Source organism: Streptomyces sp. TG1A-8 (assembly GCF_030499535.1).
Taxonomy (GTDB): Bacteria; Actinomycetota; Actinomycetes; order Streptomycetales; family Streptomycetaceae; genus Streptomyces.
On the sequence record NZ_JASTLB010000001.1, the window covers coordinates 3,440,010 to 3,900,057 of the forward strand.

The 460,048-nt window shown below is 72.3% G+C and carries 399 protein-coding genes, 18 tRNA genes, 1 other RNA gene, 12 pseudogenes and 3 riboswitches (2 of these 433 only partly in view); of the genes and pseudogenes, 239 read left to right on the forward strand and 191 right to left on the reverse strand.

The genetic code is table 11. The features are described from left to right. From QQY24_RS14865 to QQY24_RS14875, 4 genes and pseudogenes are all read right to left on the reverse strand, one after another. Positions 1–74: the beginning of a WD40 repeat domain-containing protein gene (locus tag QQY24_RS14865; protein WP_301973162.1), read on the reverse strand. It extends 2,821 nt beyond the left edge of the window; 74 of the gene's 2,895 nt are visible here — the first part of the coding sequence; its start codon is at positions 72–74; its stop codon lies off the left edge, out of view. Positions 75–815: 741 nt separating this feature from the next. Further along, positions 816–1,331, reverse strand: a pseudogene (locus QQY24_RS34765) (serine protease); the annotation flags it as partial. A gap of 10 nt (positions 1,332–1,341) precedes the next feature. After that, positions 1,342–1,611 carry a CU044_2847 family protein gene (locus QQY24_RS14870; RefSeq protein ID WP_301973163.1) on the reverse strand — a complete coding sequence of 90 codons (270 nt, stop codon included), beginning with the start codon at positions 1,609–1,611 and terminating at the stop codon, positions 1,342–1,344. Between the two features lie 509 nt (positions 1,612–2,120). Beyond that, a complete protein-coding gene (locus QQY24_RS14875; protein ID WP_301973164.1) occupies positions 2,121–2,435 on the reverse strand; it encodes a hypothetical protein in 315 nt (104 codons plus the stop codon). Positions 2,436–2,532: 97 nt separating this feature from the next. On the opposite strand from QQY24_RS14875, the gene QQY24_RS14880 reads away from it, so the two are divergent. Next, positions 2,533–2,892, forward strand: coding sequence for a hypothetical protein (locus QQY24_RS14880; protein WP_301973165.1), 360 nt, complete (start codon positions 2,533–2,535; stop codon positions 2,890–2,892). 1,193 nt (positions 2,893–4,085) lie between these two features. On the opposite strand, the gene QQY24_RS14885 is transcribed toward QQY24_RS14880, so the two are convergent. After that, the gene (locus tag QQY24_RS14885) at positions 4,086–5,384 is read right to left on the reverse strand and encodes a phosphatase PAP2 family protein (RefSeq protein WP_301976251.1); all 1,299 of its coding nucleotides are present in this window, start codon (positions 5,382–5,384) and stop codon (positions 4,086–4,088) included. Positions 5,385–6,725: 1,341 nt separating this feature from the next. On the opposite strand from QQY24_RS14885, the gene QQY24_RS14890 reads away from it, so the two are divergent. Next, complete coding sequence (locus QQY24_RS14890) at positions 6,726–6,947, forward strand: hypothetical protein (protein WP_301973166.1); 222 nt, start codon at positions 6,726–6,728, stop codon at positions 6,945–6,947. 600 nt (positions 6,948–7,547) lie between these two features. Here QQY24_RS14890 and QQY24_RS14895 read toward each other — a convergent pair. Both QQY24_RS14895 and QQY24_RS14900 read right to left on the reverse strand, forming a co-directional pair. Then, positions 7,548–10,226, reverse strand: coding sequence for an ABC transporter substrate-binding protein (locus tag QQY24_RS14895; protein ID WP_301973167.1), 2,679 nt, complete (start codon positions 10,224–10,226; stop codon positions 7,548–7,550). Positions 10,227–10,598: 372 nt separating this feature from the next. Continuing rightward, entirely contained in the window at positions 10,599–11,324 is a 726-nt protein-coding gene (locus QQY24_RS14900; protein ID WP_301973168.1) for a DUF4232 domain-containing protein, read from the reverse strand. 216 nt (positions 11,325–11,540) lie between these two features. On the opposite strand from QQY24_RS14900, the gene QQY24_RS14905 reads away from it, so the two are divergent. After that, positions 11,541–13,040: a helix-turn-helix transcriptional regulator gene (locus QQY24_RS14905; protein WP_301973169.1), complete on the forward strand. Its 1,500-nt coding sequence runs from the start codon at positions 11,541–11,543 to the stop codon at positions 13,038–13,040. 66 nt (positions 13,041–13,106) lie between these two features. Here the strand turns inward: QQY24_RS14905 and QQY24_RS14910 are convergent, their stop codons facing one another. Continuing rightward, on the reverse strand, positions 13,107–13,490 hold the full coding sequence (locus tag QQY24_RS14910) for a hypothetical protein (protein WP_301973170.1): 384 nt from the start codon (positions 13,488–13,490) through the stop codon (positions 13,107–13,109). After that, positions 13,487–15,142 (reverse strand): cytochrome c oxidase subunit I, encoded by a 1,656-nt coding sequence (gene ctaD / locus QQY24_RS14915; RefSeq protein WP_301976252.1) that lies wholly within the window; start codon positions 15,140–15,142, stop codon positions 13,487–13,489. Before ctaD ends, QQY24_RS14910 begins: the two co-directional genes overlap by 4 nt. Positions 15,143–15,518: 376 nt before the next feature. On the opposite strand from ctaD, the gene QQY24_RS14920 reads away from it, so the two are divergent. Further along, positions 15,519–15,704 (forward strand): hypothetical protein, encoded by a 186-nt coding sequence (locus QQY24_RS14920; RefSeq protein ID WP_301973171.1) that lies wholly within the window; start codon positions 15,519–15,521, stop codon positions 15,702–15,704. Positions 15,705–15,788: 84 nt separating this feature from the next. Here the strand turns inward: QQY24_RS14920 and QQY24_RS14925 are convergent, their stop codons facing one another. The 3 genes from QQY24_RS14925 to QQY24_RS14935 form a co-directional block, all read right to left on the reverse strand. Then, positions 15,789–16,049 carry a hypothetical protein gene (locus QQY24_RS14925; RefSeq protein ID WP_301973172.1) on the reverse strand — a complete coding sequence of 87 codons (261 nt, stop codon included), beginning with the start codon at positions 16,047–16,049 and terminating at the stop codon, positions 15,789–15,791. 222 nt (positions 16,050–16,271) lie between these two features. Next, positions 16,272–16,880 carry a hypothetical protein gene (locus QQY24_RS14930; protein WP_301973173.1) on the reverse strand — a complete coding sequence of 203 codons (609 nt, stop codon included), beginning with the start codon at positions 16,878–16,880 and terminating at the stop codon, positions 16,272–16,274. Continuing rightward, on the reverse strand, positions 16,871–17,446 hold the full coding sequence (locus QQY24_RS14935) for an RNA polymerase sigma factor (RefSeq protein WP_301973174.1): 576 nt from the start codon (positions 17,444–17,446) through the stop codon (positions 16,871–16,873). Before QQY24_RS14935 ends, QQY24_RS14930 begins: the two co-directional genes overlap by 10 nt. A 158-nt stretch (positions 17,447–17,604) precedes the next feature. Between QQY24_RS14935 and QQY24_RS14940 the strand changes: the two genes are divergently transcribed. The 6 genes from QQY24_RS14940 (at position 17,605) to QQY24_RS14965 (ending at position 21,791) form a co-directional block, all read left to right on the forward strand. Then, positions 17,605–18,087, forward strand: coding sequence for an Asp23/Gls24 family envelope stress response protein (locus QQY24_RS14940; protein ID WP_301973175.1), 483 nt, complete (start codon positions 17,605–17,607; stop codon positions 18,085–18,087). Between the two features lie 75 nt (positions 18,088–18,162). Beyond that, positions 18,163–18,330: a hypothetical protein gene (locus tag QQY24_RS14945; RefSeq protein WP_301973176.1), complete on the forward strand. Its 168-nt coding sequence runs from the start codon at positions 18,163–18,165 to the stop codon at positions 18,328–18,330. Further along, a complete protein-coding gene (locus tag QQY24_RS14950) occupies positions 18,327–18,737 on the forward strand; it encodes an Asp23/Gls24 family envelope stress response protein (protein WP_301973177.1) in 411 nt (136 codons plus the stop codon). The genes QQY24_RS14945 and QQY24_RS14950 overlap by 4 nt, the downstream gene beginning before the upstream one ends. Positions 18,738–18,823: 86 nt before the next feature. Then, positions 18,824–19,558 (forward strand): DUF6286 domain-containing protein, encoded by a 735-nt coding sequence (locus QQY24_RS14955; RefSeq protein ID WP_301973178.1) that lies wholly within the window; start codon positions 18,824–18,826, stop codon positions 19,556–19,558. Positions 19,559–19,610: 52 nt separating this feature from the next. Beyond that, a complete protein-coding gene (locus tag QQY24_RS14960; protein WP_301973179.1) occupies positions 19,611–20,216 on the forward strand; it encodes an alkaline shock response membrane anchor protein AmaP in 606 nt (201 codons plus the stop codon). 357 nt (positions 20,217–20,573) lie between these two features. After that, positions 20,574–21,791 carry a PP2C family protein-serine/threonine phosphatase gene (locus QQY24_RS14965; protein ID WP_301973180.1) on the forward strand — a complete coding sequence of 406 codons (1,218 nt, stop codon included), beginning with the start codon at positions 20,574–20,576 and terminating at the stop codon, positions 21,789–21,791. A gap of 422 nt (positions 21,792–22,213) precedes the next feature. On the opposite strand, the gene QQY24_RS14970 is transcribed toward QQY24_RS14965, so the two are convergent. Then, positions 22,214–25,306, reverse strand: coding sequence for an AfsR/SARP family transcriptional regulator (locus QQY24_RS14970; protein ID WP_301973181.1), 3,093 nt, complete (start codon positions 25,304–25,306; stop codon positions 22,214–22,216). Positions 25,307–25,487: 181 nt separating this feature from the next. Between QQY24_RS14970 and QQY24_RS14975 the strand changes: the two genes are divergently transcribed. Then, positions 25,488–28,034, forward strand: coding sequence for a tetratricopeptide repeat protein (locus tag QQY24_RS14975; RefSeq protein ID WP_301973182.1), 2,547 nt, complete (start codon positions 25,488–25,490; stop codon positions 28,032–28,034). Between the two features lie 246 nt (positions 28,035–28,280). Here the strand turns inward: QQY24_RS14975 and QQY24_RS14980 are convergent, their stop codons facing one another. Together QQY24_RS14980 and QQY24_RS14985 are read right to left on the reverse strand one after the other, a co-directional pair. Beyond that, positions 28,281–28,595 (reverse strand): hypothetical protein, encoded by a 315-nt coding sequence (locus QQY24_RS14980; RefSeq protein WP_301973183.1) that lies wholly within the window; start codon positions 28,593–28,595, stop codon positions 28,281–28,283. 353 nt (positions 28,596–28,948) lie between these two features. Then, the gene (locus QQY24_RS14985; protein ID WP_301973184.1) at positions 28,949–30,193 is read right to left on the reverse strand and encodes a hypothetical protein; all 1,245 of its coding nucleotides are present in this window, start codon (positions 30,191–30,193) and stop codon (positions 28,949–28,951) included. A gap of 338 nt (positions 30,194–30,531) precedes the next feature. Between QQY24_RS14985 and QQY24_RS14990 the strand changes: the two genes are divergently transcribed. The 8 genes from QQY24_RS14990 (at position 30,532) to QQY24_RS15025 (ending at position 38,046) form a co-directional block, all read left to right on the forward strand. Next, the gene (locus QQY24_RS14990) at positions 30,532–30,933 is read left to right on the forward strand and encodes a DUF5994 family protein (protein WP_301973185.1); all 402 of its coding nucleotides are present in this window, start codon (positions 30,532–30,534) and stop codon (positions 30,931–30,933) included. A 100-nt stretch (positions 30,934–31,033) separates the two neighbouring features. After that, a complete protein-coding gene (locus QQY24_RS14995) occupies positions 31,034–31,654 on the forward strand; it encodes a dTDP-4-dehydrorhamnose 3,5-epimerase family protein (protein ID WP_301973186.1) in 621 nt (206 codons plus the stop codon). 169 nt (positions 31,655–31,823) lie between these two features. Beyond that, the gene (locus tag QQY24_RS15000; protein WP_301973187.1) at positions 31,824–32,117 is read left to right on the forward strand and encodes a DUF6059 family protein; all 294 of its coding nucleotides are present in this window, start codon (positions 31,824–31,826) and stop codon (positions 32,115–32,117) included. Positions 32,118–32,337: 220 nt separating this feature from the next. After that, positions 32,338–34,341, forward strand: a complete 2,004-nt coding sequence (locus QQY24_RS15005) for a hypothetical protein (protein ID WP_301973188.1) — start codon at positions 32,338–32,340, stop codon at positions 34,339–34,341. Then, positions 34,335–36,137 carry an acyl-CoA dehydrogenase family protein gene (locus tag QQY24_RS15010; RefSeq protein ID WP_301973189.1) on the forward strand — a complete coding sequence of 601 codons (1,803 nt, stop codon included), beginning with the start codon at positions 34,335–34,337 and terminating at the stop codon, positions 36,135–36,137. Before QQY24_RS15005 ends, QQY24_RS15010 begins: the two co-directional genes overlap by 7 nt. Positions 36,138–36,142: 5 nt before the next feature. Beyond that, the gene (locus tag QQY24_RS15015; protein WP_301973190.1) at positions 36,143–36,475 is read left to right on the forward strand and encodes an acyl carrier protein; all 333 of its coding nucleotides are present in this window, start codon (positions 36,143–36,145) and stop codon (positions 36,473–36,475) included. After that, positions 36,472–37,329: a 4'-phosphopantetheinyl transferase superfamily protein gene (locus QQY24_RS15020; RefSeq protein ID WP_301973191.1), complete on the forward strand. Its 858-nt coding sequence runs from the start codon at positions 36,472–36,474 to the stop codon at positions 37,327–37,329. Before QQY24_RS15015 ends, QQY24_RS15020 begins: the two co-directional genes overlap by 4 nt. 108 nt (positions 37,330–37,437) lie before the next feature. After that, positions 37,438–38,046 carry a DNA-binding response regulator gene (locus QQY24_RS15025; RefSeq protein ID WP_301973192.1) on the forward strand — a complete coding sequence of 203 codons (609 nt, stop codon included), beginning with the start codon at positions 37,438–37,440 and terminating at the stop codon, positions 38,044–38,046. A 52-nt stretch (positions 38,047–38,098) separates the two neighbouring features. On the opposite strand, the gene QQY24_RS15030 is transcribed toward QQY24_RS15025, so the two are convergent. The 4 genes from QQY24_RS15030 to QQY24_RS15045 all read right to left on the reverse strand — a co-directional run bounded on the left by QQY24_RS15030 (position 38,099) and on the right by QQY24_RS15045 (position 43,588). Beyond that, the gene (locus QQY24_RS15030; RefSeq protein WP_301973193.1) at positions 38,099–39,322 is read right to left on the reverse strand and encodes a sensor histidine kinase; all 1,224 of its coding nucleotides are present in this window, start codon (positions 39,320–39,322) and stop codon (positions 38,099–38,101) included. A gap of 143 nt (positions 39,323–39,465) precedes the next feature. After that, a complete protein-coding gene (locus QQY24_RS15035) occupies positions 39,466–40,950 on the reverse strand; it encodes a SagB family peptide dehydrogenase (RefSeq protein ID WP_301973194.1) in 1,485 nt (494 codons plus the stop codon). 44 nt (positions 40,951–40,994) lie between these two features. Beyond that, positions 40,995–43,277, reverse strand: a complete 2,283-nt coding sequence (locus tag QQY24_RS15040; RefSeq protein ID WP_301973195.1) for a TOMM precursor leader peptide-binding protein — start codon at positions 43,275–43,277, stop codon at positions 40,995–40,997. Beyond that, the gene (locus tag QQY24_RS15045; RefSeq protein WP_301973196.1) at positions 43,274–43,588 is read right to left on the reverse strand and encodes a hypothetical protein; all 315 of its coding nucleotides are present in this window, start codon (positions 43,586–43,588) and stop codon (positions 43,274–43,276) included. Before QQY24_RS15045 ends, QQY24_RS15040 begins: the two co-directional genes overlap by 4 nt. Before the next feature lie 490 nt (positions 43,589–44,078). Here QQY24_RS15045 and QQY24_RS15050 point away from each other — a divergent pair, with 490 nt between their 5' ends. From QQY24_RS15050 to QQY24_RS15110, 13 genes are all read left to right on the forward strand, one after another. Next, entirely contained in the window at positions 44,079–44,957 is an 879-nt protein-coding gene (locus tag QQY24_RS15050) for an AfsR/SARP family transcriptional regulator (RefSeq protein ID WP_301973197.1), read from the forward strand. 68 nt (positions 44,958–45,025) lie between these two features. Then, positions 45,026–45,874, forward strand: coding sequence for an AfsR/SARP family transcriptional regulator (locus tag QQY24_RS15055; protein ID WP_301973198.1), 849 nt, complete (start codon positions 45,026–45,028; stop codon positions 45,872–45,874). Positions 45,875–46,014: 140 nt separating this feature from the next. Continuing rightward, the gene (locus tag QQY24_RS15060) at positions 46,015–47,082 is read left to right on the forward strand and encodes a glucose-1-phosphate thymidylyltransferase (protein ID WP_301973199.1); all 1,068 of its coding nucleotides are present in this window, start codon (positions 46,015–46,017) and stop codon (positions 47,080–47,082) included. Further along, positions 47,079–48,074, forward strand: a complete 996-nt coding sequence (locus QQY24_RS15065) for a Gfo/Idh/MocA family protein (RefSeq protein WP_301973200.1) — start codon at positions 47,079–47,081, stop codon at positions 48,072–48,074. Before QQY24_RS15060 ends, QQY24_RS15065 begins: the two co-directional genes overlap by 4 nt. A gap of 177 nt (positions 48,075–48,251) precedes the next feature. Continuing rightward, positions 48,252–49,520, forward strand: coding sequence for a beta-ketoacyl synthase (locus QQY24_RS15070; RefSeq protein ID WP_301973201.1), 1,269 nt, complete (start codon positions 48,252–48,254; stop codon positions 49,518–49,520). Beyond that, complete coding sequence (locus QQY24_RS15075) at positions 49,517–50,734, forward strand: ketosynthase chain-length factor (protein WP_301973202.1); 1,218 nt, start codon at positions 49,517–49,519, stop codon at positions 50,732–50,734. The genes QQY24_RS15070 and QQY24_RS15075 overlap by 4 nt, the downstream gene beginning before the upstream one ends. Positions 50,735–50,848: 114 nt before the next feature. Continuing rightward, positions 50,849–51,124, forward strand: coding sequence for an acyl carrier protein (locus QQY24_RS15080; protein ID WP_301973203.1), 276 nt, complete (start codon positions 50,849–50,851; stop codon positions 51,122–51,124). Positions 51,125–51,361: 237 nt separating this feature from the next. Beyond that, positions 51,362–52,417 (forward strand): acyltransferase domain-containing protein, encoded by a 1,056-nt coding sequence (locus tag QQY24_RS15085; protein WP_301973204.1) that lies wholly within the window; start codon positions 51,362–51,364, stop codon positions 52,415–52,417. An 83-nt stretch (positions 52,418–52,500) separates the two neighbouring features. Then, on the forward strand, positions 52,501–53,472 hold the full coding sequence (gene rfbB, locus QQY24_RS15090) for a dTDP-glucose 4,6-dehydratase (RefSeq protein WP_301973205.1): 972 nt from the start codon (positions 52,501–52,503) through the stop codon (positions 53,470–53,472). A 38-nt stretch (positions 53,473–53,510) separates the two neighbouring features. After that, the gene (locus QQY24_RS15095; protein WP_301973206.1) at positions 53,511–54,695 is read left to right on the forward strand and encodes a nucleotide disphospho-sugar-binding domain-containing protein; all 1,185 of its coding nucleotides are present in this window, start codon (positions 53,511–53,513) and stop codon (positions 54,693–54,695) included. Positions 54,696–54,708: 13 nt separating this feature from the next. Beyond that, positions 54,709–55,464 carry an NAD(P)-dependent oxidoreductase gene (locus QQY24_RS15100; RefSeq protein WP_301973207.1) on the forward strand — a complete coding sequence of 252 codons (756 nt, stop codon included), beginning with the start codon at positions 54,709–54,711 and terminating at the stop codon, positions 55,462–55,464. Between the two features lie 10 nt (positions 55,465–55,474). Next, positions 55,475–56,674: a nucleotide disphospho-sugar-binding domain-containing protein gene (locus tag QQY24_RS15105; RefSeq protein WP_301973208.1), complete on the forward strand. Its 1,200-nt coding sequence runs from the start codon at positions 55,475–55,477 to the stop codon at positions 56,672–56,674. Then, positions 56,671–57,831 (forward strand): MupA/Atu3671 family FMN-dependent luciferase-like monooxygenase, encoded by a 1,161-nt coding sequence (locus QQY24_RS15110; protein ID WP_301973209.1) that lies wholly within the window; start codon positions 56,671–56,673, stop codon positions 57,829–57,831. The genes QQY24_RS15105 and QQY24_RS15110 overlap by 4 nt, the downstream gene beginning before the upstream one ends. A gap of 358 nt (positions 57,832–58,189) precedes the next feature. On the opposite strand, the gene QQY24_RS15115 is transcribed toward QQY24_RS15110, so the two are convergent. Next, positions 58,190–58,816, reverse strand: coding sequence for a rhomboid family intramembrane serine protease (locus tag QQY24_RS15115; protein WP_301973210.1), 627 nt, complete (start codon positions 58,814–58,816; stop codon positions 58,190–58,192). A gap of 129 nt (positions 58,817–58,945) precedes the next feature. Further along, on the reverse strand, positions 58,946–59,992 hold the full coding sequence (locus QQY24_RS15120) for a class I SAM-dependent methyltransferase (RefSeq protein ID WP_301973211.1): 1,047 nt from the start codon (positions 59,990–59,992) through the stop codon (positions 58,946–58,948). Between the two features lie 188 nt (positions 59,993–60,180). Between QQY24_RS15120 and QQY24_RS15125 the strand changes: the two genes are divergently transcribed. After that, positions 60,181–61,404, forward strand: a complete 1,224-nt coding sequence (locus QQY24_RS15125) for a nucleotide disphospho-sugar-binding domain-containing protein (protein ID WP_301973212.1) — start codon at positions 60,181–60,183, stop codon at positions 61,402–61,404. Between the two features lie 75 nt (positions 61,405–61,479). On the opposite strand, the gene QQY24_RS15130 is transcribed toward QQY24_RS15125, so the two are convergent. The 4 genes from QQY24_RS15130 to QQY24_RS15145 form a co-directional block, all read right to left on the reverse strand. Further along, positions 61,480–62,208 carry an ABC transporter permease gene (locus QQY24_RS15130; RefSeq protein ID WP_301973213.1) on the reverse strand — a complete coding sequence of 243 codons (729 nt, stop codon included), beginning with the start codon at positions 62,206–62,208 and terminating at the stop codon, positions 61,480–61,482. Beyond that, a complete protein-coding gene (locus tag QQY24_RS15135) occupies positions 62,205–63,143 on the reverse strand; it encodes an ABC transporter ATP-binding protein (RefSeq protein ID WP_301973214.1) in 939 nt (312 codons plus the stop codon). Before QQY24_RS15135 ends, QQY24_RS15130 begins: the two co-directional genes overlap by 4 nt. Before the next feature lie 31 nt (positions 63,144–63,174). Next, on the reverse strand, positions 63,175–64,263 hold the full coding sequence (locus QQY24_RS15140) for a ketoacyl-ACP synthase III family protein (RefSeq protein WP_301973215.1): 1,089 nt from the start codon (positions 64,261–64,263) through the stop codon (positions 63,175–63,177). A gap of 225 nt (positions 64,264–64,488) precedes the next feature. Further along, entirely contained in the window at positions 64,489–65,490 is a 1,002-nt protein-coding gene (locus QQY24_RS15145; protein ID WP_367657999.1) for an aldo/keto reductase, read from the reverse strand. 211 nt (positions 65,491–65,701) lie between these two features. Between QQY24_RS15145 and QQY24_RS15150 the strand changes: the two genes are divergently transcribed. From QQY24_RS15150 to QQY24_RS15185, 8 genes are all read left to right on the forward strand, one after another. Continuing rightward, on the forward strand, positions 65,702–66,703 hold the full coding sequence (locus QQY24_RS15150; protein WP_301973216.1) for an aromatase/cyclase: 1,002 nt from the start codon (positions 65,702–65,704) through the stop codon (positions 66,701–66,703). Then, on the forward strand, positions 66,696–68,273 hold the full coding sequence (locus tag QQY24_RS15155) for a class I adenylate-forming enzyme family protein (RefSeq protein WP_301973217.1): 1,578 nt from the start codon (positions 66,696–66,698) through the stop codon (positions 68,271–68,273). Before QQY24_RS15150 ends, QQY24_RS15155 begins: the two co-directional genes overlap by 8 nt. A gap of 109 nt (positions 68,274–68,382) precedes the next feature. Next, positions 68,383–68,688 carry an antibiotic biosynthesis monooxygenase gene (locus tag QQY24_RS15160; protein ID WP_301973218.1) on the forward strand — a complete coding sequence of 102 codons (306 nt, stop codon included), beginning with the start codon at positions 68,383–68,385 and terminating at the stop codon, positions 68,686–68,688. A 78-nt stretch (positions 68,689–68,766) separates the two neighbouring features. After that, the gene (locus QQY24_RS15165; protein ID WP_301973219.1) at positions 68,767–70,425 is read left to right on the forward strand and encodes an FAD-dependent oxidoreductase; all 1,659 of its coding nucleotides are present in this window, start codon (positions 68,767–68,769) and stop codon (positions 70,423–70,425) included. Continuing rightward, on the forward strand, positions 70,422–71,225 hold the full coding sequence (locus tag QQY24_RS15170; protein WP_301973220.1) for an SDR family oxidoreductase: 804 nt from the start codon (positions 70,422–70,424) through the stop codon (positions 71,223–71,225). Before QQY24_RS15165 ends, QQY24_RS15170 begins: the two co-directional genes overlap by 4 nt. 215 nt (positions 71,226–71,440) lie before the next feature. Further along, positions 71,441–72,661 carry an FAD-dependent monooxygenase gene (locus QQY24_RS15175; protein WP_301973221.1) on the forward strand — a complete coding sequence of 407 codons (1,221 nt, stop codon included), beginning with the start codon at positions 71,441–71,443 and terminating at the stop codon, positions 72,659–72,661. A gap of 38 nt (positions 72,662–72,699) precedes the next feature. Further along, positions 72,700–73,485 carry a cyclase family protein gene (locus QQY24_RS15180; RefSeq protein ID WP_301973222.1) on the forward strand — a complete coding sequence of 262 codons (786 nt, stop codon included), beginning with the start codon at positions 72,700–72,702 and terminating at the stop codon, positions 73,483–73,485. An 89-nt stretch (positions 73,486–73,574) separates the two neighbouring features. Further along, positions 73,575–74,063, forward strand: a complete 489-nt coding sequence (locus QQY24_RS15185) for a nuclear transport factor 2 family protein (RefSeq protein ID WP_301973223.1) — start codon at positions 73,575–73,577, stop codon at positions 74,061–74,063. Between the two features lie 696 nt (positions 74,064–74,759). Here the strand turns inward: QQY24_RS15185 and QQY24_RS15190 are convergent. Next, entirely contained in the window at positions 74,760–75,629 is an 870-nt protein-coding gene (locus tag QQY24_RS15190) for an ABC transporter permease (protein ID WP_301973224.1), read from the reverse strand. Then, positions 75,626–76,582 carry an ABC transporter ATP-binding protein gene (locus QQY24_RS15195; protein ID WP_301973225.1) on the reverse strand — a complete coding sequence of 319 codons (957 nt, stop codon included), beginning with the start codon at positions 76,580–76,582 and terminating at the stop codon, positions 75,626–75,628. The genes QQY24_RS15190 and QQY24_RS15195 overlap by 4 nt, the downstream gene beginning before the upstream one ends. 201 nt (positions 76,583–76,783) lie before the next feature. Here QQY24_RS15195 and QQY24_RS15200 point away from each other — a divergent pair, with 201 nt between their 5' ends. The 10 genes from QQY24_RS15200 (at position 76,784) to QQY24_RS15245 (ending at position 89,586) form a co-directional block, all read left to right on the forward strand. Continuing rightward, entirely contained in the window at positions 76,784–78,031 is a 1,248-nt protein-coding gene (locus QQY24_RS15200) for a nucleotide disphospho-sugar-binding domain-containing protein (RefSeq protein WP_301973226.1), read from the forward strand. Between the two features lie 61 nt (positions 78,032–78,092). After that, a complete protein-coding gene (locus tag QQY24_RS15205; protein ID WP_301973227.1) occupies positions 78,093–79,409 on the forward strand; it encodes a nucleotide disphospho-sugar-binding domain-containing protein in 1,317 nt (438 codons plus the stop codon). Positions 79,410–79,437: 28 nt separating this feature from the next. After that, positions 79,438–80,430, forward strand: a complete 993-nt coding sequence (locus tag QQY24_RS15210) for an NAD(P)-dependent oxidoreductase (protein ID WP_301973228.1) — start codon at positions 79,438–79,440, stop codon at positions 80,428–80,430. Positions 80,431–80,581: 151 nt separating this feature from the next. Further along, a complete protein-coding gene (gene rfbH, locus QQY24_RS15215) occupies positions 80,582–81,901 on the forward strand; it encodes a lipopolysaccharide biosynthesis protein RfbH (protein WP_301973229.1) in 1,320 nt (439 codons plus the stop codon). Next, positions 81,898–82,974: a ketoacyl-ACP synthase III family protein gene (locus QQY24_RS15220; protein WP_301973230.1), complete on the forward strand. Its 1,077-nt coding sequence runs from the start codon at positions 81,898–81,900 to the stop codon at positions 82,972–82,974. Before rfbH ends, QQY24_RS15220 begins: the two co-directional genes overlap by 4 nt. Position 82,975: 1 nt before the next feature. Next, positions 82,976–84,493 (forward strand): class I adenylate-forming enzyme family protein, encoded by a 1,518-nt coding sequence (locus QQY24_RS15225; RefSeq protein WP_301973231.1) that lies wholly within the window; start codon positions 82,976–82,978, stop codon positions 84,491–84,493. 22 nt (positions 84,494–84,515) lie between these two features. Beyond that, positions 84,516–84,767: a phosphopantetheine-binding protein gene (locus tag QQY24_RS15230; protein ID WP_301973232.1), complete on the forward strand. Its 252-nt coding sequence runs from the start codon at positions 84,516–84,518 to the stop codon at positions 84,765–84,767. Between the two features lie 65 nt (positions 84,768–84,832). Then, entirely contained in the window at positions 84,833–85,582 is a 750-nt protein-coding gene (locus tag QQY24_RS15235) for a glucose 1-dehydrogenase (RefSeq protein ID WP_301973233.1), read from the forward strand. A 49-nt stretch (positions 85,583–85,631) separates the two neighbouring features. Further along, positions 85,632–88,085: a methyltransferase gene (locus QQY24_RS15240; RefSeq protein ID WP_301973234.1), complete on the forward strand. Its 2,454-nt coding sequence runs from the start codon at positions 85,632–85,634 to the stop codon at positions 88,083–88,085. 28 nt (positions 88,086–88,113) lie between these two features. Then, complete coding sequence (locus QQY24_RS15245) at positions 88,114–89,586, forward strand: NDP-hexose 2,3-dehydratase family protein (RefSeq protein WP_301973235.1); 1,473 nt, start codon at positions 88,114–88,116, stop codon at positions 89,584–89,586. A 54-nt stretch (positions 89,587–89,640) separates the two neighbouring features. Here QQY24_RS15245 and QQY24_RS15250 read toward each other — a convergent pair whose 3' ends face one another. After that, entirely contained in the window at positions 89,641–91,668 is a 2,028-nt protein-coding gene (locus tag QQY24_RS15250; RefSeq protein WP_301973236.1) for a sigma-70 family RNA polymerase sigma factor, read from the reverse strand. Positions 91,669–92,127: 459 nt separating this feature from the next. On the opposite strand from QQY24_RS15250, the gene QQY24_RS15255 reads away from it, so the two are divergent. From QQY24_RS15255 to QQY24_RS15270, 4 genes and pseudogenes are all read left to right on the forward strand, one after another. After that, positions 92,128–92,331 carry a cold-shock protein gene (locus tag QQY24_RS15255; protein WP_065963989.1) on the forward strand — a complete coding sequence of 68 codons (204 nt, stop codon included), beginning with the start codon at positions 92,128–92,130 and terminating at the stop codon, positions 92,329–92,331. A gap of 202 nt (positions 92,332–92,533) precedes the next feature. Then, positions 92,534–94,012: a DEAD/DEAH box helicase gene (locus QQY24_RS15260; protein WP_301973237.1), complete on the forward strand. Its 1,479-nt coding sequence runs from the start codon at positions 92,534–92,536 to the stop codon at positions 94,010–94,012. 139 nt (positions 94,013–94,151) lie between these two features. Then, on the forward strand, positions 94,152–94,400 hold the full coding sequence (locus tag QQY24_RS15265; protein WP_301976254.1) for a CBS domain-containing protein: 249 nt from the start codon (positions 94,152–94,154) through the stop codon (positions 94,398–94,400). A gap of 102 nt (positions 94,401–94,502) precedes the next feature. Further along, a pseudogene (locus QQY24_RS15270) lies at positions 94,503–95,491 on the forward strand (NAD-dependent epimerase/dehydratase family protein). 91 nt (positions 95,492–95,582) lie between these two features. Here QQY24_RS15270 and QQY24_RS15275 read toward each other — a convergent pair. Further along, positions 95,583–96,695: a sensor histidine kinase KdpD gene (locus QQY24_RS15275; RefSeq protein WP_301973238.1), complete on the reverse strand. Its 1,113-nt coding sequence runs from the start codon at positions 96,693–96,695 to the stop codon at positions 95,583–95,585. Between the two features lies 1 nt (position 96,696). Beyond that, a complete protein-coding gene (locus QQY24_RS15280; RefSeq protein WP_301973239.1) occupies positions 96,697–97,455 on the reverse strand; it encodes a response regulator transcription factor in 759 nt (252 codons plus the stop codon). Between the two features lie 105 nt (positions 97,456–97,560). Here QQY24_RS15280 and QQY24_RS15285 point away from each other — a divergent pair, with 105 nt between their 5' ends. From QQY24_RS15285 to QQY24_RS15295, 3 genes are all read left to right on the forward strand, one after another. Further along, positions 97,561–98,292: a glycosyltransferase family 2 protein gene (locus tag QQY24_RS15285; protein ID WP_301973240.1), complete on the forward strand. Its 732-nt coding sequence runs from the start codon at positions 97,561–97,563 to the stop codon at positions 98,290–98,292. Positions 98,293–98,479: 187 nt separating this feature from the next. After that, positions 98,480–99,091 carry a DUF2064 domain-containing protein gene (locus QQY24_RS15290; protein WP_301973241.1) on the forward strand — a complete coding sequence of 204 codons (612 nt, stop codon included), beginning with the start codon at positions 98,480–98,482 and terminating at the stop codon, positions 99,089–99,091. Then, positions 99,088–99,822 (forward strand): bifunctional 2-polyprenyl-6-hydroxyphenol methylase/3-demethylubiquinol 3-O-methyltransferase UbiG, encoded by a 735-nt coding sequence (locus QQY24_RS15295; protein WP_301973242.1) that lies wholly within the window; start codon positions 99,088–99,090, stop codon positions 99,820–99,822. Before QQY24_RS15290 ends, QQY24_RS15295 begins: the two co-directional genes overlap by 4 nt. Positions 99,823–100,153: 331 nt before the next feature. Here QQY24_RS15295 and QQY24_RS15300 read toward each other — a convergent pair whose 3' ends face one another. Then, a complete protein-coding gene (locus tag QQY24_RS15300; protein WP_301973243.1) occupies positions 100,154–101,407 on the reverse strand; it encodes a molybdopterin-dependent oxidoreductase in 1,254 nt (417 codons plus the stop codon). Between the two features lie 178 nt (positions 101,408–101,585). Between QQY24_RS15300 and QQY24_RS15305 the strand changes: the two genes are divergently transcribed. Beyond that, a complete protein-coding gene (locus QQY24_RS15305; RefSeq protein WP_301976255.1) occupies positions 101,586–102,899 on the forward strand; it encodes a hypothetical protein in 1,314 nt (437 codons plus the stop codon). Positions 102,900–102,974: 75 nt separating this feature from the next. Here QQY24_RS15305 and QQY24_RS15310 read toward each other — a convergent pair whose 3' ends face one another. The 3 genes from QQY24_RS15310 to QQY24_RS15320 all read right to left on the reverse strand — a co-directional run bounded on the left by QQY24_RS15310 (position 102,975) and on the right by QQY24_RS15320 (position 105,488). Next, entirely contained in the window at positions 102,975–103,931 is a 957-nt protein-coding gene (locus QQY24_RS15310; RefSeq protein WP_301973244.1) for an MIP/aquaporin family protein, read from the reverse strand. Between the two features lie 86 nt (positions 103,932–104,017). Next, positions 104,018–104,683, reverse strand: a complete 666-nt coding sequence (locus tag QQY24_RS15315; RefSeq protein ID WP_301973245.1) for an SDR family NAD(P)-dependent oxidoreductase — start codon at positions 104,681–104,683, stop codon at positions 104,018–104,020. A 118-nt stretch (positions 104,684–104,801) separates the two neighbouring features. Beyond that, on the reverse strand, positions 104,802–105,488 hold the full coding sequence (locus QQY24_RS15320) for a DUF6445 family protein (protein ID WP_301973246.1): 687 nt from the start codon (positions 105,486–105,488) through the stop codon (positions 104,802–104,804). 403 nt (positions 105,489–105,891) lie between these two features. On the opposite strand from QQY24_RS15320, the gene QQY24_RS15325 reads away from it, so the two are divergent. Next, on the forward strand, positions 105,892–106,638 hold the full coding sequence (locus QQY24_RS15325) for a DUF4142 domain-containing protein (protein ID WP_301976256.1): 747 nt from the start codon (positions 105,892–105,894) through the stop codon (positions 106,636–106,638). Positions 106,639–106,645: 7 nt separating this feature from the next. Here the strand turns inward: QQY24_RS15325 and QQY24_RS15330 are convergent, their stop codons facing one another. Both QQY24_RS15330 and QQY24_RS15335 read right to left on the reverse strand, forming a co-directional pair. After that, positions 106,646–108,292, reverse strand: coding sequence for a glycoside hydrolase family 13 protein (locus tag QQY24_RS15330; protein WP_301973247.1), 1,647 nt, complete (start codon positions 108,290–108,292; stop codon positions 106,646–106,648). Between the two features lie 214 nt (positions 108,293–108,506). Further along, positions 108,507–108,851 (reverse strand): metalloregulator ArsR/SmtB family transcription factor, encoded by a 345-nt coding sequence (locus QQY24_RS15335; RefSeq protein ID WP_301973248.1) that lies wholly within the window; start codon positions 108,849–108,851, stop codon positions 108,507–108,509. A 78-nt stretch (positions 108,852–108,929) separates the two neighbouring features. Beyond that, positions 108,930–109,129: riboswitch (cobalamin riboswitch) on the forward strand. Here QQY24_RS15335 and QQY24_RS15340 point away from each other — a divergent pair. The 3 genes and pseudogenes from QQY24_RS15340 to QQY24_RS15350 all read left to right on the forward strand — a co-directional run bounded on the left by QQY24_RS15340 (position 109,127) and on the right by QQY24_RS15350 (position 111,715). Continuing rightward, a pseudogene (locus tag QQY24_RS15340) lies at positions 109,127–110,255 on the forward strand (HoxN/HupN/NixA family nickel/cobalt transporter). Its footprint overlaps the riboswitch before it by 3 nt. Before the next feature lie 306 nt (positions 110,256–110,561). Further along, positions 110,562–111,371: a hypothetical protein gene (locus QQY24_RS15345; RefSeq protein ID WP_301973249.1), complete on the forward strand. Its 810-nt coding sequence runs from the start codon at positions 110,562–110,564 to the stop codon at positions 111,369–111,371. Positions 111,372–111,508: 137 nt separating this feature from the next. After that, positions 111,509–111,715, forward strand: coding sequence for a hypothetical protein (locus QQY24_RS15350; protein ID WP_301973250.1), 207 nt, complete (start codon positions 111,509–111,511; stop codon positions 111,713–111,715). A gap of 86 nt (positions 111,716–111,801) precedes the next feature. Here QQY24_RS15350 and QQY24_RS15355 read toward each other — a convergent pair whose 3' ends face one another. Both QQY24_RS15355 and QQY24_RS15360 read right to left on the reverse strand, forming a co-directional pair. Further along, on the reverse strand, positions 111,802–112,857 hold the full coding sequence (locus tag QQY24_RS15355) for a hypothetical protein (RefSeq protein ID WP_301973251.1): 1,056 nt from the start codon (positions 112,855–112,857) through the stop codon (positions 111,802–111,804). Between the two features lie 64 nt (positions 112,858–112,921). Next, a pseudogene (locus QQY24_RS15360) lies at positions 112,922–114,066 on the reverse strand (PP2C family protein-serine/threonine phosphatase). Positions 114,067–114,090: 24 nt separating this feature from the next. Between QQY24_RS15360 and QQY24_RS15365 the strand changes: the two are divergent. The 4 genes from QQY24_RS15365 to metG all read left to right on the forward strand — a co-directional run bounded on the left by QQY24_RS15365 (position 114,091) and on the right by metG (position 119,982). Next, positions 114,091–114,732, forward strand: coding sequence for a hypothetical protein (locus QQY24_RS15365; RefSeq protein ID WP_301973252.1), 642 nt, complete (start codon positions 114,091–114,093; stop codon positions 114,730–114,732). 212 nt (positions 114,733–114,944) lie between these two features. After that, positions 114,945–115,868, forward strand: a complete 924-nt coding sequence (locus QQY24_RS15370; RefSeq protein WP_301973253.1) for a hypothetical protein — start codon at positions 114,945–114,947, stop codon at positions 115,866–115,868. 263 nt (positions 115,869–116,131) lie between these two features. Continuing rightward, positions 116,132–118,144: a VWA domain-containing protein gene (locus QQY24_RS15375; RefSeq protein ID WP_301973254.1), complete on the forward strand. Its 2,013-nt coding sequence runs from the start codon at positions 116,132–116,134 to the stop codon at positions 118,142–118,144. A gap of 119 nt (positions 118,145–118,263) precedes the next feature. Beyond that, positions 118,264–119,982: a methionine--tRNA ligase gene (metG, locus tag QQY24_RS15380; protein WP_301973255.1), complete on the forward strand. Its 1,719-nt coding sequence runs from the start codon at positions 118,264–118,266 to the stop codon at positions 119,980–119,982. 157 nt (positions 119,983–120,139) lie between these two features. On the opposite strand, the gene QQY24_RS15385 is transcribed toward metG, so the two are convergent. The 3 genes and pseudogenes from QQY24_RS15385 to aspS form a co-directional block, all read right to left on the reverse strand. Next, complete coding sequence (locus QQY24_RS15385; protein WP_301973256.1) at positions 120,140–120,349, reverse strand: DUF397 domain-containing protein; 210 nt, start codon at positions 120,347–120,349, stop codon at positions 120,140–120,142. Further along, a pseudogene (locus QQY24_RS15390) lies at positions 120,346–120,591 on the reverse strand (Scr1 family TA system antitoxin-like transcriptional regulator); the annotation flags it as partial. The gene QQY24_RS15385 and the pseudogene QQY24_RS15390, both read right to left, overlap by 4 nt. Before the next feature lie 173 nt (positions 120,592–120,764). Further along, positions 120,765–122,528 carry an aspartate--tRNA ligase gene (aspS, locus tag QQY24_RS15395; RefSeq protein ID WP_301973257.1) on the reverse strand — a complete coding sequence of 588 codons (1,764 nt, stop codon included), beginning with the start codon at positions 122,526–122,528 and terminating at the stop codon, positions 120,765–120,767. Between the two features lie 171 nt (positions 122,529–122,699). Between aspS and QQY24_RS15400 the strand changes: the two are divergent. Beyond that, a pseudogene (locus QQY24_RS15400) lies at positions 122,700–124,567 on the forward strand (SpoIIE family protein phosphatase). Here QQY24_RS15400 and QQY24_RS15405 read toward each other — a convergent pair. The 3 genes from QQY24_RS15405 to QQY24_RS15415 form a co-directional block, all read right to left on the reverse strand. After that, on the reverse strand, positions 124,519–125,583 hold the full coding sequence (locus QQY24_RS15405) for an AI-2E family transporter (RefSeq protein ID WP_301973258.1): 1,065 nt from the start codon (positions 125,581–125,583) through the stop codon (positions 124,519–124,521). The pseudogene QQY24_RS15400 and the gene QQY24_RS15405 sit on opposite strands and share 49 nt — an antisense overlap. A 232-nt stretch (positions 125,584–125,815) precedes the next feature. Then, positions 125,816–126,793 (reverse strand): pirin family protein, encoded by a 978-nt coding sequence (locus QQY24_RS15410; protein ID WP_301973259.1) that lies wholly within the window; start codon positions 126,791–126,793, stop codon positions 125,816–125,818. Positions 126,794–126,939: 146 nt separating this feature from the next. Next, positions 126,940–127,422: an SseB family protein gene (locus QQY24_RS15415; protein WP_301973260.1), complete on the reverse strand. Its 483-nt coding sequence runs from the start codon at positions 127,420–127,422 to the stop codon at positions 126,940–126,942. 143 nt (positions 127,423–127,565) lie between these two features. Between QQY24_RS15415 and QQY24_RS15420 the strand changes: the two genes are divergently transcribed. The 3 genes from QQY24_RS15420 to QQY24_RS15430 all read left to right on the forward strand — a co-directional run bounded on the left by QQY24_RS15420 (position 127,566) and on the right by QQY24_RS15430 (position 131,170). Then, positions 127,566–129,392: an acyl-CoA dehydrogenase gene (locus QQY24_RS15420; protein WP_301973261.1), complete on the forward strand. Its 1,827-nt coding sequence runs from the start codon at positions 127,566–127,568 to the stop codon at positions 129,390–129,392. A 122-nt stretch (positions 129,393–129,514) separates the two neighbouring features. After that, positions 129,515–130,813, forward strand: a complete 1,299-nt coding sequence (locus QQY24_RS15425) for a M18 family aminopeptidase (protein WP_301973262.1) — start codon at positions 129,515–129,517, stop codon at positions 130,811–130,813. 108 nt (positions 130,814–130,921) lie between these two features. Beyond that, positions 130,922–131,170 (forward strand): DUF6458 family protein, encoded by a 249-nt coding sequence (locus QQY24_RS15430; protein ID WP_301976257.1) that lies wholly within the window; start codon positions 130,922–130,924, stop codon positions 131,168–131,170. Between the two features lie 572 nt (positions 131,171–131,742). Here the strand turns inward: QQY24_RS15430 and QQY24_RS15435 are convergent. Next, positions 131,743–133,635: an NHL domain-containing thioredoxin family protein gene (locus QQY24_RS15435; RefSeq protein ID WP_301973263.1), complete on the reverse strand. Its 1,893-nt coding sequence runs from the start codon at positions 133,633–133,635 to the stop codon at positions 131,743–131,745. 117 nt (positions 133,636–133,752) lie between these two features. Here QQY24_RS15435 and QQY24_RS15440 point away from each other — a divergent pair, with 117 nt between their 5' ends. Then, positions 133,753–134,247 carry an LURP-one-related/scramblase family protein gene (locus tag QQY24_RS15440; RefSeq protein WP_301973264.1) on the forward strand — a complete coding sequence of 165 codons (495 nt, stop codon included), beginning with the start codon at positions 133,753–133,755 and terminating at the stop codon, positions 134,245–134,247. A 21-nt stretch (positions 134,248–134,268) separates the two neighbouring features. Here the strand turns inward: QQY24_RS15440 and QQY24_RS15445 are convergent, their stop codons facing one another. Beyond that, entirely contained in the window at positions 134,269–135,063 is a 795-nt protein-coding gene (locus QQY24_RS15445) for a carbon-nitrogen family hydrolase (RefSeq protein WP_301973265.1), read from the reverse strand. A 181-nt stretch (positions 135,064–135,244) separates the two neighbouring features. Between QQY24_RS15445 and QQY24_RS15450 the strand changes: the two genes are divergently transcribed. After that, on the forward strand, positions 135,245–136,069 hold the full coding sequence (locus QQY24_RS15450) for a maleylpyruvate isomerase family mycothiol-dependent enzyme (RefSeq protein ID WP_301973266.1): 825 nt from the start codon (positions 135,245–135,247) through the stop codon (positions 136,067–136,069). 77 nt (positions 136,070–136,146) lie between these two features. On the opposite strand, the gene QQY24_RS15455 is transcribed toward QQY24_RS15450, so the two are convergent. Further along, complete coding sequence (locus tag QQY24_RS15455) at positions 136,147–137,442, reverse strand: nitrate/nitrite transporter (RefSeq protein WP_301973267.1); 1,296 nt, start codon at positions 137,440–137,442, stop codon at positions 136,147–136,149. Further along, a complete protein-coding gene (locus QQY24_RS15460) occupies positions 137,439–138,089 on the reverse strand; it encodes a GntR family transcriptional regulator (RefSeq protein WP_301973268.1) in 651 nt (216 codons plus the stop codon). The genes QQY24_RS15455 and QQY24_RS15460 overlap by 4 nt, the downstream gene beginning before the upstream one ends. A 323-nt stretch (positions 138,090–138,412) precedes the next feature. Here QQY24_RS15460 and QQY24_RS15465 point away from each other — a divergent pair, with 323 nt between their 5' ends. Beyond that, positions 138,413–139,300: a D-alanyl-D-alanine carboxypeptidase family protein gene (locus QQY24_RS15465; protein WP_301973269.1), complete on the forward strand. Its 888-nt coding sequence runs from the start codon at positions 138,413–138,415 to the stop codon at positions 139,298–139,300. A gap of 88 nt (positions 139,301–139,388) precedes the next feature. On the opposite strand, the gene QQY24_RS15470 is transcribed toward QQY24_RS15465, so the two are convergent. The 3 genes from QQY24_RS15470 to pdhA (QQY24_RS15480) are packed head-to-tail and all read right to left on the reverse strand — an operon-like array spanning position 139,389 to position 143,097. Then, positions 139,389–140,843: a dihydrolipoamide acetyltransferase family protein gene (locus QQY24_RS15470; RefSeq protein ID WP_301973270.1), complete on the reverse strand. Its 1,455-nt coding sequence runs from the start codon at positions 140,841–140,843 to the stop codon at positions 139,389–139,391. 11 nt (positions 140,844–140,854) lie between these two features. Further along, entirely contained in the window at positions 140,855–141,820 is a 966-nt protein-coding gene (locus tag QQY24_RS15475; RefSeq protein WP_301976258.1) for an alpha-ketoacid dehydrogenase subunit beta, read from the reverse strand. A gap of 44 nt (positions 141,821–141,864) precedes the next feature. After that, positions 141,865–143,097: a pyruvate dehydrogenase (acetyl-transferring) E1 component subunit alpha gene (gene pdhA / locus QQY24_RS15480; protein WP_301973271.1), complete on the reverse strand. Its 1,233-nt coding sequence runs from the start codon at positions 143,095–143,097 to the stop codon at positions 141,865–141,867. Positions 143,098–143,633: 536 nt separating this feature from the next. Here pdhA (QQY24_RS15480) and QQY24_RS15485 point away from each other — a divergent pair. Then, positions 143,634–144,650 carry a phosphotransferase gene (locus QQY24_RS15485; protein WP_301973272.1) on the forward strand — a complete coding sequence of 339 codons (1,017 nt, stop codon included), beginning with the start codon at positions 143,634–143,636 and terminating at the stop codon, positions 144,648–144,650. A gap of 127 nt (positions 144,651–144,777) precedes the next feature. Here the strand turns inward: QQY24_RS15485 and QQY24_RS15490 are convergent, their stop codons facing one another. Then, positions 144,778–146,355 carry a protein kinase gene (locus QQY24_RS15490; RefSeq protein WP_301973273.1) on the reverse strand — a complete coding sequence of 526 codons (1,578 nt, stop codon included), beginning with the start codon at positions 146,353–146,355 and terminating at the stop codon, positions 144,778–144,780. A 359-nt stretch (positions 146,356–146,714) separates the two neighbouring features. On the opposite strand from QQY24_RS15490, the gene QQY24_RS15495 reads away from it, so the two are divergent. Next, positions 146,715–148,331, forward strand: coding sequence for a protein kinase (locus QQY24_RS15495; RefSeq protein ID WP_301973274.1), 1,617 nt, complete (start codon positions 146,715–146,717; stop codon positions 148,329–148,331). A gap of 162 nt (positions 148,332–148,493) precedes the next feature. On the opposite strand, the gene QQY24_RS15500 is transcribed toward QQY24_RS15495, so the two are convergent. Then, positions 148,494–149,033 (reverse strand): bacterial proteasome activator family protein, encoded by a 540-nt coding sequence (locus tag QQY24_RS15500; protein WP_301976259.1) that lies wholly within the window; start codon positions 149,031–149,033, stop codon positions 148,494–148,496. A 174-nt stretch (positions 149,034–149,207) separates the two neighbouring features. Here QQY24_RS15500 and QQY24_RS15505 point away from each other — a divergent pair, with 174 nt between their 5' ends. Further along, entirely contained in the window at positions 149,208–149,900 is a 693-nt protein-coding gene (locus QQY24_RS15505; RefSeq protein ID WP_301973275.1) for a hypothetical protein, read from the forward strand. Between the two features lie 64 nt (positions 149,901–149,964). On the opposite strand, the gene QQY24_RS15510 is transcribed toward QQY24_RS15505, so the two are convergent. The 7 genes and pseudogenes from QQY24_RS15510 to pdhA (QQY24_RS15540) all read right to left on the reverse strand — a co-directional run bounded on the left by QQY24_RS15510 (position 149,965) and on the right by pdhA (QQY24_RS15540) (position 158,024). Further along, complete coding sequence (locus QQY24_RS15510; protein ID WP_301973276.1) at positions 149,965–150,945, reverse strand: NAD(P)H-quinone oxidoreductase; 981 nt, start codon at positions 150,943–150,945, stop codon at positions 149,965–149,967. Between the two features lie 47 nt (positions 150,946–150,992). Then, positions 150,993–152,090: a TrkA family potassium uptake protein gene (locus tag QQY24_RS15515; protein ID WP_301973277.1), complete on the reverse strand. Its 1,098-nt coding sequence runs from the start codon at positions 152,088–152,090 to the stop codon at positions 150,993–150,995. Continuing rightward, entirely contained in the window at positions 152,087–153,457 is a 1,371-nt protein-coding gene (locus QQY24_RS15520; RefSeq protein ID WP_301973278.1) for a molybdopterin molybdotransferase MoeA, read from the reverse strand. The genes QQY24_RS15515 and QQY24_RS15520 overlap by 4 nt, the downstream gene beginning before the upstream one ends. Beyond that, positions 153,454–154,344 carry an NTP transferase domain-containing protein gene (locus tag QQY24_RS15525; RefSeq protein ID WP_301973279.1) on the reverse strand — a complete coding sequence of 297 codons (891 nt, stop codon included), beginning with the start codon at positions 154,342–154,344 and terminating at the stop codon, positions 153,454–153,456. Before QQY24_RS15525 ends, QQY24_RS15520 begins: the two co-directional genes overlap by 4 nt. 59 nt (positions 154,345–154,403) lie before the next feature. After that, a pseudogene (locus tag QQY24_RS15530) lies at positions 154,404–155,860 on the reverse strand (dihydrolipoamide acetyltransferase family protein). Then, positions 155,860–156,864 (reverse strand): alpha-ketoacid dehydrogenase subunit beta, encoded by a 1,005-nt coding sequence (locus QQY24_RS15535; RefSeq protein WP_301973280.1) that lies wholly within the window; start codon positions 156,862–156,864, stop codon positions 155,860–155,862. Before QQY24_RS15535 ends, QQY24_RS15530 begins: the two are co-directional and overlap by 1 nt. Continuing rightward, entirely contained in the window at positions 156,861–158,024 is a 1,164-nt protein-coding gene (pdhA, locus tag QQY24_RS15540) for a pyruvate dehydrogenase (acetyl-transferring) E1 component subunit alpha (protein ID WP_301973281.1), read from the reverse strand. Before pdhA (QQY24_RS15540) ends, QQY24_RS15535 begins: the two co-directional genes overlap by 4 nt. Before the next feature lie 190 nt (positions 158,025–158,214). Here pdhA (QQY24_RS15540) and QQY24_RS15545 point away from each other — a divergent pair, with 190 nt between their 5' ends. Further along, positions 158,215–158,697 (forward strand): Lrp/AsnC family transcriptional regulator, encoded by a 483-nt coding sequence (locus QQY24_RS15545; RefSeq protein WP_301976260.1) that lies wholly within the window; start codon positions 158,215–158,217, stop codon positions 158,695–158,697. A gap of 16 nt (positions 158,698–158,713) precedes the next feature. Here the strand turns inward: QQY24_RS15545 and QQY24_RS15550 are convergent, their stop codons facing one another. After that, positions 158,714–159,301, reverse strand: a complete 588-nt coding sequence (locus QQY24_RS15550; protein ID WP_301973282.1) for a TetR/AcrR family transcriptional regulator — start codon at positions 159,299–159,301, stop codon at positions 158,714–158,716. Continuing rightward, the gene (locus tag QQY24_RS15555; RefSeq protein WP_301973283.1) at positions 159,298–160,812 is read right to left on the reverse strand and encodes a 3-hydroxyacyl-CoA dehydrogenase; all 1,515 of its coding nucleotides are present in this window, start codon (positions 160,810–160,812) and stop codon (positions 159,298–159,300) included. The genes QQY24_RS15550 and QQY24_RS15555 overlap by 4 nt, the downstream gene beginning before the upstream one ends. Before the next feature lie 160 nt (positions 160,813–160,972). On the opposite strand from QQY24_RS15555, the gene paaN reads away from it, so the two are divergent. Beyond that, positions 160,973–162,664, forward strand: a complete 1,692-nt coding sequence (gene paaN, locus QQY24_RS15560) for a phenylacetic acid degradation protein PaaN (RefSeq protein ID WP_301973284.1) — start codon at positions 160,973–160,975, stop codon at positions 162,662–162,664. Positions 162,665–162,697: 33 nt separating this feature from the next. Here paaN and QQY24_RS15565 read toward each other — a convergent pair whose 3' ends face one another. From QQY24_RS15565 to QQY24_RS15590, 6 genes are all read right to left on the reverse strand, one after another. Continuing rightward, positions 162,698–163,447 (reverse strand): RNA methyltransferase, encoded by a 750-nt coding sequence (locus QQY24_RS15565; protein WP_301973285.1) that lies wholly within the window; start codon positions 163,445–163,447, stop codon positions 162,698–162,700. Then, positions 163,444–164,697: an HTTM domain-containing protein gene (locus tag QQY24_RS15570; RefSeq protein ID WP_301973286.1), complete on the reverse strand. Its 1,254-nt coding sequence runs from the start codon at positions 164,695–164,697 to the stop codon at positions 163,444–163,446. Before QQY24_RS15570 ends, QQY24_RS15565 begins: the two co-directional genes overlap by 4 nt. After that, positions 164,694–165,614, reverse strand: coding sequence for a DUF5819 family protein (locus tag QQY24_RS15575; protein WP_301973287.1), 921 nt, complete (start codon positions 165,612–165,614; stop codon positions 164,694–164,696). The genes QQY24_RS15570 and QQY24_RS15575 overlap by 4 nt, the downstream gene beginning before the upstream one ends. Positions 165,615–165,778: 164 nt before the next feature. After that, complete coding sequence (locus tag QQY24_RS15580; RefSeq protein ID WP_301976261.1) at positions 165,779–166,108, reverse strand: rhodanese-like domain-containing protein; 330 nt, start codon at positions 166,106–166,108, stop codon at positions 165,779–165,781. 50 nt (positions 166,109–166,158) lie between these two features. Continuing rightward, positions 166,159–166,971 carry a J domain-containing protein gene (locus QQY24_RS15585; RefSeq protein ID WP_301973288.1) on the reverse strand — a complete coding sequence of 271 codons (813 nt, stop codon included), beginning with the start codon at positions 166,969–166,971 and terminating at the stop codon, positions 166,159–166,161. Positions 166,972–167,057: 86 nt separating this feature from the next. Further along, complete coding sequence (locus QQY24_RS15590; protein WP_367658047.1) at positions 167,058–167,432, reverse strand: DUF2252 family protein; 375 nt, start codon at positions 167,430–167,432, stop codon at positions 167,058–167,060. Between QQY24_RS15590 and QQY24_RS15595 the strand changes: the two genes are divergently transcribed. The 5 genes from QQY24_RS15595 (at position 167,423) to QQY24_RS15615 (ending at position 172,385) form a co-directional block, all read left to right on the forward strand. Next, positions 167,423–169,192 carry a recombinase family protein gene (locus tag QQY24_RS15595; protein WP_301973289.1) on the forward strand — a complete coding sequence of 590 codons (1,770 nt, stop codon included), beginning with the start codon at positions 167,423–167,425 and terminating at the stop codon, positions 169,190–169,192. The genes QQY24_RS15590 and QQY24_RS15595 overlap by 10 nt on opposite strands. 434 nt (positions 169,193–169,626) lie before the next feature. Beyond that, positions 169,627–169,699: transfer RNA gene (locus QQY24_RS15600), tRNA-Lys, on the forward strand. Between the two features lie 123 nt (positions 169,700–169,822). Then, positions 169,823–170,170, forward strand: a complete 348-nt coding sequence (locus QQY24_RS15605) for an HNH endonuclease (protein WP_301973290.1) — start codon at positions 169,823–169,825, stop codon at positions 170,168–170,170. A 200-nt stretch (positions 170,171–170,370) separates the two neighbouring features. After that, complete coding sequence (locus QQY24_RS15610; RefSeq protein ID WP_301973291.1) at positions 170,371–170,811, forward strand: phage terminase small subunit P27 family; 441 nt, start codon at positions 170,371–170,373, stop codon at positions 170,809–170,811. Positions 170,812–170,822: 11 nt separating this feature from the next. Continuing rightward, entirely contained in the window at positions 170,823–172,385 is a 1,563-nt protein-coding gene (locus QQY24_RS15615) for a terminase large subunit (protein WP_301973292.1), read from the forward strand. A 50-nt stretch (positions 172,386–172,435) separates the two neighbouring features. Here QQY24_RS15615 and QQY24_RS15620 read toward each other — a convergent pair whose 3' ends face one another. After that, on the reverse strand, positions 172,436–172,651 hold the full coding sequence (locus QQY24_RS15620) for a hypothetical protein (protein ID WP_301973293.1): 216 nt from the start codon (positions 172,649–172,651) through the stop codon (positions 172,436–172,438). Between the two features lie 171 nt (positions 172,652–172,822). Here QQY24_RS15620 and QQY24_RS15625 point away from each other — a divergent pair, with 171 nt between their 5' ends. The 41 genes and pseudogenes from QQY24_RS15625 to QQY24_RS15825 all read left to right on the forward strand — a co-directional run bounded on the left by QQY24_RS15625 (position 172,823) and on the right by QQY24_RS15825 (position 206,987). Beyond that, positions 172,823–174,166: a phage portal protein gene (locus QQY24_RS15625; RefSeq protein WP_301973294.1), complete on the forward strand. Its 1,344-nt coding sequence runs from the start codon at positions 172,823–172,825 to the stop codon at positions 174,164–174,166. Beyond that, the gene (locus QQY24_RS15630) at positions 174,159–174,809 is read left to right on the forward strand and encodes an HK97 family phage prohead protease (protein ID WP_301973295.1); all 651 of its coding nucleotides are present in this window, start codon (positions 174,159–174,161) and stop codon (positions 174,807–174,809) included. Before QQY24_RS15625 ends, QQY24_RS15630 begins: the two co-directional genes overlap by 8 nt. Before the next feature lie 2 nt (positions 174,810–174,811). Continuing rightward, positions 174,812–176,014 carry a phage major capsid protein gene (locus tag QQY24_RS15635; RefSeq protein WP_301973296.1) on the forward strand — a complete coding sequence of 401 codons (1,203 nt, stop codon included), beginning with the start codon at positions 174,812–174,814 and terminating at the stop codon, positions 176,012–176,014. A gap of 70 nt (positions 176,015–176,084) precedes the next feature. Beyond that, positions 176,085–176,453, forward strand: coding sequence for a hypothetical protein (locus tag QQY24_RS15640; protein ID WP_301973297.1), 369 nt, complete (start codon positions 176,085–176,087; stop codon positions 176,451–176,453). An 18-nt stretch (positions 176,454–176,471) separates the two neighbouring features. Continuing rightward, positions 176,472–176,894 (forward strand): hypothetical protein, encoded by a 423-nt coding sequence (locus QQY24_RS15645; RefSeq protein ID WP_301973298.1) that lies wholly within the window; start codon positions 176,472–176,474, stop codon positions 176,892–176,894. Between the two features lie 14 nt (positions 176,895–176,908). Further along, positions 176,909–177,892: a phage tail tube protein gene (locus QQY24_RS15650; protein WP_301973299.1), complete on the forward strand. Its 984-nt coding sequence runs from the start codon at positions 176,909–176,911 to the stop codon at positions 177,890–177,892. A 12-nt stretch (positions 177,893–177,904) separates the two neighbouring features. Continuing rightward, complete coding sequence (locus QQY24_RS15655) at positions 177,905–178,336, forward strand: hypothetical protein (RefSeq protein ID WP_301973300.1); 432 nt, start codon at positions 177,905–177,907, stop codon at positions 178,334–178,336. A 2-nt stretch (positions 178,337–178,338) separates the two neighbouring features. Next, positions 178,339–178,614: a hypothetical protein gene (locus QQY24_RS15660; protein WP_301973301.1), complete on the forward strand. Its 276-nt coding sequence runs from the start codon at positions 178,339–178,341 to the stop codon at positions 178,612–178,614. A 216-nt stretch (positions 178,615–178,830) separates the two neighbouring features. Further along, entirely contained in the window at positions 178,831–181,020 is a 2,190-nt protein-coding gene (locus QQY24_RS15665; RefSeq protein ID WP_301973302.1) for a phage tail tape measure protein, read from the forward strand. A 40-nt stretch (positions 181,021–181,060) separates the two neighbouring features. Then, entirely contained in the window at positions 181,061–181,927 is an 867-nt protein-coding gene (locus QQY24_RS15670; protein WP_301973303.1) for a hypothetical protein, read from the forward strand. Between the two features lies 1 nt (position 181,928). Next, positions 181,929–182,915: a hypothetical protein gene (locus tag QQY24_RS15675; RefSeq protein WP_301973304.1), complete on the forward strand. Its 987-nt coding sequence runs from the start codon at positions 181,929–181,931 to the stop codon at positions 182,913–182,915. 39 nt (positions 182,916–182,954) lie between these two features. Beyond that, positions 182,955–184,055: a hypothetical protein gene (locus tag QQY24_RS15680; protein ID WP_301973305.1), complete on the forward strand. Its 1,101-nt coding sequence runs from the start codon at positions 182,955–182,957 to the stop codon at positions 184,053–184,055. Continuing rightward, positions 184,039–184,677, forward strand: coding sequence for a hypothetical protein (locus tag QQY24_RS15685; protein ID WP_301973306.1), 639 nt, complete (start codon positions 184,039–184,041; stop codon positions 184,675–184,677). The genes QQY24_RS15680 and QQY24_RS15685 overlap by 17 nt, the downstream gene beginning before the upstream one ends. Continuing rightward, entirely contained in the window at positions 184,665–184,961 is a 297-nt protein-coding gene (locus QQY24_RS15690) for a hypothetical protein (protein ID WP_301973307.1), read from the forward strand. The genes QQY24_RS15685 and QQY24_RS15690 overlap by 13 nt, the downstream gene beginning before the upstream one ends. Continuing rightward, positions 184,958–186,646 (forward strand): hypothetical protein, encoded by a 1,689-nt coding sequence (locus QQY24_RS15695; protein ID WP_301973308.1) that lies wholly within the window; start codon positions 184,958–184,960, stop codon positions 186,644–186,646. Before QQY24_RS15690 ends, QQY24_RS15695 begins: the two co-directional genes overlap by 4 nt. Before the next feature lie 72 nt (positions 186,647–186,718). Further along, a complete protein-coding gene (locus QQY24_RS15700) occupies positions 186,719–187,537 on the forward strand; it encodes a peptidoglycan-binding protein (protein WP_301973309.1) in 819 nt (272 codons plus the stop codon). Between the two features lie 11 nt (positions 187,538–187,548). Next, entirely contained in the window at positions 187,549–187,731 is a 183-nt protein-coding gene (locus QQY24_RS15705; RefSeq protein WP_301973310.1) for a hypothetical protein, read from the forward strand. 56 nt (positions 187,732–187,787) lie between these two features. Beyond that, a complete protein-coding gene (locus tag QQY24_RS15710; protein WP_301973311.1) occupies positions 187,788–188,369 on the forward strand; it encodes a hypothetical protein in 582 nt (193 codons plus the stop codon). A 124-nt stretch (positions 188,370–188,493) separates the two neighbouring features. Then, the gene (locus QQY24_RS15715; RefSeq protein ID WP_301973312.1) at positions 188,494–188,781 is read left to right on the forward strand and encodes a hypothetical protein; all 288 of its coding nucleotides are present in this window, start codon (positions 188,494–188,496) and stop codon (positions 188,779–188,781) included. A 105-nt stretch (positions 188,782–188,886) separates the two neighbouring features. After that, on the forward strand, positions 188,887–190,746 hold the full coding sequence (locus QQY24_RS15720) for a hypothetical protein (protein WP_301973313.1): 1,860 nt from the start codon (positions 188,887–188,889) through the stop codon (positions 190,744–190,746). A 228-nt stretch (positions 190,747–190,974) separates the two neighbouring features. After that, positions 190,975–191,814 (forward strand): hypothetical protein, encoded by an 840-nt coding sequence (locus QQY24_RS15725; RefSeq protein WP_301973314.1) that lies wholly within the window; start codon positions 190,975–190,977, stop codon positions 191,812–191,814. Between the two features lie 48 nt (positions 191,815–191,862). After that, complete coding sequence (locus tag QQY24_RS15730) at positions 191,863–192,012, forward strand: hypothetical protein (RefSeq protein WP_301973315.1); 150 nt, start codon at positions 191,863–191,865, stop codon at positions 192,010–192,012. A 114-nt stretch (positions 192,013–192,126) separates the two neighbouring features. Next, a complete protein-coding gene (locus QQY24_RS15735) occupies positions 192,127–192,348 on the forward strand; it encodes a hypothetical protein (protein ID WP_301973316.1) in 222 nt (73 codons plus the stop codon). A 96-nt stretch (positions 192,349–192,444) separates the two neighbouring features. Continuing rightward, positions 192,445–193,029 carry an RNA ligase family protein gene (locus QQY24_RS15740; RefSeq protein ID WP_301973317.1) on the forward strand — a complete coding sequence of 195 codons (585 nt, stop codon included), beginning with the start codon at positions 192,445–192,447 and terminating at the stop codon, positions 193,027–193,029. Positions 193,030–193,267: 238 nt separating this feature from the next. Further along, positions 193,268–194,005: a hypothetical protein gene (locus QQY24_RS15745; RefSeq protein ID WP_301973318.1), complete on the forward strand. Its 738-nt coding sequence runs from the start codon at positions 193,268–193,270 to the stop codon at positions 194,003–194,005. Between the two features lie 918 nt (positions 194,006–194,923). Beyond that, on the forward strand, positions 194,924–195,340 hold the full coding sequence (locus tag QQY24_RS15750) for an HNH endonuclease (RefSeq protein WP_301973319.1): 417 nt from the start codon (positions 194,924–194,926) through the stop codon (positions 195,338–195,340). 47 nt (positions 195,341–195,387) lie between these two features. Beyond that, entirely contained in the window at positions 195,388–197,868 is a 2,481-nt protein-coding gene (locus QQY24_RS15755; protein ID WP_301973320.1) for a phage/plasmid primase, P4 family, read from the forward strand. 136 nt (positions 197,869–198,004) lie between these two features. Further along, complete coding sequence (locus QQY24_RS15760; RefSeq protein WP_301973321.1) at positions 198,005–199,936, forward strand: DNA polymerase; 1,932 nt, start codon at positions 198,005–198,007, stop codon at positions 199,934–199,936. 487 nt (positions 199,937–200,423) lie between these two features. Next, positions 200,424–201,425 carry a sigma factor gene (locus QQY24_RS15765; RefSeq protein WP_301973322.1) on the forward strand — a complete coding sequence of 334 codons (1,002 nt, stop codon included), beginning with the start codon at positions 200,424–200,426 and terminating at the stop codon, positions 201,423–201,425. Then, positions 201,422–201,709, forward strand: a complete 288-nt coding sequence (locus tag QQY24_RS15770) for an endonuclease VII domain-containing protein (RefSeq protein WP_301973323.1) — start codon at positions 201,422–201,424, stop codon at positions 201,707–201,709. The genes QQY24_RS15765 and QQY24_RS15770 overlap by 4 nt, the downstream gene beginning before the upstream one ends. A gap of 126 nt (positions 201,710–201,835) precedes the next feature. Then, positions 201,836–201,961 carry a hypothetical protein gene (locus tag QQY24_RS15775; RefSeq protein ID WP_301973324.1) on the forward strand — a complete coding sequence of 42 codons (126 nt, stop codon included), beginning with the start codon at positions 201,836–201,838 and terminating at the stop codon, positions 201,959–201,961. Between the two features lie 24 nt (positions 201,962–201,985). Further along, positions 201,986–202,071 (forward strand): annotated as a pseudogene (locus tag QQY24_RS15780). A 35-nt stretch (positions 202,072–202,106) separates the two neighbouring features. Further along, positions 202,107–202,511, forward strand: a complete 405-nt coding sequence (locus QQY24_RS15785; RefSeq protein ID WP_301973325.1) for a hypothetical protein — start codon at positions 202,107–202,109, stop codon at positions 202,509–202,511. 98 nt (positions 202,512–202,609) lie between these two features. Next, complete coding sequence (locus QQY24_RS15790; RefSeq protein WP_301973326.1) at positions 202,610–202,867, forward strand: hypothetical protein; 258 nt, start codon at positions 202,610–202,612, stop codon at positions 202,865–202,867. A 49-nt stretch (positions 202,868–202,916) separates the two neighbouring features. Then, positions 202,917–203,114, forward strand: coding sequence for a hypothetical protein (locus tag QQY24_RS15795; RefSeq protein ID WP_301973327.1), 198 nt, complete (start codon positions 202,917–202,919; stop codon positions 203,112–203,114). Positions 203,115–203,318: 204 nt separating this feature from the next. Then, positions 203,319–203,546 (forward strand): hypothetical protein, encoded by a 228-nt coding sequence (locus tag QQY24_RS15800; RefSeq protein WP_301973328.1) that lies wholly within the window; start codon positions 203,319–203,321, stop codon positions 203,544–203,546. After that, positions 203,543–203,902 (forward strand): hypothetical protein, encoded by a 360-nt coding sequence (locus QQY24_RS15805; RefSeq protein ID WP_301973329.1) that lies wholly within the window; start codon positions 203,543–203,545, stop codon positions 203,900–203,902. Before QQY24_RS15800 ends, QQY24_RS15805 begins: the two co-directional genes overlap by 4 nt. Before the next feature lie 1,067 nt (positions 203,903–204,969). After that, positions 204,970–205,752, forward strand: coding sequence for a hypothetical protein (locus tag QQY24_RS15810; protein ID WP_301973330.1), 783 nt, complete (start codon positions 204,970–204,972; stop codon positions 205,750–205,752). A 121-nt stretch (positions 205,753–205,873) separates the two neighbouring features. Further along, positions 205,874–206,254 carry a DUF732 domain-containing protein gene (locus tag QQY24_RS15815; RefSeq protein ID WP_301973331.1) on the forward strand — a complete coding sequence of 127 codons (381 nt, stop codon included), beginning with the start codon at positions 205,874–205,876 and terminating at the stop codon, positions 206,252–206,254. A 68-nt stretch (positions 206,255–206,322) separates the two neighbouring features. Further along, positions 206,323–206,592, forward strand: coding sequence for a hypothetical protein (locus QQY24_RS15820; protein WP_301973332.1), 270 nt, complete (start codon positions 206,323–206,325; stop codon positions 206,590–206,592). Between the two features lie 182 nt (positions 206,593–206,774). Further along, positions 206,775–206,987: a hypothetical protein gene (locus tag QQY24_RS15825; protein WP_301973333.1), complete on the forward strand. Its 213-nt coding sequence runs from the start codon at positions 206,775–206,777 to the stop codon at positions 206,985–206,987. Between the two features lie 478 nt (positions 206,988–207,465). On the opposite strand, the gene QQY24_RS15830 is transcribed toward QQY24_RS15825, so the two are convergent. The 3 genes and pseudogenes from QQY24_RS15830 to QQY24_RS15840 all read right to left on the reverse strand — a co-directional run bounded on the left by QQY24_RS15830 (position 207,466) and on the right by QQY24_RS15840 (position 210,455). Continuing rightward, positions 207,466–208,800, reverse strand: coding sequence for a DUF2252 domain-containing protein (locus QQY24_RS15830; protein WP_301973334.1), 1,335 nt, complete (start codon positions 208,798–208,800; stop codon positions 207,466–207,468). A 161-nt stretch (positions 208,801–208,961) separates the two neighbouring features. Then, positions 208,962–209,389 (reverse strand): annotated as a pseudogene (locus QQY24_RS15835) (phospholipase). A gap of 982 nt (positions 209,390–210,371) precedes the next feature. Then, a tRNA-Leu gene (locus QQY24_RS15840) sits at positions 210,372–210,455 on the reverse strand. 404 nt (positions 210,456–210,859) lie between these two features. On the opposite strand from QQY24_RS15840, the gene QQY24_RS15845 reads away from it, so the two are divergent. The 6 genes from QQY24_RS15845 to pknB all read left to right on the forward strand — a co-directional run bounded on the left by QQY24_RS15845 (position 210,860) and on the right by pknB (position 219,036). Continuing rightward, positions 210,860–211,711: a DUF3662 and FHA domain-containing protein gene (locus QQY24_RS15845; protein WP_301973335.1), complete on the forward strand. Its 852-nt coding sequence runs from the start codon at positions 210,860–210,862 to the stop codon at positions 211,709–211,711. A 10-nt stretch (positions 211,712–211,721) separates the two neighbouring features. Next, complete coding sequence (locus QQY24_RS15850) at positions 211,722–212,240, forward strand: FHA domain-containing protein (RefSeq protein WP_301973336.1); 519 nt, start codon at positions 211,722–211,724, stop codon at positions 212,238–212,240. A gap of 140 nt (positions 212,241–212,380) precedes the next feature. Further along, entirely contained in the window at positions 212,381–213,919 is a 1,539-nt protein-coding gene (locus QQY24_RS15855) for a Stp1/IreP family PP2C-type Ser/Thr phosphatase (protein WP_301976263.1), read from the forward strand. Between the two features lie 27 nt (positions 213,920–213,946). Beyond that, positions 213,947–215,392 (forward strand): FtsW/RodA/SpoVE family cell cycle protein, encoded by a 1,446-nt coding sequence (locus tag QQY24_RS15860; RefSeq protein WP_301973337.1) that lies wholly within the window; start codon positions 213,947–213,949, stop codon positions 215,390–215,392. Next, positions 215,389–216,864 (forward strand): penicillin-binding protein 2, encoded by a 1,476-nt coding sequence (locus QQY24_RS15865; protein WP_301973338.1) that lies wholly within the window; start codon positions 215,389–215,391, stop codon positions 216,862–216,864. The genes QQY24_RS15860 and QQY24_RS15865 overlap by 4 nt, the downstream gene beginning before the upstream one ends. Before the next feature lie 171 nt (positions 216,865–217,035). Further along, positions 217,036–219,036 (forward strand): Stk1 family PASTA domain-containing Ser/Thr kinase, encoded by a 2,001-nt coding sequence (gene pknB, locus QQY24_RS15870; protein ID WP_301973339.1) that lies wholly within the window; start codon positions 217,036–217,038, stop codon positions 219,034–219,036. Between the two features lie 60 nt (positions 219,037–219,096). Here pknB and QQY24_RS15875 read toward each other — a convergent pair whose 3' ends face one another. The 5 genes from QQY24_RS15875 to QQY24_RS15895 all read right to left on the reverse strand — a co-directional run bounded on the left by QQY24_RS15875 (position 219,097) and on the right by QQY24_RS15895 (position 222,736). Continuing rightward, on the reverse strand, positions 219,097–219,846 hold the full coding sequence (locus QQY24_RS15875; protein ID WP_301973340.1) for a class E sortase: 750 nt from the start codon (positions 219,844–219,846) through the stop codon (positions 219,097–219,099). 13 nt (positions 219,847–219,859) lie between these two features. Then, positions 219,860–221,029: a class E sortase gene (locus QQY24_RS15880; RefSeq protein ID WP_301973341.1), complete on the reverse strand. Its 1,170-nt coding sequence runs from the start codon at positions 221,027–221,029 to the stop codon at positions 219,860–219,862. Beyond that, complete coding sequence (locus QQY24_RS15885; RefSeq protein WP_301973342.1) at positions 221,026–221,664, reverse strand: aminodeoxychorismate/anthranilate synthase component II; 639 nt, start codon at positions 221,662–221,664, stop codon at positions 221,026–221,028. Before QQY24_RS15885 ends, QQY24_RS15880 begins: the two co-directional genes overlap by 4 nt. Further along, complete coding sequence (locus QQY24_RS15890; RefSeq protein WP_301973343.1) at positions 221,661–221,858, reverse strand: hypothetical protein; 198 nt, start codon at positions 221,856–221,858, stop codon at positions 221,661–221,663. Before QQY24_RS15890 ends, QQY24_RS15885 begins: the two co-directional genes overlap by 4 nt. Positions 221,859–221,950: 92 nt before the next feature. Then, complete coding sequence (locus QQY24_RS15895; RefSeq protein ID WP_301973344.1) at positions 221,951–222,736, reverse strand: DUF881 domain-containing protein; 786 nt, start codon at positions 222,734–222,736, stop codon at positions 221,951–221,953. A gap of 140 nt (positions 222,737–222,876) precedes the next feature. Here QQY24_RS15895 and crgA point away from each other — a divergent pair, with 140 nt between their 5' ends. Beyond that, positions 222,877–223,131 (forward strand): cell division protein CrgA, encoded by a 255-nt coding sequence (gene crgA, locus QQY24_RS15900; protein ID WP_301973345.1) that lies wholly within the window; start codon positions 222,877–222,879, stop codon positions 223,129–223,131. 260 nt (positions 223,132–223,391) lie between these two features. Here the strand turns inward: crgA and QQY24_RS15905 are convergent, their stop codons facing one another. Then, a complete protein-coding gene (locus QQY24_RS15905) occupies positions 223,392–224,282 on the reverse strand; it encodes a rhomboid family intramembrane serine protease (protein WP_301973346.1) in 891 nt (296 codons plus the stop codon). 111 nt (positions 224,283–224,393) lie between these two features. Further along, positions 224,394–224,924, reverse strand: a complete 531-nt coding sequence (locus tag QQY24_RS15910; protein ID WP_301973347.1) for a peptidylprolyl isomerase — start codon at positions 224,922–224,924, stop codon at positions 224,394–224,396. A gap of 263 nt (positions 224,925–225,187) precedes the next feature. Here QQY24_RS15910 and QQY24_RS15915 point away from each other — a divergent pair, with 263 nt between their 5' ends. The 6 genes from QQY24_RS15915 (at position 225,188) to QQY24_RS15940 (ending at position 232,645) form a co-directional block, all read left to right on the forward strand. Beyond that, entirely contained in the window at positions 225,188–225,889 is a 702-nt protein-coding gene (locus QQY24_RS15915; RefSeq protein WP_301973348.1) for a DUF5324 family protein, read from the forward strand. A 760-nt stretch (positions 225,890–226,649) separates the two neighbouring features. Next, positions 226,650–228,443 carry a serine/threonine protein kinase gene (locus QQY24_RS15920; protein WP_301973349.1) on the forward strand — a complete coding sequence of 598 codons (1,794 nt, stop codon included), beginning with the start codon at positions 226,650–226,652 and terminating at the stop codon, positions 228,441–228,443. Positions 228,444–228,636: 193 nt separating this feature from the next. Continuing rightward, the gene (locus QQY24_RS15925) at positions 228,637–229,722 is read left to right on the forward strand and encodes a hypothetical protein (RefSeq protein WP_301973350.1); all 1,086 of its coding nucleotides are present in this window, start codon (positions 228,637–228,639) and stop codon (positions 229,720–229,722) included. Further along, positions 229,709–231,367, forward strand: a complete 1,659-nt coding sequence (locus tag QQY24_RS15930; RefSeq protein WP_301973351.1) for a polyprenyl synthetase family protein — start codon at positions 229,709–229,711, stop codon at positions 231,365–231,367. Before QQY24_RS15925 ends, QQY24_RS15930 begins: the two co-directional genes overlap by 14 nt. Then, positions 231,364–232,074 (forward strand): hypothetical protein, encoded by a 711-nt coding sequence (locus QQY24_RS15935; protein ID WP_301973352.1) that lies wholly within the window; start codon positions 231,364–231,366, stop codon positions 232,072–232,074. Before QQY24_RS15930 ends, QQY24_RS15935 begins: the two co-directional genes overlap by 4 nt. Before the next feature lie 100 nt (positions 232,075–232,174). Continuing rightward, positions 232,175–232,645: a hypothetical protein gene (locus QQY24_RS15940; protein ID WP_301973353.1), complete on the forward strand. Its 471-nt coding sequence runs from the start codon at positions 232,175–232,177 to the stop codon at positions 232,643–232,645. Between the two features lie 63 nt (positions 232,646–232,708). Here the strand turns inward: QQY24_RS15940 and QQY24_RS15945 are convergent. Continuing rightward, positions 232,709–232,781: transfer RNA gene (locus QQY24_RS15945), tRNA-Ala, on the reverse strand. A gap of 181 nt (positions 232,782–232,962) precedes the next feature. Between QQY24_RS15945 and QQY24_RS15950 the strand changes: the two genes are divergently transcribed. Both QQY24_RS15950 and QQY24_RS15955 read left to right on the forward strand, forming a co-directional pair. Continuing rightward, positions 232,963–233,511 (forward strand): helix-turn-helix transcriptional regulator, encoded by a 549-nt coding sequence (locus QQY24_RS15950; RefSeq protein ID WP_301973354.1) that lies wholly within the window; start codon positions 232,963–232,965, stop codon positions 233,509–233,511. Positions 233,512–233,695: 184 nt separating this feature from the next. Continuing rightward, the gene (locus QQY24_RS15955; RefSeq protein ID WP_301973355.1) at positions 233,696–235,096 is read left to right on the forward strand and encodes a serine/threonine-protein kinase; all 1,401 of its coding nucleotides are present in this window, start codon (positions 233,696–233,698) and stop codon (positions 235,094–235,096) included. Here the strand turns inward: QQY24_RS15955 and QQY24_RS15960 are convergent. Together QQY24_RS15960 and QQY24_RS15965 are read right to left on the reverse strand one after the other, a co-directional pair. Next, the gene (locus QQY24_RS15960) at positions 235,060–236,376 is read right to left on the reverse strand and encodes a hypothetical protein (protein WP_367658000.1); all 1,317 of its coding nucleotides are present in this window, start codon (positions 236,374–236,376) and stop codon (positions 235,060–235,062) included. The two genes, QQY24_RS15955 and QQY24_RS15960, sit on opposite strands and share 37 nt — an antisense overlap. A 473-nt stretch (positions 236,377–236,849) precedes the next feature. Next, entirely contained in the window at positions 236,850–236,978 is a 129-nt protein-coding gene (locus QQY24_RS15965; protein ID WP_003999697.1) for a DLW-39 family protein, read from the reverse strand. A gap of 346 nt (positions 236,979–237,324) precedes the next feature. Between QQY24_RS15965 and QQY24_RS15970 the strand changes: the two genes are divergently transcribed. The 3 genes from QQY24_RS15970 (at position 237,325) to QQY24_RS15980 (ending at position 243,733) form a co-directional block, all read left to right on the forward strand. Beyond that, positions 237,325–237,723, forward strand: coding sequence for a DUF6344 domain-containing protein (locus tag QQY24_RS15970; protein WP_301973357.1), 399 nt, complete (start codon positions 237,325–237,327; stop codon positions 237,721–237,723). 266 nt (positions 237,724–237,989) lie between these two features. Then, on the forward strand, positions 237,990–238,778 hold the full coding sequence (locus QQY24_RS15975) for a glycosyltransferase family 2 protein (protein WP_301973358.1): 789 nt from the start codon (positions 237,990–237,992) through the stop codon (positions 238,776–238,778). A gap of 716 nt (positions 238,779–239,494) precedes the next feature. Continuing rightward, positions 239,495–243,733, forward strand: coding sequence for a WD40 repeat domain-containing protein (locus tag QQY24_RS15980; RefSeq protein WP_301973359.1), 4,239 nt, complete (start codon positions 239,495–239,497; stop codon positions 243,731–243,733). A 325-nt stretch (positions 243,734–244,058) separates the two neighbouring features. On the opposite strand, the gene QQY24_RS15985 is transcribed toward QQY24_RS15980, so the two are convergent. The 10 genes from QQY24_RS15985 to dnaA all read right to left on the reverse strand — a co-directional run bounded on the left by QQY24_RS15985 (position 244,059) and on the right by dnaA (position 257,542). Beyond that, positions 244,059–244,412 (reverse strand): VOC family protein, encoded by a 354-nt coding sequence (locus tag QQY24_RS15985; RefSeq protein ID WP_301973360.1) that lies wholly within the window; start codon positions 244,410–244,412, stop codon positions 244,059–244,061. Between the two features lie 272 nt (positions 244,413–244,684). Beyond that, positions 244,685–244,761, reverse strand: a tRNA-Ile gene (locus tag QQY24_RS15990). Between the two features lie 111 nt (positions 244,762–244,872). Next, positions 244,873–245,622, reverse strand: a complete 750-nt coding sequence (locus QQY24_RS15995; RefSeq protein WP_301973361.1) for a DUF3566 domain-containing protein — start codon at positions 245,620–245,622, stop codon at positions 244,873–244,875. Between the two features lie 18 nt (positions 245,623–245,640). Then, positions 245,641–248,235, reverse strand: coding sequence for a DNA gyrase subunit A (gene gyrA / locus QQY24_RS16000; protein ID WP_301973362.1), 2,595 nt, complete (start codon positions 248,233–248,235; stop codon positions 245,641–245,643). A gap of 42 nt (positions 248,236–248,277) precedes the next feature. Continuing rightward, on the reverse strand, positions 248,278–250,347 hold the full coding sequence (gene gyrB, locus QQY24_RS16005) for a DNA topoisomerase (ATP-hydrolyzing) subunit B (RefSeq protein ID WP_301973363.1): 2,070 nt from the start codon (positions 250,345–250,347) through the stop codon (positions 248,278–248,280). 363 nt (positions 250,348–250,710) lie between these two features. Further along, complete coding sequence (locus tag QQY24_RS16010; RefSeq protein WP_301973364.1) at positions 250,711–251,268, reverse strand: DUF721 domain-containing protein; 558 nt, start codon at positions 251,266–251,268, stop codon at positions 250,711–250,713. Then, positions 251,265–252,386: a DNA replication/repair protein RecF gene (gene recF / locus QQY24_RS16015; protein WP_301973365.1), complete on the reverse strand. Its 1,122-nt coding sequence runs from the start codon at positions 252,384–252,386 to the stop codon at positions 251,265–251,267. Before recF ends, QQY24_RS16010 begins: the two co-directional genes overlap by 4 nt. Positions 252,387–252,439: 53 nt before the next feature. Next, a complete protein-coding gene (gnd, locus tag QQY24_RS16020) occupies positions 252,440–253,315 on the reverse strand; it encodes a phosphogluconate dehydrogenase (NAD(+)-dependent, decarboxylating) (protein ID WP_301973366.1) in 876 nt (291 codons plus the stop codon). Between the two features lie 177 nt (positions 253,316–253,492). Beyond that, on the reverse strand, positions 253,493–254,623 hold the full coding sequence (gene dnaN / locus QQY24_RS16025) for a DNA polymerase III subunit beta (protein ID WP_301973367.1): 1,131 nt from the start codon (positions 254,621–254,623) through the stop codon (positions 253,493–253,495). A gap of 954 nt (positions 254,624–255,577) precedes the next feature. Continuing rightward, entirely contained in the window at positions 255,578–257,542 is a 1,965-nt protein-coding gene (gene dnaA / locus QQY24_RS16030; RefSeq protein ID WP_301973368.1) for a chromosomal replication initiator protein DnaA, read from the reverse strand. A 394-nt stretch (positions 257,543–257,936) separates the two neighbouring features. Between dnaA and rpmH the strand changes: the two genes are divergently transcribed. The 9 genes and pseudogenes from rpmH (at position 257,937) to QQY24_RS16075 (ending at position 264,646) form a co-directional block, all read left to right on the forward strand. Continuing rightward, positions 257,937–258,074 carry a 50S ribosomal protein L34 gene (rpmH, locus tag QQY24_RS16035; protein ID WP_003956500.1) on the forward strand — a complete coding sequence of 46 codons (138 nt, stop codon included), beginning with the start codon at positions 257,937–257,939 and terminating at the stop codon, positions 258,072–258,074. Positions 258,075–258,095: 21 nt separating this feature from the next. Further along, complete coding sequence (rnpA, locus tag QQY24_RS16040) at positions 258,096–258,467, forward strand: ribonuclease P protein component (RefSeq protein WP_301973369.1); 372 nt, start codon at positions 258,096–258,098, stop codon at positions 258,465–258,467. Next, complete coding sequence (gene yidD / locus QQY24_RS16045; protein WP_301973370.1) at positions 258,464–258,826, forward strand: membrane protein insertion efficiency factor YidD; 363 nt, start codon at positions 258,464–258,466, stop codon at positions 258,824–258,826. Before rnpA ends, yidD begins: the two co-directional genes overlap by 4 nt. A gap of 3 nt (positions 258,827–258,829) precedes the next feature. Further along, complete coding sequence (gene yidC, locus QQY24_RS16050; RefSeq protein ID WP_301973371.1) at positions 258,830–260,098, forward strand: membrane protein insertase YidC; 1,269 nt, start codon at positions 258,830–258,832, stop codon at positions 260,096–260,098. A 15-nt stretch (positions 260,099–260,113) separates the two neighbouring features. After that, complete coding sequence (locus QQY24_RS16055) at positions 260,114–260,626, forward strand: R3H domain-containing nucleic acid-binding protein (protein ID WP_301973372.1); 513 nt, start codon at positions 260,114–260,116, stop codon at positions 260,624–260,626. A 119-nt stretch (positions 260,627–260,745) separates the two neighbouring features. Further along, positions 260,746–261,461, forward strand: a pseudogene (rsmG, locus tag QQY24_RS16060) (16S rRNA (guanine(527)-N(7))-methyltransferase RsmG). 213 nt (positions 261,462–261,674) lie between these two features. Beyond that, positions 261,675–262,748: a ParA family protein gene (locus tag QQY24_RS16065; RefSeq protein ID WP_301976264.1), complete on the forward strand. Its 1,074-nt coding sequence runs from the start codon at positions 261,675–261,677 to the stop codon at positions 262,746–262,748. Continuing rightward, complete coding sequence (locus tag QQY24_RS16070; protein WP_301973373.1) at positions 262,745–263,839, forward strand: ParB/RepB/Spo0J family partition protein; 1,095 nt, start codon at positions 262,745–262,747, stop codon at positions 263,837–263,839. The genes QQY24_RS16065 and QQY24_RS16070 overlap by 4 nt, the downstream gene beginning before the upstream one ends. Before the next feature lie 189 nt (positions 263,840–264,028). After that, positions 264,029–264,646 (forward strand): GNAT family N-acetyltransferase, encoded by a 618-nt coding sequence (locus QQY24_RS16075; RefSeq protein ID WP_301973374.1) that lies wholly within the window; start codon positions 264,029–264,031, stop codon positions 264,644–264,646. A gap of 96 nt (positions 264,647–264,742) precedes the next feature. On the opposite strand, the gene trxA is transcribed toward QQY24_RS16075, so the two are convergent. The 7 genes from trxA to QQY24_RS16110 form a co-directional block, all read right to left on the reverse strand. Further along, positions 264,743–265,075, reverse strand: coding sequence for a thioredoxin (gene trxA, locus QQY24_RS16080; protein ID WP_301973375.1), 333 nt, complete (start codon positions 265,073–265,075; stop codon positions 264,743–264,745). 45 nt (positions 265,076–265,120) lie between these two features. Next, a complete protein-coding gene (gene trxB, locus QQY24_RS16085; RefSeq protein ID WP_301973376.1) occupies positions 265,121–266,089 on the reverse strand; it encodes a thioredoxin-disulfide reductase in 969 nt (322 codons plus the stop codon). A 169-nt stretch (positions 266,090–266,258) separates the two neighbouring features. Next, on the reverse strand, positions 266,259–267,194 hold the full coding sequence (locus tag QQY24_RS16090; RefSeq protein ID WP_301973377.1) for an anti-sigma factor: 936 nt from the start codon (positions 267,192–267,194) through the stop codon (positions 266,259–266,261). Beyond that, the gene (sigM, locus tag QQY24_RS16095) at positions 267,191–267,916 is read right to left on the reverse strand and encodes an RNA polymerase sigma factor SigM (protein WP_301973378.1); all 726 of its coding nucleotides are present in this window, start codon (positions 267,914–267,916) and stop codon (positions 267,191–267,193) included. The genes QQY24_RS16090 and sigM overlap by 4 nt, the downstream gene beginning before the upstream one ends. Before the next feature lie 22 nt (positions 267,917–267,938). Further along, positions 267,939–269,639 carry a protein kinase family protein gene (locus QQY24_RS16100; RefSeq protein ID WP_301973379.1) on the reverse strand — a complete coding sequence of 567 codons (1,701 nt, stop codon included), beginning with the start codon at positions 269,637–269,639 and terminating at the stop codon, positions 267,939–267,941. Positions 269,640–269,757: 118 nt separating this feature from the next. Further along, positions 269,758–272,085, reverse strand: a complete 2,328-nt coding sequence (gene murJ, locus QQY24_RS16105; protein WP_301973380.1) for a murein biosynthesis integral membrane protein MurJ — start codon at positions 272,083–272,085, stop codon at positions 269,758–269,760. A gap of 46 nt (positions 272,086–272,131) precedes the next feature. After that, positions 272,132–274,498, reverse strand: a complete 2,367-nt coding sequence (locus QQY24_RS16110) for a DUF6049 family protein (protein ID WP_301973381.1) — start codon at positions 274,496–274,498, stop codon at positions 272,132–272,134. Between the two features lie 252 nt (positions 274,499–274,750). On the opposite strand from QQY24_RS16110, the gene QQY24_RS16115 reads away from it, so the two are divergent. Next, positions 274,751–276,217 carry a CCA tRNA nucleotidyltransferase gene (locus QQY24_RS16115; protein ID WP_301973382.1) on the forward strand — a complete coding sequence of 489 codons (1,467 nt, stop codon included), beginning with the start codon at positions 274,751–274,753 and terminating at the stop codon, positions 276,215–276,217. A 47-nt stretch (positions 276,218–276,264) separates the two neighbouring features. On the opposite strand, the pseudogene QQY24_RS16120 reads toward QQY24_RS16115, so the two are convergent. The 3 genes and pseudogenes from QQY24_RS16120 to QQY24_RS16130 form a co-directional block, all read right to left on the reverse strand. Beyond that, positions 276,265–277,576 (reverse strand): annotated as a pseudogene (locus QQY24_RS16120) (MFS transporter). A gap of 124 nt (positions 277,577–277,700) precedes the next feature. Then, the gene (locus tag QQY24_RS16125; protein ID WP_301973383.1) at positions 277,701–278,783 is read right to left on the reverse strand and encodes an inositol-3-phosphate synthase; all 1,083 of its coding nucleotides are present in this window, start codon (positions 278,781–278,783) and stop codon (positions 277,701–277,703) included. A gap of 43 nt (positions 278,784–278,826) precedes the next feature. Then, positions 278,827–279,510 (reverse strand): PadR family transcriptional regulator, encoded by a 684-nt coding sequence (locus QQY24_RS16130; RefSeq protein ID WP_301973384.1) that lies wholly within the window; start codon positions 279,508–279,510, stop codon positions 278,827–278,829. Positions 279,511–279,873: 363 nt separating this feature from the next. Between QQY24_RS16130 and QQY24_RS16135 the strand changes: the two genes are divergently transcribed. Next, entirely contained in the window at positions 279,874–282,564 is a 2,691-nt protein-coding gene (locus QQY24_RS16135) for a transglycosylase domain-containing protein (protein ID WP_301973385.1), read from the forward strand. A 129-nt stretch (positions 282,565–282,693) separates the two neighbouring features. Beyond that, on the forward strand, positions 282,694–284,202 hold the full coding sequence (locus QQY24_RS16140) for a glycosyltransferase family 87 protein (protein ID WP_301973386.1): 1,509 nt from the start codon (positions 282,694–282,696) through the stop codon (positions 284,200–284,202). Positions 284,203–284,300: 98 nt separating this feature from the next. Here the strand turns inward: QQY24_RS16140 and QQY24_RS16145 are convergent, their stop codons facing one another. The 3 genes from QQY24_RS16145 to QQY24_RS16155 form a co-directional block, all read right to left on the reverse strand. Next, positions 284,301–285,332: an alanine racemase gene (locus QQY24_RS16145; RefSeq protein ID WP_301973387.1), complete on the reverse strand. Its 1,032-nt coding sequence runs from the start codon at positions 285,330–285,332 to the stop codon at positions 284,301–284,303. Positions 285,333–285,416: 84 nt separating this feature from the next. Beyond that, the gene (gene femX / locus QQY24_RS16150; protein ID WP_301973388.1) at positions 285,417–286,538 is read right to left on the reverse strand and encodes a peptidoglycan bridge formation glycyltransferase FemX; all 1,122 of its coding nucleotides are present in this window, start codon (positions 286,536–286,538) and stop codon (positions 285,417–285,419) included. Between the two features lie 182 nt (positions 286,539–286,720). Next, positions 286,721–287,038, reverse strand: a complete 318-nt coding sequence (locus tag QQY24_RS16155) for a hypothetical protein (RefSeq protein WP_301973389.1) — start codon at positions 287,036–287,038, stop codon at positions 286,721–286,723. 261 nt (positions 287,039–287,299) lie between these two features. Here QQY24_RS16155 and rpsF point away from each other — a divergent pair, with 261 nt between their 5' ends. The 4 genes from rpsF to rplI all read left to right on the forward strand — a co-directional run bounded on the left by rpsF (position 287,300) and on the right by rplI (position 288,994). Then, positions 287,300–287,590, forward strand: a complete 291-nt coding sequence (gene rpsF, locus QQY24_RS16160; protein WP_005482942.1) for a 30S ribosomal protein S6 — start codon at positions 287,300–287,302, stop codon at positions 287,588–287,590. Positions 287,591–287,665: 75 nt separating this feature from the next. Next, complete coding sequence (locus QQY24_RS16165; protein ID WP_301973390.1) at positions 287,666–288,250, forward strand: single-stranded DNA-binding protein; 585 nt, start codon at positions 287,666–287,668, stop codon at positions 288,248–288,250. Between the two features lie 42 nt (positions 288,251–288,292). Further along, complete coding sequence (rpsR, locus tag QQY24_RS16170; protein ID WP_301973391.1) at positions 288,293–288,529, forward strand: 30S ribosomal protein S18; 237 nt, start codon at positions 288,293–288,295, stop codon at positions 288,527–288,529. 18 nt (positions 288,530–288,547) lie between these two features. Beyond that, positions 288,548–288,994 carry a 50S ribosomal protein L9 gene (gene rplI / locus QQY24_RS16175; protein WP_301973392.1) on the forward strand — a complete coding sequence of 149 codons (447 nt, stop codon included), beginning with the start codon at positions 288,548–288,550 and terminating at the stop codon, positions 288,992–288,994. A 112-nt stretch (positions 288,995–289,106) separates the two neighbouring features. On the opposite strand, the gene QQY24_RS16180 is transcribed toward rplI, so the two are convergent. Beyond that, positions 289,107–290,444 (reverse strand): MATE family efflux transporter, encoded by a 1,338-nt coding sequence (locus QQY24_RS16180; RefSeq protein ID WP_301973393.1) that lies wholly within the window; start codon positions 290,442–290,444, stop codon positions 289,107–289,109. Positions 290,445–290,902: 458 nt separating this feature from the next. Between QQY24_RS16180 and dnaB the strand changes: the two genes are divergently transcribed. Beyond that, positions 290,903–292,381, forward strand: coding sequence for a replicative DNA helicase (gene dnaB, locus QQY24_RS16185; RefSeq protein WP_301973394.1), 1,479 nt, complete (start codon positions 290,903–290,905; stop codon positions 292,379–292,381). Between the two features lie 390 nt (positions 292,382–292,771). Continuing rightward, positions 292,772–294,157, forward strand: a complete 1,386-nt coding sequence (locus QQY24_RS16190; RefSeq protein WP_301973395.1) for a serine hydrolase — start codon at positions 292,772–292,774, stop codon at positions 294,155–294,157. A 73-nt stretch (positions 294,158–294,230) separates the two neighbouring features. Here the strand turns inward: QQY24_RS16190 and QQY24_RS16195 are convergent, their stop codons facing one another. Both QQY24_RS16195 and QQY24_RS16200 read right to left on the reverse strand, forming a co-directional pair. Further along, the gene (locus QQY24_RS16195) at positions 294,231–294,683 is read right to left on the reverse strand and encodes a GNAT family N-acetyltransferase (protein WP_301973396.1); all 453 of its coding nucleotides are present in this window, start codon (positions 294,681–294,683) and stop codon (positions 294,231–294,233) included. Between the two features lie 9 nt (positions 294,684–294,692). Further along, positions 294,693–295,151, reverse strand: coding sequence for a MarR family winged helix-turn-helix transcriptional regulator (locus tag QQY24_RS16200; RefSeq protein WP_301973397.1), 459 nt, complete (start codon positions 295,149–295,151; stop codon positions 294,693–294,695). Between the two features lie 144 nt (positions 295,152–295,295). On the opposite strand from QQY24_RS16200, the gene QQY24_RS16205 reads away from it, so the two are divergent. After that, the gene (locus QQY24_RS16205) at positions 295,296–296,492 is read left to right on the forward strand and encodes an MFS transporter (protein WP_301973398.1); all 1,197 of its coding nucleotides are present in this window, start codon (positions 295,296–295,298) and stop codon (positions 296,490–296,492) included. A gap of 50 nt (positions 296,493–296,542) precedes the next feature. After that, positions 296,543–296,962, forward strand: a complete 420-nt coding sequence (locus QQY24_RS16210; RefSeq protein WP_301973399.1) for a heme-binding protein — start codon at positions 296,543–296,545, stop codon at positions 296,960–296,962. A gap of 69 nt (positions 296,963–297,031) precedes the next feature. On the opposite strand, the gene QQY24_RS16215 is transcribed toward QQY24_RS16210, so the two are convergent. The 6 genes from QQY24_RS16215 to QQY24_RS16240 all read right to left on the reverse strand — a co-directional run bounded on the left by QQY24_RS16215 (position 297,032) and on the right by QQY24_RS16240 (position 301,763). After that, entirely contained in the window at positions 297,032–297,901 is an 870-nt protein-coding gene (locus tag QQY24_RS16215) for a GNAT family N-acetyltransferase (RefSeq protein WP_301976265.1), read from the reverse strand. A 156-nt stretch (positions 297,902–298,057) separates the two neighbouring features. After that, a complete protein-coding gene (locus QQY24_RS16220) occupies positions 298,058–298,540 on the reverse strand; it encodes an NUDIX domain-containing protein (protein WP_301973400.1) in 483 nt (160 codons plus the stop codon). Between the two features lie 87 nt (positions 298,541–298,627). Further along, on the reverse strand, positions 298,628–299,533 hold the full coding sequence (locus tag QQY24_RS16225; RefSeq protein WP_301973401.1) for a LysR family transcriptional regulator: 906 nt from the start codon (positions 299,531–299,533) through the stop codon (positions 298,628–298,630). A 208-nt stretch (positions 299,534–299,741) separates the two neighbouring features. Further along, the gene (locus QQY24_RS16230) at positions 299,742–300,890 is read right to left on the reverse strand and encodes a cystathionine gamma-lyase (protein WP_301973402.1); all 1,149 of its coding nucleotides are present in this window, start codon (positions 300,888–300,890) and stop codon (positions 299,742–299,744) included. Beyond that, positions 300,887–301,378 carry a low molecular weight protein-tyrosine-phosphatase gene (locus QQY24_RS16235; protein WP_301973403.1) on the reverse strand — a complete coding sequence of 164 codons (492 nt, stop codon included), beginning with the start codon at positions 301,376–301,378 and terminating at the stop codon, positions 300,887–300,889. The genes QQY24_RS16230 and QQY24_RS16235 overlap by 4 nt, the downstream gene beginning before the upstream one ends. A gap of 7 nt (positions 301,379–301,385) precedes the next feature. Next, positions 301,386–301,763 carry a phage holin family protein gene (locus tag QQY24_RS16240; RefSeq protein ID WP_301973404.1) on the reverse strand — a complete coding sequence of 126 codons (378 nt, stop codon included), beginning with the start codon at positions 301,761–301,763 and terminating at the stop codon, positions 301,386–301,388. A gap of 60 nt (positions 301,764–301,823) precedes the next feature. Between QQY24_RS16240 and QQY24_RS16245 the strand changes: the two genes are divergently transcribed. The 4 genes from QQY24_RS16245 to QQY24_RS16260 all read left to right on the forward strand — a co-directional run bounded on the left by QQY24_RS16245 (position 301,824) and on the right by QQY24_RS16260 (position 304,112). Next, positions 301,824–302,141: a cupin domain-containing protein gene (locus QQY24_RS16245; protein WP_301973405.1), complete on the forward strand. Its 318-nt coding sequence runs from the start codon at positions 301,824–301,826 to the stop codon at positions 302,139–302,141. A 165-nt stretch (positions 302,142–302,306) separates the two neighbouring features. Further along, on the forward strand, positions 302,307–302,519 hold the full coding sequence (locus tag QQY24_RS16250; RefSeq protein ID WP_301973406.1) for a DUF5326 family protein: 213 nt from the start codon (positions 302,307–302,309) through the stop codon (positions 302,517–302,519). Positions 302,520–302,832: 313 nt separating this feature from the next. Beyond that, complete coding sequence (locus tag QQY24_RS16255) at positions 302,833–303,576, forward strand: IclR family transcriptional regulator (protein WP_301973407.1); 744 nt, start codon at positions 302,833–302,835, stop codon at positions 303,574–303,576. Between the two features lie 98 nt (positions 303,577–303,674). After that, entirely contained in the window at positions 303,675–304,112 is a 438-nt protein-coding gene (locus QQY24_RS16260; protein WP_301973408.1) for an SsgA family sporulation/cell division regulator, read from the forward strand. Positions 304,113–304,237: 125 nt separating this feature from the next. Here the strand turns inward: QQY24_RS16260 and QQY24_RS16265 are convergent, their stop codons facing one another. Further along, a complete protein-coding gene (locus QQY24_RS16265; protein WP_301973409.1) occupies positions 304,238–305,656 on the reverse strand; it encodes a YibE/F family protein in 1,419 nt (472 codons plus the stop codon). Between the two features lie 71 nt (positions 305,657–305,727). Further along, positions 305,728–305,898, forward strand: a riboswitch (TPP riboswitch). Between QQY24_RS16265 and thiC the strand changes: the two genes are divergently transcribed. Beyond that, a complete protein-coding gene (gene thiC / locus QQY24_RS16270; RefSeq protein WP_301973410.1) occupies positions 305,891–307,735 on the forward strand; it encodes a phosphomethylpyrimidine synthase ThiC in 1,845 nt (614 codons plus the stop codon). (Overlaps the previous riboswitch by 8 nt.) 143 nt (positions 307,736–307,878) lie before the next feature. On the opposite strand, the gene QQY24_RS16275 is transcribed toward thiC, so the two are convergent. The 3 genes and pseudogenes from QQY24_RS16275 to QQY24_RS16285 form a co-directional block, all read right to left on the reverse strand. Beyond that, positions 307,879–308,739 (reverse strand): hypothetical protein, encoded by an 861-nt coding sequence (locus QQY24_RS16275; protein WP_301973411.1) that lies wholly within the window; start codon positions 308,737–308,739, stop codon positions 307,879–307,881. Positions 308,740–308,931: 192 nt separating this feature from the next. Continuing rightward, positions 308,932–310,025, reverse strand: a pseudogene (locus tag QQY24_RS16280) (metallophosphoesterase). 661 nt (positions 310,026–310,686) lie between these two features. Continuing rightward, positions 310,687–311,799 (reverse strand): LacI family DNA-binding transcriptional regulator, encoded by a 1,113-nt coding sequence (locus QQY24_RS16285; protein ID WP_301973412.1) that lies wholly within the window; start codon positions 311,797–311,799, stop codon positions 310,687–310,689. A gap of 430 nt (positions 311,800–312,229) precedes the next feature. On the opposite strand from QQY24_RS16285, the gene hisC reads away from it, so the two are divergent. The 4 genes from hisC (at position 312,230) to cydD (ending at position 319,967) form a co-directional block, all read left to right on the forward strand. Next, positions 312,230–313,309 (forward strand): histidinol-phosphate transaminase, encoded by a 1,080-nt coding sequence (gene hisC, locus QQY24_RS16290; RefSeq protein WP_301973413.1) that lies wholly within the window; start codon positions 312,230–312,232, stop codon positions 313,307–313,309. A 470-nt stretch (positions 313,310–313,779) separates the two neighbouring features. Then, complete coding sequence (locus QQY24_RS16295) at positions 313,780–315,288, forward strand: cytochrome ubiquinol oxidase subunit I (protein WP_301973414.1); 1,509 nt, start codon at positions 313,780–313,782, stop codon at positions 315,286–315,288. Positions 315,289–315,303: 15 nt separating this feature from the next. Beyond that, complete coding sequence (gene cydB, locus QQY24_RS16300; protein WP_301973415.1) at positions 315,304–316,323, forward strand: cytochrome d ubiquinol oxidase subunit II; 1,020 nt, start codon at positions 315,304–315,306, stop codon at positions 316,321–316,323. An 80-nt stretch (positions 316,324–316,403) separates the two neighbouring features. Continuing rightward, entirely contained in the window at positions 316,404–319,967 is a 3,564-nt protein-coding gene (cydD, locus tag QQY24_RS16305; RefSeq protein ID WP_301973416.1) for a thiol reductant ABC exporter subunit CydD, read from the forward strand. 48 nt (positions 319,968–320,015) lie between these two features. Here cydD and QQY24_RS16310 read toward each other — a convergent pair whose 3' ends face one another. Continuing rightward, positions 320,016–320,918 carry an HAD hydrolase family protein gene (locus QQY24_RS16310; RefSeq protein WP_301973417.1) on the reverse strand — a complete coding sequence of 301 codons (903 nt, stop codon included), beginning with the start codon at positions 320,916–320,918 and terminating at the stop codon, positions 320,016–320,018. A gap of 168 nt (positions 320,919–321,086) precedes the next feature. Between QQY24_RS16310 and QQY24_RS16315 the strand changes: the two genes are divergently transcribed. Then, positions 321,087–321,998, forward strand: a complete 912-nt coding sequence (locus QQY24_RS16315) for an LLM class flavin-dependent oxidoreductase (RefSeq protein WP_301973418.1) — start codon at positions 321,087–321,089, stop codon at positions 321,996–321,998. Between the two features lie 147 nt (positions 321,999–322,145). On the opposite strand, the gene QQY24_RS16320 is transcribed toward QQY24_RS16315, so the two are convergent. Both QQY24_RS16320 and QQY24_RS16325 read right to left on the reverse strand, forming a co-directional pair. Beyond that, positions 322,146–322,694: an RNA 2'-phosphotransferase gene (locus QQY24_RS16320; protein ID WP_301973419.1), complete on the reverse strand. Its 549-nt coding sequence runs from the start codon at positions 322,692–322,694 to the stop codon at positions 322,146–322,148. 121 nt (positions 322,695–322,815) lie between these two features. Then, positions 322,816–324,570: an SDR family oxidoreductase gene (locus tag QQY24_RS16325; RefSeq protein ID WP_301973420.1), complete on the reverse strand. Its 1,755-nt coding sequence runs from the start codon at positions 324,568–324,570 to the stop codon at positions 322,816–322,818. A gap of 259 nt (positions 324,571–324,829) precedes the next feature. Here QQY24_RS16325 and QQY24_RS16330 point away from each other — a divergent pair, with 259 nt between their 5' ends. Genes QQY24_RS16330 through QQY24_RS16345 form a run of 4 tightly spaced genes read left to right on the forward strand, consistent with a single transcriptional unit; the run spans position 324,830 to position 328,339 of the window. After that, positions 324,830–325,795, forward strand: a complete 966-nt coding sequence (locus QQY24_RS16330) for an ABC transporter ATP-binding protein (protein WP_301976266.1) — start codon at positions 324,830–324,832, stop codon at positions 325,793–325,795. Next, complete coding sequence (locus QQY24_RS16335) at positions 325,785–326,699, forward strand: ABC transporter permease (protein ID WP_301973421.1); 915 nt, start codon at positions 325,785–325,787, stop codon at positions 326,697–326,699. Before QQY24_RS16330 ends, QQY24_RS16335 begins: the two co-directional genes overlap by 11 nt. After that, on the forward strand, positions 326,699–327,610 hold the full coding sequence (locus QQY24_RS16340) for an ABC transporter ATP-binding protein (protein ID WP_301973422.1): 912 nt from the start codon (positions 326,699–326,701) through the stop codon (positions 327,608–327,610). The genes QQY24_RS16335 and QQY24_RS16340 overlap by 1 nt, the downstream gene beginning before the upstream one ends. Before the next feature lie 9 nt (positions 327,611–327,619). After that, positions 327,620–328,339 (forward strand): ABC transporter permease, encoded by a 720-nt coding sequence (locus tag QQY24_RS16345; protein ID WP_301973423.1) that lies wholly within the window; start codon positions 327,620–327,622, stop codon positions 328,337–328,339. A gap of 408 nt (positions 328,340–328,747) precedes the next feature. On the opposite strand, the gene QQY24_RS16355 is transcribed toward QQY24_RS16345, so the two are convergent. The 9 genes from QQY24_RS16355 to QQY24_RS16395 all read right to left on the reverse strand — a co-directional run bounded on the left by QQY24_RS16355 (position 328,748) and on the right by QQY24_RS16395 (position 338,689). After that, a complete protein-coding gene (locus QQY24_RS16355) occupies positions 328,748–329,551 on the reverse strand; it encodes an HAD family hydrolase (RefSeq protein ID WP_301973424.1) in 804 nt (267 codons plus the stop codon). Beyond that, on the reverse strand, positions 329,548–330,825 hold the full coding sequence (gene serS, locus QQY24_RS16360; protein WP_301973425.1) for a serine--tRNA ligase: 1,278 nt from the start codon (positions 330,823–330,825) through the stop codon (positions 329,548–329,550). Before serS ends, QQY24_RS16355 begins: the two co-directional genes overlap by 4 nt. 513 nt (positions 330,826–331,338) lie before the next feature. Continuing rightward, a complete protein-coding gene (gene pheA, locus QQY24_RS16365) occupies positions 331,339–332,271 on the reverse strand; it encodes a prephenate dehydratase (protein ID WP_301973426.1) in 933 nt (310 codons plus the stop codon). Between the two features lie 88 nt (positions 332,272–332,359). Then, a complete protein-coding gene (gene efeB / locus QQY24_RS16370; protein ID WP_301973427.1) occupies positions 332,360–333,655 on the reverse strand; it encodes an iron uptake transporter deferrochelatase/peroxidase subunit in 1,296 nt (431 codons plus the stop codon). 8 nt (positions 333,656–333,663) lie between these two features. Beyond that, positions 333,664–335,670, reverse strand: a complete 2,007-nt coding sequence (locus tag QQY24_RS16375; RefSeq protein ID WP_301973428.1) for a copper resistance protein CopC — start codon at positions 335,668–335,670, stop codon at positions 333,664–333,666. Between the two features lie 13 nt (positions 335,671–335,683). Beyond that, on the reverse strand, positions 335,684–336,145 hold the full coding sequence (locus QQY24_RS16380) for a copper chaperone PCu(A)C (protein WP_301973429.1): 462 nt from the start codon (positions 336,143–336,145) through the stop codon (positions 335,684–335,686). Continuing rightward, entirely contained in the window at positions 336,142–336,795 is a 654-nt protein-coding gene (locus QQY24_RS16385; protein WP_301973430.1) for an SCO family protein, read from the reverse strand. The genes QQY24_RS16380 and QQY24_RS16385 overlap by 4 nt, the downstream gene beginning before the upstream one ends. A gap of 90 nt (positions 336,796–336,885) precedes the next feature. Continuing rightward, complete coding sequence (locus QQY24_RS16390) at positions 336,886–337,623, reverse strand: YcnI family protein (protein ID WP_301973431.1); 738 nt, start codon at positions 337,621–337,623, stop codon at positions 336,886–336,888. A gap of 148 nt (positions 337,624–337,771) precedes the next feature. Continuing rightward, positions 337,772–338,689, reverse strand: a complete 918-nt coding sequence (locus QQY24_RS16395; RefSeq protein WP_301973432.1) for a hypothetical protein — start codon at positions 338,687–338,689, stop codon at positions 337,772–337,774. A 236-nt stretch (positions 338,690–338,925) separates the two neighbouring features. Here QQY24_RS16395 and QQY24_RS16400 point away from each other — a divergent pair, with 236 nt between their 5' ends. Then, positions 338,926–339,372, forward strand: a complete 447-nt coding sequence (locus QQY24_RS16400) for an ATP-binding protein (protein WP_301973433.1) — start codon at positions 338,926–338,928, stop codon at positions 339,370–339,372. A gap of 61 nt (positions 339,373–339,433) precedes the next feature. On the opposite strand, the gene QQY24_RS16405 is transcribed toward QQY24_RS16400, so the two are convergent. Beyond that, the gene (locus QQY24_RS16405) at positions 339,434–340,897 is read right to left on the reverse strand and encodes an aminopeptidase P family protein (RefSeq protein WP_301976267.1); all 1,464 of its coding nucleotides are present in this window, start codon (positions 340,895–340,897) and stop codon (positions 339,434–339,436) included. Positions 340,898–341,086: 189 nt separating this feature from the next. Beyond that, positions 341,087–342,667, reverse strand: a complete 1,581-nt coding sequence (locus QQY24_RS16410) for a PP2C family protein-serine/threonine phosphatase (protein ID WP_301973434.1) — start codon at positions 342,665–342,667, stop codon at positions 341,087–341,089. A gap of 494 nt (positions 342,668–343,161) precedes the next feature. Here QQY24_RS16410 and QQY24_RS16415 point away from each other — a divergent pair, with 494 nt between their 5' ends. Both QQY24_RS16415 and QQY24_RS16420 read left to right on the forward strand, forming a co-directional pair. Further along, positions 343,162–343,827, forward strand: a complete 666-nt coding sequence (locus tag QQY24_RS16415; protein WP_301973435.1) for a bifunctional DNA primase/polymerase — start codon at positions 343,162–343,164, stop codon at positions 343,825–343,827. Between the two features lie 55 nt (positions 343,828–343,882). After that, positions 343,883–344,518: a hypothetical protein gene (locus tag QQY24_RS16420; protein ID WP_301973436.1), complete on the forward strand. Its 636-nt coding sequence runs from the start codon at positions 343,883–343,885 to the stop codon at positions 344,516–344,518. A 213-nt stretch (positions 344,519–344,731) separates the two neighbouring features. Here the strand turns inward: QQY24_RS16420 and QQY24_RS16425 are convergent, their stop codons facing one another. The 3 genes from QQY24_RS16425 to QQY24_RS16435 all read right to left on the reverse strand — a co-directional run bounded on the left by QQY24_RS16425 (position 344,732) and on the right by QQY24_RS16435 (position 347,707). Next, positions 344,732–345,697: a DUF5926 family protein gene (locus QQY24_RS16425; protein ID WP_301973437.1), complete on the reverse strand. Its 966-nt coding sequence runs from the start codon at positions 345,695–345,697 to the stop codon at positions 344,732–344,734. A gap of 209 nt (positions 345,698–345,906) precedes the next feature. Beyond that, on the reverse strand, positions 345,907–346,545 hold the full coding sequence (locus QQY24_RS16430; RefSeq protein WP_301973438.1) for an ATP-binding protein: 639 nt from the start codon (positions 346,543–346,545) through the stop codon (positions 345,907–345,909). Between the two features lie 334 nt (positions 346,546–346,879). Next, entirely contained in the window at positions 346,880–347,707 is an 828-nt protein-coding gene (locus tag QQY24_RS16435; protein WP_301973439.1) for a glycerophosphodiester phosphodiesterase, read from the reverse strand. A gap of 334 nt (positions 347,708–348,041) precedes the next feature. On the opposite strand from QQY24_RS16435, the gene QQY24_RS16440 reads away from it, so the two are divergent. Together QQY24_RS16440 and QQY24_RS16445 are read left to right on the forward strand one after the other, a co-directional pair. Further along, complete coding sequence (locus QQY24_RS16440; RefSeq protein WP_301973440.1) at positions 348,042–349,574, forward strand: S1C family serine protease; 1,533 nt, start codon at positions 348,042–348,044, stop codon at positions 349,572–349,574. 138 nt (positions 349,575–349,712) lie between these two features. Continuing rightward, positions 349,713–349,799 (forward strand) — tRNA-Ser (locus QQY24_RS16445). A gap of 135 nt (positions 349,800–349,934) precedes the next feature. On the opposite strand, the gene QQY24_RS16450 is transcribed toward QQY24_RS16445, so the two are convergent. From QQY24_RS16450 to QQY24_RS16515, 14 genes are all read right to left on the reverse strand, one after another. Next, entirely contained in the window at positions 349,935–351,350 is a 1,416-nt protein-coding gene (locus tag QQY24_RS16450) for a tyrosine-type recombinase/integrase (protein WP_301973441.1), read from the reverse strand. Between the two features lie 61 nt (positions 351,351–351,411). Next, on the reverse strand, positions 351,412–351,600 hold the full coding sequence (locus QQY24_RS16455; protein WP_086703718.1) for an AlpA family transcriptional regulator: 189 nt from the start codon (positions 351,598–351,600) through the stop codon (positions 351,412–351,414). 442 nt (positions 351,601–352,042) lie between these two features. Continuing rightward, positions 352,043–353,521: an ATP-binding protein gene (locus QQY24_RS16460; RefSeq protein WP_301973442.1), complete on the reverse strand. Its 1,479-nt coding sequence runs from the start codon at positions 353,519–353,521 to the stop codon at positions 352,043–352,045. A gap of 3 nt (positions 353,522–353,524) precedes the next feature. Beyond that, positions 353,525–354,412: a bifunctional DNA primase/polymerase gene (locus QQY24_RS16465; protein ID WP_301973443.1), complete on the reverse strand. Its 888-nt coding sequence runs from the start codon at positions 354,410–354,412 to the stop codon at positions 353,525–353,527. A 90-nt stretch (positions 354,413–354,502) separates the two neighbouring features. Continuing rightward, the gene (locus QQY24_RS16470) at positions 354,503–354,757 is read right to left on the reverse strand and encodes a hypothetical protein (protein WP_301973444.1); all 255 of its coding nucleotides are present in this window, start codon (positions 354,755–354,757) and stop codon (positions 354,503–354,505) included. A 17-nt stretch (positions 354,758–354,774) separates the two neighbouring features. Continuing rightward, positions 354,775–355,227, reverse strand: coding sequence for a hypothetical protein (locus QQY24_RS16475; RefSeq protein WP_301973445.1), 453 nt, complete (start codon positions 355,225–355,227; stop codon positions 354,775–354,777). Positions 355,228–355,241: 14 nt separating this feature from the next. Further along, entirely contained in the window at positions 355,242–355,436 is a 195-nt protein-coding gene (locus tag QQY24_RS16480) for a hypothetical protein (protein WP_301973446.1), read from the reverse strand. After that, positions 355,433–355,702: a hypothetical protein gene (locus tag QQY24_RS16485; protein ID WP_301973447.1), complete on the reverse strand. Its 270-nt coding sequence runs from the start codon at positions 355,700–355,702 to the stop codon at positions 355,433–355,435. The genes QQY24_RS16480 and QQY24_RS16485 overlap by 4 nt, the downstream gene beginning before the upstream one ends. A gap of 141 nt (positions 355,703–355,843) precedes the next feature. Next, positions 355,844–358,024, reverse strand: a complete 2,181-nt coding sequence (locus tag QQY24_RS16490) for a cell division protein FtsK (protein ID WP_301973448.1) — start codon at positions 358,022–358,024, stop codon at positions 355,844–355,846. Positions 358,025–358,105: 81 nt separating this feature from the next. Beyond that, positions 358,106–358,441 carry an RRQRL motif-containing zinc-binding protein gene (locus QQY24_RS16495; protein WP_301973449.1) on the reverse strand — a complete coding sequence of 112 codons (336 nt, stop codon included), beginning with the start codon at positions 358,439–358,441 and terminating at the stop codon, positions 358,106–358,108. After that, positions 358,441–359,298: a protein spdB gene (locus QQY24_RS16500; protein ID WP_301973450.1), complete on the reverse strand. Its 858-nt coding sequence runs from the start codon at positions 359,296–359,298 to the stop codon at positions 358,441–358,443. Before QQY24_RS16500 ends, QQY24_RS16495 begins: the two co-directional genes overlap by 1 nt. Then, positions 359,295–359,573 carry a DUF6303 family protein gene (locus QQY24_RS16505; RefSeq protein ID WP_301973451.1) on the reverse strand — a complete coding sequence of 93 codons (279 nt, stop codon included), beginning with the start codon at positions 359,571–359,573 and terminating at the stop codon, positions 359,295–359,297. The genes QQY24_RS16500 and QQY24_RS16505 overlap by 4 nt, the downstream gene beginning before the upstream one ends. Next, a complete protein-coding gene (locus QQY24_RS16510; protein ID WP_301973452.1) occupies positions 359,570–360,016 on the reverse strand; it encodes a Pycsar system effector family protein in 447 nt (148 codons plus the stop codon). Before QQY24_RS16510 ends, QQY24_RS16505 begins: the two co-directional genes overlap by 4 nt. Further along, the gene (locus QQY24_RS16515; RefSeq protein ID WP_301973453.1) at positions 360,013–360,282 is read right to left on the reverse strand and encodes a DUF6284 family protein; all 270 of its coding nucleotides are present in this window, start codon (positions 360,280–360,282) and stop codon (positions 360,013–360,015) included. The genes QQY24_RS16510 and QQY24_RS16515 overlap by 4 nt, the downstream gene beginning before the upstream one ends. 553 nt (positions 360,283–360,835) lie before the next feature. Between QQY24_RS16515 and QQY24_RS16520 the strand changes: the two genes are divergently transcribed. The 5 genes from QQY24_RS16520 (at position 360,836) to QQY24_RS16540 (ending at position 364,838) form a co-directional block, all read left to right on the forward strand. After that, positions 360,836–361,219 carry a GntR family transcriptional regulator gene (locus QQY24_RS16520; protein ID WP_301973454.1) on the forward strand — a complete coding sequence of 128 codons (384 nt, stop codon included), beginning with the start codon at positions 360,836–360,838 and terminating at the stop codon, positions 361,217–361,219. 153 nt (positions 361,220–361,372) lie between these two features. Continuing rightward, positions 361,373–362,158 (forward strand): aminotransferase class IV family protein, encoded by a 786-nt coding sequence (locus QQY24_RS16525; RefSeq protein ID WP_301973455.1) that lies wholly within the window; start codon positions 361,373–361,375, stop codon positions 362,156–362,158. Positions 362,159–362,207: 49 nt separating this feature from the next. Beyond that, positions 362,208–363,137 carry an SUMF1/EgtB/PvdO family nonheme iron enzyme gene (locus QQY24_RS16530; RefSeq protein WP_367658001.1) on the forward strand — a complete coding sequence of 310 codons (930 nt, stop codon included), beginning with the start codon at positions 362,208–362,210 and terminating at the stop codon, positions 363,135–363,137. 60 nt (positions 363,138–363,197) lie between these two features. Next, entirely contained in the window at positions 363,198–363,791 is a 594-nt protein-coding gene (locus tag QQY24_RS16535; RefSeq protein ID WP_301973457.1) for a hypothetical protein, read from the forward strand. A gap of 384 nt (positions 363,792–364,175) precedes the next feature. Continuing rightward, positions 364,176–364,838, forward strand: a complete 663-nt coding sequence (locus tag QQY24_RS16540; protein WP_301973458.1) for a histone deacetylase — start codon at positions 364,176–364,178, stop codon at positions 364,836–364,838. Between the two features lie 27 nt (positions 364,839–364,865). On the opposite strand, the gene QQY24_RS16545 is transcribed toward QQY24_RS16540, so the two are convergent. After that, positions 364,866–365,732: a bifunctional DNA primase/polymerase gene (locus tag QQY24_RS16545; RefSeq protein ID WP_301973459.1), complete on the reverse strand. Its 867-nt coding sequence runs from the start codon at positions 365,730–365,732 to the stop codon at positions 364,866–364,868. 227 nt (positions 365,733–365,959) lie between these two features. Between QQY24_RS16545 and QQY24_RS16550 the strand changes: the two genes are divergently transcribed. Together QQY24_RS16550 and QQY24_RS16555 are read left to right on the forward strand one after the other, a co-directional pair. Next, positions 365,960–366,517, forward strand: coding sequence for a SigE family RNA polymerase sigma factor (locus QQY24_RS16550; RefSeq protein WP_301973460.1), 558 nt, complete (start codon positions 365,960–365,962; stop codon positions 366,515–366,517). Between the two features lie 299 nt (positions 366,518–366,816). Further along, entirely contained in the window at positions 366,817–368,472 is a 1,656-nt protein-coding gene (locus QQY24_RS16555) for a long-chain fatty acid--CoA ligase (protein ID WP_301973461.1), read from the forward strand. 106 nt (positions 368,473–368,578) lie between these two features. Here the strand turns inward: QQY24_RS16555 and QQY24_RS16560 are convergent, their stop codons facing one another. Next, positions 368,579–369,883 (reverse strand): MFS transporter, encoded by a 1,305-nt coding sequence (locus QQY24_RS16560; RefSeq protein WP_301973462.1) that lies wholly within the window; start codon positions 369,881–369,883, stop codon positions 368,579–368,581. Positions 369,884–370,003: 120 nt separating this feature from the next. Here QQY24_RS16560 and QQY24_RS16565 point away from each other — a divergent pair, with 120 nt between their 5' ends. Beyond that, entirely contained in the window at positions 370,004–370,585 is a 582-nt protein-coding gene (locus QQY24_RS16565; RefSeq protein ID WP_301973463.1) for a TetR family transcriptional regulator, read from the forward strand. A gap of 108 nt (positions 370,586–370,693) precedes the next feature. Here the strand turns inward: QQY24_RS16565 and QQY24_RS16570 are convergent, their stop codons facing one another. Both QQY24_RS16570 and QQY24_RS16575 read right to left on the reverse strand, forming a co-directional pair. After that, a complete protein-coding gene (locus tag QQY24_RS16570) occupies positions 370,694–375,676 on the reverse strand; it encodes a PAS domain-containing protein (RefSeq protein WP_301973465.1) in 4,983 nt (1,660 codons plus the stop codon). 235 nt (positions 375,677–375,911) lie between these two features. Next, positions 375,912–376,457, reverse strand: a complete 546-nt coding sequence (locus QQY24_RS16575; RefSeq protein WP_301973466.1) for an SSI family serine proteinase inhibitor — start codon at positions 376,455–376,457, stop codon at positions 375,912–375,914. 179 nt (positions 376,458–376,636) lie between these two features. Between QQY24_RS16575 and QQY24_RS16580 the strand changes: the two genes are divergently transcribed. Together QQY24_RS16580 and QQY24_RS16585 are read left to right on the forward strand one after the other, a co-directional pair. Beyond that, a tRNA-Ser gene (locus QQY24_RS16580) sits at positions 376,637–376,727 on the forward strand. Positions 376,728–376,930: 203 nt separating this feature from the next. Continuing rightward, a tRNA-Arg gene (locus QQY24_RS16585) sits at positions 376,931–377,003 on the forward strand. A 169-nt stretch (positions 377,004–377,172) separates the two neighbouring features. On the opposite strand, the gene QQY24_RS16590 is transcribed toward QQY24_RS16585, so the two are convergent. Next, complete coding sequence (locus tag QQY24_RS16590; RefSeq protein WP_301973467.1) at positions 377,173–377,664, reverse strand: helix-turn-helix domain-containing protein; 492 nt, start codon at positions 377,662–377,664, stop codon at positions 377,173–377,175. 83 nt (positions 377,665–377,747) lie between these two features. Between QQY24_RS16590 and QQY24_RS16595 the strand changes: the two genes are divergently transcribed. From QQY24_RS16595 to QQY24_RS16625, 7 genes are all read left to right on the forward strand, one after another. Further along, positions 377,748–378,122 carry an HGxxPAAW family protein gene (locus QQY24_RS16595; RefSeq protein WP_301973468.1) on the forward strand — a complete coding sequence of 125 codons (375 nt, stop codon included), beginning with the start codon at positions 377,748–377,750 and terminating at the stop codon, positions 378,120–378,122. A gap of 215 nt (positions 378,123–378,337) precedes the next feature. Continuing rightward, the gene (locus QQY24_RS16600) at positions 378,338–379,210 is read left to right on the forward strand and encodes a DUF2797 domain-containing protein (RefSeq protein WP_301973469.1); all 873 of its coding nucleotides are present in this window, start codon (positions 378,338–378,340) and stop codon (positions 379,208–379,210) included. 131 nt (positions 379,211–379,341) lie between these two features. Then, entirely contained in the window at positions 379,342–380,082 is a 741-nt protein-coding gene (locus QQY24_RS16605; protein WP_301973470.1) for a response regulator transcription factor, read from the forward strand. Continuing rightward, positions 380,079–381,782 carry a HAMP domain-containing sensor histidine kinase gene (locus tag QQY24_RS16610; protein ID WP_301973471.1) on the forward strand — a complete coding sequence of 568 codons (1,704 nt, stop codon included), beginning with the start codon at positions 380,079–380,081 and terminating at the stop codon, positions 381,780–381,782. The genes QQY24_RS16605 and QQY24_RS16610 overlap by 4 nt, the downstream gene beginning before the upstream one ends. Positions 381,783–381,795: 13 nt before the next feature. Further along, on the forward strand, positions 381,796–383,268 hold the full coding sequence (locus tag QQY24_RS16615) for a bifunctional glycosyltransferase family 2/GtrA family protein (protein WP_301973472.1): 1,473 nt from the start codon (positions 381,796–381,798) through the stop codon (positions 383,266–383,268). Further along, complete coding sequence (locus QQY24_RS16620; RefSeq protein WP_301973473.1) at positions 383,265–385,409, forward strand: glycosyltransferase family 39 protein; 2,145 nt, start codon at positions 383,265–383,267, stop codon at positions 385,407–385,409. The genes QQY24_RS16615 and QQY24_RS16620 overlap by 4 nt, the downstream gene beginning before the upstream one ends. Before the next feature lie 213 nt (positions 385,410–385,622). Continuing rightward, a complete protein-coding gene (locus QQY24_RS16625) occupies positions 385,623–386,384 on the forward strand; it encodes a TetR/AcrR family transcriptional regulator (protein ID WP_301973474.1) in 762 nt (253 codons plus the stop codon). Positions 386,385–386,477: 93 nt separating this feature from the next. Here the strand turns inward: QQY24_RS16625 and QQY24_RS16630 are convergent, their stop codons facing one another. Together QQY24_RS16630 and QQY24_RS16635 are read right to left on the reverse strand one after the other, a co-directional pair. Continuing rightward, on the reverse strand, positions 386,478–386,948 hold the full coding sequence (locus tag QQY24_RS16630; RefSeq protein WP_301973475.1) for a PPOX class F420-dependent oxidoreductase: 471 nt from the start codon (positions 386,946–386,948) through the stop codon (positions 386,478–386,480). A gap of 55 nt (positions 386,949–387,003) precedes the next feature. After that, positions 387,004–387,351: an STAS domain-containing protein gene (locus QQY24_RS16635; protein ID WP_301973476.1), complete on the reverse strand. Its 348-nt coding sequence runs from the start codon at positions 387,349–387,351 to the stop codon at positions 387,004–387,006. Between the two features lie 293 nt (positions 387,352–387,644). Between QQY24_RS16635 and QQY24_RS16640 the strand changes: the two genes are divergently transcribed. Further along, positions 387,645–388,355 (forward strand): GAF and ANTAR domain-containing protein, encoded by a 711-nt coding sequence (locus QQY24_RS16640; RefSeq protein ID WP_301973477.1) that lies wholly within the window; start codon positions 387,645–387,647, stop codon positions 388,353–388,355. Here the strand turns inward: QQY24_RS16640 and QQY24_RS16645 are convergent. The 3 genes from QQY24_RS16645 to QQY24_RS16655 all read right to left on the reverse strand — a co-directional run bounded on the left by QQY24_RS16645 (position 388,338) and on the right by QQY24_RS16655 (position 392,293). Beyond that, complete coding sequence (locus QQY24_RS16645) at positions 388,338–389,159, reverse strand: YceI family protein (protein WP_301973478.1); 822 nt, start codon at positions 389,157–389,159, stop codon at positions 388,338–388,340. The two genes, QQY24_RS16640 and QQY24_RS16645, sit on opposite strands and share 18 nt — an antisense overlap. 106 nt (positions 389,160–389,265) lie before the next feature. Continuing rightward, a complete protein-coding gene (locus QQY24_RS16650; protein ID WP_301973479.1) occupies positions 389,266–391,785 on the reverse strand; it encodes an MFS transporter in 2,520 nt (839 codons plus the stop codon). Between the two features lie 13 nt (positions 391,786–391,798). Further along, positions 391,799–392,293, reverse strand: a complete 495-nt coding sequence (locus tag QQY24_RS16655; protein WP_301973480.1) for a MarR family winged helix-turn-helix transcriptional regulator — start codon at positions 392,291–392,293, stop codon at positions 391,799–391,801. A gap of 206 nt (positions 392,294–392,499) precedes the next feature. Here QQY24_RS16655 and QQY24_RS16660 point away from each other — a divergent pair, with 206 nt between their 5' ends. Beyond that, the gene (locus tag QQY24_RS16660; RefSeq protein ID WP_301973481.1) at positions 392,500–392,694 is read left to right on the forward strand and encodes a hypothetical protein; all 195 of its coding nucleotides are present in this window, start codon (positions 392,500–392,502) and stop codon (positions 392,692–392,694) included. 201 nt (positions 392,695–392,895) lie between these two features. Here QQY24_RS16660 and QQY24_RS16665 read toward each other — a convergent pair whose 3' ends face one another. From QQY24_RS16665 to QQY24_RS16700, 8 genes are all read right to left on the reverse strand, one after another. Beyond that, the gene (locus tag QQY24_RS16665; protein WP_301973482.1) at positions 392,896–393,831 is read right to left on the reverse strand and encodes an RNA polymerase sigma factor SigF; all 936 of its coding nucleotides are present in this window, start codon (positions 393,829–393,831) and stop codon (positions 392,896–392,898) included. 269 nt (positions 393,832–394,100) lie between these two features. Then, positions 394,101–394,973, reverse strand: coding sequence for an RNA polymerase sigma factor SigF (locus tag QQY24_RS16670; RefSeq protein WP_301976268.1), 873 nt, complete (start codon positions 394,971–394,973; stop codon positions 394,101–394,103). Positions 394,974–395,147: 174 nt separating this feature from the next. Further along, a complete protein-coding gene (locus tag QQY24_RS16675) occupies positions 395,148–395,441 on the reverse strand; it encodes a Dabb family protein (protein WP_301973483.1) in 294 nt (97 codons plus the stop codon). Between the two features lie 16 nt (positions 395,442–395,457). Then, positions 395,458–395,631, reverse strand: coding sequence for a hypothetical protein (locus QQY24_RS16680; protein ID WP_301973484.1), 174 nt, complete (start codon positions 395,629–395,631; stop codon positions 395,458–395,460). Between the two features lie 174 nt (positions 395,632–395,805). Next, a tRNA-Ser gene (locus QQY24_RS16685) sits at positions 395,806–395,890 on the reverse strand. A gap of 45 nt (positions 395,891–395,935) precedes the next feature. Beyond that, positions 395,936–396,367 carry a tRNA adenosine(34) deaminase TadA gene (gene tadA / locus QQY24_RS16690; protein ID WP_301973485.1) on the reverse strand — a complete coding sequence of 144 codons (432 nt, stop codon included), beginning with the start codon at positions 396,365–396,367 and terminating at the stop codon, positions 395,936–395,938. 59 nt (positions 396,368–396,426) lie between these two features. Next, complete coding sequence (locus tag QQY24_RS16695; protein ID WP_301973486.1) at positions 396,427–396,966, reverse strand: hypothetical protein; 540 nt, start codon at positions 396,964–396,966, stop codon at positions 396,427–396,429. A 319-nt stretch (positions 396,967–397,285) separates the two neighbouring features. Further along, entirely contained in the window at positions 397,286–397,555 is a 270-nt protein-coding gene (locus QQY24_RS16700) for a hypothetical protein (protein WP_301973487.1), read from the reverse strand. A gap of 95 nt (positions 397,556–397,650) precedes the next feature. Here QQY24_RS16700 and upp point away from each other — a divergent pair, with 95 nt between their 5' ends. Next, entirely contained in the window at positions 397,651–398,286 is a 636-nt protein-coding gene (gene upp, locus QQY24_RS16705; protein ID WP_301973489.1) for a uracil phosphoribosyltransferase, read from the forward strand. 130 nt (positions 398,287–398,416) lie between these two features. Here the strand turns inward: upp and QQY24_RS16710 are convergent, their stop codons facing one another. Both QQY24_RS16710 and QQY24_RS16715 read right to left on the reverse strand, forming a co-directional pair. After that, a complete protein-coding gene (locus QQY24_RS16710) occupies positions 398,417–399,073 on the reverse strand; it encodes a LytR C-terminal domain-containing protein (protein WP_301973490.1) in 657 nt (218 codons plus the stop codon). Between the two features lie 99 nt (positions 399,074–399,172). Next, positions 399,173–399,469, reverse strand: coding sequence for a type II toxin-antitoxin system VapB family antitoxin (locus QQY24_RS16715; RefSeq protein ID WP_301973491.1), 297 nt, complete (start codon positions 399,467–399,469; stop codon positions 399,173–399,175). 676 nt (positions 399,470–400,145) lie between these two features. Between QQY24_RS16715 and QQY24_RS16720 the strand changes: the two genes are divergently transcribed. The 4 genes from QQY24_RS16720 (at position 400,146) to QQY24_RS16735 (ending at position 404,176) form a co-directional block, all read left to right on the forward strand. Beyond that, positions 400,146–402,452: a penicillin acylase family protein gene (locus tag QQY24_RS16720; protein ID WP_301973492.1), complete on the forward strand. Its 2,307-nt coding sequence runs from the start codon at positions 400,146–400,148 to the stop codon at positions 402,450–402,452. After that, positions 402,445–403,065 carry a GNAT family N-acetyltransferase gene (locus QQY24_RS16725; RefSeq protein WP_301973493.1) on the forward strand — a complete coding sequence of 207 codons (621 nt, stop codon included), beginning with the start codon at positions 402,445–402,447 and terminating at the stop codon, positions 403,063–403,065. Before QQY24_RS16720 ends, QQY24_RS16725 begins: the two co-directional genes overlap by 8 nt. A 194-nt stretch (positions 403,066–403,259) precedes the next feature. Continuing rightward, complete coding sequence (locus QQY24_RS16730; protein WP_301973494.1) at positions 403,260–403,655, forward strand: hypothetical protein; 396 nt, start codon at positions 403,260–403,262, stop codon at positions 403,653–403,655. Positions 403,656–403,717: 62 nt separating this feature from the next. Beyond that, entirely contained in the window at positions 403,718–404,176 is a 459-nt protein-coding gene (locus QQY24_RS16735; RefSeq protein ID WP_301973495.1) for a hypothetical protein, read from the forward strand. Positions 404,177–404,618: 442 nt separating this feature from the next. On the opposite strand, the gene QQY24_RS16740 is transcribed toward QQY24_RS16735, so the two are convergent. Continuing rightward, on the reverse strand, positions 404,619–405,554 hold the full coding sequence (locus QQY24_RS16740; RefSeq protein ID WP_301973496.1) for an AraC family transcriptional regulator: 936 nt from the start codon (positions 405,552–405,554) through the stop codon (positions 404,619–404,621). Positions 405,555–405,639: 85 nt separating this feature from the next. On the opposite strand from QQY24_RS16740, the gene QQY24_RS16745 reads away from it, so the two are divergent. The 5 genes from QQY24_RS16745 to QQY24_RS16765 all read left to right on the forward strand — a co-directional run bounded on the left by QQY24_RS16745 (position 405,640) and on the right by QQY24_RS16765 (position 410,277). Then, positions 405,640–406,620 carry an NADP-dependent oxidoreductase gene (locus QQY24_RS16745; protein WP_301973497.1) on the forward strand — a complete coding sequence of 327 codons (981 nt, stop codon included), beginning with the start codon at positions 405,640–405,642 and terminating at the stop codon, positions 406,618–406,620. A gap of 64 nt (positions 406,621–406,684) precedes the next feature. Next, positions 406,685–407,053 (forward strand): hypothetical protein, encoded by a 369-nt coding sequence (locus tag QQY24_RS16750; protein WP_301973498.1) that lies wholly within the window; start codon positions 406,685–406,687, stop codon positions 407,051–407,053. Between the two features lie 132 nt (positions 407,054–407,185). Next, positions 407,186–408,781 carry a copper resistance CopC/CopD family protein gene (locus tag QQY24_RS16755; RefSeq protein WP_301973499.1) on the forward strand — a complete coding sequence of 532 codons (1,596 nt, stop codon included), beginning with the start codon at positions 407,186–407,188 and terminating at the stop codon, positions 408,779–408,781. Between the two features lie 68 nt (positions 408,782–408,849). Then, positions 408,850–409,509, forward strand: a complete 660-nt coding sequence (locus QQY24_RS16760; RefSeq protein WP_301973500.1) for a poly-gamma-glutamate hydrolase family protein — start codon at positions 408,850–408,852, stop codon at positions 409,507–409,509. Positions 409,510–409,569: 60 nt separating this feature from the next. Next, a complete protein-coding gene (locus QQY24_RS16765) occupies positions 409,570–410,277 on the forward strand; it encodes a response regulator transcription factor (RefSeq protein ID WP_301973501.1) in 708 nt (235 codons plus the stop codon). A 72-nt stretch (positions 410,278–410,349) separates the two neighbouring features. Here QQY24_RS16765 and QQY24_RS16770 read toward each other — a convergent pair whose 3' ends face one another. Continuing rightward, positions 410,350–411,993, reverse strand: a complete 1,644-nt coding sequence (locus QQY24_RS16770) for an ATP-binding protein (RefSeq protein WP_301973502.1) — start codon at positions 411,991–411,993, stop codon at positions 410,350–410,352. Between the two features lie 351 nt (positions 411,994–412,344). On the opposite strand from QQY24_RS16770, the gene QQY24_RS16775 reads away from it, so the two are divergent. Further along, complete coding sequence (locus tag QQY24_RS16775; protein ID WP_301973503.1) at positions 412,345–412,701, forward strand: SH3 domain-containing protein; 357 nt, start codon at positions 412,345–412,347, stop codon at positions 412,699–412,701. A gap of 167 nt (positions 412,702–412,868) precedes the next feature. On the opposite strand, the gene QQY24_RS16780 is transcribed toward QQY24_RS16775, so the two are convergent. From QQY24_RS16780 to QQY24_RS16800, 5 genes are all read right to left on the reverse strand, one after another. Continuing rightward, the gene (locus QQY24_RS16780) at positions 412,869–414,050 is read right to left on the reverse strand and encodes an ABC transporter permease (protein WP_301976269.1); all 1,182 of its coding nucleotides are present in this window, start codon (positions 414,048–414,050) and stop codon (positions 412,869–412,871) included. A gap of 65 nt (positions 414,051–414,115) precedes the next feature. Then, positions 414,116–414,844, reverse strand: a complete 729-nt coding sequence (locus tag QQY24_RS16785) for an ABC transporter ATP-binding protein (protein ID WP_301973504.1) — start codon at positions 414,842–414,844, stop codon at positions 414,116–414,118. Then, entirely contained in the window at positions 414,841–416,130 is a 1,290-nt protein-coding gene (locus QQY24_RS16790; RefSeq protein WP_301973505.1) for a peptidoglycan-binding domain-containing protein, read from the reverse strand. Before QQY24_RS16790 ends, QQY24_RS16785 begins: the two co-directional genes overlap by 4 nt. Before the next feature lie 14 nt (positions 416,131–416,144). Continuing rightward, positions 416,145–416,735, reverse strand: a complete 591-nt coding sequence (locus QQY24_RS16795; protein WP_301973506.1) for a hypothetical protein — start codon at positions 416,733–416,735, stop codon at positions 416,145–416,147. A gap of 890 nt (positions 416,736–417,625) precedes the next feature. Continuing rightward, positions 417,626–417,710, reverse strand: a tRNA-Ser gene (locus QQY24_RS16800). Positions 417,711–417,782: 72 nt separating this feature from the next. Between QQY24_RS16800 and ffs the strand changes: the two genes are divergently transcribed. From ffs to QQY24_RS16830, 6 genes are all read left to right on the forward strand, one after another. Further along, positions 417,783–417,879: signal recognition particle sRNA small type (gene ffs / locus QQY24_RS16805), an RNA gene on the forward strand. Positions 417,880–417,923: 44 nt separating this feature from the next. Further along, complete coding sequence (locus QQY24_RS16810; RefSeq protein WP_301973507.1) at positions 417,924–420,248, forward strand: DNA polymerase III subunit gamma and tau; 2,325 nt, start codon at positions 417,924–417,926, stop codon at positions 420,246–420,248. A 212-nt stretch (positions 420,249–420,460) separates the two neighbouring features. Then, entirely contained in the window at positions 420,461–421,714 is a 1,254-nt protein-coding gene (purD, locus tag QQY24_RS16815) for a phosphoribosylamine--glycine ligase (RefSeq protein ID WP_301973508.1), read from the forward strand. 310 nt (positions 421,715–422,024) lie between these two features. After that, positions 422,025–423,896 (forward strand): hypothetical protein, encoded by a 1,872-nt coding sequence (locus tag QQY24_RS16820; protein ID WP_301973509.1) that lies wholly within the window; start codon positions 422,025–422,027, stop codon positions 423,894–423,896. 243 nt (positions 423,897–424,139) lie between these two features. Then, on the forward strand, positions 424,140–425,633 hold the full coding sequence (locus QQY24_RS16825; RefSeq protein ID WP_301973510.1) for a N,N-dimethylformamidase beta subunit family domain-containing protein: 1,494 nt from the start codon (positions 424,140–424,142) through the stop codon (positions 425,631–425,633). Positions 425,634–425,726: 93 nt separating this feature from the next. Continuing rightward, a complete protein-coding gene (locus tag QQY24_RS16830; RefSeq protein ID WP_301973511.1) occupies positions 425,727–426,626 on the forward strand; it encodes a phosphoribosylaminoimidazolesuccinocarboxamide synthase in 900 nt (299 codons plus the stop codon). 51 nt (positions 426,627–426,677) lie between these two features. Here the strand turns inward: QQY24_RS16830 and QQY24_RS16835 are convergent. From QQY24_RS16835 to QQY24_RS16850, 4 genes are all read right to left on the reverse strand, one after another. Further along, positions 426,678–426,750 (reverse strand) — tRNA-Gly (locus tag QQY24_RS16835). Between the two features lie 206 nt (positions 426,751–426,956). Then, positions 426,957–427,029: transfer RNA gene (locus QQY24_RS16840), tRNA-Gly, on the reverse strand. A gap of 82 nt (positions 427,030–427,111) precedes the next feature. After that, positions 427,112–427,183, reverse strand: a tRNA-Gly gene (locus QQY24_RS16845). A gap of 180 nt (positions 427,184–427,363) precedes the next feature. Then, on the reverse strand, positions 427,364–427,681 hold the full coding sequence (locus QQY24_RS16850; RefSeq protein WP_301973513.1) for an Lsr2 family protein: 318 nt from the start codon (positions 427,679–427,681) through the stop codon (positions 427,364–427,366). A gap of 312 nt (positions 427,682–427,993) precedes the next feature. Here QQY24_RS16850 and purS point away from each other — a divergent pair, with 312 nt between their 5' ends. From purS to purM, 7 genes are all read left to right on the forward strand, one after another. Continuing rightward, positions 427,994–428,266 carry a phosphoribosylformylglycinamidine synthase subunit PurS gene (purS, locus tag QQY24_RS16855; RefSeq protein WP_301973514.1) on the forward strand — a complete coding sequence of 91 codons (273 nt, stop codon included), beginning with the start codon at positions 427,994–427,996 and terminating at the stop codon, positions 428,264–428,266. Continuing rightward, positions 428,263–428,943 carry a phosphoribosylformylglycinamidine synthase subunit PurQ gene (gene purQ, locus QQY24_RS16860; protein WP_301973515.1) on the forward strand — a complete coding sequence of 227 codons (681 nt, stop codon included), beginning with the start codon at positions 428,263–428,265 and terminating at the stop codon, positions 428,941–428,943. The genes purS and purQ overlap by 4 nt, the downstream gene beginning before the upstream one ends. Then, positions 428,940–431,198 carry a phosphoribosylformylglycinamidine synthase subunit PurL gene (purL, locus tag QQY24_RS16865; protein ID WP_301973516.1) on the forward strand — a complete coding sequence of 753 codons (2,259 nt, stop codon included), beginning with the start codon at positions 428,940–428,942 and terminating at the stop codon, positions 431,196–431,198. The genes purQ and purL overlap by 4 nt, the downstream gene beginning before the upstream one ends. Positions 431,199–431,475: 277 nt before the next feature. Further along, positions 431,476–432,273, forward strand: a complete 798-nt coding sequence (locus QQY24_RS16870) for a sterol carrier family protein (RefSeq protein WP_301973517.1) — start codon at positions 431,476–431,478, stop codon at positions 432,271–432,273. Positions 432,274–432,354: 81 nt separating this feature from the next. Further along, entirely contained in the window at positions 432,355–432,789 is a 435-nt protein-coding gene (locus QQY24_RS16875; protein WP_301973519.1) for an META domain-containing protein, read from the forward strand. A 202-nt stretch (positions 432,790–432,991) separates the two neighbouring features. Beyond that, a complete protein-coding gene (gene purF / locus QQY24_RS16880; RefSeq protein ID WP_301973520.1) occupies positions 432,992–434,521 on the forward strand; it encodes an amidophosphoribosyltransferase in 1,530 nt (509 codons plus the stop codon). Between the two features lie 42 nt (positions 434,522–434,563). Continuing rightward, on the forward strand, positions 434,564–435,634 hold the full coding sequence (gene purM / locus QQY24_RS16885) for a phosphoribosylformylglycinamidine cyclo-ligase (RefSeq protein ID WP_301973521.1): 1,071 nt from the start codon (positions 434,564–434,566) through the stop codon (positions 435,632–435,634). A gap of 66 nt (positions 435,635–435,700) precedes the next feature. Here the strand turns inward: purM and QQY24_RS16890 are convergent, their stop codons facing one another. Together QQY24_RS16890 and QQY24_RS16895 are read right to left on the reverse strand one after the other, a co-directional pair. Continuing rightward, positions 435,701–435,952, reverse strand: coding sequence for a DUF3073 domain-containing protein (locus QQY24_RS16890; protein WP_301973522.1), 252 nt, complete (start codon positions 435,950–435,952; stop codon positions 435,701–435,703). 330 nt (positions 435,953–436,282) lie between these two features. After that, positions 436,283–437,380, reverse strand: coding sequence for a Glu/Leu/Phe/Val dehydrogenase dimerization domain-containing protein (locus QQY24_RS16895; RefSeq protein WP_301973524.1), 1,098 nt, complete (start codon positions 437,378–437,380; stop codon positions 436,283–436,285). 248 nt (positions 437,381–437,628) lie between these two features. Between QQY24_RS16895 and QQY24_RS16900 the strand changes: the two genes are divergently transcribed. After that, positions 437,629–438,471 (forward strand): hypothetical protein, encoded by an 843-nt coding sequence (locus tag QQY24_RS16900; protein WP_301973525.1) that lies wholly within the window; start codon positions 437,629–437,631, stop codon positions 438,469–438,471. A 519-nt stretch (positions 438,472–438,990) separates the two neighbouring features. After that, positions 438,991–439,197, forward strand: coding sequence for a developmental transcriptional regulator BldC (gene bldC, locus QQY24_RS16905; RefSeq protein WP_003949541.1), 207 nt, complete (start codon positions 438,991–438,993; stop codon positions 439,195–439,197). A 462-nt stretch (positions 439,198–439,659) separates the two neighbouring features. Here the strand turns inward: bldC and QQY24_RS16910 are convergent, their stop codons facing one another. From QQY24_RS16910 to hrpA, 3 genes are all read right to left on the reverse strand, one after another. Next, complete coding sequence (locus QQY24_RS16910; protein ID WP_301973526.1) at positions 439,660–439,920, reverse strand: DUF6274 family protein; 261 nt, start codon at positions 439,918–439,920, stop codon at positions 439,660–439,662. A gap of 152 nt (positions 439,921–440,072) precedes the next feature. Beyond that, positions 440,073–440,147, reverse strand: a tRNA-Asp gene (locus QQY24_RS16915). Between the two features lie 93 nt (positions 440,148–440,240). After that, the gene (hrpA, locus tag QQY24_RS16920; protein WP_301973527.1) at positions 440,241–444,185 is read right to left on the reverse strand and encodes an ATP-dependent RNA helicase HrpA; all 3,945 of its coding nucleotides are present in this window, start codon (positions 444,183–444,185) and stop codon (positions 440,241–440,243) included. A gap of 128 nt (positions 444,186–444,313) precedes the next feature. Here hrpA and QQY24_RS16925 point away from each other — a divergent pair, with 128 nt between their 5' ends. Beyond that, a complete protein-coding gene (locus QQY24_RS16925; protein ID WP_301973528.1) occupies positions 444,314–445,372 on the forward strand; it encodes an ABC transporter permease in 1,059 nt (352 codons plus the stop codon). Positions 445,373–445,588: 216 nt separating this feature from the next. Continuing rightward, on the forward strand, positions 445,589–445,984 hold the full coding sequence (locus QQY24_RS16930; protein WP_301973529.1) for a hypothetical protein: 396 nt from the start codon (positions 445,589–445,591) through the stop codon (positions 445,982–445,984). Positions 445,985–446,101: 117 nt separating this feature from the next. Here the strand turns inward: QQY24_RS16930 and QQY24_RS16935 are convergent. From QQY24_RS16935 to QQY24_RS16950, 4 genes are all read right to left on the reverse strand, one after another. Next, positions 446,102–446,175 (reverse strand) — tRNA-Phe (locus QQY24_RS16935). Positions 446,176–446,199: 24 nt separating this feature from the next. Further along, a tRNA-Asp gene (locus QQY24_RS16940) sits at positions 446,200–446,274 on the reverse strand. A gap of 36 nt (positions 446,275–446,310) precedes the next feature. After that, positions 446,311–446,383: transfer RNA gene (locus QQY24_RS16945), tRNA-Glu, on the reverse strand. A gap of 80 nt (positions 446,384–446,463) precedes the next feature. Continuing rightward, positions 446,464–448,080, reverse strand: a complete 1,617-nt coding sequence (locus QQY24_RS16950; RefSeq protein WP_301973530.1) for a metallophosphoesterase — start codon at positions 448,078–448,080, stop codon at positions 446,464–446,466. Positions 448,081–448,178: 98 nt separating this feature from the next. Between QQY24_RS16950 and QQY24_RS16955 the strand changes: the two genes are divergently transcribed. From QQY24_RS16955 to QQY24_RS16975, 5 genes are all read left to right on the forward strand, one after another. After that, the gene (locus tag QQY24_RS16955) at positions 448,179–448,529 is read left to right on the forward strand and encodes a metallopeptidase family protein (RefSeq protein WP_301973531.1); all 351 of its coding nucleotides are present in this window, start codon (positions 448,179–448,181) and stop codon (positions 448,527–448,529) included. A gap of 105 nt (positions 448,530–448,634) precedes the next feature. Beyond that, positions 448,635–449,144: a hypothetical protein gene (locus QQY24_RS16960; protein ID WP_301973532.1), complete on the forward strand. Its 510-nt coding sequence runs from the start codon at positions 448,635–448,637 to the stop codon at positions 449,142–449,144. 299 nt (positions 449,145–449,443) lie between these two features. Further along, positions 449,444–451,687, forward strand: coding sequence for a DEAD/DEAH box helicase (locus QQY24_RS16965; protein WP_301973533.1), 2,244 nt, complete (start codon positions 449,444–449,446; stop codon positions 451,685–451,687). A gap of 213 nt (positions 451,688–451,900) precedes the next feature. Next, positions 451,901–453,415 (forward strand): amino acid permease, encoded by a 1,515-nt coding sequence (locus QQY24_RS16970; protein ID WP_301973534.1) that lies wholly within the window; start codon positions 451,901–451,903, stop codon positions 453,413–453,415. Between the two features lie 100 nt (positions 453,416–453,515). Beyond that, positions 453,516–453,588, forward strand: a tRNA-Lys gene (locus tag QQY24_RS16975). A gap of 114 nt (positions 453,589–453,702) precedes the next feature. Here QQY24_RS16975 and ribA read toward each other — a convergent pair. After that, positions 453,703–454,350 (reverse strand): GTP cyclohydrolase II, encoded by a 648-nt coding sequence (gene ribA / locus QQY24_RS16980; RefSeq protein ID WP_301973535.1) that lies wholly within the window; start codon positions 454,348–454,350, stop codon positions 453,703–453,705. Between the two features lie 472 nt (positions 454,351–454,822). After that, positions 454,823–455,350: a MarR family winged helix-turn-helix transcriptional regulator gene (locus QQY24_RS16985; RefSeq protein ID WP_301973536.1), complete on the reverse strand. Its 528-nt coding sequence runs from the start codon at positions 455,348–455,350 to the stop codon at positions 454,823–454,825. 74 nt (positions 455,351–455,424) lie between these two features. Here QQY24_RS16985 and QQY24_RS16990 point away from each other — a divergent pair, with 74 nt between their 5' ends. From QQY24_RS16990 to QQY24_RS17010, 5 genes are all read left to right on the forward strand, one after another. Further along, positions 455,425–456,558, forward strand: coding sequence for a dihydrofolate reductase family protein (locus tag QQY24_RS16990; RefSeq protein ID WP_301973537.1), 1,134 nt, complete (start codon positions 455,425–455,427; stop codon positions 456,556–456,558). Positions 456,559–456,635: 77 nt separating this feature from the next. Continuing rightward, positions 456,636–456,709 (forward strand) — tRNA-Met (locus tag QQY24_RS16995). A 213-nt stretch (positions 456,710–456,922) separates the two neighbouring features. Next, positions 456,923–458,119: a PP2C family protein-serine/threonine phosphatase gene (locus QQY24_RS17000; protein WP_301973538.1), complete on the forward strand. Its 1,197-nt coding sequence runs from the start codon at positions 456,923–456,925 to the stop codon at positions 458,117–458,119. A gap of 282 nt (positions 458,120–458,401) precedes the next feature. Then, positions 458,402–458,570: riboswitch (cyclic di-AMP (ydaO/yuaA leader) on the forward strand. A 7-nt stretch (positions 458,571–458,577) separates the two neighbouring features. Beyond that, on the forward strand, positions 458,578–459,609 hold the full coding sequence (locus QQY24_RS17005; protein ID WP_301973539.1) for a M23 family metallopeptidase: 1,032 nt from the start codon (positions 458,578–458,580) through the stop codon (positions 459,607–459,609). 178 nt (positions 459,610–459,787) lie between these two features. Then, positions 459,788–460,048, forward strand: partial view of an aldo/keto reductase gene (locus QQY24_RS17010; RefSeq protein WP_301973540.1) — the 5' end (the start) only. Its footprint extends 687 nt past the window's final position; the window shows 261 of its 948 coding nt (coding positions 1–261); the start codon lies at positions 459,788–459,790; its stop codon lies beyond the right edge, outside the window.

Genomic DNA, 460,048 nt, shown 5'->3' on the forward strand with positions numbered 1-460,048 from the left:
AGGTCCGCTTGCTCGAAGAACTCAGAACTGTCAAGGTTAATAACTTCCGCAGCGGGTCCGAAGACATCCAACAAGTTGCCCTCGTCGTCACGCGGTCGAGTGGCAACAAGGACGCGAACTCCGACGTCCGAGCAAGTCTCCACAAGGGGAAGGACGATTCGCGCCACTGTAATACGTGCTTGCTCAGCGTTTACAGTCTCGTCTAGCGCATCGATAACGACATTGAAGTCCCTGCCCGGACGGGAAACTAGCGCACTGTGGAGAGCAGCGGGAAGATCGTCTATCTGCGTCGGCAGAGTAGCCGACGCGGCTCGGGCAATCTCACATGCCACGTCCAAGGCAGTTTTTCCCTTGGCGTGCACAGCGCAGGCAACGGAGCCGATGGGAGCCCGTATGCCGTCGTCCTCAGATGGTAGGGACGCGGCGATTGCCGCATCCGCTGTCGTGACTATCCGGCCTAGTACAGCGGACTTTCCGACGCCGGGTGACCCAGTGACTACAAGAGCTCGACGCTCGTAACGCCCACCGATCCAATGAATAAGCTTTGTAAGCGCTGCTACACGGCCGCGGAACCTGTAGCCCTGTTCCGTGTCCACAGTTACACCGCGTGCACGCGGCTTCCAGTGTCTTCCTGCCTCGGGATCTCCTTCGAGCTTCCAACCCCAGGCTGCAAGTGCTGCCTCACCTGCTGCTTCGATATTCCATTGGCTAAGGGTTCGGATTTTTTGCTCAGGGAGACATCGATCCACTTGGGCAAGTGAAATAGCGCAGGCATCCCCACTTACACCGCTTGCTTGTCCCACCATGCCGACTACTGCATTGTAGTCCGGGGACCAAAGCGCCGCCCCGCTATACCCTGGGCGAACGGGATAGCGCGAATCTGTATCCAGGCGCACCCACCCGTAACTCAACTCTTCGCCGATCAGACCACTGGACGAATTACCTATCCATTGCCCGTCGGGAAAACCAAAAGACCACCAGTCCCCACCCACTAGGTCTCCAGCGCTGGGGCATCTCAACCTGGCAGACATGTCGTCAGGCAGAGCGTCCTCCAGATACAGGATAGCAACATCTTGTATCTGGGGCTGCGGTGGCGTTATTACCTCGCGAACCCGGATTCTCCGAGGGCCCATGTAATCTGACTTAGGGAATGCAACCCAGGGTTTGCCTTCCTTGCTCAATAGGGGCAATACAACGTGGGCGCAAGTTACGACTCGATCAACATCAGCGACGAATCCTGATCCGAGAGGGCGCAGGTCATCCTCTGACGCGTGTACGGCTGCGACCCACATCGCTGCCTGCGGTCTAGCGTCGCGCTCGGCCCCGGACATGTAGCGCTACCTATGCTGCGGCGCTGCTGCCGTCAGGCTTCCAAGTCAGCGTGACTTCGAAATTGGCATCCACGCCCGTTTTTGCCACGATCCAGTTGGTTGTACCGTTTACTTTGATCCCGAACTTTACCTGCACTTCGCTCGGTTTAACTTCGGCCACCTTTTGCATCACTATGCGAGCCGCCTGGACAGCAGGATGCACTGCTTCTTGGACGTGACCTGCAACGCCATCTGCACTCACGGGTTGGAAGTCATTCGTTGGCTCAATCTCGAATCGCACAGTGGTAGCATCATCGAGCATGTAAGTAACTACTTGAGATGTAGTCAACAGTCTCTCCCCCTCGCTCAGAGCGTCTAGCATAGTGGCCCCGTCTGAGCTTGATGCTCTGTCTGCGTCAGATATGAGGTCAGCGGATGAACGCCGGCAGGCGCACGCCGCAGGTCGGCTAGGCATCCGGTACTGGAGCACCCAAGCTTCCCGAACTAAGGCTCAGACACCGTCATCGCGTGGCTGCCGTCGTGGCTTGCTCTGGTCGACGGCGGTGCAGCGTGGTGCAGGCCGATGAGGGTACAGCGAGGCACGCGCGTGCCGGGTCAGCCGGCGCACCCGCCGTCGTGGCTGACTGTCGTCGGCTGAGATTCGTGCCACAACCGTGCCAGATACAGGGGTCAGCCACGGTCAACGCCGGTGCCCTGCGGTCGAGTAGCCGCCCGCTGCCTCGGCAGGCGAAGCCGCAGCTCAGCCCGTGCATCACCCCGCCTCTCTCCTAAAGTGGTTGTCCAGACCGCTCACCGAGTCCACACGCGCTGGAACTCTTCGGCCGGGATGGCCTCCAGCGGATCCTGTCCAGGATCGATTGCTTGGTCTGTCAGGCCGCCGTGCTCGTCCTCCAGGTGCTCCCAGCTGTATCGGTGGAGCTGGCCGGCCGCAGTCAGCTCGGCCTGCTTGATGACGATCAACTCGCCGCGATCGGGTACGGCCTCGATGTACCAGAGGCCGCCTTCTTCGTCAGCGTGGCGGAAGTGGTGCCGCCGAGTGGCGCACTCGTCGAGGACTCGGTAGTACGCCGTGATCTCTGCCGCGATGCGCTCCAGGTCGTCCACGGAATCATCGTGCCAACGAACGCAGGTAGTTGGGACGTTGTGACATCCACAAGTGACATCAACGGCGCCGGACGCCAGCACTCCCAGACAGCCTGGCATGGCCAGCGTGGCCGTGTCGTTCCCAGTGGTGCCGAGGAGCGATCGAACTCCTAAAGCGGTGCTCACCAGGCTCGACCACACCACGAGCATGCCCAGTAGGGTGCCGCTCGTGAATATGTGTCCTGATCACGTCGACAGCAGAGAAGACCTGGCTGCCTTCGTCCGTGCCCTTCACCGCAGCCACACCGAGGAGGGCCACTCATGGGAGAACGCGGACCTCGCGGGTTTCCTGGAGGCGCTGGCAGCCTGGATCGACGACGCAAACGGCTGGTACAGCAACGCCGGCCGCAATCTGCCCGCCAGCGGTGACTGGAACTTTTTCGCACGAGCCTTGCAGGCTGCGACCACCTACGAGTAGTCCGTGGCTCACAGCAGAAGCGCAGAGCGGACGTCAGCGCCCGTGCCATACGCGTGCCAGATCGTGCAGGGAGCCACGGGGAACGGCGGGGACCAGGCCGCCGGTCAGTCAGGCCCCGCGCCCGCTCCGCCGCAGTTCAGCCAAGCAGCCGCCCACCGAGAACCCAAGCTTCCCAAGCTGAGAGCGCGAGTTCGATTCTCGTCACCCGCTCCACGAAGAAGGCCCAGGTCACGGACCCGGGTCTTTTTGCTGTGTCCGGGGATCGGTCGTGGCGTGCCGGATCCGCGCCGGGAGGCTCGTCGGGCCTCTTCCGGGTGACCGCCCCTCCGGCCTCCCGGCCGGTGGCGTCCAGACCGACGGCTGCCCCTTCCCCCACGTGTCCGCGTGGCCCTGGAAGTCCACCGCGCCCGCTTCGGGATTCCCCCGCTCGTCCTGGCGGGCCCCGGCCGTTCCTCGGCACGCAGTCGTCGGCATCCACCGCGGTGTGGAAGGCGGAGGAAGCCGGGCGCACACCCCCGGCCAGGCCTGGACAGCAGGCCTGGTACCGGACGGAGAGAAGCCACTGAACGCTCCGAAGCGCCGCCACCCCCTGCGCCATGGCTACGACCACGGCCTCGACGCCCTCGCACGCGGATACGGGGTCGACGTCGCCGACTGAACGGCGGTGCCGGACGCGGAGGTCTCGCGTCCCCTGTTCGGACCGGCGGCGCAGTGCGGGTGGGGAACCAAGCGCAGGGACCGGCAGGCAGGAGGAGGCTGCGGGAGCGGGTGCCGTCTTCCACCACGGGATGGTGCCGCTCGTGTCGGACTCCTGCATGGGCCAGCTCGCCCTCCTGAGGAGCGTGCTGGGCACCCTGGTGGACGGCGAACAGCACGGGTCGGATCGTGCACCCCCCACCAGTGCCTTCCTGGGCTCTTGGCCGCCGGGTTCGTGGCCGCCGGCAGCGCGCACGAAGGAGCTCCCGACCGCCGACCGCCACCCGCCCCCACCTGCATCGCGGGATTCCCCGGTGCCGCCGCTTCCCTCCGGCCGCGGTCACCGGCCCCTCCTCAGTCCGATGGCCGTGCGGCCAGCGAGCGCGGCGCCGGGCAAGGCGGGTGCCACGCCCCGAACTCCCTTGATCCCCGACTGCCCAGGGGCCGAGGAGGTCACCGTTCCGCGCGGGTCCGGGCGAGCGCTGCCGGTGCACGCCTCACTCGGGCAGCGCCCGACCGACCACCGGGTGCGGTTCGGGGCGCCGCGCCGGTGCGGGAACCCGCGACCACCGTGCGGTGGTCCGCGCGTAGCCGTGGACCACCGAGGTCATGGCCAGCACGATCAGTGGTCCCGCCACCCACGGATGCCGGGCCATCTGCAGGGGCAGGCAGCGGTACGACACCAGGAGCGCGGCGAAGACCGAGGCGCCGTAGGCGGCCAACCGGATCCCCGACCGGTCCCAGCCGCGGTCGAACGAGCGCAGAGCCGCCTCGATCGTGAGCACGAACACCACGCCGGCGACGAGGTCCGTGCCGTAGTGGTAGCCGAATCCCAGCGTGGCGCAGAGCGTGGCGATCAGCCAGAACGTTCCTGCGTGGCGCAGGAGCCGCGGGCCCTTGCGGGAGTGTATGAAGATCGCGGTCGCCCACGCCGTGTGCAGGCTGGGCATGCAGTTCCGTGGGGTGATCCCGTCGAACGGCATGTGGTGCGGGGCACCGACCGGCGGCAGCGCCCGCGGCCACAGGTCGGCCACGGCCCAGGGCTCGCTGGGCGGCATGTGCGGCGCCCACAGGCTGACCGCCGACCAGTGCTCGGCGCCCGTGCCGTAGGCGAAGACCGGTCCGACCACGGGGAAGACCAGGTAGAAGGCCGGTCCGAGGAGGCCGATCACCAGGAACGTGCGCACCAGGTGGTGGCGCGGGAAGCGGCGCTCGGCCGCCACGTCGCGCAGTTGGTACAGCGCGACGACGACCGCGGCCACCGCGAGCTGGCCGTAGACGACGTCGAGGAGGTTGAAGCCGATGGGTCCGGTGGCCGTCACGGCCCGGCCCACCAGCCACGAGGGGTCGCCCAGCGCGTGATCGGCGGTCGCCACGTACTGGTCGAGCACCGTCGTGCGGGTCTTCGAGGTGATGAACAGCCAGGTGTCGCCGGTCTTGCGGCCGGCCACCAGCAGCAGGCCCAGCCCGGCGCCTTTCAGCAGCAGGACCCGTTCCCGGCCGGTGCGGCGGGTGACGGCGATGACCGCACAGCCCAGGATCACCCACAGGGCGCCGTTGCCGAAGGGGTCGCCGCCGGCCGTCCTGGCGCCGACCGCCCACCGGAACGCCGCGAGGGCGACGTCGACACCGATCGCCGCGCCCACGGCGATGAACCGTTCCCGCCAGGTGAGCACCACCATCGTCAACGCCATGGCGGCGTACAGCAGACCGCCCGACTTCGGGGCGGATATCAGCTCCCGCGCCTGGTTGGTGATCGGCCCCGGTTCGCCGTAGTGACGCGCGGCGACCTCCAGCGCGACGAGGAACCCGAGGGCCGCGACGGCGACCGCGGCCCAGAGTCCGGCCCGTGGTCGGCGCCGTGCGGGGAGCTCGGCTCTCCCCTTCGTTCGCGAGGAGTTATGCGGTGGTATGTGTCTCAATTTTCGTCAGCTTTGCTAGTTCTTGCTCACAGCAGGGTGGTTGTGGCTCATCACCCTTCGATCGGAACCGCATTCCCCCTCACGGGGGCGACCCGTGGGGACGAGGCGGAAAAGGCACGGTCCGGGTTCCGGCCCCGTTCTCGCCGGCCGCGCACGGCACCGGCGACGGCTGCTACGGCTGCGGCTGCGGCTGCGGGCACACGGTCCGCCGGCGTGGGGGTGGTCTCCGACCGGGGCGCTCGCCGTGGGGGGCCTCGCAGGCGCCAGCATCACCGGCGAGCGGCAGGACGGGCGCCGCGCGGGCGGCGCCGGCGCGGTCCGCACCCGCGACGGCGGTGGCGTCGGGGGAGTCCGCCGGACAGGGGGCATCCGGTTCACGGTGCCCGCCGGCGAAGGGCCCCCGGTCGCGGCACGCGCTTGCGCGGTGGGGTCGTTCCACCCGCGGACCCCATGCGTCCCTCAGAGCCCCGAGACACCTCACGCCCCCCTGATCCGCCCCCGCACGCCACCCGTGCCCCCGGTGTGCCCCTCAGAGCGGACGGCCATGGTCGACGGCGGTGCTCCGGACTCTCGCGCCGAGGGAAGCACAATGAATCCGCGCAGGTCAATAGCCGCGCGAGCCCACACCCGCCGTCGCTTCCCGGGCCGAGGGCGCCGGCTCGGCTCTCGTCGTCCGCTCCACGGCGAAGGCCCAGGCAGCGACCCGGGCCTTCGGTGGCGGACGCGGAGCCTCAGCTCGTGAAGGTGAAGCACCTCCGGGTGCCGTACGCCGTCGCGGTCACGCTGTCGCTCGAGCCGCCGGCGTACGAGTCGCGGACCCGGAAGCGGTGGGCGGGGTGCCCGTGGGCGTGACGACGGACTTGCCCGTGGAGCCGAGCGGGCAGGACTGCCTGCCCGTGGTCCGCCGGACGCCGCCGGAGTGGACCTGGGCCCGCGGCGGCCGCTTCCGGTCCGGGTACGGCGTCATCGTGGTCGTGACGACCGGGTCCTTGGACTTGTGGAAGCAGGAGCAGGCGTGGTTCCACGCGTACCGGGTCCGGCAGGAGCCGCCGAGCGCCGGACGTCAGCACGTCCGGGCGGGCCCGGGCGCCGCAACGGCCGGCCGCCGGGCCCCGGCTGCTCGAACCCCTGGGGATGTCGCCGGCCGGGGGGTGTGACGAACAAGGGGCGCGGACGGCCGCACCGAGCGGTACGCACGGGCGCATACTGGTGACGATGACAAAGCCAGCCGCACCGAAGCGCCATCTGCCCACCAGCCCCTTCAACGCCCCGCTCACGCCGTCCCCCAAGCAGTTCGCCGTGGGCGACCAGGTCACCCACGACGTGTACGGCCTCGGCCGGGTGATCGGCATCGAGGACGGAATCGCAGCGCTCGTGGATTTCGGTTCGACGCAGGAGCGGATCCTGAGCCCGTACACCAAGATGAGCAAGCTGTAAGCACTGCCGTGCCCGGTCAACGGCACGCCAGGCGCCTTCGTGGCCCTGTACCGAGTAGGAGACCTCTCATCGACCCGACCTCGCTGTTCTCCGCCCCGGAAGGGGCGCCCCGCCATGCCGCTGCGGCATCGCCGCCCCCGGCGACGGACCCCTTCCAGGCCCCGGATTTCGGGGAGGACGAGAGCTTCCCGTCCACGCCGCGGCCCTGCACCGCCGCTGCACCGGATCGAGCGGGGAGCAGCGGGAACCACGCCGGCAAAGACCCGGCCCGAAGCGGCCGCGCCCCGGCTGTTCGCCCGGGCCGGCGCCCGGGCCGGCCCCAGTGACCGCGGCTTCCCGGGCCGCGGGCGCGGATCCGGTCCTCCTCGTCCGCTCCGGGTGAGACGCCGGGGTGAGGGCCCGGGGTCCGTTCGCCGTCCGGGCCGGTTCGAGGACGACGTGCCCCGTGCCCGGGGGACCCGCTCGCGGTCCCGCTGCGGCTGAGCACCTCCCCCGGGCCGCCGGCGACGAACGGAGACCGGCGCTCCGTCCGGACACCCGGACCACCGGCCGCCCCCGGTGGCCGCGCGGGGGCCGGGTGCGCCCGGCGGGGGCGGTTGGTCAGTCCGCGCAGGGCGGCCCCTGGACCTCGCTCGACTGGCGCGGGCCGTAGGCGCCGCAGGCGAGGACCGCCTTCGGCCGGTTCCCCGCCTGGCGCAGCAGGACGAGGGTCTTGTCACGGGGCGGGGCGTTGGCGCCGTCGTAGGAGACGTACCCGGTGGCCCCGTTGAAGGTGATGCCGGCGTCGAGGACCAGCAGGACGGACTTGCGTTCGACGTCCGGGTCGCCCTGCCCGGCCCGGCGCACCGCCTGTGACAGGACGTGGAAGGCGTCGTACGAGACCGCGGAGTGGCCGTCCTGCTTCCAGGGGTCCGTGCCTTCGGTGGTGTTCTTCACGTAGGCGTCGTAGGCGGCCACGAACTGCCGGGTCCTGTCGCTCGCGTCCGGGTCGTCGTCCGGCAGCCGGTGCGCGGAGTAGTACAGGCGCAGCCAGTCCTTGTTGGCGAAGGCACCGGTCTGCGCCACGTTGGTCAGTTCGTTGCCGCCGAGCACCGTCACGTCGCGCGCGGTGCACGTCCCGGCGGTGTCCATGGAGTTGATGAGCGCGGTGAAGTCCTTGGCCCGCGCCGACCAGTACACCACCGAGTCCGGCTCGTCCTCCAGCGCGGCGCACAACGCCCGTGCCAGCGCGGCGGCGTCGGGCTGGCTGACGGCACCGCCCAGCGGTGCGGGGCCGAAGTCGCCCTCCTGGTTGAAGTCGAACACCTGGTGCGTGCCGTCGAACGCGTCGACGAACCGGCGGGCGAGGCTGTGGCTGTACAGGTCCGCGGAGCTCTCGATCACGATCGCGTGCCCGGCCGGGGTGCAGCGGTCCTCGAAGCCGGGCTCGGCCACGATGTTCTCCGTGGACGCGAAGTCCGCCTCGATCCTGGCCTCGCGCGAGTTGAACGGCGTGGACGGCCAGTAGGTCCGTGCGGCGGGACCGGTGAGCATCTCGTCGGCGGTCGCGGTGGTGCCGATCGTGGGGATGTACGCCTCGCCGAGGATCCGGAGGGCCGCCTGGGTCTCGGCACGGCTCTGCGCGAAGCCCAGGACGCCGACGACCCGGTCGGACGCCGGGGCGCTCCCCTCGTCCGCCACCTCCGCGACGAGCTTCCTCGCCTCGCTCCCGGCGTCGCGGAAGGCGACTCCGGCCTCGCGCACGTCCACCCGCAGGGGTATCAGGGAGTCGTCGGCGGCGGCCTCGCGGTTCAGCCTCTCCTGCCACATCGCGATGCCGCGCAGCTCCGGGATCGTCCCGTCGAAGCGCGTCTCGTCCTCGGTCTTCGGCGGGTCGGACACGAAGGCGACGACCGTCCGCACGGTGCGGCCCTGGTCGGCGTACTTCTCGGCGCGTGCGTTCTGCTGGTCGATGGTCCTCACGGCCGCCCCGTACCAGGCGGCGGCCTCCACCGGCACCGGCTTCGTGGGAGCGGACTCCGCCACGGACCCGGTGCCGCCGAGGCAGTCGCGCGGCGGGGGGAAGAGGACGGGCGGGAGCAGCAGCCCCGCGGTGAACAGGGCGAGCGTGGTCACCCCGCTCACGATCGCGGCCGGGACGTACCGGCTGAACCTGAACGTCTTCGGCCCGACGGGCAGGACGGGCACGCCGCGCGCCGCCAGGTCGGCTTCGGAGGTGGTGACCAGCACCGGGGGTCCGCCGGCAGCGCCGTTGTCGGCGAGGCGCACACTCGCCTCCGGGAACGTGCTCTCGGCCGGGTCGCCCAGTTCCCGCAGCAGGGCCTCCGAGGGCACGCCCACGGCGACGACGAGCGGTCCCGGCGGCCCGGCGGTGGCCTGGGCCCGGCGCAGGGAGCGCAGGAAGCGCTCCGCGGCGCGGGCGCCCGGCTCCCCTGCCGGAGGCAGCTCCACGAACAGGACCGGGCGGCTGGTCCTGCGGCGCCGGCCGGGCAGGACACGGCCGATCGCGGGCCGGCGCAGGTCCTCCAGCAGGGCGCGCAGGAGGAGCCAGTCGAACTCCTGGAGCGCCTCCTCGTGGGCCGCGTCGTCCATGAGCTGGACGGAGCGCTCGGCGGCCACGTGGTCCATCACCCGGAAGAGGTTGTTGCTGCCCTGGGCCACCGGTTCCGCGCCGAGCCAGCCCCGCATCACCTTGCGGGAGACGCGACGGGCCCAGATCCGCCGCGGAAGCAGCTGCACGAACGACAGCCAGCTGAGGTTGGCCAGGAAGCCGGCGAACCCGTCGAGGGCCGGTCCCTCCATCCTGGTGAAGGCCAGCGCACCGCCGCGATGGGCCCGTCGCTCACCGGCGTACGTCCGCAGCTCCGCTTCCTGGTTCGTGTTCGTCGCCCACTCCTGCGGGTGCGACCTGATGTACCCCACCAGGTCGCACATGACGTGGAAGTGCGGGAAGCGGTCGGGGGTCATGTGCTGCGGAGCGCTGCGGTACAGCTGCGTCCCGGCGCTGGCGGAGAGCAGCCGGGCGTCGGCCTCCTCGCCGGTTCCGGCCGGCAGGTGGGCGAACGGCACCCGCTGCCGCAGCGCTCCGGTGAGGGCGGCGACGACACGGTCCACGCTGCTCCGGTACGCCGCACGCGGCACCCGCAGGAGGAACAGCGGCGGACTGGTCCGCAGCTTCGCCCGGTTCTCGTACGCGGGGGCCACGGTCACCCGGAACTCCCGTACGAACGAGATGGCCTGTTCGTTGGGGAATCTGGGGCCGCCGAGCGGTGTGGTCATGTGGGGCTCCCCCGTGTTCGGCCTGATCGGCGCATGCCGGGGGACGGCAGTGCCCCCCGACCAACTCGACTACGTGCGAGTGGAGTTGAGAGAAGTCGGTGGAGAGGGGTGGGTCGCGGAAAGGGAGCTGAAGGATAACCACGGTGTGGCGGGGGTCACAATGGGCTGCCGGAAGCGCTCCGCCGGTCCGCGCGTGCGCCTCCTGCTCCCTCCGTGTGCGCCCCCTCCGGCCCGGGTCGTGCGACCCGGGCCCCGCCGTCCGCTGTGGTCAGCGGTCGCGTACCGGACCCGTGCCGGGAGGCCCCGCGGACGCCCGCGCCGCGGCCCCGCCCCTGCGAACCGCGGCGTCAGTGGCGCCGGCGGCCCGGCGCGTCACCAGGCCAGGGCGTCGGACAGGGTCGACTGCCAGTACGAGACTCCGATCGAGTCGTCGACGTACACGCCCTTCGCGGGGAGCGACGGGTGGGCGACGCCCGCTCCCCCGTCGAAGAAGACCGCGAGGGACCTGGCCGTGTAGCCGTGGGAGCCGCTGCCGTCCGCGGCCGCGAGGAGGACGCCCGCATATCCCGACTCGCCGGGGGCCAGCGTGACCACCGCCTGCGGCTTGGAGTCCTCGAAGGCCGGCGGGACGGACTGGGCCTCATCGAATCGGACCGCCGGATAGCCGGTGAGGTCGCAGCTCCTGGAGCCGGTGTTGGTGACGGTGAGCAGGAGGTGGTTCAGGGGGCGGGAGACCTCCGTGGCGGTCATCCGGGTGGAGGTGCCGGAGCAGGGGGTCGAGGCGGACACCGGCTCCGCGGAACCCGCGGAGCCGGTGTCCGCGGAGCCCGACGGGAGCCTGGAACCCTTCGTGCCGTTCGAACCGGCCGCGCCGCCGGCCGGGTCGGAGGTCCGGCCCGCCGGACGGACCCGTTCCGTTCCGGTGGAGGTTCCCCCGCCCGCCTCGGGCGAGGGCGCGGCGGAGGCCGTGGGCGCGGAACCCGCCGGCACCCCCTCGTCGTGGACGCCCTCTCCGTCGCCGCAGGCCGTCAGCGTCAGCGCGGCGGCCGTGAGCGCGGCGGCGGCGAGCAGGCGGGTGCGGTGGGTGCGTACGGACATGTGATCCCCCTGGTGCGTCGTGGGTGTGGTGGCACGGGCCGCTCGCCCGGCCGGCGGAAGCGGCGTGCTTGGATGGCCCAAGCTTGTGCGGCGATCCGTCCCGACCGCCACGGCTGCCGGGGCATCCGGGACGCTGGAACGCTTGCACCAGCTCTGACCTGGGGGAATGACCTCCCCCTGGGACGGGGGTCCGGGATGTGGGGAGAGAGTGGAACAGTGGCGGGAGACGAATTCTCGGAGCTGTTGGGCAGGCTGAAGAAGCGGTCCGGGCTCAGTTACGGGGTGCTCGGCAAGCGGCTGCACACGAGTGCGTCCACGCTCCACCGGTACGTCAACGGGGACGCCGTACCGGTGGACTACGCGCCCGTGGAGCGGTTCGCGCGGGTGTGCCGGGCGACGCCCGAGGAACTGGTGGAACTGCACCGGCGGTGGGTTCTCGCGGACGCGCGGCGAGGGCAGAAGGCGGGCGGGGCCCCCGCGGAGGAGGAACCGCGGGTACGGACGGCGGCGGAGACCGGGACGGGCGCGGCGGAGACCGGGACGGGGACGGCGCGGGCCGGGACGGAGCAAGCCGGGACGGGGACGGCGCGGGCCGGGACGGAGGCGGCGCAGGCCGGGACGGGGACGGCGCGGGCCGGGACGGAGGCGGCGCAGGCCGGGACGGGGACGGCGCGGGCCGGGACGGAGGCGGCGCAGGCCGGGACGGAGGCGGCGGAGACCGCAGCGGCGGCCGGGGCCGGCTCCGGGGGCGGGCGGTGGTCCCTGCCGAAGGCTCCCGCGGCGCGGCGGCGCGCCGCCGTCCTCGCCGGGGCCGCCGTGGCCGCCGTCCTCGTGCCGGCCGCGCTCGTGGTGCGCCTCGCGCCCGGCGGGAGCGGTGACGACCGGGACGGGAAGCCGGTCGCGGGAACCGCCTCCCGGTCCGCCGGCCCCGTCGGTGAAAGCCCCGGCGCCTCCCGGCCGGCCGGAGCGAGGGGCGGTCCGGTCCCGCCGTCCGCCTCGCGCGGCGGTGGTCCCACGGACTCCGCCTCCGCCTCCGCCTCCGCCTCCGTCTCCCGGGGCGGTGCGGCCGGGGCGGTCCGGGGCGGCGGTTCCGGGGACGGGGCCACCGCGCCCGCGGTCGCCGTCAACCCGTACAAGTGGGAAGGGCCGTGCAGCCAGCACTACCTGGTCGACCGGAAGCCCGAGCAGGTGCCCCCGCCACCGGCTGAGCCGGACGCGCGCGGGTGGGTCACCGCCCTCGGCGGGGTCGCCGGCGGACAGCAGATGCTCGCGCTGACCGTGCAGGGCACCGGAAGGGCCACCGTCGTCCTGGAGGAACTGCACGTGCGGGTGGTGGGGAAGAGCGCGCCGCTCGCCTGGAACGACTTCGTGATGGGCGTCGGGTGCGGCGGTGACGTGGGGACGGCGGCGTTCGGGGTGGACCTCGACGCCGGGCGGCCGGTGGTCTCCCCCGGGACCGGCCAGCGCGACTTCCCCTACAAGGTGAGCGAGTCCGACCCCGAGGTCTTCTACGTCTTCGCGAACGCGCGGGCGCACGACGTGAGCTGGTACCTGGAGCTGGACTGGTCCAGCGGTGACCGGCGGGGCACCGTACGCGTCGACGACGGCGGCAGGCCCTTCCGGACGAGCGGGAACGCGGGACGGCCCGCGTACACCCAACCGCTCGGTGCCTCCGAGTGGGGGCGGGACGAGTACGACCCCGTCGTTCCCGGCTGAGCGCCCGGCGGGCGGCGGCTCCCCGCCTCCCCCGCCGGCGCCGGCCGACGGCACGCGGCCGGCGCGTCACGGGCCGCCGCGTGCCAGCAGGGAGACGGCCGCCGCGGCCGAGGCGGTGGCGGCGAGGACCACCGACGCCGACAGCGCGTGGTACTTGAGGAGCCTGCGGCGCAGGGTGGCGTAGCGTGCCTCGTACTCGCCGCGCAGGCGGGCGGCCCTGTCGGCGAAGGACTGCAGAGCCTGGCGGGTCAGGCCCAGGCGCTGCTCGGTGTAGTGCCGTGCCAGGTCCTCGGCCTGCGCCGTGGTCAGCCAGGGCAGCTTCGCGCACAGGTTCTCGGCCTCGCGCCGGGCCTGCTCGCGTTCGGCCTGCAGGAGCAGGAAGCCCTCGACCTCGCAGGCGAGCACGGCGCCCTGCCGGTCCGGGGAACCGGAGGACGGCGCGGAGGTCACGGCTTTTCCTTGTGGCTGCTGGCGTCGACGGCGTCGCGCCGGCCGGCGTTCGCCTCGTGCTCGCTCTCGGCGATGTCGGGGTGGTGCAGGTCGAAGGCGGGGGACTCGGAGCGGATGCGGGGCAGGGTGACGAAGTTGTGGCGGGGCGGCGGGCACGAGGTGGCCCACTCCAGGGAGCGGCCCCAGCCCCACGGGTCGTCGACCTCGACGCGCTCGCCCTGCTGGGTGGTCTGCCAGACGTTGTAGAGGAACGGCAGGGTGGACAGGCCCAGCAGGAAGGCGCCGACGGTGGAGACGGTGTTGAGGGTGGTGAAGCCGTCGGCGGCCAGGTAGTCGGCGTAGCGGCGGGGCATGCCCTCGGCGCCGAGCCAGTGCTGCACCAGGAAGGTGGTGTGGAAGCCGATGAACAGCGACCAGAAGTGGACCTTCTCCAGGCGTTCGTCGAGCATCGTGCCGGTCATCTTCGGCCACCAGAAGCTGAATCCGCCGAACATCGCGAAGACGATCGTGCCGAACAGCACGTAGTGGAAGTGGGCGACGACGAAGTACGTGTCGGTGACGTGCCAGTCCAGCGGCGGGGAACCCAGGATGACGCCGGTCAGCCCGCCGAAGAGGAAGGTGACCAGGAAGCCGGCCGCCCACAGCATCGGTGGTTCGAAGGACAGGGAGCCCTTCCACATGGTGCCGATCCAGTTGAAGAACTTCACCCCGGTGGGCACGGCGATCAGGTACGTCATGAAGGAGAAGAACGGCAGCAGCACCGCTCCCGTGGCGAACATGTGGTGCGCCCACACGGTCACCGAGAGGCCGGTGATGGCGATGGTCGCGGCCACCAGGCCCATGTAGCCGAAGATCGGAGTGCGGGAGAACACCGGGATGATCTCGGTGATCACGCCGAAGAACGGCAGCGCCAGGATGTACACCTCGGGGTGGCCGAAGAACCAGAAGAGGTGCTGCCACAGCAGGGGGCCGCCGTTCGCGGCGTCGAAGACGTGGGCGCCGTACTTGCGGTCGGCCTCCAGGGCGAACAGGGCGGCGGCCAGCACCGGGAAGGCGAGCAGGACCAGCACCGAGGTGAGCAGGATGTTCCAGGTGAAGATCGGCATCCTGAACATCGTCATGCCCGGTGCCCGCATGCAGATGATGGTGGTGACGAAGTTGACCGCGCCCAGGATGGTGCCGAACCCGGACAGCGCCAGGCCCATGATCCACATGTCGGCGCCCTCGATCGGCGTCCGGATCGAGTCCGACAGGGGGGTGTACGCGGTCCAGCCGTAGTCGGCGGTGCCGTTGGGGACGAGGAAGCTGCTGATCACGATCAGGCCGCCCAGCGCGAACAGCCAGAACGACAGCATGTTCAGCCGGGGGAAGGCCACGTCCGGTGAACCGATCTGCAACGGCATGATCGCGTTGGCGAAGCCGGCGAAGGTCGGGGTGGCGAACAGCAGCAGCATGATCGTGCCGTGCATGGTGAAGGCCTGGTTGTACTGCTCGGTGGAGAGGATCTGCAGTCCGGGACGGGCCAGCTCGGCGCGGATCGCCATGGCCAGCAGGCCGGCGACCATGAAGAACAGGAACGAGGTGATCAGGTACAGGTGCCCGATCTTCTTGTGGTCCGTCGTCGTCAGCCAGGAGACGATCACCCGGCCCATGTGTCGACGTCCCTCGACCGGCACCAGCGTGGCTGGCTCCGTCTCTACGGTCATTGGCAGCCTCGAACGTGTAGGACCGACAGAACAGCATTCGGGGCCAAGCGTTCCGTAAACGGATGAAAGGTGCACGCCCGGACCGGGAAGATGGACCGGACGGGTTACGGCGTCAGGCGAACGGCGTACGGCCGCCGCGCCCGGCCCGGACCGCGCCCGGCCCGGACCGCGGCGGTCCCCGCGGCGCGGACCGGGCCGGGCGGCGCCGGGGACGGGCCGGCCACGGCACCGGGGCGCCGCCGGGGCTCCGGGGCGTGGGCACGGGGAGGGTGCAAGCGCAGCCCGGACGGGAACTCGGACCCCGCACACGAGGGGAGTCACGATGGCCGACGACGACGACTTCTACACACGCGACCGTCCGGACAACCCGGAGCTGGCGGAGGACCGCCCGAGAGGAGGCGGGCCGGAGGACCCGGAAGAGCGGGGGCAGCGGCGGAGGAAGCCGATGTGGATGGTGATCGGGCTGGTGGTCGTGGTGATCATCATCCTGGCGCTCTTCATGCCCTGAACCGCTCCGGGGGCCCCGGACCGCTTCGGGCCGGCGCTCCGGTCGGGGGCCGGCCCCGTCCGGCCCCCGGTCCGGGGCCGGGGCTCATTCCGGGAGGTAGTAGGTCTGCCGCAGGAAGGCGGCCATGTCCTCCAGCGCCTGTACGTAGCCCGCCCGGTAGCGCGCGTCCGTGTCGGTGCGCCCGCTCTCGGCCGTGGCCCACCGGTCCGGCTGCAGGGCGATCCGCAGGTGGTTGCGGTACAGCGCGCCGTGTTCGCCGGCGAGTGCGGTGCGCGCGCGCTCCCCGTCCCAGTCCTCGAGGGTGCCGGTGTCGAAGTCCAGCAGGTGTTCGTCGGGCTGCTGCACGGTGTTCCTCCTCGGTCGGCTCCCCACGCCCGGCACGCGCCCTACCGGGCCGTCACCCGCAAGGTCCCGGCGGTGGGGTCGGCGGCCGGGCGGCGGTGCCCGCCGGCGCGGCCGGACCGGCGCGGCAGCGGGGTCGGCGTGGCGCGGGCGGCCGGGGCGGCGGCCGCGGTACGCCTTCGCCGGCCGGGTCACGGGCGGGACCGGACCACGGGCGGGGCCGGGTCAGGGCTCCAGTACGCCGACCACGGTGATGTCGACGGCCGTCACCACGAGCCCCAGTTCGAGCCCGGCCGAGCGGAGCACCGACCGGCGCACCTGGCGGACCCGGTAGGGCAGCGGGCGGTCGAGGGCGGCGGCCACGGTCATGGTCACCCGCACGTCGGTGCCCCCGTCCTCGGGCGTGAGCCGGCAGGTGGCGGCCCTGGCGCCGGGGACCGCGTCCACGGCGCGCCGCAGCACCCGCGCCGCGGCGTTCTCGGTGATCCGCCGGCCCCGGTCCGGGCCGGCCGGCGGCAGCAGCCGCCCGAGCCGGACCTCCGCCCTGACGGCGTCCATGACACGCTCGACGAGGGCGTACGGGCCGGGCGGTTCCTCGGCGCGCAGCCCCCGGGCGGCCGCGTCCACCGCGGCCAGTTCCCCGGCGGCCGCGCGGCAGTGGGGACAGGAGACCGCGTGCGGGTCCGCGGCCGGCGCCGCGTCCCGCGCCTGTTCCCAGGCGCGGCTGAGCAGACGGCCGCAGGGCAGCACCTCGTCGCCCTCGAACGGGGGCGCGCAGGCCGCCGGGCCGGTGCGGATCCCGCCGGACCGCGCGTACGGGTCGTCTAGCGCCATGGGCCCATCGCCTCCTGGAGGGATCGGCGTGCCCGGAACAGCCTGCCGCGCACCGTCTGCTCGCTGGTCCGCGTCACGTGGGCGATCTCCCGGTAGGGCAGGCCCTGGAGCTCGCGCAGGATCCAGCAGACCCGCTGCCCGGTGTCCAGTTCGGCGAGCGCGCGGCACAGGGCGGCCGTGGCCGCGTCCCGCTCGGCGCACCGGGCGGGCTGGCTCCACGCGTCGTCCGTCACCGGTTCGGCGACGGCCTCCAGGGAGAGGGCCGGCGGCCGCCGCCTGCGCAGGGTCAGGCAGCGGTTGACGGTGATGCGGTACATCCAGGTACGGAACTCCGCGCCGTGCTGGTACTCCGGCAGCCGCCGCCAGGCGCTGACGAAGGCGTCCTGGACGGCGTCCTCGGCGTCCTGGGTGTTGCCGAGCACGGAACGGGCCAGGGCCAGCAGGGGCCGGCTGTGCCGCTGGACGAGTACGGCGAAGGAGTCCTCGTCCCCCTCGGCCGCCCGTACGGCCAGCAGGCTGTCCGGCAGGTCGGCCCGCAGGGGCGGGACGGCGAGGCGTTCGGTCATGGCACTCCCGCACGCGGAGGTTCGGGGCGGACGAGTACCCCTGCACGCGTGTGTGATGCGCGTCACACCGCATACGTGTGAGGAGTGCTGCCGCCCGGGAGTCCAAGCACGCGACGGGCACCACGCAGGTGTCACACCGACCGATCGAGGCGACCGCCATGACGGAGAACATCACCAGTGTCGGCGGGGGCAACCGGCCCGACACGGGCGTGAGCGCGCTGAAGGGCCGTACCGGAGCCAACGCTCCGGCCGAGACCCGGGGGAGGACCGCCATCGCGGACGGCGTGGTGGCCAAGATCGCCGGCATGGCCGCGCGCGAGGTGCCGGGCATCCACAACCTGGGAGCGGGGATGGCCCGCGCCTTCGGCGCCGTGCGGGAACGCGTCCCCGGCGGCGGCGGGGGCGTCACGCGCGGGGTGAAGGTCGAGGTCGGCGAGCGCCAGGCCGCCGTGGACCTGGACGTCGTCGTCGAGTACGGCGTCTCCATCGTGGACGTGGCCGGCGGCGTGCGCAGCAACGTGATCAGTGCCGTGGAGCGGATGACGGGCCTGGAGGTCGTCGAGGTGAACATCACCGTCGACGACGTCCACCTTCCCGACGAGGAGGAGGAGACCCAACCGGACGAGAGCCGCGTGAGGTGATCCACCACCGCGCCCCGGGCGCGGGCGGGTGGTCAGGCGGACGGCGACGTACGTGGTGAGACGGGTGAGCGCGCGATGAACACAGCGACGACGGGCATGGCGGCGGGCATGGCCCTGGGCTTCGCCGGCTACTTCGGCGGTTTCTGGGCCTTCCTGCTGGTCCTGGTGCTGGGCGTGGCGGGGCTGGTCGTCGGCCTCGTCCTGCAGGGCGACCTCGACGTCCGCGGACGGGGGCAGCGGTGACGACCGCCCGGCCCGGCCCGGCCCCCGGCACAGGACCCGGCCCGCCGGCGCCGACCGCCCTGCCGCCTCCGGCGGAGCGGGGCGCCACCGTCATCCCGGACCGGGTGGTCGCCCGCATCGCCGCCCAGGCCGCGCGCACGGCCCAGTCCCGGCGCGCCGCCCTGCCGTCCGGCCGGGACGGCGAGGCGGGGCCCGGCGCCTCCGCCGCCGTCCGGGGCGGATCGGTGCGGCTGCACCTGAGCATGGACCTGCCCTACCCCACCGACCTCCCCGGGACCTGCGAGCGGATCCGGCGCGATGTCGCCGAGCGGGTGGCCCGGCTGACCGGCCTGGAGGTGGGAGAGGTCACCCTCACCGTCCGCCGGCTGGTGACCGTCGCCGGCGCGAAGCGGGGGCGGGTCCGGTGAACCAGGCGCGTCCGCCGAGTCCGCTGTCCGGCGCGCCCCCGCGAGGCCCGGGCCGCCGGGTACGCCACGCAGCAAGGAGCACCGGCATGACATCCGACCCGGACCCTCCCGCCCGCGACCCCGCGCCGTCCGCGCACCGCCCCGCGGTGCCGCTGACCAAGGGGCCCGGGGAACCGGGGGGACGCGGGCGACCGGGGGAGCCCGGTCCGCCCGAGCGCGACGACACGCCCCCCGCCCCGGACCCGGTGGCGGACGGACTCGGCGGGCGGCACCGGTCCCGCCGGCCCTGGTCCGCGCGCCGCCTTCCGGCCGCGCTGACCGCCCTGGTGGTCCTCGTGGCGGCGGGCGCGGCCCTGGTCGACGTGGTCGCCGTGCGGGCCGGACGCCCGACGGCGGCCTGGCGGCGGCGCCTGACCGGCGAACTGGCCGCCCGCCCGGTGGACAACGTGTGGATGCTCACGGGCGCCGCCGTGGCCGCCGCCGTCGGCGTCTGGCTGATCGTCCTGGCCCTCACCCCGGGCCTGCGCCACTGGCTGCCCCTGCGCGTCCCCGCCGGCCCCGCCGCGCCCCGGCTGCGCGCCTCCCTGGACCGCGACGGCGCCGCCGCCCTGCTGCGCGACGCCGCCATGCGGGTCCCGGGCGTCGGTGCGGCCCGCGTCCGGGTGCGCCGCCGCCGCGTCACGGCCCGCGCGGACGTCCGCTTCCGCGACCCCCGGCAGGTGAAGGACGACCTCACCGCCGTCCTCGGCGAGGAACGCGACCGGCTCGCCCTCGCCCGCCCTCCCCGCGTCGTCGTCCGGGTGCGCCGACGTGGGGACTGACCGCCACGGCCACCGCCGCCACCGCCCGTCCCCCAGCACCGGAGCCCCCACCATGACGCCGCGATCCGCACTCAACCGCAGTCTGCTGGCCCTCGCCGGGCTGATACTGCTCGGCGGCGGCCTGCTGATCCTCTTCGCCGGGTTCGACGTCTACCGGCGCCTCGGCGCGACCCCGCCCACCGGATGGCCCCTGCTCGCCCCGGGCGACGTCCTGCTCGGCTCCGCCGACCGGGCCCGCTGGAGCAGCCGGGGCTGGTGGTGGCCCGTGGCCATCGCCGTCCTCGCCGTCGTCCTCCTGCTCGCCCTGTGGTGGCTGCTCGCCCAACTGCGCCGGCGCCGCCCCGGCACGCTGCCCGTCGGCGGCACGCCCCCGCAGGAGGGCGTGGAACTGAGCGACCGCGCGCTCGGCGACGCGATCGCCGCCGACGCCGGCGCCCTGCCGGACGTCCAGGAGGCGGGCGTCCGCATCACCGGCCGGCCCGCCCACCCCCACGCACGCGTCGGACTGACGCTCACTCCCGAGGGATCACCCGGTGAGGCCCTCGACGCCCTGTGCCGGGGGCCGCTCCTGACGGCCCGCCGGTCCACCGGTTACTCCGACCTGCCCACCGAGGTCCGCCTGCACGTCGCCCGCCACAAGGCGCACCGCGCGCAGTGAGGGGACACCGGTCCTTCCCGGCCGGTGGCCGCACGGGCGCGCGGGACGCGGACCGGGGGCCGGGGGCCGGGGGCCGCCGGGGCCGGGCCCGCCGGAGGCGGACGTGCCGCGATCGGAGCAATGGACCGGATGGCCCGGGCGGCCGGTGCACGCTGCTCTGATCGGTCGGGCCGCGTCGGGAGTTCGTGTGCATCGTTGTCGTGTGGGGATCCGTCGGGGCGCCGTCCGCCCCGGCCGTCGTGGCGCCACGGGAGCGCGCGGTCGTCCGGTCCGGGCCGGAGGGCGGTTCCGCGCGGGCGTGTGCGCCGCCCGTGCCGGCACGGCCGCTCCCGCGACGCGCGGTGAAGGCCCCGGCTCGTGACGGCCGGCGGGCGACGGGGAGACGGAGCGGACGCCGACCGGTCGGAGCGGTTCGGTGAGGAGGTCCTGGGGGCCCTGCTGGACCAGGGGCACGAGGTGCCGCCGCACCTGCTCGGTCGGCTCGTCGCGCGGCAGACGGGCAGGCTCGGCGGCCGCGAGACCTCGCTCCTCTTGCAGGACTACGGCCAGGAATGGCTCGTCCCCCTGCCGGTCGACGGGCTGACCGCCGGGGACGCGCAGCCGATCGACGGCTCCGACGCCGGGCGCGCCTTCCGGGAGTCGCGCAGCGTCGAGGTGCCGCGGGCCGACGGTGTGCGGATCCACCTGCCCCTGCTCGACGGCGGCGACCAGGTGGGCGTCCTGGCCGTCACGCTGGACGACGTCGACGACGACGTCAGGCGGCTGCTGCGCCGGATCGCCGTCCTCGTGGCCGACATGCTGGTGACCAAGCACGGCTACACCGATCTGTTCTTCCGGGTCCGGCGCCGGCAGGCGATGAGCGTGGCGGCGGAGATCCAGTGGTCGCTGCTGCCGCCGCTGTCGATGACCACGCCCCGCGTCATGCTGGCCGGGGTCCTGGAGCCCGCGTACGACGTGGCCGGCGACAGCTTCGACTACGCCCTCAACGACGACGTGCTGCACGTGGCCATGGTCGACGCGATGGGCCACGGGCTGGACGCCGCCACGATGGCCACCGTGGCCATCGGCGCCTACCGGCACGCCCGACGGATCAGCGTCGGCCTGTCGGAGATCTACACGTTCATGGACCGGGCCGTCGCCGGGCAGTTCGGCCCCGACCACTTCGTGACCGCTCAGATGATGCGGCTCGACACGGCCACGGGCCGCCTGCAGTGGGTCAACGCCGGGCATCCGGCCCCGCTGCTGGTCCGCGGGCACCGTGTCGTGCGGCGGCTGCACGGCCCGACGACGCTTCCCGTCGGCTTCGGTGGTCCCGAGCCCCTGATCAGCGAACTGTCCCTGGAACCCGGGGACCGGATCATGTGCTTCACCGACGGCCTCGTCGAGGAACACGTCCTCGGTGGTGAGGAGTTCGGTGAGGAACAGCTCATCGGGTGGGTGAACGGCATCGAGGGGAGGACGCGGGGGATCCGGGCGGTGGCCCGTTCCCTCTCCCACACGCTCAAGCAGGCCCGGGGCGGCATCACGACGGACGACGCCACGCTCCTGCTGATCGAGTGGCGCGGCGCCAACTGACCGGCCCCGCGGCCGACGCGGTACCGTTGTCGTCCCGGTCGGTTTTCGGTGTCCGGCCGCGCGATCGCGGCCGGACACCGAAAACCGACCGTGTCATATGCCCAGGCCGGGCGCGGCCGCGCTGTTCGCCATCACAAAGTACGCGATGCACGTGAAGGCGAGCATGCTGGAGAAGTACTTCACGTCTTTCTTTGCCCTTCGGTTCGGAGCAGGATTCTGCCCATGTCGGGGCGCAGGCAGAACACGACTCCCGTTGAGCACGGCGCGGTACCTGCGGCGAGATTGATCTTAGCCTTTCGGGCACGGTTCCAGCACAACAAGTCGATCATGTTAGAACCCGGATCCCCGAACGCGGCCGCAGGGCACTCGTCACCCTCGTCCCCCTGCGTTGGACACCGACGCCGGAAGCGGGCGGGCCGGTCCTAGCGGGCCGGCCGGCTGGGCGATCCGCGCAGTTCGGCCAGCGCCCGCGCGGCGCGGGCCTCCTCGGCGGGGGCCCCGATGCGCCTGCTGACGGACAGGCTCTCCTCCAGGTGGGCCACGGCCCGGTCCGTGCGCCCCGTGTCGCGTTCCGCCAGGGCCAGCTCGTACAGCACGTCGGCCTCCTCACCGGCCGCGTGGATGCGACGGACCACCGCGAGCGCGGCGACCTGGCGGGCCAGGGCCTCCTCGCCGCGACCGGCCGCGCGGTGGGCCCTGCCGAGCCGGTGGAGGGCGATGGCCTCACCGCGCCGGTCCCCCACCTCCCGCAGGACCGGCAGGACCTGCCCGTACAGGGCGAGGGCCTCCTCGGTCCTGCCGAGCACGTCCAGGACGCTCGCCAGATTCATCTGGAGCGTGGCCCGGTCCCTCCTGTTGCCCATGCCTTCCGCCATACCGAGCGCCTCCCGGTAGGCGTTTTCCGCGGCTTCCGGCTCTCCCATTCTCTGACAGAGTTCCGCGATGTTGTTCAATGCGCTGTAGCGGCCCCGCTCGTCACCCAGGTCCGCGAAGTCGGAGAGCGCCAGCCTGAAACACCGCAATGCCTCGCGGTTCTCCGCCAGGTGGAGATGGGTTATCCCGAGCAGATTCCGACTGCGCGCCGTCTGCAACTTATTATCCGTTTGCAACAGGAAATCAAGGCAGTGTTTCTGGAGCGACTGCGCCTGCGCGTACTGGCCCGTCTGCCACAGCGGAACGGACAGCCGGTGGACGCATTCGCTCTCCAGCTCCCAGTCCCCCAGGGAACGCGCGGCCTCCAGGGCCTCGCTCGCCGCCGCGATCGCCTCCGCGTAGCGGGAGCTGTGGGTGTACACGGCGCTGAGGTCGAGCAGGGCGCGCGCGCCGGCACCGGTGTCACCTGCGGCGTTCCAGTGGGCGACGGCTCTGCGCAGCAGCGGTTCGGCCGTGGCGACGTGTCCCTCCATGTCGAGGAATCCGGCCAGTACGTGGACCGCCGTCGCCAGCTGGCGTTCGGTGCCGTGCGCCGCGAGCCGGTCCAGCGTGGCCAGGAGATTGGCGCCCTCGGTGATCAGCCACTGTTCGGCCGCATGTGCGTCGGCGAGTTCCGGACAGGTGCGCAGGGGGTTGCGGGTGCCGGGATCGAGGCGTGCGCGGAAGGGGTACGCCAGCCGGTCCGCCCGGTCCGCGGCGCGGACGTAATGATCCATCAGGGCGCGTACGGCCTGCCGGGAATCGGCCTCCGAGTCGGGGTCACCGGCTTCGGCCAGCGAGCGCGCGTAGCCGCGCAGGAGATCGTGCATGGTGAACCGGTACGGGGATATCTCGGTGACGAGGTGATGGGCCAGGAGTTCCTCCAGCACGCGCCCCGCCGCGTCGGTGGAGAGGCCGGTGAGGGCCGCCGCCGCACAGGGGTCGAATTCCGTGCCGACATGGAGTCCGAGCCTCCGGAAAACCAGCTGCTGCTCGGCGTTCAGCGCCCGGTACGACAGTGCGAAGACGCGCGTCATCGCCCTTTCCCCGTCGTGCAGCTGGGCCAGGTGGGCGCCCCGGCCGCGCAGTTGCCGCAGCAGGTCGGAGGTGGTCCACGAGGGCCGGGCGAGCAGCCGGCTCGCGGCGATCTCGATGGCCAGCGGCAGGTGGCCGCAGATGCGGACGAGCTCCGCCACATCCGCTTCGTCGGTGCCGTGCCGTGTCCCCAGCCGCCGCGCGAAGAGCGCCCCCGCGTCCTCGGGCGGCAGCACGTCGAGGGAGACCGGCCGTACGCCGGGCAGACCGGGGAGCCTGCGGCGGCTGGTCACGACGACCGCCGTGGGCGAGGCCCCCGGGAGCAGCGGACGGACCTGTTCGGAGCCGGCCGCGTCGTCCAGGATCACGAGCATGCGGCGGTCCCGGGCCACCGAGCGCCACAGCGCGACCAGTTCGTCGGTGCCGTGCGGCAGTTCCTTGGCGTCCAGGCCCAGCAGCCGCAGCAGCTCGGTCAGGGCACGGGCCGGTGGCGTGGCCGCCCGGTCGGGAGCGCCACCGCCCAGGTGCAGGAAGACGCACCCGTCCGGGAAGCGGTCGCGCAGCCGGTGCGCCAGGTGCACGGCCAGTGCCGTCTTGCCGACGCCGCCCATCCCGTCGATCGCCTCGACGGTGACCACCACGCCCGACGCTCCCTGGCCCTCGCCGAGCGCCGCGGTGAGCCGCCGCAGCTCCTCGCGCCGCCCGACCCAGGGAACGTCGCGGGGCAGGTTGTCCGGCACCCGGCGCCGGTCCGGGACCCGGCGCGGTGGCCGGGCGGGCCGCTCCCCCTCGGCGCCGGCGCCCCGCAGCAGGGCCGCCGCCGGGGTCCCCGACAGGATGCCCTGGTGCACGCGGCGCAGTCCGCGGCCGGCGTCGAGTCCGCTGTCGCGGACGACGCGCTGCCGCGTCCGCTGCAGCAGCCTCGTCGCCTCGGCGGTGCGGTCGCTGCCGTACAGGGCGACGGCCAGCCGCTCGGCCAGCGCCTCGTCGACGGGGTGTTCCTCCGCCAGGGGCAGCAGGACGGGCACGGCGTCGGCGAACCTCCCCTCGCGCAGCAGGATGCCGGTGCGGGTCATCGCGGCGGCGAGACCGGTCTCGCGGACGGTGGCGCGCAGGTGTTCGGGCCAGGAACCGGGGATTCCGGCCAGCGGTTCTCCGCGCCAGAGCCCGTCCGCCCGGTCCAGCAGGCCGAGGGCCCCCTCCTCGTCGCCGCCGTCCCCGAGGGAGCGGGCCCGCTCGACGCAGCTCGTGTAGCGGCGCAGGTCCACCCGGTCCGGGTCCACGTGCATCACGTAGGAGTTCGTGCGGCTGATGATCGCGGGCGCGTCGCCCCCCGCGATCCGCAGGCGGGCGCGGATCCGCGAGACGTGGGCGTGCAGGGCCTCCCTGGCCTTGCCGGGCGGGTGGTCGTCCCAGATGCGGTGGATCAGGGTGTCCACGCTCACGGTGCGGCCCGCGTCCCAGGCGAGGGCGGCCAGGGTGAGTCGGGTTTTGGTCGATCCGAGATCACTGCGGCGGTCGGCCACTCGCACCTCGACCGCTCCGGAGAGCCGAATCTCGAACTCCACCAGCGTCCTCCCGCCGGTAGGGCCTTCTGTGTCCCGAGCGTTCGAGAGTGTCATGAACCTGCAATGACGGACCACACGACAACGCCACGAGTCCGAAAAATTGACCGATAAGGAATCGGTGCCGTTCACATCGCGCCCGGACCGGGGAGTGACCCCCGAGGTGTCGAAAGGAGTGACGCACATGCGGACTTCCCCTTCGGACGGACCGGACGCGCTGCTGACCGCCCTGACCGCCTGCGGTGCCGACCCGGGATCCCCCGCCTGGCACGATCTGGCCCGTGTCGTGGGCACCGCGGCCCGTACGGAGACGGCGGTGGCCCGGCTGTGGCCGCCGGCCGCCGCAGGGCCGCGGCGGCCGGACCCGGCGGCCTGGGGCGACCTCGCGCGGGAGCTGGACAGGGTGGCCGCGCGGGACGCGGCGACGCGGAGCGCGCTGACGCACTGGCTGCGACGGCACGCACCGGCCTCACCGTCGTCCCCGCCCCCCTCCTCGTCTCCCCCCTCATCCACCTCCTTGCCGCCGCCCTCGGCACCGCCCCCGGCATCCGGCCCGGCACCCGGGAGGACCGCCAACGCCATCGGCGGCGGCGCCGTGCTGCACGGCCCGAGCGTGCAGGCCCGTGACGTGCACGGCGGCATCCACTTCCACCCGCCCGCCGAAGCGCCCCGGCCGCGCCTTCCCGTACCCCGCCAACTGCCCCCGGTGACTGCCCGGTTCGTCGACCGGGAGGCCGACCGCGGGGTGCTGGACGCGCTGCGCGCCCAGCACCCCGCCCACGCGCACCAGGTCCTGGTGGTGAGCGGACTCGCGGGCGTGGGGAAGACCGCCCTCGTCTGCCACTGGCTGCACGAGCACGCCGCCGACTTCCCCGACGGCCAGCTCTACGCCGACCTGGCCGGGCAGGCCGCCGACGGGGAGAGCGGGCCCGCGTCCCCCGCCACGGTCCTGGAGGCCTTCCTGGTCGCCCTCGGCGTCTCCTCGGTGCCGGCCGGCCTCGCGCAGCGCAGCGCGCTGTGGCGTTCGATCACCGCCGGACTGCGGTTGGCCGTCCTGCTGGACAACGCCTTCACCGCCGCCCAGGTACGTCCGCTGCTGCCCGGCACGCCCGCCGGGCTCACCGTGGTGACCAGCAGGAACAGCCTGACCGGGCTGCGGGTCGACGGGGCGTCGGTCCACCGGCTGGAGGGGCTGCCCGCCGCGGCGGCCGTCGAACTGCTGGCCGCCGGCGGCGGGACGCGCGTCGCCGAGGAGCCCGCCGCCGCGCACGAGGTGGTCCGGCTGTGCGGCTGCCTGCCCCTGACCGTGGGCCTGGCGTCCGCGCAGCTCGCCGTCCGCCCGCACCGTTCCGTGTCCGCCCTGGCCGGCAGCCTGTCCCGCGGACAGGGGGCCGTCGGCCTGCTGCGTGTCGACGGGGAGGCCGTGATGCGCACGGCGCTGGACCTGTCGTACGACGTGCTGCCGGAGGCGGGCGCCCGGCTCTACCGCCGGATGGGGTTGCTGCCCACCGACCGCCACGACCTGCTGGTGCTGGCCGCCCTGGCGGCCGACGGCGGCCGGGAGGAGGACGGCGGCCGGGAGGAGGACGGCGGCCGGGAGGACGGGGACGCGGCCGAGGTGGCCGTCGACGCCCTGGTGGAGGCGAACCTGCTGGAGGAGACGGGCCCGGGCACCTACCGCTTCCACGACCTCGTCCGGCAGCACGCCCGCCGGCTCGGCGAGGAGACGGAGGACGGCGACGGGCGCGAGCGCGCACTGCGCCGCTTCGTCGACTGGTGCCTGTCCACCGCGGCCTCGGCGGAGGAGATCCTCACCCCCGGCCACCGCCTGCCCGGCCACGACCTGCCCGAGGGCATCACCGCTCCCACCCCGCTCAGCGGCCCCGAGGAGGCGCTGGCCTGGCTCGACGCGCACCGCGGCGGGCTGATGGGAGCGGTGCGGCACTGCGCCCGGGCGGGCTGGCACACCTCCTGCTGGCGTCTGACGGACCTCCTCTGGCCCCTGTTCGTGCGGCTCCGTCCGTCCGAGATGTGGATCGAGGCGCACCGCCTCGGTCTGGAGGCGGCCCGCCGGAGCGGATCGGGGCCGGGCGAGGGCCGCATGCTCACCTCCGGCGCGATCGGCCTGCGCGACGCCGGGCGGTACGCGGAGGCGGCCGAGTGGTACCGGCAGGCCCTGGAGATGGCCACGGCGGACGGGGACGCGCGCCAGCGGGCCCAGGCCGTCAGCGGGCTGGGCCACATCAGCCTCCTGACCGGCGGGCTCGACGAGGCGCGCGGCCACTTCGAGGAGGCGCTGCGGCTCAGGGAGTCGGTCGGTTACCACCGCGGGGCCGCGCTCTCCCGGCGGCGCCTCGGCGAGACCGAGCTCGCCGCCGGAGACCTGGCCGCGGCCGCCGCGCACCTGCACCGGGCGGGCGCCGAACTGGAGGCGCTGGGGGAGGCGTACGAGGCGGCCCGGGTCCTGGCGCTCCTCGGCCACGTCCTGGACCGTGCCGGGGACCGCGAAGGGGGACCGCGGCGGTTGCGGGAGGCGCTGACGCGGTTCCGTGCGGGCAGCGCCCGGTCGGAGCACTGGGAGGCGCGCTGCCTGGAGTGGCTCGGCACGGCCGCCGAGTCGCGGGGCGACCCGGCGGAAGCGGCCGGCCACTACACGGCCGCGCGGGAGCTCTTCCGCCGGCTGGACCCCGCCGCGGCCGACCGCCTGGACGACCGGCTGCGGCGGCTGTGACCACCGCGCGGCCGGCCGGACGAGGTCCTCGGTCACCCGTCACGACCGGCCGCAGGGCACCTCCCGATCACCCGTCACCACCGGCCGCAGGGCACCTCCCGATCACCCGTCACCACCGGCCGGACGGCACCTCCTGCATCACCCGTCACCACCGGCCGCACGGCGGGGCCCGCCATCCCCCGTCACCACCGGCCGCGCGGTGCCACCCGGCCCTCCGCCACGGCCGGAGCCCGGCGGCGTCCCCGGTCACCCACCGGGCACCGGGGTGACGGAGCGCAGCGCGGTCGGTGCCCCGCCGGCCGCCACCCAGGCGTGCACGACAGCGACCACCACCCGGGGCGGCGCCGGGGCACGGGCCCCGCTCCGCTCCAGCCACGCGCACCGCACGCCGCCCGCCGCGTCCCGCACGCCGACGACGCACCCCCGGGCGGGACCGGGCACGGCGGCGGCGAGGCAGCCCGGATGGCGTGCGAGCAGGTCGCGCACCCGTCGCCGGGCCGCCGCGGGCGGCAGCGGCACCCGGCTCACGAGCACGTCGGCGTGCTCCCTCAGGTCCGGCACGCCGGGGGCGTCCGGGTCCGCCCACAGGTGCGCGTCGCACGGGAGCGGGCCGGGCGGGTGCGGGCACGGGGAGGGACACCGGTACGGGTGGCCCCCTGCCGGGAGGGCCGGCGCGTCGAAGCGGACGAGGGCCGGGCCGTACGCCGTGCCCGAGCGCCACAGGACGAGGGCCGGCCGGTCCGGGACGCCGACGCCGCGGGGCGGGGCACCGGCCCGCGACGCGCGGAAGCACACCGTGGTCCAGCCGGCGTACGGTTCGGCTCCCCGGGCCGACGGCGGCCGGACCGGTGCGGGGCGGGAGGAGGGGGCGCTCCCCCGGGGCGCGCTCCCCCGGGGCGTGGGCGGCCGGTGGCTCACCGTGCCGTCTCCCCGCCGTCGAAGACCTCCCACCGGCTCAGCACCCCGGGCAGTGGAGGCGGGGCGAGGAGCGGCGGGTGGGCGGGTTCGCCCAGGCCGAGCAGCCGGTAGACGACCGAGCGCATCCGGCGGTGGAACTGCCCGGGCGCCGACGACAACGAGGCCGCCACCTGCTCGTACTGTCCCGGGCGGCGCAGCCGGGCCGCGTACTCCAGTTGCTCGGCCAGCGGGTGTCCCGGGACGACCACGGGTGCGACGGCGGCCAGCAGCGCCGCCGGGGAGCGGTCCGACACCTCCCGCCGGGGTCCCGCCGTGAGCAGCAGCGTCGCGTCCGTGAGCGTGCCGTACGCGGTCAGCGAGCCGTGGTCGCCGATGATCCAGTCGGCCGCGATCAGCACCGCCTGCCAGTCGGCCTCCGGGGGCAGGACCGCCACCCCCCGGTCGCGGCAGCCGGTCAGCCAGCCGCGTACCTGCCGCGTGCCGTGGCCCGCGTACACGTTCGGGTGGAGCAGCATCGCGATCCGGTGGCCGTCGCCCGGCAGCCGGCCCAGCAGGTGCGGCAACAGGGCGTCGAGCCGCCCGAACGTCGACGCCGGTCCCCAGGTGGAGGTGACCACCACGAGCCGCTGTCCGGGTCCGATCCCCAGTGCGCGGCGGTAGTGCGCGCGCCGCGGCATGCCCGCCGTGATCCGGTCGACGCACGGGTCGCCCACCACGTGGGCCACGGGCAGCGCCTCCGGGCAGGACTCCGCCAGTTCCTCCAGGTCCCGGTCATGGGCGTAGACGACGGCCGCCGGGACCACGCGGCCCTCGTGCAGCAGGTGGCCGCGGCTCAGCATGCCCGGCGTCCGGCGTTCGCCCGGTGCCAGGGCGCCGACGTCGGTGAGCAGTTTGATCTGGCCGGCACCGTGCGAGATGCGCACGACCGGGGCCCGCAGTTCGTGCACGCCCCGCGAACCCGCGGCCAGGGCGAGGTCGAACTCGGTCCGCAGGGCCTCCTCCCAGGGCACCGTGGCGATGCCCAGTCCGTGCAGGAACTGCGTGACCCCGGTGCCGAAGGCGTGCGGTGCCGCGGTGAAGACCAACTGGACGCGCAGGTCGGTCTCCAGCAGGGCGAAGACCTCCTGCAGTCGCTGGGCGAACGTGACGGTGTGGACGACGACCAGCACCCTCTTGCAGTCCCGCAGGGTCAGCCAGTGCCCCTGCTCGATCAGCGCTGACCTGGTGGTTCCGACAGACATGCGATCCCCCTCGCTCGTCGCTGCGTGCGGCGTTCGGGAGGGGGTTTCCCGGCGCCCGCGGCACTTTCCTTGCAGCCTCCTTGCAACGACCTTGCCGCCGGCCCCCGCGCGCCGCGCCCGGTCCGGTGCGGACCGAGCCGGCGTACGCCGGTGGCATGCGGGGCGGCCATCCGGCGCACTCGTCCTCGCCCGGGAGTAGCCTGGCAGTACCGAGAGTTCTCCGCGCAGCGCGACCGGCGGTGCCGTTCCCGGCGCGTGACGCATCGGGCGACCGGCGACGGCTCTCGGGGCGGGACCGCGGGACGGACCCCGGCAGGCTGATTCCGACAGGACAGACCATGACCACCGCACTGTTGCCCCCGCCGTCCGACACCCCCCTCCTGCGCCTGCGCCTCGCGCCCCGCAGCACCCTGCCGCGCCGCATCGACGGGGCCTGGTGGCCGCGCACCCACGACCTCCTCGCGGAACTCCCGCACCTGCTCGCCGGCCTGCCCCGCGCCTGGGGCCAGGTCGTCAGCGTCACGGTGGACGGCGCGGCGTGGACCGGGACGCCGGGCCGGATGCTCGTCTGCAACGAGGTCGTGCGGCTGGTCAGGTCCGGCGCGGCGCACCCGCCGGACACCATCGTCCTGATGGTCCCCGGCCAGGGCCGCTGGGACCTGCTGGTGGTACCGCCGGAGTCGACCGAGCAGGCCGCCGAGGCGGCCATGGCCGGCGCCGCGCCCGGCGCCCACGCGTGAACGCCGGTGACCGCCGCGGCTGATCCGGCCGCACGGGCCCGGCGCGCGCGGACCCGGGTGGTTCGACCGGCACGCGAGAACGGCCGACTAGGTTCGCGCCATGGAGATCCACCGGACTTCAGTGCCGCACGCCTACCTCCTGGTGCCGAAGGTGATCGAGGACGAACGCGGTTGTTTCTACGAGGCGTTCCGGCACGACGTCCTCGGTGAGGCCATCGGGCGGCCGATGGTTCCGGTACAGAGCAACTACTCGGTGTCCCGGCGCGGGACGCTGCGCGGGCTGCACGGGGTGCTGCTGCCGCCCGGGCAGGCCAAGGTCGTCACCTGCGTCCGCGGTGAGGTGCTCGACGTGGTGGTCGACATCCGTCCCGGCTCCCCGGCCTACCTGCGGCACACCGCGCACCGGCTCTCCGCCGCCAACGGGCGGGCCGTCTTCGCCGCGGAGGGACTCGGGCACGCCTTCCTCGCGCTGACCGACGACGCCTGTGTGAACTACCTCTGCTCCACCACCTTCGTCCCCGGCACCCAGCTCGACCTGGACGCGCTCGACCCCGAACTGGGGCTGCCCTGGCGGGAGGAGAGCCGGGCGGGCGGTTTCGAGCTGCTGCGCTCGCCCAAGGACCGGGACGCCCCGACGGTGGCCGAGGCCCGCCGCGCGGGACTGCTCGCCTCGTACGAGGAGTGCGTGGAGCACTACGCGACGCTGGCCGCACGCGGGTGACGGGCGGGCGAGCGGTTCCCCCCGGGGGCTCCGCTCGCCGGCGGCCGGCCGCCGCGGTCCCCTCCCCCGTGCGAGTCGCCTTCGGGCGTTCGTGGAGCCGGGCTCGAGCCGGGCGCCGCAGGGTGGAGCGGTCGGACCGCGGATCACGGTGCAGAGGAGGTGGGGGCCGGTGAGGGACGTGCTGCTCGGGCTCGGTCGTGCGGTGGTGAAGGTGCTGGCCTCGCCGGGACTCCAGGCGGTCGGCGCCTTCTTCGGCGCGATGACGCTCGGGAGGGTCTGGTACGAGGCCTGGGACGAGCCGACGCGCTGGGAGCTCGCGGCCGGCCGCAGTGCGGCCCTGGGCCTGATGGAGCCTCCGCCGCTGCACCCCGAGCGGCTCTGCGGCGACGTACCGCTGAGCGAGCTGGAGCTCCGGCTCGCCCGTGAGCTGGACGCGGTGACTCCCGAGTGGCCCACGCCCTGACCCGTGTCCCGACCCGTGTCCTGCCCCGCACCCCGACCCGTGTCCCGCCCTGCGCCTTGCCGCGCGGCGGTCGCGGCCCGGCCGCGGGCGGCGGACGGGACGGCGGTGACGCGCCCGGGCCGGCCCGGGTGATCGACGGAGGTTCGAGACGTGCTCGAGACGGCAGGCGGAGAGTCGGGTTCCGGAAACGGGGTGCGTCGGCGGCGATCGTGGGACGGGCGTGGCGGAGGGGAACGGCATGGAGGACGTGGACCCGGAGGACGCCGAGCCGTTCCGGGACCTCGCCGCCCGCCTGGAGCGCGTCCTCGGCGGCCACTCGCGTCCGGGCGGCCCCGCCGCCCGGGGACCGCGGGAACGGGACCCGGAGCGGGAGCGCGTGCACGCGGTGCCGGAGCGGGGCGGGTTACCCGCCCACTGCGTGCCGGCCGAGTACGGGGGGGCGCTGGAGGACTACGGACGGCTGCACCGGCTGCTGCGCACCGTCGCGCGCCGGGACCTCGCGGTGGCCGCCGCGCACGCGCGGACCTTCCTCGCGACCGCCCCGGTGTGGGTGTCCGGCGACGACGCGGCGGCGCTGCGGATCGCCGCGCCCGTGGCGGCCGGCGCCCGGGTGTCCGCGGGTCTGACGGGAGCCGGGGCGGTGGGGTCCGAGGCGGGCCCGAGCGCCTACCCGACCCCGACGGGGTACCGGCTCGACGGCGAGGAGCGGCTGGCCGACGGGATGCCGGACGCCGGGTTCCTGTCCCTGCTCGCCCGGACCTCCCCGGTGCCCGGGCCGCGCGCCCGCTCCCTGCTGCTGCTCGACACCCGGGAGGTGGCCGCGGACGCCTGGCGGCCGCTCCCCGAGGCACCGGCGCGGGCGGCGGGCGGCGTTCCCGCGGGCGGCGTCGCCTTCCGTGGCGCCCGGGTCGGCCACGACGTCCTCGCGGGCCGGGAGGGGACGGGCGTCGAGACGCTGCTGAAGGCCAACCAGGTGTCGTGGACCGTCCTCCCGGCGCTCTCCCTCGGAGCGGCCGACGGCGTCCTGCGCGCCGCGCTGCGCTGCGCGGACGCCCGCCCGGGCGGCTCCCCGGGCGCCCGGTCCCGGTTCCCGGACGGCTCCCGGCCGCCCCGCCGGCTGCGGGCCCTGACGGAGGCGTACGCCGACCTGCTGCTGGGCGAGGCCCTGTCCGCCGTCGGCGTGCGCGGCATCCACCTGCTGGCCGGGGAGCTGAGCGTGACCTCGTCCGTCGTGGGCCTGCTCGTGCCCTCGCTGGCCGCCGGGGTGCTGGACCGGCAGGAGCTGCTGCACTCCGGCTGCGGCCCGGCGGACCCCGCGGACCCGGCGGACCCGGCGGACGGCGACGCGGGCGGCGCGGGGCGGCGGGCGCCCTGCCGGGCGGCCGCCGGCGAACTGGCCGGTGCGCACGGGGCGCTGGACGCGCTCGGCGGCCCGGCCCTGTGCGCGTCGCTGCTGGCGGCGCAGTTCCGGCTGCTGGCGCGCGGCTACCTCTCACCGCCGGACCACCGGCCCCGGCTGGCCCGGTTGTTCGGCCTGGACCGCCCGGTGCCGCCGCTGGACCCGGCCCGGCTCGCGCTGCTGTCCCGGTACGGCAGCGCCGTACTCGGCACACTGCCCCTGTCGGTGGCCCGGCTGCGCGAACTCGCCGCCGACCACGCCGCGCTGGACCGTGCCGCCGCGCTGGCGGCCCGGCTGCTGAGGACCGCCGACGCGCTGCACCACCGCATCGCGCAGGCCCCGCCGGTGTCCGGCCGGCCGGCACCGGGCGGCTCCGCCGACGCACGGGCCTACGCGCTGTGCTTCGCGGGAGCGGCCTGCGCCGGTCTGTGGCTGGGCAGCGGCCCGTTCGCCGGCACCGGCCCCGACGGCGGCGCGTCCGGCGGCGGCCGCGGCGGCGAGGCGGCCGGCGGCGTGCCGGGGCGCGCCACCGGCGGCCCGCGGGCGGGCGGCGCGGCGTCCTCCGGCCCCTCCCCCGGCCCCTCCGCCGGTCCGCGCCCGCGCACCGGCCCCGTCCCCGGTGACGCCGTCACGGCGCTGTGGCGGGACGGGCTGTGGCTGGAGGCCTGCCTCACGCGCGTGCTGACCCACCTGGGCGTGCACGAGGCGGGCCCGGCCGACGACGTGCTGTTCGGCCGCCTGGCCGGACCCCTGCTCACGCAGTACGAGGAGGGGAGCGACTTCTCCCCGCTGCGCCGTCCGACCGCTCAGGAGCCGCCATGCTGATCCCGGCCGACACCGCACCCGCGCGCCCCCGCACCGGGACACCGGACGGGGCCGACACCGCCGAAGGGGCCGTACGGGAGCGGATCACCGCGCTGGAGCGGTTCCTCGGCGATCCCGCCGACGACACCAACCCCTTCGGCCGCCGGGCCCTGCTCGACGCCGACGCGCGCGGCGAGCCGCTGCCCGCGGCGGACGCGGTGCCGGCCGGCTTCGGCCTGGGCGCCGAGGTCGTGCCGGCCGCGCTGGGCGGCCGGCTGGAGCGGACGGACGGGCTGGTCCGCGTCCTGCGCGCGCTCTTCCGGCGCAGTGCCTCGCTGGGCGTCGGCCACGGTGTGGGGCCGCTGCTCGCGGCCCTGCCCGTGTGGGCGTCCGGTACCGCGCGGCAGCGCCGCTGGACCGCGGACCTGCTGCTCGGCGGGGGCACGCTCGCCGTGGCACCGCGCGAACCGGACCACGGCGACCGCTTCGCGCACGGCGGGTTCACGGCGGTGCCCGGCCGGGACGGCCTGCTGCTGGACGGCCGCGGGCCCGCGGTCGTCGGCGCCGCGCGGGCCGGCGGTCTGGTGGTGCACGCCCGGACCTTCGGCGGGGACGGTGCCCGCGGCCACGGCGTGCTGCTCCTCGACACCGCGTCCCTGCCGGCCGACCGTTTCACCGTCCGCCCCCGCCACCGGGCCGCCGGCCTGCGCTCCTGCGGTGTCGCGGGCGTGGAGGCGCGTGCCTGCCCGGTGCCGTCCGGGGCGCTGGTGGGGAGCGCGGGCGAGGGCGCCGCGCTGGCCGTGCGCAGCAACCTGTTCGCGCAGGCGTCCGTGCCGGGCATGGTGCTCGGCGGGGGCGACACGGCCCTGCGCACCGCCGTCTGGCACGCGGTGGGACGCGCGCCGGGAGGGGACGCCGCGGCGCTCTCACCGCAGCAACGGACCGTACTGGCCCGGGTGTTCGCGAACCTGCTCGTGTGCGACTGCCTGACCCTGGTCGCGGGGCGCGCGCTGCACCTGCTGCCCGCGCGGGCGGCCCTGCCGGCCGCCGTCACCGGGTACGTCGTGCCCCGGCTGCTGCGCGACAGCGCCTACGACCTGTCCACCGTCCTCGGCGCCCGCTTCCACTGCGACGAGGGCGCCTACGGCGTCTTCCGCGGGTACCTGCGGGACCTGCCGCTGACCGGGGCCGGGCACGTCGGCGGGACCGCCTCCCAGTCGGCCCTCGTCCCGCAGCTGCCGCAGGCGGCCCGCCGTCCGTGGTCGCGGGCGGACGCCCCGCCGTGGGACCTGTTCGCCGTCGGCGGCGGCCTGCCCGCGCTGGACGTCGGCCGGGCCGTGCCGCGGGCGGGCGCCGATCCGTCCGCCGCGGCCCTGGTGTCGGTCGCGCGGCTGCTCGGTGCCGCCGACGGCCACCGGGGCGGCTCCCGGACCGGGCTCCTGCTGCGCGAGCTGGTGCAGGGCCTGGCCGGGGAACTGGAACGGCTGCGGGCGCGGTTGCGGGCGGTACCCGGGGGCGGCACCACCGTGCTGGCGGACCCGCGCGTGCAGGCGCTCGCCGACCGGTACGCGCTGGTCTCGGCGGGCGGGGCCTGCCTGGGCGTGTGGTACCGGCAGCGCGACGCGCCCGGCTCCTTCCTCGCCGAGCCCGCCTGGCTCGTGGAGGCGCTCGTCGGGCTCGCCCACCGGCTGGGCCTGCCGCTGCCCGGGCGCGGGGTGCCGACCGCCGAGCCGGTCGTGCGAGAGGTCCTCGACCGGTACCACAGCGCCCGCAGCTACGACTTGTACGGGGACCGCCTGTACGCGGACGGCCTGTGACGGGGATGGGACACGAGCGGCGGGAGCGCGCGGTGGTGGACATCGAGGGCACCGGATGGGAAGAACGGCGGCTGCGGGAATGGCTCACCGGGCGGCTCGCGGCGCGCCTGGGCCTGGCCGCCGAGGAGGCGCGGGGCATCGGCCCGGGCACGTCGTTCGAGCAGTGCGGGCTCGACGCGGTCGGCGCGCTGGCGCTGGCGGTCGACGCCGAGAGCGCGTGCGGGGTGCTGCTGGAGCCGACGGTCGCCTGGGACCATCCGACCGTGGGCTCGCTCGCGCGCCACCTGGCCCGGGAGGCGGAGCGCTCCCGGACGGCCCGCGGGGAGCCCGCGTGGTGAGCGCGGCCGGACCGCACGGCACGGCCGTCGGGCCGCCTCTGAGGCTGCACGGTCCGGCCGGACCGTGGCGGCGGGTCCGGCGCGCGCTGCACGAGCGGGGCACGGTCCTGGTGTACGGGCTGCTCGCCGACTGGATCCCGGACGACCGGGAGTCCGCCGGGCTGCGGCAGTTGCTCGGGCACGACTGGGCCCGCTACGAGGCGATGGCCCTGGCCCCGGTACGGGACCGGTTCGCCGCCTCGCGCCGTCTGATCAAGTACGTCGCCGGGTGTGCCCTGCGGGCGGCGCCGGCCTCGGTGGAACTGGGGTACCGGCCGGGCGGGCGCCCCTGTCTGCGCGGCTGCGACCACCTCGACATCAGTCTGAGCCACACCGGCGACCTGCTGCTCCTCGGGATCACCCGGCGCGGCGGCATCGGCGTCGACGCGGAACCGGCCGACCGGCGCACCCTGCTGACCGGAACCGAGCGCCGGTTCTGGACGCCGTGCGAGAGCGAGGCGCTGGCCCGGATCGCCGAGGCGCGACGGCCGCGCGAGATGGTGCGCCTGTGGACCCTGAAGGAGGCCTACAGCAAGGCCATCGGGCAGGGGATGCGGTTCCGGTTCAGCGACTTCGGCTTTCCGCCCGGCGGCGCGCCGCCGAGGGTGCTGACGCCCGAGGGGCGGCCGGGCACCGGGGACGAGTGGAGCTTCGGCAGCGGCCGGGTCGGCCGGTACGCCGTCGGCTGGGCGGTGCACGACACCGGCGGCACGCCGGGCCCGGCGGACGCCGTCGGCCGGCTCGACCGGGGCCTGGTGGAGGCGCTGGAGGCGCTCACCGGTCCGCCGGCTCCGAATCCGGAGAGGAATGACTGATTCCCGACCATGGTCGTCCGAACATCGTAGGATCGCGCTCGGGTGTTTTCGAACATTCATCGCGACGCCGTCCGACACCGGTGGTGATGGGCGGACCAGGGGGAACATATGGGCATCAAGGTCTTGCTGGCCGAGGACATGCACATGGTGAGGGGGGCGCTGGTGGCGCTCCTGAACCTCGAGGAGGACATCGAGGTCGTCGCCGAGGTGGCCGACGGGGATCAGATCGTTCCGCGGGCCCTCGCCTGCGGGCCCGACGTGGCGGTCATCGACATCGACCTGCCGGGCACGGACGGACTGACCGCGGCGGCCCAGCTCCAGAAGGCGCTGCCGGAGTGCAGATCGATGATCCTCACCAGCCTCGGGCGGCCGGGCACCTTCCGCCGCGCGGTCAAGGCCGGCGTCCGCGCGTTCGTCCTCAAGGACGCGCCGCCCCAGGAACTGGCCCAGGCGATACGCCGGGTGCAGAAGGGCGAGCGCGTGGTGGACCCGGAACTCGCCATGGCCGCCTGGGACAGCGGGGACAACCCGCTCACCGACCGGGAGGCCGAGGTGCTGCGGCTCGCGGCGGACGGCGCCGAGGCCGGTGAGATCGCGCGGCGGCTGTTCCTGTCCGTCGGCACCGTCCGCAACTACCTGACCGCGTCGGTCGTCAAGCTCGGGGCCCGCAACCGGCTCGACGCCGTCCGCATCGCCCGCGAGGCCGGCTGGGTGTGAGGACCCGCCCCCGTCCGGGCCGGCCGGCCCGGACGGGGGCGCGCGCCGGGGCTCAGGCGGGAGCCGTCTCGGCGAGGATGCGGAAGCCGCCGTCCGGGGTGGGGCCCGCCGTGAAGTACCCGCCGACGGCGGCCATCCGCGCCGTGAGGCTCTCCAGGCCGCAGCCGTCCAGGCGCCCGGCGCGGCCGGCGGGACAGCTCTGCACGCCGTCGTTGTCCATCCGCAGGCTGACCACGCCGTCCCGCTGGGTGACCTCGATGCGGCACCGGGTGGCCTTGCTGTGCCGCACCACGTTGGTGACGCCCTCGCGGACGACCGTGGCGAGCGCGGTGTCGGCCTCGGTGACCAGCCGGTCGTAGTCCACCTTCACATGGGCCTCTATCCCCGCCGCGGACAGCACGGAGCGGGCCGAGGACAGCTCGTTGAGCAGCGACAGCGAGCGGTAGCTGCGGGCCACTTCGCGCACGTCGGCCAGCGCCTGGCGGGCGGTCGCCACGATGCTCTGCAGCTCCTCGCGGGCCCGCTCGGGCTCCGGGACCACCAGCTGGTAGGCCAGCTCCCCCTTGAGCGTGATGGCGGACAGGCTGTAGCCGAGCAGGTCGTGCAGGTCGCGGGCGAAGCGCAGCCGCTCCTTGGTGATGGCGATGCGGGCGAAGTCGTCGCGCGCCTCGTGCACGGCGATGGCGAGGGTGGCCAGCCGGATCAGGCTGTAGACGATGATCCCGGTGAGCAGCGTCGACACGATCATGTACGGCACCGCCACGGTGCCGAAGCCCTCGGTGATCCCGGTGGACACCGCGATCATCAGCACGATCAGTCCGAACACCGGCACCGCGCCGCGCATCGGCAGGACGAGCAGCGCCGAGGCGCCGACGAAGCCGCCCATGCCTCCCCAGGCCCAGCCGAGCAGCAGGCAGGGCACCACCACGAGCAGTACCTGCGCCGCGAGCACCCAGCGGCCGTAGCAGTCGCGCAGGCGCTGCAGACGCGGCAGCGTCTGCGCGACCTGCAGCACGATGGTCAGCGGCAGCACGGTCACGCACGTCACGAGGCGGACGGGCGTGATGCCCTCGTCCAGGATGTCGACGACCTGCATGGCGAAGAACCCCGTCATGACGGTGAACACGACGGCCAGCGCGAACCGCGGGGGCGGCGCGTGGGTGCCGAGCGCCACCAGCCCCGGCCCGTCGACCTCCGCGTGGTCCGACGCCCGCGAGCCACTCCTTCCTCCGGAGTCCTCCACGAACGGACGCACCTGGGCACCCCGCATTGACATCAGACATCTCCCCCGTCGAGCCGCCTTGCCAGGGCCGATGATAGAGGCATCTTCCGGGAAGAGATCGTGACCATGTTGTAAAGATCACGGTGCTCGGCGTGTTCTCCTTGACCTCACCTCACGGTCGCCCGGCGGGGTGGTGATCAGTGGCCGTCGGGCAGTGAACCGAGGGCGAACTCCCCGACCGCGGACTCCTCGCGCCAGTCCAGCCCGAAGGCCCGCGCGGACTGCTCGGTGTCGCCCGTGCCGATCGCGCAGCCGGCCACGCCCAGCGCCGTCGCGAGCAGGTACAGCGTCTGCTGCATCACGCCGACGTGCTTGAGCGTGAGCGCGTACGCCAGGCCGCTGTACTTCCACGACACCCGGGCGAAGCGCGCGGTCATGGTCAGCAGGACGTCCGGGACGGTGGCCATCCCGGCACCGGTCCCGGCCTCCGCGAGGACCCCCCGGCGCAGCGCGTCCGACGCCGGCAGGCGCACCAGGCAGTGCTCCGCCGGGGCGTAGTAGTAGACGCCCGGCTCCAGGCCCTCGCAGCGCTGCACGCTCAGGTAGAACTCCAGCTCGTAGCAGGCCCCGCCGCTCGGGTACGGGCGGTTCGCGCGGGCCGGGGGCCGGCCGGGGGCCCCGGCGGGCACCTCCGGTCCCGGGGCCGGCGCCGTCCGCACCCCGAGCGCCCGGTGCAGCAGCTCCCCGAGCTGGACCAGGGTCAGCGGCCGGCTGCCGTGGTCCCGTACCGAGGTGCGCCGCGCCAGGGCCTCGGCGAGCGGCAGGCCGGCCGGCCCGTCCCCGCCGCCGTCCGCCGGTTCGGCCAGCGCGATCCGCGGGCCCGGGGGCAGCGGCTTGAGCGCGGGCGGTGCGTCCTGGACGCCGCTGAGCGGGTAGGTGGCGCCGAAGACGCCGTCGTTGCGGCCCGGGCGGCTGCGCCAGTGGAACATCAGGTCGTGGTGCGACCACGGGCGCAGCGCCGGGTCGTGGTCCTCGGCGAACCGGGGCTCGCCCGCGCCGTCCGACGCCGGCTGCACCATGCCGGTGGCCACCAGGTACGACAGCACGGTCCGGGCCTCCCGCTCGGGCAGCGGAAGGCGTTCCGCCGCCGCGCGCGGGGTGGCCGGACTGCCGAGGGAGGCGATCAGCCAGCCCGCCTCGGGCCGGTTGAACACCACCCGGAACGCGGACAGCGGCGACTCCAGCACCCAGCCCTCCCCGTCCGAGCGCAGCGCGGCGAAGCGGGACAGCCGCAGCGGTCCGTCGGCCGGCACCGGGACCGGGCGCAGTGAGGCGTCGGCCGCCGTCGGCACCACCGACAGCAGCGGGCTGCGGCCGTCGGCGGCGCCGACCGACCGCACCACGAGCCCGCCCAGCCGCCGCAGGGCCACCAGCAGCCCGACCCGGCGCGCCAGGTCGTCGGTGCCCGGCACGTTCTCCAGGCGCGTCGGTCCCAGCTCCATGCGCCGCAGCGCGTGGCGCAGCACGGGCGCCGGCCGCGGGACGCGGACCGTGCCCCAGCGCGAGCGCAGCAGCAGACACTCGTCCTCCTCCTGCAGGTGGGCGTCGTCGCGCAGCGACCACAGTTCGCCCTCGGCGACGTCCGGTACGAGGAGCTGGGCGGGAAGGGTGTCAGATGCCACGGTGGTTCGGTCCTGGGTCGGGTCGGGCGGGATCGGGGCGGGGGTCAGACGAACAGGGGTACGGGGTTGAGGTCCTCGTACGCCCGGGGTCCGGCGAGCCGGCCGAGGGCGACCGGGACGTCGTAGAGCCGTCCCGGCGCGAAGCGCGGCCAGAAGTGACGCAGCCCCGGGACGATCACGCGCACCACCGGCAGCCCCAGGTCGGGCCGGGTCTGGTCGAGGACCAGGACCTCCAGTCCGCGTTCCTCCATCCGCCCGCGCAGGTCGTCCACGTCGTGCAGCAGGTCGTCGGTGGGACGGTGGCCGTAGTGGGCCGGGGTGCGCGGCGCGGCGGCGGGGTCCGGGTCGAGGTAGGGCAGCGACGCCCGGGTCGCGGTGCGCCACCAGTGCAGCGCCACCGGGTCCGTGCAGGCGTGGCCGGTGCCGTCGGGGCGGGTGTCGAGCACCGCGGGCAGCAGCTGGTTCATCTCCGACAGGGCGCGCGAGAGCGCCACGGCCGGGTCCGGATGGGCGCCGAAGCCGAACACGATGTCCTCGGCCGCCCGGTCGGTGCGCCGCGACAGCGCCGCCATCACCGGTACGCCGAGGTCCGCGGTGAGGTCCAGGACCCACACCTCGCGGCCGAGGTCGCCGTGCGCCTCGCGCACCCGCCCGGTCCAGGGGTCGGCGAAGGCGTCCACGTCGACGGCGGGCTGCCGGGTGCGGTTGTACCACCACAGCGCCACGGCGTCGCGTTCGACCAGCTCCAGCAGCCCCTGCAGGACCGCGTCCTCCAGGGTGCCGCCGGCCGCGCAGCCGTTGGAGTCGGCGCGCACCGTGCGGCGGCCCACGGGGTCGGGGACGTCGTAGTAGAGGAGGGCGCTGGGCAGCAGCACGTGCCGCTCCCGGGTCAGCGACCACACGGGCGTCCAGTCCAGCTCGGCGTCCCCGTCGAACGGCTCGGGGACCTGGTGGAAGGGGTGGCCGCCGGCGTTCCACCGGTCGCGTTCGCGGAACTGCCGCTCGTGCCACAGCTGGACGCCGCCCGGTGCCAGGGCGCGCTCGCCGAGTCCGCGCAGGCTGCCGCGCACCCGCCGTTCGTCGCCCTGCCAGGTGCCGCTGACCCGCTCCAGCCCCTCGCACAGCGCGCCGACCCTGGCCTCCAGCGCCGTACGGCCCTTGCCCGCGCTCTCCTGGCGCAGCGAGGAGAGCAGTTCGCTCGCGCGGCGCGGGCCGAGCGCGAGGTTGTGGCCGGCGCGGTAGACGTTCAGCAGGCCGGGGCCGCGCGCGTCGCGGCGGATCTCCTTGACCGCCCCGGTCACCGGGCTGACCAGGTGCGCGTAGCGGTCCCACACGCCGCGGGCCGGCAGGGCGCGGTGGCCGCCGCCCGAGCGGACCGCCTTGCGGCGGGGGACCAGGACCACCGGTTCGTCCGCGCGCCGGGCCGTCAGCGAACCGTCCCCGCACTGCGGGCACTGCGGGCGCCGGGCCAGCCGGTGGGTGCGGGCGGCCAGGGTCAGCGTGTCGAAGGTGACCACGCCGTCCTGTGCCGCGTGCCGGTACCCGGCCAGCCACTTCGCGCACTCCAGCGCGGCGAGGTCGGTGCCCAGCCGGACGGTGACGGGCAGCGCCGCCCGCGGCGGCAGCACGGAGGCGTCGCCCAGGGCGCGGCTCACGGGGAACTGGGCGGCGCGGTGGCCGCGCAGCCGGTGCGCCAGGCAGTGCCAGCAGGCGCCCTCGCCGGGCCGGAAGACGGGCCCCGTCCACACGGTGGTGCCGTACGGCTTGGCCAGCAGCCAGGGCCGGCCGGCGGCGCGCATCCGCGCGTCCAGCTCCCCCAGCCGGGGGTCGAGGTAGTCCTCGCAGGTCACCAGGTGCAGCTCCGCGTCGGCGGGATCGTCCACCACGGTGAGGCCGGCGTCCCGGCAGGAGGCGTCCAGGGCGGTGGTCCCGGCCTCGCCGAGGGCGACGATCCGGACCCGCAGGGTCCCGGCCGTCGCCCGGCGCCGGATCTCGCCGCCGGTGGTCTCCCAGTAGGCCTCCACCGCGCCGTCGGCACTCGTCCGGTCGTCGGGGGACCGGTGGTCGAGCAGTCCCGACCGGGTCAACTGGCCGATCAGACTGCCCACGCGGGCGGGAGGGACGGAGGGTGCGGCCTCGCGCAGCAGGGCGGGCAGGTCGCGGGTGCCGTCGAGAAGGGGGGCGAGCGCCGCCATCTCCGCTCCCGGCACGGCCGTCACCCCGTGCTCCGACACCAGGTAGACGGCGTCGCCCGGGACGACCTCCGGCCGCAGGTGCCGTCTGAAGCCGATGAGTGCCGGGCCGTCCTTCCCCCGTCCCCCGCTCATGCGGCCAGCGCCTCCGGCAGGGCGCGCACGACGCGGCCGGCGGCCGACCGGTCCGGGGCGGTCGTCGGGTCCATGAGGCTGAGGCAGAAGCCGGCGGTGGGGGCCGCGGCGGGAAGGGTGTCGAAGGGGGCGACCACCACGTCCAGCTCCTCACCGGCCGGCAGGTGGGGGACCGGGGTGCCGGGCGCGAGGTCGATGCCGGCCTCGGCGAGCACGCGGTGGGGGTCGGCGGCGTACCGTTCCTTGAGGTCGGGCTCGGTCCAGGTACGGGCGACGAGTTCGGCGAAGCGCCAGTCGTGGTCGAGTGACATTGTCTCCTCCTCCTGGGGCGCGGACCCGCTTGTGGCGGGCCGCCTTCGGGTGGGATTCCCGGGCAGGAGTTAACGCCGTGCGGCCGTGCCCGGGCCAGTGCCGGCGTCACCTTCGGCATGTGAGCGATTCACGGGTCCGTGCGGGAGGGGCGCACGGCCCGCACGGTGACCACCGCCCGCCCCGGCGGATGACCCGCGCACGGCCCGGCCGGTGAACCGCGCACGGGGCCGGGGGTGACCCGCACACGGCGGCGGCGGTGAGCCGTGCAGGGCGGCGGCGGTGAGCCGTGCAGGGCGGCGGCGGTGAGGCGCACACCGCGCCGGCGGTGACGTCCGCAGGGCGCGGGGGGTGAGCGGGGCACGGTTCCCGTCGTGACCGTCCCACGGTGTGCCGGTGACCTCCGCACTGCCCGGGCGCCCGGCCGCCGAGTGAGAGTGAGGCGTCCAGTCGGACCGGGGCGGGAGCCCATGGGGGAATGAGGGAAACACCGTGATTGCCGACATCAGACTGCTCGGCCCGCTGCGCGCCCGGATCGGTGACGCGTCCGTGGTTCCGTCGGCGGCCAAACCGCGCCAGCTGCTCGCACTGCTCGCCGTCCACGTGGGCCGCATCGTGACGATCGACTCCCTGCTCGCCGAGCTGTGGGAGGAGGAACCGCCGCGCAGCGCCGCCACCACCCTGCAGACCTACGTCCTGCAGCTGCGCCGGAAGATCGCCGCGGCCCTCGGTGACGGCGCCGGCGTCTCGGCCAAGGACCTGCTGGCCACCGAGCACGGCGGCTACCGGCTGTCGCTGCCGCCCGAGTCGGTGGACCTGTCGCGGGCCCGCGACCTGATCACCCACGGCCAGCAGGCGCTGACGGCCGGCGAGGACGCGGCCGGGTCCGCGCTGCTCGACCGGGCCCTGCGGCTGTGGGACGGGCCCACCCTGGTCGACGTCCCCGCCGGGCCGCGCCTGCGCATCGAGCGCATGAGCATGGAGGAGAGCCGGCTCGGCGCGGTCGAACTGCGCATCGAGGCCGACCTGCGCCTCGGCCGGCACCACCGGCTGCTGGGCGAGCTGACCGCGCTGACGGCCGAGCAGCCGCTGCACGAGGCCCTGCACGCCCACTACATGGTCGCCCTGTGCCGGGCGGGCCGGGCCGGGCAGGCCCTGGAGGTCTTCCGCCGGCTGCGCACCACGCTCATCGACGAACTCGGCCTGGAACCGTCGCCGCGGGTGCAGCGGCTGCACCAGGCCGTCCTGGCCTCCCACCCGGACCTCGACCCGGTCGCCGTCCCGGGCGGCGTCCTGTCCCGCGAGCGGCCCGGAGAGCTGGTGGCGCCCGGCTCCACGGCGGGTCGAGCCCCGCTCCAGCCCTGGTCGTGATGGTGCTCGGGCAACGGTTGCACCGCAGTGGACACCGGATCCGAGCCCGATCCCTAAGGAGTAACGAAATGCTCGACATCAGCGTGCTGGGGCCGCTCCAGGTCATCTGCCGGGGGGTCCCCGTGGTGCCCACCGCGGCCAAACCGCGCAAGGTGCTGGCCCTGCTGGCGCTCAGCCCGGACCGCTTCGTGTCGGTGGAGTCCCTGATGGAGGAGCTGTGGGAGGAACGGCAGCCGCGCAGCGCCGCCACCACCCTGCAGACGTACATCCTGCATCTGCGCGGCCTGCTGGCCACCGCGCTCGCCGACGGCCCGGACCGCACCGGAGCGGGCCCGGTGGAGGTCAAGGACGTCCTGGTCACCAAGCCGGGCGGCTACCTGCTGCACACCTACGGCGGCCGGGTCGACGTGCGCGAGTACGAGGCGCGGGCGGCGGCCGGCCACCGGGCCATGGCCGCCGACGACTTCGCCGCGGCCGCCGCCACGTTCCGCGAGGCGCTGGACCTGTGGCAGGGGCGGACCCTGATCGACGTGCAGACCGGGCCGCGGCTGACCGCGGAGGCGCTGCACCTGGAGGAGTCGCGGCTCAGCCTGCTCGGCCGCCGGATCGAGGCCGACCTGAACCTGGGCCGGCACCACGAGATCCTGGGCGAACTGGCCGGGCTGTGCACGGAGTACCCGCTGGACGAGACGTTCCACGGGCAGTACATGGCCGCGCTGTGCCGCACCGGCCGGCGGGGCCGGGCGCTGGAGGTCTACGCCCGGCTGCGGCTGGTGATGAAGCGGGAGCTGGGCCTGGAGCCGTCCCCGGCCGTGGCCCGCCTGCAGCACACCATCCTCAGCGGCGGCCCCGGCATCGACTGGGAGCCCGGCGCCGGATCCTGGGCGGCCGGGCCGCAGCTGCTGCGTGCCGGGTGAGTCGCCCCACTCTTGAGGGCGTTTCGACCGCCGGGCGCCACGGTTCCCCCAGTCCGAAATCGGGGCCGGGGCGCTACCGCCGCACCCGGTGCCCGCAACCGCCTTTCGTCGAGAGCGGCCGTCGCGGTGAGGAGAGGTCCATGAAGGCCCTGGTGTTGTCGGGCGGCAAGGGAACCCGCCTGCGTCCTTTCAGCTACTCGATGCCCAAGCAGCTGATCCCCGTAGCCAACAAGCCGGTGCTGGAACACATCCTGGACAACCTGCGAGCGGTGGGCGTCGAGGAGACCGGCATCATCGTCGGCGACTGGGCGCCGGAGATCATGGGGCTGCTCGGCGACGGCAGCCGGTACGGCATGCGCATCACCTACATCCCGCAGGCCGAGCCCCGCGGGCTGGCGCACTGCGTCGCCATCGCCCGGGACTTCCTCGGCGACGACGACTTCGTCATGTACCTCGGCGACAACATGCTGCCCCAGGGCATCGGGGAGATCGCCGACGACTTCCGCGCGCACCGTCCCGCCGCCCAGGTCGTCGTCCACAAGGTGGCCGACCCGCGCGCCTTCGGGGTGGCCGAGGTCGACGCGTGCGGCCGGGTGACCCACGTGGTGGAGAAGCCCGAGCGGCCGGTCAGCGACCTGGCGCTCATCGGGGTCTACTTCTTCACGCCCGCCGTGCACGAGGCGGTGGCCGCGCTGCGGCCCAGCCCCCGCGGCGAGCTGGAGATCACTGACGCCATCGGCCTGCTCGTGGCGCGGGGCGAGGAGGTCAAGGCGTCCGAGTACGGCGGCTACTGGCGCGACACCGGCCGTGTGGAGGACGTGCTGGAGTGCAACCGGGAGCTGCTGGACACGCTCACCTCCCGCACCGCCGGCGAGGTGGACGCGGCCAGCGAACTGGTGGGGCAGGTCGTCGTGGAGGCGGGCGCCCGGGTGGTGCGCTCCCGCATCCACGGCCCGGCCGTCGTCGGCACCGGCACGGTGATCGAGGACAGCTGGGTCGGCCCGCACACCGCCATCGGCCGCGACTGCGTGCTCAGCGACGCCCGGCTCGACTACTCCATCGCCCTGGACGGGGCCACCGTGCGGCACGTGCACGGCATCCACGGCTCCCTCATCGGCCGGGCCGCCGTGGTCCGGTGCGACGACACCGGGCCCGGCCGCCACCGCCTGGTGGTCGGCGACCACACGACGGTCGAGGTGGCCGCGTGAGGCCCCCGGCCGACGGGCGGCCCGTGCGGATCGGGGTGCTCGGCGGCGCCGGGATCGCGCGGCGGCGGATGCTGCCCGCGTTCGCCTCCGCGGCGGGCGTGGAGGTCGCCGCGGTCGCCAGCCGCGAGCGGGCGCGGGCCGCCGAACTGACCGGCCTGTTCGGCGGTGATCCCGTCGAGGGGTACGCCGGTGTGCTCGAACGCGACGACGTCGACGCGGTGTACGTGCCGCTGCCCGCCGCGCTGCACGCCGAGTGGACGCACCGGGCGCTCCTGGCCGGCAAGCACGTGCTGGCCGAGAAGCCGCTGACCGGTGACGCCGCGCGCACCCGGGCCCTGCTGGCGCTGGCCCGGGCCCGTGGCCTGGTGCTGCGGGAGAACGTGATGTTCGTCCATCACGCCCAGCACGCCACCGTGCGCCGCCTGGTCGCCGAGGGCGCCGTCGGACGGCCCCGGGCCTTCCACGCCGCCTTCACCATCCCCGAACTGCCGCCGGACGACATCCGCTTCGACGCCGCCCTCGGGGGCGGGGCGCTGCTGGACGTCGGCCTGTACCCGGTGCGCGCGGCCCTGCACTTCCTCGGCCCGGGGCTGGAGGTCGCCGGGGCGGTGCTCGACCGTCCGCCGGGCCGCGAGGTGGAGACGTCCGGGGCGGTGCTGCTGCGCGGCCCCGACGGCGTCACCGCCCAGCTCACCTTCGGCATCGGCCTCGGCTACCGGTCCTCGTACGAGATCTGCGGCACCCGGGGGCGCATCGGCGTCGACCGCGCCTTCACCCCGCCGGCCGACCACCGCCCGGTGCTCGCGCTGGAGCGGGCCGGACGGGTGGAGCGGATCACCCTGGACGCCGACGACCAGGTGGCCAACACCGTGCGGGACTTCGTCCACGCGGTGCGCACGGGCGAGGGGCCGGCGGGCCCGGACCACCGCGCGACGCTGCGCCAGGCCCGGCTGCTGGACGCGATACGCCGCCGGGGGACCGCGCCGGCGTGAGCGGGCGCGCCGTGCGGACCGGGGCGTACCGGTTTTCGAGTCCGTATCGAGGCGCCCCGCCGACCATGACGAACAGTTGAGGACAGAACGAGTGCCAGGGGAGGGGATGGAAGCAGTGACTTCCAGAGCGAGCAGGACAGCTCCGGCGCGACCGGACACGAACAGGGCGGGCAGGTCGTGAACCGCCGCGTGGCCATCACGGGGCTCGGTGTCGTCGCGCCCGGCGGAATCGGCGTCAAGGCCTACTGGGAGATGCTCACCGCCGGCCGCACGGCCACCCGCACCATCACCCACTTCGACGCCTCGCCCTTCCGGTCCCGGGTCGCCGCCGAGTGCGACTTCGACCCCGAGGCGGCGGGCCTGACCCCGCAGGAGATCCGGCGCCTGGACCGGGCCGCGCAGTTCGCCGTGGTCAGCGCCCGCGAGGCACTCGCCGACAGCGGCATCGAGGCGGACACCTACGACCCCACCCGGATCGGCGCCACCCTCGGCAACGCGGTCGGCTGCACCACCAGCCTGGAGCGCGAGTACGTGGTGGTCAGCGACGGCGGCCGGAAGTGGAACGTCGACCACGAGTACGCGGTCCCGGACCTCTACCGGCACTTCGTCCCCAGCTCCATGGTCGCCGAGGTGGCCTGGACGGCCGGCGCCGAGGGCCCGGCCGCGATGGTCTCCACCGGCTGCACCTCCGGGCTCGACGCGCTGGGACACGCCGCCGAACTGATCCGGGAGGGCTCCGCGGACATGGTGGTCACCGGGGCCACCGAGGCACCCATCTCCCCCATCACCTCCGCGTGCTTCGACGCCATCCACGCCACCACCCCGCGCAACGACGACCCCGAGCACGCCTCCCGCCCCTTCGACCGCACCCGCAACGGCCTGGTCCTGGGCGAGGGCGCGGCCACCTTGATCCTGGAGGACCTGGAGCACGCGCGGCGCCGCGGCGCCCACGTCTACGCCGAGGTCGCCGGGTTCGCCTCGCGCTGCAACGCCCACCACATGACCGGGCTCAAGCCGGACGGCCGCGAGATGGCCGAGGCCATCGACCGGGCGCTGGCGCAGGCCCGGATCGACCCCTCGGCCGTGGACTACGTCAACGCCCACGGCTCCAGCACCAAGATGAACGACCGGCACGAGACCGCGGCGTTCAAGCGCAGCCTGGGGCACCACGCGTACGACACCCCGGTCAGCTCCATCAAGTCGATGATCGGCCACTCGCTGGGCGCGATCGGCGGCCTGGAGGCCGCCGCGTGCGCCCTCGCCATCGAGCACGGGGTGCTGCCCCCGACGGCGAACCTGACGGAACCCGACCCCGAGTGCGACCTCGACTACATCCCGCTGCACGCACGCGAGCGGCGCACCGACGTCGTCCTCAGCGTGGGCAGCGGCTTCGGCGGCTTCCAGACCGCCCTGGTGCTGGCCCGACCCGAAAGGAGCGGCCGGTGACGGCGCGTGCGGTGGTGACCGGCCTGGGGGTCGTCGCACCCAACGGCCTGGGCACCGAGGAGTACTGGTCGGCGACGGTGGCGGGCCGCAGCGGCCTGGGCCCGGTGACCCGCTTCGACGCCGGGCAGTACCCGAGCAGGGTCGCCGGTGAGGTACCGGGCTTCGTCCCCGAGGAGCACGTCCCCAGCCGGCTGATGCCGCAGACCGACCACATGACCAGGCTCGCGCTGGCGGCGGCCGACTGGGCCGTGGAGGACGCCGCCGTCGACCCGGCCGCGCTCGACGAGTACGGCATGGGCGTGGTCACCGCGGCCTCCGGCGGCGGGGTCGAGTACGGGCAGCGGGAGCTGCAGCAGCTGTGGAGCCGCGGCAAGGAGTACGTCAGCGCGTACCAGTCCTTCGCCTGGTTCTACGCGGTCAACACCGGCCAGATCTCGATCCGGCACAAGATGCGCGGGCCGAGCGGCGTCCTCGTCACCGAACAGGCCGGCGGCCTGGACACGCTCGGGCACGCCCGCCGGCACGTGCGGCACGGCATCCCGCTGGTGGTGTCCGGCGGCGTGGACGGCGCCCTGTGCCCGTGGGGCTGGGTGGCGCAGATCGCCACCGGACGGCTGAGCACGGCCGACGACCCCGGCCGCGCCTATCTGCCCTTCACCGCCGAGGCGGGCGGGTACGTGCCGGGCGAGGGCGGCGCGATCCTGCTGGTGGAGGACGCCGGGGCCGCCCGGGCCCGGGGGGCGGAGCGGATCTACGGAGAGATCGCCGGGTACGCCGCCACCTTCGACCCGCGTCCGGGGTCGGGCCGCCCGCCGGGGCTGCGCCGGGCCGTCGAGGACGCCCTGGCCGACGCCCGGGTGAACGCCTGCGAGGTGGACGTGGTCTTCGCCGACGCGGCCGGCGTGCCGGAGCTGGACCGCATCGAGGCGGAGGCGCTGACCGCGGTCTTCGGCCCCTACGGCGTGCCGGTCACGGCGCCCAAGACCATGACCGGCCGCCTCTTCGGCGGCGGTGCCGCGCTGGACGTGGCGGCGGCGCTGCTGGCCCTGCGCGACGGGGTCGTCCCGCCGACCGCGAACGTCACCGCGCCCGCGGACGGCCTCGCGCTCGACCTGGTCACCGGCTCCGCCCGTGAGACGCCCCTGCGCACGGCCCTCGTCCTGGCCCGCGGACACGGCGGGTTCAACGCGGCCATGGTCGTGCGCCGGGCCTGACCGGTCCGGCGGCCCGCCCGGCACGGGCCGGGGATCCCGCCACGCAACGCCTGCCCATCACGCGACGGCGGCGCACCGCCGGCCGTCCCGGTCACCCGAGAGGAACAACCACCCATGTCCGGTAACACCCTGATCGACCTGGCCGAACTGACGCGTCTGCTGCGCGAGTGCGCCGGCGAGGAGGAGGGGGTCGACCTGGACGGCGACGTCCTCGACACCGTCTTCATGGAGCTCGGCTACGACTCCCTCGCCCTGCTCCAGGTCGTCGGCTGCATCCAGCGCGACCACGGCATCGAACTCGACGAGGACGCCGTCGCCGAGGCCGAGACCCCGCGCGCGCTGCTCGACGTCATCAACGCCGCGGCACGGGCCGGGACGCTCGTCGCCTGAGCCACCCCGGTACGGCCGTCCCCGTCGGCCGTACCACCGCGGCCGCCCCGCTCCCCGGCGGGGCGGCCGCGGTCCGCTCCGCGCCCGGACCGCCCGGCGGACCACGGCCCGCGGAGCACGGGAGCACGGACCACGGCCCGCGGGGCGGCGCCCACGGCCTCCCCCGCGGCGCGCGGCCCCCGGCACCGCCGCGGCCGCACCCCGACCGCCCGACAGCCCGACCCCAGGAGACGGACCATGAGCCCAGCCGACACGCGTTCGCGTCCGGCGCACGACAGCCGGCCGGCCGACGAGGCGGACGGCCCCGACCGGATCGCCCTGCTGCTGCCCGGCCAGGGCGCCCAGCGGCCGGGCATGGCCCACGGGCTGTACGGCACGGAGCCGGCGTTCACCGAGGCGGTCGACGAGGTCTTCGCGCTGCTCGGCGCGGAGGGCGACCGCATCCGGGACGACTGGGCGGCCGACGCACCCGCCGTGCCGCTCGACCACGTCTCCCGCGCCCAGCCGCTGCTGTTCGCCGTCGACTACGCGCTCGGCCGGATGCTGTGCGAGTGGGGCCTGCGGCCGGCCGCGCTGCTGGGGCACAGCGCCGGGGAGACGGCCGCGGCCGTGCTGGCCGGCGTCCTGGACCTCGCCGACGCCGTGCGGCTGCTCGCCGAGCGGGCGCAGTTGCTCGCCGAGGCGCCGCCCGGCGGCATGGTCGCCGTCGCCGCGACCCCCGAGCAGGTCGCGCACCGGCTCACCGACCAGGTCGTCGTCGGCGCCGTCAACTCCCGCACGCAGCTGCTGCTGGCCGGCCCCGAGCCCGAACTGAGCGCCGTCGCCGACGCGTTGCGGGCCGACGGGCTGACCTGCGCGCGGGCCAGGGCGACCACCGGCTTCCACAGTCCCTCGGTGGCGCCGGCCTGCGCCGCGCAGATCCCGTCCTTCGAGGCGGTGACCCTGCGCCCGCCGCGCATCCCGATCGTCTCCGGCTACACCGCCCGGCCGCTGACCGACGCCGAGGCGACCGACCCGGTGTTCTGGGCCATGCAGCCCGCCGAACCGGTGCTGTTCGCGCCCGCGCTCGACCGGCTGCTCGCCGACGGGCCGTACCACCTGGTGGAGACCGGGCAGAGCCTGTCCGCGCTGGCCCGCCGCCACCCGGGCGTCACCCGCGGCGGCAGCCGGGTCACCGCGCTGCTGGACGCGCGCCCGCGCGGGCCCGAACACGACCGCGCCGTCCTGCGCGCCGCCGCGCGGCGCCTCGCCCCGCCACGGGGTCCACGCGGGATCGATCCCGCTTCGAGGTGAGGACACGAGGCTCGACCCGCGGTGCCGAGGAGCACCGCCCGGCACGCCGAGCAAGGCCGAGGAAGGCCGAGGAAGGAGAGACCATGAGGATCCTGGTCACGGGAGGGGCGGGCTTCATCGGCTCGCACTACGTGCGCTCCCTGCTGGCCGGCGCGTACCAAGGCTTCGAGGGCGCCCACGTCACCGTGGTCGACAGCCTCACCTACGCCGGCAACCTCGACAACCTGCCCGCGGCCCACCCCCGCCTGGAGTTCGTCAAGGGCGACATCTGCGACCTGCCGCTGCTGGAGGAGGTGCTGCCCGGCCACGACGCGGTCGTGCACTTCGCCGCCGAGTCCCACGTCGACCGCTCGCTCGCGGGCGCCGCCGACTTCGTGCGCACCAACGTCGGCGGCACGCAGAGCGTCCTGGAGGGCTGCCTGCGCTCCGGTGTCGAACGGGTCGTGCACGTCTCCACCGACGAGGTCTACGGCTCGATCGACGAGGGCTCCTGGACGGAGGAGTCGCCGCTGCTGCCCAACTCCCCGTACGCCGCGTCCAAGGCGGGCAGCGACCTGATCGCCCGCTCCTACTGGCGCACCCACGGCCTGGACCTGTCGATCACCCGCTGCTCCAACAACTACGGCCCCCGCCAGCACGTGGAGAAGCTGATCCCGCTGTTCACCACCAACCTCCTCGACGGCCTGCCCGTCCCGCTGTACGGCGACGGCGGCAACGTCCGCGAGTGGCTGCACGTGGACGACCACTGCCGGGCCGTGCAGCTGGTGCTGACCAAGGGCACCCCGGGCGGGATCTACAACATCGGCGGCGGCCACCACGCCACCAACCGGGAGATCACCGAGCGCCTCCTCGACCTGTGCGGGCGGGACCGGAGCCTGGTGCGCCGGGTCCCCGACCGCAAGGGCCACGACCTCAGGTACTCCCTCGACGACAGCAGGATCCGCGAGGAGCTCGGCTACGAGCCGCGCGTGCCGTTCGAGCAGGGGCTCGCCGACCTCGTCGCCTGGTACCGCGACAACCGCGACTGGTGGCACCACCTGAAGACCGCGTCCTGACCGCCCCCGACCTCACGCGAGACGACCAAGGAGTCGACATGCGGGTCCTGTTGACCACCGCGCCCCTGCACGGGCACTTCTTCCCGACGGTGCCGCTGGCCTGGGCGCTGCGCGCCGCGGGCCACCAGGTGCTGGTCGCCGCCCCCGAGGGCTTCACCGACACGGTCGCCGGGGCCGGACTGCCCGCCGCCGCGTCCGCGCCCCGCGTCGGCTTCGAGGACTTCATGCTGCGCGACCGCGACGGTCGGCCGCTGCGACCCCCGAAGGACCCGGCCGAGCGCCGGAGCAGCAGCGCCCGCGCCTGGGGCCGGCTCGCCGCCCGCACCCTGGAGGGCACCCTGCGGCTCGTCGGGGACTGGCGGCCGGACCTGGTGCTGAGCGAACCCCTGGAGTACGCGGGCCGGCTCGCGGCCGCCGCGCACGGCACGCCGTGGGCGGAGGCCGGCGTCGCCCTGTCCGACTTCGCCGACTCCCGCGGCCCCGCCGCCGAGGAACTCGCTCCGGAACTGGCCGGCCTGGGCCGCACCCGCCTGCCCGACCCGGCGCTCGTCCTCGACGTGCGCCCGCCGTCCCTGCGCGCCGGGCAGCCGGCCCGGGGCGCGGCCATGCGCTACGTCCCGCACAACGGCGCCGACGTCCGCCCCGCCTGGCTGGCGCTGCCCCGGAGGAGACCGCGGATCTGCCTGACCCTCGGCAGCATGCTCCCCCGGCACGGCCGGCTCGACTTCCCCGGCCGGCTGCTCGCGCTCGCCGGCGCGCTGGCCGGGGCGGGCACCGAGGTCGTCATCGCCGTCGACGACGACATCGCCCGCGGCTGGGAACGGCTGCCCGAGGGCGTCGTCGCCGCCGGCCGCTTCCCGCTGGACCGGGCGCTGACCGGGTGCGACCTGCTGGTGAGCCACGGCGGGGCCGGATCGGCGCTCGCCGCGCTGGTCCACGGCGTCCCGCAGGTGTGCCTGCCGCAGACGGCCGACCAGTTCGAGAACGCCGAGCGGGTCGCGGCGGCCGGAGCGGGCGCCGCCCTGCCCCCGGACGCCTCGCCCGAGGCGGTGCGCGACGGCGCGCGGACCGTGCTGGACGGCGCCGCGTTCCGCGAGCGCGCCCGCGCGGTCGCCGCGGAGATCGCGCGGCAGCCCTCGCCCGTCGAGGTGGTCCCCCTGCTGGAAGGGCTCGCGGCCCGTCCGGCGCGGCCCGCCGCCGCACCCGCCGGTGCGGGTGTCTGAGGAGGGCGGGCGGATGCGCATCGTGGGCCACGGCTTCCTGGCCCGGCACCTGGCACCCCTGCGGGAGGCGTACGACGGTGTCGTCCTGCTGGCCGCCGGGGTCTCCTGGGCGTCCGGCACCTCCGAGGCCGAGTTCGCCCGGGAGGCGGACCTGGTGCGCCGGGAACTGCGCGCGTGCCGCGCCGACGGCAGCCGACTGGTGTTCTTCTCGACCGCCTCCACCGGCATGTACGGCGCCGAGGGCTGCCACGGCCGGGAGGACGAGCCGGTCGTGCCGTGCACGCCCTACGGGTGGCACAAGCGGGGCCTGGAGGAGGAGATCCGCGCCTTCGGCGCCGACCACCTCATCCTGCGCATGGGGCACGTCATGGGCCCCGGCCAGCCGCCGCACCAGCTCCTGCCCTCGCTGATCCGGCAGGTGCGCGCCGGGGAGGTGACGATCCACCGCGACGCCGCCCGGGACCTGATCGACATCGACGACGTCGTCGCACTCGTCGACCGGCTGCTCGCCCTGGGGGCCAGCCGCGACGTCGTCAACATCGCCTCCGGCGTGCCCGTGCCGATCGAGGCGGTCGTGGAGCGGATCGAGCGGCGTCTGGGCACCACCGCGGCCCGCCGCTACGTCGACGGCCACCGCGGCAACCACCGGGTGAGCATCGCGCGGCTGCGCGGCCTGGTGGGGCCCGAGTACACGCCCTTCGACGCGCACTACCACCGGCGTGTGCTCGACAAGTACGTCCCCGTCCCCGAACCGTCCCTCTCGGCCTGAGGAGCCTGTGGTGCGTGTCCTGTTCGTCACGGCGGTCCTACCGTCGCACTACTTCGTCATGGCGCCCTTCGCGTGGGCACTGCGGGCCGCGGGACACGAGGTGTGCGTCGCGGCCCAGCCGGAACTCGTGGAGACCGTGACCCGGTCGGGGCTCCCGGTGGTCCCCGTGGGCGGCGAGGTCGACTTCGCCGCCCGCTACCGCCGCCGGGCCGCCGCCCGTCCCGCCGCCCCCGACGCCCGCCCGGGCGACCCCAAGGCGCTGTTCTGCACGGTCGCCGACGGCATGGCCGACGACCTGGTGGACTTCGCCCGGCAGTGGCGGCCCGACGCCGTGGTGTGGGAGCCGACGACGCTGGCCGGCCCGCTCGCGGCGGCGGCGTGCGGCGCGGTCTCGCTGCGCTACCTGTGGGGGCCCGACATCGTGGGCCGCGGCATCGGCCGCGACAACCTCCCGCCGCAGTTCGCCGAGCTGTTCGCGCGCTTCGGGATCGACCTGGACGACATGGCGGAGTGGTGGAACATCGACGCCTGCCCCGACGACGTCCAGGTCACCGGCAACACCCGCCGGGTGCCGGTGCGGTACGTGCCCTACAGCAACTCCCAGCACGTGCCGGACTGGTTCCTGCGCCGGTCCGGCCGGCCCCGGGTGTGCGTCACGCTCGGCATCACCATGACGGAGGTGGCCGGCGGGCGGTCCTTCTTCGCCCCGCGGGTCCTCGACGCCCTGGCCGGCCTGGACGTCGAGCTGGTGACCGCCGTGGTGCCCGCCCAGCGGCCGCTGCTGACCGGGGTGCCGGAGGGCGTGCGGGTCGCCGAGGACGGCGCCCTGCACATGCTGCTGCCCTCCTGCGACCTGGTGATCCACCACGGCGGCGTGGGGTCCATGCTGACCGCCGCGCTGAACGGCCTGCCGCAGCTGACGATCACTCAGATGCCGGACCAGAGCTTCTACTCCGCGCACCTGGCCCGTACGGGTGCGAGCGTGCACCTCACCGGTGACGAGGCCGACCCCGGGACGCTGCGCGCCGTGGTGCGCCGGCTGCTGGAGGACCCCTCCTACCGCGAGGCGGCCGACGGCATCCGCCGGGCCATGCTCTCCCGGCCGACCCCGCAGCAGATCGTCCCCGAGGTGGAGCGGCTGGTCGCCGCCGAGCAGAGCCGCGCCCCCGCCCTCGCCTCCCGTACCGCGCCGCAAGGAGCCGCACGATGACGGACCCCTCCCCCTCCCTCCCCGCGCACCCGGCCGCAGCGGCCCCGGACGGTCCCGGAACGGTCCCGGAACGGCCCGGGGACGGGCTCGGCTTCGGCCTGTTCTTCTTCGCGGCCGTCGGGGACGCCGCCACGGAGGCCTACCGGCTGCTGCTGGCGAGCGCCGCACGCGCCGACGAGCTCGGCTTCGACTTCGTCTCCACGCCCGAGCGCCACTTCCACCGCTTCGGCGGCGCCTTCCCCAACCCGGCCGTCACCTCGGCGGCGCTGGCCGCGGTGACCCGGCGCGTGCAGTTGCGGGCCGGCAGCGTGGTGACCCCGCTGCACCACCCGGCGCGCGTCGTGGAGGACTTCGCGGTCGTGGACGGCATCTCCGGCGGGCGGGCCGCGATCTGCGTGGGCTCCGGCTGGAACGTCAACGACTTCGTGCTCGCCCCCGACGCCTACGAGACCCGGCGCGAACGTGTCGTCGCCGACATCGCCGCGATCCGCCGGGCCTGGGCCTCGGGCCGCTGGACGGGGCCGACCCCGCGGGGCGAGGAGGCCGAACTGGAGCTCTTCCCCCGCCCGGTCCAGCGCGAACTGCCCATCTGGACCACGGCGTCCCGCAGCGAGGAGACCTTCCGCGAGGCGGGCCGGCTCGGTACCAACGTCCTCACCCACCTGGAGAACCAGGACCTCGACGCGCTCGCCGACAAGATCGGCGTCTACCGCGACGCCCGCGCCCGGGCGGGCTTCGACCCGGGCCGGGTCACCGTCATGATGCACACCTACGTCGCCGGCACCGACGAGCGGGCACGGGAGGTGGCGGTGCCGTGGCTGAAGCGGTACCTGCTCACGGCGATCGACCTGGAGGCCCGGGCGGTGGGTGCCGGCGGCTCGATGAGCGGCGGGCGCCGGGGCCGCGACTTCATGACCCGGCAGGAGGCGCGCGACCGCCTCGCCGAGCTCGGCGTCAACCGCTACCTCGACGGCACCTCGCTAATCGGTTCCGTCGACCACTGCGCCGCCGTCGCGGCGCGGGTGCGGGAGGCGGGCGCGGACGAGATCGCCTGCCTGGTGGACTTCGTCGGCGATGCGGACGCGGTCCTCGAAGGCCTGGAACACCTGAACACGGTCCGGGAGCGGAGCGGCGCGAAGGTGCGCGCCGGGGTGTGACGGCCCCGGCGTGCCGGCCCGGCCGGACGGTGCCCCGCGGTGGTCCCCCGCCGCGGGGCACCGCCGTGTGCCGGGGCGGACGCGGGCCGGGACGGCCGTGCGCCGGGACGGCCGTGCGCCGGGACGGCCGTGCGCCGGGACGAGCAGGCGGCGGGACGGCCCCGGGCCGGAGCACGCCTCGGGCCGGAGCACGCCTCGGCCGGGAGGGCCATGGGCCGGGGACGGGCGCGGGCCGGGGACGGGCGCGGGCCGGGGGCGGCCGGGGCGAGGACGGCACCGGTGCGGGGCGCGGACGCCCCGGCGCGCAGACGCCGGAGGGCGCCCCCGGGCGGGGGCGCCCTCCGGGCCGCCGGTCGTGTCAGGCGGTCCGGCGACGGCGGCGGCGACGGCGCAGCAGGAGGCCCGCGCCGAGGGCGGCGCCGGTCAGGGTGGGCAGGCCGTGGATGTCGCGGAAGGCCGTGTCCACCACCGCCCCGGCCAGGACCGCGGCCCCCCAGATCCGCACGCGGTTGAGCAGCGGCCGGGGCCAGCCCCGCTCGCCGGCGTCGAGGAAGAGCCAGGCCACCAGGCCGCCGGCGAGCCCGAGCACGGCGATGGAGTTGCCGGCGCCGTGCGGCTGCCAGAGGTAGCCGACGAGTTCGCCGACGGCCGCGGGCGCCAGGTACAGCGCCAGCATGCCGCGGGTGCCGAAGATCCGCTCGACGGGCGCGCCGAGGGCCGCGACGGCGGGCACGGTCACGAGCGCCTGCCAGCCGGGCGACTGCACGAGCAACGGGGACAGCACGCGCCACCACTCGCCCGAGGCCAGCGCGTCCGGGTCCCGCCGCAGCGCCTCCAGCACCTCGGGGAAGGGGAACTGGGCCGCGGTCACCGCCCCGGTGACCAGCAGCACGGACGCCGTCGCCGGCGGCAGCCGCCACCAGCGGGTCCCGGACCCGGAGGCCGGGAGCGGTCCGTGCTCGTCGTGCCGTACGCCGGTCACCATGTGTCCTCCTGTCTGCGCCGTCGCCTTCGCGTCGTCCCGGCCGCCGGCCCGGACGTTCGCCCGGCGGCTGCTCCATGCATCCACACCCTGCTCAAGTCCCGCTGGAGGCTACCCCGTTCGGGGACGCGATCAGGCGGTGGGCCGCGGGCGGGAGGCGACCAGGATGCGCAGGGGCAGTCCCGGACGGGCGTGCAGTTCGGTCTCGGTCAGGCCGGCCCCGGCCAGCATCCCGCGGTGCGCGGCCGTCGAGTGCATCTCACCGCCCCGCGTCCAGGAGAGCATCAGCAGGCCCAGCAGGTGGGCGTGCGGCTCCTCGGCCGGCGGCTGGTCGCCGGTGGTGAACCCCATGACGACGAGCCTGCCGTCCGGCGCGAGCGCACCGGCGAGCCTGCGCACCAGGGCCGCGGCCCGGTCGGGCGGGAAGTGGAAGAGCACGTTGCCGACCACGATCAGGTCGTAGGACCGGGTCAGCGGCACCTCGAAGGCGTCGCCCGGCAGCATCTCCACCCGGTCGCGCACGCCCAGTCGCTCGGCGTGCCGGCCGGCCACCTCCAGCACGGTCGGCCAGTCCTGCGAGTGGACCCGGGCCTGCGGCAGGCGCTGGGCGAGCACGTAGCCGGACAGCCCGTGACCGCAGCCGACGTCGAGCACGTCGAGGTCCTCGCGCGGGCGGGCCCAGGAGTCGAGCACGTCGGCGAGCAGTCCGGCCGCCCGCAGCGTGCCGAAGGTGGTGTGGGTGGCGAAGTCCGACCAGTAGGGGAAGTCGGGCGCGAGGGCGTCGACACCCGGCACCGGGGTGCCCTCGCGCACGGTCCGCGCCAGCTGTCCCAGCGCCTCCCACTCGCCCTGGCTGGACGCCACCGCGGTGATGCCGCCGCAGTACTGCGGGCTGCTGCTGACCAGCAGGTCCTCCGCGCCGGCGGCCAGTTCGTACCAGTCGTCGCGGCCCTGGAGCAGGCCCAGCGCGGCCAGGGCCCCGAGCAGCAGCCGGGTGCCGCGCGGGTCGGTGCCCAGCCGGGCCGCCACCTCCGCCGCGTCGGCGGGCCCCTTCGCCAGCGCGTCGAAGACGCCCAGCTCGACCCCGGCGCGGAGCACGGCGGTCGCCTTGAACCCGGCCATCATCTCGAACAGCTTCTGCGGCGTCAGCCGCGCGGCTGCGCTGTCGGCCTCGGTCACGCTCGCTCCTTCCACGGGCCGCCCGGGGGCGGCCGCCGGCAGTATCCGGCCGCCATGGTGGGCCGGCCCGCTGCAGCACCGCTCCACTCCCGCTCGAACCGGGCGGGCGGGCCCGTCCGGTCTCCACCCCGCTTCGAGGGCGCCGCGCGAGGCTGGTCCGCCGATCCGGTCCCGCGAGGAGGGCGCCCATGCGTGTGCTGTTCACCGTCTCGGCCTGGAAGGGCCACTGGTATCCCCTGGTGCCGCTCGGCTGGGCGCTGCAGGCCTCGGGACACGAGGTGCGGGTGGCGTGCGCCCCGTCGCAGTGCGAGGACCTCGCCCGGGCGGGGCTGACCCCCGTGCCGGTGCTGGGCGAGGTCGACATGGTCTTCCTGGCCAGGCTGCAGAACGTGTGGGACGCGCAGGCGGGCCGGTGGCCGTACGCCGGGCTGCCGCCGCACCCGGTCACCGGCGCGCCCATGGCGTCCCTGGCCGAGTTCCCCTTCGGCGAGTTCGCCCGAGAGAGCGGCACCCGGCTCGCCGGGCCCACCCGCCTGGGCTTCGACGCGGCCGTCGACCTGGCCCGGCGCTGGCGTCCCGACCTGGTGGTGCACGAGCTGCTGAGCATGGAGGGCCTGCTCGCCGCGCGGGTCCTCGGCGTCCCCGCGGTGCTGCACCTGTGGGGGCCGGTCGGCACGCACGAGGACGAACCGGGGCTGCACCTGCGCCCGGAGGACCCCACCGGGGCGTTCGCCCGGCACGGCGCCGGTGAACTCGGCCCGGACCTCGTGGAGTACGTCGTCGACCCGTGCCCCGGGGCGCTGCGCCCGCGCACCTCGGCACGGCGGCTGCCGGTGCGCTACGTCCCGTACAACGGCCCGGGTGCCGCGGCGCCCCTCGCGCCGGCCGCCGCCGGGCGGCCCCGGGTCTGCGTGGTGTGGGGGAACTCGGTCACCCGGATGGTGGGACCGCAGGCCGCCGTCCTGCCCGCGGTGGTGGAGGCCGTCGCCGGGCTGGACGTGGAGGTGGTGCTCACCGCCAACGCCGCCGACGCGGCCGCGCTCGGTCCGCTGCCGCCGTCCGTGCGGGTGCTGGAGGACCACCCGCTGCACCAGTTGCTGCCCGGCTGTGCCGCGGTGGTCCACCACGGAGGCGCGGGCACGCTGATGACGGCGCTGGCCGCGGGCGTGCCGCAGCTGGCGCTGCCGTGCGCGATGGACCAGTTCGTCAACGCCCGGCGGCTGGCCGCGTCCGGCGCCGGCCTCGCCGTGCCCGCCCACCGGGCCGCGGTGGCCGGGGTGCGCGAGGCGGTGGCGGCGCTGCTGGAGCGCCCCGGCCACCGCGAGGCCGCCGGGGCGCTGCGCCGGGAGGTCCTCGCCCTGCCGTCGCCGCTGCGGCTGGTGGCGGACCTGGAGGAGCTGGCCGCGCGCTGACGGACGTGCGGCGGGGTGCGCGCACGGGGCCCGCCCCCCTTTGCGGGGGGCGGGCCCCGCCGCCGGTCCGGCCGGTCAGACCCGGATCTCGTCCCGCCGGTACATCCACGCGGCCAGCGCGGCGAACAGCACCAGGTAGCCGCCGAGCACGGCCACGTCGGCCGGGTGCGGCCAGTGCCCGAGCTGGGCGCTGTGCCCCAGCTCCGCCAGGTGGTACGTCGGGGTCAGCTCGGCCACGACGCGCAGCCACGACGGGAAGATCTCCACCGGCCAGAACAGGCCGCCCACCATGGAGAAGCCCATGTTCACCACCATCAGCCCGATGGTGATCGAGGTGGTGGAGAACATGTAGCCCAGCATGACGCTCAGCGCGCAGAAGACGAGGCTGCCGAGCCACACGGCGGCGCCCGAGGCCAGCCAGAGCGCGGCGGGCATGCGGACGTCGTTGAAGAGCGCGCCGAAGACGAAGATGGTCAGGGTCGCGGCGAGGCTGACCACCGCGGCGGTGAGGACCTTCGCCGTGATGTAGAGGCCGCTGGACATCGAGGTGAGCCGCAGCTGGCGGGTCCAGCCCACCTCGCGCTCGGCGGCGATGCGCGGGCCGCCGGTGTTCAGGGACGCGCCGATCGCGCTGAACACCGCCATGGACACCAGCAGGTACTTGGCCACCGAGGTGCCGCCGAGGGTGTGGCCCTGCCCGCGCGCGGAGGACAGGTAGATGATGATCGGCATCCCGACGGTGAACAGGACGAAGCGCCAGTCGCGCAGGGCGCGCTTGATCTCCAGCTCCAGCATGACGGTCATCGGACCGGCTCCTTCTCGCGCGGCGGGGCGTGCTCCCCGGTCAGGCTCAGATAGGCCTGTTCCAGGCCCATCCCGGTGATCTCCAGGTCCCGGAAGGACGTCCCCTCCAGCACCAGGGCCCGGACGGTGGCGTCGGAGTCCGCGCTGCGCAGCACGACCGAGTCGCCGTGCACGTGCGCGTCCAGCACGCCCGGCAGCGACTCCAGGGCCGCGGGCCCGGCGCCGGGCGCCGTGAACGCGATCCGGCGCAGCCCGGCCCGCGCCTTCATCTCGGCCGGGGTGGAGTCGGCGAGCAGCCGGCCCTCGTGCATCACCAGGATCCGGTCGGCGGCGCTGTCCGCCTCCTCCATGTAGTGGGTGGCGAACAGCAGGGTGCGCCCGGCCCGGGTCTGGGCCCGCATGGTCTGCCAGAACCGGTTGCGGGCGGCCACGTCCATGCCGGCGGTGGGCTCGTCCAGCACGATCAGTTCGGGGTCCTCGACGATGGCGAGGGCGAACCGCAGGCGCTGCCGCTGGCCGCCCGAGAGCTTGTCCACGCGGTGCCGGGCGATGTCCTCGATGTCGGCCTGCCGCATGATCTCGTCGACGGGCAGGGGGTGCCTGGCCAGCTTGTGCGCCAGCCGGACCACGTCGCGGACCCTCACCTCGGGCATCATGCCGCCGGTCTGCAGCATGGCGCCGACCCGGCCGGAGCGGATGGCGTCGGCGGGGCGCTGCCCGAACAGCCGCACCTCGCCGGCGTCGGGGCGCACCAGACCGAGCAGCATGTCCAGGGTGGTCGACTTGCCGGCGCCGTTGGGGCCCAGCAGGCCGATCGTCCGGCCCGGTTCGACCGTGAAGGAGAGCCCGCGGACGGCGTGGACGTCGCCGTACCGCTTCGACACGTCCGTGAGGCTGATCGCGGGCGCCGGCGGGCTCCCGTTGGCGGTTGGCATGGGGATCGCTGTTCCTTTCGTCGGTGCCGCCTCAGGGCACGCGGTGGGGGGTCGGTGCGTGCGGTCCGGTGCCGGCGGGCGCCGCGTCCGGACCGGCCCACGCGGGACGGCGCAGGATCTCGACCACCGCGCTCGACCAGGTGAAGCCGGCGCCCACGCCCATGAGCAGGCAGCGGTCGCCGGGTCCGGCCGCCCCGGTGTCGACGAGCCGGCCGAGGCTCGCGAACTGGTCGCCCGCACCGAGGTGGCCCACCCCGCGGAACCAGGACCAGGTGGTGCGGTCCAGGCCGATGCCCAGCGGGGTGGTGTAGTTGGCCACCAGCCGGCGGCGCCCGAAGTGCGGCAGGACGAACCAGTCGATGTCCGCCAGCCCGGTGCCGGCGTCGGCGAGCGCCCCCTCCAGGGCCTCGCGCTGCCCGGCCGCGCTGCGGGCGACCGTCTCGCTCATGCTGGCCGTGGCCAGGTAGCTCTTCTGGCACGCCTTGACGTCCAGGGGGCTGCGCACGCTGAACGGCGCCGGGCCGAAGGGGTCGTCGCCGCGGTGCATGGCCTCCAGGTGCGGGTTGGCGACGGTGACCAGGCTGCGCAGCCGCGCGTAACCGTCCTCGCTGGACAGCACCAGGGCGGATCCGCCGTCCCCGAAGACGCTGCCCGGGTCGCTGAACCAGCGGTCGATGCCCGGCGGGCAGAAGCGGTCCGCGGCGACGGTCAGCACCGCCGAGGGGCCCCGGGACGCGGTGAGCCGGGTGGCGGCCAGCTCCAGTGCCGCCATGCCGCCGTTGGACATCTGGCGGATCTCCAGCGCCGGGCACCGGTTGCCCAGCGCCGCCCGCTGCACGTAGGAGGCCGGGGCCCACATGTCGTGGCCCTGGTAGTAGACGTTGGCGTAGAGCAGGAGGTCCACGGCGGACGGCGGCAGCCCGGAGCGCTCCAGCGCCTGGCGGGCGGCCCGGGCCGCCATCTCGACGGCGGGCTCGCCGGTGGAGACGGTGGCGGACAGGAAGTCGGTGCGGGCCACGTCCTGCGCGCGGCACAGCCCCTGCGCCACGGCGTCACCGACCGGGAGGGGCCGCGGCAGCCAGGTGCCGTTGCCTGCGACGTACACCGACTCGTACTTCATGGATCGGGGGCCTTTCGGTACTGGTCTGCTGCGCTGTCGGGGCCGGGGCGGTGCGGCTCCCGGCCGAGGGGCTTTGGACGGGGGGCTTTGGACGGGGGGCTCCGGGCGGGGGCTCCCGGCCCGCAGGTCCTGCGGGCCGGTCCGGCCGCCGCTGCCGCCGTACGGGGGCCGCCGTACGGGCCGCCGTACGGGTGCCGCCGGGTCGGCGGCGCGGTCCGTGGGCCGTTACCGGCCGGCCGGCGCGGGGCGGACCGGCAGACGGGAGCCGGCCACCGCCCCGGCGGGGAAGCACGCGGCGAGGGAGTCGACGTGGGCCGGGCCCAGCCGGTCGGCGGCGGCCGCGATGTTCTCCAGCAGGTGGGCGCGGCGGACGGTGCCGGGGATGGCGACGACGTCCTGTCCCCGGGCGAGCACCCAGGCGAGGGCGAGGCGCGCCAGCGGGACGCCGCTCTCGGCGGCGATGCGGGCGGCGCCGTCGAGCAGGACGGCGTTGCGGGCGGCGTTGTCCGGGCTGAACCGGGGGTGGTTGCGGCGGTAGTCGCGCGCGCCGAGCGCGGCGGCGTCCACCGTGCCGGTGAGGAAGCCCCGGCCGAGCGGGCTGCACGCGACGAGGCCGACGCCCAGTTCCCGCGCGGCCGGCAGGACGGTGTCCTCCACGTCGCGGGACCACAGCGAGTACTCGGTGGCGACGGCGGCGACGGGGTGCACGGCGTGCGCGCGGCGCAGGACGTCCGCGGAGACCTCGGACAGCCCGATGTGTCCGATCTTGCCCTCGGCGACCAGCTCCGCCAGGGCGCCCACGCTGTCCTCCACCGGCACCGCGGGGTCGACCCGGGCCAGGTAGTACAGGTCGATGCGGTCCGTGCCCAGCCGTCGCAGGGAGGCCTCGCAGGCCTGCCGCAGGTACGCCGGCGAGCCGTCGAAGGCGGTCGGGCGCCCCGACCCGGAGAACACCGCGCCGCCGCGGGTGGCGATCACGGCCCGGTCGCGGACGCCGGCCAGCGCGCGCCCCAGCAGCCGTTCCACGCCGCCCCCGCCGTAGAAGTCGGCGGTGTCCAGGAGCGTGACGCCCCGTTCGAGCGCCTCGCGCACGAGCGCGACGGCGGCGTCCTCGTCCACGGCACCGTAGCCGCCGGTCAGTCCGAGGCAGCCCAGCCCGACCGCGGAGACCTCGGGCCCGGCCGCGCCCAGCTTCCTGATGTCCATGTCGTCCTTCCCGTGAGGCACCGACGGGTCCTTGGCCCGCACCGGAAAACCGGCCACGACGTGACCGGCGGCCAGGATGACCAGCGGACCTAGAGGGGCGGTGGACCGGCGCCGGGGGCCGGAACCGGTCCACCGGGGCTCCAGCGGCCTTGGAGGGCGGCGCCCGAGGGTGCGGTTCGAGGGTGAGGCGGGACGTCGCCGCCCCCGAGGACCCCTGATCGAGAGGACTGCCGTGTCGAAGCCGGAATCCCATGTCGTCGAGCGGAGCACCGCGGTCCGGGCGCCCGCCGACGCCGTCTACGAACTGGTCGTCGACGTGGAGCGCTGGCCGCAGCTCATCCGCTCGGTGGCGCACGTCGAGCGCACGGTGCACGGCGCGGAGTCGGACGAGGTGCGGGTGTGGGCGGTGCGCGGTCACGACCGGGCCGCCGCCTGGACCTCGTACCGCACCCTGGACCGCGCCGCGCGCACCGTCGCCTTCCGCAACGACCCGCCCACCGGCCCCACCAGGTCCTCCGAGGGCGAGTGGCTGGTGCGGGAGACCGCCGGGGGGACCAGTGAGCTGGTCTCGCGGCACACCTTCGTGCTCGCGGACGGCGTGCCCGAGCAGGCCGCCGCCGAGGTCGCCGCGCGCATCGCGGAGCACGCGGCGGGCCAGCTGGAGGAACTGGCGTACGCGGCCGAGCACCGCGAGGAGCTGGCGGCGCTCACCATCTCCTTCGAGGACCCGCTGTTCATCGGCGGCACCGCCGAGGACTCGTACGCGCTGCTGTACCGCGCCCGGGAGTGGCCCGACCGCTTCCCGCACGTGACCCGGATCGACATGACCGAGGACGAGCGCGGCATCCAGTTCTTCGACATGGACACCCTCACCCCGGACGGCCGGGCCCACACCACCCGTTCGGTGCGCGTCTGCATGCCCCACCACAAGATCGTCTACAAGCAGATCAGCCTGGCGCCGCTGCTGACCGCCCACACCGGGCACTGGCTGTTCACCGAGACGCCCGAGGGCATCGTCGCCTCCGCGCGGCACACCGCGACCATCAACCCCGACGCCCTCGACCTGCTGTTCCCGGGCGCGACCGTGCAGGACGCCCGCGCCTACCTGCGCAAGGCGCTCAGCGCCAACAGCGTGAGCAACCTGCGCTTCGCCAAGGAGTACGCCGAGGAGCGGGCGGAGCGGCGGGCCCGGGAGCGGGCCGAGCGCCGCGCACGGGAGACGGCCCATGCCTGACGTCCTGGCCACCGCCCGCTGGCGGGAGCCGCTCCCCCTGCCGGAACCGGCGCTCGGGGAGCTGCCGCGCCGGGCGGCCGCCCTGTGGCCGGACCGGACCGCCCTGCGCCACGGCGAACGGACCCTGACCTTCGGGGAGCTGGAGCGCGCCACGGCCCGCTGCGCGGCCGCCGTCCGGCAGGCCGTGGGCACCGGCGCCGTCGTCGGCGCGGCCACCGTGCTCGCTCCGGTCTTCGCGAGCCTGTACTACGGCGTCGCCCGCAGCGGCAACACCGTGGTGACCCTGAACCCGCTGGTGCGGGGCGAGGCGCTGCGGCACGTCCTGGCCGCCTCGGGCACCCGGCTCGCCCTCCTCACCCGGGAGATGTGGGAGAAGCTCGCCCCCTTCCGGGACGGGCTGCCCGACCTGGCCACCGTCGTCGTCCTCGACTGCGGGACGCAGGGGCCGCCGGCCGGGACCGTCGCCCTGGAGGAACTGCTCGCCGCCGCCCCGGCCGACGACGGCCGGGCGGAACGGACCGACCCCGACGCCGTCGCCTGCGTGCACTTCACGAGCGGCACCACGGGCGCCCCCAAGGCCGTGCCGCTCACCCACCGCAACCTGACGGTGAACGCCGCCCAGACCGCGCAGGCGCAGGGCCTGGACGCCACCTCCGTCACCCTCAACCAGCTGCCGCTGTACCACCTCATGCACCTGAACTCGGCGCTGTGGGCGGGTGCCGCCCAGGTGCTGTGCCCGGACGACGACGCGGCGGCCGCCGTCGCCGCGGCCGACGCGTACGGCGCCACGCACTGGTTCAGCATCCCGGTGCGGCTCGCCCGGCTCGCGGCCGACCCCAGGCTGCCGGACCTGCGGCCCCGTACGGTCCGCGGCATCTTCTGCGGCGGCTCCGCGCTGCCCGCGGGGCCGGCGCGGATCCTGTCCGAGCGGTTCGGCATCCCGGTCGTCCAGGGCTACGGGCTGGCCGAGGCCTCACCGACGGTCGCCCTCGACCTGCCCGGCCGGCCCCGGCCCGGCTCCTGCGGCCCGGTGGTCGCCGGGACCGAGTGCCGCGTCGTCGGCCTCGGCACCCGCCGGGTGCTGGCACCCGGCGAGCGGGGCGAGATCCAGATCCGGGGGCCGCAGCTGATGCGCGGCTACCTCGGCCCGGACGGGCGGCGGGACTTCGACGAGGAGGGCTGGTTCTCCACCGGGGACGTCGGCCACCTCGACGAGGACGGCTACCTGTTCGTCGCCGACCGGCTGGGCGACGTCTTCAAGTGCGACAACGAGATCGTGGCCCCCACCGAGGTGGAGGCCGTCCTCGCCCGGCACCCGGCGGTCGCCGACTGCGTCGTCTTCGGCCATCCGGACGAGTTCAGCGGCTCCGTCGCGCACGCCCTGGTCGTCCTGCGCGAGCAGGGCCCGGACGGCCCCGGCAGCACACCGGAGCGCGTCGCCGAGGAGGTCAACGCCGACCTCGCGCCCTTCCAGCGCATCCAGTACATCGACGCGGTGCCCGGCCTGCCGCGCGGTCCCGGCGGCAAGGTCCAGCGCCGCGTGCTGCGCGCCACCGCCCTCGGCGCCTGAACCGGCCGGCCCGCCGCCCGCCCCGTTACGCCCCGCCCCGTCCCACCCGTCCCACCGCATTCCACCGCGCGCCACGAACCGCGCACACCGAACAGGAGAAGAAGAGGACATGGCCACTCTCATCAACGAACTCAAGGTCATCGGCGACGTCGAGGACTTCGAGCGGATCACCGCCGGCATCACCGAGTACATGCGGCAGCAGCCCGGCTACGTCGGCCACCGCATGCTGCGCTCCCTGCGCCGTCCCGGCGTCTTCGTGGAGATCGCCGAGTGGGAGAAGCCCGAGGACCACGTCCGCGCCGTGCAGAGCGAGGGCTTCCGCAGCCGCGTCCAGGAGCTGGCCGGCGTGATCGAGAAGCCGACCCCGGACCTGTACGAGCTGGTCCACGACAGCGCCCCGGTCCAGGCGGCCTGACCCCGTACCCGGACACCCCGCCGCCCCGGGCCCCTCGGCCCGCCGGGGCCGACGGCAGCAGAAGGAGACTTGAGAACAGTGCGGGAACCCATCGAGGTGCTCGTCGTCGGCGCCGGTCCGGTCGGGCTGACGGCGGCGTACGAACTGACCCGGCGGGGTGTCCGGGTGCGACTCGTCGACGCGGCCGCCGGCCCGGCCGCGACCAGCCGGGCGATCGCCACCCATCCCCGGACCATGGAGACGTACGACCAGATCGGCGTGCTGGACGCGATGCTCGCCCGGTCCCGCCGGATCACCGCGTTCACGCTCTTCCAGAACGGGCGCCGGCTCGCCCGGCTCGACGCCGACTACAGCGCCAGCCCGACCCGGTTCCCCTTCACGGTGACCATCGAACAGGTCGCCACGGAGGAGGTGCTGCGCGACGCGCTCGCCGCCCGCGGCGTCCACGTCGAGTGGGGCGTGCGCCTGGAGACCTTCCGGCAGGACCCGGAGGGGGTCACCGCCACCCTGCACGCCGGCGGCGCCACCGAGACCGTCCGCGTCCCCTGGCTGATCGGCACCGACGGCGGGCACAGCACCGTCCGCAAGGTGCTGGACCTGCCGCTCATCGGCGAGTCCAACGAGACCTGGCTGCTCGCCGACGCCACGGTCGACACCGAACTGCCGCCCAACAGCATCTACTTGATCCGGACCGGCGGCGGCACCCTGATGATGGCCCCGCTGCCCGGGGAGCGCCGCTGGCGCATGCTCGACACGGTCGACGTCAGCTACGGCGGCGACGACACCGCGGTCGCCGAACGCTTCTCCCGCAAGCTCACGGCCGGACTCGGCCACCGGGTGCGCGTGGACACCCCGCGCTGGGTGTCCGTGTTCACCGCGCAGCAGCGCATGGTGCCGCGGATGCGGGTGGGCCGGGTCTTCGTCGCCGGGGACGCCGCCCACGTGCACAGCCCCGCCTCCGGCCAGGGCATGAACACCGGCGTGCAGGAGGCGTACAACCTCGCCTGGAAGCTGGCGCTGGTGATGCGCGGCCACGCCCGCGAGGAACTCCTCGACACCTACGCCGCCGAACGCGTCCCGATCGGCCGCGCGCTGCTCAGCTCCACCAAGCGCGCCACCCAGCTGGTCGCCCTGAAGAACGCCCTGGCGTCGGTGGCGCTGCCGGTCGTCTTCACCCTCGCCCGGCTGCTGCCGCCGCTGCGGGTCCGCATGCAGCGCACCGCGCTCGGCCGGGTCTCCGGACTCAACCTCGCCTACCCCGACAGCCCCCTGACGTCCGCCGACGGCACCCAGGACACCGGTCCGCGGCCCGGCGAGCGCATCGGGCAGGTGCTGCCGGAACGGGCCGCGGCCCCGGGCTGGACGGCGCTCGCCGGCGAACTGCGCGACCTGCGCTGGACCCTGCTCGCCTTCGGCGGCGGCCCGGCGGTGCGGGAGGCGGCCGACCGGTACGGGCAGTGGCTGTCCGTGCGCACGGTCGCCGAAGCCGCCGTCCCGGACCCGGCGGGGGCCGCCGTGCCGCTCGCCGACCCCGGACACGTGCTGCGCGCCGACCTGGGGGCGGCGCCCGGCTCCTGGCTGCTGATCCGGCCGGACGGCTACCTGGCCGCCCGCGGCACCTCGCTCACCGACCCCGCGACGCTCGCCGCGCTCGCCCTGGCGGGCGACGGGCGGGCCCCGCTGGCCGCCGGCGCGGCCCGCGCCGCCGCCCACGCGACTTCTCAGGAGGAACTGTGACACCGGCACCCGCTCCACCGGCACCGGCGGCCCGCGCGGCGGAGGCCGCCACGCTGGGTCTCGAAGGGCGCGTCGCGCTGGTCACCGGGGCCTCCCGGGGCCTGGGCCGCGCCGTCGCCCGCAAGCTGTGCGCCTCGGGCTGCGACGTCTACCTCAACTACGCCACCAACGACACGGACGCCGAGCGGGCGGTCGAGTCGCTGCGCGGGCTGAAGGGCACCGCCGTCGCGGTGAAGGGCGACATCACCCGCCCCGACACGCTGCCCGCGCTGCTGGACCGCATCACCGACCGCCACGGCCGCCTGGACGTCTTCGTGCACAACGCGGCGTCCTTCCACCCGATGCCGACCCTGTCCGCCGCGGTCGCGGACGTCCACCAGGACGTGGCCGCCGCCGTCGACCCGCTGCTGCACGGCGCGGCGCACCTGGCCGCGGCGATGGCCGGCGGGCCCGGCCGCATCGTCGCCGTCTCCAGCCTCGGCGCGCAGGCCGTCGTACCGCGCTACGTCGGCCTCGGCCTGGCCAAGGCGGCACTGGAGAGCCTGGTGCGCTACCTGGCCGTCGAACTGGCGCCGCAGGGCATCGCGGTCAACGCGGTGGCCACGGCCAAGCTCGACAAGGGCGAACCGGCCGCGGTCAACCCGGAGGCCGCGCGCGCCCTGGCCGCGCGCACCCCGGCGGGCCGGCTGACCCGCCCGGAGGACCTCGCCGACGCGGTGGCGCTGCTGTGCACCGACGAGGCGGCCTGGATCCACGGCCAGGTGATCACCGTGGACGGCGGTTCCCGGTTGCGGGCCTGACCATGACCGACCAGACGACAGGGACCACGCCGGTCACGCGGACCGCACGGACCACGCGGTCCCCGCAGACCAGGCAGACCACCCAGACCAGACAGACCACCCAGACCAGACAGACCACGCAGGCCCGGCCCGGCCGGTCCGCGGGCGCGGCGCCGGCCGGCCGGACCGCGCCCGCGGACCGGCACGCACCCACGCGGGAGGACGCGACGAGCGCCGTGAGCGACATCAGGACCGACGTGTGCGTCATCGGCGGCGGGCCCGCCGGGCTCACCCTGGCGCTGCTGCTGCTCCGCTCGGGTGTCCGGGTGACGGTGGTGGAGAAGGCGCGCGGCCTCGACCGGGAGTACCGCGGGGAGATCCTGCAGCCCGGCGGGCTCGCGCTGCTGGACCAGCTCGGCGTGCTCGACGACGCCCGGTCCCGGGGGGCCCACGAACTGACCCGGTTCCGGCTGACCGATCCGCGCCGGGTGCTGATGGACTTCGACTACCGCCGGCTGCCCTCCCCCTACGACCACCTGCTCAGCCTGCCCCAGCGCCACCTGCTGGGGGCGCTGCTGGCGCTGTGCGAGCGGTTCGACGGCTTCCGCCACCTGCCGGGGCACGGCGTGGCCCGGCTGCTGCGGGACGGCGGTGCCGTGCGCGGCGTCACCACCAAGGGCCACGACGGTGCCCGCACCGTCACCGCCCGGGCCGTGGTGGGCGCCGACGGCCGGTACTCCAAGACCCGCTCCCTGGCCGGCATCGACAACCACCGCCACGACGTGTTCGACATGGACGTGCTGTGGTTCAAGCTGCCGGCCGACCCCACCGGCGTCGTGCGCATCCACCGGGGCGAGGGCGGCCCGGTCATCGCGTACGACTCCCACCCGGGCAGCGTCCAGATCGGCTGGACCCTGCCGCACCACAGCTACCGGGAGATCGCGGCCCGCGGCATCGACCACGTGCGCGAGCAGGTGGCCCGGTCGCTGCCCGAGTACGCGGACCTGGTCCGCGACTGCGTGGGCGCGCTGACCGACCTGACCCTGCTGGACGTGTTCGCAGCCCGGGCCGAGCACTGGGTGCAGGACGGTCTGGTGCTGATCGGCGACGCCGCGCACACCCACAGCCCGCTGGGCGCCCAGGGCATCAACCTGGCCGTCCAGGACGCGGTGGTCCTGCACCCCGTCCTGGTCGCCGCCCTGCACGGGGGCACCGGCACGGTCGGCGCCGGTGAGCTGGCCGCCTACGAGCAGGCGCGCTCGGCCGACATCGACGCCGTGATGCGCCTGCAGGTGATGCAGAGCAAGGGCATGTTCGCCGAGGGCCGCGTGGCCTCGGCCGTCCGCCCCAGGATCGCCAAGGCCGTCAGCCGCACCCCGCTGGGCCGCAGGATCACCCGCCGGATCGCCTACGGCAACCCCGCCATCCGGGTCCGGGAGGACCTCTTCACCGCCTGACGGCCCCTCGACAAGCCACCGAAGACCGCGGAGGAACCATGCGCTACATCGACCTCTCCACCCCGATCGACGCCTCCCAGTGGGAGCCGGAGCCCGTCACCCACGAGATCGTCACGCCGGCCGAGGGCGCCCGGCAGATGGCGAAGGAGATGCGGGAGAACTTCAACCTGGAGTTCGACCCCGCCGACCTGCCGGACGGCGAGCTGCTGTCCATCGACAACCTCACCCTGAACAGCCACACCGGCACCCACATCGACGCGCCGGCCCACTACGGCACCCGGGCGAACTACGGCGACGGCCGCCCCCGCACCATCGACGAGATGCCGCTGGACTGGTTCCACCGGCCCGCCTTCGTGCTGGACCTCACCGACGCCGGCGTCGGCACCGTGGACGCGTCGGTGATCGAGAAGGAGCTGGCGCGGATCGGCTACCAGCCGCAGCCGTACGACATCGCGCTCATCAACAGCGGCGCCTGGCGCAACGTGGGCACGATGCAGTACTTCACCGACTTCGTCGGCCTGGACGCCTCGGCGACCAGGTTCCTGCTCGACCTCGGGGTGAAGGTCATCGGCACCGACGCCTTCAGCCTCGACGCGCCCTTCGGCCACATCCTGAGCGCCTACGCCCAGAGCGGCGACAAGAGCGTGCTGTGGCCCGCCCACTTCGCGGGCCGCGACCGCGAGTACTGCCAGATCGAGCGCCTGGCGGGCCTGGACCAGCTGCCGCGCCCGTACGGCTTCACGGTGTCCTGCTTCCCCGTCAAGATCACCGGCGCCGGGGCGGGCTGGACCCGCGCGGTCGCGCTCGTCGACGACGAGGACTGACCCCGCGCCGCCCCACGGGCCGGGGCCGGTCCGCCGACCGGCCCCGGCCCCGCCCCGCCGACCACGTCCCACCAAGGAGAGCCAGCACGATGACCCTGACCACCGTGAGCCCGGCGGCCGGCACCGGCACCCCGGCCGACCGCGCCCTCTTCGCCCAGCTCTACGCCGAGGTGCAGCAGTTCTACGCCCACCACTTCCACCTCCTGGACTCCGGCGCCGCCGAGGAGTGGGCCGGCACCTTCACGGAGGACGGCTTCTTCCACCCCGAGACGCTGCCCGAGCCGGTGTCCGGCCGGGCGGCCCTGGCCGCGGGGGTGCGCCGCACCCACCAGGGGCTGGAAGCCGCGGGCGAGCAGCGCCGGCACTGGCACGGCATGGTGTCCGTGGTGCCGCGCGAGGGCGCCGAGGTGCTGGACGTGCGCTGCTACGCCCTGATCTTCAGCACGCCCCGCGGCGGATCCTCGGGGCTGCGCATGGCGTGCGTCTGCGAGGACGTGCTCGTCCGCGTCGACGGCGCCTGGCAGGTCAAGGAGCGCCGCGTCACCCGCGACGACCACCCCGGTGCGCCGGCCTCCTGACACCACCACCCCCAGGGCTCCTGGCGGACCGGACCTCCCCCGGCCACCAGGGGCCTTCGCCATGCCCGCCCGCCCCGGCGACCGGCCGCCACCCTCCACGGACGGACCGCGCGGGGACGGACCGCGCGGGGACGGACCGCGCGGGGACGGATCCGGCGGGACGGACCGCGCGGCGGGTCCCGCGGGGCCCCGCGAACCGGCCGACCGGCCTCGCGGCCCCGCCGCGCACAGGCACCGCGCCGGGCCACTGCTCCGGGCCACCACAGGGCGCACCGCGCCAGGCGCCGCCGGGGGCCGCCGGGGCCACCGCCCGGGGCCCCTTGCCCGGCACCACACGGGTCCGCCGCGCCGGGTCCGCCGCGCCCGGCACCACGCGGCTGCCCCACCACCGGGCCGCCGCACGGACCCGCCGCACCCGGCACCCCGCGGGGAACCGCGGCCGGCGCGGTGGACCTGGGGCGCACAGGTGGAGCGGCGGGGACGGCCGCGGTACCGCGACGGCCGCGCCGCCCGGCAGCCGCACCCGGGTCGACCCCGCCCCCGTCCCCACCCCGTCCCCACCCCCGTCCCGCACCCCTCCCGCCGCGGAGCGCGCGGGCGGGGTGCGGCCGGGTCCGCCCGCCGGCGGGCGCAGCGCGAAGCGCCCCGGCGGGGGCCGTCGGGGCGCTTCGGGGTGGGGCGTGGACGGGGCCGGTGTCAGCCGAGCACGCGGCGGGTGAAGTTGCGCAGGGCCAGGCCGCCCAGGAGCACGACGCCGCCCGCCTCCGCGAGCAGGAACGCCCACACGGGCATGTGGCCGACCTCGGGCGTGAGGGAGGCCCGCAGGCCCTCGCCCATGTAGACCACGGGGTTGGCCAGGGTGACGTACTGCAGCCAGGGCACCGCCTCCAGGGCGGACCACGGGAAGTAGACGCACCCGAGCACGGTCAGCGGGGTGATCACGGCCGCGAAGAGGTGCTGCACCTTCTGCACGTCGAACAGCGTGCCCAGCAGCAGCCCGGTGCAGGCGGCGAGCAGGCAGGCCAGGGCGAACGTCACCACGAACAGCGGCCAGTTGTGCACGTGCACGTCGGGCGCCTGCCCGTCCGCGTGCACCAGCAGCACCACCGGGAACACCACGAGCCCGGCGAGCATCGCCTGGAACGCCGCGGACACGATCTTCTGGACGGCGATCACCCACAGCGGCACCGGCGCCAGCGCCCGGTCCTCCATCTGCTTGGTGTAGGCCAGCTCCATCAGCAGCGGGATCATCACGGCCGTGATGCCCTGCACGGCGATGGTGATGGCCACCAGTCCCGGCACCAGCACCGTGGTGAACTTCGGCGCGCCCGGCTGCGTGCCGCCGAACCCGCCGGCCAGGCCGATCTTCGGCAGCACGTAGGCGAAGCCGAAGGTGAACGCGAGCGGCTGCATGACGGCCCGCAGCACCAGCGAGCCCAGCTGCCGCCGGGTGACCCGCACATCACGGCTGAGCAGCGCGGCGAAGGTGTGCAGCCCGGTCGACAGCCGCCCGCCGCGCACGGGCTGCGTCGCCGTCCCGCTGGGGGAAGCGATGGTCGTGGTCATTCCCGGTACTCCCGTCCGGTCAGGTTGAGGAAGGCGGTCTCGAGGCTGGGCGGCAGGGTGGCCGCGTTGCGCACGGACAGGCCGTGGTCACGCCCGACGGAGATCAGCTCGCCGAGCAGTCCGTCCGCCGGGGCCTTGGCGTGCACCCGCAGGTCACGGCCGTCCGCCTCGGCCCGCTGGACGCCGTCGAGCTTCCCGGCGATCTGGGCGGCGGTGTCGGCCGGCCCGTCGAAGGAGACCGTGATCACGGTCTCGGCGCCCGCGGTCGCCTTGATGCCGTCGACGCTGTCGCAGGTCAGCACCTTGCCGTGGTCCACGACGGCGATCCGGTCGCACAGCTCCTCGGCCTCTTCGAGGTAGTGCGTGGTGAGCACGATGGTCTGCCCGGCCGCGTTCAGCTCCCGCAGCAGCTCCCACAGCTTGCGCCGGGCCTGCGGGTCGATCGCGGCCGTGGGCTCGTCCAGGAAGAGGACCTCCGGCCGGTGCATCAGCGCGCGGCAGACCATGGCCCGCTTGGACTGGCCGCCCGAGACGTGGTCGTCCAGCCGGTCGGCCACCTCGGCGAGCCCGAACTGCTCCAGCAGCTCCCCGGCCCGGCGCCGGGACTGCTTGGTGCTCATCCCGAAGAAGCGGCCCCGGAACTCCAGGTTCTCCAGCAGGCTGACCGCCCGGTCCATGGTGTTGGCCTGGGTGACCACGCCGATGTGCCGGCGCACGTCGACCGCCTGCGCCTGCACGTCGAAGCCGGCGACGGTCGCACTGCCCCGGGTCGGCACGATCCGGGTGGTCAGCATGCCCAGCGTGGTCGACTTGCCGGCGCCGTTGGGCCCGAGCAGCCCGAAGAACTCGCCCGGCCGTACCTCGAGTTCCAGTCCGTCGACGGCGTGCACGGGCCGGCCGCCGCTGTTGTACGTCTTGTGTAGTCCGGTCGTTCGGATGGCCGCGTCCGTCATGGCGGCGTTCTCCTTCGCGTGCGACTGCCCCGGCGGTATGCGCAGATGCTGGTGGCGGGGGATGAGACCCGCTCCAGCAGGCCTGGAGCCCGCCGGCCGGGCGCGGCCCGGGTCTAGGCGGGTTCGACACGGGATCGAGCCCGGCCCGCGAACATCCCCCCGCACAGCGGGGCCGGCCCGCGGCGGACGAGAGGTCTCACCATGCGTGTGTTGTTCACGGTGTCGGACTGGTCGGCGCACTACGCGCCGATGATCCCCCTGGGCTGGGCGCTCCAGGCGGCCGGCCACGAGGTGCGGGTCGTGTGCACCCCCGCGCAGGCCGGGCCGGTCTCCCGGGCCGGTCTGACCCCCGTCCCCCTCATGGGCGGCCTCGACATGGTCACCCAGACCCGGCTGCTGTACTTCTGGGACGCGCAGGCCGGCCGGCGCCCCTACCCGGGGCTGCCGCTGCACCCGGTCACCGGCGAGGAGCTGGCGTCGCTGGCGGACTTCGACTTCCCGGCCTGGGCCGCGGGGAACAGGCGGGAGATCGCCACGGCGGTGAAGGCCAACTACGAGGGCACGCTGGACTTCGCCCGCCGCTGGGGCGCCGACCTCGTCGTCCACGACCCGCTGGCCGTCGAGGGCCTGCTGGCCGCGAAGGTGACCGGGGTGCCCGCCGTCCTGCACGCGTGGGGCCCGGTCGGCACCCACGAGGAGGAGCCCTCGCTGCGGCTGCTGCCCGAGGACCCGGCGGGCTTCTTCCCCCGCCACGGCGTCGGCGAGCTGGGCCCGGACCTGATCAACCACGTCGTGGACCCCTGCCCGGACGGCCTGCGGCTGCCGACGCGCGCCCACCGGCTCCCGGTGCGCTACACGCCCTACAACGGCCCCGGCGGGATGCCCGCCTGGGTGCTGGAGCCGCCGGCCCGGCCCCGGGTCTGCGTGGTCTGGGGCAACTCGCTGACCCGGATGTTCGGCCCGCGGTCGTTCATCGTGCCCACGATCGTCGCGGCGCTCGGCGCCCTCGACGTCGAGGTCGTGCTGACCGGAACCCCCGAGGACATCGCCTCGCTCGGTGAACTCCCGTCCAACGTGCGGGCGTTCGAGCGGTTCCCGCTGCAGTTCCTGCTGCCGACCTGCTCGGCCGTGGTGCACCACGGCGGGGCCGGCTGCGCGATGACCTCGGTCGCGGCCGGGGTCCCGCAGCTGGCGCTGACCTTCGCGGCCGAGCAGCAGGCCAACGGGGCGCGGGTGGCCGGGGCCGGCGCCGGGCTGCAACTGCGCGGCGACCTCGCCGACCAGGACACGGTGCGCGCCCTGGTGCGGCGGCTGCTGGACGAGCCGTCCTTCGCCCTGGCCGCCCACCGCCTGCGCGAGGAGAACCTGGCCCGGCCCACCCAGGCGGCGCTCGTGGCCGACCTGGAGCGCCTCGCCGCCGGCCGCCCGGCGGGCCGCGTCGCCGCCTGAGCCCGCGCCCCGCACCCGTACCCACCGATCACGCAGACGCACGAAGAAGGCGGAGCACACCATGCGCGTGCTGTTCACGGTCTCCGACTGGCCGGCCCACTACTTCCCGATGGTCCCGCTCGGCTGGGCGCTCCAGGCGGCCGGCCACGAGGTCCGGGTGGCCTGCGCGCCCTCCCAGGCCCGCACGCTGGAGCGGGCCGGGCTCACCCCCGTACCGGTCCTGGGCGACCTCGACATGGTCTTCCTGACCCGGTTCAAGAACCTCACCGACATCAAGGCGGGCACCTGGCGCTACCGGGAGCTGCCCGGCCTGCACCCCGACACCGGGGAGGAGCTGGCCTCGCTGGACGGCTTCGACTTCACCGGCTACGCCCAGGAGTGCAAGCGCCGCATCGCGGCGGAGACCGGGAAGGGACTGGCGGGCGTGCTGGAGTTCGCCCGCGCCTGGCGGCCCGGCCTGGTCGTCCACGACCGGCTCAGCATGGAGGGGATCTTCGCCGCCCGCGCGCTGGGCGTGCCGCACGTCGCCCACCTGTGGGGACCGGTCGGCACCCGGGAGGACGACCCGGAGCTGCACCCGCTGCCCGTCGACTACACCCGCGCCTTCCCCCGCCACGGGCTGCCGGAGATGGGACCCGGTCTCGTCGAGTACGTCATCGACCCCTGCCCGCCCGGCCTCACCCCGCCGACCGCCGCCACTCGGCTACCCGTGCGCTACGTCCCCTACAACGGGCCCGGTGCCATGGAGCCGTGGGCGCTGGAGGCCCCCGAACGGCCCCGGGTGTGCGTGCTGTGGAGCAACTCGGTGAGCCGGTCCTACGGCGCGGCCTCCTACCTGGTGCCCCGGGTGGTGCGGGCGCTGGCCGGCCAGGACCTCGACATCGTCCTGCCGGTGCACCCCGACGACGTGGCCGCGCTCGGTGAGCTGCCCGCCAACGTCCGGGTGGTGGAGCAGTTCCCGCTGCACCTGCTGCTGCCGACGTGCGACGCGATGGTGCACCACGGGGGCGCCGGGTCGGTGATGACGGCGGCCACGGCCGGCGTGCCGCAGCTCGCCCTCACCTTCGGCCCGGAACAGGACGCGGACGGCGCCCGCCTCGCCGCGACCGGCGCGGGACGCCATCTCACGGGCGACCGCGCCACGCCGGAGCTGATCCGGTCCGCCGTCGCCGCGCTGCTGTCCGACCCGGCCCACCGCGCGGCGGCCCGGCGGCTGCGCGCCGGCAACGAGGCCCGCCCGGCCCCGGACCGCCTGGTCCCGGTCCTGGAGCACCTGGCCGCCACCGGGCGCCTCCCGGCCGACACGGCACCGGAGCCCGGGGCCGCCGCACCGTCCGCCCGCGCGGCGGCCGTCACGGCCGCGTCCGCCGCCCTCTGACGGCCGCGCGAGAGGAAGGGGCAACACGATGAGCCAGGATGCCGGGGCCCCGGCGGGGCGGCGGGCCGGGCCGGAGCGCGCCGTCGTCCTGGGCGGCAGCGGCTTCATGGGGCGGCACGTGTGTTCCGCCTTCGCGGCGGCCGGGTACGACGTCGTGTCGGTGGCCCGGCGGGCCGCGGCCGGCCCGCCGGGCGTGCGGGACGTCCGTCTCGACCTGCTGGCCGCGCCCCCGCCCGAGGTCGAGGGGCTGCTGCGCGAGCTCGCCCCCTCGGTGGTGGTGAACACCACGGGGGCGGTGTGGGACGTCTCCGCGCGGCAGATGGAGGACGTCAACGTCACGCTGGTGCGGCGGATCGTCGCGGCCGTCGGCGCCCTGCCCGTACCGGCGCGGCTGGTCCAGCTCGGCTCGGTCCACGAGTACGGGCCGGTGCCGCCGGGCACCGCGCTGCGCGAGGACAGCCCGCCGTCTCCCACGACCGTCTACGGGCGCACCAAACTCCTCGGCAGCCGGGCCGTGCTGGCCGCCGGCGCGGGCGGCCGGCCGGAGGGCGTGGTCCTGCGCATCGCCAACGTGGTGGGCCCCGGGCTGCCGCGGGCCAGCCTGCTGGGCCGGGTCGCGGCCCAGCTGAGCGCCGCCGCCGACGGCGGCACCACGGCGGAGCTGCGGCTGTCCCCGCTGCGCTCCCACCGGGACTTCGTGGACGTCCGCGACATCACGGAGGCGGTGGTGGCCGCCGCGCGGCGGCCGGTGGCCGGCCGGGTGTTCAACCTGGGCCGCGGCCAGGCCGTCGACGTGCGCCGGATGGTGGACGGCCTGATCGAGGCCAGCGGCATTCCCGCGCGGGTCGTCGAGGAGGGCGGCGAGGAGGCCCGCAGCGCGGGCGTGGAGTGGCAGCGCGTCGACTGCGGGGCCGCCCGCGCCGCGCTCGGCTGGGTGCCCCGCCGGGGCCTGGCGGAGTCGCTCGCGGCGCTGTGGGAGGAGGCCCGCGCGGGCCGCGGCCCGACTTCGAGGGCTTCTTGAGCCCGGTGCACCACCGTGACTCGGGGCGGGCGTCCGGCACCGTTGCCGGACGCGCCGTGAGTCAACCCCCGATCGGAGAAGGACCCGGAGCCCGTGGCCCGGATGTCCGAGTAAGGGCCGCTCGGCCCACAGGCGCGCGGGAGGCGATGAGGTGAGCGGCGGTAAAGCGTTGCTGCTGGAAGACGTACGCAAGTACCACCGGGAGACGGCGGGCACCCAGGAGTTCGTGCCGGGCGTCACCCCGCTGCTGCCCGCGGGGGCGGTCCTGGACGAGGACGACCGGGTGGCGCTGGTGGAGACGGCGCTCGACCTGAGGATCACCTCGGGCGTCAAGACGCGGAAGTTCGAGAGCGCCCTGGCCCGCCGGCTCGGGCTGCGCAAGGCCCACATGACCAACTCGGGCTCCTCCGCGAACCTGCTGGCCCTCACCGCGCTGACCTCGCCGCAGCTGGAGGAGCGCCGGCTGGTGCCCGGCGACGAGGTGATCACGGTCGCCGCGGGCTTCCCCACCACCGTCAACCCGATCGTGCAGAACGGTCTGGTGCCCGTCTTCGTCGACATCGACCTGGCGACGTACAACACGACGGCGGAGCGCATCGAGGCGGCGATCGGCCCCCGCACCCGGGCCATCATGATCGCCCACACGCTGGGCAACCCCTTCCCGGTCGCGGACGTCGCCCGGCTCGCCGAGGAGCACGAGCTGTTCCTCATCGAGGACAACTGCGACGCCGTCGGCTCCCTGCACCAGGGCCGGCTCACCGGGACCTTCGGCGACCTGAGCACCGTGAGCTTCTACCCGGCCCACCACCTGACCACCGGTGAGGGCGGCTGCGTGCTGACCCGCAACCTGGCGCTCGCCCGCATCGTGGAGTCACTGCGCGACTGGGGCCGCGACTGCTGGTGCGAACCCGGCGAGGACGACAAGTGCCTCAAGCGCTTCGAGCACCAGATGGGCTCCCTGCCCCACGGGTACGACCACAAGTACATCTTCTCCCACGTCGGTTACAACCTGAAGGCCACCGACCTGCAGGGCGCCCTCGGCCTGACCCAGCTCACCAAGCTGGACGACTTCGGCCGGGCCCGCCGCCGCAACTGGCGGCGGCTGCGCGACGGTCTGGAGGGCACGCCGGGGCTGCTGCTGCCGGAGCCCACGCCGGGCAGCGACCCGAGCTGGTTCGGCTTCGTGCTCACGGTGCGGCCCGACGCCCCGTACACCCGCAAGGGCCTGACCGACTTCCTGGAGGCCCGGCGCATCGGCACGCGGCGGCTGTTCGCGGGCAACCTCACCCGCCACCCCGCCTACACCGGCCTCCCGCACCGGGTGGTCGGCGACCTGGCCAACAGCGACGTCGTCACCGAGCACACCTTCTGGATCGGCGTCCACCCGCTGCTCACCGCCGAGATGGTCGACTACATGATCGGTTCGGTCCGCGAGTTCTGCGGGGCGCAGCAGTGGAGGCAGGCGTCATGAAGTGGGACGACCTGTACGTCGCGGCGGTCGGCACCTGGCTGCCCGGGGCGCTGCCCGTGGAGCGCGCCGTCGAGGAGGGCCGCTACGACGCGGAGCGCGCCAGGGCCCGCGACTACGTCTCCGTGTGCGTGGACGAGGACACCGCGCCGCCGGACATGGCGGTGCGGGCCGGCCGGTCCGCGCTGGAGCGCTCCGGCACCGCCGAACGCGACTTCTCGCTCCTGCTGCACAGCAGCCTGTGGTACCAGGGACTCGACATCTGGCCCACCGCCTCCTACGTCGCGGCGGACACCGTGGGCCGCTTCGTGCCCGCCTTCGACGTGCAGCAGCGCTGCAACGGCGCCCTCGGCGCGATCGAACTCGCCGGCGCCCACCTGCGGGCCGGCATCGGCAAGGGGCACGCGGCCCTGGTCACCACCGCCGACCGCTTCGCCCCGCCCGCCGTCGACCGCTGGAACATGCACGACTACAACGTCTACGGCGACGGCGGCACCGCCATGGTCCTGTCCACCCGGGGCGGCTTCGCCCGCGTCCTGTCGACCGCGACGGTCGTCGACAACTCCCTGGAGGCCGCGGCCCGCGGCGACCAGCCGCTGCGCCGGGCCCCCGATCCCGGCACCCCCGTGGACCTGGTGGCGCGTGCCGCCCGGCACGCGGCGGCCGGTGACGCCAAGCAGACCGAGCTGCGCACCGGACGCCTCATCAACCAGGCCCGCAACCAGGCCCTCGCGGACTCCCGGACCCAGTTGAAGGACCTCGCCCGCGTGGTGATCGGGGCCACCGGACGCTTCGAGCACGGTTACCACTTCCACCACCTGCTCCAGGTGCCCGAGTCCCTCACCACCTGGGAGTACGGCCGCACCACCGGGCACATCGGCGCCGGCGACTGGAACGCGGGCCTCGACTGGCTGGTGCGCACCCGGGCCGTGGCGCCCGGCGACCGGGTCCTGCTGTTCGGCGGGGGCGCGGGCTACAGCTGCACCGCCGCCGTGCTGGAGATCACCGAGCTGCCGGACTGGGGCGACGGGCGGGTGCCCACTTCCGTGACCGACGAGCGATCAGGGGGCGCGTGACATGGCGGAGCTGCTGCACGAACTGCTGGAGGGGGCCGTCGCACGGCGGCCCGGCGCGACCGCGGTCCGCGACGGCGGGGGCGCCTGGACCTACGCGGAGCTGGACCGGGCCGCGGACGCCTGCGCGGCGTGGCTGCTGGACCGCGGGGTCCGCCCCGGGGACCGGGTCCTGGCCCGTCTGGGCAACGCCCGGCCGTTCGTGGCCCTGCTGTTCGGGACGCTGCGGGCGGGGGCCGTGTTCGTGCCGGTCGGCACCGCCATGAAGGGCTTCCACCTGGCCCGGGTGCTCACGGACGCCGAACCGTCGCTGGCCGTCGCCCAGGGCGCGGACGTGGAGCTGCTGGCCCGGCTGGGCGAGGTGCCCGCGCACGACCTGGCCGAGGTGCCGCTCGGCGGGGGGACCGGACCGGGCGGCGGCGCGGCGGACGCGGCGCGCGCCCCGCGGGTGCCGGTCGGCGCGGACGACCTCGCCCTGCTCATGTACACCTCGGGCAGCACCTCGGCGCCCAAGGCGGTCATGTCCCCGCACCGCGCCGCGGTGTTCGCCACCGCCGCCATCGCCGACCGCCTGCGCTACCGCCCGGACGACGTGGTGCTGAACGCCGTCCCGTTCTCCTTCGACTACGGGCTCTACCAGATCTTCCTGACGGTCGCCGCGGGCGCGGAGCTGGTGATCTCCCGCACCGACGCCCACGTCGGCCTGATGACACTGCTGCACCGGCACTCGGTCACCGTCTTCCCGGTCGTGCCCTCCCTGGCCGAGCTGGTGCTCCGGCTCGCCGCGCGCGACCGCCGGCCGGCGCCCCCGGTCCGGCTGTTCACCAGCACCGGGGCGGCCCTCAACCGCCCGGTCCTCGACGGTCTGCGCGCCGCCTTCCCGCAGGCGCGCGTCGCGCCCATGTACGGCACCACCGAGTGCAAGCGGATCACCGTCCTCGAACCCGACGGGGACCTGGCCCGCCCGCACTCCGTCGGGCGGGCCCTGCCCGGCACCGAGGTGCTGGTCCTGGACGACGCCGGCCGGCCGCTGCCGCCCGGGTCGACGGGGGAGATCGCGGTGCGCGGGCCGCACGTCATGGCCGGCTACTGGCGCGCCCCCGACCTCACCCGGGAGCGCTTCCGCCCCGACCCCGCGACCGGTGCCGTCACCCTGCACACCGGGGACTACGGCCACCTCGACGCGGACGGCCACCTGTACGTGCACGGACGCCGCGACGACCTGTTCAAGCGGCGCGGGGTGCGGATGTCCGCGCTGGAGATCGAGGCCGCGGCCCTGGACGTCCCCGGGGTCCGGGCGGCGGCGCTGCTGCCGCCGGCCGCGGACGCCGACATGGTGCTGCACGTCGCCGCCGACCGCCCCGCCGGCGAGGTGCTGGAGGCGCTGGCCGAGCGGCTGGAGCCGGCCAAGGTCCCGCCCGTCTGCCACGTGCGCGCGGAACTCCCGCTCACCCCGAACGGCAAGACCGACAAGAAGGCCCTCGCCGCCGGGCCGGCCCCGGCCGCGCCGACGGCCGCCTGAGACCCGAAAGGAACCCGCCGCCATGACCGTCCCCTGGGACGAACCCTTCGAGAAGATCCTGCGCGAGGCGCTGCCGCTGCTGCCCGCGGACAGCGCCCTGCGCGCCGGGACCCGGCTGAGCGACCACGGCCTGGACTCGATGGCCACGATCGACACGCTGCTGCGCCTGGAACAGCAGTACGAGGTGTCGTTCCCGGACGAGTACCTCACCTCCGAGACCTTCGGGACCCCCGGCAGCCTCTGGGCCGTCCTGTCCGGCCTGCGCGCGGCCTGACGCCGCGGCCCGCCCCCTCGCACACCCCCGTACACCTCCACCACCTCCATCCGAAAGGCAGCACCATGGGCAAGCTCGACGGCAGGGTCGCCCTGATCACAGGAGGCGCCCGCGGCCAGGGCGCCGCGGCGGCGCGCGCCTTCGTCGCCGAGGGCGCGAAGGTCGTCCTCGGCGACATCCTGGACGACGACGGCAAGCGGCTCGCGGACGAGCTGGGCGAGGCGGCGACGTACGTCCGGCTCGACGTCCGCAGCCCCGAGGAGTGGGCCGCCGCCGTCGCCGCGGCCCGCGCGGCGTACGGCAGGCTCGACGCGCTCGTCAACAACGCCGGCGTGGTGGACATCGGCAGCGTCGAGGAGATGTCGCCCGAGGCCTTCATGCAGGTGGTCGAGGTCAACCAGCTCGGCGTCTTCCTCGGCATGCAGGCCGTCGTCCCGGCGCTGCGCGAGGCCGGCGGCGGCAGCATCGTCAACATCTCCTCCGTCGACGGGCTGATGGGGCTGAAGTACCTGTCCGCGTACTGCGCCTCGAAGTTCGCGGTGGTCGGCATGACCAAGGTGGCCGCCATGGAGCTGGGCCCGGACGGCATCCGGGTCAACGCCGTCTGCCCCGGCGTCATCCGCACCGAGATGACCAAGGACCTGCACGAGATGCAGGTCAAGTGGCTGCACCGGACCCTGCCGCTGCGCCGCTTCGGCGAGGCCGACGAGACGGCGTCCGTGGTCCTCTTCCTCACCGCCGGCGACTCCTCCTACGTCACCGGCACCGAGGTCGTCGTCGACGGCGGCTGGATCGCCGGACACCTGACCCCGTGAGCCGGCTGCCGCCGCCCGTCCGCCGACCCGCCGACTCCGAGGAGACCTCGTGCGCGTGCTGTTCACCGTCTCGGACTGGCCGGGGCACTACTACCCCCTGGTCCCGCTCGGCCGGGCCCTGCAGGCCGCCGGACACGAGGTGCGCGTGGCGTGCGCGGCCGGCGAGTCCGCGGCGCTGCGCCGCGCCGGCCTGACCCCCGAACCCCTCCTGCGGCCCGCGCTGGGCATGGCCGAGCAGGGCCGGCTGAACAACTACTGGGCCGCCCAGAAGGGCGCCTGGCCCTACGACCGGCTCCCGCCGCACCCCGTCACCGGCGAGGAGCTGCGCCGGCTCGAGGACTTCGACTTCGCGGCCTTCCGCACGACCGAGCGGCCCCGGATCCTGCGGGCCACCCGCGAGGGCTTCGATGCCGTCGTCGGCTTCGCCCGCGCCTGGCGCCCCGACCTCGTCGTCCACGACCGGATGAGCATCGAGGGCCTGCTCGCCGCCCGCGTCCTGGGCGTGCCCGCCGTCCTGCACCTGTGGGGCCCGCACGGCACGGCCGAACCCGAACCGGAGCTGCGGATCATCCCCGGCGACCCCACCGGGTCCTTCCCCCGGTACGGCGCGGGCGAGATGGGCACCGACCTGATCGAGTACGTCCTCGACCCCTGCCCGCCCGGCCTCGAACCGCCCACCGACGCCCGCCGGCTGCGGATGCGGTACGTGCCGTACAACGGGCCGGGCACCGCGCCCCGGCTGGAGCCGCCGTCCGGCGGCCGGCCCCGCGTCTGCCTGGTCTGGGGCCGCTCCCTGGCCGGCGTGTACGGCCCGGTCGCCCGGCTGGTGCCCGAGCTGGCCGCCTCCTGCGCCGCGACGGGCGCCGAGGTGCTGGTCCTGGCCGATCCCGAGGACACCGCCGCCCTCGGCACCCCGCCGCCCGGGGTCCGGCTGCTGCCGGGCGCCCCGCTCGGCGACGTCCTGCCCGGCTGCGCGGCCGTGGTGCACCACGGCGGTGCCGGCTGCACGATGACCGCGGTCGCCGCGGGCGTGCCCCAGCTGGGCGTCCCGTTCTCCGCCGAGCAGCACCTGAACGTCCGCCGCGTCGCCGGGGCCGGGGCCGGCCTGGTCGTCCCCGCGAGCGACGGCGACCGCCCGGCCGCCGTGCGGGACGCGCTGACCCGGCTGCTGCGGGACCCCGTCCACCGCACCCGCGCGGCCCGGCTGCGCGAGGAGCTCGCCGGGCTGCCCGGCCCCGCCGAAATCGTGCCGGTCCTGGAGGACATCGCCCTGCCGGGCCGCGCCGGGAACCGGGCCGCCCGCCCGGCCGGCCCCGCCGGACCGGCCCCGCGCGCCGGCCGGACCGCGACTGCCGACGCGACCGCCGAGGACCCCGCGCCCGCCGAAGACACCGAGAACCCCGAAGAAGCCGAGGAAGAGGAACGCGCCATGCCGACGCAGCGGACCAGCACGACCCAGGACGACCAGCCCCAGGACGACCAGCTCCAGGCCGAGACCCGGATCAGGGAGATCGCGCTGAGCGTGGCCGCGGCCTCCGCGATCCAGGTCGCCGTCCGGCTCGGGGTCGCCGACGCCCTGGACGACGAGGACGCCGACGCCCGCGACCTGGGCCGGGCGGTCAACGCCGCCCCGGACACCCTGGCCCGGCTGCTGCGCGCGCTCGCCGCGCACGGCGTGTTCGAGGAGACCGCGCCCGGCCGGTTCCGGCACACCGCGACCTCCCGGCTGCTGCGCTCCGACGCGCCCGGCGGCGGCATGGCCGACATGGTGCTGTGGGCGGGCGCCGCCTGGACGTGGGACGCCTGGCCGCGTCTGGAGCAGGCCGTGCGCACCGGCAAGGCCGTCCTGCCGGAGCTGTACGGCAAGGACTTCTTCAGCTACCTGCGGGAGGACGCCCCGGACGACGCGCGCGTCTTCAACCGGGCCATGACCCAGGCGAGCGCGCTCACCTCCCGGGCCGTCGCCGAGACCCTCGACCTCGACGGGGCCGGCAGCGTCGCCGACATCGGCGGCGGCCAGGGCCACCTGCTGCGGACGATCCTGGAGCGGCACCCGCACGTCACCGGCGAGCTGTTCGACCTGCCGGCCGTGGTGGAGGGCGCCGACCCGGCGCTGCGCGAGGGCGGCGAACTGGCCGGCCGCGCCCGGGTCACCGCGGGCGACTGCCTGGACGCCGTGCCGGTCAGCGCCGACGTGTACGTCATCAAGCAGATCCTCAAGTGGGACGACGAGCGCTCGGTCAGGGTGCTGCGCAACGTCGCCGAGCACGCCGCGCCCGGGGCCCGCATCGTCGTCGTGCAGAACCTCGTCGACCTCAGCCCCGAGCCGCGGGTCACCACGGCGATGGACCTCTTCCTGCTGCTCAACGTCGGCGGCCGGGAGCACCACCAGGGCGACTTCGAGGACCTGTTCCGCCGGGCCGGCCTGGAGTTCGCCGGTGTCACCCGGGCGCGCAGCGCGCTCTACCTGATCGAGGCCAGGGTGCCCGGCACCGCGTCCTGACGACCCCACCCCACTCCCGGAGGCTGCCATGTCCGTTTCCCCGTCCCCGTCCGCCGCGCCGCCGGACGCGCCGCCGCGCGCGCGGCCGTCCCGGCCGGTTCCCGGCGGCGCGCTGCGCCCGCGTCTCGTGCCCGGGTGGTCCGAGCGGCTCGCGCGGTCGGCGGCCGCCGCGCAGGGACGGCACCTGAGCACGGAGGCCTTCCCGCGGTGGCTCGGGGAGCGGCGGGACGCGGGCCGCTTCCGGGTGACCCGGGTGCCCTTCGCGGAGCTGGACGGCTGGTCCTTCGAGCCGGGGTCGGGCAACCTCGTGCACCGCAGCGGGCGCTTCTTCTCCGTCGAGGGCCTGCACGTCCGCTCGGAGGACGGCCCCGTGCCGGAGTGGCACCAGCCGGTCATCCGCCAGCCGGAGGTGGGGGTGCTGGGCATCCTCGTCAAGGAGTTCGACGGGGTGCTGCACTGCCTGATGCAGGCCAAGATGGAGCCCGGCAACCCCAACCTGCTCCAGCTCTCCCCCACCGTGCAGGCGACGCGCAGCAACTTCACCAAGGTGCACCGGGGCGCCGACGTGAAGTACATCGAGTACTTCGACGGCGACCGCGCGGGCCGCCTCGCCCGCGTCGTCACCGACAGCCTGCAGTCCGAGCACGGCTCGTGGTTCCTCGGCAAGAGCAACCGGAACATGGTCGTCGAGGCGCTGGGCGACGTGCCCCTGCACGAGGACTTCTGCTGGCTGACCCTCGGCCAGCTCGGCGCGCTGCTGCGCCACGACAACGTGGTGAACATGGATTCCCGCACGGTCCTGTCGTGCCTGCCGCTGGACACCGGCGAGCCGGCCGGGCGGGACCGGGCCCTGCACACCGACCAGGAACTGCTGTCCTGGTTCACCGGCGAGCGCGCCCGGCGCGCCCTGACCGCGCGGGCGGTGCCCCTGAGGGACCTGCCCGGCTGGGAGTGGGACGCCCGCGCGGGACGGCACCGGCAGGGGCGGTACTTCGATGTCGTGGGCGTCGCCGTGGAGGCCGGCAACCGCGAGATCACCAGCTGGCGCCAGCCCCTGTTCGAGCCGCGGGGGCGGGGCGTGACCGCCTTCCTGGCCAAGCGCGTGGACGGCGTGCCCCACGTGCTGGTGCACGCCCGGGCCGAGGCCGGCTTCCTCGACACGGTGCAGCTCGCGCCCACCGTGCAGTACACGCCCGGCAACTACGCCTGGCTGCCGCCCGAGCGGCGCCCGCCGTTCCTGGACCTGGTCCTGTCGGGCGGCGCGGGAGAGGTGCGGTACGACGTGGTCCACGCGGAGGAGGGCGGCCGGTTCCTGAACGCCGAGAGCCGCTACCAGGTCATCGAGGTCCCCGAGGACTTCGCCGCCGAGGAGCCCCCCGGCCACCGCTGGTTCACCCTCCCCCAGCTCGCCTCCTTCGTCCGCCAGGCCAACTGCGTCAACGTCCAGGCCCGCACCCTGCTGGCCTGCCTGGCCCTGGCCGTGCCCGCGTCCGGCCGGTGAGGCGCCCGGGCCGGCGGCCGGGGGCGCGGGCCCCCGGTCCGCCCGGCCGCCGGTTCACGGTGCCGAGCGGAACGCCAGGCCCTCGGGGGTCGGCGTGGACCCGGCGCGGAACAGCGTGGTGCCGGGCCCGGACCCGTCGGTCCCCAGGCCGAACCAGGCGTACCGCTGGAGGAAGGACAGCCCGGCGAGCATCCTCGTGGCGGAGGACAGGAAGGCGGCCTGCTCCTCGTCCGTCGGGTACCGGGTGCCCCGGGAGAAGTCGATGAGGGCGAACTCGGTCAGCCAGATCGGCTTGTGGTAGCGCTCGTGCACCGCGGTCAGATAGGTGCGCAACTGGTCCACGGCCGCCTGGGTGCGGAAGTCGCCGCCGTACCAGTGCAGCGCGATGAAGTCGACGCGGTACCCCCGCTGCCCGGCCCCGGTCATGAAGCGGTCCAGCCAGCCGCCCGGCCGGTCCGCGCCGTAGGCGACGGCGGGGCTGCCGAGGGTGCGGCCCGCCGACTCCAGGCGCGGCCACAGCTCCAGCGCCCGGTTGACGGTCATGTTCGACTGCGCGCTCATGTCGGGTTCGTTGAACCCCAGCAGGTAGGGGCCGGCCGCCTCGGCCGCCGACAGGTTCTGCGGGGTGACGCTGTCGGCTCCCCAGATCATCGGCACGAAGTCGGCCCCGGCGGGCGTGCTGACGCCGGGGTGGGCTGCGGACCAGGTGTAGTACCAGCCGGTGCCGGACCGGGCCAGGGCGTCCGACGCCCCGGGGTAGGACCAGACGCCGACGCCCTTGCGGTGCGAGGCGACCGCCGGCGCGGTGGCCGCGGGTGCCGCGGCCGCCGTGGGACGGGCGGACCGCTTCGCGGCGGCGGTGGCCGACGGGGACGGTTTCGGCTTCTTCCGCGTGGCCGTGGGGCGCGGCGAGGGGGTGGTGGTGGCCGGCCGCGGGCTCGGGGACGCCGTCAGGGCCACCGGCCGGGGTGCGCCGCCCGCCGCCGCGGTGCCGGCGCCGGTGTCGCGGGAGGGCAGCAGGGCCCAGACGCCGAGGAGGACCGTCGCGGTCGCGACGGCCGCGGTGACGGCCCGGCCGCGCCGCCGGGGCGTCCGCGCCCGGCGCCGGTGTCCGGCGCGCCCGGCCGGGCGGGCGCCGCCGGGGCGGCGCCCGGAGGGGGCGTCGGCGCGCGCGGCCGCCGGTGCCGGCGCGTCCGCCCCGGGATGCGGGTCCCCCGCCCCGGACGAACCGGCCGCCGGCGGTTCCCCGGCCGGCCCGGCCGGCCGGGGGCCGGCGGCGATCGCCGCCATCGTGGCCCGGTGCAGGCCGGCCGGCGGCACGAGCAGCGGGAGACCCAGGAGCAGCCGGGCCACCGGGACCAGTTCACCGGGCCGCCCGCCGCAGTGGCCGCAGCCCCGCAGGTGCCGGGCGATCCGCTTGCGCCACAGCGGGCTCGGCCGCGTGTCCCACGTCGCGGTCAGCTCCGCCAGGTCCGGGCACGGCGGCTGCGCGGCCCGCGCCCGGACGATGGCCCGGCCCACGTCGAGCTGCTCCTTGAGCCGCTGTATCCGCACCGCCGTGTGCCGGCCCGACAGCCCCAGCGCCGCGCCCACCTCGGCCCGGGTGAGCTGACCGGTCTCCTCCAGCCACCACAGGGACAGCAGTTCCCTGTTGTCCTCGTCCAGCCAGCGCGTGGCCTCGACGACCTCGCGGCGGCTGTCGTCCAGCTGGAGCCGGAGGACCGTCAGCGACGCGAAGTCGGAGGCCGGGTCGGGCACCTGGGCGGCGCGGTCCATCGGCTCGTGCGTCCGCCGGTCCTGCTGCCGCCGTCTGATCCAGTCCCGTATCTGCCGCACGGTGATGGCCACCATCCACGATCGGTACGCCGAGGGGTCCTCGAGCTGGTTCAGGCCGCGCACCAGGCGCAGCAGGGTCTCCTGCACGACGTCGTCCACGTCCTGGTGCCCGTCCAGCGCACGGCCGACGATGTTGTAGACGAGCGGCAGGGACCGCGCGACCAGGCCCTCGACCGCCCGCGGATCACCGGAACAGGCGGCGGACACCAGGGCGCCGCCGACGTCGTGCCCATGGTCTGTGCGCATGGACCTCTTCTCCCTCTCTCATGCCCTCGGGCGTTCTCCCGCCCGCAAGGGCGTGACGCGGGACCCGGCGGTCGGCGCCCGGTCCCACCACGGGAGACGCGGACGGTCCGGCGCGACAACAAAAATCGCACCCGCCGCCGGGCACCGCGCCCGCCCCGGGCGAGATGTGACCTTCGTCGCGTCCGCCGGCCCCGGCGCGCCGGGGGACGCGCCCGCGGGTGCCGTTGCGGGCGATACCTGTGCCCGTGGGGGGAGAAATAGGGGTGGCGCCCGGGGAATATTCCCGGCGGCCGGACCCGATCCGCATTATCACCCGTGCGGGAGCCATCGCGCCGTGCTACTGTCTTTTTCAGTTGCAGGTGTGGTTGCCAGAGGGTTTTTCCGACGGGGTGATCATCACGGCGACACGGAATGCGCACACGGCGCATTCCCGACACCGCCTCCCGAAGGAGAAATCAAATGGCCACCGGAACCGTGAAGTGGTTCAACGCGGAAAAGGGCTTCGGCTTCATCGAGCAGGACGGCGGCGGCGCCGACGTCTTCGCCCACTACTCGAACATCGCCACCCAGGGCTTCCGCGAACTGCTGGAGGGACAGAAGGTGTCCTTCGACGTCGCCCAGGGCCAGAAGGGCCCGACGGCCGAGAACATCGTCCCCGCCTGAGTACCGACACGTACTTCGCAGCTGGGGCCCGCACCTTGGGGTGCGGGCCCCAGCTCGCCGCATTTCCGGGCCGGTGACGGTGGAAACCCACCGCAGGCCCGGTTCGGCTTCTCTCACATTCAGCTCGTTCTCGCGATTTTCTGCGCCATTCACGCGCTGCGGAAATCCCTTGATACGTGCTGCATCAAGGAAAGGTTTCCCATTGAATCGCACCCGTCCGACCCGCACCCACGACCGCTCCGCGGCAGGCACCGGCGGCAAGCGCGCCGGTTTTCCCCGCCGCGGCGCCAAGGTGCAGGGAAAGCGGCCGGCCCCGCAGGGTGAGTTCGCACTGCCCGAGACGGTCACGCCCGCGCTGCCCGCCGTCGAGTCGTTCGCCGACCTCGCCCTGCCGGCGCGGATGCTGGCCGCGCTCGGCCAGGAGGGCGTGAGCGTGCCGTTCCCGATCCAGGCGGCGACCCTGCCCAACTCCCTGGCCGGCCGGGACGTGCTCGGCCGCGGCCGGACCGGTTCGGGCAAGACCCTCGCCTTCGGCCTGGCGCTGCTGGCCCGTACGGCCGGGCGGCGCGCCGAGCCCCGGCAGCCCCTCGGACTCGTCCTCGTCCCCACGCGCGAGCTGGCCCAGCAGGTCACCGACGCGCTCACCCCGTACGCCCGCTCCGTGAACCTGCGCCTGGCCACCGTCGTCGGCGGCATGTCCATCGGCAGGCAGGCCGGGGCGCTGCGGGCCGGGGCGGAGGTCGTCGTCGCGACGCCCGGACGGCTGAAGGACCTCATCGACCGCGGCGACTGCCGGCTGGGCGAGGTCGGCATCACCGTCCTGGACGAGGCCGACCAGATGACCGACATGGGCTTCATGCCGCAGGTCACCGCCCTGCTGGACCAGGTGCGCCCGGACGGGCAGCGGATGCTGTTCTCCGCCACCTTGGACCGCAACGTCGACCGGCTGGTGCGCCGGTACCTGAGCGACCCCGTGGTCCACTCCGTCGACCCGTCGGCGGGCGCGGTCACCACGATGGAGCACCACCTGCTCCACGTGCACGACACGGACAAGCACTGGGCGACCACCCACATCGCGGCGCGCGAGGGCCGGGTGATGATGTTCCTGGACACCAAGCACGCCGTGGACCGGCTGACCAAGCACCTGCTGAGCAGCGGCGTGCGCGCCGCGGCCCTGCACGGCGGCAAGTCCCAGCCGCAGCGCACCCGCACCCTCGACCAGTTCAAGAACGGGCACGTCACCGTCCTGGTCGCGACCAACGTCGCGGCGCGCGGCATCCACGTCGACCACCTGGACCTCGTCGTCAACGTCGACCCGCCCAGCGACCACAAGGACTACCTGCACCGGGGCGGCCGCACGGCCCGCGCCGGCGAGTCCGGCAGCGTCGTCACGCTGGTCACCCCCGACCAGCGCCGCGCCATGAGCCGGCTGATGGCCTCGGCCGGCATCACCCCGCGGATCACCCAGGTCCGTCCGGGCGAGGACGAGCTGGGCCGCATCACCGGCGCCCAGGCCCCCTCCGGCGTCCCGGTCGTCATCGCCGCCCCGGCCGCGGAACGCCCCCGCCGCTCCTCCGCCCCCTCCCGGGGCCGGCGGGGCCGCTCCGGCCAGGGCCGCCCCGCCGGCGAGGCCTCGCGCCGCAGGCCGCAGCGGCAGCGCTCCTACGACTCGGCCGCCTAGGGTCCTCCGTTCGGATCGGGCCAGGCCCACGGGGTCCGGCCCGATCCGAGCGCCAGGCCCCGGGCCCCGTCCCCGCGGCCCGTCGTCCCTTCCCGATCCCCCGGAGGCACCTGTGACACCCGCTCGGCTGCAGCACCCCGTGGGGGCCTTCGCCCCCGTGGTTCCGGTCGGTCCCGCGGACGCGTCCGGCCCCCGGGTCTGGGACGACATGACCGTCGAGGTGGCCCTGTCCGTCATGGCCGGCGCCGGGGTCGAGCACCTGGTCCTCTGCGACGGTGACGACCGGTCCACGGGTGTGGTCACCCGGGCCCGGCTCACCGCGCTCCGCGACAGCTCCGCCTACACCGACCGGATCCGCCTGCGCGACGTCGCCGCCTCCTCCTGCTGACCCGCCGCGGCCGGACCCGGCCGCGGCGGGGGCTCCTTACGGACCGGTGACGTACGGGCGCGCTCACCCGCCGGGAGCCGGGCGCGGGCCTAGCGTGGCCGCATGCGTGTACTGGTCACCGGCGGTGCCGGGTTCATCGGGTCCCATGTCGTCGAGGCGCTGCGGGCGCGCGGGCACGAGCCGGTGGTGTACGACGTCCGCGCCGACGCCCGCGCCGACGTGCGCGACCCCGGGGCCGTCGCCCGCGCCCTGTCCGGCGTGGACGCCGTCTGCCACCAGGCGGCCATGGTGGGACTCGGTGACGGGGTCGCGGACGCGCCCGAGTACGTCTCCCGCAACGACCTGGGCACCGCCGTCCTGCTCGCCGCGATGGCCGCGGCGGGCGTCGGGCGGCTGGTGCTGGCCGGGTCGATGGTGGTGTACGGGGAGGGGCGCTACGACTGCCCGGCGCACGGCACCGTCCGCCCCGGCCCGCGTGCCGAGGCGGACCTGCGGGCGGGCCGGTTCGAGCCGCCGTGCCCGGTGTGCGGCGCCCCCCGTCCCCCGGCACGGTCGGCGAGGACGCCCCGGCCGACCCGCGCAACGTCTACGCGGCCACCAAGCTGGCCCAGGAACACCTCTCGGCCGCCTGGGCGCGGTCCACGGGCGGCACGGCCCTCTCGCTGCGCTACCACAACGTGTACGGCCCCCGGATGCCCCGCGACACCCCCTACGCCGGCGTCGCCTCCCTCTTCCGCTCGGCCCTGGCCCGCGGCGAGGCACCGCGCGTGTTCGAGGACGGCGGCCAGCGGCGGGACTTCGTGCACGTCCGGGACGTGGCCGCCGCCAACGTGACCGCGCTGGAGGCCGGTTCCCGGCCCGGCACGCTCACGGCCTACAACACCGGCAGCGGCGAGCCCCGCACGGTCGGCGACCTGGCCCGGGCCCTCGCCGCCGCCCTCGGCGGCCCCGAGCCGGTCGTCACCGGCGGGTACCGCCTCGGCGACGTGCGCCACATCACCGCGGACTCCTCCCGGCTGCGCGCGGACCTGGGCTGGAGGCCGCAGGTGCCGTTCGCCGAGGGGATGCGGGAGTTCGCCGGGGAGGAATGAGCGCGGGCGGTGCCGGGGCGGGGCCCGGGGTCCTTCGCCCGGATCGGGCCGGACCCCGCTCCCTGATCCGGCCTGACCCAAACGGCAGACCCTAGGCCCGCGCCGCCGGCAGGGTCACCTCGAAGCGGCAGCCGCCGGGGATGTTGCGCACGCTCGCGCGGCCCCGGTGGGCCTCCACGATGCCCCGGACGATCGCCAGGCCCAGCCCCGCCCCGGCCGGCGGCGTCCGCGCGTCCGTGCCGCGCCAGCCGGTGTCGAAGACGCGGGCCAGGTCCTCCTCGGGGATGCCGCCGCAGCCGTCCGTGACGGACAGCACCACGCCGTCCGGGGCGCGCTCGGCGCTGACGGCGACCGTGCCGTCGGCGGGGGTGCGGCGGATGGCGTTGACCAGCAGGTTGGCCAGGACCCGGCTCATCTCCCGGCCGTCGACCTCGACCGGCACCGGCGCCACCCGGTCGCCGACCAGCCGCACCCCGTGCTCGCGGGCCAGCGGGCCGACCCCGGCCAGGGCGTCGCCGACCAGGTCGTACACCGAGATCCGGGCCGGGCTCAGGGGCAGCGTGCCGGCGTGGATGCGGGAGAGCTCGAAGAGGTCGCCGACCATGTCGTTGAGGCGTTCCACCTCGGTGCGCATCTGCCGCAGGTAGCGGTCGGGGTCGGCGGCCACCTTGTCCTCCAGCGCCTCCGACATGGCGCGCAGCCCGGCCAGCGGGGTGCGCAGGTCGTGCGAGATCCAGGCGACCAGTTCGCGCCGGGAGGCCTCCAGGGCGCGTTCCCGCTCCCGGGAGGCGGCGAGCCGGGCGCTGGTGGCGGCCAGTTCGCGGCCGAGCGCGTCGAGTTCGGCGGTGGCCGGGACGGCGGGCGCGGCGAAGGCGTCGCCGTCCCCGAAGCGCCGGGCGGCATCGGTCAGTTCACGGCTGCGGGCGACGACCCGGCGGCCCAGCAGCAGTGCGGTGACCAGGGAGACCACGGCCGCCATGGCGACGACGGTGGTGACGACCCGCAGGTCGTGCGGGGACAGGAACATCGCCCGGGCGACCGCCATGGTCCCGGTGAGCATGGCGACCACGCCGACGGCGGCGACCACGGTGAGCGAGGCGGTGAGCGAGCGGCGGCGGACCAGCCGCAGCACGGCCGCGCCGGCGAGGCCCGTCGCGGCGGCGCCGAGGAAGGCGTAGAGGGCGATGAGCAGGGTGTCGCGCACGTCAGACCGCCTCCGCCCCGGTGCCGTCGAAGCGGTAGCCGACGCCCCACACGGTCTGGATGAGGCGCGGCCGGGCCGGGTCGTCCTCGACCTTGCCGCGCAGCCGGCGGACGTGCACGGTGACGGTCGACAGGTCGCCGAAGTGCCAGCCCCACACCTCCCGCATCAGCTCCTCCCGGCCGAACGCCCGCCCCGGGTGCCGCAGGAAGAAGGCCAGCAGGTCGAACTCGCGCAGGGTGAGGGCGAGCTCGGTGCCGTTCTTGGTGGCGCGGCGGGCGGCCGGGTCGACCGCGAGGCCGGCCGCGCCGAGCGGCCCGGACGCGCCGGACGGGACGGCGGGCCGGACGCGGCGCAGCACCGACTCCACCCGCAGCACCAGCTCGCGCGGGCTGAACGGCTTGGTGACGTAGTCGTCGGCGCCGACCTCCAGGCCCAGGACGCGGTCGTCCTCGTCGCCGCGCGCGGTGAGCATGATGACCGGCACGGGGCCGTGGGCGCGCAGCCGCCGGCACACCTCCAGGCCGTCCATGGCGGGCAGCATCAGGTCCAGCACCACCAGGTCCGGGCGGTGCGCGGCGGCGCGGTCGAGGGCGGCCGGGCCGTCGGCGGCGCGGTCCACGGCGTATCCGGCGCGGTCCAGGTAGCCCGTGACGACCTCGGCGACGGTGGGGTCGTCGTCCACGACCAGGATCCGGCCGGCGGTGTCCGGCTGCCGCCCGGCGGCGGGTCCGGGGCGGGGTGCGGGGTGCGGTTGCTGCATGTCCTCCACCCTGGCACCGTGGCACCGTCGGGGAGCGGCCCGGTCCCCGACGTCCGCGTTTCGTAAGGAGCCGGTGTCCGGTACGCCCCGGTTCGCCTTCGTAGGGTGAACGCCGTGACCACCTCACCGCCCCCCGGCGGCGTGCCCGACGTGGACGTCGTCCTGCCCTGCCTGAACGAGGCCGGGGCCCTGCCCTGGGTCCTCGCCCGGATCCCGGCCGGCTGGCGCGCCCTCGTCGTGGACAACGGCTCCACCGACGGCTCCGCCGACCTCGCCCGCGCCCTGGGGGCCACCGTCGTGCACGAGGAGCGGCGGGGGTTCGGCGCCGCCTGCCACGCGGGGCTGACCGCCGCCACGGCCGACGTGGTCTGCTTCTGCGACTGCGACGCCTCCCTCGACCCGGGCCGGCTGGTCCCCTTCGTCCGCGAGGTCCGCGCCGGCGGGGCCGACCTGGTCCTCGGCCGGCGCCGCCCGCGGGACCGGGGCGCCTGGCCCGCGCACGCCCGCGCCGGGAACCTGGCCCTCTCCCTCCTGCTGCGCCGCCGCACCGGCCTGCGCCTGCACGACCTCGGCCCCCTGCGCGCCGCCCGCCGCGAGCCGCTGCTCGCCCTCGGTCTCACCGACCGGCGCAGTGGGTACCCGTTGCAGATGGTGGTCCGCGCGGCCGACGCGGGCTGGCGGATCACGGAGCACGAGGTGCCCTACCTGCCCCGCACCGGCGCGTCCAAGGTCACCGGCACCTGGCGCGGCACCTGGCAGGCGGTGCGCGACATGTCCCGCGTCCTGAACGAAGCACCGCACCCCGTCCGCCGGGCCGCGGCGGGGCGGCCCCGGTGACCGGCCGGCCCACCGCCCCGCGCGGGCCGCGTCCGGACGGACCGCCCCCCGCGGCGGGAGCCGGGACACCGGCGCGGGAGGCCCCCGGCCGGACCGCCCCGCGCGCCGGGGAACCGCGCCCCGCGGTCCGGCCCCGTCCCGCCCGCCCCCTGCCGGGCCCCGCCCCCACCCCACTCAGGAGACGCCGATGACCACCCTTCTCGTCATCGCCAAGGAACCCCTGCCCGGACGGGTCAAGACACGGCTCGGTCCGGTCTTCTGCGCGCAGGAGGCGGCCTCGCTCGCCGAGGCCGCGCTCGCGGACACCCTGCGGGCGGTGGCCGCCGCGCCGGCCGGGCGGCGGGTGCTCGTGCTGGACGGGCGGCCCGGCCCCTGGCTGCCGGCCGGGTTCGAGGTCGTGCCGCAGTGCGCGGGCGGCCTCGACGCCCGGCTCGCCGACGCCTTCGCCCGCTGCTCCGGCCCGGCCCTGCTGATCGGCATGGACACCCCGCAGGTCACGCCCAGTCTGCTCACCGTCGACTTCGCCGGCTGCGACGCGTACTTCGGCCCGGCCGAGGACGGCGGCTTCTGGGCGCTGGGCCTGGCCCGCCCCGAGCCGGCGCTGCTGCGCGGGGTGCCCATGTCGTCGCCGTGGACCGGGGCCGTGCAGCGGGCGCGGCTGGTCGCGGCCGGGCTGCGGGTGCGCGACCTGCCCCGGCTGCGGGACGTCGACACCGCCGACGACGCCCGCGCGGTCGCCGCCCTCGCCCCGCACGGCGCCTTCGCCGCGCGGCTGGCCGCCTGTACGGCCGCCCGGTGAGCGCCCCGGCCGCGCCCGCCTGGGCCGCCTGTGATCCGTACGCCGCCGCCCTGCGCACCGGCCGCGGTCCGCTGTTCCTGCGCCGCGCCGACGGCTGGCTGCTGCCGCTGGAGGTGGAGCGCTGGTGCGCCCGTGCGGACGCCGTGGACCGGGCGGTGCTGGACCGCTGCGAGGGCGCCGTCCTGGACGTCGGCTGCGGGCCGGGCCGGCTGGTGGCGGAACTCGCCGCCCGGGGCCGTACCGTCCTCGGCGTCGACGTCAGCGGGGCCGCCGTCGCCCGCACCGTCACCCTGGGCGGACAGGCGCTGCGCCGCTCGGTCTTCGACCCGCTGCCCGGCGAGGGCCGCTGGGACACCGTCCTGCTCATGGACGGCAACGTCGGCATCGGCGGCGACCCGCGCGCCCTGCTGCACCGGGCGCGGCAGCTCCTGCGCGCCGGGGGCCTGCTGATCGCCGAGACCGCGCCCGCGGACGTCGACGAACGGGCCCGCGTCCAGGTCGTCGCCCCCGGCCGGGAGCCGGCCGGCGAGCCGTTCCCGTGGGCGCGGATCGGCGCCCCCGCCCTGCTCCGGCTCGCGCGGCGGTCCGGATGGCGCGGCGGCGTTCAGTGGGCGGCCGGGAGCCGCCGCTTCGTCGCCCTGCGCACCCGTACCGCCAGCAGCAGCGCCGAGCCGCCGAAGAGCACCGCGGTGATCAGCAGCCAGCGGCCGAGGAAGACGTCCGCCGACTGACCGGTGGCCGCGCGGTAACGCCGGTCCACCAGCCCGCTGATCAGCGGGAACCACACCAGCAGCAACAGCCCGGACAGCACGGCCGGCACCCGTGCGTACGGCACCCAGGCGCGCCGCCCGGCCGCCCCGAGCCCGTGCACGACCGCCCGGTCCAGTGCCGAGTACAGCGGCAGCAGCACCAGGTCGTGCAGGAGCGCGGCCCCCACGATCCACAGCGCGACCCCGGCCCAGTCACCGGCGAACAGCCGGACGCCCGCGTACCCGGCGAGCGCGAACGTGCAGGCGAACAGCAGTAGCTGCAGGGGGCTGCCGACCGGCACGCGGCGGGGCATCACAGGTCTCCGAAGGTCAGCCGGGCCACCCACTTGGTGTTCAGCACACCGGGCGCGGCGGGGACGATGATCCGCGCCGGGTGGCCGTGGTCGGGGGACAGGTCCTCGCCGTTGACGCGCAGGGCGAGCAGGGAGCGCGGATCGGCCACCTGGTTGGCGCGCAGGGCCGCGCGGCGGAAGGCGCCGTGCCGCTGCAGGGACTCCACGAACACGTCCGGCGGATCGCCCCGGTACCCGGCGAGCGCCGCGAGGTCGCGCAGCCGCACCCCCTGCCACCACTGGTCGTCGGTCGACCAGCCCTCGACGCAGGCGATGGGCAGCGAGGAGCTGTGCAGGGGCAGCCGCAGCAGGTCGGCGCGGCCGAGCCGGACGGTGCCGGCGGGGCCGGTGAGGACGAGCCGCCACGCGTCGCCGTGCGTGTCGGCCGGGGTGATCCCGGCGTAGGCGGCCGTCTTGTTGATCTGGAAGCCGTTCGGTCCGCCGGACGGGCCGGCACCGCCGTGCGGCGCGAGCAGGGCGGTGCGGCGCAGCGGCCCGCCCAGGCTCTGCCCGGCGGTCGTCGCGCCCAGCAGCAGGGAGCCGCCCCCGACCAGCCACAGCGCCCCGCGCCGGGACACGGTCGGCGCGCCGGGCCGCGGGGGGACGAGGTCGCCCCCGTCCCGGCCGTCCGGGCCGCCGGCGTCCCGGCGCCGCCGCACGGCCCGCAGGGCCGCCGGCGTCTTCAGCACGGCGTGCGCCGCGAACGCGGCGGCGAACACCCAGGCGCCGTAGAAGTGCAGCGGGTAGAAGGAACCCGGGAAGACGTACTCCAGCTGGACGTTGAGCACCCCGGTGGTGAACTCGAACAGCCCGCCGCCGACCAGCAGCAGCAGGGAGAGCCGCTCCAGCGCGTGCGCCAGGGAGCGGGCCGGCGGCAGGGCGAACAGCTTCGGCACCACCGACCACAGCTTGGCCAGTAGGACCGGGACCAGGGCGACGCCCAGGGTCACGTGCGCGCCCTGGGTGAGCCGGTACAGCCACACCGGCCCGGTCGGCCAGGCGAAGAGGTAGAAGCCGAGGATCCCCTTGTCCGGGGTCTTGTCGTTCACCGGGGACAGGTCCGGGTTGTAGGCCGCGTAGGACACCAGGCCGGTCACGAACAGCACGGTGACGCCGCCGAGCAGGACGAGGCCGAGGACCGAGGTGAACCGGACGCCGCGCAGCGGGCTGCGCCAGGAGCCGGGAGAGCCGGGAAGCCGGCAGTGGTCGCGCATGTCCCGACGGTAGGCCGCCGCACGGCCCGGAAGGCGTCCGTGACCCATGACGAAACGCTGACGTCGGCCCCGTGCGCGGCCCGGACGCGCCCGCCCGGCCTAGCGTGCCGCTGTGACCCCCTCCCGCCCCGCCCCGACCCGCCCCCGGCCCGGTTCCCGCCCCGGCGTTCCCCGCCCGGTGCGCCGCGACCTGTACGCCGCCGGCGCCGCCGCCCTGCTCGTGACGGCGGCCGTGCTCATCGGCCGCCGTGTGCAGGACACCCGGCACACCCTGTTCGTGCACTGGCCGCCGCTGCTGGCCGAGTGGGACCCGCACGTGGGCCCGGGCACCCCCGCCGCCGTCCTGCTCGCCGCGGCCGGGGCGGCCCAGGGCCCGGCGCTGGCCGCCCGGCTGCCGTGGCGGGCCCTGCTCGCCGCGGCGTGGGCCGCGTCCACCGGCTGGATCCTCTCCCTCGCCCTGGTCGACGGCTGGCACCGGGGCGTCGCCGCCCGACTGACCACCCGCAACGAGTACCTGCGGGCCGTGGGCCGCTTCCACGACGTCCCGGCCGCCCTGCGCGACTTCGGCCACCACATCGTCAGCGGCACCCCCGACCCCTGGCCGGCCCACGTCGCCGGCCACCCCCCGGCCGCCACGCTCACCTTCGTGCTCCTGGACCGCGCCGGACTGCGCGGCGGCGGCTGGGCCGGAACGTGGTGCGTCGTGCTCGGGGCGTCCGCCTGCGTGGCCGTGCTGATCGCGCTGCGCGCGCTGACGGACGAGACCCTGGCCCGCCGGGCGGCCCCCTTCCTGGTGCTGAGCCCGGCCGCGGTCTGGCTCGGCACCTCCGCGGACGCCTACTTCGCGGCGTGCGCCGCCTGGTCCCTGGCCCTGCTCGCGCTCGCGGTCACCGGACGCTCCCCGGCCCGGGCCGTCCCGGCCGGCCTCCTGTTCGGCCTGACCTGCTACCTGTCCTACGGCCTCGTGCTCATCGCCCTGATGGGCGCGGCGGTGCTGCTGCTGGGCCGGACCGCGCTGCGCGAACGCCCCCTGCTGCTGCCGGCCCTGCTCGCCGGTGCCGCCGCCGTGCCCCTGGCGTTCACGCTCGCCGGCTTCAACTGGTGGACGGCGTACCACCTGCTGGTGACCCGTTATTACCAGGGCGTCGGCGGCGTCCGCCCCTACACCTACTGGGTGTGGGCCAACCTCGCCTGCGCGGCCGTCATCACCGGCCCGGCGACGGCGGCGGGCCTGCGCCGCACCGGCACCGCGCTCGCCCACCGCACCGGTCCGGCCGGCACCCGCCTGGCCGTGCTGGTGTCCGCCACCCTGCTGGCCCTGCTGGCCGCCGACCTGTCGGGGATGAGCAAGGCGGAGACGGAACGCATCTGGCTGCCCTTCGCCCTGTGGCTGCTGCCGGCCTGCGCCCGCCTCCCGCACCCCCGTCCCTGGCTGGCCGCCCAGGCGGTCCTCGCCCTGCTGCTCAACCACCTGCTGCTGACCGGCTGGTGACCGGCCGGCGGCCGTCCGCGGGCCATGGGCCGGCGGCCCGCTCCGCCGCCGGCCCGCAGCACGGGGTGCGCCGCCCTAGAACTCCTCGTCCTTGTCCACCGTGCGCACCGGCCGGGTGCGGCCCGGCTCGGGCAGTTCGTTCGTCTGGGAGCGCACGTGCAGGACGTCCCCGATGAACAGGTCGTAGACGAGGACGCCGATGACCCCGCCGATCAGCGGCCCGACGATGGGGATCCACCAGTAGGCGCTGAACGCCCCGGACACGCTTCCGGGGAACGCGAGGCTGTCCCAGCCCGCCGCGTAGGTGAGCAGGCGCGGCCCGAAGTCACGGGCCGGGTTGATGGCGTAGCCCGCGTTCGCGCCGTAGGACATGCCGATCGCGGCGACGGCGAAGCCCACCAGCAGCGGGCCGAGGTTCGCCTTCACGGCCTGGTTGCGCAGGTCGATGAGGGCGACGACCAGCATGACCAGGAAGGCCGTACCGACGATCTGGTCGATCAGCGGCCCCCAGACGCCGCCGTGGAAGTACGGCGCGGGGAAGGTCGCGAAGATGGAGAACGAGGCGAGCGTGTGCCCGTTCGTCTTGGGCCCCTTCATGGCGCCGTCGAAGGCGCTGATCGCGTTGTGGTAGACCAGGTAGACCAGCGCGGCCCCGGTGAACGCGCCGACCACCTGCGCGAACATGTACGGCAGTACCTTGGCCCAGGAGAAGCCGCGGCGCACGGCCATGGCCAGGGTCACGGCCGGGTTCAGGTGGGCGCCGCTGACACCGCCGGCCACATAGATGCCGAAGACGACGGCCATTGCCCAGCCCCAGGTGATCAGCAGCCAGTCGCCGGCCGCCAGGAAGATCGTCGTGGGGGTGGCGGCGCGGCCCGAGCCGGGCAGCGCGGCGACCGCCATCGCCACGACACCGCAGCCGAAGGAGATGAGGACGAAGGTCCCGAGGAACTCGGCCAGGCACTCGCCCAGCAGACCTCCCCGGCTACGCAGCCGGGAGGACTTGACCAGCGGGGGTACATCGACAGCCATGGAGGCCCCCTTGAAGAGAGCAATGCGGCCAACGTCACCATATTGACCCACGAACGCCCTTCACGCAGGGCGGCGCGTCCGGACGGTCAGCCGTCCAGGTCGTCGGCGTAGTGGCGGTACCCGTGCCGGTCCCGGTGCAGGCCCCACAGGGTGTCCGCGAGCACGGCCGGGTCCTTGCGCACGTGCCCCGGGGTGATGGCGCCCGGGATGATCAGCTGGGCGACGTGGACGCCCTCGCCGGCGAGGCGGTCGTGCAGCAGTCGCCCGTACGCGCTCTCCGCAGCGAACGCGACCGAGGTGCCGGCCCGCTCGGGATGGGGCACGGCCGCCGTCCCGCCGTTGACCAGCAGGATCGTGCCGCGCCCCAGCTTGCGCATGCCCGGCAGCACCTGCTGCACCGCGGCCACCGGCCCGTACACCGAGAACTCCACCGGCCCGAGCAGGTCGCGGTGCCCGGTGTCCAGTACGGGCCGCATGAAGTCCCGGTGCGGGACGGGGCTGTACTGCAGCACCTCGACGGTCCCGAGGGCGCCGGCCGCGGCCGCCAGGGCGTCCGCCAGCTCCTGCGGCCGGCGCACGTCCGCGCGGAACCCGCGCGCGGTGACACCGTCGGTGACGAGGTCCTCGACGAGGGCACCGAGCCGCGCCTCGTCCCGGGCGACGAGGGCGACGCCGTACCCCTCCCGCCCGAAGCGGCGTGCGACGGCGGCGCCCAGGCCCGGCCCGGCGCCGACGACGGCGATGGTGCTCACGGCCGCCATCCTTCCCCCACCCCGCCGCGCCCGCACCCCGCCGGCCCCCGGGAACCGGCCGGGCCGGCGCCCGGTCAGCCGGTCGCCGCGGCCCGGGCCGTCCGGACGCGGGCGCGGATCAGGCCATCCAGAAGAACACCGCCGTCATCCGCTTCTCCTCCAGGGTCCGGCCGGTGTAACCGGTGGCGCTGTGCACGAGGTTGGCGCTGTAGAGCAGCAGGCGGTTGTACCGGTGCGGGACGCGGACGTCCTCCTCGAAGGCGTCCGGGGCGACGAAGCGGGTGCCGAGGGCCTCGACGAGGTTGTTGTGCGGGGCCTGGACGACGTTGCCGCCGAGCCGGCCGCCGGGCAGGGACTGGCGGTAGAAACTGGTGCCGCAGTCCTTGGGGACGCGCGGGTTGAGGTACAGCACGGCCGCGTACCGGCACAGCGCGCGCGAGTCGGTGTGCGGGCGGGGCTCGCTCTCGCCCTCGCCGACCACCTGGACGCAGTTGTGGTTGAGGGTGCCGCCGCCGGGCGCCTGCTGCACCCACAGCTCCCGGGCCCCGGTCGCCTTCCTCACCAGCCGTTCCACCCGGTCCAGTTCACCCGGTTCCAGCCCGGGCATGGCGCGCAGGCCCGGCCAGGTCTCGGAGGTGTACGGGTGTCCCTCGACCCAGTCGTCCTTGGCCAGGCACCGCTCCCGTACGGCGTCCGCGTCCGGCAGGACGTCGTCCAGCACCCAGTAGTCGCGGCCCTTGGTGGGCTTGCGGTAGGGCAGGACGGGAAGGGCGGCGGGGATCTTGGGGGGCGGCTGTGGGGGCATGCCGCGAATCTAGGCGCGCGTCCGCCCGCCTTCTCCCGGGGATTGGTCAACCTTTCGCCAACGGCCGATCAAGGCCCGGCCGGTGACGGGCGCGCACGGCCCGGCCGGTGACGGGCGGCGGGCGGCGGGCGGCGGACCCGTGTCGGGCGGCGGGCGGCGGGCGGCGGACCCGTGACGGGCGGCGGGCGGCGGACCGGTGACGGGCGGTAGTGGAAGGCAGGCGGCAGCGGAAGGCGCCGGCGGGCGCGGAAAGCACGCGGAGGACGGAATTTTTTACCCGCGCCACCGACACAAACGGCCGCCGCGTCCGTACTGCTGTGCGTACGAACCGCCCGCGGGCGGGATCCACGACCGGGCAGGAGACACGGTGCGCTTTTCGCGGAACGCGACGGGAACCCTCTTCGTGGGCGGTGCGATGGCCCTGACCCTCGCGGCACTCGCCTACCCGGGACTGCTCGGGCTGGATACCGTCGCCGCCTCGCAGTCCCGGATCATCGCCACCACCCAGTGGGGGCCGCTCACCGAGGCCGACCGGGACTTCGTGGTGAAGGTGCGGGCGGCCGGCCTGTGGGAGTACCCGGTCGGGCAGATCGGACTGCGCAAGGGCACCAGCAAGGGCGTGATCACGGCGAGCAAGCACCTGATCGACGGCCACGCCGCGCTGGACGCCAGCTGCCGCCGGGTCGCGCCGATGCTCGGCATCACGCTGCCCAACGTGGCGAGCCCGCAGCAGGTGGGCTTCGTCGACACGCTGAAGGCGGAGAGCGGCGAGAAGTTCGACGCCGACTTCGCCAACATCCTGCGGATGACGCACGGCTCGATCTTCAACACCATCGCCAAGATCCGTTCCACCACCAAGAACTCGCTCGTGCGGGCCCTGGCGGACCAGGCCAACGACACCGTGCTCGACCACATGACGGTGATGGAGAGGACGGGCCTGGTCGACTTCGACCAGACCCTCTTCCAGCAGACCACCCCGCCCAAGCTGCCGTCCTCCGACCTGACCCCGCCGGCCCCGCCCGCCGGCCAGCCGGAGGTGGTGCTCACCCCGCCGCCGACCGCCACCTCCACCCCCCTGGACCTCAGCGGCCTCGCCGGCGGGGGCGGCGCTCCGGCGCCGGGCCCGAGTCCGAGCCCGACCGTGGGCTAGCCGGCCGCTAGCCGAGCCACACCGTGGTGTCCGGCGGCAGGGTTCCCGCCGTCGGCGGCGGGGTGCTGGCGAGCAGCACCTCGCCCGGGGGCAGCGGGACCGGCTCCGCGGTGAGGTTGGTGACGCACCGCCAGCCCGGTGCGCGGGTGAAGTCCAGCACCCCCTCGGGGGCGTGGGGCGTCCAGGCCAGCGTCTCGCCCTCCAGCAGCTTGCGGCGCAGCCGCAGGGCGGTGCGGTACAGCTCCAGGGTGGAGCCCTCGGCCCCGGACTGCGCCTCGACGGCGTACGACGCGAAGGACTCCGGCTGCGGCAGCCAGGCGGCGCCCGGCCCGAAACCGTACGACGGTCCGGCCGTCGTCCACGGCAGCGGCACCCGGCAGCCGTCGCGGCCCTTGCGGACGTGCCCGGTCTGCTCCCAGATCGGGTCCTGCAGCACCTCGGCGGGCAGGTCGGCGACCTCGGGCAGGCCGAGTTCCTCGCCCTGGTAGACGTACGACGACCCGGGCAGCGCCAGCATCAGCAGGGTTGCGGCCCGGGCCCGGCGCAGCCCGGCCTCCCGGTCGATCCGCGGGGCGCGGCCGCCGGACAGCAGCCAGGCGTCGGCGTCGGTGCCGGGCGGCAGCACCAGGCGGGAGGCGTGCCGCACCACGTCGTGGTTGGACAGCACCCAGGTCGCGGAGGCCCCGGCGGTGCGGGCGGCGGCGAGCGAGGAGGCGATGACCCCGCGCAGCTGGGCCGCGTCCCACCGGGCCTGTAGGTACTCGAAGTTGAAGGCCTGCCCCAGTTCGTCCGGGCGGGCGTACAGGGCGCGCCGGGAGTCCGGCACCCAGGCCTCGGCGACGGCGGTGCGGGGCGGGGTGTAGGCGTCGAAGACCTTGCGCCAGTCGCGGTAGATCTCGTGGACCTCGTCGCGGTCCCAGTACGGGTGGCTGCCGGGCGGGACCCGCAGCAGGGCCTCCTCACCGGTGGCGCCGGCGTCGCCGACGTCCCGCAGGGGCTCGGTGAGGTCCTTGGCCAGGCCGTGGGCGACGTCGACGCGGAAGCCGTCCACGCCCCGGTCGGACCAGAAGCGCAGGGTGGTGCGGAAGTCGGCGCGGACCTCCTCGTGGTCCCAGCTGAGGTCGGGCTGCTCGGGGGCGAACAGGTGCAGGTACCACTGGCCGTCCGGAACCCGCCGCCAGGCGCTGCCGCCGAAGACGGACTGCCAGTCGGTGGGCGGCAGTTCGCCGCGGGCGCCGCGGCCGGGGCGGAAGACGTAGCGGTCCCGGGCGGCCGAGCCGGGGCCGGCGCGCAGCGCCTCCCGGAACCAGGGGTGCTGGTGCGAGGTGTGGTTGGGGACGATGTCGACGATCACCTTCAGGCCCAGCCGGTGCGCCTCGGCGACCATGGCGTCGAAGTCGTCCAGGGTGCCCAGGCGCGGGTCCACGTCCCGGTGGTCGGCGATGTCGTAGCCGCCGTCGGCGAGTTCGGAGGGGTAGAAGGGGCTGAGCCACAGGGCGTCGACGCCCAGCGTGGCCAGGTGGTTCAGGCGCTGGGTGACACCCCGCAGGTCGCCGAGGCCGTCACCGTCGGCGTCGGCGAAGCTGCGCGGGTAGACCTGGTAGATGACGGCCTGGCGCCACCAGTCGGGGTTCCGGGACGAGAGGTCGGCCATGCGGGCTCCGTTCGGGCGGGAGGACGGCGGGCCGGCCCGTGGGGCCGACAGTACGGACTCTGTCCACATCGCCCGGAACGGGAACCTCCGGGCGGTCCGGCGGCGCAGCCCGGTGCCGGCGGCCGGCGCGCCGGGGCGCACCACCGGGCGGCGGGCGCACGCCCCCGCGGCGGGCGTGCGGCGGTGGACGCGCGGCAGCGCCGCGGTCACCGGTTCAGCAGTGCTCCAGCAGGCCCCGCAGCTCCGGGTCCACCACGCGGTACCTGACCACCCGCCCCTCCTTCTCGCCCGCCACCGCGCCCGCCGCCCGCAGCAGCCGCAGGGCCTGGGAGACGGCGGGGTCGTTCATGCCGGTCGCGACGGCCAGGTCGGAGACGGCGAGCGGACCGGTGCGGTGCAGCGCGAGCAGGAGGGCGAGCCGCTTGGGGTCGGCGAGCAGGGAGAACCGGTCGGCCCAGGCGCGTACGCGGCCCGCGTCGCCGATGGCGGCGATCGCCTCGCACACCCGGTGACCGTCGATGGTGCGACGGTCCGCTCGGTCGGCAGGCACGAGATGCATGGCGTCATCCTCGCAGGTCGGCATGTGATCTTCGATACCTGCGCGGGTACGCAGCTATGCAGGAGACCTCGCGTCCCCCTACGGTGGGCGGGCCGTGGTGTTCGGGAAGCCGGTGACGGCCCTTCGGGGTCCAGGCCGGCGCGGCCCTCGCCACTGTGATCGGGGAGTTCACGTCCCGTCCGGCAGCCGCCGGGCCACTGGTCTCACGACCGGGAAGGCAGGGACGGCGGACGCACGACCCGTCAGCCAGGAGACCGGCCACGGCATCTCACGAAGTGATCCACGAGGTGCTGGAGCGTGAACCGGATGACCCTGCCCGACCCCGCCCGTCCGTCCTTCAAGTGGCGGCGCGAGGACACCCTGAAGACCGCGGGGCTGATGGCGGTGATCACCGCCCTGCACGTCGTCGCCTTCGGCGTCCTCTTCCTCCTGGTCGTCCCCGAGCACTACCGGGTCGGTACCAAGGCCTTCGGCATCGGCCTCGGCGTCACCGCCTACACCCTCGGCATGCGGCACGCCTTCGACGCCGACCACATCGCCGCGATCGACAACACCACCCGCAAGCTGATGGCCGACGGCAAGCGGCCGGTGTCGGTCGGCTTCTGGTTCGCGCTGGGCCACTCCAGCGTGGTGGTGCTGCTGGCGCTGCTGATCGCGGGCGGCACCCGGCTGGCCGGCCGGGTCATGGACGAGGGCTCGCGCACCCACCAGGTGCTCGGCTTCATGGGCACGACGGTCTCCGGCACCTTCCTCTACCTCATCGCCGCGCTCAACCTGGTCGCCCTGGTGGGCATCCTCAGGGTGTTCCGGGCCATGCGGGCGGGCACGTACGACGAGCGGGAACTCGAACAGCACCTGGAATCCCGGGGGTTCATGAACCGGATCCTGGGCCGCCTGACGAAGTCCGTCTCCCGGCCGGGGCAGATGTTCCCGCTCGGCTTCCTCTTCGGGCTCGGCTTCGACACGGCCACCGAGGTCACGCTGATGGTGATGGCGGGCTCGGGCGCGGCGGCCGGGCTGCCGTGGTACGCGATCCTGTGCCTGCCCCTGCTCTTCGCGGCCGGGATGAGCCTGTTCGACACCCTGGACGGCACGTTCATGAACTTCGCCTACCAGTGGGCGTTCTCCCACCCGGTCCGCAAGGTCTTCTACAACCTCACCATCACCGGCCTGTCCATCGCCGTCGCCTTCTTCATCGGCACGATCGAACTGGTCGGCGTCCTGCACGACAGGCTCGACCTGCGCGACGACGTCACCGGCTGGATCGCCGGCCTGGACCTGGACCACGTCGGCTACGTCATCGTCGGCCTGTTCGTGCTGGTGTGGACGGTGGCGCTGACCTACTGGCGGGTGGCGAGGGTGGAGGAGCGGTGGGCGGTGCCGGGTCCCGCCGCCTCCGACTGAGGGGCGCCGGGCCCGGGGCCGCCCGGCCGTCCGCGGGTGCGGCGCCCCGGACCGGCCCGCGTCCGCCCCGGTCCCCGTCCGCCGGGGCCGGTGCGCGGGCGCCCCGCGGACCCCGGACCCGCCGGGATGGGAACGGCGGTCGACGACCGTCCGGCCGCGGGCCGGACCGGACCCGCCGCGCGCGGCCGGCCGGGGCTCCCCCGGCCCGCGCCCCCTCACCCGTACGGCCCGGAGCGCTGGTGGGCCGCCCCGGGCGGTGGTGCCGTGGGAGGAGGCACCCCACCGGCCCCGCCAGGAGGCACCCCGATGACCGCCGCCATATCCCCCCGTGGCCGCCGTGACCCCCGTGTCCCCCGTGTCCTCCTCCCCTGCCTCCTCGCCGCCGGCCTCCTGCCCCTCACCGGCTGCGCCGCCCTCGGTCTGGAGCACCCGGCGACCGCGCCGCACCCGCTGCCGACGGCCGACGCGTCCTCCCCCGCCCCGAAGGCGGCGGACGGGGGCGACGGTTCCGCCCTGACCGACGCGCAGGCCCGGGCCGCGCTCCTCACGGAGACCGACCTGGGCGCCCCCTGGTCGCCGACGCGCGGCGCGGCCACCTGGCGGGACGGCCTGTTGAAGGCGACCACCGCCTCCGCGGAGTGCCAGCGCCTGCTCGACGTCCTCTACACCGACGAACTCCTCGGCGCCCCCGCCCGGGTCGCCGCCGGCCTCGACGACGCCGACACCGACGCCCAGCTCCGCCACCAGATCGGCACGCGCCGCCGCGCGGACGTCGACGCCTTCCTGGCCTGGCTGCGCACGATGCCGGAGCGGTGCGCCCGGTTCACGGCCGCCACCGGGCGGGGGGCGGCCGAGGACGTGCGGGTGTCCGGGGCCCCGCTGCCGGAGGTCGGGGACGCGCGCCAGGGCCTGCGCCTCACCGTCGCCACCACCACCCCCGACGGCGCGCCGGCCCTGCTCACCCTGGACGTGGCCGCCGTCCGGGTCGGCGAGGACTCCTTCGCCCTCACCAACGGCGGCCTGGGCGACGTGCCGAACGACGCCACCCAGGCCGCCGTCCAGATCGGCGCCCTGCGTCTGGCGGAGGTGCGCAGGCAGGGCCGCGCGCAGGTCTGACGGCCGCAGACCGGACCGGGCCCCCCGCCGCCGGGCCGTGCGTCCCGGCTCGGGGGCCTCTTGCCGTCCCGGAGGGCAACCCCTAGGTTGAGCGGCGGCAAGCAGGCTCGCCGCGCCCAAGTCCGCCGGAGGTCGCCGTGCACGGACGTAGATCCGCACCAGCCGGACGTTCCACCGCCCTCCGCCCCTGTCGGCTCCGCCCGAGCGCGAGCACCGCCGCCGCGCGGGCCGTGGTCGCGGCCGTCCTGGCCGTCGCGGCCCTGGTCGCGGCGGCGAACGCGGTCCCGGCCCGGGCGGTGGACACCCCGCTCCCCGCGCCCACGGCCGCGCCCGCTCCCCGCTGAGTCCGCTCCCCGGCCCCGGGGGGGCCGACGCCGTCGCCGCACGACGCACGGCGCCCGGGAGCGCGCCGCCCCGCCGGCCGGGGCCGCTACCGCTCCTGGAGCTGCCGCAGCTGCTGCTGGACGTGGTCCAGCGCGCCCTGCCGGCGCCCCGGCACCCGCAGCCTCAGCTCCGCGAGCACGGGCCCGAGCTCACGGGCCCGCGCCGGGTCGTCGATGCGGCCCCACTGGTGGTGCGCCCGGTCCACGGCCGCCTCCACGGCGGGCGCGTCCACGGGCTGCCCGGCGGCCAGCCGGGTGCCGGCGACGGCCAGCCAGGCCCGGCAGCTGCGCGCCGGGTCCCCCGCGAACATCGCGAGGTCGGCGCGGACCTCGGCCCAGTGCAGGGCGTCCTCCGAGGCGGGCCCGTGGACCCGCACGGCCGCCTGCTCGTGGCGGGCGGCGAGCGCGTCGGCGTCGTCGTGCCGCCCGTCGCGGACGGCGGCGCTGATCGCGGCGTGCGGATCGCCCTCGGCGCGGGGCTGCGCGGTGAGCAGGACGTTCGCCGGAACCTCGTCCGCGATCCGGGCCAGCGCCTGCTGGTGCAGCTGGTCCAGCGGCGGCCGCTGCCCGCTGCGCAGCAGCGTCGCCACCGCCTTCATGTACGACGGCTCCGCGACCCCGCGCCGGCCGGGCGGGGGCGCGACCCGGCCGTAGACGTCGGTGGTGCGGCCGGCGTCGAGCGGGCGTCCGGCCAGCTGCCGCCAGGTCTCGGTGTCGGCGTGCAGATCGGCGAAGAGGACCGTGGCCCCGGCCGGGCGCAGCCGCAGTTCCTCGCCGATCCAGTGCCAGGGCAGCGCGGTGTAGCGCATGGTGGCCGCCGTGGTGCGGGCCAGCGCCAGGTGGGGCAGGCGCTGGCGGCGGTCCAGGTGCAGCTGCCCGGTGACGTACAGCGTGAGCGGCCCCGGGACCGCCGCGGCGGCGCGCAGCCGGGTCAGGACGGCCTGCGGGTCGAGCGGGTCGGCGAGCTCCACCACGTTCGCGGTGTCGGTGCCGGCCAGCACGGCGGGGGCGACCGCGGCCAGGACGGGCAGCACGGCGGCCGCGTCCACCAGACGTCCCCGGCCCAGCGGTGAGGCCGCGAGCAGCAGCACGGTTCCGGGCATCGTCCCTCCCCTGTAGGTCGCTCTCCAGCCAGCACGGTAGCCGCTGCCGCCCGCAGGACCGGGGTCAGGACCGCAAACGTCCCCCTACGGGGGGTTCGTCCCGCTCCCGGCGGATGGCGAAGATCGTGGTGTCGTCCTCCAGGTGACCGCCGCTGTGCCGCAGCACGCCGTCGCGGACCCGGCGCACCAGCAGCCGGGGTTCGGCCCGGCGCGGGTCGGCGACGACCGCCCGGGCCACCTCGCTCTCCAGCGGGTAGAACTCCCCGGCGCGGTTGCGCGCCTCGGTCACCCCGTCGGTCACCAGCAGCAGGGTCTCCTCGGCGGCCAGCGGCACCCGGTGCACCGGCGGGCAGCCGCCCGCGAGGTCGCACAGGCCGATCGGCAGGCCGTCGCCGCTGGGCAGCGCGCGGACCCCGCGGGGGCCGACGGCGAGCGGGGCCTGGTGCCCGAAGTTGACGAGTTCGACCGCCTCCGGGTCGTCCGGGGGAAGCCGATGAGCACGGCGGTGGCGAAGCGGTCGCGGTCCTCGCGCCCGGTCGCGGCGGTGTGCCGGTGGTGCCGGACCATGCGGATCTCCAGGCGCTCGGCGACGGTCGCGAGGTCCGCCTCGTGGTAGCCGGCCTCCCGGAAGGTGCCGAGCAGCGCGGCGGCCGCCTCCACCGCGCCCAGCCCCTTGCCCTGGACGTCGCCGACGAGGACGCGGGTGCCGTGCGGTCCGGGCTGGATGTCGTAGAAGTCGCCGCCGACCCGGGCGTACAGGTCCGCGGCCAGGTACGCGCCCGCGTGCTCCAGGCCCGCCCAGCGCGACGGCAGCGGGCGCAGCACGGTGCGGCGGGTGGTCTCGGCGATGTCCATGATGTGCAGGGTCTCCCGCTCCCGCCGCACCCGCAGCGCGGCGGCCAGCACGGCGAGCATCCCGCCGAGCGCGACCAGGAGGAAGTCGGCCAGCCCGGCCTGGTACTGCTCGGGCCAGGTGCTGTCCGCGGCGGCGTACGCCACCACCGACAGCGCGGCGAACACGGCCGTCGTCCGCACCCCGCAGACACCGGCGGCCGTGCCCGGGACCAGGACGATCCAGGTGATGATCCGGAACCGCTCGGACGTGGCGAAGTCCAGCAAGACGACACCGACGAGCAGCAGCAGGGGCAGCAGCCAGGCGACGCTGCGCCCGCGGACCCGGAGCGGCTGCCGCCGCTGTCTGTGGTCCATCTCCGTCACGGCGAGCAGCCCTCCATGCCCCTCAGCGAAACACGGGAGGAGACCGGTCGCATCCGGGCACCCGCCGCCCTCCCGGCCGAGTTGCCGGGCGGCCGCTCCCGGGGTGCCCTGGAGAGCGGGGACGAAGCAGAGGCGAATCAAGGACGAGCAGGGACGAGGAGAGAGGAGTGCTCCCATGACGCATGCGGCACCCGTTCCCGGCGGCACGCCCGAGCGGCCCGGCACGTACGTGGCCGGCACCCGGGTGCCTCCCCCGGCCACCGCACGCCCGACATCCTCGACGCCCGCGGCCACCGGATCGCCCGGGTGGCCCTGTCCGTCGTGCTGGGGGTCGCCTACGGCTTCTGGGCCGCGACCAACCGCCGCTTCGGCGGCCCCCTCACCCTCTGGAACTTCCTGTTCGGGCTCCTCACCGGAGTGGTGTTCGCGGTGCTGCTGATGGCCGTGCTGACCCTCGCCCCGCGACTGCGGTGGGAGTTGCACGCCCTGCTGTGGGGGGTGTTCGCCGGCTGCTCGGTCGGTTTCCTCTACAGCCAGTCCAACGTCTCGAGCCTGCAGGCGACAGGCGTGGGGCTGGCGGTGGCGGCGGGCACCACCCTCACGTTCTTCTACCGCCTCTACAAGCACCAGAGGGTGGCCGGACGCCCCGGGGGCTGAGCGGGCGGGAGCGGTCCGCCGGGCGGCACGCGTCCGACGCGTGCCGCCCGGCGGCGCGTCCGGCCATCCCCCCGGGGTACAAGCGGGCTTGCGCCTGTTGAGCCCCGGGCGCGGGGGGCCGTACGCCGCCCGGGCCGTCCGGGGCCGTCCGGGATCGCCCGGATGCAGCCACATCGCTCGCGCCGCGCTCCCGCGGGGTCTTGCCTGGGAGGGTGCCCCCTCGTCTCAGGCCCGTCCTGCCGGCCGTACTGCTCACCCTGTCCTGCCTGCTCGTGCCGTTCGGCGCGCTGGCGGCCTGGGCCTCCTACGGACTCGCCGACACGGGCCGGTACGTCACCGCGATGGCCCCGCTGGCCACCGACCCGGACGTGCGGGAGGCCGTCGCGCAGACGGTCGGCGACGGGATCGTGCGCGAGGTGGACCGGCGGACGGACGTCCGCCGGGTCCGGGGCCCGGCCCGCCCGTTCGTGCGGGACGCCGTGCGCTCCTTCACCCGGACCCGCGCCTTCCGGCTGGCCTGGGACACCGGCAACCGGGTCACGCACGACGCCGTCCTGGACGCACTGCGCACCGGGGGCGGCCGGCAGGAACCGGTCACCGTGGACCTCGCCCCGGTGACCGCACAGGTCAAACGGCAGCTGACCGCCGACCACGTGCCGCTCGCCGAGCGCATCCCGGTGGAGCACACCCTGGTCCCGGTGCTCCCGGCGGGTGGGCTGACCGCCTGCCGCAAGGGGTTCCACGTGCTCGAAATCGCCGGCTTCTGGCTGCCGGTGGCGGCCGTCGCCCTCGCCGTCGGCGGGATCGGGCTCGCCGCCCACCGCCGGCGGGCCGTCGCCGCGACCGCGCTGGGCACGGCTCTGGGCGGCGCCCTGCTCGTGCTCGCCCTGACCGTCGGCCGCGGGCTGACCCTCGCCGGCCTCCCGGCCGACGTGCCCCACCCGGCCGCGGGCGCCGTCTACGACGCCCTCACCTCCACCCTGCGCGCGGCCTCCTGGCTGCTGCTCGGCCTGGGCCTGGCCGTGGCACTGACGGTGTGGCTCACCCGGCGCCCGCGTCCGCGCCTCCCCCGTCCCGGACGACGCCGGCACGGCTCACCGGCGTCCCCGCCGGCCCCGTCCCGAGCCCGGTCCTGACCGCGTCCGGGGTGCGGCTCGGGCCACTGCCACCGCTCGGAACGGGCGCCCGGACCGGACGGCGGGCCCGGCCGGCTCCCCGGGGACCGACGACTGCCACCGCGTTCCGACGGGGTGACACGGACACCCGGCGTCCGCGGGCTCCGCCGCCCCACCGCGTCGAGGGTTCACGCTTGGCCGGAACCCAACTCGGGGCCGCTAACCTTACGTGTCCGTCCTGGCCAGGGATTGACGGGCATCACCTCACGCGAAGGGTTGCGCACATGGGCATTCTCACTCGACTGCGGAACGCATTCGGCCGACGCAAGGGGCGAACCGCCGAGGCAGAGGATGCGACCCAGGAGCCGACCTCCACGGCGCCGGAGCCCTCGCCCGCCCCCGATCCGACCACCACCCCCCAGATCCCGGAACCCCGTACTTCTACCTCCACCTCCACCTCCACCTCCACCTCCGAGGAACACGAACTGGTCTCCTTGGCCTTCGACAACGTGGCGGTACCCAGGCAGCAGAGAGACCCGGGACCGGCCGACGGCACCCCTGAGCCGGAAACGGCCACGGAGCAGGAACGGGAGACGGCCCCGGAGGCCGGCACCACCTCTGAAGCCACCCCCCAGCCCGAGGCCGCCCCCGAGCCGGAGCCCGAGGCCGCCCCCGCGGTCGAACCCCGTGGCGGAGCGGCCCCGGAGCCCGAGCCGGAGACCGAAACGGTCCCCGAGCCCGAGTTCCGGACCGGAGTCACCCCCGAACCCGAGCCCGAGGCGACCCCGGAACCGGAGGCCGGAACCGGGGCCGAGGCCACCCCCGAGCCGGAGGCCGAGGCCACCCCCGCGGTTGAACTCCAGGAGGAAGCGACCCCGGAGCCCGAGGCCACCCCCCAGGCCGGGGCAACGCGCGAGCCGGAGACCGCGGCCGAAGCCGAGGCCGCCCCCGAGCCGGAGACCGAGGCTGAGGTCGAGGACGAGACGATCCCCGAGCCGGAGACCACGGCCGAAGCCGCCCCCGAGGCCGAGGTGATCCCGGCCCCGGAGCCGGAAACCGAAACGGACCCCGAGCCCGAGCCCGAGAGCGGGGCGGCCCCGGCCCCCGAACCGGAGACCGAGACCGAGACCGGGGCCACCCCCGAGCCGGAGGCCCAGGTCGCCCCCGAGCCCGAGGCCGAACTTCAGGCCGGGGCCACCCCGCGGCCCGAGCCGGAGACCGAAGAGGCCCCTGAGCCCGAGCCCCAGGCCACCCCCGAGCCCGAGCCCGAGGCGATCCCGGAAGCCGGGCCGTCGGCCGAGGCAGCTCCCGCGCCCGAACCGGAGGCCGCGGTTGAGGCCCCCGCCGAGCCGGAGCCGGAGACGGACGAGCCCTCGGCCGCCGACGGCGAGGACGCCCCGCAGGGGTCACCCTCGGCCGGCAACGGCACCAGCACCGGTGGTGCGGGTGCGGACGGCACCGCCGAAGGCGAAGCCGGGGCGGACCCCCAGCCGCAGGCAGAGGCGGCCCCCGACGCGGCCCCGGACCCCGAGCCGGAGGCGGCCCCGGACCCCGAGACCGAGCCCGCGCCCGCGCCCGCGCCGGACGCAAAGCCCGAGACCGAGCCGGACGCGGAGCCCACCGCCCCCGCCAGGCCCGCAATCCCCCTCGCCCGGGTGAAGTCCCGCACCCCCTCCCTCACCACCGCCTACAAGGCCGCCGCGACCGCCCTCAGGAAGGCCGGCCTCACCGGCACCCGGGCGAAGCTCTACCTCGTGCTCGACCGCTCCGCGAGCATGCGCCCGTACTACAAGGACGGCTCCGCCCAGGCCCTCGCCGACCAGACCCTGGCCCTGGCCGCCCACCTGGACCCCGAGGCCACGGTCCACGTCGTCTTCTTCTCCACGGAGGTCGACGGCACCACCGACCTCACCCTCACCCCGGACCACGAGACGAAGATCGACGACGTCCACGCCGGCCTCGGCCGCATGGGCCGTACCAGCTACCACGCCGCCGTGGAGGCCGTGGTCGCCCACCACGACGGGGGCGACCGCGACACTCCCGCCCTGGTGGTCTTCCAGACGGACGGCGCCCCGGACGCGAAGACCCCGGCCACCCAGTCCCTCACCGAGGCCGCGAAGACCCACCCCTCCCTCTTCTTCTCCTTCGTCGCCTTCGGCGAGCACGACAACAAGGCCTTCGACTACCTGCGCAAACTGAAGACCGACAACACGTCCTTCTTCCACGCGGGCCCGGCCCCCCGCGAACTGACGGACACCGAGCTGTACGGAGGCGTCCTGGCCTCCTGGCGCCCCTGACCGACGGGGATCCGCTCCGGCCGCCCCTTCCCGGCACGCAGAACGGGAAGCGGGCGGCCCTCCCGTGTCGGCTACGATTTCAAGGTTCGCAAGACGACCGACCTGGGAGCAGCCCCCCGATGGCTCGACACCTCATCACCAGCGCCCTTCCGTACATCAACGGAATCAAGCACCTGGGCAACATGGTGGGGTCCATGCTCCCGGCGGACGTGTACTCCCGGTACCTCCGCCAGCGCGGTCATGACGTCCTGTACATCTGCGCGACGGACGAGCACGGCACCCCCGCCGAACTCGCGGCGAAGGAGCAGGGCCTCGCCGTGGACGCGTTCTGCGCGCAGGCGCACGACGCCCAGAAGGCGATCTACGACGGCTTCGCCCTGGCGTTCGACTACTTCGGCCGGAGCTCCTCCGCCCAGAACGTCGAGATCACCCAGCACTTCGCCCGCAGGCTGAACGAGAACGGCTTCATCGAGGAGCGGGCGATCCGCCAGGTCTACTCGCCCGCCGACGGCCGCTTCCTGCCGGACCGGTACGTCGAGGGCACCTGCCCGCACTGCGGCTACGACAAGGCCCGCGGCGACCAGTGCGAGAACTGCACGCGCGTCCTGGACCCCACCGACCTGATCGACCCGCGCTCGGCGATCTCCGGGTCCACGGACCTGGAGGTCAGGGAGACCAAGCACCTCTTCCTGCTCCAGTCCAAGCTGCAGCACGAGGTCGAGGCCTGGGTCTCCCGGCACGAGGAGGACTGGCCGCAGCTCGCCTCCTCCATCGCCCGCAAGTGGCTGAACGAGGGCCTGCACGACCGGGCGATCACCCGTGACCTGGACTGGGGCATCCCCGTCCCGGCGGACACCTGGCCGGAGCTGGCGGCCGAGGGCAAGGTCTTCTACGTCTGGTTCGACGCCCCGATCGAGTACATCGGCGCGACGAAGGAATGGGCGGACCGGGACCCGGAGAACCGGGACTGGAGGTCCTGGTGGTACGAGGCGGACGACACCGTCCGCTACACCGAGTTCATGGCCAAGGACAACGTCCCCTTCCACACGGTGATGTTCCCGGCCACCGAGCTGGGCGTGCGCGAGCCGTGGAAGAAGGTCGACTACGTCAAGGCCTTCAACTGGCTGACGTACTACGGCGGCAAGTTCTCCACGTCGCAGAAGCGCGGTGTCTTCACCAACCAGGCCCTGGACATCCTCCCCGCCGACTACTGGCGCTACTTCCTGATCGCCAACGCCCCCGAGTCGGACGACTCCTCCTTCACCTGGGAGCACTTCACCTCCACGGTCAACAAGGACCTCGCCGACACCCTGGGCAACTTCGTCAACCGCGTGCTGTCCTTCTCGAAGAAGCGCTTCGGGGAGGCGGTCCCGGCCGGCGGTGAGCCGGGCGAGGCGGAGGCCCGTCTGGGCGGGGAGATCGCCGGGCTGCTGGCCGAGTACGAGTCGCACATGGAGTCGCTGCAGTTCCGCAAGGCCGCCGCGGCCCTGCGCGCCCTGTGGTCGGCCGGCAACTCCTACCTGGAGGAGAAGGCCCCCTGGCTCCAGATCAAGACCGACAAGGACGGCGCGGCCCTCACCCTGCGCACGGCGATGAACCTGATCCACCTGTACGCGGTGGTCTCGGAGCCCTTCATCCCGTCGACGTCGGCGGCCATGCGCCGGGCGTTCTCCCTCCCGGACGACACGGCGGCCTGGGTGACGGCGGACGAGGCGGAGTCCCTCACCGCGGTCCCCGCCGGCACCCCCTTCACGGTCCCCCCGGTCCTGTTCGCCAAGCTCACGGACGAGGACCTGGAGACGTACAAGGAGCGTTTCGGCGGCGAGCCGGCCGCGTGACCCGGCGCCGGTAGTCGCAGTCGCCGGACGTCCACGGGTGTCCCCGCCGAGGAAGGGGCCCCGGCCGCGGGAGGCCTCGGCGGGGCCGCTCACCGTCGCTCCGGGACCCGTCCCGCTCCTCGTGACACCCGGGTGCGGGGCGCGTGCCGTTGCCGGGTCAGCGTTCCGCCGCGTAGGCCACGAAGTCCGCCCACGCGCCGGGCGTGAGCGCCAGACGGGGACCGTCGACGTTCTTGGAGTCGCGGACCTGCACGGTGCCGGGGGTGACGGCAAGCTCGACGCGGGAGTCATCTTCGTTGCCGTCGCCGTAGCTGCTCTTGAACCAGGCCGGTTCGGCAGCGTCCCCGGCGGGGGCCTTGCGGATCATGTGTCTCCCAGCAGTTGCTCGATGAAGGCCAGCGACTCCTGTGGGGGGAGAGCCTGCGCCCGAATGGTGCCAGGGCGCAGTTCGAGGATGCGCGGCTGCCTCGGATCGGAGGTCGGCCGACCGTTGAAGGCGCCGTCAGCGCGCCCCATGGTCGTGCCGTCCTCGGACTTCAGCAGTTCGTTCCTGCCGTCCAGGCCCGGGTGGACCTCGCAGTGTGTCGGCATCACCTGAGGCGTGACGTTCCGGAACCCGCCCCCGCTCCCGCACCACCCACTCCGGCGCGCTTCGGAACACCCCACACAGGACCTTTCGGGCGGAACCTGCGGAACCCGGCGGGAAGCCGTGGATCGCCGGGCGCGAACGGAAGGGCCCGGGACCGGTGCCGGTCCCGGGCCCTTCCGCCCCTGCTCGTGCCCTACTTCGGCTGCGGCCTGCGGATGTCCAGGTGCAGCTCGCGCAGGCGGGTCTCCTCCAGCTCGGTCGGGGCGCCCATCATCAGGTCCTGGGCGTTGCCGTTGAGCGGGAAGGCGATCGTCTCGCGGATGTTGGGCTCGTCCGCGAGGAGCATGACGATGCGGTCCACACCGGGGGCGATGCCGCCGTGCGGCGGGGCGCCGAAGCGGAGCGCGCGGAGCATGCCGGCGAACTCGCGCTCGGTGGTCTCCCGGTCGTAGCCCGCGATCTCGAAGGCCTTGAGCATGATGTCCGGCTCGTGGTTCCGGATCGCGCCGGAGGACAGCTCGACGCCGTTGCAGACGATGTCGTACTGCCAGGCCAGGATGTCCAGCGGGTCCTGGTTCTCCAGCGCGTCCATGCCGCCCTGGGGCATCGAGAACGGGTTGTGCGAGAAGTCGATCCTCCCGGTCTCCTCGTCCCTCTCGAACATCGGGAAGTCCACGATCCAGCAGAACCGGAAGACGTCCTCCTCGAAGTGGCCGGCCCGCTTGGCCGCCTCGACGCGGACCGCCCCCATGACCTTGGAGACCTCGTCGAACGCGCCCGCGCCGAAGAAGACCGCGTGACCGGGCGCCAGGGCCAGCCGCTTGGTCAGCTCGGCCACGTTCTCCTCGGTGAGGAACTTGGCGATCGGGCCGGACAGCGTGCCGTCCTCGCCGACGCGGACCCAGGCCAGGCCCTTCGCGCCCAGCGACACCGCGAAGTCCCCGAGCTGGTCGAAGAACTTGCGGGGCTGCGCGGCCACGTCCGGCACCGGCAGGGCCCGGACGTGCTTGCCCGCGAACGCCTTGAACTCCGAGCCCGCGAAGACGTCGGTGATGTCCACCAGCTCCAGCTTGGCGCGCAGGTCCGGCTTGTCGGAGCCGTACTTCAGCATCGCCTCGCGGAACGGGATGCGGGGGAACGGGGAGGTGACCTCGCGCCCGCCGCCGAACTCGGTGAACAGCTCGGTCATCAACCGCTCGATCGGCTGGAAGACGTCCTCCTGCTCGACGAAGCTCATCTCGACGTCGAGCTGGTAGAACTCGCCCGGCGAGCGGTCCGCGCGGGCGTCCTCGTCGCGGAAGCAGGGCGCGATCTGGAAGTAGCGGTCGAAGCCGGAAATCATCAGCAGCTGCTTGAACTGCTGCGGGGCCTGCGGGAGGGCGTAGAACCTGCCCGGGTGCAGCCGGGAGGGGACCACGAAGTCACGGGCGCCCTCGGGGGAGGTGGCCGTCAGGATCGGGGTCGCCATCTCGTTGAAGCCCAGGGCGCTCATCTTCTGCCGGATGGCCGAGATGACCTGCGTGCGCAACATGATGTTGCGGTGCATGCGCTCGCGGCGCAGGTCCAGGAAGCGGTACTCCAGGCGCCGCTCCTCGTTGACCCCGTCCTCGGTGTTGATGGTGAAGGGAAGCGGGGCGGCGGCGCCCAGCAGCTCGACCTCGGCCACCTCGACCTCGATCTCGCCGGTGGGCAGGTCAGGGTTGACGTTCTCGGTTCCACGTGAAACAACCGCGCCGTCGACGCGGACCGTGGACTCCTTGGAAACCTTGTCCAGCGCCTCGTACGCGGGCGTGCCGGGGCGGGCGACCAACTGCGTGATGCCGTAGTGGTCGCGCAGATCGATGAAGAGGATGCCGCCCAGGTCGCGCCGATTGTGCAGCCAGCCGCTCAGCCGGACGTCGGTGCCGACGTCGGAGGCGCGGAGCTGGCCGCAGGTGTGGGACCTGTACCGATGCATCGTCGTTCATCGTCCTTCGTTCGTGGGTGTGCCGGGAGTGCTCCCCCGGCGGGAACGGGCACGGGGCCCGGACCCATCAAGGGTACCGGGCACCCCAAGATCGGCTCCCCACCGCGGACGGGGGACCACCTACGGTGGCAGGTCCCGACGACATCTCCACAAAGTGGGGCAATGCGCACGGGCGAGCCCCTTCCCGCCGTCGGGGACGTCCTCACCACCCTGGCGACCGGGCTGTGGCATCGGAACACCGCCACCGGGCTGGTCACCGCGGAGGCGGCACGGCTGCTCGGGCTGCCCGCCGAGCCCGCCACGCTCACCGAGGCCCAGGCCCGCGCCCGGCTGCACCCGGTGGACTAGGAACGAGACCACCGGAGTGGTGCGGCTCGCGGTCGCCGAGGACACGCTCGCCGAGGTGCGCATCCGGATCGTGGACGAGTGGGGACGGATCCTGCGGGTCGTCCGCAGCCGCTCCAAAGCGTCCTTCGACCCCGAACGGCACGCCTACGAACTGATCGGCACCCTCCAGGAGGTCACCGAGCCGGCCCCGGGCACGGCGGCGGCCCGCAGCGCGGTCACCGGGGACTGGCGGCGTTCGCGGGAGGCGTTCCTGCTGGACGCCGGCCGGGCGCTGGCGGAGGCGCGGTCCACCGAGGAGGTGCTGCGGGTCGCGGCCGGCCTGTCGATGCCGGGCTTCTCCCCGAACGGGCTCGCGGTGTTCGGGGTGGAGGGCGACCGGCTGACGGTCATCGGCCAGCACGGGCACCGGTCCGGTGACGTCGGCCCCTTCTCCGACATACCGCTGAGCACGCCGTACCCGGCGGCCGAGGTCGTGCGGACCGGCCGCGCCGTCTACCTCTCCTCCCCCGAGGAGTACCGGGCCCGCTACCCGGCCGCCTGGCCGCTCGCCCGGCACCCCGGCCGCCACTCCTGGGCCTTCCTGCCGCTGACGGCGGCCGGGCGCACCATGGGCGCCTGGCTGGCGGCCTTCACCTACCCGGTGGCCTTCACGCCCGACGAGCGGGCGGTGCTGACGACGGTCGCCCGGATGCTCGCCCAGGCCCTGTCCCGGGCCGGTGCCGCGGAGTCCCAGCGGGAGCTGGCCGAGGGCCTGCAGCGCTCCATGCTGCCCTCGCCGGGCCCCCGGATCCCGGGCATGGGCGTCGCCGCCCGCTACGTCCCGACCGGCGGGGGCCTGCAGGTCGGCGGGGACTGGTACGACATGATCCCGCTGCCCGGGGGCGCCTTCCGGGGCGAAGTCCGGGACGGGACGCTTCGCGCTGGTCATCGGGGACGTGCAGGGTCACGACGTGCGGGCGGCCGGCCTGATGGGCCAGTTGCGGATCGCCCTGCGCGCGTACGCCTCCGAGGGCCACCGCCCGGACGCGGTCCTGACCCGCGCCTCCCGCTTCCTGCACGGCATCACCCATGACGAGCACCTGACCGACCTGCGCTTCGCGACCTGCCTGTACGTGGAGGCCGATCCGGTGACGGGCGTGCTGGAGGTCGCCCGCGCGGGCCACCCCGACCCGGCGATCCGCCTGGCGGACGGCACGGTGATCATGCGGCCGACCGCGGGCGGGCTGCCGCTGGGCGTGGACCCGGACGCCGACTACCCGACGACCCGGTTCGCGCTGGAGCCCGGCGAGACCATGATGATCTGCACCGACGGCCTGATCGAGACCGGCGGCCAGGACCTGGACAGCGGCTGGCGGCGCATCCGCGCGATCCTGGAGGACTTCGACCCCCGCGGGGCGTCCGGCGACGGCGGCCTGCAGGCGCTGGCCGACGCGCTGCTGCTCGCCGAGGTCATCGGCGGGACGGGCGGGCGCCGGCTGCGGGTGGAGGTCAAGGATGCGGGCGACGACCTGCCGCACAAGCGTCGGCCCGGCGAGCTGGCCTCCTCCGGACGCGGCCTGGTGCTGATCGAGATGCTGGCGAACGAGTGGGGGGTGGAGCCGCGCGGCGAGGGCAAGGGCATCTGGTTCGAGCTCTACGAGTCCGGGCCGGGGACGGTGTCCGGGGCCGGCCCGGACTCGTAGCGCGTGCGCAGTTCGTGCAGCACGCCGAAGCCGGCCGCGGTCAGCGGCACCGCGAGCAGCATGCCGAGGATGCCCGCGACGGAAGCGCCGGCGGTGATCGCCAGCAGCACGGCCGCCGGATGCATCTGCACGGTCCGGCTCTGGATCATCGGCTGCAGCACGTGTCCCTCCAGCACCTGGACGGCGAGGACCACACCGAGCGCCCACAGGGCGATGACGAGGCCGCGGTCGGCGAGCGCGACCAGCACGGCCACCGCACCGGAGATGAAGGCGCCGAGGTAGGGGATGTAGGCGCCGACGAAGACGAGCGCGCCGAGGCCGATCGCGCCGGGCACCCGCAGGACCAGCAGGCCGACGGTGATGCAGAGGGCGTCGATGAGGGCGATGAGGGTCGTGCCGCGCATGAAGCCCTCCACCGCCTCGAAGGCGCGCCGGGCGATGGCCTCCAGGGTGTCGGCGGTGCCGCCGGGGGCGAGGGACCTGATGCCCTTGACGGCCCGGGGGGAATCGCGCAGGAAGAAGAAGACGAGCAGCAGCGCCAGCACCGCCATGGCGAGGCTCTCGCCGACCACGCTGACGCCGCTGATGACGTTGGAGGCGGCGGTCCCGCCGAACTTGCCGAGCAGCTCGCGGGCGTTGGCGGCCAGGTCGTCCAGTCCGGTCCCGGCGGCCCCGAAGTGCCGCGCGACGGCCCTGGCGCCCTCCCGGAGCGCGGCGAGGATGTGGTCACCGGTGTCGACGAGCGCGGCGACGACGATGTACACGGCACCGCCGACGACGGCGACGACGGCCACACAGGTCAGCCCGGCCGCCAGCGACCGCTGTACCCCCCTCGCCACGAGCCGCCGGTGCAGCGGCCCGAGCAGGGCCGTCCCGAGCAGCGCGAGCAGCACCGGGACGACGGCCGTGCGCAACTCCGCGCACAGCCGCGCGCCGATCCACCCGACCCCGGCCACGAGCAGCAGCACGGCGCACCAGGCGGCGAGCCGGCGGACGGGTTCGGGCAGCACGTGCACCCGTCCAGCCGATCATGTCCGGGCCCGGCTGTCCTGCGCGGCCGGGCCGGCCGGGTGACGGCGGCTGCCGCACGCCGGCGCGGGCGCCGGCGGCGGTTGCCGTGTCGGTCGTGGCGGTGCCGGTCGTGGCGGTGCCCGGCGCAGGAGCGGCGCCGGCGGCCGCCCGTGGGATCGGTGGCGGTGCCCGGCGCGGGCGCCGAACGGAGCGGTGCCCGGCGCCGGGGAGGGGGCGTCAGGCCTGCGGGCCGCTCCCCGTCATGCCGTGGACGGCCGGGACGCTGCCCAGTCGGCCCTTCTGGAAGTCCTCGAAGGCCTGCTGGAGCTCTTCCCGGGTGTTCATGACGAACGGGCCGTAGTGGGCCATCGGCTCGCGGATCGGCTGCCCGCCGAGGAGGACGACCTCCAGGTCGGGCGTGTGGGAGTCCTGTCGCTCGTCGGCGCGGACGGTCAGCGAGGAACCGGCGCCGAACACGGCGGTCTGGCCGCCGTGGACCGGCCGGCGCTCCGTGCCGGCGCTGCCGCGGCCGGCGAGGACGTAGGCCAGGCCGTTGAAGTCCTCGCGCCAGGGCAGGGTGACCTCGGCGCCCGGGGCGAGGGTCGCGTGGATCATCGTGATCGGCGTGTGCGTGATGCCGGGCCCGGCGTGCCCGTCCAGCTCACCGGCGATGACGCGCAGCAGCGCGCCGCCGTCGGGGGAGGTGAGGAGCTGGACGCTGCCGCCGCGGATGTCCTGGTAGCGGGGGGCCATCATCTTGTCCCTGGCGGGGAGGTTGACCCACAGCTGGAGCCCGTGGAAGAGACCACCGGACATGACCAGGTGCTCCGGCGGCGCCTCGATGTGCAGCAGGCCCGAGCCCGCGGTCATCCACTGGGTGTCGCCGTTGGTGATGGTGCCGCCACCGCCGTTGGAGTCCTGGTGGTCGAAGATCCCGTCGATGATGTAGGTGACGGTCTCGAAGCCGCGGTGCGGGTGCCAGGGGGTCCCCTTCGGCTCCCCAGGCTGATACTCCACCTCGCCCATCTGGTCCATCATGATGAACGGGTCCAGGTGGTGGTAGTTGATCCCGGCGAACGCCCGGCGCACCGGGAAGCCCTCGCCCTCGAAACCGCTCGGCGCGGTCGTGACGGCGAGCACGGGACGGGCCACCGCGTCGGCGGCAGCGGCCACGCGGGGCAGCGTCAGCGGGTTCTCGACGGTCACAGCGGGCATGTCGGTACCTCCTTGGGCGGCGTGCGTCCCACTTTAGTTGAGCGTTGAACTTTCTGCCACTCACAACGCGACGGGCCCGGAGGGCATTCCCTCCGGGCCCGGGTGCACCCCGGCGGCGCGGACGCCGTCCGCACGGCCGCGGCGCCTCAGCCGTACATCCGCCGCATCGCGAAGTCGACCATCTGCTCCACCGCCTTGGCGTCGAACACCATCCGGTGCTCGCCCTCCATGTCCAGGACGAAGCCGTAGCCCGTCGGCAGCAGGTCGATCACCTCGGCGCCGGTGATGACGAAGTACTTCGACTCCTTGCCCGCGTACCGGCGCAACTCCTTGAGCGAGGTGAACATGGGGATCACCGGCTGCTGGGTGTTGTGCAGGGCGAGGAAGCCGGGGGTGTCGCCGCGCGGGCAGTACACCTTGGACGTGGCGAAGACCTGCTGGAAGTCCTCGGCGGACATCTGCCCGGTGGTGAAGGCGCGCACCGCGTCCGCGAGCGAGGGCGGGGACGGCTCCGGGTAGAGCGGCGGCTGCTGGCCGTACCCGCCGGCACCGCCCGGCATCTGCTGCTGCGGCGGGGCGTACTGCTGCTGCGCGGCGCCGCCGTCCATGGGCTGGCCGTATCCGTACATGCCCCAAAGAGTAACGAGTCACAGATGGCCGGAACCGGGTTGCATCTTATTACCGACGGGTAGCATCATCGTACCTACTTGTTGGTACCTGAACCAGATGCGAGGAGCCAGTGCCTCGCCGAGTCCTTTACGGAGCCGTCGCCATGGGGCACTACAAGTCCAATCTCCGCGACATCGAGTTCAACCTCTTCGAAGTACTGGGGCGCGACAAGGTGTACGGCACCGGGCCCTTCGAGGAGATGGACACCGAGACCGCCAGGAGCGTCCTGGAGGAGCTGACCCGCCTCTCGGAGAACGAGCTGGCCGCGTCCTTCGCCGACGCCGACCGCAACCCGCCGGTCTTCGACCCGGAGACCAACACCGCGCCGGTCCCCGCGTCCTTCAAGAAGAGCTACCAGGCGTTCATGGACTCCGAGTACTGGCGCCTCGGCCTGCCCGAGGAGATCGGCGGCACCACCTCGCCCCGCTCCCTCATCTGGGCCTACGCGGAGCTGATCCTGGGCGCCAACCCGGCCGTGTGGATGTACTCCTCCGGCCCCGCGTTCGCCGGCATCCTCTTCGAGGAGGGCAACGAGGTCCAGAAGCACGTCGCCAGGATCGCCGTGGACAGGCAGTGGGGCTCCACGATGGTCCTCACCGAGCCGGACGCCGGCTCGGACGTCGGCGCCGGCCGCACCAGGGCCGTGCAGCAGGAGGACGGCTCCTGGCACATCGAGGGCGTCAAGCGCTTCATCACCTCGGGCGAGCACGACATGTCGGAGAACATCCTCCACTACGTGCTCGCGCGTCCCGAGGGCGCCGGCCCCGGCACCAAGGGCCTGTCGCTCTTCCTCGTCCCGAAGTACCTCTTCGACTTCGAGACCGGCGAGCTGGGCGAGCGCAACGGCGTCTACGCCACGAACGTCGAGCACAAGATGGGCCTGAAGGCCTCCAACACCTGCGAGATGACGTTCGGCGACAAGCACCCCGCCAAGGGCTGGCTGATCGGCGACAAGCACGACGGCATCCGCCAGATGTTCCGCATCATCGAGTTCGCCCGCATGATGGTCGGCACGAAGGCGATCTCCACGCTCTCCACCGGCTACCTCAACGCGCTGGAGTACGCCAAGGAGCGCGTCCAGGGCCCGGACCTGGCCGACTTCATGGACAAGACCGCGCCCAAGGTCACCATCACCCACCACCCCGACGTGCGCCGCTCGCTGATGACGCAGAAGGCGTACGCGGAGGGCATGCGCGCCCTGGTGATGTACACCGCCTCGGTCCAGGACGAGATCCAGGTCAAGGAGGCCAACGGCGAGGACGCCTCCGCCGAGCACGCCCTGAACGACCTGCTTCTGCCGATCGTCAAGGGCTACGGCTCCGAGAAGGCCTACGAGCAGCTCGCCCAGTCGCTGCAGACCTTCGGCGGCTCCGGCTTCCTGCAGGAGTACCCGATCGAGCAGTACATCCGCGACTCCAAGATCGACACCCTGTACGAGGGCACCACGGCCATCCAGGGCCAGGACTTCTTCTTCCGGAAGATCGTCCGCAACCAGGGCGCCGCGCTGAACTCCCTCGCCGAGGACATCAAGAAGTTCCTGGCCCTCGGCACCGGCGGCGAGGAGCTGGCGGGCGCCCGCGAGCAGCTGGCCAAGGCCGCCGTGGAGCTGGAGGCGGTCGTCGGCCTGATGCTGACCGACCTCGCGGCCACCGAGCAGGACGTGAAGAACATCTACAAGGTGGGCCTGAACACCACCCGCCTGCTGCTGGCCTCCGGGGACGTGGTCGTCGGCTACCTGCTGCTGAAGGGCGCCGCCATCGCCGCCGAGAAGCTCCAGACGGCCTCGGCGAAGGACAAGGCGTTCTACACCGGCAAGATCGCGGCGGCGAAGTTCTTCGCGGCCAACGTCCTGCCGGGCGTGACCCTGGCCCGCAAGGTCGCGGAGAACGTCGCGCTGGACCTGATGGAGCTGGACGAGGCCGCGTTCTGACCGGCTCCCGGACCCGCTCCGGGCCGGCCCCGCGGCCGGCGGACCGCACGACCACCGGATGACCGCGCGGGCCCGTTCCCCTCCACCGGGGACGGGCCCGCGCACGTCGTTAAGGTAAAGCCATGAGCGCACCAGTCCGCTTCGACCGCGGCCACACCGACGACCTGATGTCCTTCCTGACGGCGAGCCCGACGCCGTACCACGCCGTGGCGAACACCGCCGAGCGGCTGGAGAAGGCGGGCTTCCGGCAGGTCGCGGAGACGGACGCCTGGGATGGGTCGAGCGGTGGCAGGTACGTCCTGCGGGGCGGGGCGGTCGTCGCCTGGTACGTCCCCGAGGACGCGGCCCCGCACACGCCCTACCGGATCGTCGGCGCGCACACCGACTCGCCGAACCTGCGGGTCAAGCCGCGGCCGGACAGCGGCGCGCACGGCTGGCGGCAGGTCGCGGTGGAGGTCTACGGCGGCCCCCTGCTGAACTCCTGGCTCGACCGGGACCTGGGCCTGGCGGGCCGGCTGACCCTGCGCGACGGCAGCACGGTGCTGGTCGACGTGGCCCGGCCGCTGCTGCGGGTGCCCCAGCTCGCCATCCACCTGGACCGCAACGTGACCGCCGACGGGCTGAAGCTGGACAAGCAGCGCCACCTGCAGCCGGTGTGGGGCCTCGGCGACGACCTGCGCGACGGCGACCTGATCGCCTTCCTGGAGGAGGAGGCCCGCCTGGCGCCGGGCTCGGTGGCCGGCTGGGACCTCATGGTGCACCCGGTGGAGGCGCCCGCCTACCTCGGCCGGCACCGGGAGCTGGTGGCCGGCCCCCGGATGGACAACCTGCTCTCGGTGCACGCGGGCACCGCCGCCCTGGTCGCCGCCGCCACCTGCGGCGCCCGGCTCACCCGCATCCCCGTGCTGGCCGCCTTCGACCACGAGGAGAACGGCTCGCAGTCGGACACCGGCGCGGACGGCCCGCTGCTCGGCACGGTGCTGGAGCGCTCGGTGTTCGCGCGCGGCGGATCCTACGAGGACCGGGCCCGTTCCTTCGCCGGCACCGTCTGCCTGTCCTCGGACACGGGGCACGCCGTGCACCCCAACTACGCGGAGCGGCACGACCCGACGCACCACCCCCGGGTCAACGGCGGCCCGATCATCAAGGTCAACGTCAACAACCGCTACGCCACGGACGGTTCGGGCCGCGCGGTGTTCGCCGCCGCCTGCGAGCGGGCCGGCGTGCCCTTCCAGTCGTTCGTCTCCAACAACTCGATGCCCTGCGGCACCACCATCGGCCCGATCACCGCGGCCCGGCACGGCATCAGCACCGTCGACATCGGCGTGGCGATCCTGTCGATGCACAGCGCGCGCGAACTGTGCGGCGCCGACGACCCGTTCCTGCTGGCCAACGCGCTGACGGCGTTCCTGGAGGACTGAGCCGGCGCTCCTGACCGCCCGTCAAGAGCCGTCCCTGGCATGCCCGGGGCGGCGCCGGGTACCCGGAGGACACCGGAAATTCCGGATCCGAAAGGGGAGGCGACGATTATGGGCCTCGGCGGGTGCATCATCCTCATCGCCGTGGGAGCCATCCTCACGTTCGCGACCGATTGGCACATGCAGGGCGTCAACCTCGATCTCGTCGGCGTCATCCTGATGGCCGTCGGCCTGATCGGCATCGCGACGTTCAGCGGCATCGCGCGCCGCCGGCGGGTCGTGGTCCCGACGGCGACGCCGGTCGTCGAGGAGGAGCCGCGCCACCACCACGGCGGTTACAGCGACGGCTACGGCGTCTGACGGCCGCGGCCCACGACGCACTGCTCCTCCGCACCGAGAGCAACACGCGCGAAAGGGCGGGCGACCGCGCCCGGGCCGTCACCCGGGGCCTGCTCCTTCCCGGCGGCCGTGACGTCCTGGCCGCCCAGGACACCGGCACCGCACGAACCGCCCCCGCCGCACCCCGGACGTCAGGCGGGCGCGGCCGGCGGCGGCACGCCACGGCGCCGCACCACCCCGCACGCGACGCACGAAGGGGCCCCGCGGGGCCCCCGCCCCGGGACCGCTCACCGGCACGGCACACCGGGCCCCGCCCGTTCCCCGGCGGGCCCGGGCCCGCGCCCGCGCCCGCAGCGGTCGACCCCGGCCCGGCGAGCCCCCTCCCGGCCGACGGCTTCCGGCTGCAGGCCCGGCAGGAACCGGCCCGGGCCGACGGCTTCGATTCGAACCACGCGGCCCCGGCCCGGCAGGCCCGAGGCCGGCCCCGTCGGCTCACGCCCGGGCCGGCACGCCCCCGCCCGGGCCCGGCACGCCCCGGCACCGGCCCACGAGCCCCCGTCCGGACCCGGCGGCTCGGCCCCGGACCGGCGGGCTCAGCCCCGGCCCGGCGGATCCGCGTCGGTGGTCGTCCCGCTGTCCGCCTCGGCGTCCAGTCCGGCCAGGACCAGGGGCAGGCGGTCCGTCGCGCCCTCGGCGAGGCGGACGGGGACGCCCCAGTCCTGCTGGTGGACGTGGCAGGCCGGGTACTCGTTGGCCGGGTCGTCGTCGCAGCTCGCGGCCATCGCGGAGACGTGCAGGACGCCCTCGCCGACCGCCGGGTCCAGTTCCAGTTCGCGGGACAGGTCCGTACCCGCGCCCGCGCCCCCCAGCAGCAGCCCGGGCGGGGTGGCGGAGACCAGCAGGCGGGTCGAGGGCCCGTACCTGGTGTCGAGCTTCTGGCCCGCCGGGGCCTGGAAGACCACGTCGAGCCGCAGCCTGCCGGGGGCGACCTCCGTCGCCGCCCGCCGCGTGCGGTGGGCGACCGCCTCCACGCGGACCGACTCCTCGGGCAGTCGCAGCCGGGTCAGGCGGTGCCGCGCCGACTCCACGACCACGATGTCGTCGCCCGCCAGCACGGCGTCGCTGGGCTCCCGCAGATCGGTGGCGAGCGTCGTCACCTCGCCGGTCGAGGGGTCGTAGCGGCGCAGTGCGTGGTTGTAGGTGTCGGCGACGGCGACCGAGCCGTCCGGGAGGGCGGTGACGCCCAGCGGGTGCTGGAACAGCGCCTGCCCGGCGGCCCCGTCCCGGTGGCCGAAGTCGAACAGGCCGGTGCCGACGGCGGTGTGGACGTGTCCGTCCGGGTCCACCCAGCGCAGGGCCGAGGTCTCGGAGTCGGCGAGCCAGAGCCGGTCGGCGGTGGCCGCGAGCCCGGAGGGCTGTGCGAACCAGGCCTCGGCGCCGGGCCCGTCCACCAGTCCCTCGTTGGTGGTGCCCGCCGCCACGGCGACGGTCCGCGCGTCCGGGTCGTACGTCCACAGCTGGTGGACGCCCGCCATGGCGATCCACACCCTGCCGCCGAAGACCGCCACGTCCCAGGGCGAGGACAGGTCCACCTCGCGGGCCGGTCCGGCGGTCGGGGACCCCTGCCACCACTGCCTGCCGGTGCCGGCCAGGGTGGTCACCCGCCCGGAGGCGAGGTCCAGGCGGCGCAGGGCGTGGTTGACGGTGTCGGCGACGACCACGGACGTGCCGTCGCCGAGCAGGGCGAGGCCCTGCGGCTCGTTGAAGGACGCCTCCCCGGGGCCGCCGTCGGCGAACCCGCGCGCACCGGTGCCGATGCGGCGCACCACCGTCTCCGCGTCCTCGGCCAGCTCCACCAGCTGGTGCCGGGTGGTGTCGCTGACCAGGAACGTCCCGCCCGGCAGCAGCAGCGCCTTGCCCGGGAAGCGCAGCACCGTCGGCTCCGGCTCCGGCGGCACGTACGGTCCGTCGCCGCGGCGCAGGGTGCCCCTGGCCCCGTGCTCGGCCTCCAGCTCCGCCACCAGCCGCTCGATGGCGTGCACGTGCCCCTCGCCCGCGTGCTGGGCGACGACGTACCCCTCGGGGTCGATCACGACGAGCGTCGGCCAGGCCCGCACCGCGTACTGCTTCCAGGTCGTCAGCTCCGGATCGTCCAGCACCGGGTGCTCCACGCCGTAGCGCTCCACGGCGTCCACGACCGCCCGGTGGTCCGCCTCGTGCACGAACTTCGGCGAGTGGACCCCGACCACCACCACGGTGTCCCGGTGCCTCTCCTCCAGCTCCCGCAGCTCGTCCAGGACGTGCAGGCAGTTCACGCAGCAGAACGTCCAGAAGTCCAGGACGACGATGCGTCCGCGCAGGTCGGCCAGCGCGTACTGCTTGCCCCCGGTGTTCAGCCAGCCGCCCTTGCCGGTCAGCTCGGGGGCGCGGACACGGGCACGGCGGCGCACGGGCGCGGGGGCGGACGTCGAGACGGCATCGTTCATGCGTCAAGCTTGCCATCCGCCCGTGCGCCGGGTCCCGCGCCGGTGCGCCGGGGGCGGCGGGGCAGCCGTCCGTCCCGTGCTGTGACGATCACCCCCGGCCGGGGAAGCCGTAACGGCATGAGATTCCTCGTACGCGACCGGCTCCTCGGCATCGGTGACGACTACTGGATCGAGGACGAGCACGGCCGGAAGGTGTTCCTCGTCGACGGCAAGGCCATGCGGGTGCGGGACACCTTCGAGCTGAAGGACGCCCAGGGGCGGGTCCTGATCGACATCCACCAGAAGATGCTCGCCCTGCGCGACACCATGGTGATCGGGCGGGACGGCGAGGACCTGGCCACCATCAGGCGCAAGCGGCTGTCCCTGCTGCGCAACCACTACCGGGTGCGGCTCGCCGACGGCACCGAGCTGGACGTCAGCGGCAAGGTCCTGGACCGCGAGTTCGCCGTCGAGTACGACGGCGAACTGCTCGCGGTGATCTCCCGGCGGTGGCTGCACGTCCGGGAGACGTACGGCGTCGACGTCGTGCGGGAGGACGCGGACCCGGCCCTGCTGATCGCGGTGGCGGTGTGCGTGATCCACCTGGCCGAGAAGGAACGGGAGGAGGACTAGCGGCGGGGGACCGGCCGGGGGTCAGCGGCGGGGCGGCGCCAGGCCCAGCACCCGGTCCTTCAGGGCCGGGAACTGCTCGCGGGTGGCCGCCACCCTCGTCGGGTCCAGGTCGACGGTGAGGACCTCCTCGCCGGCGCCCGCCCGCGCGAGCACCTCGCCCCACGGATCCACCACGATCGAGTGACCCGCCTGTGGGACTCCCGCGTGCGTCCCGGCCGTTCCGCAGGCGAGCACGAACGCCTGGTTCTCCACCGCCCGCGCCCGGGCCAGCAGCGTCCAGTGCGCGCGCCGCCGCTCGGGCCAGCCCGCCGGGATCACCAGCGTCTCGGCGCCGGCGTCGACGAGGGAGCGGAAGAGCTCGGGGAAACGCAGGTCGTAACAGGTGGCCACGCCCAGGGTGGTCGCGGGCAGCCGGACCGTCACCGGGTCCCGCCCGGCGCCCATCAGCACCGCCTCGCCCTGGTCGAAGCCGAAGCGGTGGATCTTGCGGTAGGCCGCGACCAGCTCACCGGCGGGGGAGAAGACGAGGGAGGTGTTGTAGAGGGAGCCGTCCGGGTCGCGCTCCGGGACGGAGCCGGCGTGCAGCCACACGCCCGCGTCGCTCGCGGCCCGGGCCATCGCCTCGTGGGTGGGGCCTTCGAGCGGCTCGGCGTGCGGACCGAACTCCCGGTAGGCGAAGGCACCGGTGGTCCACAGTTCGGGGAGCACGACGAGGTCGGCACCGGCCTGCTCGCGGACCAGCGCGGCCACGCGCTGCCGCCGGGCGGCTACCGATTCGCCCTCGTCTACGGCGATCTGGATCAGCGAGGCGCGCACACTACCACCGTCCTGGCATTCGAGTCGTCCACACAGGCCTACGATCGTCACACGAAAGCACTGCCGGGGTGTCCCACAGCAGCGTAACTTAGCGTTTCAAGACGCCCGCCGAGTGCAGCCGCCGCCCGCTGGCAACACCGCCGCAACCGCCCGTGTACCGACCGCCGAGGGGTCCCGTTCCGTGAGTCTGCATCCCACCCTCCAGCCCTACGCCGACGCCTGGACCCACTCTGTGGACGCGATATCCGAGTTGGTGCAGCCCCTCGCCGAGGCCGAGTGGAACCGGCGGACCCCATGCCCCGGCTGGTCGGTGCGGGACGTGGTGTCGCACGTGATCGGCATGGACTGCGAGATGCTCGGCGACCCGCGGCCCATCCACGCCCTGCCGCGCGACCTCTTCCACGTCACCAACGAGCACCAGCGCTACATGGAGATGCAGGTCGACGTGCGCCGCCACCACACGGCGCCGGAGATGACGGCCGAGCTGGAGTACACGATCATCCGCCGCAACCGCCAGCTGCGCAACGAGTCCCGCGACCCCGGCACCAAGGTGCGCGGCCCGGTGAGCACCGAGATCACCCTCGAACGGGCCATGCGCATGCGGGCGTTCGACGTGTGGGTGCACGAGCAGGACCTGCGCACCGCCCTGGGCCTCCCCGGCAATTTGGACTCGGCCGGCGCGTACGTCGCCCGGGACCTGCTGCTGGAGGCCCTGCCCAAGGTCGTCGCCAAGGACGCGAACGCGCCGCGCAGCTCGGCGGTCGTGTTCGACGTGCACGGCCCGGTCGAGTTCCTGCGCACGATCCGCATCGACATCCAGGGGCGCGGCACCCTGGAGACCGTCCCCGCGCTCGGCCCCGCCGCCACCCTCACCCTCGACTGGGAGACGTACGTCCGCCTGGCCTGCGGCCGGGTCGGCCCGGAGGCGGTGGCGGACCGGGTGAAGGCGGAGGGGGACCAGGACCTGGCGGCGGCGATCCTGCGCAACTTCGCGGTGACGCCGTAGCGGCACCCCGCCGGCGCCGGGATCCCGCGCCGGACGTCCGGTCCTCCGGCCCGCCACGGGCGGCCGGCGCGTGCGGCTCACGCCGGGACGTGCACCGTCTCCACCCGGCTGGCCACCAGCCGCTCGCGCTCCCGGCGGGCCGCCCGTGCCCGCAGCCGCAGGATCTGGCTGATGCCGAGGGCCTGTAGGACGAACACGGCGGAGAAGGCCACCGTGTAGTCGTCGCCGGTGGCGTCCAGCAGGACCCCGACCGCCAGCAGCGTCGTCATGGAGGCGGTGAAGCCGCCCATGTTGGTGATGCCGGAGGCGGTGCCCTGGCGCTCGGGCGGGTTGGCCGGGCGGGCGAAGTCGAAGCCGAGCATCGAGGCCGGGCCGCAGGCGCCGAGGACCGCGCAGAGGACCACCAGCAGCCACCCGGGGGCGTGCGCGCCGGGCCAGGCGAGCGTGGCCGCCCACACGAGCGCCGTCGCCGCCACCGTGCCGAGGGCCAGCGGCAGCCGGGCCGCGTGGAGCCGGGCGACGATCTGGCCGTAGACCAGACCGACCGCCATGTTGGACAGGACGACCAGGGTGAGCAGGTCGCCGGCCGCGGCCCGGCTGAGTCCCTGCGCCTCGACCAGGAACGGCAGGCCCCACAGCAGCAGGAACACCATCGCCGGGAACTGGGTGGTGAAGTGCACCCACAGGCCCAGCCGGGTGCCGGGCTCCCGCCAGGAGGCGGCGATCTGCCGGCGGACGTAGGCGGCGCCCCGGTGCGGGAACGGCTCGGGCTCGTGCCCCTCGGGGTGGTCCTTCAGGAACAGCAGCGTGAGGACGAGGACGACCGCGCCGGCCAGGGCGCTGCCCGCGAACGCCGGGGTCCAGCCGACACCGTGCAGCAGCCGGGCGAGGACGAGGGTGGAGACGAGGTTGCCGGCCATGCCGGTCAGGCCCGCGAGCTGCGCGACCAGCGGTCCGCGCCGGGCCGGGAACCAGCGGGTGCCCAGCCGCAGCACGCTGATGAAGGTCATCGCGTCCCCGCAGCCGAGCAGCGCCCGGGAGGCGAGCGCCGTGCCGTACGACGGGGAGAAGGCGAAGCCCAGCTGCCCGGCCGTGAACAGCACGGCGCCGATGCTCAGCACCCGCTTGGTGCCGAGCCGGTCGACCAGCAGGCCGACGGGTATCTGCATGCCGGCGTAGACCAGCAGCTGGAGGATGGAGAACGTGGACAGGGCGGAGGCGTTGACGTGGAAGCGGTCGGCCGCGTCCAGCCCGGCGACGCCCAGGGAGGTGCGGAAGATGACGGCGACGAAGTAGACCGCGACGCCGACGGACCACACGGTCACGGCGCGGCGGCCGCCGGGGGGATCGCCCGGCAGGGTGGCGTTGCTCACCGGGCCTCCCCCCGCGCCAGGTGTGAGACCCAGCTGACGTGCCGGCGCACGGCCTCCACGGCGGCCTCCGCGTCCCCGGCGCGCAGCGCGGCCAGGATGTCCCCGTGCTCGGCGAGCGTCTTGGCGATCCGGCCGGGGTGGGAGTGCATGACGGCGACGCCCATCCTGAGCTGGCGGTCGCGCAGCTGGTCGTAGAGGCGGGAGAGGATCTCGTTGCCGCCGCTGCGGACGATCTCGGCGTGGAAGCAGCGGTCGGTCACCGCGGCGCCGGCCAGGTCGCCGGCCGCGGCCTGCGCCTTCTGCCGCTCCAGCAGCTCGGTCAGCCGCTCCAGCAGGCCCGGCGGGGCGGGCACGGCCTTGCGGGCCGCGTGCGTCTCCACCAGCAGCCGGGTCTCGACCACGTCGGCGATCTCCTGCGCGGAGACCGGCAGGACCAGGGCGCCCTTCTTCGGGTAGAGCCGGAGCAGCCCCTCCGCCTGCAGGCGCAGCAGCGCCTCGCGGACGGGGGTGCGCGAGACCCCCACGGCCTCGGCCAGCTCCCCTTCGGTCAGGAGGGTCCCGCCCTCGTAGCGGCGGTCGAGGACGCCCTGCTTGACGTGGTCGTAGACGCGGTCGGCGGCGGGTGGCTGCTTGAGGACCGTTTGCATGTCCACAGCATAGATACAACACGTACCCATGGGGCGGGGCCGTCCAGGATGCGGACCGCGGGACGGACGGGCCGCGGTCCGAGGGACGGACGGGCCGCGGGCCGCGGCATGCGGACCGAGGTGGGCGGCGGGCGGTCGGCGGGCGGCCGGACGGTGGTCCGCGGCCGGCGTTTGGCCGGAAAGGAATTCCCCGGAGCGGCCGCACAACCTTTTGTGCTACTTACGTGTCCCATACGTGCGGCCCCACTCTGGCGCCGCCTCAACTGGCCGCACACCAGGGGCATTACAGACAATCGGGGTACTTCACTTTGATTACCGGCATCATGGGCACCCGCATCCGCCGAGCCGCCGCCGTCGTCGCCACCTCCGGCGCGCTGCTCACCACCGGGGCCCTCACCGCGGCACCCGCGCAGGCCGTCACCGCGCCCTCGATCGTGGCCAAGGGCGGCTTCGTGATGGACAACGCGAACGCCAGGACGCTGTACACCAAGGCAGCGGACACCACGCGGTCCACCGGCTCCACCACCAAGATCATGACCGCCAAGGTCGTGCTCTCCCAGTCGAACCTCAACCTCGACGCCAAGGTGACGATCCAGAAGGCGTACAGCGACTACGTCGTCAAGAACAACGCCTCGCAGGCGCACCTGATCGTCGGTGACAAGGTCACCGTCCGGCAGCTGCTGTACGGCCTGATGCTGCCCTCCGGCTGCGACGCGGCCTACGCGCTCGCCGACAAGTACGGCAGCGGCTCCACCCGGGCCGCGCGCGTGTCGAGCTTCATCGGCAAGATGAACACGGCCGCGAAGGGCCTGGGCCTGACGCACACGCACTTCGACTCGTTCGACGGCATCGGCAACGGCTCCAACTACTCCACGCCGCGCGACCTGACGAAGATCGCCAGCAGCGCGATGAAGAACTCCACGTTCCGCACGATCGTCAAGACCAAGCAGTACACGGCGAAGACGATCACCAAGACGGGCAGCACCCGCACGATGAACGCGTGGGTCAACACCAACGGGCTCCTCAGCAGCTACAGCGGCACCATCGGCGTCAAGACCGGCTCCGGCCCCGAGGCCAAGTACTGCCTGGTCTTCGCGGCGACCCGGGGCGGCAGGACCGTCATCGGCACCGTCCTCGCCTCCAGCTCCATCCCCCAGCGCGAGTCGGACGCCAAGAAGCTCCTCGGCTACGGCTTCACCAAGCTCGGCTGACACCCGCGCGCCGGCGGAAGGGGGCGGTCGCACACCGCGGTGTGCGACCGCCCCCTTCGTGGTCCGGGGCCCGCGCCGGGCGGGGACGTCACGCCCAGCTGATCAGCCGCTTCGGCTGTTCCAGGACGGCCGCCACGTCCGCCAGGACCTTGGAGCCCAGTTCGCCGTCGACCAGGCGGTGGTCGAAGCTGAGGGCCAGGGTGGTGACCTGGCGCGGCTTGACCCTGCCCTTGTGGACCCACGGCTGGAGTTTGATCGCGCCGACCGCGAGGATCGCCGACTCGCCGGGGTTCAGGATCGGCGTGCCGGTGTCGACGCCGAAGACGCCCACGTTGGTGATGGTCACCGTGCCGCCCTGCATCGCGGCCGGGGACGTCCTGCCCTCGCGGGCGGTGGAGACCAGCTCGCCGAGCGCCTCCGCCAGCTGCGGCAGCGTCTTGGCGTGGGCGTCCTTGATGTTCGGGACGATCAGGCCGCGGGGGGTCGCCGCCGCGATGCCCAGGTTGACGTAGTGCTTGAGCACGATCTCCTGGGCGGCCTCGTCCCAGGACGCGTTGATCTCCGGGTGGCGCTTGACGGCCACCAGCAGGGCCTTGGCGATCAGCAGGAGGGGGTTCACGCGCAGGCCCTGGAACTCCCGGTCCTGCTTGAGCTCCTCCACCAGCTTCATCGTGCGCGTCACGTCCACCGTCACGAACTCCGTGACGTGCGGCGCCGTGAACGCCGAGCCGACCATCGCCGCCGCCGTCGCCTTGCGGACGCCCTTGACCGGGACGCGGGTCTCGCGCGCGCCGTCGTGCGCCACCGCCGGGGCCGGGGCGGCCGGGACGGCGGTGACCGGGGCGGGCGCCGCCGCGGCGGGCGCGGTCCGCACCGCGGGCTCGGGCGCCGCCGGGACGGCCGCCGCGTGGACGTCCTCGCGGGTGATGACGCCGTCCGGGCGGGAGGGCGTGATCGCGGCGAGGTCGACGCCGAGGTCCTTGGCCAGCTTGCGCACCGGCGGCTTGGCCAGCGGGCGGGGCCGGGCCGGGGCGGCGGGAGCGCCGTGGCCGTTCAGCTCGGCCTGGACCGCCACGGCCGCCTGGGCGGCGACCGGGACCGCGGTCCCGGGACCCTTGCGCGGGCGGCGCTTGGTGGAGGAGGCGGCCACGCCGTAGCCGACCAGGACCGGCTGGCGGGCCGCCGGCCCGGACTCCTGCTGCGGCTGCCCGGGCTCCGCCTGCGGCCGTCCGGCCCCGGCCTGCTCCCCGGGCCGTCCGGCGGGCGCCTGCGCGGGCGCGCCGCCGGCCACCTCCACCGCGATGATGGCCGTGCCCACGTCCACCGTGGTGCCCTCGGGGAAGTGCAGTGCGCGGACCACGCCGTCGTAGGGGATGGGCAGTTCGACGGCCGCCTTGGCGGTCTCGACCTCGCACACCACCTGGCCGTCGCTGACCGTGTCACCCGGCTGGACGTACCACTTGAGGATCTCGGCCTCGGTGAGCCCCTCGCCCACGTCGGGCATCTTGAACTCGCGTACGGAAGCTTCCGTCATCGTCGTCACGAACCCTCTCCTCAGTACGCCAGGGCACGGTCGACGGCGTCGAGCACCCGGTCCAGACCCGGCAGGTACTCCTCCTCCAGGCGCGCCGGCGGGTAGGGGGCGTGGTAGCCGCCGACCCGGAGCACCGGGGCCTCCAGGTGGTAGAAGCAGCGCTCGGTGATCCGGGCGGCGATCTCCGCGCCGGAGCCGAGGAACACCGGGGCCTCGTGGACCACGACCAGGCGGCGGGTCCTCTCCACGGACGCCTGGACGGTGTCGAAGTCCAGCGGGGAGATCGAGCGCAGGTCGAGGACCTCCAGGGACTTGCCCTCCTCGGCCGCCGCGTCGGCGGCCTCCTGGCACAGCTTCACCATCGGCCCGTAGGCGGCCAGGGTCAGGTCGGTGCCCTCGCGCACGACCCGTGCCCGGTGCAGCGGGCCGGGGATCGCGTCGGTGGCGACCTCGCCCTTGTCCCAGTAGCGGCGCTTGGGCTCGAAGTAGATCACCGGGTCGTCGCTCTGGATGGCCTGCTGCATCATCCAGTACGCGTCGGACGCGTTGGACGGCGAGACGACCTTCAGGCCGGCCACGTGCGCGAACAGCGCCTCGGGGGACTCCGAGTGGTGCTCGACCGCGCCGATGCCGCCGCCGTAGGGGATGCGGACGACGACCGGCAGCTTGACCTTGCCCAGGGAGCGGGCGTGCATCTTCGCGAGCTGCGTGACGATCTGGTCGTAGGCCGGGAAGACGAAGCCGTCGAACTGGATCTCCACCACCGGGCGGTAGCCGCGCAGGGCCAGGCCGATGGCGGTGCCGACGATGCCGGACTCGGCGAGCGGGGTGTCGATGACCCGCTCGTCGCCGAAGTCCTTCTGCAGGCCGTCGGTGACCCGGAAGACACCGCCGAGCTTGCCGACGTCCTCGCCCATGACGAGGACCTTGGGGTCCGCCTCCAGGGCGCGGCGCAGCGACTCGTTGATCGCCTTCGCCAGCGCCATGGTCCTGGTGGCGCTCGGTGCGGCCACGGTGTGCGCTGCCATGATCAGACCCCCTCTGCCTCTGCGTCCGCGAACGACGCCTGGTAGGCGGCGAACTGGGCTCGCTCCTCGTCGACGAGCGCGTGCCCGTCCGCGTACACGTTCTCGAAGATGGCTAGGTGGTCCGGGTCCGGCATGGCACGGACCACCTCGCGCACTCGTTTGCCCAACGCCTCGGACTCGCTCTCGAGTTCCGCGAAGAACCCGTCGTCCGCGTGGTTCGAGGCCTCCAGGTACCGGCGCAGGCGCAGGATCGGGTCCTTGGCCTCCCAGGCGGCGCGCTCGTCGTCGTGACGGTAGCGGGTGGGGTCGTCGGAGGTGGTGTGGGCGCCCATGCGGTAGGTGTACGCCTCGACCAGGGTGGGGCCCTCGCCGTTGCGGGCGCGCTCCAGCGCCCACCTGGTGACCGCGAGGCAGGCCAGCACGTCGTTGCCGTCCACCCGGACGCCCGGGAAGCCGAAGCCCCGGGCGCGCTGGTAGAGCGGCACGCGGCTCTGCTTCTCGGTGGGCTCGGAGATCGCCCACTGGTTGTTCTGGCAGAAGAAGACCACCGGGGCGTTGTAGACCGCGGAGAAGGTGAACGCCTCGGCCACGTCGCCCTGGCTGGAGGCGCCGTCGCCGAAGTAGGCGATGACGGCCGCGTCCGCGCCGTCCTTGGCGATCCCCATGGCGTACCCGGTGGCGTGCAGCGCCTGCGAGCCGATGACGATCGTGTACAGGTGGAAGTTGTTGCCGTTGGGGTCCCAGCCGCCGTTGTTCACGCCGCGGAACATGCCGAGCAGGTTGGTCGGGTCGACCCCGCGGCACCAGGCGACGCCGTGCTCGCGGTAGGTCGGGAAGACGTAGTCGTCCTCGCGGGTGGCCCGGCCGGAACCGATCTGGGCGGCCTCCTGGCCGAGCAGCGAGGCCCACAGGCCCAGCTCGCCCTGGCGCTGCAGGGCGGTGGCCTCGGCGTCGAAGCGGCGGGTGAGCACCATGTCGCGGTACAGGCCGCGCAGCTCTTCGGGGGTGATCGCGGCGACGTAGGGCTCGTACGCCGCGTTCTCTGCGTTCTCGACCCGCTCGCCCCCGGGCGTCAGGAGCTGCACGAGCTGCGGCTCGGTGCTCTCCTGCGCGCCGGCGCGGGTGGCGCGGGCGGTGCGCTGGGGGCCGGCGCTGCCGGCCTTGCTGCCGGTGGTGCCGGCCTTGCCTGCGGCGCTGCGTCGCGGCTTGCGCGTGGCACTGCTGTCCACGGTCACGTGTGCTCCTCCGTCGTTCCGGCCCCCGGGGTTGCCGGTAGGCCAGTGCGGCTCACCTGTTGTCGACCACCGGGCACGGGGTGGGTGCCACTCGGCCGGGAACAGGCGTGACAGGTGCCCCGGCGAGCGCCCTGCGAGATTTACGTTACCCAGTACTCCACATTTCTGTGAAACCCCACCTGACCTGCGTTTTTGCTTGGATTTCCAAGTAAATCCACAGAGCCTTGAGAGTCGCTGGTCACAGCCTTGCAGGAGGCCGGAGCAACGGCACGTTATCCCGGCCACCCCGGGCACGGGAAGAGTCGGACGGCCGACCGGAAAAAGAGGGGAGTCCGCGGGGGGCCGGGAACCCGCCGATGACTTTCGGCCGTTCCGGTCCGCCCCGCGCGTTGCCGGCCGACCCCCCGCCTGTCCTCTCCGGACCACCCCGTGACCGAATGCGACTAACGGTGACCGGGTGTGACAAGCCGCAGCTCACAGCCCCTTTTCCGTGCCCTAGCATCAGCCGCGTGCCGCGCTCTTGTGTACCACCCCACGTGCCCCACGCGCCCCCTCTGGGCGCTCTGCTTCGCCTCTACGCCGCCGGTACGGCCCTCGCCTGCGAGCCCGTCGACCAGGGCCTGCTCAACCGCGGCTACCGGCTGCGCACCACGCGCGGCCGCTACTTCCTCAAGCACCACTTCGACCCGGACACCGCCGACCCGGCCGCCATCGAACGCCGGCACCGGGCCACCCAGCGCCTGGCCGACCTCGGCGTCCCGGTCGCCCCGCCGCTCGCGCACCGCGGGGGCCGCACGGTCGCCGTGGTCGGCGGTCACGCCTACGCCCTGCACCCCTGGATCGACGGCAGGCACCGCCACGGCGGCCAGCTGACCCGGGGGGCCAGCGCGCGCCTGGGAGCGCTCCTGGGGGCCGTGCACGCCTGTCTGGAGCGGGTGATGCCGCCCAAGGCGCGCACGCGTCCGGCCACGAGCCCGCACCCGGTGGAGAGCGCCGACCCCTGTGACACCTTCGCGCTCATCGAGGACCTGCTGTCCCACGCCCGCCGCCACCGCCCCGCCGACGCCTTCGACGAACTGGCCCGGCACCGGCTGCTGGAGCGCCGCGCGCTCCTGGAACAGCACGCGCACCGGCGCCCGCCGCGCGGCGGCTCGGTGGGCTGGGTGCACGGCGACTTCCACCCCTTCAACCTGCTCTACAAGGGGGACGCCCCGGCCGCCATCGTGGACTGGGACCGGCTCGGCGTGCAGCCCCGCGCGGAGGAGGCCGTACGGGCCGCCGCGATCTTCTTCGTCCGGCCCGCGGGCATGCTGGACCTGCCGAAGGTGCGGGCGTACGCGCGCGCCTACCGGCGTGCGGCGAAGGCCGCGCCCGCGGAGCTGGCGGCGGCCGTGCACCGGGTGTGGTGGGAACGCCTGAACGACTTCTGGATGCTGCGCTGGCACTACGAGCGCGGCGACACCCGCGCCGACTGCCAGTTCCCGGCCGCCTCGGCCCTCGCCGTGTGGTGGACCCGCGAGTACGAGGCGGTGTGCGACGCGTTCGTGCGGTGAGGCGCGCGGGCCCCGGAGGCCCCCGGAAGGCACACGGGCGGGGGGCCGCCGCCCGCGCGCGCGGGGGGCGCCCTCCCGCCGCGGCGTCAGGTCACTGCGGCACCGGGTCGGACGGAGCCGGTGCGCTTCAAGTGCCGTCCCCGCCCGTGTCGCCGTCCGTGGCGCCCTCGTCCGTGCCGCCGTCCGCCGGGTCCGTCGCCGGGTTCGAGGGCTGCGGCTGCGAGGTCTGCGGGGCCGACGGCGGCTGCGAGGTCTGCGGGGCCGACGGCTCGTCCGTCGGGCCGGAGGTCTGCTCCTGCGACGGGGTGTACGACGGCGTGTACGACGGCGTCCAGTTCGAACCGGTGCCCGTGTCCGTGTCGTCGTCGGTGGTCGTGCCCGTGGGCTGGTCGGTGGTGTCGTCGGACGGCGTCCGGGAGGCCGTGTCGTCCTTCTTGGACGGCGAGTGGGTCGGCGTCGGGTCCGTGCCGCCGCCGCTGTCGCCGCCGCCCTTGTTGAGCGCGAGGGCGACGCCCGCCGCGATGGCGACCACCGCGAGGACGGCCAGGATCCACAGCTTGCCGCGTCCGCTGCCCTTGTTGCCCTGCCCCTCGAAGCCGCCGTCGTCGCCGCGGCCGTACCCGGTGGGCAGGACGGTGCGCGGGATCTGCGCCGTGCCGGAGGCGTCCGCGGGGTGGGGCATGACGGCCGTGCCCGCGAAGCCGCCCGCGGGGGTGTGCCGTCCGTCGTGGGCGGCGACCGGCCCGGTGTTCCAGGTGCCGGTGTGGCCGCCCGCCTCGTACAGCATCTGCAGGCCGTACTGGACCAGGCCGCGCATCTCCTCGGCGGTCTGGAACCGGTCGTCGGGGTCCTTGGCGAGCGAGCGCATCACCAGGCCGTCCAGCTCCGGCGGGCAGCCCCCGTCGGCGACCCGGGAGGGCGGCACCGGCATGTCCTGGACGTGCTGGTAGACCACCGACAGCGGCGTCTCGCCGGTGAACGGGGGCCGCAGCGCGAGCAGTTCGTACAGCAGGCAGCCGGTCGCGTACAGGTCGGAGCGGTGGTCGACGGCCTTGCCGAGCGCCTGCTCCGGGGAGAGGTACTGGGGGGTGCCCATGACCATGCCGGTCTGGGTCATCGTCGTGGACGCGCCGTGCAGGGCGCGGGCGATGCCGAAGTCCATCACCTTCACCGCGCCGCTGTCGGTGATGATGACGTTGGCCGGCTTGATGTCGCGGTGCACGATGCCGTGCTGGTGCGAGTAGGCGAGCGCCTCCAGCACCCCGGAGACGATGACCAGGGCCTGCTCGGGGCCCGGCGCCTCGGAGTTCATCAGCAGGTCGCGGATCGTGCGGCCCTCGACGAGCTCCATCACGATGTACGGCACCGACTGGCCGCCCACGAAGTCCTCGCCGGAATCGTACACGGCGACGATCGCGTGGTGGTTGAGCCCGGCCACCGACTGGGCCTCGCGCGTGAAGCGGGCCTTGGAGACCGGGTCCTCGGCGAGGTCGGCACGGAGCAGCTTCACCGCGACGGTCCGCCCCAGGCGGACGTCCTCGGCGGCGAACACCTCGGCCATGCCGCCCCGGCCGAGCCGGTGGGTCAGCCGGTACCGGCCGTCGCCGACGACCCCTCCGTTGCCCCACGTCTCCGGCGCGTCTGACATGCCGCCGCCAGTCGCCTCGGGGTCGGACGGGCCCTGGGCGCTGTGCGTCTGTGCCATCGGTCCTCGCCGTCGTTTCTGCCCGCGGTGCGCGCGGTGTTGTCACGGTCTCCGTCGGCCACGCTACAGCCTTCGCGCAAGCCTCCGGTCCGGGGCCGCCACCCGGACCGGTCCGAGACGGACCGGTCATGAAACCCCCACCGGGCACTGTCGTGCAAATCCTGTGCACCGGCCGTACGCCCGCGGTAACGCTTCCGCGACGCTTCTTTCGCGTACGGTCACGGAACGGGCACCGAGCTTGACGTGTCCGTGCCCTGGGGCAGACTTGGCCGGGAATGACACATTCGATCCGAGGCCGGTCCGATCAGTTCCTGTCCGATCGACGACGGCGCCGGACGGCCAGTGGGGGACGCGGGAACATGAGCCAGGACGGCGCACGGGGCCGGTACGCGGGGCGGGCGCTGGCCGGCGGCCGCTACCAGCTGCGCGACTTGCTCGGCGAGGGCGGCATGGCCTCGGTCCACCTGGCGTACGACGCCGTGCTCGACCGGCAGGTCGCGATCAAGACCCTGCACACCGAGCTCGGCCGGGAGCAGGCCTTCCGCGAGCGGTTCCGGCGCGAGGCCCAGGCCGTGGCCAAGCTCACGCACACCAACATCGTCTCCGTCTTCGACACCGGCGAGGACGAGCTGGACGGCCTGACGACGCCGTACATCGTCATGGAGTACGTCGAGGGCCACCCGCTGGGCTCGGTCCTCGACGAGGACGTCCACCGGCACGGGGCGATGCCGGCCGACAAGGCGCTGCGGATCACCGCGGACGTGCTGGCGGCGCTGGAGATCAGCCACGAGATGGGGCTGGTCCACCGCGACATCAAGCCGGGCAACGTCATGATGACCAAGCGCGGCGTGGTCAAGGTCATGGACTTCGGCATCGCCCGCGCCATGCAGTCCGGCGTCACCTCGATGACCCAGACCGGCATGGTCGTCGGCACCCCGCAGTACCTCTCGCCCGAACAGGCCCTGGGCCGGGGCGTGGACGCCCGCTCCGACCTGTACTCGGTCGGCATCATGCTGTTCCAACTGGTCACCGGGCGGCTGCCGTTCGACGCGGACTCGCCGCTGGCGATCGCGTACGCGCACGTGCAGGAGGAGCCGGTGGCTCCTTCGTCGGTCAACCGCGCACTGCCGCCCGCGGTGGACGCGCTGGTCGCCCGCGCGCTGAAGAAGAACCCGAACGAGCGTTTCCCCACCGCCGAGGCCATGCGGGACGCCTGCCTGCGGGTCGCCGCCTCCGTCCAGGCGGCCCCGCCGAGCATCGTGCCGGGCGCCGCGCCGACGCAGAGCGGCGCGGGCGTCGGCTCCGCGGTGTTCCCGCCGGTCGACCAGTCGGCCCCGGCCCCGCACGGCCAGGTGCAGACGCCGTACCAGCCGGCCCCGCACCCGTACGGCACCGCGGCCCCGTCGTACGGCTACCCGCAGCAGGGCGGCTACCAGACGCCCGCGGCCGGGTACGGACAGCACCCGACGCCGACCGCCGCGCCGTACCACCTCACGGCCCCGACCTCCGTGCAGTCCACCGGCGGGGGCGGCGGCCGCGGCAGCAAGCCGGTGATCATCGGCTCGGTCGCGGTGGCCCTCGTGGCGGTCGTCGGCCTGATCGTCGCGCTGACGATGAACAACGGCGGTGAGAACGAGGCCACGGGCAGCGGCACCGCCAGCCCCTCGGTCACGTCCCACGCGGCCGGCTACCGGGGACCGGACACCACCAAGACGGTCGAGAAGACCAAGTGCACGGAGCCCGAGGAGTCGTACAACGACCCGGACAAGATCCAGATCCCGGACTTCCGGTTCAAGTACGTCAAGTCCGTCAAGGAGTGCGCCCAGGCCGCGGGCTGGCAGGTGACGACCAAGGACGTCGACGAGAACACCTACGGGCAGGGCGCGGTCATCGACCAGTTCCCCAAGCCCGGCACGGACGTCGACCCCAAGGACGTGGAGATCCAGCTCAACGTGTCCACGGGCAACCCCGCCTAGGTCCTTTCCGCCCGGTTCGTGCCGGCGCGGTCCGAACGAGGGGGCCCGGGCTCCGGCGTCGCGCTCCCGTCGCCCGCCCGGGGGCCGGCCCCGCGGCGGACGCGCCTGACGCGCACGTGACAGGGCCCGGCGGACGTCCGCCGGGCCCTTGGTGCGTACGGCTTACAGGTACGGGCCGCCCGAACGGCCGCCCGCGCGGGGGTCGTCGACGCCTTCGGGGGCCACGCCCGGCGGCAGGGCGCGCCGCATCTGCTCCAGCTGGGCCCGCGCGGCCATCTGCTGGGCGAACAGCGTCGTCTGGATCCCGTGGAAAAGGCCCTCCAGCCAGCCCACCAGCTGGGCCTGCGCGATGCGCAGCTCCGCGTCGCTCGGGGTCGCCTCGTGCGTGAAGGGCAGGGACAGCCGCTCCAGCTCCTCGACCAGCTCCGGCGCCAGCCCGTCCTCCAGCTCCTTCACCGAACTGGCGTGGATCTCCTTCAGCCGCACCCGGCTCGCCTCGTCCAGGGGAGCCGCCCGCACCTCCTCCAGGAGCTGCTTGATCATGCTGCCGATCCGCATGACCTTGGCCGGCTGCTCGACCTGCTCCGTCACCGGAGTCTCACGGGAGTCCTCGTCCCCGCCAGCGCCCAGGGCGAGGCCGTCCTGGCCCACGACGAGGATCTGGGGATTCTCCGGCGACCGTTCGTTCCTCGGCATCTCCATGCCGTCATTCTCTCGCACGGGTCCACCTCATCACCGCGCCGCCCCCTCACGGGGCCGATCCGCCGTTTAGACCCGACGGCGCAATCCGGAATGCCCGGTGTGCCAGGAGATGTGAGGCTGGTTTTCCTCGATCCTCCGTCGATCACGGCACCTGGGTTCCGGGAGGTCACCGGCGTGACTCCATGGCTGCGACGCACCCTCCGCCTCGCAGGGCTGCTGCTCGCCCTCGCGGCGGCCCTGCCCGCGTACGACGCACCCACCGCGCACGGCGCGGAGCCGGTCCCGCCGGCCTCCCGCGCGCCCGCGCCCCGGCCCGCCGCTCCCGTCACCGCCCCGGCCGCCACCGCCCCGGCGGGGCCGACGCCGGACCCGACCCCCCGCCGTCTCCCGGACCGCTCCGCGGAACACGCTCCCGTCCGCCTGCCGGAACTCCTCCCGGGCCGGCCACCGGCTTCCGCCTCCGCCGCGGCCCCCAGGCCGTCCCGGGCCGGGAGCCGGGCCGGTGAGGGCCGGATGCGGCCGGGCCGGCCGGAGGAACCGGAGACCGAGGACGAAGACCAAGGCGAAGGCGAAGGCGAAGGTACCGGGGACGGCGGGGACGGCACCGGGGACACCGGCACCGCCTCCCCGCAGGAGCCGGAGACCGCGGACGTCCCGGACGGGACACCGGCGGCCTCCGCCCCGCCCGAGGGGACCGCCCCGGATCCGGACCGGCAGCCGCAGCAGCCCCCGGCCCAGAACGCCGTCGGCCGGGGCGGGGTCCCCGCCGAACCCGTCCTGCGGATCCTGCCGCTGGGCAGCGGCCTGGTGCTGATCGGTCTCGGACTGGCCCTGGCGTTCGTGGGCCTCAGGGTGCGCAGGGACTGATCCGCGGCCGTGCCCGGCGGGGGCGCCGGGCGGGTGCCGGCGCGCCCGGCCGGCCCCGGCGCGGTCAGGGCGCGACCAGCAGCACCTTCCCGATGTGCCCGCTGGCCTCCACCACCCGGTGGGCCTCGGCCGCCTCCGGCATCGGCAGCTCGCGGTCGACGACCGGCCGCACCCGCCGCGTCGGCAGCAGCGGCCACACGTGCTCGTGCACGGCGGCCACGATGGCGGCCTTCTCGCTCAGCGGCCGGGCCCGCAGCGAGGTCGCGCTGATGGCGGCCCGCTTGCGCAGCAGCGCGCCGATGTTCAGCTCGCCCTGGGCACCGCCCTGCATGCCGATGATCGCGAGGCGTCCGTTGACGGCGAGCGCCCGGACGTTGCGGTCCAGGTACGCGGCGCCCATGTTGTCCAGGATGACGTCGGCGCCCGCGCCGTCCGTGGCCCGCTCGATCTCGGCGACGAAGTCCTGCTCGCGGTAGTTGATGAGCACGTCCGCGCCCAGGCCGGCGCAGTAGTCCAGCTTCTCCTTCGTCCCGGCCGTCACCGCGACCTTCGCGCCGACGGCCTTGGCCAGCTGGATCGCCATGGTGCCGATGCCACTGGAGCCGCCGTGCACGAGGAGGGTCTCGCCGGGGCGCAGGTGGGCGACCATGAAGACGTTGGACCAGACCGTGCACACCACCTCGGGGAGCGCCGCCGCCTGCTTGAGGTCGACGCCCTCGGGCACGGGCAGCAGCTGCCCCACCGGGACGGCGACCTTCTCGGCGTAGCCTCCGCCCGCGAGAAGCGCGCACACCTCGTCGCCGACGGCCCAGCCGGAGACGCCGGGGCCGAGCGCGGCGATCCTGCCGGAGCACTCCAGGCCGGGGTACGGGGAGGCGCCGGGCGGCGGGTCGTAGAAGCCCTGCCGTTGCAGGATGTCGGCACGGTTGACGGCGCCGGCCACCACCTCGACCAGCACCTCCCCCTCACCGGCGACCGGATCGGGGACCTCGTCCCACACCAGCGCCTCGGGACCACCAGGTTCGGGAATCGTGATCGCATGCATGCACGCGACGCTACTCCTCACGCGTGCCGTATCCCGGGCAGGCCCGCTCAATCGGAGGGCAACGGCCGGTTGTCCGGGGTGACCCGGGTGCCCGGGGCGGCACGGACGATGGCGATCAGACGGTCCGTCAGCTGGAGGGTGCCGACGGCCGGGTCGTCGTAGCCGAGCACCCGGTGACCGCGGATGACGCTCACCACGAGGTCGTCCGTCTCGCGCGGGGTCCGGCCCGCCTCGGCCCGGACCACGGGGCGTTCGACGATGTCCAGGCCACTGCCCTGCTGGATCAGGTCCTCCATGACCATGCCGGCGGCGGGACTGAGCATGGACAGCCCGAGCAGCCGGCCGGCCGCACCGGAGCTGGTGACGACGGCGTCGGCGCCGGACTGCTTGAGCAGCGGGACGTTCTCCTCCTCGCGCACGGCGGCCACGATCTTCGCGCCCCGGTTGAGCTGCCGGGCCGTCAGGGTGACCAGCACGGCGGTGTCGTCGCGCTGCGGGGCGACGATGATCTGCCGGGCCCTGTGCACCTCGGCCCGGACGAGGACCTCGGTGCGGGTGGCGTCGCCCATGACGCCCGCGTACCCCTCGGCGGTCGCCGCGTCGATCGCGCGGGAGCTGGGATCGACCACGACGACCTGCTCCTTCCTCAGTCCGGTCGCGCACACGGTCTGGACGGCCGACCTGCCCTTCGTGCCGAAGCCGATGACGACGGTGTGGTCGCGCAAGGCGGACCTCCAGCGGTTCAGGCGCCATTCCTCCCGGGTGCGTTCGGTGAGGACCTCCAGCGTGGTACCGACCAGGATGATCAGGAACAGTACGCGCAGGGGCGTGATGACGAGGGTGTTGGCCAGCCGGGCCCCGTCGCTGACCGGGGTGATGTCGCCGTATCCGGTGGTGGAGAGGGTGACGGTCGCGTAGTAGAAGGCGTCGAGCAGATCGACCGGACCGTCGGAGTCGTCGTGGTAGCCGGCGCGGTCTGCGTAGACGATCAGCGCGGTGGCGACCAGCACCAGCAGGGCCATCACCATGCGCCTGGCGACCTGGTGGACGGGGTGCCCCACCGCCTTCCCCGGGAGTTCCACCCGGTGGGTCACCCGGTGCTCGCCCGACCGGCGGGCGATGACGTCCTGGCCCGGGAGTTTCACGTGAAACACACCCCGATCCCGGCGGCCGCCCACGGCAGGTCCAGCAGTTCCGTCTCCTCCCCCGACCGGGCCCCGCCCGGCGGCACGACGGCCAGCGCGTCCGCGGCGGCGATTCCGCGCAGCATGGCCGGGCCGTTGTAGTGCAGCGGCACGGCATGGTCGCCGCGCAGCACCACGGGGACGAGCCGGGTGTCGTACGGGTGCCCGTGCATCGCCTCCCCGAGCGGCAGCGCGTACGGCTCGGGGGCGACGCGGGCGGCGAGGGCGCGCAGCAGGGGCTCGACGAGCGTCAGCAGGCCGGAGACGGCCGCGAGGGGATTGCCGGGCAGACCGACGAGGTGCTGGTCCTCCTTGGTGCGGGCCAGCAGCATGGGATGGCCGGGGCGCACTTCGACGCCGTCGACGAGGAGTTCGGCGCCGACGCGTTCCAGGATGGAGTGGACGTGGTCGACGGGTCCGGCGGCGGTGCCGCCGGTGGTGACGAGGAGGTCGGCCTTGGAGCCGGTGACGGCCCTGCGCAGGGCCCTGGCACCGTCGCCGAGCCGGCGCACGGCGGTGACCTCGGCGCCCATCGCGCGCAGCCAGGGCGGCAGCATGGGACCGAGCGCGTCGCGGATCAGCCCGTCCTGCGGGAGCCCCTCGGTGAGCAGCTCGTCGCCCAGGACCAGCAGTTCCACGCGGGGCCGGGGCACCGCGGTGACGGTGTCGTACCCGGCGGCCGCGGCGAGGCCCAGGACGGCGGGGGTGACGAGGGTGCCGGCGGGCAGCAGCCGGTCGCCGCTGCGGCACTCCTGGCCGCGCGGACGGATGTCCTTGCCGTGGCCCATCTCCCGGGTGGCGTGCAGCCTGCCCTGGGCGTCGGTGCGGCCGTGCTCGGTGCGCAGCACGGCGGTGGTGTCGGCCGGGATGCGGGCGCCGGTCGCGATGGGGACGGCCTCGCCGTCGGTCAGCGGTCCGGGCCGCGCGTGCCCGGCGAGCGCTTCCCCCTCCCGTACCTGCCAGGGGCCCGGTCCGGCGACCGCCCAGCCGTCCATCGCGGAGGTGTCGAAGGGGGGCAGGTCGGTGAGCGCGTCGAGGGGCGCGGCCAGGACCAGGCCGAGGGCGCCGGCGAGGGGCACGGAGACGGGAGCCCGGCGGGCACCGGAGCGGGCGGCCCGCGCGGCGATCTCCCGGGCCCGCGGCCAGGGTGTGGCCCGGTGGTGCTCGCACGGGTCCGACGGCCGCTCGCCGTGCGGGGCGGACGGGGCGGACGGGCGGCGGACGGGGCCGTCGTCCTGCGGTTTCCTCACGAGGGCCAGGGCCTCCTCGACGTCGAGGTCGTCGTGGTCCCCGGCGGGCGTCTGGGCCCGGGTGCCGGGGGCGGTCATCCGGCACCCGGGCCCACGGCGCCCCCACCGGTCCCACCGGTCCCGTCCTGGCGCAGCGCCAGCGCGGCGGCCTTGCGGGCCGCCGCCGCGACCGCTTCGGGGCCTCCCCCGGCCTGGGCGGCGGCGTAGCCGACGAGGAAGGTGGTCAGCGGCGCGGCGGGCCGGGCCACGCCGTGCGCGGCGTCGCGGGCCAGGTCGAGCAGGACGCCGGTGTCGACGTCCAGGTCGATGCCCAGCTCGTCCTTGACTGCGGAGATCCATTCATCCAACACGTGCCCATGCTCCCTGATGCGTGCCCTGGCGTTGACGAGGTCGTCCCAGGTGTCGCAGTCGAAGGACGCGAACGGGTCCGGGACACGGGTGAGGTCGAGGGCGCCGGTCAGCCGGCGCAGGGGCAGGCCGGCCAGGCCGCCGTGCGCGGCGGCGAGGTCCGCCAGCGCGCGGCGCAGCGCGGTGGTGCGGTAGGCGGCCACCAGCGGCTGGTCGCGGCCGTCGGCGTCGGTGAGCAGCGCACCGTCGGCGCCGGTGTCCCTCAGCGCGGCCAGCAGCCGCCGCAGCGCGGCGGCGTCGAGGAAGGGCAGGTCGGCGGAGAGGACGGCGACGTGCTCCGCGGTGACGAGCCGCAGCCCGGCCTCCAGGGCGGCGACCGGCCCGGCGCCGGGCGGCTCCTCGCGCGTCCAGCGCACCGGGCGGACGGTGGGCCGGGGGCCTGCGACGACGACGGTGGCGCGCGCGCCGGCGCAGGCGGCGAGCACCCGGTCGAGCAGGGTCCGCCCGCCGACCCGCAGGCCGGGTTTGTCGGCCCCGCCGAGCCGCCGGGCGGCGCCGCCCGCCAGCACGACGGCGTCGTACGGCGCGGCGGTCCCGGCGGGCGCGTGGTCGGTCACTCCCCGAGTATGTCCTGCCGGAGTCGCCCGCGGACGGTGCCCGGGCCACGGGGCGCACGTCACAGGGTGCGCAGCAGCACCGCCGGCTGTTCGACGCAGTCCGCCACGTACCGCAGGAAGCCGCCCGCCGTGCCGCCGTCGCACACGCGGTGGTCGAAGGTGAGGGAGAGCTGCACGACCTGGCGCACCGCCAGTTCGCCCTCGTGCACCCACGGCTTGGGGACGATGCGGCCGACGCCGAGCATGGCGGCCTCGGGGTGGTTGATGATCGGGGTGGAGCCGTCGACGCCGAACACCCCGTAGTTGTTCAGCGTGAAGGTGCCGCCGGTCAGGTCCCCGGGGGTCAGCGTTCCGGTCCGGGCCGCCTCGGTGAGCCGGGCGAACTCGGCGGTCAGCGACTCGGCGTCGCGCGCGTGGGCGTCCCGGACGACGGGCACGACCAGTCCGCGCTCGGTCTGGGCCGCGAACCCGAGGTGGACGTGGTCCAGCCGGACGATCTCGCGGGCCTCGGCGTCGACGCGGGAGTTCAGCTCCGGGTACCGGGCGAGGGCGGCGGTGCAGATGCGGGCGAGCAGCGCGAGCAGGGAGATCCTCGCTCCGCCGGCCGCGTTCATGGCGGCCCGCGCGCCCATGAGCCCGGTGGCGTCGGCGTCGACCCAGCAGGTGGCGTCCGGGATCTCCCGGCGGCTGCGGGAGAGCTTGTCGGCGACGGCACCGCGCACGTCCTTGAGGGGGGTGCGCGAGCCCGCGGCACCGGAAGCCGGAGCGTGCGCGGGGGCGGGGGCGACCGGGGCGGGGGCCGCCGGGGCGGGTGCCTCGGCCGTTCGGCCGCTCACCGCCCCGGCCCGCAGCGCGTCCTCGACGTCCGCGCGCAGGATCAGTCCCTCCGGGCCCGAGCCCACCAGGGCGCGCAGGTCCACGCCGTTGTCGCGGGCGAGCCTGCGCACCAGCGGGGAGATGACGGGGACGGGGCCCTCGGCGTGGGTCCCGCCCGCGGGGGCGGCGGCCGTCCCGGCCGGGGCCGGGGCGGCGGCCCCCGCGACGGCCCGGGACGCACCGCCCGGGGCCGGCGCCGCGCCGGCCCCGGCCCCGCCGTCCGCCGTCCCCCGCTCCGCGCGGGGGCGGGCCGTTCCGTTCGCCGTGCCCGTGCCCACCGGTGCCGGACGCACCCTGCGGCGGCGCGCCGGCGCCTCGGAGGTGCCGTAGCCGACCAGGACGTTGCCCGATCCCCCGCCGTCCCCGCCGTCCCCCCGTCCCCGGCGGGGGCGCCGGGGCCCACGGCCACCGTCAGCAGCGGGGCGCCGACGGGCAGCTCCGTGCCCTCCTCGCCGAAGCGCGCGGTGACCACGCCGCCGTAGGGGCAGGGCACCTCGACCATCGCCTTGGCCGTCTCGACCTCGACGACCGGCTGGTCGACGGCGACGACGTCGCCCACCTGCACCAGCCAGCGGACGATCTCCGCCTCGGTGAGTCCCTCACCGAGGTCGGGGAGCTTGAACTCCAGTACCTGTGCCATCAGCCCTCGGCCTCCCACTGCAGGCGCGCCACGGCGTCCAGGATGCGGTCGACGCCGGGCAGGTGGTGCCGCTCCAGCATGGGCGGCGGGTAGGGGAGGTCGAAGCCGGCCACGCGCAGCACCGGTGCCTCCAGGTGGTGGAAGCAGCGCTCGGTGATCCGGGCCGCGATCTCGCCGCCCGGCCCGCCGAACCCGGTCGACTCGTGCACGACGACCGCCCGTCCGGTGCGCCGTACGGACGCGCAGACCGTCTCGTCGTCGAAGGGCACCAGGGAGCGCAGGTCGACCACCTCCAGGTCCCAGCCCTCCGCCCGGGCGGCCTCGGCGGCCTCCAGGCAGACCGGCACGGAGGGGCCGTAGGTGACGAGCGTGGCGCTGCGGCCCGCGCGCCGGACCACGGCCCGCCCGATGGGCTCCACGTCCACGGGGTGCTCGGGGTTCCAGGAGTCCTTCGACCAGTACAGCCGCTTGGGCTCCAGGAAGACCACCGGGTCGTCGGAGGCGATGGCCCGGCGCAGCAGTCCGTAGGCGTCGGCGACGGTCGCGGGCGTGACCACGTGCAGGCCCGGGGTCGCCATGTAGTAGGCCTCGGAGGAGTCGCTGTGGTGCTCGACGCCGCCGATGCCGCCGCCGTAGGGCACGCGGACGGTGATCGGCAGGGGCATCCTCCCGCGCGTGCGGTTGCGCATCCGGGAGACGTGGCTGACCAGTTGCTCGAACGCCGGGTAGGCGAACGCGTCGAACTGCATCTCCACCACCGGGCGCAGGCCGTACATGGCCATGCCGACGGCGGTGCCGAGGATGCCGGCCTCGGCGAGCGGGGTGTCGGTGCAGCGGTCCTCGCCGAACTCCTTGGCGAGGCCGTCGGTGACGCGGAAGACACCGCCGAGGGTGCCGACGTCCTCACCCATGACGTGCACGGCGGGGTCGGCGGCCATCGCGTCGCGCAACGCGCGCGTGAGGGCCTGGGCCATGGTGGCGGGCTTGACGGCGACGGTGGTCATCGGTCGTCGCCTTCCCGGTGGGCGGGGCCGTCCGCGTCCTCGTGCTCGGCCTCCAGTTCGGCGCGCAGCAGGGCGCGCTGTTCGCGCAGTTGCGCGGTGGGCTCGGCGTAGACGTGGTCGAAGAGGGCCATGGGGTCGGTTCCGGGGTCCTGGTTCATGCGCTCGCGCAGGTCGGCGGCCATCGCCTCGGCGTCCTGCCGGGCGGCCTCGACGCCGGCCTCGTCGAGCAGGCCGCGCGCGGTCAGCTCGCGCTCCAGCAGCTGGACGGGGTCGTGGGCGCGCCAGGCCGCGACCTCGGCGTCGCCGCGGTAGCGGGTGGCGTCGTCGGCGTTGGTGTGGGCGTCGATGCGGTACGTCACCGCCTCCACCAGCGTCGGCCCGCCGCCCGCGCGCGCGTGGCGCACCGCGTCGCCGAGCACCTGGTGCACGGCGACGGCGTCGTTGCCGTCGACCAGCCGGCCCGGCATGCCGTAGCCGACGGCCTTGTGGGCCAGGGAGGGCGCGGCGGTCTGCTTGTCCAGCGGGACGGAGATGGCGAAGCCGTTGTTCTGCACCAGGAAGACGACCGGCGCCCGCCAGACGGCGGCGAAGTTCATCGCCTCGTGGAAGTCGCCCTCGCTGGTGCCGCCGTCGCCGACCATGGCGAGCGCGACCACGTCGTCGCCCTTGAGGCGGGCGGCGTGCGCGAGGCCGACGGCGTGCGGGAGCTGGGTGGCCAGCGGGGTGCTCAGCGGGGCCACGCGGTGGGCGCGGGGGTCGTAGCCGTTGTGCCAGTCGCCGCGCAGCAGGGTGAGGGCCTCGACGGGGTCCACGCCCCGGGCGACGACGGCGAGGGTGTCGCGGTAGCTGGGGAAGAGCCAGTCGCGCTCCTCCAGGACCAGCGCGGCGGCGACCTCGCAGGCCTCCTGGCCGGTGCTGGAGGGGTAGACGGCGAGACGGCCCTGCTTGGTGAGGGCGGTGGCCTGGACGTTGTAGCGGCGGCCGCGCACCAGGTGGCCGTAGAGCCGGCGCAGCAGGTCCGGGTCGGTCCCGGCGGCCGCCCCGGTGCCGAGGACGCGGTGGGGCTCGGCGTCGGGCAGCAGCGGCGCGGGGTCCATACGGGGCTGCCAGGCGGGCGGCGGCGACGGCCGGTACGCGCCCCGCTGCTCCAGAACCGTCATGACGGCACCTCCTCGTGGGAGCGGCTACGGGAGGCGCGTCGGCTGTGACCCGCCTCACCTACCGATTGTTCGGTCGTCGGCACAGTTTGGCTACGGGGCCCGTCAGGCTGTGGACAAACGGTTCTCCACAGCCTGCAATGAACGCAGAGCGTCCACGGCGGTGAGGCGGGGGGACATGGGGCCTGAACAAATGGCCGGAGGAGCGGACGACCGGGCCGTGCCGCCGCCGCGTCCGCTGGACGGCGTCGACCAGGACATCCTGGTGATCCTCCAGGCGGACGGGCGCGCCTCGATACGGTCCGTCGCCGAACGCGTCCACGTCTCCCGCGCCAACGCCTACGCCCGGATCAACCGCCTGGTCGAGGACGGGGTGATCCGGGGTTTCGGCGCGCGCGTCGATCACGAGCGGGCCGGGCACGGCACGTCGGCCTACATCACCCTCAAGATCGTCCAGAACACCTGGCGCACGGTCCGCGAGCAGCTCAGGAAGTTGCCCGGGGCCGCCCACATCGCCCTCGTGGGCGGTGACTTCGACGTCCTGCTGCTGGTGCACACCCCCGACAACAGGACGCTGCGCGAGGTGGTGCTGACCCGGCTCCAGGCGATCCCCGAGGTGCTGAGCACGCGCACGCTGCTGGTGTTCGAGGAGGAGGACGTGGAGCCGCAGGCCTGACGGCGCCGGAGCGGGCTCAGCCGCGCCGCAGGCCCGAGAAGACGAGCTGGACGACCGCGTCGGCCACCTCCCGGCCGCTCGCCCCGCGCACGTCCGGCCGGTACCACTCCACGATGGAGTTGATCATGCCGAACACCAGCCGGGTCGCCAGCCGCACCTCCACGTCGTCGCGTATGTCCCCGTCGGCCGCCGCCGCCTTCAGCAGCGCGGCCACCTCGTGGTCGAAGTCGCGGCGCCGCTCCAGCGCCCAGCGCTCGGTGGCGGTGTTGCCGCGCACGCGCAGCAGCAGCGTCACGTAGGGCAGCTCGGCGGTGAGGACCTCCACCATGCGCCGCACCACGTGCTCCAGCCGTTCGGCGGGCCGCCCCGCACGCGCCCGCTCCTCCTCCAGGATGGCGAACAGGCCGTCCAGCGCACGGCTGACGGCCCGGCGCAGCAGCTCCTCCTTGCCGCTGACGTGGTGGTAGATGGACGACTTGGAGATGCCGGCCGCCTTGGACAGGTGCTCCATGGAGGTGCCGTCGTAGCCGCGCTCGATGAAGACCTGGACGGCGACGGAGAGCAGCGACTCGGGGGTGTACGTGTCTCGCCTGGCGCTGGTCACGAGGAGCTCTCCCGCTTGTCCGTGGCGTACGCGTGGCGGTAGAGCGCGAGAGACGGCGCGTACCGGCCGGAGGGGTCGCGCAGGTGCAGGTCGTCCAGGAGCTCGTAGGCGAAGCCGCGGCCGAGCCTGCGGTCCCACTCGAAGGGGCCGAGCGGGTAGTTGACGCCCAGTCGCATCGCGGTGTCGACGTCCTCCTCGGTGGCCACGCCCTTGGCGACGGCGTCGTGCGCGAGGTCGATGATCCGGGCGACGGTACGGGCGACGATCATGCCGGGGACGTCGCCGATGACGCTGACCTCCTTGCCGAGCGCCTGGAAGAGGCCGATCGCCTCGGCGAGGGTCCGCGGGGCGGTGTCCTGGGAGGCGGACAGGGCGATCCGGGTGGCCCGGCGGTAGTCGAGGGCGAGGTCGAAGTAGACGACGTCGCGGAACTCCGCGGAGGTCTGGCCGTCGGCCAGGACGAGCTGGCCGCCGCTCGGCAGCACCAGCCGGGTGCCCTGGTCCTCGTCCTCCTCCCGGAGCGGGATGCCCGCCTCGCGGATCATCGCGAGCAGCTCGGCGGCCGGCCCGAGACCGCCCTCGGCGACGACGTGGGCGGGCGGCCGCTCCTGCTCGGCGGTGTGCGGCTCGGGGCGCTCGGCGCCCTCGGCGTGGTCGTACCAGCCGTGCCCGGACTTGCGGCCGAGGCGCCCGGACTCGACCAGGCGCCGCTGGGCCAGGGAGGGCGTGAAGCGGACGTCCTGGAAGAAGGACTGCCACACCGAGTGGGTGACGGACTCGTTGACGTCCTGGCCGATGAGGTCGGTCAGTTCGAACGCGCCCATCCGGAAGCCGCCCGACTCGCGCAGGACCGCGTCGATGGTGGCCGGGTCGGCGGCCTGGGCCTCGTGGACGGCGAAGGCTTCGGCGTAGAAGGGCCGGGCGATGCGGTTGACGATGAAGCCGGGGGTGTCCGCGCAGGCCACCGGGGTCTTGCCCCAGGCACGGGCGGTCTCGTACGCGCGCGTGGCCGACGTGACGTCGGTGGCGAACCCGGAGACGACCTCGACCAGCGGCAGCAGGGGGGCCGGGTTGAAGAAGTGCAGGCCCACGAAGCGCCCCGGGTGGCGCAGGGCGCCGCCGATGGCCGTCACCGACAGGGACGAGGTGTTGGTGGCGAGCAGGCAGTCCTCGGCGACGACCCCCTCCAGCTCGCCGAAGAGCTGCCGCTTGACGTCCAGCCGCTCCACGACGGCCTCGACGACGAGCGCGCAGTCCGCCAGCTCCGCGAGTCCCGCGGCGGGCCGGAGCCGGGCGCGGGCCGCGTCCCGGTCGGCGGCGGTGAGCCGGTCCTTGGCCACGAGCCGGTCGAGACGGGCGCAGATCGCCTCCACCGCGTCCCGGGCGCGCCCGGGAACCGCGTCGTGGAGCCGCACGGGGTGGCCGGCGACCAGCGCGACCTGGGCGATGCCCTGGCCCATGGTGCCGGTGCCGACGACGGCCACGGGGCCGCTGGGGTCGAGTGCTGTCATGAGCGCGATCCTCCCGCACGGGGTTGTCCACGGATGCGGTGGACCCCCTTGTACCGACCGATCGTTCGGTTACTCTAGCTCTGACCGCCCGATCCCGCTGCCTTCATTGCCAGGTCAATGAACCCGACGGGGAGTTCACCAGACGAGGAGTTGGTCCCGCATGGCCGCCGAACTGACCGCCCACGAGCTGATCGCCGAGCACCGGCCCACTCTCGACCAGGCCCTGGAAGCGATCCGCACGCGCGCCTACTGGTCCCCGCACCCCGAGCACCCCAAGGCCTACGGGGAGCACGGCAGCCTCGACGCGGCGGCGGGCAGGGCCGCGTTCGACGCCCTGCTCGGCACCCGCGTGGACCTCGGCCAGCCCGGTACGGACGACTGGGTGGGCGGCGAGGTCTCGCCGTACGGCGTCGAGCTGGGCGTCACCTACCCGCACGCGGACCTGGACGTGCTGCTGCCCGCGATGGGGGCCGGACAGCGCGCGTGGCGCGACGCGGGCCCGGAGGTCCGCGCGGTGGTCTGCCTGGAGATCCTCAAGCGGATCAGCGACCGGACCCACGAGTTCGCGCACGCGGTCATGCACACCAGCGGCCAGGCCTTCATGATGGCGTTCCAGGCGGGCGGCCCGCACGCCCAGGACCGCGGCCTGGAGGCGGTGGCGTACGCCTACGCGGAGCAGGTCCGCACGCCCGGCACGGCGGAGTGGACCAAGCCGCAGGGCAAGCGCGACCCGCTCGTGCTGGACAAGCGCTTCACCCCGGTGCCGCGCGGCATCGGCCTGGTCATCGGCTGCAACACCTTCCCGACGTGGAACGGCTACCCGGGTCTGTTCGCCTCGCTGGCCACCGGCAACGCGGTCCTGGTCAAGCCGCACCCGCGCGCGGTGCTGCCGCTCGCGCTCACCGTGCGGGTCGCCCGGGACGTGCTCGCCGAGGCCGGTTTCGACGCCAACCTGGTCGCGCTGGCCGCCGAGCGCCCGGGCGAGGGCATCGCTAAGACCCTCGCCACCCGCCCCGAGATCCGGATCATCGACTACACCGGCTCCACGTCCTTCGGTGACTGGCTGGAGGCCAACGCCCGCCAGGCGCAGGTCTACACGGAGAAGGCCGGCGTCAACACGGTGATCGTGGAGTCCACCGGCGACTACCGCGGCATGCTGGCCAACCTGGCCTTCTCGCTGTCCCTGTACAGCGGCCAGATGTGCACCACCCCGCAGAACCTGCTCATCCCGCGCGCCGGCATCCGCACCGACCAGGGCGCCAAGACCTTCGACGAGGTGACCGCCGACCTCGCCCGCGCGGTCGACGGCCTGCTCGGTGACGACGCCCGGGCGAACGCGCTGCTGGGTGCCATCGTCAACCCGGACGTGAAGGCCCGCCTGGAGGCGGCCGCCGGTCTCGGCGAGGTCGCCCTCGCCTCCCGGGAGGTGGCCAACCCCGAGTTCCCGGACGCGGTCGTGCGCACGCCGGTCATCGTCAAGCTCGACGGTGCCAAGCCGGACGACGAGGCCGCCTGCATGAGCGAGTGCTTCGGCCCCGTCTCCTTCGCCGTCGCGGTCGACTCGGTGACCGACGCGGTGGAGCTGCTGCGGCGCACGGTCCGCGAGAAGGGCGCGATGACGGTCGGCGCGTACACCACCGACGACGAGGTCGAGCGGGCGATCGAGGAGGTCTGCCTGGACGAGGCCGCCCAGCTGTCGCTCAACCTGACCGGCGGGGTGTACGTGAACCAGACCGCCGCCTTCTCCGACTTCCACGGCTCGGGCGGCAACCCGGCGGCGAACGCGGCCCTGTGCGACGCCGCGTTCGTGGCCAACCGCTTCCGCGTGGTGGAGGTCCGCCGCGAGGCGTAGGCCCGGCGCCCGGCCCGCGGGCACCGGCCCGGCTCAGGAGGGTGCGCCCCCGGTGGCGCTCCAGTGGTACAGCGTCATGGCCACGCTGGTGGCCAGGTTGTAGCTGGAGACCTGTGGGCGCATCGGCAGCGCCAGCAGGTGGTCCGCGCGTGCGCGCAGTTCCGCCGACAGGCCGCTGCGCTCCGAGCCGAACGCCAGCACGGCGTCGTCGGGCAGCTTGGCGCCCCGGATGTCGTCGCCCTCCGGGTCGAGGGCGAACAGCGGCCCGGCCGGCAGTTCCTCCACGCCGAGCCGCTCCACGGCGGTCGCGAAGTGCAGTCCCGCCCCGCCGCGCACCACCGTGGGGTGCCAGGGGTCGAGCGTGCCCGTGGTGATCACCCCGGTCGCCCCGAAACCGGCGGCCAGCCGGATCACGGCGCCCGCGTTGCCGAGGTTGCGCGGGTTGTCGAGGACCACGACGGGCGCGGTGCGGGGCAGCCGGGCCAGCGCCCGCAGCCGGGCCTCCCGGGGGGGCCGTATGGCCAGGGCGGCCACCCCGGTCGGATGGGGGCGCGGCACCAGGGAGGCGTACGTCGCCTCGGGCACCTCGGTCAGCAGCGCGTCCAGGGTGTCCCTGACGTCCGCGGCCAGTTCCCCGGCCAGGGCGAGCGCCGCCCGCCGGTCGGTGGTGACCGCCACCGGCACCTCGGCGCCGAAGCGCAGGGCGTGCTTGAGGGCGTGGAAGCCGTCGAGCAGCACCAGGGCGTCCGCCGACTCGCGCCAGCGGGTCACGGGAGCGGTCATGCCGTGAACCCTACGCGGCCCGGCGCGCTCTCCTCCGGGGAGCGCGGCGTCGGCAGCGTACGGTCCTGCCCGCCCCCGGGCCCGCGGCGCACCAGCCGTCCCCGCGCGCGTGCCGTCCAGCCGCCCAGCCGCCGCAGGAAGGACGTGGGCAGGAAGACCGCGTCCGCCGCGATCATGGCCAGCGAGAAGAACGGCAGGCCGAGGACCACCGCGATGACGGCGTGCTCGGTCATCATCAGCACCAGCAGCACGTTCTTGACCCGGCGGTTGAACAGCGTGAACGGGAAGGCGACCTGCACCATGACCGTGCCGTAGGTCACCACCATCATGATCGTGCCGCTGGCGGACATCAGGTCGGCGAGCGCCGGCCAGGGCGAGAAGTAGTCCAGGTGGAGCGGGTAGTAGACGGCGGTGCCGTCCTGCCAGCGCGAACCCTGGATCTTGTACCAGCCGGCCGTGGCGTAGATCAGGCAGGCCTCCCCCATGATCACGAGCAGGGCGCCGTTGTGCACGGCGTTCGCGATCACGTCCAGCAGGATCCGGGGCTCGTCCGACTTCGCCCAGCGTCCCACCGCCCACCACAGGCCGAGTACCGCCCACACCGTCCACAGCAGGAGGGGCACCACCGAACCGGTGTCGAACCGGCCCGCCAGTGACACGGCCAGCAGGGCCGCCCCGGACACCAGCCACAGCACCACGCCGGCCGGGTCGGCCGCGGCCCGGTCCCCCCGCGCCCGCGCCGCCGCGTTCCCCGACGCCCGCCGGGCGTCGAGCGACCACACCTGGCCGCACCGGGTGAACACCAGGTAGAAGGACATCAGGTGCAGGACGTTGTCGCCGCCGTCGCCCATGAACACGCTGCGGTTCTGCAGCGACAGCACGCCCACCATGAACAGCACGGAGGCCGTCCGGGTGCGCCAGCCCAGCAGCAGCGCCACGGCGGCGAGGACCGCCAGCACGTAGAAGCACTCGAACCAGGCCTGTCCGCGGAACCACAGCAGGGCCGTGAACGCGTGGTTGTCCGAGATCAGCCGCTGTGCGAGGGACCAGTCCCAGGGGCCGTCGGGGCCGTACAGCTCCTGGCGGTGGGGGAACTCGCGCAGCAGGAACAGCAGCCAGGTCGCGGCGAAGCCGATGCGGATCACCGCGCTCTGGTACCGGCCGAGCGCCGACCCGGTGACCCGGGCGACGCCGTGCCGGAGCGTCGTCGGGGAGGAGGGGTTCGCGGACTGGTTCACGGGACGGTTCACCGCACGCCTCCCGCGGCCTCGCCGGCCGGTACGGTCCACCAGGGCAGTACGCGGTAGACCGGCTTGCCGGAGATCCGCTCACCGCTCCACTTCGGCGGCTGCACGCCGGTGGTCACGGAACGCACCTGCACGCGCTGTATGAGCCCCGTGCCGCCGTCCGTGCCGTCCCGGTCCAGGCGCATCAGCGCGATCCGGCGCACGTACTGCTCGGAGAGCGCGCCGCGCGTGCCCACCGGACGGTTGCCGGCGTCGTGCGTGGCGACGAAGAAGTCCCAGGCACGGCGCAGCTCGTTCTGCTCGGTGTGGCTGGGCAGCGGACTGCCGTCGATGGCGGCACCGTCCTCGGCGGACAGGTCGTCCCAGCCGGTGGTGCGCAGGCCGCCGTCCTCCAGGCGCACCTCGGCGCGCACCTGGACGGCGATGTTCTGCTGCAGCGGGTTGGGGGCGAACAGCTTCCAGTTCTGCTCGAACTCCGGATACACCCAGTCCTCGATCGCCTTGCCGTGCTGCTTGGTCACCGTGTTCGACGGGGCCACGCTCAGGAACACCATCCCCAGGTGCACACAGGCGGCGACGGCGACGACCGCGAGCGCCACGGCGGCGCCGACCTGGTAGCGGGGGGAGAGGAGGACCAGGCCGGTGCGGGGAAAGGGGTGCCCGGCGCCCTCCTCCGGACCTGGTTCGGGACCGTGGGCCGGGTCTGGTTCAGGGCCGTGGGCCGCCGGGTCGGGGCCGTGGGCCGGGCCGGGCTCGGGGCCGGATCCGGGATCATGCGCCGGGCCGGATTCCGGGCCGGACCGCGGACCGGCGATCGGGCCGCTGCCCGGTCCCTCCTCCGGACCGCCCCGCGGGCGACGCGCCCCCCGCGACCCGTCCGGCTCCCGCCGGGCGGGCGAGTCCTCGTCGTACGCGTCCATTCCGCCCCGATCCCCGTTTCCGCTTCCGTCGTACGGCCACCCGCCGCGGGTGCCGCGTGCACCGCGGGCGCCGCTGTCCGGCACCCGCACGGAACGGTACTCAGCCCCGCCCTCCGGGCGCAGCCCCGGGGAACCGCGAAGTCGCGGGACGGGAGGCGGGCGGGCTAGACGATCGTGCCCGGCGTCCCGTCGTCGGTGACCACCCGGCGGCCCACGGCCTCCCAGACCTGCATGCCGCCGTCGACGTTCACGGCGTCGACGCCCTGCTGGACGAGGTACACGGCCACCTGGGCCGAACGGCCCCCGGAGCGGCAGATCACGTGGACGCGGCCGTCCTGCGGGGCTGCCCCGGTCAACTCGCCGTAGCGGGCCACGAACTCGCTCATGGGGATGTGCAGCGCCCCCTCGGCGTGGCCCGCCTTCCACTCCTCGTCCTCGCGGACGTCCAGCAGGAAGTCGCCGTCCTTGAGGTCCGCGACCCCGACCGTGGGCACACCAGCTCCGAAAGTCATGCCCCCGACGCTACCGGAAGAGCGGCGCTCCGCTAGTCCCGTCCCCGCAGGTCCGCCAGCTCCGTCTCCCGCCGGACGATGTCGGCCCGGAGCCTGCCGGCGATCTCCTCCAGGAGGCCGTCGGGGTCGTCCGGGGCCAGGCGCAGCATGCCGGCGACCGCGCCCTCCTCCAGTTCGCGGGCGACGAGGGTCAGCAGTTCCTTGCGCTGGGCGAGCCATTCGAGGCGGGCGTACAGCTCCTCGCCTCGGCCGGGGCGCCGCTGCGGCGGTACGGGGCCCGCCGCCCACTCCTCGGCCAGTTCCCTGAGCAGGGTCTCGTCGCCGCGGGCGTAGGCGTCGTTGACGCGGGTGATGAACTCCTCGCGCCGCTGCTGCTCGTCCTCGTCCTGCGCGAGGTCGGGGTGGGCCTTGCGGGCCAGCTCGCGGTAGAGCTTGCGGGCCTCCTCGCCGGGGCGCACCCGCCGGGGCGGCCGCACCGGCTGGTCGGTGAGCATCGCGGCGGCCTCCGGGAACAGGCCGTGGCCGTCCATCCAGCCGTGCAGCAGCTCCTCGACGCCCGGGATCGGCAGGACCCGGGCCCGGGCCTCCTCGGCGCGGCGGACGTCCTCGGGGTCGCCGGTGCGGGCGGCCAGGGCCTCGGCGATCTCGGCGTCGAGCAGCTCGATGCGGACGTACAGCGGGCCGAGCTTCTGATCGTGCAGCCGGGAGAAGTTCTCGACCTCGACGCGGAAGGTCTCCACCGCGATCTCGTACTCGATCAACGCCTGCTCGGCGGCCCGCACGGCCCGCTCCAGCCGCTCCTCGGGCCGCGGTGCCTGGGACTGCTCAGCTTCCGGGGTCGTCACCCGACCAGCCTAGGCCACCGGCCCACCGCCCCCGGCTCCCGGCGGCGGCTCCCGCCCCGCCGGCGTGCTCCGGGCCACCGGCGCCCTCACACCCCCGTCTCCGCCGCGATCCGCCCCGACCGCACCGCCGCCACCAGGCGGGCGTGGTCCGCCTCCGTGCGGTCGGCGTAGGCGACGGCGAAGCCGGACACCGCTTCGTCCAGCTCCCCGTTCTTGCCGCAGTAGCCGGCGATCAGGCGGGGGTCGGCGCTGTGGGCGTGGGCCCGGGCCAGCAGGGCGCCGGTCATGCGGCCGTAGTCGTCCATCTGGTCGGCGGCGAGCGCGGCCGGGTCGACGCTGCCCTTGCGGTTGCGGAACTGGCGCACCTGGAAGGGCCGTCCGTCGACCGTCGTCCAGCCCAGCAGGCAAACAACTACACGACATAGGTGGGTCTGAGCTAGGATCATGTCCCATGCGGACAGACACGTTGGTCACGGCAACTGAGGTTGCCGCCGGAAGGAAACCCATGCGACGAGCCGTGATCTACGCACGGCAGTCGGAAGCCCGGAAAGACAAGAGCGAAGGCAGCACGGTCACTCAGTTCAATGAAGCCACAGCGCTCATTGACCGGACCGAAGACCTGAAACTCACTGAGGTATACGAAGACCTTGATTTCTCCGCCTTTACGGGCGAAGAACGGCCCGCGTTTGAGCGCATGTTGAAAGACGCTCGTGCAGGGCTAATCGACGTAATCGTAGTCTCGTACGTCAGCCGGCTGAGCCGACAAGAGCCAAAAGACGCGCTTCCCGTGATCCTGGAATTGCAGCGTCTCGGAGTCCAGTTCATCAGCGTTTACGAAGGCCCCGTCACTGACGATCTCATTGGACTCGTAACGCTTCTCATGCGCCTGAATTCGGCGTACGAAGAGAGCAGGAACAAGAGCCTTGCCGTAAGCGGCACGAAGCGCACTCTCAAGGCAGCCGGCGGGTTTGTCGGTGGCGTTCCGCCATTCGGTTTCAGCACGGAGACGAAGCGCGTTGACAACCTGACGATCCGCGTTCTCGTCCCGGAGCCTGACGAAGTCAAGGTGATTCAGGATGTGGTGGACCGCATCTTGAAGTACAAGGACGTTCCGTACGTCCCCGGAAAGCCTCACCCCGGATCACTCACGGGCGTGTGCGCGTGGCTCAACGAAACCGGTGTACCTACGCGGGGAATCGAGTCACACGCGAAGCGCGGGATTGCCGCCCCTTCGTGGAAGGTGACCACTCTCCGCCGCGTGCTCACTGACCCGCGTCTCATGGGGCACCAAACGGAACCCATGTACGAGACCGTTCCCAAGAAGGACGGTAAGGGGACATGGAAAAAGCGGATCGGGTACCGCAGCGTTCGGGACGAGAAGGGGCGTCCCGTGATCTCTCACAAGCCGATCGTTGACCCGATCCGGTACCACGAGCTACAGAAGTGCCTTGCCATTGCCAAGGAGACGAGCGCGCCAAAGGGAACGTCCCTGACGCGCGGTGACTCGCTCCTGTCCGCGCTGGGGGTGCTCTTCTGCGAAGGCGCGCACACCATGTGCAAGCAGGCCGGCAAGACCGCTGCAATGACGACCTACACATGTCAGCGCAAGAAGGGGGTCACGAGCACGCACGAAGGCACCGTTGCCGTACTCCGTGACCGGCTGGACAAGTACGTTGCCGAGCGGATCTTGAAGCGGCTCAACGCGCTGGACTACGAAGACCCCGACGACATTGCCCTTCTCGTGGAAGCCACGCAACGCTTCACCGCGAAGCACGCCGCTCCGGACGTGGCAGCCGAGAAGCACGACGTGACGATCGAACGAGCAGACTACAAGGCCGCGCTTGCTGAGCTGTGGGACGACTTCGACGCGGGTGTCTACAAGGGCACCATGGGGCGTGACCGGTTCATCAAGAAGCGCGACGACCTTGAGGCAGCCATTCAGCGCTGTGACGAGCGTCTGACGGAGCTTGAGGGCAAGGTTCCGACGCTCGTGAGCCCGAAGGTCTGGACGGAGACAAAGGAACCCGGCGGGGACATGACCGGGGAAGGCTCGTGGTGGTACAGCGCGTCCATGACCGACCGGCGCGACTTCGTAACGCTCTTCGTGGACAAGATCGTTGTTGCGAAGGCTCCGAACTTCGGCACCGGGTACGAGCCCGTTCCGATTGAAGAGCGCGTCAAGATCACATGGGCGAAGCCGAAGGAAGGCAGCGCGAAGTAACGAGCACAGCGGGAAGGGGGCCGATCCTTCGGGGTCGGTCCTCTTTTTCTGCCTTCAACTCGTTAGTTAGCCTAACTAGTATACCGTTCCGTGACACTCCCTACACGAGCCCCCTGGGGAATCCCCTGCCTGACCTGGGCTTGTGCACTAGTGCAGTTTTGCACTTGATCTTGATAACACCATAGAAAAGCTATAGAGAAACCGTAGGAGCTTGCAAATCTGCAAACCTGCACCCTGCCCGCTGTTAGCCGGCGGACCACAGCAACCCCCGCGCCGGAATCCCCTCCGCTCTAGGGAATCCCTTTAGCTCTAGTAAGGGTGAGCCGGAAGAGGTAACGCGCACCCTTCCACACCGAACATGGCGGTCAGAACCCACCGGCTCACGGTGCCCTGTGTGCTCCCCGGCCTCTTCCCGGGTTGTAGCCCCGGGCTTCGCTTCCGTAGCTCAGTTGGAAGAGCGGCCGGCTCTTAACCGGCTTGTCGGTGGTTCGAGTCCATCCGGAAGCACAGCGCGTCAGGAACGGCACGAGTTGCGTATAGCGGTCGGGTGCCCATGGCAGGGGTGAAGCGGTTCGCCTGCCCACTCTCAAGAGTAGGTAGGGGGGTGTCCCCGGGAAGGGGGTACCCCCTATGCGTACACGGTGTCTTGAGTGCCGAGAGTGGGCTACCCACAGCGGCAGGTGTGCGGTACACCATGCGCACTACGCGGCACGGAGAAGCGTTCAGTCACATGCGAAGCGACGTGAGGCTATAGCCCGTGGCAACAATGCTGCGGCCCGTCTCCGTAAGGCTGTGCGTAAGGCTGTGGCTGGGCAGTGCGCTAACTGCCTTCGCGTGTTCCTGCCTTCTCAGGTGGACATTGACCACGTGCTCCCCCTTGCTCGTGGTGGTGAGGACATTGACAGCAACGTTCAAGTGCTGTGCAAGTCATGCCACAAGACGAAGACCGCAATGGACTTCGGCAAGCGCCCCTTCTAGGGAGGGGGAGAGCGGTCCGAAAGTTCGGAGGGTTACCCTCTAGCGATCCCGGCCCCAGCTCGGCAAACGCGCGCTAGGTGCATGGCCGTTTTTGCCTGAGCGTGACTGCCGCTTACCTGGGGTGACAATCCGAATGCCCCACTTTATACCCGCCACGAAGGCACCCGCTAAGGGGGATGAACGCTCCGTTAGGGGGTGCCATGAGCCACGCTAAGAGCCCTGAGCTACGCACCGGGAACGCCAACTACGCCGCTGAGGCTGAGGCACCGATTGTGTACGAAGGTCGTGCTCCCCGTGCTCCGGGTCACCTGAGTTCCACGGGCAAGGAGATTTGGCGCGCTGTCTGGCAAGCCGGCTCCGGTGCCTACTCCCCCGACACTGACCGCAACCTGATTCTTCGGTATGCGGAACTGTACGACCGACGCTCTCAGCTCCTTGACGCTGTGGACGCTGACGGTCTCATGACGATTGGCAGCACGGGTCAGCCGGTGGTTCACCCGGCAATGCGGTACGTCGAGAGCACGGAGAAGGAACTTCGCGCTATCGAGACCGTCATTGGATTCACGCCCGAAGCGCGTATGCGTCTCGGCATCGTGGCTGCCGAAGCCCGCAAGGTTCAGGCGGGACCCGAAGACTTCTGAGGCGGTGACCGGTGGGCAAGATTGATCCGGTCATCTCTCGGCACATTCCCGCTGACGCGCCGTTCTCTTCTGAGGGGTACCGCGTAGCGAAGTGGATTGAAGAGTTCTGCTACCTGACCGGCTCGTTCGCCGGCCAACGCTTCAAGCTCCTGCCGTGGCAGCGTGAACTACTCGTTGACGCGTACCGGCTTGAGCAAGACGCGTTTGGGCAGTGGAAGCGCAAGCACAGAATGGCAGTCGTGTGCATTGCCCGTAAGAACGGGAAGAGCACGATTGCGGCAGCCATCATGCTTTACCACCTGATTGCCGATCGGGCCGACGCACAACGTCAGGTGATCGCTGCGGCGAATGACCGCAATCAGGCGCGCATGGTTTTCGACGCGGCGAAGCAGATGGTCAACGCGTCCCCGAAGCTCAGCGCCGTATGCGATGTGCAGCGCGACATTATCCGGTACAAGGACAACACGTACCGGGTCGTGAGCGCGGACGCTGGACGGCAACAGGGCTTGAACCCGTGCGCGGTCTCGTTGGATGAGTACGCGTTCAGCAAGAACGCCGACTTGTTCGACGCGCTCACGCTGGGGTCCGCCGCTCGTAACCAACCCATGACGTGGGTTGTATCGACCGCCGGCCCTGATCCTGACGGACCGTTCGCCGCGCTGTGCGAGACCGGTGAGCGTGTGAACTCCGGTGAGGTCAACGACCCCACCTTGTTCTATCGCTCGTGGGGTCCGCGCATCGGTGACACCGTTGACCACCTTGACCCCGAAGTGTGGAAGGCGTGTAACCCGTCTTACGAGATCCTGAATGAAGACGACTTCAAGGCTGCCGCTCAGCGGTCAACCGAAGCGTCGTTCCGGATCTACCGGCTTTCTCAGTTCGTCCGTGGCGCGTCTACGTGGCTGCCTCACGGGCTGTGGGACAGCCTTGCGGGTGAGGACAACCTTCTACCCGGGCAAGCCGTTGTGTTGGGCTTTGATGGCTCGTGGAAGGGTGACAGCACAGCGCTCGTCGCCTGCCGCGTGGAAGACCTACGGGTGTTCGTGGTCGGCCACTGGGAAGCGCCTCAGGGTGACGCACATTGGCGCGTGCCCATGCCCGACGTGCGTGAGGCACTGCGGGAAGCGTTGGCGACGTACAAGGTCGTGAACCTTGTCGCTGACCCGTACCGCTGGGAAGAGACCCTTGAGAATCTTGAGGCTGAGGGTTACCCGGTAGAAGCCTTCCCGACGAACTCACTTGCCCGCATGGTGCCTGCCACTCAGGCCGTGTACGACGCGGCTCGTGACGGTCGGATGAGCCACGACGGTAACCCGTCCCTTGCCCGGCACATCGGAAACGCCGTGATCCGTGAAGACGCTCGTGGTGCCCGCATCACGAAAGAACACGCGTCCAGCCGGCGAAAGATTGACCTTGCCGTTGCCATGATCCTTGCCGTTCACGGCGCTGTGATGTGGCGCGAAGACAACGGGGCGTATGTCGAGACTGCCATTTGGGCAGCCGGAGAAGACGAGACCGGAGCGCTTATCTACGTCGGTCCACCGGGCTCCGAAGGCGCGTTTGACGATCTGTAAGCACAGCGAAGCCCCCAGGGGAAACCTGGGGGCTCAGCGCTTTTGCTTGCTCAGACGGACGCGTGCGCCTTGTCGTGTCCCTTCGGCTTCGTGCAGTAGACGAATTCGCCGCTGAAGCGAAGGAGCTTCTGACCGCACGGCTCTGACTCAACGGCGGGCTCCGCGCCGAACGTGGTAAACGGCTTACCGCTTCCTTCACAGACACCGAACGCGGGAACCTGCTTGCGCCGACCCGGCTCGTCGTTCGCCTTGAAGTGCTTCCGCATCGTTCCATTTTTCTTAACCGGACCGAACCACATGCAGTAGTTACAGCGCTCACGGTGAATGTTCGACATTGCCGCCCCTCACTTCGTCGGCCCGTCCGACGCAAGAGCAGTTAACCACTAAGTGCGCGCGCGCACAACCTACTCTCAAGAGTAGGCAGGAAGGGGGACCCGGTGGGTTTCTGGTCAGACCTGATCCGCCCGAAGGAGACCCCGACTGAGTCACGCGAATGGGTGCCGTATGACCCCACGCTGTACGGCACCCTGACCGCTGCTTCCGGTGAGCGGGTGACCGCTTCCGACGCGCTACAGGTGAGTGCGGTCTTCGGCTGTGTCCGCCTTCTGTCGGAGACGATTGCCACGCTGCCCGTTGCCACGTACACGAAGCGTGGTGGGTCTCAGCGCGCGATCACGTCCCCTGATTGGCTGGACTACCCGAACGCGGAGCCCGGGGGCATGGGCAGGATTGACATTCTGTCTCAGGCCGTTCTCAGCCTTCTGCTTGACGGGAACGCGTACCTTGCCGTTCGTTGGCAGGGTCCGAACATCGTGGGGCTTGACGTGCTTGACCCTACGTCCATCGTGCCTCACATGGTCATGGTGGACGGTCAGCGTCGCAAGGTATTTGAAGCTTTCGATATTGACGACGACGGCAACGAAGTCGCTCTTGGGTGGTTCACGCCCCGGGACATTCTCCATATCCCTGGGATGATGCTGCCGGGTGAGTTCGCCGGCTGTAGCCCGATCACGTACGCGCGTGAGTCCATCGGTCTCGCTCTCGCTGCACAGAAGTACGGCAGCAAGTTCTTTGCGAACGGCGCTGTCCCCGGTGCTGTGGTGGAAGTCCCCGGGACCATGTCCGAAGAGGGCTTGAAGCGTGCGCGTGAAGCGTGGCGCGTAGCCAACACAGGCGTTGACAATGCTCACCGCGTAGCGCTTCTCACCGAAGGCGCGAAGTTCTCCAAGGTGGCCATGAGCCCCGACGAAGCACAGTTCTTGCAGACGCGACAGTTTCAGGTTCCTGAGATTGCGCGCATCTTCGGTGTTCCGCCGCACCTGATCAGCGACGCTACGAACTCCACTTCGTGGGGCTCCGGTCTCGCTGAACAGAACATCGCGTTCAGCATGTTCTCTCTGCGCCCGTGGCTTGAGCGCATTGAGGCAGGGTTCACGCGCCTTCTGTACGCGGAGACTGCCGACCGCTTCCGGTTCGTCAAGTTCGACCTTGACGAGATTAAGCGCGGTGCTCCGAAGGAACGCATGGAACTGTACTCACTCGGCTTGCAGAACGGCATTTACAGCATTGACGAAGTGCGCGCTGCCGAAAACCTTCCCCCGCTGCCGAACGGCAAGGGTGAGGGGTACCGCGTCCCGCTCAACCTTGAGGACGTAACGGCGGACAAGCCGGAGCCTGAGCCGGCCGTTCAGCCCCCTGCCATCGAACCACCGGCCGAAGACGAGCCGGACGAAGAGAAGCCGGACGAAGAGCCGGCTACCGAAGGGGGTACGGATGACTGACCTTGAGCGCCGGTTTGCGGTCAGCCCACCGGAAGAGCGGAAGGCGGACAACGGCGAGATCGTCATGCGTGGTTACGCCTACCGCTTCAACGAGCTGAGTCACGACCTGGGCGGGTTCCGAGAGCGGATCGTTCCCGGTGCCGGGGCTCCGTCGCTGCGGCAGAACGACGTTCTTGCCACGTTTAACCACAACGTCAATGCCCTTCTTGGGCGGACGGGTGCGGGGACGCTCCGGGTTGGCGAAGACCGCGAAGGCGGTTGGTACGAGATTGATCTTCCCGACACCACGACCGGCCGTGACGTTGCCACTCTCCTCAAGCGCGGTGACCTTCGCGGTAGCTCTTTCACCTTCCGTGTGCTGGACGGTGGGCAGCGTCGGGCAGACGACGACCCTGAGACCGGTCTTCCGGTTCGGGAGATCACGGCCATGGACGTTGCCGAAGTCGGACCGGTGGTGAACCCGGCTTACCCAACCACTCAGGCAGCGCTTCGGTCTGTCGAACAGGCGCTAGGCATTGGGGACTTCGCTCCCCCTCCGCCCGAACCCGAAGAGCGAAACGACCCGCCGGCTTCCGACACGGAGCCGGTTTCTTATTTCAACGAGCGTGCACTTCTCCGCGCGCTCAGTAAGGACGGTGTCTGAACATGGACGCTAAGACCCTGAGCGCCAACTTTGAGGCGCGTGAGCGTGCGACCCACGAGCTTCGGGCGCTGACCGACGAGTTCGCCGGCAAGGACATGACCGCTGAGGCACGCGAGAAGGAGACGAACCTTCTGACTGCCATTGCGGACTTTGACGGTCGGATCAAGCGCGGTGTTGACGCTCTCGCTGCGACCGAGAATGTCACTTCTCTCATGCAGGGGCTCAAGGGCTCCGGCAGCAAGAAGGGGACTCAGGACAAGCTTGCCGACGCTTCGGCTCAGCTCCGGTCCCTGGGTGGCGCTGACGGGTTCGGCAAGTCGCTTGAGTTCCGCGCTGAGCCGGGGGACGTTGAGACTCGTACCGTTGACCGTCCGTCCAACCCGAACGTGCTGACCCGGACCCTGTACGGCCAGCTTCTCGCTCAGGCCGTTGAGCGCAGCACGATTATGCGCAACGGTGCGAGCATCGTGACCACGTCCAGCGGTGAGCCGATTGACTTCACGGTTGTCACCGGTCGCGCGTCCGCTTCCATCGTGGGCGAGAACGGGAACATTCCGGAGTCTGAGCCGGCCACGATTCAGGTTTCTGTGGGCGCTTACAAGTACGCGTACGCGTCCACCGTGTCCAGTGAGTTCATTGCCGATCAGGCACTTGACCTTATCGGCTTCCTTGTCGGTGACGCGGGTCCGGCCATTGGTGACGGTATGGGTCGTCACTTCCTGACCGGCACCGGTACGGGTCAGCCGAAGGGCATTTTCACTTCTGCCCCCGCTGCCACTGCCGGCTTCACCCTCACGTCCCCGGACGGTGAGGTTGCCGACGCGCTCATTGACCTGAGCTACGAGCTGACTCAGTCCTACCGCCGTGACGCGAAGTACGTTGTGGCCGACAAGACTGCCGCGCTCATGCGCAAGCTCAAGGACGCGAACGGTCAGTACCTTTGGGCTTCCGGTCTCGTGGCCGGCGCTCCCGACACCTTCAACGGCAAGACGGTCCTGACCGACGACGGCGTTCCGGCGACGAAGGTTCTGTTCGGTGACCTGAGCAAGTACCGCGTCCGCCTTGCCGGCCCCCTCCGCGTTGAGCGGTCGGTTGATTACAAGTTCCTGAACGATCAGGTCGTGTACCGGTTCATCCAGCGTGCGGACGGTCTCCTTGTGGACGAGCGTTCCGCAAAGGTTCTGACCATTGGCGCGGGTGCCTGATCCCGCTTGACGGGAAGGGGTCAGCCCACTCTCAAGAGTAGGTTGCCCCCTTCCCCGCTGAGGGGTGCGCATGGCATACGCCGACATTGCAGAGCTTCGCGCGCTGAACGGGTTGGAAGATACAGCCCTGTTCAGTGACGCGCTTCTGTCCGAAGCGATTGACTTCGCGGTTGAAACCGTTGAGGTCTACTGCGGGCAGAAGTGGGACACCGTGGACAACCCGACTCCGGAAATTATCCGGTGGTGCGTGCGCACGATCGCGCGTCAGTACGTCCTTGACACGGTGTCCCGCATTCCTGATCGCGCGCTTCAACTTCAATCCGAATTCGGCAGCATTCAGCTTGCTCAAGCCGGGGGCTCGTTCCGTCCGACTTCACTGCCGGAAGTGAATGCGAAGCTGAATCTGTACCGCGCGCGATTGCCGTTCATTTTTATGTAGGGGGACAGCGTGGCGTTCATGTTTGACACGAAGTCCGCGCTGTTCGACCGACTCAAGGCTTCGGTTCCGGCCGGAGTCCAGTGCACCTATGCCGAGACCGGTGACAACTCCCGGCGGCAACAGGTGTGGCTAGGCGCGACCACTGACGACGACCTTGCGTCAGCCGGCATGAGAGAAGGCCGGAAGCCTACGAACGTCACGGGTTACGTGGAAGTTCACGCGGTAGTGATTTCCCCCGGCAATCCCATTGACGCTGAGCGCGGCGTGTACGTGCTGCGGGACAGCATCACGGAGGCGTGCGCCACGGTGGACAGAGCGACCGTCACGGGGCTCGTAGACCTTCGGCCGGAGTCAGCCTCAGTCGAGACTTCCGAGACGACTGACGGAGCGTTCAGCGCTCTCACAGTCCGCGTCCGCGTTCGTGGTCGCGTCTATCAGTAGAAGGGGGCGCAAGCATGGCGCTTGACGCAAGCATTGGCATTGGACAGGAAGCCACGTACGGCACGCTGTCCACCACCGTTGAGGGTTACGAAGGCCACGCCGACTCGTGGAAGACGACCCGTGAGTTCGTTGAGTCGGTGGGCTTCCGCGCCGGTATGCAGACTGCACGCGCCGACCGCCGAAACATCGTGAACATGGGTGGCGAAGGCGAGATTGAGATTGACGTTCTGGACGCTGGGGCGGGTTCTCTCTTCGCTGCCGCGTTCGACAAGGCCACCGTGACGAGCAACGGTGACGGCACGCGCACGTGGGTTTTTGAGACTTCATCTGACATGCTGTCCCCTTCGTTCTCGGCTCAGATGGTTCGTCCCACCGTGGACGGCACGAAGGTTGCGTATAAGCACCTGGGCTGTGTCGCCACTGAGTGGGAACTGACCGCTGAGACCGAAGAGGCGTGCGTTCTCACGGTCAGCTTTGATTTCCGGGACGTGACCCACTCCAAGAACGCGGCTGACATTGTCGCGCCCGTGTATCCCGCTGAGGCATATGCGTACGACTGGACGCGCACGAGCATTGCCCTGAGTCGGAACGGCAGCGCGGTACCGCTCAACGCGACGAAGCTTGATCTGTCCGGGGACCGTGGCCTGAATGTGGACCGTCGCTTTCTGCGGGGGAACGCGCTCAAGGAGAAGCCCGTTCGCAACGCCATGCCGACTTACGAAGGCAGCCTTGAAGGTGAGTTCTCGGTTGACTCGCTGGGGCTGTACGAAGCCTTCGTTGCGGGTGAGCTGTGCGGGCTCACGGTCAACATGGCCGGTCTGATTCCGAGCACTTCGCTCAAGGTGGAAGCGCCGGCCGTTCAGTTCACCGGGGAGTCCCCCGAAGCGTCCGTAGACGAGCTGACCGTTCACAACCTGCCGTTCCGAATCCTTGACCCCGGTAACGGCACTGCCGCAATCAAGGTCACGTACACGGAGCCGGAGCCGGCCACGCCGTAAGGGAGTCAGCTCGTGTCCCGTAGCAAGTTCACCGTTCAGGTTGACGGTCTCCGTGAGTTTCAGCGGAACGTGAGACAGCTACGGGACAAGGAGCTGAACAAGACGATCCGGGGAGCGAACAAGCGCGCCGGTGACCTTGTCCTTCCCGCCGCTGTGCGTGAGTCCCCGGACGGACACCGGGACGCTAAGTCGTCCAAGAAGTACCGTCCGGGGAAACTCGACAAGTCCATTAAGGTCGTCGCTTCTCAGAAGTCGGTGGCCATTAAAGCGGGCTCAGCGTCCCGTGTTCCCTACGCTGCCGCAATTCACTTCGGTTACCGGAAGCGCCACATTCGCCCGAACCGATTCCTTTACCGCGCTATGGCTCGTAAGTCTCAGGCCGTAAGCGCGACGTACGAGCGGCTGATATCGCAGATCGTTCGTGACTACTTGGAGAGTGACTGACCATGCCCGCTCAGAAGCCGAAGCCTGCCGTTGACGACGTTCTGTCTCTCAAGATGGACAGCCTTACCGTTGGCGAGATTTGCGAGATTGAAGAGATCATTGACGGTCCGCTTGACGGCATGGCGAAGGCCGGAAGCAAGAAGGGCAAGCTGATCCTTGCCATGGCGTACGTGGTCAAGAAGCGGACTAACCCTGAGTTCACCCTTGAAGACGCGAAGAACCTTCGTATTGAGTTCAAGGGCAAGGCGAAGGCGGACCCTACCGCGCCCAACGCGTAGTGATGTGCGCGCGTCTCATAGGCCACTTCCGGGGGCTTACGTGGCGCGACGTGCAATCCCTTGAGCTTAGGGATTTTCGCGCGTTGGTGGATCAGATGAGCGACGACCTTGAGGCCCAGGAGCAAGAGCACAAGCGCGCTCAACGTGGGGGACGTGGCCGTTCGGCCGGCGGTAATGGGGAGCGGCGTACTCCCGTCATGACGTAGGGGGTGCACCGTGGCTGATCCAATCAAGATCACACTCATTGGCGACGCGGAAGAGCTGTCACAAACGCTTGACGAAGCCGGGCAGGAAGTCAGCAAGTTCGGTGAGATTGCGTCCGGTCTCGCTCTCGCTGCCGGTGGTGCTATCGCTGCCGGTATCGGCATGGGCATTGCGGACGCGTTGGAACAGGGTGTGAACAACGACCTTCTTGCCGCTCAGTTGGGGGCGACACCCGCTGAAGCTAAGAAACTGGGCGAGGCTGCCGGAGCCGTGTATAGCGACGGTTACGGGGAATCCGTGGCCGACGCGAATGAAGCGCTCAAGAACCTTTGGCAACAGGGGCTAGTTCCTGCCGGGGCTACTGCTGATGAGATGAGCAATATCAGCAAGCAAGCCATGGACGTTGCAACGGTCCTGGGTGACGACGTTGGGCCGACAGCTAATGCAGTCGGTCAGATGTTGAAGACGGGAATGGCTAAGAACGCTCAAGAGGCGTTTGACATTCTGACCCGTGGCGCTCAGACCGGCGTCAATAAAGCGGAAGACTTGCTTGACACGTTCAACGAGTATTCAACTCAGTTCCGCAAGATGGGTCTTGACGGTAAGACCGCAATGGGACTCATCAGTCAGGGCTTGCAGGGTGGCGCTCGTGACGCTGACCTTGTGGCTGACACGATCAAGGAATTCAGCATTCGCGCCATTGACGGCAGCGCGACAACCATTGCCGGATTCAAGGCAATCGGACTCAACGCCGACGACATGCGCGCAAAGATTGCTGCGGGTGGTCCCGCTGCTGAACAGGCTCTTGGGTTGACGCTAGACAAGCTTCGCGCAATCAAGGACCCTGCCGAACGGTCTGCCGCTGCCGTGAACCTTTTTGGAACTCAGGCAGAAGATATGGGAAAAGCGCTTTATTCCCTCGACGTAGACACTGCCGTTCAGAAGTTGGGCAAGGTGGACGGAGCGGCGAAGTCAGCCGGCGACACCATGCACGACAACGCAGCGAACAAGGTGAAGCAATTCACTCGTGGCCTACAGCAAGGGATTGTTGACTTCCTGGGGGCTACGGTCATTCCGGTTGTTGAGTCCTTCGCAAGCAAGCTCGGTGCGGTGGGCTCCGCTATCAGCACTGCGGCAGGCTTCGTTTCCCAGCACAGCACGACCTTCGGGATTATCGCCGGAGTGATTACAACCCTGATCCTTCCCGCGCTGATCTCGTGGCTTGTGCAGCAAGGCATTACCGCTGCGGGTGTGGTAACGGGTTGGGTCACAACGGCAGCCGCGTCGGTCACGAGTGCAGCAACTCAGGTGGCAGCGTCGTGGTCAACGATCGGAGGATGGATAGCAGCGGCGGCAAGAGCCGTTGTCTCCGGTGCCGTGATCGTCGGTCAGTGGGTTCTCATGGGCGCTCAGTCGCTCATTCAGGCTGCCCGCATGGCTGCCGCGTGGCTTATCGCTATGGGGCCGATTGCGCTGATCATTGCTGCGATCGTGGCGCTTGCCGTGATCATTTGGCAGAACTGGGATCAGATCAAGCAATGGACGCTTGACGCTTTTCAGTGGGTTTGGGATTGGGTCAAGAAAATCTTCGGATGGCTCAAGGATCTTTTTCTGAACTTCACCGGTCCGGGCTTGATTATCAAGCATTGGGACAAGATCGTTGGGGCAACGAAGTCTGCTTTCAACTCCGTCAAGGACTTCGCAAAGAAGGGGCTTGACGCGGTTGTCAACTTCGTAACTTCGCTCCCCGGGCGAATCCTGAGCGCGGGCTCAAAGCTCCTCAGCGCGGGCAAGTCCATCGGTGGCTACGTCATTGACGGAATCAAGAACGGGCTGAGCAAGTTGGGCGGGTTCGCGTCGTCACTCGCTTCCGCTGTGGGCAGCGCTACAAAGGGCGCGATCAACGGGGTTATCGACCTTCTCAACTGGGCGATTCCGAACAAGCTGGGTTGGGGCAAGCTCAGCATTGACTTGCCAGACAACCCCATTCCGAAGATCCGCGCTATGGGTGGTCCCGCGTCCGGAGTCGTGCGCGTCGGTGAGCGTGGCCCGGAGGAGGTTCACCTTCCCAACGGTTCCCGCGTCGTCCCGAATCACTCGCTGTCCGGCGGTAGCGGAGTCGTCGTCAACGTGCAGACCAACGCGGACCCGTTCGCAATTGGGCGTGAAGTCGCATGGGCGCTGCGTACGTCGCCGGCATAGGTCAGCCCACTCTCAAGAGTAGGCATAAGAGGGGGATGGAATGGCGGAGTTGAACGACTGGACGTGTGAATACAACGGGCTCGTCATGGGGGAACCCGACTCCGCCGTTTCCATCGTTGCCGTTGACGGGTTGCTGACGCTGCCGGAGATCCGGTCATCTGACCTGACTCTTGTGCAGCGCCACGGCTTGTACGCGGGTGACGACTACATGAACGGCCGAACAGTGACCGTGACCCTTGAGGTCTACGGCAGCACGCGTGAGGAGTTCACTCAGGCGCTCGTGGACTTGCAAGCAGCGTTCATGCCGGGGGACGTTGAGAAGCCGTTGCGCTTCCGGTTCCCCGGTGTGGCTGCCGACCAGACCGGTTACGTCATGGCTCGTCCACGGAAGCGGAGCGCGCCCCTTGATCTGAACTTTGCAAACATGGTGTGCAACGTCGTCGTTGAGCTATACGCCACGAGCCCGTACGTGTATGGCGACGCGCCCCGTGAAGCCATAGTGCGGAGCTACGAGCGGGAAGCGGACATGTCGGGGCTCACGTTCCCTGCCGCTGTCCCGTGGAACGTTCGTGGTTCGGGGGCTCCGCCGGCTGACCCCATTACGTGGCTGAGTCAGTACGGGTCGGTTGCGGCTCGTCCCCAGGTCGTCATTACCGCCGGGGCTTCTCCCACGCTGTGGGACGACACAACGGGACAGTTCTTCTCTGTCGATTACGACGGAGACCTTGTCATTGACAGCGCCGGAATGATCGTGAAGACGATGACCGGCGATGACATTACGGGGCTTGTCAAGGTCGGTTCTACGTGGCCGGAGTTCGGCCCTGGGCTGCACCGACTGAGGCTGACAAGCCGTAACGAGTTCACTTCCGCACGAGCGGTCATTACGTGGGTAGATAGGTGGGTCTAGCATGGCAGGTTTTGCGTGGTTTCAGGAAGGCGTTACCTACGGCGGTAACGACCTTGCGAACTTCAATAGCCTGAGCGTCCCACGTCAGGGCATGACCCATCTGTTCGCGTCCACTACTGACTTTCTCCTGAACAGTGACCAGACTGCCCGCACGGTGTCTGTGGGTTCCGGGAACGTGTTCTTGGGACTGACGGCCGGTGGGGCAACGTGGGCATGGTCCCCCGGTGCGACCGTGGCTGTCCCGACTGCCTCAAACGTGAACCCGCGTAGGGACCTGATCGTTGCCCGGCTCACGACGCTTGCTGACGACGGTACGAACGGCGTGGCAATCGAGATCGTTCCCGGCACTCCGGCGGCAACTCCGGTGGCTCCGGCTCGTCCCGTGAACGCCGTTGCGCTGGGTTGGGTGGACGTACCGAAGGCCACGACCACCTTCACGCTTACCGTCACGCGGTATCAGGGTCAGTACCGGGATCAGGCAGCGTTGGCCGGCCGAAGCACTATCGCCATTGATTGGGCGGGACAGCTTCCGACCGCATCCACTGTTGGTGTCGGTGCCACCGTGTACGACGTTGGCACTAATCAGCGCTGGGTAAGGAAGGCTGACGGTACGTGGTTCACGACCGACCCCGGACCGTGGCAGGCGGTCACGCTGTCCAACTATCAGGCTTCTGACGGGACGAACGTGACGGTCTCCGGGACGCTGTACGTGCGCGAGTCTTCCACCATGTGGGAGTTCTCCGGGCGCGTGGATCTCTCCCCCAGCAAGGCACCTGGACAGCTCGTGTCCATCGGTTCCGCTCCGGCGGCAATCAGCCGGCCGAAGGTCAACACGTACGGCACGATCGGTCAGACCTTTTTCTCTGCTGCGGGCGCTGACGCACGCCTTGGCTTCATGACGAGCGGTGGGCTTGAGCTGGGAGCGGTCGGCGCAATCAACGCGCTGTATATCAACTTGCAACTCAGCAAGAGCCCTTACAACACGTAACCTGCCTACTCTCAAGAGTGGGCTAGCTAGGGGGAACCCATGCCCGCTGCCCGCTATGAAGTCTTGCAGACCATTGCGAAGACCGGCCAAGTTGTCGACTCGCTTCCGCTCACCGGGATTCAGTACGGCGAAACACTGAACGCAGCGGGTACCGCAACGGTTGGGATACCTCTCAAGGCTGCCGACCCGGATACGTTGGAGCCCGGCAAGAGCGCACTCGTCATCACGCGAGACGACGAGCCCGTTTGGGGCGGGATGCTGTGGACGGCAACGGCTGACCTTGAAGCGGGCACGCTGTCAATGAACGCGTCCGGGTGGCACTCGTATTACTCGACGTGCTACCTGGGCGGGTTCCTTGAGGGCATGAGCGACAACGGCAGGCTTCCCGGCAGATGGTTGGGCTACAAGGGCAACAAGGATCAAGCCCTTCTGTTGCGCGACTGGATTGAAGTTGCCAACGACGAAGGCGGTATTGGAACTGACACGTCGGGGCTCAACACGACCGGCCGCATTCGTTCCCGTAGCTGGGGCTTCTCGGAGTTCAAGAACACAGCGGAAGCGATCAACGAGCTTGCCGACGAAGACGGGGGCTTTGACTTCCGGTACGAGACCTATTGGCGCGCTGACGGGACCGTTGGCAACCGCTTCTTGATGAGTGGGCGGGGGCGGAACGTAATCCCTTCCGCTCTAGTACACAGAGAGAATTGCAACGTCACTCAGGTTTCGTACGACGGAAGCAAGCTAGCAACGCGCTCGTTCGCGTTCGGGGCTGACCTGGGTACAGGCGTGAAGCCCTACGCGTGGAAATCGAACGACCTTGACACGCCGGCACTGACCCACGTTGCCACGTACAGCGACTTGAAGTCCACGGGGGACCTGATCCCGAAGGCCAATGCGATTGCCGCTGTGGGTCGTCAGGTCATTGCGATTCCGACACTGACCCTGTATCCGGGCATGTTTGATCCGCTGTCCTTCCTACCCGGTGCGATCGGCACAGTTCAGGTGGACTCGGGGTACGTCCGATTGCTCGAAGACTTCGTACTGACTGAGCGACGCGTTGACGTTGACGTGAACGGCACTGAGACCGTCGCGCTTTCCCTTGCGAGTAAGGACGTTTTCCAAAATGGCGATTCAAGCTAACGCGCTTCCGCCTTCGCTCATAACCGAGCTAAACGAAATTAAGCGGCGCATTACCGCGCTTGAGCGTAAGCCGAAGTTGGGCAGCGTGAATGAACGCCTGCCGTTCGGCTCGTATCAGTCCCCTTCCCTTGAGGGCACGCAAGGCGCGGAGTACACGCACACCCTTGGGGCTATCAACTCGACGGGGCTGAATCAGCCGGTACTCATCCTGTCAATCCCGTTCCATCTGCCTCAGGGCACAAGTTCCGCGCTTGACGTGTCGGTGACCGTGTGGCTTCGGGACATGGTGACTCAGGCGAAGACTAAGGAGATCACCATTGATAAGGCTGATGACTGGCCGGCTCCGAACAACGGCTTTACGCGCACGATCACATGGGCATGGAAGCACCCTCAGCCGATCGGCTTTGACGACGGTCAGGATTGGAAGGGCTTTGCCGTTGACTACCGCGTGAACAAGCGCGTGACGGTTGACGGCGAGTCTCTGACTGTGGGCATGGGTAACCCGCTGCTGATCACGGGCGTTCCGCTGGGCACGTTCATTGAGGAGTCCAGCGACGGTAACCCGCGCGTTAGCGGAGCCCTGACCCCGACTGACGGAAGCCCGGTGACATGGACAGGATGACAGACCTTGCCGGAGTCGCTGAGATCGTCGGGGGCGCTGCCCTTTTCCTAATGCTCGTGTACCGGCAGGTGAAGACCGGTGCGCGGGACGCGTGGCGCGACGAAGCCGAAGCGCAGACAGCACGAGCTGACCGGCTGACCGAAGAGGTTGCCACGCTCGTAACCGAAGTCCGCGCACTGCGGGACGAGAACGCTGGACTCCGTCACGAAGTGGCTGAACTCCGCGCTGAGAACCGTGAGCTTCGGAAGCACATTGACACGCTCTTGCACAGGGGGGACAGATGACACAGCCCGTTGAGACCTATCCGCTGCCCCCGAGCATTGCGACCGTCAAGGTTCGTGGGCGGTACCGGGGACCGGACGGCAGGGGCCTACAGGGAACGGTTACCTTCTCGGGTCCGGGTCTCCTGACGTTCCCTGACGCTGACCTGTTCATTGCCGGTCCGGTTGTCGCGCGACTGGACGAGTACGGCGCGTTTGAGGTGACGCTTCCCGCCACGGACAACGAAGGCATGAACCCTTCGGACTGGTCGTACGCGGTGAAGGAGAACCTAACCGGTGTGACAGGGGCGCGCACCTTCGCTCTCCTTCTCCCGAGGGACACACCCGGCGGGGAGATTGACCTTGCGGACGTTGCGCCGGCTGACCCCACCACACCGACGTACGTTCCCGTTCCGGGTCCCCAGGGCGAGAAGGGCGATCCAGGAGTTGTCCAGTCGGTCAACGGCACGAGCGCTGCGGCTGTAACGGTTGATCTCGCGTCAGTCGTTGCGGCCGGCGGTACGGCTTCCGGCACGGTGACTCTGACGAACCCTTCCGGCGTGGCGCTGACCATGCAGGGGAACGGGAACACGAACCTTGCTGAGTGGAAGAACCCTTCCGGGACGCTGACGACGCGCATAGGCACGAACGGCAACCTTGTTGCTCAGGGTGCCGCGTACTTCGTCAACGGCTTGCAGATAGGCGGGACTTCCGCTGACTTCGGTGGTGGCGCTGGGGCAATGCTCGGCATTGACGACGCAACCACGGTGCCGACGACGAATCCCACAGCGGGTGTCGTTGTCTACTCTCAAGGGGGCGTACTCAAGGTCCGGCAGGCTGACGGAACGGTTGTGTCGTTCGGCTCCGGCGGTACGGGTGCAGTCAGCTCCGTCAACGCAAAGACCGGTGACGTTGTCCTGACTGCCGCTGATTTGAGTGCTGTACCCACGAGTGAGAAGGGTGCTGCGAACGGCGTTGCGACATTGGACGCGTCCAGCAAGATTCCGACCGCGCAGGTTCCGTCGCTCACGAGCACGTACGTTGCTGTATCAACTCGTGGTGTAGCGAACGGCGTTGCGACGCTGGACGCGAACGCTGACGTACCCATTGCGCAGATTCCCGATACAGCGCGGAACACGTGGACTCCCCAAGCCCTGGGCTTCAAGGCGTGGTCCCTTGACCCGGGCGGAGTGGCGAACCCAGCCGCGAAGTTCCTTGTCCCTCAGCGGCTGTACCTCACGGGCTTCAACATCACGGAGAACACCACCGTGACGAAAGCCGTGCTGTTCGCGCGCGGGTACAGCGGAGTGTCGACCAACCGCTACATGGCCGGTATCTACAGGGAAGACGGAACGCGCGTTGTTGCGTCTTCGGCTATCGAACTGGCCATGGCCGGTCAGGAATCGGGCGTACTTCCTGCCATGGCAAGCAACCACATTGGCGCGGTACCGCTCACGATCGCGTCAACGACGCTGACCCCTGGGCGCTACTGGGTTGCATGGCTCATGACGACCGGCGGAACGGCTGACTTCTCGTTCTACCACGTGCAGAACGAAGCGCCTGTTGCCACAGCCAACTTCTTTATGACGACCACGCCGTTCGCGCGTGCATGGTATTTAGCCGCTCAGTCCACGCTTCCGACGACCGTGAGCCAAACGGCAACCGGCGCGCTTGCCGACCACGACATTCCGATTGTGGCGCTTGCCTAACCGCGTGCGCCGAACTCGTGAGCCCCTGCCTTGGGAATCGGCAGGGGCTCTTTTCATGGAAGGGGAACGCTCTTGTCTGTCGTAGACAAGGTCATATCCGTTGCGAAGGCCGAAGTGGGTTACCGAGAAGGTTTCTCGAACGGCCACTACAACAACAAGAACAAGTTCAGCCCTGCTGTCCCCGGCCTTGAGTGGTCGAACTATCAGCCGTGGTGCGCGACTTTCGTGAGCTGGGTTGCCCTCAAGGCCGGCGTGGCTGACCTGTTCCCGCGTACCGCGTCGTGTGCAACGGGCGTGTCGTGGTTCAAGAACAAGGGCCGATTCAGTGAGTACCCGGCGGTCGGTGCTCAGGTTTTCTTTGGCTCCGGTGGTGGGTCGCATACCGAGATCGTGATTTCGTACGACGCGGATTTCGTGTACACGGTGGGCGGCAACACGAACGCGAATGGCTCCGCCGAAGGCGACGGTGTCTATTCCAAGAAGCGCGCACGGCGTGACTCGTACCTGTACGGCTACGGTTACCCGGCTTACGACGGTGGGTCCGTCTCGGCTGACCCGAACGCCGCGAAGTACGGGTACAAGGTCAAGGCGACCGGCACGCTCAAGGACGTGACTGGCGAGAGCCCCGCGAAGCCGAAGCCGAAGTACGAGCCGTTCCCCGGTGAGGCGTGGTTCAAGAAGAACCCGAAGAGCCCCATCGTGACCGCTATGGGCAAGCGGCTCGTGGCTGAGGGGTGCTCCGCGTATAAGAGCGGTCCGGGTCCCCAGTGGACGGACGCTGACCGTGAGTCGTTCCGGAAGTGGCAGCGCAAGCTTGGGGACTCCGGTTCCGCCGCTGACGGTTGGCCCGGTCCGAAGCAGTGGGCAGCGCTCAAGGTCCCGAAGGTCTAGGAGGTACGAACATGGGTGAGCACAGCAAGGCCGGCGCAGTGTCGGCAGTGGGCGCGGTCTTCGCGTGGATCGGCAAGCACAAGGCGAAGATCCTCGCCTTCGCGGCCGGCGTGGTCGCTGCGGTTACTACGGCGAAGCCTGACTTCCCGGGTGCTGCGGTTATGACCGCTCTTCACGCTGTCCTGGGCGTGTAGGAATCCCTTCCGCTCCCCTTCCGGTAGATACTGACCGTCCGCCGGAAGGGGTAGGCATGGCCTACTACAAGAACGTTGGTCTGATCGGGAAGGCGCGGAGCGGGAAGGACACCGTGGCTCAGCGGTTGGGAAGGACGTTCGCTTACACGCGCGTCGCCTTCGCTGACCCGCTTAAGGACATGGCGCTTCGGCTGAACCCGGCAATTCCGGGGCTGATCAAACTTGATTGGGATGAGACATACCGGCTGTCTGACGCGGTAGAAGATTTGGGTTGGGAGCGCGCGAAGGACGAGCTTCCCGAAGTGCGACGCGTCTTGCAGAACATCGGTCAGGGTGTCCGCGAACACGACGAAGACTTTTGGGTTCGCGTGGCGCTCCGCAAGATCGACGCTGCCGAGAAGTGGAACCTGCCGGTCGTCGTCACGGACGTGCGGTACGAGAACGAAGCGCTTGCGCTGCGGCAACGTGGCTTCGCGCTGATCCGGGTCACACGACCGGGGGCCGGCGCTGGGGAGAACGCGGAGCACAAGAGTGAGACCGCGCTTGACTACGTGAAGACTGACCTGACGATTGGGAACACGGGCACGCTGGACGACCTGAACAGGATCGTCGACAGCCTGCTCCTCCCCCGGAGCTGACGAGACAGCCCCTCACTGACTCGCCTCCGGGCCGGTCGGTGGGGGGCCTTTTCGCGCCCTGGGGTTGCAAGTGACTACTCTTAAGAGTAGGCTCCGTGTAACACAGAACGTGAGGGGATACCCAATGGCAAGCATCATTGAGGGCGAAGACTACGGGTTCCATGTCATTTATGACACCGGTTGGGCGACCTTCGCCGAGACCCGCGAAGAGGCGGAAGCGCTTATAGATGCTGGGGCAACGAAGGCCGGCCCCACAGTGCCGGAGCTGAAGGTGTACGCGGGAGGCAGGAAGTACCACAAGCCCGCCAAGCTCTTGCGTAAGTCTGACAACTTGCACCGCACGGTATGCGGTCAACGCGGGTGGCCTGCTGAGAGCACGACCAACCTCACGCCGTGCATGAGGTGCTACTAGGCAAAAATTAGGTAACAACCTCTGCCTACTCTCAAGAGTAGGCAGAGGTTACGCCGGTTTTACCGATAGGCTCAGCGCGTAAGCGCGACGACGAAGGGGGACAGCGTGAGCGCGGTAAGGGCACTGCCCGGGTACCGGACCTTCTACCTGGGCAACGGGAAGGTTGTGCACTCGGCTCAGGACAGCGACACGGTCACGCTGTGCAAGCGTCCGGTTACAAGTGCGCGTATCGCATGGGTGCCGGAAGTCTCGTGCTTGCAGTGCGTCAAGGTCGTTACCGCTGTGCGTGATGCTGAGGCAGCGGAGCTTGAGGCGGAGAAGGCCGCTGAGGCGGAGAAGGTCAAGCACGAACGCGCATGGGATGCACTCGTGTACACACCTGACGGTCAGGGCTACGCCGAAGGCACCTGCGAACAGTGCGTGTGGTCGGCGGAGAACAACGCTGACGACACGTCCGTTGAAGAGGGCTTCAAGCCGCGTTCTGAGCGTTGGTACGAAGTGGCCGTGAACACGTACAGCAGCGCGCACGATGACCACGTGTCGGAGCTTGACCGGCAGACGTACTACTCGACACAAGACACGGACGTTGACGACGAAATGCTTGAAACCGCGCGCCGTAACGACTCGTCCGTCACGCTCACAACCAGCAACCGAGAAACCAGCGAAAGCTACACGTACCCGAAGGAGAAGGACACCATGGCTGCCAAGGACACTGACGAACTGATCAGCGACGTTCACGCGAAGGTGGACGAGATCAAGGCGCTTGACCCGAAGGCGGAGGATGCAAAGAAAAAGGCATTTGCGCTGTACGACGACGCGGAGAAAATCATTCGCAAGCTTCCTACCGAGAAGCGCAACAGCCTTCGTGCCGACATGCGCGCGGCCCGTGACGCTGTCGTGAAGACCGCTGAGTCTGAGCCGGCCCCCGCTGCCCCTGCCCCCGCTCCGTCCACTGCTGTCGTGCGGCAGGCGGAAGACCCCATGCAGATTGAGGGGATTCCAGATCTCATCAATCAGTCGGTCAAGGCATTCAAGGACGGTGTCAAGTACGGGCTCAAGCTCTCCGAAGTCGGTGAGACCGTCGCGCGCACCATGCTTGAGATGCGTCTCAAGATGAAGCACAACGCTTCTGGTCTGCCCGACCTTCTCGCAATCGAGAAGAAGACGAAGAACGCGGCCGGTCTCGTTTACACGGGTGCCCGTAAGGGTGTGGCCGAAGACGACACGAAGACCAACGACGCTCACGACGCGTTGGCGAAGGCCACTCAGAACAAGATGGCTGACATTCTCGTTGGGTGGCTCCGTGACTTCTCGTCTTCCCCGAACGCGGACGAAGCCCTTGAGACCGCACGCCTGTACTTCCCCGATGCCGCTGAGCGTGTGGCAAGCGCACAGCACGCGAAGGCAGCCGGCGAAGACGTGTCGGACGAGCACCTGAACCTGACCGAAGCCATTTACGCCCTGTACGAAGAGAAGGGCATGGAGCTTCCGCGCTACGGCCGCACGGAGATCCAGCGCTTCAACTACCGCGTAAAGCAACTCGACAAGGTGCGCGCGGAGCTTGACGCGGCTCGTGACGCACTGGACGACGAAGAGGTTGCGAAGGACGACAAGACCGCGCTTGAAGCGAAGGTCACGGAGCTTGAGGCGAAGGCAAAGGAGATCACGGAGGAGATTCCCGCTGAGTGGACGGAGAAGGCCACTCCGGAGAAGACCCCGAAGCAGCGTGCGGCGGAGAAGGTTGCCCGCGCTACGAAGCTGACGGAGAGCGTCGGCAAGGCGCTCAAGAAGCTTGAGGGTGCGGAGCGGCAGGAAGTCAGCACGTCGCTCGTGGCGCTGGGGCGGGACCTGATCACGAAGGCCACGGCCGGCGCGGACAAGCTGAGCGACGACGAGAAGGCGGATCTCAAGACTCAGCTCAACGAACTCGTCACGTCCTTCGCGGCTGAGGCTGCCAAGCTGTAACCGCAACGCGACTTTCAGTAGTCGGAGCCCCCGGCTCTTCCCACAGCGGAAGGGACCGGGGGCTTCGTCGTGTAGAAGTGCAGATTTGTAGGTATCCCAGGAACAACAATAGAGATCCATAAGAGAAACCGGGTCGGAGTGCAAACGTGCACTTCTACACCTGCCGCTGAAAAGCCCTTCCGCTCAAGGACTAGTGCAAACGAATCCCTGAGCCCGGAAGGGGCACCCATGGGCAAGATCCGAACTATCTATAGGGGCGGTAGTCGCTTCTACCTGAACACTGCCTTCCCGGACAACGTGTACCCGGGCGTGACGAGCGTGATCGGGATGCTTCCCAAGCAGAACTTCTTGGGCCCGTGGAACGCGCGCATGACCGCTGAGCTTGCGGTTGACTCCATCGACTTCGTTCAGCAGATGGCAGCACGCGACCGGGACGGAGCCGTTGACTATCTCCAGGGTGCGGCTCGTCGGTACACGAAGGTTCGCGCTGACGTGGGCAGCAAGGCTCACGACCTGTTTGAGCGCCTGATTCGCGGTGAGACCGTGTACAGCGTCCACCCGGACCTTGAGCCCTACAAGAAGCACTTCCTTGAGTTTCTGGCAGCCGTGAACCCGGAGCTTGTCCGCGCGGAAGACGTGGCGTGGTCGGACACGCACGAGTACGCCGGCTCGTTCGACGTGGTCATGTACGTGTGGCTTGACGACGAAGGCAACCCGACCCCGGACCGCTCCGGCAAGCGTCACCTGATCATGGGCGACTGGAAGACGAGTAAGGCGACGTACCCGGACGTGGCCTTGCAGATGAGCGCCTATGCCAACGCGGACTTCATCGTTGACCCGGACGGCAACCGGGAACCCATGCCGGAGTTCGACGGTGCTGCGGTACTGCACATCACTGACGAGCAGTGGGCTTTCAAGCCGGTCGTCATTGACGACGAAGTCTTTGCTCAGTTCCTCCGTCTCCGTGGCACGTTCGATTGGGACCGGGACCTGAGCCGGCGGGTTGTCCTCAAGCCGATCGCGTCCAGCAAGAGCCGGCTCGTCACCGGTACGCAGCGGAGGGGCTGACCCATGCTCGCTACGCACACGAGCCGTATGCACGAGTTCAGTCTTCACATGAAGTCTGACGAAGTCGTTGACGTGATCAACGAGTGTGCCGACGCGGTCAACACAGCGCGTGAGCTGGGGCTTGATCTCCCCAAGCTTGCCGCTGTCCACACGAAGCTGAGTGCCCTCTTGGGAGACAAGGAGCAAACCCGCGCGTGAGCGGTCCGAACTGTCTTTGCAACCCGCAGAAGCCGGGGCTGTGTGGCTCGTGCGGAGGGTGAGGGAATCCCCTTCGCTCAAGTCCCACTGACCCCAACGGAAGGAACAAAGACAATGGCGAAGCGGAACACTGCGGCGGACGTGGCCGGTCTCGTGGGCGCGCTCGTGCTTCTCGTGGCACTCATCATGCTCGTGCCGTGGCTCGTCATGCTCCTCTTCGGCGTGTGGCACAGCGTGCGGCCGGTTGTCCCGGCAATCGGCTTCGGTGAGGCGTGGCTTCTCGTGGTCATCACGGGGCTTCTGGCGGCTCCGGTGCGCACGAACAAGAGCAACTAGCTCTTCCCCCGCGTTAGCCCCTCAGTGACCCACTCACGGGCCACTGAGGGGCTTTCGTGCGTCCGGGGTCGGAATCCCCTCCGCTCCGGTAAGAGCATGACCAACCACACGTTCACGGCATGGCCGAAGATCCCTCGACTCCTCCGAACGATCGTTGTCACGGAGAAGCTTGACGGGACCAACGCAGCGATCCACATCAGCACCGTTCCGCACATCCCCGCGTGGCCCGACTTCCCGCCCGGCTCGTACTCCGTCGTGGTGGACGGCACGCGCTACGTACTCACCGCTCAGTCCCGGTCCCGCGTCCTCACACCCGGCGAAGACAACGACAACTTCGGCTTTGCCGGTTGGGTGTACGAGAACGCCGAAGGGCTCGTTCGGGCGCTGGGCACCGGTGTGCACTTCGGTGAGTGGTGGGGCTTTGGCACTCGGCGTGGCTACGGGCTGCCTGACCGTCGCTTCTCGCTCTTCGACACGGACCGACACAAGGACGTGAACGTTCGTCTCGGCAGCGCGATCGTTGAGCCGGCCCGGTGCTCTATTAGGGCATGTTCAGCCAAACGGAGATTGAGAACACACTTGTTGCGCTTACTTCGCGCGGCTCCGTCGCTGCCCCCGGCTTCCACAAGCCCGAAGGTGGCTGTGTGTGGCACTCACAGTCGCGGCAGGTGTTCAAGGTGACCCTTGACAACCACGACGCGGGGAAGCGGGAGACCGCGTGAGCCCCTGAGCCCCCTTGTCTGGCCTTCGTGGTCGGGCATGGGGGCTTTCTCGTGCCCTGAGAATCCCTTCGGCTCTAGCCCCCATGCAGAGAGCAACGGAGCGGCGGAAGGCCGGAACGGTCGGCAGACACCTTCGGGTGCGTGGACACGACCTGACCCCTTCCGCCGCTCCCTCAATCCCATGGGGAGCACGCAGCATGGCGAAGCAGAGCATTTGGGCCGGAGACGAAGACAACAAGCCGAAGGAGCGGAAGACCTACGCTGACGACTCCGTTGGCCGGCTGCACTCCGGTTCGTCGGTGGTGAACGAACAGGGCAAGACCGTTGGCGTAGCGCTCTCGGAGTGGCGTTTCAGCACCGGTGAGAAGCACGTTGCCGAAGCCGTGGCTCAGCTCTTCGGGGGCACTCCCGTTGAGAACGAAGAGAGCATGTCGGAGAACTTCATTGACGTGTTCACGAGCGAGACGAAGATTCCCGTCATCCTTGAGGCGGACGGTATCTACTGGGACATGAAGCAGTGGATCAACGGCAAGCTCAAGCATCACTGCGATGGTTTCAACTTCGTCAGCCACCCGAAGGACGAGAAGCTTGTTGGGTCTCCGTGTGGCTGCCCTTCCCTGTTCGCTGAGCGGAAGCAGGCAGCGAAGGACGACGACGGACCGGGTCCGTCCATCACAATCACCTTCAAGCTTGCCGATGACCCGGACCTTGGGGAGTTCAAGTTCCAGACAGGCGCGTGGACGCTCCTTGCCGTTCTGCACGAGTCGGAAGACGCGCTTGCCCGGATCGGTCAGGGTGGCCCGGTGCTCGCTGAGCTTGAGCTTGAGCCGGTTGACTTCGTGATCAAGAAGGGTCCGAAGCGCGGAACTCCGGTCTCCTACATCAAGCCCGTGATCCGCGTCAAGAAGTCGTACAACGACGCGATTGCCGACTAGTGGCCGGCGGGGAAGCAGCGTCGCCGGAAGCGTGGGCGCTCGTGATGCGCGGAGCGTCCGACGAAGCCGTAAGGGCTCCGCTGTGGCAGTACCCGCCGGAAGCGCGCAACGCCGTGATACACGAGCGACGTGTTCGCTTCGGCGTGTACGAAGAGACCGGAGATCCTGAGTATGGGTAAACGGGCTGTGGTCGCTGACTATGCCGGTGAGCCCCTATACCCGGGCGATCTCGTTAACTACCCCTCACGTCAAGGGAACGGGGTACGAGCGTCGGACGCGATTGTTCGGCGCACGTACTTCGTCCGCGTTGAGGGGCGCAAGTTCCCCATGCTCAAGGTACAACCGACCGGCACAGACAGCCGTTCCGAGAAACCGCGCAAGACGCTTCGGGCTGAACATGTGGCAGCAACTCACGTGCGGCTTCTGCGTAGCAACGTGACCGGCGAACAGGACGAAGACAGCTAGACGCGGCAACGGGCCGGACGGTACTCAACACGGGTGCTGTCCGGCCCTTTGTCGTCTCAGCCCACTCTCAAGAGTAGGTAGGAAGGGGGAGCTGTGGCTTCCGTACTGATTGACAAGGACAACGCTCCGCCGCTGGGAGACCTTCGGCTTATGGGTGTTGGGGACAGCATCTTTCTCCACAAGGGGTGGACGGACCGCAAGGACGGAGCCCGGTACGCGGACGCGGTCATGACTGCCGTGGCGCGTGGCGCTGACGTGAGGTGGCTCCGTCGTGGCTAACCGGCATGGGTGCGTATACGACGAACTAATAACCCGTCCTCCAGCTCGTAAATGGGAGGTGCGGAAGCGGGGCACGTGGAACGTTTACCTTCCTGGCCAGTGCTGCCCCGTGGTCACTTTCTGGGATCACGGAAGAGCGATAGCGCGGGCTCAGGAACTCGCTAGGGGGCGGTCTTGAAAATCTGCCGGCACTGCGGACGAGCGAAGCCCGCTGAGCAATTCCTTGCCGGGAAGGCGAAGCGTCCGTCAAGCTCGTGCGCCACGTGTCGCCGGAAGCGGGCAGCGGATCACCGCAAGAAGTATTACGCGTCCCTGCCGCCGGATAAGCGCCACGAGCTGACGCACAGGAAGCGTGCGAAGGATTACGGCGTTGAGCACGAGTCGTACAGCCGCACAGAGATCATGCGCCGTTGGGGCTACCGCTGCGCGTACTGCGACAAGCGCGCCACGCACCTTGATCACGTCCACCCGCTGAGCAAGGGGGGTGCCGACAAGGCTTCCAACATGCTTCCCGCGTGCGCCGGCTGCAACTTGAGCAAGGGCGCGAAGACGCTTGCGGAGTGGGCGGAGACCTTCAAGCCGGAAGTGTAGAAATCCCCTTCGCTCAAGCACGGGCAACCCGGCGAAAGAAGGTGCTCGTGGAGTTCAAGGAAATTCTTGCACGCTTCGGTGAGGCGACCGAAGAGGCGGACGGGGGGTATCTCGCTAAGTGCCCGGCACACGCGGACTCCCGTCCGTCTCTTCGGATTTGGCGTGGTGACGACCACAAGGTTCGGCTCACCTGCCGTGCGGGATGCGCCACGAACAAGGTGCGCATTGCCGCACGCCTCAACTGGAACGACCTTTTCAACGCGACCGGTGACGGTCTCACGGTCCCGAAGGAGAAGCCCGCGCTCGTGGGTACCGCGCTCACCGCTCAGCTTGCTATGTACGTCGACCGGACCGTTGCTGAGTTCGCCGGAACGTCCGACGTGGCGAAGCGGGTTCGGAAGTACGCACTTGACCGCTTCGGTCTCGACAGTGCCACGGCTGCCGAACTTCTGATTGGTGCCGACGACGGACGCGTTCCCGGTCTGGACTACACGGACAGCGAAGGACGAGCCCGTAACTACCGGTCCCGTGGCTTCCGTCAGTTCCCCCGGCTCACGGTCCCACTCAACGACTTCGCTGGGATCACCCGTGGCTTGCAGGGGCGTGACGTTACCGGTCACTGTCCCGGACGGTGGCTGTCCCTGACCAACCCGGAGGGGCTTCGGTGGGGTCAGTACGGGGTGTTCAGGGGCTCCGGCGGGTACTCCGTCACGATCGTGTCTGAGGGACCCGGGGACGGTCTCACGTCGGTTGCGGTCGGGTACGACGCGGTATGCATCCGTGGTGCGGGCATTGCCGGAAGCCCCGAACTTCTCGCTGAGCTTGCCGTCGGCCTTGCGGGTTCCCAGGTCATTGCCGCCGGAGACAACGACGAAGCCGGGCAGCGATTCAACCTTGCCCTTGCCGAAGGTCTCAAGCCGTACGGCATTGAGGTTTACGGGCTCCCGATTCCCAACCTGGGGCCGAAGACTGACCTGACGAAGTGGCGTGAGACGACCGGCGACGACTTCCCCGGGCTCATGCACGCTGCGGTGAAGTCCGCTCGTCCGGTGGTTGACCGTGCCGTTGCTGAGGCTGCACAGCGCAAGGCCACGGTGGCGAAGCGGACCGGTGCTGTCACGGTGTCCGACGATCAGGGACGAGACGCGGCGGATATCCTCGCTGATCTCGTGCGCACGTACGGCGAGAGCGACGCTATGAACGCTCATGCTCTCGTGGCGTGGTCTGACGGACGGATCAAGTACGCGCCCGGTCTCGGCTTCCACACGTGGAACGGCGTTACCTGGGAGCGGTCGGAACACAAGGTTCGTCAGGAGATCCACCGCATGGGCGCCGCGCTTGTATTGGCCGGCAACGCTCAGGAAGCGCGCGGGTTCACCATGACGACGCGCATTGACGCTCTCATGACGGAGCTTCGCAGTGTGCCCAGCGTGTACGTGAACGCGGAAGAGTTCGACGCGACTCCGCACCTTCTGAGCTTCCGCAACGGGGTCGTTGACCTTCGTACCGGCGCGCTCCGGGACCACGACAAGAACGACATGCTCACGGTCTCGCTGCCCGTTGAGTACGACCCTGACGCGCTGTGCCCGCGCTGGGAACAGTTCCTTACGGAGATTTTTCCGGGGAACCCTGACCTTGTCGGATACATGCAGCGGCTCACGGGCTACGGGATCACGGGCAACACGAGCGAACAGTGTTTTGCCGTTTTCTGGGGCAAGGGTGCCAACGGGAAGAGCGTCTTTACGGACACCCTGACGAGCGTCTTCGGGAACATTACGAAGACCACGCCGTTCGCCACCTTTGAGGACAAGGGCAGCGGAGGAATCCCGAACGACATTGCCGCACTGAGGGGCAGCCGGCTCGTCATGGCTTCCGAAGGCGAGAGCGGTAAGCCCATGTCCGAAGCCGTGTTGAAGCGTGTAACGGGCAAGGACAAGGTCACTGCGCGCTTCTTGCGTCAGGAGTTTTTCACCTTCGCGCCCACCTTCCTGATCATGCTTGCGACGAACCACAAGCCCCGCTTCAAGGGTCAGGACGAAGGGCTTTGGCGACGCGTAAAGCTTGTGCCGTTCACGCGGTACTTCGCGCCCCACGAGCGGGATTACGACCTTGACAAGAAGCTTCTTGCTGAGGCTGCCGGAATCGTGGCATGGGCTGTGCGTGGTGCTGTCGAGTGGTACGCATCCGGCCTTCGTGATCCGGAGTCCATCACGTCCGCTACGCGCGACTACCGCGCCACGTCCGATGCTCTCGCCGGCTTCTACTCCGAAGACCCTTCGGTTCCTGCCGTGCTCGTGAAGTCTGAGGGTTCCGTGATGCTGGGCGGGGACGCGTTCAATCACTATCTCGACTGGTGTGAAGCCGAGAACCTTCCACAGAAGGAACGTTGGACGCGACGAGCGTTCTTCTCCGCCATGGAAGAGCGCGGCGTGTCCCGCAAGCGCGTAGCAAAAGGCAACGCATTGGTCGGCGTGCGCCTTGCAGACGAGCCGGAGAAGTCCACGGGACCGGGAATCTTCGGCCAGTAAGCCCGGCGGGAATCCCCTCCACTCCCAGACAAACAACAGCAACCCACTGAGGGCGGAGCGGTAAGGCACGCAACCGACAAGGGGTCAGCCTACTCTCAAGAGTGGGTTGACCCCTTTGGCGTTAGGGGACAACACCTTGAAGACGTACTTCCATGACGTGGCCGGCGAATACGTCCGGATCAACATTCCAGAGACGGACAACGACCTTCGTGAGTTCATGCAGTGGGCGCGCACTGCCGCTCACCGGGGACCGATCGCTTTGGACACGGAGACGACCGGCCTTGATATCTACAGCGCCACGTACCGACTCCGAACCGTTCAGTTCGGTGACGAACGCACGGCATGGGTGATCCACTGGGAGCGCGGGGGACGCTTCATTGAGGCTGCCCTTTTCGTGCTCCGCATGGCTCCGCGCTTCCTGATCCACAACGCGCCGTTCGATTGGCTCGTACTGGACGAGCACGCGGAGTTTGCCCTTGAGATCCTGGCACCGAAGACCGTTGACACGAAGATCAAGGCAACGCTCATTGACCCGCGTGAGCCCCACAAGGGGGGAATCGGGACCGGCCTCAAGCCCCTCAGCGCCCACTACACGGACCCCAGCGCACCGGACACTGCCGGAGACCTGACCGAAGTATTCAACGGTCTCGGCTTCACGAAGGCCACCGGTTGGGCGAACATCCCGCTTGATCACCCGACTTACAACTTGTACGCCGGCCTTGACGTGATCTACACGGCGCGTCTTGATCCGATCCTGACTCGTGAGCTTGCTCGTCTCGGTGTGCGTCAGGCACTCGTGGACTACGAACACGAGATTGCCCGCATGTGCTCAGTGATGATGCGCGCGGGAATCGTACTGGACAGTGAGTACGCGTCCACGCTGTCCGTGACGCTCCACGAAGAAGAGGCGAAGTACAGCGTCGTTGCCGCCCGGTACGGCGTTGAGTCGGTGAACTCCGGCGCTCAGGTCTCCGAAGCCCTTCTTGCCATGGGTGAAGAGCTGACACAGCGCACGGACGCCGGAGCGCTCAAGGTGGACAAGGCCGTTCTTCTGCCGTTGGCGGACCTTGACCGTGATTGGGTGCGCATCGGAGCCCGGGACCCTAACCCGTTGGCTGACGCTGTCCTTCGCGCGAAGCGTGCCGGTAAGTGGGTCACGGCGTACGCCGACACCTTCATAACCAACATGGACGCGAACGGGCGCGTCCACCCGAACATACAGACTCTTGCTGCGCGCACGGGACGTATGAGCATCACGAAGCCCGCGCTTCAAACGCTCCCGTCTTCTGACTTCATGATCCGGCGCGCTCTCCTTGCCGACCCTGGGCACGTCATGGTGTCCACCGACTTCGCTGCCGTTGAGATGCGCGTTCTTGCCGCTCTCGCCAACGTGAAGCGCATGAAGCAAGCGATCAACGCGGGTGAGGACTTGCACGACTTCACCGCGCGTCTCGTGTTCGGTCCCAACTTCACGAAGGCTCACCGCAAGCTCTGTAAGGGAATCGGCTTCGGCAAGGTCTATGGGGGCGGCGCTGAGACGATCGCTCGTCAGACCGGTGCGCCTATCGCTCAGGTGCGTTCTGCCATTGCTGCGTACGACCGGGCGTATCCGGAGATCGTCCGCGCGTCCAAGAAGTGGCAGCGGGAAGCTCGTGCAACCGGGCTCGTCACCGTGTCCGCCACCGGGCGCCGGCTGCCGCTTGACCGTGACCGCATGTACGCCGTTGTGAACTATCAGTCACAGTCGGCAGCGCGTGACGTGCTGGGGCAAGCCATGCTGAACATGGAAGAGGCCGGCCTTCTCGACTACATGAAGTTGCCGATCCATGACGAAGTGCTTGCGTCGGTGCCCGCGAAGGAAGCCCAGGACTTTGCCCGTGAGTTCGAACGCTGCATGTCGTTCGATTTGTTCGGCGTTCCGATTGCGTCCGAAGCCGAAGTTGGCGGCCGGTCGTGGGGCAGCCTGTACATGAAGGATGCGAAGGGCAAGTACCTGCCTGAACTCCTGATCGCTCAGGACGAGTGGTACGCGGAGAACCCGCAAGCGGCGTACGCGAAGGCCGCGTGAGTGAGCTAGGCCACCTTCCCCTTCTGTTCGACGTTCGATTAGGTCACGGCCAGATCACGATTCACTGCCTACTCTCAAGAGTGGGCTGAGACCCCGTGAAAGGTGATTTCTTCGATCCGAAGGTAACCCCCCTGTCACGACCCCGGTTCACTCGTCATCCCGAAGGATGAGCCGGGGTCTCCCCTTAGAAACAGCCCTTCCGGACCCTTCCGTTGGGTGGTCCACTTGAAGTCGGTGCCTACTCAGAACGATTGTTTCTGAGTAGGCACTGACGTACGTTCGAACTACGCAAACGACGAACGGCCTTGATCAAGCCCCCGTCAGCAACCGTCCCACTGACGGGGCTTAGGCCGTGACACCCAACTTCGCCATGCCGTGGCGGAGCCTTGCCCAAAACCGGGTCTGACCTGGGCAAACGTCCTGACTCCTTCGGTGGGAATCCCCTCCGCTCCATTCCGGAGCGAAGCCACCGAATGGAGATTCCCCAGTGATTGACCTCACCGCTCAGCAGATTGCCGCCGCTCAGAACAACGACCTGACCGCCGTGACCGCTGTGATTGAGGCGACGGAAGAGCGCGTCATTCAGCTTGCCCGGCGGTACGCCACGACCGGCGGACGCACGGACGCTGACCTGATGAACGATCTTGCCCAGGTTGGTCGGGTGGCCGTGTGGGAGGGGCTGAGCCGCTTCACGGGTTCATCTGTGGCGGAGTTCTTCACCTTCATGGACCGGACCGTTTCCGGGAAGCTCAGCGACGAGCGCAAGACCGTGACGCGACAGGGTGTCAGCCGCTCGATTGCCGCTGAGTTTGAGAAGGCGCTGAGCATGGCTGCCGGAGACCCGTACGAAGCTGAGCGGCTGTGCACCCTCACCGAAGTCATGGGCACGAAGCGCATGACCGCTGAGACCGCGTATGCCGCTCGTATCTCGTGGCAGGGTGCTGAGTACCTTGACGCTCCGGTTGGCGAGAACGAGAATGCCACGGTTGCCGACACGCTGACCAACTACGCGATTGCCCGCAATGAGGCGAACGACGAGCTGTCCGACCGTCAGCGCGAGAACAAACGTCGGGTTCACGAGACCCTTGACCTTCTCCCTGCCGAACAGGAAGCCATCCTTTCCGCTGAGTACGGCATTGGCGACTTCCCGTGTGTCGGTGCCGACGACTACCGGGGACTGGCTGAAGTGGCCGGTATCTCGTACACGGCCGTTGAGAGCGTGCGCGACGAAGCCCGGAAGAACTTCAAGACGCTGTACCTGGGCGGTAGCCCCGAAGCGCCGAAGGGCGAAACGCAGTGCTGTAAGGCGTGCGGTATCGAGAAGCCCGTTGACGAGTTCTACGTTCGGAACAAGGTCACCGGCGCGCGTATGACTCAGTGCAAGTCGTGCAAGCGCGGAGCCACGAAGCGCTTCCGCAAGGACAACCCGGAGAAGCGCGCCGAGCAGAAGCGTGCGTACAACGCGCGCAAGAAGGCTGCCGCTGCGTGAAGCGTCCCCGCTACGCAGTATGGAACAGATCCGGCCGGTACGGGCTCGTTGACTCCGTCGCATTGGAGTTGCGCGCCCGACCGTGCGCCATATGCAGCGCTCCCCCGCCGGCCAACGGCAAGGCACACAGCATTGACCACGAGCACGCCACGGGACGCGTACGCGGCGTTCTGTGCCACTCGTGCAATCTCGCCTTAGGCCACTTCAAGGACGATCCGGAGCGCCTTCTACACGCTGCCGACTACCTCACCCGTGACGCGGACTACCGCCGGGTTGATCGGTAGGAATCCCCTCCGCTCCATTACGACCAACAGAACGACGAACGGAGAAACACAGTGGCTACCTTCCGACTGCCGACCGGTGGACGCGTTCAGACCTTCCCGACTCCGCAGCGCACGGGAGTTGAGTTCGTGACCTACAACGAAGCCGGCGACGTGATCAGCACGGTTCCCAAGAGCCGGACGGACGCGCTGCCCATGCTCGCTTCCCTCCGGCGCGCTGACGCTCTCGCCTGCCGCTTCAAGTCGTCTGTCTGACGCAACGGGGCTCCGGCCCCATACGCCCCCGTAGCTCAACGGAAGAGCATCCCAATCCGGAACCCGCAAGGGTGCACGGGACGACGCGGGTTCGAATCCCGCCGGGGGCACGCAAGACCACACCCAACGATCAGGAGAGAGCATCGTGAAGGTTTGGCGGGTTGCCCATGCCACGGCGCGTGACAAGGAATTCCCCTCCGGCCCGTACACATGCCGGAACGTCCCCATTGAGGATTACGAGAAGCTGACCGGCATGGGTTGGCGACACAGCGACGAGCGCCACCCTTCCCCGCAAGCTGACCCGAACCTGAACACGATCTACGACGACGAAGTCTGTGGGTTCGCGTCGGTGGACGAGCTGAACAATTGGTTTGAGGACTTCGGGGACCGGTTGGCTTCCGCCGGCTTCCACGTGTGGGAGTACGAAGTTCCTGAGTTCTCGTACCGCGTCGGTCGCTTCGGTCAGGTCGTCTTCAAGAAGGACGCTGCCGTTCTGGTCAGTCACGAGCCGTTCAAGCCCGTTCAGCTTTCTCTCTGGGCGGACGGATGAGCGTACGCCCCTCACACACCCTGTACCCCTGGGCACGAGCAAGACGCGACAACACTGCCGCTCAACTAGTAGAACGCGCACTCAAGGAGATAGCACCCATGCTGAGCGTCACCCGTGAGACGAAGGCCGTACTCAAGACGAAGACCGGTGAGCGCGTCGTTGCGTTCACGAAGGACAGTGAGCCGGGCATTGCGTCTCTGGCCGTTCCGGGTGACCGCGCGAAGCTTTCCCCGCGTGAGATGCGTGAGCTTGCCGCGTGGCTGAACGAGACTGCCGCTGAACAGGAGAAGGTCACGGGCGAGACCGCGAAGACTTCGCTCACCTCCCGGGGCAGACCTACGAGCGCCGGATCATGAGCTCTCAGGACCGCGCTTATCAGGATCTCATTGCGCGCGTCCTCCGTCCGTGACTGTCCCGGAGTTCAAGCCCCCTGTACTCACGTCACGAGCACAGCGGGCAGCCGAAGACCTTGCTGAGCGTGCGGACACGTACCGGCTTGCTGTGCGGCTCATCCGTGAAGCGGCCACCGTGAACGACGCGTACCCGGAAGACGTGCTTGCCCTTGCACGCTTCCTTGCCCGTGACACCAACGACACCGAATGACCAACAAGCCGGTCAGCCTACTCTCAAGAGTGGGTTGGCCGGCCTTCCCCTTGGGGGCTTCGTGTTCGGACTTCCACCCGGCTCCGCATACCACGTCGTGACCGCTGAGCCGTACGAAGACAAAACAGACGACGTGTCACAGTTCCCGCCATGTGTTCTCGCTGACTGGATCGTCAAGGGAATCCCCTCCGCTCCGGTATGAGCATGGCGAACGAGAAACCGAACCCGTTCCTGACCCTGAGCCCCGCTGCCGTTGACGTGCTGGACGACATGGCAGACCACTGGGGGGACCGGGACCGACACGGAGAGCTTGTCACTGAGCTTGCGTACGGACCCGCGAAGCTTGCCGCCTTCCGAGAGCTTCACACGCTGGTCAGTGAGGCATGGAAGGCGCGCGTCAACTACAGCAACGTTGAGGAGAACAACGCATGAACCCGTACGGCAAGGACAAGGACAAGATGAGCACCGGCGCGAAGGTTGCCGCTGCCGCTTCTGCCGCTCTCATGGGCGCACTCATGGTGGCCGGCTGTAGCGCTGACGACGACAACGACGGTACCGACTGCACCACATACACGACGGTCGGTTTCAGCGTCCCGCGTCCGGCTCCGGCTCCGCGCATCGCGCCTGCCCCCGCTCCGCGTCCGGCTCCGGCTCCGGCTCCGGCTCCGCGCCCCAACTTCAACAAACCGACCACGCCGAAGAGCCCGCAGCGTTCCGGCGGTACAACGGTGGTCCCGGTCCCGAACAGCCCCACCACGCACACCATTTGCCACGGAAACGAGCGGTGAGTCTTCCCGTTCCGGGTACCGGTCGGGCGCGTTGGCACCGAAGGCGCAGTAAGGGTGTCAGCGCGTCCAGCCGGATCGTCCCGCATAGGTACGCAGACGAAGGTGACAAGGGGTCTACCTTCCGCCGGCTCGTGCGTAGACGTGAAGCGCGACTATGGAAGCGTGAAGCTAGGGACCAGTGCCCACTCCACTGAGGCACGAATTCTAAAGTGCGTGGCACACGGAGAGAAGTGCAACGGCGATCCGAAGCACGCTCACCTTTTCCGGTGGGTTCGCGTCGCCCGGTTCAACCGCCGACATACAGGGGTCAGCCTACTCTCAAGAGTGGGCTGACCCCTTCTTGTGTAGATCATTTCACAATCGCACAATCTCCTACGCGTCGTTACTCTCTGGCATATGTCAGTGCCTAGGCGTACTCTCGGACACCTGTTCGAACGGCGGAACGGACCGTTCCTACGGAGAGTGCAAAGGGGGGTGGCGTGTCCCGACAGCCGAGCAAGATCGTTTCGTGTGCCAGACACATAACTATGTGTGTTGCGCATGTGACAGGGGGGTACTCGGGTACATGGCCACCCCCCACGAAACCGGCCATGCATGTCGATGGCCGGAAAGTACGGCGCGTGAGGGGTGGTCAAAGCATGGTGTGGCGTAGTTCACCGACAATAGACATCGTGGTTGAAGTGCCAGTGCCGACGACTCAAGGTGACTGGCGTTGGTTACCCGCCAAGGACTACAACCCTGCTGGGCGAGAGCACGTCATGTGTGACACGGACGTGACCCGGATCATGCTTGCGTACGGCGTGGCCGTGGCTCAAATGCTCGTCAAGGAAGGTCCGGCGCGCTTCCGACTCGTGGCACGTGGAACACGAAGCGGCCGGCCGATGGCTCAATACCCGTGGCGCTGGGAACCCCAGCTTGGCCGGTACGCGCCGGAGGGTGAGCCCTGGGTTGTCTACGACGCAACCGTTGAGTTGACCGCCGAGGGACTGCCGGACGGGCAAGTGAGTGAGGAATCCCCTCCGCTCCATTGCAGGTGACACAACGTCACTTCGTAAGGAGCACTGCGCATGTGGCTCAAGGCGGACCCGGACAAGCAGACGCTGACCCCGACTGAGAAGACGATCAGACGCACGAGACGCGTCCTGACCGGTGGTCGGTGGTTCCTGATCACTGGACTCGTCTTCTACTCGCTGATGACGACGACACCGTTCGTCAGCGCGCACAGCGAATGGCAGTGGTCCGGGTTCGTCCTGGGCTTGATCGCTGACGCGGCGTTCATCATGGCCCTGAGCGCGGAGAGCACCCTTGCCCGGCACGGTGTGACACAGCTTGGAGCGTGGCCGGTCGCGTTCCGGTGGGTCACGGGTATGTCTTCCGTGTTCCTGAACGTATGGCTGAGCGTGGCGGCCCGTGACTGGGTCGGCGTCGCCGTCCACCTGATCGCACCCGCGCTTGTGATGCTTCTCGCCGAAGTCGGTCCCGTGTACACGAAGGCCCTTGCCGACGCGGAGCGCGACGCCCAGGCGGAGACGAACACGATCCCCTACACGCCACATCTGATGGACGCACAGGCGGTTGCACAGTTCGCAGAGACGGCAACCGCGACGTACACAGCGCCCGACGGTACGGCGTTCGACGTTGAGCTTGTGCCCGAAGCGGACGGCATCGCAGTAACGCTGCCGGAGCCGGAGCCGGAGCCTGCCCGACTGAGCAACAAGGAAGCCAACGAGATTATTGAGAAGGGTTGGCGACACCGGCTGAGCCCCGAAGAGGTGGGCAAGGCTGCCAATCGTCACCCTGCCACTGTCCGACGCAAGTACAAGGAACTTGACGCTGCGCTGAGCGTCTGACACCTGAGCCCCCGTGCTGACTGCCACTCCGGCGGCCGGTGCGGGGGCTTTGTCGTACCCATGGGCTACCCTTCACGGTTCCTGTACGCACCAACGACATGGGGGGACCATGCGGTACACCATGCCCGCGCTTACCGCCGTTGCAGTCTTCGCGCTTGCCGGATGCGGGGGCAACGATGACAACGGCGCGGCCACCGCACCTAGCTCCGCACCGGTGAAGACTTCAACCGCACCCGTGGCGGACCCGGTCCCGTCGCCGGACGCTGCACAGACGAAGGCGCTCGTGACCGCGCTGGGCAACATCAAGCCGGAGCTTGCGGCGGACGAAGAACGAGCTGTGCGACGAGCCCGGAACGTCTGTCAGGACATCAAGGCCGGCAAGGACGCGGCAACCATGGCAAGCAACGCCAACTCTCGGTTCAGCGGCGGAACGGCCGGACAGCTCACGGACGACCAGGGAGCGAAGATCGTGGAAGCGGTCAAGTCGTCGTTCTGCAAGTAGCCCACGGAGCCCCGTGCTGACTGCCACTCCGGCGGTTGGTGCGGGGCTTTTCTGCGTACCCTCAACGCATGGACATTGACGACGACTTCATGGCCGGCCCGATCGGGCCGAAGACGAAGCGGTTCACGAGCGTGCCGGAGATCCTTAACAAGCTTGAGGGGAAGGCCGCGCTGTGGGAACGGACGGCGCGTGACAACAAGGAACGAGCGGAAGATTTCGAGCGGGCAGCACAGCGGATCAGGGAAGGCGCAACGTCCGTCACTGTGGGGCGCACGACGTACGTCCTAACGGACGATCAAGCGACCCGTGACGAAACGGCTGACGACAACGTTTCGTAGGCGTAGCCTGAAACGGCACCACTCCTAACGGCTGATCAACTCACCCGGAGTGAGGACAACAAAAGATGACCACAGCGGACCGCGCAATGACGCGGGGAAGGTCGCTGTACGGACCGGGGAGCGCGTTTCCTCCGTCCGGCAGCCACCCTTCCCCGTTCCCTGAGCGAAAGAGGGTGGCTCACTTGTCGGATGCACCACGAGAGATCGTTTCGTACCGTTCCCCGGAGATCCGGGCGACCGTCCACAACGGCTGTGACGTGTGCAAGGCGTTGGCTCAGCAGTGGGACGCGACGCACGACCGTGACCTTCTCATTGAGATCAACAACCACCCGCACGAAAAGCCGAAACTCTCGCGCGTCAAGGACTGGGTGGCCGATGGGGCTTCGGTCGGATGACAGCCCCGGCAAAACGGCTGAGCGCCCGTGTAAGCGCCTTACCCGACCCGGAGCTGATAACGCTCCTTGACGACCCCACCGGCCCGTACGCGGACTCACAAAGGGGTTGGTGGACGGAGTACGGGGGAGCGCTGGACGTGCGCTCATGGGTCGTGTACTTGCCCCCTTCGGCTAACCCCCCTCCGTGCCCCTTCCCGTGTGCGCTGTGCGCCCGACAGCGAGAGGGGGCGTAATGGTCACGAAGTCCATGGTCGGCAAGCTCGTGACCGACGGAAACCGGGTCGGCATCCTCCGGGACGTTGACCCGCAGTGGACTGATCCCGCGTCGCCACCCTGGGAGCGTCGGGCAGCACCTACGGCGTTCGTGTGGCCAATGGGTGGCGGGACGGAGTGGACAGCCCCCCCGGACAGGTTGCGCCCGGCATGAGCCGGTTGTTGACCGGTGCCGCGTGGGTCGCATGGGTGGCCGTTGTGGCGCTCATTGTGGCCCGTGGCGTGGCTGCCTAGGTCCCTCACCTTCGGTCCCCAGCACCGGCCGGCGGTGAGGTCGAGAAGCCCCGTCCGTGCGTCGTTCCCCCGTGGCGCATGGGCGGGGCTTCGTCATACCCTGGGAGCGCCCCGGTCGGCCGTCTGTCCGCAAACACACTGCCGACCGGGGTTTTCGCTGGTCAGGCAACCTAAGTCGTGTAGTCGAAGCGAGGATGTCGCTGACCACCTGCATCCGCCGCTGTCCGAGGACCACGCGGCGCCCCTCGTGCGCCACCGGGGGCGTGTCGAAGCCGGCCGCGGCCAGGTGCGGGACGAGCGCCGACGGCCGGGCCTCCTTCACCTGGAGCACGAGCGGCTGCCCGCGGTGGTCGAGGAGCAGCACCACGTACGACCTCGTGCCCACGCTGCCCGTGCCGACGATCCGGAAGGCCACGTCGTGCACCGCGTGCCGGGCCAGCAGGGGCCGCAGGTCCTCGGACAGGGTGGTCGCGTACGACTCCAGGGACGCGGCGACGGCCGCCGCCTCCGCGTCCGGGACGCGGCGCAGGACCGGTGGCGCGTCGACGAACCGGCGCCCGCCGTCCTCCCCCGCCTCGGTCGACTTCGCGGCGAACCGGCCGCTGGTGTTGGCGCGCGCCTTCTCCGAGACCCGCTGCAGCGTGCCGAGCAGGTCGTGGGCATCGGTGTGGGAGACCAGTTCCTCGTCCGCGATGGCGTTCCACGCGTCCAGCACCGGCAGTCCGGCCAGCAGCCGCATGGTGCGCCGGTAGGCGCCGACGGCGTCCCGCGCGGCCTGCCGGCAGGTGTCCTCGTCGGCCCCGGCCTCCCGCCCGGCCAGCACCAGTGAGGCGGCGAGCCGTTTCAGGTCCCACTCCCAGGGGCCGTGCACCGTCTCGTCGAAGTCGTTCAGGTCGATGACCAGGCCGTCGCGGGCGTCGCCGTACAGGCCGAAGTTGGCCGCGTGCGCGTCGCCGCACAGCTGCACGCCGATCCGGGTCGTGGGGGTGCGCGCCAGGTCGTGCGCCATGAGGCCGGCCGAGCCGCGCAGGAAGGCGAACGGGGTGGCCGCCATCCGCCCCACCCGTATCGGCGTCAGCCCGGGGAGGCGGCCGGAGTTGGACTCCCTGACCGCGTCCACCGCGTCCGGCCGGGCGTCGTCCGGACCGAGGGCGCGGTGCGCGCCGCGCGGCACCCTCGACCTGAGGGCCTTGCCCTCCTCCTTGGGTGAGCCCTGCGGCGGCCACTGGGCGAAGCCGCGCACCCGCGGCAGCCTGCGCGCCACCGGCTCCGCCGCCTCCGCCGCCCCCGCACCGGTCCCGGTCATCCGGCCGCCTCCCCCGCAGACTCGCCCACACGCACCCGACTCGAACGTCGACTCGTGCAGACCGTACAGCCGGTGGCCGGAACGCGTCAGAACCTGTGGAGGGCGCCCGGACTGTGGACGGCCCCGTCACCCTCAGGGGTGGACCGCCCCCTGACGACCGGTCAGCCGAGCTTGTCGACCGCCTGGTAGTACGTCCAGGCGGTCGTGTCGCACGAGGTCCTCTTCACGCCGGAGTAGGCCGCGCACACCCGCTTCAGGTCGGCGTAGAGGGCGTTGTCCAGGCGGGCCTTGTTGGCGCTGAAGGTGCCCATCGCCTTGTAGTTCCGGTAGCCGAAGTCGTGCCGCGCGCACGAGGCGGCGAAGGGGAAGCCGAGGGGGTTGTCCGGGGAGGTCGAGCAGTAGTCGGTGACCAGTCGAACGCGTAGGCGTTCCAGGCGCCCTGGTTGGCGCGGGCCGCGAAGAAGGCGTCGTCGCTGGAGGCGCTGGTCTGGGTCCGACTGCTCAGCACGACGGCCTTGTCGGCGGGCACGGCCCGGGCCGAGACGGCGGGCAGCAGCACGGCGCTGACGGTCAGGGCGGCGGTGTCCAGGGACGGCGACGCGAACGCGCATGGGGTTCTTCCTCCGTGGAACGCGGGCGCCCGGCGGGGTCCACCGGGTCGCGCACAGTGTTCGGCACGGCGCTACAGGGGAGGCATACGCTCGCTGCGTCCGACCCGGGCGAGCACGCGGCCGCGCCGGCCGCACCCGCCCCGGTGCACCGGGGCGCACCACCGCCGGCCCCCGGCCCGCACGGCACGCCGCACACCGCTCCCCGCCCCCGCTCCCGCCCCGCTCCCCAATGGACCCGGGAGGCAAGCGGGTCCGCCCTCATGAGCACCCCCGGAAAACGCACGCGGACGGGCCGGCACCGACGCGGAGCCCGTGCGGCGCCTGCTGCACGGCCGGTTCCCCGGTGGGCGGACCTGCCGGTGAGGCGGCTCCGCCCCGGCGGGACGGTGAACCCGGTCCGCCGCGCGGGCGCCGGGCCGGCCGCCCGGCCGCCCCTGTTCACGGGCGGCGCCGGGGACCTGCTGCGGGAGGCCCGGTGGCTGCGGCGGCCGGCCCGGCCAACGCCCGTCCCGGTGCCGCGGGTCCCCGTGCCGGGCGAGCCCGCCGAGGGCCACCCGCGGCGGCGGACCGTCCAAAGGTGGTTGGAGGTGAGGTCCCGGCGGGGAACGAGCCGGCCGACCTGCTGACGCCCGCCGCCCGCCGGGACGGCCCGGACGGCATGGACGGCATGGACGGCATGGACTGCGCAGACGGCATGGACGCGAACCCGGACGACGCCACCCGGCCCCGGCCCCCGGCCGGGCGCTGTCCGCGGCGGTCGTGCGGCCGCCGTACCGCCGGCGCGCCCACGCGGCCGCCTCCGCCGGCGCCCGCCGTGTCCCCGGCCGGATCCCGACGAACCGCTGAGAGACTCGTCACACCGGACGGACCGTGCGGCGCCGGTCCCCGGACGCCGGGCCCGGGACGCGCGTCCGGACAAAACGAAAGCCCCGCAGGTCTTGGACCTGCGGGGCTCTTCGGTGCGCGAGGGGGGAGTTGAACCCCCACGCCCTTTCGGGCACTGGAACCTGAATCCAGCGCGTCTGCCTATTCCGCCACCCGCGCATTGGGTGTGTCTTCCGGTTCCTCCCTTTCGGGGCGGCCCCTTCCGACACGCAGAACATTAGCACGTCGCAGGGGGTGGATTCACATCCCTTCCGGGGGGCCCCGGAAGGGAACGGGCGGCGCCGGCCCCCGCGCGGCACCCTCGTACCAGGCGGTATCCGTCCGCGTATCAACCTCGTACCGGTCCCGGTCATCTCACCGGGAGGCGGACCGGGTCCACAGCCGGGTGCGGGACACTGGTCGTGGGCCGCCTCTACGATCCTTGCCGGGAGGAGTTCGAAGGGAGGCCGCTGAGGGAACCGGCTGATTGCCGGGCGCGTAGATACGATCAGTGGGCAGTACCGGGCAAGGCAGCAGTACCGAACACGACACGGCAAGAACGGCAGCGACGGAGGAGGTGCCCCGTGGGAGTCCTGAAGAAGTTCGAGCAGCGTCTCGAAGGTCTGGTCAACGGCACCTTCGCCAAGGTCTTCAAGTCCGAGGTCCAGCCCGTGGAGATCGCCGGTGCGCTCCAGCGGGAGTGCGACAACAACGCCACCATCTGGAACCGCGACCGCACCGTCGTCCCCAACGACTTCATCGTGGAGCTGAGCGCCCCGGACCACGAGCGCCTCAGTCCCTACTCCGGCCAGCTCGGCGACGAGCTGGCCGGCATGGTGCGCGACTACGCCAAGCAGCAGCGCTACACCTTCATGGGCCCGATCAAGGTCCACCTGGAGAAGGCCGACGACCTCGACACCGGGCTGTACCGGGTGCGCTCGCGCACCCTCGCCTCCTCCGCCAGCCAGCAGGGCGCCGCGCCCGCGGCCCCGGACGCCCGGCCGGGCGCGCCGGGCGGCTACGGCTACCCGCCCGCCCCGCCCGCCGGAGCGCCCCCGATGCCGGCCGCGCCGCCGCCCGGCGCCCGCCCCGGCGGCTACGGCTATCCCCAGCCCGCCACCCAGCGGCCGGCGGCCGCGCCGATGGGCGGCGGACGCACCCGCTACTGGATCGAGATCAACGGCACCCGCCACCAGATCTCCCGCCCGACCCTGGTGCTGGGCCGCAGCACCGAGGCCGACGTGCGGATCGACGACCCCGGCGTCTCGCGCCGGCACTGCGAGATCCGGACCGGAACGCCCTCGACGATCCAGGATCTCGGCTCCACCAACGGCATCGTGGTGGACGGGCAGCACACCACCCGCGCTACGCTCCGCGACGGCTCGCGGATCGTCGTGGGCAGCACCACCGTTATCTATAGGCAAGCCGAAGGGTGAAGCGGGGGCAATGTCAGAGCTGACCCTCACGGTCATGCGGCTGGGTTTCCTGGCCGTACTGTGGCTGTTCGTGATCGTGGCCGTGCAGGTCATCCGGAGCGACCTGTTCGGAACGCGCGTCACCCAGCGGGGATCGCGTAGGGAGGCGGCGCGCCCGCAGCAGGCGGCCCGGCACCAGGCCGCGCCCCCGCCGCAGCGCGGCCAGCAGGGCGGTGGCGGCCGGCGCGGTCGCAACGCCCCCACCAAGCTCGTGGTGACCGAAGGCACCCTGACCGGCACCACGGTCGCGCTGCAGGGCCAGACCATCACCCTGGGCCGGGCGCACGACTCGACGATCGTGCTGGACGACGACTACGCCTCCAGTCGCCATGCCAGGATCTACCCGGACCAGGGCGGCCGGTGGATCGTCGAGGACCTCGGCTCCACCAACGGCACCTACCTGGACCGGTCCCGGCTGACGACTCCCACACCGATCCCGCTGGGCGCCCCGATCCGCATCGGCAAAACCGTCATCGAGCTGCGGAAGTAGTGCTACGTCATGAGTGAGCGCGAGCGGAGCGAGCACACAGCGGCGGACCGCACCCCGGTCTCCGGCGCGCTCCCGACCGGAGGGTGGGCAGTGTGGCTCGACACGACCGGCTGTACCCGGAGCCGACGGGCGAGGTGCGCATGAGTCTGTCACTGCGCTTTGCCGCCGGATCGCACAAGGGCATGATCCGTGAGGGCAACGAGGACTCCGGGTACGCCGGTCCGCGCCTGCTGGCCATCGCCGACGGCATGGGCGGGCAGGCGGCCGGCGAGGTCGCCTCCTCCGAGGTGATCTCCACCCTGGTCACGCTCGACGACGACGTGCCCGGCTCCGACATCCTCACCTCGCTGGGGCACGCGGTGCAGCGCGCCAACGACCAGCTGCGCGCCATGGTCGAGGAGGACCCCCAGCTGGAGGGCATGGGCACCACGCTCACCGCCCTGCTCTGGACCGGCCAGCGACTCGGCCTCGTCCACGTCGGCGACTCGCGCGCCTACCTGCTGCGCGACGGCGTGCTCACGCAGATCACCCAGGACCACACCTGGGTGCAGCGCCTGGTCGACGAGGGCCGCATCACCGAGGAGGAGGCCAGCACTCACCCGCAGCGCGCCCTGCTCATGCGCGCCCTGGGCAGCGGCGAGCACGTCGAACCCGACCTGTCCATCCGCGAGGTGCGGGCCGGCGACCGCTACCTGATCTGCTCCGACGGCCTGTCCGGCGTCGTCTCCCACCAGACGATGCAAGAGGCCCTCTCCAGCTACCAGGGCCCGCAGGAGACCGTGCAGGAGCTGATCCAGCTCGCGCTGCGCGGCGGCGGCCCCGACAACATCACGGTCATCGTCGCCGACGTCCTCGACCTGGACACCGGTGACACCCTCGCCGGGCAGCTGTCCGACACCCCGGTCGTGGTCGGTGCCGTCGCCGAGAACCAGCACCACCTGCACGACAACGGCATCATGCAGACCCCGGCCGGCCGCGCCTCCCACCTCGGCCGCGGCCAGGGGCGGGGCGGCGGCGAGTTCGGCCCGCCCGGCTCGGGCGACACCACCGGCTACATCCCCGCCGGCGGCTTCGGCGACTACGGCGACGACGACCTCACCAAGCCCCGCAAGAACCGCCGGTGGCTGAAGAGGTCCTGCTACGGCGTCCTCGCCCTCGCCGTCATCGGCGGCGGCCTGTACGGCGGTTACCGCTGGACGCAGACGCAGTACTACGTCGGTGCGAACGGCGAGCACGTGGCGCTGTACCGCGGCATCAGCCAGGACCTGGCCTGGGTGTCGCTGTCGAAGGTCGAGAAGGACCACCCCGAGATCGAACTCAAGTACCTGCCGCCCTACCAGCAGAAGCAGGTCAAGAACACGATCACCGCGGGTGGACTGCGGCAGGCCCGGACGAAGATCGACGCGCTGGCCGTGCAGGCGTCGGCGTGCAGGAAGCAGGCGGAGCGCGCCGCGGCCGACGAGCAGAACGCCAAGGCGGGCCTGGACAGGACGGGGGACACCGCGGGAACCACCCGCACCTCCCTCGCGTCCGAGGCGTCGCCGTCGCCGGACCCGTCGTCGACGTCCTCCGCCACGCCCCCGAAGTCCCCGTCCCCGTCCGCGACCGCCACTCCCCAGCCCGGCCCGAGCCTCTCCGAGGGTGAGCAGAAGGTCGTCGATCAGTGCGGCAAGCAGTAGGCACGCCGTGAGAGGCCCCGTCACGTCATGAGCAGTACTACGAACCCGCCGACGCACCACACGTCCACGATCGGCTCGATCGGCACGCCGAGCCGCCGCAACACCGAGCTGGCCCTGCTGATCTTCGCGGTGGCCATCCCGGTGTTCGCCTACGCCAACGTGGGCCTGGCCCTCAACGACCAGGTACCCGCCGGGCTGCTGAGCTACGGCCTGGGCCTCGGCCTGCTGGCCGGCGTCGCCCACCTCGTCGTACGGAAGTTCGCCCCGTACGCGGACCCGCTGCTGCTGCCGCTCGCCACCCTGCTCAACGGGCTCGGCCTGGTCGCCATCTGGCGGCTGGACCAGTCCAAGCTGCTGCAGAGCCTCGGCGTCGCCGGCGGCAAGGCGACCAACCAGCTGATCTACACCGCGCTGGGCATCGCGCTGTTCGTCGCCGCGCTGATCTTCCTCAAGGACCACCGCACCCTGCAGCGCTACACGTACATCTCCATGGCGGCGGCGCTGTTCCTGCTGCTGCTGCCACTGGTGCCGGGACTCGGCGCCAACGTGTACGGCGCCAAGATCTGGATCCAGATCGGCAGCTTCACCATCCAGCCCGGCGAGTTCGCCAAGATCGTGCTGGCGGTGTTCTTCGCCGGCTACCTGATGGTCAAGCGGGACGCGCTGGCCCTGGCCAGCCGCCGCTTCATGGGGCTGTACCTGCCGCGCGGCCGGGACCTCGGCCCGATCCTCGTCGTCTGGGCGATCTCGATCCTGATCCTCGTCTTCGAGACCGACCTGGGCACCTCGCTGCTCTTCTTCGGCATGTTCGTGATCATGCTGTACGTCGCCACCGAGCGGACCAGCTGGATCGTGTTCGGCCTGCTGATGTCCGCGGTCGGCGCCGTCGGCGTGGCCAGCTTCGAGCCGCACATCCAGACCCGTGTGCAGGCCTGGCTCGACCCGCTGCGCGAGTACAAGCTCAGCCGCTCCGGCTCCAGCGACGGCATCCTGCACTCCGAGCAGGCCATGCAGGCCCTGTGGGCGTTCGGCTCCGGCGGCACCCTCGGCACCGGCTGGGGCCAGGGCCACTCCGAGCTGATCCGGTTCGCCGCCAACTCCGACTTCATCCTCGCCACCTTCGGCGAGGAGCTGGGCCTCGCCGGCATCATGGCGATCCTGCTGATCTACGGCCTGATCGCGGAGCGCGGCGTGCGCACCGCCCTCGCCGCCCGCGACCCGTTCGGCAAGCTGCTCGCCATCGGCCTGTCCGGTGCCTTCGCCCTCCAGGTCTTCGTCGTCGCCGGCGGTGTGATGGGCCTCATCCCGCTGACCGGCATGACGATGCCGTTCCTGGCGTACGGCGGTTCCTCCGTGATCGCCAACTGGGCGCTCATCGGCATCCTGGTCCGCATCAGCGACACCGCCCGCCGCCCGGCGCCCGCTCCCGCCGCCAACCCCGACGCCGAGATGACCCAGGTAGTGCGCCCGTGAACAAGCCCCTGCGCCGCATCGCGATCTTCTGTGGACTCCTCGTCCTGGCCCTGCTGATCCGTGACAACTGGCTCCAGTACGTCAAGGCCGACGAACTGCGCACCGACACCGACAACCGCCGTGTCGCCATCGAGCGGTACGCGAACCCGCGCGGCGACATCATCGTCGACGGCGACCCCATAACCGGTTCCGTCGAGTCCAAGAGCGGCGACTTCAAGTACAAGCGCACCTACAAGAACGGGCCCATGTGGGCCCCGGTCACCGGTTACTCCTCCCAGGCCTTCGACGGCAGCCAGCTGGAGAAGATCGAGGACGGCATCCTCACCGGCAACGACGACCGGCTCTTCTTCCGCAACACGCTCGACATGATCACGGGCAAGCAGAAGGAGGGCGGCAACGTCGTCACCACGCTCAACGCCGCCGCGCAGAAGGCCGCCTACGACGGCCTGAAGGCGCAGGGCGGCAAGGGCGCCGTGGTCGCCCTCGACCCGTCCACCGGCAAGATCCTCGCGCTGGCCTCCTACCCGTCGTACGACCCCTCGTCCTTCGCGGGCAACTCCGACTCGGACGCCAAGGCCTGGAACAAGCTCCAGAAGAAGAACAGCCCGTCGGACCCGATGCTGAACCGGGCGCTGCGCGAGACCTACCCGCCGGGCTCCACCTTCAAGGTGGTCACGGCGGCGGCCGCGCTGGAGAACGGGCTGTACACCAACGCGGACACTCCGACCGGTTCACCGGATCCGTGGATCATGCCCGGCACGACGAAGCCGCTGGAGAACGAGGGACACATCTACTGCAAGAACGTCACCATGCGGGAAGCACTGCGTATCTCCTGCAATTCCGTCTTCGGCAAGATCGGCGCCGACCTCGGCAACGACAAGATGCTGGCCGAGGCGAAGAAGTTCGGCTTCGACTCCGAGCAGTTCACCCCGGTCCGCTCCAACGCGTCGGTGTTCTCCGACAACATGAACCAGTCGCAGACCGCGCTGTCCTCCATCGGCCAGTTCAACACCGCCGCCACCCCGCTGCAGATGGCCATGGTCGCCTCCGCGGTCGCCAACGACGGCAAGCTGATGAAGCCGTACATGGTCGACGAGCTGCAGTCCTCCAACCTCGACCCGATCACCAAGACCGAGCCGGAGGAGCTGAGCCGGCCGCTGTCGCCGAAGAACGCGCAGATCCTGCAGTCGATGATGGAGACGGTCGTCAAGAAGGGCACGGGCACGAACGCCCAGATCCCCGGGGTCACCGTCGGCGGCAAGACCGGTACCGCCCAGCACGGCGTGGAGAACAGCGAGAACCCGTACGCGTGGTTCATCTCCTTCGCCAAGCTCGCCGACGGCAGTTCGCCCGTCGCCGTGGCCGTGGTGGTCGAGGACGACAACGCCAACCGCAATGACATCTCCGGCGGCGGCCTGGCCGCACCGATCGCGAAGAACGTCATGAAGGCGGTCGTCGACTCCAAGAAGTGACTCCGCTCACGTCCCCTTCACATCGCCGCACGTTGCGATACCGGTCCTGTATCGGGTTCCGGGCTTGGCCAGGTCACACAGAACGAGCCGGGTACGGTAGGCCCGGACGGCAGCCTCCGGCCGCACACAGACGTGGCGGCCGGGACCGACGGAGAGGGCTGGTAGGTAGCTATGGAAGAGCCGCGTCGCCTCGGCGGCCGGTACGAGCTGGGCCACGTGCTCGGCCGTGGTGGCATGGCGGAGGTGTACCTCGCGCACGACACCCGCCTGGGCCGCACCGTGGCGGTGAAGACGCTGCGCGCCGACCTGGCGCGTGACCCTTCCTTCCAGGCCCGGTTCCGCCGGGAGGCCCAGTCGGCCGCCTCGCTCAACCACCCCGCGATCGTCGCGGTCTACGACACGGGCGAGGACTACATCGACGGGGTCTCCATCCCGTACATCGTGATGGAGTACGTCGACGGCTCGACCTTGCGCGAGCTGCTGCACTCCGGCCGCAAGCTGCTGCCCGAGCGCGCGATGGAGATGACCATCGGCATCCTCCAGGGCCTGGAGTACGCCCACCGCAGCGGCATCGTCCACCGCGACATCAAGCCGGCCAACGTCATGCTGACCCGCAACGGCCAGGTCAAGGTGATGGACTTCGGCATCGCCCGCGCCATGGGCGACGCGGGCATGACGATGACGCAGACCGCCGCGGTGATCGGCACCGCCCAGTACCTGTCGCCGGAGCAGGCCAAGGGCGAGCAGGTCGACGCGCGTTCGGACCTGTATTCGACGGGTTGCCTCCTCTACGAACTGCTGACGGTACGGCCGCCCTTCGTGGGCGACTCCCCCGTGGCCGTGGCCTACCAGCACGTCCGCGAAGAGCCCCAGGCGCCGAGCGTCTTCGACCCCGAGATCACCCCCGAGATGGACGCCATCGTCCTGAAGGCACTGGTCAAGGACCCCAACTACCGCTACCAGTCGGCCGACGAGATGCGCGCCGACATCGAGGCCTGCCTCGACGGCCAGCCGGTGGCGGCCACGGCCGCGATGGGCGCGGTCGGCTACGGCGGCTACCCCGACGAACAGCCGACGACGGCCCTGCGCTCGGACGCGGGCGCGGGCGCGACGAGCATGCTCCCGCCGATGAACCCGGACGACGGCGGCTACGGCTACGACGAACGCCCCGACCGGCGCCGGCAGCCGAAGAAGAACAACACCTCCACGATCCTCCTCGTGGTCGCCGGCGTCCTCGTCCTGATCGGCGCGATCCTCATCGGCAAGTACGCCGTCGGCGGCGGAGGCGGGGGCGACGACTCGGTGTCCGTGCCGAACTTCGTCGGCCAGACCGAGAGCGCGGCCAGGAAGAGGGCCGAGAACGTCAGCCTGAAGGTGACCACGTCCAGCAAGCCGTGCGACGACCAGCCGCAGGGCCAGGTCTGCTCCCAGAACCCGGACAGGGGCACCAAGGTCGACAAGGACTCGACCGTCAACCTGGTGATCTCGACGGGCGCCCCGAAGGTCACCGTGCCGGACGTGCGCGGCATCCAGTACGACCAGGCCGAGTCCCAGCTGAAGGACAAGGGCTTCGAGGTCGAGAAGAAGACCCAGGTCTCGTCCCAGACGCCCGGCGTGGTCATCACCCAGGACCCGCAGGGCGGCACGGACAAGGAGAAGGGCACCACGATCACGCTCACGGTCGCCAAGGCCGAGGAGAAGATCTCCGTCCCCGACGTCACCGGCAAGTCCTGTGACGACGCCAAGGCCGAACTGCAGGCCAAGGGCCTGGTCCCGACCTGCACCGAGGTGAACGTCACCGACCCCGCGCAGAACGGCAAGGCCGTCTCGACCAACCCGGCGGCGGGCCAGCAGGTCGTCAAGAACACCCCGGTGACGGTCAACGTGGGCAAGGCCCAGGAGCAGCAGCAGGAGCAGACCCAGGTTCCGCAGGTCCAGAGCCACCGGCTCAAGGAGGTCAAGGGGATGCTCCAGGAGGCGGGGCTGCAGGTCGGCAACGTCCAGGGGTCCCAGGACGACAACGCCATCGTCCTGACCTCGAACCCGTCTCCGGGCAGCACCGTGGACAAGGGCACGGCGGTCAACCTGTTCACCGTCGACCAGGGCGGGAACGGCAACGGAGGCAACGGCGGCAACGGCGGCACCAACTTCTTCGGCGGTACCGACGGCTGACCCGGCGCACACCACACGGGCGGGCCCCCGCCGGCGGTTGCCGGCGGGGGCCCGCCCGTGTCAGCGCAGTTCCTCCGGCGGGGTCCGCTCGCCGTCCACCCTGTCGACCCGGACCAGCTCGCCCCACACCACGTACCGGTACCGGCTCGTGTACACCGGCGTGCACGTCGTCAGGGTGATGTAGTGGCCCGGCTTCCTCCGCCCGGACTCCCTGGGGACCGGGGAGAGGACCTTGACGTTGTACTTCGAGGTCTCCGGGAGGATCGAGTACACCTTGTAGACGTACCAGTCGTCCTTCGTCTCGAAGACGATCGGGTCGCCCTTCCTGAGCCTGTCGATGTTGTGGAACTTGGCGCCGTGGCCGTCCCGGTGGGCGGCGAGGGCGAAGTTGCCGTCCTTGCCGGTCATGGGGAGCGCGGCCTTGACCGGGTCGGTGTAGTAGCCGGCGACGCCGTCGTCGAGGACGCCGGTGCCGGTGCCCTTCTCGACCAGGACCTCGCCGTTGTCCATCGCCGGCACGTGCAGGAAGCCGATGCCGTCCTTGGTGTCCAGGGCGCCGGGGCCCGAGGCCGGGGCCTGGGCCCAGTGGTCGCGGACCCGGTCGGCCCGCCGGTCCGCCTTGCGGTCCGCTATGACGTTGGTCCACCACAGGGAGTAGACGACGAACAGGCCCAGCACCAGGCCCGCCGTGATGAGGAGCTCGCCGAAGACGCTGACCGCGAGCGCGATCCGGCCGGGGGTGCGGCGGGGGGCGGGCGCCGCGCCGGGCGCGTCCGTGGGCTCTTCGGTGTCGTCGGCGGTCGCTGCCACAGTTCTCCAGCCCCTACTCGATGAGCGCGTCCGGCTTGCCCTTGCTGCGCGGGCGTTCCTCGACCATCTTGCCCCAGACGATCAGCCGGTACTTGCTGGTGAACTCCGGCGTGCAGGTGGTGAGGGTGATGTAGCGGCCCGGCCGGGTGAAGCCCGAGCCCCTGGGGACGGGGTCCAGCACACTGGTGTTGGACGGGGGGGTGACCGGCAGCGTCGAGGTCACCTTGTACACGAAGTAGGTGTCCTGCGTCTCGACCACGATCGGGTCGCCGGGCCTGAGCCTGTTGATGTACCGGAAGGGCTCGCCGTGCGTGTTGCGGTGCGCGGCGAGCCCGAAGTTCCCGGTCGCGGCGTCCGGCATCGCCGTCTTCAGCGGGGCCTGGCCGTAGTGCCCGACCATGCCCTTGTCGAGCACCTTCTTGTTGCTGACGCCCTCGGCGATCGGGGCGACCACGTCCAGCCCGGGGATGTGCAGGATGGCGAAGCCCTGCCCCGGCTCGAACACGCCGGGGTCGCGCCTGCCGCTGGCCCAGTCGTCCTGCAGCTGGTGGGCCTCGCTGCCCGCCTGGGCGTGCGCGCGCACGTTCGTCCACCACAGCTGGTAGGTCACGAACAGCAGCATCAGCACGCCGGTGGTGATGAACACCTCGCCGATCACCCGGCTCGCGATCACGGCGGGCCCCGGCTTGTCCAGCCGGGCCCGCCGCCGGGCCTCGACCCGGGAGAGGGGCCGCTGCGGCCCGGTCCGGTCCGGATCCGCCGGCCGCGCCGGACCCGCCGGCCGCGCCGGACCCGCCGGCGCCCGGGTGCCCCCACGACGCCCGCCACGCCGCTTGGCGGCCTTTCTGCGGGCCGCACGGCCACCCGGTGGAATTCCCGTGGGGGAGGGGGGCGGCGAAGCCCCAGGGGTCGGCAGGGGTCCGCCGCCCCGGCCCGCCCGCGGATCGACGATCCGCAGCGCCATCGTCTCGTCGTCGGCGGGCGGCAGAGGGCCCGCCCGGTCGTCCACGGGGGCCATCCGGACCGTCCGGTCGTCCACAGGAGGCGTCCGGACCCCCCGGTCGTCCACCACGGGCAGCGGCACCGTCCCCGGGTCGGGCGCGTCCGCGTACGGCCCGGGACCGCGGGACCCGCGCGGTGTGCCGCCGTGCGCGTCCTCGCGCTCGGGGCGCAGCGCGGTCACGCCGTGGCCCTGCCCACCACCGGGGCGAGCCCCGCCGACCTCGCCACGGCGTCCTGGTCACCGCACTCCGCCAGCCAGTTGGCCAGCATCCGGTGCCCGTGCTCGGTCAGCACCGACTCGGGATGGAACTGCACGCCCTCGACCGGGAGTTCACGGTGGCGCAGGCCCATGACGATCCCGTCCCGGGTGCGGGCCGTGACCTCCAGCTCCGCCGGGACGGTGGCCGGCTCGGCGGCCAGGGAGTGGTAGCGGGTCGCGGTGAACGGCGAGGGCAGCCCGGCGAACACACCCGTGCCCCGGTGCTCCACCGGGGAGGTCTTGCCGTGCAGCAGCTCGGGCGCCCGGCCGACCACACCGCCGTACGCCACCTGCATCGACTGCATGCCGAGGCACACGCCGAACACCGGTACGCCGGTCGAGGCGCAGTGCCGGACCATGTCCACGCACACGCCCGCCTCCTCCGGCGTGCCCGGACCGGGCGAGAGCAGCACGCCGTCGAAACCGTCCTGGGCATGTGCCGTCGACACCTCGTCGTTGCGCCGCACCTCGCACTCGGCGCCGAGCTGGTAGAGGTACTGGACGAGGTTGAACACGAAGCTGTCGTAGTTGTCGACGACGAGAATGCGCGCACTCACTGGTTGTCCACCGTCACATCGTTGAAGGGCAGCAGCGGCTCGGCCCAGGGGAAGACGTACTGGAAGAGGACGTAGACCACGGCCAGGACCAGGACGAGCGAGACGAGCGCCTTCGCCCACGCGTTGCCCGGCAGATGTCGCCAGATCCAGCCGTACATGCCGTCCCTTCCGTTCCACCACGGCACCTGACTCACGCCGTACAGCACCAGACTAACGGCGCGCGGTCCCCGGCCGGCCGGCCTTCGCCGATGCGCACCGGCGGTTCGCGGGCGGGCGCCCCGCCCGTCTACCGCACCGGTTCCGCGTACTGGAGATCCACGGTGCCCGTGTAGCCGGGCAGCGTCACGGTCCCGTCCTGGGTGACCTTCCAGCCCAGGCCGTAGACGTTGACGTAGACCATGTACGTCTGGATCGCCCGGCTCGCGGCGAGCGCCCGCTGGAGCCTGTCCGGGTCGCCGACCGCGGTGATCCTGTAGGGCGGCGAGTAGACACGGCCCTGCAGGATCAGCGTGTTGCCGACGCAGCGCACCGCGCTGGTGGAGATCAGCCGCTGGTCCATGACCTTGATGCCCTGGGCGCCGCCCTGCCACAGGGCGTTGACCACGGCCTGCAGGTCCTGCTGGTGGATGACCAGGTAGTCGGGCTGCGGCTCGGGGTAGCCGGGGAGCTTGGCGGTGGCGTTCGGCGGGGCGTCGTTGAGGGTGACGGTGACGGCCCGGCCCGTGAGCCTTTCGGTGCCCGCGCTCTTCTCCAGCCCGCTGAGCCTGCGGTCCTCGGCGCCGGTGCTCTCGTCGTCGCCCTCGGCGAGCGATTCGACGGTGTCGCGCAGGGCCGCGTTGGACTCGTCCAGCCCCTTGTTCTTGCGGCTGCGCTCCTGGATCAGGTCGGACAGCTTCAGCAGGGAGGCGTCCTGGCGGATGTCGGTGCCCTTGGCGGTGTCGAAGCTGGTGAAGAAGATCAGCCCGGCGAGGGCGAAGACGGCGGCGGTGAGGACCCGCACCGGACGGAAACGCGGCCGGCGGGGGCCGGACCCCGTTGATCCCGTCCCGGGGGAGTCGGCAGAATTGCTCAACGTACCCTTATCTCCTTCGGCGCCACGGAAGCACTACGCTAACGGACGCCCGGGGGAGCGCTCAGTGTCCCCTTGTACGCTGCCCGAGCCCGACCCAGTTACCTGCGCGGCCACGCAGCGCATCGACAGGAGAGACCCTCGTGCCGAAGTCACGTATCCGCAAGAAGGCCGACTACACGCCGCCGCCCGCCAAGCAGGCGCAGGCCATCAAGCTCACCAACCGCGCGTGGGTCGCGCCGGTGATGCTGGCCCTGTTCCTCATCGGCCTGGCCTGGATCGTCGTCTTCTACGTGACCGACGGTTCCCTGCCCGTCGACAGCCTGGGCAACTGGAACATCGTGGTCGGCTTCGGCTTCATCGCGGCCGGGTTCGGCGTCTCCACGCAGTGGAAGTAGCCCGGTCCACAACGGTTCGGCCCACGGTTGCACGCTGAGTTATCCACAGCTTCGACTCATTGTCCACATCCCCCTGGGGAAAAGGCTTCGATCTGTGGATAACCCATCGCCGGTTGACGCCGGTGTGACTGGCACGCCCCCGTCACACGCGCGTTCGAACTCCGTACGACCTGCGGAAACGCACCCGGGCGGAGTGCGGCCCAGGAAAACCCGCACGGTGCGCACAAGATCCGGCACGGACTGTGGACAACGATCCGGTGTCAGCCGAGCTGCGCGGTCCTGACCAGCGTCAGGACCACCACCACGGCCAGGACGAGCGCACAGGTCCCGTACTGCACCAGCGCCCGCCTGCGCCGCGGGGCGTGCACCATGGCGTACCCGGTGAGGACACCGGCGACGAGACCGCCGATGTGGGCTTCCCAGGCGATGCCGTTCATCCCGAAGGTGAAGATCAGGTTGATCACCAGCAGGGCGATCACCGGGCGCATGTCGTAGTTGAGCCGGCGCATCAGGACGGCGGTCGCGCCGAACAGGCCGAAGATCGCCCCGGAGGCGCCCAGCGAGGGCTGGTTGGGCGCGGCGATCAGATAGCTGAGCGCGCTGCCGGCCAGGCCCGAGACGGCGTACAGGGCGAGGTAGCGGGCGCGGCCGAGCGCGGCCTCCAGGGGACCGCCGATCCACCACAGGCTGAGCATGTTGAACAGGATGTGGACGTAGCCGCCGTGCAGGAACATCGCGGTGAGCAGGCGGTAGTACTGGCCCTCGGCGATCCCCTGCACCCCGGTGAGGTAGGGGGTGTAGGACTGGCCGATCAGCTCGAGGCGGTTGGTGAAGCGGTCGCCCAGGGACAGCTGCACCAGGAACAGGGCGAGGTTGACGCCGATCAGCAGCTTCGTGACCAGCCTCGGGTCCGCCGTCACCGCGCCCCCGGCGACCGTGCGCGGGCGGGCCGCCCCCGGTGCCGGGCCGTCCTGGCCGGAGCCGCCGCGGACGCAGTCGGGGCACTGGAAGCCGACCGAGGCGCTGACCATGCACTGGGGGCAGATCGGACGTTCGCAGCGGGTGCAGCGCACGCCGCTCTCGCGGTCCGGATGGCGGTAGCACACGGGCAGGCTCCGGGCGTCCTGCGCGCTGCCTGTGGCCTGGTCCATGCGATCCCCTTGCTCGTCGTGGGGCTGTCCCCGGGACTGCCCCGCCCCGCTCCTCCATACGGACGAGCGGGGCGTTTGGTTCCCTGCGGGAGGCCGTCGGAGCGGTGGCCCTCAGCCCTGGCGCCGCTCGACGACGACCGACTCGATGACGACGTCCTGCACCGGGCGGTCGTTGCCGCCGGTGGGGAGCGCGGCGATGGCGTCGACGACCTTCTGGCCGGCCTTGTCGCTGACCTCTCCGAAGATGGTGTGCTTGCGGTTGAGCCAGGTGGTCGGCGAGACGGTGATGAAGAACTGCGAGCCGTTGGTGCCCGGACCGGCGTTGGCCATGGCGAGCAGGTACGGCTTGCCGAAGTTCAGGTCGGGGTGGAACTCGTCCGGGAAGTCGTAGCCGGGGCCGCCGATGCCGGTGCCGAGCGGGTCGCCGCCCTGGATCATGAAGCCGCTGATGACCCGGTGGAAGACCGTGCCGTCGTAGAGCCGGTCCCTGGTGAGTTCACCGGTGCCCGGGTGCTTCCACTCACGCTCGCCCTGGGCGAGTTCGACGAAGTTCTTGACCGTGACCGGCGCGTGGTGCGGGAACAGCCGGATCTCGATGTCGCCGTGGTTGGTCTTCAGGGTGGCGTAGAGCTGCTCGGCCACGATCCGCCTTCCGTCGTCTCCGTGTGACCCCCCGATCCTCGCACGGTCCCCGGCGGGAGGCGGACCGCCGGTGGCGTCCCCGGCCCGGCGGGAAGCGCGCGGCGGCGATTCGTGGCAGTGTCGGCGAAAGCTCCGGTTGACCGGAATCTCTCCGTTCAGCACCCGTATGCCCGCCCGCGCATGCCGGGGGGGCCGTCGGCAGGCATGATCCGTTAATGGGTGGAAAGTCGAAATACCGTACGCCACCGAGGAGGAGGAAACCCGTGACCCGCATCGACAGCGTGCGCGCCGCGACCGGCCCGGCGAAGGACAGCGTGCTGCACGCCGCGGAAGTGGTGGCGCCCTACGCCGACACGGCCAAGGAGCGTGCCGCACACTACGCGCAGGAGGCACGCGTACGGCTGGCTCCCGTGGTGTCGCAGGCCGCCGAACAGGCCCGCGTGCAGTACGACGCCCGGCTCGCCCCGCGTCTGGAGCAGGTTCGCGCGCAGGTGCCGCCGAAGGTGGACCTGGTCGCGCAGGAGGCCGCCGTCCGTACCCGCAAGGCCGCCCGGCAGGCCGCCGAGTACTCGCGTCCGAAGATCGAGCAGGCGGTGGCCGCCGCCGCTCCGGTGGCCGACGAGGCCGCCGCGCGCGGCGCCGCCGCCCTGGCCGCGCTGCGCGGCCAGGTCTCGGCGCGGGACATCCAGAAGCTGGCCCGGAAGAACGCGCGGCGTTCCCGGACCGGCCGTGCCGTGAGGACGCTGACGCTGCTGACCCTGGTGGCGGGCGGCGCCTTCGCGGCCTGGAAGTGGTGGGACAAGCAGGCCAACCCCGACTGGCTGGTCGAGCCGTCCGCCGCGACGGAGGCGCCCGAGTCCGGCCCGCTCAGTTCGGTGGACGGCACCGGGCCCTCGGTCCTGGACCCGGAGATCCAGGCGAAGCAGGGGGAGGAGGGGTCCACCGGCCCCGACGACCAGGTGTGAGACGGGGGCACCCTCCGGTGCCGGGCAGCGGGCCGTGGGGCGGACGATCGCGGATCGTCCGCCCCACGGCCGGTTCCGGCGCCCCGCTGCGTCGTCCGGTCGAGGCGCCGGCCGGGGCAGGGGCAGGGGCTCCGGCCCGCGGCGAAGTCCTCGTCGTCTTCGCGGTCCGCCCGCCGGTGACCGTCCCCGCGTCCCCCGGGGGCCGCCGAAGCCTGCGGTGACGGGGCGTCCTGGCACGGATCGCTCCGCCCCGCGGGCCGCGGGGCGCGCGAGGCCGGACCCCGCGGGACGGTGGCGCGGGACGGAGCGCGGGACGCCGGCCGGCGCGGTCGGATCGTTGCGCGGGCAAACGGCGGACGCCGGGCCGTCATCCGCGTCCGTGGCCGGCCCGCGCCCGCGGGCGGTGTGCCGCCGTTCACCCGCCCCGGAACACGGGACCGGTCCTGCGCCCCCGGTTCGAGTGAAGCCGGGGCATGCGAGCGCACGCGGATGCGGAGCGCGGCGGCCGCACGCCCCGTTGAAGGCGCCGCCGGTGTCCGCGGCCGTCCGTCACGGCCCCCGGCCGCCGTCCCCGGCCGTCCCTCCCTCGTGCGGGTGGAGCGCCCGGTGCGCTGCCCCTCGCGCTGCCGGTCCGGCCGGTATGCAAGGGGGTGTTCACGACGGCTCGGAAGGAGACGGACATGCGCGGGACGAGGCCGTGGCGGAGCGGGGCGGCGGAGGCCGCCGGGACCCCACCGCGACGGGGCCGGACGGTGGCGGCGTGACGGCGCGGGCGGCGGCGCGCAGGCGGGCGGAGCCCGCCTCCCCGGGCGGGGGCGAACGGCTGGTCACCGTGGCGGGGAACGGCACCGCCGGGTGCGCCGGGGACGGCCGGCCGGCGCCGGAGGGGCAGCTGGCCTTCCCCGCGGACGTGGCCGTGGGGGGCGGGTCGGTGTTCATCGCCGACCATGCCAACCACCGGGTCCGCCGGATCGACGGTTCCGGCGTGCTGACGACGGTCGCCGGGGACGGGCTGCGGGGCTTCGCCGGGGACGGCTCGGAGGCGGTGCGGGCCCGCCTGGGCTTCCCGTCCGCCCTCGCGGTCGACGCGGACGGGGGCGTGTTCATCGCCGACGAGATGAACCACCGGGTCCGCCGGATCGACCCCTCGGGCGTCATCGGCACGGTCGCGGGGGACGGCTCGCGCGGCGGCGACGGCGACGGCGGTCCCGCCGGCCGTGCCCGGCTGGACGCCCCGTGCGCCCTGGCCGTGGACGGCGCCGGAACCCTGTACGTCGGCGAGGCGGGCGGCTCCAGGGTGCGCCGGATCGACGGCGACGGAGTCATCAGCACGGTCGTCGCGGCGTCCGGACGGTCCACGGACCCGGGCACGGCCGACGCCGGCGCGGCGTTCCTGCCCGCGGGCCTGGCGACCGACGGGGCGGGGCGGCTGTACATCGCCGACCCGGTGGGCCGCCGGGTGCTGCTGCTGGACACGGACGGCACGCTTGGGGTGCAGGCGGGTCCGCCGGACGGGAGTGACTGCGCCACGACGGTCGACTGGGGCGCCCCGTGCGCGGTGGCCCTGGACGCCGAGGGGGCCCTCCACGTCGCCGACATGACCGGGCACCGCGTGTGGAGGCTGGCCGGCGGACCGGCCCGGGTCGTCGCCGGACCGGAGCCGGCGGCCGGGGCCGGCGGGGTGGGTGCGGCGGCCGGGGCCGGTGCCGCGGCGGACCCCGGGGCCGGTGATCCGCTCGCCTATCCGTGCGGTCTCGCCGTCGACCCCGCCGGGCGGCTGCTCGTCGCGGACAACTTCCACCACCGCATCGCGGCACTGCCCCTGGCCGCGCCCCCTTCCCCGGCCGCCGGGCCGGAGCCGGAACCTGGGCCGGGACCTGGGACGGAGCCGGGGCCTGGGACGGAGCCGGGGCCTGGGCCGGAACCTGGGCCGGAGCCGGAGACGGGGACAGAGCCGGGACCCGAACGGCAAGCCGAACCTGGACCGGAGCCAGGACCGGGCCCAGAGCCGGGACCCGAAGGGCAGGCCGGGCCGGAGCCGGAAGCCCCGCGGGAAACGGGACCCGTGCCCGGCCGCGGGCCCGGCACCACCCAGGGCGGCGGGGAGGGGGACGGAGCCACCGCCCCGGCCGCACGGCTGCTGGTGCGCCAGGAGGTCGGGGTGGAGGTCCCGCGCAGCGGCAGCGAGCTGCTGCACGTACGGGTCTCGTCCACCGACGCCTGGGCTCCCGGACGCGTCGAGCACCGCTTCACCGCTCCGACGGGCCTCGTCTTCGACGGCCGGGCGACGTGCGCGTACTACCGCGTCGACGGCTCCGTGATCGCCGCCCCGGAGCCGGCGGCAGCGGTGGGCGAGGGGGGCAGGTCGTTGTCCGTGACGGACGAACCCCGTCTGAACACCCCCGGCAACCCGGCGGCGGCCCTGGTCTACACCCTCGGTGTCCGGGCCCTGCCGGATGCCGGTCCCGGCCGGTACACCGACGGGCGAGCGGTGATCGCGGGACAGCCGGGAACGCGCCTGAGGGCGAGTGTCCTCGGGGACGAGGAGGACTAGGCGGGACAACAGCGCGGGGCCGGTGGCGGACCGGCGCGGGAGCGCGGACCGTCCGCGGCGCGCCGGCCACCGCACACCGTTCTTCGCAGCTTCAAGCTCCGAGTACGGAAGTAAACGTTTCTGTGTTCCCTGGTCACCCGTCCGAACGTTACTGCATGTGACAAGTCGACAACTTTGGGTTAGCGTTCGAAATGTGTCCACGCCAACCCTCCCGAGGCTCGGGCCTCCCGGCCCCTTCCCGCGTGCCCCGCTCACCCATCCGCTGGACCGCAAGTGGCTGCACTACGCGTTCCTCTCCCGGTGCGGCCGGCAGGCCCTGATCGCCAACCTGTCCGTCCTGGGATCCTCCGCCGGCGCGGTCCTCGCGGACCCGGGCGCGCCGGTCACCGGGCGGCGCAGCGGCACCGGCACGGCGGCCGAGGGACAGCACATGGCGATCCTCCTCGTCTACAAGGAGGGGGACGGCTGGAGTTCGACGCAGTTCAACGCCGATCAGCCCGAAGTGCCCTGGTCGGCGTTCCGCTTGCCGCATCCGCGGGGCGAGGCCGGCGCATTCCGGGTGGCGGCCCGGTCGGGGGCGCCGGCGGTCGACGTGCGGCTGACCCGGACCGGAAACCCCTGCACCTCGCAGTGCGCGCCCTTCGGCGAGGACGAGTACCTGCGGTGGCAGTCGGAGCCCGGCGTCCTGGGCGGGGGCACCCTGCGGCACGGCGACGGCACGGCCACGGACACGGACCTGCTGGGTTACCACGAGCGGGTGCGCGGCCGGTGGTCCTGGCCCACGCTGGGCGGCTGGGTGTTCGGGTTCGTCAACGACCCCTCCGGCCCCGTAGGGACCGCCCCGCCCTCGGCGGTGGTCTTCACCCTGATCCAGCCCGCGCGCCCGGCGGACGCGGCCAACGGTTCGGTGATGCTGTGGCGCGACGGGCGCATGATCCGTCACTTCCCGCGCCGCACCCTGCGGGTCGCGGTCGACGGCAGCCTGGACCGCGACCGGGTGGCGATGGTGCCACCGCTGGCGGACGTGCTGGGCACCCCGCCGATGGCCGCGGTCCCGGGCCGGCTGCTGATCACCGCCCGGCTCGGCGACGACCGGCTCGTCCTCGACTTCGCCTCGCGCACGGCGGGCCGGATCGCCAACCCGTCCGAGACGAGCCTGCACCCGTTCAGCGTGCACGAGACCCTCGGCCCGTGCACGGTGGAGGGCCGGGTCGGCGGGCGCCGCATCGGCTTCCGCACCACGGGCATCGTGGAGTTCGCGGGCGGTGCCCGTGACTGAGACCGTGCCCGCGTTCACGGGTGCCCGGCTGCTGGACGAGACCGTCGCCGCCCTGTCCGACCGGGCGCCGGCCATCCTCGCCACCGCCGCCGACCAGCTGCGCGGCATCCGGCTCGGCCTGCACTTCAACGACGGCAGTCACGCCACGCTCACGGCGCGGCACAGCCGTGTCGTCGTGCACCGGGACCGCTGCCGGGATCCCGACGTCGAGGTCGCCTTCGACAACCGCGCGATGAACCTGCTGTTCGACCTCCAGCACCCGCCCGTCGGCCAGGTCCTGCCCGACAGCCTGGACGTCCGCGGCTCCCAGGAGGACGTCCTCGCCGTGTGGCGGGCCTTCGCGCTGCTGTCCCAGCGCGCGGCGGGCCTGCGCAGCGTGCAGGAGCTCTGGGGCGCCTACCGCGAACAGGCTCCCCGGCTGTGGGGCGGTGCGGCACCGTCCGTCCGGGAACCGGCCGGCGAGCCGGTGGACTGGACGGCGCTGGACTTCCTCGCCCGGCGCTCCCCCGAGGACGCGCCCGCCCCGCCCGCACTGGTCGGCGACACCACCGTCCAGGCCCCGCGCCTGCTGTGGGACGGCCGCACCAGCACCAGTTGGTCGCTGGAGGATCCCGTCCGCGACGCGGACCTGATGGAGACCATGCGCCGGTGCCGGACCCGCACCAACGAGGAGATCGAACGGCTGCTGCCGGACCGCGAGCCGCGCGCCGAGCTGTACGACCTCATGCGTTCCTACCCCGCCCGGCAGGGCAAGGGCCTGCGGCCCACCCTGACCATCGCGGCCTGCGCCGCCTTCGGCGGGCGCCCCGACGACGCCGTGCGCGCCGCCGCCGCGCTGGAGCTGTTCCACAACGGCTTCCTCGTCCACGACGACATCGCCGACGAGTCCACCCACCGGCGCGGCCTGCCCACCATGCACGAGGAACACGGCCCGGGCCTGGCCGTCAACGTCGGCGACGGGCTGAACCTGCTCGCCGTCGACGCCGTCCTGTCCAACCTGGAGACCCTCGGCCTGGCCCGCACCCTCGGCCTCATCCACGAGACGATGCACATGTGCCGGGAGTCCATCGAGGGCCAGGCCATGGAGCTGGGCTGGATCCGCCACGACGTCGTCCCCGAAGGCGACGACGCCTACTTCATGATGAGCACCAAGAAGACCGGCTGGTACACCTGCATCAGCCCGTGCCGCATCGGCGCCGTCTGCGCCGGCGTCACCGACCCGGCCGTACTGGGCCGGTTCGACGAGGCGTTCCGCCTGATCGGCATCGCCTTCCAGATCCAGGACGACATCCTGAACCTGGTGGGCGAGGAGGCCCTCTACGGCAAGGAACCCCTCGGCGACCTGCTCGAAGGCAAGCGCACGGTGATGCTGATCCACCTCTTCCGCACCGCGTACGCCCACGAGCGGGCGCGCCTCCTGGAGATCCTGCGCCGGCGCCGTACCGACAAGACCCAGCAGCACGCCGAGGAGCTGCTCGCCGCCATGCGGCGGCACGGCTCCATCGAATACGCCACCGACCTCGCCGACCGGCTCGCCGCCGAGGGGATCGCGCGCTTCGAAGACGACCTGCGCGTCATCCCCGAGAACGAAGGCAAAGCCGTCCTGAGGCAGACCGCCCACTACGTCACCTCAAGGCCACTGTGACCACCACCGCACCACCGCCGACCGATCCCACCGCCACCGACCCGCTGACGCCGACCGACCACCGGGCCTTCGCCTTCCTCGGCCAGGTCAACGGCTGCCTGCGCCAGTGCCTGTGCACCCTGGCCCGGCACGGCGTGGCCCTGCGCCTGCGCGAGCCCGCGCGCGCCCGCCTCCTGCTCGACACGGTCCGGCCCTGGCCCCTCTACAAGGGCGGCCAGTTCCTCTTCGACCTCATGGAGTGGGAGGACCTCATGGTCGACGGCGACCCCCCGCCCCTGATGCCCGGCGAACGGATCGCCGCCGCCTGCGTGCTGCCCGTGCAGTGGCTCGCCGCCGCCACCGCGGAGGAGCCCGCCGCGACGAGCCTGCTCCCCGGCCAGCGCACCGCCGCCGCCCTGGACCTGCCCGTGCGCCTGCTGGCCATCACCGCCCGCGCCGCCCTCCAGGGCGCCGCGCAGGACCTCACCGACCTGCTCGGCGCCCCCGCTCCCCGGGACGGGGCGGGCACGGACGCCGGACAGGGCACCGCCCCGGGCGCCGACGCCGAGGCCGGGGGCCCCGACGACGAACCGCCTCCCCTGGAGGCGGGGTTCTACCTCTACGAGGACATCGTCCTCGGCGCCCTCGTCGTCCTCGGCCCGCTCCTGGCCGGCCACGCGCCCGCCGCCACCGAGCCCCCCGCCCAGGCCCCTCCGGGCCCGTCCTAAGAGGTCCGTCCCGATCCGGACTGCCTCCGGGCGAGCCCGCCCCAAGCCCGCCACCGGCGCATCCGCCCGCGCGGACACCCCCGCCCAGAGAAGGGAAACCATGGCCACGCAGACCCAGGCCCCCGTCGAACCGGGATCCGAGAAGAAGCTGTACCTCCTCCAGCAGGGCATCGTCGAGGACGCACCCGGCGGAGTGCCCGCCCACCTCAGCTTCGGTGCGCTGAGCACCGTCCCGGAGCCGGTGAACCCCGGCGACATCACCTTCACCCTCAAGGCCCCCACGGGCTTCGCGTTCACCGGCTGGCTCTCCTGGGCCTACCACGACGTCAGCACGCTCCAGGCGAAGGGCAACCTGAAGACCACCCAGGGCGAGCTGTCCGACGGAGGCCGCAAGCTGACCTTCACCCACAACCCGCACCTGTCCACCAACCAGGAGTGCCTGGGCTACGCGGCCCAGGTCACCGCCGTCGACGGCGCGACGCCGGGCCGCTACACCGACGGAGAGCTCCGCGTGGGCACCGCCAACCCCGTCAAACTCAAGGGACGCGTGCTCGATCCCGACGAGGACTGATCCCCACCGGGCGAAAAAGACCCCTCCGGCCGCGTTTTCGCAGGCCGGAGGGGTCTTGGTGTGTGGAGCCTAGGGGAGTCGAACCCCTGACATCCGCCATGCAAAGACGGCGCTCTACCAACTGAGCTAAGGCCCCGGAACCACGGCACCGGCCGGAAGAACCGCGTACCGGTGCGTGCCGCAGACCAGAGTACCGGGTCATCCCCCGTATCCCGCAAAAAGAGGGGACTCCCCGTCGATGACCACGCTCCGTAAGATGCTCGGCGTGGTTCGCTACCGCGAACCGCGGTATTCAGGGGAAGCGATGGGGAGACGCAATGGACGCCGCACAGCAGGAAGCCACCGCGAGAGCGCGGGAGCTGCAGCGGAACTGGTACGGGGAGCCGTTGGGGGCGCTCTTCCGTAAGCTCATCGAGGATCTCGGGCTCAACCAGGCCCGTCTCGCGGCGGTGCTGGGGCTGTCCGCCCCGATGCTGTCGCAGCTGATGAGCGGCCAGCGGGCGAAGATCGGCAATCCCGCGGTGGTCCAGCGGGTGCAACTGCTGCAGGAGCTGGCGGCACAGGTGGCGGACGGCAGTGTCAGCGCGGCCGAGGCGACCGAGCGCATGGACGAGATCAAGAAGTCCCAGGGAGGCTCGGTGCTCAGCAACACCACGCACACGACGCTCGGTTCGGGCGCGCCCACCGTCAAGCGGGTCGTGCGCGAGATCCAGTCGCTGCTGCGCTCGGTGGCCGCCGCGGGCGACATCATCGACGCCGCCGACTCCCTCGCCCCGAGCCACCCCGAACTGGCCGAGTTCCTGCGCGTCTACGGTGCCGGACGCACCGCCGACGCGGTCGCGCACTACCAGTCCCACCAGAACTGACCCCGCGGGCCGGTTCCCGGAGGGGGTCCGGGAACCGGACCGGGGGCGCCGTGTCCGTCGTCAGCGGTGTCCGTCGTCAGCGGTATCCCCCGTCGTCGGGGGGAAAGCACGTCATGGGGGAAGCAAGGGGAGCAGGGCCCCCGGCTGGGCCGGGGGACCCGAGGGGGAGGGGTGTCGGACGGGCATGGGTGAGGTCTTCGCCGGCCGGTACGAGCTGGCCGATCCGATCGGACGGGGCGGGGTGGGCGCCGTCTGGCGCGCCTGGGACCACCGCCGGCGGCGTTATGTGGCCGCCAAGGTGCTCCAGCAGCGCGACGCCCACTCGCTCCTGCGCTTCGTACGGGAGCAGGCCCTGCGCATCGACCACCCCCACGTCCTCGCCCCGGCCAGCTGGGCCGCGGACGACGACCAGGTCCTGTTCACCATGGACCTGGTGGCGGGCGGCTCGCTGGTGCGCCTGGTCAACGACTACGGGCCCCTGCCCCCGGTGTTCGTGTGCACCCTGCTCGACCAGTTGCTGTCCGGCCTGGCCGCGGTGCACGGGGAGGGCGTCGTGCACCGGGACGTCAAGCCCGCCAACGTGCTGCTCGAAGCGACCGGGACGGGGCGGCCCCGGCTGCGGCTGTCCGACTTCGGCATCGCCATGCGCCTCGGTGAGGCCCGCCTGACGGAGACCGACCTCGTGGTCGGCACGCCCGGCTACCTGGCGCCCGAGCAGATGATGGGCGCCGAACCCGGCTTCTCCGCCGACCTGTTCGCCGTCGGACTGACGACCCTGTACCTGCTCCAGGGCGCCAGGCCCGACACCAAGGCACTCGTGCAGCACTTCCTGGAACACGGCACCCCCGGTCCGCCCACGGGCGTTCCGGCCCCCCTGTGGCAGGTGGTCGCCACTTTGCTCCAGCCCGACCCGCAGGCCCGGTTCCGCACCGCCACGGGAGCGCGCAAGGCGCTCGCCGCCGCGACGGAGCTGCTGCCGGAACCGGGTCCCGACGACGAACCGATCGAGATCTTCGACCAACTCGGCCCGCTGCCCCCCGGCTTCGGCCCTCAGGGCCCCCTCAGGGCGGCCCCCGGGGTGCGGAGGCAGCCGGATCCGGGAACGGCTCCCCGCCGGGACGGCGGTGAGGGCGCGGGAGCCGCCGCGTCCGTCCTCGCGCGCGCGTCCGGCGCGTGGCCGGGCGAGGGCGGCGGCAACCGGCCCGGGGTGCGGGACGCCGGTGCCTCCCCGGGGCCCGGTGCCGAAGCCGCCGTGCTCTGCGGCCCCCACCCGGGCAGCGGGCCGGAGCCGCCGGTGCCCTCCGTGCCGGAGGACACCGGGAGCTTCCGCCCGCCGCCCCCGCGGGCCGGCCCGCCCGCGCCCGGGCCCGGGTCCACCGCTTCGTACACCGCTCAGGACGCCTCGTACCCCGCGCGGGATCAGCCGGCCCCTCCCGCCCGCGCCGCGCGGCCGCCCGCCGTCCACGGCCGTCGGGCCCGGCGGGCGCGCCGGCGTCCCGGCCCCCCGGCCACGGCGGTGGTCCCGGTCCTGCTGCTGGCGCTCCTCTGCTACGCCGTGGGCTTCTGGGCGTTGGCCCGGCTCTGAGCGCTGCCGCGGGCGTGGGCGCGCCGGGCCGCCAGGGTCCACCCGCCCAGCGCCAGCAGCAGCGCGGTCCCGGCGCCGATGCCGCCCGCCGCGAGCGCCCGCATCGCGGTGTCCCCGCCCCCGGTGCCCCCGGTGCCGCCGGCCCGGGCCGCCCGCCGGTCCTGTTCCGAGACCGTGAAGACGCCGTCCGGCACGGACCGTCCGGCGTACCCGGGCCCGCCGTGCGCCCGCCCGTCGACCCGCACGTGCAGCGTCACCCGGAAGGGACCCGGTCCGAAGGTGCCGGTCATCTGCTCGCTGAGGTGCACGACCAGGTAGTAGTCGCCCGCGAAGCGCACGGAGTTCACCGCGCCGGGGACGGCGTACCGGTTGGCGTACTCCACCGGCGGCAGCGGGGCGAGCGCGAGGGGCCTCCGGATGCCGGTGTAGCCGAGGGAGGCGGTGTCCACCTGGCCGCGGACGGGGTTGTAGAGCGACAGGTTCAGGGCGCCGCCGACATAGCCGTGACCGGCCGGTGGGCCGTCCAGTTCCGCGGTGGCGTGCAGTCGGCGGCCCCAGTCGACCGGCACCCGGTAGAAGAGGGTCCGGCCGGGGGCGATGCCGGTGCGCCAGACCCCCTGGCCCAGCGGGCGGGCGTCGGTGAACCCGGCGCCGCCCGTCCGGTCGCGGGGCTCGCCGGCCAGGGGCCCGGGCGTGGCGGAGTCCCAGGGGTGCGGTGCGGTGGTGGCGCCGGCCGCCACCGGGCGGGGTTCCGTGACGGGAGCGATCTCCAGGCCCCAGGGCCGCGCCGGGGCCGCCGCACCGGATCCCCCGGCTCCCCCGGAGTCGTCGCCGCCCGAGCCGTGGGAGCCGAGGCGTTCGACGAGGACGTAGTACGTGCCCGCCCCCTGGCACAGGGCCCTGCCGGTCTCCCGCCGGCCGAGGGCCGTGACGGGCCGGGGGCTCAGGCCCGCGCCGAAGGTGGCGGAGGCGTAGGAGCAGGAGGTGCCCCCGGCGTCCTGGACCGACACGCGGATGCCGTCGGTGGCGGAGACGGTGGCACCCGCCGGGGGCACGGCGGTGACCGGGACGTACGCCGTGGCCGGGGCGGCGAGGTCGAGGCGGTAGTAGAGCCTGCCGCCGCCCGGCAGGGTGCTGCGGTAGGAGCGGCCGGCCTCCAGCGCCGCGGCGCCGGCGGTGCCGGTCGCGCCCGCCACGGTCCGGGCGTCCGGGGCGAACGCGTACGCCTCCCGCCCGGCCCCGGCGGCGGCGGTCGCCGCCCCGCCCGGGAGCGCCGTCACGACGCCCAGCGCGGCAGCCGCCGCGGCGGACCGGAGGGCGACCGCGGCGGACCGCGGGCGGAGGCTCCCACCGGCGGGCCGTGTGCCCCGGCCGGCGTCCGCGGCCCCCGGGCCGGTGCCCCCCGGCCGGTCACCCCGTCGCCACCACGCCGTGCGCCCTCGCCACCCCCGCACGTGCCACCCCTGTCGCTCCGCGAACCGCGTTCCTGACCGTGGCCCATCCTGCCCCGGGCGCCCCTGCGCCATCCGGGCAATCCGTACGGTCGTCCGGAACACCCGCACCGCGGGGACGCACCGTCCCGGAACGCCTACCGCACGCGCCGCGGACCGGCAACCCGGGGACCGGCACGGCGGGAGCCGGCGGCAGGGAACCCGCCGTCCCCGGAAACCGCCGCCGCGGGGGCGCGGCGGCGCAACACAAAACCCCGACCGCGCAGGCGGCCGGGGTCTGATTCAGACTCTGGTGTCGGGGCTCACGAACCCGTCGGCACGGAGTCGGTCGCCTCCGTCCACAGATCCTGCTCGGCGCGATCCGCCTGGATCTGCCGGTACACGAGGAGCCCGCCGATGGCGGCCAGTGCGACCAGGAGCAGCTTCTTCACCGCGCGACCTCGTCTTTCCTTGACGTAGGGGACCTCTGGCGCCCGACTATACACACCGCCCGATATCGGCCGGTGACCTGTGCCGGGCCCCAACTGCGGCCCCCGGCAGCGCGATGGCGCAGGTCGGCGGCGTTCCGATCGGAGGGTGATCACACCTCCACGGACGGTCACTTAGCTCCGCATTCGCTCAGCCTTGCCAGTTTTTGAGCATTTTTCGGCCTTTTGCGCCGTCCGAGTGGTGTTGATCGGAACATCGACGCGCCACGGGCGTCGGTCCACCACTTCGCCGCCCCGATACACATCATGAGGAAAGTACGCAAATCGCTCGACCCGAAAGTGAGGGGCCATGACCCAGAACAAGGTCATGAAGCTGTGGACCGCCATCGTCACCGCCTTCCTCGCGCTGTGCACGGCGCTCGGACTCGTCACCCCCGCCACCGCGGCGGCCGCTCCCCGCAGCGAGAGCCCGAGCACCGGCACCGCGCACCGCACGAACCCGACGATCCCGGCACCGCGCCACCGGACCTGGACCCGCACCAGGGCCCTGCCCCCCACGATGAAGCAGCGCATCCGGGCCGAGGCCCACGGAAAGTCCCCCCGCTGCCGCCACCGCGCCCTCACCGGGGCCGGCACGGAACAGGAGACGCTCGGCGCGCAGGACGCGCCGGCCGTACGGACGGGCGCGACGACCGGGACGCAGGCGCACACCCCGCAACAGCGGCCCACGGCACGCCTCGACTGCTGAGGCCGGCAGCACGCAGGACCGCAGACGTCTCGACGACACGGCGACTTGCGTACGCACCAGTCGACACGGAAAGACCCCCGGCCCCTCCCGGCCGGGGGTCTCGCGCCGTCCAGGGCCTCCCGCGGTCCAGGGCCCCGGCCCCGCCCCGGGAGCACCCGCCACCGGAGTCCCGCACCGGTCGGAGTCCCGCACCGGCCGGGGGCGCGCCGTCGGCCACGGGGGGCGGCCGGCTCCGTCCGGCCGCGCGGGAGCCGTAGCCTGGACGCGTGTCCGAGGCCCACGCCACCGGCGCCGCCCGCCGGCGCATCACCGTCGTCACCGCCGTCCACGCCCCGTCCGCCCCGTTTTTGCCGGAGGCCTACGCGTCGCTGTGCGAGCAGCGGCTCGCGGACGGCTGGGACTGGACGTGGGTGATCCAGGAGGACGGGCGGACGGACGAGGTACGCCCGTACGTGCCCGACGACGAGCGGGTGACCTTCCGTCAGGGCAGACCGGGCGGGCCGGGCGTGGCCCGCACGATCGCGCTGGCGCACGCCGACGGCCCCTACGTGAAGGTGCTGGACGCCGACGACCGGCTCACGCCCGGCGCCCTCACGCGCGACCTCGCCGCACTGGAGGCCGACCCCACGCTGGGCTGGGCCGCGTCCCGGGTCCTGGACCTGCTGCCCGACGGCTCCACGGCCGGCTTCCCCGACGACCCGGACGAGGGACCGGTGGAACGCGGCGCCGTCCTCGACTACTGGACGTCCCACGGTCACCTGGCCCAGGTCCACCCGGCGACCCTCTTCGTGCGCCGGCAACTGCTCACGGCGCTCGGCGGCTGGATGGCCCTGCCGGCCTCCGAGGACACCGGACTGCTCCTCGCGCTGAACGCGGTGAGCCGGGGCTGGTTCTCCGGTGAGCCCGGACTGCTCTACCGCAAGTGGCCCGGGCAGGTGACCGGCCGGCCCTCCCACTCCGACCCCGGCGAACGCGCCGCCCGCATGGCGGTGGCGGAGGCGAGGGCCCGCGCACTGGCGGAGTCCGGGTGGCGCCATCCGGCACCCGCCGGCTGACCGGCGCCCTCCGGGCCGGGGAGCCGGGCGGACCGGGGAGCCGGACGGACCGGGCCGTCCCCGCAGGGGGCGGAAACCGGTCGGGTGCCGCTCGCCTCGGCCGGCCAGGACGGCGGCCCGCGCGGGGCACTTCCGGCGGTCTCCCGCACCCGCGCCCCGTCGCCGGACTCCTCCCGGCCGGGCCGTGACGCGCGCTCCGGTCGACGGGCACCTCCGTGCGCCCCCGTCACGGGCAGCCGGTCCGCGCGCGGCACCACGGCGTCCCGCCCCCGCGCCGGTCCGGTGGACCCCCGGCCCGGCGACCGGCCCGCCCGGCACCGGTCCCTCCCCTCGTGGGGACCGGTGCCGGACGGAGCGGGCGGTGTCGGCCCGCGCCGGGTCGACATACCGGCGCGAACCGAAGAAGGGGCGGCGAAGCGGCGTCGGCGCCTCAGGCGCGGTGTCCGCGTGCCGTGCGTGTGACGGGGACACGCCCGTACGACGTCGAGGCAAGTTGACCGAGAACGTTCGACGCCATGAGCTGCCTCTCCGAGCGCGGGGCCGGTGGCCTGTCCGGACGGTATGTGACGGTTCCGCCACGGCGATGCGATCCTGCCATCTACGGCCACCGAGGAGGAGGGCCGGACTGTGCGGGTCCGACTTCCTCGCAGGTCAGCCGTATAAGGTGGGTTTTCCGGTCCGGACGTCCAGACGCTGGGGGAGTGAGGGGTGGGACCTTGAGTTCCGACTCAGGGGCACGCACAGCCTTCGCCGAACGCCTCGCCCTGCTGTACAAGGAGGCCGGCAACCCTCCCCTGAAGAGCGTGTCCGAGGCGGTCGTGCGCCTCCAGCGCGTGGACGAGCGCGGCCGGCCGGTGCGGGTGTCCGCCCAGCGCATCAGCGACTGGCGGCGGGCCAAGAACGTGCCGGCCCAGTTCGCCGCCCTCGCGGCGGTCCTGCAGATCCTCATCCCCGAGGCGCGGCGCGCCAGGCCCGCGCCCGTCTCCGGCGGCCTGTACGACCTCGCCCAGTGGCAGCGCCTGTGGGAGCGCGCCCTGGCCGACCCGGTGGGCGAGCGCCCCGCGCCGGTGCCCGCCGAGGAGGACCGGCAGCCCCCGGCCCAGGCCCCGCCCGTCGCCGGCGGCGTCTGCCCCTACCGCGGACTGGCCCCGTACCGCAGGGAGGACGCCCGCTGGTTCTTCGGCCGGGAACGGAGCACGGACGCGCTCGTCGCCCAGTTGCGCGCCGCGGCGGGGACGGGCGGACTGGTCATGCTGGTCGGCGCCTCGGGTGCCGGAAAGTCGTCCCTCCTCAACGCGGGCCTGGTGCCCGCCGTGCAGGGCGGTGCCCTGGGGGACGGCAGCGGCCGGCCGGGCGCCGTGCTCCAGCTCGTGCCGGGCGCCGACCCGCTCGCGGAGCTGACCCGCCTCATACCGGAACTCGGTGCCACCGCCGCCGGGGCGCTCCGGGCGGAGCGGGAGGCGGAGTACGACCCGTCGGCGCCCGGGGCCGACGCCCCGCGCTTCGCCCGCGCGGTACGGGACGCGGTCACGGGGTGGGCACGGCGCGGGACGCACCGGGCGGAGCACCCGGACGGCGGGGAACCCGCACCCGTGTCCGAGCCCGCGCGTGCGCCCGCGGCGCATCGGCCCGCCACCGCCACGGCCCCGGCCGTACCGGCCGCCCCCGCCGACGCGCTCCCGGTGCAACGGGCGGCCGACGACGCGCCACCGGCGGACCGGCGGACGGACGGGACGCCCCCGGCCGACGCCCCGGCGGCCCCCGGCCGGCCGGTCCTCATCGTCGACCAGTTCGAGGAGACCTTCACCCTCTGCCCCGACGAGGCCGGCCGGCGCACCTTCATCCAGTTACTGCACGCCGCCTGCACACCCGCCGCGGACGCGCCCGGACCGGCCCCCGTGGTCGTGGTCCTCGGCATCCGCGCCGACTTCTACGAGCAGTGCCTCGGCTACCCGGAACTGGCCGACGCGCTGCAGCACCGGCACATGGTGCTGGGACCGCTGACCACGGCGGAGTTGCGCGAGGCGGTGACCGGACCCGCCAAGGCCGTCGGCCTGGAGCTGGAGGCGGGACTGGCCGAGCTGATCGTCCGCGAGGTGAGCGCCGACGGCCCGCGCGGAGCGCACGACGCGGGCGTGCTCCCACTGCTCTCGCACGCCCTGCTGGCCACCTGGCAGCGGCGCAAGGCGGGACGGCTGACCCTGGCCGGCTACCGCGCGGCGGGCGGCATCCAGGGGGCGGTGGCGGCCACCGCCGAGCGTGCCTGGTCCAGCCTCGACCCCGCCGCCCGCTCGGCCGCCCGGCTGCTGCTGCTGCGCCTGGTCCGGCTCGGCGAGGACACCCAGGCCACCCGGCGGCGGGGCACCCGGCGCCAGCTGGCGCAGGAGTCGACCGACCCGGACAAGACGGAGGAGTCGCTCGAGGCGCTGGTGCGGGCCCGGCTGGTGACGCTCGACGCGGACACCGTGGAGATCACCCACGAGGCGCTGCTGCACGCCTGGCCGCGGCTGCGGCACTGGATCGACGACGACCGCAACGACCACCTGCTGCGCCAGCGGCTGGAGGAGGACGGCCGGGCCTGGGAGGACTCCGGCCGGGACAGCTCGCTGCTCTACCGCGGCTCCCGGCTGGAACAGGCCTGCACCTGGGCGCGGAGCGCCGGCGACACCTTCCTCACCCGCAGCGCCATGGAGTTCCTGGCCGCCTCGGTCAGACTGCGCCGGCGCACGGTGTGGATCAGCCGGGCCGCGGTGGCGGCGCTGGTCGCCCTCGCCGTCCTCGCCGCCGGCACGGCCGTGGTGGCGTGGCGGCAGCGGGACGACGCCGTGTTCGCCCAGGTGCTCGCCGAGTCCGACCGCGTCCAGCACACGGACCCCTCGCTGGCCGCCCAGCTCGACCTGGTGGCCCACCAGCTGCGCCCGGCCGACGAGGGCACGTACAGCAGGCTGATCTCCATCGTGAACGCGCCGCTGGCCACTCCCCTGCTCGGCCACACCGGCGCCGTCTACCTCACCTCGTTCAGCCCGGACGGGCACACCCTGGCCACCGCTAGCTACGACCGCACCGTGCGGCTGTGGAACGTCGCCGACCGCAGCCGGCCCGCACCGCTCGGCAAGCCGCTCACCGGCCACGGCAGCTGGGTGAGCAGCGCGGTCTTCAGCCCGGACGGGCACACCCTGGCCAGCGCCGGCGACGACGGCACGATCCGGCTGTGGGACGTCACCGACCCCGCCCGGCCTCGCCCGCTGGGCCACCCGCTGACCGGTCACAGGGGCACGATCTACCTGGTCGCCTTCAGCCCGGACGGGCACACGCTCGCCTCCGTCGGCGAGGACCGCACCGTCCGCCTGTGGAACGTCGCCGACCCCCGCCGGCCGACGGCCCTCGGCGCGCTGCGCGGCCACACGGCGGCGGTGCGCTCCGTGGCCTTCAGCCCCGACGGCCGCACCCTCGCGGCGGGCGGCGACGACGACACGATCCTGATGTGGGACACGTCCGACCCCCGCCGCCCCGAGCCCCTGGGCAAGGTGCTGAGGGGCCACACGGACATCGTGCACTCGGTGGCGTTCAGCCCCGACGGGCGCACGCTCGCCAGCGGCAGCGCGGACGACACCATACGGCTGTGGAACGTGGCCGACCCGGCGCGCGCGGCCCCCATCGGCTCACCGCTGGCCGGCCACACCGGCCCCATCTGGTCCGTGGCCTTCAGCCCCGACGGACGCCGGCTCGCGGCCGCCAGCGCGGACAGCACGGCGAGCCTGTGGAACGTCAGCGACCCGGCGGCCCCCTCCCAGGTCGGCGAACCGCTCGCGGGCGGCAGCGGCGAGATGTACGCGCTGGGCTTCAGCCCCGACGGGCGCACCCTCGCCACCGGCAGCGGGGACGGCAAGGTCCGCCTGTGGTCGATCCCGGTGTCGGACATGATCGGCCGCAACGGCGCGTTCCGCCCGGACGGGAAGGTGCTCGCCACGGCCGCGCGCGACGGCAGGATCCGGCTGTGGAACGTGACGGCCCCCGACCGGCCCGTACCGCTGGGCGAACCGTTCATGCGCACCGACGGCGGCCAGCGGTCGATGGTGTTCTCCCCCGACGGCCGCACGCTCGCCGTCCTGACCAGCAGCCGCACGGTGTACCTGTGGAACGTCGCCGACCCGCGGCGGCCGGTCCCGGCCGGGCCGCCCCTGACGCTGCGGACCCGGTTCATGGGCCCGGACGCGCTCGCCTACAGCCCGGACGGACGCACCCTGGCCACCGCCTACGACGACCGCACGCTCCGCCTGTGGAACGTCACCGACCCCGCCCGCGTCGTCGCCCTCGGTCCACCGCTCACCGGGCACCGGGGCTACGTCAACGCCCTCGTCTTCAGCCCCGACGGGCACACGCTCGCCAGCGGCAGCGCGGACAGCACCATCCGGCTGTGGGACGTCACCGACCCCGCCCGGCCCGTCCGGCTCGGCAAGCCGCTCACGGCGTACGCCGGCCCCGTCAACACGCTCGCCTACAGCCCCGACGGCCGCACCCTGGCCGGCGGGAGCGACGACGACACCGTCCGGCTGTGGAACGTCGCCGACCCCCGCGCGGCGACCGCGCTCGGCTCCCCCCTCACCGGCCACACCGAGGCGGTGACCTCGCTGACGTACAGCGCCGACGGCCGCACCCTGGCGAGCGGCGGCAACGACAACACCGTCCGGCTGTGGAACGTCACCACCCCCGCGTCGGCCTCGCCCATCGGCCAGTCGATGAGCCCGTACGCCAAGACCGGCAACTTCCTGTCCTTCAGCCCCAACAGCCACGTGCTCGGGGTGTCCAGCGGCGCCGACACGGTCCGCCTGTGGAGCCTGGACGCCGACGAGGCCATCCGGCACATCTGCGCGGTCACCCGGGACGTCCTGACCCCGCAGAGGTGGCACGAGTACCTGCCCCGCCTCTCGTACGACCCCCCGTGCCCCGGCTGAACCGATCAAGATCGGCCAACTACCCGGTCGGGCAGGTCCGTTGGCTCCCCTCAGTCCGCCAACCTTGTTACCCTTGGCCATAGCCCGATCGCTGGTGCATCCCCCGTCGCCAGCGGTCGGGCCTTTCGCATCCGCGCACCGCTCCGGAAACCGCCCCCGGCACCACCGGTGAGCCCGCGCATTGGGCACCGCGGACCGGTGCGGCCTCCGCCCGCCCCGTCCGCCGGCGCCGGTGTCAGGCGCCGGTGTCAGCGCCTCGCGCCTTTGTCGCGGCCCCGCCAACCGCAGGCCCGCCGGGCTGGGCGCGCCCGCTCCCCGGGGGTTCTCACGGACGCCGTTGGCCGAGGACGCAGAACTCGTTGCCCTCGGGGTCCGCCATGACGACCCAGGGCTGGTCGCCCTGGCCGATGTCGACGCGCTTCGCGCCGTGGGCCTCGAGGCGAGCCACCTCGGCGTCCTGGTCGTCGGGCCTGAAGTCGAGGTGCAGCCGGCTCTTGGTCTTCCTGCTCTCGGCGATCCGGACGAAGTCCAGCCCCGGGAGGCGATCCGGCTCCGGACGGATCTCAAACTCCTCGTCGGAGGAGTGGACCACCACCCAGCCGAGAGCCGTGGCCCACCACTGCCCCAAAGCCACCGGATCCACGGAGTGGACGATTACCTGTTCCCATTCCAAGGCCACCCGCCGAGTCTAGGCACACCGGGGCTCCGGAAGCAGGCGCTCCGAGCGCCGGGAGGGAGGCCGTGCCGCGGCCGACCGGCCGTCCGAACCACTGCCACGACCCACCGCTCCGGCCCGCTCCCCTCCCGTCCGTCGCCGGCCGGCACGCCGTCACGGGACTCGGCGCCGGTGGGCCACCGGTGATCCGGGGGCACAGGGCACACCCGCGGCATCCCGCCCGTCCCCCGGACGTCAAAGACCCCCAGCCGCTACCGACTGGGGGTTCTTTTCGCTGGTGGGGCTAACAGGATTTGAACCTGTGGCCTCATCCTTATCAGGGATGCGCTCTAACCAACTGAGCTATAGCCCCGCCGCGCTCTGCGGTGTGTGTCCCGCGCGCTGACTCCTGAAGATTAGCGCACGGGGCGGGCAGTCCCAAAATCGGTTCCCGGGGGCCGGGGGGACGGCCGCGCGGGCCGGGTCACTCGTCCTCGGCCAGCGTCAGCTCGATGCCGCCCACGAAGCCCGCGGAGAGGTTGTAGATGAACGCGCCGAGGGTCGCGAGCGCGGTCGCGAGGACCACGTCGATGACCGCGATGATCACCGTGAACGTCAGGACGTGCGGGAGGGAGAGGTAGTCCTGCAGATCGAAGCCGGTGGCCTCGTTGGCGCCGGTCGCCTCGGAGATCGTGCCGCCGACCGCCGAGAAGACGCCCATCGCGTCCAGGACCATCCACAGCATCGCCGAGGCGACGATCGTGCAGATGCCGAGCGCGATGGACAGCAGGAAGCTGACCTTCATCACCGACCACGGGTCGGCCTTGGCCACGCGCAGCCGCGCCTTGCGGGTGCGCGGCTGCGTGCGCGCGCCGGTGCGCGGCCGGCGGACGCCGGTCTCCGGCTGTGCCGGGTAGGCCTGCGGCGGGTGGTAGGGCCCGGCGGCCTGGTCGGCGTGCCGTTCGCCGGGCAGCGGGGAGGCCGACGCCCTCTCGGCCGCGCCGGCCTGGTACTGCTGGCTCTGCGGGCCTCGGGTGTCCGTCACAGTTCCCCCCTGGGATCCATGCGCGTCGGATGAGGACGGGTCCTCGGCCGGTACCTTGACCGGCCTCAGGTTGGTCGTGTGCGGATCCGTCGGGTGCGCGGCACCCGGCGTCCTCGCGGCGGAGCCACGGCCGCCGCCGTCCGTCCCCCTGGAGGTACCGGCCGGTCCGGCGCCCGTGGCTCCGCTCACGATGACTCACTCCTCGTGCTACTCGGCCGAGGGCACCTCGCCCTCGGCCGTGCCGTTCGTGGCGGCACCCCCGGCGGTCTCGTCCACGGCCACGTCGCCGTCGACTTCCTCCGCCTCGCGCCCCGCCTCGGCGTTACGTGCGATGCCGACCACGGCATCGCGCTTGCCCAGATTGATCAGTTGAACGCCCATGGTGTCACGGCCCGTCTCCCTGACCTCGCTGACTCGCGTACGAATCACACCGCCGGACAGGGTGATGGCGAGGATTTCGTCGTTCTCCTCGACGATCAGCGCGCCGACGAGCGAACCGCGGTCCTCCACGATCTTGGCGGCCTTGATGCCGAGGCCGCCGCGGCCCTGGACGCGGTACTCGTCGACGGCGGTCCGCTTCGCGTACCCGCCGTCCGTGGCAGTGAACACGAACGTACCGGGTCGCACCACATTCATCGAGAGCAGCTCGTCGCTCCCGCGGAAGCTCATGCCCTTCACACCCGACGTGGCGCGGCCCATCGGGCGCAGGGTGTCGTCGGAGGCGGTGAAGCGGATCGACTGCGCCTTTTTGCTGACCAGCAGCAGGTCGTCGTCCGCCGAGACCAGCTCGGCGCCGATCAGCTCGTCGTCCGAACCGTCCTCGCGCTCGCGCAGGTTGATCGCGATGACGCCGCCGGAGCGGGGCGAATCGTAATCCTTCAGAGGCGTTTTCTTGACCAGGCCGGACTTGGTGGCCAGCACCAGGTACGGCGCGGCCCCGTAGTCGCGGATCGCGAGGATCTCGGCGATCGCCTCGTCCGGCTGGAAGGCCAGCAGGTTCGCCACGTGCTGGCCGCGCGCGTCCCGGCCGGCCTCGGGCAGCTCGTAGGCCTTCGCCCGGTACACCCGGCCCTTGTTGGTGAAGAACAGCAGCCAGTGGTGCGTGGTGGACACGAAGAAGTGGTCGACGATGTCGTCCTCCTTCAGCTTCGTGCCGCGCACGCCCTTGCCGCCGCGCTTCTGGGCCCGGTAGTCGTCCGTCTTCGTCCGCTTGACGTAGCCGCCGCGCGTGACGGTGACGACGATGTCCTCCTCGGCGATCAGGTCCTCGATGGACATGTCGCCCTCGTACGGGATCAGCTTGGTCTTGCGGTCGTCGCCGTACTTCTCGACCAGCGCCGCCAGTTCCTCGCTGACGATGCCGCGCTGGCGCACCGGCGAGGCGAGGATCTCGTTGTACTGGCTGATCTTCGCCTGGAGTTCGTCGTGCTCCTGGACGATCTTCTGGCGCTCCAGGGCGGCCAGCCGGCGCAGCTGCATCTCCAGGATGGCGTTGGCCTGGATGTCGTCGATCTCCAGGAGGTCCATCAGGCCGCCGCGGGCGACCTCGACGGTATCGCTGCGCCGGATCAGCGCGATGACCTCGTCGATGGCGTCCAGGGCCTTCAGCAGGCCGCGCAGGATGTGCGCGCGCTCCTCGGCCTTGCGCAGCCGGAAGCGGGTGCGGCGGACGATGACCTCGATCTGGTGCGTCACCCAGTGGCGGATGAACGCGTCCAGGGAGAGGGTGCGCGGCACACCGTCCACCAGCGCCAGCATGTTGGCACCGAAGTTGGTCTGCAGGTCGGTGTGCTTGTACAGGTTGTTGAGGACGACCTTGGCGACCGCGTCCCGCTTGAGCACGATGACCAGGCGCTGGCCGGTGCGCGAGGAGGTCTCGTCGCGGACGTCCGCGATGCCGCCGATCCTGCCGTCCTTCACCAGGTCGGCGATCTTCTGCGCCAGGTTGTCCGGGTTCACCTGGTACGGCAGCTCGGTGACCACCAGGCACTGGCGGTTCTGGATCTCCTCGACCTCGACCACGGCGCGCATCGTGATGGAGCCGCGCCCGGTGCGGTACGCCTCCTCGATGCCCTTGCGGCCGACGACGAGCGCGCCGGTGGGGAAGTCCGGGCCCTTGATGCGCTCGATCAGCGCGTCCAGCAGCTCCTCGTGCGAGGCCTCCGGGTTCTCCAGGTACCACTGGGCGCCGGCCGCGACCTCGCGCAGGTTGTGCGGCGGGATGTTGGTGGCCATGCCGACCGCGATGCCGGCCGAGCCGTTGATCAGCAGGTTCGGGAAGCGGGCCGGCAGGACGGTCGGCTCCTGGGAGCGGCCGTCGTAGTTGTCCGTGAAGTCGACGGTCTCCTCGTCGATGTCGCGGACCATCTCCATCGACAGCGGCGCCATCTTGCACTCGGTGTAGCGCATGGCCGCCGCCGGGTCGTTGCCCGGGGAGCCGAAGTTGCCGTTGGAGTCCACCAGCGGCATCCGCATCGACCACGGCTGGGCGAGGCGCACCAGGGCGTCGTAGATCGAGGAGTCGCCGTGCGGGTGGTAGTTGCCCATGACGTCGCCGACGACGCGGGCGCACTTGTAGAAGCCGCGCTCGGGGCGGTAGCCGCCGTCGTACATGGCGTACAGCACGCGGCGGTGGACGGGCTTGAGGCCGTCGCGGACGTCGGGCAGCGCACGGGACACGATGACGGACATCGCGTAGTCCAGGTACGAGCGCTGCATCTCCGTCTCGAGCCCGACGGGCTCGACGCGCATCGCCAGTTCGCCGCCCTCTTCCGGGGTGGCGGGAGTGTTCTCGTCGGTCATTGCTGGTGAAGGTCCTTCCTGGTGCGGTCAGCTGAGACCGACTCAGATGTCGAGGAAGCGGACGTCCTTGGCGTTGCGCTGGATGAACTGGCGGCGGGCCTCGACGTCCTCGCCCATCAGGACCGAGAACAGGTCGTCGGCCTGGGCGGCGTCGTCGAGGGTGACCTGGCCGAGGACCCGGTGCTCCTGGTCCATGGTGGTCACGCGCAGCTCCTCGGCGTTCATCTCACCGAGGCCCTTGAAGCGCTGGATGGAGTCCTCGCGGATGCGCTTGCCGCGCTGGCGGCCCATCTCGATCAGCGCGTCGCGCTCGCGGTCCGAGTAGGCGTACTCGATGTCGTCCCGGCCCCACTTGATCTTGTACAGCGGGGGACGGGAGAGGTACACGTGTCCGGCCTCGACCAGCGGCCGCATGAAGCGGAACAGGAAGGTCAGCAGCAGGGTGCTGATGTGCTGGCCGTCGACGTCGGCGTCCGCCATCAGGATGATCTTGTGGTAGCGGAGCTTCTCGATGTCGAAGTCCTCGTGCACGCCCGTGCCGAAGGCGGAGATCAGCGCCTGGATCTCCTGGTTCTGCAGGATCTTGTCGATCCTGGCCTTCTCGACGTTGAGGATCTTGCCGCGGATCGGGAGGATCGCCTGGTACTGCGGGTTCCGGCCGGACTTGGCCGAGCCGCCGGCGGAGTCGCCCTCCACGATGAAGATCTCGCACTTGGCCGGGTCGTTGGACTGGCAGTCGGCCAGCTTGCCCGGCAGCGACGCGGTCTCCAGCAGGCCCTTGCGGCGGGTCAGGTCGCGGGCCTTGCGCGCCGCCACGCGCGCGGTGGCCGCCTGGATGCCCTTGCGGATGATGTCCGCGGCCTCGACCGGGTTGCGGTCCAGCCAGTCGTTGAGGTGCTCGTAGACCGCCTTCTGCACGAAGGTCTTCGCCTCCGTGTTGCCCAGCTTGGTCTTCGTCTGGCCCTCGAACTGCGGCTCGCTCAGCTTGACCGAGATGATCGCGGTCAGGCCCTCGCGGATGTCGTCACCGGTGAGGTTGTCGTCCTTCTCGCGCAGCAGCTTCTTGTCGCGCGCGTACTTGTTGATCAGCGAGGTCAGCGCGGCGCGGAAGCCCTCTTCGTGGGTGCCGCCCTCGTGGGTGTGGATGATGTTCGCGAAGGAGTACACGCCCTCGCTGTAGCCGCTGTTCCACTGCATCGCGACCTCGAGGGACAGGCTCTTGTCCTTGTCCTCCGCCTCCAGGTCGATGACGGTGGGGTGCACCACGTCGCCCTTGCGGCCGTTGAGGTACCTCACGAAGTCGACGATGCCGCCCTCGTAGTGGTACGTGACGGTCTTGACCTCGTCCTTCTCGTCCGCACCCGCTTCGTCCGCCCCGGCCGTGGCCTTCGCCGACTCGCGCTCGTCGGTGAGCCTGATCGTCAGGCCCTTGTTGAGGAACGCCATCTCCTGGAAGCGCCGCGACAGCGTCTCGAAGGAGTACTCGGTGGTCTCGAAGATCTCCGGGTCGGCCCAGAAGGTGACCGAGGTGCCCGTCTCCTGCGTGGCCTCGTGCTTGACCAGCGGGGCCGTCGGCACGCCCATCTTGTAGTCCTGCGTCCAGCGGTGGCCGTCGGTGCGCACCTCGACGGCGACCTTCATGGACAGCGCGTTCACCACGGACACGCCGACGCCGTGCAGACCGCCGGAGACCGCGTAGCCGCCCCCGCCGAACTTGCCGCCCGCGTGCAGCACGGTGAGCACGACCTCGACGGCCGGCTTGCCCTCGGAGGGGACGATGCCGACCGGGATGCCACGGCCGTTGTCGACCACGCGCACGCCGCCGTCGGCGAGGATCGTCACGTCGATGGTGTCCGCGTGACCGGCCAGGGCCTCGTCGACGGAGTTGTCCACGACCTCGTACACGAGGTGGTGCAGACCGCGCTCACCGGTGGAACCGATGTACATGCCGGGTCGCTTGCGGACCGCGTCCAGCCCTTCGAGCACGGTGATGGCGCTGGCGTCGTACGAGGCGGAGACGGGGGCCCCGCCGTGCACGCCGGCGTCGGTGGACGGGATGTTCTCGTTGGGGTTGCCGGAATCGGCCACGAAGCGCCCTTTCTGGCACAGCACGAGCCGGGCTCGTCGGCGGGTTGCCGGAGCGGCTGCGGCATGTTGCGTTGGTAAGCCCTGATCAGCGTTGCTCAGCTTTTCCCGGACGGTCCCCACGTTTGGGGCGGGATTGCCTTCCAGTCTACCGGTAGCGCTGACAGTGATGGGGGTTTGCGGGCACCTGAGTACCCATGTGCCGCCCTCAACCGGTCTCGGCCGGGTACCGATATGCGGAAGGGGGCCCCAAGGGGCTCACGGCGGCACTCAGCGCTTCCGACCGTCAACCCCTGGCTACTCGCCGGTCAACAGGGGATCCGCGCCCGCGCGCGCGGGCGCGGCACCGCCGCCCGCCGGTGCCGGCACGTGAGGTACGTCACCCGCGGGTCATCCGTAGGTGTCGCCGGGTCCGGAGCCGCCCGGAACGCGCAGCGGGCCGTACCGGCGGGCCGGGCCGCCGGGGCCCTGCACCTTGAGCAGCCGCACCGTACCGTGGCCGAGGTCCTCGTTGAGGCGTGCCACCAGGGCCGGCGCGAGCAGGCGCAGCTGGGTCGCCCAGGCCGTGGAGTCGCAGGCGACGGTCAGCACGCGCTCGTCCTCGTCGTACCGCTGCGGCACGCAGTGCTTGGCCAGGTCCTCGCCGACGATCTGCGGCCAGCGGCCCATGACCCCGCCCACCGCGGCAGGCGTCTCCCAGCCGCGCTCGTTGATCAGCCGGTTGATCGCGGCGCCGAGCGCCATCGGGTCGCGGCCGTCGGCGCGCGCGCCGGAGCGCAGGCCGCCGCCGCGCCGCACCTGCTTCTTCTGCCGCACCGCGTCCCCGCGGGCGCGCGCCTGTTCCCGCGCGGCACGCAGCGCCACGCGCGCCAGGTCGACGCCGGACGGCCCGGGCGCCTTCCCGGCCCGGTCGGCCGCGCCGGTCCTGCCGTGCTCCTCGGTGCTCACACGCGCTCCACCGCGCCGTCGGCCACCGCGTACCGCGCACCGGCCAGCACCCGCGGGACGTCGTCGTCCACGGCCGCGGTCACCAGCACCTGCTCGCCGGGCGCGACCAGTTCGGCCAGCCGCTCCCGGCGCCGGGCGTCCAGCTCGGCGAAGACGTCGTCCAGGACCAGCACCGGCTCGTTGCCCTCCGCGCGCAGCAGGTCGTACGACGCCAGGCGCAGGGCGAGCGCGCAGGACCAGGACTCGCCGTGGGAGGCGTACCCCTTGGCGGGCAGCCGGCCCAGCTTGAGCAGCACGTCGTCGCGGTGCGGGCCCACCAGCGTCACACCGCGCTCGATCTCCTGCCGGCGCACCTCCACGAGGGCCGCCGTCAGCTGGGCGCAGAGGTCCTCGCGCGTGTGGGCCTCGCCGGGCGCGGACGGCCTGTACTCCAGGACCACGGGACCGCCGCCCGGGGCCAGCTGCTCGTACGCCTTGTCGGCCAGCGGCTGCAGCGCGGTGATCAGGTCCAGGCGCTGGGCGAGCAGCTCGGCACCCGCGCGCGCCAGGTGCTGGTCCCACACGTCCAGCGTGGACAGGTCCATGGAGCGCCCGCCGTGCCGGCGCGCGAGGGCGGCCGTCTTCAGCAGGGTGTTGCGCTGCTTGAGCACCCGCTCGTAGTCGGAGCGCACGCCTGCCATGCGCGGGGCGCGCGCCGTGATCAGCTCGTCCAGGAACCGGCGCCGCTCCCCGGGATCGCCCTTGACCAGCGCGAGGTCCTCCGGCGCGAACAGCACCGTCCGCACGATTCCCAGCACGTCGCGCGGCCTGACCTGCGAGGAACGGTTGATCCGGGCGCGGTTGGCCCGGCCGGGGTTCAGTTCCAGCTCCACCAGCTGCTGCCGCTCGCCCTGTCTGACCTGGGCCCGGACGACCGCCCGCTCGGCACCCACGCGGACCAGGGGGGCGTCGGAGGAGACGCGGTGGCTTCCGAGGGTGGCGAGGTAGCCGACCGCCTCGACCAGGTTGGTCTTGCCCTGGCCGTTGGGGCCGACGAAAGCCGTGACGCCCGGGTCGAGCGGGACCTCGGCCCGGGCGTACGAGCGGAAGTCGGCCAGCGAGAGGTGCGTCACGTGCATGGTCGTTCGCCGACCTCCCCCGGGGGTTGTGGGATCGCGGGGCGACCCGTGGACTACTTCTTCTCTACGGCGTGACCGCCGAACTGGTTGCGCAGCGCGGCGATCATCTTCATCTGCGGCGAGTCCTCCTGCCGGGAGGCGAACCGCGCGAACAGCGACGCGGTGATCGCGGGCAGCGGCACCGCGTTGTCGATCGCGGCCTCCACCGTCCAGCGTCCCTCACCGGAGTCCTGTGCGTAACCGCGCAGGCCCTCCAGGTGCTCGTCGTCGTCCAGGGCGTTCACGGCGAGGTCCAGCAGCCAGGAGCGGATGACCGTGCCCTCCTGCCAGGAGCGGAAGACCTCGCGGACGTTCTCCACGGAGTCGACCTTCTCCAGCAGCTCCCAGCCCTCGGCGTAGGCCTGCATCATCGCGTACTCGATGCCGTTGTGGACCATCTTCGCGAAGTGGCCCGCACCCACCTTGCCGGCGTGCACCGCGCCGAAGTCGCCCTCCGGCTTGAGCGCGTCGAAGACGGGCTGCACCTTGGCGACGTCCGCGGCGTCGCCGCCGTACATCAGCGCGTACCCGTTCTCCAGGCCCCAGACGCCGCCGGAGACGCCGCAGTCGACGAAGCCTATGCCCTTGGCGGCCAGCTCCCCGGCGTGCTTCTCGTCGTCCGTCCAGCGGGAGTTGCCGCCGTCCACGACCACGTCGCCGGGCTGCAGCAACTCGGCGAGCTGGTCGATCGTGGACTGGGTGGGCTCGCCGGCCGGGACCATCACCCAGACCACGCGCGGGCCGGTGAGCTTGCCCACCAGCTCCTCCAGGCTGCGGACGTCCGCGAGGTCGGGGTTGCGGTCGTATCCGATGACGGTGTGGCCCGCGCGGCGGATCCGCTCGCGCATGTTGCCGCCCATCCTGCCGAGGCCGACGAGACCGAGCTCCATCAGTTGTTTTCCTTCGGTTGCTGTGTGGCGTGAGAGGCACCTTCGTGCCGTGCCGAGCCTAGTCCCGGCCCCTCACGCACAGCTGTGGGCATACGCGCTCATACGAAGCCCGGCGTCCGGGGCCCCTCCACGGGACGGTGCGGCTGCGCACCCGGCCCGTGGAGGGCCCGCGGCCGCTCAGCCGCTCAGCCGCACCGGCATGATCAGGTACTTGTAGGCCTCGTCGGCCTCCGCGTCCACCACGGGCTTCCCGCTGAGCAGCGCCGGCTTCGTGGACGTCGTGAACGACAGCTGGGCCACCGGGGAGTCGATCGCGCTCAGGCCGTCCAGCAGGAACGTCGGGTTGAAGGCGATCGAGATGTCGTCGCCCTCCAGCTGGGCGTCGACCCTCTCCACAGCCTGTGCGTCGTCGCTGGAACCGGCTTCCAGGATCAGCACGCCCTGCTCGAAGCTGAGCCGCACCGGGGTGTTGCGCTCGGCGACCAGGGCCACGCGCTTGACGGCCTCCACGAAGGGGGCGGTCTCGATCACGGCGACGGAGTTGAACTCGGTCGGGAACAGCGTGCGGTACTTCGGCAGGTCGCCCTCCAGCAGACGCGTGGTCGTCCGCCGGCCCGCGCCCTCGAAGCCGATCAGGCCCTCGCCCGCGCCCGAGCCGGACAGCGCCAGCGTGACGCTGTCGCCGGCGCCGAGCGACTTGGCGGTGTCCAGCAGCGTCTTGGCCGGCACCAGGGCGACCGCGGAGGCGTCCGGGTTCTCCGGCTTCCACAGGAACTCGCGGACCGCGAAGCGGTAGCGGTCGGTAGAGGCCAGGGTGACCGTGTCGCCCTCGATCTCGATGCGCACACCGGTGAGGACGGGCAGCGTGTCGTCCCGGCCGGCCGCGATGGCCACCTGGGAGACGGCGGCCGCGAAGACCTCGCCGGGCACCGTGCCCGTCGCGTTCGGCATCTGCGGCAGGGAGGGGTACTCCTCCACCGGCAGGGTGTGGAGGGTGAACCGCGAGGAGCCGCACACTACGGTCGCCCGTACACCGTCTGTGGAGATCTCCACCGGCCGGTTGGGGAGCGCGCGGGAGATGTCGGCGAGCAGCCGGCCGGAGACGAGGACGGTGCCCTCCTCCTCGACCTCGGCCTCGACGCTCACCCGGGCGGAGACCTCGTAGTCGAAGCTCGACAGGCTCAGCTGGCCGTCCTCGGCCCTGAGCAGGAGACCGGCGAGGACAGGCGCCGGCGGACGGGCCGGGAGGCTGCGTGCCGCCCAGGCCACTGCCTCCGCGAGTACGTCGCGTTCCACCCGGATCTTCACCGTAAGCCGCCTCCTGCTGTTGCTACTGAGTCTTCCGACTCGGTGCCACCGCCCACTGCGGAGGGCAGGACACCGGGGACCAGTCTGACGCACCGCACTGACAGTGTGTGCCGGTCGGGGTCAAGTCGCTCCCCGGGGCAGCCGGGCTGGTGAGGGCCGGTTGTGCACAGGCCCCACTTCGAAACGGATTCCCAGCTCTCTCTAGTCGGGAGTAGTAGTAGGGGCTGTGGATACCGTGGATAACCCCGTTTTCCCAGCTCAGAGGGGAAATTTTGTCCACCGGGCCTGTGGGCGGGGGCGGTGGACAACCGGGGGTGTCTGTGGAGAACGGAGAGTTCTGCACACTCCGCCCACAGCCCGAGGGCAGTTCTCCCCAGCTGCGTCCCCAGTTTTACCCACCTTTCCCACACCTCAATCCGGCACCCTCGTGTGACCGCTTTCACTCGACCCGGTGACCAGGGACCTCGCGTTGTCGAACAGTGGACAGCCGTGTGGAGAAGCCGCCGGTCACTGGGGACAAGGTCCCCGGGCCTGTGGGCTTCCGGTGGACAACTTTGTGCACAGGCTGTGGATCGTCGTGTTGTCCACAGCCTGTGGAGATCATTCGTCCACCATTCCACAGGCGGTTGAGCTGGACCGACGCGTTCTGGACAGCTTCCCTGTGGACACGGCTCGGGACAACTCCGCAGTCCCCAGCGTGTGGACGGCGAAAAGTCGGCGAATCTGTGGAGGGCGGCCGTAACCGGGCTCGTGTCCGAACACCCGGTTGCCGCCGGGAGACGTTCCCCGGGGCTGTGGACGCCGTGCGGGGGCGCCCCGGGAGGGGCCCCCCGGTACGGCGGAGAGCACCCCTCAGGGCGTCCCCCGGGGGCGCCCCCGAGACGCCGAGACGCCGAGGGCGCCCCCGGGATGTCCTCCCGGGGGCGCCCTCGGCGTGCGTGTGCGGGGCCGGCGTCAGCCGTTCTTGATGCGGTTCGTCAGCTCGGTCACCTGGTTGTAGATGGAGCGCCGCTCGGCCATCAGCGCGCGGATCTTGCGGTCGGCGTGCATGACGGTCGTGTGGTCCCGGCCGCCGAACTGCGCGCCGATCTTCGGCAGTGACAGGTCGGTCAGCTCACGGCACAGGTACATGGCGATCTGCCGGGCGGTCACCAGCGCGCGCCCGCGCGAGGTGCCGCACAGGTCCTCCACCGTCAGCCCGAAGTAGTCGGCGGTGGCGGCCATGATGGCCGGAGCGGTGATCTCCGGGGCGGAGTCCTCGCCGCCGGGGATCAGGTCCTTCAGGACGATCTCCGTCAGGCCCAGGTCCACCGGCTGCCGGTTCAGCGAGGCGAACGCCGTCACCCGGATCAGCGCGCCCTCCAACTCACGGATGTTCCGCGAGATCCGGGAGGCGATGAACTCCAGCACCTCCGGCGGGGCGTTCAGCTGCTCCTGCACGGCCTTCTTGCGGAGGATCGCGATGCGCGTCTCCAGCTCGGGCGGCTGGACGTCGGTGATCAGGCCCCACTCGAAACGGTTGCGCAGCCGGTCCTCCAGGGTCACCAACTGCTTGGGCGGCCGGTCACTGCTGAGGACGATCTGCTTGTTGGCGTTGTGGAGGGTGTTGAAGGTGTGGAAAAACTCCTCCTGCGTCGACTCCTTGTCCGCCAGGAACTGGATGTCGTCGACGAGCAGGATGTCCATCTCGCGGTAGCGCTTGCGGAAACTGTCGCCCTTGCCGTCGCGGATGGAGTTGATGAACTCGTTGGTGAACTCCTCCGAGCTGACGTAGCGCACGCGCGTGCCCGGGTAGAGGCTGCGCGCGTAGTGCCCGATCGCGTGCAGCAGGTGCGTCTTGCCGAGGCCGGACTCCCCGTAGATGAACAGGGGGTTGTACGCCTTCGCCGGCGCTTCGGCGACGGCCACCGCGGCCGCGTGCGCGAACCGGTTGGAGGCGCCGATGACGAACGTGTCGAAGAGGTACTTCGGGTTCAGCCGCGCGGTCGGCTCACCGGGGCCGGAGGCCGGCGCGGACTTCGCGGCCGACGGTCCGGTCACCCCGCCCCCGCCGGGCGGCTGCAGGTCCGGGCGGCCCGGGCCGCCGCGGTGCGCCGGTCCGCCGCCCGGCTGCTCGGGCAGCTCGCGGCGGCCGGGGTCGCGCTGGTCGTACTCGGTCCGGGACGGGTCGTACTCGGAGCGGCCGGAGTCGTAGTCGGACCGGTCGTACTCCGGGCGCGGGGAGTCGTAGTCGCCGCGCTGCTGGTCGTACGACCGCTCCCTGCCCTGCGGGCGGTAGTCCTGGGACGGCGCACCGTAGGGGGTGCTGCCGGGCGGGCCGTACGCGTCCTGGGGCTGCGACCCGTAGGGGCCGCGGGGCGGCGAGGCGTAGGGGTCGCGCTCGGGGAAGCCGAGCCGCTGCTGCTGCCAGCCGTACTCGTCCTGCGCGGGCCGCGGCCAGGCGCCCGGCTCGGGGCGCTGGTACTCGGACGGGTAGGCGGGCCGGGCGGTGGGCAGCTGGTCGCGCGGGGACGGGTCGGGCAGCGGATCGGCGGCACGGTGGCGGCCGTAGCCCTCGTACGGTCCGGCGGGCGGTTCCGGCTCCTCGTAGCGCGGCTGCGGCGGCTGCTGCGCGGAGGGCGCCGACGGGGCCGGCGGCTCGCCCGCGGAGTCGTCCACGGTGATCGCGATGCGGATGGGCCGGCCGCACTCGCGGGTCAGGGTCTCGCTAACGACCGGGGCGAGACGGCCTTCCAGCACACCCTTCGCGAATTCGTTCGGTACGGCGAGCAGGGCGGTGTCCGCGACCAGCGCGAGTGGCTGGCAGCGCCTGATCCAGTGCTCGTCCTTCGCCTCGACCCCTTGCCCGCGGCCCTCACCGAGGAGCTGCTCCAGTACGCGTGGCCACACTGCGGCAAGATCGGCAGGTACGTCAGCCACAGGGCACGCTCTCTCGCAGGTCCCACGAACGTGTGGTTGCGGGACGGGTCGGGACGGATTCCGGGGGGTGGACGGGGGAGTCCCGCCCGGCCGGGGGCAGGGGAACGGATCGAAGTCCAGTCACGGTAGTCAGCGCGACCGGTACGGTTCAAGTTGTTGTCCCCAGGCTGTGGACAGTGTCCCCCACCGGCTCTCGGTTTGACCGGATGCCGCCGCCGCGCGTACCGTAACCAGGTCGAGTTGTCGATGGCTGCTGCCGCCTGCCTCCGATGGGCACAGATCGCTGAAGGTGATCGGGAAGCGGTGCACTCGGGCGTGACGCGAGCTACTCGTGGGCGCACGGTGACAGCCAGGACGGCACCCCGCCACTACCGATTTCTTCTGGAGCCCCCGAGTGAGCAAGCGCACCTTCCAGCCGAACAACCGTCGCCGCGCGAAGACCCACGGCTTCCGGCTGCGTATGCGTACCCGTGCCGGCCGCGCGATCCTCGCGTCCCGCCGCAGCAAGGGTCGCGCCCGTCTGTCCGCCTGATTCCGATCAGGTCATGACGTCGTGCTGCCCACCGAGAACCGGCTGAGGCGGCGCGAGGACTTCGCGACCGCGGTCCGACGAGGACGCCGGGCAGGACGCCCGACTCTCGTCGTCCACCTTCGTAGCGGTGCCACGGACCCGCACGCGCCTGGGGAGAGCGCTCCCCCGACGCGTGCGGGTTTCGTCGTGAGCAAGGCCGTGGGTGGCGCGGTCGTGCGCAACACAGTGAAGCGCAGACTGCGTCATCTGATGCGTGACCGAGTCGCCCTGTTCGCCCCCGGTAGCCTGGTAGTCGTACGAGCGCTGCCCGGAGCGGGCGGCGCGGACCACGCACAGCTGGCCCGCGACCTGGACGCCGCTCTCGAACGGCTGCTGGGAAGGGGCGCGCGATGAAGTACCCGCTGCTGGCTCTGATCAAGCTGTACCAGTGGACGATCAGTCCACTGCTGGGGCCGGTGTGCAAGTACTACCCCTCGTGCTCGCATTACGGCTACACGGCCATCGACCGGCACGGTGCGCTCAAGGGAACGGCGCTCACCGCCTGGCGCATCCTGCGGTGCAACCCGTGGTCGCTCGGCGGTGTGGACCATGTTCCGCCGCGCAGGCGCCCGCGGTGGCACGAAATGCTGCGCACCGCCTGGTGCGCACGCAAGGGCGGGCCCTCCGCCGAACCGGCCATCGGGGAGACGCCGCGTTCCGAGGTTCCTCCGAGCCCGGCCGCAGAGACCTCGTCCCATGCCCAAGGAGCATGATTAGTGGACACGATTGCCAGCCTCTTCAGCTTCATCACGACACCTGTCTCCTGGGTCATCGTCCAGTTCCACACGGTGTACGGCACCATCTTCGGGCCGGACACCGGGTGGGCCTGGGGCCTGTCCATCGTGTCCCTGGTGATTCTGATCCGCATCTGCCTGATCCCGCTCTTCGTGAAGCAGATCAAGGCGACCCGGGCCATGCAGACGCTGCAGCCCGAGATGAAGAAGATCCAGGAGCGCTACAAGAACGACAAGCAGCGCCAGTCCGAAGAGATGATGAAGCTGTACAAGGAGTCGGGTACCAACCCGCTCTCCTCGTGCCTTCCCATCCTCGCGCAGTCCCCGTTCTTCTTCGCGCTGTACCACGTGCTCAATGGCATCGCCTCGGGCACGACCATCGGCGTCATCAACGAATCGCTGCTGGCCAGCGCCCGCAAGGCGCACATCTTCGGCGCCCCGCTCGCCGCGAAGTTCAAGGACGGCGCCGGCACCGTCCACGCCCTGGGCGCCACCCTCACCGACGTTCGAGTCGTCACCGCGCTCATGATCGTCCTGATGTCGGCGTCGCAGTTCTACACGCAGCGCCAGTTGATGACGAAGAACGTCGACACCACGGTGAAGACGCCGTTCATGCAACAGCAGAAGATGCTGATGTACGTCTTCCCCGTCATGTTCGCCGTCTTCGGCATCAACTTCCCGGTCGGTGTCCTCGTCTACTGGCTGACCACCAACGTGTGGACCATGGGCCAGCAGATGTACGTCATCCGCAACAACCCGACCCCGGGCTCCAAGGCCCAGGCCGCCTACCTGGAGCGTCTGACCCATCACGTGACGCACCACGGCAAGGTCCGTCGGCGCAGTGAGAAGACGATCATCAAGGCGATCGTCGCCAAGGGCCGCGACCGCAACGAGTTCGAGCGCAAGTTCATCAATGCGCTGAACAAGGCAGGCCTCGCCGCCCAGGCCGACGGCACCGTGGTGAAGAGCGAGACGCAGGACGTGGTGCAGACCGAGGACGGTACGGCCACGCCCGTCCCGGCCGTCCGGCGCCAGCAGCCCAAGCGTCAGACCAAGTCCCAGCGCCAGACCACCGCCAAGCAGGCGGACGAGATGCCGGCCACCTCGCTGGAGAAGTCCGACGAGCCGCAGGACCTCAAGCCCGCCGCTGCCAGGCAGCCGCAGAAGCCCGGCTCCGGCACCCGCAGCAAGGCCCAGTCCGGCCAGCGCAAGGGTGGCCCGCAGCGGCCCAAGTCCCCGTCCAAGAAGTAAGAAGGAGCCCATCCCGTGACGGAAGGCACCACCTCTGCCGCTGCCGAGGGTGCAGACACCCTGACCCGCCTGGAGCAGGAGGGTGAGATCGCTGCGGACTACCTGGAGGGTCTGCTGGACATCGCCGACCTCGACGGCGACATCGACATGGACGTCGAGGCCGACCGGGCCTCCGTGTCGATCATCAGCGACACCGATAGCCGCGACCTGCAGAAGCTGGTCGGCCGGGATGGCGAGGTGCTGGAGGCGCTCCAGGAGCTGACGCGTCTTGCCGTGCACCGGGAGACCGGTGACCGCAGCCGACTGATGCTGGACATCGCGGGCTACCGGTCCAAGAAGCGCGCCGAACTGTCCGAGCTGGGCGCCAATGCCGCCGCCGAGGTCAAGAGCACGGGCGAGCCGGTCCGCCTCCAGCCGATGACCCCGTTCGAGCGCAAGGTCGTGCACGACGCGGTCAAGGGCGCGGGCCTGCGCAGCGAGTCCGAGGGCGAGGAGCCGCAGCGGTTCGTCGTCGTGCTGCCCGCCTGATCCGGTCCTCTCGCCCCGGCCCCGTCTGCCCGCAGCGCAGACGGGGCCGATCTTTGTCAGCCTGGTAGTTCTGGTGGCCGGTGCATGGAGCACCGGCGCTGTACGGAAGGACGGTCCCCGTGACGGAGGCAGCGGAGCTTCCCCCGCACCCGAGCAGGCGCGGGAAGTATTCGGCGATCGCTTCGCCGATGCGGTCCGCTATGCGGAGCTGCTCGCCGAGGCAGGCGTGCAGCGGGGCCTGATCGGCCCGCGCGAAGTGCCCCGCCTGTGGGAGCGGCACCTGCTCAACTGTGCGGTGCTCTCCGAGGCCGTTCCCGAGGGCGTGACGGTGTGCGACGTCGGCTCGGGTGCCGGCCTGCCCGGTATCCCCCTGGCTCTGGTCCGGGAGGACCTGAACATCACTCTGCTGGAGCCGCTGCTGCGCCGTACGAACTTCCTCACCGAGGTCGTCGAACTGCTGGGGCTCGATCACGTCACCGTGGCGCGGGGGCGGGCCGAGGAGGTGATGGGCAAGCTGCCACCGGTCCACGTGGTGACCGCTCGCGCCGTGGCCCCGCTCGACCGCCTGGCCACGTGGGGCATCCCCTTGCTGCGCCCCTACGGTGAAATGCTCGCACTCAAGGGGGACACGGCCGAGGAGGAACTGAAGGCGGCGACCGCCGCGCTCTCCAAGCTCGGTGCGGTGTCGACGTCCATCCTGCACGTCGGTGAAGGGGTCGTGGACCCCCTGTCGACGGTGGTGCGCGTCGAGGTGGGGGAAAGTCCGGGCGGTGTACGGTTCGCGGCCAAACGGGCCAAGGCCGCTCGCACGGGACGGGTCCGCAGGCGACGGTAACGGAGTGTCGTGGGGGTTCGGCCGCCGATGCTGTGCATCGTGTTTCACGTGAAACATCGCTCACTGTTGCACGGCATCATCAGTCGCGGTCGCCGTGCGGCCGAACCCCGCGACCGAAAGCCTCTCGGTTCACTCGCGAAGGTTCCGGAGTTGCCCACAGAGGTGGGTTTCTCCACAGAACACCAGGCCTCACTGGTTCACGACCCCGAAGGCATGGGAGGCTCTGTTCATTGCGAGCCTGAAGTCGAGGAGAGTGAATCCTTGCGGTCCGACGCCAACATCGCGGGACCGATGACCGATCCGGTCCCCGGTCCCCGTGCCGAGTCGATGAGGGCGGATGTTTCACGTGAAACACCGCCTCCGATGGACGACACTCCCATCGGTCATGCTGCCCAACTGGCGCTGGAGGCTCTGGGGCGCGCCGACGACGGTCTGCCGCGGCCGGAGCAGACCCGGGTGATCGTGGTCGCCAATCAGAAGGGCGGTGTGGGCAAGACGACGACGACCGTCAACCTGGCCGCTTCGCTCGCTCTGCACGGCGCCCGGGTCCTGGTCATCGACCTCGATCCGCAGGGCAACGCCTCCACGGCGCTGGGCATTGATCACCACGCCGAGGTGCCTTCCATCTATGACGTGTTGGTGGAGAGTCGGCCCCTCTCCGAGGTCGTCCAGCCGGTCCCGGATGTCGAAGGCCTTTTCTGTGCCCCCGCCACCATCGATCTCGCCGGTGCGGAGATCGAGCTGGTGTCACTGGTGGCCCGCGAGAGCCGGCTGCAGCGGGCGATCCAGGCGTACGAGCAGCCGTTGGACTACATCCTCATCGACTGCCCGCCCTCCCTGGGGCTGCTGACGGTCAACGCGATGGTCGCGGGCCAGGAGGTCCTCATCCCCATCCAGTGCGAGTACTACGCGCTGGAAGGCCTGGGTCAGCTGCTGCGCAACGTCGACCTGGTGCGGGGGCACCTCAACCCCGCCCTGCATGTATCGACGATCCTGCTCACCATGTACGACGGCCGGACGCGACTGGCGTCCCAGGTCGCGGAAGAGGTGCGCAGCCACTTCGGCGACGAGGTGCTGCGGACGAGCATTCCCCGCTCGGTCCGCATCTCCGAGGCGCCGAGCTACGGGCAGACGGTGCTGACCTACGATCCGGGATCGAGCGGTGCCCTGTCCTATCTTGAGGCGGCCCGAGAAATCGCGCTGAGGGGGGTCGGTGTCAGCTACGACCCGAGCCAGGCCCACAGCGGTGTCCAGAACAACCCGAGCATGGTGGAGGGGATCCAGTGAGTGAGCGACGGAGGGGGTTGGGCCGTGGCCTCGGCGCGCTGATTCCCGCTGCCCCGACCGAGAAGGCCCCGGCTGCGACCACGATCGTGGGAGGGGGATCCGCCTCTCCCGGGGCGGTGCCGGTACTGACGGCCGACCGCGGTGTGGCCGCGGCCAAGGTCGCCACGCTGCCTCCCGTGCCTCCGGAAGCCGAGGAGCCCTCGACGAGTCCGGCGGAGGTGCCCGTGCCCCCGGTGGGCGCTCACTTCGCCGAGCTCCCCCTCGACTCCATCACGCCGAACCCGCGCCAGCCGCGCGAGGTCTTCGACGAGGACGCCCTCCATGAGCTGGTCACCTCCATCAAGGAGGTCGGCCTTCTCCAGCCCGTGGTTGTACGGCAGATGGGCCCCGCCCGCTACGAGCTGATCATGGGGGAGCGTCGCTGGCGCGCCTGTCGCGAGGCCGGACTCGACGCCATCCCGGCGATCGTCCGGGCCACGGAGGACGAGAAGCTCCTCCTGGACGCCCTGCTGGAGAACCTGCACCGTGCACAGTTGAACCCACTGGAAGAAGCAGCCGCCTACGACCAGCTCCTGAAGGACTTCAACTGCACGCACGACCAGCTGGCCGACCGCATCGGGCGCTCCCGTCCGCAGGTCTCCAACACCCTGCGGCTGCTGAAGCTTTCGCCGGCCGTCCAGCGCAGGGTCGCCGCGGGCGTCCTCTCCGCAGGACACGCGCGTGCCCTGCTGTCCGTTGATGACTCGGAGGAACAGGACCGGTTGGCTCATCGCATCGTGGCCGAGGGCCTCTCGGTGCGGGCCGTCGAGGAGATCGTGACCCTGATGGGCTCGCGTCCCCAGGCCACACAGCGTGTCAAGGGGCCGCGGGCCGGTGCCCGGCTCTCTCCCGCCCTGAGTGAACTGGCGACCCGTCTGTCCGACCGCTTCGAGACCCGGGTCAAGGTCGACCTGGGACAGAAGAAGGGCAAGATCACCGTCGAGTTCGCCTCCATGGAGGACCTGGAGCGGATCCTGGGCACTCTCGCCCCGGAGGAGGGTCCGGTCCTGCAGAGCGCTCAGGAGGGCGGCTCCGGGGACCAGGACGACTGACCTTCGGGAGCTCCCGCCACGGTCGGGGTCGTCAGAAGCCGCAGGGTGCGGATCGCGTCCGGTGCATACCGGCTCGCGGTCCGCTCTTTGCTGTGTGGCGGTGTCAGGGCAATCGCATCGTGGATACGATGCGAAGGGAAGAGCAGCCGCTCGTGCTGCGGCGAGCGAAGGAAGCGAGGAACAGCCTTCATGGGGCGTCGGCTCGTACCGCTCACGCTGGACAACCTGCAAGATCTCCCCCAGCGCTGCCGCTCCTGCGTCTTCTGGGAGCTGGACCCCGTGAGCGGCGAGGCCGCGGTGAAGGGGGGCACCTCCACGTCGGAGAAGGAGGCCTGGATCTCCGCCGTCCTGCTGGACTGGGGATCGTGCGGCCGGGTGGTCTACGTCGATGACGTCCCGGTCGGCTTCGTGCTCTACGCGCCACCGGCTTACGTACCCCGCTCGGCGGCGTTCCCCACGAGTCCCGTCTCCCCCGATGCCGTCCAGCTCATCACGGCGTTCATCATGCCCGGCTATCAGGGACAGGGACTGGGTCGCGTGATGGTGCAGACGGTGGCCAAGGACCTGTTGCGCCGGGGGTTCAAGGCGATCGAGGCGTTCGGCGATGCGCGCTGGCAGGAACCCGCCTGCCTGCTGCCGGCCGACCACCTCTTGGCCGTGGGCTTCAAGACGATGCGTCAGCACCCGACGCACCCCCGTCTGAGGCTGGAGCTGCGCTCGACGCTCTCCTGGAAGGAAGACGTGGAAATGGCTCTCGACCGGCTCCTGGGAGCCGTCCAGAAGGAGCCGGCGCTGCGGCCGTTGTAGCAACCGGTGCCAGCCGTGGTGGCCGGCTTCAGCCAGAGGTCATGGAAGAAGGGGCCGACCCTCCCGGGTCGGCCCCTTCTTGTTTCACGTGAAACGTCACTCGGCGATGAAGTCACCGAGGTCGCGCACGAGAGCCGCCTTCGGCTTGGCGCCCACGATCGTCTTGACGACCTCGCCGCCCTGGTAGACGTTCAGGGTGGGGATGGACATGACGCCATACTTGGCGGCCGTACCCGGGTTCTCGTCGATGTTGAGCTTCACGATCTCGATCTTGTCACCGTGCTCGGCGGCGATCGCCTCGAGGGACGGGGCGATCTGGCGGCAGGGACCGCACCACTCGGCCCAGAAGTCCACCAGGACGGGCTTGTCGCTCTTGAGGACGTCCTGCTCGAAGGAGTCGTCGGTCACTTTCTTCAGGGTGCCGGCCACTGAGGGCTCCTTAACTTGATCGTACGGTGGGGAGGAAAGGGAGGGTCAGACGGCCGTCTTCTCGGGTTCGGCCTTGTCCTCGTCCGCGAGGGCGGCGAGGAAGCGCTCGGCGTCGAGGGCGGCGGAGCAGCCGGTGCCGGCCGCGGTGATCGCCTGACGGTAGGTGTGGTCGACCACGTCACCGGCGGCGAAGACGCCGGTGACGTTGGTGCGCGTGGACGGCGAGGCGACCTTCAGGTACCCCTCCTCGTCCAGGTCCAGCTGACCCTTGAAGAGCTCGGTGCGCGGGTCGTGGCCGATCGCGATGAACAGACCCGTCACGGGCAGATCCGACAGCTCACCGGTCTTGATGTTGCGCAGCTTCAGACCGGAGAGCTTCTGGTCGCCCTGGATTTCGGCGACCTCGCTGTCCCAGACGAACTTGATCTTCGAGTCGCCGAACGCGCGCTCCTGCATCGCCTTGGAGGCGCGCAGAGTGTCACGGCGGTGGACGATCGTCACCGACTTGGCGAACCGGGAGAGGAAGGTGGCTTCCTCCATCGCGGTGTCGCCACCGCCGATCACGGCGATGTCCTGGTCCTTGAAGAAGAAGCCGTCACAGGTGGCACACCAGGAGACACCACGGCCGGAGAGGGCGTCCTCGTTGGGCAGTCCGAGCTTGCGGTGCTGCGAACCGGTGGTGATGATGACGGCCTTCGCCCGGTGCACCGCGCCCGCGGTGTCGGTGACGGTCTTGATCTCACCGGTCAGGTCGACGGAGACGATGTCGTCCGGGATCAGTTCGGCACCGAAGCGCTCGGCCTGGGCCCGCATGTTGTCCATCAGGTCGGGACCCATGATGCCGTCGCGGAAGCCAGGGAAATTCTCCACCTCGGTGGTGTTCATGAGCGCACCGCCGGCGGTGACGGCGCCTTCGAACACCAGGGGCTTCAGCGACGCGCGCGCGGTGTAGAGCGCCGCCGTGTAGCCTGCGGGCCCTGAACCGATGATGATCACGTTACGGACGTCGCTCACGGCTTGATTCCTCGTCTCTGGTCTGTGTCAGTCGACCGGTGGGAGCGCCTTTCAGAACTCTCACCCCACCCAACGGATCCTACGGGGCGCGCATTCCCGGTGTGCCCGGGCACACGAGGATCGCTCGCCGTATGGATGACCGCCAGGGTCGGGACGAACCTCGCTCGCTTCAAGGACGGACGAGGGACTGCTTCAGTAGAACCTTGCCCGTGGGTGTGGTCTGCTGACGGACGCAAGAGGCATCGATGACGTAGGCGGTGACGCGGGAGCCGTCCTCGGCATTGGGCACCACGACGAGATAGGCGGTCTTCCCGGCGTAGGTCCCGGGCTTGGCGCCGAGGACGCTGCTGTGGGAGGCGAGCGCCTGCCGGACGCAGTCGGGAACCGGCACTTCGGTCTCAAGCAGGGTGTTCGCGCTCTGGGTTGCCGTGGGGGTGTCCTCGTCGGATCCGGTGCCCCGGGGGTGTTGCCCGGATTCGCGCGGCAGGCTCTTCTTGGTGGCGAGCAGATCCGTCACCTGGCTCTGCACGCTCGCTCCGGAAAAGCCGGCGGCCGACGCCGACGGCCTGCCGTGAGCCGTTGTATCGGAGGTGCCGCTTCCCAGGGACTGGAGGAGAAGCGAACCGGCTCCGAGGAGGGCGGCTGTGAGGACGGCTCCCAGGGCGGCGATCCTCTTGCGTCGGCTGCGGCCGTGATTCTTGCGTCCGGGGCCGGTGGCCGTCCGCGGGCGCCCGGCGGGACGGTCCGCCGAAATCGATGTTTCACGTGAAACATGCCGCTCGGTGCTCGTCCCGGTCGGCTCGCCCGGTGCCCCGGCCCGGACCGGCCCGTCGTCGCCCGCGGGGGCGGTGGCACTCAGCAGCGCTTCAGCGGCGAGGGCGGTGTCGATACGGCCCGCGACATCCACCGGCATGCGGGGAGGACCCGGCACCGTTCCCAGGAGATTCCGGATCTCCTCCAGCGAGGCGTGGGCATCCGCGCACAGCTCGCAGGCGTCAAGGTGGCGCCGGACCTCCGCGCTCCGGGCCGGGGGAAGGAGCCCCTCGGTGAGGTCGGAGATCTCCATGACGTCCGGATGCCCGGCCGTGTCCGATGTGGAAGTCACGCTCGCCCACCTCCGCCCTTCACTACGGCTGAATCGCTCGGCCCCGTGTCTCCGCAGACCCCGCCCGGGGACCCGGTCGAAGGTGGGACGGACGCTCCCGGTGCCCGGTTCCGTGCCCGGCCGGGTTCTTTCTCGCCACCGGTGGTTCCGGGTCGCAGATGGGTCAGCAGCGGGACCAGTCTGGTCCGTCCCCGGGCGCACCGGCTCTTGACGGTACCGACAGGCACGTCGAGGATTCGAGCGGCCTCCGCCACGGGGTATCCCTGCATGTCCACGAGGACCAGGGCCGCGCGCTGCTCGGGCGGAAGGGTGCCCAACGCCTCCAGGAGCTGGCGGTGCAGGTCGTTCCGCTCCGCCGGTGCGGAGGCCGACTCATGGGGGTCCAGCAACTGTTCCAGCCGCTCGGGATCGTCGACCGGAGCGGTCTTCCTCGACGCGGCCTTGCGGGCGCGGTCCAGGCAGGCGTTCACCGTGATCCGATGCAACCACGTCGTGACGGCCGACTGACCCCGGAAGGTACGGGCGGCCCGGTAGGCGGACACCAGAGCGTCCTGCACCGCGTCAGCGGCCTCCTCGCGGTCCCCCAGCGTCCGCAGCGCGACGGCCCAGAGCCGGTCCCGGTGCCGCCGCACGATCTCACCGAAGGCATCGGGGTCGCCTTCGACATGGCGGGTGAGCAGGTCCTGATCGCTCACTCCGTCGTATCCGGCGCCCTCAGCCATCCGTCCCTCCCCGGTGGAGACCTCAGCTGGTCACCTTGATGTCCGCCACCCTGCCCCGCCAGTGACCCTCGTTGTCCGCGGGCAGCTTGGTCAGCCACACCAGGAGGTACCGGGTCCTGAGGGACTTGCCGGGCCGGAGCACCACCGTCGTGCCCGAGCCGCCGGCCGCCTTGCCGTAGGCGTCGAAAGTCGTCGGCTCCGAGCCCGCGTCCGCCGCGGCGGCCCGCAGCTCCACCGAGGTTTCCCCCACGAAGGTGACGGTCGCCTTCCCGACCCGCTGGACCTTGCCCAGGTCGAGGATGACACCGACGCCCGACTTCAGGCGGCCGAAGTCCGGGCTCAGGTAGAAGTCCGTCTGCCAGTAGGTGGCCGTGCTGTTGTCGTAGACCTTCCCTATGTCGCGCGGCTTCTCGGACTGGTCCGTACCGAACGGGTCGAAGTCGCGGGCACCCTGGATGGGGACGGGCCTGCCGGACGTCAGTTTCGTCGGACTCTTGTCGCCCCCGTCCGTCGTCTGCACCTTGTCGGTGTCGTCGGAGTTGCCGCCCCGGTCCATCAGAGCGTCCGCCAACTGCCAGCTGCCGAGCCCGAGCGCGGCGATGAGCAGGGCCGAGACGGCCCACTTCAGGGCCTTGCCGGTGCGGCTCTGCAACGGGGGCGGAGGGGGCACGATCGGCTGGGGGGAACCCGGGCGCGGGGCCGGACGGCCGTAGGAGCCCTGTTGGTACGTCGTGCGCTGGTACTCCGGCGGGGCCGTGAACGCCGGCTCCGGCGGGCGGATGCGGGGCATCTCGCCGATCGCCTTCACCAGCTCCTCAGGCGTGGTGCACGGCGCCTCGTGCCGGGAGGCGGTCGCGCCGTCGTTGACCAGGGCCCGCATGGCGAGTTCGGACAGGCCGCGGTGGACACCGGCCCGCACCTGGTCCGGCGCGATCAGACCGATGTCCTTGGGCAGTCCGGACAGGCCGTGGGCGTCGTTCTCGTACGGCCAGCGCTGGGTCAGTGCCGCGTAGAGCAGGGCGCCGATGGACTCGGTGTCGGTGCGCTGGGGGGTGTCGGAGCTGATCCCGCGCAGCGCGGCGTTCACGGCGAGGCCCCGGATGCGCCATTGCCCGGTGGAGGTGCGCAGGACGGCGCTCGGGTTCAATCGCAGATGGGCGAGGCCTTCGCGGTGCGCGGCGGCCATGGCGGAGGCGATCTGACTGACCATTTGGTAGGCGTCGTGGGGCTCCAGCGGACCGGCCGCGAGCAACGCGGTCAGTTCGGTGGCGTCGGGCAGCCATTCGTGCACGACGTACACGAGGTCGTTCTCCTCGACGGCGTCGAGGACCTGGACGAAGCGCGGGTCGCCGAGCAGCGCGGACGAACGGGCTGCGGCAAGGACGGAACGGGCCCGCACGTGCTCCGCGGGCAGGATGTGGACGCCGACGGCGCGACGGAGTTTCTCGTCGACCGCACGCCAACTGCTGAACCCGTCCAGACGGGTGACGCACTCCTCCAGCCGGTAGCGTCTGGCGAGCTTGTGGCCACTGTGCAGTTCGGGCGCCGAGGCCTTCTTCCCGGGGCCCCCGGTGCCCGTGCTCCCCTGCGCCTCGTCGCCGTCCGTGTTCCGCTCCGGGTTCTGGGCCACGCCGTCGGCCGTGGACTGGTCCGCCGCCGCGGTCAGCGGTTGATCACCGCTGTTGTCTGCCACGTCGACGGCAGCCGTGCTCCGTTCCGCCACCGTCGTCCCTGCCTCCCCATCCGTTGCACACTGTCCGACGCCGAAACCAATTGTGCCCACAGTCTGCCGCCATGCACGACACGCGGCGGCGGACGATGGTTGTGCGCCTACCCCCGCCTCAGCGGCCCAGACGCCCGCGCACCATTCCCACGAGTGAGTTGAGCTCCTCGATCCGCATGCGGCGGGCGGCGACGAAGAAGACGCCCAGAAGGACGACGCCGCCGGCGATCAGTGCCGCGAAGGAGCCCACCACCCCCTGGCCGAGGACGTGTCCGATGCCGTAGCAGGCCGCACCGCTGAGCAGGGCCGCGGGAACCGAGGCGATGCCCAGCCGGGCGTAGGTCCGCAGCACCCGCGCTCCGTCCAGGTCACCGCCGAGCCGCTTGCGCAGCCTGCGCCAGGCGACGCCCACACCGATGGCGTAGGCGAGGCCGTACGAGGCGGCCATGCCCGCGACCGCCCAGCGGGACGGCAGCAGGAAGTAGCAGAGCACCGAGGCGCCCGCGTTCACCACCGCCACGATGACGGTGTTGTAGAAGGGGGTGCGGGTGTCCTCGTAGGCGTAGAAGGCGCGCAGGACGACGTACTGCACCGAGTACGGGATCAGGCCGAGGCCGAAGGCCATCAGCATGTAACCCATGTTGGTGGCCTCGCTGGTGCCCGAGGAACCGAAGATCAGCGTGCACATCGGGATGCCGAGCGAGACGAATCCGAAGGCGATGGGCACGATGGCGACCGCCGTGGTCCTCAGGCCCTGGGAGATGTCGTCCCGGACGGCCCCGCCGTCGCCCTCGGCCGCCGAGCGCGAGATGCGCGGCAGCAGGGCGGCCATCAGGGACACCGTCACGATGGCCTGCGGCAGACCCCAGATCAGCTGGGCGTTGGCGTAGGCCGCGAAACCGGTGCCCGCGACGTCCGAGTCCTTGCCGGCGGCGGTGGACAGCTGGGTGACGATCATCGCGCCGGCCTGGTTGGCGAGGACGAACAGGACCGTCCACTTGGCGAGCATCGCGGCCTTGCCCAGGCCGTGGCCCCTCCAGTCGAAGCGCAGCCGGATCCGGAAACCCGTCTCGCGCAGGTACGGGATCATCGCCAGGGCCTGTACGACCAGACCGAGCAGCACACCGGCGCCGAGCAGCCGCTGACCCTGCGGGGGGATGTTCGTGACGGTCATGTGGGAGTCGGCGGCGGCGCCGTAGACGTAGATGAACATCCCGAGCGTCACGATGATGACGATGTTGTTCAGCACCGGGGTCCACATCATCGCGCCGAACTTGCCGCGCGCGTTGAGGATCTGACCCATCACCACGTGGATGCCCATGAAGAAGATCGAGGGCAGGAAGTAGCGGGTGAACGTGACCGCCACGTCGTTGGCCGCCGGGTTGGTGGCGACCGAGTTCGACAGCAGGCGGACCAGCAGCGGTGCCCCGAACATGGCGAGCCCGGTGAGCGCGGCCAGAGCCACCATCACGACGGTCAGCAGGCGGTTGGCGAAGGCCTCGCCGCCGTCCTCGTCCTCCTTCATGGCCCGCACCAGCTGGGGCACGAAGACGGAGTTGAGTCCACCGCCGACGGTGAGGATGTAGATCATCGTCGGCAACTGGTAGGCGACCTGGAAGGAGTCGCCGAGGACGCCGAGGCCCAGCGCCGAGACGATCAGCGCGGAGCGGACGAAGCCGGTGAGACGGGAGACCATCGTGCCCGCGGCCATCACCGCGCTGGACTTCAGCAGCCCGGAGGCGCGTCCGCCCTTCTTCGCGGCCGGGGCCGCCGCGGGCGCGGGCTTCCCGGCGGGACCGGACGGGCCGGAGGCCGTGGCCGGCACGGCAGTCCGCGGCGGGTTCCCAGCGGGGGCGGTGCCCCGGTACGGGGTCCCGGTGGGGTGGTTCGGGTACTGCGGGCCGTGGGCCGGGGACGGCGCCGGGTACGGTCCCGCGGGCCCCTGCCCGGCCTCCGCCACGGCCGCACCGGGGGGCTCCATGGCCCCGCCGCCCTGCTGCTGGTCCCGGAAGAGGTGCGCGAACGCGTCCGGCTCGTGGTACTCCTCGCCGGAGTGTGTGACCAGGTCGTCCACGCCCACGAACCGGGTCGAGCGGGGATCGTCGCCGTACGGCAGGTACGGTGTCGCGCCGTCCGGCTCCGGTGCCGGCGTCTGCGCCCACACCTGCGGGTCGGGCGCGTAGGGGGACTGGGCCGGCGGGCCGTACAGCGGATGCTCGTGCGTGCCGGGGGGCGGCGGCGGGTGCGCGGCACGGTCGTAGAGCGCCTCGGCGACCGGGTCCTGGGCGGCGAGGTCCCGCGCCCGGTAGGGGTCCTGGTCGTAGGCGTCCTGGAGGTACCTGTCCGCCGCGTGCTGCGGCGGCACCTGGCCGGGCTCGTGCGGGGACCCGGGGTAACCCGGGCCGGCCGCGCCCTGGCCGCGGTCACCGTCGTACGGCGCGTTCATGGTTACCCCACCTCATCGTCCCGGGCCACACCGGCCACGACATCGCTCAACGGTCCACTCTCTCACCCGTCCCGGACGGGTCGGCGCTTTCCGGTGCGGTGTCCGGTGCCGGGTCACTCAGCTGCTCCGGCTCATCCTCTCCCGCCGGGACACGGGACTTCTCCGTGAGACGGTCCCCGGAGGTGTCCGGGTTCCCTGGTCCGTCACCGTCGTCGTCCCCCGCCGGGGCCGGGCCGCCGTCCTCGGCCTGGCGGGCGGCCGCGCGCTTGCGCTGGGTGTACATCCGGAAGCCGGCGAGGACCAGGAGCAGCACACCGCCGCCGATGACCAGCATGACCGTGGGTGTGACCTCGGTGACCTTCACGTCGAAGCTGACGGGGTCGCCGTACTCCTGGCCGTCCTCGGTGTAGAGCCGGGCGATGACCGTGACCCGGCCGTTGGCGTTGGCCGAGGTGGTGAACTTCACGGACTGGCTGTGTCCGCCGGAGACGTCGACGCGCTGCTCCGCATAGGGCCTGCCGCCGATCTTCAAACGGGTCGGCATCGTGGAGGTGAGCCGCAGGACCAGGTGGCCGACCGGCTGGACGAGGTTGTTCTGGACGGTCACCGGGATCGTGGCACTGCGTCCGGAGAGCTTCGTCTCGGACTTGTCGATCAGCTTGACCTGGTCGGTGAGGTCGTCGAGCCAGGACTCGACACCGCTGCGGAAAGCGTCCGCCTCGGTGCTCCGGCCCCGCCAGGACGTGGACATCTCACGGTCTATGGCCCGCCCGAACGGGGTGACCACGCGCGACCGGTCGCTGAGGACCACCTGGAAGTTGTCGAGCTTGTCCTGCGTGCGTGCGATCTGCTCGAAGGCCGACCGGGGCAGCTCCCGCCTGCGCAGTGAGGAGGGATACGCGGACGTCGGGGGGACGCGGGTGGAGGCGCTCGGGTCGGGCTTGGCCGCGGCCGCCGCGCCCAGGCCCTGCGCCTGCGACCAGGTCCCGCCCTGCAGTGCTCTGAGTGCTGCGGCCATCGCCTGGGCCTGGTTCGCCGAGGGCATGCGCTGCGGAGCCACGACGATGCTGCGCTGCTTGTCGGTCTGGGCGTTCACCTCCAGGCTCTGGGCCAGGAACCGCTGCACGGCGAGCGTGGCCGAGTGCGCCCCGGTCAGGTCGCCCTCGAACGCCCTCGACAGCCGTGCGTCGGCGACCACCGCGGTCGTGCCGCCGCCGATCGGGCGGGCGGCGGAGGGGGTGTAGGACAGTCCGGCGGACTCCTCCATGCTGTCACTGCGGGCGATGATCCGGTCGGCGCCGGCCGAGGTGGCGACCTTGATGATCGAGGGGTCCACGGCGCCCTCCACCGGCCAGGCGAACTCGGTGCTGGGCGTGACGTGCAGCACGGTCTCGACGGTGGTGGCGGCGACGTCGGTGGCGTCCTTGAGGTGACTGAGCGAGCCGGTGACGCTGGTGCCGCTGTGCGCCAGCGAGGCCAGGTCGGGGTCGGCGTAGGGCAGCGCGACCACCTCCTTGCCGGTCACCGCCTTCTGCAGGTCGGCGAGCCACCGCTGGGCGACCGCCCGGTGGGTGCCGGCCGTGGTGGTGTCGCCGTCGCCCTGCAGCCGGTAGCTGTCCGCCATCGCGTCGACCGAGGCCAGCAGGTCGGGATCGATCACCCAGGTGACGTCGAGGTCCTTGCCCAGGTCCACCATCTGCGCCAGGCGGCCCCCCGGTGCGATCTCCTCGGCAAGGTCGTCGTCGAGGAAGACGGGCGTCTGCAGTTCACCGGCGCCCGTCCTGGCCGTCATGTGGGCCGTGGAGAGCAGCGGCCACAGAAAGGTCGTCCTCGTCCGGGTGCCGGCCTCGGACGGCTGCCAGGGAAGGAACGTCCGCTGGATGCCCAGCGTCTGCTCCCAGGGCCGGGCGGAGGTCCGGCCGGAGAGGGCGACGTCGAACTCGTAGACGCCGTCCCGGCCCAGGTCGAGCCGGTCCACCGGGACGGAGATGCTGAAGTGCTCGGCGACGCCCGGGGTCAGCTTCGCGAACTTCTCGACGTACTTCCCGCCGACCTCGGAGCCGGTGCCGGTCTGCAGGTCGTCGGCGTGCCGGGCGACGTCGTCGATCGCCGAGCGGGTGTTCAGCAGGGGGCCCGTGTGCAGGCCCACGTGCGCACCGGTGACGGCCTGCTTGCCGTTGTTGGTCACCGTGCCGGACACGGTCAGCGTGTCCCCGTCCGTGGGGGCGCTGGGGCTGAGCGAGTCCAGGGAGACGGACACGGCGCCCGGGGAGGCGGCCTGCGCGGGCGCTGCGGCGGGCAACTGCAGAAGTCCGGCCAGCAGAGGTGCTCCGGCGAGCAGTGCTCCGGTGTGCCGCAACCACCGGCGGGCAGGTGAGGCACTGGTCCCCTGGAAGTCAGCCGCCTCGGCCACGCGCTCGCCCGTCCCTCGTCGTCAGTGGTCGTCGGAATGTGCGTCCACGCATGGTAACGATGCTCGCGGAGGGGAAGTGCCGCGGTCTGCTCCGCAAGATCGGGGAGCCGCAGGCACACGTCCTCTGTATCCAGTATCGCGAGAAGAATGACGTTATGCCGCAAGAGCGGTGCCTGTGCGGGTATGGCGAGGGGTGTTCGCGCGCTCCGGCCAGGCGTCCCCGACCGTCCGGGCCACGTACCCTCTTTTGTTGTGCCGAACGCCAATGAAGACACTCCCTCTGCCCTGAGCCAGGCGCAGCAGCGCGCGGTGAGCGAGCTGCTGCGGGTGGCCCCCGTCGCCGACGACCTCGCCCGCCGTTTCCAGGAGGCCGGGTTCTCGCTCGCCCTGGTGGGCGGCTCGGTCCGCGACGCGCTGCTCGGCCGGCTGGGCAACGACCTGGACTTCACCACCGACGCCCGCCCCGAGGACGTACTGAGGATCGTGCGGCCCTGGGCGGACGCCGTCTGGGAGGTGGGGATCGCCTTCGGCACGGTCGGTGTGCAGAAGAGCGTCCGGGTCGGGGACACCGAGGGCCACTTCCAGATCGAGATCACCACTTACCGGTCGGAGGCGTACGACCGCACCTCGCGCAAGCCGGAGGTCTCGTACGGCGACTCCATCGAGGAAGACCTGGTCCGCCGCGACTTCACGGTCAATGCGATGGCCGTGGCACTGCCGGAGAAGGAGTTCATCGATCCGTACGGCGGTCTCAAGGACCTCGCGGCCCGGGTGCTGCGCACTCCCGGCACGCCCGAGGAGTCGTTCTCGGACGATCCGCTGCGGATGATGCGGGCCGCCCGGTTCGCCGCTCAGCTGGACTTCGAGATCGCCCCCGAGGTCGTCACCGCGATGACGGAGATGGCCGGGCGGATCGAGATCGTCTCCGCGGAACGGGTCCGGGACGAGCTGAACAAGCTGATCCTCTCCGCGCACCCGCGCAAGGGGCTGGCTCTGCTGGTCGACGCCGGGCTGGCCGATCGGGTCCTGCCCGAGCTGCCCGCCCTGCGGTTGGAGAGCGACGAGCACCACCGGCACAAGGACGTCTACGAGCACACGTTGATCGTGCTGGAACAGGCGATCGCCCTGGAGCAGGACGGTCCGGATCTGGCACTGCGCCTGGCCGCGCTGCTTCACGACATCGGCAAGCCGCGCACGCGCCGCTTCGAGAAGGACGGCCGGGTCTCCTTCCATCACCATGAAGTGGTCGGTGCGAAGCTGACCAAGAAGCGCATGACGGCCCTGAAGTACTCCAACGAGCTGGTGAAGGACGTCTCACGGCTCGTCGAACTCCACCTGCGCTTCCACGGCTACGGCACCGGGGAGTGGACGGACTCCGCGGTCCGCCGTTATGTCCGTGACGCGGGACCGCTCCTGGGCCGGTTGCACAAGCTGACCCGTTCCGACTGCACGACGCGGAACAAGCGCAAGGCGATCGCCCTGTCCCGGGCCTACGACGGCCTGGAGGAGCGCATCGCCCAGCTCCAGGAGCAGGAGGAGTTGGGCGCGATCCGCCCGGACCTGGACGGCAACCAGATCATGGAGATTCTGGGTGTCGGTCCCGGCCCGGCCGTCGGCAAGGCGTACAAGCACATGCTGGAGCTGCGGCTGGAGAACGGCCCGATGGAGCATGACGAGGCGGTGGCAGCCCTCAAGAAGTGGTGGGCTGAGCAGGGCTGATGCCGTGGAGCCGGGATGTGTTTCACGTGAAACACATCCCGGCCCGGTCAGTCGAGGGGCGATGTTTCACGTGAAACATCGCCCTTTCCCCTGTTCTGCCACCCCTTGAAGCGTGCCGTCGCTGCAGCGACCCCGCCGTAGAGCAGGGCGACGAGCACCACCAGCGGTACCGAGCGGCCGTCCTCCGGAAGTACGAGGGCAGCGGCACCCGCAGCGGCGACGAAGGCCACGTTGAAGAGCACGTCGTACACGGAGAAGACCCGGCCGCGGAAGCCGTCGTCGAACCGACGTCTGGACGACCGTGTCCGTGGCGATCTTCGCTCCCTGGGTGACCAGGCCCAGGACGAAGGCGACGGCCAGCAGAGGAGCGGTGGTGAACGGCAGCCCCAGTGCGGGCACCAGCACTGCGGCCGCGCCGGCGCATGCCGCGATCCAGCGTCCGGGTCCGAGCCGCCCGGCGGCCCAGGGTGTCACCAGGGCTGCGGTGAAGAAGCCCGCACCGGACACTGCCAGCGCCAGCCCCAGTAGTCGGAGTCCGTCGTCGGGCGACGCGGACAGGGCGTACCGACACAGCATGAGCAGTAGGACGAGCAGCGCGCCGTAGCAGAAGCGCATCACGGTCATCGCCGTAAGTGCCCAGGCCGCCTTCCTGCGCCGCCGCGAGGCCAGGTGCCGGACGGCCGCGAGCAGGTCGTGGGCCGTGTCCGCGAGCGCGGTCCGCAGACGCGGCCGTGCCGGTTCCCCGTCGGGACCGAGCAGCGCGGGGGCCATGCGCAGCGAGGCCAGGCTCGCGAACAGATACAGCAGGGCGCCCAGTAGCACTACTGCGGCGTCGGAGCCGGATGCCGCGAGGCGGACGACGAAGGCCAGACCGCCGCCGATGGTCGCGGCGAGTGTCCCGGCCGTCGGTGAGAGGGAGTTCGCCAGAACCAGGCGGTCGCCGTCGACCACACGCGGCAGGGCGGCGGACAGACCTGCGAGGACGAACCGGTTGACGGCCGTGACGCACAGCGCCGAAACGTAGAAAAGCCAGTCCGGGACCCGGCCGATCATCAGCACGGCGGTGGCCGCGGCCAGCAGGGCGCGCAGCAGGTTGCCGTACACGAAGACCTGGCGGCGCCGCCAGCGGTCGAGGAGGACACCCGCGAAGGGGCCCACCAGCGAGTAGGGGAGCAGCAGGACCGCCATCGCCGAGGCGATGGCGGTGGCCGAGGTCTGCTTCTCCGGGGAGAAGACGACGTATGCGGCGAGTGCGACCTGGTAGACGCCGTCGGCGCCCTGGGAGAGGAGACGGACGGACAGCAGGCGCCGGAAGTCCCGCAGACACAACAGGACGCGCAGGTCACGGACGACGGGCATGGGGCACAGCCTCACACATATGCGGAAGGGTCCCCGGTTCGGGAACCCGGGGACCCTCTCAGCCCTGGCAGGAGCGTTCTACCAACCTGCTCGACGCCGCGTCACCGCGTCGAGGGGTGCCGACTCAGTGATCGACTTCGCCGCGGATGAACTTCTCGACGTTCTCACGGGCCTGGTCGTCGAAGTACTGCACCGGCGGGGACTTCATGAAGTACGAGGACGCCGACAGGATCGGTCCGCCGATGCCGCGGTCCTTGGCGATCTTGGCGGCGCGCAGGGCGTCGATGATGACGCCGGCGGAGTTCGGGGAGTCCCAGACCTCGAGCTTGTACTCCAGGTTCAGCGGGACGTCACCGAAGGCGCGGCCCTCGAGGCGGACGTACGCCCACTTGCGGTCGTCCAGCCAGGCGACGTAGTCGGACGGGCCGATGTGGACGTTCTTCTCGCCGAGGTCCCGGTCCGGGATCTGGGAGGTGACGGCCTGCGTCTTGGAGATCTTCTTGGACTCCAGGCGCTCGCGCTCGAGCATGTTCTTGAAGTCCATGTTGCCGCCGACGTTCAGCTGCATGGTGCGGTCCAGGATGACACCGCGGTCCTCGAACAGCTTCGCCATGACGCGGTGCGTGATGGTGGCGCCGACCTGGGACTTGATGTCGTCACCGACGATCGGCACGCCGGCCTCGGTGAACTTGTCGGCCCACTCCTTGGTGCCCGCGATGAACACGGGAAGGGCGTTGACGAAGGCGACCTTGGCGTCGATGGCGCACTGGGCGTAGAACTTCGCCGCGTCCTCGGAACCGACGGGCAGGTAGCAGACCAGGACGTCGACCTGCTTGTCCTTCAGGATCTGGACGATGTCGACCGGCTCGGCATCGGACTCCTCGATGGTGGCGCGGTAGTACTTGCCGAGGCCGTCGAGGGTGTGGCCGCGCTGGACGGTGACCCCGGTGCGGGGCACGTCGCAGATCTTGATGGTGTTGTTCTCGGAGGCGCCGATCGCGTCCGCGAGGTCGAGTCCGACCTTCTTGGCGTCCACGTCGAAGGCGGCGACGAACTCGACGTCACGCACGTGGTAGTCACCGAACTGCACGTGCATCAGGCCGGGGACCTTCGACGCCGGGTCGGCGTCCTTGTAGTACTCGACTCCCTGCACCAGCGACGCGGCGCAGTTGCCCACGCCGACGACGGCTACGCGAACCGAACCCATTCCGGTTGCTCCCTGTGTGTACGAGTGAGGCCCCGACTGGGTCTCACGTGGCGGTGTCGCCGGGCGTATCCGTGCCGGAGATGTCTCCGGCACGGGGCAGGCCGCCCGTCGATCCAGATGTGGTGTCCTGCTGAGCGGACCCCCCGGATGCGGAACCCCTCAGGTCCCGCCCGGCCCGCTCGCTCTCGATGAGCTCGTTCAGCCAGCGCACTTCGCGCTCCACGGATTCCATTCCGTGGCGCTGGAGCTCAAGCGTGTAGTCGTCGAGGCGCTCCCTGGTGCGCGTCAGGGAGGCGCGCATCTTCTCCAGGCGCTCCTCCAGGCGACTGCGCCGGCCCTCCAGCACGCGCATGCGCACATCGCGCGACGTCTGCCCGAAGAAGGCGAAACGTGCGGCGAAGTGCTCGTCCTCGTACGCGTCGGGGCCGGTCTGGGAGAGCAGCTCCTCGAAGTGTTCCTTACCTTCCGCCGTCAACCGGTAGACGATCTTCGCGCGGCGTCCGGCGAGGGGAGCGGCCAGTGCGTCCTCGTGGGTACTTCCCGGTTCCTCGATCAACCAGCCGTTGGCGAGCAGCGTCTTGAGGCAGGGGTACAGGGTTCCGTAACTGAAGGCCCGGAACACACCCAGGGACGTGTTGAGCCGTTTGCGCAGCTCGTAGCCGTGCATCGGGGACTCGCGCAGCAGGCCGAGTACGGCGAACTCAAGGATGCCGGAACGCCGGCTCATGATCGCCCCCCTTCGGTCCACCGCGTCTTTATCTCGTGCTGATGTATCGACTCGATACATCCAGACGATAGAACGGCCTTCCGTACGGGACAAGGGGGGAGGTGGTGAACGGGATCACATCACTGATTCGTAGGAGGCAAGTTGCCTGTTTTGGGGTGAACTTCGGGGCTCGGCGGGTTTTGGCGGTGCGTAGTCTGTGCGGCATGCACACCACCGGGAACCACGTGCCACGCGGGGACGTCCTCGTTCGTGGCGCGGTACGGGTGAATGCGGGACCGACCGCATCCGTACTTCGGGGGGACCGGAAACCAGCCGCCGTTTCCAGGCGCGCACGGGTGCGCCTGCCCGAGGAGTAACCGTTCGATGAGCGAGCACCGTCGCAAACCGCCGCAGCCGCAGGAGGGCGGACGTGCCGCGGCCCGACGCGGCCAGTCCGGTCCGCCCCCCGGCCGCCGTGCGGCACCGCGAGGCGCCACCGGGTCCTCCGCCGACTCCTACGGGTCGGCGTCCCCCGGACCGGACTCCTACGGCCCGGGAGGTGAAGAGCGTCCCTACGGCGGCCGCGCCGAGGCCCGCCGCGCGGCACAGCGGGGCGGCGGCCGGCGCAAGGCGGCCGACCCGGCGCGGCGCGGCGGCCCGAACGGCTCCGGACGGGGCAGGGGTCGACCGGGTCCTCCCGCGAAGAAGCGGATCATCGACTACCCGCGTGCGGACAAGTACGGCTGGCAGCGCTGGATGCCGTCGTGGAAGCTCGTGGCCGGCGTGTTCATCGGTTTCCTCGGGGGGCTGGTGGCGGTGGCGGGCATCGGCTACGCGATGGTGAGCGTGCCCGACGTGGCCAAGACCGCGCAGGCCCAGAACAACGTCTTCTACTGGTCCGACGGGTCGGTGATGGTTGCCACCGGTGGGGAGATAAACCGCCAGATCATCAATTACGCGGACATTCCCAAGGAGATGCGGTTCGCCGTCATCTCCCAGGAGAACAAGACCTTCGAGACCGACAGCGGCATCGATCCGAAGGGCATCGCGCGCGCCGTCCTCAACATGGCCCGGGGCGGCCAGACGCAGGGCGGCTCGACGATCACCCAGCAGTACGTCAAGAACGCCATGCTGGACGACCAGTCGCAGACCATCTCCCGCAAGTTCAAGGAGATCTTCGTCGCGATCAAGGTCGGCGCCCAGGTCCCCAAGAACAAGATCATGGCCGGCTACCTGAACTCGGCGTACTTCGGCCGCGGCGCCTACGGTCTGCAGGCCGCCTCGCGCGCCTACTTCAACAAGGACGCCAAGGACCTCAACCCGGGCGAGTGCGCCTTCCTCTCGGCCATGCTGAAGGGCGCCACGTACTACGACCCGGCGGGTGCGACCTCGCTCGACCCGGCCGCCACCTCCCAGGGCAACCAGAGGCGCGCCCTGGCACAGATGCAGGACACCCTCGACAAGATGGTCGAGTACGGCCACCTGAGCGCTGCGGAGCGGGCGAAGTACACCACCCTGCCCAAGTGGCAGAACCCGAGGTCGAACAGCCGGCTGAGCGGCCAGATCGGCTACCTGGTCGACCTCGCCAAGTCCTACCTGGTCAACAACAGCGACAAGACCGGGATCACCGCCGACAAGCTGCAGCACGGCGGCTACCGGATCCGCACCACCTTCGACAAGAAGAAGGTCGGTGAACTAGAGACCGCGGTCAAGAACGTCGAGAAGGCGAACATCAAGCCCAAGCAGCGGCCGAAGACCGACACGTACGTGCAGTTCGGCGGTGCTTCCGTGGACCCCTCGTCGGGCGCCATCAGGGCCATCTACGGCGGTGAGGACGCGACCAAGCACTTCACCGACAACGCCGACTCCACCGGTGCACAGGTGGGATCGACGTTCAAGCCGTTCGTGCTGGCGGCGGCAATGAAGTGGGGTGTGCGCAATCCGGACGGCCCGCCGTCCCAGGCGCAGGACGAGCGCACCATCGCCTCACCGAAGAGCCTGTACAGCGGCCAGAACAAGCTCAAGATCAAGGAGTACAACGGGTCGGTCTGGACGGACAAGAACGGCAAGGAGTGGCTGCAGACCAACGACGGCAACGAGTCCGTCGGCACCCCGCCCGACTACGACATCGACCTGCGCGAGGCCATGCGCCTGTCGGTGAACTCCGCGTACGTCCAGCTCGGCATGGACGTGGGGCTGGACAAGGTCAAGGAGACGGCGCTGGACGCGGGACTCCTGGAGGGCAGCCTGGCGAGCGCCAGCTACCCGTCGTTCTCGATCGGCACCTCCGACCCCAGCGCCATCCGTATGGCCGGCGCGTACGGCACCTTCGCTGCCAGCGGCGAGCAGAACGACCCGTACTCGGTCGAGTCGGTCGAGGACAAGGACGGCCAGGTCTACAAGCACAAGGCGCAGAGCGGTACGGCCTTCAGCGCAGCGGTCGCGGACAACGTCACCGACGTCCTGAAGACGGTGGTCGAGAAGGGCACGGGCACCAACGCCCAGCTTCCCGGCCGTGAGGTGGCGGGCAAGACCGGTACCACCGACGGCAACAAGTCGGCCTGGTTCGTGGGCTACACCCCCCAGCTGTCCACCGCGATCAGCATGTTCCGGCTGGACGACAACGCGAACAACAAGAATCGGAAATTCCTGGAAATGTACGGGACGGGTGGCCAGGAGAAGATCCACGGCGCCTCGTTCCCGGCTCAGATCTGGCACGACTACATGGCTCAGGCCCTGAAGAACGAGCCGGCCGTGAAGTTCCCGACTCCAGAACCCATCGGTAGGGTCATCAACGCCGCGCCGAGCCCCCCGCCCGTTCCGTCGGTCACGCCCAGCGAGAGGCCGAGCGAATCGCCGAGCCCGACGCCGAGCAGGACATCCGCTTCCCCGTCGCCGTCGGTCAGTGAGTCCTGCCAGCTCGGGAGGGTCGACAACTGCAACGACGTCGGAGGGACGGACACGGGCGGCACGGGCGGAGGGATGACGCCCACGCCGACAACTTCGGAGTCGACGGAACCGGGCAACACCCGGGGCAATGGCAACGGGGGCTTCTTCGGAGGCCAGAACGGCTGATTCGCCGGTCTGACCGGTTGGTGGTCATTTCGGCCACCAAGCGTGTTTCACGTGAAACATGGGCCGCCGCACCCGCGAGGTGCGGCGGCCCTCAGCGTGTTCCCAGGCGGGTACGGCAGGATGTGGCCCATGCCCAGTGCACAGACGACGCCCGCGGGCGCGCACAAACCGGAGCCGGTGCGGCCGACCCGGGAGGACGAGGTCGCCGCGTCCGCGAGTGAGCTGATCGGCGGTCCCCTCGGGCGGTATGCCCTGGCCGGAACACCGTGGTGGACCCCCGTGCGGATCATCACGCTCGTGGCGATCGGCATGTTCGCCCTCGGTCTCGTGCAGAAGGCGCCCTGTTACCACAGCGCCTGGTTCTTCGGCGCCAGCTCGCAGTACACGCACACCTGCTACTCGGACATCCCGCACCTGTACCAGGGGCGCGGTTTCTCCGACGGGCTGGTGCCGTACTTCGACAAGCTCTCGGGTGACATGGACTACCTCGAGTACCCGGTGCTGACCGGGATGTTCATGGAGGTGGCCAGCTGGCTGACCCCGCACAGCGGCACCATCCAGCACCAGGAGCAGTGGTACTGGTTCGTCAATGCCGGGATGCTGATGGTGTGCGCGGCCGTCATCGCCGTCTGTGTGTCCCGCACCCACCGACGGCGTCCGTGGGACGGCCTGCTGGTGGCCCTGGCGCCCGCCTTCGCCCTCACCGCCACCATCAACTGGGACCTGCTGGCCGTGGCCCTCACGGCCGCCGCGATGCTGATGTGGTCACGGGGCCGGCCCCTCGCGTTCGGGATTCTCCTGGGGCTTGCCACGGCCGCCAAGCTCTATCCCGTCCTCCTGCTCGGCCCGCTGCTCGTGTTGTGCTGGCGGGCCGGGAGGTGGCGGGAGTTCTTCCAGGCCGCCGTCGGCGCGGTGGCCTCCTGGCTCGTGGTGAACCTGCCGGTGATGCTGTTCGCCTTCCAGGGCTGGTCCAAGTTCTATGCGTTCAGCCACGACCGGGGCGTCGACTTCGGCTCCTTCTGGCTGATCTGGGCGCAGAACTCCAGCGACCCGCCCACCACCGATCTCGTGAACACCTCGGCCACCGTCCTGGTGGTGCTGTGCTTCCTCGTCGTCGCGGCGCTGACCTTGACGGCCCCGCGCCGGCCGCGCTTCGCCCAGCTCGCCTTCCTGATGGTCGCCGCCTTCATCCTCACCAACAAGGTCTACTCCCCGCAGTACGTCCTGTGGCTGGTTCCTCTAGCAGTCCTGGCCCGGCCCAAGTGGCGTGACTTCCTGATCTGGCAGGCCTGCGAGGTGGTGTACTTCCTGGGTATCTGGATGTACCTCGCCTACACGACGAGCGGCGACGCCCACAAGGGCCTGCCCACACAGGGGTACCACTGGGCGATCGCGGTGCACCTGCTGGGCACGCTGTACCTGTGCGCCCTCGTCGTGCGGGACGTCCTCGTGCCCGATCGGGACGTGGTGCGCCGGTCGGGTGACGACGACCCCTCCGGCGGGGTGCTCGACGGTGCCGAGGACGTCTTCGTGCTCGGCCCGGCGGCCCGCTCCCCGCAGCAGGCCGTCATTGCCGACGCGCCCTCGGTGGACCGGGGCCGGCAGGAAGCGGCGCCCCGCCGGGATGGTTCGCTCTGAGCGAACGCGGCTTCGGCCGTTCGTGAAGATGGCGGAGAAGCCGGAAAGGCCGTACGCGGAATGCCCGCGTACGGCCTTTCGGCTGTCGTGCTCCCCGCTCAGCGGTCCATGAGCCGGTTGAACTGCGTCGTGGTGTGCCGCAGGTGTGCCACCAACTCGTCACCGACCTTCGGCTCGGGGGCGTCCGAGGGGACGAACAGGATCGACACCTGCATGTGCGGCGGCTCGGCGAACCAGCGCTGCTTGCCGCCCCAGACGAACGGCGAGAGGTTGCGGTTCACCGTGGCGAGGCCGGCCCGTGCGACGCCCTTGGCGCGCGGCATGACGCCGTGCAGGGCTTTCGGTGCCTCCAGGCCCACCCCGTGCGACGTACCGCCCGCCACGACCACCAGGAAGCCGTCCGAGGCCGCCTTCTGCTGGCGGTAACCGAAGCGGTCGCCCTTCGCCACACGCGTCACGTCCAGGACGGCGCCGCGGTACTCGGTGGCCTCGTGGTCGCCCAGCCACAGTCGCGTGCCGATGCGGGCGCGGAACCGGGTCTGCGGGAACTGCTGCTGGAGCCGGGCGAGCTCGTCGGCCTTGAGGTGGCTGACGAACATGGTGTGCAGCGGCAGCCGGGCCGCGCGCAGCCGGTCCATCCAGCCGATGACCTCCTCGACCGCGTCCGAGCCGTCGGTGCGGTCCAGCGGCAGGTGGATGGCGAAGCCCTCCAGCCGGACGTTCTCTATGGCCTGGTGCAACTGCGGCAGGTCCTGCTCGCTGATGCCGTGCCGCTTCATCGAGGACATGACCTCGATGACCACGCGGGCGCCCACCAGGCCGTAGACGCCGTCGATCGACGACACCGAGCGGATCACCCGGTCCGGCAGCGGCACGGGTTCCTCGCCGCGCCGGTACGGCGTCAGCACCAGCAGGTCACCGCCGAAGAAGTCCTTGATGCGCGCGGCCTCGTACGTGGTGCCGACGGCGAGGACGTCCGCGCCCAGCCGCGTGGCCTCCTCCGCCAGCCGTTCGTGTCCGAAGCCGTAACCGTTGCCCTTGCAGACCGGGACGAGTCCCGGGAACTGCTCCTGCACGTGCTTGTGGTGCGCCCGCCAGCGCGCGGTGTCGACGTAGAGCGTGAGCGCCATGGCCGGACCAGGGACCTTTCTCGTTGCTGCGGAGTGTCGGAGGGGTGGGAGCCGCGAAGGCTGTGGTGATCGAACGCCTGGTGCTCAACGTCGCGACATGTAGATGTCGAGTGCCTTGTGGAGCAGCTTGTTGAGTGGGAAGTCCCATTCGCCCAGGTATTCGGCGGCCTGTCCGCCGGTGCCGACCTTGAACTGGATCAAGCCGAACAGGTGGTCGCTCTCATCCAGCGAATCGGAGATGCCACGCAGGTCGTAGACGGTGGCACCGAGTGCGTAGGCGTCGCGGAGCATGCGCCACTGCATCGCGTTCGAGGGCCGCACCTCGCGGCCGATGTTGTCGGAGGCGCCGTAGGAGTACCAGACGTGGCCGCCGACGATCAGCATCGTCGCGGCGGACAGGTTCACACCGTTGTGGCGGGCGAAGTACAGCCGCATGCGGTTGGGGTCCTCGGTGTTGAGGGCCGTCCACATGCGCTCGAAGTACGACAGCGGGCGGGGCCGGAAGTGGTCGCGCACGGCCGTGATCTCGTACAACCGCTGCCATTCGGGCAGGTCCTGGTAGCCGCCCTGGACGACCTCGACGCCGGCCTTCTCGGCCTTCTTGATGTTGCGGCGCCACAGCTGGTTGAAGTTCTTGTGGACCTCTTCCAGGGAGCGGTTGGCCAGCGGCACCTGGAAGACGTAGCGGGGCTGGACGTCACCGAACCCGGCGCCGCCGTCCTCGCCCTGCTGCCAGCCCATGCGGCGCAGCTTGTCGGCCACCTCGAAGGCGCGCGGCTCGATGAAGTCGGCCTCCATGTCGCGCAGCCGCTTCACGTCGGGGCTCTGGATGCCCTTCTTGATCGTCTCCGCGTTCCAGCGGCGGATGACCACCGGCGGGCCCATCTTCACGGAGAAGGCCCCCTGTTGCTTGAGGTGGGCCAGCATCGGCTGGATCCAGTCGTCCAGGTTCGGCGCGAACCAGTTGATGACCGGGCCCTCGGGGAGATAGGCGAGGTAACGCTTGATCTTGGGCAGCTGGCGGTAGAGGACCAGACCCGCGCCGACCATCTCGCCGGTGCGCTCGTCGAACCAGCCGAGGTTCTCCGAACGCCACTCCGCCTTCACATCGGCCCAGGCCGGAACCTGCATGTGGCTCGCCGCCGGCAGGCTCTGGATGTAGGCCAGATGTTGCTCGCGGCTGATGGTCCTCAGGGTCAGGCTCATGTCGGGGCGCTCCTCGGGCTGGTGTGTCCCCATGGGTACAGGGGCTCCGGCTCTCGCGCGAAGCCTACTGCGCCGTGCGGACGCCCCGATTGGGCGCACGGCACCTCCGCCCCGGCCGAGGGGGCCGCCGGGACCTTCCGCCGGCCGGACGCAGGCGCCGGAGAGCCTGCGGGCCGGTGGGCTCAGCTGCCGATGACGCCGCCGAACAGGCCGCCGTGCGCCATGCCGATGAGGAAGCCGACCCCCGAGGCACCGAGGCCCAGGATGAGGCCGAAGCGCTGGCGCGTGGTCACCGAGACCCACTGTCCGTACACACCCACCAGGAGCCCCAGCAGGCCCGTCCAGGACGTGAGCAGGTGGAGGCCGTGGAAGAACGACGTGATGAAGGACGTCACTCCGAGGACCAGCGTCACCGCCGTCAAGGCGTCCTGGAGTGGATGGGGCCTGCCGTCCGTGGCCAGAAGGGATCCGGCGGGACTGGGTCGCACTGCCTGTGCCATGGGGCACCTCCTGCGGAAGGCGGCGCATCGTAGCGCCGTACACACCCGACGTGTACAGATTGACGGTCCCCACGGCCGGATTTCAACCGGAAGCCGGTGTGCGGGTAGTCTGTACGGTCTGCACCGGTGTCTGCCCATGCCGTGCGGGGTCTCCGGCGGAGTCCCCGGCTGTCAGTGGCGGCCGATACCGTTGCCTACGCATCACAACCCTCCTGCCACGGAACGACCGTGGCCGCTGAGTCCAAAGGAGGTGGGTTCCACATGCGTCACTACGAGGTGATGGTCATCCTCGACCCCGATCTGGAGGAGCGCGCCGTCGCCCCCCTGATCGAGAACTTCCTCTCCGTCGTCCGTGAGGGCAACGGCAAGGTGGAGAAGGTCGACACCTGGGGCCGTCGTCGTCTCTCGTACGAGATCAAGAAGAAGCCCGAGGGCATCTACTCGGTCATCGACCTGCAGGCCGAGCCTGCGGTCGTCAAGGAGCTCGACCGCCAGATGAACCTGAACGAGTCGGTCCTCCGGACCAAGGTCCTCCGTCCCGAGACCCACTGAGCCCTTCCGCTCAGCTGATCTCGGGATTCGAGTAGCAGCAAGCAGCCAGCAGCAAACCCGCCGAGAGGTTCCCCCATGGCAGGCGAGACCGTCATCACGGTCGTCGGCAATCTTGTCGACGACCCCGAGCTGCGCTTCACCCCGTCCGGTGCGGCGGTCGCGAAGTTCCGCGTCGCGTCCACTCCCCGCACCTTCGACCGCCAGACGAACGAGTGGAAGGACGGCGAGAGCCTGTTCCTGACCTGCTCGGTCTGGCGTCAGGCGGCGGAGAACGTCGCCGAGTCGCTCCAGCGAGGCATGCGCGTCATCGTGCAGGGCCGGCTGAAGCAGCGGTCCTACGAGGACCGTGAGGGCGTCAAGCGCACGGTCTACGAGCTGGACGTCGAGGAAGTCGGCGCCAGCCTGCGCAACGCCACGGCCAAGGTCACCAAGACCGCCGGTGGCGCTCGCGGTGGCCAGGGTGGTTACGGCGGCGGTGGCGGCCAGGGCGGCGGCGGCTGGGGCGGAGGCTCCGGCGGCGGCCAGCAGGGCGGCGGCGCTCCGGCCGACGACCCGTGGGCGACCGGCGCCCCCGCCGGTGGCAACCAGGGTGGCGGCGGCTGGGGCGGAGGCTCCGGCGGTGCTGCCGGCGGCGGCTACTCGGACGAGCCCCCCTTCTAAGGGCTCGCACCCCACACTTCTTGATCACACAGGAGAAAAATCATGGCGAAGCCGCCTATGCGCAAGCCGAAGAAGAAGGTCTGCGCTTTCTGCAAGGACAAGGTCACGTACGTGGACTACAAGGACACGAACATGCTGCGGAAGTTCATTTCCGACCGCGGTAAGATCCGTGCCCGCCGCGTGACCGGCAACTGCACGCAGCACCAGCGTGACGTCGCCACGGCCGTCAAGAACAGCCGTGAGATGGCGCTGCTGCCCTACACGTCCACCGCGCGATAAGGGAAGGGTGACCAACTCATGAAGATCATCCTTACCCACGAGGTTTCCGGCCTCGGCGCCGCGGGCGACGTCGTCGACGTCAAGGACGGCTACGCTCGCAACTACCTCATCCCGCGGAAGTTCGCCATCCGCTGGACCAAGGGTGGCGAGAAGGACGTCGAGCAGATCCGTCGCGCCCGCAAGATCCACGAAATCCAGACCATCGAGCAGGCCAACTCCGTGAAGGCCCAGCTCGAGGGCGTCAAGGTGCGTCTGGCCGTCCGCTCCGGCGACGCCGGGCGTCTCTTCGGTTCCGTCACCCCGGCCGACATCGCTTCGGCGATCAAGGCTTCCGGTGGCCCCGAGGTGGACAAGCGTCGCATCGAGCTGTCCGCTCCGATCAAGACCCTGGGCGCCCACGAGACGTCCGTGCGTCTGCACCCCGAGGTTGCCGCCAAGGTCAACATCGAGGTCGTCGCGGCCTGACCGCTGCGGACCGTAATGTTCGCTTGAGCCGGTGAAAGGGGTCGCGCCCTGATGGGTGCGGCCCCTTTCGCATGTCCGGAGAGCCGGCTCTCCTGTGTTTCACGTGAAACGGTCAGCGCGTGGCTCCGGTCACGATCCAGTGGCCCGACCGGGCACGCAGCCAGAGCGTCAGCATCCTGACCGTCATCATCAGCGTCATGGCTGCCCAGACCGCGGTGAGGCCCCCGCCCAGGACGGTAACGAACAGGGCCGCCGGGGCGAACACCGCCAGTGTGACCACCATGGCCCAGGCGAGGTAGGGCCCGTCACCGGCCCCCATGAGGACACCGTCCAGGACGAAGACGACCCCGCAGATGGGTTGGGAGAGCGCCACCATCAGCAGCGCGGACACCGCCGTGTCCTTCACCCCGGAGTCGGTGGTGAACAGCGGGAGGAACAGAGGCCGTGCGACCACCACGAGCAGGCCGAGTACGACACCGGTGGCGATGCCCCACTGGACCATGCGACGGCAGGCCTCGCGGGCGCCCTGGGCATCGTTCGCGCCGAGGTGGCGGCCGATGATGGCCTGTCCGGCGATCGCGATGGCGTCGAGGGCGAAGGCCAAGAGGCTCCACAGCGACAGGATGATCTGGTGGGCGGCGATGTCGGCGTCTCCGAGGTGTGCCGCCACGGCGGTGGCGATCATGAGGATCGCCCGGAGCGACAGCGTGCGGACGAGCAGCGGAACGCCGGCCTGTGCCGAGGCGCGGATGCCCGCAGCGTCAGGACGCAGGGAGGCTCCGTGCCGGCGTGCCCCGCGCAGGACCACGTGCAGGTAGACGGCTGCCATGGCGCACTGGGCGATCACGGTGCCCCAGGCGGAACCGGCGATGCCCAGCCCGGCGCCGTAGACGAGTCCCGCGTTCAGTGCGGCGTTCGCCACGAAGCCGGCGACGGCGACGTAGAGAGGGGTCTTGGTGTCCTGCAGCCCGCGCAGCACACCGGTGGCGGCGAGGACGATCAGCATGGCCGGGATGCCGAAGGCCGAGATGCGCAGATAGGTCGTCGCGTAGGGAGCCGCGGTCGTCGAGGCGCCGAGGAGGTGCACGATGCCATGAGCCAGGGGGAGGACGAGGGCGATGACCGCGCTACCGAGGATCAGCGCCAGCCAGATGCCGTCCATGCCCTGACGGATGGCCGCCTTGAGATCGCCTGCACCGACTCGCCGGGCGACCGCGGCCGTGGTCGCGTAGGCGAGGAAGACGAAGACGCTCACGGCGGTCGTGAGGAGAGCGGAGGCCACCCCCAGGCCGGCGAGCTGGACGGTTCCGAGGTGGCCGACGATCGCGCTGTCGGCCATGACGAAGAGCGGCTCGGCGACGAGTGCCCCGAAGGCGGGGACGGCCAGTGCAACGATCTCCCGGTCGCGCTGTCGGCGGCCGGTCTGGGGCGTCGCGGGAGCCTGTGTCATGAACACCAATCTAGTCGTCCACAGGTAAGTGATGCAAAAGCATACTGACCATTACATGCCCGCCCGGCCCGCATATGTGCGCGCACCATCTGAAACGATCTTGATTTGAGCGGCGAAATTTTTCTTCTGCACAACTGGCGGACGCCGAAACCGCAGGTCAGCGCGTTCCGTAGGAAAAGATCGAGGGCTTGTTCACAGGGCTGTCCACCGAGCCGTGCACAGGTTTCGACGAGTTCTCCACAGCATCCGGGCGGTCGTCCACATGGCCTGTGGACAACCGGATTGGCTGAAGGTGTCGAGGGGCCTAACGTGGTCCGGCGCCCGCTCCTTCCCCAGGCCTGGGAAACGTCACAAATCCGACGCGCCAGAACGGAGCCGGGCCTCTCGTTTTGTCAGTGCCGTGCCGTACAAAAGAGGGCACGGCGAGGTCCGCCATGCGGACGGGAGGAGGTGGCTCGGTGAGCATTTCCGAGCCCTTGGACGATCCGTGGGCGGACAGTGGGCCCGGCGATCGTCTGCTGACCTCCCGCCGGCGGAGCGAGGGCGGCCGGGGCCGTGACGAGCAGCACGACCGGGGCCGGGAGAGCGGTGCCTGGGACGGCGGCGGCTCCTCCTTCGAGCGGGTGCCGCCCCAGGACCTGGACGCCGAGCAGTCCGTACTGGGCGGCATGCTGTTGTCCAAGGACGCCATCGCCGACGTCGTGGAGATCCTCAAGGGCCACGACTTCTACAAGCCCGCGCACGAGACCATCTACCAGGCGATCCTCGACGTCTATGCCAAGGGCGAGCCGGCCGACCCCATCACCATCGCCGCGGAGCTCACCAAGCGCGGCGAGATCAACAAGGTCGGCGGCGCCGCCTATCTGCACAGCCTCGTGCAGACCGTGCCCACGGCGGCGAACGCCGAGTACTACGCGGAGATCGTCCACGAGCGGGCCGTCCTGCGCCGCCTGGTCGAGGCCGGCACCCGGATCACGCAGATGGGATATGCGGCCGACGGTGATGTGGACGAAATCGTCAACAGTGCCCAGGCCGAGATCTACGCCGTCACCGAGCAGCGCACCAGCGAGGACTACCTGCCCCTCGGCGACATCATGGAGGGCGCCCTCGACGAGATCGAGGCGATCGGCTCCCGCAGCGGTGAGATGACCGGTGTGCCCACCGGCTTCACCGACTTCGACTCGCTGACCAACGGTCTGCATCCGGGCCAGATGATCGTCATCGCGGCCCGTCCCGCCATGGGCAAGTCGACGCTCGCGCTGGACTTCGCGCGGGCCGCCTCGATCAAGCACAACCTCCCCAGCGTCATCTTCTCGCTGGAGATGGGCCGCAACGAGATCGCGATGCGCCTGCTGTCGGCGGAGGCCCGGGTCGCCCTGCACCACATGAGGTCCGGCACCATGACCGACGACGACTGGACCCGGCTGGCTCGCCGCATGCCGGACGTCTCGGCCGCTCCGCTCTACATCGACGACTCACCGAACCTGTCGATGATGGAGATCCGCGCCAAGTGCCGGCGCCTCAAACAGCGCAACGACCTCAAGCTGGTCGTCATCGACTACCTCCAACTGATGCAGTCCGGCGGCTCCAAGCGCGCCGAGAGCCGCCAGCAGGAAGTCTCGGACATGTCCCGCAACCTCAAGCTCCTCGCCAAGGAACTGGAAGTCCCGGTCATCGCGCTGTCCCAGCTCAACCGTGGCCCCGAGCAGCGCACCGACAAGAAGCCGATGGTGTCCGACCTGCGCGAGTCCGGCTCCATCGAGCAGGACGCCGACATGGTCATCCTGCTGCACCGTGAGGACGCGTACGAGAAGGAGTCACCGCGCGCGGGCGAGGCCGACCTGATCGTCGCCAAGCACCGAAACGGCCCCACGGCGACGATCACCGTCGCCTTCCAGGGCCACTACTCGCGTTTCGTGGACATGGCGCAGACCTGAGAACCGGGCTGCACGGCCCCGGAACGGATCGACAGCCCGCCGCCACTGCTCGCCGCAGGTGAGGCCGGTCACGTCATCCCCCGCCATGACGTCACGGAGAAACCCACCTCGGGGGCGCCGATCCCGTCGAGCCGGCGCAGGGCATCGTCGTCGAGGATGACGTCGGCCGGGCTTGGGTTCGCGGCCGCACATCCGCGACCGGCGGAAGGTCACGATCCACGAGGCCCACGGCTTCTCGGACCGTTCGACGAGCACACCAGCCACAGCACCGGGGAACGGCCACCGAAACCCGGTGACGCTGCGACCACGCTTCGAGGCGGAACCGTCCGACACCACTTCGTCCGGGGAAATGGACTCGACGCGCGCCGGGCCGGCGTATGGACTGGCCTCATGACCACATCTCAGGAAGAGCTGCTCCCGGGGACCCGGCGGGCACTGTTGCACCGGATCGCTGTCGCGCAGGCCGAAGGGCGGGCGCCGTCCCTGGTCGCAGCGGTCGTCCGCGACGGGCGGGCCGTGTGGCACGGCACGCGGTCCTCGGTGGACGGACACGAACCGGACGAGAACGTGCAGTACAGGATCGGCTCGATCACCAAGACGTTCACTGCGGTTCTGGTGCTCCGGCTGCGCGACGAAGGAGTGCTCGACCTCAACGATCCCCTGGAGAAGCACCTGCCGGGCACCGGTGTCGGCGGGGCGACCATCGTGGAACTCCTCGCCCACACCGCGGGATTGGCGGCCGAGTCACCCGCGCCCTGGTGGGAGCGCACCCCGGGATCGCTGCGCCCCGAGCTGAGTGACGTCCTGGGCGAGCAGCCCCTCCTGCACACCCCAGGCCGGCGCCACCACTACTCCAATCCCGGTTACACGTTGCTCGGTGCACTGGTGGAGGCGGTACGCGGTGCTCCCTGGGAGGACGTACTGCGGGGCGAGGTGCTCGAGCCGCTCGGTCTGCACCGCACGAGCATCCATCCGCGGGCACCGCACGCCGGTGGATGGGCGGTACACCCGTGGGCCGATGCGCTGCTGCCCGAACCGCTGGAGGACCTTGGCCGGATGGCTCCGGCCGGTCAGTTGTGGTCCACCACGGGGGACCTCGCCCGGTTCGCCGTCTTCCTGTCCGAGGGGGACGACAGGGTTCTGAGCGCCGAGTCGGTGCGGGAGATGCGGACGCCCGGGGCTCCGGCCGAGACCGCGGACGTGGCGGACGGGTCCACGTACGGTCTCGGTCTGCAGGTCCAGTACCGCAGCGGCAGGATTCTCGTCGGGCACTCCGGATCGCTGCCCGGTTTCCTCGCGAACCTCACCCTCAGCGTCGAGGACGATGTGGCGGCGGTGGTGCTGGCCAACTGCACCAGTGGCCCGCTGCTCGGTGCGGTGGGCGCCGATCTCATCCGTATCGTCGCCGAGGCCGAACCGCGCATCCCTGAACCATGGCGACCGCTGCGAGACGTCGATCCGATGGTCCTGGCCTTGGCCGGCCCCTGGTACTGGGGGACGCACGCCTTCGTCCTGCGCATGTCGGCCGACGGGCTGCTCGCACTGGGTCCGCTTGCCGGCGGTGGCCGCCGGGCTCGCTTCCGCGCCAACGGAGACGGAACCTGGACGGGTCTGGAGGGGTACTACGCCGGAGAACTGCTGCGTCCCGTACGCCGCTCAGACGGATCCGTGAGCCATCTCGACCTCGGTTCCTTCGTGTTCACCCGTCAGCCGTACGACACGGAGGCCCCCGTGCCCGGCGGAGTGGACCCCGAGGGGTGGCGGGGTATCGATTAGTCCTCCAGCAGCGCGGGGGACGACGGAGCGGTCTGTTCCACGTGGAACAGACCGCTCCGTCCCCTGCGGGCCATCAGAGCCTCAGCTTGAAGCCCTCGTGGGAGGCCGTGAAGCCGAGCCGCTCGTAGAAGCGGTGGGCGTCGACGCGCGACTTGTCGGACGTCAGCTGCACCAGCCGGCAGCCCAGCTCCCGGGACGTGTCGATCGCCCACTCGATGAGCCGGCCGCCCAGGCCGCCGCCGCGCTCGTCCGCGTGGATTCGCACGGCCTCGATGACCGCTCGGGTCGCCCCCCGGTGGGAGAGCCCCGGGATGACCGTGAGCTGCAGCGTGCCGATCACCCGGTCCTCGCGTACGGCGACGACGAGATGCTGGTGCGGGTCCGCCTCCAAGCGATCGAGGGCCGCCAAGTAGGGAGCCAGGTCGTCGGGCGACTCGCGTTGAGCACCCAACGGATCGTCGGCGAGCATGGCGACGATCGCCGGAAGGTCGTCTGCGGTGGCACGCCGTATCCCAAGATCTCCCATGGCCGCAGCCTATGCGGGCACGTGCAGGGACTCCACCGCGTGCACCAGGGGAGCCAAGTCGGGATTGCCGGCCGCCGCGTCCAGGGCCTCGCGCAGGGCCGCGTCATTGGTGGGTCGTGCTTCTTCCAGGAGCCGCAGGCCTGCCTCGGTGACATTGGTGTAGATGCCGCGGCGGTCGGTGGGACACAGGTAGCGCTCCAGCAGACCGCGGTCCTCCAGGCGGGTCACCAGGCGGGTGGTGGCGCTCTGGCTGAGGACGACCGCGTCGGCGACCTGCTTCATCTGCAGGTGGCCGCCTTCCCCGTCGTGCTGCCGGCTGAGTACGTCGAGCAGCGAGTACTCACGCACGCTCAAATCGTGCTTCGCCTGCAGGGCGCGCTCGATGTGCGCCTCGATCCTCCCGTGCAGCAGGGAGAGGGCGCACCAGCTCTGGGCTAGGGCGGTGAGCGCGGGATCCGTCGCTGTCATGGGCGTTCCTCCTCCGTCCCGGAGCGGGTGACTCAAGGATAGAGCACGCACGCAATATCTAGCGGTTGCACTTATCCCGCGTATGCAATTATTGTGAACGCACCCAAAGGGCTCCTGCAATCGTCTGGGAAGGTGTTACTCCTCATGCCTCTCGCGCTTCTGGCTCTCGCGATCGGGGCCTTCGGAATCGGCACGACCGAGTTCGTGATCATGGGCCTGCTGCCCGAGGTCGCGGACAACTTCGGGGTCTCCATCCCCACCGCGGGCCTGCTCGTGACCGGATACGCCCTCGGCGTGGTGATCGGTGCCCCGCTGATGACCGTGCTCGGCACCAAGGTCTCGCGCAAGCGGATGCTGATGCTGCTGATGGGCCTGTTCATCGCCGGAAACCTGCTCTCCGCCGTGGCCCCTGCCTTCGCGATCATGTTGATAGGACGGGTGATCGCCTCCCTCGCCCACGGCGCCTTCTTCGGCATCGGCTCGGTCGTCGCGGCCGAGCTGGTGGCTCCCGACAAGAAGGCCGGCGCCATCGCCATGATGTTCACCGGGCTGACCGTCGCCAACGTCGTGGGCGTCCCGCTGGGCACGCTCATCGGACAGGACGTCGGCTGGCGCGTCACCTTCGGCATCGTCGCCGGACTCGGGGTCGTCGGTCTCGCGGGTATCGCCAAGCTGGTGCCCGACCTTCCCAAGCCGGAGGGCGTACACCTGCGTCACGAACTGGCCGCCTTCAAGAACGCCCAGGTTCTGCTCGCCATGGCGATGACCGTCCTCGGCTTCGGCGGTGTCTTCGCCGCCATCACCTACATCGCGCCGATGATGACCCACATCGCCGGCTTCGCCGACGGTTCGGTCACCTGGCTGCTCGTCCTGTTCGGCCTCGGGATGGTGGGCGGCAACCTCATCGGCGGCAAATTCGCCGACCGCGCCCTGATGCCGATGCTGTATGTCTCCCTGGGCGCCCTGGCCGTCGTCCTCGCGCTCTTCACGCTCACCGCGCACAACAGGATCGCAGCCGCCGTGACCATCGTCCTGATCGGCGCTCTCGGTTTCGCGACCGTCCCGCCCCTGCAGAAGCGCGTCCTGGACCAGGCGCACGGCGCCCCCACACTCGCGTCCGCCGTGAACATCGGAGCCTTCAACCTGGGCAACGCCCTTTCCGCCTGGCTCGGCGGCATGGTGATCGCAGCCGGCTTCGGCTACACCGCCCCCAACTGGGTCGGCGCTGCCCTCGCCGCGGCCGCCCTGATCCTCGCCGTCCTCTCGGCCTCCTTGGAGCGCCGTGGGGACGGGCCCGGAGCCGCGGCCCCCTTCGGGCAGCAGACCCCGGTCCACCACTGAGCCGTCCCTACAGCACCCGTCACCCCGGTAACACCCAAGGAGAACCCGCCATGAGCGTCACCCCTGCCGCCCCCCTCACCATCGAGGACGCCGAGCGGCTCGTCGCCACGGCCCGCCGTACGGCCGAGGACGCGGGAGTCACCGTCAGCATCACCGTTCTGGACGCAGGCGGTCACCTCCTCGCCTTCCGCAGGGACGACCGCGCCGTCCTGATCTCGGGCGAGACCAGCACCCGCAAGGCCTACACGGCGCTGCAGCTGGACACGGCCACCGCCGACCTCGTGGAGGCCGTTCAGCCCGGTGGGCTCTTCCACACGCTGCCCACGGCCCTCGACAAGCCCCTGCTGTTCATTGCGGGCGGTCTCCCGGTCCACCGGGGCGGACGCCTGATCGGCGCGATCGGCGTCGGCGGTGGCATGCCGGAGCAGGACCACGGCTTCGCCACCGCGGCCGTGCAGGCGCTCGTCTGACCGCATCGGGGCCGGCCACGAAGCCGGCCCCCGCCGGGAAGCGGGGGCCGGCGTTCGCCGTGCGGGCGCTCAGCCCGAGGCCACCGTCAACGGCGCGAAGCGTCGCGTCCAGTCTTCCGGCAGGTCGGTGATGCCGCAGCTCATCACGGTGTTGACGGCGACGGATGTCAGGCCTCGGGCCTTCGCCCACGTCAGCAGCTCCGCGTGACGTACGTCGATGTCGGTGCGCAACGGGCGATCCGTACGGGAGGCGAGCGAGGCGATGAGGGCTTTGGCCGTCTCCAGGTCACGGGCGATCAGAGGGCCCACGACATGGGTATCCATGTTGGGCCAGGCAGCGGTGTAACCGATGAGCCGGTCACCGTCCTCGGCCACGCGCAACAGATCGGCGAAGGCGGGCAGCCGGGTGACGAGGGGAGTGCGGTCGGCGCCGAAGACCTCTTCGTCCAGGCGGAGGATCGAGGGCAGGTCCTCCGCGGTGGCGGCCCGTGTGGTCACCCGGAGTTCCGGCCCGCCCGGAGTGAAGCGCCCGCGCAGCATCCCCGCCCGACCCGTGACCTTGAAGCCCAGCTCCTCGTAGAGCGGCCGTCCCTGGGGGGTGGCATACAGAGTCAGCGGTGTGGTGCCCATGATCGATACGACATGGCGCATCAGGCGGCGTCCGATGCCCCGGCGGGCATGACGAGCGGCCACCAGGACCATGCCGACGGCAGCGAGATCCAGCCGCTCCCAGGAGCCGTACTCCGTGACGACACACGCGGCGACGAGCCCGCCGTCGGGGTCATCGATGCCGTATCCCTTGCCGGCTGCCAGAAGAAAGCCCCACTTGTGCTCCTCGCGTGGCCACCCCCGGTCTTCGGACAGGTCGGCGCAGGCTGTGAGATCGCGCAGCGTGAGACGGCGGACGGGCGGAGCAGCGGGGGAGGGGTCGGCACGCAGGTCAGGCTGTCCGACCAGTGCCCGGTCGCCCACCTGTCTCGATCGGTACGCAGATGCTTTTGGTCAAGCTGTGGCCAGGTACGCGCAACGTGGCCACGGCGACCGTGGATGTTTCACGTGAAACGTCGCACCGGTGGGCCCTAGCGCGCTGGGTGCCTAACCGAGGTCGGGGGCGTGCATGGCGCGGACGCCCTCGATGTTGCCGTCCAGGTAGTGCCGAAGGGACAGCGGCACCAGGTGGACGGAGGCGATGCCGACCCGGGTGAACGGGATTCGAACGATTTCGTAGTCGCCGATCGGCTCGTCCACCTCGGGGCCATGGCGCAGTGACGGGTCCATGGACTCCAGTCGGCAGACGAAGAAGTGCTGCACTTTCACGCCGGACGTGCCGCCGTCCTCACCGATGTGCTCCACGGTGTCCACGAAACAGGGCACCACATCGGTGATCTTGGCACCGAGTTCCTCGTCCACCTCGCGGTGCAGGGCATCGACGACGGTCGTGTCGCCGGGTTCGACCCCGCCACCGGGGGTGACCCAGTAGGGATCGATGCCCGGCTTGGTGCGCTTGATCAGAATCAGGTCGTTACCGTCCAGGAGAACGGCACGGGCGGTGCGCTTGACCACGGCTCGGACGGTCATGGGAGAAATGTGGCCCGGCTGGTTCCACGTGAAACATCGCAAAAGTGTCATCACGTGAGTGCAGCGAGTGAAGACCAGGTCGGGGACCTAGTCCCAGCCGACGGCTGCTCCCTGGAGGTACTCGTGCGCCCGCGCTATGTGCGGCAGGGCGAGCGTGCCGGTGCGTGCTACGAGGAAGTAGGTGCGCAGCGGGGGTACCGGGGGGTTGTGCAGCGTCATGATCTCGCCACGTTCGAGCCCGGGGACGCACAGGTAACGGGGCAGCACGGCCAGCCCGGCACCGGCGACCGCACAAGCGAGGACTGCCCGCAGGTCGGGGACGATGACCGTGCCCGAAGCGGTGGGACGGGCGTCGAACACGGAGGCCCAGTAGCGGGAGACGAAGGGCAGCGACTCGTGGACCTCTATGAGGGGAAGGCGCTCCAGTGCGGGCGCCCCCTTGAGGTGCAGGGTCCCCGTATCGATCCGCTCGGCCCAGCGCGGGGCGGCGATCAGTACGTGCTCCTCGTCGCAGAGCGGGTTGGCGGTCAGCAGCGTGCCGCGCGGCCGGGCCGTGCTGATGGCCAGGTCGTGGCGTCCGGCGGCCAGGCCTTCCAGCACTTCTTCGGCGGTGCCGAAGGAGACGCGCAGCGCAAGGCCCTGCCCGTCCTCGCCGGTCAGCCCGGTGAGGACGGGCAGGGCCCGTTCGGCGGTGAACTCCGGTGGACCGGCGAGATGCAGTGTCCGCGACGAGAACTCGTCGTCCAGACCGCCCTCGGCTATCTCCACCAGTGCGTCGAGGTACGGCGCGGCCTTGTGGGCGAGTTCGTCGCCGATGGTCGTGGGGATCACCCCGCGAGCCTGCCGCAGGAACAGTGGGCGGCCGAGCTGGCGCTCCAGGGTGCGGATCTGGGAGGTGACGGTCGGCTGGGACAGGCCCAGCAGGGTGGCGGCGCGGGTGAAGGAACCGGCCCGGTGCACGGTGACGAAGGTGCGCAGCAGGGCCAGATCCATGGCACGCCCCCTTCTCCGTCGTCCTCCGGCCCCGGACAGGCATCAACCATAAATAAGTCGATAGGCCCCTGTCGCTAGCGTGATTGGACTCTGACAAAGAGTCAACTAGCCTTGTTGTCGCGGCTCTTGCTCCGGCGAACCGCAGGCGGTCCGAGCCACGAGGGGGAGGCTCGGACCGTCCCGGGCCGGCCGGGCGGGTGTCAACCGGTCACCGGGCCGATTCGTCGAGTGCGCGCAGCACGTCCGCCACCAGGTCCTCGGGGTCCTCCGCGCCGACGGACATGCGGATGAAGCCCTCCGGGACCGCGTCGCCGCCCCAGCGCCCACGGCGTTCGGCCGTGGAGCGCACTCCGCCGAAGCTCGTCGCGTCCTCCACCAGGCGCAGCGCCTGGAGGAAACGCTCGGCCCGCGCGCGCGTGGGCAGGGTGAAGGAGATGACGCAGCCGTAGCGGCGCATCTGCTGCGAGGCGATCTTGTGCGCGGGGTCACCGGGCAGTCCCGGGTAGCGCAGTCCGGAGACTTCGGGCCGTTGCCGCAGTGCCTCGGCAACCGCGAGGGCGGTGGCGTTCTGCCGGTCGATGCGCAGCTGCAGCGTCGCGATGGAGCGGTGGGCGAGCCACGCCTCCATGGGACCGGAGATCGCCCCGACGATCTTGCGCCAGCGGCGTACGGCCGTCATGGTCTCCCCGGCGCGGCCGGTGACGTAGCCCAGCAGGACATCGCCGTGCCCGGTCAGCTGCTTGGTGCCGCTGGCCACGGAGAAGTCGGCGCCCAGCTCCAGCGGCCGCTGCCCCAGCGGGGTGGCGAGGGTGTTGTCGACGGCCACCAGCGCACCGTGCGCGTGGGCTGCCTCCACCAGTCGGCGGATGTCGCACACGTCGAGCCCGGGGTTCGACGGCGACTCGATCCACAGCAGCCGCGCACCGTCGAGGACCTCCAGCTGGCCGTCGTCCCCGGTGGGCGCGGTGCGCACCTCGATGCCGTACGCCTCCAGCTGGGAGCGGACCAACGGCAGCACCTGGTAACCGTCGGAGGGCAGCACGACCGCGTCACCGGCACGCAGCTGGGAGAAGATCACGGAGGAGATCGCGGCCATGCCGGAGGCGAACACCAGCGTCTCCACATCGTCCCGCCCCGGCGCCTCCAGCTCGCCGATGGCGCGCTCCAGCAGGGTCCAGGTCGGGTTGTCGTCACGGCCGTAGGAGTACGGTCCCGCCACCTCGCCGGGCAGGTGGAAGTGGGCGGCGAAGACGGGCCCGGGCAGGGTCGGCTCGTGCTTGACCGGCTCGGGCAGTCCTGCCCTCACCGCGCGCGTGCCGTCGCCGGTGTGGTCCGCGTCCTTGGTGGCGTCGCTCATGCGGCCCGTCCCTCCAGTCGTTCCCGTATGGCGGCGAGCAGACCGCTGCTCGCCGCCTCCACCTTCTCAAGGCACTCCTCAAAGCCGTCACGGCCCCCGTAGTACGGGTCCGGCACGTCGAGGTCGTCGCCGGCCGCGGGGTCGTGGGCGCGCAGCAGAAGCACCTTGCGCGCGTCCTCCTCGGTGGGCGCGAGACGGCGCAGGGTCCTGAGGTGGCCGGTGTCGAGGGCGATCACGAGGTCGAGACGGCCGAACCAGGACGGCTGGAACCGGCGTGCGACGTGCTCGCTGTCGTAGCCGTGCTCCTCGAGGACCGAGACGGTGCGCGGATCGGCGCCCTCACCCTCGTGCCAGCCGTCGGTTCCCGCACTGTCGACCTCGACCAGGCCGTTCAGACCGGCCTCCGCGACGCGGGCGCGGAAGACGGATTCGGCCATCGGGGAACGGCAGATGTTGCCGGTGCACACGAAGCAGACGCGGTAGGTCATGGCCGGCTCAGTCCTCGTCGGGCAGGACGACGTGCAGCACCCAGGAGACGATGGAAATGATCAGACCGCCGGCCACGGCCGTCCAGAAGCCCTCCACGTGAAAACTCAGGTCGAACTTGCCGCACACCCAGGAGGTCAGCAGCAGCATCAGCGCGTTGACGACCAGGGTGATCAGCCCGAGGGTCAGGATGAACAGCGGGAGGGTGAGCACCTTCAGAACCGGCTTGACCAGGAAGTTCACCAGGCCGAAGATCAGCGCGACGACGATCAGCGTACCGACCTCCTTGCCCGTGCTGTCACCGGTCAAAGTGATCCCGTCGAGCAGCCACACGGCGACCGCCAGTGCGCCGGCGTTGGCGATCGTCTTGACTACGAAATTCTTCATGTGTCTGATCGTGGCAGACCAGGGCGGCGGTGAGCAGTGAGGCAAGGGCGGGCGACGGCGATGAAGGCATTCCGGCTGGACGAACTGGAGGCGGAGCGGGCCGCGAACGACGGGGCCTATCTCCAGTTCCTGCGGGAGCGGAACATGTCGGTCGGCCTGTACGCCCTCGACGCGGGCGGGCATGACCCGCAGAAGCCGCACGACCAGGACGAGGTGTACTTCGTCGTCAGCGGCCGGGCGTCGATCACGGTCGGTCTGGAGACCACTCAGGTGGCGCGGGGCAGCGTCGTGTACGTGCCGGCCGGAGTCGCCCACAAGTTCCACCACATCAGCGAAGACCTGCGGGTCCTGGTCGTGTTCTCTCCCCCCGAGGCCTGAGCCCCGGCCTCGGGGTTCCCTAGGGGGCGGGTCAGGGGAGGACGGGGGACACGGCGCCCCCGCGGGACCTCTGACGGTCCTAGCATCGAGGCAGACACCGAGAACGGCGTCCACGACAGCACGGAGCAGGACCGCGGACGCCGCCGAGAGCAAAGGACGAGGGCTATGCGAGCGATCTTCGCTGGGCTGCCGTGGTGGGTGAAGTGGGTCGCGGTGCCGGTCATCGCCCTGGTCGTGTTCGGCGGCCTGATAGCGACCGTGGTCGGTTTCGTGATCGCCCTGCTCTTCAAGGTGCTGGTCTTCGTCGCCCTGGTCGGCGGACTGATCTACATCGTGCGGAAGTTCATGTCCAACTCCTGGTCGCGCAGCGACTGGTGAGGGAGGCGGGAGCCGGCGAACGGTAACGGACGGCGCCGGTTCCCCCGGGGGAGGGAAGTTTCCCCGGCAGGCCGTCTGCACGCGGTGGCGGGCCGTTAGAGTCCGAATCCCACGCGGGGCCCGGGACCCCGCGGGCGGCGCACCCCCACCCGCGTGTCTCCTCGCACGGGCCGCCCCACCTCGCTCCGGGAGTGACCCCTTGGCCACGGTCGACACCGCACCGGCAGAATCCCACGCACCCCCCACGCCGCCGCGCTCCTGCGCACCTCCCGCGCAGCGGCCGCCGGCCGCGGCCGTCCCCGGACCGCACGCCATGACCCTCATCGGATCGGTGCAGCGCGCGATGCGCCTGCTGGAGACCGTCGCCGCGTACGAGTACGGCGCCCCGGCCAAACAACTCGCCCGGGTCACCGGCCTGGCGCTGCCCACCACCTACCACCTGTTGCGCACGCTCGTGCACGAGGGCTACCTGCGCCGCGAGAAGGGACTGTTCTTCCTCGGTGACGCGGCCGAACGGCTGAGCAGCGGCGGAGCGCGGCAGAAGCGGCGCAGCACGGTGGCCGACACCCTCGCGCACTGGCGCGATCTCATCGGTGCGCCGGTGTACTACGCGATGTACCGGGACGGCGAGATCGAGGTCCGGTGCGTCTCCGACTCGCGGGAGACTCCCGCGGCCGAGGAGTGGGCCGACTTCCGCGAGACGGGGCACGCCCACGCGATCGGGCAGTGCCTGCTCTCCCAATTGGACGAGGACGCGCGGCGCGACCATCTCGCCCGCTACCCGGTGCGGTCCCTCACGCCGTACACCGTGCGGGACAACCACGCTCTGCTGCAGCGACTGGCCAGGATGCCCCGCATGGAGCCGGTGGTGGAGCGCCAGGAGTACGCACTGGGGACGGTCTGCGCAGCCGTTCCGATCACCGTCGGCACCACGGCGGCCACGATGGCGCTCTCCCTCCCCGCCCATCACGCCGACCGGCTGCTGCCCGCGGCCCGGCGGCTGCAGGCCGGGATCGGCCGGCAACTGGGCGCGCTGACGCTCTCTATCAGCATTTGAAAACTCACTCCTTGTGATCTGGTGTATACGTTCAGCTAGATTGAACTCGGTCACAGGGATCAATCCCGGCCAGTCGACGTCATACGACGGGGTAGGCGATGCGTGAGTCCGTACAGGCAGAGGTCATGATGAGCTTTCTCGTGTCCGAGGAGCTCTCCTTCCGCATCCCCGTGGAGTTGTGCTATGAGGCCTCCGATCCCTATGCCGTGCGGCTGACCTTCCACCTGCCCGGTGATGCCCCGGTGACCTGGGCGTTCGGTCGCGAGTTGCTGGTCGACGGGGTCGGTCGTCCGTGCGGAGAGGGAGACGTGCACATCGCCCCCGCCGACGCGGAGGTGCTGGGCGAGGTGCTGATCCGGCTCCAGGTCGGCAGCGACCAGGCGTTGTTCCGCTCCTCGGCTCCGCCGCTCGTGGCATTCCTCGACCGCACGGACAAACTCGTACCGCTCGGTCAGGAGGGGGCGCTGGCGGACTTCGACGCCCACCTCGACGAGGCTCTGGACCGCATCCTGGCCGAGGAGCAGAACGCCGGCTGAAGGTTACGGCAGCGGTGCCCGGGCGCTCCGGCGCACCGTGTGGAACCTGTGCAGGAACGCTCCTGTAGAGGTTCCCGGCGCACGGCTCCGAAAGGACCCTGGCTCCGAAAGGGCCCTGGCCCCGGTCACCGCTTCCGGCGCCGGCCCCTGCCCCCGCGTGCCGGAGCGGGCTGCGCCCCGGCGGCCGCGGGCGGTCCGGGACGGTCGGCCGCCACCACCAGCGCGGCGAGTGCGGTGGTCACCGGTACCGAGGCGACCAGACCGATCGAACCCACCAGCGTGCGCACGATCTCCTCCGCCACCAGCTCGCTGTTGGCCACCGTCCCCACGCTGCTCTGCGCGATCGAGAAGAGCAGCAGCAGCGGGAGCGCCGCACCGGCATAGGCGAGCACGAGGGTGTTGACCACGGACGCGATGTGGTCACGGCCGATCCGGATGCCCGCCCGGTACAGTCCGCGCCAGCCCATCGCCGGATTGGCCTCGTGCAACTCCCAGACCGCTGAGGTCTGGGTCACCGTCACGTCGTCCAGGACGCCCAGTGAACCGATGATGACGCCGGCCAGCAGCAGGCCGCTCATGTCGATCGACGGGTACAGCCCGTGGATCAGACCGGTGTTGTCGTCCGTGTTGCCGGTGAGCGCGGCCCAGCCGATGAACTCCGAGCCGAGGATGCCGATCAGCAGCAGGGAGACCAGCGTGCCGAGCACAGCGACCGACGTGCGCGCCGACAGGCCGTGGCACATGTAGAGCGCGATGAGCATGATCGCGCTCGATCCGACGACGGCCACGAGCAAGGGGTTCGACCCCTGCAGTATGGCCGGCAGGATGAAGAGGGTCAGCACCAGGAAGCTGACGGCCAGTGCGACCAGCGCCATGACGCCACGGATGCGGCCCACCACCACGACCGCGAGCGCGAAGATGCCGGCGAGCAGCACCATGGGGAACTTCCGGTTCACGTCGGTGACCGAGTACTGCAGGTCCTTCGGCGCCGAGGGCTCGTAGGCGACCACGACCTTCTCACCCTGGTGCATCTGCCGTGTCTGATCGGGTTGCACGATCTCGGTGAACTCACGGCCCCGGTCCTCTCCGGTGTCGACCCGGACCGTCGCCTTCTTGCAGGTGCCGTCCGCCTCCGCCACCGCGGAGGTGCCCTCGGCGGTGGCGGTGTCACCGGTCGGAGTACCGCTTGAGGCGTTGACCGATTTGCAGCTCACCGCGACGACCTGGGTGACCGTGGCCTGCTGCGTCTGGCGGTCGAAGCCGACACCGGACCGCTTGTGGGACGGGGCTCCGCCCGGCCAGAGCACCAGCAGCCCCACCACGACGGCCGCCGTGAACGGAATCAGGATCGCTGCGATGACCTTGCGCAGGTGTTGGGAGACCGGAGCGGCGGGTCCATGGGCATGACTGTGCGAATGGCCCGGCCCGGCGCCGCTCTCCTGACCGCCGTGTCCGTGGTCGTGACCGTGTCCGCCGTCCTGTCCGGAGCCGCCCTGGCGGGGCGGCTCGGAGGGCGGGTACGGGTACTGCTCCATCGTGGTCACCGACCGATCATCGCAAGAACGACAGGGGCCCTCTGTTCACCGCGCCAGCAATGACGCTAGCGTGGGGGCACCTTTGCACACGCGGGAGCTCGGAGCACCGGGCTGAGAGGGCGCTGACCTCCGTATTGCAATGTTTCACGTGGAACTGGATTCCGCGGAACATCGGCAGACGGAAACCGCTGCGTCGACCGCCGAACCTGTTACCGGGTAATGCCGGCGTAGGGAGTAGGTCTCATGACCAACAAGGACGCACACACGCCTGTCTCCACTCAGGACACGGTGAACGGATCGGTGAACGGATCGGCGAACGGGGCGGTGGCCGGCTCGCCGGACGCTTCCTCGAAGGGGGAGGTCGGGAGGTCCATCGGCTGGCACAAGGCGTATGTCGAGGGTTCGCGCCCCGACATGCGCGTGCCGGTTCGTCAGGTGCACCTCACCAACGGTCAGTCGGTCACCCTGTACGACACATCCGGCCCGTACACCGATCCACACGTCGACACCGATGTCCGCAGGGGCCTGTCGCCGTTGCGGGAGAACTGGATCATCGCCCGCGGCGACACCGAGGAGTACGCGGGCCGTCCCGTCCGTCCCGAGGACGACGGCATCAAGCACACCTCGCCGCGCGGTGGCCTGCGCAATCTGGACGCCGTGTTCCCCGGACGCCCGCGCCAGCCCCGGCGCGGGTGCGACGGCCGCGCGGTCACACAGCTCGCGTACGCGCGCCGGGGCGAGGTCACGCCCGAGATGGAGTACGTGGCCATCCGCGAGAACGTCGCTCCCGAGGTGGTGCGCGAGGAGATCGCGGCGGGCCGCGCGGTGCTGCCGGCCAACGTCAACCACCCGGAGATCGAGCCGATGATCATCGGTAAGCGGTTCCTGGTGAAGGTCAACGCCAACATCGGCAACTCCGCGGTCACCTCCTCCATCGAGGAGGAGGTCGAGAAGATGACCTGGGCGACCCGCTGGGGCGCCGACACGGTCATGGACCTCTCCACCGGCCGCAACATCCACACCACCCGCGAGTGGGTGCTGCGCAACTCCCCCGTCCCCATCGGCACGGTGCCGCTCTACCAGGCGCTGGAGAAGGTCGACGGCAAGGCCGAGGAACTGACCTGGGACATCTACAAGGACACGGTCATCGAGCAGGCCGAGCAGGGCGTGGACTACATGACCGTCCATGCGGGCGTACGCCTGGCGTATGTGCCGCTCACCGCCAACCGCAAGACCGGCATCGTCTCGCGCGGTGGTTCGATCATGGCCGCGTGGTGCCTGGCGCACCACAAGGAGTCGTTCCTGTACGAGAACTTCGAGGAACTCTGCGAGATCCTCGCCGCCTACGACGTCACGTACTCGCTGGGCGACGGCCTGCGGCCCGGCTCCATCGCGGACGCCAACGACGAGGCGCAGTTCGCCGAATTGCGCACCCTCGGGGAACTCAACCGGATCGCCAGGCGTTTTCACGTACAGACGATGATCGAGGGCCCCGGTCACGTCCCGATGCACAAGATCAAGGAGAACATCGACCTTCAGCAGGAGATCTGTGATGAAGCTCCGTTCTATACGCTCGGCCCGCTGACCACCGACATCGCCCCGGCCTACGACCACATCACCTCCGGCATCGGTGCGGCGATGATCGCCTGGTGGGGCACGGCGATGCTCTGTTACGTCACGCCCAAGGAGCACCTGGGCCTGCCCAACCGGGACGACGTCAAGACCGGTGTCATCACCTACAAGATCGCCGCTCACGCAGCCGACCTGGCCAAGGGGCACCCGGGTGCGCAGGAGTGGGACGACGCGCTGTCCGACGCCCGGTTCGAGTTCCGGTGGGAGGACCAGTTCAACCTCGCCCTGGACCCGGACACGGCCAGGGAGTTCCATGACGAGACGCTGCCGGCCGAGCCCGCCAAGACGGCCCACTTCTGCTCCATGTGCGGGCCGAAGTTCTGCTCGATGAAGATCTCGCAGGACATCCGGCGCGAACACGGCGGCAGCCGGGTGGAGATCGAGGAGGGCATGGCGCAGAAGTCGAAGGAGTTCGCGGCCGCGGGCAACCGGGTCTATCTGCCGATCACCGAGTGAGACGCGTGCCGCCCCCCGCCGCGCAACTGCGGTCGGCCGGGGTGGCGCCGCACGGCTGGTCCGGGCTCGTGACACCCCTTGACGGGGCGCAAGTCGCGGGCAGGCCGCAGTGACCGCGCAGCCGTGGTCCGGCGGGCGGCGGGCTATTCCGGCTGGTGCTCCGGGCCGCCGAAGTCGGGGCTCGTGTAGTCCGGCCCGGTGAAGCTCGGGCGGGAGGCCGAGCCCTTCTCGGGGCTGCTGAAGCCGGGGCGGCCGTAGCCCAGGCGGGGCATCCGGCCGGTTGGTGCGGAAGGGCCCGTGCGGTGCGGGGCGTCCGCACCGGGCTGGGCGAGTGCGTCCTGCAGGAACGGCAGGATGCCCCGCTCCAGCAGGGCCTCCCGCCAGGCCTCCCTCGCCCTGGCCACCTCGTGGCTCGCCTGGTCGTGGTCCACGGCCTCGGCCGAGGCTCCGTTGCGCAGGGCGGTGAGCAGCAGCCCGGCACCGGCCACGAGGATCGCGACCGCGGCCACGGCGCCGAAGACCCATCCGGCGGTGAGCAGGGTCCGGGCGAAGGCCTGGTGGGGCTCCAGCGCCTTCAGGAGGTAACCGACGAGCAGGAAGATCACGGCTGCGGTGCCGGCGAGGACGGGGGCCAGGACCGCCATGACGGCCAGGGCACCGGCGCCGGTGGCCCCGGCGGGTCCGCCGAGGGCGGTGACGGGGTCCGGCGTCCCCGGGCCCGTCTGCGTGGGGGCGGGGGCGTGGGCGGTGGAGGAGACGGAAGGGGCCGGACGGCGCAGTTGTCCGCGGACCTCGACGTAGTGCTGGTACTCGGTCGCCGCGGCCGCCGTGATCAGCTCGGTGGCGCCGAGCGCCATGGCGCGTAGTTGCCCGGGACTGAGCCGCCGCCCGACAGCGGCCAGTTCGGGCCGGTGCGGTGCGGAGCGCAGCGCCTCGTCGAGGAGCCGCTCGAGTTCCCGGCGGTCCTCGCTCAGCAGATGCTGCGGAACACTGTTCATGTGCATCCCCCGGTGCGCCGTGGGGCTGGGGCTCGCCCGACGGCGAGCCGTCGGGCAGGAACGGAGGGGAACCTGCCACGGACAAGCCGATGGTAGAGCCGTGACGGCGCACGGTGACAGGGGATTGCGTGAATTGCATATCGGCCACCGACCGGGCCGGTACGGCCCGGTCGGTGGCCGGTACGGACCGGTGAACGTTCAGTCGTCCAGTGGAAGTTGCTGGACCAGCAGTTTCCCGGCCATGGTCACGCCGCCGTCCATGGCGATGGCGAGCCCGTCGGCGTAGACGTGCGGGCCTTCGACGACGGGTCCGGCGCTTTCCTCGCCTTCCTCGGAACCGACTTCGCCGAGCAGGTAGGGAATGGGGCTGTGGCCGTGAACGACACGGGCGCCGCCGTACGTATCGAGGAGGGAGCGAACGGCGTCGGCGCCGCCCTCGTCGCGGAAGGAGAAGCGCTTGGTGAACTTGCGGAACAGATCCCAGACCTCGTCCGCGTCATTGCGGGTCAGGGCTTCGCGGACGGTGTCGTTGACCGCCTCGATCGAGTCGCCGTAGTCGAGGTAGGCGGTGGTGTCGGAGTGGAGGAGCAGGTAGCCGTCGACCTCCTCGACGGCGTCGAGACGGGCCATCCACTGCAGGTGGTGGTCCTGGAGGCGGTCCATGTCCGCCTTCTGGCCGCCGTTGAGCAACCAGGCCGCCTGGAAGGTGGCGGTGCCCGCGCCGGAGTTGACGGGGGTGTCGCCGAACCGCTTGGCACCGAGGAGCAGCAGTTCGTGGTTGCCCATGAGGGCCTTGCAGTAGCCGCCGGCCGCGGCGGCCTCGGCGGACAGCCGCATCACCAGGTCGATGACGCCGATGCCGTCCGGGCCGCGGTCGGTGAAGTCGCCGAGGAACCACAGCCGGCTGGTGCCCGCGCACCACTGGCCCGCGGCGTCGATCAGCCCTTTGTCCCGCAGGGCGGTCATCAGTTCGTCGAGGTAACCGTGGACGTCACCGACGACGTACAGCGGGCCGGGGCCCGTGGCGGGCTGCGCGGCCGGGGGGCGGGGACCGGTTCGACGGGGACCTGGAGCGTGTCACCGCGGTTGATGACGGGCAGGTCGCGCTGGGTGGGGGTGTAGCCGTCGGGGTAGGCCTCGTCCACGGGCGGGACGGTGTCGCCGGGGTGGGTGCTGTGGACGTACGGACCGGTCTCGTGGACGTACGCGGGCACCCGGAAGTCGCGCAGCGTCGCCGTCCGCTCCACCTCGGGTCCCTGACCGGCCCCCTGAGTCATCGACCCCTCCACCATCGCGCCGCATCTGCACCGCTTCGGACTGCCTGGTCGCAGCGGCCCGCGGTGTCGTGGGGCCCATCATAGGAACGCTCGTCGCGCCGTGTGATGACCCAGGGGTGGTGAATCGGAGCGAGACTCCAGTTCACCGTGGCTTTCGCCCTGTTTGGGCAGTGCTTCGACCGACTGTCCGTCACCCGTCGACTGTACGGGGGGTGGTGCGCCGACCGGTTCCGGGGTGCCCGGAACCGCGCGTGGCGGCGGCCACGTGTCGGGCGGTGGGGACACCGGGCCTGCGGACCGCGCCGGGTGGCCGGCGGGTGACCGGCGGTCCCGGGCCACTGCGGGCGGGTCGCAACACCCTGCCCGGACGGGCCGGGCCGGGCAGGGCCGCGGCACTCCGCCGGACGGCTCGGACCGTGTCCGGTGGGCCGCACCGAGCCGGTATCCGTGCACCCGCCGGGCACCGCGGTACCGGTGGACGCCGTCCGCACGGGCCGACCGGTTCCCCGTGGTCCCCTCCGCGCCGGGGCGAGAGGGTCCCGGGACTTCGGCGTGCGACTCCCGCAGCGCCCTGCACGGGGGCGTCCGGCCGTCCGGGCCCGGTCCGCTCGGACGCCCCGGCCACCTGTGCGGGGCCCGGTCATCCGTGCGGCCCGGGCCGCTCAGGCGGCCCGGCCTATCCCCGCTCCGGTGCGCGGGGTGGGCTGACCGTCGTGCGGGGCGGACGTCGCTGGGACGAGGTGCGCACGATCAGTTCGGTCGGTATCACCTGCTCGACCGGTCGGTCCGAGTCCACGCCCTCGATGGCGTCGATCAGTAACTGGACCACCGCGGTGCCGATGCGGCGGGGCTTCAGGGAGAGCGTGGTGATGGGCGGCTCGGTGCTGGCGTACACCGTGGACTCGCTGCAGCACACCAGCAGCAGGTCGTCCGGCACGCGCAGACCGTAGCGGCGGGCGGCGGCGAGCAGGTCGGTGCCGTTGGGGTCGAACAGGCCGTAGACGGCGTCCGGGCGGTCGGGGCGGGCGAGCAGCCGGTCGGCGGCGACGGCGCCCGCGCAGGGATCGTGCGCGGGGTAGGCCTCGTAAACCGGTTCCTGGCCCACGCGTTCGCACCAGCGCAGGTAGGCGGTGGTCGACAGGTGGGTGTACGTGTCCGTCGTCGTGCCCGTGAGCAGGCCGATCCGGCGGGCGCCCGCGTCGGCGAGGTGGTCGAGGATGTCGAGGACGGCGGCCTCGTGGTCGTTGTCGACCCAGGCGGTGACCGGGAGCGCGCCGGCCGGGCGTCCGTCGGAGACGACGGGGAGGCCCTGCCGGACGAGTTCGCTCACCACCGGGTCCTGGTCCGAGGGGTCGATGACGACCGTGCCGTCCAGGGCGACGTTGGACCACACGTCGTGGCGGGAGGTCGCGGGCAGGATGACCAGGGCGTAGCCGCGGGCGAGCGCGGCGGAGGTGGCGGCCCGGGCCATCTCGGCGAAGTAGGCGAACTCCGTGAAGGTGAAAGGTTCATCCCCGTACGTCGTCACGGTCAGGCCGATCAGCCCCGACTTGCCGGTACGGAGGGTGCGGGCAGCGGCCGAGGGGCGGTACCCCAGCCGGTCGGCGACCTCGCGGACGTGGCGCCGGGTGGCGTCCGGGAGCCGGCCCTTGCCGTTGAGGGCGTCGGAGACGGTCGTGATGGAGACCCCGGCGGCGGCGGCCACGTCCCTGATGCCCGCCCGGCCCGGCCGGCTGCCTCGACGTGAGGTTTCCGCGCGGCTCACCTGGTGCTTCCCTGCTGCTGTCATGGCGAGCCGATAGTAGGGCTCATGCGGTGGGGTGGTGCGGACGCATACGCACGCATTGACAGGTACGTTTCTGCAAGGCTGTCTGGGGTCAACTACCTTAGAAATAAAGGTAATTGATCGTTTCAGTGGCAAGAAATAGCGTGTCGACGCGCGTCGGCCTGCCAAGTGTCCGATGTTTCGAAGAGGTCTCAACTCACCTGCACGAGGGACGCGCGCCACGGCGTGAATCACCGGCGCGTAGATATATGTAGGGAGCGCCCCCGGATACGTACGCCTTCGTGCGGTGATGCCCGTGATGCCCCGGCGAAGGGGCGGGGTTCCACTTCCGCCGCTCCGCACCTGTTCGCACGGGAGCCCAATCCTCATAAGGTGTGGAGTATTGGATGCTGGCGGTGTCGACGGGCCGCCGGTGGTCGCGAGGAGGACTGCGGTGAGCGAGATGAACCCGAAGCTGCGCGCCGAGCTGGAGGGTATCCCCACCTACAAGCCGGGCAGGGCCGCCGCGGCCGGCGGACCGGTCGCCTACAAGCTGTCCTCCAACGAGAACCCCTATCCGCCGCTGCCGGGGGTACTGGAGAGCGTCACCGCGGCCGCCTGCGAGTTCAACCGCTACCCGGACATGGCCTGCACCGGGCTCATGACCGAGCTGTCCGAGCGCTTCGGCGTCCCGCTCGCCCACCTGGCGACCGGGACCGGTTCGGTGGGTGTCGCCCAGCAGCTGATCCAGGCCACCAGCGGGCCCGGCGACGAGGTGATCTACGCCTGGCGGTCCTTCGAGGCGTATCCGATCATCACGCAGATCAGTGGCGCCCGGCCGGTTCAGGTGCCGCTCACGCCGGGCGAGGTGCACGACCTGGACGCGATGGCGGACGCGATCACCGACCGGACGCGGTTGATCTTCGTCTGCAATCCCAACAACCCGACCGGCACAGTGGTGCGACGGGCGGAGCTGGAACGATTCCTCGACCGGGTGCCCGGCGACGTGCTGGTGGTGCTGGACGAGGCCTACCGAGAGTTCATCCGCGACCCCGAGGTGCCCGACGGCGTCGAGCTGTACCGGGAGCGGCCGAACGTGTGTGTCCTGCGCACGTTCTCCAAGGCCTATGGGCTGGCCGGGCTGCGCGTCGGGTTCGCGATCGCCCATGAGCCGGTGGCGGCGGCGCTGCGCAAGACGGCGGTGCCGTTCGGGGTGAGCCAGCTCGCGCAGGAAGCGGCGATCGCCTCATTGCGGGCCGAGGACGAGTTGCTGGGCCGGGTCGGCTCCCTGGTGTGCGAGCGCACGCGTGTGGTCGATGCTCTGCGCGCCCAGGGCTGGACGGTGCCCGAGACCCAGGCCAACTTCGTGTGGCTGCGGCTGGGGGAGCGCACGGTCGCGTTCGCGTCGGCCTGTGAGGAGCACGGTGTCGTCGTCCGGCCGTTCGCGGGTGAGGGCGTGCGGGTGACGGTCGGGGAGACCGAGGCGAACGACATCTTCCTGAAGGCGGCGGAGGAGTTCCGCAAGGAGCTGTAGCACTGCTCGTTCTTCGGTTTTCCGGGTGCGGGGCCGCCGTGGCGCGCGGTCTTCTGACCGCCGGCGTCCCCGTCCGCGTGTCTCGGGCCGGAAGGCCACCGTGCCCGGCCCCCCGTCCGCCTGGCGCCCGTTTCACGTGAAACGGGACACATCTGTGCCGAGCGGTCCTCCTCGCGCCGGACGTGCGCGAGGAGGCTGGCGGCAGCGTTTCCGTCAGCGCCGACCCTGTAGCCAGGGGATTTGCGGCTGCGTCGTATGCAGCCCCACCACGTGGTGAGAGCGCCGTCGAGATCTTGACGCGGAGACCCAGGAGCTTCTGCCCGCCCCCCCGTTCCAGTACCGAAAAGTCGTGCGCCATAATAGCTTGTGAATGTGAACGCGTTCACAAGCGCGTCCCGATTGTCGTGCTTGGGTGTGACGAACGGGAGCAAAACGCCGCTGTACCACGGCGAAGTGAGGAGAGTGACGACGTGGACCTGGCTCTGGCGCCGGAGACACTGGCGCGCTGGCAGTTCGGCATCACCACCGTCTACCACTTCCTGTTCGTCCCGTTGACGATCTCCCTGGCCGCCCTCACGGCCGGGCTGCAGACCGCCTGGGTGCGCACGGAGAAGGAGAAGTACCTCAAGGCGACGAAGTTCTGGGGCAAGCTGTTCCTGATCAACATCGCGATGGGGGTGGTCACCGGCATCGTGCAGGAGTTCCAGTTCGGCATGAACTGGTCGGACTACTCGCGCTTCGTCGGTGACGTCTTCGGTGCCCCGCTCGCCTTCGAGGCACTGATCGCGTTCTTCTTCGAGTCGACCTTCATCGGCCTGTGGATCTTCGGCTGGGACAAGCTGCCCAAGAAGATCCACCTGGGCTGCATGTGGATGGTCTCGATCGGCACGGTGCTGTCGGCCTACTTCATCCTCGCGGCGAACTCCTGGATGCAGCACCCCGTCGGCTACACGATCGACAAGGCGAGGGGGCGCGCCGAGATGACGGACTTCTGGGCCGTGCTGACCCAGAACACCGCGCTCACCCAGGCCTTCCACACCCTCTCCGCGGCCTTCCTGACCGGTGGTGCCTTCATGGTGGGCATCTCCGCCTACCACCTGGCGCGCAAGAAGCACATCCGCGCGATGAAGACCTCGTTGCGGCTCGGCCTGGTCACCGTCGTCGTCGCCGGCTTGCTCACCTCGATCAGCGGTGACGTGCTCGGCAAGGTCATGTTCAAGCAACAGCCGATGAAGATGGCGGCCGCCGAAGCCCTGTGGAACGGCCAGGAGCCGGCGCCGTTCTCGATCTTCGCCTACGGCGACGTGGAGAAGGGCCACAACAGCGTGGCCGTGGAGATCCCCGGTCTGTTGTCCTTCCTGGCCGACGACAACTTCAACTCCTACGTTCCCGGCATCAACGACGTCAACAAGGCCGAGCAGCAGAGGTTCGGGCCCGGTGACTACCGGCCCAACATCCCGGTCGCCTTCTGGGGCTTCCGCTGGATGATCGGCTTCGGCATGGCCTCCTTCGCCCTCGGCATTGTTGGGCTCTGGCTGACCCGCAGGAAGTTCCTGCTGCCGCAGCACCTGCGCGTCGGTGACGACGAAGTACCGCACCTGGTCCTGTTCAAGAGCAAGGCGCTCGGCCCGAAGTTCACCTCCTGGTACTGGCGCATCGCGGTGTGGACCCTGGCCTTCCCGTTGATCGCCAACTCCTGGGGCTGGATCTTCACCGAGACGGGCCGCCAGCCGTGGGCCGTCTACGGCGTCCTGCAGACCCGGAACGCGGTCTCCCCCGGCGTCTCCCAGGGCGAGGTCCTCACCTCGATGCTCGTCTTCACCGCGCTGTACGCCGTCCTCGCCGTCGTCGAGGTCAAGCTGCTCGCGAAGTACGTCAAGGCCGGCCCGCCCGAGCTGACCGAGGCCGACCTCAACCCGCCCGCGAAGATCGGCGGCGACATCCGTGACGCCGACAAGCCAATGGCCTTCTCCTACTAGGCCGAGGGAACAGTCATGGAACTGCACGACGTCTGGTTCGTCCTCATCGCCGTCCTGTGGACCGGCTACTTCTTCCTGGAGGGCTTCGACTTCGGGGTCGGCATCCTCACCAAGCTGCTGGCCCGGAACCGGCCCGAGCGGCGGGTACTGATCAACACCATCGGGCCCGTCTGGGACGGCAACGAGGTGTGGCTGCTCACGGCGGGCGGCGCGACCTTCGCCGCCTTCCCCGAGTGGTACGCCACCCTCTTCTCCGGCTTCTACCTGCCCCTGCTGACCATCCTGGTCTGCCTGATCCTGCGCGGTGTGGCCTTCGAGTACCGGGCGAAGCGGCCCGAGGAGAACTGGCAGCGCAACTGGGAGACGACGATCTTCTGGACCTCGCTGATCCCGGCGTTCCTGTGGGGCGTGGCGTTCGGGAACATCGTCCGGGGCGTCAAGATCGACCAGCACTTCACCTACGTCGGCGGCCTCGGGGACCTGTTGAACCCCTACGCGCTGCTGGGCGGGCTGGTGACGCTCACTCTGTTCACCTTCCACGGTGCGGTGTTCACGGCACTCAAGACGATGGGGGACATCCGGTCGCGCGCGCGGAGGCTGGCGCAGCGGGTCGGCATCGTCACCGCGGCCCTGGCCCTCCTCTTCCTGCTGTGGACGCAGATCGACACGGGTGACGGCAAGAGCATGGTGGCCCTGGTCGCGGCGGTCGCCGCCCTGGTGCTCGCACTGGTGGCCAACCGCACGGGACGTGAGGGGTGGGCGTTCGCCCTCTCGGGCGTCACCATCGTGGCGGCCGTCGCCATGCTGTTCCTGTCGCTCTTCCCCGACGTCATGCCGTCGACGCTGAACCGCGACTGGAGTCTGACGGTCACCAACGCCTCGTCGACGCCGTACACCTTGAAGATCATGACGTGGTGCGCGGCGATCGCCACACCCCTCGTCCTGCTCTACCAGGGCTGGACCTACTGGGTGTTCCGCAAGCGGATCGGTACGCAGCACATCGCTTCCGACGCTGCCGCCGGCACCGCGCACTGAGTCCCACGACGAGGGTGTCGCACGATGAACCACGACGTTTCACGTGAAACACCCTCCTCGGACCGAAGGGCGTGTTTCACGTGAAACCAATCGACCCCCGTCTCCTCCGCTACGCCCGGGCCACCCGTCTCTTCCTGGCGGCCGTCGTCGTCCTGGGCGCGATCGGCGCAGGACTGGTCATCGCCCAGGCGATGCTCATCGCCGACGTGGTGGTCGGCGCCTTCCAGCACGGCCGGTCGGCCGGTGGCCTGGCCACCCCCCTGCTGTTGCTGGCGGCCGTCGGGACGGGCCGTGCGCTGGTCTCCTGGCTCACCGAACTCGCGGCCCACCGGGCCGGCGCGGCGGTGAAGTCCGAACTGCGCGGACGGCTCCTGGACCGGGCGGCGGCGCTCGGCCCGGGCTGGCTGAGCGGCCAGCGGACCGGTTCGCTGGTCACCCTGGCCACGCGGGGAGTGGACGCCCTCGACGACTACTTCTCCCGCTACCTCCCGCAGCTGGGGCTCGCGGTGGTCGTTCCGGTCGCGGTGCTGGCGCGGATCGTCACCGAGGACTGGGTGTCGGCCGCGATCATCGTCGCCACCCTGCCGCTGATCCCGCTCTTCATGGTGTTGATCGGCTGGGCCACCCAGTCCCGGATGGACCGCCAGTGGCGGTTGCTGTCCCGGCTGTCCGGCCACTTCCTGGACGTGGTCACCGGTCTGCCCACACTGAAGGTGTTCGGCCGGGCCAAGGCGCAGGCCGACTCCATCCGTCGCATCACCGGCGAATACCGCCAGGCCACGCTGCGCACCCTGCGGATCGCGTTCCTCTCCTCCTTCGCGCTGGAGCTGCTCGCCACGCTGTCGGTCGCCCTGGTCGCGGTGACGATCGGCATGCGGCTGGTGCGCGGGGACATGGACCTGTACACCGGCCTGGTCATCCTGGTCCTGGCGCCCGAGGCCTACCTGCCACTGCGCCAGGTGGGCGCCCAGTTCCACGCCGCCGCGGAGGGTCTCGCCGCGGCCGAGGAAGTCTTCACCGTCCTGGAGACGCCGCTCCCGGCGTCCGGGACCGGCGCGGTGCCCGCTGGCGCCCTCTCCTTCGACGGTGTGACGGTGCGTTACCCCGGCCGCTCGGCGGATGCGGTGACCGAGGTGTCCTTCACCGTCCAACCCGGTGAGGCGGTCGCGCTGGTCGGGCCGAGTGGCGCGGGCAAGTCCACGCTGCTCGGCGTGCTGCTGGGCTTCGTCCGGCCCACCGGGGGCCGCGTGCGGGTCGGGGGAGCCGATCTCGCCGGCATCGACCTGGAGCAGTGGCGCTCGCACATCGCCTGGGTGCCGCAGCACCCGCACCTGTTCGCCGGGACCGTCGCCGAGAACGTACGGCTGGCCCGGCCCGACGCCGACGACACCGCCGTACGCCGGGCGTTGCGGGACGCGGGGGCGCTGGAGTTCGTGGACGCGCTGCCCGGGGGAGCCGACACGGTGCTCGGGGAGGACGGGGCGGGGTTGTCCGCCGGTCAGCGACAGAGGCTCGCCCTCGCCCGGGCCTTCCTCGCCGACCGTCCCGTACTGCTGCTGGACGAGCCGACGGCCGCACTGGACGGAGCGACGGAGGCCGACATCGTGGCGGCGGTGCGGCGGTTGGCCGTGGGGCGCACGGTGCTGCTGGTCGTGCACCGGCCGGCCCTGCTGGAGGCGGCGGACCGCGTGGTGCGGCTGGACCTCCCGCAGGCGTCCGGCTCCCCCGCGTCCCCTGTCCGGGTGTCCGCCCCCCGGGCGCCCGCCCCCACGGTCACCGTCCCCTCCGCCGTGCTTCCCGAGGCATCCGCCGTGTCCGGGCCCGCCCTCCCCCGCCCCGCGCAGGCTCACGAACCGGCCGGAGCCGGGGGCGGAGCCGGGGATGCGGCACCTCCGCGGCGGGTCCTCGACCGGGTGCGGTCGCTGGCCGGCCCCCGGCGCGGGCGGCTTCTGCTCGCGTCACTGCTCGGGAGCCTGGCGCTCGGCAGTGCCGTCGGACTGATGGCCACCTCGGGCTGGCTGATCTCCCGTGCCTCCCAGCAGCCGCCGGTGCTCTACCTGATGGTGGCCGTGACGGCGACCCGTGCCTTCGGGATCGGGCGGGCCGTCTTCCGGTACGCCGAGCGGCTGGTGTCGCACGACGCCGTGCTGCGGATGCTGGCCGACACCCGGGTCGCCGTCTACCGGCGGCTGGAACGGCTGGCGCCCGCGGGGCTGCGGGCGACCCGGCGCGGCGACCTGCTCACCCGGCTCGTCGCCGACGTGGACGCGCTCCAGGACTACTGGCTGCGCTGGCTGCTGCCGGTCTGCGTGGCGGTGGCCGTCTCGGCCGCGTCGGTCGCCTTCACGGCCTGGCTGCTGCCCGCGGCGGGGGCCGCGCTCGGCGCGGGGCTCCTCCTGGCCGGTGCCGGTGTTCCCCTGATCACGTCGGCTGCGGCCCGGCGCGCGGAGCGGCGGCTGGCGCCCGCCCGCGGACTGCTCGCGACCCGCGTGACCGATCTGCTCACCGGGACCGCCGAGCTGACCGTCGCCGGTGCACTGCCGGCACGTGCGGGTGCGGCCCGGCAGGCCGACCGCACGCTCACCCGGATCGCCTCGCGCGCGGCCACCGCCACCGCGCTCGGTGACGGACTCACCGCGCTGGTCTCCGGACTGACCGTCACGGCCTGCGCGTTCCTGGGCGCGCAGGCCGTGGCCGGGGGACGGCTCGGCGGAGTGGCGACGGCCGTGGTCGTGCTCATCCCGCTGGCCGCGTTCGAAGCCGTACTCGGGCTGCCGCTCGCCGTGCGCTACCGGCAGCGGGTGCGGCGGAGCGCGGAGCGCGTGTACGAGGTGCTGGACGCCCCGGAGCCGGTGCGCGAGCCGCAGCGGTCCCGGCGGGCCCCCGCGTCCCCCTTCCCGGTCGTGGTCAAGGGCCTGCACGCCCGGTACGAGGGGCAGCACCGGGACGCCCTCGCCGGGCTGGACCTGACCCTGGCGCAGGGGCGCCGGATCGCCGTGGTGGGCCCGTCCGGGTCGGGGAAGACCACCCTCGCCCACGCCCTGCTGCGGTTCCTCGACCTGCGGGCGGGCTCGTACACGCTCGGCGGGGTGGACGCCCGCGCGCTGGCCGGGGACGACGTGCGACGGCTCGTCGGCCTGTGCGCGCAGGACGCCCACCTGTTCGACAGCAGCGTGCGCGAGAACCTGCTGCTGGCCAGGAGGGACGCCACCGAGGCCGAGCTGCGCGGCGCACTGGCCCGGGCCCGGCTGCTGGACTGGGTGGACGGCCTGCCGGACGGACTGGACACGCTGGTCGGCGAGCACGGCGCGCGGTTGTCCGGCGGGCAGCGGCAGCGGCTGGCGCTGGCCCGCGCGCTGCTCGCCGACTTTCCCGTCCTCGTGCTGGACGAGCCCGCCGAGCACCTGGACCTGCCGACGGCGGACGCGCTCACCGCCGACCTGCTGGCCGCCACCCGGGGCCGTACGACGCTGCTGATCACCCACCGGCTGGCGGGGCTCGACGCCGTGGACGAGGTGGTCGTGCTCGACGCCGGCCGAGTGGTGCAGCGGGGCCCGTACGCGGAGCTGGCCGTCGCCGACGGGCCGCTGCGGGCGATGGTGCGCCGCGAGACGCGGACGCAGTCGCTCGTGGGGTCACGGTGAGGGCCGGTCACGTCGCGGACGCGGCCCGCCGCGCGGGGCGGTGCCGGGCTACCGGCCCGGTTCCGCGCGCTCGGCGAGCATCCGCTCGATGACGACCGCCACGCCGTCGTCGTTGTTGGCGGCGGTACGGCCCGAGGCGGCGGCCAGGACGTCCGGGTGGGCGTTGCCCATCGCGTAGGAGCGGCCGGCCCAGGTCAGCATCTCCACGTCGTTGGGCATGTCCCCGAAGGCGACGACCTCCTCGTGCGAGATGCCGCGTTCGGCGCAGCACAGGGCGAGCGTGCTGGCCTTGGAGACGCCGGGACCGCTGATCTCCAGCAGGGCGCTGGGGCTGGAGCGGGTGACGGTGGCACGGTCGCCGATCGCGAGGCGGGCGAGGGTGAGGAAGGCGTCGGGATCGAGGTCGGGGTGGTAGGCGAGGATCTTGAGCACCGGCTGGCCGGCCTCCGGGCCGTCGGGTGCGAGGAGCTCCTCGGCGGGCAGGAGGGTGTCCGGCGTCTCCATGTGCAGCTTGGGGTAGGCCGGCTCCTGGTGGAAGCCGTAGGTCTGCTCGACGGCGAACACCGAGCCGGGTGCGGCCCGGCGCAGCAGCCGCACGGCGTCCAGGGCGTTGCCCCGGGCCAGCTCGCGGACCTTGACGAAGCGGTGCGAGCCGGGGCTGCCGTGCAGGTCGACCACGGCGGCGCCGTTGCCGCAGATCGCCAGGCCGTGGCCGTGGACGTGGTCGCTGACCACGTTCATCCAGCGGGCCGGGCGGCCGGTGACGAAGAAGACCTCGATGCCCGCTTCCTCGGCGGCGGCCAGCGCGGCGACCGTCCGCGGGGAGACCGACTTGTCGTCGCGCAGCAGTGTGCCGTCGAGGTCGGTGGCGATCAGCCGCGGCGGCAGGGGAGCTGCGGTCCGGGGCCCGGGCTGTCGAGTCGCTGAGGTCACCGGCCCATTCTCGCGCATGCGCCCGCACGGCCGTGCGGGCGCCCGCACACCTGGTGCGCGGCACCCGGTACGGGGATGCCCGCCGGGGGCGCGGAGGACAGGCCCCGGGGCCGGCTTCCGGTGGATCCGCCGGCACGGTGCGCGGCGCGCCCCGGGCCCGGCGGGTGCCGCCGTAGGCTCTGGGGCATGAACATGCGCCTGAGCACCGTGATCCTTCCCCACCGCCGCTGGCACGAGGGCGGCCGCGCGGCCTGGCAGCGGGCCGAGGAACTCGGCTTCCACGGCGCGTACACCTACGACCACCTGTCCTGGCGGACCTTCCGCGACGGGCCGTGGTTCGGTGCCGTCCCCACCCTGACCGCGGCGGCGGCCTTCACCGGACGCATCCGTCTGGGGACCCTCGTCACGTCGCCCAACTTCCGGCACCCGGTGACCCTGGCCAAGGAGCTGATCTCCCTGGACGACGTCTCCGGCGGCCGGGTCACGCTGGGTGTCGGCGCGGGCGGCACCGGCTTCGACGCCACGGTGCTGGGGCAGGAGCCCTGGTCGCCGCGGGAGCGCGCCGACCGGTTCGCCGAGTTCGTCCCGCTGCTCGACCGGTTGCTGACCGGGGACGGCACGGACGGGGTGTCGTACGCGGGTGACTTCTACTCGGCGCACGAGGCGCGCAACATCCCCGGCTGCGTCCAGCGCCCCCGGCTGCCCTTCGCCGTGGCCGCCACCGGGCCGCGCGGGCTGCGGCTCGCCGCACGGTACGGGCAGGCGTGGGTGACCACGGGTGACCCCAAGTTGTTCGAGAACGGCACCCCGGAGCAGTCGGTCGAGGCGCTGCGCGGGCAGATCGGGAGGCTGTCCGAGGCGTGCGCGGCGGTCGGCCGGGACGTGGCCGGGATGGACAAGGTCCTGCTCACCGGCTTCACCCCGGACCGCGGCCGTCCCCTGGAGTCCCTGGACGCCTTCGTCGACTTCGCCGGCCGGCACCGGGAGCTCGGCTTCACCGAGATCGTCGTCCACTGGCCCGTCCCGGACTCGGACTTCGCCGCGGACGAGAGCGTCTTCGAGCGCATCGCCACCGAGGCGGTCAAACAACTGGGCTGACGGCCCCTGGCTCCCGCCCCCCGGCTCCCCGTCCCGGGGCCGCCCCAGCCCCGGGCCCGTCCCCGGCACAACCCTCCTCGGGCGCCGGCGTCCCCGCCCACAGGTGCTCCACCGCCTGCGCCGGGCCGGATCGGCCGGTGCCCGGTGTCAGTGCGGGCCGGGGAACCGCAGGTAGCCGGGTGGCACGGCCCGGGTCAGCCACACCCCGTTGGCGCTGACGTGGAAGACGTGGCCGTCGCGGTGCATCGCGCCGGCGTCCACGGCGAGGACGACGGGGCGGCCGCGGCGGGCGCCGACCCGTGTCGCGGTGGCGCGGTCGGCGGACAGGTGGACGTCGTGCCGGTCCATGGGCCGCAGGCCCGTCGCGCGGATCGCGTCCAGGCGGTGGGCGACGGTGCCGTGGTAGAGGTACGGCGGCGGGGTCGCCGGGGGCAGGCCGAGGTCGACCTCCACGCTGTGGCCCTGGCTGGCACGGATCCTGGTGCCCTCCACGGCGAAGCGCCGCTTGTCGTCGACGGCCACCACGTGGCCGAGTTCCTCCCGCGTGAAGGGGAAGCCGTGCGCGACGGCCGCGGTGATCAGGGCGTCGATCTCGGCCCAGCCGCCCCCGTCGAGGGTGAGGCCGATGCGGTCCGGCTGGTGGCGCAGGTGCTTCGAGAGGTACTTCGACACCTTCACGGTGCGTCCTTCGTCCATTCCCCCAGCCTGCGGGAGAGACGCCGATCACGCAGTTCTTTTCCGCTCCGAGGTTTGATCCACAGCCAAGTGGGTTTATCCACAGGGAAATTGACGAAACTGTGGACAACCGGCCGTGCCGTCACAACCGCGGTTCCACCCGCGCGATCCGCCTCAACAGCCCCGGCAGGAAACGGGAGACGGCGTGCGCGGCCCTCGCCTCCGGGGTCACCGGGACCACCGCCCTGTTGCGGCGCACCGCGTCCAGGACCGCCTCGGCGACCTTCTCCGGCGGATAGCCGCGCAGGCCGTACAGGCGCGCGGAGCTCCTGCGGCGGCGGCGCTCCTCCGCCGCGTCGACGCCGGTGAAGCGGGCCGTGGAGGCGATGCCGGTGGTGACGAAGCCGGGGCAGATCGCGCTCACCCCGATGTCCCGGGCGGCCAGTTCGGCGCGCAGGCACTCGGAGAGCATCAGGACGGCCGCCTTGGAGGTGCCGTAGGCGGGCAGTGCGCGGGAGGGCTGGTACGCGGCGGCCGACGCGACGTTGACGATGTGGCCGCCCTGGCCTCGCTCGGCCATGCGCGCGCCGAACAGGCGGCAACCGTGGATCACGCCCCACAGGTTGACGTCCAGGACGGTGCGCCAGTCGTCGGTGGTGGTGGTGAAGAAGGAGCCCGACAGGCCGATCCCCGCGTTGTTGACCAGCACGTCCACCACGCCGTATCCGCCGTGGACCTTCTCGGCGAGCTCCTCCATGGCCTGCTCGTCGGAGACGTCGGCGGTCTCCGCCCAGGCCTGGAGGGCACCGCTCAGCCGGGCCCGCTCGGCGGTGCGGGCGGCGGCCGCGGCGTCCCGGTCGACGGCCACCACGCGCGCCCCGGCCTTCGCGAACGCCAGCGCCGTCGCCCGGCCGATGCCGCTGCCCGCGCCGGTGACCAGCACCAGCTGCCCGGCGAAACGGTCGGCATGGCGTCCGCGGGCCGTCTCCCCCGTCCGTCCTTCCCGCACGGAGGTGACGAACTGCTCGATCCAGGCGGCCACCTGGTCGGGACGCGTGCGCGGCACCCAGTGCCCGGCCGCGAGGGTGCGACGGGTCAGCCGCGGCGCCCACTGCTCCAGGCCGTCGTACAGCCGCTCCGACAGGAAGGCGTCCCCTTCCGGCGTGATCAGCTGCACGGGCACGTGCGCGTGGGCGTCCGTGCGCGGCCTGCGCAACCGGGCGCGCACGTTGTCCCGGTACAGCCAGGCGCCGTGCGCCGCGTCGCCGGGGAGGGAAGCGGTGGGGTAGCCGCCGCCGGGCGCCTTCTCGGTCCGCCGCAGGATCCCCGGCCAGCGCCTGCCGAGCGGTCCGCGCCAGGCCAGTTCCGGCAGCACGGGCGTGTGCAGCAGGTAGACGTACCAGGACCTGGCGCCCTGGCCGAGGAGCTGACCCACCCTGCGGGGCGTGGGACGCCTCACGCGCGCGTTGATCCAGTGCCCGAAGTGGTCGAGGGACGGCCCGGAGATCGAGGTGAAGGAGGCCACGCGGCCCTCGGTGCGGCCGGTGGTGACGAACTCCCAGGACTGCACCGAGCCCCAGTCGTGCCCCACCAGGTGCACCGGCCGGTCCGGGCTGACCGCGTCCACGACCGCCAGGAAGTCGTCGGTGAGCTTGGCCAGCGTGAAGCCGCCGCGCAGGGGCCTGGGCGCCGTGGAGCGGCCGTGGCCCCGGACGTCGTACAGGACCACGTGGAAACGGCCGGCCAGCCGGGCGGCGACCTCGGACCAGACCTCCTTGCTGTCCGGGTAGCCGTGCACCAGCACCACCGTCGGCCGCCGCGGATCGCCCAGCTCGGCCACGCACAGCTCGACCCCGCCGGTCCGCACCCAGCGCTCACGCGCGTCCTCGAGTGTCACTTCTCCTCCGCCCGCCGCCGCACCACCGGCATCCCGTGTACCCGCCCTCCGGGCCCCCGTGAACGTGGCAGTTGCCGGGGACGGCGTCAACAGGGGGACGAGGCCCGGGACGGCCCGGGGACGGCGCGCGGCGCCCGGCGCCGCGGGTCATCCGGACCGGGGAGCCCCTAGGGCTCCGTCCTACTGGAGTCTGACGCGAAGACGGCTCTCAGGTCTGACGACCGAAGTGGTCCGGGTCACTACCGTCGTCGGCGTGACTGTGATCGCGACCGAAAGCCTGAGCAAGCGGTTCCCCCGGGTGACCGCGCTCGACCGGCTGTCCGTGGACATCGGACCCGGTGTGACCGGACTCGTCGGAGCCAACGGCGCCGGCAAGTCCACCCTGATCAAGATCCTGCTGGGTCTGTCCCCCGCCACGGAGGGCCGCGCCGAGGTGCTCGGCCTCGACGTCGCCACCGAGGGTGCCGCCGTCCGGGAGCGCGTGGGCTACATGCCGGAGCACGACTGCCTGCCGCCCGACGTCTCGGCCACCGAGTTCGTCGTGCACATGGCCCGCATGTCGGGCCTGCCGCCCACCGCCGCCCGCGAGCGCACCGCCGACACCCTGCGCCACGTCGGTCTGTACGAGGAGCGCTACCGTCCCATCGGCGGCTACTCCACCGGCATGAAGCAGCGCGTCAAGCTCGCCCAGGCGCTGGTGCACGACCCGCGGCTGGTCTTCCTGGACGAGCCCACCAACGGCCTCGACCCGGTCGGCCGCGACGAGATGCTCGGCCTGATCCGCCGCGTCCACACCGACTTCGGCATCTCCGTCCTCGTCACCTCCCACCTGCTGGGCGAGCTGGAACGCACCTGCGACCACGTCGTCGTCATCGACGGCGGCAAGCTGCTGCGCTCCAGCTCCACCACCGACTTCACGCAGACCACGACCACCCTCGCGATCGAGGTCACCGACAGCGACACCCACCCCGACGGCACCCGCGCCCTGGGCGAGGCGCTCCGCGCGCGCGGAGTGGACACCCACGACGAGGGCGGCGGCCTGCCCGGCGCCGGCCGCATCCTGCTGCTGACCGCCCCGGGTGAGGAGACCTACGACCTGGTGCGCGACGTCGTCGTCGGCCTCGGCCTCGGCCTGGTGCGCATGGAGCAGCGCCGGCACCGCATCTCCGAGGTGTTCACCAGCGGCGACGAGCAGCGGAAGGAGGCCGCCGGACATGGCGGTTGACCAGCCCATGCGGACACCGGCCACGCCGGGCGACCAGAGCCGCATCCACGACATCGGCTACCGCGGCTACGACGGTCCCCGCCTCGGCCGCGCCTACGCCGCCCGCTCCCTGTACTCGCAGTCCCTGCGCGGCGCCTACGGCCTCGGCCGCTCGGTGAAGTCCAAGGTGCTGCCGATGCTGCTGTTCGCGGTGATGTGCGTGCCCGCCGCCATCATGGTCGCCGTCGCGGTGGCCACCAAGGCGCACGAACTGCCGGTGTCCTACACCCGCTACGCGATCATCATGCAGGCCGTGATCAGCCTGTACGTCGCCTCGCAGGCACCCCAGTCCGTCTCGCGCGACCTGCGCTTCAAGACCGTGCCGCTGTACTTCTCGCGGCCGATCGAGACCGCCGACTACGTGCGGGCGAAGTTCGCGGCGCTCGCCTCCGCGCTGTTCGTCCTCACCGGCGTCCCGCTGCTCGTGATGTACGCGGGCGCGCTGCTGTCCAAGATGGGCTTCGCCCACCAGACCAGGGAATGCGCCCAGGGACTGGTCTCCGCGGCCCTGCTCTCGCTGCTCTTCGCCGGCATCGGCCTGGTCATCGCCGCCGTCACCCCGCGCCGCGGGTTCGGCATCGCCGCCGTGATCGCCGTGATGACCATCTCCTACGGCGCCGTCTCCACCCTGCAGGCCATCGCCGACGCCCAGGACAGCACCGGCGCCGTCCCGTGGATCGGCCTGTTCTCGCCGGTCACCCTGATCGACGGCGTGCAGTCCGCCTTCCTCGGCGGCGCCTCGGCGTTCCCCGGCGGGACCGGCCCCTCCCACGGGCAGGGCGTGGTGTACGTCCTCGTCGTCCTGGGCCTGATCGCTGCCGCCTACGGCCTGCTGCTGCGCCGCTACAAGAAGGTGGGCCTCTGATGACCACGCTCAGCATCGACCACGTCTCCCGCTGGTTCGGCAACGTGGTCGCCGTCAACGACATCACCATGACCGTCGGCCCCGGCGTCACCGGCCTGCTCGGCCCGAACGGCGCCGGGAAGTCCACGCTCATCAACATGATGGGCGGCTTCCTCGCCCCCTCCACCGGCACGGTCACCCTGGACGGCCGGCCGGTGTGGCGCAACGAGGACGTCTACCGGCACATCGGCATCGTCCCCGAGCGGGAGGCGATGTACGACTTCCTCACCGGCCGCGAGTTCGTCGTCGCCAACGCCGAGCTGCACGGCCTGGACGACCGGGCTGCCCGGCGCGCCCTCGCCACGGTCGAGATGGAGTACGCGCAGGACCGAAAGATCTCCACGTACTCCAAGGGCATGCGCCAGCGCGTGAAGATGGCGAGCGCGCTCGTCCACGACCCGTCGCTGCTCCTGCTCGACGAGCCGTTCAACGGCATGGACCCGCGCCAGCGCATGCAGCTGATGGACCTGCTGCGCAGGATGGGCGACGAGGGCCGCACGGTGCTGTTCTCCTCGCACATCCTCGAAGAGGTCGAACAGCTCGCCCGGCACATCGAGGTGGTCGTCGCCGGGCGGCACGCGGCCAGCGGCGACTTCCGCCGGATCCGCCGGCTGATGACCGACCGCCCGCACCGCTACCTGGTGCGCTCCAGCGACGACCGCGCCCTCGCGGCCGCGCTGATCGCCGACCCGTCGACCTCCGGCATCGAGGTCGACCACGTCGAGGGCGCGCTGCGGATCCAGGCCGTCGACTTCGGCCGCTTCACCGCCCTGCTGCCGAAGGTCGCCCGTGACCGCGGCATCCGGCTGCTCACGGTCTCGCCGTCCGACGAGTCCCTCGAATCCGTGTTCTCGTATCTGGTCACGGCGTAGGAGGCCGACATGTACGACCCCACCGTCGCCCGGCTCACCTACCGGGCCCTGCTCGGCCGTCGCCGGGCCCTCATCCTCGGCGCGCTGCCGCTGCTGCTCCTGGTGATCTCCGTGGCCGTGCGCGCGCTCACCGGCGCCGACGACCAGACCGCCTCCGACGTGCTCGGCGGCTTCGCGCTCGCCACCATGGTGCCGATCATCGGCGTCATCGCGGGCACCGGTGCCATCGGACCGGAGATCGACGACGGCTCCGTCGTCTACCTGCTGTCCAAGCCGCTGAAGCGGCCCACGATCATCTTCACCAAGCTGATCGTCGCCATCGCGGTCACCATGGTCTTCTCGGCGATCCCCACCCTGATCGCGGGCCTGGTCCTCAACGGCAACGGCCAGCAGGTCGCCGTCGCCTACACGGTGGCCGCGCTCATCTCCTCCATCGCCTATTCGGCGCTGTTCCTGCTGCTGGGCACGGTCTCCCGGCACGCGGTGGTTCTCGGGCTGGTCTACGCGCTGGTGTGGGAGGCCCTGTTCGGCTCCCTGGTGCCCGGCGCGCGCACCCTGAGCGTCCAGCAGTGGTCGCTCGCCGTCGCCCACCGGATCGCCGGCGGGGACCTGGTGACCTCCGAGGTGGGGCTGACGACGGCCACGGTGCTGCTCGTCGCGGTCACCGTCCTGGCCACCTGGTACGCCGGCCAGAAGCTGCGGGCGCTGACACTGGCGGGTGAGGAGTAGGAGGCGCGGGGGACCCGGGGCGGGGAGGTCGCGGACGCCAGAGGGGACGCCGCGGGACGGGGCCCGCGGGCGGGCCGGGGACGACACCTGGGACGAGGCCGTCCCGGACGAGGAGCTCGTCCGGGACGCCGAGGCCTTCGAGCCGTCCGCCCGCCCGGATGCCCGCCGCCCGCCGGCGCGCCGGGGCACCGCAGCCGCAGCCGTGGCGCTCCGACGAGCCGCCCGCGGGCCGGTTCTCCGGCCGGGCCCGCAGCCGCAGGCGGCGCCGGTGGACGGGCCGGCGGGGGTCCCGCCGACGGGCCCGCACCCGCCCCCGGACGGGCGGCGGGACCCGGGCGGCGGGACCCGGGACCTCTCGTCCGGATCCTGCCGGGCTCGCGGGGTCCGGCCCGATACGGCCGAAGGACCCTAGGCCAGCAACCGCTCCAGCACCACCGCGATGCCGTCCTCGTCGTGGGAGCCGGCCACCTCGTCGGCCACCGCCTTGAGCTGCTCGTGGGCGTTGGCCATGGCGACGCCCCGGGCGGCCCAGGCGAACATCGGGATGTCGTTGGGCATGTCGCCGAAGGCGATCGTGTCGGCGGCCTTCAGGCCCAGCCGGCGGGCCGCCAGCGACAGCCCCGTGGCCTTGGACAGGCCGAGCGGGAGCAGCTCCACTATGCCCGCGCCGGCCATGGCGACGGTGACGAAGCCGCCGGCCGCCTGCCGGGCCGCGTCCGCCAGTTCGTCGTCGGTCAGCGTCGGATGCTGTATGTAGATCTTGTTGAGGGGGGCCGTCCAGAGGTCGGACACGTCCCGCAACGGCGTCGCCGGGAGCTTGCCGGTGACCGCGTACCCCGGGCCCACCAGCACCTCGCCGTCCAGCCCGTCCCGGCTCGCCGCCAGGTACAGCGGACCGACCTCCGCCTCGATCTTCGCCAGCGCCACCCCCGCCAGCCGCCGGTCCAGGGTCACGGACGTCAGCAGCCGGTGCCGCCCGGCGTCGTACACCTGTGCGCCCTGGCCGCAGACGGCGAGGCCGTCGTAGCCGAGGTCGTCGAGGACGGGCCGGGTCCAGGGGGCCGCGCGGCCGGTGACGACGATGTGCGCGGCGCCCGCCGCGGTGGCCGCGGCGAGCGCGTCACGGGTGCGCCGGGATATCGACCCGTCGGAGCGCAGCAACGTTCCGTCGAGGTCGGTGGCGACGAGTCGGAAGGAAAGGCCGTCGCTCACCTGGCGACCGGCTCCAGGACCTCCCGGCCGCCCAGGTACGGGCGCAGCACCTCGGGCACGCGGACCGAGCCGTCGGCCTGCTGGTGGTTCTCCAGGATCGCCACGATCGTGCGCGGCACGGCGCACAGGGTGCCGTTGAGCGTGGCCAGCGGACGGACCTGCTTGCCGTCGCGCACCCGGATCGAGAGGCGGCGGGACTGGAACTCGGTGCAGTCCGAGGTCGAGGTCAGCTCGCGGTACTTGCCCTGGGTCGGGATCCACGCCTCGCAGTCGAACTTGCGGGCGGCCGAGGAACCCAGGTCGCCCGAGGCGACGTCGATGACGCGGAACGGCAGCTCCAGCGAGGTCAGCCACTGCTTCTCCCACTCCAGCAGGCGCTGGTGCTCCGCCCGGGAGTCCTCGGGAGCGACGTACGAGAACATCTCGACCTTGTCGAACTGGTGCACGCGGAAGATGCCCCGGGTGTCCTTGCCGTGCGAGCCGGCCTCGCGGCGGAAGCACGGGGAGAAACCGGCGTAGCGCAGCGGCAGCCGGTCGGCGTCGATGATCTCGTCCATGTGGTACGCCGCCAGCGCGACCTCGGAGGTGCCGACCAGGTACAGGTCGTCCTTGTCGAGGTGGTAGACGTCCTGGGCGGCCTGGCCGAGGAAGCCGGTGCCGGCCATGGACTGCGGGCGCACCAGAGCCGGGGTGAGCATGGGCGTGAAGCCGGCCGCCGTCGCCTGCGCGATCGCCGCGTTCACCAGGGCCAGCTCCAGCAGGGCGCCGACGCCGGTGAGGAAGTAGAAGCGGGAGCCGGACACCTTGGCGCCGCGCTCGACGTCGATCGCGCCGAGGAGCTGGCCCAGTTCCAGGTGGTCCTTCGGCTCGAAGCCCTCGGCGCCGAAGTCGCGGGCCGTGCCGTGCGTCTCCAGGGTGACGAAGTCCTCCTCGCCGCCGACGGGCACGTCGGGGTGGACGAGGTTGCCGAGCCGCAGGAGCAGCCGCTGGGTCTCGCCGTCGGCCGCCTCGCGCTCGGCGTCGGCGGCCTTGACGTCGGCCTTGAGCTGCTCCGCGCGCTTGAGCAGGTCGGCCTTCTCGTCACCGGCGGCCTTGGGGATGAGCTTGCCGAGCTGCTTCTGCTCGGCGCGCAGCTCGTCGAAGCGGACGCCGGACGACCTGCGCCGCTCGTCGGCAGACAGGAGGGCGTCGACGAGCGCGACGTCCTCTCCACGGGCGCGCTGGGACGCGCGCGCACGGTCGGGGTCCTCACGGAGCAGGCGAAGGTCAATCACGCGGCCAAGGCTACCGGTGCCGGCTCGCGGCTCACGACCCGCTGGTGCGGCTCGCCCCGCGCCCCGCCGTGCGGCGACCGCCCGCGGCGCCCCGGGAGGCCGGGCGGGGCCGGCTCCGTACCGGGGGCACGGGGCCGGCGTACCGCCGGCTGACCGGATTCCCTTGTGGAAAACACTATGTGACGAGCTTGTTGTCCACAGGGGTGCGGATTCCGGAGGAGGTTATCCACAGGCTGTGTGGAAAGTCTGTGGATTTTACTCCGGATCTTTGGGTGGGGCTCAGGTGTTCTCGGCCGAACGGGGGGTGATGCCTGCTTTCGGGTGAAAGGGGTGCCCGAAAAAATGAACCAAAGGAAACACACGGACGAAGGGTGACGCGCGGCGCGATGACCCCGAGAGGGACTTCCGGGGCGATTTGTCGACCGGCCCCGTATGCGTGTCGACTTGACCCCAGGTAGAGAAACAGACCTGTGGATAACCTTGTGGACAACGTGGATGCGCAGGTCGTACTGGCTAGAAACGGCCGTCCTGGCAGCGCGTCACCCAGTCCGCCGCCGCCACGAACTCCTCGTCCGAGGTCCCCGGCGGCGTGGGCCGCGCCTCGCCCGGCCCGATGTCGGCGCGCGGGTACGAGCCGAGGAAACGCACCTGGAGGCAGATCCGCTTCAGCCCCATCAGCGCCTCGGCCACCCGCCGGTCGGAGATGTGGCCCTCGGCGTCGATGCAGAAGCAGTAGTGGCCGATGCCCGCGCCGGTGGGCCGGGACTGCAGCAGCATGAGGTTGATGCCCCGGGTGGCGAACTCACCGAGCAGGTCCCGCAGGGCGCCGGGGTGGTCGTCCCGCTGCCACAGCACCACCGAGGTCTTGTCGGCGCCGCTCGGTGCGGCGGGCCGGGCCGGCCGGCCGACCAGCACGAACCGGGTCTGCGCGTTCTCCGCGTCGTGGATCCCGGTCTCCAGGGCCTCCAGGCCGTAGCGGGCCGCCGCGAACTCGCCCGCGAAAGCGGCGTCGTACCGCCCCTCCTGGACCAGGCGCGCGGCGTCCGCGTTCGAGGCGGCCGACTCCCACAGCGTGTCCGGGAGGTTCTTCCGCAGCCAGTTGCGCACCTGCGGCTGGGCCGCCGGGTGGGCGGAGACCGTCTTGATGTCCGCGAGCGCCGTGCCCGGCCGGACCAGCAGCGCGAAGGCGATCGACAGCAGCACCTCGCGGTAGATCATCAGCGGCTCGCCGGCGACCAGCTCGTCCAGGGTGGTGGTGATGCCGCCCTCGACGGAGTTCTCGATCGGCACGAACGCGGCCTCGGCCTCGCCGGCCCGGACCGCGTCCAGCGCGGACTGCACCGACACGTAGGGGATCAGCTCCCGGGTGGCCGCTTCGGGAAGCGTGCGCAGGGCGACTTCGGTGAAGGTGCCCTCGGGACCGAGATACGCATAGCTCGCTGGCATGTCCTCACCCTAATGGGCCCGCGGAACCACGGCTCGGGCATCTCACGGGAGCCGCCCGGCCGGGTGGCCGGGCCCCGCGCCGGACGGCTCAGCCCTCCAGCAGCCGCTGCCCCACGTACCCGTCCTCCGCCGCGCCCCCCGGCACCGCGAACAGCCCGCTCGCCTCGTGCCGGACGTACCGCGACAGCGCGTCGCCCCGGTCGAGCTTGCGCTGCACCGGAACGAAGCCGCGCAGCGGGTCCGCCTGCCAGCAGATGAACAGCAGCCCGGCGTCCGGGGTGCCGTCCGCGTCGAAGCCGTCGTGGTAGGAGAAGGGGCGACGCAGCATGGTCGCGCCGCCGTTGCGGTCGGGCCGGGTGATCCGGGCGTGCGCGTTGAGGGGGATGACGTACTCGCCCCGGGCGTCGGTCTTCTCCAGGTCCGCCGGTGTCGTCTCGGTGCCCCCGGACAGCGGTGCCCCGTCGGACTTGCGGCGCCCGATGACCTGCTCCTGCGCGGCCTGCGAGAGCTTCTCCCAGTCGTCGAGGAGCATGCGGATCCGCCGGACGACGGCGTAGGAGCCGTTCGCCATCCACGCCGGCTCACCCGTGGCGGGCACGAAGACCCGCCGGTCGAAGTCGGCGTCGGACGGCTTCGGGTTGCGGGTGCCGTCGACCTGGCCCATGAGGTTGCGGGTGGTCATCGGGTGGGCGGTGGCCCCCGGAGTGCGGTTGAAGCCGTTCATCTGCCAGCGGACACGGGCCGTGCCGCCGGCGTCCTTCTGGAGCGCGCGCAGGGCGTGGAAGGCGACCAGGGCGTCGTCGGCGCCGATCTGCACCCACAGGTCGCCGTCGCTGCGCGCCCTGTCGAGGTGGTCGGAGGAGAAGTCGGGCAGCGGGTCGAGCGCGCTCGGCCGCTGCTCCTCCAGGCCGGTCCTGGCGAAGAAGGAGTGGCCGAAGCCGAAGGTGACCGTCAGCGAGGAGGGGCCGGCGTCCCGGGCCACGTCCGTATCGCCGTGCGGGGCCGCCTCGCCCGCCATCAGCCGCTCGGCCGTCGCCGACCAGCGGCGCAGCAGGGCCGCCGCCTGCCTGCGGCCCGCGCCCGGCACCAGGTCGAAGGCGGCGAGGTGGCCGCGGGCCTGCAGCGGCTCGGTGATGCCGGGCTGGTGCTTGCCGTGGAACGCCGCGCGGCTCGAGCCGACCGACGTCAGCGCGGTGGCCCGGGCGGGCGCGGCGGCGTAGCCCGCGCCCGCGCCGGCCGCGCCGAGGGCGAGCCCGGTGGCCCCGGCCGTGCCGAGCAGCGCGCGCCGGGAGACGCCGTGACCGCCGTGGGGCGCCGGTTCCCGCGACGGCTCCCGCAGCGCGGAGTCGGGTGTACGGGCCTGGGGGAGGGACTGGTCGGGCATGGTGTGGTTCAGCCGATCTGCGCGTTCTTGGAGACGGTCACCTGGTCGATGTCGGAGGTCCGCACGGTCACGGCGACCCTCCAGTCACCCGCCACGGGGATCTGCACGCCGCTCGCCGCCCAGTGACCGGTGGTGACGTGGTCGGGGGCGACCGGAAGCGGGCCGAGCCTCTTCGCCTCCAGGGTGAGGGCGACCTTCACCTCGGGGACGTCGAAGGCGCGCCCGTCGGGACGCCGCACGGACAGGCGCAGCTCGTTGGCGCCCACGCGCGCGGGGTCGAGGTCGACGCGGATGAGGCCCCGGCCGCCGGTGCCGCCGGTGTCGAAGGGCATGTCGAGGGTCAGCGCGCCCGAGGAGTCGGCCGGGCTGGTGGCGGAGGACGGGGCGGCGGCCTCGGCGGCCTGCTCGGTGCGGCCCGGCTCGGTCTGGGTGAGCGCGGTGGTGACGGCGAGCAGGACCACCGCGACGCCCGCTTCGGCCAGCACCGAGCGGCGCAGTCCGAAGCGGTTGGGGTCGGCGTCCCGCAGCCGCTTGCGCCGGGCGGCGTCCACGGCGGCCCGCTGCCGGGCCAGCTGGGCGGCCCGCTTGCCGTCGCCGGTCACGGTCTCCCCGGCACCGGTGTCCCGGTCCCCGCCGGTGCCCCGGTCCCCGCCGGTCGCGGCGTCCCGGCCGCCGCCGGCACCGTCGGGGTCGCTCCCGCGAGCGTCCCCCGACGCGGCGGTGCGCTCCTTCCCGGGCTGCTGCGCGGTCTGCACGGTCTGTACGGCCTGTACGACGGCGTGCGCGTCCACGAGCCGGCCCGTCCACCGCCGGGACGTCCACGCGATGCCGACCAGCAGCGCCACCAGGGCGATCTTGACCAGCAGCAACTGCCCGTACCGGGTGCCGGTGAACGCCGCCCAGGAGCCGAGCTGGCGCCAGGACTGGTAGACGCCGGTGGCCACCAGGGCGAGCACGGAGCCGAAGGCGAGGCGGGAGAAGCGGTGGACGGCGCCGGCCTCCACCGGCGTCCCGGCGGGCGCCCGGTACAGGGCGACGAGCAGGGCGGCCAGTCCGCCCAGCCAGGCGGCCACGGCCAGCAGGTGGACGATGTCGACGGGCATGGCGATGTCCGGCTGGAGCCCGGTGGAGGCGTGCTCGGCCATGGCCCAGCTCGCGGCGAGCCCGGCGGCCACGACCCCTCCGCCGGTGGCGAGCCCGAAGGTCAGGTCGCGCTTCTCCGCGCCCTCCTCCCGCTTGGCGTGGGCGCCGAAGAGGACGGCGATGAACAGCGCGGCGGCGGACAGCAGCAGCAGCCGGGAGACCAGCGTGGCGCCGGTCTTGGTGTGCAGCACCTCGCCCAGCAGGCCGAGGTCGAAGGCGTCGCCGAGGCTCCCGGTCGTGGTGTACGCGCCGCGCAGGAGCAGCAGCCACAGGGTGGCCGCGGTGAGCGTGAGCCAGCCGCCGACCACGAGCCGCTGCAGGGCCCGTACCCCGGAGCCGCGCTGCCAGCAGGCCAGCACGAAGGCGGCGCCGCCCACGAGGACGATGAAGCCGGCGTACGACACGTACCGCCCGAACGCGTAGAGCGCGCCGACGGCTCCGCCGCCCGCCGCGGTCCCGGCGCCGACGACCGTGGTGCGCGAGGGCGCCCCGACGGAGAAGGTGTAGGCGCCGGAGACGGGGTGGCTGTCCTCCGAGACGACCTGGTAGGTGACCGTGTAGGTGCCCTTGCCGAGGCCGCTCCTCAGCCGCACGGCGTACGTCGTCCCGCTCACGTTGGCGGGCGGGCCCACCTCGACCTTCCCGCCCCGCGGGTCGAGGACCCGCAGGGAGTCGTCGTTCATCGCCACCTTCTCGGAGAAGGTGAGCGACACCTGGGACGGTGCCTCGTCGACCACCACCCCCTGTGCGGGGGCGCTGCCGGTCAGCGCGGCGTGCGCGGACGCCGGAGCGGCGCCCGCGAACAGCGCCCCGGTGACGGCGAGCAGCAGCAGCACCAGGGCGCGCAGGCGGGGGGTGATGGTCCGCGTCAAGGTGGTCCCTCCCTCAGTGGCCGGTCGTCGGGTTGTACGTGGCGGACTTCACCGGCATCTCGACGGTACGGGTCCCGGACTCGGCGAAGGTCAGCCGCACGGTCACCGTCTGGCCCCGCACCGGCTTGCGCTTCAGCCCCTCGAACATCAGGTGGTTGCCACCGCTGGCGAACACGAGGCGGCCGTGCGCGGGGACGACGAAGGAGGTCTTCTCCTCCATGGTGCCGCCGACGGTGCTGTGCATGGTGACCCGGCCGGCGACGTCACTGCTGACCGAGGTCAGCTCGTCCCGCGCGCCACCTGCGTTGGTGATCGTCAGGAAGCCGGCCGCCATGTCGGCGGAGACCGGCTGGGGCATGTACGGCCCGCTCACGGACAGCTCGGCCCCACCGGCTCCGGACCCGGACCCGGAGCAGCCCGTGAGGACGAGGCCGGCGGCCAGCGCGGCCGCGGTCAGGGCGGCGCGACGCCTCATGGCCTGGCCCCCTCGACCAGCTTCGGGAGGTCCTTGGTGTAGTCGTCGACCGTGGCGTCCTCGCCGTAGAGGACGTACCCGCCGTTGGTCTTCGGCGAGAACGCGACGACCTGGGTGCCGTGGACCGAGACGAGCTCGCCGTTCTTGTCCTTCCTCGTCGCCTCGATGGAGATGCCCAGGGAGCGGGCACCGGCCTGCACGGCGGGGAAGTCACCGGTCAGGCCGATGAACTGCGGGTCGATGCCCTTGAGCCACTTGCCCAGTTCGGCCGGGGTGTCGCGGCCGGGGTCGGTGGTGACGAACACGACCCTGAGGTCGTCCCGCTCGTCCCGGGGCAGCGCCTTCTTGGCGACGGCGATGTTGCTCATCGTCGCCGGGCAGATGTCGGGGCAGTGCGTGTAGCCGAAGTAGAGCAGGGTGGGGTGGCCCTCGGTCCGCGCGCGCAGGTCGTACTTCTTGCCGTGGGTGTCGGTGAGCACCAGGTCCGGCTTCTTGAACGGCGGGTCGAGAACGGTGGCCGCCTTGGCGGAGCCGGCCTCCTGGGAGACCGCGGCGACCGGTGAGCCGCCCTCGTCACCGCTGCCGCAGGCGGAGAGGGTCAGGGTGGCGGCGGCGAGCAGCGCGGCCGCGGCGAACGTCTTCTTGCGCATAACGAAATGTCCCAGATGTAAGGATTCCGGCGCGCACCGGGGTCGTACGACAGCGTCGCACGACCCCGGGCGCGCGTGCGGAACGGTCGGTCAGGCGGTCCGGCGGCGGCCCACGAGGACGCCGTAGGCGACGCCCGCGGCGCCGATGACGATGCCGGCGATGCCGAGCACCCGCGCGGTGGTGTCACTGCCACCGCCCGAACCCCCGTCGGCGGCCGTCTCCTTGCCGGAGTCGGAGTCGGAGTCGGTGTCCCCTGCCGCGGGGGTGGCGTGGTCGTCGTCGGCGGCGGACAGCTCCAGCGCCGGGGCCGGGTTCTCGGGCTCGTCCTGGCCCTCCTGCTGCACCTCGATCCAGCGCACGACCTCGTGGTTGGAGTACGTCTGGATCGCCTTGAAGACGAGCTGGTCGGTGTCCTCGGGCAGGGCGCCGACGGAGAGCGGGAACTTCTGGAAGTAGCCGGGCTGGATGCCCTTGCCGTCGGCGGTCCAGGTGACCTTGGTGACGGCCTGGGCGATCTTCTCGCCGTGCAGGGTCAGCGGCTTGTCCAGCGTGGACTTGGTGACCTTCACGCTCCAGCCGGCGACGGGCTCGGGCATGACCGAGGCGAGCGGGTGGTCGGCGGGGAGGTTCACCTCCAGCTTGGTGGTCGAGGCGTTGTCGCGCTCGTTGGGGACCTTGAAGTCGATGACGGCGTAACCGCCCTTGGCCGCGGTGCCCTCGGGCTGCACGGTGACGTGCGCGAAGGCCGGGGCGGACAGGGCCAGGACGGCCGTGCCGGCGACGGCGGTGGCGGCGGTGACACGGGAGGCGGTACGGGAAACCTGCATGACAGGAGCACTCCGCTCTGGGTGGGTTCCGGTGACGACGGGGAGTACGCGTGCGCGTGGCCGGGCCGCTCGGGTCCGGTGCGCACGCGCGCGTGCCGCGCGGCGGCCCCCCTGCTCCGGTTGCGGGAGTGGTGGTGGTCGCGTCGCGTCAGGCGGCGAGGAGGAACGCGTCGGCGGGCGGGCCGCGCCGGATCACCGTGTGCTGGAGCACGGCGGTGTGCGGGCCGGGCGTCTCGTCCCCGACGGTGCGGCCGGGACGCGGGCCCGGTCCGGCCGCGGGCAGCAGCCCGGCGCACAGGGCGTGCACCAGTGCGAGTGCCGCGCGCAGGGATCGTACGAGCGCCCCCTCCGCGACGCCGTGCGCGGACAGTTCGATCAGCCGCAGCAGGGCCAGGTCGCCGTGGCGCAGCAGCCAGCCGACGGCGACGGCCGCGAGGACGTGAGCGAGCAGCATCGGCAGGGACGGCAGCAGGGTCGGCAGGGAGCCGGTGGCGCCGTGCGCCTGGTGCGGGACCGGCGGGGCGCCCGCGGGCCGGCCCGCGGCGTCGATGAGGCGGGCGTCCAGCAGGAGGCGGTAGGCGTGCCCGGGGGTGAGCGCCGACGCGCTGGACCCGCACAGCAGCCGCGCGGCGCGCTCCACGAGCGCACCGTCGCTCAGTGAAGCGCCCGTCGCCCCCGTCGCCCCCATCGACGGCATTGAGGGCATCGACTGCATCGAGCCCATCGGCGGCATGGGGCCCGCCGGGCCCGTGGCACCCGTCGGCACGGCCCCGAAGGCCATCGCGGCCCCGTGCTGCCCCAGCCCGAACAGCGTGTGCAGCACGATCTGGCCGAGCGCCAGCAGCGCGGCGATGCCCGGCAGGGAACGCGCCCGTCCGGCGAGCGGTGCCACCAGCAGCAGGGAGCCCAGGAATCCCGCCCCGAGCGTCCACGGCGGCACGCTCGCGCAGGAAGCCAGTGTGTGCCCGGCCGCGGCCAGCACGACACAGACCGCGGCGAACACCGCGGCCCGCAGGATCCGGACCCCGGGTCCGGGCCGCGCCGCGCGCGGGTGGGGGGCAGTCATGGCGGCCCCATCATCGCACTGCGCCCGCCCGCGTCCCACGGCAGGTCCCCGCCATTCCCGGGCGGCCGTGGAGCGGCCGTCCACGGGGGCCGTCCGCCAGGAGACGTCCTTCCATACACCGATTCGTCCCCCCGCACATCGACCATATGGGGGGACCGGCGTCAACAGGGTGCTTACGGTCACGCACGGGCGGCAATAGGTATCGGTATGTCGAGCCGCGGCCAGGAGGCTGGAGCATGAGCATCTGGTGGTCACTCCACTTACGCCGCGAGGCCGCGAGCGTACCGCTCGCCCGGCGGCTGCTGATCGGCACGATGGAGACCGCGGGCGTCGACCCCGACATCTCCTACGACCTGTCGGTGGCCCTCAGCGAGGCCTGCGCGAACGCGGTCGAGCACGGCGGGGCCGCCGCGTCCGACGGCGGCCCGGAGGCGTACCGCGTGACGGCGTACCTCGACGGCGAGATGTGCCGCATCGAGGTGTCCGACTCCGGGACCGGCGTCTTCCTCACCCAGGGCCCCAGGCCCGCCCGCGCGGACGCCGAGCACGGCCGCGGGCTGTGCCTGATCCGGGAACTGGCCGATCACGTCCACATCGGAGCCAAGCCGGGCCGGGCCGGGACCGTGGTCAGCTTCGACAAGATCCTCAAGTGGAGGAAGGACCCTTCGCTGCTCACGGCCTGAACCCCGCGCGGCGCACGGAACCGGCCGGGCACCCGTCGGTACCCGGCCGTCCGGCGTGCCGTCAGCCCTTCAGGGCCGCCATCCACCGCTCGACCTCGTCCGACCGCCGGGGCAGCGCGGCGCTGAGGTTCCGGTTGCCGTCCTCGGTGACCAGGATGTCGTCCTCGATGCGGACGCCGATGCCCCGGTACTCCTGCGGGACCGTCAGGTCGTCGGCCTGGAAGTACAGGCCCGGCTCGACGGTGAGCACCATGCCGGGCTCCAGCGTGCCGTCGACGTACGTCTCCGTCCGTGCGGCGGCGCAGTCGTGCACGTCCATGCCGAGCATGTGGCCGGTGCCGTGCAGGGTCCAGCGACGCTGCAGGCCCAGCTCCAGGACCCGCTCGACCGGGCCCTCGACCAGGCCCCACTCCACGAGCCTCTCGGCGAGCACGCGCTGGGCGGCCTCGTGGAAGTCGCGGAACTTGGCGCCGGGCCGCACGGCCGCGATACCGGCCTCCTGGGCCTCGTAGACGGCGTCGTAAACCTTCTTCTGGATCTCGCTGTAGGTGCCGTTGACGGGCAGCGTGCGCGTAACGTCGGCGGTGTACAGGGTGTGCGTCTCCACGCCCGCGTCCAGCAGGAGCAGGTCGCCGGAGCGCACCGGGCCGTCGTTGCGCACCCAGTGCAGCGTGCAGGCGTGCGGGCCGGCCGCGCAGATGGAGCCGTAGCCGACGTCGTTGCCCTCCACGCGCGCGCGCAGGAAGAACGTGCCCTCGATGTAGCGCTCGCTCGTCGCCTCGGCCCTGTCGAGGACCTTCACGACGTCCTCGAAGCCGCGCACGGTGGAGTCGACGGCCTTCTGCAGCTCGCCGATCTCGAACGCGTCCTTGACCAGCCGGGCCTCGGAGAGGAAGACCCGCAGCTCCTCGTCGCGCTCGGCGGTGACCTTGTCCGCCAGGGCCGCCTCGATGCCGGCGTCGTACCCGCGCACGACCCGTACCGGCCCGGTGGCCTCGCGCAGCCGGCCGGCCAGCTCGCGCACGTCGGCGGCCGGGATGCCGTACAGCACCTCGGACTCGGCGAGGGAGTGGCGGCGGCCGACCCACAGCTCGCCCTGGCCGGAGAGCCAGAACTCGCCGTTCTCACGGTTCGAGCGGGGCAGGAGGTAGATCGTCTCCCGGTGTCCGTCGGCCGTGGGCTCCAGCACGAGGACGCCGTCCTCGGTCTGGTTGCCGGTGAGGTAGGCGTACTCGACGGAGGAGCGGAAGGGGTACTCCGTGTCGTTCGAACGGGTCTTCAGGTTGCCTGCGGGGATCACGAGGCGCTCGCCCGGGAAGCGCGCGGAGAGCGCGGCGCGGCGGCGCGCGGTCTCGGCGGCCTGGGCGACGGGCTCCAGGTCGCGCAGCTCGGTGTCGGCCCAGCCGGACTTCATGTTCTCGGCAAGCTCGTCGGAGACGCCCGGGGTCAGGCCGTTCTTCCGCTGCTTGATGGGCTCCTCGGGCTCGGTCCCCGGGTCCACCGCGTCAGCGGCGGGATCGGTCACAGCCGGGTTGGGCTCGTCGGACACGTGATCCTCCTCGATACGCCATGTGGTCTCCCGCGGGGCCCGCGGCACCCGCGCTCCTGGCCGAGCGGGGACCTCCATCATCGTACGGTCGTACCGAGGACGGGCCGAGGCCGGATGACCTGTTATGCCCGGTCATGCCAACCGGGCGGGGCCGCGCGCACCGGCTCAGTCGAAGCGGGCCGCCAGCAGCACCACGTCCTCCTCGCCGTCCGCCGTGTCCGCGCCGTCCGGCAGGAGCGTGCGCAGCACGTGGTCGGCGACGGCCGCCGGGTCGCGGCGCAGCGGGAGCGGGATGCCCGCGGCCGCCGTGTGCAGCCGGGCGAAGGCGCGGTCCACCGGGTCGCCGGTGCGGTGCAGCAGCCCGTCGGTGTAGAGCAGGACCGTCTCCCCGGCCTCCGCCCGGATCTCCGTGCTGGGCGCCTCCCAGCAGGTGAGCATGCCCAGCGGCGCGGAGACGGAGGTCTCGGCGAACTCGGTGCGCCGCTCCCCGACCAGCAGCGGCGGGCTGTGCCCGGCCCCGGCCAGGGTGATCCTGCGCAGGGCCGGCTCGCAGTACGCGAACAGGGCGGTGGCGCAGCGGGCGGGTTCGGTCAGCCGCAGCAGCAGTTCCAGGTCGGACAGGACGGCGACCGGGTCCTCGCCCTCCATCACCGCGTAGGCCCGCAAGGAGGCCCGCAGCCGGCCCGTGGCGGCCACCGCGCCGGGTCCGGAGCCGGTGACCGAGCCCACGGAGAGGCCGAGGGCGGCGTCGGGCAGCGGCAGCGCGTCGTACCAGTCGCCGCCGCCGCGCGGGCCGGTGCGGTGCCGGACGGCGAGCTGGACCCCGGGCACGCGGGGCAGCCGGGAGGGGAGCAGTCCCTCGGTGAGGGCGGCCAGGCGCGCGCGCGTGCGCTCCACCTCCACCAGCCGGGCGAGGTGTTCGGCGGCGTGGCGGACGTACAGGCGGGCGAGGTGCCGGCGGCGCTCGTCCGGCTCGGCGGGCTCGTCGTACAGCCAGAGGGCCGCGCCGAGCCGGCCGGCGGAGTCGGCGGCCAGCGGGAGCGCGTAGCCGGCGGCGTAACCGAGGCGGCGGGCGACCTCGCGGTGGCGGGGGTCGAGGCCGTCCTCGGCCAGCAGGTCGGGGCGCACGGCCTCGGTGGTCCCGCCGGCGTCGCCCGCGTCACCGGCGTCCTCGGCGTTGTCGGCGTCCAGGAGGGCACCGTGGGGCAGGCAGCCGCGCGGCACGGTCTCGATGTGGCCGAGGTCGGCGCGGCCGAGGCCGAGGCCGACGGTGGTGCGGGGGCCGAGTCCGTCGGCGGGCTCCAGGACGGCGAGGGCACGGCGGGCGCCGACCAGGAGGGAGCCGGCGCGCAGCAGTTCCCGCAGGGCCGGCTCCAGGGCGTTCGTGCGGCACAGGCGCCCGGTGAGTTCGTGCAGCGTGGTGAGGTCCGCGACCCGGCCGGCCAGCCGGTCCTGGAGCAGGGCGCCGGGAGCGGGGGTGCCGGGGACGGGGGTGCCGGGAGCGGGAACGGGAGGGGCCGTGGGTGCCTGAGCGGCGTCCGGGGCGGGGGGTGCCGGCGCGACAGTGTGGGCGGAAGGGGGAATCGGTGCGTCGATTCCGGCCACTTTCGAAGGGTGTGGGGCGCTCATGGTGTCCGGCCTCCGGACCGGTGCGTAATGCTGAAAAGCATCGCAAACCCCCATGTCGTTCTGCGCCGTCGGCAATGTCTCCACATGTACACGCACTCGTACGGGGATGTCCAGCATTGTCCTGCGGGGATTCCTGGTGTCCGCGGATTCGCCCCGGGTTTCACCCGAACCCCTTGCCTTACTGTCGAGTTGGCTTGAAACTGCCTCGGGTGACGGTTCACTGCGGTCGACTGGCCCTGCTCCACGGAGCGTCACAGCGGTCGTGATGGGTACGTACTCGGAGAAGGCCAGGGGTGGTCGAGGGCCACCCGGAACCTGGCGGCGGACCCGGGCGTCATAACCACCGACGACCGAGCCCCATCCTCCCGTGGCGGAGGCGGAGAGAACCACGTGCGACGCAAAGCGCCATACTTCGCCACCCCCGTGCCGCAGCCGTGCTCGTGACGGACGCACCATCGGTGCGGACGCGGTCAATGTTCGACCCCTCGGGGTTCTCCCTGCCGGGAGCAGGGGTGTGATGCGCCAACAGGTACGCACAGTGAAGTGATCGACACATGACGTGATGTGGCCCACGGTGTTGCCAGCGGTGCAACGGAAAGGAACGAGCGCTCATGCGCGAGATCCTCGGAAGGCGACGCAGGCTCCTGTCCAGGCGGAACGGCGGGAGGCCTGAGCCGATCGGCGCGGCCCTTACCTTCGCGACGGAATGGCAGTGGCCCGTACTCCCGGGCGTGGCCCCGGACCCGGAGGGCCGGGCCCGCTGCGCCTGCCCCGACCCGGAGTGCACGGTGCCCGGTGCTCATCCCTTCGACCCCGGCCTGCTCGCGGCCACCACGGACGCGCGCATGGTGCGCTGGTGGTGGAGCGAACGGCCGAACGCGCCGATCATCCTCGCGACCGGCGGCCGGGCGCCCTGCGCCGTCAGCCTGCCGGCGCCGGCCGCGGCCCACGCCCTCGACCTGCTCGACCGGCACGGCATGCGGCTCGGCCCGGTGATCGCCGCGCCGGCCCGCTGGTCGCTGCTGGTCAAGCCCTACTCCATGGAACAGCTGGGCGAGCTGCTGTACGCCAAGGACTTCGTGCCCGGCTCCCTGCGCTTCCACGGCGAGGGCGGCTACATCGCCCTGCCGCCCTCGGAGACCGGCCAGGGCGCCGTGCGCTGGGAGCGCGCGCCGCTGCCCGGCTCGGCCGCGCCCTGGGTGCCCGACGTGGAGGCGGTGGTGGACGCCGTGGTGGACGCCCTCACTCGTACGGGGGTGAGCGCGCCCGAGTCGTAGGGGTGTCGGGCGCGGGCGGCCCGGCCGGGCCGCCCGCGGTCGTTATCTTCCGCTCATGCTGCGAAATCCTGGGAGGCGCGGCGCCCGGCCGCCGCGCGGTGACGGGCCGGTCCACCGCAGGCTGCGCCTGCTCGCCCTCGCGGGCGCCGTGGCGGCGGTGGTCGCGCTGCCGCTGGCCGTGGCGTCCACGGGACAGGTGGGCGAGGCCGCGCGGGGCGAGGGCAGGGCCGGTGTGCCGGCCGGCGGCGCCGCGCGGGAGGTCCTGCGCGACCTCGCCGGACGCGACGCCGGGACGCCCTCCGCCGCGTCGCCCTCCCGCTCCCGCCTGCTCGGCCTGGGCCTGGCCACCGCCGCCCGCTGCGGGCCCGAACTGTCCTCCCCGGACGGGATCGAGGCACAGACCTGCGTGCTCACCCAGGGCGGGGACACCTGGGCGCGCACCTACTACCGCAACGCCACCGGCGAGGTGCTGGACTCCGTGCTGAGCCTGATGGGGCCGGGCGGCCGGACCGTCGGGATGCGCTGCGCCACGGGCACCGAGGACGAGCCCGCCACCTGCGAGACGCCCCGCGAGGCCACCGGGGGGTCGCTGGACGCCTACACGGCCGTCACCGAGTTCTCCGCCCGCGGGGCCGGCCGGCCCCTGCTGCTGCGCTCGGCCAGCAACATGGAAGGGCGCACGGGAAGTTGACGTTCCGCGGCGCGCTGTCCACCGTGCACGGGCATGGAAAGACCCGGTTGCTGGCGACGGGGGATGCACCAGCAACCGGGCTATGGGAACGGTAACAAGAGATCGCCGGTTTACAAATTCGATCTCGGCTATTCGGACAACGATTTCCCGGTCACCGCCGGGAGTTGTGACAGGAGTCACCTCCGCGCGGTGGTCCGCGGGTGTCCGGACGGCTCAGCTGAGGGTGACCTGCCGGTTGGTCAGGCCGCCGCGCGCCCGGCGCTCGTCCGCCGTGAGCGGCTCCTGGACGGCGAGGGCGGCGGCGAGGCGCTCGGCGAACTCGGCGGCCGGCTTCTCCACGTCCTCGGCCCCGACCGAGGTCGGCAGGTCCCACACCGGCACGGTGAGGCCGTGGGCGCGGAAGGAGCCCACCAGCCGGGTGCCGTCACCGAGGCTGGAGCGGCCGGCCGCGTGCAGCCGGGCGAGGGCGTCCAGAAGCTGCTCCTCCGGGTGCGGCATGACCCAGCGCAGGTGGTTCTTCTCCGGGGTCCCGCACCAGTAGGCCGCTTCCACGCCGGTCAGCCTCGCGGTGGGGATGGCGGCGGCGTTGGCCCGCTCCAGGGAGGCGGCCACCTCCGGAGCCGCGTTCTCCGCGTCCGGCACCCAGAACTCGAAGCCGCTGTGCACGACCGGCTCCAACGCGGCGTCCGGGTCGAGCAGGTCCTGCAGCCGCGGGCCGTCGGCCGGGGCGCGGCGGCCCTCCACCGGTGTGCCGGGCGGGGCCTCCAGGGCGCGCAGGAGCGTATCGGCGAGGTCGCGGCTGATGTCGCCGGACGCCGTGTCGTTCTGCAGGCCGAGCAGCACCGAGCCGTCGTCGCGGCGCAGCGCGGGCCAGGCCATCGGCAGCACCGTGGCCAGCGTGACCGACGGGACACCCTCGGGCAGGCCGTCGCGCAGGGTCAGCTCGGCCGTGGCGGCGGGCACCAGCTCGCGCAGCGCCACCCAGTCGCACTCGCGCGGCAGGCCCTCGAAGGGGCGGTGCACCAGCTCGGTCACCGCGTGGGCGGCGGCCCGTCCGTGGCACGCCTTGTAACGCCGGCCGCTGCCGCAGGGGCAGGGCTCGCGGGCGCCGACGACCGGGACCTCCGCGTCGCTGAGCTGCGGCCGCTTGGCCTTCGTCGGGGGTCGCTTCTTGGCCATGGTGGGTGTCTCCCGGTTACGGCTCGTCTCGTACGGCGGGAGCCTAGCCGTTCACACCACCGCCGACGGGATCCTGTGGACAACGGGCCCGTGGACGGGGCCACAGGTGTGAACCCGTGGACGGGTCCGGGGTCCCGCCGGCCCTCGGGCGCCCCACGTCCGCGGTGGCCCCCGGCGCTCCCGGCGGGCGCCTTCCGGTGCCTTCCGGCTCAGCCCAGGTCCTCGAAGGCGTCCGCGAAGTCCAGACCGGCCAGGACGGGGGCCGCAGGGGCCGTGACGCGCGTAGCGAAACCGCCGCGGCGGCACCCGGCGTCCGGATCGTGCACGTCCTCGTGCACCACCACCCAGACCGTCACCTCGCCGCGGACGCTGTCCCGGACGCCCCAGTCGTCGGCGAGGGCCGTGATGATGTTCAGGCCCCGGCCGCCGTGCGCCGTGACCGAGGGCGTGGCCGGAGCCGGGCGGGTCGGGCCGCCGCCGTCCGTCACCTCCACGACGAGCCGCCCGCAGGGATCCACCCGCCACGCGGCGCGCACGGCGTCGTCCCCGGCCGTGCCGTCCCCTAGGGGGCGCCCGTGTTTGCAGGCATTGCTCAAGAGCTCGGAAAGGATCAGCACGGCATCGTCGATGACCGCTTCCGATACGCCACCGCTGCGCAACTGCGTGCGCATCCGGTGCCTCGCCTTCCCCACGCCCGCAGGGCCATGGGGTACGGCCATGCTCGACGACGCGGGCACTTCCTGTGCCACCACCAACGCCACCCCCGAGACCTCCTTCGCCCCACGCCACGGTGTGGATGCCCCCTTGGCCTGAACCGGAAACCGACCGATCCCCTTGCGGTGATGCACTCGCAACGTGCACTCACGCAGCGGGCGCGCCGGAGCACGCCCCGTGACAGGTGTGCCGTCGTGTGGCTTGATTTCGATGGTGTGGCCGAGAAGGGAGGATGGTGGAGCCGTGACGTCCGGGTCAAGGGGCGCGGACCGACCGATATCCGACCGGTCCCCGTCCGGGACCCGCGCGCGACCCGGCGGCCGGACCGGAGCGGGGCCGGGGCGCGACCGTGGTGGGTCCGCGCACGCGCGCGGCGGAGCCGGCGCGGCACCGCGCACGCGTGGCGGCCGGGCCGGTGCCCCTCACACACGCTCACCGGCCCGGCCGGCGCCCCTCACGCACGCGCGTTCACCGGCCCAGCCGGTCCAGCACCGCGCGCGGGCGGTTGGTGATGATGGCGTCGATGCCGAGGCGGCGGCAGAGGTCCACGTCCGCGGGCTCGTTCACGGTCCAGACGTGCACCTGGTGGCCGGCCTGCTTCAGCCGCTCCACGTAGGCCGGGTGGTTGCGCACGATCCGGATCGAGGGACCGGCGATCCGCACGCCGGCCGGCAGCCGCCCGTCGCGCAGCCGGGGCGAGACGAACTGCATCAGGTAGACGGTCGGCAGGGTGGGCGCGGCGGCGCGCACGCGGTGCAGCGAACGCGCCGAGAAGCTCATGACGCGGACCTGGGACTCCTCGGCGCGGGCCGGTGCGTCCAGGCCGAACCGCTTCAGCAGGAGCAGCAGCCGCTCCTCGACCTGCCCGGCCCAGCGCGTGGGGTGCTTGGTCTCGATGGCCAGCTCCACGCGCCGGCCGGCGTCCGCGACCAGCTGCAGCAGCCGCTCCAGGGTGAGCACGGAGGTGTCGGCGGGGTCCTCCGGCCGGTGCTCCCAGTCGGGCTCCTCGTCCCGCCCGCGCCAGGCCTCGCGCGTCTTCCAGGAGCCGAAGTCCAGCGCGGCGAGGTCGGCCAGCTCCAGGGCGGAGACCGCGCCGCGGCCGTTGGAGGTGCGGTTCACCCGCCAGTCGTGGACGCAGACCAGGTGGCCGTCGGCGGTGAGCCGCACGTCGCACTCCAGGGCGTCCGCGCCGTCCTCGATCGCCTTCTTGTACGCGGCCAGCGTGTGTTCGGGCGCGTCCTCGGAGGCGCCCCGGTGGGCGACGACCTGGATGCGCCGCTGTGGTGCGTGGGTCACCGCGTCATGGTGCCACCGACACGGGGTACGCGGGGCGGCGCGGGCGGGTGCGGAGGGCGACGATGGTCGCACAACCTGTCCGTTTATATAATTTTTGCTCCACAGGTCCCATGTAAAGGGTGGCCCCGGACCCACAGCAACCGCTTATGGTGCTCTGACGGCCCGTGGGAAAAGCTGACTGCGTACGACAGGAAGCCGACCGTGCACAGCTGCACCGCACCGGGCCCGCGCTTCTCGGGTGCCGAACGTGACCGCCACGACGGGTGTGGACGAGCATGAGCAAATGTGACCGAGTGCGACTGAGGACAACAGCCGTGGATCGAGGAGAAGAGCTGTGAGCACCGAGAACGAGGGCAACGCGGTACCCCCGGCCCCGTCCGCACCTCCCGTGCCGGTGGCCTCTCCCACTGCCTCCCCGCAGGGTCCCGCGCCCGAGGGGGGCGCGCCGACGGCACCGCTCCCGCCGGTGCCCCAGGGCCGCCCCGGCGCCCCGGAGCAGGGCACGGCGCCCGCGGGCCAGGCCCAGCAGCCCCACGCCGGCGGCCCCCAGCCCTCCGTCCCGGCTCCCGGCGGCGCCCAGCCGTACGGCCCGGCGCCGCAGGCGCACCAGCACCAGCCCTACGGCACCCCCGCCCCCGACGGCTCCTGGCCGCCCCCGCCGCCGGCCACGCCCGCCTACGCCGACGGCGGCTCCGGCGGCGCCCACGCCGGATGGGGTTCGTCGTACCAGCAGCCCGCGCCCGAGGCGCGCGGCGGACGCGGCGGACTCATCGCCGCGGTCCTGGTGGCCGCGCTGGTCGCGGGCGGCCTGGGCGGCGGGCTCGGCTACACCCTGGCCAAGGACAACGACGGCAGCGGCTCCACCACCGTCTCCTCCGACAGCAGCGCCTCACAGGTCAAGCGGGCCCCCGGCACGATCGCCAACGTGGCCTCCAGGGCCCTGCCCAGCACCGTCACCATCGAGGCGGAGAGCAACAGCGGCGAGGGCGGCACCGGCACCGGGTTCGTCTTCGACACCCAGGGCCACATCGTCACCAACAACCACGTGGTCGCGGACGCGGTGGACGGCGGCAGGCTCACCGCCACCTTCCCGAACGGCAAGAAGTACAACGCCGAGATCGTCGGCCACGCACAGGGCTACGACGTCGCCGTCATCAAGCTCAAGAACGCCCCGTCGGACCTCAAGCCGCTCGCCCTCGGCAACTCCGACCAGGTGGCCGTCGGCGACGAGACGATCGCCATCGGCGCCCCGTTCGGCCTGTCCAACACGGTCACCACGGGCATCATCAGCGCGAAGAACCGCCCGGTGGCCTCCAGCGACGGCAGCTCCACCAGCAAGGCGTCCTACATGAGCGCCCTGCAGACCGACGCCTCCATCAACCCGGGCAACTCCGGCGGCCCGCTGCTGAACGCCTCCGGCGCGGTGATCGGCATCAACTCCGCGATCCAGTCCACCGGCAGCGGCGGCTTCGGCTCCGGTCAGTCCGGTTCCATCGGCCTGGGCTTCGCCATCCCGATCAACCAGGCCAAGTACGTCGCCCAGCAACTGATCAAGACCGGCAAGCCGGTGTACGCCAAGATCGGCGCGTCCGTCTCCCTGGAGGACTCCACGGACGGCGCGAAGATCACCGACACGGGCGCGGCGGGCGCCGCGGCGGTCGAGTCGGGCGGCCCGGCGGACAAGGCCGGCCTCAAGCCCGGTGACGTCATCACCAAGCTCGACGACATGGTGGTCGACAGCGGCCCGACCCTGATCGGCGACATCTGGACCCACCAGCCGGGCGACAAGGTCGAGATCACCTACAAGCGGGGCGGCCAGGAGCACACGGTGGACCTCACCCTGGGCTCCCGGATCGGCGACAACTGACCCGGCGCCCGCGCCGGCGGGGCGCCCCACGACGAGAGACGCCCCGCCCGGCGCGGCGGGGTGCCCCGGGCGGACGCCCCACGCCCGGCCGCGGTGCCGGTAATCTGTACGCGCGCCGCCGGTCTCCGGCAGGCGCGGGGAGGCGTGCCCGAGCGGCCTAAGGGAACGGTCTTGAAAACCGTCGTGGCAGCGATGTCACCGTGGGTTCAAATCCCACCGCCTCCGCGCAGGTCATAGATGTTGCAGGTCAGAAGGGGTGTCCCGGGTCACGGGGCACCCCTTCTGCGCGCGGCCTGTCTCACCCTTTCTCGCCTGTATCCCAGAGCTGACCAGGGCGTATGGGCCATCTGTGGGCCAGGATCAGGGGGCGTCCCCCTCTTCTAGGGCGCGAGAGATCAGGTCGTTTGAGTGCTGCTGACCGCCCTTAAGGATCTTCGCGTAGAAGCGGTACAGCACAGCGATGCTGTGGCCGGCGCGAGCGGCGACCTCCGCCGGGTCCACCCCCGACTTGATCCACAGGGAAACGCCCGCGTGACGGAGGGAGTACGGCACGGCCGCAAGGTCTGATTCGACCTCGCGCGGGGACAGCACCGCCCTCCGCGCTCTCTCCCAGATGTCGCAGTACTCGGTTGACGGGACGCGCCCGCCCTTGGCAGCTCGGAACAGCCGGCCGTCATCGGCCGTGCCGTAGCGCCTGATGTGCTCCCGGAGCAGATGCACGAGGACGGGCGGGATAGGCACGGGTCGCGTCGCACCGCGCTTTCGTCGCTTGAGCCCGCGCGTCTCGTACGACGTCCCGTCATCCGTCCACCCACCGCCCACTTCCGGGCGACTCTCCCCCAGCAGCAGCTCTCCCCACTCGTTCACGGTCTCGGGCGAATTGGGGGGCAAGGTGCAGTCCGATTCCTTGAGCGCGACAATTTCACCGGGCCGCATGGCCGCGTAGTAGAGGCACCCGAAGAACGCGTGCAGGTGCTCACCACGTGGCCCGGAGTCACGAACAGCCCCGAGCAGCGACCGCGCCAAGGCAGGGTCCGGTACGTACCGGAAATCGATCTCGTCATCGCTCTCGGGAGGCGTCCAGTCGACGCGTGGGAGAGGGTTGGCGGTGAGCAGCCCTTTTTCCTCCACCGTGTAGCGCAGCACGTTGCTCAATACCATGCGCTTACGCCTGGCCGTGTTCTCAGCAGCTTTGCCCCCGTCCAGGCGGAGTGACAGGGCTTCCAGCGCCGGCCGTAGTAGCGCGGGGTCTTCGAGATCCTTGACCTTGATGGAGTGCGCGGCGATCCACTCCAAGGCGGCGCGTACGTCCTCCGGTGGCTCCTCTACCGTATGGCGCTGCACCCAAGCGCCCTCGGGGGAGCGGACCGCGCGGAAAGCCCACTGGTACAGGGCGGCGCGCAGGACCGCCGGGCCCGGCGCTCCCCTCTTGCTGGTGACAAGCGCGGGGGTGACAACGGCCAGGGACTCCGCGATGCTCGCACGGTGCTTAGCGGCGGCACGCGGCCACTTCATGAGCACGTATCCCGTGACGTGCTCATACCAGGACGGGGAAGTGCGCGAGGCGAGTTCGCTCGCAGGGAGCCCCGTTTCCTCGTCGAACTGCTGGCGGTCGCGTAGCGCGGCCATCAGTTCCGCCCGTCGGCCGTCAGCCTGCGGCTTGAGCTTGAAACTGCGCGAGTGCGGTCGCTCGCCCACTCGCCAACGCAGCTCCCACGGCTTGGGGCGTCCGGCACGCTTGCGGATAGACCAGATATCGACGTCGTACGTCAGCATGTGTCTCCAAGCAAAATGAGGGGCCCGCGCTCAGCGCGGGCCCCGGTGAAGCGGTCGGATTTTACGCGGCGTGCTGCTCGCAGCGCTCCCACCACGCGTCAAGGTCACTGCGGCGGCAGCGGAGCTGTCCGTTCGGGAGCTTGATGAGCTTGGGAGCCTTGCCGCGGGCGCGCATGCGGTAGAAGGCGGCGCGGCTCATCTCGATCTCTTCGAGGACTTCGGGGAGCTTGAGCATCTTGGTGCCAGCCAAGGCAAAGACTCCTTTTCAGGGTTCGCCGGGGAGGGGTGGACTTCCGGGGGGTGTCCGAGGTACGGATTTCTGCGTCACCGCGTCATCTGCGTCATTCAGGGGGCTGACCTGCGTGTTTGAGTGACGCAGGGCGTTTTGGGGTGTGTCACCGGTGACGCAGGCTTCCGTCCCCCGGTGACGTGGGTGACGCGGGGTGACGCACTCGCCGTCCGTCTGCGTCACCGCTCTCGCAGCAGGTCACGGGGTGTTTGCCGTTCGTGGGTGACGCAGGTGACGCAGCGTCTCTTTCCTTCGGACAAGAGAGGGGGTGGTGTCTGTTGTAGTGCGGCTCAGGGCGTGAAGAAGGAGCCGCTTCGCGGCGCGACCATCGCAGGGCGGCGCCGCCGCCGAACAGCAAGAGGAGCACGCCGGCCCGGGGTGCTCCTCTTGCTTGTGTCGGCGGTCAGAACGCCGGTTCCTGCTCGTGCGTGGGCGGCGGGGCCGGGGGGCGGGCCATCTCAATGTACCGGGCCGCCTTGGTGCGTCCCCAGTCGATGAGGACGCCCCGGGCGGCGAGGGTGGGCTGAAGGCGCTTGAGGCGGTCTGAGAGGACTTTGCCGGTGGTCGGCCAGCCTTTTGGAAGGGGGCGGCAGTCCTCGCCGCTGTAGAGGCCCGTGAGGGCGTGCAGCCACTCGGCAGACGTCATCCGCTCTTCCGTCCCCGGAGCGATGCCGGCGGCGTGCTTCAGGACGGTCTGCGCCAACAGGTCGCCCTCGATCACGTCGTCGTTGAGGTCGTCCAGGCTGGCGCGGTAGGCGGCGAGCGCCCCGAACCCGGTGGCCGCATCGAGCTGCGCGCACAGGTGCGCGAAGTCGGCCATCCGCAGGTCGGTCGGAATGTCCGCTTCTGCCGCGCGGACCTTGACCGTGAGGTCGAGCAGGGAGCCGAGGATGATGGGCAGGGCTTGTGCGTATTCGGCCCACAGTTCCGCTTCGGTGCGCCGGACGCTGGGACGTTCCAGGCGCAGCGGAAGGAGCCGTTCGGCAAGGTCGGGCCGGATCACCCCGACGTCGATGCCGGTGAGCAGCAGGGGGCGGCGGTAGCGGGCCCGGACCACGTCCCCGTCGGTGTACAGGGCGCGTTTGACGGTTTCGGCGCCGGTGACGATGCAGCACATCGCGTCGGACAGGTCCGGGGCGAGGTGGGAGAGGTTGTCCAGGGCGGTGACCCATCCGGCGGCCACGGCCGCGATCAGGTTCTCTTCGTCCTTCGGCGCGCGGCGCAGGTCCCCGCTCATGCCCTCGATGATCCGTACGAGCATCCGCCCGCCGGTGGACTTGCCTGCTCCCTGGGGGCCGGTGAGGAACGGGGCGGGGACGGGCACGGACGGTCCCAGGCAGCCGATCAGCCACGCGATGGCCAGGCATTCGGTCTCCGCGTTGGCGAAGTTGCACAGCCTGAGCAGGAGATCGATGCCCTTGCCGTCGGTGTCCTTGGCCGGCATGGGCAATTCGCCCGTGAGCTGCGTGCGGCGCCAGCACACCTCTGCCGGGTCGGGGGTGCGGATGTCCCAGCCGGTGGGGTGGATGCGGACCGACTGTCCGTCGTCGCGTCCCAAATCCAGCCACGTTGCCCCGTCGAACCCCGGCGCCACGCGGATGTGCACGGGCTGTACGTCCTGGCTCAGCGCGAGTGCCTCGATCAAGTCGAGTGCCTCCTTCAAGGCGGTGCCGTTGAAGACGCCGTATCCGTCGCGGAAGAGACCGACCATAAGTTCCTGCCGGTGGCTGCCCGAGGTGCCTTGGGAGCGGATCGGGCGGGCCACGGGGTGGCCGTTCTTCTGCGCGTACACGGTCCCGTCAGCGGTGCGGAAGTACCGGAAATGCGACTGGGCGTAATCCGCGATGACATCGCGGGCAGGAGTCTTGTCGTCCTCGGACATGGCTCACAGCCCCAACGTGGCGCGGGCGTTGGCCCACGCGTCCGAGCAGTGCCGGGCCGTCTCGCCCTTGGTCTGCGCGGCAGCGAACAGCCGCGCCACGTGAGCGTCGGTGAGGCAGGCGCACCGGCCGTGCGTGGACAGCACCGCGAGAAACGTCCGGTACACCGTCGCGTGAACCGCGCTGCGCGCCTCGGTGATGCGCTGTTCGGCCATCGCGATGCCGCGTTCCAGGTAGGCGGGCGTGCGGTGCCGGCACTCTCCCTCCCCGGCCCGTGAGGGCACGGCGCCGGCGGGCGGTGCCGGCCGGGCCGGGGAAGGCTTCTTCACCGCGAGCGCGCGCACGGCGTCCGGCAGGTCGACCAGGTGGCCGGTGCCGGGCCCGAGGTAGCGGGCGTAGGACATGGACGACTTGATGTCGACACCGGGGCGCACCGCGTTGTGTGAGGTCATGACGCCCCGGTAGATCCAGTGTTCACCGCGCGTCGTCGCCACCGTGCGGGTGGCCGGCAGGGCGGTATGGGCCCACGCGATGGCGTCCGCGTCGTCCAGGTCGACCACGGTTAGCCCGGCGGCGCCGGGGTGGTAGGCGACGCAGACGGCACGCTGCCACGCCGCCGCCCACGGGGGCGAGACGATGACCGCCGGGTCGGTGGTGGCGGCGGCCCACGCGTGGCAGACCCCGGGGCAGTCGCAGGGCCCTGGGGTTTTCATGTTCGGCCGGCCGCCGCACGTGTTGCCCGCGCAGGCGGGGCAGTTGCCGAACGGGATTTTGCCCCGGCGCAGGGGCAGCACCGGCACGCCGGCAGCGGCCAGCGCCAGCGCAGTCGGCAAGGGGTCGGAGAGCGCGCTCACGCCGTCACGCCCTCGCCGGATCAGGGTCGGTTGCGTCATGCTTGGAGACCTCCACAGGTCAAGTGATTGGCAGGTGGACAAGGGCGGCCCCGCTTCTTTGGAGAGAGGGAGGGGCCGCCCTTGGCGTAGCTAGAAGGGCGGTTCGTCGCTGTAGCCGGGCGGGGTGCGACGCGGCCAGCGGGGCAGGGGCAGGAGAGTCATGGCCCACTGCGTCCAGCAGGGGCAGGGCTCCCAGTCGGTGCCGGCGTACTCGCCGTTATGGTCGCCGTAGTCGCGCGCGATGCCGCCCACTCCGTCGCAGTGGGGGCAATCGGGGCGAGGGGTGTCGGACAAGGCCAGGGCCCGGCGAGGGCAGTAGGTGACCTTGATACGGAGTCGAATCACGGATGTAGGTCCCCTCGTTAGCCGTAGAACTTGTTCCGCTTGATCACGGCCTTACGGATGTTGACCGTGGTCCGGCCCTGGTGGCCGCTCGTGCTGAACACCTGCACAGCGATCCATCCGCCGAAGATCACGGTGGCGAGGATGATCAGCTGTCCGATGAACGCGGTCAGGGCTGCGATGAACGAGGTGAGCAGCAGCAGCCCGCCGCACACCGCGAGGAACCCGACGCCCCCGAGGGCGATGTTCACCGCCGTGCGGGACACGGCCGGCTTAGCGGCGAACGGCTCCGGCTGAGCCGGTGCCACGGCGTAGCCGGTGACGACACGGCCGTCCGGCAAGACGACGCTCGCCACGGCCGGGATGTGGCCCGGCTGGACGGGAACGACCGGCGCCGCGTGAACGGCGGGGCTGATCGGGGTGGGCTGGTGCACCACGAGGGGCGCGGTCCGGTGGGTGGTGTGTTCGTTCATGGTCGCGGTTCCCTTCAGTTGCCGAGGGCGGACAGGGCGTCGGCGGATGCCTGCACGAGGTTGTGGATGGGCTCGTAGGCGCCGGTGCCGGCGGCGAAGAACCCGAACAGGAACAGCACGAGCGCGGCGCCGCCGCCGGCGTACTTGGTCTTGACCGCGAAGACGGAGGCGGCGCCGAACAGCAGCACGGCGGAGATGTTGAGGATCATCGGGACCCTTCCGGGGTGTCGGTGCCGGCGCGGTAGATGCGCGCCCAGCGGTTGTAGAGCCAGCGGCCGGTACGGATGCGCTTGCCGGTGGCGTGGCAGCGGCGGCAGTCCTTGCCGCGCTTGATGCGTCCCTTGCGGTCCGTCTTGAGCGCGTGGCCCATGCCACGGCAGCGGCGGCAGTCACCGAACGGCGACACCGCACACACACCGACGTAACCAAGGGTGACGGCGAGCAGGCAGGCGATAGCGAGCAGGGCGGGGGTCACGTGGGGCCCTTCCTGGCGGGTTTTTGGGGTTTGCGCAGGTGGGCCGCTATCCGCTAGCGGCCTGATCAGAGGCGGTTTCGGGTGCTAGCGGGGCCGCTAACGTTAGCGAGGGGTGCCGCTATCGTTAGCGGCCCCGGAGCGTCAGCCCGCGTCCCGCTTTCCTTCACGCTCCGCAATCGCGGTGGTGATGTGGGAGCGGTCGACACCGCGCCGGTTGACGACCTTGCCGTTCACACGGCGCCCCACCTGAATCGTGGACACGCCGTGCGGCTTGAGCGCGGCTGCCAATGCGTCGGGGTCCCATCCGTCGTAGACCTCGGGGCGCAGGTCCGCGAGCCGGGCCACGATGGTTTCCGACCACGCCTTGGCCTCTTTGGCCGGGACCACGGCGAGGATGTCCGCCAGCAGGTCATAGGCGGCCGTGGTCGGCTCCGGTGCCTCTCCCAGGGCGTGGCCGGCGAGCAGTCCGGCCTTCTCGCGGACGCGGCGGGCGCGGGCGGCGATGGCTTCGGCGCCGCCCGCGTCGACGTAGACGGAGCGGACGATACGGGCGTCGGAGCCTTCACCCACGAAGTAGTGGATGCCCTTGTCTCCCCAGGCGAACATGGTTGCCCGCACCCCGCGCTTGTAGGCGGAGGTGCCCAGCACCATGTCGTTCTCCAACTGGCCCATCACCTTCAGGCACCACCGGGCCGATGCGTTCGCGGAGATGCCGGTGGGCAGCGACTTGGCGTCCGGGCGCTGCGTGGCCAGCAGGACCACGATGCCGGTGGCGGGGCCGCGCTTGACCAGGTCGGTGATGATCTCCTCGAACTCCTTGCCGTGCTCGGGGTGCTCGAAGAGGACCTGGCACTCATCCACCCCGACCACGATCGGGTGCAGCCCCAACGACCGCTTGTCGGCCAGGGCGCTGGTCACCTTGGACTCCGGGCAGATGTCCCGGGGCAGGGAGCGGATCACCTTCGTGCGCCGGCGCAGTTCCTCGCGCAGGGCCCGGAAGTCATCCAGGGCGTACTGCACGGGTTCGTCGTCGTCGCCGGCGGCGTGCCGGTAGCCGACCGCGTTGCCCACCGGGTCAAGGTCGCCGGTGCCCTTCATGTCGTAGGTGTGCAGCTCAGCGCGTGGGTCGAGCGCCGCGATCAGCAGCAGCAAACGCAGGAGGAACGTCTTGCCCATGCGCGGGATGGCGCCGATGACGCCCGCGATGTACATGAGCGTGACTTCGGTCCACCGGCCGCGCTGGTCGGTGCCGTAGGCGACCGGCTTGAACAGGTCCACGCTGCCGGACTTCAGCAGCGGCCACGCCGGCTGAGACGCCCTGGACATGTCCTGATCCCCGACCCACAGCACCAGGTGCCCGGTGTGCTCATCCGGCACCGCTTCGGGCCACACACACCCGAGCGGGCGGCGCAGACCGGAAGCGAGCCGCTCCCGGCGCTCGATGATGTCCGTCACCGTCACGCCGTAGGGCAAGTTGCCCTCCGCACGCCAGCCGGGACCGTCGCGGGTGATGGGGGCGGTGAACTCGAACCCGTCCCGCCCCTTGCCCTGCGCCTGAGTGATCGCAGGAATCCCCAGCGCCCCGAGCGCCCGCAGGACGATGTCACTGGTGAGCTTGGTCGCCTTGGGCAGCTCCACCGCCCGGTGCACGACCGGGGCGTCCGCCCTGCGGCCGGCCGCCCCCAGGGCGAGGACGACCGCACCCACGGACACGGCTTGCAGCCAGTCGGGCGCCAGCACATAGATGGCGAGCGCCAGACCAGAGCCGACCAGCGCGGCGAGCGCGGCGACCAGGGTCCGCAGCCGGACCCGTCCATCACGCTGCCGCGACAGCTTCAGGTACTCGGCAGCGTCCTCACGCCGCACGGCGGCGAGCCGGACCGGTTCGCCCTCGCGGTCGGCCACCCACCGCATCGTGCCCCCGACCACCTTCGCGGCGCCGGCCGGTGCCTGAAGGGCGAGGCGGGCGGCGTAGACCGGGGCCCGGAGCGCGTGGTAGCCGGCGGCGTGGGCGTAGTGGCGTGCCACCCACGCGGACGCGGTGCGCAGCTCCGCCGCGGACTTCAGCCAGACCGGCACGACCGCGCGGCGGCGGGCGCCGGCGAGCCGACCGAGGTAGCCGGGACCGGTAGCCGCGGGGGCGGGCTGGTCGACCATGAGCGGCGTGTCCGGGTCGGCCGGCTCAGGCTCCGGCGCGGTGGCGGGGGCCGGTTCGCGGGCGGCGCGGGCCTTGTCCAGGTCGACCACGTCGGCGCCGTGGTCGGCGGCCATTTCGGCTTCCAGGCGGTTGAACAGTTCGTGGTCGTCGTCGGGATGCTTCACTGAGACTTCCTTCTCTCGCAGAGGGAAGGCGGGGCCCGGTCCGTCGCTGTAGGAGGTGGGCGGACGGGCCCCGCCGGGAGTTCAGGCGGCGTACTGCTCGGGGTAGGCGCACGGCACGCACGTGCCGAGCGACACGGGGATGACGTATCCGGCGTCACGACCGCAGGCGGGGCAGGTGCGGCGGGCGGCGTTGGCCTTGGCGAGCGCCGCCCACCGGGCCGGGGTCATGGGACGGACCGGCTTGGCCAGGTCGATGCGGTAGAGGTAGGCGACCAGCGGGGCCCGGCGGCGGCGCGGCCGTTCGAGCTGTGCGGCCACGTCCTGGCCGCCGGGCCGCAGGCCACGGGCGCGGAGTTGGCGGCGGGTGGCGTAGCCGTCCGGGGCCATGCGCCACCGGTAGACCGGCAGCGTGGACATCAGGCGACGCGCTTCCACGCGGCCCGAAGTCGGACCTCAGATGCGGAGTGGCCGGCGGCGCGGAAGCGGGCGGCCATGTCGCGGTACGACAAGGGCGGCGTCTGGCTGTGCCGGATGTCGTGCACGAGCGTGTCCAGCGCGTCATCCGACAGCGCGGGCGCCCCCGTCTCCAGCGCCGGAACCTGCTCGGTCGGCCCCCACACCGGGAGTTCCCAGCGGGGTGTGACGCCGGGCGTGACGGGGGCCGTCACGCTGGTCAGGGCCCTGCCAGTCTCCTCGCCCTTGCGGGCGGTCTCCAGCGTCGACCACGCCCCCGCGAGGGTCTGCGCGGTCTGTGCCTGGACGCGTGCGACGCGGGCGCCGGCTTCCGTCACGGCCGTCAGCCGCGTCTCCTCGGTGGCCGCTTCCGCCCGCAGCCGGGCACGGGCCACGGCCGCTTCGTCGCGTGCCTCCTGCTGGATGCCCCGGATCGCGTCCAACGCGAGCGGGGTGAGCGCGGTGCGCTCCCACAGGCTGTGCACGAGCCACAGGGCCTTGGCCGCGATCGGCAGCCACGCCACAGCCAGCCACGCGCCGGCGGAGTGCTCAACTGTCAGGGCGTGCGCGACCAGGACGCCGGTGGCGAGGATGCCGAAGGACCAGCCCACCGCCGTTACGGCGCGGTTGTGGTCGCCCTGCGCGGCGAGGCGGCGCTCGTAGGCGAGGGTGGCCAGCCATCCGCCGTCGATGCCGAGACCGACGACCAGGGCGACCGGCCACGGCACCGCCGCCCCCAGCCACATCATCACCACCGCGAGGGTGAGCACCATCGACACGGCCGTCATCGCGACAGCCGGAAGAACGGTCTTGGCCTTCACTCGGTGGCTCCTTCCTGCTCGCGCACGTCCACGGTCGCGATCAGGACGACCGGGGTGCTGTCGTCGAAGGGCTTCTGGCTGTCCTCGATCCAGGACCACTCGGCACCGGGCGCCACCTCGTAGCCGAGGGATGCCAGGGCGTCCCGGCGGTCCGCTCCGGTGGGCACCGGGCCGGACTCGAACCGGACGGTGGGCCACTCGCTCTCGCCGTACAGGACGACGTACAGGCGCCACTGTCCGCCGTCGCCCGACATCTGCGCGGTCAGCTTGTTCACAGCGCACCCCCCACCGTGATCAGCGCGGCGAGGATGAGCAGCAGCCCGCCGGCGCGGATCAGGTCGACCGCGCGGCGCAGGCAGGTGAACTTTGCGACCGCCAGCCGGGACAGCCCGGCAATGTCGGCAGCCATGTCCCGGTCGACCGCCGCCGTGATCTCCTCAGCCGTGAGGGTGGCCCACAGCGGAAAGCCGTGCGGACCGAGCTGCGGGCGAACCGCCCGCAGCAGCAGACCGGCCGCGGCGACCAGCACCCCCATGCCGGCACCGCCGACGATGCATGCGGCCGTGTTCAGCGGCAGGTCGCGGGCGACCGTCCAGGCACCGGCGAGGACGGCACCGACGAACGCCAGCAGCAGCGCCGTCTTCGCGTCCGTCCGCGCGATCTCCGCCTTCACCTCAGCGTGCGCGGCGGTCAAGTTCTTCTCCGTCGCGGTGCTCACGCGGCACCCCCGGGCAGGCTCGTACCGGCCGCGCGGTTGACCAGCGCGACCCGGGCGGCGAGCGCCCGGCGTCGAGCCCGGCGGATACGCCGCTCGTCCAGCTCGCTCGGGGTGCGGTCCAGGGTAACGATGTGCGCGTCCAACAGGTCGACGTCCGCCAGGATGACGGGCATCTCCTGCTCGATCGCGTCCAGCTCCGCGTCCGTCGGCTCCATCCACGGAGCGAACGCGGTAACAGCGTCCTGAAGTGTGACGATGTCGTTCATTGGGTCGTGTTCCTCTCAGCGTGGAACGGCCCGAACGCGGCTCCCGGGATGCCCCCCGGGAGCCGCTTGCCGTTGGAGTCGGTTCCGGCTCCCCGCGCTCCCGCCCGTACGTCGTCGCGCAGTGCGCGGACGGACGGGCGGGAGAGGCAGCCGGCCGCAACGTGACGTGCTGCGAGCCGTGGTGGACCGTGTTTGCTGTCCAGGCGCCGCCGACCGGTCCGTAACGGTGGCGCTCAGGGTTTTCGTCGGTACATCAGGAGTCCTTTCGGCGAGGTCAACAGTGGTGAAGCACTGCAAGGGGGATCGCGTCCCCACTCTCCGGCCGTTGCTCGCGGTCACCGGGCCACCTCGCCAGTACGGGCCGAAGCCCTGTTCCACCTGGCCTTTAGCGGGATTGCAGCGTCCCCGCCCCGTGCATTCGTGCAGGTCAATGACCTTCAGCAATGCGACCTAGGTCGCTTGCCGATGAAGAGAAAGCTACCTAGGTCGCTTTTGGTCGTCAAGTGGTCTCGCGTCCCGATCGCGAGCGACCTAGGTCAAGTACGCTTTTGGGGTGGACTCACAGCCGAAGAGGAAGCCCAACGCCCGCGAGATCGCAGGCAGAATCAGAGACGAGATCGCCGCAGGGACGTTCGGTCCCGGGGACCGCCTGCCCGGCGCGCGGGCCTACGCCAAGAAACTCGGCGTGGCTCTGATGACGGTGCAGAACGCCTACGCCCAGCTCCAGGAAGAGGGGCTGGTTGAAGGCGTCTCCGGAAGCGGCACCTACGTCCGCGATCCCGCCCCGGGTGAGCAGAGCCCCCGTGAGGCAGCGCAGCGCCTGACCGAGCTACAAGCTGAGGTCGCGCGCGTCTCGACCGAGCTTGCCGGCCTCGTCGAGCGCGTCAAGCAGCTTGAGGCGGTCGTCGGCCCCACCAAGGGCAAGTCTGGCGCCTAGCGTCTCTCGCGGTGCATTCGTCGTCATGCTCTAAGCGTGTCCCGGTGAGCGCGCGGTGAGTACGTACTTCCCCTGCCCCCGCACCGAACTAATCCGAACTTTGGCCGCAGGGTGGGGTGTTGGCACAGCCTGCTCGGCTGCAAGACTGGCTGTATGGCCGAACTCAACGGAAAACCCGCCACCCTCGACGATCTACAGAGCCTTGCCCTCACGAACTACGGGCACTTCACGTCAATGCGGCTGGAGGACGGCACAGTCCGGGGCCTGTCGCTCCATCTGGACCGCTTGGTGCGCGACTGCCGCATCGTCTTCGGTGTCGAGTTGGACCGAGAGCGGACGCTGAACTACATCCGGAAGGCAGCCGACGGCGTCACCGGGGTCGCCGGCCTCCGCGTCACCGTCTTCGATCCCGGGATCGACATGGGGCGCCCTAGCGACGCCAAGGACCCGCACATCTTGGTCAACCTGCGACCTGGGGGCGCCATGCCGCCGCCGCCCCTTACGGCCAAGACCTTCACCTTCACCCGCGACAACGCGCAGGTGAAGCACATCGGCCTTCACCCGCAGCTCCGGCTTCGCCGTGACGCCCAGCTCGCCGGATTCGATGACGCCGTGTTTGTCGAGCCGGACGGTCGGATCTCCGAGGGCGGCACGTGGAACCTCGGTTTCGTCGACCAGGACGGCACGGTCATCTGGCCGGAAGCCCCTGTGCTCCCGGGCACAACGATGATGCTGCTGCGAAGCCTCGATACCCCGAAGCAGATTACGGCTCCGGTGCGGCTCGCCGACGTCCCGAAGATGGCAGCCGCGTTCGCGACGAACGTAACGATCGGCGTGCGTTCAGTCAGCGCGCTCGATGACGTGCAGTTCCCACATGACCACCCCGTGCTCGCAGCGCTGCGTGACGCCTACGTCGGCATTCCCGGCGAGCGCCTGTAACGCGTGCCGCTGCCCCATCGGGGGCGGCGACTCACGACAGAGGTAGCCCATGCCACTCGTTACGAAATGGACCGGACGCGAAGTCAAGGCGCTGCGTGAAGCCGTACGCATGAGCCTTATGGAATTCGCCGAGAAGCTCGGGGTGTCCGATCGCATCGTCTCCCGCTGGGAGGCAGACGGCGAACGGGCCACACTTCGCATGGTGAACCAAGCCGCCTTAGACACGCTGCTTGCCAAGGCAGATAAGGACGCCCAAGGTCGCTTCGTCGGCATCTTGTCGGTGGACGACGTCCCTGCCCACGCCATCATCGAGCCTGACACCGACCACACGAGCAGTGGCGAGTACGTGAAGCATCCTGGCGACGGGAAGCTCATGGCCTACGTCCCAGAGGGAATTTTCCTGTCTGGGGAGGACGATAACCCCGTGTGGGTGGACGAGTTCCACATAGACACGTTCCCGACCACCAATGCCGACTACGCGCGATTCTGTGCGGCCACTCGGCACCCTGTACCTGAGCACTGGGAGAACGGCCGATGTCCCCGGCACCTGTACGACCACCCTGTCGTACACGTGACTTGGCGAGACGCTCAGGCGTACGCGACATGGGCGGGGAAGTCGCTGCCGACAGCGGAGCAGTGGGAGAAAGCGGCACGTGGCACTTCTGGCCGCACCTTCCCGTGGGGTGACCAGAAGACTGCCGCAAAGTGCAATGTCCGGGAGACCGGCGTGGAGCACACGACGTCAGTCTCTCGGTATCACAGCGGCGTTTCGCCTTACGGGGTCTACGACATGGTGGGCAACGTGTGGGAGTGGCTCGCGACACCGACCACACCCGGGCGGTACGAACTCCGTGGCAGTGCCTTCACGAGCCCCTTGTTCAGAGGTGTGCCGGCGGTCCCCAACGACGCCGACGACACGATGCACGACGACGACACAGGGTTCCGCTGCGTGGCGACACCAGAGCAAATGCGCTTTTGAATTCGATAGGGGAAGGGTCACTTGTCTATATCCTGGAGTACCCTTTCGGCCAGTGCTGGCGTGGCCGCAGCAGTATCCATTCTCGTTGAGTTAACAGCGAAGCCCTGGACTGAACGACGTAAAGAGCGTCTTTTGCGAGTGGCTCGCGAGCGGGACGAGCAGATTGCTCAGTTGGCCTACCTGGAAGCTAAGTATCGAACGGCCCCGTACAGGCTCGGGACAGTGTGGGACGTGAACTCACTGCTGCGAGAGTTGGATGAAGACCTCGCTAAATATAGCAACCAGCACCTTCTAGTGGGCGACTGGGCCAGTAAGCCCGTTAGGGATCTCCTATCTATAGGTCTGGGAGTGACGCGCGGCATGGTCGCCGCTTCGGTCGTCGTGGTCGATTATGCGCGAGAGACGATGGGTGAGAGCCCCGCAGCCGAGCAGTATGCGCGAGATAGTACAAAGGCGGTGCTGAGGTTGGCGAGCGGATTCTTGGACGTGCCGTTGCGATACGCGCTCACGCCGAAATGGAAAGTGGGCAAGCGTGCCACTTTGTCAAAGCAGGCGAAGAGATTGGTTCGCGGCCGTGACAATTTCGTGCGAGAGACTATTGCGCGGAACCAGGCGGATATTCTGGCGGCACGACGCTCAGGGCAGGGGGGTTGAGCTGGATGGACCGCCCAACCCCGCCACCAACACGATGCACGACGACACCGCGTTCCGCTGCGTGGCGTGACCTCAGCAGACGGCCCCGCGAGGGGTTAACCCCCGGACTCATGGGCCATGTGTGGGCCAGATGTCCGCTCGCGGGAGCTGAACCGGCCCCTGACCAGCGCGTTAGCGCGGCGCGCTTGACGCTCTTGAAAACCGTCGTGGCAGCGATGTCACCGTGGGTTCAAATCCCACCGCCTCCGCGCGATGAGCAGGGGAAGTGAGAACGGCCCCCGACCTGGTTACCCGGTCGGGGGCCGTTCCGGTGCCCGATGTCCCCCGCCCGAGGGGGCCGCGTCTTCCCGCCGGCACCCGCGGTCCGGTCAGGAGCGGTCAATCGTGAAGGTCCTACCGGTCATCGACCCGGCGTTGCCCGGCGACCGCCGTCCCGAGCGGGTCTGGTACACCTCCTACGGTTCGAACACGCACCTGGACCGGCTCGCCGACTACGTCCTGGGGGGCCGATCACCCGGGGCGGCGAGGGGGTACCCGGGGTGCCGGAACCGGGCGATGCCCACCCGGTCGATTCCCGTGGAGCTGGCGGGCGCGATGTACTTCGCCACCCGCTCGGCCGTGTGGGGAGGCGGCAGGGCCTTCTACGACCCGCGGGCCGACGGGCGCGTGATGGCGAGGGCGCACCTGGTGACGGCCGGCCAGTTCTCCGACATCGCCGCCCAGGAGATGTACCGGGAGCCCGGCGAACCGCTGGACCTGGAGGGCGTCCTGTCGAGCGGCCGGGCCGTGCTGGGCGGCGGCCGCTACGAGACCCTGGTGTGCGCCGGGCGGATCGACGGCCTCCCGGTCCTGACCTTCACCGCGCCGTGGGGGGTGGACGACGTCCCCTGGCTCTCCCCCTCGCCCGCGTACGTGCGCTTCCTCGCCTCCGGCCTGTTGTCGGCGGGTGCCTGGGACCTGGAAGCGGTCGCCGCCTACGTGGCCGCCTGCCCGGGTGCCGCCGGCCACTGGTCGGCCCGGGCCGTTGCCCGCCTCGTGCTCGGGTGACCGGGTGCGCTCCGGGCGCCCCGGCTCTCAGGGGCGGTGGCCGGTCATGCGGGCCGCCGAGGCGATGGTCGCCCGGGCTTCGCGTTCGGTCAGGCCGGTGGTGCGGGCCGCCTCGACCAGGGGGGTGAGCAGGGCGGGGCCGAGGCCGTTCTCGTAGGCGCGGCAGGCGGCCCAGAACAGGCGGGTGTTGCGCTGGCCCTCGTGCGCGGCCAGGACGAAGTGGACCAGGCCCCCGCCGTGGTCGCCGGGCCGCGGTGGCGCCGGGGGCGCGGTGCGGGGCGCGGGCAGCAGGAGCCGCAGCAGGGCGGGCGGGCAGGCTGCGGGGGCGAGGCGCGCGGTGCCGGACACGGCGGTGTACGCACCGTGGTCGGTGCGGGAGCCGGGGCCGACGAGGTAGCCGCCGGCGCCCCGGATGTCGATGCCGGGGGCCAGCCGGCCGGCCGAGTTGGGGACGACGACGTCCGGCGGGCCGGTGAGCCACAGGTGGCGGCCTCCGCTCGGAGTGATCACCACCACCGTCTCCGGGATCGTGAACAGGTGCCGCAGGGCCAGTTCGCGCAGCGCGGCCGAGGAGTCGGTGCCGGTCTTGGTGTCCAGGTCGATGCCGATGAGGTGGTGCGGGGGCAGTCCGCAGGCGATGCCGTACCCGGTGGCCCGGGGCGCGGCGGCGAACAGCTCCCGGATGCGGCGGGGGTCGGTCGAGGCGTCGTGCACGCCGTGGCCGAAGCGGCCGCATTCGCCGTGGCAGGGCGTGGGGCCGGGGTCGTCGCGGTGCGGGGAACGCAGGGCCGGGAGTTTCGTCCGGGACAGGGGGATGACGGCCAGTCCGCGTTCGGCGGCTGACAGGGCGTGCGCGAGGGCCAGCGTCGTGGCCTGCCGGTCGGGGGTGGCCATGGATCCATGTTCGTATGCGTGTTCGAAAAAGGGAAGAGGGGCGGCCACGGGCGGCGGCCTCGGGGAGGGAGTCCCGGGGGCGGCTCCCGGGGTCGGACCCGGACGCGCGTCCACCCGTGCTCCACCTTCAGGAGGTGGAGACGGCCCCACCCGTACAACCTGAGGGGGACCCCGCTTCGGGACCTGCGGCCGATCCGCGGGGCGGCCCGCGCTCCTAGCGTGGAGCCATGACCGCACCCGTCTGCACCAGCGCCTCGGCCGCCGCCGCACCGGCGCGGCAGGCCCACCCGTACCCGTCCTTCGCGTCGTACGTCAGGGACCGCCAGCCGGTCCTGCTGCGCACCGCGCGCTCGCTGACCGCCAACCCGTGCGACGCCGAGGACCTGCTGCAGACCGCGCTGGCCAAGACGTACGTGGCCTGGGAGCGCATCGAGGACCACCGGGCGCTGGACGGCTACGTGCGCCGGGCGCTGGTGAACACGCGCACCTCGCAGTGGCGCAAGCGGAGGGTGGACGAGTTCGTCTGCGACGAGCCGCCCGAACCGGAACCCGTGCCCGGCGGGGACGACCCGGCCGAGCGGCAGGCGCTGCACGACGCGATGTGGCGGGCGATCGCCAGGCTGCCCGCGCGGCAGCGGGCGATGGTCGTCCTCCGGTACTACGAGGACCTCAGCGAGGCCCAGACGGCCGAGGTGCTCGGCGTCTCGGTGGGCACGGTGAAGTCGGCGGTGTCGCGTGCGCTCGGCAAACTGCGCGAGGACCCCGAGCTGGTGGTGGTGAGGTAGCGTCCCGGCGGCACGGGCGGTCCCCGGGGTGCCCGATTCGCCGCCGGACGCCTCGCGCCGGATGCCGTACGTCCCACGCACGCCCCACGCCCACGCCCCACGCCGCACGCGGCGTCGGCCGCCAGGGGTCGGGCGTCGGACACCGGTCACCCCTCGTCGCACGCCCCTCGCCGGTCGCCGGTCGCCGGTCGGCGGACGGGCCGAGTTTTCCTCCCGCTAGTGACATACCGAGCGGTATGTGCGCAGAATCAGGCCGACCCTTGCCACCGCGCAGGCAACGCCGCCCCGGGAGGACCGCCGTGCTGAGCACCATGCAGGACGTACCGCTGACCGTCACCCGCATTCTCACGCACGGGATGCTGGTGCACGGGCGGTCCCGGATCACCACCTGGACCGGGGAGGCGGAGCCGCAGCGGCGCAGCTTCGCCGAGGCGGGCGCGCGGGCGGTGCAGCTGGCGAACGCCCTCCGGGACGAGCTCGGCGTCCGGGACGACGACCGGGTCGCGACCCTGATGTGGAACAACGCCGAGCACGTCGAGGCGTACTTCGCGATCCCCTCCATGGGCGCGGTGCTGCACACGCTCAACCTGCGGCTGCCCGCAGAGCAGCTGGTGTGGATCGTCAACCACGCCGCCGACCGTGTGATCATCCTCAACGGTTCCCTGATCCCCCTGCTCGCCCCCCTGCTGTCCAAGCTGCCGACGGTGGAGCACATCGTGGTCTCCGGCCCCGGCGACCGTGCCCCGCTGGAGGGCGCCACCGCGCGGGTGCACGAGTACGAGGAGCTGATCGTCGGCCGGCCCACCACCTACGACTGGCCGGAGCTGGACGAACGCCAGGCCGCCGCCATGTGCTACACCTCCGGCACGACCGGCGACCCCAAGGGCGTGATCTACAGCCACCGTTCCATCTACCTGCACTCCATGCAGGTCAACATGACCCAGTCGATGGGCCTGACCGACCAGGACACCTCACTGGTCGTGGTCCCGCAGTTCCACGTCAACGCCTGGGGCCTGCCGCACGCCACGTTCATGACCGGCGTCAACCTGCTGATGCCGGACCGCTTCCTGCAGCCCGCCCCGCTCGCGGAGATGATCGAGCGGGAGAGGCCGACGCACGCGGCCGCCGTCCCCACCATCTGGCAGGGACTGCTCGCCGAGCTGACGGGCAGGCCGCGCGACGTCTCCTCCCTCACCCAGGTCACCATCGGCGGCTCGGCCTGCCCGCCCTCCCTCATGGAGGCCTTCGACCGGCTCGGCATGCGGGTCTGCCATGCCTGGGGCATGACGGAGACCTCCCCGCTGGGCACGGTGGCCCGTCCGCCGGCCCACGCGGTCGGCACCGAGGAGGAGCTCGCCTACCGCCTCACCCAGGGCCGCTTCCCGGCCGGCGTCGAGGCGCGCCTCACCGGCCCCGGCGGCGAACGCCTGCCCTGGGACGGCGAGTCGGCGGGCGAGCTGGAGGTGCGCGGCAACTGGATCGCCGGCGCCTACTACAACGGCCCCGGCGCCGAACCCCTGCGGCCCGCCGACAAGTTCAGCGAGGACGGCTGGCTGAAGACGGGCGACGTGGGCACGATCACCCCCGAGGGCTTCCTCACCCTCACCGACCGTGCCAAGGACGTCATCAAGTCGGGCGGCGAGTGGATCTCCTCGGTCGAACTGGAGAACGCGCTGATGTCCCACCCGGACGTGGCCGAGGCCGCCGTGGTCGCCGTGCCCGACGAGAAGTGGGGCGAGCGCCCGCTGGCCACGGTCGTCCTCAGGGAGGGCGCGACCGCCGACTTCCGGACCCTGCGGGCCTTCCTCGCCGAGGAGGGCCACATCGCCCGGTGGCAGCTCCCCGAGCGCTGGACGATCATCGAGTCCGTCCCGAAGACGAGCGTGGGCAAGTTCGACAAGAAGGTGCTGCGCAGGCAGTACGCGGAGGGCGGACTGGACGTCACCACCCTCTGACGGCCGAAGGCCGGCAGCCGGGGACCGGCGGCCGGCAGTCGACGGCCGGGCCCGCGGCCGCCGGTCCCCGGCCGGTGGCGGGCCGGGCGTCACCGGGCGGCCGTCCTCACCGGCGTACCGCACGCCCCACCGGGACGGCCGTCGCCGTCCAGCCCAGCACCAGCCACAGGCCCGCCACCACGCTGACCCCGCTCCAGCCCCAGTGGGTGTAGGCGAGGCCGGCCAGGACGGAGGCGAGGGCGCCGCCGGTGAAGCCCGCGACGACGTAGGCGGTGTTGGCGGTGGCCGGGGCGGAGGTGGTCGTCAGGGCCAGGGTCTGGTTGGCGACGTGGGAGGCGACCAGGGCGGCGTGGATGGCCACGGCGGCGGCGAACAGCGCGGTCAGCGCGTGCCCGCCGAGCCAGAACAGCGGCACGGACACGGCGGCGAGCAGGTACGCGTGCCGTACGACCTTCCCGGCGCCGAAGCGGTCGACCAGGCCGCCCGCGAGCGGTGCCACCGCGGTCGCCGTGAGGCCGAAGAGGCCGAAGAGGCCCGCGGTCGCGGTGGACAGGCCGTACGCCGGACCGGTCAGCAGCAGGGCGAGCGAGGTCCACAGGGCGCTCCACGCGCCGAACATCCCGCCCTGCCGCACGCACGCCCGCCACAGGTCGGGCGAGCGGCGCACGAGTCCGGGCAGGGCGGCCAGGCCGGCGAACAGCGGGCCGGTGCGGGGGCGCCGTTCCCTGGGCAGGACGAGGGCGGTGGCCAGGCCGAGGACCAGGGTCAGCAGACCGGAGCCCGCGAGGACCCACCGCCAGCCGAAGGCCTGACCGGCCAGTCCGCCGACGACACGGGCCGCGACGATGCCGGTGAACAGTCCGGCGATGACGGCCGCGACGTGGCGGGCCCGGTGATGGGCGGGGGCGCGTTCGGCGACCAGCGGGACGAGCAGCTGCGGGATGACGGTCGCCGCGGCGGCCACGAAGACAGCGGCCGCGAGGGCGGCGGTGCCGGGCGCGGCCGCGCCGAGCACCAGCGCGGCCGTCGTGGCCACGGAGAGCAGGGCGACGAGCGGGCGCCGGTCGACGCGGTCGCCGAGCGGGGCGAAGAAGAGCAGACCGGTCGCGTACCCGAACTGCGCGACGGAGGCGATCCAGGCGACGGCGGCGGGGACCGTGCCGAAGTCGCGGGCGATGAGGGGCAGCAGTGGGGCCGCGAGATAGATGTTGGCGGCCGTGACGGCGGTGCAGACGACGATGAGCGGGAGGAAGAGCCGGCCGGCGGCGGCCCGTCCGCGGGCGGAGGGCGACGGCCCGCGGGCCCCGGTCGTCTCCGGGGCCGCGGTGGCCGCGGAGGACGCCGACGCCTCGGAGGCCCCGGTGGTCCCCCCGGCCCCGTGGGCCTCGTTCGTGGTGTTCGCTGACGGCATGAGCGGTGGTACTCCTTCGGGCCGACTCTCGCAACTAACTGGTTGGTTGGTTCAACAGCGTGCACCGCGTCGGAATTCATTGTCAACCAAACGGTTGGTTACAGGCGCTACCCTGGTCCCATGGCAGCAGTCAGGGACCCCGGGGCCACCAGGGCCCGCATCTTCGAGGCGGCGGTCGCCGAGTTCGCGCGGCACGGCATCGCGGGCGCCCGCATCGACCGCATCGCCACCGCGGCCAAGGCCAACAAGCAGCTGATCTACGCCTACTTCGGCAACAAGGCCGAACTGTTCACGCAGGTCCTGGGCCGCTCCATGGTGGACATGGCCGCGGCCGTCCCCGTCGACCCGGACGACATGGAGGGCTGGATCGACCGGCTCATCGACTACCACGCCGCCCACCCCGAACTGCTGCGCCTGCTCTTCTGGGAGGGCGTCGAGTACGGCACCGCCGAACTCCCCGACGAGGCGGCGCGCCAGGACCACTACGCCCGCAAGATCGCCGCGATCGCGGACGGCCAGGCCCGGGGCGTCATCACCGACGCGATCCCGCCCGGCGACCTCCTCCTCCTCCTGGTCTCCCTCGCCAACTGGACCGCCGTCGTCCCGCAGATGCGGCGCATCCTGGCGGGCACCGAGGACACCGACCACGAGCGCCTGCGAGCCTCGATCAAGGAGGCGGCCCGCAGACTGGTCGCGCGCTAGCCGGACGGACCCGACAGGCCCGACAGGCCCGGCGGGACCCCGCAGGTCCGCCGGCATCCGGCGGACCCGGTGCTCCCGGTTCCGGTGACCCCGCCGGCCCGGTCCCGGCTAGTTCGTACCGATCTTCGCCAGCAGGTCGACGATCCTGTTCTGCACCTCGGCGCTGGTCGACCGCTCCGCGAGGAACAGCACCGCCTCGCCCGAGGCCAGCCGCGGCAGGTCGGCGGAGTCGACGGTGGCGGTGTAGACGACGAGCGGGGTGCGGTTGAGCTGCCCGTTCGCACGCAGCCAGTCCACGATCCCGGCCTGGTGCCGGTGCACCTGCATCAGGTCCATCACCACCAGGTTCGGCCGGAACTGTCCCGCCAGCGTCACCGCGTCCCCGCCGCTCGCCGCGCGCGCCACCTGCATCCCGCGCCGCTCCAGCGTGGCGGTCAGCGCCAGCGCGATCTCCGCGTGTTCCTCGATCAGCAGGACGCGCGAGGGGTGCTGCTCGCTGTCGCGCGGCGCCAGCGCCTTGAGCAGGACGGCGGGATCGGCGCCGTACGCCGCCTCGCGCGTCGCCTGCCCGAGGCCGGCCGTGACCAGCACCGGCACCTCGGCCGCGACCGCCGCCTGACGCAGCGACTGCAGCGCCGTCCGGGTGATCGGACCGGTCAGCGGGTCCACGAACAGCGCGGCGGGGAAGGCCGCGATCTGCGCGTCGACCTCCTCGCGGGAGTGCACGACGACGGGCCGGTAACCGCGGTCGCTCAGCGCCTGCTGGGTCATGACGTCCGGCGCGGGCCACACCAGCAGCCGGCGCGGGTTGTCCAGCGGCTCGGGGGGCAGCTCGTCGTCCAGCGGCTGCGGGCGCGGGGTGTCCGCGACTTCGACGGCCCCGCCGGGACCGTCCAGCGGCTCGGGTCCCTCGGCGGCGTTCGCGTCCGGGGCCCCTATGGCGTACGAGCGTCCGGCGCCCTCGGTGCCCGGGACGGGCCGGGGCTGCCCGGCCAGGGACGGCTGCGCGGGCGCGGGCTCGCCCGGCGCGTGCGGACGCCCCGGCTGCACCGGCTGCCCCGGCTGCGGCTCCGGGCGCGCGGCCGGGTCGGGCGGGGTGCCCAGCTTGCGGCGGCGGCCGGAACCGCCCGGTGCGTGCGGGGGCGGGGTGGCCGTCGGTTGCTGCACCTGCGCGGCCTGCCGGGAGAACGGCACGCCCTGCCCCAGCGTGCGCACGCTGATCGCCCGCCCCTGCGTGGAGTTCGGATCGACCGGGACCCCGGCCGCCTCCGCGGGCAGGGGCTGCGCGACCCGGGCCGGCCGGTCGGTGTGCTCCGGGGGGAGCGGAGTGCCGGAAGCGGGGGTGGGCGGGGGCGTGGCGGTGCCGGCGGGGTGCGCCGGGGGCGGGGTCGGGGTCGGCCGGGACACCGGGTCGGCGTGGGGGTTCGCGGCCGGGGCGGCGGGGGCCGCCTGGACCGTGGGGATCCCCGCGCCGGAGGAGCCGTCGGCGCCGGGCCACTGCTGCGGGACGGTGGTCGCGGGGGTGCCGGGTGCCGGAGCCGCGGGGGTGCCCGGGGCCGGTACGGCTTGCCCCAGCGGCACCTGACCGGTCGCCGTTTCCGAGGGAAGCGGCTGGGCGGGCGGGCGCGCGGCCGGGGGCCCCACCGGGACGGGGGCGCCGGCGCCGGGCGCTGCGGGGGTCCCGGCGGGCGCCGCGCCACCGGCCGGCGGGGTGGACCGTGCGACCGGGGGCTGAACAGGAACGGGCTGGTCGGACCGGCCGGGCTGACCGGGCTGGCCGTGAGCCGCCTGGGCGGGCAGACCGGGCGCGGGCACCGGCCGGCCCGGGACGCCCTGCGGGGGAACGGCCGCGTGGGTGCCGGCCGTCTGCCGGCCGTGGGCACTCTGGACCACACCACCGGGAGCCACCGCACCGGGCTGGACCGGGGCGGCCGGGACCGCGATGCCCTGTCCGGCCGTGCCCTGCGCCGGAATCCCGTGTCCGGGAACCGGCTGCTCGGCAACGGCCGGGGAAACCTGCGGAACCTGTCCGTGCGCCCCGTGACCGCCCTGCGCGGGAACCGTCCGGCCCGGAGCCTGGCCCGGAACCGCCAGGCCCGGAACCGCCAGGCCCGGAACCGCCTGGGCCGGTCCGCCCTGTACGGGCGTGCCGGGGACGGCACCCTGCGGCCCGTCCACCGGCTGGGCCGCGGCCCGCCGCCGACGGCCGGTCGGTGCGGTGGTGGGGTGCGGCTGGGGCGGGGTGTGGTCCTCGGCCTGGTCGAGCGGTACGGCGTCATGCCGGCCCGCGCCCCCGGGAACCCCTGCGACGCTCCCGGACACTTGCCCGGGCACCGTGATCCGGCCCGGCCCGGCACCGGGACCCGCGACGGTCCCCGGCCCCCCTGCGGGAGCGGCGCCCGGAACAGCACCCGGAGCGGCCCCCGGCCCCTCGGCGGGCCCAGTCCCCGGGACCGGACCCGGACGCGGTCCCGGACCCGCCACCACCTCGGCGGCACCCGCACCGGCATCCGCTCCCGCACCGGCATCCGCGCCGGTACCGAAGCCCGCTTCCGTCGCTTCCGTCGTTTCCGCCGCTTGCTCCGCCGCATCGGCCTCCGTGTCCGCATCCGTGGACCCGGGCGAGCGGTCGGCCTCGGCGGGCGGGAGCGCGAACACCGTGCGGGCGCCCGCCTCTTGCGCCGCGGCCCGTTCGGCCGCGGCGGCCAGCGCACGGCGGCGCCGCCCGGTCGGCTGCGCGTCCTCGCCGGAAACGGACTCCGCGTCCGTAACGGGCGGCACATCCGGAACGGACTGCGTCCCCGGAGCGGGCTGCACGGCGGGAACGGGCTGCGTGCCCGGTGCCGGTCCCGCGCCCGCCGCCGGCAGCGCGGGCGGCAGTGCGGCCTGCGGCTCGCCGGAGTCCCGCCGGGCCCGCCGCCCGGTGGGCACGGGCACGCCCTGCGGAGGCACGGTGCCGCCGAGCCCGTTGCCCGCGGCGGCCGTCCCCGCGGCGTGCTCGGCCGCGGTCATCACGGCGCCCTCGGTCACACCGCCGGGGACGTCCGCACCGCTCCCGGCGCCGATCTCGGCGGGCCGTCCCCGCCGCCGTCCGGTCCCGCCGTTCGTCCCGGACGCGCCCTCCGCGCCTCCCGGTCCCTCCGCCTCCTCGGCCGCGACCGGCGCCGCCGCCTCGCCGGCCGCCGCCCCACGCCTGCGGCGCCGACCGGTCGGTGCGGGCGCCTCCGTGTCGCCGTCCCGGCCGGGGGCACCGGACTCGGCCGAACCCGGGAGGCCGCTGTCCAGGAAGGCGTCCGTGGAGCCCCTCCGGGCCCGCCGCCGCCCGCCGCCACCAGTCTGCTCGGCGGGGGCCGGGCCGGGACCGGCGCCGGGAGCGGCACCCTCGGCGGGGACCTCCTCGACGTCCGGGATCCGGGCGGCGACCGCCCCGGCCCCGCCGCCGAGCGGCACTTCGAGGACGTACGCGCTGCCGCTCATGCCCGGCACCTCGTGCGTCTGCAGCACACCGCCGTGGGCGCGCACGATCCCGCGCACGATCGGCTCGTGCACCGGGTCCCCGCCGGCGTACGGCCCGCGCACCTCGATGCGTACGACCTCGCCGCGCTGCGCCGCCGCGACGACGACGGTGTTGTCCAGGTAACCGCCCGCGGAGACGGGCGTGTTGCCGGTGGCGTCGACCCCCGCCACGTCCGCGACGAGGTGCGCCAGGGCGGTGGCGAGGCGCTGCGGGTCGACCTCGGCCTCGATGGGCGGCGCGTGCACGGCGAACTGCACCCGCCCGGGTCCGATCAGCTCGACGGCGCCGTCCACCCCGGCGGCGACGACGGCGTCGAGCATCACCTTCGTACGGGCGATGTCCTCCGCGCCGGTGTCCAGCCGCTGGTAGCCGAGGACGTTGTCGATGAGGGTCGTGATGCGGGAGTAGCCGGCCGAGAGGTGGTGCAGCACCTGGTTGGCCTCGGGCCACAGCTGGCCGGCGTCGTCCGCGGCGAGGGCGGCCAGCTCGCGCCGCAGCTCGTCCAGGGGGCCGCGCAGGGACCGTCCCAGGAGGGTGAGCAGCTGTTCGTGCCGTCCGGCGAGGGCCTCGTACCGGTCCTTCTCCCGCTCGGCGAGCGCGGCGTACCGCTCCTCGCCGGCCGCCAGCTCCTCCCGGTGCGCCTCGCGCAGCTCCTCCAGCTCGGCGACGTGCCGCTGGCGCAGGGCGGTCAGGTCGGAGGCGTGTTCCTCGGAGAGCCGCTCCAGCTCGTCGGCGTGCGCCTGCTCCAGGGCGGCCTTCTCCTCGGCGAGGGCGTCGTAGGGACGCCGGTCGGTGAAGGTCATGACGGCGCCGACGAGCTGGTCGCCGTCGCGCACCGGGGCGGTGGTCAGGTCGACCGACACCTGCTCCCCGGGCTTGGACCACAGCACCTGCCCGCGCACCCGGTGCTTGCGGCCGGAGCGCAGGGTGTCGGCGAGCGGGGACTCGTCGTACGGGAAGGGCGAGCCGTCGGCGCGCGAGTGCAGGATGAGGGTGTGCAGTTCCTTGCCGCCCAGCTCACCGGCCCGGTACCCCAGTATCTGGGCGGCGGCCGGATTGACGAGGACGATGCGCCCGTCGGTGTCGGTGCCGACGACGCCCTCGGCCACGGCGCGCAGGATCATCTCGGTCTGCCGCTGCGAACGGGCCAGCTCGGCCTCGGTGTCCACGGTCCCGGACAGGTCCCGGACGACGAGCATGAGCAGCTCGTCGCCGGTGTAGCCGTAACCGTCGTACGCCTGCTGGCCGTTCTCCAGGTTCGCGCTCGTGACCTCGACCGGGAACTCGCCGCCGTCCGTCCGCCGGGCGGTCATCCGGGTCGGCTTGGTCCGCCCCTGCGGGTCCATGTGGTCGGGCCGGCGCATGGACCCGGGGATGAGCCGGGAGTCGAACTCGGGCAGCAGGTCGAGCAGCCCGCGCCCCACCAGCGCGGTGCCCGGCGCCTCGAAGGCCTCCAGGGCGATGGTGTTGGCGTTGACGACGGTTCCGTTGGCGTTGACCAGGACCAACGCGTCGGGCAGCGCGTCGAGTATGGCTGCGAGGCGAGCAGCGCCTCGGGATGGCCTGCTGCTCACGAGACGCTTCCTCCCTGTTACCGCACCTTGCCGACCGCTCGGGCCATCTTGCCAACCGGCCCGCGACGTGTCACGCGAGGGAGTCTAAGGGCAGCGGTTGCGCTCGGGACGCGGATGAGAGGGAGGTCGCACGACGAAGTGACGGTGAACATGTGACCGCATGCCTCCGCGCTCCCCGGGACCTCCGCCGGACCTTTACGCCCCCGGCGGTTCCGTCAAGGGGTGTCCGGGGCGGCTACGCGGGCCGCGCGGACGTGCCGAGGTCCGGCAGGAAGGGCACCATCCGGTCCCAGCGGGCGATCTCGCACCCGTTGCCGCGGCCGTACGTGGCGTCGACCGGGCGTCCGGCCCAGGTGCCGGTGACGTGCGCGGTGGCCGGGCCGCCGTAGAGCAGCGTGCAGACGCTGCCGGGGTCGACCGGGGCGAAGGCGTCCCGCCCCCACCGGGTGCGCGCGTCGAGCACCCGGCAGGCCCCCGCCAGGTCCGGGTGCCGGCCGGTGTCCGGGTGGCACGACACGTCGTACGTCCCGTCGCGACCCGGCCCGGCGTACCGGACGACGACGGTGAGGTGGTCGCCGCCGCGGTCCTCGGGCCGGACGGGCGGGGGCACGGCGGGAGCCGCCGCCGCGGGTACGGCGGCGAGCGGGAGCAGGGGGGAGACGGCGGCGAGGAACGCCACGAGGACGGCCCGCGGGACGGCCCGGACGGCCTGGGTGACGCGGGTGACACGAAGGGTCCGGAGGACTCGGACGGCCGGCGTGACCGGCGTGAGGGAAACCATGCCCTGATCAACGCCCGCGCCCGCCGGACGTTGCGGTACCGCCGTGCGCCGGCGCGAGGGTGAAGCCCTTTGCCCTCCCGCCCCCGTGCCTAGTACCGTGGGGGGCGATTGGTGACACCGCGCTCGTCTGTGTCATCATCTGCACACACCGATCGCGCGCTCGTGTGAGCGGTTGTGCTGGAGGCGTCGCCTAGTCCGGTCTATGGCGCCGCACTGCTAATGCGGTTTGGGCCTCAAAGCCCATCGAGGGTTCAAATCCCTCCGCCTCCGCAGCTGATCCCGAAGCCCCGGTCCCCAGGACCGGGGCTTCGGCGTTCCTGGACCCCACACCCACCCCGGATCGGCGTTTCCGCAGCTCACAAGGGGTGCGCGGATCGGATTTCACATGACGGCGGCAGTCATGTAATGTTCTTCCTGTCGCCGGGAGCGGGACCGAAAGGGCCGGGAACGGAGACGAGGAAAACAAAAGACAAGCACTCGTAGCTTAACGGATAGAGCATCTGACTACGGATCAGAAGGTTGCAGGTTCGAATCCTGCCGAGTGCACATCGAACGAAGGCCCCGGAGAGATCCGGGGCCTTCGGCGTTTCCGGGGTGGGAAAGCGCGGGTGTCCTGGCCGGAAGGGGCGTGCGGGAACGCCGGAGGTGAGGACGGGGACCGGCGGGCGCAGGCCGCGGAGGGGTCCGGGGCCTGCGGTGCGTGCCGGGAGGGGGATCAGCGGTCCCCCCGCGGGTCGTTCCCGTGGATCGCCTCCAGGGATTGGTGGGCCAGTGCCGTCGCGCGGGTGAACCAGTCGGTGATGGTTGCCAGTTCCTCGGTGGAGTAGGCGGAGAACAGGGCCGAGAGGCGTTGGTAGTGGCCCGCGTACACCGCTTCGACGCGGCTGACCGCGGCCGGTACTGCGGCCACGCGGACGCGGCGGCGGTCCGCGGGGTCGGGGCGGCGGGTGACGTAGCCGGCGCGTTCGAGGCGGTTGAGGACACCGGTCACCGCGCCCGTCGTGATGTGGGCGCGGGCCGCCAGGTCGCCGGCGGTGAGCAGTTCCTCCCCCGCCTCCAGCACGAAGCCGAAGCAGGTGAGGTCGGTGACGTTCAGGCCCAGCCGCCGGGCCAGTTCCTGCTGGCCGATCAGGTGGGCGGCGATCAGGTGGTCCATCGCCGACAGCGCCTGTGCGGGGGTGGCGGGCGGTCGGGGCGTGCCGTCCATCTTCCTGAATTCCTTAGTTCGTGAGATATTGGTGGCGATAACTTCTTAGCTCGTGAGAGAAAAATGTTCCTGGAGGTGGCTCCATGAGTCTGTACGACGAGGGTCACACGCTCGCCGGCTGGATCGGTGTCGGCATCGCGACCGCAGGGTGCACGGTGACGGGGGTGGGGGTGTGCACGGTTTCCGCGCCGGCCGTCGTGGGCGGGCTGGTGATCGTGGCCCTGAGCGCCGTGGTGACGTGGGTCCTGCACCTCTCCGGGTGGGGCAAACCGCCCGGGGTGCGGCCGCGGGAGCAGTGGGGGATGCGGGTCCGGGACACCCGGGCCCGTGAGGGGCACCCCGAGTGCCTCGGCTGCCGGCTGGCGGGACGGAGGGGGGTGCCGACGGCCGCGGCGGAGGCGTCCGTGGTGCCGGGTACGGTGCGCGCCGGGGCGAGGCCCCTGTCCCCCGTCGAGTGAAGGCACCGCGGACGGAACGCGGTTTCAGCCGGCCGTCCCGGAGCACGGGGCGCAAGCGGGTGGGCGGGCGTCCGGGGCGGTGCGCGCGCCCGGGGGCGACCTTACGGGCGCGACCTGCCGGGGCGTGGTCCTCGCGGGCGGGTCGCGGTGTCGCCCGCGCCGGTGCGGTGACGGCGCAGGGGTGCTGTCGGTCCCGTCCCCTACCCTCACCGGTGATGGCATGCGGATGGACGTGTTCGGGGCTGCGCTGGACGCCGGGCGGGCCCGTGCTGGTGTGGGGCGGCGGGCGGCGCAGCGTGCTGGTCCGGGGCCGGCGGATCGCGTTCGGGGTCGCCGGTGACGGTGTCCGGCGGTGCGTGGGCGCGCGGGGGCACGCGTGTCCCGTGCGGGCCGCGGTGCCGGCGCGCGGCACGGGGGCCCGGTGCGCGCAGTGCGCGCGGCTGGACCGGGCGCACTCGGTGGCCGCCGACACCTTCGCCGGTGATCCGCGGTTGTACCGGGTGTACCTGGCGTGGTTCGGGCCGGACATGGTCAAGGTCGGCATCACCGCCGTCGAGCGGGGGCCGGCGCGGCTGCTGGAGCAGGGGGCCGTGTGCTTCAGCTGGCTGGGCACGGGGCCGTTGATGGCCGCCCGGCGCACCGAGGAACTGCTGCGCGCGGCCCTCGCGGTGCCGGACCGGATCCCGTACGCCCGCAAGCGGGCGGTACGGGCCGGGCTGCCCGGGGAACGGGCCGAGCGGGCGGCGCAGGTGCGGGAGCTGCACGCCCGGGCCGTCGCCCTGGAGGGGTGGCCCGAGTCGCTGGTCCGGGAGCCGTGCCGGCCGGTGGACCACTTCACGGTGTTCGGGCTCGGTGACGCACCGCCCGCCGCCGGCGCCGTGCTCGGACTCCGGGCGGGCGGGAGCGTGGACGGGGAGCTGGTCGCGGCCGCCGGGCCCGACCTGCACCTGGCGGTTCCCGGACGCGGTGCCGTCGTCCTGGACACGCGGCTGATGACCGGCTGGGAGCTGGGTCCCGCGGTGGCGGGCAGCGGCGGACTCACCTTTCCCTGGCGGGAGTTCCGGGTGGTGCCGGACGCGCTGTTCTGACCGGTGCCGCGGGCGCGCGGCCGCGGGCGCGCCCGCCCGCCGGGGTTCGCCGGGCCGCTCCCGCGCGTTTCTCAGAGAAATCACAGACTTCGGAAAGTGTCCTCTCAGAGGCCCCCGCCATGGTGTCCACCATGACCACGACCTCGCCCCAGGGGCGCACCGAACTGCTGAGGCCGGACGGGAGCCCCGTCCGCGTGCTGGTGGTGGATGACGAACTGTCGATCACCGAACTGCTGAGCATGGCCCTGCGTTACGAGGGCTGGCGGATCAGGAGTGCGGGCGACGGGCAGGGCGCCCTGCAGGCCGCCCGTGAGTTCCGTCCCGACGTCGTCGTCCTGGACATGATGCTGCCCGACATGGACGGGCTGACCGTCCTCGGGCGGCTGCGGCGCGAACTGCCGGACGTGCCCGTCCTCTTCCTGACGGCCAAGGACGCCGTGGAGGACCGCATCGCCGGGCTCACCGCCGGGGGCGACGACTACGTCACCAAGCCGTTCAGCCTGGAGGAGGTCGTGGCGCGACTGCGGGGGCTGATCCGCCGGTCCGGTGCCGCCGACCGGCGGTCCGAGTCCGTGCTCGTGGTCGGGGACCTGACCCTGGACGAGGACAGCCACGAGGTGTCGCGGGCAGGGGAGTCCATCCACCTGACCGCCACCGAGTTCGAGCTGCTGCGCTTCCTGATGCGCAACCCGCGGCGGGTGCTCAGCAAGGCGCAAATACTCGACCGCGTCTGGTCGTACGACTTCGGCGGGCAGGCCAACGTCGTCGAGCTGTACATCTCGTACCTGCGCCGGAAGATCGACGCCGGCCGGGAGCCGATGATCCACACCCGGCGCGGGGCCGGCTACCTGATCAAGCCCGCCGTGTCGTGAGCGGACGGCGACGGCCGCGTGCGCAGCGACGGGCGGGCAAGCCGCGCAGCCTGCGGACGCGGCTCGTCGTCGCGTCCGTGACGCTGATCGCCGTGGTCTGCACGGTGATCGGGACCGTGACCACCCTGGCCCTGCGCGGCCACCTGTACGACCAGCTGGACGGCAAGGTCACGGACATCGCCCGGCGGGCGGCCGGCCGCATGCAGCCGCGGTCGGCCGGGGTCCTCCCGGTGGACCCCGGCCTGCCGGACTCCGCCTCGGCAAGCACCACCGGTCCCGGCCAGGGGGCCACCTCGCAGGGCACTCCCGGCGAGAAGGTCGACGGCCTCCTCACCGTGGGCCCGACCCAGGCCGGGACCGTCGCGGCCTACGTGCGGGACGGCTCGGTCGTCTCGGCGGCCGTCGCCAGGGAGCAGAAGGACGACTACGGGGCGTACAGGAGGATGAGCGCCGACGCCCTCACCCCCGCGCAGAGGACGGCGCTCGCCTCGGTGCCGAAGGACGCCGGGGCGCACACCGTGGAGCTGCCCGGGCTCGGCGAGTACCGCGTCGAGTACACGGCCGGTGCGGCCGGCGGCGACCGGTTCTACGTGGCCCTGCCGACCGCGGACGTCGACGGCACCGTCGACACCCTCGTCCTCGTCGAGGTCTGCGTCACCGTCGCCGGTCTGATCGCCGCGTCCCTGGCCGGCGCCGTCATCGTCGGCGTCGCCACCCGCCCCCTGCGCAAGGTGGCCGCCACCGCCACCCGGGTCTCCGAACTCCCGCTGCACACCGGCGAGGTGAACCTCAGCGAACGCGTCCCGGAGGCCGAGTGCGACCCGCACACCGAGGTCGGCCGGGTCGGCGCCGCGCTCAACCGCATGCTCGACCACGTACACGGCGCCCTGCACGCCCGCCAGCAGAGCGAGACGCGGGTGCGGCAGTTCGTCGCCGACGCCAGCCACGAGCTGCGCACTCCGCTCGCCTCCATCCGCGGCTACGCCGAACTCACCCGCCGCGGACGCGAACGGGTCGGACCCGACACCCGGCACGCCCTCGGCCGCATCGAGTCCGAGGCGGGCCGCATGACCCTCCTCGTCGAGGACCTGCTGCTGCTCGCCCGCCTGGACGCGGGCCGGCCGCTGCAGTTCGAGCGGACCGACCTGGTCCCGCTGGTCGTGGACACCGTCAGCGACGCCCGCGCGGCGGGCATGGACCACAACTGGCGGCTAGACCTGCCCGACGAGCCCGCGCCGGTCCGCGCGGACGCGGCCCGCCTGCAGCAGGTGCTCGTCAACCTGCTGGGCAACGCCCGCAAGCACACCCCGCCGGGGACGACCGTCACCGCGCGCGTGCAGCGGCGCGGACCCTGGACGTGCGTCGACGTCGAGGACGACGGGCAGGGCATCGCCCCGGACCTGCTGCCGCACGTCTTCGAGCGGTTCGCGCGGGGCGACTCCGCACGCTCCCGCGCCACCGGGTCCACCGGCCTGGGCCTGGCCATCGTGCAGGCCGTCGCGACCGCGCACGGCGGCGCCGTGACCGTGGACAGCGTCCCCGGGCGCACCGTGTTCACCGTGCACCTGCCCGCGCCCGTCCCGGACGTGCACCTGCCCGCGGCCGTTTCGGACGTGCACCCGCCCGCGGCCGAAACGCGGCGGCGGCCGGACTCACAGGCACGGCACAGCACCACCACACGGGCCCGACAGCGCCGGTGAGGAGAGTCGTCGCATGCGAACCGACTCTTCTCCCGGCACCCTGCCGGCCCGGGAGCACATCCCGGCCGGGAACGCCGGTACGCCCGTCCTGGACGTGGTGATCCCCGTCCACAACGAGGAGAAGGACCTCCAGCCGTGCGTGCGCAGACTGCACGAGCACCTCGCGCGCACCTTCCCGTACGCCTTCCGCATCACGATCGCGGACAACGCCTCCACCGACACCACCCCGCTGGTCGCGGCGCGGCTGGCGGCGGAGATCGGCGAGGTCACCGCCTTCCGGCTGGAGCAGAAGGGCCGGGGGCGGGCGCTGCGGGCGGTGTGGTCCGCGTCCGAGGCGCCGGTCCTCGCCTACATGGACGTCGACCTGTCCACCGACCTCAACGCCCTGCTGCCGCTGGTGGCCCCGCTGATCTCGGGCCACTCGGACCTGGCGATCGGCTCCCGGCTCGCCCGCTCCTCGCGGGTCGTGCGCGGCCCCAAGCGGGAGTTCATCAGCCGGGCCTACAACCTCGTCCTGCGCGGCTCGCTGCAGGCCCGCTTCTCGGACGCCCAGTGCGGCTTCAAGGCCATCCGGCGCGAGGTCGCCCGGGAGCTGCTGCCCCTGGTGGAGGACACCGGCTGGTTCTTCGACACCGAGATGCTGGTGCTGGCCGAGCGGGCCGGGCTCAGGATCCACGAGGTGCCGGTCGACTGGGTCGACGACCCCGACTCCACCGTGCACCTCGTGCGGACCGCGACCGACGACCTCAAGGGGGTGTGGCGGGTGGGCAGGGACCTGGCCACCGGTTCGCTGCCGCTGGACCGGCTCGTCCGCCCCTTCGGCGACGACCCGCGCGACCGCGAGATCCAGGACGTGCCCAACGGACTGGCCCGCCAGCTCGTCGGGTTCTGCGTGGTCGGCGGCCTGTCCACGCTGTTCTACCTGCTGCTCTACAGCGGCTTCCGGCAGTTCGCCGGCGCGCAGGCCGCCAACGCGCCGGCGCTGCTCGTCTCCGCGGTCGCCAACACGGCCGCCAACCGCCGGCTGACCTTCCGGGTGCGCGGCCCGGGCGGTGCCGTCCGGCACCAGGCGCAGGGCCTGGTGGTCTTCGCCGTCGGACTCGCCCTGACCAGCGGTTCGCTGGCCGCCCTGAACGCGGCCACCGACGACCCCGGGCACCCCACCGAACTGGCGGTCCTCGTCGTCGCCAACCTCGCCGCGACCGTGCTGCGCTTCCTGCTCTTCCGCGCCTGGGTGTTCCCCGACCGCGGCGGGTCCGGCGGCGGCCCGGCGGCGGCCGCGGTCCCCGCCCCCCGTCCGTCCGCGCACGGCACGGCGGCTCCGTACCCGCCGCTCCCGCGGCGCCCGCTGCCGTACCAGGGGTACGTCCCGTACCCGACCGCCCGGGTCCGCGCCGGTGACGCCGCGGACGACCGCCGGCGCGACACCACCGCGCGACCGCGGCCGGCACACCCGCGCGACACCGATCCGGGGGACCTCCGATGACCACCCCCTACGACCGGCCCACCGGCCCCGGCACCCCCGCCGCCTGGGGGCCGCCGCCCACGGCGCCCCCGCGGGAACCCGCGGCCGGCGAGCCCCGGCAGCCGCTGGTGCGCAGGCTGTGGCGCGGCCGGCCCGAGGACCCGCGCTGGGCGCGCCCGGCCCTTCTCGGCCTGCTGGCGGCCACCCTCGTGCTCTACCTGTACGACCTGGGCGCCTCCGGCTACGCCAACTCCTTCTACTCGGCGGCCGTCCAGGCCGGCAGCACGTCCTGGAAGGCGTTCTTCTTCGGCTCGCTGGACGCGGGCAACGCCATCACCGTCGACAAGCCCTCGGCCTTCCTGTGGCCGATGGAGCTGTCGGTGCGGATCTTCGGCCTGAACGCGTGGGCGATCCTCACCCCCGAGGTCCTCATGGGCGTGGGCGCGGTGGCGGTCGTCCACGCCGGAGTGCGGCGCCGGTTCGGCCCGGCGGCCGCTCTGATCGCGGGCGCGGTGCTCGCGCTGACCCCGGTCGCGGCGCTGATGTTCCGGTTCGACAACCCGGACGCGATGCTGGCCCTGCTGATGTCGCTGGCCTGCTACCTCGTCGTGCGTGCCGTGGAGGACGGGCGGACCCGGTGGCTGGTGTGGGCCGGCGTGGTGGTGGGCTTCGCCTTCCTCGCCAAGACCCTGCAGGCCTTCCTGATCCTGCCGCCGCTGGCGGTCGTCTACGCCGTGTGCGGCCCGGTCGCGCCGGTGAAGCGGCTGGTGCAGCTGGGGCTGGCGACCGTCGCGCTCGTGGTGTCGGGCGGCTGGTGGGTCACGGCCGTGGAGCTGTGGCCGGCCTCGTCCCGCCCGTACATCGGCGGCTCGCAGAACAACAGCTTCCTGGAGCTGACCTTCGGCTACAACGGCCTCGGCCGCATCAGCGGCGACGAGACCGGCAGCGTGGGCGGCGGGGGCGGCAACGGTGCCGGCCGCTGGGGCGCCACCGGCTGGAACCGGATGTTCAACTCCGAGATCGGCGGCCAGGTCTCCTGGCTGCTGCCGGCCGCGCTGATCCTGCTGGCCGCCGGCCTGTGGGCGACCAGGAAGGCCCGGCGCACGTCCGTCACGCGCGCCTCGTTCCTGGTGTGGGGCGGCTCGCTGCTGATCACCGTGGTGGTCTTCAGCTACATGGCGGGCATCTTCCACCAGTACTACACGGTCGCCCTCGCCCCCTACCTCGCGGCCGTGACCGGCATGGGCGCCGGGCTCCTGTGGGAGAGGCGCAGGGAGACCTGGGCGTCGGTCACGCTCGCCGCCTCCGTGGTGGCCGCGGCGGCCTGGGGCTACGTCCTGCTCCACCGCACCTCCGCCTATCCGCCCTGGCTGAAGTGGCTGGTCCTGGTCGGCGGCCTCGCGGCGGCGCTCGGTCTGGTCTTCGCGGGCCGCGCTCCCCGCCGGTTCGCGCTCGCGGCGGCGGCGGTGGGCCTGGCGGCCGCGCTGGCCGGGCCGACGGCGTACACCCTGAGCACGGTGGACTCCGCGCACACCGGCTCCATCCCGACGGCCGGTCCGGCGGGCGCGAGCACGATGGGCTTCGGCGGCGGCGGTCCCGGCGGGGCGCGGGGCGGCTTCGGCGGCACGGCGCCGGGGCGGAACCAGCCGGGCCCGCAGAACGGCAACGGAACCCCGCCGGGCCAGGGCTTCCCCGGCGGGGGCCTGCCGGGCCGGAACGGCAACGCCCAGGGCCGGACCCAGCGCGGCGGCAACGGCTTCCCCGGCGGGGCCGCGGGGGAGGGCGGCGGTGGCACGGGCGGCCTGCTGAACGGTGCGGACGTCGGCTCCGGGGCCAAGAAGCTGCTGGCGGCGGACGCGGACCGGTACACCTGGGTGGCCGCCTCCATCGGCTCCCAGAACGCCGCGAGCTACCAGTTGGCCACCGGTGAGCCGGTGATGGCGATCGGCGGCTTCAACGGCACCGACCCGTCCCCGACACCGGCCCGGTTCGAGGAGTACGTGGCCGACGGGAAGATCCACTACTTCATCGCGGGCGGCGGCATGGGCGGCGGCGACAGCGGCACCGCGTCCCGGATCACGTCCTGGGTCGAGGCCAATTTCAAGAAGGTGACGGTCGGTTCGGCCACCTTCTACGACCTGACCCGGCGCACGGGCGGCTGACGGGCCCGGAGGGACGCTTGGCACGAGGGAGAACTGCCGTACCCCGTACGGCCGGCGCCGTACGGGGTACGGCGCTGTTCGTTCCCCTCGTTCCCCTCGTTCCCCTCGTTCCTTTCGTTTCCCTCGTTTTCCCCGGTCCCGCTCGTCCCGGCCCCCGCGGTCCCGGACACTTGGCATCGTCGGGAGTGGCCCGGGTGGGAGGAAGGTGCGTCGATGGCGAAGGCGGCCGCGCGGTCGGCGTGGACCAGTGTCTGGCTGGCGGAGCGGGCGCCCCGGCGCGGTGGGCGCGGCGGACAGCCGTCGGGTCTGGACCGGGAGCGGATCACCGGGGCGTCGGTGCGGCTGCTGGACGCCGAGGGGCTGGCGAAGTTCTCCATGCGGCGGCTGGCCGGTGAGCTGGACGTCACCGCGATGTCCCTGTACTGGTACGTCGACACCAAGGACGACCTGCTCGAACTCGCCCTCGACGCAGCCTTCGGCGAGCTGCGCCTGCCGGACCCGCAGGACGAGGGGGCCGACTGGCGGGAGCAGTTGCGGGAGCTGGCCACCGCCTACCGGGCGCTGCTGGTCCGGCACCCGTGGATGTCGCCGCTGGCCGGCCGCTACCTGAACATCGGCCCCCACTTCCTCGCCTTCTCCCGAGTGGTCCAGCGGGTCGTCCGCCGGGCCGGGCTGCCCGCGCACGGAGTGACCGGGGCGATCTCGGCCGTCTTCCAGTTCGTGTACGGCTACGGCACGGTCGAGGGCCACTTCCTCGCCCGGACCGCGGACACCGGGCTCACCCCGGACGAGTACGTCGAGCAGGCCATGGGCAAGGTGGCCGACGACCCGGGGACGGCCGACGCGGTCCACGAGTCGAGGGACCTCAGGGCGGCGCGGGGCGGGGCCGACGTCGCGGACATGATGGACCGCGACTTCACCTTCGCCCTGGACCTGCTGATCGCCGGCATCGAGGCGATGGTCGCCCGCGGCTGACCGCGCCGCGCCGGACGCCGAGCCCGGCGCCGCGCCGGCACCCGCCGGGCGCGGCGCGAGCCGGGCACGGGTCCGCCCGCCGGGCCGGCCGGGTCACCGCTCCTGTGCCAGCCGGGCCGGGAAGCCGCCGGTCGCCACCGGGCCCCAGCGCTCGGGAGTCACCCGGATGATGGACTTGCCCTGCTCGACCATCGCCCGGCGGTACTCGTCCCAGTCGGGGTGTTCGCCGGCGATGTTGCGGTAGTACTCGACCAGGGGCTCCACGGAGTCGGGGCAGTCGAGGACCTCGGCGGTGCCGTCGACCTGCACCCAGGGGCCGTTCCACTCGTCGCTCAGGACGATCAGGCCGACCCGCGGGTCCCGCTTGGCGTTGCGGGTCTTGGCCCGCTCGGGGTAGGTGGAGACCACGATCCGGCCCGAGTCGTCCACCCCGCAGGTCAGCGGGGAACCCTGGGGACTGCCGTCGGCGCGCCGGGTGAGCAGGATCGCACGGTGGCGGGGACGTACGAAGTCCAGGAGTTCGTCGAGCGTCACATGGGTGTTCGTCGCGATGTTCGGTGCCATGGACGCACTCTAGAGCGGGACCGGCCTGCTCGGCCTGACCCTGTCGGGCACATTCTCAGGCGGCCAGCGCCTCGTCCGGGTGGTCGTACACCGGGACGTCCCGGCGCACCCCGGTCAGCATCAGCACGCGGCTGGGCAGGCCGTCCGGCGGGGCGGCGACCCGGACCCGGGTGTGCGGGTGCAGCAGGCGGCTCACGTCATCGATCAGGCGGGCCCCCTGGGAGTCCATGAACCGGGTGCGGGTCAGGTCCAGCACCAGCAGGCGGGGCCGCCGGACGCGGGCGACCGAGACGATGTGCGCGTACAGCTCGGACGTGTTGGACAGGTCCACGTCCGGGGGGAAGGCGAGCACGGTGCGGCCGGGCAGGTCGCGGGGCACGCACGGGGTCGGCTGGAAGGTCACGGCGGCACTCTCACCTGGGAGGCGGACGGTGGTCGGGGGTCCGCCCGGGTTCCGGGCGGACGAAAATCCGGGGCCACTTCCTGACCGAAGTCCCCATTGGACCACGGCCGGGCGGGAGACGGAAGGCGGCCGGTGTCCGAGGAACGGCCGGACACCACTTCACCGCAATGGAGCAGCTAAAGTGCACCTGTCGTGTGCTCGCAGTCGGGAATGTGCTGCGGAGCTCTCCTGAGCATGGCCGTACGGCCGTGTCATCCGAGAGGTTCGTGGTGGCTTCGTCTGACTTTTCCGATGTGACCCGTTTTCCGGTCGGCCTGGAGCTGGCCGAAGCGCTCACGGTGGCGGCTCGGCAACTGCACGAGACCACCACCCCGCACGCCACCCTGCGCACCGCCGTCCGGCTCGCCGTGCACCTGCTGCCGGGCGCCGAGCACGCCGGGATCTCCGAGATCGAGCGGGGCGAGGCGCGCCGCACGGTCGCCTGGACCGACGACATCGTGCGCGACGCGGAGGCCCCGGACCTGCCGCACTGGCAGCGGCTGTGGACCTCGTCGGTGGTGCGCACGGCGGACGGCGGGGACGCGGCCGAGGAGGGCCCGCTGTCCGACCTGGGACTGCGCTCGGTGCTGTCGATGCGGCTGCGCGCCGACAAGCGCCGGCTGACGGTGCTCACCGCCTACTCCCGCGACCCGCACGCCTTCGACGAGACGGCCACCCGCCTGGGCCGGCTGTTCACCACGCACGTCAGCCTGGCCCTGAACTCGGTGACCGTCCGCGAGCAGCTCACCGAGGCCATGCGCACCCGGGACCTGATCGGCCAGGCCACCGGCATCCTCATGGAGCGCCTCGACATCGACGCCTCGGCGGCCTTCGAGAGCCTGGTCCGCGCCTCCCAGCGGGAGAACGTCAAGCTGCGCGACCTGGCCCGGCGGATCGTGGGGACGGCGGAGAACCCGTCGTCCGCCCCGGCGGGCGGCCGGGGCCCGTCAGGCGGCGGGCAGTGACGCGCCCTGGACCGCCTGGACGTCCAGCTCGACCCTGAGGGTCGTGCCGATGGCGGCGATGCCGGCCTGGAGGACCTGGTTGTAGTTCATCGCGAAGTCCTCGCGGCGCAGTTCGGTGGTGGCGCGGAAGGCGGCCCGGGTGCCGCCCCACGGGTCGGCGCCGGTGCCGAGGTAGGCGAGGTCGAGGTCCACCGGCCGGACGATCCCGTGCATCGCCAGCTCGCCGTGCACGGTCCAGCGGTCCGGGCCGGCGGCCGTCAGGTCCGTCGAGCGGTAGGTGATCTCCGGGTGCCGTTCGACGTCGAGGAAGTCCGCGGACTTCAGGTGGGTGTCGCGCATCCCGTTGCCGGTGTCGATGGACGCCGCCCGGATCACCGCCTCCACCCGGGACTTGGAGACGTCGTCGGGCGCGATCTCGATCGTGCCGCCGAACTCCGTGAACCGGCCGTGCACGCTGGAGATCCCCAGGTGCTGGGCGACGGCGGCGACGGAGGAGTGCACCGGGTCGATGGTCCACGGGCCGGGCGGGGGCAGCTCGGCGCCGCCCTGCCGGGCCAGTGTGACGGCCCCGATCTCGGCCCGGCCGCTCGCGGTGACGATCGCGCTGGAGGCGGTGGGCGCGTACCCGACGGCCGTCACGATCACGGTGTACGCCCCCGGCGCCAGCTCGGTGGTGTCCCGTACGGCCCCCTCGGCGTCCGCCTCGGCCCGCAGCACCTGCGCGCCGGTCGTGTCGGTCACCGTGACGACCGCGTGCGACACGGCCCATCCGTCGCGCGTACGGATCTTCGCGGTCAGTCCCATCCCGTTTTCTCCCTGAAAAGCCTTACAAATTGGGTCACAAGAAACCGGCCCGCGGCACGGCCGCCACTGGGTGAGCGGCGGCACGCGCCACGGGCCGGGGGTCGTCCTACTCGCCGGGGTGGGCGAGTTCGATGTCGTGGTCGTCGACTCCGGGGCCGGAGACGGTGAGGGCGGTGGCCACCGGCGGGTACCCCGTCGCGATGACGGTGTAGTCGCCGCCGTCCAGGTCGGTGAAGGCGTACGCCCCGTCCGACCCGGTGGTGGCCGTGCCGACCACGTTGCCCGCCGCGTCGACCAGCGTCACGCGGGCGTCGGTGAGCGGGCCGTGCGGGGCCCGCACGACACCCTGGAGCCGGGCGCCGGCGTCCAGGTCGACCTCGACGCGGGTGATGCCGGTGGTCGAGACCTCGACCGGCAGCGCGCGCGGCCGGAACCCGTTTGCGTTGACCGCGACGGTCACCGCGCCCGGCACCAGGTCGGTGAGGGCGAACTCGCCCTGCTCCCCGGTGGCGGCGGTGGCCAGCAGGTCCCCGCGCACGTCGGTGACGATCACCATGGCGTCCTTGACCGGCAGCGCGTTCCCGGCCGCCCGGACCACACCGGTCAGCCCGCTGGTGCCGCTGAGCAGGATGTCGTACGACAGCGGTTCCTCGCCCACCACGATCGTGGAGGCCTGCGGCTGGCAGCCGTCGGCGGAGGCGATCAGGACGTACGAGCCCGTGCCCGGGGCGGCCAGCGTGTAGGAGCCGTCGGCCTGGGTGACCGAGCGGCCCAGCTGGCGGCCGGCGAGCGAGATCAGCGTGACCGCGGCCTGCGGGACCGGGGCACTCTCGGCGCCGCGGACGAAGCCGTGCACCGGGGTGCCGCCGTTGCCGGCCGGGGCCGGTGCGGCGGCCGAGGCGAAGGCGGCCGGCTGCTGGACGGTGGCCGTGGCGGTGTCCTCCGCCCCGGGGGCGGTCGCGGCGACCGCGGCCGGGACCTGCGCCTCGGCGACGGCCGGTGCGGCGGCCGGGTCCACGGCGGGGGCGTCGCCCTCGGCGGCCAGCGCCAGGGCGCCCTTCGTCCGCAGCGGGACCTCCTTGATGAACAGCGTGATCAGGAAGGCGACGGCGGCGAGGCAGCCGGCGATGACGAACACGTCCGCGATGCCGTGGCCGTACGCGCTCTCCATGAGGGTGCGCAGCGGCTTGGGCAGCGTGTCCATGTCCGGGATGGTGTCGGTGGAACCGGAGCCGGACACGGCGGCCGCGTACTTCGGGTCCAGGCCGGACAGGCCGTCCTTGACGTAGTCGGTGATCCGGTGGGCCATGACCGCGCCGAGGGCCGACACGCCGACCGCACCGCCGAGGGAGCGGAAGAAGGTGACCGTGGAGCTGGCCGAGCCGAGGTCGGAGGGCGCGACCTGGTTCTGCGTGCAGAGCACCAGGTTCTGCATCATCATGCCGATGCCGAGGCCCAGCATGGCCATGAAGATGGCCATCTTCCAGTACTCCGTGTCGTACCGGATGCCGCCGAGGAGCAGCAGACCGGCCGTCACCAGCACGCCACCGCTGACCAGCCAGGCCTTCCAGCGGCCGGTGCGGGTGATGAACTGGCCCGAGACGGTCGAGGAGACGAACAGGCCGCCGATCATCGGGATCGTCATCACACCGGACATCGTCGGGGACTTGTCGCGGGCCAGCTGGAAGTACTGGCTGAAGAACACCGTGCCGCTGAACATCGCGACGCCGACGAACAGCGAGGCGAGCGAGGCCAGGGTGATGGTGCGGTTGCGGAACAGGCGCAGCGGGATGATCGGCTCGCTGGCCTTGGCCTCCACCAGCACGAACAGCGCGCCGAGGACGACCGAGCCGGCGACCATCGTGTAGGTCTGCCAGGACAGCCAGTCGTACTTGTCACCGGCGAAGGTGACCCAGACCAGCAGCAGCGAGACGGCGGCGGCGATCAGCGTCGCGCCGCCCCAGTCGACCTTGACCTGACGCTTGACGACGGGCAGGTGCAGGGTCTTCTGCAGCACGATCAGCGCGATGACCGCGAAGGGCACGCCGACGTAGAAGCACCAGCGCCAGCCCAGCCAGGAGGTGTCGGTGATGACACCGCCGAGCAGCGGGCCGCCGACGGTGGCGACGGCGAAGGTGGCGCCGAGGTAGCCGGAGTAACGGCCGCGCTCGCGCGGGGAGATCATCGCCGCCATGACGATCTGGGCCAGGGCGGACAGACCGCCGACGCCGATGCCCTGCACCACTCGGCAGGCGATCAGCATTCCGGGGTTCTGCGACAGGCCGGCCGCCATGGAGGCGACCACGTAGATGATGAGCGCTATCTGGACGAGCGCCTTCTTGCTGTACAGGTCGGCGAGCTTGCCCCACAGGGGAGTGGCCGCGGTCATCGACAGCAGGGCGGCGGTGACCACCCAGGTGTAGGCGGACTGGCCACCGCCGAGGTCCCCGATGATGTGCGGCAGGGCGTTGGAGACGATCGTGGAGGACAGGATCGCCACGAACATGCCGAGCAGTAGCCCGGACAGGGCCTCCATGATCTGCCGGTGCGTCATCGGGGCGTGGGCGTCGGAGCCTCCCCCGTGCTTGGCGTGAGCCCGCACACCGGCTGGTGTGGTCGTTGCCATGGGCTTCCTTTGCTTACGTGCTTGCGGGTGTACGGGTGGTCTCTTCGACTACGGGGGCGGGCGGCCGCGGCGGCGCGGACCGGCACTCGCCGAAGGACGCGCGCAGGCGCGTCATCAGCTGGATGAGCTGGCCGACCTCGTCGTCGGTCCAGTCGCTCAGCCGGTCGGCGAGCAGATGGGTGGTCCGCCGGTACAGGTCGTCGAGCCGCTCCCAGCCGGCGGGCGTCAGGCGCAGGATGCGCGAGCGCTTGTCCGCCGGGTCCGGTGACCGTTCGATCCAGCCGCGCGCGGCGACGTGCGCGACGTGCCGGCTGGTGACCGACATGTCGACGGCGAGCAGCTCGGCGAGCTTGCTCATGCGCATGGCACCGTGGCGGCCGAGCAGCGTCAGCACGGCGGCCGAGCCGGCCGGGCAGTCGGGCGGCAGGATCCGCCCCATGTCCCGTTTCACGGCTCCGACGGCACTGAGCTGACGCGCCAGCTCCTCGAACTGCGCCTGCTCGGCCATCACACCTCCCGTATTCGTTGCTTGAGGCAACCATAAGTCCGGTTGGTTGCTGCAGGCAAACAAGCGGGCGTGCCGGGGTGCAAAAACTTGGCAAAGGCAAGTGTTGCTGGAGTGAATATGCAGGTGGACGTGGGTGTCCTGCCCCCGTCTGTCCCGGGAGCCCCCCACTTGGGCCACGGGGCCCGTCTTCGCTAGTGTCTCGGCCCATGGCTAACACCCAGGGCCCCCAGGGCAATCACGACCCCGCAGGCAGCACCCAGATGTTCCGCGCGTTCGTCGACGAGGCCCCTCGGGGCCGGCAGCAGCAGGCGGCGCCCTCCGGCCCCCGCGTGGGTCTGATCATCGGCATCGTCGCGGCCGTGGCCGTCGTCGCCGCCGTGGCCTGGCTGGCGCTCGGCTAGGGCCTCCCGCCCGGACCCTGCCGGGCTCGCGGGACCGGCCCGGCGAAGGAACCCCGGGCGGGGCCTCCGGGAGATCCGCTCCACCGGACGCACGACGGCCGTCGGCGCCGCCCCCGGGGGCGGCGCCGACGGCCGTCGTGCGTCCATGTCGTCGTCCGCGGTGCCGGCCAAAACGGCCGGTCCCCCGCCGGACCGTGCGGCTCAGTCGGAGATGAGCCCGTCCCGCAGCTGGGCCAGCGTCCGGGTCAGCAGCCGGGAGACGTGCATCTGCGAGATGCCGACCTCCTCGCCGATCTGCGACTGGGTCATGTTGGCGAAGAAGCGCAGCATGATGATCCGGCGCTCCCGGGGCGGGAGCTTGGCCAGCAGCGGCTTGAGGGACTCGCGGTACTCCACGCCCTCCAGCGCGCTGTCCTCGTAGCCGAGGCGGTCGGCCAGGGACCCCTCGCCGCCGTCGTCCTCGGGGGCCGGGGAGTCGAGCGAGGAGGCGGTGTAGGCGTTGCCGACCGCGAGGCCGTCGACCACGTCCTCCTCGGAGACGCCGAGGACCGCGGCCAGTTCCGTGACCGTCGGGGAGCGGTCGAGCTTCTGGGACAGCTCGTCGCTGGCCTTGGTGAGGGCCAGGCGCAGCTCCTGGAGGCGGCGCGGCACCCGCACCGACCACGAGGTGTCGCGGAAGAAGCGCTTGATCTCGCCCACGACCGTCGGCATGGCGAACGTGGGGAACTCCACGCCCCGCTCGCAGTCGAAGCGGTCGATCGCCTTGATCAGGCCGATGGTGCCGACCTGGACGATGTCCTCCATGGGCTCGTTGCGGGAGCGGAAGCGGGCCGCCGCGTACCGCACGAGCGGGAGGTTCAGCTCGATCAGGGTGTCCCGGACGTAGGCGCGCTCGGGGCTGTCCTCGCCGAGTGCGGCGAGCCGCAGGAACAGGGAGCGGGACAGGGTGCGGGTGTCGATGTCCGCCGGGGCCACCGCGGCCGGGGCAGGGGCGGCGGCCGGTGCGGCGGGGGCCGGCAGGGCCTCCAGCGTCGGTACGCCGGCAAAGCTGTCGAGCACGTCGAGAGCGTCGAGTTCCATGGGCGCTGCCTCGCTCGTGGGCGTGAGCACCTTCGAGCTGCCCTGATCTGCGGACATGCCACCCCCTTTGGGTCGCGGGACGGTCGCGGCGGCGGTGCCTTCGTCGAGCAACGCAGCCCTCACCTGAATACCGGCGCCGGAGTTCCGGCAAACGCGCTTCCCGCAGAATGTCACATGTCGGCAACGCGCTGTAGTGACATGTCGACATGTGTGAGGTGAATCGCGCCTGCAGGGACGGGGTCTGACGGGCCGTCGGCCGCCGACTGTCGGGAACCGCCCGGATGCGTGATTCGCTCCTGGCGGTGAACGGGTGTTCCGGTGTGCGGTTACGCGTCGATCCGGTTCGCCGACCGCAGTCGCTGGAAGCTGCGCGCCAGGAGCCGGGAGACGTGCATCTGGGAGACGCCGAGCTCCGCGCTGATCTGCGACTGGGTCAGGTTGCTGTAGTACCGCAGGAGGAGGATGCGCTGCTCGCGTTCGGGGAGCTGGACCAGGAGGTGGCGGACCAGGTCGCGGTGTTCCACGCCGTCCAGCGCCGGGTCCTCGTAGCCGATCCGGTCCAGCAGGCCGGGCAGCCCGTCGCCCTCCTGCGCGGCCTCCAGCGAGGTGGCGTGGTACGACCGCCCCGCCTCGATGCAGGACAGCACCTCCTCCTCGCCGATGCGCAGCCGCTCGGCGATCTCGGCGGTCGTCGGCGAGCGGCCGAAGGCCGTGGTGAGGTCCTCGGTGGCGCTGTTGACCTGCACCCACAGCTCGTGCAGCCGGCGCGGCACGTGGACCGTGCGGACGTTGTCCCGGAAGTACCGCTTGATCTCGCCGACGACGGTCGGCATCGCGAAGGTCGGGAACTGCACGCCCCGCTCGGGGTCGAAGCGGTCGATGGCGTTGATCAGGCCGATGGTGCCGACCTGGACGACGTCCTCCATGGGCTCGTTGCGGGAGCGGAAGCGGGCGGCGGCGTAGCGCACGAGCGGGAGGTTGGCCTCGATGAGCGCTCCGCGCACCCGGTTGTGCTCCGGCGTCCCCGGGGTGAGGTCCTTCAGCTGGGCGAAGAGCACCTGGGTCAGGGCGCGGGTGTCGGCGCCGCGGCGTTTCTCGGGGGCGGGTTCGGGTTCGGGAGCGGGGCCGGGGTCGGGCGGGGGAGCGGCGGGGGCGGGGGCCTCCGCCTGGGGCGGCGCGGTACTGGCCGACACGGTCAACGCCACCTCTTCGTCCGTCCATCATCCGTCAAAAGCGGTCATAGCATCACAAGACGTGTGCACTGTGTGCAAGCACCGCATAACCCCGTGTTGTGGCCGAACACCGCCGAGTTGGGCCCCGGAGCGCGAGAAGGCCCCCCGCCGTTCCGGCGGAGGGCCGCGGGGGCCGGACGCTCAGAACTCGTAGTCGGCGATCACCCACGTGGCGAACTCCCGCCACAGCGCGACGCCCGCCTGGTGGGCCGGGTGCTCCAGGTAGCGCTTGAGGGCGTCCGTGTCCTCGACGGCCGAGTTGATCGCGAAGTCGTGGGCGATCGGCCGGTCGCTGATGTTCCAGCCGCACTCCCAGAAGCGCAGCTCCTCGATGAGGCCGCCGAGCGCGCGGAAGGCCGCCGCGCCCGCCTCGACGCGCGGGTCGTCGCGCCGGACGCCCTCGTTGAGCTTGAAGAGGACCAGGTGGCGGATCATGGGATGTACCTCAGCTCTACGCGCCGTCGGCGATCCAGGTCATGAAGTCGCCGATGGCCTTGGCGGCGTCCGATATGCCCTCGAAGCCTATCTGGACGTAGTCGGCGGCCTTGGCCGGGTCCGTGATGATCACGTACAGCGCGAAGACCACGAGCACGTACACGGCGATCTTCTTGGCGTTCACCGCCACCGCGGCCTCCCCTGTGCCTGTGCCCCGTGGGCCCCTGTTGCCGGCGGCGAGTGTAACCTTCACGACCCCGCCGGACGTCAAGGGGACGCGCCGCGAGGGCCCTTGCCGGGCCGCCGGGACGGGCGCCGGGGCGACGCACGAGGGGCCCCGTCTCGCGACGGGGCCCCTCTTCGGCGGTAGCGGAGGGATTTGAACCCTCGGTGACTTGCGCCACACTCGCTTTCGAGGCGAGCTCCTTCGGCCGCTCGGACACGCTACCGAGGGAGACCTTACAGCACGGCGGGGCAGGGGCCGAAATCGGTGTTCACCGGTTCCGGAAGAACTCCGTGAGCAGGCGCGCGCAGTCCTGCGCCAGCACGCCCTCGACGACCTCGGGCCGGTGGTTGAGCCGCCGGTCGCGCACGACGTCCCACAGGGAGCCGGCCGCACCCGCCTTGTCGTCGCGGGCCCCGTAGACCACCCGGTCCACCCGGGACTGGACCAGGGCGCCCGCGCACATCGTGCACGGCTCCAGGGTGACCACGAGCGTGCAGCCGGTCAGCCGCCAGTCGCCGAGCTGCGCGGCGGCCCGCCGCAGCGCGAGGACCTCCGCGTGGGCCGTGGGGTCGCCGGTGACCTCGCGCTCGTTGTGGCCGGCCGCGAGCACCGTCGTCCCGTCCGGGGACAGCACGACGGCGCCGACGGGGACGTCTCCGCCCCGGGCGGCCGACCCGGCCTCGGTCAGGGCGAGCCGCATCGCGGCCCGCCAGCGGTCACGGACCGGGTCCGGGACCCGGTCCGTCTTCTGCGGTGCGCTCAGCGGACGGTCTCCAGCACCTCCGAGGCGCCCAGGGCCTCGGCGATCGCGCCCAGCGCGTCGTCGGCCTCCAGGGCGCGCAGTTCCTTCTCGCCGACGCCCAGGTCGTCGAGGATCTCGCTGTCGCCCACGGGGCTGTGCGGCACCGCGTCGGCGGACGGGCTCACCTCCTCGTCCTCGTCCTCGTCCTCGGACTCGCCGTCCTCCGTGCCGTCGAGGTCCAGGGCGTCCAGGTCCGGGCCGTCGTCGGCACCGGGTTCCCGGCCCAGCAACTCGTCCGTGAGCAACAGCTCACCGTAGGCACTGCGGGCGGCGGCGGCGGCGTCCGACACGTAGATGCGAGGGTCCTCCTCGCCGTCCACGCGTACGACGCCGAACCAGGCGTCCTCCTGCTCGATCAGGACGAGCACCGTGTCCTCGTCGGGAGAGGCTTCCCGGGCCAGGTCGGCGAGATCCGACAGGGTCTCCACGTCGTCGAGCTCTGTGTCGCTCGCTTCCCACCCGTCTTCGGTGCGCGCGAGCAGTGCGGCGAAGTACACCGTGACTCTCCCACTGGTCTGAGGTGTGCCGGTCGGGGGTCCCCCCGGCGGAGGTTCTGGGCGGGAGGAGCTCGTGTTCCGAGCCCCGCCCACTCGGAATCGTGGCAGAAACAAGGCGTTCAGGGGACGTCTTCGACCCCCTGTGTCCGGCTGTTTCGATCGTGGACCCGAAAACCACCCACGACCGCACCCGTCGCCACCACCTGCGGATCGTACGCGGCCTTCCCCCGGTGTTCACGCACACCCGCCCGGGAAACGTCGGCGCCGGTCCCGGTCTTCCGCACCGGGGCCGTCCACGGAACCGTACGGCCGGCCTTCGCTACCAGCGGAACGTCCGCATGCGCATGGCGTGCCGCAGCCGGGCCGCCTTGGCGCGCCGGGGCTGGACGCGGGCGCGCAGTTCGCGGGCCTCGGCGAGGTCGCGCAGGAACTTGGCGCGGCGGCGGCGCCGCTCGGCGTCCGTCTCGGGCCGCTGCGCCCGCGCGGAGTCCGGGGAGCCGCCGGCCGCGCCGGCGCCGCCCGCGTCGGCGGAGGAGCGGGCCGCGTGGGCACCGCTGTCGTGATCAGGCAGGTCAGGCAGGTCTGGCACAGTCACACCACCCCGTGTCCGTCCCTCCCACCTTCCCTCGCACGGGCGGTTTGATGCCAACGCGGGGCGGTTTCGGACGCGGTTACTGTTGGGGCATGCGTCTCCACGTCGTCGACCACCCCCTGGTCGCCCACAAGCTCACCACGTTGCGCGACCGGCGCACCGACTCCGCGACCTTCCGGCGGCTCGCCGACGAACTGGTCACCCTGCTCGCCTACGAGGCCACCCGGGACGTGCGGACCGAGGCCGTCGACATCCACACGCCGGTTGCCGCGACCACCGGTGTCAAGCTGGCCCGCCCGCGCCCGCTGGTCGTGCCGATCCTGCGGGCCGGCCTCGGCATGCTGGACGGCATGATGCGGCTGCTGCCGACCGCCGAGGTGGGCTTCCTGGGCATGATCCGCAACGAGGAGACGCTGCAGGCCTCCACGTACGCCAGCCGGATGCCGGAGGACCTCTCGGGCCGTCAGGTGTACGTCCTGGACCCGATGCTGGCCACCGGCGGCACGCTGGTCGCGGCCATCCGGGAGCTGATCGGGCGCGGCGCCGACGACGTGACCGCCGTGGTCCTGCTCGCCTCCCCCGAGGGCGTCGAGGTGATGGAGCGCGACCTGGTGGGCACTCCGGTGACGGTCGTGACGGCGGCGGTGGACGAGCGCCTCAACGAGCACGGTTACATCGTCCCCGGCCTCGGCGACGCGGGGGACCGGCTGTACGGCGCCGCGGAGTAGCCGCCGGGCGGCGCGGTCCGGGCGGGTTCCCTGCGGGACCGGCGTTCAGCCGCGCTGCGCCGGGCCGGTTCCGCGCCGCCGGGTGCCGGCCGCGTGCCCGGCCCCGCGGTTGCGGCGGGAGGGCGGGCCGTCAGCCGGTCCTCTCCCGCGGGCAGGCCTTCTTCGGCGCGTCGGCCGCCGGATCGGGTGCGCTCAGCTCGGTCAGCGCCCGGTCGGCGGCCGGCCGTGCGGTGAGGGTCCTGAACCCGTCGCCGATGATCAGGTCGAGGTCCGTGCCCTTGCGGCCGGCCTCGGTGCGGCGTTCGGCGCCGGCCAGCTGGGTGGCCAGTACCGGCAGCGAGGTGTTCAGCGCGGAGGCGGGGCCCAGCAGGATGCCGGCGCCCTTGACCTTCTTGTCGAACTCCTCGGCCGCGTTGCCCACGTCACCGATCCTGAAGCCGCGCTTCCGCAGCTCGTCCGCGGTGGTCTTGGCGAGCCCGCTGCGCCGGGTGGCGTTGTAGACGTTGACCGTGATCCCGGCCGGCTCGGGCAGCGCCACCGTGTGCACGGCGGTGCTCGTCCTCGGACGGCAGTCCGCCGTGGTGCCGGTGGCCGGGGTCCGGTCGCCGCCGCCCGTGAAGACGTCGACGAGCTGCAGCGTGCCCCAGCCGATCAGGCCGAGCGCGGCGACGGACGCCACCGCGGCCAGCGCGAGCCTGCCGCGCTTCCGGCGAGGGCGCATCCGGGGGTATTTGTCGCCCCTGATCCGGTACTTGCCGCCCATGCCCGGGGGAGTCAGCATGCTCATGGGCGCAGCGTAGTGCGCCTGAGCGGCGATGCCTATTAGATGATCAGCGAATGCCGCTCAGCGGAACCCGGAAGGGTCAACGGCCGTGTCGCGCCGAGCTCAGTCGAGTTCCAGCACCCGCGCGTGCAGCACCTGCCGCTGCTGGAGGGCGGCGCGCACCGCCCGGTGCAGACCGTCCTCCAGGTACAGGTTGCCCTGCCACTTCACGACGTGCGCGAAGAGGTCGCCGTAGAACGTCGAATCCTCGGCGAGCAGGGTCTCCAGGTCGAGTTGCTGCTTGGTGGTCACGAGCTGATCGAGGCGGACCGGGCGCGGCGCGACGTCCGCCCACTGCCGGGTGCTTTCCCGGCCGTGGTCGGGGTACGGCCGGCCGTTTCCGATGCGCTTGAAGATCACACGGAAAGCCTACCGGGCGAGACGTTCCGGGCGCAGCCGCGGCGACGGAGTGCGGCGCCGGAAAAGCCGTGGCGTAACGGACCATACCGGGAACCGGGGGAGGTCCGGGCGGTCCGCCGGGAGGGGCGGCCGGGCCGGCGGGCGGCGCGCCGCCCCGTGCCGCGGCCGGGGGGACCGCCGCCGGGCAGGCCCCGCTCCGGGGAGTTCCGGACCCGCTCGCGCGGCCCGGACACCGGGTCCGCCCGAAAGGGTCGGCGTCCACCGGCCGCCCGACCGGACCGCGCCCGCGAGCCGGCGGACCGCCTTGCGGGCCCGGGCCCCGGCGGGGCTGCGCGACGGTCCCCGGCGGGAGTGTCCCGGATTTGTGCACAGGGTGTGGACGGAGCCCGGCCGCGGAACCGCCCCCGCCGGGTCACACCGTGCCGGGTGCCCGGTGGGCGTGTCCGCGGACGCGGACCGCGGTGCCGATCTCGACGGCGCCGACGAGCACCAGCCGCCAGCCGCCAGCCGCCCACCAGCGTCAGCACGCCCCGCGGGCCCGCCGGGGCGCGCCCTGCCGTCCCGCCCCGTCACGGCTCACGTACGATGCCCAAGGATTAGGTAAGCCTCACCTAATTGATTGGCGCGGTCCTGTCCGACGGCGCACGTGCTTCCACTGGACCGAAGGGGGATCCGGGTGACCACCGAGACCTACCGCGACGCCTGGGGCATTCCGCACCTGCGGGCCGCCGGCGCGAGGGAACTCGCCCGCGCCCAGGGCCGGGTGACCGCCCTGGACCGGGCCTGGCAGATCGAGGTGGAGCGGCACCGCTTCCGGGGCACCTCGGCCGCCTTCCTGGGCGCCTCCCACCTGTCCTGGGACGTCTTCGCCCGCCGCGCCCGCCTGGACGACACCGCCAGACGCTGCTTCACCGCCCTGGAGCGGCAGGACCCGGAGACGGCGGACTGGGTCCGGGCCTACGTCGAGGGCGTCAACGAAGCCCTGGCCGACGGCGCCCGCCGCGCACCCGAGTTCACCGCGACCGGTCTCGCCCCCGGGCGCTGGCGGCCCTGGACCCCGCTCGGCGTCTGGCTCGGCACCCACATCCTCTTCGCCGGCTTCCCGGCCAAGCTGTGGCGCGAGGAGGCGGTACGCCACCTGGGCCCCGGGGCGGTCGCCCTGTTCGCCACCGACGGCCCCGGCACCGCCGGCAGCAACGGCTGGCTCGTCTCCGGCGCGCGCACCGACACCGGTCACGCCCTCCTCGCCGGCGACCCGCACCGCTTCCTGGAGGACCCCGGCGTCTACCAGCAGATCCGCCTGTCCTGCCCCGAGTTCGACGTCGTCGGCCTCGCCGTCCCCGGTGTCCCCGGCATCGCCCACTTCGGCCACACCGGCACCGTCGCCTGGGCCGTCACCAACGCCATGGCCGACTACCAGGACCTGTACCGCGAACGCCTGCGCCGCACGGGCGCCGGCGTCGAGGCCCTGGGCCCGGACGGCCGCTGGCACCGCGCCGTCCGCCACACCGAGACCGTGCGGGTCGCGGGGGAGCCCCCGGTGGAGGTCGAGGTGATCGAGACGGACCGCGGGCCGGTGATCGCCGGCGGCCCGGAGAGCCTGGAGGCGGGGGCGACCGGGCTCCGGCCGCCCGCCCCCGGCGGGCCGGACCGCACGCCCGCCGGGGACGGCCCGGCGGCCGACGGCGCCCGCCGCGCCCGGGACATCCCCGCACCCGGCGGCACGCCTCCCACGGGCGCCGCGGGCGGGACCGGGGACGCGGCCGGGGCGCCCACCGCCATGGCCCTGCGCTACCCGCCCCGCGTCACGGCGGACCTCGGCTTCGCCTCCCTGCTGCCCCTGCTGCGCGCCCGCACCGTCGCCGACGTCGACCGCGCCCTCGACACCTGGGCCGAACCGGTGAACGTCGTCCAGGCGGCCGACACCGCGGGAGGCACCCTCCACCGCGTCGCCGGCCGCGTGCCGGTCCGCGCGCACGCCAACCGCGTCCGGCCGGTCCCCGCCTGGCGCCCCGGGCACGACTGGCGGGGCTGGCACGCGATGCCGTACGCCGCGCTGGACGACGGCATCGCGGTGATGGCCAACCAGCGCGGCCCGGCGGAGCCCCTGGGCACCGAGTTCGCCCCGCCCCACCGCGCCGACCGCATCCGCGCCCTGCTCCGGGAGCGCCGCACCTGGTCCGCCGCCGCCCTGCCCGCGATCCACACCGACACCCTCCTCGCCTCCGCCGCGCCCCTGCTGGACCACCTCGCCGCCCTCGACGGCCTCGGCCCCGAGGCGGCCCGCCTGCGCGACCGCCTGCTGGCCTGGGACCGCCGCATGGACGCCGGCAGCACCGACGCGGCGGCCTTCGCGGCCCTGCGCACGGCGGTCGTACGCCGTCTCGCCGCGCACCCCGCGTTCGCCCCCCTCGCCGAACCGCCCGCCTACCCGGAGGTCCTGCTCCCCTGGCTCGCCCTGGTCCCGCGCATCGGCCACGCCCTCGAACACCTGCTGCGGGCCGAGGAGCTGTACGGCATCGACCGCGCCGTCTTCGTCCGCGCGGCACTGGAGGAGACCGCGGCCGCGCCCCCCGCCGGCACCTGGTCCGACACCCACCGCCTGGCCCCCTGGCGGGCACTGCCGGGGGAGCCGCACGACGAGCCGGGCGTGGGCGGCGACCACGACTGCGTGCTGTGCACCTCCGCCGTGCCCGGCGTCACCGACCTGGTGCCCCGCGGTCCGGCCGCCCGCTACGTCTGGGACCTGGCCCGCCGCGAGGACAGCCGCTGGGTCGTCCCCTTCGGCGCCGACGGCGTACCCGGTTCCCCCCACCACCGCGACCAGCTCCCCCTGTGGCTCGGCGGAGACCTCGTCCCGGTCGTCACCGACTGGACCCGGCTCACGCCCGACGGACACGCGTGCGGCACCGGGGGCGCCGACGGCACCGAGCACGCCGAGCAGACCGAGCACACAGTCCGAGCAGAGGAGTCCGATGGCTGAGACCACGGGGCCCGCCCCCGTCCACGAGCAGCGGATCGGCGGCTACGGCACCGTCCGCATCCGTCCCCTGGACCCGGCGGCCGACGCGCCCGTGATCCACTCCTGGGTGAGCGGGGAACGCGCCGCCTTCTGGGGCATGAACGGCCTCTCCGTGACCCGGGTGGCCGAGATCTACGCCCACATGGCCACCCTCGACACCCACCACGCCCACCTCGTCACCAAGGACGGCGAACCGGCCGCCCTGCTCCAGACCTACGAGCCCGGCGCCGACCGGGTCGGCGAGTGCTACCCGGTCCGCCCCGGTGACATCGGCCTCCACCTCCTCCTCGCGCCCGCCGGACCGGACGGCCGCCGTCCCGGCTGGACGGGGGCCCTGATGACCGCGGTGACGGCGTACGCCCTGCTGACCCTGGACCGCCGGCGGATCGTGGTCGACCCGGACGTGCGCAACACCAGGGCGATCGCCCGCTTCGACCGCCAGGGCTTCGAACGCGGCCCCGCGGTCGTCCTCCCCGAAGTCGACCTGCCGGACGTCCACCTGCCCGAGAAGCACGCCCGGCTGGGTTTCCTCACCCGGGAGGCGGCCTTCCCGGCCGGCCCCGGCCCCCGTTGAGCGCCGCGCCCCGTCCGTCCGTACCGGGGTGGGGGCACGCGGGCCGCGCGGTCCCCGGACGGAGGGTGGGCGACGTGGGCGGCGAGGGACGCGACGGGCAGGCCGGCCCCCACTGGGGGCGCCCATGCCTCCGGGAGCCCTGAACGACCTCTTCGACCGGCTCTCCCGTCGGGCCGGCCTGGCCGACGGCGTTCATGATCCTCTGCCTGCGCTACCTCTCCCAGAGCCTGGTCCGCTCCCGTCGGGACGACGGAGCGGACATGGCCGCGCTTGGCCGAAGCGACATCGAGACGTTCACGCAGTACGTGGCTCACCTCGCGCACACCGGCGAGATCAGCGCTTTCCGCCGCACGACGGTCTGCCGCTTCACCAGCCGGTTCCTGCGCGAAATCCGCGACCTGGGCCCGACCCGGCCCGGCGAAATCCTCGCCGACCTGCCCGACGACTTCGCGCTGCGCAGGCACGACATGGACGAGCGCGAACAGATCAAGGACGCCACCCAGACCCTGCGCAAGTCCCGCACCGTCTCCCCGGGCATGCCCGGCATCCGTCCGCCTGAGCCGGATTTGCGGCTGGAGCGCGACGCGTGAGCACATCACCGGACCACCTGGTTCGAGCGCGGGCCGCGGACTCCGACCGTCGCCGAAACCGGGTGTTCGAAGCCCTTGACCAACTGACTACCGCCGGCGAGGAGATCAGCGTCTCGTCGGTGGCCCGCGCCGCCGGCGTCCACCGCAGCCTGATTCACCGCCACGGAGACCTGCACGCGGCCGTCATCGCCCGCGCGGGCCGGCCCCCGGCCCAGACGACCACCGGAACGCAGGTCAGCCGCAAGTCGCTGCTGGCCGACGTCGCGAACCTCACCGCCCGCAACGGGCGACTGTCCGCCCACATCACCCGACTCGAACGGCGCCTGTCCGAGACCCTGGGCCAGACGGCTTGGGAGGCCTCCGGCCTCGGCGCCCCAGCCGACGTCGAGACGCTCACACGCCGCACCACCGAGCTGGAACAGCAGGTTCTCGATCTTCGCGGCGAACTCGCGGAACGGGACGAGGACCCCGAAGCCGCCCGCGCCGCCAACCGTGAGCTGATGGCTCAGCTCAACCGCTGACCGCGTCATCGCCGTCACCCCCATCACTTCAGGGCGGCGGCGTTGATCACCAGATGCGCCATGTTGTCCGCCACCATGACCAGCACGTTGGCTACCCGCAATGATCAAGAAGCCCCCGTCGCGGACACCCGAGCTGTGAGAGGAGATCATGAGCCGCACCGAGCCGGCATGAGTTCGTCCGCTGAGCCCGGGAAAACCGTTGGGTGTAGCTCCCTTCGGGGGACGGCTCTACCTGCGTGAACTGCGGATCGGGGTGCTCTCGAGTGATCGACTGGGCCACCAAGGCGGCTGGCGCGGCGACCTGCGTCTCCTACGCTGTCGATCTGCATGCGGAGCGCGAGCGTGACCTGCGGGATTCCGAACGGATCTCCACGACCAGCAGTCGAGTCGAACCGGCGAATGCGCAGCTCAGCCTACCCCTCGAAAGGAGCTGCAGCCGTTTTCAGTAACTGCCCCTGCGCCGCTCGGCGCGGTATCGCCCAGGTGTCACACCGTGCGAACGGGCGAAAGCCCTGTGGAAGGCGGGGGTCGACTGATAGCCGACTGCTGCGGCGATGGACTCGACCGGGTCTTGGGTCTTGCGCAGGCGAACCGCTGCCAGATCCATACGCCACTGTGTCAGGTAGGTGGCCGGGCTCTGCCCGATGGCTGCCGGGAACCGGCGGGACAGGGTCGCCCGGGAAACGCCGAGAGCGGAAGCCAGCGTTGTGGTGGTCCACGGCTGTCCGGGCTCGGCGTGCAAACGTTCCATCGCGCTGCGCACGAGCGGGTCTTCGAGCACTCCGAGCCAGGTGCCACGATGTCCGGACCGGGTAGGGAGCCAGGCGCGCATGAGTTGCACGAGCATGACGTCGACCAGGCTGTTCAGCACCGCTCTCCCCGCTATTAGTGGGCGACTCAGTTCTCGCCCGATCATCCGGACGGTGTCGTCGAAACCGGCCTCACCCTGGTCCCCGCGGATGTGCACCACCTCCGGCAGCGCGCCGAGGACCTGGGTCCGCACCGTGTGGTCGCAGTCGTAGCTGATGGTCAGGATGCGGGTGCGGGCGGGCTGTGACCCCAGGCGAATCACCTCACCCGTCTCGAGCGCCCGGGCCGCCATCGCCGGCTCGGCTGCTACTGAAGTACCCGTCCCTGGCGCGCTGCTAAGCATGTGTGACGGCCCGTACGGCATGAGCACCACGTCGCCCACCGCCAGCTCCAGGCACTGCGGCGACAAGTGTCTGCTTTCGAGCCAGGCGCTGCCGGCGGTAACCACGTGCAGAACTGCCGTAGTGCACTCTGTCACCGGGATCGACCAGCTCCCGCCCGCCTCGATCCGTGCGCCGATCGTGCCCCGCACGCCGGAGATCTCCAACACGTCCGCAACGAGATCCATGCGCCCAGATTAGATGACGCAAACAAGCAAGAAAGTGAGTAGTTCAAGCATCGACTGCTCACAGGATGCTCCATACGGTGAAGTCATGACAACCGATACCATGCGGGCACTCGTCGCGACCGGCTACGGAGATCCCGAGCAACTCACGATCGCCGAGCTCCCCATCCCACGCCCCGGCCCCGGCCAGATCCTGGTGAAGATCGCCACCTCGACGATCAACCCCACCGACATGCGCGTCGTCACCGGCGGCTATCGCGAACTGGTCGACCTGCAGTTCCCCTACACACTCGGCAACGAGTTCGCGGGCACCGTCACCGAAGCCGGACCGGACGTCACCCGCTTCCGCGTGGGCGACGAGATCTTCGGCATGGCCCTGCCCCGCCAGCTGCGCCTCGCCGCCGACCCCGTACGGCCGTCACTGAGCACCGGTGCCCTCGCCGACTACGCGGTCTTCGAGGCGGACACGCCTGCACTGGGCCACCGCCCGGCCGCCCTCGGCACAGAGCAGGCCGCGTCCCTGCCGATCGCGGGCGGCACCACACTGGCCATCATGGACACCGCGAAAATTCGCCCCGGCGAGTCCGTCCTCGTCATCGGCGCCACCGGCGCGGTCGGCCTGACCCTCATTCCGAACCTGGCCACAGCCGGCGCCGAGATCACGGCCACCGCCCGCACGACCGAGGCCGCTGAACTGCTGCGCAGCCTCGGAGCCCACCACACGGTCGGCTACGACGGCTACCCCACCGGCGTCGACGTCGTCCTCAACCTTGCGCTCTTCGCCGACGGCCTGCCTACGGCGGCACGCAGCCTGCGCCCGGGCGGCCGGCTGATCTCAATCGTCTTCCCCCCGCCGGAGCCCCGGCAACTGGAACGCGACGACGTGGAACTGGCCTTCGTGATGCAAATGGGCGATGAGACCAACGGCGCATGGGCCGTCGCCGAGGCCGCAACCGCGGGCCGACTCTCCACCCCGATCGCCCGCCGATACTCACTCGACGACGGCGTCGAAGCGGCAATCGACTATGCCCGCAGGCACCCGCTCGGCAAGATCGTCGTAACTGTCTGAGCAGAGAAGCCGCCCCCGCCTCGCTTTCGGGGTGCTGAGCGGGCCTGGTGAGGATGACCTCGGCATGCCGGTTCGACTCGACTGCTGGTCGTGGAGATCTGTTCGGAATTCCGCAGGTCACGCTCGCGCTCCGCCCGTCGAAGCCCGGCCCGACGAGGCCGACCGGCAGACGCGTGACTACGCCAAGGACCTCCGGCACGCCGCACTCCCGGTCCACGTCCGGGACGAGATGGGCCGCATCGAACTCAGTCTCGAAGTACGGTTCCTGGCCTTGTGTCGCCAACCAGGGTTGGACTGTCGGATCCGCCAGGACGTCTACTACGTCGCCGAGCGCGCCGCGATGGCCCTTGACCTCGGGCACTTGGAAGCAGCAGAGCGGGAGACCCGGCGCATGGAACAGGTGGGTTCCATGGAGCCACGGGAAAACCGCTGACGCCGAGACAACCAATGACACCAGCTCAGATTGGCGACGGTTCGGCTGTCCGCGACACGTGTCGCGGACAGCCGAACCGTCGCTACCTGCGGATTCACTCCAGTCCACGCCAGCTATCCCGAGAGAAGCGACGTGCCCGGCCGCTCCGACGCGGTCCGGGTCCCCCTGCCGGCCGGGCTGCGCGACGGCACGTACACGGTGGCCTGGCGGGTGGTGTCGGCGGACAGCCATCCGGTGTCGGGCGCGCTCACGTTCTCCGTGGGCAGGCGCACGGCGACCACGGCCGCGGTGCTCCCGCGGCGCACGGAGGACCCGGTCACGACGGCGCTCCACACCATCGCCCGCCACCTCGCCCGCCTCGCGCTGGCCGTCCTCCTCGGCACGGCCGCGTTCGTGGCGTACTGCCGCCCGCCGGTGACCGCCCACCCGCGCGCCCCGGCCCGCGCCGCCTGGTGGACGGTGCTGGCGGCGACCCTCGCCCTGTTCCTCCTGCGCGCCCCGTACGAGGAGGGCACCTCCCCGGCCCGCGCGCTCGCCCTCTCCTGCCTCGCCCGCACCGCGACGACCCGTCCCGGGGAACTCCTCCTCGCCCGCGCGGCGCTCCTGCTGCTGGCGGCGGCCTGCGCGCTCGCCCCGCCCGCCCGGTGGCGCGGGGTGCCCCGCCGGACCGTCCTCGCGGGCGGCACAGCCCTCTCCGTCGCGCTCTGCCTGACCTGGGCGGCGGCCGAACACGCCTCGGCCGGCCCCCAGGTCCCCCTCGCCGTCGTCTCCACCACGCTCCACCTGCTGGCGGCGGCGGCCTGGCTGGGCGGGCTGACGGCCCTGCTGGCCACCCTGCGCCGGGTGCGCGCGGACCCGGCCGCGCTGCCGCCCCACGTGGTGCCCCGCTTCTCCACGCCGGCCCTCGCCTCGGTGACCGTCCTGGTGGTGACCGGCACCTACCAGTCCTGGCGCGGCCTCGGCTCCTGGCAGGCGCTCACCGGCACCCCCTACGGCCGCCTCCTGCTGGCCAAGCCGGCGGCGGTGACCCTGCTGCTCACGGCCGCGTCCCACTCCCGGCGCTGGACGTCCCGCCCGGCGGCACCGCCCCGGGCCCGGGTCCCCAAACCGGCCCCCCTCCCCGCCGGACCGGCCTGCTCCCCCGGACCGGCGGCCCCTCCCGGACCGGCCTGCGCCCCCGCGCCGCACGCCCCCGTGCAGCCGGGGCCGGACACGCCCGTCGCCCCTCCCGCGCCGGCCGCGCACCGCCACCTGCGCCGCTCGGTGCTGGCGGAGGTAGCCGTGGGCATGGTGGTCCTCGTCCTGACCACTCTCCTGACGAGTACCCCGCCGGCCCGGGCGGCGGCCGAGGCGGCGCGGTCGGCGGCACCGGCGGCCGGCGTCCCGGCCGCCTCGGTCACCACGGTCCCCTTCGACGTCGGCACCCCCGGCGGCCACGGCAGGGTCCAGATCACCCTGGAGCCCGGCCGGGTCGGCGCGAACTCCGTCCAGGCGGTGGTTTACGGCCCCGACGGCGGCCTGTCCTCGGTGCCCGAACTCCGCGTCGCCCTGGTCCTCCCCGCCCGGCGGATCGGCCCCCTGGACACCGGCGTCACCGACCGGGGCGGTTACTGGGCCGCCGACTCCTTCGCGTTGCCGATGGCGGGAACGTGGACCATGAAGGTGACGGTGAGGGTGTCGGAGGTGGACCAGGTGACCGTGTCCCGGTCCGTGCGGGTGACCCGGTGACGGGCCGGCGGCACACCGCCTCCCGGCCGCCCGGAGAGGACGAGATGCCATACGACCACGAACGACCGGTGTCCGAACGACCGGTCTCCGAACGACTGGTCTCCGAAGGGCCGGTGCCCGACGGGGTGACGAGTGAGCGCGTGACGATCGAGGGAGTGGAGTTCGCCGCCGCTCTCACGCTCCGGTCGGACGTCGGAGTGCTGGCCCTGCACGGAAGCAGGGAGGGCGGCACGGCGGAGCTGGCCCGGGAGGTGGCGGCCCGCGCGGGCGCGACCGCACTGGTCTTCACCCAGCCGGCCGGCGACCCGGTCCACATCCCCTCGCACCGGATGGCGTCCGCCCCCTGCGCGTCCCTGGACCGCTTCCTCTCCCACGTCTGCCTGGTGGTCTCCCTGCACGGCCACTTCCGGCCCGCGGCCCCCCGCTCGGTCTTCCTGGGCGGCGGCAACCGCGGGGCGGCCCGCACCCTGGGGCACAGCCTCACCCTGCTCGCCCCGGACTTCGACGCCGTGACGGACCTGGACCGCATCCCCACGGGACTGCGCGGCCTCCACCCCCGCAACCCCGTGAACCTCGCCCGGGACAAGGGCGTCCAGCTCGAACTCCCGCTGAGCGCGCGGACCCACCGGCCCGAACGCGGCCCGGGGACCCCGGACCGGCCCCGTCCGGAGGTGGCGGACGCCCTCGTGGCCGGGATCGAGCGCCTTGCGGCCGGTCCGGGCAGGTAGTCACCGGCCGCTTGTGCACTACGGTTCGGGAAGGCGCAGGGCCTTGCCGGGGGAGGGCTGGTGAACGCTCGGATTCTGGTCGCGGAGGACGACGGGAAGCAGTCCCGGCTGATCCGGATCTACCTGGAACGCGAAGGGAACGCGGTGCAGGTCGTGGCCGACGGCCGCGCGGCGCTGGAGCGGGCCCGGTCCGCGCGGCCGGACCTCATCGTCCTCGACGTGATGCTGCCGGTGGTCGACGGCCTGGACGTGTGCCGCATCCTGCGCGCCGAGTCGGACGTGCCGATCCTGCTGCTCACCGCGCGCACCACCGAGGAGGACATGCTCCTCGGCCTGGACCTCGGCGCCGACGACTACCTGACCAAGCCGTACAGCCCCCGCGAACTGACCGCCCGGGTGCGGGCGCTGCTGCGCCGGTCCAGGAGGTCCGGCGGCGCGGCGGAGCCCGCGGTGCTGCGGGTGGGCGAGGTGGAGCTGGACACCGCGCGCTTCGAGGTCCGGGTGGCGGGACGGCCGGTGGCGCTGACCGCGAAGGAGTTCGCCGTCCTGGAGACGCTGGCGCGGGAACCGGGCCGGGTCTTCACCCGGGCGCAGATCATCGAGCGCGTCTTCGGCTTCGACCGGGACGTGCTGGAGCGGACCGTCGACGCGCACGTGATGAACCTGCGCCGCAAGCTGGAGTCGGACCCGGCCCGGCCCCGCCACCTGGAGACGGTGTACGGGCGGGGCTACCGCCTCGCGGACGGTGGCGACCCGGCCCGCACCTGACGCGCCGGCGCTCCGGTCGGCGCTCCGCGTGCCGTGGTGCGCCGGAGCCCGGTTCCGCCCGGCGGCGGCCGCTCAGCCCGCCCCTGACGCGCCGTCGTCCCCCGCAGCCTCCGGCAGGGTGATCGTGAACGTCGTGCCGGCCCCGACCGTGCTGCGCACGTCGATCGTCCCGCCGTGGTCGGTGACGATCTGCCGGGCGATGGACAGTCCCAGGCCGCTGCCGCCGGTCGCCCGGCCCCGGGAGGGGTCCGCCCGCCAGAAGCGGTCGAAGAGGTGCGGCAGGTCCGCCTCCGGGATGCCCGTACCGGTGTCCCGGACCTCCACGACGGCCGAGCCGCGCCGCCGGGACAGGACCAGCGTCACGGTGCCGCCGGCCCCCGTGGCGCGCAGCGCGTTGCCCAGCAGGTTGCCGACGACCTGGCGGAGCCGGTCCGGGTCGCCGAGCACGTGCACCGGGTGGGGCACCCGGAGTTCCAGGGCGACGCCCGCCGTCCCGGCCCGGGCGCGGTGGGCGGTCCGGCCGGCCTCCAGCAGCTCGCGCAGGTCGACCGCGCGGTGGTGGTACGTGAGCGCCCCGGCCTCCGCGAGGGCCAGGTCCTGGAGGTCGTCCACGATCCGCTGCTGGAGCAGCGCCTCCTCGTGGAGGGAGGCGAGCAGCTCGGGCGTCGGCTCGACGACCCCGTCCCGCAGGGCCTCCAGGTAGCCGCGTAGGTTGGCCAGCGGGGTGCGCAGCTCGTGCGCGATGTCCCCGGTGAGCCGGCGCTGGCGTTCCTCGCCGGCCTGGATGGAGTCGGCCATGCGGTTGAAGGCACCGCCGAGCTGGGCGATCTCGTCCCGGCCGGAGACCGGGACGCGGCGCCCCAGGTCGCCCTCGCCGAGCCCCTTGGCGGCGAGCGTCATGGCCCGGACCGGGCGCAGCACCGCCCGGCTCAGCAGCAGCGCGCCGAGGACGGCGGCCAGGGCGACCCCGACCGCGACGGCGGCGGCGGGTGCGGCGGCCAGGGCGGGCGGGGACTCGTCCCGGTAGCCCAGGCGGACCTCGAGGCGGGGCGGGGCGACGGAGGCGGTCCGCTCGTTGAAGACCCGCTGGAGGCAGGGGGCGACGGGCCGCGCGGACGTGCAGGCGCGAAGCGCGTCGAGGTCCTGCGGGGTGCGCGGGTCGGACCCGCGGGGCGGCTCCTCGCACCGCGCGGACCGGTGGCCGGTGGTGACACGGGGGACGCCCATGCCGTCCCGCCGGGCCGCCACTTCGGCGCCCGCCCGGGTCAGGCAGGCGGCGTACGCGACCGAGGAGCGGTAGTCGGCGATCGCGGTGGCCGCCAGCTTCGCCGAGAGCCGGGGCACCTGTCCGCCGGGGAGGCTCAGCACGGGCCGTGCGTCGACCACCACCGGGGGCTGGCCGCCCAGCGGGCGGGGCTCGCGGCCCGCGAGGGCGTCGGAGTCGGCGAGCAGGGTGCCGGCCTCGGTGACGACCCGGATGCGCTGCCCGGTGTCCCCGGCGAGGTCGCGCACCGTCGGCGGCAGCCCGTCCCAGGTGCCGTGGGCGAATCCGTACGCGCGCAGCTCACCGGTGATGCGGGAGACCTCCTGCCGGCCGGCGGCGACGGTCTCCCGCACCTGGCGGTTGGCCTGGCGCAGGGTGAGCCAGGCGGTGGCGGCGGTGGCGGTCAGGGCGACCAGCATGAGCAGGCCCAGGACCCGCAGCCGGAAGCTCACCGCCCTCCCCCCGCCCCGGTCGTCGGGACGCGTGCGCTCAACGGAGCTCCTTCGGGCGTCGGGTTTCCCACGGTAGCGGGGCGTCCCGGCGGTCGGCCGGGTGTGCCCGATTTGGGTGGTTCTTCGGCCAGTACGCCCGAGGAATGGCGGATTCACCCCTGCATCCCCTTTAGGTCTCGCAGGGGTGGAAAACGGCCATTGGTGACGGAATGCTTTCTTCAGTCCCCGGCGGGGGGCGAGGGTGCTTACGCCGCCGCATTCCGACGGGTGCGGTGGCCGCGCCACCCGCTCCGGTGTCCCTTCCGGTGCCGGAGCCGCACTGCTGACGTACCAACACACATGGGGGTAAAAGTGAAACGTCGACTCGCCGCGCTCATCCCAGCGGTGGCCCTGGCCGCCCTGGCGGTCCCGGTGGCCACGGCCACCTCGGCCTCCGCGCACGCGGCCTGCGGCTCCTCGCCCAGCGACCAGGACGACTCGTCCTGGGGCTACTACGCCAACGGCGCCAACGAGCGGACCGGTTCCAGCACCGGCTGCGCGAGCCGGGGCATCGCCTACAGCAACGACCGGCTCGACTACCACTGCTACACCGTGGGCAACGACGGCTACACCTGGACGTTCGTCCGCAACGACACCGACGCCGTCTACGGCTGGATCCGCGACGACCTGCTGAGCAACGGCGGCAGCTTCGACTACTGCGGCTTCTAGGCCCCGCCCCGGCAGCCCCGGGGACTGCCGGCCGGGCCGGAGCGACAACACGTCATCGAAGCGACGGCACGACGGGGGCGGTCTCCCAGGAGGCCGCCCCCGTCCCGTCCGCCCCCCGTCCCGTCCGCCCGCCGCCCCGCCGGCCGTCTCCTCCGGGCGGGCGCGGCTCACGGCGCGGACAGCGCCTCCGTCGGCGAGAGCCTGCTCGCCCGCACCGCCGGGTACAGACCGGCGATCATCCCGATGAACAGGGTCGAGCCGACACCGGCCGCGCTCGCCCAGGCCGGCACGACCGTCGGCCAGTCGCGGCTGAGGGCGTAACCCGCCGTGATCAGCGTCCCGAGGACCGTTCCGCCGAGTCCGCCGATCAGGGACAGCAGCAGCGACTCCGTCACGAACTGGGTGCGGATCTGGCCCCGGGTCGCCCCGAGGGCCCGGCGCAGACCGATCTCCGGGCGGCGCTCCAGGACCGAGATGACCATGGTGTTGCCCACGCCGACCCCGCCCACCAGCAGCGCCACCCCGCCGAGCCCCAGCAGCAGGCCGGTGAGCGCGGACTCGGTGGCCTCGCGGGCGGCCAGGGCGTCGGAGGGCCGGGAGATCCGCACCTCGTCCGGCTTCTCCGGGTACGCCGTGGCCGCCAGCACCGACCGCACCGCCGTGACCTCGCTGTCCTCGCTGCGGACGTACACCATCGAGGGGTGGCCGTCGAAGCGCAGGTACGTCCGGGCCGCCGGCCAGCCGACCAGCGCGGCGCCGTCCAGCTCCGGCGCCAGCGGCACGGGGTCGAGGACGCCGACGAGCGAGAACCAGCGGCCGCCGATCCAGACCCGGGTCCCAGGGGCGTACACGTCGAGGCGCTGGGCGGCCGTGGCGCCGAGGACGACCGCCGGGTACCGCTCCGTGGCCGCGTCCAGCCAGCGGCCCGCGCGGACCCGGCCGCCGACGGCCGGGAGCAGGCCGCGGCCGGCCGCGAGGACGTCGAGGGAACCGGTGCGGCCGACGGCGATGTGCTCGTTGCGGTAGAGGTGCGCGCCGAGCGCCCCGGTCGCGGCGACCTGCCGCACGGGCGGGATCCGGCGGATCATCGGCACCGCCTCGTACGGCAGCCGGGCCCGCTCGCCGCTCAGGCTCTGGCCCGGGGCGACCCGCAGCAGGTTGGTGCCGAGCGCGTCGAGGCGGCGGTCCACCTCCGCCTGTCCGGACCCGGAGATGCCGACCACCGCGATCATGGCCGCGACGCCGATGGCGATGCCGAGGGCGGAGAGGAAGACCCGCAGGGGGCGGGTCCGCAGCCCGGTGCCGCCGAGGCGTACGACGTCGGCGGGGCCGAGGCGCGCGGCACGCAGCCGGGACCGCGGCGGCCCGCCTCCCGGGCCGGCCGCGGGACGCGTCGCGCGGTCCGTGCGGCCCGTCACCGGACCGCCCCGGTCGCCGCGCCCCGGGCGGTGTCGGCGACCACGCGGCCGTCGCGCATCTCGATGCGTCGGGGCAGTTCGGCGGCGATCTCCCGGTCGTGCGTGATGATCACCACCGTGGTGCCCGCCGCGTGCAGTTCGCGCAACAGGTCCAGCACGGCGGTGCCCGACGCGGAGTCGAGGTTGCCGGTCGGTTCGTCCGCCAGCAGGACGGACGGCTCACCGGCCACCGCGCGGGCGACCGCGACCCGCTGCCGCTCGCCGCCGGAGAGCTGCTGCGGCAGGTGGTGGACACGGTGGCTGAGCCCGACCCGGGCCAGCGCGGCGGCCGCCCTGGCGCGGCGGTGGCGCACCGGGACGCCGGCGTAGAGCAGGCCGTCCGCCACCGCGTCGAGCACGGGCACACCGACCGCCAGGTGGAACTGCTGGAAGACGAAACCGATCCGGGTGGCGCGCAGCGCGGACACCTCCCGGTCCGACAGCCGGGCCACGTCGTGGCCGTCGATCAGCACCCGTCCCGAGGAGGGGCGGTCGAGGCTGCCCATCAGGTTGAGCATGCTGGACTTCCCCGACCCCGACGGGCCGACGACGGCGACGAGTTCGCCCCGTCCGATCCGCAGGCTCACGTCGCGCACCGCGGCCACTCCGCCCGGATACGTCTTGCGGACCGCGTCGAACTCCAGGACCACCCGGGAGGTGCCGCTCTCCCCGTTCGAGCCGGTCACTCCGGGATCCTCACCTTCATGCCCTCGTGGACGGCGGTGCCGCTCACTTCCACGTCCCCGTCCGCGAACAGCCCCGTCCTGACGGCGACGAACCGGCCGTCCCGCGTCTCCAGCCCGTAGCCGCCCCCGGCGAGGGCGACCAGCGCGGACACGGGCACGCTCAGCACGTCCTTGGCCTCGCGGCCGACGTACTCCACGGTCACCGGCCCGCTCTCCAGCCGCCCCAGGGCCTTCTGGTCCCGGACGGTCACGGTCACCGGCACCGTCGCGTCGGCGGCTCCCGGGCCGCCCCCCTCGTCCCCGCCGGTCCCGGGCGCGGTCGCCTGCTTCCCCACCGACGCGACCGTGCCCCTGACGGACGTGCCGCCGGGCAGCCCGACCTCGACGTCCGTGCCGCGCACCGCCCAGGCGGCGTCCGCCGCCGAGGCGTTGACGACGACCTTGCGCGAGGTGCCGGTGCAGGTCAGCGTGTTCTCGCCGGCCGCCGAACCCGGGCGCACCCCCGCGTGCCCGATCCGCACCCTGCCGGAGGAGTAGACGACGTCCCCGACGCCGACCGCCCCGGTCACGGGCAGTCCGAGCGACCTCTGCCAGCGCCCGACCGCCCGGGCGGTGGCGGCGGTGAACCGCTCGTCCACGGTGAACCCGGTGTAGCCCAGGGCCGCCAGGTTGGTCTCGAACTGCATGACGTCCATGCCCCGCAGCTCCCGCGGCGCCGGATTCGGGCCGGCGCCCGCGGCGGCACCGGCGCCCCCCGGCGCCGGTGCCGCGGAGGAAGCCGGGGAGGTGCCGCCCCCGCCCGCCTTCTGCCCCGGGTCCTGCTGCGCCGGCGGCCGTCCGTCCGGGTCCCGGCCGCCCTCCTGGCCGCTCGTCCGCGCGACCAGGCCGATGTCCCGGTACATCGGCAGCATCCCGTACAGCAGGACGACCGGCCGGTCGTCGACGCGCAGCAGCGTGCCGCCGCGCCCGACGGTCGCGCCCTGCTCGGGCAGCCAGGTCACCGTGCCCGTGGCCCTGACCGGCAGCGGGATCTCCGTGCCGTAGCCCAACTGGCCGTCCACCTGCGTCCGCTCGGCCAGCGTCCGCCGGGTGACCGGGACGAGGGAACCCGACCGGGGCGGTGCGCCGGGACCCTCCTCCCCGCCGCCGAGCCCCAGGGCCCCCACCGCGGCGACCGCCGCCACGACGACCACGGCCACGACGACCAGCGCCGTGCGCCGGCCGTACCGGCCGCGCGGCGGAGGCGGCGCGGGAGGCGCCCCGGGCGCGTCCTCGGTGTGCGTCACCGTCCCGGCCACGATCAGCCCTTGCCGGCCGGCGGGTTGGCCGGTTCGCCGATGATCGGCGCACAGACGCGGGCGGCCCGCTTGGCACCGGCCGACGTCTGGTCCCACTCGGACCGGCCGGAGTTGTCGTTGCCGCCGTAACCGTCCGGACCCGGGTCGGGGAAGTCGGGTGCGCCGTGCTTCTGCATGCAGGTGGCGTAGTCGCGCTTGACCTTGATCTGCGCGGGCGTGAGCTTGGGCTCGTTGGCCTCCTCCAGCCCCTCCGGGACCGCGCCCTTGAGGTCGGCGCACTTCGTGGTCGCGCCGATGAACTTCGGGTCCTTCTTCAGGGCGAGGCCCTGCCCGGACATGTCGACCCGCCCCTTGGAGTCCGGGTCCGGCAGGTCGACCCCGTGCTTCCGCATGCACGCGACCCACGCGCGCTGGCTCTCGACGTACGCGGCCACGTCACTTCCGCCGCCTGCGCCCGCCTTCCCGCCCGGGGCGGACGAGCCGGCCCCCTCGGCCGTGGGCACCTTCGAGCCCCCGTCGTCACCTCCGCAGCCGGCCACCGCGAACACCGCGGCCGACGCCACCGCGACGAGCAACACCCGATCGCCCCTCATGGGCTCTTCCCCCTCTTCCCACCGTCCCCGGCCGCGTGTGCGACGGGCAGACCGACGGTAGGCCGAAGGAGATGAAGAACCTTTGAAGAACCTGTCCCCCACCGATGCGCGCTCCGGCGGACCCGCCGGGCGGGCCCGGGACCGGGGCCACCCGGACGCGCCCCGGGGAGACGGTCCGCTCGGGAACGTGACGGGGATCATGTCCCGCGAAGTCGTGCGACCGGCCGGGAACGCGCCCTCCGGGAGCCGCCCGGCACCGGCCGGGAGGCCGCCACGAGCGGCACCCCGCATGAGGATGCACGGCCCCGGTTCCACCGGCCCTGCGACGACCTCCTGGTGTCCGCGGCGGAGGTCGCTCCTCCGTCGAGCGACGCGGGTCAGGGAGGCGTCGGCGGGGCCTTCAACAGCCCGGTCGCCAGGCCGGCCGGATCAGCCGGGGCGGGTGCCTTCCCCACGCCCGTGGCAGCGATCCGGCCGCTGCCCCTCGCACCGGTGCCGCGCGGAGCCGGCACGGGAGCGGCGGCCCGCCGGGGCCGTGCCCTCTCGATCCGTACCGTGCCCTCGGCCCGGACTCGCCGCACCTCCTGTACCGCCCCGCCGAACTGCGGAGTCCGATGGACGCGGGGGACGCGGCCGGGTCCGCCGGCGAAGCCCTCCACGGGCACGACGCTCGCCGGTGGCAACCGTCGCGACATCTGCCGCCGGGTCCCGCAAGGGGCTGTCACGAGCCGGCGCCGGCCACCGCCGTGGGGTGCGGAAGCGTCCACCCGGCTTTCGCCGGGGCACCCCGATCGCCGGCTGTCAACGCAACCGGAAACACGGCCGATCCACGCCGAAGAGCCGAGCCACGGTTGTGGCTCGGCTCTTCGTTCCACCTTTTCAGGCGACCGCGGAGGATACGAGATTCGAACTCGTGAGGGGTTGCCCCCAACACGCTTTCCAAGCGTGCGCCCTAGGCCTCTAGGCGAATCCTCCGGCGCAAACATTACATGACCGAGGGGAGTGCTCGCGAACTCGTTCCCACCGGCCCGTATCGGGTAGGCTGTGCGCAGCCCCTCACGCGGCGCTATCTGACTGAACTCCCCCAGGGCCGGAAGGCAGCAAGGGTAGGTCGGCTCTGGCGGGTGCGTGGGGGGCCCTTGCGTGCGTCGGGGCGGGTTGTCGGTGGGCGCCTATAACCTCGTAAGCGTGTCGTCTCTCGCGCTGTACCGCCGCTATCGCCCGGAGGCCTTTTCCGAGGTCATCGGACAGGAGCATGTCACCGACCCGCTGCAGCAGGCGCTGCGGAACAACCGGGTCAACCACGCGTACCTGTTCAGCGGCCCGCGCGGCTGCGGCAAGACGACCAGCGCCCGCATCCTGGCCCGCTGCCTGAACTGCGAGCAGGGTCCCACCCCGACTCCCTGCGGCGACTGCCAGTCCTGCCGTGACCTGGCCAGGAACGGCCCGGGGTCGATCGACGTCATCGAGATCGACGCGGCCTCCCACGGCGGCGTGGACGACGCCCGCGAGCTGCGCGAGAAGGCATTCTTCGGCCCCGCGGGCAGCCGGTACAAGATTTACATCATCGACGAGGCCCACATGGTCACGTCGGCCGGCTTCAACGCCCTGCTGAAGGTCGTCGAGGAGCCTCCGGAGCACCTCAAGTTCATCTTCGCCACGACCGAGCCCGAGAAGGTCATCGGGACCATCCGGTCGCGCACCCACCACTACCCCTTCCGGCTGGTGCCGCCGGGAACCCTCCGGGACTACCTCGCCGAGGTCTGCCGGAAGGAGGACATTCCGGTCGAGGACGGGGTGCTGCCGCTCGTCGTGCGCGCCGGCGCCGGTTCCGTGCGCGACTCCATGTCCGTCATGGACCAGCTGCTCGCCGGTGCGGGGGAGGACGGCGTGACCTACGCCATGGCCACCTCCCTCCTCGGCTACACCGACGGCTCCCTCCTCGACTCCGTGGTCGAGGCCTTCGCCACCGGCGACGGCGCCGCCGCCTTCGAGGTCGTGGACCGCGTCATCGAGGGCGGCAACGACCCCCGCCGCTTCGTCGCCGACCTGCTGGAGCGCCTCCGCGACCTGGTGATCCTCGCCGCCGTGCCGGACGCGGCGGACAAGGGACTGCTCGACGCCCCCGCCGACGTCCTGGAGCGCATGCAGGCCCAGGCCGGCACCTTCGGCGCCGCCGAGCTGAGCCGCGCCGCCGACCTCGTCAACGAGGGCCTGACCGAGATGCGCGGTGCCACCTCGCCCCGCCTCCAGCTCGAACTCATCTGCGCCCGCGTCCTGCTCCCCGCCGCCTACGGCGACCAGCGCTCCCTCCTGGCCCGCCTCGACCGCCTGGAGCGCGGCGCCGGCTTCCCGGGCGGCGCCGGCACGCCCGCCCCGGGGTACGTCCCCGGCCCCGGGGCCCACGCCGGCCCCGGCGGCGGGACGGGCGCGGGGGCGGACACGGGCCCGGGCGCGGCCGGTGGCGGTGCGTCCGTACCGGCCGGCAGCGGTCCCGCCGTGGCCCGCGCGGCCGTGCGGGGCCCCGGCGGACCGGCGGGACCCGGCGGTCCGGGAGGGTCCGGCGGCCCGGTGGCTCCGGCCCGTCCGGCTCCCGAACCTGCTGCGGTCCCGGCGCCCGCTCCCGCCCCGGCGGCGCCCGCCCCGGTCCCCGCCCCGCAGGCACCCGCCCCCGCCGCCCCCGGGGCCTGGCCCACCGCGGCACCCCTCGGCAGTGGCCGGCGGCCCGGTGGCTGGCCCACGGCCGCTCCGGCGGGCCCGCAGCAGGCGCAGGGTCCGGCCGCCCCGGCCCAGCAGCAGCCCCCGTACCCGGCGCCCCCCGCCCCGGCGGCGCCCTCCGCCCCGGTTCCGGCCGCCCCCGCAGGCACGCCCGACCCCCGCGCGCTCTGGCCGAACGTCCTGGAGGCCGTCAAGAACCGCCGCCGCTTCACCTGGATCCTGCTCAGCCAGAACGCCCAGGTGACCGGTTTCGACGGCACCACCCTCCAACTCGGGTTCGTCAACGCCGGTGCGCGCGACAACTTCGCGAGCAGCGGGAGCGAGGACGTACTGCGGCAGGCGCTGGCCGAGCAGTTCGGCGTGCAGTGGAAGATCGAGGCGGTCGTCGACCCGTCGGGCGGCTCCGCGCCCCCGCCCTCCGGCGGCTCCCCGGGCTTCGGCGGCGGGGCCGGCGCGAGTGCCGGGTACGGCGGTGGTGCGCAGGCCGGTGGCTACGGCTCCCCGGCCGGCGGAGGCCACGGCGCCCCCGCCCCGCGCCCCGGGGCCGTTGCCCGGTCCTCCGCCGCCCCGGCGCCCGGTGTCCCGCAGGGCAGCGCCCCGTCGGCCCGGCCCCCGGCCCCGTCTCCGGCCGCCTCCGCCCGCCCCGCCGGACCGTCCGGGCCGCCCCCCGTGTCCCCCGAGGACGACATCCCGGAGGACGACGACCCCGACTTGGACGAGTCGGCCCTCTCCGGCCACGAGCTGATCGTGCGGGAACTGGGGGCGACGGTCGTGGAGGAGTTCACGAACGAATGACGAACAGGACGGGGCAGGCGGGGCAGGGCGGGCGGGGCGGGCGGGGACGGCGGCCGGGCCGCTTTCCGGAAGGGGGCGTCCGGCGCCCCGCACCGGACGCCGTCCGGCGGGGTGGGGACGGCCGTCCCGCGCATTCCCCTCGGGACGCCTTGGAGGAACCCACGAATTCCCCGCCCCCCGGTCTTCGGCGGCCCAGCCGATAGGCTGACCCCGTGAAGGTCCTCGTCATCGGAAGCGGCGCCCGCGAACACGCCCTGTGCCGCTCCCTCTCCCTCGACCCCGACGTCTCCGCGCTGCACTGCGCCCCCGGCAACGCCGGCATCGCCGAGGTGGCCGAGCTGCACCGGGTCGACGCGCTCGACGGCAAGGCCGTGGCCGCGCTGGCCGGCGACCTCGGCGCCGACCTCGTCGTCGTCGGCCCGGAGGCCCCGCTGGTCGCCGGTGTCGCCGACGCCGTGCGCGAGGCGGGCATCCCCGTGTTCGGCCCCTCCCGGGAGGCCGCGCTGCTGGAAGGGTCCAAGGCCTTCGCCAAGGACGTGATGGCCGCGGCCGGGGTGCCGACCGCCCGCTCGTACGTCTGCACGACCGAGGCGGAGGCCGCCGAGGCCCTGGACGCCTTCGGCGCGCCGTACGTCGTCAAGGACGACGGGCTGGCCGCCGGCAAGGGCGTCGTCGTGACCTCCGACCTCGAAGCCGCCAAGGCCCACGCGGCGGCCTGCGAGCGCGTGGTCGTCGAGGAGTTCCTCGACGGCCCCGAGGTCTCCCTCTTCGCGGTCACGGACGGCGAGACCGTCGTACCGCTCCAGCCCGCCCAGGACTTCAAGCGGGCCCTGGACGGCGACGAGGGCCCGAACACGGGCGGCATGGGCGCCTACTCGCCGCTGCCCTGGGCCGACCCGAAGCTGGTCGAAGAGGTGCTGCGGACGGTGCTGCAGCCGACCGTGGACGAGCTGCGCCGCCGCGGCACCCCCTTCTCCGGCCTCCTCTACGCCGGCCTGGCCATCACCTCGCGCGGCGTGCGGGTCATCGAGTTCAACGCCCGCTTCGGCGACCCGGAGACCCAGGTCGTGCTGGCCCGGCTGAAGACCCCGCTGGCCGGTGTCCTGCTGGCCTCCGCCAACGGCACCCTCGCCGACCTCGCCCCCCTGCGCTGGAGCGAGGAGGCGGCCGTCACGGTCGTCGTCGCCGCGCACAACTACCCCGGCACCCCGCGCACCGGCGACCCGATCACCGGTCTGGACGAGGTGGCCGCCCAGGACGCCCCGCACGCCTACGTGCTGCACGCCGGGACCGGGCGGGACGGCGACGCCGTCGTCAGCGCCGGCGGCCGCGTGCTGTCCGTCACGGCGACCGGCGAGGACCTGACCGAGGCCCGCGAGCGGGCGTACCGGGCGGTGGCGCGCATCCGCCTCGACGGCTCCCAGCACCGCACGGACATCGCGGCGAAGGCGGCGGCGGACGCGTAGCACCGCCGGTCGCGCCCAGCACCTCCGAGCACTCGGCGCGGCCCGGCGCCCAGCACTCGCCCCCGGGCCCCGGACGTGAGAATCCGGGGCCTGATCTTTGCGTTCCGTCACCCACCTTTGACCAGAGCCATTCCATCGAGTGAGCAATCCCCCATACGGCTGACTGTGGCCGGGGCCCCAACTAGGGTGCGGCGCAAGCATTCCGGCACTTGGCCCACCGGCATTGCGATGTCGGTGACGGGTGTCACAGTGGGGGAGTGAACAACGCCAGGACGGCTCGGGACCGGCAGGGAGGGGGTGAGGTCCGGTCATGACCGGAATCGGTGCGGAGATGGGCACGCGGGCCGCGCGCTCACGGGCCCTGGCCGTGCTGCGCGTCCGTGGCCGGGCGCTGGGCGCGGCCGTGCTGCCCGCGGCGGTCGAGGTGGTCCTGCTGACCGGCGGTGCCACCGGCCGGCTCGACGGTCCGGGCTGGGACGCCGTCCGCTGGGCCGTGGGCGTGCTCGCCGTGCTCGTGCTGCTGGCCGCCGCGGGGGTGTCCCTGGTCGTGGCCCGCGCCCGTCCGGCCGTGAGCCCGACGGTGCGGATCGCGGAGAAGTCGGCGCCGGACCTGTACCGGATGGTGCGCGACCTCGCCGACCGGCTCGACGTCCCGGCGCCCTCGGCCATAGCGCTCACCCCGGACTGCGACAGCTGGCTGGAGGACCGCACCCATCCCGCCCACGGCCCGCCCCCGCGGCAGCCGCAGGACGTGACGGCGCTCCCCGGTCCGCCCGCCTCCCGGCGCGTGCCCGCCGCGCCCGTCCTCGTCATCGGCTCGCCGTTCCTGTGGTGGATGCGCGTCGGCGAGCTGCGCGCGGTCCTCGCCCCGGTCATCGCCGGTACGGGACCGTCCGCGCACCCGGACATAGCCGCCGCCCGGCGCTTCGTGCGCGGGCTGGACGCGGCGGTGGCCGTCGCCTCCACGCCCGGCCGCTGCCGGGTGAACCGGGGCGCGTGCGCGGCCCTCGGCTGGGTCGCCCGGCTGCTGCTGCACGGCTGCCGGGAGCACGCGGTGCAGATGGAGCGCGGGGTCGCCGCGGCGGCGGCCGAACGCGCCCAGACCGTGGACTACGGAACGCGGATCGTCGCCCAGGAGCAGGTCGGCCTCGCCTACGCGGGCTGGGACCGGCTCCTGACCAAGGTCGCGCTGCCCGCCTGGCGGATGGGCCGCTGGCCCGCCCGGCTGGACGCGGGCGTCGTGGCCGCGCTCACCGAGCTGTCCCGGCGTGACCGCCTCGCCGACGGCTTCGCCTCCCGCCTCGGCGAACGCCCCGCCTGCGACCTGCTGGACGAGCCCGGCACGGTGGACGAGGCCGCCTCCCTGCTCGCCGCCCGCCTCTTCCACGGCGGCCCCGCGGAGTCCGGCCCGGACTGGGCCCCGGTGGACTGGCAGGCGTATCCGGAAGAGGTCGTCGACCGCACCTGGCGCGCCGACGCGGCCCGTCTGCACCGCGTCCTGGACGCCCTGGGCGTCCGCCCCGCCCCCGGCCCCGCCGCCCCCGGCCCCGGCGGTGCCACCCTGGCCCGTGTCCTGGACCACCTCGCCGAGCCCGGCCCCGCCGGCACGGTCCCACCCCGGACGGCAGCGGGCGCGGCCACCTGGTCCGGCGGGAGCACGCCGGCGGCTGCCGCCGGGAGCACCGCCACCGGTCCCCCGGACCCCGCCGACCCCGGCGCCGCCCCGTACGACGACGCCGTCCGCGACCCCGCCGGCCCCGGCGAGGACGATCCGGACCCCGGTACCGAGCGCAGTGCCGCCGTCGCCGCCCGGCTGAGCGCGGAGCTGGCCCGCGAGGAGGCCTCCGTGCCGAGGGGCGGGACCGGTCCCGGCCAGGGGCACGACAGCGCCCTGTGGGACGGCGGCGCCCTGCCGCTGTTCCCGCTGCAGCCCCCGCGCACCGCCCGCGACCTGCTCGCCGACCACGTCACGGCGATGGTGTGCTGCGCGGCCGTGGACACCGCCGGCGCCACCCCCGCCCTGGACTGGCTCGACGGTCCCACCCTGCTGCTGGACGGCGAGAAGGCCGCCGGTCTGGGACCCAGGGTCCTCACGCTGATCGAGGAGGGGGACCCCGGCCCCCTGCGCGACTGGCTGGCGGAGTCCGGCATACGCCCGGAGAAACCGGTCCGGCTCGGCTGACCGCCCCGCCCCGCCCCGCCCCGCCTCGGCTCCCCCGTCCCGGCCCCCGCCCCGGCCGGTCCTCGGCCCCGCCCCCGCCGTGATACCGGAGCAACGTCTTCTACTTCAGGCTGTTTCATGACGAACAGTGACCGGAACCGTACGTTGTGTGATGTGCTGGGATCGACCACGCACATGGCAAGGGCATACGACGGCGACCGAGCGCGCCGGGACGGCACGGGGGTACGAGGGAGGGGAGCGACCATGGCACCGGAGCACATCCGCCGCTGGGAGTCCGGAGCACTCGCGCACGCCGTCACGGACCCCTTCGGCCTGGGACCGGTCCCCTGGCTGCGCGGCAGCGAGACCTACTTCGACGACACGGGGCACGCCGTGCCCTGGTACGTCGATCCCGTGCCGCCGCCGGCCCGCCGGAACGCGCGCGTGCCCGCACCCCGCTCCTCCGCGCCGGGTCCCCGCTCGGCCGACGACGTGCACCGCCAGATCAAGGGGTTCACCTCCACCGGAGCGGTCGCGCCCGGCGGGGCGATCGACTTCCACGTCACGGTGGACCCGCCGCAGCAGTTCGGCGTGGACGTCTACCGGATCGGACACTACGGCGGCGACGGAGCCGCCAAGGTCACCACCAGCCCCCGGCTCTCCGGCATGGTCCAGCCCCCGCCGCTGATCGCCGGCCGCACGGTCTCCTGCCACCACTGGTGGCTGTCCTGGCGCCTCCAGGTGCCCTCCCACTGGAGCGTCGGCGCCTACGTGGCCGTCCTGACCACCGCCGACGGCCACCGCTCCCACGTGCCGTTCACGGTCCGCGACGACCGCCCGGCCGACCTGCTCCTGCTGCTGCCCGACCTCACCTGGCAGGCGTACAACCTCTACCCGGAGGACGGCCGCACCGGCGCCAGCCTCTCCCATGCCTGGGACGAGGAGGGCCGGCTGCTCGGCGAGGCCGACGCGGCGGCCACGGTCTCCTTCGACCGCCCGTACGCGGGCGCGGGCCTGCCCCCGCACGTCGGCCACGCCTACGACGTCATCCGCTGGGCCGAGCGCTACGGCTACGACCTCGCCTACGCCGAGGCCCGCGACCTGCACGCCGGCCGGATCGACCCGACCCGCTACCGGGGCCTGGTCTTCCCCGGCCACGACGAGTACTGGTCGGTGCCGATGCGCCGCGCCGTCGAGGACGCCCGCGACCGGGGCACCTCGCTGGTCTTCCTCTCCGCCAACACCATGTACTGGCGCGTGGAACTGGCCCCGTCCCCCTCCGGCGTGCCCGACCGCCTGCTGACCTGCCGCAAGCGCAAGGGCCCCGGAAGACCGGTGCTGTGGCGGGAGGCCGACCGACCCGAACAGCAACTGATCGGCATCCAGTACGCGGGCCGGGTGCCCGAGCCGCACCCGCTGGTCGTCCGCAACGCGGACCACTGGCTGTGGGACGCGACGGGCGCGCACGAGGGCGACGGGATCGAGGGGCTGGTCGCCGGCGAGGCCGACCGCTACTTCCCGCGCGCCCCGCTGCCCGGGCACGACGAGCGCGTCCTGCTCGCCCACTCCCCGTACACCGACGACGACGGCGTCCTGCGCCACCAGGAGACCTCCCTGTACCGCGCGCCCTCCGGCGCGTGGGTCTTCGCCTCCGGCACCTTCGCCTGGTCCCCGGCCCTGGACCGCCCCGGCCACGTGGACCCCCGCGTCCAGCGGGCGACGGCGAACCTGCTGGACCGCATCTGCAAGCGGGACTGACCGGGCGCCCCGGGCCCCGCCCCACCCGCTGTCCGGGACCGGCGGCCCCTGCGGGAGAATCGGGGCACTTGGACAGAACCCCGGGGAGGAACCGTGTCCGGATTCGTGGAAAAGCCCCAGCCGATCGAGGTTCCGGGTCTGGTGCACCTGCACACCGGGAAGGTGCGCGACCTGTACCGGAACGAGGCCGGTGACCTCGTGATGGTCGCCAGCGACCGCATCTCCGCCTACGACTGGGTGCTGCCCACGGAGATCCCCGACAAGGGCCGGGTGCTCACCCAGCTCTCCCTGTGGTGGTTCGACCAGCTGCGCGACCTGGTCCCCCACCACGTGATCGGCACGGAGGTCCCCGAGGGCGCCCCCGCCGACTGGGCGGGCCGCACGCTGGTCTGCAAGTCCCTGGACATGGTCCCGGTGGAGTGCGTGGCCCGCGGCTACCTCACGGGCTCGGGCTTGGTCGAGTACAACGCGTCCCGCACGGTCTGCGGCCTCGCCCTGCCCGAAGGACTCGTCGACGGCTCGGAGCTGCCCGGTCCGATCTTCACCCCGGCCACCAAGGCCGAGGTCGGCGAGCACGACGAGAACGTCTCCTACGAGGAGGTGGCCCGCCAGGTCGGCGCGGAGACCGCGGCCCAGCTGCGCCAGGCGACCCTCGGGGTGTACTCCCGGGCCCGGGACATCGCCCGGGATCGCGGGATCGTCCTGGCGGACACCAAGTTCGAGTTCGGCTTCGAGGGGGGCGCGCTCGTCCTCGCCGACGAGGTGCTCACCCCGGACTCCTCGCGCTTCTGGCCGGCCGACCAGTGGCAGCCGGGCCGGACCCAGCCGTCGTACGACAAGCAGTTCGTCCGCGATTGGCTGACCTCCGCCGCGTCGGGCTGGGACCGCGGGAGCGAGCAGCCCCCGCCGGCACTGCCGCAGGAGGTCGTGGAGGCGACCCGGGCGAAGTACGTGGAGGCGTACGAGCGGCTGACGGGCCTCGGCTGGAGCTGAGGCGGACACGAGGAAGGCCCCGGTCACCGACCGGGGCCTTCGCTCCTTCGGAGCGGACGACGAGGCTCGAACTCGCGACCTCAACCTTGGCAAGGTTGCGCTCTACCAACTGAGCTACGTCCGCGTTGCGCCGTGGCGCGAGAGCAACTATAGCAACCCCTCCGGGGTGCGGTGACCGTGCGAGGGGCGCGGGAGCCCGGCGGCGGACCCGTCGGCCGGACGTCCGGGCGGTCGGCTCGTGCCCCTCACGGTCCGTCCGGGTGCTCCGAACGGCCCGCCGGACGGGAACGTGGGAAGACCCCGGTCCACTGGACCGGGGTCTCGTTCCCGAGCGGACGACGAGGCTCGAACTCGCGACCTCAACCTTGGCAAGGTTGCGCTCTACCAACTGAGCTACGTCCGCATTGCCCCCGACCGGCTCCCACCGATCGGTGCGGGCACCAGCCTACCCGATCCACGAAAGTGGTCGTGACCGGCGGTGCCAGAGCGGGTGACAGGAATTGCACACTGCGCCTTCCCCCTGGAAGGGGGATGTTCTACTACTGAACTACACCCGCACGCCGTCCGTGGGATCCGGCCTTCCGGCCTCGCCCCTCGGCGTGCTCCAGACATTAGCTGATCAGCGGGGGGGTTGCGCAAGTCGGCTGTTCCGCGGCCCGGTCGGCGCCGCGGACGGCGGCCGGGCCGGCGGCCCCCAGGGTCCGTCGGCGGACCCTGGGAGCTGCCCCTCGCGGGCCTCATTGCGCGGCGCTGAACGCCTCGTAGACCTTCTTCGGGATGCGTCCGCGTGCGGGCACGTCCATCTTGTTCGCCTGGGCCCAGGCCCGGACGGCCGCCGGGTCGGGGGCGACCTCGGTCTGCCGGTACGCCCTGCCGGACCGCGACCGCTTGCGGCCGGCCTCCACGTAGGGCGCGAGCGCCTTGCGCAGTTTCTCGGCGTTGGTTTCGTTCAGGTCGATCTCGTACGACTTCCCGTCGAGTCCGAAGGCGATCGTCTCCGCCGCTTCCGAGCCGTCGATGTCGTCAAAGAGAGTGACCACGACTTTTTGCGCCACGAATATCGGTCCCTTCGTGCGGCACGTCGGTCCAGCTCGGCTGCGATGACGTGCCGAGTATCGGCTATTGCCAATTCATTTGTACAGTGTCCGGCAATGCAAAGTGCAGCCCGACCGAATCCCTCCGCGTGTCCCCACCGCAATAGGGGACGCGGACGGATCGGTCGAACTTTCCCAGAACTTTTCGCGACGGTACCCGCTTGTCGCACGATCGTGATGCGGATCACGTAGTTTCCTCCAAATCTACCCGCGTAGAAATTTTGTGCGGGTAGTCTGAAGGGACCTGCTCAGCACCACACACCGGGAGTGCCAGTGGCACGCGTCGTAGTCGACGTCATGCTCAAGCCGGAGATCCTCGACCCCCAGGGCCAGGCGGTCCAGCGTGCGCTGCCGCGCCTGGGTTTCGAGGGGATCTCCGACGTCCGTCAGGGAAAGCGATTTGAACTGGAAGTCGACGGGCCGGTCGACGAGGCGGCGCTCGCCCGCATCCATGATCTCGCGGAATCCTTCCTCGCCAACACCGTGATCGAGGACTTCACCGTCAAGGTGGAGGAGACCGCCGAAGTCGCGGAGGCGGCGAAGTGACCGCCCGTATTGGCGTCGTCACTTTCCCCGGCAGCCTCGACGACCGGGATACGCGGCGCGCGATCCGTATCGCCGGGGCCGAGCCCGTCGCCTTGTGGCACAAGGACAAGGACCTCAAGCAGGTCGACGCCGTGGTCCTGTGCGGCGGTTTCTCCTACGGCGACTACCTGCGGGCCGGCGCCATCGCCCGCTTCTCGCCGGTGATGGAGCCCCTCATCGAGCAGGCGAGGGCCGGACTGCCGGTCCTCGGCATCTGCAACGGCTTCCAGATCCTCACCGAGGCCCACCTGCTCCCGGGCGCGATGCTCGGCAACGACCACCTCCACTTCATCTGCCGCGACCAGAGGCTGCGGGTGGAGAACGCGGAGACGTCCTGGACCAGCGACTACAGCGCCGGCCAGGAGATCAGCATCCCGCTCAAGAACATGGACGGCCGCTACGTCGCGGACCGGTACACGCTCGACGAACTGGAGGGCGAGGGCCGGGTCGCCTTCCGGTACCTGGACCTCAACCCCAACGGCTCGCTCAACGACATCGCCGGCATCACCAACGAGGCCGGGAACGTCGTCGGCCTGATGCCGCACCCCGAGCACGCCGTCGAGCCGCTCGTCGGTACCGGCCGTACCGACGGGCTCCCGTTCTTCACCTCGATCCTCAAGAAGCTGGTCAACGCATGAGCCGGACGCCTCTGGACACGGTCGAGCACGCGGCCGCGACCCCCGACGTCGAGCTGCCCTGGGCCGAACTCGGCCTGAAGAAGGACGAATACGAGCGGGTGGTGGAGATCCTCGGCCGCCGCCCGACCGGCGCCGAACTCGCCATGTACTCGGTCATGTGGTCCGAGCACTGCTCGTACAAGTCCTCCAAGGTCCACCTGCGCCAGTTCGGCGAGAAGGCGCCCGAGTCGGACGCGCTGCTCGTGGGCATCGGCGAGAACGCCGGTGTGGTGGACGTCGGCCAGGGCTACGCGGTCACCTTCAAGGTCGAGTCGCACAACCACCCCTCCTACGTCGAGCCCTACCAGGGCGCGGCCACGGGCGTCGGCGGCATCGTCCGCGACATCATCGCGATGGGCGCCCGCCCGGTCGCCGTCGTGGACCCGCTGCGGTTCGGCGCGGCGGACCACCCGGACACCAAGCGCGTCCTGCCGGGCGTGGTCGCCGGCATCGGCGGCTACGGCAACTGCCTGGGTCTGCCCAACATCGGCGGCGAGGTCGTCTTCGACGCCTGCTACCAGGGCAACCCGCTGGTCAACGCCGGTGCCATCGGTGTGATGCGGCACGAGGACATCCACCTGGCGAAGGCGTCCGGCGCGGGCAACAAGGTCATCCTGTACGGCGCCCGGACCGGCGGCGACGGCATCGGCGGCGCCTCGATCCTCGCCTCCGAGACCTTCGACGACGCCAAGCCGTCGAAGCGTCCCGCCGTCCAGGTCGGCGACCCCTTCCAGGAGAAGCTGCTCATCGAGTGCACCCTGGAGGCCTTCCGGGAGAAGCTGGTCGTCGGCATCCAGGACCTCGGCGCGGCCGGCCTGTCCTGCGCCACCAGCGAGCTGGCCTCCAACGGCTCCGGCGGCATGCGCGTCACGCTGGACGACGTGCCGCTGCGCGACTCGACCCTGTCTCCTGAGGAGATCCTCATGAGCGAGTCGCAGGAACGCATGTGCGCGGTGGTCGAGCCGGACAAGGTCGACCGCTTCCTGGAGATCTGCGCCAAGTGGGACGTCATCGCCACCGTCATCGGCGAGGTGACGGACGGCGACCGCCTGGAGATCTTCTGGCACGGCGAGAAGATCGTGGACGTCAACCCGCGCACGGTGGCGCACGAGGGCCCGGTCTACGAGCGCCCCTACGCCCGCCCCGACTGGCAGGACGCCCTCCAGGCGGACGACGCCGGCCGGCTGCCCCGCCCGGCCACGTCCGAGGAGCTGCGGGAGCAGGTCCTGAAGCTGGTCGCCTCGCCCAACCAGGCGTCCAAGAAGTGGATCACGTCCCAGTACGACCACTTCGTGCAGGGCAACACCGTCCTCGCCCAGCCCGAGGACTCGGGCATGATCCGCGTGGACGAGGAGTCCGGCCTGGGCGTCGCCATCGCGACGGACGGCAACGGCCGCTACGCCAAGCTGGACCCGTACACGGGCGCGCAGCTGGCGCTGGCGGAGGCGTACCGCAACGTCGCGACGACGGGCGCCAAGCCGCTGGCCGTCTCCGACTGCCTGAACTTCGGTTCCCCCGAGGACCCCGCGGTGATGTGGCAGTTCGCGGAGGCCGTGCGCGGCCTGGCGGACGGCTGCCGCCAGCTGGGCACCCCGGTGACCGGCGGCAACGTGTCGCTGTACAACCAGACCGGCGAGGCCGCCATCCACCCGACCCCGGTGGTGGCCGTCCTCGGCGTCATCGACGACGTGGCCCGCCGCACGCCGGTCGCCTTCCGGGAGGAGGGCCAGCTCATCTACCTCCTCGGCGACACCCGCGAGGAGTTCGGCGGCTCGGCCTGGTCGCAGGTGGTCCACGACCACCTCGGCGGCATGCCTCCGAAGGTGGACCTGGAGCGCGAGCGGCTGCTGGCCGAGATCCTCGTCTCCGCCTCCCGCGACGGCATGATCGACTCGGCGCACGACCTGTCGGACGGCGGTCTGGTCCAGGCGGTGGTTGAGTCGGCGCTGCTGGGCGGCAGGGGCGCCCGCCTGGTCGTCCCGGACGGTCTGGACGCCTTCACCTTCCTGCTGTCCGAGTCGGCGGGCCGTGCGATCGTCGCCGTGCCGCGCTCGGAGGAGGTCCGCTTCAACGACATGTGCGGCGCGCGGGGCCTGCCCGCCACCCGCATCGGTGTGGTGGACGGCGACGCGGTGGAGGTCCAGGGCGAGTTCTCGCTCTCCCTCGCCGAGCTGCGCGAGGCCCACGAGGGCACGATCCCGGCCCTGCTGGCGTAAGCGCCGGCGTGCCCGGGGAGAAGGCCCCGCCCGGGTCCGGGCGGGGCCTTCTCCCCGCGCGCCCCGTGCCGCCCCGCGCGCCGGCCCTCCGGTCGTCCACCGGCCGCGCACCGGGGCCGTTCACGCCGGCCCTCCGGTCGCGGGTCGTCCCCCCCGTCGCGGGTCGCGCCCCGCGGCGCGGCGAGGGGGCCGGTGGTGCCCCGGGCGCGCCCGCGCGCCTTCGCCCCGGTGGAGGACGGCCTGAAGGACCACGCGGTCAAGGCATAGGGTCGCTGCCATGCCCACGGCCAGGAGACGCGCCCGCAGTTACGACCCCGCCAGGACCCGCGCGGCGGTCCTCGCCCAGTTCGGCCACGTACGGCAGGCCGTGCGCGGCCTGTCCGCCGAGCAGCTGGCCCTGCCCACGCGGCTCGGCGAGTGGACCGTGCGGGACCTCGTCGCGCACGTCGGCATGGCGCTGACGGCCGTCCACCGGGCCCTGGACCTCCCGGCGCCGCCGAAGCAGGACGTCCGGGTGGTCGACTGGCCCTTCGCCACCGCAGCCGACTCGGCGGCCATCGACGCCTTCACCCGGAACCTCGCCGCCGCCCACCCCGACCCCGACGCCCACCTCGCCGGCGTCGAGGAGGACCTGCGCGCGCTGCTCGCCGCCCACCCCGGCGGCCGGCTGCTGCGGACCAGCGCGGGCGCGCTGCCGCTGGACGACTACCTCGTCACCCGCACCGTCGAACTCGTCGTGCACGCCGACGACCTCGCCGCCGCCGTGCCCGGCCTGGAAGTGCCCCACGACCGCCAGGCCCTCGCCGCCGCCACCCGGCTGCTCGCCGACGCCCTCGCCGTGAAGGCGCCCGGCGGCTCCACCGAGGTGCGCGTGCCGCCGTACGCCGTCGTGCAGTGCGTCCAGGGGCCCCGGCACACCCGGGGCACCCCGCCCAACGTCGTGGAGACCGACCCGCTGACCTGGGTCCGGCTCGCCACCGGTCGGGTGACCTGGAAGGACGCGGTGGCTGCGGCGAAGGTCAGCGCGAGCGGGGAGCGGGCCGACCTCGGGGACCTGCTGCCGCTGATGGCGTAGCGCGGACCCGGGGGCGGCGGGCGTGCGGAACCGGTGCCCGCCGCGGCACGTCGAACCCCCATGAACCGGTACGAGCAACGCATGATCCTGACGGTGGCCGCCGCACTCGTCCCGTTCGCGGTGGCCTGCGGCGGTGAGGCGGCGGGCGGCGGTCCGGCCGCCGCCCGGCCACCGGTGACGGGCGTCGACTGGAAGGTCGACAGCGTCACCGCCGACGGCACGACCCACCACGCCCCCGCCACCGCCCGCCTGCGCGTCGACGAGGACGGCGGGGCGGCGGGCAACCTCGGCTGCAACCACTTCAGCGCACGGGCCACCGTGCACGGCGACCGGATCACCTTCGGCGCCCTCCGGACCACCAAGATGGCCTGCGACCGAGCCCGCATGGCCTTCGAACGGGCCCTCGCCCGGACCCTCGACGGCCGGACGCTCACCATCGCCGCCGGGGACGGCGGGCTGACCCTCACCGCCGGCCGCGACGACCTCGTCCGCCTCACCCGCGGCGCGCCCGGATGATGTGCGACACCTCACTCGCACCCTTCGCGAACGGCCTCCCGGGCCACTTCCCACCGCCTGTCCGGACGCCGGTCCGGACCCGTTCGCAAAGCTCTCACCTGCACGGACGTAGAACCCACCCAGGTGATCCACCCGGCCTGATCCGGACCGGGCGCGCATCCCCAATTCGGACCAGTGGTCGATCTCGCCTACACTCGGAGACGTGCCACGTGGTGACGGTCGACTCAATCACGATCTGCTTCCCGGCGAAAAAGGCCCCCAGGACGCTTGCGGCGTCTTCGGCGTCTGGGCTCCGGGTGAAGAGGTCGCAAAGCTCACGTACTTCGGGCTCTACGCCCTCCAGCACCGGGGCCAGGAATCCGCGGGAATCGCGGTCGGCAACGGCTCCCAGATCCTCGTCTTCAAGGACATGGGCCTGGTCTCCCAGGTCTTCGACGAAACCTCGCTCGGTTCGCTCCAGGGTCACCTCGCGGTCGGACACGCCCGCTACTCGACCACCGGCGCCTCCGTGTGGGAGAACGCCCAGCCGACGTTCCGCGCGACCGGGCACGGCTCGATCGCGCTCGGCCACAACGGCAACCTGGTCAACACGGCCCGGCTCGCCGAGATGGTCGCCGACCTGCCCAAGGACACCAACGGCCGCTCCACCCGGGTCGCGGCCACCAACGACACCGACCTGCTGACGGCCCTGCTGGCCGCGCAGACCGACGAGGACGGCAAACCGCTCACCATCGAGGACGCCGCCCATGTGGTGCTCCCGAAGGTCCGGGGCGCCTTCTCGCTCGTCTTCATGGACGAGCACACCCTCTACGCCGCCCGCGACCCGCAGGGCATCCGCCCGCTGGTCCTCGGCCGGCTGGAGCGCGGCTGGGTGGTCGCCTCCGAGTCCGCCGCCCTGGACATCACCGGTGCCAGCTTCGTGCGGGAGATAGAGCCGGGCGAGTTCGTCGCCATCGACGAGAACGGTCTGCGCACCTCCCGATTCGCGGAAGCGAAGCCCAAGGGCTGCGTCTTCGAGTACGTGTACCTGGCCCGCCCGGACACCGACATCGCCGGCCGGAACGTGTACCTCTCCCGGGTGGAGATGGGCCGCCGCCTGGCCAAGGAGGCGCCCGCCGAGGCCGACCTGGTCATAGCGACACCGGAGTCCGGCACCCCGGCCGCCATCGGTTACGCGGAGGCCTCCGGCATCCCCTTCGGCGCCGGCCTGGTGAAGAACGCCTACGTGGGCCGTACGTTCATCCAGCCCTCGCAGACCATCCGGCAGCTGGGCATCCGCCTGAAGCTGAACCCGCTGAAGGAAGTCATCAAGGGCAAGCGCCTGGTCGTCGTGGACGACTCCATCGTGCGCGGCAACACCCAGCGGGCCCTGGTGCGCATGCTGCGCGAGGCGGGCGCCGCGGAGGTCCACATCCGGATCTCCTCCCCGCCCGTGAAGTGGCCCTGCTTCTTCGGCATCGACTTCGCCACGCGCGCGGAGCTGATCGCCAACGGCATGACCATCGACGAGATCGGCACCAGCCTGGGCGCCGACTCCCTGGCGTACATCTCCATCGACGGCATGATCGAGGCGACCACCATCGCCAAGCCCGACCTGTGCCGTGCCTGCTTCGACGGCGAGTACCCGATGGAGCTCCCGGACCCCGAGCTGCTCGGCAAGCAGCTCCTGGAGACCGAGCTCGCGGCCGGTCCGGCCGCCACGGCCGCGGCCGACGCGATCCGCCGCCCGTAAGCCCCGCTGTTCGAGCAGTACGACAGGAAAGTTCTCACGGTCATGTCTTCTGAGACCACTGGTGCCAGCTACGCGAGCGCGGGCGTCGACATCGAGGCGGGCGACCGCGCCGTCGAGCTGATGAAGGAGTGGGTGAAGAAGACCCGGCGGCCCGAGGTGCTGGGCGGCCTCGGCGGCTTCGCCGGGCTCTTCGACGCCTCCGCCCTCAAGCGCTACGAGCGCCCCCTGCTCGCCTCCGCGACGGACGGCGTCGGCACGAAGGTCGACATCGCGCGCCGGCTGGGCGTCTACGACACCATCGGCCACGACCTGGTCGCCATGGTCATGGACGACATCGTGGTGTGCGGCGCCGAGCCGTTGTTCATGACGGACTACATCTGCGTCGGCAAGGTCCACCCCGAGCGCGTCGCGGCCATCGTGAAGGGCATCGCGGAGGGCTGCGTGCTCGCCGGCTGCGCCCTGGTGGGCGGCGAGACGGCCGAACACCCCGGTCTGCTGGGCGCGGACGACTTCGACGTCGCCGGGGCCGGTACGGGCGTCGTGGAGGCCGACCGGCTGCTGGGCGCGGACCGTATCCGTACGGGTGACGCCGTGATCGCCATGGCGTCCTCCGGGCTTCACTCGAACGGGTACTCGCTGGTCCGTCACGTCCTCCTGGAGCGCGCCGGGCTCGCCCTGGAGGCGGAGGTCGCGGACCTCGGCCGTACCCTGGGCGAGGAACTGCTGGAGCCCACGAAGATCTACTCGCTGGACTGCCTGGCGCTGACCCGCACCACCGAGGTGCACGCGTTCAGCCACATCACCGGCGGCGGACTGGCGGCCAACCTGGCCCGGGTGGTCCCCGACGCGCTGCACGCCACCGTCGACCGCTCCACCTGGACCCCCGGCGCGATCTTCGGCCTCGTCGGCGCGACCGGCGGCGTCGAGCGCCTGGAGCTGGAGAGGACCCTCAACATGGGCGTCGGCATGATGGCGGTCGTCCCGGCCGGGTCCGCGGACGTGGCCCTCGCGACCCTGGCCGACCGCGGGGTCGAGGCGTGGGTGGCCGGCGAGATCACCGACCGGGGCGACAAGGAGAGCGGCGCCGAGCTGGTGGGCGACTACGCGGGCTGACCGTGTGGACAGCACAGAACCCGGTCGGTGGCTGTGCCACCGACCGGGTGAGTGCTCACTGCAAGGTCAAGCCCCGCGACGATGTTGTGAAGGACCTTCGTCCTCGTCCTCGTCGTCGTCCTCATAGAGGTCGGCGTAGCGAGAGTACAAGTCGTCGTCGTCATGCTCATCGTCCTCGAAGCGGTCGCCGTTCGGCGACTGGTTCGATGTCGATGCGCCCAGCTCCTCGGCCAGGCGTGAGAGGTCAGTCCCGCCGCTGTTGTACTTCAGCTGGCGGGCGACCTTCGTCTGCTTGGCCTTGGCCCGGCCGCGCCCCATGGCTCGACCCCCTCAACGACGGGGCTCGACGGCCCCAGAGTCTGACACGCGTTCATGATCTGGAACGGACTCTCCGTGGAGAGGCCGGTCCGTAGGGCTTCCACGGTACCTGAGCCCACGCCCATACGGTACGTCGCCCGCAGCACGCGCGTGTGCACAGGACCTTCGAGGCGCCCTGTCCTCGCTGGTCAGTGGCGATTTTAACCACTTATCGGGGAACGACCCGCCGGGGGGAGTGAGAGTTGTCTCTAACTTCCCGCCGGCGGGTACCGCTCACCTGTGCGACCGGACGTCCGGCCGACGTGCGGCCGGGTCCCCGCGCGGCGGTCCTCAGCGTGCCGCGCGCGCCTCGGCCATGCGCTGCTCGGCGATCCGGTCGGCCGCCGCGGCCGGTGGAATCCCGTCCTCCTTCGCACGTGCGAATATGGCCAACGTGGTGTCGAAGATCTTCGCCGCCTTCGCCCTGCACCGGTCGAAGTCGAACCCGTGCAGCTCGTCGGCCACCTGGATGACGCCGCCGGCGTTCACCACGTAGTCCGGCGCGTAGAGGATCCCGCGGTCGGCGAGGTCCTTCTCCACGCCGGGGTGGGCGAGCTGGTTGTTGGCGGCGCCGCACACGATCCGGGCGGTGAGCGCCGGCACGGTGTCGTCGTTCAGCGCCCCGCCCAGGGCGCAGGGGGCGTAGACGTCCAGCCCCTCGGCACGGACCAGCGCCCCGGTGTCGGCGACGGCCGTGACGCCTTCGGGGTGCCGGTCCAGGATCCGTCGGACGGCCTCCGCGCGCACGTCGGTGACCAGGACCTCGGCGCCCTCCTCCCGCAGGTGCCCGACCAGGTGCCGGCCGACCTTGCCGACACCGGCGACGCCGACCCTGCGGCCGCGCAGCGAGGGGTCGCCCCACAGGTGCTGGGCGCAGGCGCGCATGCCCTGGTAGACGCCGAAGGCGGTGAGCACGGAGGAGTCGCCGGCGCCGCCGTTCTCCGGGGAGCGGCCGGTGGTCCAGCGGCACTCGCGGGCCACCACGTCCATGTCGGCGACGTACGTGCCGACGTCGCAGGCGGTGACGTAGCGCCCGCCGAGGGAGGCCACCATGCGCCCGTAGGCGAGCAGCAGCTCCTCGGTCTTGTCGCGCTCGGGGTCCCCGATGATCACGGCCTTGCCGCCGCCGTGGCCCAGCCCGGCCATGGCGTTCTTGTACGACATCCCGCGCGCCAGGTTCAGCGCGTCGGCGACGGCCTCGGCCTCGGTCGCGTACGGGTAGAAGCGCGTACCGCCCAGCGCGGGGCCCAGGGCGGTGGAGTGGAGCGCGATCACGGCCCTCAGGCCGGTCGCGCGGTCCTGGCAGAGCACCACCTGCTCATGGCCCCCCTGTGCCGAGTGGAACAGGGTGTGCAGGACATCAGCGGGTGCGCCGGTTACGTCGGTCACTGTGGTGACTCCTGTGCAAGTAGCGGCGAGTGGAGGCGGCTCCCTCCGGACCCTCGCGCGGTCGACGGCGGGGGAGGGCGGCGGGTGCTGCCGAGGCGGCCGGTGGGCCGCCCGGCATGAGCGTAGGGCCTCGGCCCCGCCACCATCCGCCCCGTGCTCAGGATCACTCCTGCGCGCCGTGCGCGCACGCATGGCCGTGGGACGATTTGCAAGGGTTTCGAGCCGGGTCCGATGGGGAGGGAGCAGGCGTGCCCGAGGTGTCCTCCGTGGTGGTTCCCTACACCGCCTATCTGCGCGTGTACGAGCCGCTGGCCGCCTTCCCGGAGCCGGAGCGCACGCACTGGGCGCGTTACGCCCGCCGTGCCGAGCGCCCCTCCTACCAGGACGAACTGCGCCGGTCCCTGGCCGCTTTGCTGCCCGTCCCGCCCGTCGCGGTGCCGGTGCACGAGAGCGGTGACGCCTTCGTGCTGGAGGCCGACGGCGCGATCTGCGTCTGCCCCTGGCGCACCCGGCTGCGCGGCTGGCAGGCGCTGGAGGAACTGGGCGGGGAGCTGCCCCCGCCGGTGCTCGACGCGGTGCTGCCCCCGCTGGTGCGCCGGCAGGCCGCCCGGGACTACGAGCGCTGGCTCGTCCGCAACCCCGACGCCCGCCCCTGGATCCGCACCGCGACCTGGCAGGTCCCGCTGAACTGGTTCGTGCTGGTCTCCGACGGGGAGCGCCGCTACGACGGGCGCACCGCCGAGGCGCCGCCGATGCTGCGCTACCGCACGCCCATGGTGCAGGCCCGGCGCCGGGTGGCCCGGACGCTGCGCACGCTGAAGGACACCCTGGGGGAGGGGCCGCTGGTCGACGGCCTGGTGGACGTCGGCCGCTGGCTGGAGGAGTTCCACCCGCGCTCGCTGGTGGAGCTGGACTACGGCGGGCTGGTGCACATCCTGCCGGCGGGCGAGTTGGAGGGCGACCGCTCCGCGGCGGACGTGGCCGCCGGTGTCGAGGCGCTGCGCCGGGGCGACGGGGCGGCCGCCGGGGAGGCGTACGGGCGGCTCGTGGAGCGGTGGCGGGCGGTGCGGTCGAGGCGTTCTGCGAACTGAGTGACGTACGTCACGGCCAAGACACCCTCGAACGGCATACGGTCTAGTCCACTTCGGTCACCTGACGGGGTGTCGGGCCTGATCCGGACTTTCGTCCCAAGGGTGATGGACGGCACTTACAAGAGGGTTGCCCTTGTTGCCGCCCCTCGTGCCAAAATAGGACAAGGAGTCCGGGGAGGGCTTCGTCCGTCCGACTATGGTCCACTGTGGGCGGAATCTCCGCGCTGCACGCTTTGGGGGGTCTCGTGGCTCCTGATCGTCCTGTGACTGATCGTCACGGTGGTGTGACTGTCCGCTATGGCATGGTCCATCGGCTTCCGTCGCTGATGGACACCTGGGAGGGCAATTCCATCGGTTTGGCCGACGAGGCTGGACAGATGGTGTAGTTGTAGTGCCGAGGACAAGCCGTTCGTCCTATAACCGACTCGACTCGCGTCCGCCATTTCGGGCAACGCGGGTCAAGGTGCAGAATTTAGAGGAAAGAACCGAGAAGGTTCGGTTCTCCCGAGGAGGCCGCTCATGACCGCTCGCACCCCTGATGCCGAGCCGCTGCTGACCCCGGCTGAGGTCGCCACCATGTTCCGCGTCGACCCCAAGACGGTCACGCGGTGGGCGAAGGCCGGCAAGCTCACGTCCATCCGTACGCTCGGCGGGCACCGCCGCTACCGCGAGGCCGAGGTCCGCGCTCTGCTCGCGGGCATCCCGCAGCAGCGCAGCGAGGCCTGAACAACCGAATAACCGGGCGAAACCGGCTGGTCCCCCAATCGGCCGCAGTACCCGGAACCCCAGCTCCACGCGACACGGGGCCTGCCCCAACAGGACCCACGCCCGAGCCGAACGGAACTCCCAGGCGAGCGACACAGGGTGCGTCGTGGATCGCGCTGGACCCCACCGGGTCCAGCGCGATCTTTTTTGTGCGTCCGGGCGCAGCGGGCGGGGGTCCCGGTGCGCGGGCTTGTCGGAGTCTGGGGAGGCCTGTCCGAACGGCTGCGCGCGGCCCGTGGTGCGGGTGCAATTGCACATATTAAATTGACCTGTTGTAGGAGACGGGTAAGTACCGTCGTTCCAAAAACTCATGCGGTGACTCCCGTCACACGCTCGGGCGCTTGCCGCCTCCACCCCGCGTGCACTAGCGGAACCGCGTCTTCCAGCTTCCCACGCCACCAGGGGCGTTGGGCCCCGGGGCGGTCACGCACCGCGGCTGCCCTCGTCCCCGGCCGCGACCTCGGCCGCCTTCTCGGGCACGTCCTCGGCGTCCTCGGGCGCTTCCTCGACGACGCCCTCCCGGACGCCGTCACGCGGCTGCGGGGGGCAGGAACCGGCGTCCATGGCCAGCCGCAGCAGGCGGTGGCAGACCGGACAGTGGCGGGTCAGGTGCCGGTAGGACGAGGCGGCCGCCAGGTGCGCCCTCAGGAGTGCCCGCGTCTCGTGCCTGGCCGATGCCGTCATGCGCCACCTCCGGGGCCGCGGGGGAGGAAGGGGCCCCGTCTTCTGGGTACCGACGGAAGGTGCCGCCGTCAAGGGCGCGCGGCTCCGCCAGGGGTTCCCGGAAACGGAAGAAGGGCCCCCTTCCGGGGGCCCTTCTCGGTCGTTCTCCGCTGCGGTCCTGACGGGATTTGAACCCGCGGCCTCCACCTTGACAGGGTGGCGAGCACTCCAAACTGCTCCACAGGACCAGGTTTCGCGGCGCTTGTCGTGCGTTGCGCTGCGAAAAGAGACTGTACAGGAGGTGAGCCCCTTGGTCGAACTCACCCCGCGTACCGGAGTGGTCACGGCGCCGCCGCGTCGATCGCCCTCACGATCCGCTTGTCGGAGACCGGGTACGCCGTGCCCAGCGCGTGGGCGAAGTAGCTGACCCGCAGCTCCTCGATCATCCAGCGGATGTCCAGGACCGAGGAGGGGACCGGCCGGCCCCGGGGCAGCTGTTCCAGGAGCCAGGCGTACTCGTCCTGCATCTCGTGCACCTTCTCCATGCGGGTGGTGTCCCGCTGGACGTTGGCCGGCATCTGCTGCAGGCGGCGGTCGGCGGCCACCAGGTAGCGCATGAGGTCGGGAAGGCGCCGTATGCCCGCCCACGTCACGAACCCGGGCTTCACGAGGGCGTCCAACTGCCTGCGGACGTCCGCGAGGTTGGCCAGCAGCGCCGGGCTGCCCACGGCCTTCAGCCGGCGCTCGCAGGCCTGCCAGGCCGCCAGCACCTGCTGCACCTGCCCGACCGTGCGGACCGTGGTGTCCACGATCTCCGCGCGCACCTTGTCGTAGAGCTTCCGGTACGACTCCTCGTCCCACGCCGGCCCGCCGAAGTCCGCGATCAGCCTGTCGGCCGCCGCCGTCGCGCAGTCGTCGAACAGGGCCTGCACGGAGCCGTGCGGATTCGCGGACAGGGCGAGCTTCTGGGCGTTCGTCAGCTTTTCGGATGCGAACTTCGCGGGATTGACCGGGATGTTGCGCAGGATGAGCCGGCGAGTGCCGTTCCACATCGCCTCGGCCTGCTCGGCCTCGGTGTCGAAGAGGCGCACCGAGACCGTGTCGCCGTCGTCCACCAGTGCCGGGTAGGCCTTCACCGGCTGCCCTGCCCGGCGCGTCTCGAAAACGCGGGTGAGCGTGCCGATCGTCCAGTCGGTCAGCCCCCTGCGCTCCACCGACGGCCCGCCCCCGCGGGAGGCGCTCGCCGCGGCGGCCTGCGACAGGGCCTTGCGCGCCTTCGGCTTCAGCGCGAGCCTCAGCGCCTCCAGGTCCTTGTCCTCGGCCAGCTTCCGGCGCCGCTCGTCCACGATCCGGAAGGTGATCCTCAGGTGGTCCGGCACCTTCGACCAGTCGAAGTCCTCCGCCTCGAAGGGCACGCCGACCATCCGCTTCAGTTCGCGCGCCATCGTCACCGTCAGCGGCTCCTGCAGGGGCACCGCCTTCCCCAGGAACCTCCTCGCGTAGTTCGGCGCGGGCACGTAGTTGCGGCGGATCGGTTTCGGCAGGGAGCGGATCAGCTCCGTCACCACCTCCTCGCGCAGGCCCGGGATCTGCCAGTCGAAGCCCTCGCCGGTGACCTGGTTGAGCACCTGGAGCGGGATGTGGACCGTGACACCGTCCGCGTCCGCGCCCGGCTCGAACTGGTAGGTGACCCTGAACTTCAGGTCGCCCTGGCGCCAGGTGTCCGGGTAGTCGGCCTTGGTGACCGCCTCCGCCGACTCCCGGATGAGCATCTCCCGCTCGAAGTCCAGGAAGTCCGGCTGCTCGTGCCGCTTGTGCTTCCACCACGAGTCGAAGTGCGCGCCGGACACGACGTGTGCGGGCACCCGCTGGTCGTAGAAGTCGAACAGCGTCTCGTCGTCCACGACGATGTCCCGGCGCCGCGCCCGGTGCTCCAGCTCCTCGACCTCGCTGAGGAGCCTGCGGTTGTCGGCGAAGAACTTGTGGTGCGTGTGCCAGTCGCCCTCCACCAGGGCGTTGCGGATGAACAGCTCGCGGCTCGCCTCCGGGTCGATCCGGCCGTAGTTCACCTTCCGCTGGGCGACGATCGGGACGCCGTACAGCGTCACCTTCTCGTACGCCATCACGGCCGCCTGGTCCTTCTCCCAGTGCGGCTCGCTGTAGGTCCGCTTGAGCAGGTGCCCGGCGAGCGGCTCCACCCACTCGGGCTCGATCCTGGCGTTGACCCGGGCCCACAGCCGGCTCGTCTCCACCAGCTCCGCCGACATCACGAACTTCGGCTGCTTCCGGAACAGCGCCGAGCCCGGGAAGATCGCGAACTTGGCGTTGCGGGCGCCCAGGTACTCGTTCTTGTTGCCCTCCTTCACGTCCTTCATCCCGATGTGGGAGAGGAGTCCGGCGAGCAGGGAGACGTGGACGCGGTCGGCGGGCGCGTCCTCCTCGCCGAGGTGGATGCCCATCTGCTTGGCGACCGTGCGCAGCTGCGTGTAGATGTCCTGCCACTCGCGGATGCGCAGGAAGTTCAGGTACTCCTGCTTGCACATCCGGCGGAACGACGACGAGCCGCGCTCGCGCTGCTGCTCGCGGACGTACCGCCACAGGTTCAGGTACGCGAGGAAGTCGCTCGTCTCGTCCTTGAAGCGGGCGTGCTGCTGGTCGGCCTGGGCCTGCTTGTCCGCCGGGCGCTCGCGCGGGTCCTGGATGGACAGCGCCGCCGCGATGACCATGACCTCGCGGACGCAGCCGTTCTTGTCGGCCTCCAGGACCATCCGGGCCAGCCGCGGGTCGACGGGCAGCTGCGCCAGCTTGCGGCCGGTGTCCGTGAGCCGCTTGCGCGCGTCCTTCTGCGCGGGGTCCAGCGCGCCCAGCTCCTGGAGCAGCTGCACGCCGTCGCGGATGTTGCGGTGGTCCGGCGGGTCGATGAAGGGGAACTTCTCGATGTCGCCCAGGCCGGCCGCGGTCATCTGCAGGATGACGGAGGCCAGGTTCGTCCGCAGGACCTCCGCGTCCGTGAACTCCGGGCGGGCGAGGAAGTCCTCCTCGGAGTACAGCCGGATGCAGATGCCGTCGGACGTACGGCCGCAGCGGCCCTTGCGCTGGTTCGCGCTGGCCTGCGAGACCGGCTCGATGGGCAGCCGCTGCACCTTGGTGCGGTGGCTGTAGCGGGAGATGCGGGCGAAGCCGGGGTCGATGACGTACTTGATGCCCGGCACGGTCAGCGAGGTCTCGGCGACGTTCGTCGCCAGCACGATCCGCCGCCCGGAGTGGGCCTGGAACACCCGGTGCTGCTCGGCGTGCGAGAGCCGGGCGTACAGCGGCAGCACCTCGGTGGAGCGGTACTTCCTCTTCTCCAGCGCGTCCGCCGTGTCCCGGATCTCCCGCTCCCCGGAGAGGAACACCAGGATGTCGCCCGGTCCTTCCGCCATCAGCTCCTCGACGGCATCGGTGATCGCGGTGATCTGGTCGCGGTCCGCGTCCTGCGAGTCCTCCTCCAGCAGGGGCCGGTACCGTACCTCGACCGGATACGTGCGCCCGCTGACCTCGATGACCGGCGCATCGCCGAAGTGCCGCGAGAAGCGCTCCGGATCGATGGTCGCCGAGGTGATGACGACCTTCAGATCCGGCCGCCTGGGCAGCAGCTGCGCCAGGTACCCCAGCAGGAAGTCGATGTTCAGGGACCGCTCGTGGGCCTCGTCGATGATGATCGTGTCGTAGGCGCGCAGCTCGCGGTCGGTCTGGATCTCCGCCAGCAGGATGCCGTCCGTCATCAGCTTGATGAACGTGGCGTCCGGGTTCACCTGGTCGGTGAAGCGGACCTTCCAGCCGACGGCCTCGCCCAGCGGCGTCCGCAGCTCCTCCGCCACCCGCTCGGCCACCGTGCGGGCGGCGATGCGGCGGGGCTGCGTGTGCCCGATCATGCCGCGCACGCCGCGGCCCAGCTCGAGGCAGATCTTCGGAATCTGCGTCGTCTTGCCGGAACCCGTCTCACCCGCGACGATCACCACCTGGTGATCACGGATCGCGGCCGCGATCTCGTCCTTCTTCTGGCTGACCGGCAACTGCTCGGGATAGCCGACGGCCGGCACGCGCGAGCGCCGCTCGGCCATCCGCGTCCCGGCCTTGTCGGCCTCGGCCTCGATCTCGGCGAGGACGGCGGCCCGGGCCTCCGGCTTACGGATCTTGCGCGCGCCCTCGAGCCGCCGGCCGAGCCGGTGCGCATCGCGCAGCGACAGTTCGGTCAGACGGGAGGCGAGGGGGCCGAGGGTGGGTGCTGGATGCGTAGACATACGCCATCCAGGATCTCACCTCGGCCAAATTCCGTGCGAACCATTTGCCCTGCGCCGGTGGCCGGCCCGTTCCCGGGCGGGCGCCTCCGGGGAGAGGGGGGACGGCAGGATGATCTAGCGTGGATGTTATGTCCGATTCGCCGCACGGTCTCCACGGCCGCACACCCAGCCGGACCGAACGCTGGGCGGCCTTCCGGGCGTCCCCCTTCCTGCCCGCCACCGTGCTGCTGCTGATCCTCGCGGTCGCGGCCGGACTCTTCGCCGGCTCCTACACCTACGCCATGGCGAACCCCACCCCGCACACCATCCCCGTCGCGGTCGTCGGCGCCTACGACCAGCCGGCCGCCCGGCGGTTCGTCGGGGGCATGGAGGAGGCCCTCGACGCCTCGCTCAGGCTCCGGAGGTACGGCGACCGGGCGGCGGCCGTGCGGGACGTGGACGACCAGAAGGTGTTCGCCGTCTTCGAGGCGCCCAGCGGCGAACGCACCCTCACCCTGGACGTGTCCGGGGCCTCCGGGGCGACCGTCGCCCAGCTCCTCACCGAGGCCGCGGCGAAGGTCGGCGGGGCCACCGGCACCACCGTCGCCGTCCACGACCTCAAGCCGCTGCAGAAGGGCGATCCGCGGGGCCTGGCCATCTTCTACATCTCGCTGGCCGCCGTGATCGTCGGCTTCGTCGGGGCGATCCAGCTCAGCGTGCACGCCCGCGCCCTGAACCCCCTCGAACGCATCCTCTTCACCGCCGCCTACGCCCTCCTCGGCGGCTTCGTCATCGCCGCGGTGGTCGACTGGCTCCTGGGCGCCCTGGACCTGCCCTTCGCCGAGTCCTGGCTGATCCTCGCCCTGACCATGTTCGCCTCGGGCATGGTGTTCACGATGTTCAACACCCTCGTCGGACGCTGGGCCATGCTCCCGACCTGGGGCCTGATGGTGCTGCTCGGCAATCCGTCCTCGGGCGGAGCCGTGTCCTGGCCCCTGCTTCCCTCGGTCCTCGGCACCGTCGGCCGCTGGCTGCCCCCCGGCGCCTCCGTGAACGCCCAGCACACCGCCGTCTACTTCGCCGGCCACCAGCACGCCTTCCCGTTCCTGGTCCTGGCCGGCTGGGCCCTCGTCTCCTGCGCGGTCTTCCTGATCTGGCGCCACCGCCATCCGGGTGGCCGGCCCAGGGACCCCGCCCACGCGGCCTGAGGGGTGCCGGCGGACGTGGCGCGGGGCCCGGCGCCACGCCGTGACGGCTCCTGGCCTCCGGAGCGGGTGGTGGGGCAGACTGCCGTTATGGGGGACGGGAGTTGGTGGGTCGCCGCGGCGACCGGGGCCACGGCCCTGGGGGCCAGCTGGGTGACCAGTCAGGGGAACGCGCACTCGGCGCGGGTCCAGGCGGAGGTGCAGGCTCGGGCCGATCACATGGCTGAAGCCCGCGACCGCAGGCGTGCCGCCTACAAGGACCTGAGCGCGGCGGTGCACGCCCTCTCCGAGGTCTTCTGGAAGATGGAGGACATCGACCGCACCGCCGACAGGGCCGAACGGATCGAGGCCATGGGCCGGATGAAGGTCGACTGCCGTGCGCGGCTGAACGAGGTGACCAGGGCCAGCAGGGACGTGCTCCTGGAGGGACCCACGGCAGTGGCCCGGGCCGCCAGAGCGCTGAGCGGCAGCGCGGTGGCCACGCACCACTTGCTGGTCCGGCTGCACGACGCCGACGACGAGCCGCGGTCCGAGTACGACCGCGCCTACCGGCGCTTCCAGAACCACCACCTGAGCTTCGTCGAGCTGGCCCGGGAGGCCCTGGAGGTCAGGTGACGGCGCGGCGGCCCCCGCGGAGGGCCGCCGGCGTGCCGACGGCGGGATCCGGGGAAAGCAGAAGGGTCCCTCTCCATGCGTACTGGAGGGGGACCCTCGCCCTTGTTAGGGCAGCGGTGGCTGGGGCCGGGGTCGAACCGGCGACCTTCCGCTTTTCAGGCGGACGCTCGTACCAACTGAGCTACCCAGCCACGAGGTTCCAGGTGGAACCTCAGCGGTCCTGACGGGATTTGAACCCGCGGCCTCCACCTTGACAGGGTGGCGAGCACTCCAAACTGCTCCACAGGACCAAGCGTGCGTGCAACAGTGTCGCACACGGTGATGCGTGCCCCCAACGGGATTCGAACCCGTGCTACCGCCTTGAAAGGGCGGCGTCCTAGGCCGCTAGACGATGAGGGCTATCGGCCCGCCTGGGCGCTTCTCAGCGCGTCGGGGACGTGAGAAGCATATGGGATGGCGGGGGGGATCGCCAAAACGGTTCACGGAGCCGTGGCGGACGGCCGCCGCGAAGGACCCGCCGGACCCGCCGGAGCCGTCGGGCCCGGCGTGGCGCCCGGCTGGTTCTCCTCGGGCAGGTGGCGGCTGACCTCGGCCGTGGCCAGACCGAGCCCGCCGAGCCTGATCGAGTCCCAGGCCTGCAGACGGTGGCCGGCGCGGTCGAAGTAGAGGATCGAGGCCTCGATCGGGTCCGGGTGCTCCCCCTCCACCGCGCGCAGGCCGCTGCCGCCGGTCGAGCCCTCGACGCGCAGCCGGGTGCCGTACGGCAGGACCTCCGTGCCCTCGTGGTGCAGGTGCCCGGCCAGGACCAGGGGGACCGTGCCGTCCGTCTCGCGGGCGGCCGAGGGCTCGTGGGCGACGGCCACGTCCACCGGGGTGCCGGCCGCCCGCTGGTCGCGCAGGGCGGTGGCCAGCCGGTCGCCCGCCAGCCGTTCGGCCGCGCCGCCGCCGGGCCGCGCGGAGCGGTCGGGGGTGAACTGCGGGTCGCCGATGCCGGCGAAGCGCAGGCCGGCGACGGTCTCCGCGCGGCCGTCGTCCAGGACGTGCACGTTCTTCATGCGCCGCAGGTACCGCTGGGTGCTGAGCGAGTCGTGGTTGCCGCGGACCCAGACGTAGGGCACGCCCAGTTCCCCGACGGGGTCCAGGAAGCCGTTCTCCGCCGCGGTGCCGTGGTCCATCGTGTCGCCGGAGTCGACGATCACGTCCACCTCGTACTGCTCCACCAGCGAGGCGATGATCTTCCAGCTGGCGGGGTTCAGGTGGATGTCCGACACGTGCAGGACCCGGATGGTGGAGGGGTCGGGGCGGTAGGCGGGGAGCGTGGACGTGACGTCGTACAGCTTGGTCACGTTCGTCACCAGGCGTGCCAGTTCCTCCTGGTAGACGTCGAACTCGGTGACGATGCTGCGCGCGTCGCCCACCAGGGACGGCGCGGAGGAGAGCAGCCCGGAGAACCGGGGCTCCAGGACCGAGTTCGGGTTCCAGGTGGCGTACGCCGACGCCCCCGAGGCCGCGAGCAGGGTGAGGGCCAGTCCGCCGGCCGCGAGGGCGCGGCGAGGGCGGCGGTAGACGGCGAGGCCGAGGGCCGTGGCTCCGGAGACCACCGCGACGCAGGAGCGCAGGGCCAGGTCGAGCGCGCCGTGCCCGACGTCGTGCGCCACCTCGTCCTGCAGCCCGGAGAGGCGTTCGGGGTGGTCGACCAGGGCCTGGGCGCGCAGGGGGTCGAGCTGGTCGACGTCGACGTCCAGGCGGACCGGGGCGACGTGGCTGTCCAGGCTCAGCGCGCCCAGCGGCGGGACGTTGATCCTGGTGCCGCCGGTGAGGGACGGGCGCAGCGCCATGGTGGTGTTCACGGGGCCGACGGGGGTGCGTACGCTCCCCACGACCAGCAGGCCCAGCCAGGCGCCGACGACCACGACCGCGCCGAGACCGAGGGCGCTCGGCCAGGCGCGGGGCCGGGCGCCGGGCCCGGGGCCGCGCCGGGGGCGGACCGCCCCGCGGGCGGGGGCGCTCGGGCGGGTGGCCGTGCGGGGGCGGCGCAGGCGGTTCCAGGTCCTGTTCGGCGTGTGGTCCGGGGGTGCGGCGGGGACGCGGGCCATTGCTGCCGTATGCCCGGGGCCCCACCGGGACATGCGGGGTGCCGGTACGCACCGGTTCGCCGCGCCCCTGCGGCGGTGCCGTGCCCGACAATGGCGGTGTGCTGGAAATGACGCGCGAGGAGTTCGAGGAACTGGTCGCCGAGGCGCTGGACCGGATCCCGCCGGAGCTGACGCGGCTGATGGACAACGTCGCGGTGTTCGTCGAGGACGAACCGCCGGCCGGCGATCCCGGGCTGCTCGGGCTGTACGAGGGGACCCCGCTGACCGAGCGGGGGGAGTGGTACGCGGGCGTGCTGCCGGACCGGATCACCGTCTACCGGGGGCCGACGCTGCGGATGTGCGGGACGCGGGAGGAGGTCGTCGCCGAGACGGAGGTCACCGTGGTCCATGAGATCGCCCACCACTTCGGCATCGACGACGCCCGGCTGCACGCCCTCGGGTACGGCTGACGGGCGGACCGGCCGGGGTCCGCTTCGGCCGGGGCGCGTGTCCTCCTGCGCGCGGCGGGAGTTGGGGAGGTTGACTCCTGTCCCTTGCCCTGCGGAGGTGGCCGCGTGCGCCCCTTGTACGTACCCGTTCGTCTGGCCGTCACGGTGCTGGCCCTCTCGGCTGCCGCCGGCTGCGTGGACGTGGGCGACGACGCCGGCCGGGCCGGGCCCTCGCACTCGGCGGGGCGGCACGCCGTCGACGCGCCCGGTGACGTGCCGGTGAAGGGCGTCGGCGGTGCCGGCGACATCGGCCCGCCGGGCGTCGGCGGGCACGGGCGCCGCGGCCGGGCGAAGCCCGCGAAGCCGGCGCCGACCGAGGCCGCGCCGTCCGGCGCGGACACCGGATCGGCGCCGCCGTCGAAGGCGGGGGCGACCGTCCGGCCCGGTGACCCGGCGCCGACGGAGCGGCAGCCGCTCCCGCCGGTGACCTCGGCCCCGCCCGAGCCGCCGGCGCCCACCCCGCCCCCGCCGGCCTCCCCGCCGCCGTCGGCCGAGCCGTCGTCCTCGGCGCACGAGGACCCGGCGCCGCAACTGGTCCAGCGGGAGCCGGCACCGGCGGCGGGGAGGCCGGCGTGAAGGCCCGGCCGATGGACGCGACCCGGGGGTGCGACCCGGGGGTGCGGCCCGGCGGCGCGACCCGGACCGCGTGGCCCCGAACACGTGTTGACCTGGGACGACGGGACCCGGTTTGCCTTCAGGGGGGATGAGTGCGTATGGTGGCAGATCGTTTGATCCCATTTGCCCGGCGCCACCGCAGAGCGCGCCGTGTGGCGCGTACTCTCCCTTGCCGTGGCGGACCGCATTGAGGCGGTCGTATGCGAATCACGGAGTTGACGGGCGCGTGCCGAAGAGACTCCGGAAGGTTTCACATACGCATGTCCGTGTCCAGTACTGACCAGATCGTCGTGTCCGAGAACGAGATCGACACCGCACTCGTCGAGACGACGACCGAGGTCACCGAGGTCCCCGAGACCGCTGACACCCCCCAGACCACCTTCGCCGACCTCGGCCTGCCCGAGGGCATCGTGCGCAAGCTCGCGCAGAACGGCGTCACCGCCCCCTTCCCGATCCAGGCGGCGACCATCCCGGACGCCCTGGCCGGCAAGGACATCCTCGGCCGCGGCCGCACCGGCTCCGGCAAGACCCTCTCCTTCGGTCTGCCGACCCTGGCCCTGCTGGCCGGCGGACGCACCGAGCGGAAGCGGCCCCGCGCCGTCATCCTCACCCCGACCCGCGAGCTGGCCATGCAGGTCGCCGACGCGCTCCAGCCCTACGGTGACGTCCTCGGCCTGAAGATGAAGGTCGTCTGCGGCGGCACGTCGATGGGCAACCAGATCTACGCCCTGGAGCGCGGCGTCGACGTCCTCGTCGCCACCCCGGGCCGGCTGCGCGACATCATCAACCGCGGTGCCTGCTCCCTGGAGGACGTGCGGATCACCGTCCTGGACGAGGCCGACCAGATGTCCGACCTCGGCTTCCTGCCCGAGGTCACCGAGCTGCTCGACCAGGTCCCCGCGGGCGGCCAGCGGATGCTGTTCTCCGCGACCATGGAGAACGAGATCAAGACCCTGGTCGACCGCTACCTGCACAGCCCCGCCTCCCACGAGGTGGACGCGGCCCAGGGCGCGGTGACGACCATGTCGCACCACATCCTCATCGTGAAGCCCAAGGACAAGGCGCCGGTCACGGCCGCGATCGCCTCCCGCAAGGGCCGCACGATCATCTTCGTCCGCACCCAGCTGGGCGCCGACCGCGTCGCCGAGCAGCTGCGGGACGCGGGCGTGAAGGCGGACGCGCTGCACGGCGGCATGACCCAGGGCGCGCGCACGCGGACCCTGGCGGACTTCAAGGACGGGTACGTCAACGTCCTGGTCGCCACCGACGTCGCCGCGCGCGGCATCCACGTGGACGGCATCGACCTGGTCCTGAACGTGGACCCGGCCGGCGACCACAAGGACTACCTGCACCGGGCCGGCCGCACGGCACGCGCCGGGCGCACCGGCACGGTCGTCTCCCTGTCGCTGCCGCACCAGCGCCGCCAGATCTTCCGCCTGATGGAGGACGCCGGCGTCGACGCGGCCCGGCACATCGTCCAGGGCGGCGCGGCCTTCGACCCGGAGGTCGCCGAGATCACCGGCGCCCGGTCCATGACCGAGGTGCAGGCCGAGTCCGCGAACAACGCGGCCCAGCAGGCCGAGCGCGAGGTCGCCCAGCTCACCAAGGAGCTGGAGCGGGCCCAGCGCCGCGCCACCGAGCTGCGCGAGGAGGCCGACCGGCTGGTCGCCCGGGCCGCCCGCGAGCGCGGCGAGGAGCCCGGGGCGGCGGTGGCCGAGGTCCAGGCGCCCGTGGAGCAGCCCGCGGCCGAGGCACCGGTCGCCGAGCAGCCGGTGGCGGCGGCGGTGGAGACCGTGCGCGAGGAGCGTCCGGCGGCGGCGCCGTACGAGCGCCGCGAACGGCGGGGCTTCGAGCGCCGTGACGACCGGCGCGACGACCGCCGTGACGAGCGCCGTCCGTTCGACCGGGACCGTGACGACCGTGGCGGCCGTTCCTTCGAACGTCGTGACGACCGGCGCGACGACCGCCGGGACGACCGCCGTCCGTTCGACCGTGACGAGCGCCGTCCGTTCGACCGGGACCGGGGCGAGCGCGGCTTCGACCGCCGTGACGACCGGGGCGGCCGTTCCTTCGAGCGCCGTGACGAGCGCCGTCCGTTCGACCGGGACCGCGCCGACCGCGGTGGCCGCGGCTTCGAGCGCCGTGACGACCGGGGCGGCCGTTCCTTCGAGCGCCGTGACGACCGGCGCGACGACCGCCGGGACGACCGACGTCCGTTCGACCGTGACGAGCGCCGTCCGTTCGACCGCGACCGCGCCGACCGGACCGGGGCCGACCGCGGTGGCCGTTCCTTCGAGCGCCGTGACGACCGGGGCGGCTTCCGCCGCGACGAGCGCGGTGGGCACCGGGGCAGCGACCGCCCGTTCAACCGCGACCGCCGGGACGACCGCCCGGGCTTCCGCCCCGGCGGACACGACCGCCCCTACGGCCGTCGTGACGACCACCGCGGCACCGGCTCCTTCGGCCGCCGCGAGGACAAGCCGCGCTGGAAGCGCAACGGCTGACGCCTGCCAGGGCCCGGCCGGACCCGGCCGGCCCCGGCTCACAGGGCCCGTACGACTCGTTCGTGCGGGCCCTGTGCCGTACCCGGCGGTGCCCTGTGCCGTGAGACGGGTGCCCGGCTCCGCGAACGGTCCGCCGGCCGCCCGCCGGTCACCCGTTCATCCCGGACCCGCCGTGACGCATGTCACGCCTCCGGTAAGGGAATCGCTGGGTGCATGACGGATGACGCGGGAGCGGACGGCGCCCGGGGCCCCTCGGACGAGGAGCGGCTCGCCCAGCTCGGCTACACCCAGGTCCTGGCCCGCCGCATGTCGGCGTTCTCGAACTACGCGGTCTCCTTCACCATCATCTCGGTCCTGTCGGGCTGCCTGACCCTGTACCTCTTCGGCATGGTCACCGGCGGCCCCGCGGTGATCACCTGGGGCTGGGTCGTGGTCGGCCTGATGACGCTGTTCGTCGGTGCCTCGATGGCCGAGATCTGCTCGGCGTACCCCACGTCGGCGGGCCTGTACTTCTGGGCGCACCGTCTGGCGCCGCCCCGTTCGGCGGCGGTCTGGGCGTGGTTCACGGGCTGGTTCAACGTGCTGGGCCAGGTGGCGGTGACGGCCGGCATCGACTTCGGCGCGGCCTCCTTCCTCGGCGCCTACCTGAACCTCCAGTTCGGCTTCGGGGTCACCCCCGGCCGCACGGTGCTGCTGTTCGCGGCCATCCTGGTGCTGCACGGCCTGCTGAACACCTTCGGCGTCCGCATCGTGGCGTTCCTCAACACCGTGAGCGTGTGGTGGCACGTGTTCGGGGTCGCGGTCATCGTCGGCGCGCTGGTCCTGGTCCCCGACCACCACCGGTCGGCGTCCTTCGTGTTCACCGCATTCGTCAACGAGACGGGCTGGGGCAGCGGCCCCTACGTCGCCCTGCTCGGCCTGCTGATGGCCCAGTACACCTTCACCGGGTACGACGCCTCCGCCCACATGACCGAGGAGACCCGCGACGCGTCCACGGCGGGCCCGAAGGGCATCGTCCGCTCGATCTGGACGTCCTGGATCGCGGGCTTCGTCCTGCTCCTCGGCTTCACCTTCGCCATCCAGTCGTACGACCGGGAACTGGCCTCCCCGACCGGCGCGCCCCCGGCGCAGATCCTCCTGGACGCCCTCGGTGCCACGGCCGGCAGGCTGCTCCTGCTCGTGGTGATCGGTGCCCAGCTCTTCTGCGGCATGGCCTCCGTGACCGCCAACAGCCGCATGATCTACGCCTTCTCCCGCGACGGCGCGCTGCCCTTCTCCCGCGTGTGGCACACGGTCGGCCCGCGCACCCGCACCCCCGTGGCGGCGGTCTGGCTGGCCGCGCTGGGTGCCCTGGCGCTGGGCCTGCCCTACCTCATCAACTCGACGGCGTACGCGGCGGTGACGTCGATCGCGGTGATCGGCCTCTACATCGCCTACGTCATCCCGACGTTCCTGCGCCTCCGCAGGGGCACCGCCTTCGCCCGCGGCCCCTGGCACCTGGGGCGCTGGTCGGGTCCGGTGGGGACGGTGTCGGTGGCCTGGGTCGCCGTGATCACGGTCCTCTTCATGCTCCCGCAGGTCTCCCCGGTCACCTGGAAGACCTTCAACTACGCCCCGTTCGCCGTCCTGGTCGTCCTGGGCTTCGCCGCGGCCTGGTGGCTGGCCTCGGCGCGCCACTGGTTCCTCCGCCGCGCCCCCGAGCCCGCTCCCGAATCGGCCGAAAAGTGACCGCGTCCCGCCCCGGTCCGTCACCCGACGCGGCCGGGACCCCGATACCCGATCGGAGACCGGGCCTGCTCCGGTTATGCTCGGACAGGCAACAGTGCCTGGGCCCTTAGCTCAATTGGCAGAGCAGTGGACTTTTAATCCATTGGTTGTGGGTTCGAGTCCCACAGGGCCTACGGCTGCGGAGGAGGGGCGGTCCCTCCGACCGCCGTGCGGCGCCCGCGTCGGCTTCGGCCGGCTCGGGCGCCGTTCCCGTCCCGCGCGGCCCGCCCGCAGCTCCGCCGGCCCGGTCATCCCGGTCGGCTCGTCAGTCCGGTCAGCTCGTCCAGGGGCAGTGTGTGCCGGGTCTGCAGGACCTTCGCCCTGAGGTAGCGGACGTTGTGGGCCGTGGTGAAGACACCGGTCGGCACCCGGTCGCGCACGGTGACGCCGAGGGCGCGCAACTGCTCGGCCTTGTCGGGGTTGTTGGACAGCAGGTCCAGCTCACCGACGCCGAGGGCACGCAGCATCTGCGCGGCGGCCGTGTAGTCGCGGGCGTCCTCCGGCAGGCCGAGAGCGGCGTTCGCCTCGTAGGTGTCCAGGCCCTGGTCCTGCAGGGCGTAGGCGTCGAGCTTGTTGTAGAGACCGATGCCGCGGCCCTCCTGGCGGAGGTAGAGCAGGACGCCCCCGCGGCCGGCGATCCGTTCGGCCGCCTCGCGCAGTTGGGGTCCGCAGTCGCAGCGGGCCGAGCCGAAGACGTCCCCGGTCAGGCACTCCGAGTGCAGCCGGACCAGCAGGACGGCGCCGGGGTCGGGGTCGCCGAGGACGGCGGCCACGTGCTCGCGGCCGTCGACCAGGCCGTGGAAGGTGACGAGTTCGGCGTCGACGCGGTAGCCGTCGTGGAAGCGCAGCGGTACCCGGACGCGGGCGCGCGGCGTGGCGGCGGGGATGTCGGGCATAGGGGCCTCCGGATCCGTGTTCTGCGGCCATCTGCTTCAGGTTTGAAGCAGACCTCCGGTCGGGGACCCTACCTCATGCTTGAAAATTAAAGCGATGATGGTCCCCCGTTGCCCCGGCACGCCCGCCGACGGGCCCGGCGGCACGTCGGAAGGCCTGCCGCTGGATCGCCACGCCCTCCCGCCACGGCCGCGGTGCGACCCGCGGCCATAGTGGTGCGGGCCCATGCGGGCCCATGCGGATCCGGGCGATCCGGGCGGTGTGGGCGTTCGTGGTCGTGGTCGTGGTCGTGACCGGGGTCGGCGAGGGGGGGGGGCTGCCCCCGACGTCGGCCGGTCCGCCGTCAGACCGCGCCGGGACCCGCCGTGCCGCGTACGTCCCCGGCCGTGTGACGGCGGGAGCGGCAGGAGGGGCGGGGAGCGGCAGGAAGGGCAGGAGTGGCGGGAAGGGCGGGAGTGGCCGGGGCGGCGGGGCCTAGCGGGGCGGTGGGGGTGGGCAGGGGGAGGAGCGGCGGCGCCACGGGACCCCCTCCGGGGTGCCGCCCGCGTCATCGCCCTGCAGTCCGCGTGCCACCCCGGCGCAGATCTCCTCCAGTTGCCGCACCTGCTCGGGGGTGAGCCGGTCGAAGAGGGCCGTGCGGACCGTCGCCACGTGGCCGGGTGCCGTGCGCTCCAGGGTGGCCGCCCCCTCGTCGGTCAGCACCGCGAGGCTGCCGCGCCCGTCCCCGGGGCAGTCCTCCCGGCGCACCAGCCCGTCCCGTTCCAGCCGGGTCACCGCGTACGTCAGCCTGCTGCGCGTGATCTTCAGCCTCTCGGCGAGGTCGGTCATGCGCAACCGCCGGCCGGCCGCCTCCGACAGGTGGGCCAGCACGGAGTAGAACAGGTGGGGCATGCCGGCCTCCCGCTGGAGCTGCCGGTCGACCGCGTCCTCCAGCAACTGGGAGGCGGCGAGGTAGGCGCGCCAGGCGCGCTGCTCCTCGGGAGTGAGCCAGCGGGTCGTCATGCCACCAGTGTAGGTTTGCTTAAAACTTGAACCAAACAGTCCGGTCAGTCCGCCAGCCCGTGGAGAGAGCGCCGATGTCCCTGCCGTACGTCCTGCTGTCCGCCGCCGTCTCCCTCGACGGCCACCTGGACGACACCGGCCCCGAACGGCTCCTGCTCTCCAGCCCGGCCGACTTCGACCGCGTCGACGCGGTACGGGCCTCGGCCGACGCCATCCTGATCGGCGCCGGCACGCTGCGCGCCGACAACCCGCGCCTGCTGGTGAACTCCGCCGAGCGCCGCGCGGCCCGGGTGGCGGCGGGCGAGCCGGAGTACCCGCTGAAGGTCACCGTCACCGCCACCGGCGACCTCGACCCGGACGCGCGCTTCTGGCACACGGGCGGCGAGAAGCTCGTCTACACCACCGACCGGGGCGCCGCGCGGGCCGCCCGCGCCCTCGGCCGCACCGCCGACGTCGTCCCGCTCGGCCCCGGCCTCGACTGGCGCGCCCTGCTGGAGCACCTGCACGACGCGCGCGGGGTGCGGCGCCTGATGGTGGAGGGCGGCGGCACCGTCCACACCCAGCTCCTCCAGCAGGGGCTCGCCGACGAACTCCAGCTGGTCCTCGCCCCGCTGTTCGTCGGCGACCCGGCCGCGCCGCGCCTGTTCGGCCCGGGGGCGTACCAGGCCGGCCGCCTGCGCCTCGTCGAGACCCGCCGCATCGAGGACGTCGTCCTCATGCGCTACGAGCCCACCGCCCCCGGGGCCGGCCCCCTGCCCGCCGCCGCCGACCGGCACTGGCTGCGCACCGCCTGCGACCTGGCCGCCCTGTGCCCGCCCTCGCGGACGGCGTTCAGCGTCGGCGCGGTGGTCGTCGCCGCCGACGGCACGGAGCTGGCCCGCGGGCACTCCCGCGAGGGCGGTGACCCCGTGGTCCACGCCGAGGAGGCCGCCCTCGCCAAGCTCTCCCCGGCGGACCCGCGACTGGCCGGCGCCACGGTCTACAGCAGTCTGGAGCCCTGCTCCCGCCGCGCCTCCCGGCCCGCGCCCTGCGCCGAGCTGATCCTGCGCGCGGGCGTGCGCCGGGTGGTCACGGCCTGGCGGGAGCCGGACACCTTCGTGACGGCGGCCGACGGGGCCGGGGTCCTGGCGGACGCGGGCGCGCGGGTCGTCCTGCTGCCCGAGTACGAGGCACCGGCCAAGGCGCCCAACGCCCACCTGCTGGGCTGACCGGGCACCCGGGAGGCGCTCCCGGGGAAGCCGTGTGCGACCACCCCCGCGGATGGCGTATGCTTGAGACACAACGACGCGGGGTGGAGCAGCTCGGTAGCTCGCTGGGCTCATAACCCAGAGGTCGCAGGTTCAAATCCTGTCCCCGCTACTGAAGGCTCAGGGCCGGGATCCAGTACATGGATCCCGGCCCTGAGTGTTTGTGCTGTTCCCCGTGCGGACCCCCTTCCCGCGCGCTCCCGGCCCGCCGGGAGGGTGAGGAGTGGCGTGCGTCACAGTCGGTCGTCCACTCGGCCCACAGCGCTCGCCCGCCCTCCCCGCCCCCGCCACGCTGGAGCCACGTCGAGGACACGGGAGACGAGCGGTGCGCCCTGGTGAGGTGGACGAGAGCCGGTACGCCAGGGCCGGTGACGGGCTGCCCGGCGACCCCGGTCCCGGTCCGCACGCCGGGCCCTCGCCCGTCCCGCCGGACACCGGCCGTCCTCCCCGCCGCCGCCGCCCGTCCCCGCGCGCCCTGGCCCGCGCCCTGCCCGCGCTGCTGATCGCCGGCGGGATCCTGTCCGCCCTCCTCGTCCCGCGCGGCTTCGTCGCGGTCCCCTCCCTCACGGCCGCCCCCCTGGTCGCCGCGCCGCTGTCCTCCCTGCGCGCCACGGTCCTCACGGGCCTGGCCGCCCTGGCCATCACCGCCGCCGTGCACGCCCACGCCGGCCCGCGCGCGGACGCCGGCGCGGCCACCGGGGTCGTCACCGTGGCCACGGTCGCCGTGCTGGCCGCCGCCATCAACCGCGTCGTGCGCCGGGGCGACCGCCGGCTCGCCTCCGCCCGCGAGATCGCCGAGGCCGCCCAGCGGGCCGTACTGCCCGAACCCGCGGCCCGGATCGGCGGCTTCGACGTCGCGGCCCGCTACGAGGCGGCGCAGGCGGACGCCTCCATCGGCGGCGACCTGTACGCGGTCCAGGACAGCCCGCACGGCGTGCGGCTCATCGTCGGTGACGTGCGCGGCAAGGGCATGGGCGCGGTCGCGGTCGTCGCCGTGGTGATCGGGGCCTTCCGGGAGGCCGCCGAGCAGGAGCCCTCGCTGGCGGCGGTGGCCGAACGGCTGGAGCGGGCGCTGGCCCGAGAGGGCGCCCGACGGCAGGGGACCGACGCCTTCGAGGGCTTCACCACCGCCGTCCTCGCCGAACTCCCGCACGGCGGGGCGAGCGTCCGCATCGTGAGCCGCGGCCACCCGCCGCCCCTGCTGCTGCACGCCGACGGCACCCTGCGCAGCCTGACCGTGCCCGAGCCCGCGCTGCCGCTCGGCATGGGCGACCTGGGCCGGTGGCCCGACCGTGCGGTGGAGGCCGGCTTCCCGCGCGGCGCCACCCTGCTGCTGTACACCGACGGCCTGTCCGAGGCGCGGGACGCCCGCGGCCGGTTCTACGACCCCGAGCTGCGGCTCGCGGGCCGCGTCTTCCCCGACCCGGGCGCCCTCCTCGGCCGGCTCGCCGCCGAGGTGCGCCGGCACTCCGCGGGCGGCATGACGGACGACATGGCGCTCCTCGCCGTACGACGGCCCTGACCGCACGGCGCCCGGCCGTACGACGGCCACGGCCGCACGGCCGCACGGAGGATCGTCACGCCCTGTGACCGTTCGGCAGCCGTGCGCATCACATCTGAGTAACCGTCAAAACCGCCGGGACTCCTGAACGGTGGTCGACTCGCCCGCCTTCCTCCCTTCCTGGCGCGTACGTCCACCCCGGAAACGTCAACGAGTGGGCCGAACGGCTTGGAATCTGGCGGCAGGGTCTATTAACGTTCGATAACGCAGCGCGGTCGTCCCAGCCGTCACAAGAGACGGCTCCGCGCGCACGCGCCGAATCCCGCGAGGGAACCGGGGAACCACCACCTTGGGGTGAATCACGCGGATGCCGTCGTGAACTCGTCGAGTCCACGACAGGTATACGCGCGTAGGAGACCTTCCTGCTCCGAACCCGTCAGCTAACCCGGTAGGCGGAGGAAGGAAAGGAGCACGCCCGCGTGGCGTCCAACCGGCCTGCCCCCCAAACCCCGTACCCGCCGGCTCCGCACGAGTCCGCGGCCTTCGGCCACGGCGAGTACCGCGCCGACGAGGGGCCGTGGGAGGAGTGGAACCCCACCGAGGACTCCGTCCGCCCGGTACGCGGCCGGCACCGCGTGGCCAAGCAGCGCGGCGGCGGACTCGCCCGCAGCTCCACCGTCCTCGGCGTCGGCGTGATCGCCGCCGTCGGCGCCGGCGGCATGGCCAGCGCCAGCACCGGCAAGCCGCCGGTGTCCATCTCCCTGCCGGACCTGCCCTCGGTCGGCTCCCTGTTCGGCGACGACTCCTCCGACGCGCCCGCCGCGGACACGCTCGGCGGCGTCGGCACCGCCTCCGCCGCCGACGGCCAGGGCACCTCCGACGCGGGGGAGGCCCTGCGCAACCGGATCATGGCCCAGGCCGAGCGGCAGCAGAGCGCGGCGAACGACAAGGCCACCGCGGCCGCCGTCGCCGCCGTCCAGAAGCAGACCGCGGACGCGGCCGCCGAGGCGGAGAAGGAAGCCGCCTCCCAGGCCGCCGCGGCCAAGGAGAAGGCGGAGGCCGCCGCCGAGAAGAAGGCCGAGCAGGCGCGCCTGGCCGAGCTGGCCAAGCGGTACACGCTGCCCACCTCGTCGTACACGATCACCTCGACCTTCGGCCAGGCCGGCTCGATGTGGTCCTCCGGCTACCACACCGGCCTCGACTTCGCCGCCCCCACCGGCACGCTCATCAAGGCCGTCCACGGCGGCACCGTCACCGAGGCCGGCTGGGCCGGCTCCTACGGTTACCGGACCATCCTGACCCTGGACGACGGCACGGAGCTGTGGTTCTGCCACCAGTCCTCGATCAGCGTCTCCGTCGGCCAGAAGGTCGGCACCGGTGACGTCATCGGCCGCGTCGGCGCCACCGGCAACGTCACCGGCCCGCACCTGCACCTGGAGGTCCACCCCGGTGGCCAGGCCACCGGCATCGACCCGATGGCGTGGCTGCGCGGCAAGGGCCTCACCCCCTGACGAGCCCCGTCCGGCGGGCCCGTGAGCCCTGAGGAGCGGGCGGGCCCTTCCCCGGGTGCACCCGCGGGCCCCCGGCGGTCCCGACGGCACCCCCGTCGTCAGGGCCGCCGGTCGCGTCCGCACACCGTTCGCGCCGGGACCGGAATGCGCGGCCGGCGGACGATCGTTGAACAGAGGCATGACTGTTCCTCTGCGCAAACTCGGCTCCTCCGACCTCGAGGTCTTCCCGCTCGCCCTCGGCGGCAACGTCTTCGGCTGGACCGCCGACGAGGAGACCTCCTTCGCCGTCCTCGACGCCTACGCGGCCGCCGGCGGCAACTTCGTCGACACCGCCGACTCCTATTCGGCGTGGATCGAGGGCAACCGGGGCGGCGAGTCCGAGACCATCATCGGCAGGTGGGTCAGGGCCCGCGGCAACCGCTCCGACGTCGTCATCGCG

What these genes read in the sequence shown, in the direction of transcription:
- QQY24_RS15060 (WP_301973199.1), top strand. Translation starts at nt 46,015, where the DNA reads ATGAAGGCCCTGGTGTTGTCGGGCGGCAAGGGAACCCGCCTGCGTCCT.
- QQY24_RS15230 (WP_301973232.1), top strand. Translation starts at nt 84,516, where the DNA reads ATGACCGTCCCCTGGGACGAACCCTTCGAGAAGATCCTGCGCGAGGCG.
- QQY24_RS16795 (WP_301973506.1), bottom strand. Translation starts at nt 416,735, where the DNA reads ATGAGGGGCGATCGGGTGTTGCTCGTCGCGGTGGCGTCGGCCGCGGTG.
- QQY24_RS16220 (WP_301973400.1), bottom strand. Translation starts at nt 298,540, where the DNA reads ATGACCGTCCGAGCCGTGGTCAAGCGCACCGCCCGTGCCGTTCTCCTG.
- QQY24_RS15555 (WP_301973283.1), bottom strand. Translation starts at nt 160,812, where the DNA reads ATGACAGCACTCGACCCCAGCGGCCCCGTGGCCGTCGTCGGCACCGGC.
- QQY24_RS15620 (WP_301973293.1), bottom strand. Translation starts at nt 172,651, where the DNA reads ATGCGGAAGCACTTCAAGGCGAACGACGAGCCGGGTCGGCGCAAGCAG.
- QQY24_RS16665 (WP_301973482.1), bottom strand. Translation starts at nt 393,831, where the DNA reads ATGTCCGCAGATCAGGGCAGCTCGAAGGTGCTCACGCCCACGAGCGAG.
- QQY24_RS15610 (WP_301973291.1), top strand. Translation starts at nt 170,371, where the DNA reads ATGAGCCACGCTAAGAGCCCTGAGCTACGCACCGGGAACGCCAACTAC.
- QQY24_RS16135 (WP_301973385.1), top strand. Translation starts at nt 279,874, where the DNA reads ATGAGCGAGCACCGTCGCAAACCGCCGCAGCCGCAGGAGGGCGGACGT.
- QQY24_RS16600 (WP_301973469.1), top strand. Translation starts at nt 378,338, where the DNA reads ATGGCATGCGGATGGACGTGTTCGGGGCTGCGCTGGACGCCGGGCGGG.
- QQY24_RS15410 (WP_301973259.1), bottom strand. Translation starts at nt 126,793, where the DNA reads ATGCCCGCTGTGACCGTCGAGAACCCGCTGACGCTGCCCCGCGTGGCC.
- QQY24_RS15690 (WP_301973307.1), top strand. Translation starts at nt 184,665, where the DNA reads ATGGACAGGATGACAGACCTTGCCGGAGTCGCTGAGATCGTCGGGGGC.
- QQY24_RS15605 (WP_301973290.1), top strand. Translation starts at nt 169,823, where the DNA reads ATGCGTACACGGTGTCTTGAGTGCCGAGAGTGGGCTACCCACAGCGGC.
- bldC (WP_003949541.1), top strand. Translation starts at nt 438,991, where the DNA reads ATGACCGCTCGCACCCCTGATGCCGAGCCGCTGCTGACCCCGGCTGAG.
- QQY24_RS15635 (WP_301973296.1), top strand. Translation starts at nt 174,812, where the DNA reads ATGGACGCTAAGACCCTGAGCGCCAACTTTGAGGCGCGTGAGCGTGCG.
- rpsR (WP_301973391.1), top strand. Translation starts at nt 288,293, where the DNA reads ATGGCGAAGCCGCCTATGCGCAAGCCGAAGAAGAAGGTCTGCGCTTTC.
- QQY24_RS15245 (WP_301973235.1), top strand. Translation starts at nt 88,114, where the DNA reads ATGTCCGTTTCCCCGTCCCCGTCCGCCGCGCCGCCGGACGCGCCGCCG.
- QQY24_RS16910 (WP_301973526.1), bottom strand. Translation starts at nt 439,920, where the DNA reads ATGACGGCATCGGCCAGGCACGAGACGCGGGCACTCCTGAGGGCGCAC.
- QQY24_RS16525 (WP_301973455.1), top strand. Translation starts at nt 361,373, where the DNA reads ATGGCCGAACTCAACGGAAAACCCGCCACCCTCGACGATCTACAGAGC.
- QQY24_RS15955 (WP_301973355.1), top strand. Translation starts at nt 233,696, where the DNA reads ATGGGTGAGGTCTTCGCCGGCCGGTACGAGCTGGCCGATCCGATCGGA.
- QQY24_RS16825 (WP_301973510.1), top strand. Translation starts at nt 424,140, where the DNA reads ATGGCACCGGAGCACATCCGCCGCTGGGAGTCCGGAGCACTCGCGCAC.
- QQY24_RS15180 (WP_301973222.1), top strand. Translation starts at nt 72,700, where the DNA reads ATGCGCTACATCGACCTCTCCACCCCGATCGACGCCTCCCAGTGGGAG.
- QQY24_RS15345 (WP_301973249.1), top strand. Translation starts at nt 110,562, where the DNA reads ATGACCGCCGCCATATCCCCCCGTGGCCGCCGTGACCCCCGTGTCCCC.
- QQY24_RS15695 (WP_301973308.1), top strand. Translation starts at nt 184,958, where the DNA reads ATGACACAGCCCGTTGAGACCTATCCGCTGCCCCCGAGCATTGCGACC.
- QQY24_RS15220 (WP_301973230.1), top strand. Translation starts at nt 81,898, where the DNA reads ATGAAGTGGGACGACCTGTACGTCGCGGCGGTCGGCACCTGGCTGCCC.
- QQY24_RS15320 (WP_301973246.1), bottom strand. Translation starts at nt 105,488, where the DNA reads ATGCCCCCACAGCCGCCCCCCAAGATCCCCGCCGCCCTTCCCGTCCTG.
- QQY24_RS16645 (WP_301973478.1), bottom strand. Translation starts at nt 389,159, where the DNA reads ATGGGACTGACCGCGAAGATCCGTACGCGCGACGGATGGGCCGTGTCG.
- QQY24_RS16245 (WP_301973405.1), top strand. Translation starts at nt 301,824, where the DNA reads ATGAAGGCATTCCGGCTGGACGAACTGGAGGCGGAGCGGGCCGCGAAC.
- QQY24_RS16190 (WP_301973395.1), top strand. Translation starts at nt 292,772, where the DNA reads ATGACCACATCTCAGGAAGAGCTGCTCCCGGGGACCCGGCGGGCACTG.
- QQY24_RS15385 (WP_301973256.1), bottom strand. Translation starts at nt 120,349, where the DNA reads ATGATCCGCAAGGCCCCCGCCGGGGACGCTGCCGAACCGGCCTGGTTC.
- QQY24_RS15185 (WP_301973223.1), top strand. Translation starts at nt 73,575, where the DNA reads ATGACCCTGACCACCGTGAGCCCGGCGGCCGGCACCGGCACCCCGGCC.
- QQY24_RS16230 (WP_301973402.1), bottom strand. Translation starts at nt 300,890, where the DNA reads ATGAGCGACGCCACCAAGGACGCGGACCACACCGGCGACGGCACGCGC.
- QQY24_RS15330 (WP_301973247.1), bottom strand. Translation starts at nt 108,292, where the DNA reads ATGGCCGACCTCTCGTCCCGGAACCCCGACTGGTGGCGCCAGGCCGTC.
- QQY24_RS15650 (WP_301973299.1), top strand. Translation starts at nt 176,909, where the DNA reads ATGGCGCTTGACGCAAGCATTGGCATTGGACAGGAAGCCACGTACGGC.
- QQY24_RS15740 (WP_301973317.1), top strand. Translation starts at nt 192,445, where the DNA reads ATGACCAACCACACGTTCACGGCATGGCCGAAGATCCCTCGACTCCTC.
- QQY24_RS16725 (WP_301973493.1), top strand. Translation starts at nt 402,445, where the DNA reads ATGGCTGAGACCACGGGGCCCGCCCCCGTCCACGAGCAGCGGATCGGC.
- QQY24_RS16275 (WP_301973411.1), bottom strand. Translation starts at nt 308,739, where the DNA reads ATGCACATGAACAGTGTTCCGCAGCATCTGCTGAGCGAGGACCGCCGG.
- QQY24_RS15415 (WP_301973260.1), bottom strand. Translation starts at nt 127,422, where the DNA reads ATGTACGGATACGGCCAGCCCATGGACGGCGGCGCCGCGCAGCAGCAG.
- QQY24_RS16420 (WP_301973436.1), top strand. Translation starts at nt 343,883, where the DNA reads ATGCTGCGAAATCCTGGGAGGCGCGGCGCCCGGCCGCCGCGCGGTGAC.
- QQY24_RS14920 (WP_301973171.1), top strand. Translation starts at nt 15,519, where the DNA reads ATGGCCGACGACGACGACTTCTACACACGCGACCGTCCGGACAACCCG.
- QQY24_RS15280 (WP_301973239.1), bottom strand. Translation starts at nt 97,455, where the DNA reads ATGCAGCAACCGCACCCCGCACCCCGCCCCGGACCCGCCGCCGGGCGG.
- QQY24_RS15355 (WP_301973251.1), bottom strand. Translation starts at nt 112,857, where the DNA reads ATGCCCGGAACCGTGCTGCTGCTCGCGGCCTCACCGCTGGGCCGGGGA.
- QQY24_RS15025 (WP_301973192.1), top strand. Translation starts at nt 37,438, where the DNA reads ATGGGCATCAAGGTCTTGCTGGCCGAGGACATGCACATGGTGAGGGGG.
- QQY24_RS15425 (WP_301973262.1), top strand. Translation starts at nt 129,515, where the DNA reads ATGAGCGCACCAGTCCGCTTCGACCGCGGCCACACCGACGACCTGATG.
- murJ (WP_301973380.1), bottom strand. Translation starts at nt 272,085, where the DNA reads ATGAACGCGCCGTACGACGGTGACCGCGGCCAGGGCGCGGCCGGCCCG.
- QQY24_RS15335 (WP_301973248.1), bottom strand. Translation starts at nt 108,851, where the DNA reads ATGCATCTCGTGCCTGCCGACCGAGCGGACCGTCGCACCATCGACGGT.
- pheA (WP_301973426.1), bottom strand. Translation starts at nt 332,271, where the DNA reads ATGCCAGCGAGCTATGCGTATCTCGGTCCCGAGGGCACCTTCACCGAA.
- QQY24_RS16475 (WP_301973445.1), bottom strand. Translation starts at nt 355,227, where the DNA reads ATGAACGAACACACCACCCACCGGACCGCGCCCCTCGTGGTGCACCAG.
- QQY24_RS15375 (WP_301973254.1), top strand. Translation starts at nt 116,132, where the DNA reads ATGGGCATTCTCACTCGACTGCGGAACGCATTCGGCCGACGCAAGGGG.
- QQY24_RS15225 (WP_301973231.1), top strand. Translation starts at nt 82,976, where the DNA reads ATGGCGGAGCTGCTGCACGAACTGCTGGAGGGGGCCGTCGCACGGCGG.
- QQY24_RS15010 (WP_301973189.1), top strand. Translation starts at nt 34,335, where the DNA reads ATGCTGATCCCGGCCGACACCGCACCCGCGCGCCCCCGCACCGGGACA.
- QQY24_RS15670 (WP_301973303.1), top strand. Translation starts at nt 181,061, where the DNA reads ATGGCGGAGTTGAACGACTGGACGTGTGAATACAACGGGCTCGTCATG.
- QQY24_RS16950 (WP_301973530.1), bottom strand. Translation starts at nt 448,080, where the DNA reads ATGGCCCGCGTCCCCGCCGCACCCCCGGACCACACGCCGAACAGGACC.
- paaN (WP_301973284.1), top strand. Translation starts at nt 160,973, where the DNA reads ATGGCCGCCGAACTGACCGCCCACGAGCTGATCGCCGAGCACCGGCCC.
- QQY24_RS16575 (WP_301973466.1), bottom strand. Translation starts at nt 376,457, where the DNA reads ATGGTTTCCCTCACGCCGGTCACGCCGGCCGTCCGAGTCCTCCGGACC.
- QQY24_RS15235 (WP_301973233.1), top strand. Translation starts at nt 84,833, where the DNA reads ATGGGCAAGCTCGACGGCAGGGTCGCCCTGATCACAGGAGGCGCCCGC.
- QQY24_RS16565 (WP_301973463.1), top strand. Translation starts at nt 370,004, where the DNA reads ATGGCAGCAGTCAGGGACCCCGGGGCCACCAGGGCCCGCATCTTCGAG.
- QQY24_RS15160 (WP_301973218.1), top strand. Translation starts at nt 68,383, where the DNA reads ATGGCCACTCTCATCAACGAACTCAAGGTCATCGGCGACGTCGAGGAC.
- QQY24_RS15725 (WP_301973314.1), top strand. Translation starts at nt 190,975, where the DNA reads ATGGGCAAGATCCGAACTATCTATAGGGGCGGTAGTCGCTTCTACCTG.
- QQY24_RS14895 (WP_301973167.1), bottom strand. Translation starts at nt 10,226, where the DNA reads ATGACCACACCGCTCGGCGGCCCCAGATTCCCCAACGAACAGGCCATC.
- QQY24_RS15970 (WP_301973357.1), top strand. Translation starts at nt 237,325, where the DNA reads ATGACCCAGAACAAGGTCATGAAGCTGTGGACCGCCATCGTCACCGCC.
- QQY24_RS15565 (WP_301973285.1), bottom strand. Translation starts at nt 163,447, where the DNA reads ATGACCGCTCCCGTGACCCGCTGGCGCGAGTCGGCGGACGCCCTGGTG.
- QQY24_RS15085 (WP_301973204.1), top strand. Translation starts at nt 51,362, where the DNA reads ATGAGCCCAGCCGACACGCGTTCGCGTCCGGCGCACGACAGCCGGCCG.
- QQY24_RS16890 (WP_301973522.1), bottom strand. Translation starts at nt 435,952, where the DNA reads ATGGGGCGCGGCCGGGCCAAGGCCAAGCAGACGAAGGTCGCCCGCCAG.
- QQY24_RS14930 (WP_301973173.1), bottom strand. Translation starts at nt 16,880, where the DNA reads ATGGCGCTAGACGACCCGTACGCGCGGTCCGGCGGGATCCGCACCGGC.
- QQY24_RS15715 (WP_301973312.1), top strand. Translation starts at nt 188,494, where the DNA reads ATGGCAAGCATCATTGAGGGCGAAGACTACGGGTTCCATGTCATTTAT.
- femX (WP_301973388.1), bottom strand. Translation starts at nt 286,538, where the DNA reads ATGAGCCTGACCCTGAGGACCATCAGCCGCGAGCAACATCTGGCCTAC.
- gyrA (WP_301973362.1), bottom strand. Translation starts at nt 248,235, where the DNA reads ATGACCGACGAGAACACTCCCGCCACCCCGGAAGAGGGCGGCGAACTG.
- QQY24_RS15125 (WP_301973212.1), top strand. Translation starts at nt 60,181, where the DNA reads ATGCGTGTGCTGTTCACCGTCTCGGCCTGGAAGGGCCACTGGTATCCC.
- rfbB (WP_301973205.1), top strand. Translation starts at nt 52,501, where the DNA reads ATGAGGATCCTGGTCACGGGAGGGGCGGGCTTCATCGGCTCGCACTAC.
- QQY24_RS16320 (WP_301973419.1), bottom strand. Translation starts at nt 322,694, where the DNA reads ATGGACGAAGGACGCACCGTGAAGGTGTCGAAGTACCTCTCGAAGCAC.
- hrpA (WP_301973527.1), bottom strand. Translation starts at nt 444,185, where the DNA reads ATGTCTACGCATCCAGCACCCACCCTCGGCCCCCTCGCCTCCCGTCTG.
- QQY24_RS15850 (WP_301973336.1), top strand. Translation starts at nt 211,722, where the DNA reads ATGTCAGAGCTGACCCTCACGGTCATGCGGCTGGGTTTCCTGGCCGTA.
- QQY24_RS15290 (WP_301973241.1), top strand. Translation starts at nt 98,480, where the DNA reads ATGACCACCCTTCTCGTCATCGCCAAGGAACCCCTGCCCGGACGGGTC.
- QQY24_RS15730 (WP_301973315.1), top strand. Translation starts at nt 191,863, where the DNA reads ATGAAGTCTGACGAAGTCGTTGACGTGATCAACGAGTGTGCCGACGCG.
- tadA (WP_301973485.1), bottom strand. Translation starts at nt 396,367, where the DNA reads ATGCGGCTCGCCCTGACCGAGGCCGGGTCGGCCGCCCGGGGCGGAGAC.
- QQY24_RS15660 (WP_301973301.1), top strand. Translation starts at nt 178,339, where the DNA reads ATGCCCGCTCAGAAGCCGAAGCCTGCCGTTGACGACGTTCTGTCTCTC.
- QQY24_RS16675 (WP_301973483.1), bottom strand. Translation starts at nt 395,441, where the DNA reads ATGATCCGCCACCTGGTCCTCTTCAAGCTCAACGAGGGCGTCCGGCGC.
- QQY24_RS15745 (WP_301973318.1), top strand. Translation starts at nt 193,268, where the DNA reads ATGGCGAAGCAGAGCATTTGGGCCGGAGACGAAGACAACAAGCCGAAG.
- QQY24_RS15015 (WP_301973190.1), top strand. Translation starts at nt 36,143, where the DNA reads ATGGGACACGAGCGGCGGGAGCGCGCGGTGGTGGACATCGAGGGCACC.
- QQY24_RS15040 (WP_301973195.1), bottom strand. Translation starts at nt 43,277, where the DNA reads ATGAGCGGGGGACGGGGGAAGGACGGCCCGGCACTCATCGGCTTCAGA.
- QQY24_RS15365 (WP_301973252.1), top strand. Translation starts at nt 114,091, where the DNA reads ATGCCCCTCAGCGAAACACGGGAGGAGACCGGTCGCATCCGGGCACCC.
- QQY24_RS16415 (WP_301973435.1), top strand. Translation starts at nt 343,162, where the DNA reads ATGCGCGAGATCCTCGGAAGGCGACGCAGGCTCCTGTCCAGGCGGAAC.
- QQY24_RS16260 (WP_301973408.1), top strand. Translation starts at nt 303,675, where the DNA reads ATGCGTGAGTCCGTACAGGCAGAGGTCATGATGAGCTTTCTCGTGTCC.
- QQY24_RS16465 (WP_301973443.1), bottom strand. Translation starts at nt 354,412, where the DNA reads ATGACGCAACCGACCCTGATCCGGCGAGGGCGTGACGGCGTGAGCGCG.
- QQY24_RS16460 (WP_301973442.1), bottom strand. Translation starts at nt 353,521, where the DNA reads ATGTCCGAGGACGACAAGACTCCTGCCCGCGATGTCATCGCGGATTAC.
- QQY24_RS16125 (WP_301973383.1), bottom strand. Translation starts at nt 278,783, where the DNA reads ATGGGTTCGGTTCGCGTAGCCGTCGTCGGCGTGGGCAACTGCGCCGCG.
- QQY24_RS16710 (WP_301973490.1), bottom strand. Translation starts at nt 399,073, where the DNA reads ATGAGCATGCTGACTCCCCCGGGCATGGGCGGCAAGTACCGGATCAGG.
- QQY24_RS16630 (WP_301973475.1), bottom strand. Translation starts at nt 386,948, where the DNA reads ATGGCACCGAACATCGCGACGAACACCCATGTGACGCTCGACGAACTC.
- QQY24_RS15905 (WP_301973346.1), bottom strand. Translation starts at nt 224,282, where the DNA reads ATGGACCAGGCCACAGGCAGCGCGCAGGACGCCCGGAGCCTGCCCGTG.
- QQY24_RS16210 (WP_301973399.1), top strand. Translation starts at nt 296,543, where the DNA reads ATGAGCGTCACCCCTGCCGCCCCCCTCACCATCGAGGACGCCGAGCGG.
- rpsF (WP_005482942.1), top strand. Translation starts at nt 287,300, where the DNA reads ATGCGTCACTACGAGGTGATGGTCATCCTCGACCCCGATCTGGAGGAG.
- QQY24_RS16140 (WP_301973386.1), top strand. Translation starts at nt 282,694, where the DNA reads ATGCCCAGTGCACAGACGACGCCCGCGGGCGCGCACAAACCGGAGCCG.
- QQY24_RS15495 (WP_301973274.1), top strand. Translation starts at nt 146,715, where the DNA reads ATGAGCCAGGACGGCGCACGGGGCCGGTACGCGGGGCGGGCGCTGGCC.
- QQY24_RS16965 (WP_301973533.1), top strand. Translation starts at nt 449,444, where the DNA reads ATGTCCGTGTCCAGTACTGACCAGATCGTCGTGTCCGAGAACGAGATC.
- QQY24_RS15310 (WP_301973244.1), bottom strand. Translation starts at nt 103,931, where the DNA reads ATGGCTGTCGATGTACCCCCGCTGGTCAAGTCCTCCCGGCTGCGTAGC.
- QQY24_RS16200 (WP_301973397.1), bottom strand. Translation starts at nt 295,151, where the DNA reads ATGACAGCGACGGATCCCGCGCTCACCGCCCTAGCCCAGAGCTGGTGC.
- QQY24_RS15680 (WP_301973305.1), top strand. Translation starts at nt 182,955, where the DNA reads ATGCCCGCTGCCCGCTATGAAGTCTTGCAGACCATTGCGAAGACCGGC.
- QQY24_RS15545 (WP_301976260.1), top strand. Translation starts at nt 158,215, where the DNA reads ATGGCCGGAGGAGCGGACGACCGGGCCGTGCCGCCGCCGCGTCCGCTG.
- pdhA (WP_301973281.1), bottom strand. Translation starts at nt 158,024, where the DNA reads ATGACGGTTCTGGAGCAGCGGGGCGCGTACCGGCCGTCGCCGCCGCCC.
- QQY24_RS14900 (WP_301973168.1), bottom strand. Translation starts at nt 11,324, where the DNA reads ATGTCCGTACGCACCCACCGCACCCGCCTGCTCGCCGCCGCCGCGCTC.
- QQY24_RS16560 (WP_301973462.1), bottom strand. Translation starts at nt 369,883, where the DNA reads ATGCCGTCAGCGAACACCACGAACGAGGCCCACGGGGCCGGGGGGACC.
- yidD (WP_301973370.1), top strand. Translation starts at nt 258,464, where the DNA reads ATGAAGTACCCGCTGCTGGCTCTGATCAAGCTGTACCAGTGGACGATC.
- QQY24_RS15030 (WP_301973193.1), bottom strand. Translation starts at nt 39,322, where the DNA reads ATGTCAATGCGGGGTGCCCAGGTGCGTCCGTTCGTGGAGGACTCCGGA.
- QQY24_RS16225 (WP_301973401.1), bottom strand. Translation starts at nt 299,533, where the DNA reads ATGGATCTGGCCCTGCTGCGCACCTTCGTCACCGTGCACCGGGCCGGT.
- QQY24_RS15810 (WP_301973330.1), top strand. Translation starts at nt 204,970, where the DNA reads ATGTGGCTCAAGGCGGACCCGGACAAGCAGACGCTGACCCCGACTGAG.
- QQY24_RS16165 (WP_301973390.1), top strand. Translation starts at nt 287,666, where the DNA reads ATGGCAGGCGAGACCGTCATCACGGTCGTCGGCAATCTTGTCGACGAC.
- QQY24_RS15250 (WP_301973236.1), bottom strand. Translation starts at nt 91,668, where the DNA reads ATGCGCACAGACCATGGGCACGACGTCGGCGGCGCCCTGGTGTCCGCC.
- QQY24_RS15465 (WP_301973269.1), top strand. Translation starts at nt 138,413, where the DNA reads ATGGGCACCCGCATCCGCCGAGCCGCCGCCGTCGTCGCCACCTCCGGC.
- QQY24_RS14890 (WP_301973166.1), top strand. Translation starts at nt 6,726, where the DNA reads ATGACAAAGCCAGCCGCACCGAAGCGCCATCTGCCCACCAGCCCCTTC.
- QQY24_RS14945 (WP_301973176.1), top strand. Translation starts at nt 18,163, where the DNA reads ATGAACACAGCGACGACGGGCATGGCGGCGGGCATGGCCCTGGGCTTC.
- QQY24_RS16255 (WP_301973407.1), top strand. Translation starts at nt 302,833, where the DNA reads ATGACCCTCATCGGATCGGTGCAGCGCGCGATGCGCCTGCTGGAGACC.
- QQY24_RS15100 (WP_301973207.1), top strand. Translation starts at nt 54,709, where the DNA reads ATGCGCATCGTGGGCCACGGCTTCCTGGCCCGGCACCTGGCACCCCTG.
- QQY24_RS14880 (WP_301973165.1), top strand. Translation starts at nt 2,533, where the DNA reads ATGGCCAGCGTGGCCGTGTCGTTCCCAGTGGTGCCGAGGAGCGATCGA.
- QQY24_RS16450 (WP_301973441.1), bottom strand. Translation starts at nt 351,350, where the DNA reads ATGCTGACGTACGACGTCGATATCTGGTCTATCCGCAAGCGTGCCGGA.
- purM (WP_301973521.1), top strand. Translation starts at nt 434,564, where the DNA reads ATGTCTTCTGAGACCACTGGTGCCAGCTACGCGAGCGCGGGCGTCGAC.
- QQY24_RS15595 (WP_301973289.1), top strand. Translation starts at nt 167,423, where the DNA reads ATGCGGACAGACACGTTGGTCACGGCAACTGAGGTTGCCGCCGGAAGG.
- QQY24_RS16750 (WP_301973498.1), top strand. Translation starts at nt 406,685, where the DNA reads ATGCCGGTTCGACTCGACTGCTGGTCGTGGAGATCTGTTCGGAATTCC.
- QQY24_RS15520 (WP_301973278.1), bottom strand. Translation starts at nt 153,457, where the DNA reads ATGACCGCCCCCGGCACCCGGGCCCAGACGCCCGCCGGGGACCACGAC.
- QQY24_RS16615 (WP_301973472.1), top strand. Translation starts at nt 381,796, where the DNA reads ATGCGAACCGACTCTTCTCCCGGCACCCTGCCGGCCCGGGAGCACATC.
- QQY24_RS15830 (WP_301973334.1), bottom strand. Translation starts at nt 208,800, where the DNA reads ATGACCGGGACCGGTGCGGGGGCGGCGGAGGCGGCGGAGCCGGTGGCG.
- ribA (WP_301973535.1), bottom strand. Translation starts at nt 454,350, where the DNA reads ATGCCCGACATCCCCGCCGCCACGCCGCGCGCCCGCGTCCGGGTACCG.
- QQY24_RS15475 (WP_301976258.1), bottom strand. Translation starts at nt 141,820, where the DNA reads ATGGCGCTGGCGAAGGCGATCAACGAGTCGCTGCGCCGCGCCCTGGAG.
- QQY24_RS15815 (WP_301973331.1), top strand. Translation starts at nt 205,874, where the DNA reads ATGCCCGCGCTTACCGCCGTTGCAGTCTTCGCGCTTGCCGGATGCGGG.
- QQY24_RS16970 (WP_301973534.1), top strand. Translation starts at nt 451,901, where the DNA reads ATGACGGATGACGCGGGAGCGGACGGCGCCCGGGGCCCCTCGGACGAG.
- QQY24_RS16930 (WP_301973529.1), top strand. Translation starts at nt 445,589, where the DNA reads ATGGCTGAAGCCCGCGACCGCAGGCGTGCCGCCTACAAGGACCTGAGC.
- QQY24_RS16820 (WP_301973509.1), top strand. Translation starts at nt 422,025, where the DNA reads ATGACCGGAATCGGTGCGGAGATGGGCACGCGGGCCGCGCGCTCACGG.
- QQY24_RS15195 (WP_301973225.1), bottom strand. Translation starts at nt 76,582, where the DNA reads ATGACGGACGCGGCCATCCGAACGACCGGACTACACAAGACGTACAAC.
- QQY24_RS15855 (WP_301976263.1), top strand. Translation starts at nt 212,381, where the DNA reads ATGAGTCTGTCACTGCGCTTTGCCGCCGGATCGCACAAGGGCATGATC.
- QQY24_RS16870 (WP_301973517.1), top strand. Translation starts at nt 431,476, where the DNA reads ATGCCCACGGCCAGGAGACGCGCCCGCAGTTACGACCCCGCCAGGACC.
- QQY24_RS15535 (WP_301973280.1), bottom strand. Translation starts at nt 156,864, where the DNA reads ATGACCACCGTCGCCGTCAAGCCCGCCACCATGGCCCAGGCCCTCACG.
- QQY24_RS15790 (WP_301973326.1), top strand. Translation starts at nt 202,610, where the DNA reads ATGCTGAGCGTCACCCGTGAGACGAAGGCCGTACTCAAGACGAAGACC.
- QQY24_RS16385 (WP_301973430.1), bottom strand. Translation starts at nt 336,795, where the DNA reads ATGCGCAAGAAGACGTTCGCCGCGGCCGCGCTGCTCGCCGCCGCCACC.
- QQY24_RS15440 (WP_301973264.1), top strand. Translation starts at nt 133,753, where the DNA reads ATGAGATTCCTCGTACGCGACCGGCTCCTCGGCATCGGTGACGACTAC.
- QQY24_RS16335 (WP_301973421.1), top strand. Translation starts at nt 325,785, where the DNA reads ATGGCGGTTGACCAGCCCATGCGGACACCGGCCACGCCGGGCGACCAG.
- QQY24_RS15255 (WP_065963989.1), top strand. Translation starts at nt 92,128, where the DNA reads ATGGCCACCGGAACCGTGAAGTGGTTCAACGCGGAAAAGGGCTTCGGC.
- QQY24_RS15460 (WP_301973268.1), bottom strand. Translation starts at nt 138,089, where the DNA reads ATGCAAACGGTCCTCAAGCAGCCACCCGCCGCCGACCGCGTCTACGAC.
- QQY24_RS16985 (WP_301973536.1), bottom strand. Translation starts at nt 455,350, where the DNA reads ATGACGACCCGCTGGCTCACTCCCGAGGAGCAGCGCGCCTGGCGCGCC.
- QQY24_RS16655 (WP_301973480.1), bottom strand. Translation starts at nt 392,293, where the DNA reads ATGGCCGAGCAGGCGCAGTTCGAGGAGCTGGCGCGTCAGCTCAGTGCC.
- QQY24_RS15300 (WP_301973243.1), bottom strand. Translation starts at nt 101,407, where the DNA reads ATGCGCGACCACTGCCGGCTTCCCGGCTCTCCCGGCTCCTGGCGCAGC.
- QQY24_RS15645 (WP_301973298.1), top strand. Translation starts at nt 176,472, where the DNA reads ATGTTTGACACGAAGTCCGCGCTGTTCGACCGACTCAAGGCTTCGGTT.
- QQY24_RS16180 (WP_301973393.1), bottom strand. Translation starts at nt 290,444, where the DNA reads ATGACACAGGCTCCCGCGACGCCCCAGACCGGCCGCCGACAGCGCGAC.
- aspS (WP_301973257.1), bottom strand. Translation starts at nt 122,528, where the DNA reads ATGCATCGGTACAGGTCCCACACCTGCGGCCAGCTCCGCGCCTCCGAC.
- QQY24_RS16315 (WP_301973418.1), top strand. Translation starts at nt 321,087, where the DNA reads ATGAACATGCGCCTGAGCACCGTGATCCTTCCCCACCGCCGCTGGCAC.
- QQY24_RS16650 (WP_301973479.1), bottom strand. Translation starts at nt 391,785, where the DNA reads ATGGCAACGACCACACCAGCCGGTGTGCGGGCTCACGCCAAGCACGGG.
- QQY24_RS16145 (WP_301973387.1), bottom strand. Translation starts at nt 285,332, where the DNA reads ATGGCGCTCACGCTCTACGTCGACACCGCGCGCTGGCGGGCGCACCAC.
- QQY24_RS15130 (WP_301973213.1), bottom strand. Translation starts at nt 62,208, where the DNA reads ATGACCGTCATGCTGGAGCTGGAGATCAAGCGCGCCCTGCGCGACTGG.
- QQY24_RS16410 (WP_301973434.1), bottom strand. Translation starts at nt 342,667, where the DNA reads ATGCTGGACATCCCCGTACGAGTGCGTGTACATGTGGAGACATTGCCG.
- QQY24_RS14935 (WP_301973174.1), bottom strand. Translation starts at nt 17,446, where the DNA reads ATGACCGAACGCCTCGCCGTCCCGCCCCTGCGGGCCGACCTGCCGGAC.
- QQY24_RS15950 (WP_301973354.1), top strand. Translation starts at nt 232,963, where the DNA reads ATGGACGCCGCACAGCAGGAAGCCACCGCGAGAGCGCGGGAGCTGCAG.
- QQY24_RS16745 (WP_301973497.1), top strand. Translation starts at nt 405,640, where the DNA reads ATGACAACCGATACCATGCGGGCACTCGTCGCGACCGGCTACGGAGAT.
- QQY24_RS16590 (WP_301973467.1), bottom strand. Translation starts at nt 377,664, where the DNA reads ATGGACGGCACGCCCCGACCGCCCGCCACCCCCGCACAGGCGCTGTCG.
- QQY24_RS16195 (WP_301973396.1), bottom strand. Translation starts at nt 294,683, where the DNA reads ATGGGAGATCTTGGGATACGGCGTGCCACCGCAGACGACCTTCCGGCG.
- QQY24_RS14960 (WP_301973179.1), top strand. Translation starts at nt 19,611, where the DNA reads ATGACGCCGCGATCCGCACTCAACCGCAGTCTGCTGGCCCTCGCCGGG.
- QQY24_RS15940 (WP_301973353.1), top strand. Translation starts at nt 232,175, where the DNA reads ATGGCCACGCAGACCCAGGCCCCCGTCGAACCGGGATCCGAGAAGAAG.
- QQY24_RS16550 (WP_301973460.1), top strand. Translation starts at nt 365,960, where the DNA reads ATGACCGCACCCGTCTGCACCAGCGCCTCGGCCGCCGCCGCACCGGCG.
- QQY24_RS15820 (WP_301973332.1), top strand. Translation starts at nt 206,323, where the DNA reads ATGGACATTGACGACGACTTCATGGCCGGCCCGATCGGGCCGAAGACG.
- QQY24_RS16155 (WP_301973389.1), bottom strand. Translation starts at nt 287,038, where the DNA reads ATGGCACAGGCAGTGCGACCCAGTCCCGCCGGATCCCTTCTGGCCACG.
- QQY24_RS15210 (WP_301973228.1), top strand. Translation starts at nt 79,438, where the DNA reads ATGAGCCAGGATGCCGGGGCCCCGGCGGGGCGGCGGGCCGGGCCGGAG.
- QQY24_RS15800 (WP_301973328.1), top strand. Translation starts at nt 203,319, where the DNA reads ATGGCGAACGAGAAACCGAACCCGTTCCTGACCCTGAGCCCCGCTGCC.
- QQY24_RS16925 (WP_301973528.1), top strand. Translation starts at nt 444,314, where the DNA reads ATGTCCGATTCGCCGCACGGTCTCCACGGCCGCACACCCAGCCGGACC.
- gnd (WP_301973366.1), bottom strand. Translation starts at nt 253,315, where the DNA reads ATGGAGCTCGGTCTCGTCGGCCTCGGCAGGATGGGCGGCAACATGCGC.
- QQY24_RS14955 (WP_301973178.1), top strand. Translation starts at nt 18,824, where the DNA reads ATGACATCCGACCCGGACCCTCCCGCCCGCGACCCCGCGCCGTCCGCG.
- QQY24_RS16595 (WP_301973468.1), top strand. Translation starts at nt 377,748, where the DNA reads ATGAGTCTGTACGACGAGGGTCACACGCTCGCCGGCTGGATCGGTGTC.
- QQY24_RS16605 (WP_301973470.1), top strand. Translation starts at nt 379,342, where the DNA reads ATGACCACGACCTCGCCCCAGGGGCGCACCGAACTGCTGAGGCCGGAC.
- QQY24_RS15155 (WP_301973217.1), top strand. Translation starts at nt 66,696, where the DNA reads ATGCCTGACGTCCTGGCCACCGCCCGCTGGCGGGAGCCGCTCCCCCTG.
- QQY24_RS15205 (WP_301973227.1), top strand. Translation starts at nt 78,093, where the DNA reads ATGCGCGTGCTGTTCACGGTCTCCGACTGGCCGGCCCACTACTTCCCG.
- QQY24_RS15190 (WP_301973224.1), bottom strand. Translation starts at nt 75,629, where the DNA reads ATGACCACGACCATCGCTTCCCCCAGCGGGACGGCGACGCAGCCCGTG.
- cydB (WP_301973415.1), top strand. Translation starts at nt 315,304, where the DNA reads ATGGAACTGCACGACGTCTGGTTCGTCCTCATCGCCGTCCTGTGGACC.
- QQY24_RS16395 (WP_301973432.1), bottom strand. Translation starts at nt 338,689, where the DNA reads ATGACTGCCCCCCACCCGCGCGCGGCGCGGCCCGGACCCGGGGTCCGG.
- QQY24_RS15860 (WP_301973337.1), top strand. Translation starts at nt 213,947, where the DNA reads ATGAGCAGTACTACGAACCCGCCGACGCACCACACGTCCACGATCGGC.
- QQY24_RS16075 (WP_301973374.1), top strand. Translation starts at nt 264,029, where the DNA reads ATGGGGCGTCGGCTCGTACCGCTCACGCTGGACAACCTGCAAGATCTC.
- QQY24_RS15140 (WP_301973215.1), bottom strand. Translation starts at nt 64,263, where the DNA reads ATGAAGTACGAGTCGGTGTACGTCGCAGGCAACGGCACCTGGCTGCCG.
- QQY24_RS16480 (WP_301973446.1), bottom strand. Translation starts at nt 355,436, where the DNA reads ATGATCCTCAACATCTCCGCCGTGCTGCTGTTCGGCGCCGCCTCCGTC.
- QQY24_RS16340 (WP_301973422.1), top strand. Translation starts at nt 326,699, where the DNA reads ATGACCACGCTCAGCATCGACCACGTCTCCCGCTGGTTCGGCAACGTG.
- upp (WP_301973489.1), top strand. Translation starts at nt 397,651, where the DNA reads ATGCGTCTCCACGTCGTCGACCACCCCCTGGTCGCCCACAAGCTCACC.
- QQY24_RS15575 (WP_301973287.1), bottom strand. Translation starts at nt 165,614, where the DNA reads ATGGACGCGTACGACGAGGACTCGCCCGCCCGGCGGGAGCCGGACGGG.
- QQY24_RS15705 (WP_301973310.1), top strand. Translation starts at nt 187,549, where the DNA reads ATGGGTGAGCACAGCAAGGCCGGCGCAGTGTCGGCAGTGGGCGCGGTC.
- QQY24_RS16130 (WP_301973384.1), bottom strand. Translation starts at nt 279,510, where the DNA reads ATGAGCCGGCGTTCCGGCATCCTTGAGTTCGCCGTACTCGGCCTGCTG.
- QQY24_RS16545 (WP_301973459.1), bottom strand. Translation starts at nt 365,732, where the DNA reads ATGGCCACCCCCGACCGGCAGGCCACGACGCTGGCCCTCGCGCACGCC.
- QQY24_RS16205 (WP_301973398.1), top strand. Translation starts at nt 295,296, where the DNA reads ATGCCTCTCGCGCTTCTGGCTCTCGCGATCGGGGCCTTCGGAATCGGC.
- QQY24_RS15735 (WP_301973316.1), top strand. Translation starts at nt 192,127, where the DNA reads ATGGCGAAGCGGAACACTGCGGCGGACGTGGCCGGTCTCGTGGGCGCG.
- QQY24_RS14985 (WP_301973184.1), bottom strand. Translation starts at nt 30,193, where the DNA reads ATGTCTGTCGGAACCACCAGGTCAGCGCTGATCGAGCAGGGGCACTGG.
- QQY24_RS16740 (WP_301973496.1), bottom strand. Translation starts at nt 405,554, where the DNA reads ATGGATCTCGTTGCGGACGTGTTGGAGATCTCCGGCGTGCGGGGCACG.
- QQY24_RS16660 (WP_301973481.1), top strand. Translation starts at nt 392,500, where the DNA reads ATGGCTAACACCCAGGGCCCCCAGGGCAATCACGACCCCGCAGGCAGC.
- pknB (WP_301973339.1), top strand. Translation starts at nt 217,036, where the DNA reads ATGGAAGAGCCGCGTCGCCTCGGCGGCCGGTACGAGCTGGGCCACGTG.
- QQY24_RS16425 (WP_301973437.1), bottom strand. Translation starts at nt 345,697, where the DNA reads ATGGCCAAGAAGCGACCCCCGACGAAGGCCAAGCGGCCGCAGCTCAGC.
- QQY24_RS16285 (WP_301973412.1), bottom strand. Translation starts at nt 311,799, where the DNA reads ATGACAGCAGCAGGGAAGCACCAGGTGAGCCGCGCGGAAACCTCACGT.
- QQY24_RS16625 (WP_301973474.1), top strand. Translation starts at nt 385,623, where the DNA reads ATGGCGAAGGCGGCCGCGCGGTCGGCGTGGACCAGTGTCTGGCTGGCG.
- QQY24_RS15685 (WP_301973306.1), top strand. Translation starts at nt 184,039, where the DNA reads ATGGCGATTCAAGCTAACGCGCTTCCGCCTTCGCTCATAACCGAGCTA.
- QQY24_RS15630 (WP_301973295.1), top strand. Translation starts at nt 174,159, where the DNA reads ATGACTGACCTTGAGCGCCGGTTTGCGGTCAGCCCACCGGAAGAGCGG.
- QQY24_RS16990 (WP_301973537.1), top strand. Translation starts at nt 455,425, where the DNA reads ATGTCCCTGCCGTACGTCCTGCTGTCCGCCGCCGTCTCCCTCGACGGC.
- QQY24_RS16250 (WP_301973406.1), top strand. Translation starts at nt 302,307, where the DNA reads ATGCGAGCGATCTTCGCTGGGCTGCCGTGGTGGGTGAAGTGGGTCGCG.
- QQY24_RS16240 (WP_301973404.1), bottom strand. Translation starts at nt 301,763, where the DNA reads ATGAAGAATTTCGTAGTCAAGACGATCGCCAACGCCGGCGCACTGGCG.
- ctaD (WP_301976252.1), bottom strand. Translation starts at nt 15,142, where the DNA reads ATGGGCCGGGTGATCGTCTCCTGGCTGACGACGACGGACCACAAGAAG.
- QQY24_RS15420 (WP_301973261.1), top strand. Translation starts at nt 127,566, where the DNA reads ATGGGGCACTACAAGTCCAATCTCCGCGACATCGAGTTCAACCTCTTC.
- QQY24_RS14940 (WP_301973175.1), top strand. Translation starts at nt 17,605, where the DNA reads ATGACGGAGAACATCACCAGTGTCGGCGGGGGCAACCGGCCCGACACG.
- sigM (WP_301973378.1), bottom strand. Translation starts at nt 267,916, where the DNA reads ATGGCTGAGGGCGCCGGATACGACGGAGTGAGCGATCAGGACCTGCTC.
- QQY24_RS15510 (WP_301973276.1), bottom strand. Translation starts at nt 150,945, where the DNA reads ATGCATGCGATCACGATTCCCGAACCTGGTGGTCCCGAGGCGCTGGTG.
- QQY24_RS16345 (WP_301973423.1), top strand. Translation starts at nt 327,620, where the DNA reads ATGTACGACCCCACCGTCGCCCGGCTCACCTACCGGGCCCTGCTCGGC.
- purL (WP_301973516.1), top strand. Translation starts at nt 428,940, where the DNA reads ATGAGCCGGACGCCTCTGGACACGGTCGAGCACGCGGCCGCGACCCCC.
- QQY24_RS16875 (WP_301973519.1), top strand. Translation starts at nt 432,355, where the DNA reads ATGATCCTGACGGTGGCCGCCGCACTCGTCCCGTTCGCGGTGGCCTGC.
- QQY24_RS16390 (WP_301973431.1), bottom strand. Translation starts at nt 337,623, where the DNA reads ATGCAGGTTTCCCGTACCGCCTCCCGTGTCACCGCCGCCACCGCCGTC.
- QQY24_RS15200 (WP_301973226.1), top strand. Translation starts at nt 76,784, where the DNA reads ATGCGTGTGTTGTTCACGGTGTCGGACTGGTCGGCGCACTACGCGCCG.
- QQY24_RS14975 (WP_301973182.1), top strand. Translation starts at nt 25,488, where the DNA reads ATGCGGACTTCCCCTTCGGACGGACCGGACGCGCTGCTGACCGCCCTG.
- QQY24_RS16495 (WP_301973449.1), bottom strand. Translation starts at nt 358,441, where the DNA reads ATGTCCACGCTGCCGGTCTACCGGTGGCGCATGGCCCCGGACGGCTAC.
- QQY24_RS16515 (WP_301973453.1), bottom strand. Translation starts at nt 360,282, where the DNA reads ATGAACGACATCGTCACACTTCAGGACGCTGTTACCGCGTTCGCTCCG.
- efeB (WP_301973427.1), bottom strand. Translation starts at nt 333,655, where the DNA reads ATGCCCGACCAGTCCCTCCCCCAGGCCCGTACACCCGACTCCGCGCTG.
- QQY24_RS15435 (WP_301973263.1), bottom strand. Translation starts at nt 133,635, where the DNA reads ATGAACGATGCCGTCTCGACGTCCGCCCCCGCGCCCGTGCGCCGCCGT.
- rplI (WP_301973392.1), top strand. Translation starts at nt 288,548, where the DNA reads ATGAAGATCATCCTTACCCACGAGGTTTCCGGCCTCGGCGCCGCGGGC.
- QQY24_RS16380 (WP_301973429.1), bottom strand. Translation starts at nt 336,145, where the DNA reads ATGAGGCGTCGCGCCGCCCTGACCGCGGCCGCGCTGGCCGCCGGCCTC.
- QQY24_RS16530 (WP_367658001.1), top strand. Translation starts at nt 362,208, where the DNA reads ATGCCACTCGTTACGAAATGGACCGGACGCGAAGTCAAGGCGCTGCGT.
- metG (WP_301973255.1), top strand. Translation starts at nt 118,264, where the DNA reads ATGGCTCGACACCTCATCACCAGCGCCCTTCCGTACATCAACGGAATC.
- QQY24_RS16730 (WP_301973494.1), top strand. Translation starts at nt 403,260, where the DNA reads ATGATCCTCTGCCTGCGCTACCTCTCCCAGAGCCTGGTCCGCTCCCGT.
- QQY24_RS15080 (WP_301973203.1), top strand. Translation starts at nt 50,849, where the DNA reads ATGTCCGGTAACACCCTGATCGACCTGGCCGAACTGACGCGTCTGCTG.
- QQY24_RS15490 (WP_301973273.1), bottom strand. Translation starts at nt 146,355, where the DNA reads ATGGCACAGACGCACAGCGCCCAGGGCCCGTCCGACCCCGAGGCGACT.
- QQY24_RS15135 (WP_301973214.1), bottom strand. Translation starts at nt 63,143, where the DNA reads ATGCCAACCGCCAACGGGAGCCCGCCGGCGCCCGCGATCAGCCTCACG.
- QQY24_RS14995 (WP_301973186.1), top strand. Translation starts at nt 31,034, where the DNA reads ATGGAGATCCACCGGACTTCAGTGCCGCACGCCTACCTCCTGGTGCCG.
- thiC (WP_301973410.1), top strand. Translation starts at nt 305,891, where the DNA reads ATGACCAACAAGGACGCACACACGCCTGTCTCCACTCAGGACACGGTG.
- QQY24_RS15675 (WP_301973304.1), top strand. Translation starts at nt 181,929, where the DNA reads ATGGCAGGTTTTGCGTGGTTTCAGGAAGGCGTTACCTACGGCGGTAAC.
- QQY24_RS15095 (WP_301973206.1), top strand. Translation starts at nt 53,511, where the DNA reads ATGCGGGTCCTGTTGACCACCGCGCCCCTGCACGGGCACTTCTTCCCG.
- QQY24_RS16310 (WP_301973417.1), bottom strand. Translation starts at nt 320,918, where the DNA reads ATGCGCGAGAATGGGCCGGTGACCTCAGCGACTCGACAGCCCGGGCCC.
- QQY24_RS15430 (WP_301976257.1), top strand. Translation starts at nt 130,922, where the DNA reads ATGGGCCTCGGCGGGTGCATCATCCTCATCGCCGTGGGAGCCATCCTC.
- QQY24_RS15055 (WP_301973198.1), top strand. Translation starts at nt 45,026, where the DNA reads ATGCTCGACATCAGCGTGCTGGGGCCGCTCCAGGTCATCTGCCGGGGG.
- QQY24_RS15045 (WP_301973196.1), bottom strand. Translation starts at nt 43,588, where the DNA reads ATGTCACTCGACCACGACTGGCGCTTCGCCGAACTCGTCGCCCGTACC.
- QQY24_RS16065 (WP_301976264.1), top strand. Translation starts at nt 261,675, where the DNA reads ATGGGAGGCTCTGTTCATTGCGAGCCTGAAGTCGAGGAGAGTGAATCC.
- QQY24_RS15500 (WP_301976259.1), bottom strand. Translation starts at nt 149,033, where the DNA reads ATGGAGATGCCGAGGAACGAACGGTCGCCGGAGAATCCCCAGATCCTC.
- QQY24_RS15710 (WP_301973311.1), top strand. Translation starts at nt 187,788, where the DNA reads ATGGCCTACTACAAGAACGTTGGTCTGATCGGGAAGGCGCGGAGCGGG.
- recF (WP_301973365.1), bottom strand. Translation starts at nt 252,386, where the DNA reads ATGCACGTGACGCACCTCTCGCTGGCCGACTTCCGCTCGTACGCCCGG.
- QQY24_RS16400 (WP_301973433.1), top strand. Translation starts at nt 338,926, where the DNA reads ATGAGCATCTGGTGGTCACTCCACTTACGCCGCGAGGCCGCGAGCGTA.
- QQY24_RS15640 (WP_301973297.1), top strand. Translation starts at nt 176,085, where the DNA reads ATGGCATACGCCGACATTGCAGAGCTTCGCGCGCTGAACGGGTTGGAA.
- QQY24_RS15115 (WP_301973210.1), bottom strand. Translation starts at nt 58,816, where the DNA reads ATGGTGACCGGCGTACGGCACGACGAGCACGGACCGCTCCCGGCCTCC.
- QQY24_RS15110 (WP_301973209.1), top strand. Translation starts at nt 56,671, where the DNA reads ATGACGGACCCCTCCCCCTCCCTCCCCGCGCACCCGGCCGCAGCGGCC.
- QQY24_RS14990 (WP_301973185.1), top strand. Translation starts at nt 30,532, where the DNA reads ATGACCACCGCACTGTTGCCCCCGCCGTCCGACACCCCCCTCCTGCGC.
- QQY24_RS15805 (WP_301973329.1), top strand. Translation starts at nt 203,543, where the DNA reads ATGAACCCGTACGGCAAGGACAAGGACAAGATGAGCACCGGCGCGAAG.
- QQY24_RS16235 (WP_301973403.1), bottom strand. Translation starts at nt 301,378, where the DNA reads ATGACCTACCGCGTCTGCTTCGTGTGCACCGGCAACATCTGCCGTTCC.
- QQY24_RS16620 (WP_301973473.1), top strand. Translation starts at nt 383,265, where the DNA reads ATGACCACCCCCTACGACCGGCCCACCGGCCCCGGCACCCCCGCCGCC.